This is a genomic window from Paenibacillus sp. Y412MC10 (genome assembly GCF_000024685.1).
In the GTDB taxonomy this organism is placed as follows: Bacteria; Bacillota; Bacilli; order Paenibacillales; family Paenibacillaceae; genus Paenibacillus_AQ; species Paenibacillus_AQ lautus_A.
This window is the reverse complement of record NC_013406.1, coordinates 3,051,102-3,512,474: the sequence shown is the minus strand read 5'-3', so window position 1 is coordinate 3,512,474 and position 461,373 is coordinate 3,051,102. Positions and strand designations below refer to the sequence as shown.

362 protein-coding genes, 3 pseudogenes and 1 other annotated feature (2 of these 366 running past the window's edge) are annotated in these 461,373 nt (G+C 50.9%); of the genes and pseudogenes, 132 read left to right on the top strand and 233 right to left on the bottom strand.

The features are described from left to right. The 10 genes from GYMC10_RS15160 to GYMC10_RS15115 form a co-directional block, all read left to right on the top strand. Positions 1-2,794: the 3' portion of a glycosyl hydrolase 2 galactose-binding domain-containing protein gene (locus GYMC10_RS15160; RefSeq protein ID WP_015735295.1), read on the top strand. Its footprint begins 320 nt before the window's first position; 2,794 of the gene's 3,114 nt are visible here — the last part of the coding sequence; its start codon lies beyond the left edge, outside the window; the stop codon is at positions 2,792-2,794. Beyond that, positions 2,791-5,040 (top strand): glycosyl hydrolase family 95 catalytic domain-containing protein, encoded by a 2,250-nt coding sequence (locus GYMC10_RS15155; RefSeq protein ID WP_015735294.1) that lies wholly within the window; start codon positions 2,791-2,793, stop codon positions 5,038-5,040. Before GYMC10_RS15160 ends, GYMC10_RS15155 begins: the two co-directional genes overlap by 4 nt. Before the next feature lie 37 nt (positions 5,041-5,077). Beyond that, positions 5,078-8,158 carry a family 78 glycoside hydrolase catalytic domain gene (locus tag GYMC10_RS15150; protein WP_015735293.1) on the top strand — a complete coding sequence of 1,027 codons (3,081 nt, stop codon included), beginning with the start codon at positions 5,078-5,080 and terminating at the stop codon, positions 8,156-8,158. Positions 8,159-8,169: 11 nt separating this feature from the next. Continuing rightward, the gene (locus tag GYMC10_RS15145; RefSeq protein ID WP_015735292.1) at positions 8,170-9,294 is read left to right on the top strand and encodes a glycoside hydrolase family 105 protein; all 1,125 of its coding nucleotides are present in this window, start codon (positions 8,170-8,172) and stop codon (positions 9,292-9,294) included. A gap of 274 nt (positions 9,295-9,568) precedes the next feature. Next, positions 9,569-11,395 (top strand): sialidase family protein, encoded by a 1,827-nt coding sequence (locus GYMC10_RS15140; protein ID WP_015735291.1) that lies wholly within the window; start codon positions 9,569-9,571, stop codon positions 11,393-11,395. Then, the gene (locus GYMC10_RS15135; protein ID WP_041622183.1) at positions 11,392-12,813 is read left to right on the top strand and encodes a glycoside hydrolase family 28 protein; all 1,422 of its coding nucleotides are present in this window, start codon (positions 11,392-11,394) and stop codon (positions 12,811-12,813) included. Before GYMC10_RS15140 ends, GYMC10_RS15135 begins: the two co-directional genes overlap by 4 nt. Before the next feature lie 27 nt (positions 12,814-12,840). After that, complete coding sequence (locus GYMC10_RS15130; RefSeq protein ID WP_015735289.1) at positions 12,841-15,576, top strand: hypothetical protein; 2,736 nt, start codon at positions 12,841-12,843, stop codon at positions 15,574-15,576. Then, positions 15,573-17,081 (top strand): pectate lyase, encoded by a 1,509-nt coding sequence (locus GYMC10_RS15125; protein WP_015735288.1) that lies wholly within the window; start codon positions 15,573-15,575, stop codon positions 17,079-17,081. The genes GYMC10_RS15130 and GYMC10_RS15125 overlap by 4 nt, the downstream gene beginning before the upstream one ends. Positions 17,082-17,173: 92 nt before the next feature. Beyond that, positions 17,174-17,497, top strand: a complete 324-nt coding sequence (locus tag GYMC10_RS15120; RefSeq protein ID WP_015735287.1) for a hypothetical protein — start codon at positions 17,174-17,176, stop codon at positions 17,495-17,497. 12 nt (positions 17,498-17,509) lie between these two features. Then, positions 17,510-17,773 (top strand): hypothetical protein, encoded by a 264-nt coding sequence (locus GYMC10_RS15115; RefSeq protein ID WP_015735286.1) that lies wholly within the window; start codon positions 17,510-17,512, stop codon positions 17,771-17,773. 119 nt (positions 17,774-17,892) lie between these two features. Here the strand turns inward: GYMC10_RS15115 and GYMC10_RS32260 are convergent, their stop codons facing one another. Continuing rightward, on the bottom strand, positions 17,893-17,997 hold the full coding sequence (locus tag GYMC10_RS32260) for a hypothetical protein (protein WP_327196876.1): 105 nt from the start codon (positions 17,995-17,997) through the stop codon (positions 17,893-17,895). 86 nt (positions 17,998-18,083) lie between these two features. Here GYMC10_RS32260 and GYMC10_RS33285 point away from each other — a divergent pair, with 86 nt between their 5' ends. From GYMC10_RS33285 to GYMC10_RS15015, 20 genes are all read left to right on the top strand, one after another. Further along, on the top strand, positions 18,084-18,749 hold the full coding sequence (locus GYMC10_RS33285; RefSeq protein WP_410002334.1) for a hypothetical protein: 666 nt from the start codon (positions 18,084-18,086) through the stop codon (positions 18,747-18,749). A gap of 333 nt (positions 18,750-19,082) precedes the next feature. Then, entirely contained in the window at positions 19,083-20,441 is a 1,359-nt protein-coding gene (locus GYMC10_RS15105; RefSeq protein ID WP_015735284.1) for an extracellular solute-binding protein, read from the top strand. A 249-nt stretch (positions 20,442-20,690) separates the two neighbouring features. Continuing rightward, complete coding sequence (locus tag GYMC10_RS15100; RefSeq protein WP_036662977.1) at positions 20,691-22,007, top strand: extracellular solute-binding protein; 1,317 nt, start codon at positions 20,691-20,693, stop codon at positions 22,005-22,007. 343 nt (positions 22,008-22,350) lie between these two features. Beyond that, complete coding sequence (locus tag GYMC10_RS15095; RefSeq protein ID WP_015735282.1) at positions 22,351-24,483, top strand: MGH1-like glycoside hydrolase domain-containing protein; 2,133 nt, start codon at positions 22,351-22,353, stop codon at positions 24,481-24,483. 17 nt (positions 24,484-24,500) lie between these two features. Next, complete coding sequence (locus GYMC10_RS15090) at positions 24,501-25,589, top strand: sialidase family protein (protein ID WP_015735281.1); 1,089 nt, start codon at positions 24,501-24,503, stop codon at positions 25,587-25,589. Between the two features lie 136 nt (positions 25,590-25,725). After that, positions 25,726-26,607, top strand: a complete 882-nt coding sequence (locus GYMC10_RS15085; protein WP_015735280.1) for an AraC family transcriptional regulator — start codon at positions 25,726-25,728, stop codon at positions 26,605-26,607. A gap of 189 nt (positions 26,608-26,796) precedes the next feature. Continuing rightward, positions 26,797-28,341 (top strand): DUF5605 domain-containing protein, encoded by a 1,545-nt coding sequence (locus GYMC10_RS15080; RefSeq protein ID WP_261979726.1) that lies wholly within the window; start codon positions 26,797-26,799, stop codon positions 28,339-28,341. Between the two features lie 65 nt (positions 28,342-28,406). Beyond that, positions 28,407-29,531, top strand: a complete 1,125-nt coding sequence (locus GYMC10_RS15075; RefSeq protein WP_015735278.1) for an ABC transporter ATP-binding protein — start codon at positions 28,407-28,409, stop codon at positions 29,529-29,531. Between the two features lie 23 nt (positions 29,532-29,554). Further along, positions 29,555-32,560, top strand: a complete 3,006-nt coding sequence (locus GYMC10_RS15070) for an extracellular solute-binding protein (RefSeq protein WP_015735277.1) — start codon at positions 29,555-29,557, stop codon at positions 32,558-32,560. Next, complete coding sequence (locus GYMC10_RS15065) at positions 32,547-33,530, top strand: carbohydrate ABC transporter permease (RefSeq protein WP_015735276.1); 984 nt, start codon at positions 32,547-32,549, stop codon at positions 33,528-33,530. The genes GYMC10_RS15070 and GYMC10_RS15065 overlap by 14 nt, the downstream gene beginning before the upstream one ends. A gap of 1 nt (position 33,531) precedes the next feature. Then, positions 33,532-34,428, top strand: a complete 897-nt coding sequence (locus GYMC10_RS15060; protein WP_015735275.1) for a carbohydrate ABC transporter permease — start codon at positions 33,532-33,534, stop codon at positions 34,426-34,428. A gap of 19 nt (positions 34,429-34,447) precedes the next feature. Further along, positions 34,448-36,595, top strand: a complete 2,148-nt coding sequence (locus GYMC10_RS15055; RefSeq protein ID WP_015735274.1) for a YIP1 family protein — start codon at positions 34,448-34,450, stop codon at positions 36,593-36,595. Continuing rightward, on the top strand, positions 36,592-38,865 hold the full coding sequence (locus tag GYMC10_RS15050; protein ID WP_015735273.1) for a DUF5696 domain-containing protein: 2,274 nt from the start codon (positions 36,592-36,594) through the stop codon (positions 38,863-38,865). Before GYMC10_RS15055 ends, GYMC10_RS15050 begins: the two co-directional genes overlap by 4 nt. Further along, positions 38,862-39,728 carry a carbohydrate ABC transporter permease gene (locus tag GYMC10_RS15045; RefSeq protein WP_015735272.1) on the top strand — a complete coding sequence of 289 codons (867 nt, stop codon included), beginning with the start codon at positions 38,862-38,864 and terminating at the stop codon, positions 39,726-39,728. Before GYMC10_RS15050 ends, GYMC10_RS15045 begins: the two co-directional genes overlap by 4 nt. A gap of 12 nt (positions 39,729-39,740) precedes the next feature. Then, the gene (locus tag GYMC10_RS15040; RefSeq protein ID WP_015735271.1) at positions 39,741-40,694 is read left to right on the top strand and encodes a carbohydrate ABC transporter permease; all 954 of its coding nucleotides are present in this window, start codon (positions 39,741-39,743) and stop codon (positions 40,692-40,694) included. A 30-nt stretch (positions 40,695-40,724) separates the two neighbouring features. Continuing rightward, entirely contained in the window at positions 40,725-42,146 is a 1,422-nt protein-coding gene (locus tag GYMC10_RS15035) for a DUF5060 domain-containing protein (protein ID WP_041621994.1), read from the top strand. A gap of 14 nt (positions 42,147-42,160) precedes the next feature. Next, a complete protein-coding gene (locus GYMC10_RS15030) occupies positions 42,161-43,642 on the top strand; it encodes a DUF5605 domain-containing protein (protein ID WP_015735269.1) in 1,482 nt (493 codons plus the stop codon). Between the two features lie 62 nt (positions 43,643-43,704). Beyond that, positions 43,705-45,834, top strand: a complete 2,130-nt coding sequence (locus GYMC10_RS15025) for a hypothetical protein (RefSeq protein WP_015735268.1) — start codon at positions 43,705-43,707, stop codon at positions 45,832-45,834. Next, a complete protein-coding gene (gene dapA / locus GYMC10_RS15020; RefSeq protein WP_015735267.1) occupies positions 45,831-46,745 on the top strand; it encodes a 4-hydroxy-tetrahydrodipicolinate synthase in 915 nt (304 codons plus the stop codon). Before GYMC10_RS15025 ends, dapA begins: the two co-directional genes overlap by 4 nt. After that, positions 46,726-47,655, top strand: coding sequence for a pectinesterase family protein (locus GYMC10_RS15015; protein ID WP_015735266.1), 930 nt, complete (start codon positions 46,726-46,728; stop codon positions 47,653-47,655). Before dapA ends, GYMC10_RS15015 begins: the two co-directional genes overlap by 20 nt. 27 nt (positions 47,656-47,682) lie before the next feature. Here the strand turns inward: GYMC10_RS15015 and GYMC10_RS15010 are convergent, their stop codons facing one another. Next, the gene (locus GYMC10_RS15010; RefSeq protein WP_015735265.1) at positions 47,683-48,666 is read right to left on the bottom strand and encodes a sialidase family protein; all 984 of its coding nucleotides are present in this window, start codon (positions 48,664-48,666) and stop codon (positions 47,683-47,685) included. A 159-nt stretch (positions 48,667-48,825) separates the two neighbouring features. On the opposite strand from GYMC10_RS15010, the gene GYMC10_RS15005 reads away from it, so the two are divergent. The 4 genes from GYMC10_RS15005 to GYMC10_RS14990 all read left to right on the top strand — a co-directional run bounded on the left by GYMC10_RS15005 (position 48,826) and on the right by GYMC10_RS14990 (position 56,127). Beyond that, a complete protein-coding gene (locus GYMC10_RS15005) occupies positions 48,826-49,908 on the top strand; it encodes a dienelactone hydrolase family protein (protein ID WP_015735264.1) in 1,083 nt (360 codons plus the stop codon). Then, positions 49,901-52,639 (top strand): hypothetical protein, encoded by a 2,739-nt coding sequence (locus tag GYMC10_RS15000; RefSeq protein WP_015735263.1) that lies wholly within the window; start codon positions 49,901-49,903, stop codon positions 52,637-52,639. Before GYMC10_RS15005 ends, GYMC10_RS15000 begins: the two co-directional genes overlap by 8 nt. Before the next feature lie 180 nt (positions 52,640-52,819). Further along, positions 52,820-52,999, top strand: coding sequence for a hypothetical protein (locus GYMC10_RS14995; RefSeq protein WP_015735262.1), 180 nt, complete (start codon positions 52,820-52,822; stop codon positions 52,997-52,999). Beyond that, positions 52,996-56,127, top strand: coding sequence for a glycosyl hydrolase (locus GYMC10_RS14990; RefSeq protein WP_015735261.1), 3,132 nt, complete (start codon positions 52,996-52,998; stop codon positions 56,125-56,127). Before GYMC10_RS14995 ends, GYMC10_RS14990 begins: the two co-directional genes overlap by 4 nt. A 281-nt stretch (positions 56,128-56,408) precedes the next feature. Here GYMC10_RS14990 and GYMC10_RS14985 read toward each other — a convergent pair whose 3' ends face one another. Next, entirely contained in the window at positions 56,409-57,464 is a 1,056-nt protein-coding gene (locus tag GYMC10_RS14985) for a LacI family DNA-binding transcriptional regulator (protein ID WP_015735260.1), read from the bottom strand. A 284-nt stretch (positions 57,465-57,748) separates the two neighbouring features. Between GYMC10_RS14985 and GYMC10_RS14980 the strand changes: the two genes are divergently transcribed. From GYMC10_RS14980 to GYMC10_RS32960, 12 genes and pseudogenes are all read left to right on the top strand, one after another. Next, the gene (locus GYMC10_RS14980) at positions 57,749-59,182 is read left to right on the top strand and encodes an L-fucose/L-arabinose isomerase family protein (protein WP_015735259.1); all 1,434 of its coding nucleotides are present in this window, start codon (positions 57,749-57,751) and stop codon (positions 59,180-59,182) included. Between the two features lie 24 nt (positions 59,183-59,206). Further along, positions 59,207-60,049 (top strand): transketolase, encoded by an 843-nt coding sequence (locus GYMC10_RS14975; protein WP_015735258.1) that lies wholly within the window; start codon positions 59,207-59,209, stop codon positions 60,047-60,049. Between the two features lie 3 nt (positions 60,050-60,052). After that, positions 60,053-60,991, top strand: coding sequence for a transketolase family protein (locus tag GYMC10_RS14970; protein WP_015735257.1), 939 nt, complete (start codon positions 60,053-60,055; stop codon positions 60,989-60,991). 11 nt (positions 60,992-61,002) lie between these two features. Beyond that, a complete protein-coding gene (gene glpK, locus GYMC10_RS14965) occupies positions 61,003-62,526 on the top strand; it encodes a glycerol kinase GlpK (protein WP_015735256.1) in 1,524 nt (507 codons plus the stop codon). Positions 62,527-62,778: 252 nt separating this feature from the next. Further along, positions 62,779-64,416 (top strand): hypothetical protein, encoded by a 1,638-nt coding sequence (locus GYMC10_RS14960; protein ID WP_015735255.1) that lies wholly within the window; start codon positions 62,779-62,781, stop codon positions 64,414-64,416. A gap of 15 nt (positions 64,417-64,431) precedes the next feature. Then, entirely contained in the window at positions 64,432-65,562 is a 1,131-nt protein-coding gene (locus GYMC10_RS14955; RefSeq protein ID WP_015735254.1) for a Gfo/Idh/MocA family protein, read from the top strand. After that, a pseudogene (locus tag GYMC10_RS32965) lies at positions 65,559-66,654 on the top strand (four-carbon acid sugar kinase family protein); the annotation flags it as partial. The gene GYMC10_RS14955 and the pseudogene GYMC10_RS32965, both read left to right, overlap by 4 nt. A gap of 58 nt (positions 66,655-66,712) precedes the next feature. Beyond that, positions 66,713-66,880: pseudogene (locus GYMC10_RS31870) on the top strand (4-hydroxythreonine-4-phosphate dehydrogenase PdxA); the annotation flags it as partial. Between the two features lie 1,780 nt (positions 66,881-68,660). Then, positions 68,661-69,326, top strand: coding sequence for an aspartate/glutamate racemase family protein (locus GYMC10_RS14940; RefSeq protein ID WP_015735253.1), 666 nt, complete (start codon positions 68,661-68,663; stop codon positions 69,324-69,326). A gap of 28 nt (positions 69,327-69,354) precedes the next feature. After that, positions 69,355-70,626, top strand: coding sequence for a ribulose-bisphosphate carboxylase large subunit family protein (locus GYMC10_RS14935; RefSeq protein WP_015735252.1), 1,272 nt, complete (start codon positions 69,355-69,357; stop codon positions 70,624-70,626). Then, entirely contained in the window at positions 70,623-72,029 is a 1,407-nt protein-coding gene (locus tag GYMC10_RS14930) for a four-carbon acid sugar kinase family protein (protein WP_015735251.1), read from the top strand. Before GYMC10_RS14935 ends, GYMC10_RS14930 begins: the two co-directional genes overlap by 4 nt. A gap of 284 nt (positions 72,030-72,313) precedes the next feature. Then, positions 72,314-72,601 carry a hypothetical protein gene (locus GYMC10_RS32960; protein WP_235201791.1) on the top strand — a complete coding sequence of 96 codons (288 nt, stop codon included), beginning with the start codon at positions 72,314-72,316 and terminating at the stop codon, positions 72,599-72,601. A gap of 298 nt (positions 72,602-72,899) precedes the next feature. On the opposite strand, the gene GYMC10_RS32955 is transcribed toward GYMC10_RS32960, so the two are convergent. Beyond that, positions 72,900-73,178 (bottom strand): hypothetical protein, encoded by a 279-nt coding sequence (locus GYMC10_RS32955; RefSeq protein WP_251495686.1) that lies wholly within the window; start codon positions 73,176-73,178, stop codon positions 72,900-72,902. A gap of 27 nt (positions 73,179-73,205) precedes the next feature. On the opposite strand from GYMC10_RS32955, the gene GYMC10_RS14925 reads away from it, so the two are divergent. The 4 genes from GYMC10_RS14925 (at position 73,206) to GYMC10_RS14910 (ending at position 81,231) form a co-directional block, all read left to right on the top strand. Continuing rightward, entirely contained in the window at positions 73,206-76,208 is a 3,003-nt protein-coding gene (locus GYMC10_RS14925; RefSeq protein WP_261979725.1) for a hypothetical protein, read from the top strand. Beyond that, positions 76,205-77,224, top strand: coding sequence for a hypothetical protein (locus GYMC10_RS14920; protein ID WP_015735249.1), 1,020 nt, complete (start codon positions 76,205-76,207; stop codon positions 77,222-77,224). Before GYMC10_RS14925 ends, GYMC10_RS14920 begins: the two co-directional genes overlap by 4 nt. Then, positions 77,211-79,910 carry a family 78 glycoside hydrolase catalytic domain gene (locus GYMC10_RS14915; protein ID WP_015735248.1) on the top strand — a complete coding sequence of 900 codons (2,700 nt, stop codon included), beginning with the start codon at positions 77,211-77,213 and terminating at the stop codon, positions 79,908-79,910. Before GYMC10_RS14920 ends, GYMC10_RS14915 begins: the two co-directional genes overlap by 14 nt. A 109-nt stretch (positions 79,911-80,019) precedes the next feature. Beyond that, positions 80,020-81,231: an iron-containing alcohol dehydrogenase gene (locus tag GYMC10_RS14910; RefSeq protein ID WP_015735247.1), complete on the top strand. Its 1,212-nt coding sequence runs from the start codon at positions 80,020-80,022 to the stop codon at positions 81,229-81,231. Between the two features lie 180 nt (positions 81,232-81,411). Here the strand turns inward: GYMC10_RS14910 and GYMC10_RS31580 are convergent, their stop codons facing one another. Continuing rightward, positions 81,412-82,860 carry an ABC transporter substrate-binding protein gene (locus GYMC10_RS31580; protein WP_015735246.1) on the bottom strand — a complete coding sequence of 483 codons (1,449 nt, stop codon included), beginning with the start codon at positions 82,858-82,860 and terminating at the stop codon, positions 81,412-81,414. A 684-nt stretch (positions 82,861-83,544) separates the two neighbouring features. On the opposite strand from GYMC10_RS31580, the gene GYMC10_RS32950 reads away from it, so the two are divergent. The 6 genes from GYMC10_RS32950 to GYMC10_RS14880 all read left to right on the top strand — a co-directional run bounded on the left by GYMC10_RS32950 (position 83,545) and on the right by GYMC10_RS14880 (position 92,048). Continuing rightward, positions 83,545-83,799, top strand: a complete 255-nt coding sequence (locus GYMC10_RS32950) for an IS110 family transposase (RefSeq protein WP_261979746.1) — start codon at positions 83,545-83,547, stop codon at positions 83,797-83,799. A 1,269-nt stretch (positions 83,800-85,068) separates the two neighbouring features. Further along, positions 85,069-86,007: a GNAT family N-acetyltransferase gene (locus GYMC10_RS14900; protein ID WP_015735244.1), complete on the top strand. Its 939-nt coding sequence runs from the start codon at positions 85,069-85,071 to the stop codon at positions 86,005-86,007. Between the two features lie 944 nt (positions 86,008-86,951). Then, complete coding sequence (locus tag GYMC10_RS31860; protein ID WP_015735242.1) at positions 86,952-87,341, top strand: redoxin domain-containing protein; 390 nt, start codon at positions 86,952-86,954, stop codon at positions 87,339-87,341. A gap of 830 nt (positions 87,342-88,171) precedes the next feature. Beyond that, the gene (locus tag GYMC10_RS14885; RefSeq protein WP_015735240.1) at positions 88,172-89,644 is read left to right on the top strand and encodes an MFS transporter; all 1,473 of its coding nucleotides are present in this window, start codon (positions 88,172-88,174) and stop codon (positions 89,642-89,644) included. 264 nt (positions 89,645-89,908) lie between these two features. Next, positions 89,909-90,112 (top strand): methyltransferase domain-containing protein, encoded by a 204-nt coding sequence (locus GYMC10_RS33280; protein ID WP_144374240.1) that lies wholly within the window; start codon positions 89,909-89,911, stop codon positions 90,110-90,112. A 436-nt stretch (positions 90,113-90,548) separates the two neighbouring features. Beyond that, positions 90,549-92,048: an amidase family protein gene (locus GYMC10_RS14880; RefSeq protein ID WP_015735239.1), complete on the top strand. Its 1,500-nt coding sequence runs from the start codon at positions 90,549-90,551 to the stop codon at positions 92,046-92,048. 1,090 nt (positions 92,049-93,138) lie between these two features. On the opposite strand, the gene GYMC10_RS14875 is transcribed toward GYMC10_RS14880, so the two are convergent. Together GYMC10_RS14875 and GYMC10_RS14870 are read right to left on the bottom strand one after the other, a co-directional pair. Next, complete coding sequence (locus GYMC10_RS14875; RefSeq protein ID WP_015735238.1) at positions 93,139-93,816, bottom strand: response regulator transcription factor; 678 nt, start codon at positions 93,814-93,816, stop codon at positions 93,139-93,141. Continuing rightward, complete coding sequence (locus tag GYMC10_RS14870; protein ID WP_015735237.1) at positions 93,776-94,990, bottom strand: sensor histidine kinase; 1,215 nt, start codon at positions 94,988-94,990, stop codon at positions 93,776-93,778. Before GYMC10_RS14870 ends, GYMC10_RS14875 begins: the two co-directional genes overlap by 41 nt. Before the next feature lie 165 nt (positions 94,991-95,155). On the opposite strand from GYMC10_RS14870, the gene GYMC10_RS14865 reads away from it, so the two are divergent. The 3 genes from GYMC10_RS14865 (at position 95,156) to GYMC10_RS14855 (ending at position 97,257) form a co-directional block, all read left to right on the top strand. Next, positions 95,156-95,605 (top strand): hypothetical protein, encoded by a 450-nt coding sequence (locus GYMC10_RS14865; protein WP_015735236.1) that lies wholly within the window; start codon positions 95,156-95,158, stop codon positions 95,603-95,605. Positions 95,606-96,006: 401 nt separating this feature from the next. Then, complete coding sequence (locus tag GYMC10_RS14860; RefSeq protein ID WP_015735235.1) at positions 96,007-96,294, top strand: hypothetical protein; 288 nt, start codon at positions 96,007-96,009, stop codon at positions 96,292-96,294. 432 nt (positions 96,295-96,726) lie between these two features. After that, positions 96,727-97,257, top strand: a complete 531-nt coding sequence (locus GYMC10_RS14855; protein ID WP_015735234.1) for a dihydrofolate reductase family protein — start codon at positions 96,727-96,729, stop codon at positions 97,255-97,257. A 916-nt stretch (positions 97,258-98,173) separates the two neighbouring features. Here the strand turns inward: GYMC10_RS14855 and GYMC10_RS14850 are convergent. Beyond that, on the bottom strand, positions 98,174-98,521 hold the full coding sequence (locus GYMC10_RS14850; RefSeq protein ID WP_015735233.1) for a winged helix-turn-helix transcriptional regulator: 348 nt from the start codon (positions 98,519-98,521) through the stop codon (positions 98,174-98,176). Between the two features lie 244 nt (positions 98,522-98,765). Between GYMC10_RS14850 and GYMC10_RS14845 the strand changes: the two genes are divergently transcribed. The 7 genes from GYMC10_RS14845 to GYMC10_RS14820 all read left to right on the top strand — a co-directional run bounded on the left by GYMC10_RS14845 (position 98,766) and on the right by GYMC10_RS14820 (position 104,346). Continuing rightward, entirely contained in the window at positions 98,766-99,800 is a 1,035-nt protein-coding gene (locus GYMC10_RS14845) for an LLM class flavin-dependent oxidoreductase (RefSeq protein ID WP_015735232.1), read from the top strand. Between the two features lie 26 nt (positions 99,801-99,826). Continuing rightward, positions 99,827-100,552 carry an LLM class flavin-dependent oxidoreductase gene (locus tag GYMC10_RS33220; protein ID WP_315971977.1) on the top strand — a complete coding sequence of 242 codons (726 nt, stop codon included), beginning with the start codon at positions 99,827-99,829 and terminating at the stop codon, positions 100,550-100,552. Between the two features lie 27 nt (positions 100,553-100,579). Then, the gene (locus GYMC10_RS33215; protein WP_315971976.1) at positions 100,580-100,954 is read left to right on the top strand and encodes a hypothetical protein; all 375 of its coding nucleotides are present in this window, start codon (positions 100,580-100,582) and stop codon (positions 100,952-100,954) included. Between the two features lie 45 nt (positions 100,955-100,999). Beyond that, positions 101,000-101,965, top strand: a complete 966-nt coding sequence (locus tag GYMC10_RS14835; protein WP_015735231.1) for an NAD(P)H-dependent flavin oxidoreductase — start codon at positions 101,000-101,002, stop codon at positions 101,963-101,965. A gap of 140 nt (positions 101,966-102,105) precedes the next feature. Further along, a complete protein-coding gene (locus GYMC10_RS14830; RefSeq protein ID WP_015735230.1) occupies positions 102,106-103,209 on the top strand; it encodes a Gfo/Idh/MocA family protein in 1,104 nt (367 codons plus the stop codon). Between the two features lie 352 nt (positions 103,210-103,561). Continuing rightward, a complete protein-coding gene (locus GYMC10_RS14825; RefSeq protein WP_015735229.1) occupies positions 103,562-103,987 on the top strand; it encodes a MarR family winged helix-turn-helix transcriptional regulator in 426 nt (141 codons plus the stop codon). A gap of 107 nt (positions 103,988-104,094) precedes the next feature. Beyond that, the gene (locus GYMC10_RS14820; protein WP_015735228.1) at positions 104,095-104,346 is read left to right on the top strand and encodes a DUF896 domain-containing protein; all 252 of its coding nucleotides are present in this window, start codon (positions 104,095-104,097) and stop codon (positions 104,344-104,346) included. A gap of 865 nt (positions 104,347-105,211) precedes the next feature. On the opposite strand, the gene GYMC10_RS14815 is transcribed toward GYMC10_RS14820, so the two are convergent. The 13 genes from GYMC10_RS14815 to GYMC10_RS14755 all read right to left on the bottom strand — a co-directional run bounded on the left by GYMC10_RS14815 (position 105,212) and on the right by GYMC10_RS14755 (position 128,396). Next, positions 105,212-106,591: an extracellular solute-binding protein gene (locus tag GYMC10_RS14815; RefSeq protein ID WP_009592677.1), complete on the bottom strand. Its 1,380-nt coding sequence runs from the start codon at positions 106,589-106,591 to the stop codon at positions 105,212-105,214. Positions 106,592-106,633: 42 nt separating this feature from the next. After that, the gene (locus tag GYMC10_RS14810; protein ID WP_015735226.1) at positions 106,634-107,503 is read right to left on the bottom strand and encodes a carbohydrate ABC transporter permease; all 870 of its coding nucleotides are present in this window, start codon (positions 107,501-107,503) and stop codon (positions 106,634-106,636) included. Between the two features lie 60 nt (positions 107,504-107,563). Continuing rightward, positions 107,564-108,514: a carbohydrate ABC transporter permease gene (locus tag GYMC10_RS14805; protein ID WP_015735225.1), complete on the bottom strand. Its 951-nt coding sequence runs from the start codon at positions 108,512-108,514 to the stop codon at positions 107,564-107,566. Positions 108,515-108,789: 275 nt separating this feature from the next. Further along, on the bottom strand, positions 108,790-110,463 hold the full coding sequence (locus tag GYMC10_RS14800) for a ribonuclease J (protein WP_015735224.1): 1,674 nt from the start codon (positions 110,461-110,463) through the stop codon (positions 108,790-108,792). Positions 110,464-110,759: 296 nt separating this feature from the next. After that, positions 110,760-112,361 carry an S-layer protein gene (locus GYMC10_RS14795; RefSeq protein WP_015735223.1) on the bottom strand — a complete coding sequence of 534 codons (1,602 nt, stop codon included), beginning with the start codon at positions 112,359-112,361 and terminating at the stop codon, positions 110,760-110,762. A gap of 270 nt (positions 112,362-112,631) precedes the next feature. Further along, on the bottom strand, positions 112,632-115,946 hold the full coding sequence (locus GYMC10_RS14790) for a glycosyl hydrolase (RefSeq protein ID WP_015735222.1): 3,315 nt from the start codon (positions 115,944-115,946) through the stop codon (positions 112,632-112,634). Then, complete coding sequence (locus GYMC10_RS14785) at positions 115,946-117,976, bottom strand: glutaminase family protein (protein WP_015735221.1); 2,031 nt, start codon at positions 117,974-117,976, stop codon at positions 115,946-115,948. Before GYMC10_RS14785 ends, GYMC10_RS14790 begins: the two co-directional genes overlap by 1 nt. A 161-nt stretch (positions 117,977-118,137) precedes the next feature. Continuing rightward, entirely contained in the window at positions 118,138-119,796 is a 1,659-nt protein-coding gene (locus GYMC10_RS14780) for an extracellular solute-binding protein (protein WP_015735220.1), read from the bottom strand. Between the two features lie 72 nt (positions 119,797-119,868). Beyond that, positions 119,869-120,765, bottom strand: a complete 897-nt coding sequence (locus GYMC10_RS14775; protein ID WP_015735219.1) for a carbohydrate ABC transporter permease — start codon at positions 120,763-120,765, stop codon at positions 119,869-119,871. Between the two features lie 12 nt (positions 120,766-120,777). Further along, positions 120,778-121,704 (bottom strand): ABC transporter permease, encoded by a 927-nt coding sequence (locus GYMC10_RS14770; RefSeq protein ID WP_015735218.1) that lies wholly within the window; start codon positions 121,702-121,704, stop codon positions 120,778-120,780. A gap of 48 nt (positions 121,705-121,752) precedes the next feature. Next, on the bottom strand, positions 121,753-124,827 hold the full coding sequence (locus tag GYMC10_RS14765) for an alpha-mannosidase (RefSeq protein WP_015735217.1): 3,075 nt from the start codon (positions 124,825-124,827) through the stop codon (positions 121,753-121,755). A 24-nt stretch (positions 124,828-124,851) separates the two neighbouring features. After that, positions 124,852-127,083 (bottom strand): hypothetical protein, encoded by a 2,232-nt coding sequence (locus GYMC10_RS14760; RefSeq protein ID WP_015735216.1) that lies wholly within the window; start codon positions 127,081-127,083, stop codon positions 124,852-124,854. 164 nt (positions 127,084-127,247) lie between these two features. After that, on the bottom strand, positions 127,248-128,396 hold the full coding sequence (locus GYMC10_RS14755; protein WP_015735215.1) for a GntR family transcriptional regulator: 1,149 nt from the start codon (positions 128,394-128,396) through the stop codon (positions 127,248-127,250). A gap of 315 nt (positions 128,397-128,711) precedes the next feature. On the opposite strand from GYMC10_RS14755, the gene GYMC10_RS14750 reads away from it, so the two are divergent. The 4 genes from GYMC10_RS14750 to GYMC10_RS14735 all read left to right on the top strand — a co-directional run bounded on the left by GYMC10_RS14750 (position 128,712) and on the right by GYMC10_RS14735 (position 135,176). Beyond that, entirely contained in the window at positions 128,712-130,769 is a 2,058-nt protein-coding gene (locus GYMC10_RS14750) for a GxGYxYP domain-containing protein (protein WP_015735214.1), read from the top strand. Between the two features lie 569 nt (positions 130,770-131,338). Further along, positions 131,339-132,424 carry an endospore germination permease gene (locus tag GYMC10_RS14745; protein WP_015735213.1) on the top strand — a complete coding sequence of 362 codons (1,086 nt, stop codon included), beginning with the start codon at positions 131,339-131,341 and terminating at the stop codon, positions 132,422-132,424. Positions 132,425-132,427: 3 nt separating this feature from the next. Further along, positions 132,428-133,957 carry a spore germination protein gene (locus tag GYMC10_RS14740; RefSeq protein WP_015735212.1) on the top strand — a complete coding sequence of 510 codons (1,530 nt, stop codon included), beginning with the start codon at positions 132,428-132,430 and terminating at the stop codon, positions 133,955-133,957. Position 133,958: 1 nt separating this feature from the next. Continuing rightward, positions 133,959-135,176, top strand: coding sequence for a Ger(x)C family spore germination protein (locus GYMC10_RS14735; RefSeq protein WP_015735211.1), 1,218 nt, complete (start codon positions 133,959-133,961; stop codon positions 135,174-135,176). A 131-nt stretch (positions 135,177-135,307) separates the two neighbouring features. Here GYMC10_RS14735 and GYMC10_RS32550 read toward each other — a convergent pair whose 3' ends face one another. The 13 genes from GYMC10_RS32550 to GYMC10_RS14675 all read right to left on the bottom strand — a co-directional run bounded on the left by GYMC10_RS32550 (position 135,308) and on the right by GYMC10_RS14675 (position 150,882). Next, positions 135,308-135,478, bottom strand: coding sequence for a hypothetical protein (locus tag GYMC10_RS32550; RefSeq protein WP_015735210.1), 171 nt, complete (start codon positions 135,476-135,478; stop codon positions 135,308-135,310). Positions 135,479-135,688: 210 nt separating this feature from the next. Next, positions 135,689-136,543, bottom strand: a complete 855-nt coding sequence (locus GYMC10_RS14730) for a protein phosphatase 2C domain-containing protein (protein ID WP_015735209.1) — start codon at positions 136,541-136,543, stop codon at positions 135,689-135,691. Between the two features lie 46 nt (positions 136,544-136,589). Continuing rightward, positions 136,590-137,327, bottom strand: coding sequence for a DUF4184 family protein (locus GYMC10_RS14725; protein ID WP_015735208.1), 738 nt, complete (start codon positions 137,325-137,327; stop codon positions 136,590-136,592). Between the two features lie 132 nt (positions 137,328-137,459). Then, positions 137,460-138,452, bottom strand: coding sequence for an LLM class flavin-dependent oxidoreductase (locus tag GYMC10_RS14720; RefSeq protein WP_015735207.1), 993 nt, complete (start codon positions 138,450-138,452; stop codon positions 137,460-137,462). Between the two features lie 26 nt (positions 138,453-138,478). Then, on the bottom strand, positions 138,479-138,961 hold the full coding sequence (locus GYMC10_RS14715; protein WP_015735206.1) for an RrF2 family transcriptional regulator: 483 nt from the start codon (positions 138,959-138,961) through the stop codon (positions 138,479-138,481). 333 nt (positions 138,962-139,294) lie between these two features. Continuing rightward, positions 139,295-139,945: a response regulator transcription factor gene (locus GYMC10_RS14710; protein WP_015735205.1), complete on the bottom strand. Its 651-nt coding sequence runs from the start codon at positions 139,943-139,945 to the stop codon at positions 139,295-139,297. A 6-nt stretch (positions 139,946-139,951) separates the two neighbouring features. Further along, positions 139,952-143,005 carry an ATP-binding protein gene (locus GYMC10_RS14705; RefSeq protein ID WP_015735204.1) on the bottom strand — a complete coding sequence of 1,018 codons (3,054 nt, stop codon included), beginning with the start codon at positions 143,003-143,005 and terminating at the stop codon, positions 139,952-139,954. A gap of 88 nt (positions 143,006-143,093) precedes the next feature. Further along, positions 143,094-143,723 (bottom strand): hypothetical protein, encoded by a 630-nt coding sequence (locus tag GYMC10_RS14700; RefSeq protein ID WP_015735203.1) that lies wholly within the window; start codon positions 143,721-143,723, stop codon positions 143,094-143,096. A 269-nt stretch (positions 143,724-143,992) separates the two neighbouring features. Next, complete coding sequence (locus GYMC10_RS14695; RefSeq protein WP_015735202.1) at positions 143,993-144,865, bottom strand: sugar phosphate isomerase/epimerase family protein; 873 nt, start codon at positions 144,863-144,865, stop codon at positions 143,993-143,995. A gap of 15 nt (positions 144,866-144,880) precedes the next feature. Then, positions 144,881-146,551, bottom strand: coding sequence for an ABC transporter substrate-binding protein (locus GYMC10_RS14690; RefSeq protein WP_015735201.1), 1,671 nt, complete (start codon positions 146,549-146,551; stop codon positions 144,881-144,883). A gap of 31 nt (positions 146,552-146,582) precedes the next feature. Then, entirely contained in the window at positions 146,583-147,479 is an 897-nt protein-coding gene (locus tag GYMC10_RS14685) for a carbohydrate ABC transporter permease (protein ID WP_015735200.1), read from the bottom strand. 16 nt (positions 147,480-147,495) lie between these two features. After that, positions 147,496-148,368 carry an ABC transporter permease gene (locus GYMC10_RS14680; protein WP_015735199.1) on the bottom strand — a complete coding sequence of 291 codons (873 nt, stop codon included), beginning with the start codon at positions 148,366-148,368 and terminating at the stop codon, positions 147,496-147,498. Positions 148,369-148,566: 198 nt separating this feature from the next. Then, complete coding sequence (locus GYMC10_RS14675) at positions 148,567-150,882, bottom strand: helix-turn-helix domain-containing protein (RefSeq protein WP_041621992.1); 2,316 nt, start codon at positions 150,880-150,882, stop codon at positions 148,567-148,569. A gap of 387 nt (positions 150,883-151,269) precedes the next feature. Here GYMC10_RS14675 and GYMC10_RS14670 point away from each other — a divergent pair, with 387 nt between their 5' ends. The 3 genes from GYMC10_RS14670 (at position 151,270) to GYMC10_RS14660 (ending at position 154,066) form a co-directional block, all read left to right on the top strand. Further along, positions 151,270-152,463, top strand: a complete 1,194-nt coding sequence (locus GYMC10_RS14670) for a cytochrome P450 family protein (RefSeq protein WP_015735197.1) — start codon at positions 151,270-151,272, stop codon at positions 152,461-152,463. A gap of 285 nt (positions 152,464-152,748) precedes the next feature. Beyond that, positions 152,749-153,243: a DUF2243 domain-containing protein gene (locus GYMC10_RS14665; RefSeq protein ID WP_015735196.1), complete on the top strand. Its 495-nt coding sequence runs from the start codon at positions 152,749-152,751 to the stop codon at positions 153,241-153,243. Between the two features lies 1 nt (position 153,244). Then, positions 153,245-154,066, top strand: a complete 822-nt coding sequence (locus GYMC10_RS14660) for a cytochrome c oxidase assembly protein (protein ID WP_015735195.1) — start codon at positions 153,245-153,247, stop codon at positions 154,064-154,066. Here GYMC10_RS14660 and GYMC10_RS14655 read toward each other — a convergent pair. The 4 genes from GYMC10_RS14655 to GYMC10_RS14640 form a co-directional block, all read right to left on the bottom strand. Next, positions 154,063-154,995: a VanW family protein gene (locus GYMC10_RS14655; RefSeq protein ID WP_015735194.1), complete on the bottom strand. Its 933-nt coding sequence runs from the start codon at positions 154,993-154,995 to the stop codon at positions 154,063-154,065. The two genes, GYMC10_RS14660 and GYMC10_RS14655, sit on opposite strands and share 4 nt — an antisense overlap. Positions 154,996-155,175: 180 nt before the next feature. Next, the gene (locus GYMC10_RS14650; protein ID WP_015735193.1) at positions 155,176-156,426 is read right to left on the bottom strand and encodes a multidrug effflux MFS transporter; all 1,251 of its coding nucleotides are present in this window, start codon (positions 156,424-156,426) and stop codon (positions 155,176-155,178) included. A gap of 128 nt (positions 156,427-156,554) precedes the next feature. Further along, positions 156,555-158,117: an ATP-binding protein gene (locus GYMC10_RS14645; RefSeq protein WP_015735192.1), complete on the bottom strand. Its 1,563-nt coding sequence runs from the start codon at positions 158,115-158,117 to the stop codon at positions 156,555-156,557. A gap of 182 nt (positions 158,118-158,299) precedes the next feature. Beyond that, positions 158,300-159,082, bottom strand: a complete 783-nt coding sequence (locus GYMC10_RS14640) for a YqzG/YhdC family protein (RefSeq protein ID WP_015735191.1) — start codon at positions 159,080-159,082, stop codon at positions 158,300-158,302. A 156-nt stretch (positions 159,083-159,238) separates the two neighbouring features. On the opposite strand from GYMC10_RS14640, the gene GYMC10_RS14635 reads away from it, so the two are divergent. From GYMC10_RS14635 to ureC, 5 genes are all read left to right on the top strand, one after another. Continuing rightward, entirely contained in the window at positions 159,239-160,738 is a 1,500-nt protein-coding gene (locus GYMC10_RS14635) for a spore germination protein (protein WP_261979724.1), read from the top strand. Between the two features lie 6 nt (positions 160,739-160,744). Then, positions 160,745-161,833: a GerAB/ArcD/ProY family transporter gene (locus tag GYMC10_RS14630; protein WP_015735189.1), complete on the top strand. Its 1,089-nt coding sequence runs from the start codon at positions 160,745-160,747 to the stop codon at positions 161,831-161,833. Continuing rightward, entirely contained in the window at positions 161,827-162,936 is a 1,110-nt protein-coding gene (locus GYMC10_RS14625; protein WP_015735188.1) for a Ger(x)C family spore germination protein, read from the top strand. The genes GYMC10_RS14630 and GYMC10_RS14625 overlap by 7 nt, the downstream gene beginning before the upstream one ends. Positions 162,937-163,171: 235 nt before the next feature. Further along, positions 163,172-163,816 carry an urease subunit gamma gene (gene ureA / locus GYMC10_RS14620; protein WP_015735187.1) on the top strand — a complete coding sequence of 215 codons (645 nt, stop codon included), beginning with the start codon at positions 163,172-163,174 and terminating at the stop codon, positions 163,814-163,816. Continuing rightward, entirely contained in the window at positions 163,813-165,525 is a 1,713-nt protein-coding gene (ureC, locus tag GYMC10_RS14615) for an urease subunit alpha (protein WP_015735186.1), read from the top strand. The genes ureA and ureC overlap by 4 nt, the downstream gene beginning before the upstream one ends. A 101-nt stretch (positions 165,526-165,626) precedes the next feature. On the opposite strand, the gene GYMC10_RS14610 is transcribed toward ureC, so the two are convergent. Together GYMC10_RS14610 and GYMC10_RS14605 are read right to left on the bottom strand one after the other, a co-directional pair. Continuing rightward, a complete protein-coding gene (locus GYMC10_RS14610) occupies positions 165,627-166,703 on the bottom strand; it encodes an acyl-CoA dehydrogenase (protein WP_261979723.1) in 1,077 nt (358 codons plus the stop codon). 82 nt (positions 166,704-166,785) lie between these two features. Beyond that, positions 166,786-168,597: a DUF3658 domain-containing protein gene (locus GYMC10_RS14605; protein WP_015735184.1), complete on the bottom strand. Its 1,812-nt coding sequence runs from the start codon at positions 168,595-168,597 to the stop codon at positions 166,786-166,788. 194 nt (positions 168,598-168,791) lie between these two features. On the opposite strand from GYMC10_RS14605, the gene GYMC10_RS14600 reads away from it, so the two are divergent. Continuing rightward, a complete protein-coding gene (locus GYMC10_RS14600) occupies positions 168,792-170,096 on the top strand; it encodes a glycosyltransferase family 2 protein (RefSeq protein ID WP_261979722.1) in 1,305 nt (434 codons plus the stop codon). A gap of 36 nt (positions 170,097-170,132) precedes the next feature. On the opposite strand, the gene GYMC10_RS14595 is transcribed toward GYMC10_RS14600, so the two are convergent. Next, positions 170,133-170,333 (bottom strand): hypothetical protein, encoded by a 201-nt coding sequence (locus GYMC10_RS14595; RefSeq protein ID WP_015735182.1) that lies wholly within the window; start codon positions 170,331-170,333, stop codon positions 170,133-170,135. 676 nt (positions 170,334-171,009) lie between these two features. Between GYMC10_RS14595 and GYMC10_RS14585 the strand changes: the two genes are divergently transcribed. Further along, positions 171,010-173,610, top strand: a complete 2,601-nt coding sequence (locus GYMC10_RS14585) for a glycosyltransferase (RefSeq protein WP_015735180.1) — start codon at positions 171,010-171,012, stop codon at positions 173,608-173,610. 83 nt (positions 173,611-173,693) lie between these two features. Here the strand turns inward: GYMC10_RS14585 and GYMC10_RS14580 are convergent, their stop codons facing one another. The 13 genes from GYMC10_RS14580 to GYMC10_RS14520 form a co-directional block, all read right to left on the bottom strand. After that, positions 173,694-174,458, bottom strand: a complete 765-nt coding sequence (locus GYMC10_RS14580) for a glycosyltransferase (protein ID WP_015735179.1) — start codon at positions 174,456-174,458, stop codon at positions 173,694-173,696. 35 nt (positions 174,459-174,493) lie between these two features. Continuing rightward, positions 174,494-175,177, bottom strand: coding sequence for a galactosyltransferase-related protein (locus tag GYMC10_RS14575; RefSeq protein ID WP_015735178.1), 684 nt, complete (start codon positions 175,175-175,177; stop codon positions 174,494-174,496). 31 nt (positions 175,178-175,208) lie between these two features. Next, positions 175,209-176,153, bottom strand: a complete 945-nt coding sequence (locus GYMC10_RS14570) for a glycosyltransferase (RefSeq protein ID WP_015735177.1) — start codon at positions 176,151-176,153, stop codon at positions 175,209-175,211. A 313-nt stretch (positions 176,154-176,466) separates the two neighbouring features. Further along, positions 176,467-176,976 (bottom strand): NUDIX hydrolase, encoded by a 510-nt coding sequence (locus tag GYMC10_RS14565; protein WP_015735176.1) that lies wholly within the window; start codon positions 176,974-176,976, stop codon positions 176,467-176,469. A 31-nt stretch (positions 176,977-177,007) separates the two neighbouring features. Beyond that, positions 177,008-177,541: a GNAT family N-acetyltransferase gene (locus tag GYMC10_RS14560; protein WP_015735175.1), complete on the bottom strand. Its 534-nt coding sequence runs from the start codon at positions 177,539-177,541 to the stop codon at positions 177,008-177,010. 131 nt (positions 177,542-177,672) lie between these two features. After that, the gene (locus tag GYMC10_RS14555; protein ID WP_015735174.1) at positions 177,673-178,575 is read right to left on the bottom strand and encodes a metal ABC transporter permease; all 903 of its coding nucleotides are present in this window, start codon (positions 178,573-178,575) and stop codon (positions 177,673-177,675) included. Next, a complete protein-coding gene (locus tag GYMC10_RS14550; protein WP_015735173.1) occupies positions 178,572-179,510 on the bottom strand; it encodes a metal ABC transporter permease in 939 nt (312 codons plus the stop codon). The genes GYMC10_RS14555 and GYMC10_RS14550 overlap by 4 nt, the downstream gene beginning before the upstream one ends. A gap of 3 nt (positions 179,511-179,513) precedes the next feature. Next, positions 179,514-180,242, bottom strand: coding sequence for a metal ABC transporter ATP-binding protein (locus tag GYMC10_RS14545; protein ID WP_015735172.1), 729 nt, complete (start codon positions 180,240-180,242; stop codon positions 179,514-179,516). A gap of 1 nt (position 180,243) precedes the next feature. After that, positions 180,244-181,215: a metal ABC transporter solute-binding protein, Zn/Mn family gene (locus GYMC10_RS14540; protein ID WP_015735171.1), complete on the bottom strand. Its 972-nt coding sequence runs from the start codon at positions 181,213-181,215 to the stop codon at positions 180,244-180,246. A gap of 380 nt (positions 181,216-181,595) precedes the next feature. Further along, on the bottom strand, positions 181,596-182,192 hold the full coding sequence (locus tag GYMC10_RS14535; RefSeq protein WP_015735170.1) for an AAA family ATPase: 597 nt from the start codon (positions 182,190-182,192) through the stop codon (positions 181,596-181,598). A 63-nt stretch (positions 182,193-182,255) separates the two neighbouring features. After that, positions 182,256-182,681 (bottom strand): GNAT family N-acetyltransferase, encoded by a 426-nt coding sequence (locus GYMC10_RS14530; protein WP_036663621.1) that lies wholly within the window; start codon positions 182,679-182,681, stop codon positions 182,256-182,258. Positions 182,682-182,691: 10 nt separating this feature from the next. Then, the gene (locus GYMC10_RS14525; RefSeq protein ID WP_015735168.1) at positions 182,692-183,084 is read right to left on the bottom strand and encodes a VOC family protein; all 393 of its coding nucleotides are present in this window, start codon (positions 183,082-183,084) and stop codon (positions 182,692-182,694) included. An 80-nt stretch (positions 183,085-183,164) separates the two neighbouring features. Beyond that, positions 183,165-183,647: a GNAT family N-acetyltransferase gene (locus GYMC10_RS14520; RefSeq protein ID WP_015735167.1), complete on the bottom strand. Its 483-nt coding sequence runs from the start codon at positions 183,645-183,647 to the stop codon at positions 183,165-183,167. A 209-nt stretch (positions 183,648-183,856) separates the two neighbouring features. Between GYMC10_RS14520 and GYMC10_RS14515 the strand changes: the two genes are divergently transcribed. Further along, positions 183,857-184,981, top strand: coding sequence for a DUF4261 domain-containing protein (locus GYMC10_RS14515; protein ID WP_015735166.1), 1,125 nt, complete (start codon positions 183,857-183,859; stop codon positions 184,979-184,981). Between the two features lie 242 nt (positions 184,982-185,223). Next, complete coding sequence (locus GYMC10_RS14510; RefSeq protein ID WP_015735165.1) at positions 185,224-186,159, top strand: tyrosine-type recombinase/integrase; 936 nt, start codon at positions 185,224-185,226, stop codon at positions 186,157-186,159. A gap of 175 nt (positions 186,160-186,334) precedes the next feature. On the opposite strand, the gene yedF is transcribed toward GYMC10_RS14510, so the two are convergent. The 4 genes and pseudogenes from yedF to GYMC10_RS14490 all read right to left on the bottom strand — a co-directional run bounded on the left by yedF (position 186,335) and on the right by GYMC10_RS14490 (position 190,192). Further along, entirely contained in the window at positions 186,335-186,562 is a 228-nt protein-coding gene (gene yedF / locus GYMC10_RS14505; protein ID WP_015735163.1) for a sulfurtransferase-like selenium metabolism protein YedF, read from the bottom strand. Continuing rightward, positions 186,552-187,707: pseudogene (yedE, locus tag GYMC10_RS14500) on the bottom strand (selenium metabolism membrane protein YedE/FdhT). Before yedE ends, yedF begins: the two are co-directional and overlap by 11 nt. 227 nt (positions 187,708-187,934) lie before the next feature. Next, a complete protein-coding gene (locus GYMC10_RS14495; RefSeq protein WP_015735162.1) occupies positions 187,935-188,435 on the bottom strand; it encodes a DinB family protein in 501 nt (166 codons plus the stop codon). A gap of 134 nt (positions 188,436-188,569) precedes the next feature. Continuing rightward, complete coding sequence (locus GYMC10_RS14490) at positions 188,570-190,192, bottom strand: bifunctional metallophosphatase/5'-nucleotidase (RefSeq protein ID WP_015735161.1); 1,623 nt, start codon at positions 190,190-190,192, stop codon at positions 188,570-188,572. 189 nt (positions 190,193-190,381) lie between these two features. Between GYMC10_RS14490 and GYMC10_RS14485 the strand changes: the two genes are divergently transcribed. From GYMC10_RS14485 to GYMC10_RS14455, 7 genes are all read left to right on the top strand, one after another. Beyond that, positions 190,382-191,359 (top strand): phosphate/phosphite/phosphonate ABC transporter substrate-binding protein, encoded by a 978-nt coding sequence (locus GYMC10_RS14485; RefSeq protein ID WP_041622164.1) that lies wholly within the window; start codon positions 190,382-190,384, stop codon positions 191,357-191,359. 20 nt (positions 191,360-191,379) lie between these two features. After that, complete coding sequence (gene phnC, locus GYMC10_RS14480; protein WP_015735159.1) at positions 191,380-192,153, top strand: phosphonate ABC transporter ATP-binding protein; 774 nt, start codon at positions 191,380-191,382, stop codon at positions 192,151-192,153. Further along, positions 192,150-192,974 (top strand): phosphonate ABC transporter, permease protein PhnE, encoded by an 825-nt coding sequence (phnE, locus tag GYMC10_RS14475; RefSeq protein ID WP_015735158.1) that lies wholly within the window; start codon positions 192,150-192,152, stop codon positions 192,972-192,974. Before phnC ends, phnE (GYMC10_RS14475) begins: the two co-directional genes overlap by 4 nt. Beyond that, on the top strand, positions 192,971-193,774 hold the full coding sequence (gene phnE / locus GYMC10_RS14470) for a phosphonate ABC transporter, permease protein PhnE (protein WP_015735157.1): 804 nt from the start codon (positions 192,971-192,973) through the stop codon (positions 193,772-193,774). The genes phnE (GYMC10_RS14475) and phnE (GYMC10_RS14470) overlap by 4 nt, the downstream gene beginning before the upstream one ends. Positions 193,775-193,849: 75 nt before the next feature. Further along, a complete protein-coding gene (locus GYMC10_RS14465; protein WP_015735156.1) occupies positions 193,850-194,032 on the top strand; it encodes a hypothetical protein in 183 nt (60 codons plus the stop codon). 400 nt (positions 194,033-194,432) lie between these two features. Further along, positions 194,433-195,008 carry a sigma-70 family RNA polymerase sigma factor gene (locus GYMC10_RS14460; protein ID WP_015735155.1) on the top strand — a complete coding sequence of 192 codons (576 nt, stop codon included), beginning with the start codon at positions 194,433-194,435 and terminating at the stop codon, positions 195,006-195,008. Beyond that, positions 194,998-196,053, top strand: a complete 1,056-nt coding sequence (locus GYMC10_RS14455; protein WP_186326416.1) for a hypothetical protein — start codon at positions 194,998-195,000, stop codon at positions 196,051-196,053. Before GYMC10_RS14460 ends, GYMC10_RS14455 begins: the two co-directional genes overlap by 11 nt. A gap of 85 nt (positions 196,054-196,138) precedes the next feature. Here GYMC10_RS14455 and GYMC10_RS14450 read toward each other — a convergent pair whose 3' ends face one another. From GYMC10_RS14450 to GYMC10_RS14410, 9 genes are all read right to left on the bottom strand, one after another. Beyond that, on the bottom strand, positions 196,139-197,134 hold the full coding sequence (locus GYMC10_RS14450; RefSeq protein WP_015735153.1) for an alpha/beta hydrolase: 996 nt from the start codon (positions 197,132-197,134) through the stop codon (positions 196,139-196,141). 251 nt (positions 197,135-197,385) lie between these two features. After that, positions 197,386-200,415, bottom strand: coding sequence for a discoidin domain-containing protein (locus GYMC10_RS14445; RefSeq protein WP_261979721.1), 3,030 nt, complete (start codon positions 200,413-200,415; stop codon positions 197,386-197,388). A 233-nt stretch (positions 200,416-200,648) separates the two neighbouring features. Next, entirely contained in the window at positions 200,649-201,731 is a 1,083-nt protein-coding gene (locus GYMC10_RS14440) for a peptidyl-prolyl cis-trans isomerase (RefSeq protein ID WP_261979745.1), read from the bottom strand. Positions 201,732-201,850: 119 nt separating this feature from the next. Further along, a complete protein-coding gene (locus GYMC10_RS14435) occupies positions 201,851-202,033 on the bottom strand; it encodes a hypothetical protein (protein WP_015735150.1) in 183 nt (60 codons plus the stop codon). Between the two features lie 7 nt (positions 202,034-202,040). Continuing rightward, a complete protein-coding gene (locus tag GYMC10_RS14430; protein ID WP_015735149.1) occupies positions 202,041-203,393 on the bottom strand; it encodes an amino acid permease in 1,353 nt (450 codons plus the stop codon). A 107-nt stretch (positions 203,394-203,500) separates the two neighbouring features. Beyond that, the gene (locus GYMC10_RS14425) at positions 203,501-204,214 is read right to left on the bottom strand and encodes an alpha/beta hydrolase (protein ID WP_015735148.1); all 714 of its coding nucleotides are present in this window, start codon (positions 204,212-204,214) and stop codon (positions 203,501-203,503) included. A 124-nt stretch (positions 204,215-204,338) separates the two neighbouring features. Next, positions 204,339-204,719, bottom strand: a complete 381-nt coding sequence (locus GYMC10_RS14420) for a c-type cytochrome (RefSeq protein ID WP_015735147.1) — start codon at positions 204,717-204,719, stop codon at positions 204,339-204,341. A gap of 32 nt (positions 204,720-204,751) precedes the next feature. After that, complete coding sequence (locus tag GYMC10_RS14415; protein ID WP_015735146.1) at positions 204,752-206,464, bottom strand: GMC family oxidoreductase; 1,713 nt, start codon at positions 206,462-206,464, stop codon at positions 204,752-204,754. 30 nt (positions 206,465-206,494) lie between these two features. After that, positions 206,495-207,256, bottom strand: coding sequence for a gluconate 2-dehydrogenase subunit 3 family protein (locus GYMC10_RS14410; protein WP_009590268.1), 762 nt, complete (start codon positions 207,254-207,256; stop codon positions 206,495-206,497). Between the two features lie 123 nt (positions 207,257-207,379). On the opposite strand from GYMC10_RS14410, the gene GYMC10_RS14405 reads away from it, so the two are divergent. From GYMC10_RS14405 to tatC, 3 genes are read left to right on the top strand one after another with little or no spacing between them, the layout of a single operon-like run. Then, positions 207,380-208,060, top strand: a complete 681-nt coding sequence (locus tag GYMC10_RS14405) for a hypothetical protein (RefSeq protein ID WP_015735145.1) — start codon at positions 207,380-207,382, stop codon at positions 208,058-208,060. A 17-nt stretch (positions 208,061-208,077) separates the two neighbouring features. Next, entirely contained in the window at positions 208,078-208,263 is a 186-nt protein-coding gene (tatA, locus tag GYMC10_RS14400; RefSeq protein ID WP_015735144.1) for a twin-arginine translocase TatA/TatE family subunit, read from the top strand. Then, entirely contained in the window at positions 208,260-208,997 is a 738-nt protein-coding gene (tatC, locus tag GYMC10_RS14395; RefSeq protein ID WP_015735143.1) for a twin-arginine translocase subunit TatC, read from the top strand. The genes tatA and tatC overlap by 4 nt, the downstream gene beginning before the upstream one ends. Positions 208,998-209,097: 100 nt before the next feature. On the opposite strand, the gene GYMC10_RS14390 is transcribed toward tatC, so the two are convergent. From GYMC10_RS14390 to GYMC10_RS14375, 4 genes are all read right to left on the bottom strand, one after another. Continuing rightward, positions 209,098-209,892, bottom strand: coding sequence for an SDR family NAD(P)-dependent oxidoreductase (locus tag GYMC10_RS14390; protein WP_015735142.1), 795 nt, complete (start codon positions 209,890-209,892; stop codon positions 209,098-209,100). Positions 209,893-209,958: 66 nt separating this feature from the next. After that, complete coding sequence (locus GYMC10_RS14385; protein ID WP_015735141.1) at positions 209,959-210,990, bottom strand: AraC family transcriptional regulator; 1,032 nt, start codon at positions 210,988-210,990, stop codon at positions 209,959-209,961. A 20-nt stretch (positions 210,991-211,010) separates the two neighbouring features. After that, complete coding sequence (locus tag GYMC10_RS14380) at positions 211,011-211,667, bottom strand: SGNH/GDSL hydrolase family protein (RefSeq protein WP_015735140.1); 657 nt, start codon at positions 211,665-211,667, stop codon at positions 211,011-211,013. Positions 211,668-211,946: 279 nt separating this feature from the next. Continuing rightward, on the bottom strand, positions 211,947-212,498 hold the full coding sequence (locus GYMC10_RS14375) for a GNAT family N-acetyltransferase (protein WP_015735139.1): 552 nt from the start codon (positions 212,496-212,498) through the stop codon (positions 211,947-211,949). 272 nt (positions 212,499-212,770) lie between these two features. Between GYMC10_RS14375 and GYMC10_RS14370 the strand changes: the two genes are divergently transcribed. From GYMC10_RS14370 to GYMC10_RS14360, 3 genes are read left to right on the top strand one after another with little or no spacing between them, the layout of a single operon-like run. Next, positions 212,771-214,369: a spore germination protein gene (locus GYMC10_RS14370; RefSeq protein WP_015735138.1), complete on the top strand. Its 1,599-nt coding sequence runs from the start codon at positions 212,771-212,773 to the stop codon at positions 214,367-214,369. A 34-nt stretch (positions 214,370-214,403) separates the two neighbouring features. Continuing rightward, positions 214,404-215,621 carry a Ger(x)C family spore germination protein gene (locus GYMC10_RS14365; RefSeq protein WP_015735137.1) on the top strand — a complete coding sequence of 406 codons (1,218 nt, stop codon included), beginning with the start codon at positions 214,404-214,406 and terminating at the stop codon, positions 215,619-215,621. 34 nt (positions 215,622-215,655) lie between these two features. Further along, complete coding sequence (locus GYMC10_RS14360) at positions 215,656-216,747, top strand: GerAB/ArcD/ProY family transporter (protein ID WP_015735136.1); 1,092 nt, start codon at positions 215,656-215,658, stop codon at positions 216,745-216,747. 69 nt (positions 216,748-216,816) lie between these two features. On the opposite strand, the gene GYMC10_RS14355 is transcribed toward GYMC10_RS14360, so the two are convergent. Both GYMC10_RS14355 and GYMC10_RS14350 read right to left on the bottom strand, forming a co-directional pair. Then, complete coding sequence (locus GYMC10_RS14355; RefSeq protein ID WP_015735135.1) at positions 216,817-218,187, bottom strand: sensor histidine kinase; 1,371 nt, start codon at positions 218,185-218,187, stop codon at positions 216,817-216,819. Between the two features lies 1 nt (position 218,188). Next, entirely contained in the window at positions 218,189-218,875 is a 687-nt protein-coding gene (locus tag GYMC10_RS14350) for a response regulator transcription factor (RefSeq protein ID WP_015735134.1), read from the bottom strand. A gap of 203 nt (positions 218,876-219,078) precedes the next feature. Between GYMC10_RS14350 and GYMC10_RS14345 the strand changes: the two genes are divergently transcribed. From GYMC10_RS14345 to GYMC10_RS14335, 3 genes are read left to right on the top strand one after another with little or no spacing between them, the layout of a single operon-like run. Beyond that, positions 219,079-219,300, top strand: coding sequence for a hypothetical protein (locus GYMC10_RS14345; protein ID WP_015735133.1), 222 nt, complete (start codon positions 219,079-219,081; stop codon positions 219,298-219,300). 17 nt (positions 219,301-219,317) lie between these two features. Next, positions 219,318-220,355: a DJ-1/PfpI family protein gene (locus tag GYMC10_RS14340; RefSeq protein ID WP_015735132.1), complete on the top strand. Its 1,038-nt coding sequence runs from the start codon at positions 219,318-219,320 to the stop codon at positions 220,353-220,355. A 22-nt stretch (positions 220,356-220,377) separates the two neighbouring features. Then, positions 220,378-221,022 (top strand): DUF2306 domain-containing protein, encoded by a 645-nt coding sequence (locus tag GYMC10_RS14335; protein WP_015735131.1) that lies wholly within the window; start codon positions 220,378-220,380, stop codon positions 221,020-221,022. Positions 221,023-221,090: 68 nt separating this feature from the next. Here the strand turns inward: GYMC10_RS14335 and GYMC10_RS14330 are convergent, their stop codons facing one another. The 15 genes from GYMC10_RS14330 to GYMC10_RS14260 form a co-directional block, all read right to left on the bottom strand. Next, positions 221,091-222,410 (bottom strand): DUF4179 domain-containing protein, encoded by a 1,320-nt coding sequence (locus tag GYMC10_RS14330; RefSeq protein WP_015735130.1) that lies wholly within the window; start codon positions 222,408-222,410, stop codon positions 221,091-221,093. Further along, a complete protein-coding gene (locus GYMC10_RS14325; protein ID WP_015735129.1) occupies positions 222,337-222,939 on the bottom strand; it encodes a sigma-70 family RNA polymerase sigma factor in 603 nt (200 codons plus the stop codon). Before GYMC10_RS14325 ends, GYMC10_RS14330 begins: the two co-directional genes overlap by 74 nt. A 155-nt stretch (positions 222,940-223,094) precedes the next feature. Further along, positions 223,095-223,331 carry a DUF896 domain-containing protein gene (locus tag GYMC10_RS14320; protein WP_015735128.1) on the bottom strand — a complete coding sequence of 79 codons (237 nt, stop codon included), beginning with the start codon at positions 223,329-223,331 and terminating at the stop codon, positions 223,095-223,097. 145 nt (positions 223,332-223,476) lie between these two features. Next, a complete protein-coding gene (locus GYMC10_RS14315) occupies positions 223,477-224,442 on the bottom strand; it encodes a DUF1835 domain-containing protein (RefSeq protein ID WP_144374236.1) in 966 nt (321 codons plus the stop codon). A 100-nt stretch (positions 224,443-224,542) separates the two neighbouring features. Beyond that, a complete protein-coding gene (locus GYMC10_RS14310) occupies positions 224,543-225,028 on the bottom strand; it encodes an RrF2 family transcriptional regulator (protein ID WP_015735125.1) in 486 nt (161 codons plus the stop codon). 255 nt (positions 225,029-225,283) lie between these two features. After that, positions 225,284-226,423 carry an AI-2E family transporter gene (locus GYMC10_RS14305; protein ID WP_015735124.1) on the bottom strand — a complete coding sequence of 380 codons (1,140 nt, stop codon included), beginning with the start codon at positions 226,421-226,423 and terminating at the stop codon, positions 225,284-225,286. 257 nt (positions 226,424-226,680) lie between these two features. Beyond that, positions 226,681-228,900 carry an AAA family ATPase gene (locus GYMC10_RS14300; RefSeq protein WP_015735123.1) on the bottom strand — a complete coding sequence of 740 codons (2,220 nt, stop codon included), beginning with the start codon at positions 228,898-228,900 and terminating at the stop codon, positions 226,681-226,683. A 78-nt stretch (positions 228,901-228,978) separates the two neighbouring features. Further along, positions 228,979-229,461, bottom strand: a complete 483-nt coding sequence (locus GYMC10_RS14295; protein ID WP_015735122.1) for a DUF6530 family protein — start codon at positions 229,459-229,461, stop codon at positions 228,979-228,981. A gap of 319 nt (positions 229,462-229,780) precedes the next feature. Continuing rightward, on the bottom strand, positions 229,781-231,238 hold the full coding sequence (locus GYMC10_RS14290; RefSeq protein ID WP_015735121.1) for an ABC transporter substrate-binding protein: 1,458 nt from the start codon (positions 231,236-231,238) through the stop codon (positions 229,781-229,783). Between the two features lie 69 nt (positions 231,239-231,307). Then, the gene (locus tag GYMC10_RS14285; protein ID WP_015735120.1) at positions 231,308-232,204 is read right to left on the bottom strand and encodes a carbohydrate ABC transporter permease; all 897 of its coding nucleotides are present in this window, start codon (positions 232,202-232,204) and stop codon (positions 231,308-231,310) included. Then, positions 232,204-233,130: an ABC transporter permease gene (locus tag GYMC10_RS14280; protein WP_009590570.1), complete on the bottom strand. Its 927-nt coding sequence runs from the start codon at positions 233,128-233,130 to the stop codon at positions 232,204-232,206. The genes GYMC10_RS14285 and GYMC10_RS14280 overlap by 1 nt, the downstream gene beginning before the upstream one ends. Positions 233,131-233,160: 30 nt before the next feature. Continuing rightward, positions 233,161-234,426 carry a Gfo/Idh/MocA family protein gene (locus GYMC10_RS14275; protein WP_228468935.1) on the bottom strand — a complete coding sequence of 422 codons (1,266 nt, stop codon included), beginning with the start codon at positions 234,424-234,426 and terminating at the stop codon, positions 233,161-233,163. Between the two features lie 33 nt (positions 234,427-234,459). Then, the gene (locus tag GYMC10_RS14270) at positions 234,460-235,551 is read right to left on the bottom strand and encodes a DUF4832 domain-containing protein (RefSeq protein WP_015735118.1); all 1,092 of its coding nucleotides are present in this window, start codon (positions 235,549-235,551) and stop codon (positions 234,460-234,462) included. Further along, the gene (locus GYMC10_RS14265) at positions 235,532-236,857 is read right to left on the bottom strand and encodes an acyltransferase domain-containing protein (RefSeq protein WP_015735117.1); all 1,326 of its coding nucleotides are present in this window, start codon (positions 236,855-236,857) and stop codon (positions 235,532-235,534) included. The genes GYMC10_RS14270 and GYMC10_RS14265 overlap by 20 nt, the downstream gene beginning before the upstream one ends. Further along, positions 236,835-238,199 (bottom strand): DUF4832 domain-containing protein, encoded by a 1,365-nt coding sequence (locus GYMC10_RS14260; protein ID WP_015735116.1) that lies wholly within the window; start codon positions 238,197-238,199, stop codon positions 236,835-236,837. The genes GYMC10_RS14265 and GYMC10_RS14260 overlap by 23 nt, the downstream gene beginning before the upstream one ends. A 351-nt stretch (positions 238,200-238,550) precedes the next feature. On the opposite strand from GYMC10_RS14260, the gene GYMC10_RS14255 reads away from it, so the two are divergent. Both GYMC10_RS14255 and GYMC10_RS14250 read left to right on the top strand, forming a co-directional pair. Continuing rightward, entirely contained in the window at positions 238,551-239,573 is a 1,023-nt protein-coding gene (locus tag GYMC10_RS14255) for a LacI family DNA-binding transcriptional regulator (RefSeq protein ID WP_009590609.1), read from the top strand. Between the two features lie 96 nt (positions 239,574-239,669). Beyond that, entirely contained in the window at positions 239,670-241,658 is a 1,989-nt protein-coding gene (locus GYMC10_RS14250) for a DUF4832 domain-containing protein (protein WP_015735115.1), read from the top strand. Between the two features lie 122 nt (positions 241,659-241,780). Here the strand turns inward: GYMC10_RS14250 and GYMC10_RS14245 are convergent, their stop codons facing one another. The 3 genes from GYMC10_RS14245 to GYMC10_RS14235 all read right to left on the bottom strand — a co-directional run bounded on the left by GYMC10_RS14245 (position 241,781) and on the right by GYMC10_RS14235 (position 247,230). Then, complete coding sequence (locus GYMC10_RS14245) at positions 241,781-243,073, bottom strand: class II aldolase/adducin family protein (protein WP_015735114.1); 1,293 nt, start codon at positions 243,071-243,073, stop codon at positions 241,781-241,783. A 214-nt stretch (positions 243,074-243,287) separates the two neighbouring features. Further along, positions 243,288-246,482 carry an FtsX-like permease family protein gene (locus GYMC10_RS14240; protein ID WP_410002333.1) on the bottom strand — a complete coding sequence of 1,065 codons (3,195 nt, stop codon included), beginning with the start codon at positions 246,480-246,482 and terminating at the stop codon, positions 243,288-243,290. After that, entirely contained in the window at positions 246,463-247,230 is a 768-nt protein-coding gene (locus GYMC10_RS14235; protein ID WP_015735112.1) for an ABC transporter ATP-binding protein, read from the bottom strand. The genes GYMC10_RS14240 and GYMC10_RS14235 overlap by 20 nt, the downstream gene beginning before the upstream one ends. Before the next feature lie 240 nt (positions 247,231-247,470). On the opposite strand from GYMC10_RS14235, the gene GYMC10_RS14230 reads away from it, so the two are divergent. Together GYMC10_RS14230 and GYMC10_RS14225 are read left to right on the top strand one after the other, a co-directional pair. Further along, positions 247,471-248,142, top strand: a complete 672-nt coding sequence (locus GYMC10_RS14230) for a response regulator transcription factor (RefSeq protein ID WP_015735111.1) — start codon at positions 247,471-247,473, stop codon at positions 248,140-248,142. Further along, positions 248,139-249,164 carry a sensor histidine kinase gene (locus tag GYMC10_RS14225; protein WP_015735110.1) on the top strand — a complete coding sequence of 342 codons (1,026 nt, stop codon included), beginning with the start codon at positions 248,139-248,141 and terminating at the stop codon, positions 249,162-249,164. The genes GYMC10_RS14230 and GYMC10_RS14225 overlap by 4 nt, the downstream gene beginning before the upstream one ends. 130 nt (positions 249,165-249,294) lie before the next feature. Here the strand turns inward: GYMC10_RS14225 and bahA are convergent, their stop codons facing one another. The 4 genes from bahA to GYMC10_RS14205 form a co-directional block, all read right to left on the bottom strand. Next, positions 249,295-251,553 carry a bacitracin amidohydrolase BahA gene (gene bahA / locus GYMC10_RS14220; protein WP_015735109.1) on the bottom strand — a complete coding sequence of 753 codons (2,259 nt, stop codon included), beginning with the start codon at positions 251,551-251,553 and terminating at the stop codon, positions 249,295-249,297. 97 nt (positions 251,554-251,650) lie between these two features. After that, positions 251,651-252,811, bottom strand: a complete 1,161-nt coding sequence (locus GYMC10_RS14215) for a sensor histidine kinase (RefSeq protein WP_015735108.1) — start codon at positions 252,809-252,811, stop codon at positions 251,651-251,653. Next, positions 252,808-253,521 (bottom strand): response regulator transcription factor, encoded by a 714-nt coding sequence (locus GYMC10_RS14210; protein WP_015735107.1) that lies wholly within the window; start codon positions 253,519-253,521, stop codon positions 252,808-252,810. The genes GYMC10_RS14215 and GYMC10_RS14210 overlap by 4 nt, the downstream gene beginning before the upstream one ends. A 135-nt stretch (positions 253,522-253,656) precedes the next feature. Then, on the bottom strand, positions 253,657-254,226 hold the full coding sequence (locus GYMC10_RS14205) for a TetR/AcrR family transcriptional regulator (RefSeq protein ID WP_015735106.1): 570 nt from the start codon (positions 254,224-254,226) through the stop codon (positions 253,657-253,659). A 241-nt stretch (positions 254,227-254,467) separates the two neighbouring features. On the opposite strand from GYMC10_RS14205, the gene GYMC10_RS14200 reads away from it, so the two are divergent. Beyond that, positions 254,468-255,415 (top strand): ketopantoate reductase family protein, encoded by a 948-nt coding sequence (locus GYMC10_RS14200; protein WP_015735105.1) that lies wholly within the window; start codon positions 254,468-254,470, stop codon positions 255,413-255,415. 113 nt (positions 255,416-255,528) lie between these two features. Here GYMC10_RS14200 and cntE read toward each other — a convergent pair whose 3' ends face one another. The 15 genes from cntE to GYMC10_RS14125 form a co-directional block, all read right to left on the bottom strand. Further along, positions 255,529-256,743: a staphylopine family metallophore export MFS transporter CntE gene (gene cntE, locus GYMC10_RS14195; RefSeq protein ID WP_015735104.1), complete on the bottom strand. Its 1,215-nt coding sequence runs from the start codon at positions 256,741-256,743 to the stop codon at positions 255,529-255,531. Between the two features lie 30 nt (positions 256,744-256,773). Further along, positions 256,774-257,520, bottom strand: a complete 747-nt coding sequence (locus GYMC10_RS14190) for an ABC transporter ATP-binding protein (protein WP_015735103.1) — start codon at positions 257,518-257,520, stop codon at positions 256,774-256,776. Position 257,521: 1 nt separating this feature from the next. Then, a complete protein-coding gene (gene cntD / locus GYMC10_RS14185; RefSeq protein WP_015735102.1) occupies positions 257,522-258,331 on the bottom strand; it encodes a staphylopine uptake ABC transporter ATP-binding protein CntD in 810 nt (269 codons plus the stop codon). Then, positions 258,309-259,196, bottom strand: coding sequence for a staphylopine uptake ABC transporter permease subunit CntC (gene cntC / locus GYMC10_RS14180; RefSeq protein WP_015735101.1), 888 nt, complete (start codon positions 259,194-259,196; stop codon positions 258,309-258,311). Before cntC ends, cntD begins: the two co-directional genes overlap by 23 nt. Further along, complete coding sequence (gene opp1B, locus GYMC10_RS14175; protein ID WP_015735100.1) at positions 259,196-260,128, bottom strand: nickel/cobalt ABC transporter permease; 933 nt, start codon at positions 260,126-260,128, stop codon at positions 259,196-259,198. The genes cntC and opp1B overlap by 1 nt, the downstream gene beginning before the upstream one ends. Before the next feature lie 32 nt (positions 260,129-260,160). Next, the gene (gene cntA / locus GYMC10_RS14170) at positions 260,161-261,765 is read right to left on the bottom strand and encodes a staphylopine-dependent metal ABC transporter substrate-binding lipoprotein (protein WP_015735099.1); all 1,605 of its coding nucleotides are present in this window, start codon (positions 261,763-261,765) and stop codon (positions 260,161-260,163) included. A 37-nt stretch (positions 261,766-261,802) separates the two neighbouring features. Continuing rightward, the gene (locus GYMC10_RS14165; protein ID WP_015735098.1) at positions 261,803-263,098 is read right to left on the bottom strand and encodes an opine metallophore biosynthesis dehydrogenase; all 1,296 of its coding nucleotides are present in this window, start codon (positions 263,096-263,098) and stop codon (positions 261,803-261,805) included. Between the two features lie 29 nt (positions 263,099-263,127). Then, positions 263,128-263,922, bottom strand: coding sequence for a class I SAM-dependent methyltransferase (locus GYMC10_RS14160; protein ID WP_015735097.1), 795 nt, complete (start codon positions 263,920-263,922; stop codon positions 263,128-263,130). Further along, complete coding sequence (locus GYMC10_RS14155) at positions 263,903-264,784, bottom strand: diaminopimelate epimerase (protein ID WP_015735096.1); 882 nt, start codon at positions 264,782-264,784, stop codon at positions 263,903-263,905. The genes GYMC10_RS14160 and GYMC10_RS14155 overlap by 20 nt, the downstream gene beginning before the upstream one ends. Positions 264,785-264,938: 154 nt before the next feature. Further along, positions 264,939-265,661, bottom strand: a complete 723-nt coding sequence (locus GYMC10_RS14150) for a DUF421 domain-containing protein (protein WP_015735095.1) — start codon at positions 265,659-265,661, stop codon at positions 264,939-264,941. Between the two features lie 181 nt (positions 265,662-265,842). Continuing rightward, positions 265,843-266,712: a methyl-accepting chemotaxis protein gene (locus tag GYMC10_RS14145; protein WP_015735094.1), complete on the bottom strand. Its 870-nt coding sequence runs from the start codon at positions 266,710-266,712 to the stop codon at positions 265,843-265,845. A gap of 202 nt (positions 266,713-266,914) precedes the next feature. Continuing rightward, positions 266,915-267,613, bottom strand: a complete 699-nt coding sequence (ric, locus tag GYMC10_RS14140; RefSeq protein WP_015735093.1) for an iron-sulfur cluster repair di-iron protein — start codon at positions 267,611-267,613, stop codon at positions 266,915-266,917. Positions 267,614-267,839: 226 nt separating this feature from the next. Beyond that, positions 267,840-270,053 (bottom strand): Ig-like domain-containing protein, encoded by a 2,214-nt coding sequence (locus tag GYMC10_RS14135; protein ID WP_015735092.1) that lies wholly within the window; start codon positions 270,051-270,053, stop codon positions 267,840-267,842. A gap of 83 nt (positions 270,054-270,136) precedes the next feature. Next, positions 270,137-271,708 carry a glycoside hydrolase family 28 protein gene (locus GYMC10_RS14130; RefSeq protein WP_015735091.1) on the bottom strand — a complete coding sequence of 524 codons (1,572 nt, stop codon included), beginning with the start codon at positions 271,706-271,708 and terminating at the stop codon, positions 270,137-270,139. Between the two features lie 11 nt (positions 271,709-271,719). Continuing rightward, complete coding sequence (locus GYMC10_RS14125) at positions 271,720-274,047, bottom strand: glycosyl hydrolase family 95 catalytic domain-containing protein (RefSeq protein ID WP_015735090.1); 2,328 nt, start codon at positions 274,045-274,047, stop codon at positions 271,720-271,722. A gap of 161 nt (positions 274,048-274,208) precedes the next feature. Between GYMC10_RS14125 and GYMC10_RS14120 the strand changes: the two genes are divergently transcribed. Then, positions 274,209-275,051 carry a helix-turn-helix domain-containing protein gene (locus tag GYMC10_RS14120; protein ID WP_015735089.1) on the top strand — a complete coding sequence of 281 codons (843 nt, stop codon included), beginning with the start codon at positions 274,209-274,211 and terminating at the stop codon, positions 275,049-275,051. Positions 275,052-275,102: 51 nt separating this feature from the next. Here GYMC10_RS14120 and GYMC10_RS14115 read toward each other — a convergent pair whose 3' ends face one another. Continuing rightward, entirely contained in the window at positions 275,103-276,689 is a 1,587-nt protein-coding gene (locus GYMC10_RS14115) for a glycoside hydrolase 43 family protein (RefSeq protein WP_015735088.1), read from the bottom strand. Continuing rightward, on the bottom strand, positions 276,686-277,816 hold the full coding sequence (locus tag GYMC10_RS14110) for a glycoside hydrolase family 105 protein (RefSeq protein WP_015735087.1): 1,131 nt from the start codon (positions 277,814-277,816) through the stop codon (positions 276,686-276,688). The genes GYMC10_RS14115 and GYMC10_RS14110 overlap by 4 nt, the downstream gene beginning before the upstream one ends. Before the next feature lie 287 nt (positions 277,817-278,103). Here GYMC10_RS14110 and GYMC10_RS14105 point away from each other — a divergent pair, with 287 nt between their 5' ends. Next, entirely contained in the window at positions 278,104-279,030 is a 927-nt protein-coding gene (locus tag GYMC10_RS14105; protein WP_144374235.1) for a pectinesterase family protein, read from the top strand. Beyond that, positions 279,030-280,463: a serine hydrolase domain-containing protein gene (locus tag GYMC10_RS14100; RefSeq protein ID WP_015735085.1), complete on the top strand. Its 1,434-nt coding sequence runs from the start codon at positions 279,030-279,032 to the stop codon at positions 280,461-280,463. The genes GYMC10_RS14105 and GYMC10_RS14100 overlap by 1 nt, the downstream gene beginning before the upstream one ends. A gap of 83 nt (positions 280,464-280,546) precedes the next feature. Here GYMC10_RS14100 and GYMC10_RS14095 read toward each other — a convergent pair whose 3' ends face one another. From GYMC10_RS14095 to GYMC10_RS14070, 6 genes are all read right to left on the bottom strand, one after another. After that, a complete protein-coding gene (locus tag GYMC10_RS14095; protein ID WP_015735084.1) occupies positions 280,547-282,040 on the bottom strand; it encodes an extracellular solute-binding protein in 1,494 nt (497 codons plus the stop codon). 66 nt (positions 282,041-282,106) lie between these two features. Then, positions 282,107-282,979: a carbohydrate ABC transporter permease gene (locus GYMC10_RS14090; protein ID WP_015735083.1), complete on the bottom strand. Its 873-nt coding sequence runs from the start codon at positions 282,977-282,979 to the stop codon at positions 282,107-282,109. A gap of 48 nt (positions 282,980-283,027) precedes the next feature. Next, entirely contained in the window at positions 283,028-283,966 is a 939-nt protein-coding gene (locus tag GYMC10_RS14085; protein WP_260871347.1) for an ABC transporter permease, read from the bottom strand. Between the two features lie 543 nt (positions 283,967-284,509). Further along, a complete protein-coding gene (locus GYMC10_RS14080; RefSeq protein WP_015735081.1) occupies positions 284,510-286,837 on the bottom strand; it encodes an AraC family transcriptional regulator in 2,328 nt (775 codons plus the stop codon). 279 nt (positions 286,838-287,116) lie between these two features. After that, positions 287,117-288,808, bottom strand: a complete 1,692-nt coding sequence (ilvD, locus tag GYMC10_RS14075) for a dihydroxy-acid dehydratase (RefSeq protein WP_015735080.1) — start codon at positions 288,806-288,808, stop codon at positions 287,117-287,119. 20 nt (positions 288,809-288,828) lie between these two features. After that, positions 288,829-289,494 carry a GntR family transcriptional regulator gene (locus tag GYMC10_RS14070; RefSeq protein ID WP_015735079.1) on the bottom strand — a complete coding sequence of 222 codons (666 nt, stop codon included), beginning with the start codon at positions 289,492-289,494 and terminating at the stop codon, positions 288,829-288,831. 170 nt (positions 289,495-289,664) lie between these two features. Between GYMC10_RS14070 and GYMC10_RS14065 the strand changes: the two genes are divergently transcribed. From GYMC10_RS14065 to GYMC10_RS14050, 4 genes are read left to right on the top strand one after another with little or no spacing between them, the layout of a single operon-like run. Further along, positions 289,665-291,293: a spore germination protein gene (locus tag GYMC10_RS14065; protein ID WP_015735078.1), complete on the top strand. Its 1,629-nt coding sequence runs from the start codon at positions 289,665-289,667 to the stop codon at positions 291,291-291,293. Positions 291,294-291,295: 2 nt separating this feature from the next. After that, a complete protein-coding gene (locus GYMC10_RS14060) occupies positions 291,296-292,390 on the top strand; it encodes an endospore germination permease (protein WP_015735077.1) in 1,095 nt (364 codons plus the stop codon). Beyond that, positions 292,387-292,596 (top strand): CLC_0170 family protein, encoded by a 210-nt coding sequence (locus GYMC10_RS14055; protein WP_009592028.1) that lies wholly within the window; start codon positions 292,387-292,389, stop codon positions 292,594-292,596. The genes GYMC10_RS14060 and GYMC10_RS14055 overlap by 4 nt, the downstream gene beginning before the upstream one ends. Positions 292,597-292,626: 30 nt before the next feature. After that, the gene (locus GYMC10_RS14050) at positions 292,627-293,862 is read left to right on the top strand and encodes a Ger(x)C family spore germination protein (protein ID WP_015735076.1); all 1,236 of its coding nucleotides are present in this window, start codon (positions 292,627-292,629) and stop codon (positions 293,860-293,862) included. A 66-nt stretch (positions 293,863-293,928) separates the two neighbouring features. Here the strand turns inward: GYMC10_RS14050 and GYMC10_RS14045 are convergent, their stop codons facing one another. The 21 genes from GYMC10_RS14045 to GYMC10_RS13945 all read right to left on the bottom strand — a co-directional run bounded on the left by GYMC10_RS14045 (position 293,929) and on the right by GYMC10_RS13945 (position 319,679). Then, complete coding sequence (locus GYMC10_RS14045; protein WP_015735075.1) at positions 293,929-294,747, bottom strand: endonuclease/exonuclease/phosphatase family protein; 819 nt, start codon at positions 294,745-294,747, stop codon at positions 293,929-293,931. A gap of 213 nt (positions 294,748-294,960) precedes the next feature. Further along, complete coding sequence (locus GYMC10_RS14040; protein WP_015735074.1) at positions 294,961-295,953, bottom strand: helveticin J family class III bacteriocin; 993 nt, start codon at positions 295,951-295,953, stop codon at positions 294,961-294,963. A 202-nt stretch (positions 295,954-296,155) separates the two neighbouring features. Continuing rightward, positions 296,156-296,560: a DUF5360 family protein gene (locus GYMC10_RS14035; RefSeq protein WP_015735073.1), complete on the bottom strand. Its 405-nt coding sequence runs from the start codon at positions 296,558-296,560 to the stop codon at positions 296,156-296,158. Between the two features lie 38 nt (positions 296,561-296,598). Then, a complete protein-coding gene (locus tag GYMC10_RS14030; RefSeq protein WP_015735072.1) occupies positions 296,599-297,159 on the bottom strand; it encodes a TetR/AcrR family transcriptional regulator in 561 nt (186 codons plus the stop codon). 189 nt (positions 297,160-297,348) lie between these two features. Further along, positions 297,349-299,673, bottom strand: coding sequence for a glycoside hydrolase family 3 N-terminal domain-containing protein (locus GYMC10_RS14025; protein WP_015735071.1), 2,325 nt, complete (start codon positions 299,671-299,673; stop codon positions 297,349-297,351). A 39-nt stretch (positions 299,674-299,712) separates the two neighbouring features. Then, complete coding sequence (locus GYMC10_RS14020) at positions 299,713-301,284, bottom strand: response regulator (RefSeq protein WP_015735070.1); 1,572 nt, start codon at positions 301,282-301,284, stop codon at positions 299,713-299,715. Then, positions 301,247-303,070, bottom strand: a complete 1,824-nt coding sequence (locus tag GYMC10_RS14015; protein WP_015735069.1) for a sensor histidine kinase — start codon at positions 303,068-303,070, stop codon at positions 301,247-301,249. Before GYMC10_RS14015 ends, GYMC10_RS14020 begins: the two co-directional genes overlap by 38 nt. Positions 303,071-303,117: 47 nt before the next feature. Then, positions 303,118-303,948, bottom strand: a complete 831-nt coding sequence (locus GYMC10_RS14010) for a carbohydrate ABC transporter permease (RefSeq protein ID WP_009592052.1) — start codon at positions 303,946-303,948, stop codon at positions 303,118-303,120. Positions 303,949-303,964: 16 nt separating this feature from the next. Then, a complete protein-coding gene (locus GYMC10_RS14005) occupies positions 303,965-304,837 on the bottom strand; it encodes a carbohydrate ABC transporter permease (RefSeq protein ID WP_015735068.1) in 873 nt (290 codons plus the stop codon). Positions 304,838-304,936: 99 nt separating this feature from the next. Further along, positions 304,937-306,232, bottom strand: coding sequence for an extracellular solute-binding protein (locus GYMC10_RS14000; protein WP_015735067.1), 1,296 nt, complete (start codon positions 306,230-306,232; stop codon positions 304,937-304,939). Positions 306,233-306,528: 296 nt separating this feature from the next. Further along, on the bottom strand, positions 306,529-307,545 hold the full coding sequence (locus GYMC10_RS13995; protein WP_015735066.1) for a glycosidase: 1,017 nt from the start codon (positions 307,543-307,545) through the stop codon (positions 306,529-306,531). Positions 307,546-307,755: 210 nt separating this feature from the next. Beyond that, the gene (locus GYMC10_RS13990) at positions 307,756-308,550 is read right to left on the bottom strand and encodes a (2Fe-2S)-binding protein (RefSeq protein ID WP_186326415.1); all 795 of its coding nucleotides are present in this window, start codon (positions 308,548-308,550) and stop codon (positions 307,756-307,758) included. A 119-nt stretch (positions 308,551-308,669) separates the two neighbouring features. Further along, complete coding sequence (locus GYMC10_RS13985) at positions 308,670-309,470, bottom strand: ABC transporter ATP-binding protein (protein ID WP_015735064.1); 801 nt, start codon at positions 309,468-309,470, stop codon at positions 308,670-308,672. An 18-nt stretch (positions 309,471-309,488) separates the two neighbouring features. After that, positions 309,489-310,532, bottom strand: coding sequence for a FecCD family ABC transporter permease (locus GYMC10_RS13980; RefSeq protein WP_015735063.1), 1,044 nt, complete (start codon positions 310,530-310,532; stop codon positions 309,489-309,491). After that, the gene (locus GYMC10_RS13975; RefSeq protein WP_015735062.1) at positions 310,529-311,524 is read right to left on the bottom strand and encodes a FecCD family ABC transporter permease; all 996 of its coding nucleotides are present in this window, start codon (positions 311,522-311,524) and stop codon (positions 310,529-310,531) included. Before GYMC10_RS13975 ends, GYMC10_RS13980 begins: the two co-directional genes overlap by 4 nt. Continuing rightward, positions 311,521-312,534, bottom strand: a complete 1,014-nt coding sequence (locus tag GYMC10_RS13970) for an ABC transporter substrate-binding protein (RefSeq protein WP_015735061.1) — start codon at positions 312,532-312,534, stop codon at positions 311,521-311,523. Before GYMC10_RS13970 ends, GYMC10_RS13975 begins: the two co-directional genes overlap by 4 nt. A gap of 104 nt (positions 312,535-312,638) precedes the next feature. Beyond that, on the bottom strand, positions 312,639-314,240 hold the full coding sequence (locus tag GYMC10_RS13965) for a helix-turn-helix domain-containing protein (RefSeq protein ID WP_015735060.1): 1,602 nt from the start codon (positions 314,238-314,240) through the stop codon (positions 312,639-312,641). A gap of 176 nt (positions 314,241-314,416) precedes the next feature. Beyond that, positions 314,417-315,916, bottom strand: a complete 1,500-nt coding sequence (locus tag GYMC10_RS13960; RefSeq protein ID WP_015735059.1) for a malate:quinone oxidoreductase — start codon at positions 315,914-315,916, stop codon at positions 314,417-314,419. 312 nt (positions 315,917-316,228) lie between these two features. After that, complete coding sequence (locus tag GYMC10_RS13955) at positions 316,229-317,188, bottom strand: ABC transporter substrate-binding protein (protein WP_015735058.1); 960 nt, start codon at positions 317,186-317,188, stop codon at positions 316,229-316,231. Between the two features lie 63 nt (positions 317,189-317,251). Beyond that, positions 317,252-318,874 (bottom strand): helix-turn-helix domain-containing protein, encoded by a 1,623-nt coding sequence (locus GYMC10_RS13950; protein ID WP_015735057.1) that lies wholly within the window; start codon positions 318,872-318,874, stop codon positions 317,252-317,254. 166 nt (positions 318,875-319,040) lie between these two features. Further along, positions 319,041-319,679: a spore coat protein gene (locus tag GYMC10_RS13945; protein ID WP_015735056.1), complete on the bottom strand. Its 639-nt coding sequence runs from the start codon at positions 319,677-319,679 to the stop codon at positions 319,041-319,043. Positions 319,680-320,023: 344 nt separating this feature from the next. Between GYMC10_RS13945 and GYMC10_RS32545 the strand changes: the two genes are divergently transcribed. Continuing rightward, on the top strand, positions 320,024-320,179 hold the full coding sequence (locus GYMC10_RS32545; RefSeq protein ID WP_187293016.1) for a hypothetical protein: 156 nt from the start codon (positions 320,024-320,026) through the stop codon (positions 320,177-320,179). Between the two features lie 192 nt (positions 320,180-320,371). Here the strand turns inward: GYMC10_RS32545 and GYMC10_RS13935 are convergent, their stop codons facing one another. The 5 genes from GYMC10_RS13935 to GYMC10_RS32540 all read right to left on the bottom strand — a co-directional run bounded on the left by GYMC10_RS13935 (position 320,372) and on the right by GYMC10_RS32540 (position 325,057). Beyond that, entirely contained in the window at positions 320,372-321,742 is a 1,371-nt protein-coding gene (locus GYMC10_RS13935) for a BNR repeat-containing protein (RefSeq protein WP_015735054.1), read from the bottom strand. A gap of 53 nt (positions 321,743-321,795) precedes the next feature. After that, positions 321,796-322,062, bottom strand: a complete 267-nt coding sequence (locus GYMC10_RS31575; RefSeq protein ID WP_015735053.1) for a DUF3502 domain-containing protein — start codon at positions 322,060-322,062, stop codon at positions 321,796-321,798. A 30-nt stretch (positions 322,063-322,092) separates the two neighbouring features. Beyond that, positions 322,093-322,215, bottom strand: coding sequence for a hypothetical protein (locus tag GYMC10_RS32945; protein WP_261979718.1), 123 nt, complete (start codon positions 322,213-322,215; stop codon positions 322,093-322,095). A 55-nt stretch (positions 322,216-322,270) separates the two neighbouring features. Then, the gene (locus GYMC10_RS31570) at positions 322,271-322,666 is read right to left on the bottom strand and encodes a hypothetical protein (RefSeq protein WP_015735052.1); all 396 of its coding nucleotides are present in this window, start codon (positions 322,664-322,666) and stop codon (positions 322,271-322,273) included. A gap of 735 nt (positions 322,667-323,401) precedes the next feature. Next, entirely contained in the window at positions 323,402-325,057 is a 1,656-nt protein-coding gene (locus tag GYMC10_RS32540) for a DUF6138 family protein (protein ID WP_015735051.1), read from the bottom strand. Between the two features lie 315 nt (positions 325,058-325,372). Here GYMC10_RS32540 and GYMC10_RS13915 point away from each other — a divergent pair, with 315 nt between their 5' ends. Then, entirely contained in the window at positions 325,373-325,960 is a 588-nt protein-coding gene (locus GYMC10_RS13915; RefSeq protein ID WP_251495263.1) for a pentapeptide repeat-containing protein, read from the top strand. 156 nt (positions 325,961-326,116) lie between these two features. Here the strand turns inward: GYMC10_RS13915 and GYMC10_RS13910 are convergent, their stop codons facing one another. Then, the gene (locus GYMC10_RS13910) at positions 326,117-326,626 is read right to left on the bottom strand and encodes a PadR family transcriptional regulator (RefSeq protein ID WP_015735049.1); all 510 of its coding nucleotides are present in this window, start codon (positions 326,624-326,626) and stop codon (positions 326,117-326,119) included. 201 nt (positions 326,627-326,827) lie between these two features. Between GYMC10_RS13910 and GYMC10_RS13905 the strand changes: the two genes are divergently transcribed. Beyond that, entirely contained in the window at positions 326,828-328,057 is a 1,230-nt protein-coding gene (locus GYMC10_RS13905) for a cytochrome P450 (RefSeq protein WP_015735048.1), read from the top strand. A gap of 133 nt (positions 328,058-328,190) precedes the next feature. On the opposite strand, the gene GYMC10_RS13900 is transcribed toward GYMC10_RS13905, so the two are convergent. The 9 genes from GYMC10_RS13900 to GYMC10_RS13860 form a co-directional block, all read right to left on the bottom strand. Next, a complete protein-coding gene (locus tag GYMC10_RS13900) occupies positions 328,191-329,351 on the bottom strand; it encodes a glycoside hydrolase family 88 protein (RefSeq protein WP_015735047.1) in 1,161 nt (386 codons plus the stop codon). 46 nt (positions 329,352-329,397) lie between these two features. Beyond that, positions 329,398-333,615, bottom strand: a complete 4,218-nt coding sequence (locus tag GYMC10_RS13895) for a glycoside hydrolase family 2 protein (RefSeq protein ID WP_015735046.1) — start codon at positions 333,613-333,615, stop codon at positions 329,398-329,400. Beyond that, positions 333,608-334,294, bottom strand: coding sequence for a hypothetical protein (locus GYMC10_RS13890; RefSeq protein WP_015735045.1), 687 nt, complete (start codon positions 334,292-334,294; stop codon positions 333,608-333,610). The genes GYMC10_RS13895 and GYMC10_RS13890 overlap by 8 nt, the downstream gene beginning before the upstream one ends. Before the next feature lie 120 nt (positions 334,295-334,414). Beyond that, on the bottom strand, positions 334,415-338,188 hold the full coding sequence (locus tag GYMC10_RS13885; RefSeq protein ID WP_015735044.1) for an Ig-like domain-containing protein: 3,774 nt from the start codon (positions 338,186-338,188) through the stop codon (positions 334,415-334,417). 130 nt (positions 338,189-338,318) lie between these two features. After that, entirely contained in the window at positions 338,319-339,845 is a 1,527-nt protein-coding gene (locus GYMC10_RS13880) for an ABC transporter substrate-binding protein (protein ID WP_015735043.1), read from the bottom strand. Positions 339,846-339,881: 36 nt separating this feature from the next. Next, positions 339,882-340,766 carry a carbohydrate ABC transporter permease gene (locus GYMC10_RS13875; protein WP_015735042.1) on the bottom strand — a complete coding sequence of 295 codons (885 nt, stop codon included), beginning with the start codon at positions 340,764-340,766 and terminating at the stop codon, positions 339,882-339,884. Positions 340,767-340,781: 15 nt separating this feature from the next. Continuing rightward, a complete protein-coding gene (locus tag GYMC10_RS13870; RefSeq protein WP_085982512.1) occupies positions 340,782-341,807 on the bottom strand; it encodes an ABC transporter permease in 1,026 nt (341 codons plus the stop codon). A gap of 432 nt (positions 341,808-342,239) precedes the next feature. After that, complete coding sequence (locus GYMC10_RS13865) at positions 342,240-344,549, bottom strand: helix-turn-helix domain-containing protein (protein ID WP_015735040.1); 2,310 nt, start codon at positions 344,547-344,549, stop codon at positions 342,240-342,242. A 140-nt stretch (positions 344,550-344,689) separates the two neighbouring features. Beyond that, complete coding sequence (locus GYMC10_RS13860; RefSeq protein WP_015735039.1) at positions 344,690-345,586, bottom strand: helix-turn-helix transcriptional regulator; 897 nt, start codon at positions 345,584-345,586, stop codon at positions 344,690-344,692. Between the two features lie 135 nt (positions 345,587-345,721). Here GYMC10_RS13860 and GYMC10_RS13855 point away from each other — a divergent pair, with 135 nt between their 5' ends. Next, positions 345,722-347,707, top strand: coding sequence for an alpha-amylase family protein (locus GYMC10_RS13855; RefSeq protein WP_015735038.1), 1,986 nt, complete (start codon positions 345,722-345,724; stop codon positions 347,705-347,707). Between the two features lie 121 nt (positions 347,708-347,828). Here the strand turns inward: GYMC10_RS13855 and GYMC10_RS13850 are convergent, their stop codons facing one another. The 5 genes from GYMC10_RS13850 to GYMC10_RS13830 all read right to left on the bottom strand — a co-directional run bounded on the left by GYMC10_RS13850 (position 347,829) and on the right by GYMC10_RS13830 (position 351,891). Then, the gene (locus GYMC10_RS13850) at positions 347,829-348,296 is read right to left on the bottom strand and encodes an SMI1/KNR4 family protein (RefSeq protein WP_015735037.1); all 468 of its coding nucleotides are present in this window, start codon (positions 348,294-348,296) and stop codon (positions 347,829-347,831) included. Positions 348,297-348,381: 85 nt separating this feature from the next. Then, the gene (locus GYMC10_RS13845; RefSeq protein ID WP_041622158.1) at positions 348,382-348,825 is read right to left on the bottom strand and encodes an SMI1/KNR4 family protein; all 444 of its coding nucleotides are present in this window, start codon (positions 348,823-348,825) and stop codon (positions 348,382-348,384) included. 298 nt (positions 348,826-349,123) lie between these two features. Then, positions 349,124-350,146: a serine hydrolase domain-containing protein gene (locus tag GYMC10_RS13840; protein WP_015735035.1), complete on the bottom strand. Its 1,023-nt coding sequence runs from the start codon at positions 350,144-350,146 to the stop codon at positions 349,124-349,126. Further along, the gene (locus tag GYMC10_RS13835; protein WP_015735034.1) at positions 350,146-350,994 is read right to left on the bottom strand and encodes a MerR family transcriptional regulator; all 849 of its coding nucleotides are present in this window, start codon (positions 350,992-350,994) and stop codon (positions 350,146-350,148) included. Before GYMC10_RS13835 ends, GYMC10_RS13840 begins: the two co-directional genes overlap by 1 nt. 117 nt (positions 350,995-351,111) lie before the next feature. Further along, positions 351,112-351,891: an alpha/beta fold hydrolase gene (locus tag GYMC10_RS13830; protein ID WP_015735033.1), complete on the bottom strand. Its 780-nt coding sequence runs from the start codon at positions 351,889-351,891 to the stop codon at positions 351,112-351,114. A gap of 279 nt (positions 351,892-352,170) precedes the next feature. Here GYMC10_RS13830 and GYMC10_RS13825 point away from each other — a divergent pair, with 279 nt between their 5' ends. Next, a complete protein-coding gene (locus GYMC10_RS13825) occupies positions 352,171-354,216 on the top strand; it encodes a serine hydrolase (protein ID WP_015735032.1) in 2,046 nt (681 codons plus the stop codon). Positions 354,217-354,353: 137 nt separating this feature from the next. Here GYMC10_RS13825 and GYMC10_RS13820 read toward each other — a convergent pair whose 3' ends face one another. From GYMC10_RS13820 to GYMC10_RS13810, 3 genes are all read right to left on the bottom strand, one after another. Further along, positions 354,354-355,145 (bottom strand): aminoglycoside phosphotransferase APH(3'), encoded by a 792-nt coding sequence (locus tag GYMC10_RS13820; protein WP_015735031.1) that lies wholly within the window; start codon positions 355,143-355,145, stop codon positions 354,354-354,356. 170 nt (positions 355,146-355,315) lie between these two features. Beyond that, positions 355,316-356,281, bottom strand: coding sequence for a DUF4097 family beta strand repeat-containing protein (locus GYMC10_RS13815; protein WP_015735030.1), 966 nt, complete (start codon positions 356,279-356,281; stop codon positions 355,316-355,318). Positions 356,282-356,585: 304 nt separating this feature from the next. After that, on the bottom strand, positions 356,586-357,401 hold the full coding sequence (locus GYMC10_RS13810) for a ZIP family metal transporter (protein WP_015735029.1): 816 nt from the start codon (positions 357,399-357,401) through the stop codon (positions 356,586-356,588). Positions 357,402-357,729: 328 nt separating this feature from the next. On the opposite strand from GYMC10_RS13810, the gene GYMC10_RS13805 reads away from it, so the two are divergent. Then, complete coding sequence (locus tag GYMC10_RS13805) at positions 357,730-358,293, top strand: NAD(P)H-dependent oxidoreductase (RefSeq protein WP_015735028.1); 564 nt, start codon at positions 357,730-357,732, stop codon at positions 358,291-358,293. 75 nt (positions 358,294-358,368) lie between these two features. Here GYMC10_RS13805 and GYMC10_RS13800 read toward each other — a convergent pair whose 3' ends face one another. The 4 genes from GYMC10_RS13800 to GYMC10_RS13785 form a co-directional block, all read right to left on the bottom strand. After that, positions 358,369-358,740 (bottom strand): winged helix-turn-helix transcriptional regulator, encoded by a 372-nt coding sequence (locus GYMC10_RS13800; protein WP_015735027.1) that lies wholly within the window; start codon positions 358,738-358,740, stop codon positions 358,369-358,371. Between the two features lie 103 nt (positions 358,741-358,843). After that, positions 358,844-362,029 (bottom strand): bifunctional cytochrome P450/NADPH--P450 reductase, encoded by a 3,186-nt coding sequence (locus GYMC10_RS13795; protein ID WP_015735026.1) that lies wholly within the window; start codon positions 362,027-362,029, stop codon positions 358,844-358,846. Between the two features lie 388 nt (positions 362,030-362,417). Next, on the bottom strand, positions 362,418-363,011 hold the full coding sequence (locus GYMC10_RS13790) for a GNAT family N-acetyltransferase (RefSeq protein ID WP_015735025.1): 594 nt from the start codon (positions 363,009-363,011) through the stop codon (positions 362,418-362,420). A gap of 2 nt (positions 363,012-363,013) precedes the next feature. Beyond that, positions 363,014-363,622, bottom strand: coding sequence for a TetR/AcrR family transcriptional regulator (locus tag GYMC10_RS13785; protein ID WP_015735024.1), 609 nt, complete (start codon positions 363,620-363,622; stop codon positions 363,014-363,016). A 287-nt stretch (positions 363,623-363,909) separates the two neighbouring features. On the opposite strand from GYMC10_RS13785, the gene GYMC10_RS13780 reads away from it, so the two are divergent. Beyond that, positions 363,910-364,401 carry a hypothetical protein gene (locus tag GYMC10_RS13780; protein ID WP_015735023.1) on the top strand — a complete coding sequence of 164 codons (492 nt, stop codon included), beginning with the start codon at positions 363,910-363,912 and terminating at the stop codon, positions 364,399-364,401. A gap of 127 nt (positions 364,402-364,528) precedes the next feature. Here the strand turns inward: GYMC10_RS13780 and GYMC10_RS13775 are convergent, their stop codons facing one another. Continuing rightward, on the bottom strand, positions 364,529-365,662 hold the full coding sequence (locus GYMC10_RS13775) for an NAD(P)/FAD-dependent oxidoreductase (protein WP_041621989.1): 1,134 nt from the start codon (positions 365,660-365,662) through the stop codon (positions 364,529-364,531). A 197-nt stretch (positions 365,663-365,859) separates the two neighbouring features. After that, positions 365,860-366,234 (bottom strand): VOC family protein, encoded by a 375-nt coding sequence (locus GYMC10_RS13770; protein ID WP_015735021.1) that lies wholly within the window; start codon positions 366,232-366,234, stop codon positions 365,860-365,862. A 276-nt stretch (positions 366,235-366,510) separates the two neighbouring features. Here GYMC10_RS13770 and GYMC10_RS13765 point away from each other — a divergent pair, with 276 nt between their 5' ends. From GYMC10_RS13765 to GYMC10_RS13755, 3 genes are all read left to right on the top strand, one after another. Continuing rightward, a complete protein-coding gene (locus GYMC10_RS13765; protein WP_015735020.1) occupies positions 366,511-367,971 on the top strand; it encodes an MDR family MFS transporter in 1,461 nt (486 codons plus the stop codon). A 52-nt stretch (positions 367,972-368,023) separates the two neighbouring features. Then, positions 368,024-369,475, top strand: a complete 1,452-nt coding sequence (locus tag GYMC10_RS13760; protein WP_015735019.1) for an alpha/beta hydrolase family protein — start codon at positions 368,024-368,026, stop codon at positions 369,473-369,475. A gap of 92 nt (positions 369,476-369,567) precedes the next feature. Further along, positions 369,568-370,455, top strand: coding sequence for a TetR/AcrR family transcriptional regulator (locus tag GYMC10_RS13755; protein WP_015735018.1), 888 nt, complete (start codon positions 369,568-369,570; stop codon positions 370,453-370,455). Positions 370,456-370,628: 173 nt separating this feature from the next. Here GYMC10_RS13755 and GYMC10_RS13750 read toward each other — a convergent pair whose 3' ends face one another. After that, positions 370,629-372,125: an Lsa family ABC-F type ribosomal protection protein gene (locus tag GYMC10_RS13750; protein WP_015735017.1), complete on the bottom strand. Its 1,497-nt coding sequence runs from the start codon at positions 372,123-372,125 to the stop codon at positions 370,629-370,631. A gap of 491 nt (positions 372,126-372,616) precedes the next feature. Here GYMC10_RS13750 and mscL point away from each other — a divergent pair, with 491 nt between their 5' ends. Continuing rightward, entirely contained in the window at positions 372,617-373,015 is a 399-nt protein-coding gene (mscL, locus tag GYMC10_RS13745) for a large conductance mechanosensitive channel protein MscL (protein WP_015735016.1), read from the top strand. A 213-nt stretch (positions 373,016-373,228) separates the two neighbouring features. Next, complete coding sequence (locus GYMC10_RS13740) at positions 373,229-373,675, top strand: OsmC family protein (protein WP_015735015.1); 447 nt, start codon at positions 373,229-373,231, stop codon at positions 373,673-373,675. A gap of 105 nt (positions 373,676-373,780) precedes the next feature. Here GYMC10_RS13740 and GYMC10_RS13735 read toward each other — a convergent pair whose 3' ends face one another. The 12 genes from GYMC10_RS13735 to GYMC10_RS13675 form a co-directional block, all read right to left on the bottom strand. Further along, complete coding sequence (locus tag GYMC10_RS13735; protein ID WP_015735014.1) at positions 373,781-374,578, bottom strand: polysaccharide deacetylase family protein; 798 nt, start codon at positions 374,576-374,578, stop codon at positions 373,781-373,783. A gap of 85 nt (positions 374,579-374,663) precedes the next feature. Next, positions 374,664-375,209, bottom strand: coding sequence for a DinB family protein (locus GYMC10_RS13730; protein WP_015735013.1), 546 nt, complete (start codon positions 375,207-375,209; stop codon positions 374,664-374,666). Between the two features lie 145 nt (positions 375,210-375,354). Next, a complete protein-coding gene (locus GYMC10_RS13725; RefSeq protein WP_015735011.1) occupies positions 375,355-376,506 on the bottom strand; it encodes an NAD(P)/FAD-dependent oxidoreductase in 1,152 nt (383 codons plus the stop codon). A 68-nt stretch (positions 376,507-376,574) separates the two neighbouring features. Continuing rightward, a complete protein-coding gene (locus tag GYMC10_RS32940; protein WP_015735010.1) occupies positions 376,575-378,020 on the bottom strand; it encodes a methyltransferase domain-containing protein in 1,446 nt (481 codons plus the stop codon). 262 nt (positions 378,021-378,282) lie between these two features. Further along, positions 378,283-378,816 (bottom strand): hypothetical protein, encoded by a 534-nt coding sequence (locus GYMC10_RS13710; protein WP_015735009.1) that lies wholly within the window; start codon positions 378,814-378,816, stop codon positions 378,283-378,285. A gap of 402 nt (positions 378,817-379,218) precedes the next feature. Beyond that, positions 379,219-380,505, bottom strand: coding sequence for a Gfo/Idh/MocA family protein (locus GYMC10_RS13705; RefSeq protein ID WP_015735008.1), 1,287 nt, complete (start codon positions 380,503-380,505; stop codon positions 379,219-379,221). Positions 380,506-380,529: 24 nt separating this feature from the next. Then, on the bottom strand, positions 380,530-381,417 hold the full coding sequence (locus GYMC10_RS13700) for a carbohydrate ABC transporter permease (protein WP_015735007.1): 888 nt from the start codon (positions 381,415-381,417) through the stop codon (positions 380,530-380,532). A 20-nt stretch (positions 381,418-381,437) separates the two neighbouring features. Then, positions 381,438-382,328, bottom strand: a complete 891-nt coding sequence (locus tag GYMC10_RS13695) for an ABC transporter permease (RefSeq protein ID WP_015735006.1) — start codon at positions 382,326-382,328, stop codon at positions 381,438-381,440. A gap of 84 nt (positions 382,329-382,412) precedes the next feature. Then, the gene (locus GYMC10_RS13690; RefSeq protein ID WP_015735005.1) at positions 382,413-384,134 is read right to left on the bottom strand and encodes an extracellular solute-binding protein; all 1,722 of its coding nucleotides are present in this window, start codon (positions 384,132-384,134) and stop codon (positions 382,413-382,415) included. 457 nt (positions 384,135-384,591) lie between these two features. Beyond that, positions 384,592-385,935, bottom strand: a complete 1,344-nt coding sequence (locus GYMC10_RS13685) for a response regulator (RefSeq protein WP_015735004.1) — start codon at positions 385,933-385,935, stop codon at positions 384,592-384,594. Next, on the bottom strand, positions 385,935-387,683 hold the full coding sequence (locus GYMC10_RS13680) for a histidine kinase (protein ID WP_015735003.1): 1,749 nt from the start codon (positions 387,681-387,683) through the stop codon (positions 385,935-385,937). Before GYMC10_RS13680 ends, GYMC10_RS13685 begins: the two co-directional genes overlap by 1 nt. Before the next feature lie 192 nt (positions 387,684-387,875). After that, on the bottom strand, positions 387,876-388,658 hold the full coding sequence (locus GYMC10_RS13675) for a phytanoyl-CoA dioxygenase family protein (protein ID WP_015735002.1): 783 nt from the start codon (positions 388,656-388,658) through the stop codon (positions 387,876-387,878). Between the two features lie 125 nt (positions 388,659-388,783). On the opposite strand from GYMC10_RS13675, the gene GYMC10_RS13670 reads away from it, so the two are divergent. Next, entirely contained in the window at positions 388,784-389,665 is an 882-nt protein-coding gene (locus GYMC10_RS13670) for an AraC family transcriptional regulator (RefSeq protein WP_015735001.1), read from the top strand. Positions 389,666-389,679: 14 nt separating this feature from the next. Here GYMC10_RS13670 and GYMC10_RS13665 read toward each other — a convergent pair whose 3' ends face one another. Beyond that, complete coding sequence (locus GYMC10_RS13665; protein ID WP_015735000.1) at positions 389,680-390,435, bottom strand: hypothetical protein; 756 nt, start codon at positions 390,433-390,435, stop codon at positions 389,680-389,682. A gap of 7 nt (positions 390,436-390,442) precedes the next feature. After that, the gene (locus GYMC10_RS13660) at positions 390,443-390,934 is read right to left on the bottom strand and encodes a hypothetical protein (protein WP_015734999.1); all 492 of its coding nucleotides are present in this window, start codon (positions 390,932-390,934) and stop codon (positions 390,443-390,445) included. A 194-nt stretch (positions 390,935-391,128) separates the two neighbouring features. On the opposite strand from GYMC10_RS13660, the gene GYMC10_RS13655 reads away from it, so the two are divergent. Then, on the top strand, positions 391,129-391,779 hold the full coding sequence (locus GYMC10_RS13655; RefSeq protein WP_015734998.1) for a hypothetical protein: 651 nt from the start codon (positions 391,129-391,131) through the stop codon (positions 391,777-391,779). Positions 391,780-391,876: 97 nt separating this feature from the next. On the opposite strand, the gene GYMC10_RS13650 is transcribed toward GYMC10_RS13655, so the two are convergent. From GYMC10_RS13650 to GYMC10_RS13615, 8 genes are all read right to left on the bottom strand, one after another. Further along, positions 391,877-393,994, bottom strand: a complete 2,118-nt coding sequence (locus tag GYMC10_RS13650; protein ID WP_015734997.1) for a discoidin domain-containing protein — start codon at positions 393,992-393,994, stop codon at positions 391,877-391,879. 143 nt (positions 393,995-394,137) lie between these two features. Then, entirely contained in the window at positions 394,138-397,212 is a 3,075-nt protein-coding gene (locus GYMC10_RS13645) for a glycosyl hydrolase (protein WP_015734996.1), read from the bottom strand. Positions 397,213-397,231: 19 nt separating this feature from the next. Continuing rightward, the gene (locus tag GYMC10_RS13640; RefSeq protein WP_015734995.1) at positions 397,232-398,233 is read right to left on the bottom strand and encodes a glycoside hydrolase family 130 protein; all 1,002 of its coding nucleotides are present in this window, start codon (positions 398,231-398,233) and stop codon (positions 397,232-397,234) included. A gap of 32 nt (positions 398,234-398,265) precedes the next feature. Continuing rightward, complete coding sequence (locus GYMC10_RS13635) at positions 398,266-399,093, bottom strand: carbohydrate ABC transporter permease (RefSeq protein WP_015734994.1); 828 nt, start codon at positions 399,091-399,093, stop codon at positions 398,266-398,268. A 13-nt stretch (positions 399,094-399,106) separates the two neighbouring features. Next, positions 399,107-400,009, bottom strand: coding sequence for a carbohydrate ABC transporter permease (locus GYMC10_RS13630; RefSeq protein ID WP_015734993.1), 903 nt, complete (start codon positions 400,007-400,009; stop codon positions 399,107-399,109). Between the two features lie 73 nt (positions 400,010-400,082). Next, positions 400,083-401,453 (bottom strand): ABC transporter substrate-binding protein, encoded by a 1,371-nt coding sequence (locus GYMC10_RS13625; RefSeq protein ID WP_015734992.1) that lies wholly within the window; start codon positions 401,451-401,453, stop codon positions 400,083-400,085. Positions 401,454-401,638: 185 nt separating this feature from the next. Next, positions 401,639-403,285: a response regulator gene (locus tag GYMC10_RS13620; RefSeq protein ID WP_015734991.1), complete on the bottom strand. Its 1,647-nt coding sequence runs from the start codon at positions 403,283-403,285 to the stop codon at positions 401,639-401,641. Continuing rightward, positions 403,282-404,961 (bottom strand): sensor histidine kinase, encoded by a 1,680-nt coding sequence (locus tag GYMC10_RS13615; protein ID WP_251495179.1) that lies wholly within the window; start codon positions 404,959-404,961, stop codon positions 403,282-403,284. Before GYMC10_RS13615 ends, GYMC10_RS13620 begins: the two co-directional genes overlap by 4 nt. A 394-nt stretch (positions 404,962-405,355) precedes the next feature. Here GYMC10_RS13615 and GYMC10_RS13610 point away from each other — a divergent pair, with 394 nt between their 5' ends. Continuing rightward, positions 405,356-405,841, top strand: a complete 486-nt coding sequence (locus GYMC10_RS13610; RefSeq protein ID WP_015734989.1) for a hypothetical protein — start codon at positions 405,356-405,358, stop codon at positions 405,839-405,841. Positions 405,842-405,950: 109 nt separating this feature from the next. On the opposite strand, the gene GYMC10_RS13605 is transcribed toward GYMC10_RS13610, so the two are convergent. The 10 genes from GYMC10_RS13605 to GYMC10_RS13555 form a co-directional block, all read right to left on the bottom strand. After that, a complete protein-coding gene (locus GYMC10_RS13605; protein WP_015734988.1) occupies positions 405,951-406,400 on the bottom strand; it encodes a DUF1569 domain-containing protein in 450 nt (149 codons plus the stop codon). A gap of 96 nt (positions 406,401-406,496) precedes the next feature. Continuing rightward, complete coding sequence (locus GYMC10_RS13600; RefSeq protein WP_015734987.1) at positions 406,497-406,847, bottom strand: DUF4181 domain-containing protein; 351 nt, start codon at positions 406,845-406,847, stop codon at positions 406,497-406,499. Positions 406,848-407,573: 726 nt separating this feature from the next. Next, positions 407,574-408,224 carry an RNA ligase family protein gene (locus GYMC10_RS13590; RefSeq protein WP_015734985.1) on the bottom strand — a complete coding sequence of 217 codons (651 nt, stop codon included), beginning with the start codon at positions 408,222-408,224 and terminating at the stop codon, positions 407,574-407,576. Positions 408,225-408,239: 15 nt separating this feature from the next. After that, positions 408,240-409,205 (bottom strand): AAA family ATPase, encoded by a 966-nt coding sequence (locus tag GYMC10_RS13585; protein WP_015734984.1) that lies wholly within the window; start codon positions 409,203-409,205, stop codon positions 408,240-408,242. Between the two features lie 262 nt (positions 409,206-409,467). Continuing rightward, positions 409,468-410,595, bottom strand: a complete 1,128-nt coding sequence (locus GYMC10_RS13580; RefSeq protein WP_009590558.1) for a GntR family transcriptional regulator — start codon at positions 410,593-410,595, stop codon at positions 409,468-409,470. A 119-nt stretch (positions 410,596-410,714) separates the two neighbouring features. Next, positions 410,715-412,307 carry an ABC transporter substrate-binding protein gene (locus tag GYMC10_RS13575; protein WP_015734983.1) on the bottom strand — a complete coding sequence of 531 codons (1,593 nt, stop codon included), beginning with the start codon at positions 412,305-412,307 and terminating at the stop codon, positions 410,715-410,717. Between the two features lie 65 nt (positions 412,308-412,372). Then, positions 412,373-413,269, bottom strand: a complete 897-nt coding sequence (locus GYMC10_RS13570) for a carbohydrate ABC transporter permease (RefSeq protein WP_015734982.1) — start codon at positions 413,267-413,269, stop codon at positions 412,373-412,375. A gap of 37 nt (positions 413,270-413,306) precedes the next feature. Next, on the bottom strand, positions 413,307-414,266 hold the full coding sequence (locus GYMC10_RS13565; protein WP_015734981.1) for an ABC transporter permease: 960 nt from the start codon (positions 414,264-414,266) through the stop codon (positions 413,307-413,309). A gap of 428 nt (positions 414,267-414,694) precedes the next feature. Next, positions 414,695-417,934 carry a PQQ-binding-like beta-propeller repeat protein gene (locus GYMC10_RS13560; protein ID WP_015734980.1) on the bottom strand — a complete coding sequence of 1,080 codons (3,240 nt, stop codon included), beginning with the start codon at positions 417,932-417,934 and terminating at the stop codon, positions 414,695-414,697. Positions 417,935-418,541: 607 nt separating this feature from the next. Further along, positions 418,542-419,348 (bottom strand): helix-turn-helix domain-containing protein, encoded by an 807-nt coding sequence (locus tag GYMC10_RS13555; RefSeq protein ID WP_015734979.1) that lies wholly within the window; start codon positions 419,346-419,348, stop codon positions 418,542-418,544. A 133-nt stretch (positions 419,349-419,481) separates the two neighbouring features. Between GYMC10_RS13555 and GYMC10_RS13550 the strand changes: the two genes are divergently transcribed. Further along, positions 419,482-420,288, top strand: coding sequence for a phytanoyl-CoA dioxygenase family protein (locus tag GYMC10_RS13550; protein WP_015734978.1), 807 nt, complete (start codon positions 419,482-419,484; stop codon positions 420,286-420,288). 82 nt (positions 420,289-420,370) lie between these two features. Here the strand turns inward: GYMC10_RS13550 and GYMC10_RS13545 are convergent, their stop codons facing one another. Next, the gene (locus tag GYMC10_RS13545; RefSeq protein ID WP_144374317.1) at positions 420,371-420,931 is read right to left on the bottom strand and encodes a dihydrofolate reductase family protein; all 561 of its coding nucleotides are present in this window, start codon (positions 420,929-420,931) and stop codon (positions 420,371-420,373) included. A 332-nt stretch (positions 420,932-421,263) separates the two neighbouring features. Between GYMC10_RS13545 and GYMC10_RS13540 the strand changes: the two genes are divergently transcribed. Continuing rightward, positions 421,264-421,659, top strand: coding sequence for a CopG family transcriptional regulator (locus tag GYMC10_RS13540; protein ID WP_015734976.1), 396 nt, complete (start codon positions 421,264-421,266; stop codon positions 421,657-421,659). 201 nt (positions 421,660-421,860) lie between these two features. Here GYMC10_RS13540 and GYMC10_RS13535 read toward each other — a convergent pair whose 3' ends face one another. The 23 genes from GYMC10_RS13535 to GYMC10_RS33210 form a co-directional block, all read right to left on the bottom strand. Next, positions 421,861-422,985 carry an endospore germination permease gene (locus GYMC10_RS13535; protein WP_015734975.1) on the bottom strand — a complete coding sequence of 375 codons (1,125 nt, stop codon included), beginning with the start codon at positions 422,983-422,985 and terminating at the stop codon, positions 421,861-421,863. Positions 422,986-423,002: 17 nt separating this feature from the next. After that, the gene (locus GYMC10_RS13530) at positions 423,003-423,242 is read right to left on the bottom strand and encodes a hypothetical protein (protein ID WP_015734974.1); all 240 of its coding nucleotides are present in this window, start codon (positions 423,240-423,242) and stop codon (positions 423,003-423,005) included. 9 nt (positions 423,243-423,251) lie between these two features. Then, positions 423,252-424,457: a Ger(x)C family spore germination protein gene (locus GYMC10_RS13525; protein WP_015734973.1), complete on the bottom strand. Its 1,206-nt coding sequence runs from the start codon at positions 424,455-424,457 to the stop codon at positions 423,252-423,254. A gap of 36 nt (positions 424,458-424,493) precedes the next feature. Then, the gene (locus tag GYMC10_RS13520) at positions 424,494-426,089 is read right to left on the bottom strand and encodes a spore germination protein (protein ID WP_015734972.1); all 1,596 of its coding nucleotides are present in this window, start codon (positions 426,087-426,089) and stop codon (positions 424,494-424,496) included. Between the two features lie 156 nt (positions 426,090-426,245). Next, positions 426,246-426,461, bottom strand: coding sequence for a hypothetical protein (locus GYMC10_RS13515; protein ID WP_015734971.1), 216 nt, complete (start codon positions 426,459-426,461; stop codon positions 426,246-426,248). Between the two features lie 204 nt (positions 426,462-426,665). After that, entirely contained in the window at positions 426,666-427,181 is a 516-nt protein-coding gene (locus GYMC10_RS13510) for a DUF3189 family protein (RefSeq protein WP_015734970.1), read from the bottom strand. A 159-nt stretch (positions 427,182-427,340) separates the two neighbouring features. Beyond that, on the bottom strand, positions 427,341-428,423 hold the full coding sequence (locus GYMC10_RS13505; protein ID WP_015734969.1) for a Gfo/Idh/MocA family protein: 1,083 nt from the start codon (positions 428,421-428,423) through the stop codon (positions 427,341-427,343). A 536-nt stretch (positions 428,424-428,959) separates the two neighbouring features. Continuing rightward, entirely contained in the window at positions 428,960-429,742 is a 783-nt protein-coding gene (locus GYMC10_RS13500; protein ID WP_015734968.1) for an SDR family NAD(P)-dependent oxidoreductase, read from the bottom strand. Positions 429,743-429,923: 181 nt separating this feature from the next. After that, a complete protein-coding gene (gene treR / locus GYMC10_RS13495) occupies positions 429,924-430,661 on the bottom strand; it encodes a trehalose operon repressor (RefSeq protein ID WP_015734967.1) in 738 nt (245 codons plus the stop codon). A 63-nt stretch (positions 430,662-430,724) separates the two neighbouring features. Next, entirely contained in the window at positions 430,725-432,761 is a 2,037-nt protein-coding gene (gene treP, locus GYMC10_RS13490) for a PTS system trehalose-specific EIIBC component (RefSeq protein ID WP_015734966.1), read from the bottom strand. 27 nt (positions 432,762-432,788) lie between these two features. Further along, on the bottom strand, positions 432,789-434,504 hold the full coding sequence (gene treC / locus GYMC10_RS13485) for an alpha,alpha-phosphotrehalase (protein WP_015734965.1): 1,716 nt from the start codon (positions 434,502-434,504) through the stop codon (positions 432,789-432,791). Positions 434,505-434,745: 241 nt separating this feature from the next. Then, positions 434,746-437,166: a glycosyl hydrolase family 95 catalytic domain-containing protein gene (locus tag GYMC10_RS13480; protein WP_015734964.1), complete on the bottom strand. Its 2,421-nt coding sequence runs from the start codon at positions 437,164-437,166 to the stop codon at positions 434,746-434,748. A gap of 31 nt (positions 437,167-437,197) precedes the next feature. Beyond that, the gene (locus GYMC10_RS13475) at positions 437,198-438,169 is read right to left on the bottom strand and encodes a hypothetical protein (RefSeq protein ID WP_015734963.1); all 972 of its coding nucleotides are present in this window, start codon (positions 438,167-438,169) and stop codon (positions 437,198-437,200) included. A 411-nt stretch (positions 438,170-438,580) separates the two neighbouring features. After that, a complete protein-coding gene (locus GYMC10_RS31565; RefSeq protein ID WP_261979713.1) occupies positions 438,581-439,132 on the bottom strand; it encodes a DUF4253 domain-containing protein in 552 nt (183 codons plus the stop codon). Positions 439,133-439,186: 54 nt separating this feature from the next. Beyond that, the gene (locus tag GYMC10_RS32935; RefSeq protein ID WP_015734961.1) at positions 439,187-439,342 is read right to left on the bottom strand and encodes a hypothetical protein; all 156 of its coding nucleotides are present in this window, start codon (positions 439,340-439,342) and stop codon (positions 439,187-439,189) included. 163 nt (positions 439,343-439,505) lie between these two features. Next, positions 439,506-440,987, bottom strand: a complete 1,482-nt coding sequence (locus tag GYMC10_RS13465) for an S-layer homology domain-containing protein (protein ID WP_015734960.1) — start codon at positions 440,985-440,987, stop codon at positions 439,506-439,508. 133 nt (positions 440,988-441,120) lie between these two features. Next, complete coding sequence (locus GYMC10_RS13460) at positions 441,121-441,816, bottom strand: response regulator transcription factor (protein ID WP_009592947.1); 696 nt, start codon at positions 441,814-441,816, stop codon at positions 441,121-441,123. A gap of 3 nt (positions 441,817-441,819) precedes the next feature. Next, a complete protein-coding gene (locus GYMC10_RS13455) occupies positions 441,820-443,292 on the bottom strand; it encodes a sensor histidine kinase (RefSeq protein ID WP_015734959.1) in 1,473 nt (490 codons plus the stop codon). Between the two features lie 7 nt (positions 443,293-443,299). Continuing rightward, entirely contained in the window at positions 443,300-444,520 is a 1,221-nt protein-coding gene (locus GYMC10_RS13450; RefSeq protein ID WP_015734958.1) for an amidohydrolase, read from the bottom strand. 166 nt (positions 444,521-444,686) lie between these two features. Beyond that, positions 444,687-445,448 (bottom strand): class I SAM-dependent methyltransferase, encoded by a 762-nt coding sequence (locus tag GYMC10_RS13445; RefSeq protein WP_015734957.1) that lies wholly within the window; start codon positions 445,446-445,448, stop codon positions 444,687-444,689. A gap of 32 nt (positions 445,449-445,480) precedes the next feature. Then, positions 445,481-446,077: a hypothetical protein gene (locus GYMC10_RS13440; RefSeq protein ID WP_015734956.1), complete on the bottom strand. Its 597-nt coding sequence runs from the start codon at positions 446,075-446,077 to the stop codon at positions 445,481-445,483. 121 nt (positions 446,078-446,198) lie between these two features. Then, positions 446,199-447,173 carry a phosphotransferase enzyme family protein gene (locus GYMC10_RS13435; protein WP_015734955.1) on the bottom strand — a complete coding sequence of 325 codons (975 nt, stop codon included), beginning with the start codon at positions 447,171-447,173 and terminating at the stop codon, positions 446,199-446,201. A gap of 237 nt (positions 447,174-447,410) precedes the next feature. Further along, a complete protein-coding gene (locus GYMC10_RS33210; protein WP_015734954.1) occupies positions 447,411-447,773 on the bottom strand; it encodes a hypothetical protein in 363 nt (120 codons plus the stop codon). A 178-nt stretch (positions 447,774-447,951) separates the two neighbouring features. Here GYMC10_RS33210 and GYMC10_RS13425 point away from each other — a divergent pair, with 178 nt between their 5' ends. Then, positions 447,952-448,737, top strand: coding sequence for a D-alanyl-D-alanine carboxypeptidase family protein (locus GYMC10_RS13425; protein WP_015734953.1), 786 nt, complete (start codon positions 447,952-447,954; stop codon positions 448,735-448,737). Positions 448,738-448,934: 197 nt separating this feature from the next. Beyond that, on the top strand, positions 448,935-450,398 hold the full coding sequence (locus GYMC10_RS13420; protein ID WP_041621988.1) for a 4-hydroxyphenylacetate 3-hydroxylase family protein: 1,464 nt from the start codon (positions 448,935-448,937) through the stop codon (positions 450,396-450,398). A gap of 84 nt (positions 450,399-450,482) precedes the next feature. Here the strand turns inward: GYMC10_RS13420 and GYMC10_RS13415 are convergent, their stop codons facing one another. From GYMC10_RS13415 to GYMC10_RS32925, 4 genes are all read right to left on the bottom strand, one after another. After that, positions 450,483-452,564 carry a DUF5054 domain-containing protein gene (locus GYMC10_RS13415; protein WP_015734951.1) on the bottom strand — a complete coding sequence of 694 codons (2,082 nt, stop codon included), beginning with the start codon at positions 452,562-452,564 and terminating at the stop codon, positions 450,483-450,485. Between the two features lie 206 nt (positions 452,565-452,770). Then, positions 452,771-452,980: a hypothetical protein gene (locus tag GYMC10_RS32930; RefSeq protein ID WP_261979712.1), complete on the bottom strand. Its 210-nt coding sequence runs from the start codon at positions 452,978-452,980 to the stop codon at positions 452,771-452,773. A gap of 23 nt (positions 452,981-453,003) precedes the next feature. Continuing rightward, positions 453,004-454,056, bottom strand: a complete 1,053-nt coding sequence (locus GYMC10_RS13410) for a HEAT repeat domain-containing protein (RefSeq protein WP_261979711.1) — start codon at positions 454,054-454,056, stop codon at positions 453,004-453,006. Beyond that, a complete protein-coding gene (locus GYMC10_RS32925) occupies positions 453,954-454,322 on the bottom strand; it encodes a hypothetical protein (RefSeq protein ID WP_015734948.1) in 369 nt (122 codons plus the stop codon). Before GYMC10_RS32925 ends, GYMC10_RS13410 begins: the two co-directional genes overlap by 103 nt. A 145-nt stretch (positions 454,323-454,467) precedes the next feature. Here GYMC10_RS32925 and GYMC10_RS13405 point away from each other — a divergent pair, with 145 nt between their 5' ends. The 3 genes from GYMC10_RS13405 to GYMC10_RS13395 all read left to right on the top strand — a co-directional run bounded on the left by GYMC10_RS13405 (position 454,468) and on the right by GYMC10_RS13395 (position 456,627). Continuing rightward, on the top strand, positions 454,468-455,340 hold the full coding sequence (locus GYMC10_RS13405) for an AraC family transcriptional regulator (protein WP_015734947.1): 873 nt from the start codon (positions 454,468-454,470) through the stop codon (positions 455,338-455,340). 125 nt (positions 455,341-455,465) lie between these two features. Next, positions 455,466-456,317, top strand: coding sequence for a serine/threonine protein kinase (locus GYMC10_RS13400; protein WP_015734946.1), 852 nt, complete (start codon positions 455,466-455,468; stop codon positions 456,315-456,317). 100 nt (positions 456,318-456,417) lie between these two features. Next, on the top strand, positions 456,418-456,627 hold the full coding sequence (locus tag GYMC10_RS13395; RefSeq protein ID WP_009592958.1) for a hypothetical protein: 210 nt from the start codon (positions 456,418-456,420) through the stop codon (positions 456,625-456,627). Between the two features lie 69 nt (positions 456,628-456,696). Here GYMC10_RS13395 and aac(2')-IIb read toward each other — a convergent pair whose 3' ends face one another. The 4 genes from aac(2')-IIb to GYMC10_RS13375 all read right to left on the bottom strand — a co-directional run. Beyond that, entirely contained in the window at positions 456,697-457,425 is a 729-nt protein-coding gene (aac(2')-IIb, locus tag GYMC10_RS13390; RefSeq protein ID WP_041621987.1) for a kasugamycin N-acetyltransferase AAC(2')-IIb, read from the bottom strand. A 173-nt stretch (positions 457,426-457,598) separates the two neighbouring features. Then, the gene (nhaC, locus tag GYMC10_RS13385) at positions 457,599-458,975 is read right to left on the bottom strand and encodes a Na+/H+ antiporter NhaC (protein ID WP_015734944.1); all 1,377 of its coding nucleotides are present in this window, start codon (positions 458,973-458,975) and stop codon (positions 457,599-457,601) included. Positions 458,976-459,209: 234 nt separating this feature from the next. Next, positions 459,210-460,295: an aspartate-semialdehyde dehydrogenase gene (gene asd / locus GYMC10_RS13380; protein ID WP_015734943.1), complete on the bottom strand. Its 1,086-nt coding sequence runs from the start codon at positions 460,293-460,295 to the stop codon at positions 459,210-459,212. Positions 460,296-460,587: 292 nt separating this feature from the next. Then, positions 460,588-460,851: a binding site (T-box leader), on the bottom strand. 99 nt (positions 460,852-460,950) lie between these two features. Continuing rightward, positions 460,951-461,373 carry the final stretch of an amidohydrolase gene (locus GYMC10_RS13375; protein WP_015734942.1) on the bottom strand. 1,176 nt of this gene lie beyond the right edge of the window, so only the last 423 of its 1,599 coding nucleotides appear in the window; its start codon lies beyond the right edge, outside the window — the gene reads right to left on this strand; its stop codon occupies positions 460,951-460,953.

Genomic DNA, 461,373 nt, shown 5'->3' with positions numbered 1-461,373 from the left:
AAGCGGGGAATTCGCTCGCGTGCTGCGGGGCGAAGGCGAGTGGGAACAGGTCTCGATCCCCGACTTCCGCGGGCCGACGAAGGAGAAGGGACGCTGGACCGGCTATTATCGGACGACATTCGGCTATCCGAAGCCGCAAGCAGGAAGGAGAACGTTTCTTGTCTTCAAGGCTGTCGATTATGAAGCGGCCGTTTACGTGAACGGCAAATGCGTTGGTCGGCATGAAGGATTGTTTGCTCCCTTCGAGTTCGACATCACTTCTTTGCTTGAGGAGACCAACGTGCTCGTTGTCGAAGTGAAAAACGATTATCCGATGATGGGCGTCGGCGGCACGCGGCTCGATGGAGACAAGATGTACGCCGCCACGGGTCCGGGCTGGGACGAGCCGGTGTACGGCTGGCATCATTGCCCGCCCGGCGCGGGCATTTATAACCATGTGATTCTGGAGGAACGGGCGGAGCTGTTCGTAGACGACATCTTTATTAGACCCAATCCCGAGGACGGATCGTTTGAGGCGTGGATCGACGTCATGAACATGACGGCGGGTCTCATCGAAGGAGCCGAGCTGACGGTCGACGTTTTTGCGGACAATTTCGAGGGAGAAGGGCTCTCCGGCATTCGCTTCCCGATTGCTTATGCGGGTCCGGGCATGAACAATTACCGTTATAAAATCGCCTTCCCGGCATTCCGCAGCTGGGAACCGGACGCGCCGCGGGTATACCGGCTTAGGGCGAGTCTGGACCGCGAAGGGGAGCTGCAGGATGCCAAAGACCGTTGCTTCGGCATGAGATCCTTCAGGATGGACGAAGCGGCGACGCCGAAAGGGACGCTGTATTTGAACGGACGGCCGATTCTGCTGCGGGGCGCGAACGAGATGGGGCATCTCCAGCAATGCGTCATGCAAGGCGACGAAGGGCAGCTCATTGACGATATTTTGATTGCGAAGCTGGCCAATCTGAACTTTTATCGGATCACGCAACGACCGGTGCAAGAAGAAATTTACGATTACATGGACCGTCTCGGCATGATGAACCAATGCGATTTGCCGGCGTTCGGTTTTATCCGTCGAAACAAGTTCTGCGAGGCAGTGAGGCAATCTGCAGAGATGGAGCGGCTCGTACGCAGCCATCCGAGCGTCATTATGGTATCGCTGATCAACGAGCCATCCCGTCCCGCCAAGCGGGGCAAAGGACATCGGCATCTGTACCGGGACGAAATGGAAGCGTTCTTCGCATCGGCAAGGCATGCCATTTATATCGAGAATCCGGACCGCGTCGTAAAAAACGCGGAAGGCGATTATGATCCGCCGACGGAAACGGGGCTCTCCGATTATCACTGCTATACGATGTGGTATACGAATCATATGATCTCGTTCGGAGAGCTCTACAAGGGCGGGCTTCCGCCGCTCAAGAAGGATTGGAAGACCGGATGCGGGGAATACGGCTCGGAGGCGCTTGATCATCTTGCCCTCATGCACAAGCGCTATCCGCTTGAATGGCTGCCGGAGAACCCGGACGACCCTTGGATGCCGGACGCGATCGTCGACAGCCAGACGTATTCGCATCATGGCGATTGGTATCCGGAAGCCGACCGCATCGGAGACTGGATCGAGCGGAGCCAGCGATACCAGGCATTCGTCACAAGGCTGATGACCGACGCGATCCGCCGGCGCGCCGATCTGATCGTGCAGTCAGCCATCCATCTGCTCATCGACGCTTGGCCGTCGGGGTGGATGAAATCGCTTGTCGGAGCCGACCGGGTGCCGAAGCCGGCCTATTTTGCTTACAAAGACGCTCTGGAGCCGCTGCGGGTACATTGGCGGAGCGACCGATGGCGCGCATATGCAGGCGAACTTCTCGAGCTGGAAGCCTGGCTGCTTAATGATACGCCCGATGATTATCAAGGCATGAAGCTAGTCGCGATGCTTCGGAGCGAGACCGAGGATTACGCTTCCTTCGAGCTGGAAGCCGACATCGGCGGCGCCGATTCCGCTTATGTCGGCTCCGTGCCGTTTGTCATGCCGGCGGTCGATAGACGCCGCACGCTTCAAGCGGACATATCCGCCTATAATCGTGCCGGAGAACTGCTCAACAGCGAGCGGTTCGACATCGAGGTATTCCCGAACGACGTTACGTTCGTCGATGGCGAACCTACAGCCGCGGTAAATGCGGCAGCGATCGGAACCGCAGCGGAAGCGCTGCTCGCCGCGATGGGCTTGCCTTGCCGGACTTATGAAGCCAGCCTCCCTTTCGACGTGATCTTCTTATCTTCCGCGGAGGCATTCCGTCTCCACGAAACCGAGATCGCGGGAAGGATCGAAGCGGGGGCAAAGGCGATCATCGTCCCGGACGAGGGAGGCGAAGCCGAATGGCGAATCGGAGATATCGCCGTGCGGCAGGAGAAAACGGGCAGCCTGTATACGCTGGCCTTCGACGAAGCCGATAAGCGGCTCGAGCGATTCGAGGCTTCCGATTTCCAATTCTTCTATAACCAAACCTTGGACCGAATAGACGCTCTGACCGGATGCGGTTGGTACGCGGAGTCTATGTCGCCGCTGCTTTATGCGTACGCGAAGCCGAAGGGCGGGACCCCATCGGGCGGAGCGCGCAAACGCAGAGTGCCTGTCGTCGGCTCGGTCCGGCACGGGCGCGGCGAGTTGATCTTTGTGGGACTTCGCCTCGAAGGACGGCTGGGCTGCAACCCGCCGCTTGACCAGCTCTTGCAAGAGTTGGTTGTCGGCTGCAGGCAAGGAAGAGGAGAGTTAACGATTCGAGAAGGAGGCGGAGGATTATGAAAGCCATTGAGATAAGTCCGTCCTATGATGTGCCGTGGACGCTGGACACCGGTTATTGTCATGACGGGATTCCGTTGTCGAACGGCGTGTTCGGCGCGTTGATCTGGTTCCAGGACCAGACCGTTATGCTAACGATCAATCGGGCCGATTATTGGGATCATCGCGGCGGAACGATCTGGCGGGACGATTGTACGTACGGCCAACTGAAATCGCTGCTGGAGAGCGGCGATTTCCAAGGCGCGCGGGAGCTCTTCCCGATTACGCTGATGAACGGCAAGGAGAAACGGCCGACGCGGCTGGCGATGGGACGGATCGAAGCGAGGCTGAAGCCGGATGTGCGATTGGTTTCGGCTAACCTGCATATGAACGAAGGCGAGGTCCGGGTGGTGTGCCGTCTTGGCGAACGCGAGCATGTTATCGATCTTGCCGTTCTGATCGATAAGCCGATGCTGCTGCTCTCGGGCGGCGAAGAGCTGTTCGAGAGCATAACGCCCGTACCGTCATATTCCTTCGAGAAAACGAAGGCGTACTTCGACGACTTCGGGATTCCGGCCCCTGAAGCAATAGAAGACGGCTGGGTGCAGGAGCTGCCGGAGGATCCGGCATGCGCCGTAAGGATGAGGCAGCGCGGGGGAACGCTCGCGATCGCCGCGGAATACGGCGCTGATCCGGAGCAGGCAATACAATCGGCAAACGCGCTGCTGAATTCGGTTTCTCCCTCTAACGGAGGGTATGCCGCCGCAACAAGTGAAACAAGAGAGCGTTGGCTGGCATTATGGCGGCAGGCGGCGGATATCTCCTTGCCCGACGCCGAGATTGAACGCATGTATTACTTGGGCATCTACCGGATGTTAGGCAATTCCATGCCGGGCAGGATCGCGCCGACGCTGCAAGGCCCTTGGGCGGAGGAATACCGGAATCCGCCATGGAGCTGCGATTATCACTTCAATATTAATGTTCAACAATGCTTATGGCCGGCATACGGTTCCAATTTGCTGGACAGCCTGAAGCCGCTGTTCTCCATGATCGATGGTTGGAAGCCGACGCTGGCGCTGAACGCCAAACGTTTTGTCGGCATCGATGACGGATATATGCTTGGCCATTCGGTAGACGACCGCGGCCGTCCGGTCGGCGGCATGTGGACAGGGACGATCGATCAGGCGAACACCTCGTGGGTCGCCCAGATGATGTGGCAGTATGCCCGGTATGCCGGAGACGAGGCATACTTGCTGGATGAAGTGATTCCATTCATGAGCAAGGCTCTTCGCGTATTCAGGGAAATGATGGAGACCGAAGGGGATCGCTATTCGCTTCCGGTAACCGTTTCGCCGGAATTCGGCGGCTCGTCGCAAGCCGGACTCGGCCGGAATTCGACCTTCTTTCTTGTCAATGTCCATTTCTTATGCGAAAAGCTGTTGGAGCTCGACGAAAAGTACGGAATCGATCCGGATGCCGCGGCCATGGCAGCCGACATCCGCGAGAAGCTGCCTCCCTACACGGCCGGACCGCGGCAATTCCAAGAGTTCGGCACGAAGCCCGGGCTCGAGCTGTATCTGTGGGAAGGACAGCCGCTCTCCGAATCGCATCGCCATCATTCTCATTTGGCCGGCATCTTTCCCTTCGACACCATCCAAATGGACGATCCTGCGCAGAAAGAGGCTGTCTCGAACGCTTATAAGTCATGGATCGACAAAGGCATGGGGCGATGGGCCGGCTGGTCGATGCCTTGGGCTTCGATCTTGCACAACCGGATGGGCCGTGCGGATATGGCGCTGCTTTCTCTACACCTGCTGAGGGAGGTGTTCATGATGCCGAGCTACGCGACCAGGCATAACGCCAACTATGAAGGCTTCTGCCAGTTTACCGGGGGCGATACCATGCAGGCAGAAGCATCGATCGCCGCGGCGGCGGCGGTATTGGAAATGTACGTGCAATGCGTCAGAGGAACCGTCCGGGTGTTCACGGGGCTGTCCCGGCGATTCAAAGACGCCTCGTTCGCGGGCATCCGGGTGGAGGGAGCGTTTCTGCTGTCGGGAAGCAAAGAAGGCGGAAAGGTAAAGCATGTTACCGTGTACAGCGAACGCAATGAAACGATCCGTCTCGTCAATCCATTCGGAGGTAGGTCGTTGATCAGGAAGGACGGGGCTGTTGTCGAGACGGAAGAGGCGATCATTAGCCTTAAGCTCCGCTCGGGCGAATGCGTCACGCTCGAGTCGGGAGTCCATTTGGTCACTCAATCTTCATAACGAAGCGCGCAAGATAACCTAGCGGGAGGAACTGGATTTGAGCAACCATGTATTGATTACAAATCTAAGAGTGGAACATAGGAGCAATCCAATCGGCATTGATGTAGAGGCGCCGCGTTTTAGTTGGATGATGAATTCCGCCGAACGGGGACAGAAGCAGACTGCTTATCAGATTCTAGCAGCAACCATGCCGGAGAAATTGGCGGAAGACACTGCCGATTTGTGGAATAGCGGTAAAGTCGAGTCCAATGAATCGGTAGCGATCGCCTATATGGGCAAAACCTTGCAGCCAACGACTCGCTATTACTGGACGATCATCGTTTGGGATAAGAATGGTCACATGGTTAAAGCAAAAGAGGAGGCGTATTTTGAAACCGGATTACGGTCAACAGACGGAATAACGGGATGGGATGGGGCCAAGTGGATCGCGATGGATGGCAAGAAGCCTAAAAGCTCCGGGGCGCCGATGTTTAGAAAAGAAACGAAGTTGAACGGGGCGATCAAGCAAGCCAGACTGTATATTTCGGCATTGGGCGTATACGATGCCTATATCAATGGGCATAAGCTAGGGATTGTCAAAGAGGATGGCAGTTGCGTCTACGAGCTCATGCCTCCGGGCTGGACGAACTTCGATCAGACCATTAACTACATGACGTATGATGTTACCCCTTTTATAAGAGATGATGTGGCAACGCTAGCATTCACGCTAGGAAATGGGTGGTGGAATGGCCGAATTTCCAAGGCGCCGTCCCCTGAGAAACAAACGGTGTATTATAACGATGAACGGAATGATCTGGGGTTATTATGCAAGCTATTCATCACTTATGAAGATCAAACGACTCAAGCGATTGTGACGGATATCGATTCCGGCTGGAAGGCGACCGATACGGGTCCAGTGAGAGCCGACGATATTTATGACGGCGAATCGTATGATGCCACGATGGAACAGGAAGGCTGGACGGAAGCCGGTTTTGACGATTCACAGTGGCGCGAGGTCAAGCAGCATGATTATCGAAGCACCTTCCCGAATGTAAACGTGACATCGTATCATGGTCATACCGTGCAGATTATCGATGGTTTAGACCGTGTCCCTCAAGGAATTACCGTATATACCGACGTTGTCAATAAAGCTAGCGCAACCAGCCGAGGAGAAATCAAAGTCGACCATGCAAGAAGCGTTACGGACTTAGAGGTTGCCTGGCGAAGTGCCGTAACGATTGCTTCAGGCGATGTTGCGATCTATGATTTGGGACAAAACATGGTCGGCATTCCGAGGATTACGGTCCAGGGTCGGAAAGGGACTCAAATCAGCATTCGTTATGCGGAAATACTGAATGATTACAGCAATGGCGCAGACGGTCCGGCTGGCTCGATATATACCGCGAATTTGCGGAATGCGAAAGCATCGGATTACTACACGTTAAAAGGATCCGCGATGGAAGAAACCTACCAACCAACCTTAACCTATCATGGGTTCAGATATGTTGAAGTCGCTATTGTCGAGGGCGAATCCGTGCTGATTAAAAGTTTGACGGGGAAGGTAGCGATGTCGGCCCTTCCGGAAACGGGGAGTATTAAAACATCGCATCCGGATATCAATCAACTTTATAGCAACATTATGTGGGGGCAACGCGGTAATTATTTGTGGATTCCAAGCGATTGTCCGCAAAGAAACGAACGCGTAGGCTGGTCGGGCGATACGCAGTTATTTGCCAATACCGCTCTATATAATATGGATGCCGCCCTCTTTCTCGAGAATTGGATGGATATGCTCGTGGAAAATCAAGATACGTATGGAAACGGCGCGTTTACATCGACGGCTCCGAGCGGAAGGTATGCGAATTTCAGAGGTTTTGCCGGCAACGGCGGTTGGGCTGACGCGGGCATTGTCGTGCCGTGGACAGTATGGCAGATGACCGGGGATATAACCATCATTAGCAAAAATTATGAGGCAATGAACCGTCATATGGATTGGATCTATGAACAGACAGGCGAAACGTATAGAGGGACGGGAAGCATCGGGGACTGGTTGAACTTCCAAGGAACAGACCGGCAGCTCATGAGCGATGCTTATTACGCATATGATGCCAAGCTGATGGCGAGCATGGCTGAAGGAATCGGGAACAAGGATGACGTGGAGAAATACGAAACACTGTTCGAACATATTAAAACAGTCTTTATTCAAAACTATCTTCGTATCGATAAAGATGGAGCGTTAATGGTCCTGTCTTCAGGCGGTTATGCGTCATTGGAGTATGATGTCGACCCGGATCAAGTAGGCGTCGAGAACATTATTTTGGAAGACAATAGCCAAGCTGCGCTGCTATGGTGTTTGAAGTTAGGCTTCTATGAAAACGAAGTCCAAAAGCAGCAAATGATCGACTTGCTGGCCGACAACATCCAAAATAATGAGGCATACAAAGCAGCGCATCCAAACAGCTCGCGGGTCCATTATGCCGAGAACACCTTGTCTGTCGGATTCCTTGGCGTAAACGTGATCGCACCTGTTTTATCCGATGTGGGACTGACGGAGCTTGCCTATAAATTGTTGCTGCAAGATGCCATGCCATCATGGTTATATTCGGTAAAAAATGGGGCCACTACGGTTTGGGAACGTTGGAATTCCTATTCGGCTGAAGACGGTTTTGGCGATATACGCATGAATTCATATAATCATTACTCTTATGGCGCGATTGCGGAATGGATGTATAAATATATGGTCGGCATTGCCGCGGATTCAACGCAACCCGGCTTCAAGAACATTATCCTGCAGCCTCATATCGACATAGACAAACAGATCACTTGGGTCAAAGGGTCATATGACTCTGTTCGCGGGGTGATTCGAAGCGAGTGGGAGCTAAACGGGGAACAATTCACATACTCCGTAACGATTCCAGCCAATACGACGGCCAAGCTTTATCTGCCGGCGGATCGCGAACAGCCTGTCTTGGAGGGCGGACGGACGATTCAAATGGCAGAAGGAGTTAGGTTTGTCGACTATACGAATGGCAGAGCGATCTATGAGCTTGAGTCCGGGAGCTATACGTTTACATCCGTTCTATCTCAGGATGCTGGGCGCGTTTCCTCTCGATTGATTAGGTCACCTAACTTGAACTGAAGGAGGACAAAATGAACCGACCCCATGCTTGGTCTGTAAGAACGGCTGACTACATTTTGCAAAACGCTTCTCCGGAAGGATATCACCCTCGCCTTGAGAAAAAGTGGGCTTATGTCACCGGCATGACATTGAAAGCATTCGAACGAGTATGGGAGCTGACCGTTGATTCGAAATACTTCGACTTTATTAAGCTGAATATGAGCCGGCACATTCATGCGGACGGCACGATTGAACAATACGTTCTGGAGGATTATAACCTCGATAATATTAACCAAGGCAAGCTGCTGTATCTGATGCTTCGGCAAACCGGCGATCCGTGCTTCGAGAAAGCGATCAACCTGCTGGCCGATCAATTAAAGGGGCAACCTCGGACGAGCGACGGGGGTTTCTGGCATAAGAAAAGATATCCGTTCCAGATGTGGCTGGACGGTCTGTATATGGCATCGCCGTTTATGGCGGAATATGCGCTTGTCTTCGATCGGCCGGAGTGGTTCGATGTGACGGCACATCAGCTGCTTACAGTAGAGAGGCATACCCGCGACCGGAATTCCGGCCTGTTATATCACGGCTGGGACGAAACCTGCGAGCAAGCGTGGGCTAACCCGTCGACCGGCAAGTCTCCTCACTTCTGGAGCAGGGCAATGGGCTGGTACGCAATGGCGCTTGCCGATACGCTGGAATATTTCCCTCGCGATCATGCGATGCGCGGACAGCTCTGCGGCATTTTCGAACGAATGGCTGGCGCGCTCGTGAAGGTGCAGGATAAGGAAAGCGGTCTGTGGTATCAAGTACTTGACCAAGGCGGACGGAAAGGCAATTATCTTGAAGCATCCAGTTCGGGGATGTTTATATATGCGCTCGCCAAAGGAGTGCGACTTCATTACTTGACAAAAGGCTTTGCCTCGGCAGCTAAACGGGGATATGAGGGAATGTTGGACCGCCTGATCGAGCTCGATGACGAAGGCGGCGTTCACTTGACGAAAATTTGCGCAGGCGCAGGACTTGGAGGCGATCCGTACAGAGATGGTTCCTATGAATATTACCTCAGCGAACCGGTTGTACAGGATTCGATGATGGGCGTTGCTCCGTTTATTCTCGCCAGCACGGAAATCGAACGGATGGACAATCAATCATAACAGCATGAACAGGTAAGCCGGGACTTATCATTACGGGCCCGGCTTTTTCAGACTTCCCATCGTATTGTGCCATTCCACCTTGTCTATCGTGCCGGAAATGACGATCTTCTTAACATACTGCAGCCACTTGGCATGCTAATTACACGATCTTCTTCCGACACCTGCACCGCCGTTTTTCTAAATTCTTTTTCCCCTATAAACACGGTGCGATTAGCCTATAAATATAGTTCCAAAACCGTGTAAAGTGTAGTTAACCTAACTAATGGAGGGCCTAATGGATCAACCGGAGAACCAAATTCGATATATCGGCGGCGTGACCGCCAACCTGGACTATCATCATGGACAGCTGCGTCCCGCGATTGGCGTCCGGAGCAGGCAGGTGTTGCGGGCAAACCGTTCGCATCCGGAGTTGTCGGAGGGCAGCGGTTGGACCTACAACCATGCTCCGATGCTGGCCTACTGGAAAGGCTGCTTTTATTTGGAGTATCTTAGCTGCCCCGTTCACGAGCATGTGCCGCCAGGCCAGACGCTGCTGACGACATCGAAGGACGGCTGGCATTGGTCGACGCCCGTCGTCTTGTTTCCTCCATACCAGCTGGATCAAGAGCATCATTATCCGGACGGCGAGATTCTTCCGGAGGGGACGTATAGCGTCATGCATCAACGGATGGGCTTTTTCGCCGCTTCGAACGGCAGATTGTTGGCGTCGGCGTTTTACGGATTTTGCCCGCTGCCAAGCGTCAGTCCGAACAACGGAAAAGGCATTGGCCGCGTCGTGCGAGAGATCGGAGAGGACGGCAGCTCCGGGCCGATCCATTTCGTCCGGCTGAACCGTCATTCCGGCTGGTCCGAGGAGAACATAAAGTATCCCTTGTATACGGAGTCCGGAGACGAAGGCTTTCGCGAAGCCTGCGAGGAGCTGCTGGCGGACCGCGTGACCACGCTTCAATGGTGGGAAGAGGATCGCAGCCGGGACGGCTTCTACGCGGTGGAAGGGGGAACGGCCTTCAACTCTTACCGGCTGCCTGACGGACGGATCGCTGGGCTATGGAAGCATTCGGTTCATGCGGTAACGGAGGACGAAGGGCGTACATGGTCCAAGCAGACGCGCTCTCCATCCCTTATTATGGCAGGCGGAAAAGTGTGGGGAGAACGCACCTCGGATTCCAAATATGCGCTTCTATACAATCCTTCGCCGATCGGCAACCACAGATGGCCGCTTGCGGTCGTGACGGGCGATGACGGGTTAACGTTTGACGATTTGCTCGTCGTAAACGGGGAAGTTCCGCCGAGGCGCTATTTCGGGTTTCATAAAAATTACGGCAACAGCTATGTCCGCGGCATCGAAGCGGCAGACGGTTCTCCGCCGGGCGGCAGCATGTGGGTGACCTACAGCGCGAACAAGGAGGATATCTGGGTCAGCGAAATTCCGGTGCCGATTGAGTACCGGGTCAGCGGGCCGGTCAACGATACGTTCGACAACCTGTCGCCAGAAGATCGGGTGCAGGACTGGAACGTGTACAGCCCGCAATGGGCGAGCGTCTCCGTCGCGGCGTTTCCATCCGAGCGCGACAGGAGCCTGGAGCTGAACGACGCGGATCCCTACGATTACGCGAAGGCGGAGCGCGTGTTCGAGGAATGCGCCGCAGGCGAGCTTCGAATCCGGATATTGGCGAAGCAGGCGAATGACGGCCAGCTGTATATCGAGCTATGCGATGCCAAGAGCGCGGCGCCTATACGGATTCGTTTTCATTCGGACGGAACGCTGCAAGTACTGCAAGCCGGCACCTGGAAGGAGCTGCAGCGCTACGAGCCGGATCGGTGGTACGAGCTGACCGTCCGCTTCGATACGGATAGACAGCGGTTTGAATTCGAAGTAGACGGCGAGCCGGCTCCAAAGGCTTTCCAGTTCTCCATGCCGGCTTACACGCTCGAAAAGCTCGTGCTTCGCACTGGACCGATGCGCCGGGAGCCGCATGCGGAAACGCCGCTTGTGACCGCGGATTTGCCGGAAGCGGACGAACCGGCGAAGGCCGTTTCTTACTATATAAACAACGTTAACATCCATACGATTGAAGGAGGCACGAACAAGTGGCGATGACCAAACAAGCAGGCAACGAAGCATTGCCGTTCGACATGCCTGAAGTGGAATTGCCGGTATTTCCGGACGGGACGTTTAACATTGCCGATTTCGGCGCGATCGGAGACGGACTAAGCGACAATACGGAGGCGTTCGCTGCAGCGATAGAAGCATGCGCCTCGCAGGGCGGAGGCACGGTCCTTATTCCTGCAGGTCTATGGCTGACCGGCCCGATTCGGCTGCAAAGCGGCATTCGGCTGCATGCCGACGCGGGGGCCCTCGTCCATTTCAGCGCGAACCGCGACGATTATCCGTTGATCCGTACGAGCTACGAAGGATTGCGCACCGTTAGATGCATGCCGGCCATTTATGGAGAGGATTTGGAAAATGTCGCCATAACGGGAACGGGTATTTTCGACGGCTCGGGAGAGGCTTGGCGGCCGGTGAAACGAATGAAGCTGACGGAGGGGCAGTGGAAGCAATTGATCCAGTCCGGCGGTTATGAGGAAGGCGGAGTCTGGTGGCCAACGGAGCAGTCGCTTAAGAGCGCGGCGCTCGTGAAGAGCTTAATTGCGCAGAATGTGCAGGATCCGTCCGCGTTCGAGCCGGCCCGCGACCATTTAAGGCCGACGCTGGTGCAATTGGACCGGTGCCGCAAAGTGCTGTTTGATGGCCCTACCTTCCGCAATTCGCCGGCTTGGAATGTGCATCCTTGGCTGTGCGAGCATGTGACCATCCGCAATGTCTCGATCCGGAATCAGTGGCATTCGCAGAACGGCGACGGTCTAGATCTCGACTCCTGCCGGTATGCGAACATATACGATTCCGTATTCGACGTGGGCGATGACGCCATCTGCATCAAGTCCGGCAAAGATGCCGACGGCAGGGCGCTGGCAGTCCCAACCGAATATGTCACGATACGGAACTGCCAAGTATTCCACGGCCATGGCGGCTTCGTCATCGGCAGCGAAATGTCCGGCGATGTCCGGAATATTGCCATAACGGATTGCGTGTTTATCGGAACGGACGCAGGTCTGCGTTTCAAGAGCACGAGAGGCCGCGGCGGAACGGTCGAACGCATCTATATCCGAGGCGTCCTCATGAAGGAAATCGCCAAGGAAGCCATCATATTCAGCTCTTATTACTCAGGCAAAAACAATACGGACGATCCGGTGGCCGTTACGGAGGAAACGCCGGTATTCCGCGATTTCCATATCAGCGACACAACGTGCATCGGAGCGCATACGGCGCTGCACATCAAAGGGCTTCCGGAAATGCCGATTGAAAATATCGTCTTCGACCGGGTGCAGCTAACCGCCCGCAACGGCGCGACCTGTACGAATGCCCGGAACATTACGTTCCGGCAGACGAAAGTGCTTCCGGAGAACGGCGAGCCTTATACGTTGGTCAATACCGAGGCGGTTACCATAACCGATTAACAGACCTGATGAAGGAGAGGAAGCCGCATGCTGGAAATGATTGCGATTGGCTACGATTTGGACGCTTCTCCCCGTATGCTGCATGGCGTGCGGCTGCTGAGAGAAGCGCTCGAGGCTTGCGATTACATGGTGGAGGAAAAGGCGGGTGGTTGGGCATGGAACCGTTATCGCGATACGGGCAACCGCAAAATTTACGTAGGGCGCCGCACGGGCTCCGAGCTGCTCGCGGAGCTCGAGGCGCGCGATGTGCTGCTCTATCATACGGATGAGCCTACCGGCGAAGGCTTCTATCTGGCATCATGTCCGGGCCGGCTAGTCGTGGTCTCCGGCGGGAACGATAGCGGCGCGCTGTACGGATGCCAGGAGCTGGCGGTCCGAATCCGCGAGGAAGGAGGACTGCCGCGCGAGCTGTCGTTCGGGGACACGCCATGCCTGGACTGGCGCGGACCCGCCATCGGCATGCAGAAGCAGCACGTGGAACCCGGGCGGCAGCCCTTCGAATATCCTCTGACGCCAGACCGCTTTCCTTGGTTTTACGACAGAGTCATGTGGCTCGACTACCTGGACATGCTGCTCGAGCACCGGGGCAACTCCCTTTACCTATGGAACGCGAATCCGTTCGCCTCGCTGATCGATCTGCCGGGCGAGCCGGAGGCGCGGGAGGTGACGAAGGATCAACTGGAGGAGAATGCAAGCTTGCTGCATTGGCTGACGGAAGAGGCGGACAGGCGCGGGATACAGTGCTTTTTGGCCTTCTACAGCATTCATATTCCGCAAGGTTTTGCCGACAAGCACGGTTTGTCTTATAAGCAGTTAAAGCCTTTGCCAGAGACTAGCGATTATTTCCGCCGCTTGCTGACCGCGTTTGTACGCGCTTTCCCTTCGGTCGGCCTGATGGTCTGTCTGGGCGAAAAGCTGAAGGGGCAAATGTACGGGGCGGAATGGCTGTGCGAAACGATTCTGCCCGGCATCATGGAAGGCTTCGGCCAGTCGGCTGCCGCGGAGCCGCCGCCCGTCGTCGTGCGCTCGCACGCCATCGACATCGAGAAGGTGATGAAAGAGGCTGACGGGCTTTATCCCAATCTTCACAGCGAAATGAAATTCAACGGGGAATCCCTCACCACCTGGACGCCAAGGGGGGGAGCGCAAGGGCTGCATCGGCGGCTGGCAGAGCGCGATGGCAAACACCTCGTCACCGTGCATATGAATGCCAATTTGGAACCGTTCCGCTGGGGAGCTCCATCCTTTATTCAACGCTGCGTTCAGGCGGCGAGGTACCGCTTAAAAGCCTCGGCGCTGCAAATTTTCCCGCTGTCCTACTGGAGCTGGCCTTATTCGCCGGACAGGTCGGAGCACCCGATCAAGCAGGTGGACCGCGACTGGATCTGGTTTGAAGCGTGGCTCCGTTACGCATGGAATTCGGACCGGGACGGGAAGGCGGAGAAAAGCCACTGGATAGCCCGACTGGAGGAAAAGTACGGAAGCAGGCAGTCGGCCGAGCATTTGTTGCACGCCTATGAAACGATCGGGACTTGCGCGCCCAAGCTGCTGCGTCGTTTTGGCATAACGCAAGGCAACCGCCAGACGATGAGCCTCGGCATGACGATGAGTCAGCTGACGAATCCGGAACGGCACGTCCCATGGTCCGAGCTGTGGGAATCGCATGCTCCGCAAGGAGAGAGGCTGGAGGAGTTCGTGTTGAAGCAACTGGCGGGCATGCCTCATCTGGGCGAGACGCCGCTCGATATCGTGGAGGAAGTAGAGCGTGCTTCTGAAGAAGCTTCGAAAGCGGCAAAGCAGGCTAGGATGACCGTGAAAAAAAATAAAGCCGAGTTCGAACGTCTTGCTGCCGATATTGACGCGATCAAAGCGATGACGAATACGTATACGTACAAGGTAAGAGCCGCGCTGCTCGTGTTCATGTATAAGCATACCGCCTTCGGAAAATACGCCGAAAGGGTGTCGCTGCTGGAGGAGGCGGCGGAATGGTTGGACAAAAGCGTAGCCGCATACCGCAAGCTGGCGGAAACGACGGAGAAGCATTACGGATTCGCAAACGGCATGCAGACGGCGCATCGCAAAATCCCGTTCCGCGAGGGGGAATTCATCAACCATTGGAGGGACTGTCTCCCCCTGTTCGAACGGGAGCTTGCCGTTTTCCGACAGCGTATCGGAGAGCTGCGGGCTGGCAAAATGCCGGCGTCCCTGAATCAGGCGCCGTCCGTTTCCTATCGGCGATATCGTCAGGCAAGCTTTACGCTGTTGAGCGAGGATGCCGAGCTGTACCGGATCGAGAAAGGCGCCCGCGTCTTCACCGACGGCGACATTCCGATTATAAGCTGCGCGGAGGAATTGTACGGCTTGACGGGAATAAGGTACAGCCAGCTGCGGGCGGCGCACGAAGAAATTCGGCTCGACGTGGAGCTGAAGGAGCCTTCCCTGATTCTGGTAGGATGCTTCAATTCCAGAGACGACCAATGGATGAAGCCTGGGGGAGTCGCTGCCGTCGACCAGTATACATTCGGATTGGATCCGGTGATCCGCAGAGGCATACGGCTGTTCGTCTATCCTTCGGTCCATGTCCATGCTTTGCCTTACGAGGCCGGCCGGCATACGCTTCGTTTCGGCAAAGGGGCGTTTCTGATTCTTGGCGTCATTGAGCTGCATCAGAACCTGTCCGACCGGGAATTCGATCCGCAAAACGAAGAGCGTACGCTACTCGATTGGCTGTACGAAATGAAGGAGGTGGAGATGGTCCAGTGAAAACCGACTCGGAAGCGGCGGCCGGGCTGATCGGGCTAGTAGCAAAGCACGCCGGCCTGCTGCTGAAGCACGCATCGGACAAAGCCGGAGAAACCCCCTTGTTTGTCAACGCGTTAGATTCGCGCACGCTATCGCCGGTCGCATACGATCCGGATCATGTGAACCGCGAAGCGCTGCTCGCGAGTCCCGCAAGCCAGCAGCGCTGGCAAAAGCTGCTATGCGGCCTTACCCGGCTGACGGGCGATCCGGCGTACGAAGAACGCGCGCTCGCGGTCAACCGCTTTCTACTGGATAGCCAGACAGATGACGGCGGCCTGCTCTTGTGGGGAGGCCATACCGCATACAACGTAGAGAACAGATCGATCGAATACGCCAAAGACAAATCGAAGGTGCACGAGCTGAAATTTCATTACCCGGATTACGAGCTGATGTGGCGGGCGGATCCGGAAGGAACAAGACGGTATATCGAAGCGATGTGGAATGCGCATATCCTGGACTGGTCGCGCCTGGATTTCAACCGACACGGACCTTACGGAACGCCGCCTGGACGGTTATGGGAGCATGAATACAAGGGCGGTGACGTATTTTTCTGGGGACGCGGATTGACGTTCGTAAACGCCGGCAGCGATCTGTATTACGCTGCCGCGATGCTGGCGAAGCTGTCGGGCGAGAAAGCGCCGCTGGCGTGGTCGAAACGGCTGGCGCGCCGTTACGTGGAAACGAGACAGCCCGGCATCGGGATCAGCGGCTACCAATTCAGCCAATCCGCAAACTCCTGGTGCAACGGCCCAGCGGTAAAGGGCGACCGGGCGCAGTATCAGCTGGCGCCGCTTATTCCGGAAGGCCATGACGTCTATGAAGGGACGCTCTTCAAGCCGCGGCCCGTCGTCCAGCGCTGTATGCTGGCGATCGGCGAACAAGCGGGGGAAGTGGCGGAATGCTTCATCCGATGGGCCTGCGAGGAAATAGCGGCTTGGGGGAGAATCGCATACCGCCGATCCGACAACAGCTTTGTCCCGATGCTGACCGACGGATACCCGATCGAAGGGCTGTCGCTGGATCGCGACGGCTACTTCGGGCCGAAAGGGAGGGTGTTTGGCGCAATCCCCGCTGGTCCGGATTTTTTCTGGATGTACGCGGCAGGCTACCGGCATTCGCGCGATCCGTTTCTATGGGAGATGGCGAAATCCATCGCCGATGGGATGGGCGCGGGAGATATCGGCCAACCAAGCGGGGGCGGCGTCCGCACTTGGGAGCAGAGGGAGGACAACGCCGATTACCGTCTGCTGTACGGCTTGTTGGAGCTGTATAAGGCGACGGACGACCGCAGATTTTTATCCTATGCCCGGCAGATGGGAGAGCAATTGCTTACGAAAGTTGCCGATAACGGCGCGTTTGTTTCGGAGGAACGGATTTTGACCGACGATCCGCTGCCGCTGGCGCTGCTTCATCTAGCGGAAGCGCTGCAGGACAGACCGGGAAACGTTCCCTTGACGTGGAAGTAGCGGAGGGTCAACCCATACGAGCTGACGCTGCCTTAGGCGGCGTCGGCCGTTTGCGTTTGCGGGCGATTATGGCTTCAAAGGAGCGATGACCGATGGAACGAAAACAGGTGTTCGAATTTAACGGCAATCGAAAGCTGTTCGGCAAATTTTTATTGTCCTACGTGCTCATCCTGTTGATTCCGCTGCTGGTAGGCGCCTATGCCTATTACCAGACGGTTCAGGTCGTGGGCGAGGACGCGGCGGAGCTGAACCTGGCGATGCTGGAGCAGAGCGAGGAGGCGCTAAACCGGCTGTTGACGGAAATCCGCGATATCGTGTCCCAGCTGTCGCTCGATTCGGAGCTGCTGAATGCGATGATTACCGCCGACGCTTCATGGCAGCCCCAGGCGGTGTACAAGTTCTCCCAGCTGCAGTAGAACGAATTGAACATGCTGTCGACGAACCAGCTCTTCTCCGATCTGTTTGTCTACCTGGAGAAAAGCGAAGCCGTCATTTCCGCGAACCGGCTCGACAAGCTGGACGCTCAGCCGCTGTGGATCGGCGACGTCCCGTTCGGCCGGAAACGGAAAGTGGCGCTGCTCGCGATTGCGGGGTGGTCGCGGCGACGGGCTGCAGCCAGGCAAATAACGGGAACGGCAGCAGCAACGGCAAGCTCTATATGCTGCCGACCGTGGCGAGCAGCGACCCGATGACGTGGATTTCTGGAACGATCCGGACGAAGGCGGCAAGGTGGTATGGAACCTGGCGTTGACAAAGCATCCGCGCGTGTTGCTGTTTTGCGTATTGCGGAACGCCTGGCGGAAGCCGATCATCAAGTTTTTGACGCCGCCGTTTCCTTGCAGCCGCGAACGCCGATCGGCACGGAATCGGGATAGACTTCTTTCAGCTTCTTCGCCGACTCGTACAGCTCATCCATCGTGGCCGGGAACGAAGCGATGCCGGCCTTATCGAACGCATCCTTGCGGTAAAAATCAGTGGAAAGCGAAGCGCCTCACGGGCAAGGTGCTGCTGGACTTCCAATACGCAAGCCATACGGTCGACCCGGACTACGCCTTAACGGATATTCCGGAAGGCCTGTGGGAATTCGCGCGCATGCTGCCAAGCGCTTCGGAGCAACCTGCACTGGAATTCAAGCCGCTTAACTTCTCGTTGTTCGGTCCGGTCTTCAGCAGCAAGCTTGCCGACGAGCCGGAGAAGCTGGACCGCCTAATCGAATATGTCGAATGGGGCGCCACGCCGGAAGGACAGCTGTTCCATCAGGCGGGCCTGGACAACGTCACCTACGTGAACGAAGGCGGGACGATGAAATACAAGGAAGGGCTCGATCGTCAGAAGGTGGCGGAGCAGCACGGCTTCGATTGGTGGCTAAGCCAAAGCGCGGAATTCATGAAATCCGATGCCGGGTATTTGAAAAAGCAGGAAGCGATGAAGGAGTTTGCCCCGAACTATAACGTGACGCCGAAGAACGCTCCGCTTACCGAGGAGGAACAAGAGACGGTGGGCTCGACGGTCAGCGCCCTCGAGGATGTGGCTTACCAGTTCGCTACGAAAGCGATTATGGGGATGATCGATATCGGCAACGACGAAGCATGGAACGGCTACTTGAGCGATCTGGAGAAGGTAGGGCTCGACGAAACGCGGACGATTTACGAGAAATATTTAAAATAACGTCACGTGCCCAGCCGACACAATGCAGTACAATTTCAGGCTACATTCGAGGCTGCACGATGCAGAAAGTACGGATCTAGGGCTCGCCAGACATGCGACGGCATGGCGGCGAGCCCTTGTTCAAATGCATCGTATTCCCCTATAGAAAAGCAGTTTCCCCCTAAGATTGGCAGCGGATTTGTCTATATAATAATTGTTGTCAACAGCAGGAATTACATAACGCCGTTCATTTGAAAGGAGGATAACGGGGGGGTTATTATAGCAATTTAGACAGCGCTTACAATGTAAGATATTCAAAACAATGGTTGAATATAAAGGGAGGTATTGATAATTATGGTGCGGAAAATGGTTTCGATGATGGTATCCTTGGTTATGCTTCTAACTGTCCTGTCGGCTTGCGCGAGCAATTCCGGAAACAATGCGGAGCCCTCGCAGAGCGCGAGCAACACGCCTTCCGAGTCGGCAGCGCCTGAAGGCACCGACGCCGGCACCGGCAATCCGGCGGATCTGAAAGCCGATCTGACTTGGTTCGGCTTGATGGGTCCCGAACAATTCGAAGAGCGTTACAACCAATATATCAAGCAAAAATTTCCGAATATCAACATTACCTATATCAACCAGACGGACGAGCAGAAATTGGAGCAGGTTATCGCATCCGGCACGGAAATCGACATGTTTCTGTCGTCGGCCGGCGAGTTAAGGGAAGACTACGTGCCGGCCAACATGGCGCTTAATCTCACCCCGTTGCTCGAGAAGCATGCCGTCGATATCAGCACGATCGAGCCGGCCTATCTGGAGCCGGTCAAAATCGACGGAAATGTAAATTTGCTGCCGATCACCGACAACAAATTCGTCATGTATTACAACAAAGGCATCTTCGACCGGTTCGGCGTGAAGTATCCTTGGGATGGCATGACTTGGGATGAAGCACTGGAGCTGTCCAAACAAATTACCCGCAATGAAGGCGGCAAGCAGTATATCGGTTTGTGGATGTCGCCGAAGCACTATCTCCGCGTCGCTCAAAATTCGGCCGGCTTTATCGATCCGGAGACAAATAAGGCGACCGTCAACAACGACCAATGGAAATTCATTTTCGAAAATATTTTCTACAACTTCACTCGGGATCCTGGCTTGCAAAAACGAGCGAGCGAAGAGTGGCTCGCGCACAAGGATTTCAACAAGGAATTCTTAGTCGGCATGTATATCTACACATCGGGCTGGATGTCGTCTGCCGATACTTCGCTCGCCATGGACTGGGACATTGCAGCCGTTCCGACCTTCAAGGATATGCCTGAGGTGAACACGCAGCCATATGCTACTTACGTAGGTATCTCGGCTCTTTCGAAAAACCAGGATGTTGCCATGCAAGTGCTCAAATATTTGATCTCGGAAGAATATCAGACGATTATATCCAAGAAAGGCATGATTACTCCGCTTACGACGCAATCGGTTCGCGATGCGGCTTTCGCCGACTATCCGTTCGCAAGCGAAAAGAACATCAAAGCGCTATTCTACGGAAAGCCGGCTCCTTCCCGCGTGCTTACGCAATTCGACGAGCTTGTTATCGAGGATGCTTTGGACCAGGATGCCGTCCGGCAAATCGCGATGGGCAAACTCGATGTCAATACGGCGCTCCGCAATGCCGAAGAGCTAGCGAATAAGCTGATTCAGGAACAATTGGCGCAAAATTAACAAGCAGACACGGATGACGAAGCCTTCCAGGGGCAGCCGTACGAAGAGGGAGAGGGGCGACCATCTCCCTTTTTTTATTTTTTAGGGTTGGATTGCCCTATGTATTCGTCTTTAACCCCGGTGAAAAACGATAGCCTGGCCGATATAATGATGAAGCAAGGTGAACCGGGGCCCCCGTTCATGGCGCCGCATCGCGTTTCGTATAGAGAAAGGGAGGAAATGATGATTATGGCAAGGAAAATGGTTTCAATGATGTTGACTTTGGTCATGCTTCTCACCGTCCTGGCGGCATGCTCCGGCAATTCCGAGGGCAATGCGGAGTCCCCGCAGAACGAGACACCGCCTGAAGGCGCCGATGCCGGCGCCGGAAATCCGGCGGATCTTAAAGCCGATCTGACCTGGTTCGGCTTGGCAAGCCCCGAACAATTCGAAGAGCGCTACGGCCAACATATCAAGCAAAAATTCCCGAATATCAACATTACCTATATCAACCAGACGGACGAGCAGAAATTGGAGCAGGTTATCGCATCCGGCACGCAAATCGATATGTATCTGTCGTCGGCAGGCGAGTTAAGGGAAGATTACGTACCTGCCAATCTGGCTCTTGACCTCACCGCATTAATTGAGAAGCATGCCGTTGACATCAGCGCCATCGAGCCGGCCTATCTGGAGCCGGTCAAAATCGACGGAAAGGTGAATCTGCTGCCGCTCAGCGACAACAAATTCGTTATGTATTACAACAAGGGCATCTTCGACCGGTTCGGAGTGGAATATCCTAAGGACGGAATGACCTGGGACGAAGCGCTGGAGTTGTCCAAAAAGATTACCCGCAATGAAGGGGGCAAACAGTACATCGGTCTGTGGATGTCGCCGAAGCACTATCTCCGCGTCGCCCAAAATTCGGCAGGCTTTGTCGATCCGGAGACGAATAAGGCGACCGTCAATAACGATCAATGGAAATTCATCTTCGAAAACGTGTTCTACGACTTCACCCGGGATCCGGGCGTGCAAAAACGCGCGACCGAGGATTGGCTCGCGCACGTCGACTTCAACAGAGATTTCATAATTGGCATGTATATCTATACGTCGGGTTGGATGCAGGATGCCGAGAGCTCGCTCGCCATGGACTGGGATATTGCGGCCGTTCCGACCTTCAAGGATATGCCCGGGGTGAATACGCAGCCAAATGCTACTTATGCAGGCATTTCGGCTCTTTCGAAAAACCAGGATGCCGCCATGGAAGTGCTCAAATATTTGATCTCGGAAGAGTATCAGACGATCATGTCCAAGAAAGGCATGATAACGCCGCTTACGACGCAATCGGTTCGCGATGTGGCGTTCTCCGACTATCCGTTCGCAAGCGAAAAGAACATTGACGCGCTCTACTATGGCAAGCCGGCGCCATCCCGCGTCCTTACGCAATTCGATGAAATTGTCATCGAGGATGCCTTCGACAAGGATGCCGTCCGGCAAATAGCGATGGGCAACCTCGATGTCAATACGGCGCTTCGCAGAGCGGAAGAGAATGCGAACAAGTTAATCCAGGAGCAATTGTCGCAAAAGTAACAATCGTGAAAGGTTGACGCCGCCCTCAGGGGCAGCTGCGCCAAGAGGGGGGATGGGCGACCATCCCCTTTTGCGCGCTATGTGGTTTAGCAGGTAATTCTCATATCGGTGGAAACGTTGTGGGTTAAACATAGCTTTGCGCGTGTTGGTTTCTAAAACATAGGTGATTTCGATTTGGAAAAAGGAAGGGGATTTGGCAAGCGGGTTGGATTGCCCTATAAATTTGCCGATAACCCCACAGAACAAAAAAAGTCTAGCAGATATACTGGTAAATAAGGTGAAACGGCTTACATCGTCTTAGGCGGCTTGGCGGTTTCAATCTGTACGACAGGGGGGCAATAGCATGATCGACGAGGAGTTAAGGGCCGGGAGAAAGGCGCTGCGCACCGTCCCGGGAGGGCTGCTGCTCGGTCCTACGGGAGCGCGATTATGGGCCGATTACGTGGAAGCCGCACCGGGCTTTATCGGCCGATTCGACTTCATTCACAAAGTAAATATTCCGCTCCTGTTCACCATAACGGTTAACGGCCATGCCTGCAAAATGGAAACGGCTTCAGCCGATTGGTATCCCAGCCAGCTCCGTCTCGCCTATTCGGACGACCGGATCGGCTATGCGGAGACGAAATTTATTACTTGGGAGGACTGCGCCGTTTCCTGCCAGACCTGGACGAACCGGTCCGATGGCGAGCTGTTGCTGCAAGCGACTGCCCCGCCGGATTTTCGAGCCTGCGGCGATGCAGGTTTGGAGGGCGGTTTCGATATCCCTTTTTTCAGCTTTGACATCGACGCTTGCCTCGTTGCAAGCGAGCCGAAACTGCTTAGCGACGGAGTAAGCCTGCAGCCCGGCGAGACAAAAACGTTTATTGTAGCCGCGGCGCTCGGCATCCGGTCGCTCGACGGCATCGAAGCTTTAATGAGCCACGCAAATCGTTTCATCCAAAAGCCCGCAAGCCTTGAGGAGACAGCATCCGTGCAGCAGAAGGAGTACCAGCGCTGGTTCGACGCCGCGCCGCGCTTCAAGAGCAGCGACCCGGTACTGGACAAGACGTGGACGTACAGGTGGTTCCTGCTCCGGCACAACATGGCCGATCCGCGTTACGGATTGCTGCAGCATCCGCTGTTCTATGAAGGACGTTCCCATAAGAAGGGCAAGCGGCCGTTCTCCAAGGGAGGATGGGAGTTCAGCAAGCTGATCAATTTATCGGTGCCGCTTCATTTGATGGACGCCAGGTGGCATCACGATCCCGCGCCCAGCTTGGGAGCGCTGCGGAACATGCAGGAAACGCCGGCGGAAAACGGCATGTACTGCTGCTTGATGGCGGACGAGAGGATGCACTCTTTCGCCAACTATATTGGTTGGGCGGCTTACCGCTTGTTTCTCGTCCATCGCGATGAGAACGCTATATTGAAGGCGCTTCCTGGACTTAAAGACCAAATCTCGAGCTGGCAGGAAGTGTACGGCAACGAACGGGACGGATTAATGACGGAATACCGGCATACCCGGACAGGGAAGGAATATCAGCCAAGCTATTGGTATTTCCACGATTATCCCCGCAATCCGAAGGATCCGGAAACGTACACGCATGTGAAGCGGGTGGATCGAACCGTCTATCATTATCTGAACACGCTCGGCGTAGCCCGGTTGTGCGAAGCGGCGGGCGATCCGGAATCAGTTAAATACCTGCAGCTTGCGGAGCGAATCAAACATGACGTGCTGGAGAAGATGTGGGACGAAGCGTCGGCGTTTTTCTACGATCTGCATGACCAGACGGACGAGAAGGCGCTTGTCAAAAATATAGTCGGCTTCTATCCGGCGTGGGCGGAGATGCTCGACGAGAGGCATGACGGCCTGGTTGCCCATTTGCTCGATCCGAAACAATTCGCGACCGCTTGCCCTTATCCGACGGTGTCGGCCGACAGCGTCGCCTACTCGAAGGAAGGCGGATGGTTCGGCTTTTTTCTTAAAGGCCGTAACGGCTGCATGTGGAACGGGCCGACTTGGCCGTACACGAACGCGATTACGCTGGACGCACTCGCCCGCGAGAGCAAGCGCCGCGGCAACGCTTATAATGAAGCGTTCGCGCGCGGCCTGAAGGAATATTCGTTCCTCCATTTCCAGAACCGCGATCTGAACAGGCCGGGACTGGTTGAGCATTACAACAGCGACACCGGAGAACCGTTAAGCGATGAACAAGAATACAACCACTCGTATTATATCGATCTGATCGTCAGCCACGTGGCGGGTCTCTCCGTCGAAGATGGCGGCCTCCGTCTCGAACCGCTCGATATCGGTCTCGATTATTTCGAGCTTGACCATGTGAAGGCGGCGGGACAAGACATTCGGATCACTTACGGAAAGCCGGGCCTCGGCAGGTATCCGGACGGAATCGAAGCAGGCTACAAGCTGTATTTGAACGGACAACCGGTCTTTGCCTCGGATAGCTTGGCGGCGGCGACGTTGCCGAAGAATAAATGACGAAAGAGGGATAACTCATGCAATTAACGGAACGGTACAACGGGATATTAAGTCAATCGGAGCAGGATCCGCAGCTGACGGAGGCCTTGCTGCCTATCCGTTACGAGCCCGATAGCCATTCGGCGAATTTGCTGGCGCTGGACAACGGAGATTTGCTTTGCGTCTGGTTCTCCGGAAGCGGCGAGGGCAATCCGGATACGAACGTGCTGCTGTCGAGGCTTCCCGCAGGCGGCGAACGGTGGGAGGAGCCGATCGAGGTAGCGGCCGATCCGGAGCGCTCGGAGCAAAATCCGCTCGTCTTCCAGGCGCCGGACAACAAGGTGTGGCTTCTGCATACATCGAATGAGCCGCACAACCAGCAGACCTCCAAAATCGTCGGCCGCATCTCGGATGATCGAGGATATACATGGGGGGAGCCGTTTGTCCTGCATGAGGGCCCCGGCATGTTCCTCCGTCAGCCGATTCTCGCGATGAGCAACGGAGAATGGCTGCTGCCTTGTTATTACTGCAAGCCCGGCGGACATTACAGCGTGGTGCTTATATCGGCCGACCAAGGAGAGACATGGTCGGAATACGAGGTGCAAGGCAGCCTTCATCGTGTTCAAATGAGCGTTGTGGAGCTCGACGGCGGCACGTTGTTCGCCGTCTTCCGCAGCCGCCATGCCGACCGCATCTACGGCAGCGTCTCCAAGGATTTCGGCAAAACGTGGAGCGAGCCGGCAAAAACATCTTTGCCGAACAACAATTCCTCCATTCAATTGGCGAAGCTTGCGAACGGGCATTTGGCGATTATCTATAACGATTCTACGATGGAGAGAGATCAATACCGCTGGATCGAGAGGAATGGCGAATGGCTCAAGAAGACGCTGCGGACGCCGCTGACCGTCGCGATCTCGGAGGATGGCGGCAAGACTTGGCCCCATGTCAAAAACGTCCAGATGTCGGATCTCGAGCATAAGGAGAAGCAAACCGGATATTCTTATCCGAGCATTATGGGAACAAAGGACGGCAGCATCCACGCCGCTTATTCGTACCTGAGGAAAGCGATCAAATATGTGCGCTTTACCGAGGAATGGGTGAAGGAGAACGGGAGGACGCCCGTTTAACGAACGTTCATGAAAATTTAGAGCGGAATAGACTTTTTTTGCAATCGCTTTAATTGAGAAATTTTGCTACTATTAAAACGGTAATGAAGTGTTTACGAAGTGTAGAATCACAAACACACTCGACCGGGGTGATCGTATGAATTGGCGCATCATCGAATTGAGCGGGGATATTTTTTTTAATCCTGATTTTGACATATTCATTAATCGCGAAGTCGAAGGGTTTTGTCTATCGCAGCATACCCATGATTTTATAGAAATCAGCTATGTGGAGGAAGGCAGCGGATATCATTATGTCGAGGATCAGTTGATCCCGATCAAACGCGGCGATCTGTTCGTCATACCGATCGGCACGTCGCATGTGTTCCGGCCTTCTTCCCAGGACAATCAACTTGTCATCTACAACTGCATCTTCCGGACTTGCCTGCTGGAGCAATTGAAGTCCGTCATCTGCGAATCGACCAAGCTGCACAGTCTGTTGTATGGCTCGTCACCGTCGGCCAAGTGGCTTCAATACCAGGACAAGTTCGACAAGTTTTTGTCCATCATGCACGGGATGTTCAGAGAATATTTGAAGAAGGGACCTCGTTATGAATTTCTGATGATGGGGCAGCTCATCCAGGTCCTGGCCATGCTGCAGCGCTATGAGTGCGACGGGAGCATGGTATCCACGCCGACGAACAACATGGATGACGCCATCCAATACATTAACGATCACTTTGCCACGAACCTCACGGTTCAGCAGGTAGCGGAGAGGTCGTTCATGAGCCCAAGCCACTTTCAACGGTTGTTCAAGAAAACGACAGGCGTCACGTTCATGCAATTTTTGCAAAATATCCGGGTTCAGCGCTGCTGCGAGCTACTGAAATCGACCGAAATATCGATTCAGGAGGCCGCCAATCAGGTTGGCTATCAGGATATGAAGTTTTTCCACTCGCTGTTTCGCAAGAAGACGGGCGTTACGCCCAGAGAGTACCGGAGAAGCACGCCGGATCCGGAATTTAGAATGGCCTCAATGTAAAAATGAAAGCGCATTCCCTAGCGGGATTGCGCTTTTTTTTGCCATGCTGCAGCTCCGCGCAGCATGATTCGAGCGCTTCTGCATGGCTAATGGGTCAATCCAATTTCCGGAATGCCGGAGAACCGCTTGCCCGGATTGCATCCCCCTATAGAAACGGCCTGAATCGCCTATAAAAGGGGGAGATTAGCATTGTATAATGAGGAAAATTCGCATCCGGCGGGCCTGTTTGGGGGCTTGGCCATGCGGAAGGAGAGACAACGCGTGATTTATAACAAAACAGTTGGAAGATGGGCTGTATTTGAAACCGCTATCAATGTCGATGAAACGCTTGAAAATCCGTTCAGCGGCGTCCAGCTGAAGGCTGCATTCCGGAGCGGCGAGCGGACGGTGAAGGCAAATGGGTTCTACGACGGGGACGGCGTCTACAAAATCAGATTTATGCCGGATGCTGTCGGACCTTGGACATTCTTGACAAGCAGCAACGTTCCGGCGCTGGATGCCTTAACCGGCGAGTTCGAATGCACGGACGCCGGAGCCGGCAATCACGGACCCGTTCGCGTCGCATCGCGGGATTCATTCGAATATGCGGACGGATCGCCCTACATTCCGTTCGGAACGACTTGCTACGCTTGGGTACACCAGAACGAGCCGCTGCAGGCGGAGACGCTCGAAGCGCTGCGGAATTCTCCCTTCAATAAAATACGCATGTGCGTCTTTCCCAAAAGGTATACCTTCAACGTCACCGAACCGGCGCTCTTTGCTTTTCCGGGCTCGAAGGAAGACGGTTTCGACCTTGAACGGTTCGAACCGCGGTTCTTCCAGGGGCTGGAACGGCGAATTGAGCAATTGGCGGAGCTGGGGATTGAAGCGGATGTCATCTTGTTTCACCCTTACGACAAGGGACATTGGGGATTCGACAGGATGAGCCCGGATCGAGATGAATTTTATTTGCGATATGTCATCGCGCGCCTGGCCGCTTATCGCAACGTATGGTGGTCGCTGGCCAATGAGTACGATTTCATGAGGGAAAAGCGGAAAGAAGACTGGGACCGGTTATTCCAAATCGTGCAAGAAAACGATCCTTACGGGCATCTCCGTTCCATCCACAACGGAACGAAAATGTACGATCCCACGTCGCTTGATCTCTACGACCACTCGAAACCATGGGTCGATCACGTCAGCCTGCAGCACTGGGATCTTACCGCTGTAGACTCGATCCGACGCGCATACGGGAAGCCGGTCGTCGTGGACGAGTGCTGCTACGAAGGCGATATCCCTCGCCGATGGGGCAACATCACAGGTGAAGAGATGACGCACCGGTTCTGGGAAGGAACCGTTCGCGGCGCTTACGTCGGTCACGGAGAGACGTACATGCATCCCGAGAACATCATCTGGTGGTCGCACGGAGGAGAACTGCACGGCACGAGTCCCGATCGAATCGGATTTCTTAGGAAGGTGCTGGAGGATGCGCCGCGGCATTTAACAGTCATCGACACGATTAAGGATGTGCCGGCTCTCGGCAAACAGGAAGACTATTACTTGTTGTACTTCGGCATTCACCGGCCGATCGTCCGTCCGGTCCAGCTTTCGGAGGACGCCGCGTATACCGCGGAAGTTATCGATACCTGGAACATGACGATCGAGCCGATCGAGGGGACCTTCTCCGGCGATTGCGCGATCAGCCTGCCGGGCAGGCCGTATTTGGCGCTGCGAATTCGGCGGAGCATGCAATAAAGGTTGAACATTGCCAGGACAAAGACAGCGGACTATTCCATACCCAATTGTTCGGAGGTGCCGCCATGGGGCGCATTGTACTAAAGCATGTAGAGAAACGATATGGCAAGGACAAACAATATGCCGTAAAGGATTTTAACCTAGAGATCGAGGACGGCGAGTTTCTTGTCATGGTCGGCGGGTCTGGCTGCGGCAAATCGACGACGCTCCGCATGATCGCCGGGCTGGAGGATATTACTTCCGGCGAGCTGTACATCGGGGATAAGCTGGTGAATCATCTGCCGCCTAAGGATCGCGATATTGCGATGGTCTTCCAGAACTACGCGTTGTACCCGAATATGAATATTTACGAAAATATCGCGTTCGGCCTGCGTCTGCGCAAGGAGCCGAAGCACGAGATCGATCTGTCGGTCAAATCGACGTCGCGCACGCTGGAGATCGAGCAGTTTCTGGATCGCAAGCCGAGACAGTTGTCGGGCGGTCAGCGCCAGCGCGTCGCGCTCGGCCGGGCGATCGTCCGAAAGCCTAGCGTGTTCTTGATGGACGAGCCGCTGTCGAACCTTGATGCCAAGCTAAGAGTTCAGATGCGTACGGAGATTATCCGGCTTCATAAACAACTCGGCGTGACGACTGTTTATGTAACGCATGATCAGGTGGAAGCGATGACGATGGGCAACCGGATCGTCGTCATGAAGGACGGCGTGATTCAGCAGGTCGACAGTCCGCGCCTGATCTACGGCAATCCGAGAAATATGTTCGTCGCGAGCTTTATCGGGACGCCGCCGATCAACTTCATCGAAGGGAAGGTCGTGGAAACGGACGGAGGCAAGCTGGATCTGCAGACGCAGCGGAGCTACCTGGCCATTTCGGACGAGCACGCGCAGCTGCTGCGGAAGCACGGCAAAGTGAACCGGAGAGTTGTGCTCGGCATTCGATGCGAGTATGCGCATGCAGAGCCGGAAATGGCCGATCGTCATCCGCGCAGCCAGATAACGGGCACGCTCAAGGTGGCGGAGCTAATGGGAGCGGATATGTATCTGTATGTGGATATCGGAACGGACACGCCCTTTGCCGTCCGTACGACTTCTGGCTTTGATTACAAGGAGGACCAAAAAATCACCGTTACGCTGAACATGTCGAAAGCGCTTTACTTCGATAAGGATACATCGGAAAGCTTGATGTACGAATGATGGGTGCAAAGGGGGAGAGATGAATGTTAAGGGCGCTTACGAGATGGCGTGCAATCATCGTGCCGGCATTGGCATTCGCTATGCTGCTGCCTTGGACAGTCGGAGCAGCGGGGAACGCCGGGGGAACGCAGTCGGCGAATTCGGCGGAGGAAGCATCAGCCGTGTCGGCGGAGGAGCCGCAGAAGGAATCGCCGGAGGAATCGCAGACGGCAGCAGCGAACGAAACGGGCGAGCCCTACTTTCTGGATAAGCTGGCGGAATGGAAGCAAGCGGGAGCGCCTTCCGAACATGACGGAAAGGTCAGCTTGTCCGGCGCCGGCTTTGCGCGTACATCGGAAGGCGCCAGCGTTCAAGTCGGCACCGTGGACGGCCGGGCGGAGGCGCTCGATTGGGGCCTTACGAACGAGGAATGGGTTGAATACGATGTATCCATCGAGCAAGCCGGGCTGTACCAGATCGATTTGACGTACCGTCCCGTTACGGACGGCAACCGCAGAAGGCCGATCCTGCTTAACGTCTCGTTCGACGGAAACAATGCGTTTCTTGAAGCGAGATCCATCACGCTGGACCGCCGCTGGAAGGATCCTTTCCCGGCTGCCGTCGACTCGAACGGCGATCAGATCCGTCCGATGGCCGAGGATATCAGCGGCTGGATTACGACATCGCTGCGAGATTCGGGAGGGGCTTACGTCGAACCGCTGCAGTGGTACTTGACGCCCGGGAAGCATACGCTCCGCTTTACCAGCAACGAGCCGTTCGCGCTCGGCTCCATCGAGCTGTCGGATCCGGAGCAGGTTCCGGACTACGAGACGGCAAAGCAGGTGAATGCCGGCAAAAGCGGAGCCGGAACGAGCGGGGAGCCGATCGTTATCGAAGCCGAGCAGGGCGATTGGAAAAGCGTCTCCTCAATCTCGCTTCGCTATGACAACGAGATCAACAGCACGCCGTATAAACGCGGGAAAATCACGTTCAACACGATCGACGGCTCGCGCTGGTCAACCGGAAACGGCGAAATCAGCTGGACCTTCGACGTTCCCGAAAGCGGATATTACAAAATCGGAATGCGAACCAAACAAAATTACTCCTCCAACCGTTCGTCCTTCCGGACGATTATGGTCAACGGCGAAATTCCGTTCGCCGAAATGAAGGCGTACCGGTTCCCGTACGAGTCCGGCTGGCAGGGCGTCCGGCTCGAGGACGAGCAGGAGGAGCCATACCTGTTCTATATGGAAAAAGGAAGCAATACGATCTCGATGCGCGCGACCGGTGCTCCCGTCAAACCGATGATCTCCGAGCTGGAGAAAACCGTAACCGAGCTGATGGAGCTTGCGACCGATCTGAAAGCGCTGACCGGAGGTTCCAACGACACGAACAGAACTTGGAAAATCAATACCGAGCTGCCCGGTTTTACGGATAAGCTCGGTACAATCGGAGACTCGCTGGACGCTGTTCAGAAAAAGCTGATCGAGGTCAACGGCAAGAAGGATGCCGTCACGCAAGGATTGTTCACGACGATCAAGGATATCCGTTCCATGCTTGCGGATCCGAATCAGATTCCGTACAAAACCGACCGTTTCGTCACAATGCAGGGTAAGGTCGCCGAGATGCTGCAGCAGCTGAAGACCCAGCCGCTTGGGCTTGACCGCATTTATATCGTGCCGGAGAAGGAGAAGTTTCCAAAGATGGAAGCGGGTTTCTTCAAAAAGCTGGAAGGGACATTCGTTAATTTCTTTTCTTCGTTCCAGTCGAAGGAGCAGCTGAGCAGCATGGATGACGATGTGCTGAACGTATGGGTGCTCCGCGGACGCGATTACGTCAATCTTCTGCAACAGCTGGCCGAAGAGCAGTTTACGCCGAAGACGGGTATCAAGGTAAAGGTCAACTTGCTTCCGGATACGAATTTGCTCGTCCTGATGAACGCGGCCGATATCGCGCCGGACGTCGCGCTCGGTTTGCCGGAGACGCTGCCGTTCGATTACGCGATCCGCAACGGGCTGTACGATCTGACGCGGTTCCAGGATTTCGATGCGGTATACAAGCGTTTCGCGCCGGGCTCCTGGACGCCTTTCTACTACGACAAAGGCTATTACGCGGTACCGGAGACGCAGAGCTTCTCCATGCTCTATTACCGCAAAGATATATTGAAGGAGCTTGGACTCGAGGTGCCCGACACCTGGGAAGAGGTCTATGATATGCTCCCTACCTTGCAGCAGAACAATCTCAATATGGCGCCGACTCAGCATATGCCGTTTTTCTTCAAGAACGGGGCCGATTATTTCAACAAGAACGGCCTGCAGACGGCTCTGGGAACGGAAGCGGGATACAAAGCCTTCAAGGAATGGACCGACCTGTATAACGTATACGCCGTAGACCAACAGCTGGCCAGCTTTTACCAGTCGTTCAGAAGCGGCACCGTCCCGATCGGCATCTCGGACTTCAGCATGTACATCCAGCTGATGGTAGCTGCTCCCGAGCTGAACGGGTATTGGGGAATCGCGCCGATTCCGGGCGTCAAGCAGAGCGGCGGAGAAGTGGCCAGGTGGATGGGCGGCAACCTGCAATCGTCCGTCATCTTCAAGAAGACCAAAAAAGCCGAGCAAAGCTGGGAGTTTCTCAAGTGGTGGACCTCCGCCGAGGTACAGGAGAGGTACGGCTCCGATCTGGAGACGATTAACGGCCTATCCTTCCGTTGGAACACCTCGAATATCGAAGCGTTCGTCCACCTTCCGTGGAAGCAGGAAGATTTGAACGGCATTCTCGAGCAATGGCGCTGGTTCAAGGAAATTCCGAACGTGCCGGGCAGCTACTTCCTGGAAAGGGAGCTGCAGAACGCCTGGAACCGGAGCGTCGTCGACGGCATCAATTACCGGAGTTCGCTCGAGACGTCGACTTTGGAGATCGAACGGGAAATGCAAAGAAAACTGCAGGAATTCGGCATTATCGACAGCGTGGGCGAGGTGCTTCGGCCGCTTGATTTGCCCGAGGTCAACCAGCCATGGGAAGGGGTGAATCCATATGTCAGAGATTAACGCGCAGGCTTTGAAAAAACCTTCCGCATCCGGCGGAACATCGCTCCGCGCGAAAGGAAAGGCGTCCGAGCTGCTGAGGGAAATTTGGCGCTTCCGGTTGTCGTACCTGTTCATTGCGCCGTTTATGATCTGTTTTGTCCTATTTATATTAATTCCGGTCGTAAGCGCGTTTCTGCTCAGCTTTATGACCTATAACTCACTCGAGCCGCCTCGCTTTGTCGGCTGGGCGAATTTCCGTTATATGATTTCGGAGGATCTGTTGTTTCTGAAATACGCGTTGCCGAATACGTTCAAATTCGCGATCATCGCAGGACCGTGCGGCTACATTGCCGCCTTCCTGCTGGCCTGGTTAATCACGATTCTTCCCGTACGCTTGCGCAAATGGTTTGCCCTCGCGATGTATTCCCCGTCGCTGATGGGGGGAATCGCAATGACCATCGTCTGGCTGCCGATGCTGAGCGGCGACCGGATCGGTTACTTGAACAGCTTTCTGCTCGAATGGGGATTCATAAGCGACCCCGTGTTATGGGTGACGAGCAAGGAGCATCTGATGTCGTCCATGATCGTCGTTACGCTGTGGTCCAGCATGGGGATCGGATTTCTGGCGATGATGGCGGGCATCTTGAACGTCAATCCCGACCTGTACGAAGCGGGGAGACTCGACGGCATCAAATCCAGGCTGGAGGAAATCTGGTACATTACGATTCCGTCCATGAAGCCTCAGATGCTGTTCGGAGCGGTTATGGCCATCGTCGGAACCTTCAAGGCGGGCAGCATCGGCACGGAGCTGTCGGGGATGAACCCTACGCCGCAATATTCCGGCCATCTCATTATGAACCAGATCGACGATTACGGATTTATTCGTTTCGAACTGGGCTATGCATCCGCTTTGTCCGTATTCTTGCTGCTGCTTATGTATTTATCCAATAAGTTTTGCTGGGGTCTGTTCGGTTCGAAGGGAGATGAATAAGATGGCAATGCCGCTGCTGCGCAAGCGATTCCGTTTCAAGAGACAATCCAGGCTGCATCGGATGAGCCGCTTCGAGAAGGCTGTCGTATTTCTGCTCGTCCTATTCAGCGCGTTTATGCTCCTGCCGCTGGTTTATATTTTCAATCACGCGTTAAAGCCGTACGAAGAACTGTTCATTTATCCACCGACGATTTGGGCTCGCACCCCATCCTTGCAAAATTTCGTCGAGCTGTTCCATATTACGTCGGATTCCGTTATTCCGGTCACGCGCTACATTTTCAACAGCTTGACCGTAGCGGTGCTGAGCGTCATCACGGTGACGGGGGTAAGCGCGTTATGCGCCTACCCGCTTTCGAAGCATAAGTTTCCCGGTTATAAGCTTGTGTTCGCAACGATTATGCTGACGCTGCTGTTCGCGCCGGAGACGGTTACGATCCCTCGTTATCTCGTCGTCAGCAACTTGGGGATCATGAACACGTACTGGGGCCACATCTTGCCCATGGTAGCCGTACCTGTCGGCGTCTTCTTAATGAAGCAGTTCATCGATCAAATTCCGAACGAGCTGCTGGAATCGGCTCGCCTGGACGGCGCCAGAGAATTTACGGTGTTCCTGCGGATCGTAGTTCCCGTCATCCTTCCAGCGGTCGCAACCATTGGCATCATCTCGTTCCAGACCGCGTGGGGCAACGTCGAGACATCGAATTTGTTCATGCAGGACGAGCAGATGAAGACGTTCCCGTTCTTTATCTCATCGCTGACTTCGAACATGGCGAACAACGTGGCAAGGCAGGGTGCGGCCGCAGCCGCGGCGCTGTTTATGTTCATTCCGAACCTTATTATTTTTCTTGCATTCCAGAGCAAGGTCATTGCGACAATGGCCCATTCCGGCATTAAATGAAACCGCGGGAGGAGAAATTATGAAGCCGGCACAATCCAAAATGATCCGTCTCCTGCGGGGCTTGCTGGCCGTGTGCCTCGTATGGGTCGTCTTTCCGGCGGCAGTATCCGCCGATTATCCTTATTCAACGAATTACAGATCGGCCGCCACCGGATCGCTTGTCTGGACGCAAGCCGCTTTTGCGCCGGAGCAGGTGCTTGGCAGGGACATATTCGTCCCCGATCCCAATGATCCCGCCAAACAAGCGCAGTCGCCGCTTATGCAGCCTCGAGATCTGTTCATCGACGCCCAGGACCGGATCTATGTAGCCGATTCGGGGAACAATCGGGTCGTCGTGTTTCATCCGAACGGCGAATTCGACCGCGTGCTGCCAGCGCTTGAAGGTACGCCGTTGTCCAATCCGCAGGGGCTGCACGTCGATGAGAAGGGCCAAATATATGTCGCGGATACGGGAAACGCCAGGATCGTGATGCTCGACCAGCAGGGGAAGCTGCTGAAGGAATATAAGCTTCCGGAATCAAGGTTTATTCCGGCGGATTACCGTTTCGAGCCGATCAAGGTCGCGGTCGATAAACGCGGATTCCTGTATATCGTATCGCTCGGCAGCTATAACGGTCTGCTTCAGCTCGATCCCGAGGGCGGCTTTGTCCGCTTCTTCGCGGCCAATAAGGTGCCTTTCACCGTCCTGGACTCGATCAAACGAATGATCTATTCGAAAGAGATGTACGAGAAGCAGCTCAGCAAGCTGCCTCCGGCCATCAACAACGTAAACATCGACGAGCGAGGGTTTACGTACACCGTTTCATTCGGAGAAAGTTTGACCGAAGACCAAGTGAAGAAGCTGAACAATGCCGGCAAGTATTTTCTCGGTTCCAGCAGCACCTTGGGGGACGGCAATAAAAAGTTCGGCGAATACCGGTTTCGCCAGATCGGACAGATGGTGAATCTGAAGGACATCGCCATCGACGCTAGCGGCAACTTCTCCGTTGTCGACGGAGATTCGAAGATGATCAGCCAATACGACGCGTTCGGCAACCTGCTGTTCTTCTGGTCCGGGGACGCAAGTCCGAACACGACGCAGCTCGGCATCGTCAAGAGCCCGTCGGCCATCGACATCAACTCGAAGAACGAACTGTTCATCCTGGACGACAATGCGAATTTGATCCAGACGTACCGCCAAACCGAGTTCGGAGCGCTCGTCTACAAGGCGAACAACCTAACCGTCGACGGCAGGTACAAGGAAGCCGAGCCGCTTTGGCGCGAGGTGCTCCATCTTAACGCGTACTATACGCCCGCGATGATCGGGCTGGCTCAGTCCGCCTACGCCCGCGGGGATTACGCGGAATCGCAAAAGCTGTTCCGCGACGCCGGCGTTCAAGAGGGTTACTCGAACGCGTTCTGGCAAATCCGCTTGCAGTGGTTCCAGGACAAATTCGGTTTGTTCATGAACTTGATCATGGTTACGGTCGCCTTGTACGTCGTTTATAGAATGGCGGCGAAACGTTATCCCGTTCTGCTGAATTCGCCGATCCGGTTCCGGCCGCGATCGCGCTTCCTGGGGCAGATGAAACATTCGCTTTACGTGCTGAGGCATCCGATCGACGGCTTCTCCGCGCTCCGCTACGAGCATAAGGGAAGCTATGCGAGCGCGTTCGTTATCCTGGCGCTGGCGTATATCTCCTATGCGGTGTCTCGAACGCATACAAGCTTCACCTTTAATATGGAAGCGATCATGCCGCTCAGCGGACTTACTGTATTCCTCCAATTTTTCCTGGTATGGATCGGCTGGGTCGTATCCAATTATTTGGTCAGCAGCATCATGCGGGGCGAGGGACGCTTCAAGGACGTGTTCGTCGGCAGCGCCTATGCGCTTACGCCGTTTATCGTAGTCGGCTTGCCGCTTACGCTGATCTCGAACGGCATGTCGCTTAGCGAAGAATCGATTTACAATTTTCTTCACACAGGCATGATGGTATGGATTTTCCTTCTGCTCGTGTGGAAGGTGCAATCGCTTCAAAATTACACGGTAGGCGAGACCGTGGTCAATTTACTGTATACGGCCGTAACGATGATTATTATCGGCGTGCTGTGCTTTATTCTGTTCGGTCTAAGCACCGAGCTGCGCAGCTTTATCTATTCGATCATACAGGAGGTGTCGGCGCGTTGACGGAAGCAAGCAAATCCTACATCAAGCTGCGCAAGCTGCTTCCTGCGGCGGCGTTGGCGGCGGCGGTAGCGTCGGTCGGCATATACTTGTGGACCCATTCCGCAAGCTCGGACGTGGTACGGACGGAGCAGGTTCAGGAGGCGGTCATTCCCGAAGGCATCAAGTCAGCCGTCAGCACGAATGGGGAGCTGCCGAACGAAGCCGATTTCGTGCAAGTAGCCGAAAGCGAGACGCTTGTGTTATTGGCGGATAAGAACACCGGTCATTTCAAAGTTCGCGACAAACGGGACGGGCACGAGCTGCGCTCTTATCCGAATCCGGAGGACTGGCCGCGGGAGACGATTTCCGGTACTTGGCGAAGCCATCTCTTGTCGCCGATCATGCTGGAGACGGCCACGAGCGTGCGCAAGACGGAAGTGAAGGTGAGCAGTCTTCTTTCGCTAAACGGCGGCATCATGAGCTGGAAGCAGCTAGAGGACGGCTTCGCCGTCACCTATGCGATGCCGTCCATTCAGATGGCGATTCCGGTCGAGGTCCGTATTAAGAACGATTATGTGGAAACAAAGGTCATCGACTCGGAGATCGTCGAAGGCAAAGACGCGTTGATCAATTTGAAGGTATATCCGTTTCTGGGCGCCAAGCAGCCCGGCGGGCAAGAAGAGGAGTATATGCTCCTGCCGGACGGCTCGGGCGCCGTCTACCGGATCAAGGAAAATATTTCGAACGACCGCAGCGTATACCGCGAACCGATCTACGGCACGGACTACGCGTTCAACTCGGTCTACACGAACCGGAGGCCGATTACGATGCCGATCTATGGCATTAAATCGGGAAGCGGCGGCTTTCTGGCCGTTGCGGACGAAGGCGAGGAATACGGATATATGTTCGCGGCGCCCGCAGGGGTGTACAGCCAGTATGCCTGGGCTACCGTAGAACATAATTACCGGCTTCAATACTTCCAGCCGACGACGTACGACAAGACAGCAGGCTTCTTTACGTTCAGCAAAGTCAAATTCGGCGGAGACCGCAAAATCCGTTACTACGTCCTTCCCGAATCGAAAAGCGACTATTCCGGCATGGCCGCGAAATACCGAGAGCATTTGATGAAGGAAAACGGTCTGAAGCAGTTGGAAGCAAGCGAGTCCGAGCTGCCGCTTTACCTTGATCTTATCGGCGGAGATTCGGAGAAGGGGTTTCTTAGCAACCGGTTCATTCCCGGCACGACGACGGACGAAGCGAAGTCGATCGTCGATCGGCTGCATGCGCAGGGCGTTCCCCGGCTGATCGTCACCTATCAAGGCTGGCAGACCGGAGGCGCGAGCCGACTCGGCTTCGGCGTGAAGGTCGACAAGCGGCTTGGCGGCAACGACGGCATGCGAAGCTTCGCCGAATACGCGAAGTCAAAGGGCGATACGGTCATTCTGGAGACGGATTTCACGCTGAACACCGACGGCGACGACTTTGATCCGAAGAGGCAAGCGACGCAGGACCAAGCGGGTTCCATCATGAAGTTCCCTCGCCTGCAATCGAACGACGAGGTTGCGATCGTGAGTCCGAAGGTAACGTTAGACAAGATGGAAGACGCCTTGAAGAGATTCGCGTCGCTGGGCATAGACGGACTTCATCTCACGGGAACCGGCTACATGCTGTACAGCGATTACAATCGCAGATCCCTCACCAGCCGGGAAGAGGCTGCATCGCTGCAAAGCGAACTGCTGAACGCCGTGCAGTCGAAGCTTCCTTCGGTAACGGTCGCGGGCGGCAATGCTTACTCGCTGCAGAGCACGGATGCCGTTAGGCAACTGGCTGGCGATTATTCGTACGACCTGTTCTTCGACGAAGCGGTTCCTTTCGCCCAAATGTCGCTGCACGGCCTAGTGCCGTATACGATGAACTGGGGCAATGCGAGGGACGAATACCGCAAGGATTTCCTGCGGAGCATCGAATACGGAGCGGCGCCGACATTCGGCGTCATGAAAGCAGAGACGGAGAAGATGAAGAGGGCGTACACGATCTGGCATTACAGCTTGAATTACGACGATTGGGAAGCCGCGATCATCGAGGAGTACAAGCGCTTTAACGAAGCGCTCGGAGATGTTCAGGGCCAATTCATGACGTACAACCGCACGCTCGCTCCTAAGGTGAAGGAGTCCGTTTACTCCGGCGGGAAGAAAATTATCGTGAACTACAACGATACCGAGGTAACCGTCTTGGGAATAAAGATTCCAGCGCAAGATTTTGTCGTGGTGAAAGGGGGAGAGGCGAAGTGAACGGATTGTTACGATTAAAAAACCGATTGTCGCAACGATACGAAGGCATCTTCCTTATTTTGCCCTGGATTATCGGGTTTCTCTTGTTCGTATCGTTCCCTCTCTTCTATTCGCTCTATATGAGCTTTCATAACGTTCGCATTACCGGGACGGGCATCCTGCATGAATATGTGGGCATCAAATATTACTATAATCTTTTGTTCGAGGACGGCGGCGTCTTCTACGACCAGCTGCTGCCGTTTCTGAGGCAGATTCTGTTCATGATTCCGATCATCGTCATCTTCTCCTTTATGATTTCGATCATGCTGAACCAAAAGTTTCTGGGAAGGGGCTTGTTCAGGGCGGTGTTCTTCCTGCCGGTTATTTTCTCCTCCGGCAATATCATTGAACGCTTCTTGAGTCAAGGGAGGGGGCAGCTCGGATTCCTGGAGCAGTTCTCCATTTCGACGACGCTCACGCAATATTTGCCGGGCTCCTGGGCGACGCCGATCGTAAGCGTCTTGAACTCGTTCGTCCTTATCTTGTGGTATTCCGGCGTGCAGATTCTACTGTTCCTTGCGGGCCGCCAGACGATTTCGGCGTCCGTTTACGAGGCGGCGCGCATCGACGGCGCGAATCCGTGGGAGATGTTCTGGAAAATCACCCTGCCGGGCATGATGCCGTTCGTCCTGCTGAATACGATTTATACCGTTGTGGATTTGTTTACTTTCCCCGGCAATCCCGTCATTGCGAGCGTCAATCCGACGCAATACGGTCCGACCAGCGCATTGATCTGGGTCTATTTCATCATCATCCTGCTGTTCTTGGGACTGGTGGTGCTGCTGCTCGGAAGAGCGGTCCGCAACACGACGCAAACGAGGTAGGAGGAGAGAAGGATGGAGAAAGTTTGGAATGTCCTAAGGCAGCGGCAGCAGCGGTTCAGCCAGGTTGGATTGCTCGAGCGTCTTCGATTGCTGCTGCTCGGGCGGGAAGCCGATAAGGGATTGCTGTTTCGCGTATTTATTTACATCGTGCTGATTGAAACGGCTTATCTGTATCTCAATCCTATTTTATATATGGTATCCACCATGGTGAAAGGCCTCGGCGATTTGTTGGATCCGACCGTGAACTGGATACCGAAGGAGATTTTTTGGGGGCATCTGAAAGAGGCGTGGAGGCTGCTGAACTACCCGACTTCGTTTGGCATCAGCTTTGGACTGTCGATCGGGGCGACGCTCTTTCAGCTCGTCGCCTGCGCGATGGCCGGATACGCGTTCGCCAGGGTAAAGTTTCCGTTCAAGCGCTTCTGGTTCGTGTGCTTGATCTTCGCCTTCGTCATCCCGCCGCAGGTCACGGTGCTGCCGCTGATTATTATGTACCGGGAAGTCGGCTGGATCGATACGTACTTCCCGATGCTGATCCCGGCCTTGTTCGGGCACGGCCTGAAGGGCGCGCTATACGTCATCATTTACCGCCAATTTTTCTCCATTCTGCCGAAGGAGCTGGAGGAAGCGGCGAAGATCGACGGCGCAAGCCTGTACAGAGTCTTCTTCAAGGTTATGCTTCCGATCGCAACGCCGGCGATTGTCGTCGTATTCCTGTTCTCTTTCGTCTGGAGCTGGAACGACAGTTATTTTCCAATGATGTTCCTGTTCAAGATGCAGGACGTTCCGCTCTCCATCGCGCTGGTGAAGGCGACGGGAGACATCTCGACGGAGGAAGGGCAGTTGTTCGCCCAGTCGCTCGACATGGCGAAGTCGTTTCTCGCGGTCATGCCGCCGCTATTGCTGTACCTCTTTACGCAGCGCTGGTTCACCGAAGGCGTCGAGCGGACCGGCCTTGTGGAATAACAACGAATGGAAGGGAGTGCCAGTGCGCTAATGGGAATGCAGGAAGTGGAACGCTGGGGAATATTCGAGGTTGCTTTATCCGGTCCTTCGGCAGGCAATCCGTTCGAGGAGGTCGCCGTGTCGGCGACCTTCGAATACCGCAACGATCGGGTCGAGGTGGAAGGATTCTATGACGGGGACGGGATCTATCGGGTCCGGTTCATGCCGGATCGGGAAGGAACGTGGCGATACGTCACGAAGAGCGGCACGTCTGAGCTGGACGGCGCGACGGGAAGCTTCCTCTGCACATCGCCGTCGAAAGGAAATCACGGGCCGGTAAGAGTCAAGGACGGTTATTTGTTTGCATTCGAGGACGGCACGCCATATATGCCGTTCGGCACGACCTGTTATCACTGGACGCATACGGGGAGCAAAGAGCATGAGCTGCAAACGCTGGAAGAGCTCGGGCAGTCCCCGTTTAATAAAGTCAGGATGTGCCTGCTCCCTACGCGGGATATGCGTCCGGAGATGGTCGCCTTCGCGGGAACATGCCCGGAGGATGCGGATACGACCCGGTTCAATCCGGCGTTCTTCGCCCATCTGGAGGAACGGATCGGCGACTTGATGAAGCTCGGAGTGGAAGCCGACCTGATTCTGTTCCATCCCTACGACAAGCAAGGCGGCTGGGGCTTCAACAGCATGTCGCGCGAACAGGATTTCTACTATCTGCGATACGTCATCGCCCGTCTTGGCGCGTACCGCAATGTCTGGTGGTCGCTGTCGAACGAATACGATTTCAACAAGATGAAGACGATCGAGGATTGGGACCGGCTGCTGCAATACGTGCAGCGGAAGGATCCGTACCAGCGGCTGCGGTCGATTCATAACGGCACCAAAATGTACGAACAATCGTCCCTGTACGATTTCTCCAAGTCGTGGCTCACGCACCAGAGCATCCAGCATTGGGATACTAGTCCGACCACCGAATGGCGGGAAGCCGTTCGCAAGCCGATCGTCGTCGACGAAATTTCCTACGAGGGCAACGTCGCCAAGCGATGGGGGAACATTACGGGGCTCGAGTTGATCCACCGCTATTGGGAGGGGCTGACCAAAGGCGGCTTCGTCGCCCATGGCGAATGCTTCGAGAACAAGCCGACAAGAGCCTGGATATCGAGCGGCGGCAAAATGTACGGTGAAAGTCCGGAGCGGATCCGATTCCTGCGCCAAGTGATGGAGGAAGGTCCGGAGGATTGGATGCAGGCTCGCGAGGAAGGCGGCTATGCGCTTCTGTACTTGGGCAAATACCGGCTTTCGTCCTATAAGCTCCCGCTGTCCCAAGATCGGGAATACCGGATCGAGCTCATCGATATTTGGAAGATGACGATAACGCCGCTTGACGGCACTTTCACGGGGCAGAGCGACTTGGCATTGCCGGCTAGACCTTATATCGCCTTGCGCGCGCAAGCAGTTTGAGAGGAGGGAACGGCGTGATTCAATATAAAAAAGAAGTAGAGCGATTTGGCATATTCGAGCTGCAACTGAAGGGGCGCGAGGACGACGGGCTGTTCGCGGACTCCGGTCTGTGGGCTGAATTCAGCAAAGAGGATCGTCATTTCGTGGCAGAAGGTTTCTACGACGGCGAAGGCAGACTATTGATCCGGTTCATGCCGGACGAGGAGGGGGAATGGTCGTTTCGCATCGAAGGCGCGTCCGCCCCAGCCGGAGGATACGCCGGACAATTCCATTGCCTGCCGGCGGGGGCCGATAATCACGGACCGGTGAGCGTATCGAACGCGACGCTGTTCGCTTATGCGGACGGCAAGCCGTATACGCCGTTCGGAACGCTGCTTGAGGCCTGGCATGTGCAGGACGAATCGAGCCGCGACCGGACGATCCGGACGCTGACGGCATCGCCCTTCAACAAAGCTCGGATGAGCGTTGTCCCGCAGGCGGGTCATGCGGGGAACGGCGAGACGGTTATATCTCCGTTTGCCATTCGCCAGGACGGCCAGCCGGACGGTGATTGCTTCGAGCCGGCTTATTTCGCGAAGCTGGAGGCCTGCGTGGAGAGTTTGTCCCGCATTGGCGTGGAAGCGGAGCTGATCCTATTCCCGGCCTCCATGGACCTTGAAGGCTCCATTCGGTTGACCCCGGAGCAGGAAGAGCGTTATATCCGTTATGCGGTTTCCCGGTTGGCCGCTTATCGCAACGTATGGTGGACGATGGCAGACCTGGGCGACGGAACGCGGAGGCGGGAAGTCGATTGGCGCGCTTATTTACAGACGCTTCGCGAATGCGATTACGGACATCATCTGTGCTCGATCCATGGCACGCCTTCCGCTTTCGATTGGGGCGTTCCCTGGCTGACGCATGTCAGCCTCCGTCAGGAGGACGTGATGCTTGCCTCCGACTTCACGCTGCAATACGAGAAGCCGATCGTCATTGACGATTGCGGACGCGAGGGTATTGGAGCGGAGCCTTGGGACGCGTTGACGCCGGAAGACATGGCGTACAGAATTTGGGAAGGCTTGTCCCGTGGCGGCTTCGCGGCCCATGGGGAATCGCTTCGCAGGCCGGACGGAACAAGCTGGTCGGTTCACGGCGGCGAGCTGCTCGGCGAGAGCGTGGAGCGGATCGCCTTCCTGCGCGGTCTGCTAGAGGATGCGCCAGGCTATCTGACATACAGCAGGCAGCGACACGATGCCTCGACCCTCGAGAAGCGGGGCGAATATTATTTGCAATATTTCGGACCGCACCGGTTCTCGTCGCGCGACTTCGGGATGCAGACAGGCGAATTCGCGGTGGATATTATCGATACATGGAATATGACGATCGAACGGCTGGACCAAACGTATCAGCAACGGTTCCAGATCAAGCTGCCCGGAGAGCTCTACTACGCGCTCCGTTTGCGCAAAATCGGCGAAGGCGCGGAGCAGGACGAACCGGAGAAGGAGCAAGCGTCGGCGTAGAAGGCGAAGACTTCACCGTCCAACCGGGCGGCAGAACGGAAATCGGAAGGAGAGCGCTGGAAATGAACGCTTATCGTATAACGAGTCCGGCCGAGCGCCGAAGCGTGGATGTATGGCAGTCGGACAACGATGTTTATATCCAATTGTCCCGCGAAGGTGACTCCGAGCCTTATTTCAGCAATAAGCTAGGACTTATGGCGGTTTACTCGGAGGGACGTCCATGGCGTGAAGAGCGGATTCGGCTACATGCCGCGCGAATCGAGCAGCATGGCGGCACGCTGCGGATCGAGGCGGACGGCGGCGAAATGTTCCTCGCATTGGAACTGAAGTTCGATGCGGAAGGGCTGCTACGGGTTTGCCCCAAATGGGAGAATCGTTCTGATCGAACCCTGTGCGACGCTGCGGTCGGGCTCGAATGGGAGCTCGCCTCCCGCGGCAAGGAAAACGTGACGATCCCCCATATGATCTACAACAACAACCCGTCGGCGGATCCCGCCAGGCTTGTGCCGCATCTCGGCATCGGCGAGGGCAAGGGCTTTATTTGCGAGGAGCATCGGCTCCCGATCCCATGCGTGAACGTCGAGTGGAACGAAGAGAACTCCGGCGGGCGATACTTTTCGATGTTTTCGCTTCCTTCCTATATCGAGGATCCGGAAGGCGTCGTCCATTACGGCTCGCTTGGCGCGTATCAGCGCGATGGAAACATATCTATCGCGGCGATGAGCGGCGTTCTGATGTTTGGTGGCGAGAAGGATATCGTGTACGTGAGCAAGAGCCAAATCGAGCCATACTCCGGCGGCTATACCGATTTTGCTCCGGGCTTTGCGCTCGAGAAAAGCTATGCTTTGGAATGGGGTCCGCAGGAGAAGCCCGGCCAGGCTTTCTCGAAGGTCGTGCACCGCGCCGTTCGGCTGTACGATCCGCAGGGCGCCAATCCGCTATCGCTGGATGAACTGATTCGACTCAAGACGGCGGCCATGGATGACCGATGGCGGGAGACGGACCGGTCGGCCGGTTACGTGAAGTTCAACGACCGGAATTCGTTCGGGCTCGTGTCGAAGAAGCATGGGCTTCATTACATGTACGGCTGGACCGGACAATGCTTGAAGCTGGCTTGGTGCGATGCGTCTTTGGGCTTAGACGGTCAATCGCGCGAGCGTATCGAGCGATGCAGGAAAGCCGTCGACTTTTATCTCGGCGAGAGCGGCACTTCGGTGCCCGGTCTCAGGAACGGCGCGTATCATTTGTCGGATGACCGGTGGGAAAATTTCCGCTGGCAGCAGGAGCCCGTCATCTCGAGCCGCGCCTTCGGCGAAACCGTCAGCGACCTCGCCGATATCATTTTGCTGTTCCGCAGCCGGGGGGAGCAGGTTCCTTCCGCTTGGACGGCCGCGTTCGAGCAATCCGCGGATTTTATACTTGGGGCCATATTGCCTTCAGGCATATTCCCTTCCGCCTTTAAGCCGGACGGCAGCGCCGCGGACACGGAGATTACGGCCGCCGGCATTCCATGCCTGATCGCGTTAATCAAAGCCTGGCAGGTGACGGGCGCGCGGACGTATCTTGACGCCGCCAGCGCCAGCATGGAGCGCTATTACGCGCTGCATGCCAAAACCTTTGAACGGCCGTTCGCCAGATCTACGCTTGACGCAAGATGCGAGGACAAGGAAGCGGGCATGTTTTTCTTCATCGCGGCCTTCGAGCTCTTCCGTCTGACCGGGGAACCTCATTTCCGCAATTGGGCGGAGATCGCCGCGGATTGGCAGCTTACCTACGTGTATATGTGGAACCCGGCTTACGATCGCGGCACGGCGTTCAGGGAAAGCGGCTTCCAGGCTGTCGGCTGGCCCGGGGTGAGCGTGCAGAACCATCATCTCGACGTCTTTTTCCCTACCTTCGAGCTGTGGCAGTTCGGCCTCATGACCGACAACGAGACGTACGTGCGCTTGGCGCGCACGATCTTTGGCGCACTCGGCCAAGGCATTTGCACCAAGCCGGGCGAGTGGGGCTTCACCGTCGTCGGGGAACAAGCGGAAGGGTTCTTCCAGTCCAACTTCCAAGGAAGAGGCAGATCCAATACCTGGAATCCCTCTTGGGTTATTTCGGAAGTGCTGCATCATGCGCTTCGCTTCCGCGAGGCGGCCACTCATGGCGAAAACCAAAATCAGGGCAAAGGAGTTCATCGTATATGATTAAACCGCACGGAATTATACCCGCAATGGTGACGCCATTCGACCAGGAGGGGCGGCTTAACGAACCCGTCGTCCGCCAGATGATTCGGCGTCTGCTTCAAGCGGGAGCGCACGGCATATTCGTGCTCGGGACGAACGGCGAATTTTTTGCGCTAACGGAAGACGAGAAGATTGAGCTTGTCCGAATCGCGGCCGACGAGATCGGCGGAGCCGTCCCGCTCTACGCGGGATCCGGCGCGATTACGACAGCAGAGACGATCCGTTTGTCGTGCAAATTGGAGGAAGCGGGCGCCGATATTTTATCCGTCATTACGCCTCACTTCGTTCCACTCAACCAATCGGAGCTTCACAGTCACTTCGAAGCGGCGGCAGGCTCGACGAATTTGCCGATCGTTCTCTATAACATACCTGCGCGCACGGGCATTATGCTGGAAGCGGCAACCGTGGCATCGTTGTCCGGCATTGCCAATATCGTCGGCGTAAAGGATTCAAGCGGCAATTACGAGCATGTGCTTCAGCTGATTCAACAATCGGGTCCCGACTTTGCGGTTTTGGCCGGCACGGATTCGTTCATTTTGTCGACCTTGCTTGCAGGGGGCGCCGGAGCGATTGCGGCATCCGCCAACGTCGCTCCCGATACGGTTGTCTCGATTTATAAACACTGGCAGGAAGGGCAGTTGGAGGAAGCCGCGAAATCGCAAGCCGACATCGCGGTTGTCCGCAAGCTGATGCAGTTCGGAACGGTCCCGTCAGGGCTCAAGGAGATTCTGAGCCAGCTGGGAATCGAAGTCGGCTCGCCGCGTCTGCCGGTGCAGCCCGTCGGCGCAGATGCGCGAAATACCATTGCGGCCACGCTGCGCGCGGCTGGCCTGCTGAAGGAGGGGAACTCGCATGCGAACATTGGTCGTTGATCAATCCGGAAACGGCGATTTCCGAACGGTTGCGGAAGCGATCGCGGCAGCGCCGGATCATGCCGTCGAACGCACGCTGATCGTCGTGAAAAACGGGCATTACAAGGAGAAGGTAACGGTTCCCGCAAGTAAAACCAATTTGTGCATGATGGGTGAAAGCCGGGACGGAGCCGTCATCTTCTATGACGATTCAGTGTCGACCCTGAAGCCGAACGGCGAGAAAATGACGACGTACGACACGCCATCCTTCACGATATTGGCAAAAGATTTTTATGCTGAAAATATGACCTTTGCTAATTCGGCCAGCAGGCTGGAGAAGCGGGGACAAGCGCTTGCGCTACATGTGGAGGGAGATCGCGCAATCTTCCGGAACGTAGCGATACTCGGCCATCAGGATACGCTGTATACGCCGGGCAACGGCAGACAATTGTACGATCGCTGCTATATCGAGGGACACGTCGACTTCATATTCGGATCTGCGACAGCCGTGTTCAAGGATTGCGAGCTTCATAGTCTCGATCGTCATAACGGCTTTGTGACGGCGGCTTCCACGGAAGAATCGCAGCCTTACGGCTACGTCTTTATGAACTGCAGACTAACCGGAGCCGCGCCTCCCGCGACCGTCAGTCTCGGCCGGCCTTGGAGGCCGCACGGAAGCGTGATTTTCGTTCATACGTGGATGGGAAGCCATATCCGTCCGGAAGGCTGGGACAACTGGCGCGATCCAGCGAAGGAAAAAACGGCGAGGTATGCGGAATACGGAAGCGTGGGACCGGGAGCGGAGTCTGCGGCCCGGGTAGAGTGGGCCAGATATTTGACGGAAGAAGAGGCGTCGGCATTGACGGTACGAAGCGTACTGGAAGGCCGCGACGGCTGGAATCCCGAAGAGGTGCGCGCGGCCGTTATATAAAGGGTTGATTTCGGGAGCAATCGCTGACTATTGTTTCAAGACGATATGGTAGAAAGCGATTCGCTCCCTTCTCCATGTGTAGCTAATATAGATGTTGTTGCCATGGGCGACGACCGCGGGGTACGAATATTGACTGATGCCCGAATCGAGCGGAAGCTCTTCGCCCCAAGTCGCGCCATCGTCGCGGGATAACCGAAGCACGAGCGGAGTGCGGGGACCTTTTCCCTTCGGATCGTCCTCGCGCGGCACAGTCGGGTTGTAGGCCATGGCAAGCGTTCCGTCCGATAACCGCGCAAGATCGAAGCCGCTGTTGTTGTTCGGCATATCGGTCGGATAAGCTTCGCACCAAGTGAAGCCGCCGTCCTGTGAATCGCTGCGGTACATAGCGCCTTCGGTGCTCCGTGCCAGCAGGTGGACGGAGCCGTCCTCCGACTCCCACAGCGTCGGTTGGATGATGCCTTTGAGCTTCAGCTTTCCGTGATCGAGCGGAACGATCGCCATTTGCGTCCACGTATCGCCATGATCGGAGGAAATATCGATAAAAGCGTCCCATGCGGGCTCAAGCGAATTCGGCGCGAGCAGCGTGCCGTTCCGGAGCATGATCGGCTTGTTCTTGACAGGTCCCCGTCCGCCGATGTCGCCGGGCACGAGCTCCTTGGGCTCGGACCAGGAAAAGCCGTTATCGTCGGAATGGATAATGCGGGTGTGCCATTCGGCAACGCGGGGGCCAACCTTGTAGAAGAGCAGCAGCTTGCCGTCAGGTCTGAGATATAGAACGGGATTCCAATGCGGAAGGCCTTCCTCGTCCGCGACTTTGACCGGAGCGGACCACCCGCCGTCCGTTCTGCGCGCCGTCCAGATCGCCACGTCGGGAGCGCCCTCGCGTGAGCCCCCGAACCATGCGGCCAGCACGTCGCCGTCCGGCAGGACGACCAGCGTGGACGCATGACAGCTCGCGAAGGGGCGATCTTCTTCAAAAATAAACTCTTTTGCTTCTACAGAATACGTCATAAAAAAAGACACCTCCAGATCTATTTAACAGCTGCTTTGAACTTACCCCATGGGTGAAGCTGTTACGTTACAAGCGTATGACGGTGCTTGACTCGATTCAATAGGGCATTACGTTCGTACGTCCTGCGATAGCGCCTATTTGGGAAAGGAGTTTACGACATGTGGAATCCTGACAAATTTATGGAAACTTTATATGAACGGTCCGCAGCGGCAAGAAAGAAGCAATCCGAACTTGGCCGCGAAGAGCGGAAAGCGCTTCAGAAGGAACATCTGCGAGCAGCGCTTGTTCCGTTCGAGGAAATGCGCGCGCCGCTCGATCCGATTCTCCTGGAACGAACGGAGTATGACGATTATGTCCGGGAGCGCGTCGAGATCGGAACGGTGACCGGTCTTCGCATGCCTGTCTACGTTCTCATTCCTAAAGAAAGCAGTCGGACTTGGGAGCTGCCCGGGAATTCTTCCGGCAAGCTTCCCGGCATGCTGGCGCTGCATGGACACGGATACGGAAGCCGGGAGGTTGCGGGGTTTGCGCCTGACGGGACGATGAGCGTGAAGAAAGGCGGACATAACCGATTCGCCTTGGAGCTTGCACGGCAGGGCCATATCGTCGCTGCGCCGGAAATGATCGGCTTTGGCGACCGCAGGCTGCTCCGCGATACCGTTCCCGGCAAAGAACGCAGCTCTTGCAATTCCTTAACGGGACAATTGCTCATGCACGGCATGTCCCTTGCTGGCTTGCGCGTCTATGAAGCAATCAGGACGCTCGATTACCTTGCGATGCGGGCGGAGGCCGATCCTCGGGCAATCGGCTGCATGGGTTTCTCAGGTGGAGGCTTTCTCGCGGCTTACGCGGCCGCAATCGACGAGCGGATCAACGCCGCTGTCCTTTGTGGATTCACCAGCACTTATAAAGGAAGCATTTTGTCGATTAATCACTGCATCGACAATTACATTTCTGGCGTGCTTGATTATGCCGAGCTGCCAGATTGGATCGGGCTCATTGCGCCGCGTCCGCTGTTCGTCGAATCAGGCGAGAACGACCCGATCTTCCCTGCCGGCTCCGTTCGCGAAGCCGTCGAGATTCTGCGGAACATCTACCGAGAAGAAGGGGCGGAGCATAGGCTACAATCCGATATTTTCCCCGGCGTCCACGAGGTTAGCGGACGGAATATCTATCATTGGCTACAATCGACTTGGCAATCGTTAGAGAATAAATGGAAAGCGGAGGATCGACATGAATAAAATCAGATTAGGGATCCAGGAACAAGCATCGCCTCGGATGGTTTACGGCTTGACGCTGCTTAAGGGTGCTTTGGAAGCATGCGGCTTCGAGACGGAGACTGCGGACGGGGAGTGGAGCTCCTTGACCTACCGGAAATCGCCGGAGCTCAAAATTTACGTCGGCAACCGGGAAGAATCGGAATTTATCCGAACGCTTGAGAATCAGGAGGTCCTTCTTTATCATTCGGAGGAGCCGGGCAAGGAAGGCTTCTACATCGCCACGCTGCCGGGGAATCTGATCGTGGTTTCGGGCGGCAACGATACCGGCGCCTTGTACGGAGCTCAGGAGCTGGCCGGACGGATTCGTCGCGAGGGACGGGTTCCTGATTTGCTTGCGCATGGCGAAACGCCGAAGTTTGTGATCCGCGGCCCGGTGCTCGGCCTGCAAAAGACGGAAATCGAGCCTCCGCGCCGCACATACGAGTACCCGATTACGCCGGATCGCTTCCCTTGGTTCTACGACAAGGCGTTGTGGACGGAATACCTGGACATGCTCTGCGCGCAGCGGAGCAATATCGTATACATCTGGTCGGCCCATCCGTTCTCCTCCTTGTTGAAGCTTAAGGATTATCCGGAGGCGCTGGAAGTGACGGAAGAGGAGTACAACCTCAACGTCGAGACGTTCGGCTGGCTGACGGTAGAAGCGGACAAACGAGGCATCTGGGTCGTGCTGAATTTCTACAACATTCATATCCCGCTGCCGTTCGCGGAAAAACACGGCTTGGAGCTTCATCAGCCGAAACCGCTTCCGATCACCGCCGATTACACCCGCAAATCGATCGCGGAATTCGTTAGGTCCTACCCGAGCGTCGGGCTCATGCTGTGCCTGGGCGAGGCGATGCAGGGAGACGTGTACGGCGCCGAATGGTTCACGGACACGATTCTGGCAGGCGTTAACGAAGGCCTCCGGGATCTGAAGGTGAAGGAACGTCCGCCGATCATCCTCCGCGCGCACGCGGTTAAGGCGGAGCCGATTATCGAGAAGGCGATTTCGCATTACCCGAATTTATTCACCGAAGCCAAGTATAACGGCGAGTCGCTCACGACCTGGACGCCGCGAGGCGGCTGGAAGCATACCCATAACAATCTGAGCGGGATGCAGTCGGTTCATATCGTCAACGTCCACGTGCTCGCGAATCTGGAGCCATTCCGCTACGGCTCGCCCGCCTTCATTCAGAAAAGCATGCAAGCGGCAAAGGATCGGCAGAAGGCGAACGGGCTGCACCTTTACCCACTTTTCTTCTGGGATTGGCCATACAGCGGCGACAAGACGACGCCAAGGCTGAAGCAGGCGGAGCGGGATTGGATGTGGTATGCCGCATGGGCGCGTTATGCATGGAACCCTGACCGCGATCCGGAGACGGAACGCCACTATTGGATAGAGGAGTTGGCTTCGCTGTTCGGGTCAAGGGAAGCGGGCGCTGCGCTGTTGGAAGCCTATGACGCTTTTGGCGAGTGTGCGCCGCGGCTTCTTCGCCGCTTCGGCATTACGGAGGGCAACCGGCAGACGCTGTCGCTTGGGATGACGATGAGCCAATTGACCAATCCGGACCGTTATTCCCCATATCGAGCGCTGTGGGAGGATCACGCGCCGCAAGGCGAGCGGCTCGAATTGTATGTCCAGCGAGAGCTGGCGGATGAACCGCACATCGGGGAGACGCCGATCGACGTTATCGAATCGGCCGAGCTGTTTGCGGAGCAAGCCTGGACGGCGATACAGCGCGCAAGCTCTCATGTTACAGACAATAGGGAAGAATTTGACCGAATCGCGAGCGACGTGGAAGCGATTCTGTACATGGTGCGCTTCTACGGCGCCAAGGTGCGGGCCGCCGTCCAAGTGCTGACGTACAAACACACGGTGAACGGCAACTACCTGGAACATACAAATCTGTTGGAGGAAGCCGTTCCTTATTTGCAGGAGAGCGTGGATTGGTACCGCAAGCTGACGGAGCTGACTAAGAACACGTACCTGTACGCGAACAGCATGCTGACGGCGCACCGTAAAATTCCGGTGCCCGACGGCCGGAAATTTAAGCATTGGACGGACTGCCTCCCGATTTACGAGGAAGAGCTCGCAGGCTTTAGAGCCAGCGTGAATGACTTGAAGGCCGGAAAGCTGCCATCGCGGGTAAGCGGAGAAGTGAAGATCGAGCCGTACCGGGAAGCCGCCTTCAGGCTGAAATCCACCGGCATGGAGACGTATACGCTGTCGAAGGACAGCTTGCTCTTCACCGACGGCGAGGTATACGTGCAGAACTGCGCCGAGGAGCTCGAAGGCTTGACCGGCGTCCGGTTCAGCCGCGCGGAAGCGGCGAAGGGCGGAATGGCCGTCGAGTTCGAGACGGACGCGCCGGTTCGCGTGCTAGTCGGCTATTTCAATTCCTCCGACCCGCAATGGCTTCAGGTTCCGACCCTGGACGAGAATACGCATGCGGATGAACGGGGAGGCTTATCTCCCGTATTGCGCAAAGGAATCAAGACCTCCTTCTACCCGAGCGTTAACGTTCACGCTTTTCTGTACGAGGCCGGAAGCCATATGCTGAACCTGGGCATAGGAGCCTACGCGGTGCTCGGCGTCATCGCCGCCGATCAGGAGCTGAAGGAGCGGGACGTATCGCCGTTCAGCGAAAGCTCCCGAACGCTGGATTGGCTATATGACGGCGCCAACAAGAAGGGAGCGCTGTCGCGCTGATGGAGGCGGTTCAGGAACAAGCGCTATTGAAGCCTAATTAATTCAGGGTCCTACTCACCTTGCAACAAACACAGCAGCTAGGCCGCAAGGCTGGCTGCTGATTTTTGTTCACGCGCACAAATCAACAAGACTGCTCGAAGTGTTGAACCTATTAAGCTGATTAAGGAGGCGGATGAATCGATGAGGAAGCTTGTACAACCGGACACACTGAAAACAGATAGGGAAGTCCCGTTCAGCGGCGGCGCGGGCAACGACGTATGGCGCATGCTTACAGCCTGTGTCGGGGGGAATGCGGAGGCCGTTCCCGAGCTGCTTCGAAGTAATCCTACGTTGCTTGATGGGGAGGAGTTGGCAAGATGAGCGACTTGGCTATGCTGCGCAAGCAGTTTGCGGAACCGCCTGTAGAAGCGAGGTCCGCGCCCTTCTGGGCATGGAACGACAAGCTGGATGTTGATGAATTGATGCGGCAAATCGAAGGGATGAAGGAGCAAGGAATCGGCGGCTTCTTTATGCATGCGAGGGACGGACTGGAAACCGAGTATCTGGGAGAGGAATGGATGGAGGCGGTCGAAGCTTCGGTGATGAAGGCAGAGCAGCTCGGCATGGAGGCATGGCTGTACGACGAGGATCGTTGGCCTTCCGGCACGGCGGGCGGCAAAGTGCCGGCGATCGGCGACGAGTATCGCTCCAAGGGACTGACGGTAGAGGTGCTTCAAGACGGCAGATGCGGAACGGCCTCTGCTCCATACCTAGCCGATGATCGGACAGTGGCGCTCTTCAAGGCGCGTATCGACCAGATGAAGTTGTACCGCTGTGAGCGCCTGCCGCTTGCGGAGCCGGTTAAAACGCTTGAAGCGGCCGAGGGGCTTCTCGTGTTTCGGGTCGAGGTGTCAGCACCTTCCGAATGGTTTAATGACCAGGCGCCGCCGGACAGCATGAATCCAGAGGCCGTTCGCCGGTTCATCGACGAGACGTACGAGGTATACAAGGCTAAGGTCGGCGACCGGTTCGGCCAAACGATCAAAGGCGTGTTCACCGACGAACCAAGCGTCAATGACCGGCATTGCAGGTTTACGGAAGGACGCGGCTGGGTGCCGTGGACGTATTCATTCCCCGATTACTTCAAGAGCCGGCGCGGTTACGATCTGCTCGAGGAAGTCCCTCATCTGTTCTTTGACAGCGACCGCTCTTCCTGGGCTCGCCATGATTATTGGCGCACCGTATCGGAGAAATTCACCGACGCGTTCTCGAAGCAGATTTACGATTGGTGCGACAATAACGGCCTGTCGTTTACAGGGCATTATTTGCAGGAGGATAAGCTCGGTCTGGGCACCCGGGTCGGCGGCGCCATCATGCCGCATTATCGGTATCAACATATACCCGGCATCGACATGTTGACGGAATCGACCGATGAGCATATGACGGTGAAGCAGTGCACGAGCGTAGCAAATCAATACGGCCGTAAGCGCGTGATGACGGAAACGTATGGCTGCGCTGGATGGGAGTTTACGTTCGAGGGTCAGAAGTGGATCGGCGACTGGCAATATGTGCTCGGGGTCAACTTCCGTTCGCAACATTTGGCGCTATATTCCATTAAAGGCTGCCGTAAGCGGGATTATCCGCCGGTGTTTAATTACAATACAAGCTGGTGGAAATACAATCACGTTGTCGAGGATTATTTTGCACGGCTCGGCGCGGTGTTGACCGAAGGGCGCGCGGTTAGGGACATCCTCGTGCTGCATCCGGCTTCGACGGCTTGGTCGCTGCTTGGCTCCAATCCATACGGCATGCCGAACCGGGGCAGGGATCGCGATATCCCCGGCATTAATCGGTACGGAGACGAGTTCAATCGTTTGCTCAGGGCGCTGCTCGGCGCGCATCACGATTGCGACCTTGGAGACGAGACGATTATGAGCGAGATCGGCGAAGTGAAGCCCGGCAAGCTGATCATCGGACAGGCGGCCTACAAGGCGGTGGTCATGCCAAGCATCTCCACCATGCTGCGCACCACCTATGAGCTGCTGCTGCTTTTTCTGGAGGCGGGCGGCCGCGTCGTTGCCATGCAGCCATTGCCAATGATGTTGGAAGGCCGAACGTCGGAAGATCTAGCGAAGCTGACGAATCATCCGCACTTCACGGCGGTTGCGGATACGGCTGGGGTTATGGATTGGCTCGATCAATGCTCGGGCCTATCGCGCCAAGTATCCATTCGCGGGCAGCAAGGGACCGAAGAAGACGGCTTGTTGTATATGCTTAGGAAGTCTGAAGGCTGCAGCTCGCTGTTCATCGTTAACAATGACCGCAATCGCGGCCATGACGCGCGGATCGAAACGGCCGTTATCGGTACCGTAGAGGAATGGGATGCGCTGACTGGCGAGGTTCATCAAGTTGAGTCGTGGCTCTGCGAAGGCAAGCTGCGGTTTCGGGCTTCATTCGAACCGGCCGGCTCGAAGCTGTACATGATTAATGAAACAGCGGCTCCTGCCGCACAAGCACCGGCCCCGGTGCCGGTAGCGTTTAACGACAACGACTTGTATGCGGCGTTCGGGCCGAGGTTCCGGTTCACCCGGTCGATGCCCAACGTGCTGACTCTCGATCAATGCCGTTACCGGATGCAGGGCGGAAGCTGGTCCGAGCGGATGGAGGTGTGGCAAGCGCAGCGCCATATTCGCGATACGCTCGGGATGAGGCAAGTATTTTACAATGGCATCACGCAGCGGTACAAATGGATCGGGGAAAAGCATCCGAACGATGGGACGGAGGTTCTATTCCGGTTCGAGTTACATATCGATGAGGTGCCAGAGAGCGAAGTTTCCCTCGCGCTCGAGGGGGCGGAACGATTCCGCATTCGCTGCAACGGCGAAGAGCTTGCTTCAACGGCGGAAGGCTGGTATATGGATCGTTCGATCTCATGCGTGAAACTAAGCGGCTTACGCAAGGGAATCAATGAGCTGATTCTCGACTGCGAATACACGAACGATATGGAAATGGAAGACATCTATGTGATCGGCAATTTCGGGATTAGCCCGCAACGCAGCATCATTGCTGAGCCGACCCTGCTGCACGCGGGCGATTGGTGCCTGCAAGGTTATTATCATTATTGCGGCAGCATAATCTATCATTTGGATTATAAGCATTGTCATGAACCCGATTATCGTGCGATTCTGAAGCTCGGCGAGGTATCGGCGGTCGTTGCGGAAGTGAGGGTGAACGGCGTAACGGCCGGCTACATCCCGTGGAGGGCGGCGGACGGTCTCGATATAACCGGCTTTTTGGCGGAAGGCGACAATCGGCTGGAGATCGAAGTGATGGGCAGTCCGCGCAATGTGTTCGGACCCTTTCACGTGGCGAGAGGCAAATCGCGAGTGACGAGCTGGGGCTCGTTTCGGACCGAAGGCAAGGAGCATACGCCGGATTATATCACGTTTCCCTATGGCATTATGGGTCAAATCAAGTTGATGCGCTCAAAGCCCGGGAGGAGTCTATGACCATTCAAGCTACACATAAGGCGCTTCAGAAGATCAGGTGATGTTCTGAAACGATTTCAAGACTTGGATGCTTGGATCCGAAGGCGACTCCGTTCGATACAATTGCGGAGCTGGCGAAAAGTGAGAAAGCTCCACCGGGAAATGCGAAGAAATGCCACAGATGCGTATGACAGCATGCATGGAGGAGCCGGATGCGTTGACCCGCACGTCCGGATCTGTGAGAGGCCTATGCGCATGCGCATAGGCCTACTCGATTTCCGCGGCTATGTGAGTTGCTGGCTTCAGCTCTCGCCGTTTGCAATTAGGGAAGATGCCGATGACTTCCTTTGTACGAGCGTCGTATCGATCATGACTTTGGAAGCGGCGGTCTCGCCTGATGTCGCCGACTGTATGACCAGATCAACAGCCAGATGGGCCATTCGTTCCTTGGCTACTTGAACCGTGGTCAGTTCGGGAGTGACGATTCTAGCTTCCGAAATATCGTCAAAGCCGACGACAGATATATCCTCCGGCACGCGAAGACCAAGCTCTTGCAGCGTTCTGACAGCGCTGATCGCGATATAATCGCACTCGCAGAAAAAAGCCGTAGGCATCGGCTTCTTGTCAGCCAAATAATCCGTAAGCTGCCGCGACAGGTTTTCCTGAGAGGAAAGGATCGTCGGCGCGACCGAGAAGACGCACACATCGCCTGGATCGAGCCCTCGCTCCCGAAGCGCTGACTCGAAGCCTATCCGGCGATCGTCGAAGTTTTTAATTCTTACATTAGATGCCAGATATCCGATGGATGAATGCCCGCTGTCGCAAATGTGTATCCCTGCCTGATAGGCTCCCAGCACATTATTGATGGATACAAAATGAACGGGGAGCGTTTCAAAGCAGTTGTCCAATACGACAAGAGGCATCGTAATCGCTCCCGCGATGTCGGAAATTTGCTCGCGGCCAAGGTTGGTACCTAACAAAATGACGCCATCGCTTCTCTTTTCCTCCGAAATCAGCTTAAGCTGCTCCGCAAACTGATCTGGCGATACCGAAGTGAACATAAGCGAATAGCCGTAGAAACGGCATCTCTCCTCGATATGATGGATCAGTTCGCGAAAGAACGGCTGCTGGTAGTATTGCTCCAGAACAATGCCGGAATTGGCGATCGCGAGAAACGTCAGCGATTTGATAGACGGCTCGTCCGATGACGATCTCGATTTGTGGGTATAGCCGTTTTTCTCCGCAATTTGAATAATTTTTTCGCGCGTTTCAACGCTGATTCCTTGCTTTCCGTTTAATGCAAGCGAGACGGCGGCTTTGGACACGCCCGCCAGCTTCGCGATATCCTCCATTTTCAATCCACTTCAGCCTCATTTCATTCCTTCCAAATATCGAAGTTTAGTACGTTTAGTTTACTATCCCCATGAATAATAAGCAACATCACGCTGTGAGTTTATATTAACGTTTATGTCTATTAACTAAACTATTTGCTTTTGTTTATATAAACTGATTGACTAAACAAAAATACGGTGTTAATTTAAAGGTGTCATAAGTTTAATTGACTTGGTTTTTGTGAACTGTTTATTTGAAAATACGATTGTTTAGTTAAGTTTGTTTAGTTAAAACAAGGAGGAGCGCATGCTTGAAAAAATTTAAATTGGGATATGCACCAACAAGACGGTTTGTTTTCAGCGCGGAGGACGCATTCAAGTACAAGGTGCTGATCAAGGAGAAAATCGAAAGCTTCGGTATGGATATCGACATCGTCGATTTGGAAGGCATTAACGAAGAAGGGCTGCTCTATGACGACAATATCAATGCGGATTCATTAGTGGATCGATTCAAGAAGGAGGGAGTGGATGCCGTCTTCTTCCCTCATTGCAATTTCGGGACGGAGGATACGGTGGCGCGTGTGGGCAAGGCGCTTGGCAAGCCGGTGCTGCTATGGGGGCCTCGCGACGAATCTCCGCTGGAGGACGGCATGCGGCTGCGCGATACGCAATGCGGCCTGTTCGCGACAGGCAAGGTGCTGAGACGTTTTAATGTTCCTTTCACTTATGTGACCAATAGCCGTATTGACGATCCGGTGTTTGAGCGGGGTTTTACCAATTTCGTCGCGGCAGCCAATGTGGTCAGAAGCTTCCGCAGCTTACGCATTTTGCAAATCGGGCCGCGTCCTTCGTCGTTCTGGACGATGATGTGCAACGAAGGCGAATTGCTGGAGAGGTTCGGCATTGAGATCCATCCCATTACGCTTGTCGATATTCAAAGGGAAACAAAGCGCATCGAGAAAAACGGAAGCCCGGAGCTAGCCGAAGCCGTCGATTATATTAAACGCAAGCTGGACTGGTCGGAGGTGGCCGAAGCGGACGTCATCCGCATCGCGGCTCTGAAGGCGGCCATGAAATCGTTCGCCGTCCGGACGGGAAGCTCCGCGATCGCGATTCAATGCTGGTCTTCACTGCAGGATGCGATGGGCATCATGCCTTGTCTGGCGAACGCGATATTGACCGATGAGCAAATTCCGGTTACCTGCGAAACGGATATTCACGGTGCAATTACATCCATCATGGTTCAGGCGGCAACGATGAACCAGCATCCGACCTTCTTCGCCGATCTGACGGTCCGACATCCCGAGAACGCGAACGGCGAGCTGCTATTCCATTGCGGCAACTTCCCGGTATCCATGTCGGTGGAGGATAAGCCGAGGCTCCGTAAGCACTTTCTGTTCGACGATCATTCGCCGGGCACGCATGAAGGCGAAGTGAAAGGCGGCGATATGACTTTGGCGCGCTTCGACGGCGATCATGGCGATTACCAGCTGTTCCTTGGCAAAGCGCGCGGTATCAAAGGCCCATATACCCGCGGTTCTTATGTGTGGGTGGAGGTCAACGACTGGCCGCTATGGGAAGAGAAGCTCGTTAAGGGGCCTTATGTGCATCATTCCGTCGGCATTCATGCCAATGTTATCCCGGCGTTATATGAGGCTTGCAGCTATATTCCGGGATTGACGCCGGACCCGGTCGATCCGACAGAACGCGAAATTCAAGCATGGCTTCGCGGCAGCGGCTTATAGAAGCAGACGGAGGAGGACGGGCAAATGGAAGTACGGGAATTGAAAGCGAAAGCAGCGCAAATTCGAATCGATCTGCTGAGCATGATTCACGCTGCCAAGACCGGACATACAGGTGGATCATTAAGTAATACGGACATCCTTACCGCACTTTATTATCGTGTCATGAGAGTAGATCCCAAACAGCCGAAATGGGAGCAACGGGACCGCTTTATTGCCAGCAAAGGCCATTCAGTGGAATCATTATGGTGCATTCTCGCCGATCTTGGCTTCTTCCCGAAGGAGGAGCTGAAGACGTTCAGCGCTTTCGGAACAAGGCTGATCGGCCATCCAAACAACAAGGTGGCCGGCATCGAGATGAATACGGGGGCGCTCGGCCACGGTCTTGCCATCTCGGTCGGCATGGCGCTTGCCGCGAAGCGGGACGGCGGCGATTATCGCGTGTTCTGCCTGATGGGCGACGGCGAGCAGGCGGAAGGCTCCGTCTGGGAAGCGGCGATGGCTGGCCCGCATTACAAGCTCGACAATCTCATTGGCATTATCGATCGCAACCGGCTGCAAATTAGCGGATCGACGGAGGAAGTCATGGGGCTGGAGCCGCTGGAGGATAAGTGGCGGGCATTCGGTTGGCATGTCGTAACCGTTGACGGCAACGACATGGACTCCCTTGTGGAAGCATTCGAGGCAGCCCCGGCACAACCTGGCAAACCTACCCTGGTGATGGCCAATACAGTGAAGGGAAAAGGAGTGTCTTTTGCGGAAAACATTCCTCATTGGCATCATCACGTTCCGAGCGACGACGAACTAAAGCGGGCGATCGCGGAGCTGGAAGCTGTATTGGATACGTATCAACGGGAAGGGGCCGTGTAAGGAATGGCGAACAAAATAGCCAACAGACAAGTGATTTGCGACACGCTGCTGGAGCTGGCTCAAGAGGATGGCAGCATTATGGTCCTTGCGAGCGATTCGCGCGGTTCGGCGGCGATGGCGCCTTTCGCGAGCGCGTATCCAGAACAGTTCGTGGAAGTAGGCATCGCGGAGCAAAACATTGTCGGCATATCCGCCGGTCTCGCGCACAGCGGAAAAAAACCGTTCGTCACATCGCCGGCTTGCTTCCTGAGCATGCGCAGCATCGAGCAGATTAAAGTCGACGTGGCCTATTCCGCAACAAATGTGAAGCTGGTCGGCATAAGCGGCGGCGTCAGCTACGGAGCGCTTGGCATGTCCCATCATTCCGTACAGGATTTGGCGGTCATGCGCGCGATCCCGGGCATTGCCGTACTTCTGCCGGCCGACCGGCATGAGACGAAAAAGATGACGGAAGCTTTGGTTGCATATGAAGGCGGAGCCTATATTCGAATCGGGCGGAATCCAGTTGAGGACGTCTACGAATCGGATGATTACGAATTCCAGATTGGCAAGGCCGTCACGCTAAGAGACGGTAAAGATATTACGCTCATTGCGGCAGGAGAGACCGTGAAGGTTGCGGTTGACGCGGCAGCCGCCCTTGCGGAAGCCGGCATTTCCGCGCGCGTCATCAATATGCATACGATCAAACCGCTGGACGAGGAAGCCATTCTGAAGGCGGCGCTCGAAACCGGACGAATCATTACGATTGAAGAGCACAGCATACACGGCGGTTTGGGCGCGGCCGTTGCCGAGGTCGTGGTGCAGCATCATCCCGTGCCTATGCGGATTGTTGGCATTCCGGATGAACCTGCTATCGCGGGCAAGACGGCGGAAGTGTTCCGGCATTATGGCATCAGCGTCGAACATATCAGTAGTCTCGCGCAGGAACTGTTAGGGCAATAGGGAGGTCTGTTATGTCGGCAAGTGATAAATTTATATTGGCTATTGATCAAAGCACCTCAGGTACGAAAGCGCTTATCGTGAACGCCAGCGGGACGGTGAGGAGCCGAAGCAGCCGCGATCATCGCCAGTATTACCCAAACTCCGGCTGGGTGGAGCACGACGCGCAAGAAATTTATGACAATGTCAAGCTTGCGGCGCTCAATGCCATGCGTGAGGCGCATGTATCTCCCGCGCAGCTTGTGGCGGTTACGATTACGAATCAGCGGGAAACGGCCGTCCTATGGGACCGGATGACGGGTGAGCCGGTTGGCCGCGCAGTCGTGTGGCAATGCCAGCGTACGGCGGAAGCATGCGCGGGATTGAAGGAGCAGGGACATGAGGGGACGGTCACCGCGAAGACTGGCTTGACGCTAGACCCGTACTTCTCGGCAACGAAGTGGCGCTGGATTCTGGACAATGTGGAGGGCGCGCGCGAGAAGCTCGATGAGGGAAGACTGCTTGCGGGAACGATCGACAGTTGGCTGGTCTGGAAGCTGACGGGCGGCAAGACGCATGCAACCGACTACACGAATGCGAGCCGCACCTCTCTGTTTAATATCTATACGCTTGCTTGGGATGAGGAGCTGTGCGAATTGTTCGGTATTCCGCGCGGCATTCTGCCGGAAGTAAGGAATTCCGACGAAGTATTCGGCTATACGGAGAGCGAAGGCTGGCTCGGGGCTTCCGTCCCGGTGACCGGCATAATCGGCGATTCGCAGGCGGCGCTGTTCGGAAACCTGTGCCTGAAGGAAGGAATGGCAAAGGCGACCTACGGCACAGGAACTTCGGTGCTGATGAACGTCGGAGCCGCTGCTCCCCATGCCGGCGGAGGACTCGTTTCGACCGTCGCCTGGGGCTGCGGCGGAAGGGTAACGTATGCGCTTGAAGCTGTCATTCGCTCTAGCGGAGACAGCCTGAATTGGCTACGCGACAACTTGGGACTGTTCGCGACCTATCAGGAAATGGAGCAATTGCTTGAGCGTGCACCGGATCATGGAGGCGTCTACCTCGTACCTGCTTTTGTCGGTCTAGGCGCGCCCTACTGGCAGCCGGACGCAAGAGCGGCTATTACGGGAATGAACCGCGCGACAGACAAATCGCATATTGTCCGTGCCGCGATCGAAAGTATCGCCTATCAGGTGCATGACGCAGTGGAGCTTCTGCAAAGCGAATCCTGCGTCATTCTGGAGGAGCTGCGCGCCGACGGAGGGGCCACGGTTAATGCGATCTTGATGCAATTCCAGGCGGACCTGCTGCGGAAGCCGGTCACTCGCACAGGCATAGCCGAACGATCAGCGATGGGCTCCGTCTATATGGGTGGTCTTGCCATTGGCCTTTGGAACTCGCCGGAAAGCTTGCCAAATTGCACGCATGAAGGATCACGATATGAACCGTTGATGGAGTCGTCTGAACGGAACAGACGCTTGTCAGGCTGGCAAACAGCTGTTGCTTCTTTGCTTGCCGGGACGTCCAAGAGGCAGCGTGAGTGGGAATGAGGCCCAGAATCATCATGAAAGGAATCATCGCTGACCCTTGCCATTTGGTCCCCCCGAAGAGCAAGATCCTTTAACTTTCGAGCAACATCAGATAGAGAACTCTGGTTATTCTGCACCTATAATTATAGTCAATCGACGAAGGCAGTGAAAGCGGTACCGACAAATTAGCGGAATACCGACGGAACGAGGGAATAAGAGAATAAAAGAATAACAGAATGAGAGAACGAGAGATTCGGAAAGGGGAACGAAAAAATGGCCAGACCAAAGCTGGGCATGCAGGGGCCCGTTATCGCCTGGCAGGATTCATGGGCGGGGGCAGCGTCCGACGAAATCATGCGAACGGGCACGGGCAGCGTCTATCCTTCCCAGGAGGCGCTCCCGGCTCCCGATTTGTTCCTTCAGGTGCTGAAGGAGCTTGGCTGCGATTTCTACGTGCACCACATGTTCCCGAACGGGGCCGGGCAATCGGCCATGGTGCGCGATATGGCCAAGCACGGCATGGACCTGTGCTTGGGCAACGAATACGGAAATATTAACGGACCTTACGCGGAAGGGACGAACCGGTACGACGTGCCCGACGAGGCGCTGCTGGAAGCCGCGGGAAGCGGCAAGCTGATCGGCCTGCTGTACGACGAGCCCGAGCATCTCCAAATCAACGCCTCGCAATATCGCAAGGATGCCTTCCTTCCGCATTGGGGGACCACGGAAGAAAACACGCTGCGGCAATCGCAAGATTCGGTTGTTCGCGCGGTGGCGGAGAGGACGGCGCACGTGCGCGGGATCCTGGCGAATGCCGGAGTCGATCCGGAGGGCGTGCCCTTGGTAGGCGAGTTTGTGTTCCCCACCCTCTTCCACACGAAAGCCAGGGGCGGAATGATCGTTTGTCCCAAAATCATGAAAGAGTCGTTCCAGTCGCTTCAGCTTTCCACGGCGCTCGGCGCGGCGAAGCAATACGGCCGAGGGCTGTGGATTTGCGCGGATTTGTGGGGACCGGACGTCGGGCCCTGGTTCATCCGGACGCCGGGATTCCCCGGGCACTCGCCGGAGGAGTACGCTTCGGCGCTCAAGATGGGCTACTTTATGGGACCGACCCATCTGTTCACGGAAAATATCGACGCTTTGCTGCAGCACGGGAACGGCAGCTTCCGCCGTACGGAGTTCGGAGAGGTGTGGGAGGAGTTCGTGCGGGACTTTATTCCGGCGCATCCCTTGACCTGGTCGCACGCGGAAGCCGACCCCGACATCGCGTTCATCCATTCGGACGACAGCAATTACGGGCAGAACGCAAGGTTGTTCGGCAACCGGGGGCTTGCCGTCCCCGACGCTGCGCAAAGTGTGTTCCGCGCGTGGCATCTGCTCAGCCACGGCACCATTCCCGCGCATGGCAGCTGCATGCATATTCCCGGCTTCGCCTTTCCGCGCCATCGCTTGAAAGCGGAGGTTCCTAGGGACGAATTTCCATTGCTGCGGGGCAGGCCTCATGCCATAGAGGAGCGGGTTCATCCGCTCTATTATCCGACGAACAACGTTCTCGTCTTCGACGAAACGGTGCGCGAGGAGCAGCTCGGAAATCCGAAATTGATTCTGGTTGCCGGCACTCGCCTTTCCGCGGAGACGCTGAAGGCGGTCCGTCGAAGAGCGGAAGCGGGAGCGACGGTCATGATCGCGGACTGGCTCGTCCCCGAGCCGTGGAAGGCCAGCGGCCGAACGGGCGAAGGCAAATGGCTGGTAACCGGCGATTTCCTGTCGGATGATCGGGTGAAGGAAGAAGCCGGGCCGCATCTCGGAGGTTCCGACTGTTGGATGCAGCGGTTCGCGGACGCGGAGGTAAGGATGTACAAGGCGGACGAGCGCGGGTTCATGCTGGATTTCGAAATTAGGAAAAGGTGAGGAGGAAGCCGATACATGAACACCTACAAGCTTGGCGTCGTTGGACTGGGGGAAGGCCGGAGCATTATGTCCGCGGCGTTAAGCAGCACGAGATGGGAGCTTGTCCAAGTATGCGATATTAATCCGGCGGTATGCAAGCTTCGGGCCGAGGAGTTCGGCTTCGATCAGTGGACGACGGATTACGGGGAGCTGTTAAGCAATCCGGCCATCGACGTCGTCGCCATTTATTCGCCCGACCCGCTGCACCTCCCCCACATGATTCAGGCGCTGCAGGCAGGCAAGCACGTCATCTGCACGAAACCGATGTTGACCTCGCTTGAGGGGGCGAACGAGCTGCTAGAGCTGGCGGGGAGATCCGGCAAGCATGTATTCGTCGGGCAAAGCTCCCGTTTCTTCGAACCGATGATCCGCCAGCGCGCAGATTACGAGCGGGGTCGCCACGGAAGCATCCAGACGGTTGAAGCTCATTATATCGCGGACAGCCGCTGGTTCTTGAACAAGCCGTGGAGCCGGCAGAAGGGCTTCAGCTGGATGTACAATTTCATGATACACGCCGTCGATCTGGTCCGCTGGTATTTGCCGGGCGCCTTGGAGGTGACCGGATACGGCAACGTCAGCGGGAACAGCCGCCAATACGGCCTCGAGACGTGGGATTCCATGCGGCTCCTCGTTCGGGACGAAGAAGGCAGGATCGGCCAAATATCGGGCAGCTATACCTTGCCGGCGTTAGGCTCGGAGGTCGAGCCGGGAATCGGCTGCGTCATTCGGGGGACGAAGGGCTCCTCGCGGGCGGAGTACTCCAATCTGCTGTATCATACGCGATTCGAGGGCGAAGGCCGCAAGACGTATTCCTTCGAGAATAAGCGCGATTATTACTTCCGATTCGAGGGCAACAGCCATCACGCGGGGGAATATCAGAACTACATCGACTATTTCGCGGAATGTCTGGACAATGGCGCGAAGCCGCTGCCGGACGCGGAGGAAGCGGTGGTGACGCTCGCCTTGATGGCGGCGATGGAGCGAACCATGCGGGAAGGCGGCAGGCCGGTCCGCGTGGATGAGCTGCTCCGCGAGAACGGGCTGGCGCATCTGCGGAAGCTCTTGCGGGACGAGACCATGAGCCGCGAGGAGATGCGTCTGCCATGAACGAGCTTGCGATTATCGCGGACGACTTGATGGGAGCCACCGACTCGGGCGTGCAGTTCGCGCGGAGAGGCTTCGATACGCAGGTCGTCTTGCATGCGGAAGAGGTTTCGGCGATCGAAAGGAATTCCGAAATTATCTGCTGGATACGGACAGCAGGGCGGTTGCCGCAGGCGAGGCCTACGAGCGGACCAGGCTCGCCGCGCTCCAAGTCGCGCGGATGGGCTTCAAGCACGTGTACAAAAAGCTGGATTCCACGCTGAGGGGCAATCTCGCGCGGAAATCGACGCCGTCGCGGATGCCATTCCCGTGGATTGCATCATCGTTGCACCCGCCTATCCGAAGATCGGAAGGACGACCCGAAACGGCATTCATTATGTGAACGATGTAAGGATCGATCGGACGGAAACCGCTAAGGATCCCAAATCTCCCGTCGCCGAAGCCGATCTCGTCAAGCTGCTGGCCTCCCAATCGCAACGGCAAGCGGGACTGCTGCCGCTTGAAGCACTGCGAGCGGGCGCGGAAGCCGCTAGCTTGCGAATCGGGAAGCTGCTTCGGAGCGGCATCGAAATCATCGTATGCGACGCCGTCTCGGACGAGGATTTGCGGCGAATCGCCGACGTCGCGGCGGCAGGCGTGGGACGAATGCTATGGGCAGGCTCGGCCGGTCTCGCGGAATGCCTGCCGGATTCGCTCGCGTTGGCGAGAGGCCACAGAGCGCATGAGCACCTGTCGCGAGTCGTCCCCGAAAGGGGGAAACCCGTTCTATTGGTTGCGGACAGCATCTCCAAGATTACCCGGAGCCAGGTTGCCGCGTTCAATCAATGCCCGCGAACAAAGGCCGTGGAGCTCGACGCCATCGCGGCCATGACTTCCGACGAAGGCTGCGACCGGGAGCTCGAGCGGTGCAGCTCGGCCGTCCGGACGGCGCTTGCGGCAGGCTTTGACGTTTCCTTGTACGCCGGCTGCTCGCCCGGACAAGTCCGGTCGGCCCAAGTGGCGGGCGCCGCGAGAGGATTGCAGGCGGCGGAAGTGTCGAACCGGATCGCGTCGCTGCTCGGTTTGGCGGCTTCCGAATGCATGGATACGACGGAGCTGCAAGGCGTCATTCTGACCGGGGGAGACACGGCGAAGGCCGTATGCAGGCATCTGACTGGAAGCCGGAGTCAACATTACCGTCGGTCTGCCGATTATCCGGACGAGCGTCGACCACGGAACGGCGTTCGATATCGCCGGCAAAGGCATTGCCGACGAGCAAAGCATGAAGGAAGCGATCCGCCAAGCGATCGAGCTGACGCCCGGCGGACGGCGATCCGAATAACGAGAGGGGGAATTCGCATGGCAACGCGTCAAATTCCGGACACGTTGATGCTGGAAGAACGGGCGGCCCATGCATTGAACGCCATGGTGGGCATGGCGGACGAGGATTTTGGCCATATCCCGTTTTTCGCGGCTAATTTAATGGCAAAGCCCGCGTTCGTGACGCATGGGGATTGGGATTACGGCTCCTCACACGGACGCATGATCGACGGCATGATCCTTGCCCGCCATATGTCCGGCGCCACGTTCGGACGCGAGGTGGAGGAGCGCTACCGGGCCAACTTGCTCTCCTTCTTCAAGGAAGACGGCATGAGCTATCGCCAATTGAATCCGGTATACCGCTGGGAGACGAACGCCAATCTGATCGATCAGCGCGCGGTCATCTTGTCGCTGGCGACATGGTACATGGAAACGGGGGACGAGAAGGCGAAGGAAGCGGCAGATCGTCACGTGGCCGCGTTGAAGCGGATCGCGGTCAAGGAGCGCGACATTTGGTATTACCCGGCATCCGAATACAAGGAATCCGGCTGGCCATCCGCGAACGCCGTGCAGCTCCGGCTTGCCCCGGATCCGGCTTCCTTCTGCGGCAGGCTGATCATGCCGCTCCTGAAGTACCACGAATTAACGGGAAATCCGGACGCCTTCGAGCTCTGCCAATATTTCACGGCGCTTATTACGGAACGAAGCCGTGTCTTCCTGGAGGACGGAAGCTTCAACGACGCGCCTGCCTACCGGAGCGGACATTTCCATACCCGCCTCGGCACGCTCGACGCGATCGCCCGTTTCGGCGAATTCACGGGCAACGCCGCATTGATTGCCTGGGTGAAGAAGAGCTACGATTGGGCGCTGACGAAGTGCACATCGTTCGGCTGGACCCCAGGCGATCTGCACGAGCAGGCTTACGAGCACGAAACCTGTTCGCTCGTGGACTTGATCGCGACCGGGATCACGCTCGCCAGGAACGGCTACGTGGAGTATTGGGGAACCGTGGAGCGGTTCATCCGGAACCATCTTGCGGAATCGCAATTGCTGGACTTGAATTGGGTCGAGCAGTTGGACGACAAGTCCCGCGACGTTCGCGCGGACCGCTCCTATTACAAGGTCGCGGACCGTTCGCGCGGCGCTTTCGCCGGCTATTCCGCTCCCAACGATTTCTGCTGCGACGTGAACGAGGGTCGCGGCCATACGAACGATTTGCAGCTTTGCTGCTTAGGCTCCGGAACCCGGGGGTTGTTCATGGGCTGGAGCAACGCCATTACCGAGCGGGACGGCATGATCAGCGTCAACTTCCTGCTGAACCGAGGCTCGAAATGGCTGGACGTCGACAGTTATTTGCCGCATGAAGGCAAAGTCGTGCTTCACGTTCGCCGGGATTTGCGGCGGCTGGCCGTTCGCATTCCGGAATGGGCGGGCTTTACCAAAATAAACGTGCTCCGCGAGCTCGGCGGCGAGACGGCGGAAAGCAACGGAAAAGCTCCGAGCAGTTGGATCAATAAATGCTTCCTGCTGCTCGGGGCGGCCCGCGAGGGCGAGACGATCACGATCACGTTTCCGTTAAGCTTCCGAACCACGCAGGAGAATGCGGTCGGCCAATCGTTCGCGGCGCAGTGGCGAGGCGATGACGTCGTCGAGATCAGTCCGAAGGGACGGCAAAAGCCGCTGTACAGCGGACGCGCCGTCTACGACCGCGCGCCTATGCGGGAGGGCGATTATCGCAGACCGGATCGCGATTTCGTCTGGTAGCGCCATGAAGCGCAATGATGAAAGACGGAGGGGAATCCATGAAATGGACGGTTGCCGCGGTATATACGGGCCAAGGGCTCGCGGATCCGCTGAAGAAAATATTCGATGAGCTGCTGCCGGACTGCCGGCTCGTCAATCTGATCGACGACGGTTTGATCCATGACGTCGTTCGCGCGGGAGAGATTACGCCGCTAGTGTCGAAGCGGCTGCTGACTTACTATCGGAACGCAGAGGAGCTTGGAGCCGACGTCATTCTGAATACCTGCTCCTCGGTCAGCGAAGCGGTCGACCGGGCGAGACCGTTCGTATCCGTGCCCATCGTGAAGATCGATCAGGAAATGGCTCTGGAAGCGGTAAGCCGCTATGCCCGCATCGGCGTCATCGCGACTTTGCCGACGACGCTGCAGCCGACCAAGGCCTTGCTGCTCTCCCAAGCGGAGGCGATCGGCCAAAAAGTCGCATTGGCGGACGGACTGGCGGCGGGAGCATATGATGCCCTGGTTGCCGGCAAGCCGGAAGAGCATGACGCGCTGATCGCGAACGCGGCGGCCGGCCTTGCCGGCTCGGTGGACGCGATCGTGCTCGCGCAAGGCTCGATGGCAAGGATGGAAGCCGCGCTCCGGGAGAAAACCGGCAAGCCGGTATTGTCGAGTCCGCGTTCGGGCGTCATGGCCGTGAAGCGGGCATTGGAATCTTTGAGTTAATCGATATGCTACGGCGAGGTGTTGGGAATTGGAAACGAATCGGGTAACGGCTACTTATTTGGTGGAAACCCCGTTGACGCTGGAGCAGGCGGCCGCGTCCATCGCGGGGGAGCAATCGACGGGCACGTTCACGGCGGTGCCCGGCGAGACGGAGCCGCTCAAGGAGCGGCACGGCGCCAGAATCGAACGAATCACGCCATTGGAGCAGGTTGCGCAGCCGTCGCTTCCCGGAGCGCTCGCTCCGCCGGCCGCTCAAGGATGCTATTCGCGCGGAGAGATTGTCGTGTCGTTCCCGCTTCATAATTTCGGGCCGTCGATTCCGAATCTGATGGCCTGCGTGGCCGGCAATCTGTACGAGCTCCGCGAGCTGTCGGGGTTGCGTCTCGTCGATCTGGAGCTGCCGGAGGACTTCAAGACCCGTTATCCGGGTCCGCGCTTCGGCATCGAAGGGACCCGGCGAATAACCGGAGTCCGCGGCCGGCCGATCATCGGTACGATCATTAAGCCGAGCGTGGGTCTCGGGCGTGCGGAATTGGAGGCGCTCGTATACGACCTGGCCGTATCGGGGGTTGATTTCATCAAGGACGACGAGCTGAACGCGAATCCGCCTTATTTGCCCCTGCGGGAAAAAGCGGAGACGGTGATGCGGGCCATCGGGAGAGCGGCGGACAAGACGGGGCGCAAGGCGATGTACGCCTGCAATATTACGGGCGACATCGAAGAGCTGCAACGAAACCACGAGCATGTGGTCAAGGCGGGCGGCAATTGCGTAATGGTCAGCATCAACAGCATCGGTTTCGCGGGACTCGCCTATTTGAACGGCTTCAGCGAGGTTCCCGTCCACGGTCACCGGAATCAGTGGGGGATGCTGACGCGGCACGGACAGCTCGGGATGGATTTCCGGGTCTATCAGAAGCTGTGCAGGCTTGCGGGGGCCGACCATCTGCACGTGAACGGTCTGGGCAGCAAGTTCTACGAAAGCGACGAATCCGTCGCGAGGTCCGTGGAAGCCTGTCTGCAGCCCATGTGGGACGGCTATTCGGCGATGCCGGTACTCTCGTCGGGGCAATGGGCGGGGACGGCGGAGACGACGTTCGAACGGACGCGATCGGTAGATGTCATGCATCTCGCCGGCGGAGGCATTCTTGCCCATCCGGACGGGCCGGCTGCCGGCGTTGAAAGCATGAAGCAAGGCTGGGAGGCCGCGATGCGCGGCATTCCCGCCGAAGAATACGCGAAGGAGCGGGTCGAGCTGCGGCGCGCGTTCGACAAGTTTAAGCACAAGGAACGAGCGCTATGAGCGTACCGGGAGCTATGCCGAAACATAACGATCGGCTGCTATGCTTCTACGGCGACGACTTTACCGGCTCCACCGACGCGATGGAGGCTCTCGCCAAGAGCGGCGCGGACACAGTGCTGTTTCTTGATCCCCCGCCGCCGGAGCTGCTCGCCGAACGGTTCCCGAACGTGCGGTGCTTCGGCGTCGCGGGCGTAAGCCGGTCGATGACGCCGGACGAGATGGAGCGCGAGCTTCGGCCGGCGCTCGAACGGCTCCATGCTTACGGAACGGCCGTCGTGCATTATAAAGTATGCTCCACCTTCGATTCTTCGCCCCGCGCGGGAAGCATCGGCAAGGTGCTGGAGCTGGGCAGGTCCGTCTATCCGCGTCAAAGGTACGTGCCGATCCTGGTCGGCGTGCCGGCCCTGAAGCGCTACACGCTGTTCGGCCACCACTTCGCCGCGGCGGGCGCCGACGGCGGTACGTACCGGCTGGACCGCCATCCCACGATGTCCCGCCATCCCATTACGCCCATGCGGGAATCCGATCTTCGCTTGCATCTTCGGGAGCAAACGGATTTGCCCGTTTCGTTAATGGAGTGGACGGCCTTGGACGGCGTGCCCGAGGAGGTGTCGGCCAGGCTCGAGCATCGGCTGGAGGTCGGGGAGCCGGCCGCTCTCCTGTTCGACGTCATCGACGACCCGCGGCTGGAGGCGGCGGGCAGATTAATGTGGCGGGAGGCCGAGGAACGGGGGACGGGACTATTCGTCATTGGCTCGTCGGGCGTGGAATACGCGCTGGCCGCCCATTGGGCGAAAGAGGGGCTCGTCGACCCGGGAGGGGCGCGGCTGCAAGCGGCGGAACAAGCGGATCAATTGTTGGTTGTCTCGGGAAGCTGTTCGCCGGTCACGCAATCGCAGATCGCGTGGGCGCTTAAGCGAGGTTACGCCGGCATACGGGTGCGGGCGCGGGATTGGCTCGAACCGGGGCGGGCGGACGAGGCGAGACGGTCGCTGCTGAAGCAGGCGCTGCCGTTCGTCGAGCAAGGCAGGAATATCATCGTCTATTCCGCGGACGGACCCGAGGATCCAGCCATCGCAGCGCTTCGGGAGGCCTTGAACGCCAGAGGCATGGAGCCGGCGGATTCCGGACGTTTGATCGGCACGCAGCTTGGCAGGCTGACCTCGGACCTCTTACGGGCGACGGGCTTGCGCCGCATTCTTATTGCCGGAGGCGATACCTCCGGGTACGTGACGCGCGAGCTGGGCATTTACGCCCTGTCATGCTTGAGCGCCATCGTCCCGGGGGGGCCGTTATGCCGTTGCTACTCCGAGGATCCGCGGCTGGACGGGCTTCAGCTGGCGCTGAAAGGCGGTCAGGTCGGGGGGGCCGATTATTTCGAACGCGTAAGACTCGGAGGATGAGAGCGATAGCGTGGCAGCCTGCGGCGTAAATGAACAATCGAAGCAAGCAATCGCTTCCCGGCACGGGAGTGACGGCTTGCTTTTTTCGTCCTCGAAATCAAGAAACGCAACGAATCGCACATCACTCAGAAATGACCTATAAAGTCGATGGAAGCAACCTATAAACAAAGCCTTTAAACCGTGTAGAGTGGTGTTCAAACGAACAGAACCCGGCTAGGCGGGGGAATCGCACGCTCGCGCGAAGGCCTGTATCGGAGAGGAGAGGGAATGGGCATGGTTTCGGAATGGACTCGAATGCACGATCGGTTCAAGGAGCCGGATCCGCGATACGGACCGGTGCCGTTCTGGTGGTGGAGCGGCGAAGAGGTGACGGAAGAGCGAATCCGGTGGCAGCTGCGGAAATTCCGGGAGGGAGGGCTGCGCAATATCGGCATTATCCATCTGGCGCCGACCGGACCGCAATACGGCTCCTGCGGCGATCGCCCGGCTTACATGAGCGAGGAATGGTGGACGCTGTTCGAGGCCGCGCTGCGGGAAGCGGAGCGGCTGGGGATGAGACTGTGGTTCTATGATCAAATCGGGTTCTCCGGCGCGAACGAACTCGCGCGCCTCGTCGCGGAGGTGCCGGCATACGCGGGCTATCAGCTGCGCAGGTATCCGAAGGATGAGGAAGCGCCTACTGGCTCCCAGCTCTTGCTGGAGACGGACGATTACCGGTACACCGCCGAGCGTCAGGGCTTCAACTGGCTGGATCCGAAAGCGTCGGCCGCTTTGCTCGACCGGGTGCACGGCGAATTCGAGAGACGCTTTCCGGACGATCTCGGCCGAACGATCGCGGGCAGCTTTCAAGACGAGCTGCCGCCGCTGCCGCTATGGTCGCCGGAAGTACCGATCCTCTATCGCGAGCGTCACCGGCACGATTTGTTGGAGGCGCTTCCAGCGTTGTTCGACGAAGGGCCGGGTGCGGCAGACGTTCGCCGACGCGTCTACGCGATCGCGGCGGAGCTCGCGGAACGGGCGTTCTTCGAGCCGCTCGGCGAGTGGCACCGCAAATACGGCATGCTGATCGGCTGCGACCAGGCCGGCCCGGCGCGCAGAGCCGACGTTAACGGCGCGCAGCGGCTGTACCTCGATTACTTCCGGACGCACCGGTGGTACAATTCGCCCGGAGCGGACATGGACGGGGACTTGAAGGCCCACTCCTCCCTCGTCCATTTGAACGGCGGATCCCGCGTCTGGTTGGAGGGCTTTCACTCCAGCGGCTGGGGCGGCACGCTCGAGGAAACGATGCATTGGTTGGTGCCTTGGCTGCAGACGGGCGTGACGCTGTTCAGTCCCCACGCCGTCTATTACTCCACCCGCGGCGGATGGTGGGAATGGGCGCCGCCGGATACGGGGTGGCGCCAGCCCTATTTCGAGCACTACGGGGTGTTCGCGGACACCGTCAGCCGGGTATGCCGCTTGCTGAGCGAGGGAAACCATGTCGCCGATGTTGCCGTTCATTATCCGTCTTATGCGGCGGTAGGGTATCTGTCCCTGGACGACGTGAAGCCGAAAGAGCATCCGATGGGCGCTTCCAACCGGGACCCCCGTGAGAGGATTACGCAGCTGAGACGGGCGTACTGGAGCGTGGCGGGCACAACCCACCGCAAGGATACCGAGACGTATGCGGGTTCGCTTCGCAACCTTGGACTCGACTTCGACGTCGTGGACGATTCCGCGCTGGAGAGAAGCCTCGTCAGGGACGGTAAGCTGGACATCGCCGGCGAGCGATTCGGCGTGCTCGTGTTATGCGGGACGACCGCCATGGACGCGCCGGCGCTTGCGGTGGCGCAGGCCATGGCGCGGCAGGGCGGGCTGGTCGTCGGGGTTGACGTCCCGGAGGAGGAGCGTGGAGCGATTCCGGGCGCCGTCTTCGTCGACACGGCGGAGGAGGCGGCCGCGCTCGCCGAGCGGAAGGCGGAGAAGCGAGCGGAAGGACCGGGACTGTCGCTGCATCGGCGAACGGACGACGCGGATATCTTTCTCCTGCTGCCGAAGAACGGTGAACTGCTGAAGATGCACGAACCGGCGGTCGAGTCCGCGCGGCCGCTTCCGCCAGCCGTCTACCGGCTGCGAACGGCCGGCGTTCCGGAGCTATGGGACCCGGTAACCGGCCGAACCGGTCCCGTCGCGTATGTGCGCGAGGGCGATTGGATCCGCGTAGAGGCCTCCTTCGACCATTGGCCTGCCGCTTTGATCGTGTGTGGCGCGACGTCCGTCCGGGATGCGGGAAGCCGAGCGGCAGACGAGTCGGCGGCGGCACGGACTTCGGCCTTGGTCTCGCATCGGGAACGCTTTCCCGCGGAGATCGGATCAGGTCCGGCAGGCGGCGGAGAGGAACGAACGCTGGAGGAGTGGCGCGTCCGGATCGAGCCGACGCTGGACAATCGGTACGGGGACTTCGACCTGCATGCTGAACGACGGGGACTGATGCCTCCCGAGCGGCGCATGATGCGGGTCCGCACGGAGGAACGCGGCGAGGACGGAACGGCGGCAGGCTGGCAGATGCAGGAGTATTCCGACGCGGGTTGGGACGAACGGCTATGGAGCGAAGCCGCTTACTGGCACGTTCATAAAGGCGAGTCCTACGATCCGAAAGAAGCGGAGCCGCTTGTCTACAGCACGGTATTCGGCGATCTGAAATTCCGGTCCTGGGCCGGACGGATGGGCCGCGTGCCGCGAAGATATTTGCATCTTGGCGAAGCGTCGAAGGGCGAAACCGTCTGGGCCGCCACGAACGCCATGGCTCGCGAGGAAGGATGCTTCTGGATCCGAACGGAAAGCAATGCCGATCTGCAGGGATGGGTGAACGGCGAGGCCATCGAATGGAGCGGCGGACCGGAGGAGAGGACGGCTTGGGTTCGGCTGAAGGAAGGGCCGAACGCGGTCTTGCTGCGAGCGGAAGCAAGATCGAAGGGCATGCAGCGCGCGGCGGTCGAAATCAACGAATCGGCCGCGATGCCCTTGCCCAAATGGATATACGCGGGACGGCCGGCTGCCAGCTCCCGCCTTCGGATCGGGCTGGCGGCGCCGCCGAACCGGCCGGCAAGCCGCGTGCGCCTTGTGTTCGCCGCGCGGGGAAGGGCGGTCCTTGCAGTGAACGGGATTGCCGTAACCGAGCATGGGGACTTCAATCCGTACATTCGGCAGGGCCAGGAGGAAGTCGATATTACTGCTTATTGGCGGGAAGGCGCGAACGACATCGCGCTGCTGCTGCCCGAAGGCAAAGGCGACGTGTTCGTCGACGGGAGAATCGAGCTGGCGGACGGCGGCGCGATTCCCTTCTGCACCGGTCCAGATTGGCTGGACGAACGGGGAGAACCTGCGCTAGTCCATCATGGCGGCGTGCTGCAGTTCGCCGAGACGGAGTCGCTCTGGATCAACGATCGTCCCCATCCGCTGCCCGGCGTGGGCTGGCTGATGCCGGGCTCGGCGCCTTCGACGGCGCCCGTCCCGTTCGTGGCGGACGCGAGCCGGATCGGCCGTCCGATTTGGCTCCGATTCCCTCTGCCCGTCGGTACGCATCGCATGCACCTGGAGGTCGAGGGCAAGGTGCGTCTTTGGATCGGCGGGCAAGAGACGGCGTTCGCAAGCGGTTGCTGTTCCTTCGCCCCGCAGGCGGCGGGAACGATGGCCGCCGTCCGAATCGAACCGGAAGGCGCGTTGACGGAAGCCGCCGTGATGAACGCGCCGATCCGGTTCGAAACCTTACCTCGCCTAGGGGAGCTTGGCGACTGGCGGACCGCGCTGCATCTTCCGCATCACAGCGGTGCCGTCGAATACGAGACGCGGCTGGAGCTCGCGGCGGAAGGCACGGTATTGCTCGATTTGGGCCACGTGAGGGGGACCGCCGAGGTGTGGGCGGACGGTGCTCCCGCCGGCGTCCGTGTATGGCGCCCGTATCGGTTCGCGTTAGGCAAGCTGGCCGCGGGCTCGCATAAGCTGCGCGTACGCGTCACGAATACGCTAGGCACATTCTATGAGCACGGCCGCCCGACCAGTCTCGTCGGCGCGAACCCGGCCGTCACCTACTGGGACAAGACGCCGAGGCCGGAATGGCAGGCTTCGTTCCCTGCCGGAGGGCTGTACGGTCCCGTTCGAGCATGGTTCACGCAATCGGAGGAGGATGAAAGATGACGATCGATGCTTGGCTGACGCCTTACAAACGGAGCGAACCGGTTCTGGTCGGCTCCGGGGAGGAAGGCGCTTTCGATTACCACGCGGTGGACTGCCCGTTCGTGTTCCGCCACAACGGCCGGTTCTACATGATGTACGTCGGCTACGACGGCATCGGCTATCAGACGGCGCTTGCGGTCGGCGACGATCTGCTGCGGTTCGAACCTTTATCGACGATATTGCGCCGCGACGAAGGCTCGGCCTGGGATTCGAGAAACGTGGCGGGAACCTGGATGCTGCGCGACAACGATTTGCACGGGCCGGGCACTCTCAAAAAGTGGAACGGCAAATATTGGCTTGCCTATCACTCCTATCCGGGCGAGGGCTACGAGGCAGGCTCGGCCCGAATCGGCTTGGCCTGGACGGAGGACGAGGAGCTGCTCGAGTGGCATCGGCTTCCGGAGCCGATCTTGACGCCGGAGGAAGGAGAGCCGTGGGAGAGCGGCGGGCTCTACAAGGAGTGCTTGCTCGAGCATGAAGGAACCTTTTATTTGTTCTACAACGCCAAAAACCAAACGCACGGCCGATGGATCGAGCAGACGGGTCTCGCGACCTCGACGGATCTCGTCCGGTGGACCCGGCATCCGGACAATCCCGTCCTTCGCGTTACGCCGGGGGCATGGGACGGCGGATTCGTCAGCGATCCTTGCGTGCTAAGGGACGGAGACCGCTGGGCCATGTTCTTCTTCGGCTTCGACTACAAGAAGGCGCAGGAAGGCGTCGCCTACTCCGCCGACCTTCTGAATTGGACCAAACATCCCGATCCGATCATCGAGACCGGCCAGCCGGGAGAGCTGGACGCATCCTACGCCCACAAGCCTTCCGTCATAGCGCACGAAGGCGTGTTGTACCACTTCTATACGGCATGCCGCAAGCCTCAGAAAGGCGACAGGACCTGCAACTTCTTCCCCGAATACCGAACGATCGCCGTGGCGACTTCGCGCGAGTTAAAGGAGGAGCAGCGTGGCGGCGATTAAAGCGACGGACTTGCGGACGGAGGGCATCCTTAACCCGTTCGGGCTGGACGCGGAGCGTCCCCGGTTAAGCTGGTCGTTCGGGCAGCCGGCCGGAGCCGGAAGCGGCCAAAGCGCTTACCGAATCGCCGTCGCGTCCAGCGAGGAGCGTCTAAAGCTCGGCGAACCGGATGTATGGGACAGCGGCATCGTGAGAAGCTGCGAGCATGTTTCCATCCCGTACGAAGGGGCGTCGCTGATGCCGAGGCGGAGGTATTACTGGCACGTAACGGCGTGGGACGGCCAAGGTCAACCGGCCGTCAGCAAGGCGGCATGGTGGGAGACGGGCCTATTGGCCGAAGCGAAATGGTCGGAGCGCTGGATCGGCGATGCCGCCGAAGCGGCGGACCGCGGACCGATGATCCAGCTCCGGAAGTCTTTCGAGGTGAAGAAGCCGGTTGCCCGCGCGCGCGCTTACGTAACCGGACTCGGACATTACGAGCTGCGCCTGAACGGGGCGAAGGTCGGCGACCGGCAGCTTGAGCCGGGGTGGACGAATTACGACAAGACGGTGCTGTACTCGGTTTACGACGTGACGCCCGGGCTCAGGCAGGGGGAGAACGCGGTGGGCGTTCTCCTCGGCAACGGCTTCTATCGCGTGGCCGGCGGACGCTACGCCAAGTTCAAGGGCAGCTTCGGCAACCCGAAATGTTTGGCGGAGCTGGTCATCGAATATGCCGACGGGACCGCGGAGACGATCGTCACCGACGGAACTTGGTCGCTAAGCGACAGCCCTCTTACCTTCTCATGTATTTACGGCGGCGAGGATTACGATGCCGGATTGGAGCGGACGGGCTGGGACGGTCCGGGCTTCGTGGAAGACGGGGATTGGAGACGCGCTTGCGAGCTGGAGCCCCCGCCCGGCAAACTGACGGCGCAATCGTCTCCCCCGCTCGCGATTACCAAGCGCTTGCCCGCACGCAGCGTCTCGGAGCCGCGGAGGGGCGTGTACGTCTACGACTTGGGGCAAAATTTCTCGGGCTGGCCGTGCATTCGCGTCAGCGGCCCGAACGGAACGCGGGTCAAGCTGAAGCCCGCGGAGCTCTTGACGGAAGAGGGATTGGCCAATCAGAAATATTCGGGATCGCCATACGAGCTGAATTACGTCTTGAAGGGGGAAGGCATCGAAGAATGGCATCCCCGGTTCACGTATTACGGCTTCCGGTACGTGCAAGTGGAGGGCGCGGCGCCCGCCGGCGAAGGCGTCGAGGAATCGGACCTTCCCGTGCTGCACGGTCTCGAAGGCCACATGATCGGTCCGGACGTCGAGGACGCCGGGGGCTTTCGGTGCTCGGATCCGCTGCTCAACCGGATTCACGAGATCATCAACTGGGCGATCCTCAGCAACATGAAGAGCGTCTTCACGGACTGTCCGCATCGCGAGAAGCTGGGCTGGTTGGAGCAGCTACATCTCATGGGGCCTTCCGTCATGTTCAACTACGAATGCGAAGCGCTGCTCGAGAAGATCATGCGCGACATGTCGGATGCCCAGCTTCCGAACGGCATGGTGCCGACGACGGCGCCGGAGTACGTCGTATTCGAGGAGCCTTGGCACATGTTTCGCGACGCGGCCGCTTGGGGGGGCTCCTATATTCTGCTCGCGTGGGAGATGCTTCGGCGTTACGGCAGCGTCGGAACGCTCGAGCGGCACTACGAGGGGATGGGCCGTTATGTCCATTATTTGACCGAGGCATCGGACGGCTTCATTCTGCGCGGCGGGCTCGGCGACTGGTACGACATCGGACCGAAAGGCCCCGGCTTCGCTCAGAATACGTCCGTCGCGCTGGTCGAGACGGCCATCTTCTTCGGGCTGGCGAGAGCGCTCGGCGAAATCGCGCTGGTGCTCGGCAAAGCCGAGGACGCTTCCGCCCATTCGCGGCTATCCGAATCCATTCGAACGGCGTTTCATTCGGCGTTCTACGATACGGCTAACGCCATGTACGCCGAAGGGAGCGACACGGCCATCGCCATGCCGCTCGCGATCGGCCTTGCCCCCGAGGAACTGCGCGGCGTCCTCTTGGACCGCCTCGTCCGCAATATCGGGGAGCGGGGCTGGCAGACGACCGCCGGTGACGTCGGGCACCGCTACGTGCTGTCGGCGCTTGCAAGCGGAGGCCGGTCGGATGTCGTCGGCAAGATGGCGAGAAACCCGCATGCGCCCGGCTACGCTTATCAGGTCGCTCACGGCGCGACGTCGCTGACCGAAGCCTGGGACGGACCGACCGTCGGAAAATCGCAAAACCATTTCATGCTGGGCCACTTGGAGGAGTGGCTGTACGCCAGCCTTGCCGGCTTGGATTATCGTTATCGCCCGGAAGTCGGACGCTACCTCGTCAAGGCGAAGCCGACGGTCGTCCAAGGCGTCGAATGGGCGGAAGCGTGGCAGCAGCTTCGCTCCGGCAGGGCGAGCGTCCGCTGGGAGCTCGGCCCGTCTAACCAAATGACCGTCCGGGTCGATATTCCGGCGAACAGCGAAGGTCTGATCCGGATTCCCTCCTCTCCGGACACGCCGGTGCTCGCGAGCGGGCCGGACGTCGCATACGAGGGACACGAAGACGGTCACGCGGTCTATCGTTCGGGCCCGGGCTCTTATTGCTTTACCTTTGCCGCGAATCATCGAACGACCGAGATGGAAAGAGAACGAATGTGATGAAATCGCGATTCGATCAAGGATTACCGGATTACGAGAATCGCGATACACAAGCAAGGCGGCGACAGCCCGCACGAATAACGAGGGGCAAATCCGGGAGGGAATTCGAATGAATGAGCCTGCAAGAATCTATCAATTTCAAACCTCCGGCAAAATCATCGCCGGACTTCACGCGATGCAAAATCTAGGGCCGGAACTTCGCGGCTTGGGCCGGATCAATAAGGCGCTGATCGTCGCATCGGACGCGATGCGAAGGCAAGGCGCAACGGACGAGCTGGCCGCGCGGCTGGCCGGAAGCGGCATCGCCTCCGAAACGATCGGCGGCGTCATGCGGGAGCCGACCGCGGACCACATCGAAGCGCTGGCCGACCGAATCGGGCAAGAGCCCTTCGACGTCTACATCGGAATCGGCGGCGGCAGCGTCCTGGACGCGACGAAGCTCCTGTCCGTCTTGCGTACGAACCGGCTGCGCGTGAGAGAGATGATCGGCACGGAGCGGATTCCCCATGCGGGAGTACCGACGGCGCTTATCCCGACGACGTCCGGCACGGGATCGGAAGTCACGCCGAACGCCATCGTGACGCTGGAGGAGGAAGCGTTGAAGCTGGGCATCGTCAGCAGCCGCTTATACGCGAGCTTGGTCGTGCTGGATCCCGCCTTGACACTGTCGCTTCCGCGGTCGATCACGGCGGAAACCGGCATGGACGCTTTCACGCACGCGTTGGAATCCTTTCTGTCCAACAAAGCGAACCCGATCAGCGACATGCTGGCCTTGGAGTCGATTCGTCTGCTCTCGGGAAGCATCGTGTCCGCGTTCCATGACGGACACGCCGTCGAAGACCGAAGCGCGATGCTTCTTGGTTCGATGTTCGGCGGAATGGCGCTCGCGGGCTCCGGCACGGCGGCCGTTCACGCGATGGCGTATCCGCTCGGCGGCAGGTTCCATATCCCTCACGGGGCGGCGAACGCGATGCTCCTTCCGCATGTCATGGCGTTCAATATGGACAGCGTTCAGGATAAGCTGAGGCGCGTCGCTTCCGCCATGGGCATCGTGACCGAAGCGGGCGCTTCCGCCGATGCGGCGGAGCTTGTCGTCGAACGGATCGCGGAGTGGACGAAAGAGCTGCAAATTCCGCAGAATCTAGCCGTCTACGGCGTGCAGTCCTCGGATGTTCCCGTACTCGCCGAAGCCGCTTTCCAAGTCAAGCGATTGATGGACAACAACCCGAAGCCGATGTCGATCCTTGACATCGAGGACGTTTACCGCAAACTGCTCCCTCGGATTGAATATGCTTGCAAGGAAGGTGATGCAAGCCTGTAACGGAGCCATTCGATTGGTTAACAACATGGAGGAAGTGTGAATCATGATACGCTTTATCGCTTTAAAGAGCTTAAACATTCATATGTTGTAAAAAAATCGGCTTACGCCTGTTTGCACAGGTACGATAAGCCGATCTTCTTTATTTTGAGCTCAGAGTCTGTTCAAGGGTACGACATTTGCTTACCAGTCTTTACCCGATTCCGACTGGGATTTGATGTAGTTGGGAATGTCCACGGTCTCGGTGACGGTAAACGCCGCCTCAACCGACATCGCGTCCTTCAACACGTGCTGCCGGAACACGGAATACAGCGGAATATCCCAGTACTCGGTGTTCTGGTAGTTCTGTACGACAGCATTGGAACCCCAATACACACCCGAGGTGTCGACGTTGGCCAGCCCTGGAATGTCGTCACCAAAGCTGTCCACGACTGCCGGCGTCTCCAGGACTCCCTTGATGGCATTGCGAGATAGCGCTACCTGTCCCTCCTCCGACACCAGCCATTTTACGATCTCGATGGCCTTCTCCTGATGGCGCGCCTGCGGCGGAATGAACGCCGCCATCGTGTTGGGCTGGTAAGTCGTTTCTGAACGATTCTTGAGCACTGGCACCGACGTGACACCGACATCGATACTCCTCAACCATTCATGGTAGATCTCTTCATCCTCATCCTTGATGAAGAGGTCGTCGCCAACGTATGCCGGCAGCTTCTGCAATGTGTCCACCGCCATCGCGACATGCCCGGGACGGCTCATGTCGCCCTTGAGGAAATCGTTAACCGTGGTGAACCCGTTACGAGGAAGCCAGAGGAACCGATCGATGTTCTCTCCCAATTGGTTCCACTCCGGTGACGTGATGTCCACCTTCACGTCCGCAGATGCTGGCTCCTCGCTGTCAGTCGGCTGGAAGGGATACAGCCCGAGCTGGTTATACTGCAAGTAGTTGTCGGGATGCTGCATGAAACCCTTGTAGGCGTCAAGCCCGTCCTGGGTGGTCAGCTTCTTGGCCAGCTTGAAGATCTCGTCGTACGTCATGCCTGGCGTAGGATACTTTACGCCAAACTTATCGAAGATCTTCTTATTGTAGTAGAGTACATAGTCGTCGATAAAGAGCGGAACGCCGTAGATCCCGCCATCTGACCGCGACTTTACCATCTCCACTGCGGCCTGGTTGAGCGAGCCCAGGTCGATCCCGCTCTGCTCGATCATAGGAGTCATATCCTGGACCCAGCTGCGATGCTCGAAATCACGATCAATCCGGTTGTACGGGTTATCGATGATAATATCGGGTACGATCCCGGCCGCATCCAGATCCTCATAGCGGACCGGATAGTCCCAGGTGCCAACCTTGATTTTAAGTCCCGGGAACGCTTCCCGAAGCTTGTCGCCGATGATCTCGTTGAATACCACGTCGCCGCCGGTGTGGTCGTCCTCGTTCGTGCTATATTCGAACGGTTTGTAGTTGGCCGCGAAGATGTAGATCTCATTGTCATCGACGGAGTAGGGTGTGTTGTATCGGTTAGGAATGCTTATGCTGCCCGTGCCGTCCTCGGCCGCGGAGCTAAGGGGCGCAAAACTAACAGTCATAGCTAACATCAGCATTAGACTTAAACCTTTTTTGGACTTGGACATCTCAAATTCCCTCCCATTATAAAGTAATGTTTTCTCCTGCTTTCTCGCTCATTCTTAGCTTTTTAACTTCGACATATAGAAGCGTTTGGAGGATAATTGAAAAATATGATTTTTTTCTTTAATAGCCGGTGGCGGGAATAGAGCCTGTACTTAACCAGGGTCTATGCTCTACCTCTCAAGAAAGGCCGCTTCTTGCTCCTTTGCGAGGGGATTATAATCTTTTGGCTTCTCCGGTGCTTTCGTTGTCGTAGTTATGTCCAGGTGAATAAGCGAGACTACAGTTTGTCGAGCCCTTTTCACCTCCTTTCATACAAAGTTTACAATTCGATGTTTTTATTCTATATTATTGCAATATTTACATTACTACGATCTAACACCATTATGTATAGGGCAAAAGCGCTTTCATAGAGGTGAATGCGTTCATTCATTGCGCTAAACGGGTTTTCGGATAAAGTCGCGCATGTCATAGATAGAATTCAAGACAGACAGGAGAAAGGTATTGTCCCTGCTTCTGAATTTCTGAAGGAAATGCTTACGAGTTACAGCAATTTGCGGAATACGAACCGGAAGAAACGATTTTGTACAGTTTATATGTAGAGAAATTAACCGAGTTAAAACTTGATCCCTTCGAAGAGGAGAAGCTGAAAAAAGCGTTAGCGCAAACCCTAACGAAAAGCTGTAGACATTGAGCATGGAACGAGTGGATTCGAACAATTCGCGGAAATGCTGAGTAGGCTTCAAGCTGAAACGGGTTTGGCTCCAGTGGTGGTTCTGGAAGCAACAGGGCATTACCACCGTGCATTGGTTTCATATTTGGATCGAAGTGACTACACCTATTACATGGTGAATCCGTTGCAATCCAAACGAGCGAAAAGGACACAGTTACGCAAAGTCAAAACAGATAGTCATTCAGGGAAGTGCAGGGAGGTCCCATTCTAAACGATGGGCGAACATAAAAAAAATACTGATTTCTCAAATGAATCTTTCTAATGTTGAAAGTAGTCCGGTATTTCATCAAATTCTGAATCGTTACACTTCAGAATTAATATTAAATTATTTCCACCAATGGTTAGCCATTGCTGAAGAAGGGGCAAGACTTACTGTCGCACCAAAATGGAAACAGATCAATGAAATGATTGGAATGAGCTTACCGTCGATAATCGGCTTCATGAATTTGAATCCCCGTGGTCCGTATTCGAAAAGTTAGGTCTAGTAAACATCGCTGATCGCAACGAAATACTTCGAGTATTTGGAAATATGGAAACACAGTCCATAAAGCATAACATTGGAGATAAAAGAAGGGGCCTTCTGGAGTTAAATGGTTTCGATCATGAGTTAATTCAGCAAACACTGGGTGTAAACTTAAAAGAATACAACGAGAATATTATACTGTCTCTGATTAAACCATTTTTAGGATTGTATAGTTCCTGGGAACATTGGTTTCACGATGAACTCCATTGGTGTAGGGAATGTATAAAGAGGGGATACCATTCATGGTTTCATCAGTTTAAGCTTCTTGATGAATGTGTATTTCATGGAGGTGAGTTGATTAATTCATGTCCTGATTGCAGAGGAAAGATACCTTTTTTATTAACCAATAAACAGTTGGATCAAGCTTTTATGTGTAAGTGTGGACATTTACTCGCTAATTTGCATTCTTCTAGTTGGAAAGAATGGAGAGGAGAGGACCGGATAGTATAAATCAAAAAATAAGATGTATTTAATTGGGTTCAATATAACTTGAACGAAACAAAATCACTATCTAAATGGATCATTCATGCGCAGCATTGTAACTTGAAATTGATAATTAATGCAGCTCCAGAAGATACATGTGATTTTGTTGAAATTGATCCTATTCATGAACATCAGTACCATTCTAGTCGTTTCCAAAATGATTTGTTGCGTATCTGTTGTCGAGGGACAAGAACATGGTCCCATAGAAAGTCGCTAAAATAGCGGCTTTTTTGTTTTATCGGGACAAGAACTTGTACCGATTACCGTAAAGGACAAAAACATGTTCCGATTACCGATTAGATAAATATCTAACTGTTTTTCCAATTTCATTAAGCTAACGAGCAGATTAGTTTAAATATAATTAATTTGTACAAGAAACCACATTTAACGTTCTGTTATTATTTTAATTGTGAGAACTCTACTTAATTTACAATCACTGCAAATCACGAACTCATTTATTTAGGGGGATAACATGTGCAATTAGTTAATTGGTCTGAAGACATAAATTTTTTTGATTTATCAAATGAATATTCAATTCGTAGGGCCGATCATGAAGAGTGGGGACTGTATTGTTCGGTTTATTATAATATGCGTTATAACGGTTTTTTCAGGGAAGAAGGTTTCAATACTCCACGAAGAAATTCTTTTTGGATCTATAAAGGAGAGTCTAGAATAGGTGGAGTAAGGATGGCACCAAATACTATTTATCATTTATTTTATATCCCCCCGTTTAATAATTCATATGAGGTACTGAAGCTTCTTAAAAAAATGTTAATACACTGGTCTGATAGAACTAAACACATAAGAACCTTTGAGATTCTTCCAGATCAAGTTAATTTATTTACAAGAGCAGGATTTTGGCCAGATGAATTTAGATGTCGTTGGATGCAACGGCCTACAGATCATTTTCAGGTTATTTGGGATAGTAATCTTACAGTTAAATGCCCTCAGATTAAGGAAGATGAGACGGGTGCAAAGAGATTCATTAACGAAGATGAAATCGCTTGGTGTGATTATAATAGCTTCACAGGAGGTTTTGAAGCAATACGGAGAAAAAAATCTTCTCTTGAAGATTTTATACCTAAGGAAGATCCTAATTTTACAAACGAGACTTTAATTCAAGCTTCTACACTTATATATGATAAGGATACGAGTCAGCTTATTGCAAATTGTCGTCTTTGTTTACAAGACAATCAAGCAGCAGTATACAGTATTGGCGTTATGCCCACTTACAGGGGAAGAGGGTTGGCTACAGGTATGTTGAAAAGAGCCCTGAGTGTCCTTAAAGATAAATATCCAGTTCTAAGGCTATACGTAATGGAAGGAAATGATGCAGAGTCAGTCTATCTTAACCTCGGGTTTATTCCTGGAGTACTGGAGATACAGAGTATGTATATTCCTTTGAATCGGTAGTAAAGTTGTCAAAATAGGTGTTTATATGTATTATTACCATAATCAGGGTGAATCCGTGTTATTAACAATTAGATCAGATTAATACGGTTGGTTTTGTCGAAGGACAAGAAAATGTTCCCATAGAAAGTCGCTAAAATAGCGGCTTTTTTGTTTTATCGGTACAAGTTCTTGTCCCGAGTCAAAGACAAGAACTTGTACCGATTGCCGTAATGGACAAGAACATGAGCCGATTACCGATTAGATAAGTGTCTAACTAAGTTTCCATGCAATTTAATCAAATCTAACGGGCAGTTTAGCTGAGCGAAATTATATCCCACAAGTGGTTTATCTGAATGTCGGCTATCCGACGAACCCAAGATTCGATGTACCAAGAAGCAGCTTGCCAGCAGCAACCTGATCTAATAATGAACTTTCGGTAGTACCAACCCAACCTGGTCATCGAATATAGGAAAGGGGACTGGGTTAATAGGTCGATAATGTCCCTTTCTTCCAATTTTGACAACGGATGAAGAAGTTCCCGCACGAGTTCGTCATTGCCAATTAACGTGCTAAGATACGCGACTTGTAAATGATCTTCGCAAAATGAGCGTTTTTGAAAATCCATACAATCATTGAAAACTTCCGATAACATACTCATCATATAGAGATTTCTCCATTTTTACTTTTTGATTTTGTTAGTATAAGTAACCATCCATTTATTTATCCATTTCTTGTCCCACAGAATGGTTTCTCTAATGTCGAAGGACAAGAACATAGTCCCATTAGAAATCGCATTTAAGATATTATTCTCTTTTTGTAGACAGTGTGTTAAGAGCGCATTAAAGCCAACTTGGGGGGGGGGGGGGGCAATCGGCGAAATAGAAAAGACATATGACATCGAATTCAAGAGTCAAGTCTGTTGCGATGTTTCTGGAGGATGGTCTTGGCTATTAGACGTAAGCACCTTGAGTACCGACGATAGAATGGATCGAAGAAGGGTAGCTTATTTCTGGGCATCTTGGTGCAATCCATGCGTAAATGAGTTGCCGCTGCTGAACGAGGCGTATAAGCTGTCAGATGTGGAAATGCTTGCGATTAATGTCGGAGAGAACAAAGAGACGGCTCAAAAATTCGTGGACCGGTATGAGCTCGAGTTTCCGATAGTACTGGACAGCGACCTGAATATCAAACAAAATTACCAAGTCGTCGGGATGCCCCTCACGGTCTTAATTGATGAGGATGGTACCATGGTAGAGAGACACGAGGGGGAGCTGACCGAGATGGAAGATATTTTAAACTTCATGGCTCGAATCAAGCGGGACGAAAAGAAACTGCTTAGATTCCAAATAAAATAAACAAATTTATGCTTACAGCCGTTTTTTAGATGGAAAGAATGCTTGTGACCGTTAATGCATTTCTTGATCGTGACGTGGCAAGAGCGAGGAAATGATTCTGGAGAATTAGGCTTGGGATTATGTATTCGGGAAAGTTCGAAGACTGAACGGAAAGTGCAGTATGAACTCTTCATTGAGCATTTCTCACTAGGCTATACTGAAAATGGTCGACAGACTGCTGCCAGATGGTTGGAAGGATCAGTTGTCACTCTTCCTTAAGCTTCGCGCGTCCTTCGTTCGCGGATTTTTTTTCAATCATTGGTTTGAAAGCTGTAGGAACCTAAGGGGTCACTAAATGATTTATTTATTAATTATTTAAGTGTAGGGTACGGTGAAGTACCTCAGAGAAATATACTAACTGATATGCAAGTTAGTGAGTTCGTTATGGAGAACATCATTTGCTATCATAATAACCGGCTTCCTGTACGAGGAGCCGGTTATTTCATGTTGTAAGTGAAGTTGTTCATTTCCTGCACGAATCCAGTACACAATTTTTTATCGACTTATTCCGAGCGATACTTCAGAATTTTTAATCCGTCCGCCGCCAAAAAGGATGCAAGCATTCAGAAACTACGAAGACAAATGAATGCTCGATTTTCGGCTGCATTATTTTTCTGGATTGCTACAATAATTCAGTATTCCATACAAGAATAAGTGTCAAAACAAGCAGTATCAAGGAGGCGTAGCATGATATCGGAACAATTGAAACAACAGGCCCTAATCGATAAAAAATCCGAATATGGATTAGCACTGGATCATAAGAGGGGCACCTCCATCAAGGCGGTGCCCTTATGATCAAACGTAAGCAATCTGGCAAATGGTCCGTACTGTTCGTTGTCACGCTTGTGTCCTTTATTACGAATCTGGATGCGACGATTGTGGTCAACGGTATCCCTCCGCTCATGGAGGATTTGCATCTTTCGCTTGAAATGGGGATGTGGACGCTTACTTCGTTCTACATCACTAGTACCGTATTTCTGCTTCCTTCCGGCCGTTGGTCCGATATGTTCGGAACGAAACGGATTTTTCTATGGGGATTCGCTATATTCACCATAGCTACCGCTTTTTGCGGAATGGCAAGTTCCGGTACGGCATTAATCCTCGCTCGTCTGCTACAGGGAGCCGGCGCCGCTATGGCGATGGCAGCATCCACCCCGATTCTGATGAAGACATTCCCTCCACATGAGCTTGGTAGGGCTCTTGGCATCAACAACATCGCATGGGTGACTGGTTCTCTCCTTGGCCCTGTTGTCGGTGGAGCACTCATCGGCGGGTTCGGGTGGCGTTCCATGTTCTATGCAGTGGTTCCGCTAGGAATCTTGGGTTTGATCGCTGGAGTTCTCATTTTAAAGGAATCCGCGGAACTCGAGAAAGCCAAGACAGACTGGCCTGGTTTATTGACCTATGGGACGGGTTTAACCGCTTTTCTCATTGTCCTGTCCGAAGCGCAAGCCTGGGGATGGGCGTCGAGTAGAACGCTTGGGTTGCTTGCAATAGGAATTCTCCTTTGGATCGCTTTTGTTATCATTGAAAAAAAAGCTCGACACCCATTGTTTGATCTGGGTCTCCTCGGTTATCGGGATTATACGATAGGGCTTGGTATCACCGCTAGTTATTGCATCGGTTATTTTGCAGTCTCTATTCTTTTGACACTGTATTTACAAGGAGCTCAAAACCTAAGTCCATTGGAGGCAGGGCTTATGTTGATCCCTTTATCCGTACCCCAGCTGTTCACGGCCCCAATTGGAGGCAAGCTTGCAGATCGTTTCGGCACAACAAAAATGATATTGCTCGGTTCGTTTCTGATCGGTCTTGCAATCCTATTACTCGGGCAGCTTGGGACCGAGCTGTCGAATGCAGCTGTCATCATTCCCCTTTTGATCATATCTGCAGCGACCGGGCTTTCCTGGCCATCGCTTGCTAAGGCAGTGCTGTCAGCTGCCCCAAAAAATCAAGCAGGGCCTGCATCCGGGGTGTTTTGGACGGTATACAATATGTGCCGGGCTATCAGCCAAGCACTTGTTTTGGTCATTATTCAATGGGTAGCGAAGTCCGATGTAGCTTCTCAGTTGTTGTCAGGAGCTAAAAGTGATGAGTTAATACAATCAAGGGATGCCCTTATTCATGCGTCTAATGTTGGTTTTTATTTGTTCGCTGCTTTTCTTGCATTCGCCATTGTGCTTGGACTATTTTTACTTCGCCAGCACGGAAAACGACAAAAGCCTCATAAGTTCAAAAATAAGGAAAGGGTGGGGTTTAAATGAATCGTAACCACAAAAATATTATAGCAAGTTTATAACAAGAATAAGCTGGATCCCTACTCCTTTTATGGGGATCTTGAGTAATTTCAGGTGTAGGTTGAGCTTTTCTTGACTCTGATCAAAGGATAGGGGTGACTTAATGATGTGGGATAATGAAGATGCGATAAAACGTTAGGATCAGTATGCGTAAAGAAATGGGTAAATCGTACACTGCCCATGGCGATCTTAATCGCCGTTTCTTATTGAATCCAGTGATTTTCAAATTGATTGGTAAGGTATCAGGCAAGGATATCTGGCAAGTTCATACTAGATGCAGGATGCGATGAAGGATATTTATCTCGTCTTTTATCACTCCAAGGAGCTCAAAAGGTAGTTGGCGTTGATTATTCAAAAAGATGGTTGAGGTTGCTAAACGTAAGACACCAAAAGGGTCAATTATTGAATAAAAACAAGGAAGTTGTGAAGAACTGAACTTTCTAAGTGATTTCACGAGCATACCGACAATTATATACGATGATCGCCGGTTTTTATATTCTTTCATAACAGTGTCCTGAGAGAATAAAGTGTAGGATTGAAATAATAAAGTATTTTCTTAGTGCTTAGGTTAAGTTAAATCCCTTGTTTAAGCACTACATGCTACCCGCGTACGTTCTTTAATTATAATTGGAAATGGAATAAAATGAGGAGGATGTAGCCCAAGCGAAGGCGCGGGAGCGTCCTTCTTATTGAACTAACGGGCAGATTACTTTAGTTACAACATTAACCTTCAGGAAAATACAAGCTCTACTGCGATGCCCAACCGATACATTCTTATCTAATCAAAACTTTACCTATACCCTTGGCAAGGCAGCATGTTACCATATTACTGTTGTCCGAAAATTTACCAGTACCGGGGGTATTTTAATATATGAGCATTAACTTACAAGATTGGATTCAGGAAGCCGATTTGGTGAGCATGCAAAAGGCAATGTCTTCGGGTGAATGTACATCCGAAGCCCTCGTCCTTGCATATATCGAACGCATTCATAGGTATAATCCTCTGATCAATGCCGTATTAGAGATCAATCCAGATGCTCTTGAAATAGCAAGGAATCTTGACCTTGAGCGAAATACAACAGGTAGTAGGGGGCCGCTGCACGGAATTCCAATCCTGCTAAAGGATAACATCGATACGTACGACCGGATGCATACGAGCGCTGGTTCAATCGCATTGGCTGAGTCGTTTGCTCCTGAAGATGCGTTCGTAGCCGCAAAGCTCCGGGCTGCTGGCGCTGTTCTTCTAGGTAAGGCCAATATGACCGAGTGGTCGAACTTTATGTCCAATCGTATGCCAGCTGGATACAGTTCCAGAGGAGGGTATGTGTTGAATCCATATGGACCTGGCAAGCTCTTCGTCAGCGGATCAAGTTCAGGATCGGCTGCAGCCGTAGCGGCGAACCTGACAGCAGCAGCGATCGGAACAGAAACCGCAGGTTCGATTATTGGACCGGCCAGCCAACATCTTCTTGTCGGAATAAAACCTACTGTAGGGCTTACGAGCCGCAGCGGCATAATCCCAATCTCCATAAGTCAGGATACACCAGGGCCAATTTCCAAGACAGTCACTGATGCAGCGATTCTACTCGGGGCAATCGTCGGTTTTGACGAAAACGATAAGGCAACTTGGACTAGCACACATCGTACTTTTCATGACTACACAACTTATCTCGATCGAGACTTTCTGTGTAAAACTCGAATTGGGATTCCTAGACATTACTATCGGTCGTTGGATGAAGAAAGACTTTCCATCATGGAATCCGCCATTAATGTTCTGCGTGAGCAAGGTGCTACAGTTATCGATCCTGTGGACCTCCATTTGGAACAGCATCCATGGAACAATGATGTTATCTGCTACGAATTCAAAACAGGCCTGAATCGGTATTTTTCAAAGTTGAACTCGGATCTGCCCGTACATTCTCTTCAAGATCTGATAGCTTATAATCAGAAACACGCTGCATCCGCATTGAAGTTTGGCCAAGATAATCTGATTCGTTCGGAACAAAATGCGCTAAACGAGACAACATATCAACTTAAACGACAAGAATATAACCATCCGGCTGTAACGCAAGGGATTGACTATGTACTCGATCAACACGGCTTAGATGCTTTAATGTTACCCGGTGACGTTGATGGCATGTACATTGCTGCCCGGTTAGGGTATCCCCTTATTACGGTGCCCGCCGGTTATTCAGCAAAAGGAACAATTGATGCTGATGGCGATTCGACGCAGGGGCCATTTGGTGTTGTCTTTTCCGGGAGGGCTTTAAGTGAGCCCACGCTAATCAGCATCGCCTATAGTTTTGAGCAGGCAACACTTTTTCGTCGTCCGCCAGATCTGGGCGAATTGGATGTAGTCACTGTTTCGTAATGATAGCATTAGACTTAACAACTACGTATTGACCATTTCTTTGCAGGGACCTAACCATCGTGATTACGCTAACGGGACACGATAGCCGAAGGCAGCCACCCAACAGTGAACTGCACCTGGGTATCGCTCTCGGGATCAAATCCCATGGGCAGAAACGTTCGATCTCCGGCCATCTCAATCTTATGACCACACAAAAAGGAGGTCGACCAGTAAGTTCTGGTGACCTCATTATACGAACAGGTAGGATAGTGTAACAATGCATTATATTTATGATAAGAGTCACCGCGATATCAACGGCAAGTTTTAAGGCCATCCTTCCCCGGATGGCCGTTTCTTTTTATAACGAATAACTTAACTACAATCATATTCTTGCATCGCTACACAGTAACACAAACTATGTACGCCTGGAGTAATACGGAGGTGGGTGGGGAATGTTATCAAGTTCTTGTCATCCTGTCGAAGGACAAGAAAATGTTCCCATAGAAAGTCGCTAAAATAGCGGCTTTTTTGTTTTATCGGTACAAGTTCTTGTCCCGAGTCAAAGACAAGAACTTGTACCGATTGCCGTAATGGACAAGAACATGAGCCGATTACCGATTAGATAAGTATCTAACTATATTTCCATGCCGTTTCATCAAGCTACCCTGAAAATAACTCATAACGTAAGTCCAAAGAAGACAACACGAAACTAGGCGCAGCTTAAACGGTTTTAAAAAAGCTGCGCCTTCTTCGTCTAGGCGGGGATGGATTAGGACGCTTCTCGAGTGGCTAGCGTTACGGTAAAGCCAAGATTCTCTAGCTTTCGTACGGTCTGTCTGACGATGGTATCTTGGTGTCGCATTTCAATGTAATCCGCCCCTAAATCTTTGTAATCTTCCTGCCGGGTCAGCAAATGGTAAGCAATCGTCATGATGGAATGTGCAACGGCAACGGCTGCTCAGTGCTTTCCTTTGCCGGCTGCGATTCGTCTGTATTGAGCACCGAGATAATTATTAGATCCCCGCATATGTGGCGATCTGGTCTTTAATGAATCCAAGCCATTTGCAATCACTGTAAACAGTTGTTTCTTCTTCCCAGATGGTGAATCTTTTTATTTCACAAGCTTCATTCGAATGGCAGTGACCACTGCCTGTGTGCGGTCCAGCGCCCCAAGTTTTTGCATGATATGGTGGATGTGCGTTTTTGTTGTGCCTTCAGAAATACATAAAATTGCAGATATTTCGTGATTCCTCTTACCGTAAGCAAGCAGCTGCAATACTTCCGTTTCACGCTCCGTCAAGGCACCAAGCAGCCGGTCTTTCCCGGGTGAATCCGAATCCGGCTCCTGCATGCCTGAAGTTAATATTTGGTCTAGAGCGCGTTTGGCCGTGCTGCTATTGAACAGGGTTGCCCCCCGGTGCATGGCCCGTATACCGCTCAGCAATTCATCGGTTTCTGTATCCTTCAATAAATAGCCGGAAGCCCCGGCACGAATCCCGTCAAACACATACTGTTCAACATCAAATGTCGTTAAGAGGACCACTTTTGTGTTAGGCAAAGCTTCAGCGATAGACTTTGTTGCCATGATACCTGTTCCGCCCGGCATGCGGATATCCATCAAGACGATATCCGGAACGTTTCGCAATGTAATGTCAACAGCTTCTTCTCCGGTCATAGCCTCTCCGATAACCTGCATATCTTTTTGAATGTCCAAAATATATCGCAATCCTTTGCGGATGAAAGGCTGGTCATCCGCCAGTACGATTCGAATCATTTTCTCGGTTTGCATGAATCGTCTCCTTATTAGCCGTACTCGATGTAATATTAAGCGGAATAACTGCTTGTATCTTTAAACCATTGGGTGAATTTGTGGAGAAAACGATGCTCCCTCCGGCAGATTTGCATCTTTCGATCATACCACTTAGGCCAAATCCGAAATTCAAAGGTTTCTGGCCGCTGAAATGACCATCATCCGTAATGAGAAGCTTTACATGTTCATTCTCTTCTTCAATTACAATGTTAACCGTTTTCGCATCGGCATGCTTGAGTATATTGGTTAACGCTTCTTGCAAGATTCTGTATAAAATCACGCTGCATTCAACCGGCCACTCACCGATAGGTCCGATTTCTTTATATTGTATCTGTACCATAGAATTTGCTTCGATTTGAGATACGAGGCCCTTCAGCGCGATCGGTCCAAGGCCCTTCTCATCGTCGGACCATTCCTTTACTGCAAGCCTTACCTCATTCATCCCTTTCCTAGCAACCTTCAGAGTCTCGTCTACGCTGTTTGCCGCCCCAGCCGGATCCTGCGGAATCATCAGCTTCAATGCTTGTAGCTGAACAATAAGCGAGGTCATCTGATGTCCAAACCCATCATGAATGTCGCGTGCCAATCTCGTACGCTCCGTCATCGCAGCATAACCCATCGCCTGAACAGATGTTTGCTGCAATTCGGAATATGCCGTGTTCAGTTGTTCCAGTTGCTTTCGGTTCGTGCGATGCGCTTCGCGAAGCAGGCTTTGATTTCTGACCGCGATAAACATGAGGACGGCTGCAATTAGAGCGCCATATGAGACCTTGTCGACCAGCATCATTGCAAGAATGAGGCAAACAGTGAAGACGGCGAGAGTAACGATTGAACGATTCCATTTCGGATCGGCCACACCCAGCATATACAGCAGCGGCCAGAAAATGCGGTGATCAGGGTAATCGGAATGAACGATGCGAATGATGAGGGTTATGCCAGCAAGAATGCAAACCGCAAGAACATACCTCTTAGCATTCCACCATCCTTTAGGTGCTGCCGCCATCCATATGTAACAAGCCGCGAAGGCAGCGTAAACGATAAGTACGTGGATATGCAGAAACGGATACTCTGGCATGATCAATATGAAAAAGGCAACGATAAAGATAGTATGTGCGGCGCGGGCGTTAAAGTGCTGAAATATGTTTTTATTCATTTTTCATTCCTTCATTCGGGTGGTTTACTTCATCATAACAGATGAATCCGTCTTGCTCATCAATCGATCGATATAGACGCTAAATAAAAATCAACTGCAGATAGACGTAAAAGGAATTGCATTGTGTTATTTTTGGTGTGCAAAAGAAAACGAGGAGTGATTGCCATGGAATTGGCCAGAAAAGACGAAGATGTTAAAGAGAGAGGAAGATTGAAGTTTACAGGCATACAATTGCTGAAACGATGGCCCTCATTGGTGGCGTTAGCTATGGCCGCAACAGGGCTCCCTGCTTCGACGGATCCCATGTCATTTATCCTGATTCTCATCGCGCTTGTCTACCCGATTGCAGGCGCAATTCGCGGTCATCTCCGCGGGGTTCGTACCATCTTGATACAGGCGGCCGCATTACTGTTTTTCAGCATTATCGCCTTAGTATCTCTGTATGTCGACAGAGATACGGGACTGATTCTGCTTGCGGCAGGTTATATCGGCCATGCGGTCTGGGACTTTGCTCATTTTCGGAGCAACAAGATCGTCTGGCGGTGGTATGCGGAATGGTGCACTGTTTTGGATTTTTTTATTGCAGCCTTTCTGCTCGCACCGATATTCATGTAACATGTGGAGAGGATGCCTTTGCAATTGCATAAAATCTGATGGGAAGCGGCACTGAATTGTTGACCATTACCATTGACCGCAGCATGATAAACCTGATGCATTGCGAATCCCCTGGGCTGGGCGATCCTGCGCGGTGACGAGACCATACTCAGCACAGTGACTCGCTCTTCTACCAGGAACTAATGAACTTGAAACAGAAAGGGAATGATTCTAGCTGGAATTGAAACGCTTGATGTACATGCTGCCGTGCCTACTCTTGCTCCTTGCCATGACCGCATGTGGTCAAGATCAACAACAAACAGCTCATCATTCTTCTACACCAGTCGAAGCCACATTCACGCTCGAACCGAGTCAACCTGCTGCCAGAGACAACGTTACTTTTGCGGTAACCGTTACCCAGGATGGTACTTACTGGGGAGAGTGATAGTTGGAGTGGCGAATACACAGCAAACATTAATGGAGATAAGGAGAGTGGAAAGTTCATTTTTGGTTATAAAAATGCAACCGGTAAAGAACTTAAAAATTCGGAAATTACCATTAATCAAGGAAAACGCGTACGTAAAGAGGGGAACTACAAAGGAGCAATTATTGAAATGCCTTCTAGTTGTTCAGGCTGTGCAGTAACGAAGATAGAAATTAAATGGAATGACAAAGAAGAAACTTTTCACTTAAAAACAAAAGACCAATAGAGAATTCGAAGGAGCCTTTATAGTCGTTTTTATCCTTGAGATGAATCGAAGAGAAAGAAGCCTTGATGATGGTTGCGATGAAAATATTTGACAACCCAACACAAGAAAATAAATTACTTCGTGAATACGTTGATAACTATGTAGACAAATTTTCATTTTAAAGTAAACAAACCATCATTCAAGAATCAAAATTTTCATTACGCTGTGGTGCCTCGAGAGGGGCATGGATGGCTAACGGGCAGAATTGTTAAATTTACCATCTTTCGTTAAATTAAATTTGTTTACGGTCAGGCCAGGTCTATGCACATTAGCAATCCAAGAGAAACAGGGCATGCTGTTGCATGATAAAGTGTTGACATAAAGGAGGTTGAATATGGAACATGTAATCTTGATGATGAATGTGCGAGAAAACAAGGGAGGAGAGTCAGTCGCATGGCAAAGATCGTTTACGCATTGAACCAGTCTCTGGACGGATTCGTCGACCACGACCACCCGGAATTTCAGACCGGCCCCGAACTATTCCGTCATTTCATCGACGACGTGCGCAGCCTGTCGGGCATCCTGTACGGGCGCCGCATGTACGAGAACATGCGGGTTTGGGACGGAACCGAATGGGGTGCACCGGAACGGGAATTCGCAGCGGCATGGCAAAGCAAACCGAAGTGGGTGGTGTCGAGGACGTTAAAGTCCGTCGGTCCGAACGCTTCTCTGATCGAGGGCGACCTCGCAGCGGCCATACGTGAGCTGAAGGCTCAGCATGAAGGGGTAATAGAAGTTGCCGGGCCCGAGTTGGCCCACAGTCTAACGGAGCTCGGTCTCGTTGATGAGTATCGACTCTATCTCCATCCAGTCGTGCTGGGTCACGGCAAACCGTTCTTCGCCGGTCCGCGGCCGCCTCTGCGCCTCGTGGCAAGCGATCGAATTGGCGAGAATGTGATCAGGTTGACCTACGTTCCAGCTTAGTTGTGCGGTTGACCCAGTGGCCTTTAGGGCAAGTTACTTTAATAGGGATTCTCCGGTTGTCCGTATCAGTATGAACTAAGCAAGGAAGTAATCCAATCTATGTTATCATTTACACCTCAGAAAATTGCAATGTTGGTCATGAGCAAACCAGATGATGAGAATATACAACTCCAAAAATCGGTTGATCTATATGTTAAAAAATTGAATTTTTAAACCCGTTGATGATTAATTCCAACGGGTTTTTATTAAACGATAATGGAAGAAATCTAAGAGAGGGAAAAGGGCAAGTTACGGCAATGGGTACAAGTTCTTGTCCTTTAACGGTACATGTTTGTCGGAGGACAGAAACATTGTCCCATTGAAAGTCGCTATTTTAGCGGCTTTTTTGTTTTATCGGTACAAGTTCTTGTCCCGAGCCAAGGACAAGAACTTGTACCGATTGCCGTAAAGGACAAGAACATGGTCCGATTACCGATTAGATAAGCATCTAATTATGTTTCCATTTCACTAAGCTAACGGGCAGGTTAGTTTAATATTTTTTAAGGAAGTTAGGGAAGAACTATATTTACTTGGTGAGATAAATTCATCAACCAATGAGGGTAGCGGACAAAAACTGCTGGTTTTTCCTGTAAGGTTCGGGAAATGTGTGCCTAATACTGTAATGTGCCAAGAACCCTGTATTATTTCTGATTAAATGGTGATTTAAACAAAGAACCACTTTTATCAATAAAATGTCTCAATAATTTTAGATCAGTATATAAGATACATAGTATAAAAATAAAGCGTAGTTCTAATAAGAACATATCTTTATTACATAATTAAACAAACATATCCAGTATCAATAGCCTTAATAAAAATTCTTCTTTAGTGTAAAAATTCGGTAATTGATCGTTTGTGGAAATATCTCAAATTATAGTTATTCGCCAAATTCTTTACCGAAATCCTCCATCTTCTCTAGTATAGGTAGTAGTTTGGATCCTTTATCTGTTAACGAATATTCAACTCTTGGGGGGACTTCTGGATAAACGTCACGTCTAATGATTCCACTCTTCTCCAATTCCTTAAGTTGCTTCGTTAAAGTGCCTTGTGATAAATCTCCAAGAAATTGTTTGATATCCGTGTAACGACGTGATTCAGATTTTAGATACCACAAAATAAAATACTTCCAACGCCCTGATAAGATATTCTGGGTAAAGGCTATCGCGTACATATCCCTGTTTTCATTTATAAACTCTTGATCGAATCCTTCATTGCAAACCCTCATTGAACTCACTCCTTATCTAAAAGGTACAAAAAGATGTACTATGTTCATCTATATTGCCCTCTTCGCAATCGAAACAAACAAGCTTATGATTGTGTTAACAACCAAACAAAACAATTTTAGTTTGTCTAAAATTTGAAAGAATAATAATTTCGTTTTGGTGTTATAGTTAGCTTGCTAAATAAAAATTATACCTTACGAAATAATAGTTAGCAAGCTAAATATCAAAGAAAGGAGTTACTGATAAGTGAATACAGAAAATAGTCTAAAGCTATCGATTTTGGATTTCGTTCATATTTATAAGGGTTCTGAGGCTAGGAAAAGTCTCCAGAACGTGACGGAAATGGTTCAATTAGCAGAGCAGTGGGGATTCAACAGGTACTGGTTTACGGAACACCATAACACAACAACCTTGATGAGTACTTCACCAGACTTACTGAGCCTACATGCTGCAGCTCACACTAAAAGTATCCGAGTGGGTTCAGGGGGGATTATGTTGCCTAATCATAGCCCCTTGAAAGTGATGGAGAACTTTACGCTTCTCGAAGGATTATATCCAGGTCGTGTTGACCTCGGGATTGGCCGAGCTTCAGGTACGGATGGTAGAACCATGTGGGCATTGTTAAGATCTCAAAAATTAATGGAGGTTAATGATTTTCCAGAGCAATTAGATAACTTGCTTGCCTTCTTTGCCCGTAACTTCAAAGAAACCCACCCGTTTAGTCACATCAATCCTCCGGGAGATAAATCAATGGTTCCGGATATGTTCATGTTGGGATCTAGCGAGGGGGGATTACATTTTGCTTTGGAAAAAGGGTTAGGGTTTGTATTTGCTGCACATTTGGCACCGCAATTGGCTATTCCTGTGTTGAGAGCTTACCGTTCGAATTTTCAGCCTTCGTCCTATTTAACTGAGCCACAGAGTATGTTAGCGACGATCGTTATTACAGCCGAGACGGAAGAAGAGGCTAAACACATAGCAGGTCCGGCGGAGTTAATGTGGGCACAAATGAACACAGGGGCGCGAAACCTTGCTTTTCCTACTCCGGAAGAAGCCGAAAATCACATATACACGCCTCATGAAGAGTTGGCTAGGGAACGAAATAAAGAACGCTTTGTGATTGGAAGTGTTGAACAGGTTGCTAAGAAACTTCAACAACTTGCGAAAGCAAGTTTGGTAGATGAAATCATGATTGCAGACTTTTATCCTAATCAAGAAAGCCGGAAGATAGGTCATGAATTGTTGGCAAAAGAATTAAGTTTGACACAAAGAAATAAGTGAACTCGAGAAAAGGAGATCATTCAACCATGGAAGAAAGAACGCTAAAATTAGGAGGAATTATTGATGGCGTGGGTTGGAATTACACGGGCTGGAGACATCCCGATATTCCAGCAGATGCCAGTGAAAATATTGAGTATTACGTACAGAAAGCCATTCAACTTGAACAGGGAAAGTTTGATCTCATCTTTTTGGCAGACGTAAGTCATATTGGACCTGGTATGATTCCACATTATCTAAGTATGTTTGAAGGTGTATCCATTTTGTCTGCACTGAGTATGGTAACTCACTCCATTGGCTTGGCCGCAACTATAGCGACTTCATATGCTGACCCGTTTACGGTTGCTAGGCAGATCGCTTCACTCGACAAGATCAGCAAAGGCAGAGCAGGGTGGAATGCGATCACCTCCAATCCAGGAGGATTAGCCAATTACAGTCGCTCTCATTTAAGGAAAGCAGATCTTTATTCTATGAAAAAAGAGTTTCTAGAGATTGTTGAAGGTCTCTGGGATTCGTATGAAGACGATGCCTTTATACGTGATAAGGAACGTGGGGTATTTTATGACCCTAGTAAGATGCATCCGCTACTTTATACAGGGAAATACTTTTCAGTAGAGGGACCCTTAAATATTAGTCGATCACGACAAGGTAGACCAGTCGTCTTTCAAGCTGGTACTTCCCCGGAATTCATGGATATTGCCGCGCACCATGCCGAAGTCATCATGGCGCCTGGGCATGATTTTGAGTATCTCTAGGGATTCACTGCTGAACTTAAACACAGAGTGCAAAATCAAGGCCGTTCACCACATGACCTACTGATGATGCCTTCTCACAATCCCATTGTTGGTGAAACGGAAAAAGAAGCCTTGGAAAGGCTAAGGGAAATCGAATCATGGATGCCTAAAGGTTATCGAATGCCGAAACCTCAATTTATGGGATCTGCAGAGCACGTTGCCGAACAAATAGAACATTGGTATCGAGAAGGCGTCATGGATATACTGCTTATCAGACAAGATCATCCAGCAGGATTTGAGGACTTCATCCGATGGGTGGTTCCCATCTTGCAAGATAAAGGCATATTCCGCAAGGAATATGAGGACGACACACTTCGGGGAAATTTAGGTTTACCTTACCCTGAAAATAAATATACGAAGTAATAATAAATAAACAAACAATCAGTTTAAAAAGAGGAGAAACCAATCATGAAAAACCGAATTACAGAACTACTGGGAATAGAATATCCTGTTATTTCAGCTGCAATGACATGGGTCACTTCCGCAGAATTTGTTGCAGCAGTATCCAATGCAGGGGGAATGGGTGTGCTCGGCCCTAATGCTGGCCAAACGGAAAAAGCAACGAGTGCAGAAGATATGGCAGATCGACTGACCAAAGAAATTCGTAAGGTGAAAGCATTAACGAATAAACCCTTTGCAGTAAACTACATTTTCCCAATGGGAGGGGCCACAGAAGACCCATTTACGAATGCTGTTTTTGATGTATTGGTTCAAGAGAATGTAAAGTACGTGATCGCCATTGGACAACATGTGGTTGAACGTGAACTGCAACGACTTAAAGAACATGATATTAAGGTCGTATACAGAGACTTGAGCCCAACTGTAGAAAAGCTTGTAGAAGCTGAGAAAACAGGAGTGGATGCTCTTATCGTGACAGGTTATGAGGCTGGTGGCCATATGAGTGATTATAAAATCAGCACACTTTCGCTTGTTCCACAAATCACTTCAATTGTGAAAATACCTGTAATTGCTGCCGGTGGGATAATAGATAGTCAGGGAGCGAAAGCAGCATTTTCAATGGGTGCAGAGGGTGTTTATATGGGGACAAGGTTCATTGTCACGAAGGAAAACCCGGCTAGCACGGAAACGAAGAAAGCCATCATTAAGGTGAAAAGTGAAGAATTTATAGAATTTAAGTCAGGTTCAGGACATTTGAGAACCATTCCTACAGAAGCGGGCAAAAAGGCATTAGAACTCATTAATCAAGGGAATCATGCCGAAGCCTACAAATATTATGGAGAAGGGTTCAAAATAGGAATGTTAGATGGCGATTTGATCAACGGTACTATTAGTGTTTCTGAAGCAGCCGGTGGTATTCAGCAAATCCTGACATGTCAAGAAGTGATTGAAGAAATTGTTAAATCCATAGGATAAAGATCTCAAAAATATTGATACAGAGGAATATTAAATGGGAAGACTTTCGAATATAGTAGCCATTATTACTGGAGCTGGTGCTGGTCAAGGGAAAACTGAAGCGTATTTGTTTGTTAAATTATAATAAGGAGATGTTTCCAGTGAGTAAAAAAATTCGTACAGGAATCATAGGTGCATCCATTAATAACGGATGGGCGAGTGGGACACATATTCCAGCCATCAAGCACTTGGATGATTTTGAGCTTACTGCAGTTGGGACAAGTAATATGGCGAGTGCGATGAAAAGTGCAGAAGCCTTCGACGCAGATCACGGCTTTGATAACATGGAGGCTTTGGCTCATCATGCCGATGTTGACATGGTCGTTGTCAGCATTAACGTAAAGGAACATTATAATGCGGTTAAAGCCATTGTACCGGCTGGAAAACCGATCTATTGTGAATGGCCACTGGGATCCAATACAGGTGAAGCGCTCGAAATGCAGGAATGGGTAGCATCTGCACAACTGCCAAATGCGATTGGACTACAGGCTAGACAAGCCCCTGCCATTCAGTATGTGAAAGACTTGTTGGCAGAAGGTTATGTTGGTAAGGTGGTGTCTGCCAATCTAAAAATTTTTATAGAAGACATGGGTGGCGTAGGGGACAAATCAAGTGCGTATCTTTTTGATCGTAAGATTGGAGGGAACTTGCTGACCATTGTAGGTGGACATAATTTGGATGCATTTACCTACATGCTTGGGGATTTTACCGAACTTTCGGCCGTCACAGCACAGCAGTATCCTGAAGTCGAATTGGTGGATATTAAGAAGGTCATTAAGAAGACGACAGATGATCAAATACTAATAACAGGAAAATTAACAAATGGTGCTACAGCGAGTGTTCATATTCAAGGTGGAGTCAAACATCAGACCGGACTAACGCTCGAAGTTTTCGGAGATAAGGGCACAATCGTGCTGAGTGCACCTGCTTCGATTCAATTCGGCTCACACCAGCTACGTGGCGCTGGTCCTACGGACAAAGAGCTTCGTGAACTAACCATTCCCGATGCTTATTACTCTGCACCACTTTCTCTAAAAAGTGACTCAGGGTTTGTTCTGAATATAGCGCAGGCTTATCGTAAGTTCGCTCAAGATATTCAAGAAGGAACAGCCTTAACACCTACTTTTGCGGATGCGGTGAAACTTCATCAGTTACTGGATGCCGTCGAAAAATCTGCACAGACCGGTGAACGCCAATATTTTTAATACGAGTGAGCTCGAATCTGTAGCTATCTATGAGCTGCTGATTAAGAGAAATTAGCTATCTATGATGAAACCATGCTTGACTATTATAAAAATCGTCAGTCTAGCCCACTGACCGTGAAATAGTGAAAGGATGGAGTGACCATATCCAGGATCATCTCCAGAGAAGTAACAACCCAAATGATGGAGTATCTGAAAAGCAGGATTTGCGAAAAAAAATAAGTTCAGATATAGCCAAACTTTCGAACTTTGAGCTGCCCCGGTAGGTGGTAGCTCGAAGGTGAATTGACACCTAAATATCGACGTGATACATTTAGTCTGCTAAATATCATCCAGCTTATAGGAGGAATAATTCATGACAGATGCAGTAGATTGTGATATTCGTCAGTCTTTTGATCGGATTTCCTCTCAAATGCGTCGGAATTATAGTGAATCTCTGAGGGAACTTAATCTCTATGTAGGGCAAGATAATTTGCTGTATCGTCTGTGGTTGGGCGATGGGGTGACACAGATGCAACTGTGTGAACACTTAAAATGCGAGCCACCAACGGTAACGAACATGGTCAAATCACTGGAGCAGAACGGATTTATATATCGTAAACGTGATGTACATGATGCAAGGGTCATGCGTATTTATTTAACGGATAAAGGAAAAGAATTAGAAAGACCAGTTGATTCTAAATGGAGGGAGCAGCAGGAGAAATTGCTTCAATCTATTTCTGCAGAAGATCGGTTGATATTAAGAAAGCTATTGCAACAAATGGAGAGGAATATAGTATAACTCTCTTTTTAGTCGATATATACTTAGCATACTAAATAAGATAACGATTTAACTTACCAAGTAATTAAACCTGTTTCAATAAAATAAAAACAGAGGAGAGTATGAACATGTTAATCCCGTATCTGGACAGAATTAATGAATTAAGCAGAAAACAAAAGAATTATGGTTTAACCTACCAGGAGAAATCAGAACAGATGGAACTTCGTCAAAATTACTTGGAAATGATCCGAGGGCAACTTCTAACATCGATGCTTTCGGTATCAGTGGTTGATCCTGAAGGTAATGATGTCACCCCATCCAGATTGGTCCATGAAAAGAAAATCCTCAAGGACATGGAAGAACTTGTGCCGATTAGATAATTCATTAAGCTAACGGGAATTGTCGAGGGACAAGAACATGATCCGGGAGTAATTGTACCCATTCAATAGAGGAACTAAAAAAGTAAGTCCCGTCTCGTCAAGTAGGCCGTAAAGGACAAGGACAAGAACATGAGCCGATCTTAGACATATGTACAAAATACGAGTTTTGTGAAACAGATGTTGAGAAAAGAATCGCCACAGCTGATTTTCATTTAGATCTATCATGTTAAGCCGTTATAATCCTTTTTTCTTGCGCATCTTCTATTTATCGAACAACTTTAACTTTCCAATTGGATTCTTTGATTCTAGATTCATTCGTTTGAATTACAATTTATCTAATCTAAGGCATTAATTAAAATGTCGTTTAATATCGTCATTAATCGATCACTTGTTCAAGTTTGTTCATGTGCCATTATAAATCATCATAATCATCGAATTTTGGTTGTTTCATTATTATTACGATTTCGCTTCACATTTTAGCGGAATTTCGCTACTGAGATATTTTTAATCTTTCGTTGGTTCTTAATCGATTTAATTTTTATTAATGCTCAATCTTATGAACTATTTAGTGCTTGCTTGTTATCATCCATTATCCTAATTTTTTATTAACCCTCCCCTCTCTACAACTTAATAATTTACCATTATATGTTATTTTATCCGCCTTGAAATATAAAAAAACCGGCCATATTCGGTCGGTTTTTCTCCCGCATGATCGGGACAATGCACGATTCACATAATATTGGAATATATTGTGCTGTTCGGCTCATATACTCATCATGATTAGCCCGTCTCTTCAAAGTCAGGGACAACGTGTAAGTCAACCACGCTTATCAAACCCATGCACCTGTGCAGTCCCCTCCTGTTTTTACTTCAGATTCGCAGACCACTTCTCGGCACGAGCCTGCAGATCATCCAGAAACTTCTGAATATCCGGCGCATTACCGGACGCTGCCTGGCTGATAAATCCATTAATGGCTGGAGCGATATCGCTCATGTAGAACGGATTGGCTTCATCCATGAGCTCCGAGTGGCCAACATCAGCGATTTCGAGTGCTTTTTTCACAAACTTATCCTCCGGAGTTACGAAATCAGCGTTTTTAAGTGTCGGGGTACTGGAGAAGTTCTCATACATGTATTTTTGCGTCATGTAACTGGTCAAGAACTTTAACACTTCCCATGATGCATCCACATCTTTGGCGTTCTTTGCCATGATGAACGGGTCAACCGCCACCCAGCCTTCGCCTTTAGGACCCATGTTCAGCACAGGTTCAAAACGGTCCAGCAGCTCCTTGTTCTGCTTCGACCGGTATTCACTCATCGTGGAGCCGCCGGTGGAATCCAGCGCGATGGCGATATTGTTTTTCTCCAACCCAAAATTCTCGGCACCCTGGGCATTCACGAATCCAGCCGGCGGCAGCTGTGCGGCTTCCTTCAGCCATTCCAGCACTTTGACCATTTCCGGAGAATTCAGGTGCCACTTGATGTTCTTGATATCCTTCAGTGATCCTTCTGCTCCTTTGGCGCCATATGCAAGGGTTAATGCAACAAAGGTAGATCCGTTTAATGAGTTGCCGCTCCAATACAAACCGAAATTGTCTTCACCGGTTTTCGGGTTTTTGCCGGTCATTTGCTTGGCTTTCTCCAGAATTTCATCCGGTCCCGGCTGTGCCGAGAGTGTTTCAACGCCCCAGTCTTCAAACAGCTTCTTATCATAAATCGTCATCCGGCGGCCAAGAACGGCAGGTATCCCAAACTGTTTGCTTCCATCCGGCGACTTGGTGCTGTAGGAATTATTCATAATGCCTTCCAGATAGATGCTTGGGTCAAACGAAGTATCTTTTGCAATCAAATCGTCCAGGTCACGCAGCAGCCCTTCCTGGTACCATTGCGATGCAAAGGCTCCCCCGGTATACAAGACATCCGCATCGCCGGAGAGCAGCATGGCCGTTTGTTTGGCTTTTACGTTCTCCCAAGGGATTTGATAAACCTCCAGTTTGATGTTCGGATACATTTTTTTGAACGTTTTATCCAAATATTCGTTGAGTCCGATGGTCGGGTTGCCTGTCAGCGCATCGATCCCGTTATCCAGCTGCCAGCCTGCCAGCGCAACGCGAACCGTTCCTTCCATATCCGATACTTTTTCAATTGTAACGCCGCCTGTCACATCTTTACCTGAACTGCCTGAACAAGCGGCCAATGTAAACACCAGCACGAATGACAGGATCAGCAGCACAGCTTTTTTCATCATGTCAACACCCCCGCATAATTTTTAGCTTTACTATCTGAATTACTGCTTGATACCGGACAGCGCAATGCTTTCGATAATATAGCGCTGCAGGAACATATAGACGACGATAACCGGAATGAGGCTCGTGGTTGTGGCCGCCATAATAATGGATGGCTGTTGGTTAATACCGTTGTTGTACGTAAACATGGCTAAACCGATCTGGATCGTGTACTTGGCAGCCGATTTCAAGATCAGCAGCGGCCACAGCATATCATTCCATACGCCTAAGAACAGCAGAATGACCATGGTGGCGATAATGGGCGTACACAGCGGCAGATAAACCCGGCTGAATACCGTAATTTCCTTAGCTCCATCCAGTACGGCCGCTTCCCTTAAACTGCTGGGCAATTGATCAAAGAACGCTTTGGCCAAAAAAGTACCGAACGCATAGTTCATGGCCGGCAAATAAAATGCCAGATAATTGTCGACCAACCCGAGTTTACTGAACAAAAGATACTGCGGAATCATGGTCATTTCGAACGGAATCATCATCGTGCTTAGCGCCAGCAGCAGTACGAAATTAGCTCCTTTGAAGCGAAGCTTGGATAAGGCATAACCGGATAATAGCGCGGACAACGAGCTGATGATAATGACCCCTGCGCTGACAAGCGTGGAATTGCCGATATATCGGAACATATTGATGTTGGTGAAAGCGGCTTCATAGGTTCGGATCGAAGGCTCCTCCGGCCATATTTTCGGCGGGAATGAAATATTTAATCGTGCGGCCCAATCGAAGCTCGTTACCAGCATCCATAAGAAAGGCACAATCATAATGAATGAACCTACCAATAGAACCAGCGTTAGCATCAGCTGTGGTAGTTTGACTCGTTTACGGTGCACCGGCTCCTTGGGCAAGGCTGAACTGCTCATAGTTACCCTCCTGTCTTCTGGAATAAGGTTCCCCCACGGATCCGAAAATGGATATTGGGATTAATCCAAGCTGTCTTTACGTCGGTTGAGCAGCATGAGGAACACGGTTAAGATGAGTATGATGACGAATAACAGATAGGATACGGCCGTAGCCAGCCCCATCTGCGAAGAGAGGAATGCATTTCGGTAAATATACAGCACCACGGTCATCAAGCTTCCCCCAGGATTACCTGCGGTTCCGCCGATTAACCATACATCCGTAAACCGCTTCATTCCGCCGATGGTTCCCATGATGAGCATGAACACAAAGATCGGACGCAAGTATGGAATCGTTATATACCACCATTTCCGGTACGTGCCTGCACCGTCGACCTCGGCAGCCTCATAGAGATCCCGCGGGACGCTTTGCAAACCGGCCAGAAAAATAATGGTGTTATACCCTAGTGCACCCCACAAGCTCATCAGCACGATACTGTAACGCGCGACTTCCGGGTTCGTGAACCAGCCGACCGGATCGATGCCGAACAATCCAATCACGAAGTTGATCAGCCCTTCCTTGGAGGGAAAAAACAAGAAGGAGAACAACAAGCTTGTAGCAACGCCAGACACGACGTTGGGCAGAAAATAGACCGCTTTGAAAAAGTTACGTCCCAGATGCCATTTCAGATTATTAATCAGGCTCGCCAGAACAAACGAAAGCGCGATCCCTAGCAATACGGACCATATCCCCATGACGAACGTATTTGTAAGCGCTTGCCAAAATAAGGAATCCTCTAACGCGTAACGATAGTTGCTCAGGCCCACCCAGTTTCCGGATAAATTGAGCCCGGATGTCTGATGAAAACTCATAAACAGTGCGGCAAACATGGGATAAATGGCAAATACGATGACGCCGATAATCAGAGGGGCGCTGAATAGATAGCCCATCCAGTCATTGCGCGTAAATCTGAACTTTCGTTTTGCCCAATTTCCATGTTCCGCAGTCCATTTCCCTTCTGGGGTGGATGACAAACCGATCCTCCTCCTTTCGTTAGTAACCGGATCCATTCCGGCAATCGGACAAGACGTTCATGTCCATTCTGTACATGGTTATGTGGATGAATCCGGATTATGTGTTATTCTTTTTTTCACAGACGTGAATGAAAGAATAACACCTTAAAGCGATTCTTTATCGGCAGTGTATGCAGCTGCCCGCTTCCGGGTGTATGCCTAGGTTGAACCCCATATCGATACGCATAAAAAAAAGCACAGCCCATTGGAGGCTGTGCTTTATATATTCAAAGGGCTTAAACTTCGATAATGATGGGCAGAATCATCGGCCTTCTCTTGGTCTCACTGTATATGAATTTGCCGACATGATCCTTCAAGGTTTGCTTGATCAGATTCCATTGGGTGGATCCGGTTTCAGTCAAATCCTTCATTGAAGACGAGACGATATCGTGGATCTGACCCATGAATTCCTCCGAATCTTTTACGAAGATAAACCCCCTGGATATAAGCTCGGGCTTGGCCACCATCTGCTTTTCCGTTTTGCTGAGCGTGGTGACGATAATGAGCATCCCGTCGGAGGACAGCTGCCTCCGGTCCCGCAAGACGATATTGCCTACGTTGCCGATCATCAATCCGTCCACCAGGCTGTTGCCTGAAGGGATTTTGGGACCTAACGATGCCATGCCCTGCTGGATTTGTATCGTATCGCCATTCTGAACGATAAACACGTTCTCATTTGGGATTCCCACGGACTCGGCCAGCTGACGATGCTGATAGAGCATTCGGAATTCACCGTGAACGGGGAGCAAATAGTCCGGTTTCATTAAGGTGAGCATCAACTTCAATTCTTCTTGGCTGCCATGTCCGGATACATGCATCCCAGAAGTCGCACCCGATCCATAGATGACTTGGGCTCCCAGCACATATAAATTATCGATGACATGAGCCAGATTCCGCTCATTACCCGGTATCGCCCCTGCAGCAATAATGACGGTATCGCCCGGCAGAATCTCGATATGGGGATGCTTGGAGTTGGCTAGCCGTGATAAGGCTGCCATAGGCTCTCCTTGGCTTCCCGTGCATAACACGGCGATTTGGTCCGGCGGATAACGCTCGCTGTCTCCAGCATCGATCAGCAAATCATCGGGCATGTTGAGATACCCGTGCTCCTTGGCCACCGCAACGACATTAACCATGCTCCGGCCGAGCAGAATCAATTTCCGTTCCGTCTCTACCGCGGCATCGATGATCTGCTGAACACGGTTGACGTTCGAAGCAAATGTGGAGATGAATACCTGCTGTTTGGCCTGGGCGAAAGCCTCCAGGATATGACCGCCAACCAGGCGTTCCGAAGGGGTAAACCCGGGTCTTTCGGCGTTTGTGCTTTCCGATAGCAGCACCTTCACGCCCTGCTTGCCGATTTCTGCCATTCGGTGCAGATCGGGATAAGGTCCCTTCACGGGAGACATGTCGAATTTAAAATCTCCCGTGTGGACGACATTGCCTTCCGGAGTTTGAAAAACGATGCCCACGCAATCCGGGATGCTGTGACTGGTCGAAAAAAAAGAGGCATGGATGGCACCCGCTTGAATGGTGGAATTCGCGTCGATCGTGTGAAGCTCGGAATTACGCAGAATACGATGCTCTTTCAGCTTGATTTTAATCAGCTCAATCGTAAGCTTCGTCCCATACACAGGGATCGGCAGCTGCCTCAGTAAATAGGGAATACCACCAATATGGTCTTCATGTCCATGAGTGACGACAAGGGCTCTGACTTTATCCGCGTTGTCCAGCAAATAGGTGAAGTCGGGGACAATCAAGTCGATGCCGGGCAGGTTTTCGTCAGGAAATTTCGAGCCGCAATCAATCACCACAATATCTTGATCGTACTGTATGAAGTACATGTTTTTGCCAATTTCATTCACCCCGCCAAGCGCGGCGACCAGCAATTTTTGTTCAGCTATATTCATGGCTAGGTTGCCTCCTTGTCTCTACTCGCCTAGGTCCATATCTTTCAATGCATGATGTTCCTCCTATATTATTGAAGTTCTCGCAAAACTTATGCACCACGGGAAACAATGGATGCGCCAGTCGTAATGCAGAGTAACGACAGAAAACCCGCCAATCTCAAACGGTATGCCATTTGTCTTTAGCGATTTCAGTTGCAGCCAGATAGGAATTCAGACCTCAGGCTTCTTTAAAAGTTGAAAAATGAAAAAGACTGCCGGATAATCGGCAGTCTTCTGAATATAGCGCAAGTCGCGTCTTACGAATGTTTCCCCTGTTGTTTAGGAGCTTTAACCGGCTTATCGTTAACGCTGACAAAGATCGGATTAGAATAAAACCACAGGTCGCTGTAATTCCGTTTATTAATTTCCGCAAAGCGCTGCTCATTGTCTTCGATGTCCGTTTTCGGATCCATGAGCGGATCGCCATGGCGGGTTTCTCCGTCAACATTCACGCCAAGGTTCGTCCCTCTTAACCGGAAATATTGGTCCTTCGTTGCTTTCGTCCGATAAGTGATCACGTTGTATCCATCCCGATCGGTTGTCCAATCCTTGCTCGTAAACCGTTTCACCACTTTGGTCGAATCGTTGGTGCTCTTGCTGTATGCCGCCGTACCTGGTTGTGCTTTACCGGTGACATCACCCGAGATCAAATCGACATGATCCACGGCTACGGAGTCGCCGTTGTTATTTTGTTTCGGACTTTTGAATCGGATCATAATTTCGATAGGATTCCCTTGTTTCACTTGAAGTTTACTCCCCATCTCGGCCTGCTTATTCCCATGGCGAACGCGAAAATCCAACGCGTTGATTAAATCGCCGTGCACGGAGAACGATTGGCCTGAACGCATGCCGTTCAGCACGCTTTGCATATCCTTTCCGTTCACCCATGTGTAATTCTTGGCGTATTGTCCCGGCCAATAACCGCTGGAGTATAAACGATTGTCACTAATCTCAAAATGAGAATCCGAGTTCGCAAAGTTCCAGAATTCGCGTCCTTCGCCGAGCAGCGCATCCCATACGCCGCCAACTTTGGCAATCATGTAATCAGCGCCGCCATAGGTTCTGTTTTCCGGCGTAGTTAAATTTAGCCCGCCACGATCCGGTTCCATCTGATTCCCGGGCATTCCTTCCAACCCGAATACAACATTCGGCGCGATGTTGTTGAAATCCCGTATGTCAGCAATCGTATATACGGTTTTTCTGGAAGGATGATTGAGCAATGCATAACTGCTGTTGGCGTAGTTTTTTTGGAGCCAGGCCAGTGCCGTTCGGGCATCTTCGGACGTCGTATAGGCCCGGTTGTCTGTTTTTTTCCAATCGGCGACTTCTTTGGGATCAAAGATCGCTTCATCTCGATCCGTGAATAGATACTCGAACTGACGGGCTGCCCTAAGGCTCGCCTCTGAACCGAATGAGCCTGCTATAATGCCGACTCCCACATGTTCGTATGTAGGCATGTCCCATTCAAAACCCGAAAAGATAATGTTGTTCTTGTATTTCCCTGCTGTCTGAAGCTGCTGGATCTTGGGAATCTGGTACAGTGCCATTCCTTGGGAGAACGGAACAGGTCCGGCGGCAAGAGGATTTCCCTCATCATCCCGTTTAGAAACTCTAAGATGGTCCGAAACGGCGATCCAATCCAAACCGTACTTTTCGAACCCGTTGTCCAACAATTCCTGTAAGGATTGACTGGCATCATCGGACTGATACGTATGCGCGTGATACTCCCCAGTCATCCATTTGCCGTTGCTTTCCGGCTTAAACTTAGACCCATCCGACTTCGCATGAACAACCATGCCTTGCGAAAGGATGGACAAGCTGAGCGCCAAAACCATGATGGTTTTCTTCTTTAGCTGCATTTCATGGCACCTCCGAGTTGATATCAATCGTAAAAACTACTTAAGTGTAAGCCTTCTTGATTAAGAGAATGTTATGAGAAATCGATACATTTGTAAGAATAGTCCTCGTTATTCTATGTCCAATAGAATAAATAAGCTGACGTCTTTGTAACTCGAAATAAGCAGCTCTTCATCCATTAGGTTACATATATTATATTATGTAAACTATCAATAAACAGAATGACTACAACCTGCATTCGTTGTAGTCATTTCGATGAGCTTCTTCTAAGATTACATTTCTTTGGATAAAGTTCGACGTACCAACTTTACCTGTCCATTCACCCCCGAAGGCAAAGCATTCTTGCCATACAAGTTCTCCAGCGTATTGGCTGCACGGATGGTAAGTTGATGGATCCCCTGTTCCACATACGGCGTTATGTTCCAATGATACGGCGGCCACAGCCGGATGCCAGCATTAGTATCATTCACATATAGGCAAGCCGTCTCCCTAATATCTTCGGCTTCCAACCACAACTCCTCGTTCGGAGCTAAGCTGACCTCCGTCAGGTCTAGCTGCTGAGAGTAATCACCCGCTCCCGCATAATAAGGATAGCCGGCAGAAACCCAAGAACCAAACATATGTTCCGAACACGCATTTAACCTTACCCCATCTTCTATTTCAAACGGCCCAATCAAATAGGCTGGGAATGAAATCGCCGGCATTGGCTCCAGCAAGGAAACCGTCAAAATCTCGAGCTCGTTCTCGCCGGCCACCAAATAGTCCGTGATATCCAGCGAGGCATAGTTTGAATCCTGCCAATCGGATGGCTTCAGCGCATTCTGCCTAACGCCATTCACGAAGATTTCAACATTGCGCCTGCGCTGCAGGAAGCCGATATGGGCCGGTATTATCTGCTTCACATCGTCCAGAATCAACTCAAGCCTCGGCAATGGATGAACATCTGGTGGATGCGAATGATCTCGGCCATTCGGTGAATGCAATTGTTCGATTAATGCCTGCGTAATGGTAAACGTTGTACGGTACGTGTTCACTTGCCCAGGCATCGTGGCGTTCATCCTGGAGTTTCGGTCATTCAGCGTGACCTGCCACTGGTCCAGTAATAAAACGTTGGGTTCAAGAGACTGAAAACGCCACTTATCTTCGAGAACGATAATATCCTCGGTTTTTTGCACCTTGCCGAACGTTTGTTCTATTTCATTAATTGAGCACTCCTCAGGTCCAACCGATAGAACTCGCAGTTCTCCAGGTGCATAGGTAAGAACGGAATCGCCTACTAACCGGCGAATGTTCCCGCTTTCCAAGTCCCACTCTTCCATAAGGTTCCCGGTTTCTCCTGCATCAAGCTTCATGGAAACGTCATGCTCCGTCCAGTTCATAAACCATACAAATACACGGTTACCGAACACACGTTCTACATAGATCAAATCCTCATATTGTCCTTCAATCAGCTTCCATCGTAAGGCAGCAGATTTCTTTAATAACCCGCTTACCGTTTCACACAAGGGCTCGAACAGATCTGGAGCCTGCTCCTTTATACGGCCTCCGGACATCTCTGGATCGGCAAGTATCCGCTTTTCTCCGGAATCGAGATGATCCTCGATCAATGTATCTTCGTGGTCCTTGTCCTCCAACGAATAAAATAAAGCATACCCTTTGCCAACGGGGCGTAAAGCCCCATGCTGAGGATTCGGGCTAAAAAGCTCATGCATTTGCTTTGCCAGCTCCGGGTCCTGGTGCACGGTCTCGCTATGCCGCGGAATTGCCCCTACGGCAACCAGCGTTCCGCCTTGCTTTACATAGGCAACCAGAAGAACGGCGATGTCTCTCGACATGACTTCCACCTCGGGCATAACCAAAACCGAATATACGTTCCCGTCACCACTGAATCGTACCCCTTCTCCATCAACAAGGGCAGCATTACGAAGCTGACATTCATCAACATAGTCATAATCAATGGAATGGCGCAGCATGCGATCCGACAAAAGCGAGAACAAGGTATCGGATGAAGGAAACCGGTTAGATTGTCCCGATGCGAACATATTTTCGTACACCGATTGAATAGGCGATAATAGAAGAACCTCCGGGGTTCGTTTTCCGCTTGCGCCGAGCAGACTCAATCGACCGAGATAGTCGGCAAAAGCACGATAATGCGGCCAATGCGGCGCATGTTTGAATTCCGTGGGAGGAAAATCGGTTTTCCGATACCCTGCAAACGAATAATAGAACGCATGCGGGATAAACAGATTAACGCCGAGGAAAGCCATGAAATTGGCATCGAGCCGCCTTTGACGCATGGAATAGCCGTGACCGCTGGCACCAAAGGCCTCGCAGATCACACGTTCTTTATTATCCAGCCCGGCTACGGAAGCCGCCGTCTTCACGGACACGATCCGGTGCGGATTCTCCTTCGTGCCGATGCCGGGCGTCAAATAATCCACGCCTGCATAGTGGAACTGCTGCAGGACGCGCGTCTGGTTGCCTTGCGACCTGGCTTGCCCCCAGACCGGCTCCTCCAGCGTATGACCGATGTACAGCAGTTCATGCCCTTCGCACCATGAGGAAACCGCTTGATGATACCCCTCCACATACCAGCGCGTAATCGTATCATAATATTGCTGTTTCGTTGCACGGCTGCCGTCTGCCATGTTATATAGCAAAGCTCCTAATCGCGGGATGAGATCATACCCGTTCTCTTGCCGGTACCGCTCACCCATTCCTTCAGACCAAGCAAAGACCATACCAGGCAGGGTAGCGCCTACATCGTGAACAGCCGTCCGGATCGCTTCCACCCCGAAGAAACCGTCGTGGATCATGAGCCCCGGCTCGTCGGTAAAAACGCCTTGTATCGTCGTTCCGAAATATTTCTGCAAGGACAGAAACGGTTCATAGGACATCCGGATGAACGCCTGGACCGCCTCCGGATTCAACGTATCCAAGTAGTACCCATTGGCAAACGTGATGCCTTCCGCAATTTCGCAGGACCAGCAGGCCAGCACGACATAAGAGTCTTCCGCATTCGGAGGCGTCCAATCCCGTCCCCATTCATGCGTGAGGTCCTCGGATTCTTCATGGAGCAGCCATTCCCCGTCAGACTCGACGGCACGATAGGCCAGAATGGCAATCAGCTCATTATTCTCATAGCGTGCAAAATCCAGCTTCAAGCTCTCTTGCCCGGAACCGCCGTAACATCTCTTTTCCTCCACTCTTAAGTAACGCATGCGAAATTCCGGATGCTGTCGCGTCAGCTTTCCGCCCACCGTCCCGCTTGGCCAATTATCCTCATCGTACAGCCAGACGACCATGTTGCGTTTTTGGCATTCCACGGTGCAGAATTCCAAAGCTTCCATAAAAGCCTGCGAGAGGTATGAGGCTTGCATTCCATGACGCGCATGCAGAACAACCCCTCCGACGCCCGCTTCAAACATCGATTGAATCTGGCTTTCCAGCTCCGCTTCCTTGAGCTCGTGATTCAGAAACCAGAAAGGCTGCGGGCGGTACGTTGCGTCCGGATTCTGGAATTGCTGCTTCAACCGCATGAGATCCATTTCGATTTCTTCCTTAACATGAAGGCTGTTCACACACATCACCTGTCTTTGTTCGAATTTGATCTGGATCCTGACATGAGTAATCGAATGAAGTATCCCCCGACGACGGAGCGATTCTGGAAGTTCATTTGCTTGCCGCTGATGGTGTCATACCAATCGGTCACCGGGACTCGAGCGGAGGTTTCATTCATGAAATCCCATAGGGGCGCGATCATGGACTCAAACCCGGCCTGCGTGGTACTCATGGCTGCACACCATACCAGCCAATCGGATTTCGTATACGTATCGCGGCTGTCCAGGGGAAGGCCGTAACGGTTCTGTAGATGCTGGTAATACTCCAGTTCCCGCTCCGCCACTGCTGTTGGAAACAGGTTGAACTCCAGCAGCCGATCCCACACCAGATTGTATTTCATGCTCCAGGAATCGCCGGCGCTGTCGAACGTAAGCTTGTAATGGTCACCGGCATCGGCCATGGACATCCATTCATTCGCCATGTTCCGTGCAGCTTCGTGATAAGCTTCCCCTTCCGGGAGGCCGAGCCGATCGCACATGTAGGAGTATGCGGCAATGCCCAAGATCGCCTTGATGGACAGATTAGCATTATGCGCCAAATGTCCGGCGAAGTCATCCGTGCACAGCTGATTGTCCGGATCGAGTCCATTCTTCAGCAAATACCCAGCCCATGCGGTAAGGGGCTCCCAGTGCTCCCTGGCAAACTCCGCATTTCCTTCATACTTGCATACCGCAGCCGCCATCAGGAGCATATTACCGCATTCCTCAATCGGCATCTGGTATTCCAGCTTGTTCTCGCCATACACTTGACCGTTGGCTTTCGGGTACGTGCCCACGTCATGGGGCGCAAAATCGAACGTCCATTCATCGCTCATCGCATACTTAAAAATCGGACGCATCATGCCCTTGATCAGTTCAGGGTTATATCTCAGGAACAATGGAATCGACGGGTAGCTGACATCGACCGTGGCAATGCACCCGTTGCTGAAATTCTCCTTGGAGAAAAACAACACGCGGCCCGCTTCGTCAGCAACCAGTTTATGCGCGGCAATCGCCTGCCGATAGGTCAGCGCCAAAATATCCCGGTACCGATTGCCCCCTGCGGCTTGGCTCTCGGTCATGAGCTCGCGGTTAAATATCTCGCATCGCTCCATGATCGTTTCATACTGATCGGCTGCCGCTAACAGCATGTCATGAAAGGTCCATCCATTTACCTTCCAATAAGCATCCAGCGGCTTGAGGAAATATTCGATCGCATGAATATCGTCATACGCAAGCATCAGATATTCGGATACCCATTCATCCCGAACAGCACCCAAATCGATTTCGGCAGCCATGACGGGAACGTGATCGGAGACGGGGCGCGGCTTCTTCGAATCATCTTGGACAGGTAATTGACCAGTCCTCACATACGACTCCCGAGTTGTGACCGAATGAATTACCGTCTGTATCCGCGATGAACGCGGCACCGCCAGCACCATATACCCCCAGTCGATTCGGGTGTCATCACCGGCAAGCTGCAGGATCGGCTGTTCGACAGTACCCATCGACATCGCATTCAATCGTCCGTCGATCACGCGGTGCTCCCAGGTCACCTTCTGATCCGGCGTATTGACGCACCATTCGCCCGTTACATCGAAGTAAATCTTAACGTCATGCGGTTGCTCATCCAACGAACGAACGTGAAAGGTTAGATAGGTGACGGGCCGGGATAACAGATCGAGATCGTCCAGCAAGAGCGGGGTGGTAAACTGAACTTGAAGTTCAATGCCTTCCCCTTGAAACGTATACCGGGTCGTTACGGGCTCAACCGTCAGATCGGTTTGCTCAAGCGCTTCAGGCTCAAGTCGTTCTGACGGCTCCTCCGTGTGGGTGATAACTTTTCCCATGAATCGTCGTGGCGCGCCATCAATGACGGCTACTCCCGTCATGCCCTGAATCTTGTTCGTCCAATGCCGGGTATGGTCGTCATATAGACGGTCCGCTGCGGACCATACGCTGAAATAAGGATCTACAGTTACCAGCGGCACGGATGGGGGTCTGAAATTCGTTGTCATCTATCGTCAACTCCTTCATGTCTTCTTTATTCTTCAGGCTGCCTGGATCTCCTTGCGATTTGGAAATATTGATTCAATAAACAGCGAAGGCTTCGCCCCCTTGGATGACAAGGTCATGCGAAGCCTTCCTAATTAACGGGCTCCCCTGATCATGGATATGATTAGTTCGGCATTTGAACGGTCACAACGTCTTTACCCTTCAGATTTTCGTTCGTGAACTGCATCGCCTTATCGTATCCGGTCTTTCGGAGCTGATCCCGCAGTTCGTTGATAATGTTCATGGCGGCTTCATCCGATTTGGCAAAAACCGCTTCCTTCCAGGCATCGCCCATCCGATCCATCGAAGGCTTCAGCATTTCCCATTCCGGCGCTTTGGTGATGACATCGCCGGGGTTGTACGCCGTAATGACCTGAATACCGTTCGGACGGAGGATTTTGCGAGCATTCTCCATCGCGTCCAGCCTTTCTTGTTCCGCCCAGATGTCTCCTCCCGCAGCGGAATTGATGCGGTCAAGTCCTGTCAGCGATTCCAGACCGATGCTGATGCCTTCGTTCTTGCGCAGCTTCATGTTGGTGTCCGTGCTGAATTTGTCAAACCATTCCTGATTCGCGACAGGCTTGCCGTCCTTCATGTCCCAGTGAACGCCCTGCACCCCGTACCTAGCCAGCATAAAGCCTTCATCGGAAGCCATGAAGTCGAGGAACTTGAGCGCAGCATCCACGCAAGCGCCTTTACAGTTCTTGGTGATCGCCGTCACATTGTTGCCTTGAATTCCGAGATCGACAGGCCTGTCCGGTTCGACGTCAGCGCGCTCCAGCGGGCCGAGCGGAATGTAGTCGCTGCCCGGATGCGAAGAGACATATTCCTTGGAAGCATCCAGTATAGCCGGGTAGTGGGCGGCCAGGATGGCGATGCGGCCTTGATTGATTTTTTCCTTGGCGATCGGGTCCGTCTGGGTAAAGGCTTCAGGATCCATCAGCCCTTCTTCAACCAGCTTTCGGTAGAACAGCGTGTATTCTTCGTAGCCCTTCGTGAAGAAGTTATGCTCAAGCGTGCCGTCGCCTTTGTCGACGTAACTCGCCCCGGAATAAAACATGGTGTTGCCGATGCCTACGGCCCAGCCGTTACTGAAACCGCCCAGCGGAAAGACCGGCTGGCCGTTCTCCTGCAGATTGGCATCCTTGATTTTTTTGAGGAAGTTATAGAAGTCGTCCTTCGTCACGACGGATTGCGGGTCTACGCCAACCTTCTCGGCGATGTCTTTGCGCACATAGAAGCCATAGAGCCAGTCCATCCCATCTTCGTTGGTCGCCGGCTGATTTTGCAGCAGCAGATACTTTTTGCCGTCGTAAGCGTTAATCGCTTTTTCATACAATGCCGGCGGGACATTTTCTTCCGCAATGGATTTGGATAAGTTCGGATAATCCTTCAATTTCTCGGAGATATCGACCAATTGTCCTTCTTTGGCCGCCTTGATGATTCCGTCCAGCTCCCCGCCCCAGGCAGGTCCGGTATAGATATCGGGCAGATCCTGGGTCGCGAAGATCTGATTGACCTTCTCCGTCTCGCTGCCCTTGGTATATTCCCACTCCAGGGTAACGCCCGTCTTCTCCTTGATGACTTCTTCGACCGGCGTCATCGCATCGGAACCGTTTGAGCCATTCCAATTGTGTAATATTTTGAGTTTGTATGAATTCTCTCCTTCTGCGCCTTCTCCGTTATCTCCGTTCCCTGATGAATTCGTGCAGCTGATCAGCAAACCTCCAACCATGATGGACACGAGCAATGCGGATACGCCTTTCGACCAAATCCTCTTCAAACCAATCGCCTCCTGGAATATGGATATCAATGATCTTGGTAAAGCTTTGGACAAATTCCGGGTCAGGATGACCTAACCTTTAACCGAACCGATCATAACCCCCTTTACGAAATATCGCTGCAGGAACGGATAAATGCACAGGATCGGGAAGACCGTGATGACAAGCAAGGCCATGCGAAGCGATTCGGGCGTCGCGCCTGCCCCGCTGGTTCCGCCCACCGTCTGACCACCCTGCTGCGCCGCGCGCTGCATCGAATTGGATAATGCTTCTGCTTCGGTCAGCATTTCTTGCAATAAGGTCTGCACCGGGATCAAATCTTTGTTGGATACGTAGTATGCGCCCGAGAACCAATCATTCCAATGGGCCACCCCGATGAAGAGGGAGATGGTTGCCAGCACCGGTCCCGAGAGCGGCAGTATGATCCGCACGAAGATTTGAAAATCGCCATAACCGTCAATGCGGGCGGATTCCTCCAGCTCCTCGGGTATGCCTTGCAGGAAGGTGCGGATGATCACGATGTGCATGAAATTGAACAGCATCGGCAGCACGTACACCCAAAAGGTATTGATCAGATGCAGCTTCTGCAGCGTAATGAAGAACGGGATGAACCCGGCGCTGAAAATCGTCGGCAAAAAGATGTAGAAAGTGAAAAAGGAACGGCCGGGCAGCGTTTTCTTGGAAAGCGCATAGGCCATGAGCGTACACAGCACCACATGCAGGAAGGTTCCGAGCACGGTGCGCATAAGCGTAATTTGGTATGCCTTCCATATGCGGGCGTTATCGAACACCTGAGCATAATTCTCCAGCGTGAATTTACGTGGAAGGAAATAGATGGCCCCCATCATCGAATCTTTGCCGTCATTCAAGGAATAAGCCAAAATGTATATGAACGGGTAGATCATGGAGAAGCCGATCAATGCGAGAAACGTGTAGTTAAACACCGAGAAGAAAGACCATTTGCGTTTCATTACGTCACCTCCTTAGAACAGGGATACATCGCTGACTTTGCGGGCGATCCGATTGACCGTCAGAACCAGGATAAGCCCAATGATGCTTTGGAATAGCCCGACGGCCGCGGCGTAGCTGAGGCGTCCTTCCCGAATACCGGAATTGATGGCGTGCACGTCCAGAACGCTGCCCATGCTGGCAGTCGCCGGTCCGTTCAGGAGAAGGAGCTGTTCATACCCCGCGCTCATCAGATTGCCCACCGCGAGAATAAACAAGATGATGGCCACATTGCGGATACCTGGAAGCGTCACGTGCCACATCTGCTTGAAGCGCCCCGCGCCATCCATCTTGGCAGCTTCATATAGCTGCTGGTCGATACCCGCAATGGCGGCCATAAAGATAATGGAATTCCAGCCGATGTTCTTCCAGATATCGGAACCTACAATCATCTGATAGAACCAGGTTGGATTGTTCAGGAACTGGATCGACTCGGCCCCGAACGAGCCCAAGAGGTCATTGACCGGACCGCCGTATGGGGTCAGCAGCCGCTGCATCAAGGTAACGACCACGATCCAGGATACGAAATAAGGCAAGTAAGACAGGGTCTGAATCGTCTTCTTGAATTTCATCTTCCGGACTTCATTCAGCAGGAGCGCAAGAATGATCGGCATCGGAAATCCGATCAGCAGCTTCATGAGGCTGATGATGACCGTGTTGCGGATGATGTCCCCGGACTGATAATAATTGAAGAATTGTTCAAAGTACTTGAATCCGGCCCAAGGGCTGCCTGTAAATCCGCCTATGAAGGTGTAGTCCCTGAAGGCAACTTGAATTCCGTATAAGGGCACATAGGAAAATAGAAAAAACCAGACGATGCCGGGCAGCATGAACAAGTAAAAGAGCTTGTGCTGCCAAATTCGTTTGAATACTCGGTTGCTTGTCCAACGTGACTTGTTCACATTCCCACCTCTCCTTTCTAACATGGGGCGGCGATGCCGCCCCGTCCTCTATAGTTCTGGTACATTCAACCGCAGCGTGATGATTTCAAACGGCGTGAACGATAGCGTGACCTCGGACGGATCGTTCATCGGCAGCTGCGTAAGGCAGTTTTCCATCAGATCAGCGATCCAGGCCTCGGCGGTTTCAAACCCAAGCCGAAGCGACGTGTTCGCGTGCGTTCCTGAAGCTTCATACAGACGAACGATGACATCGTCGCCATCCTCGGCTTTTTTGACGGACTCTACCATGATGTGCGGATGATCAGGCCAGATAAACGATTGTGAAGAAGGCAGCTTTGTTGTTACCTGATCCGATACCTCAGGCAAGGACATCGTGCGAAGCGGGACGTTCAGTTCATGGCCTCTTCGGTAGATTTCGGCTTGCACATGATTCCCTTGGTGCGGATACAACGAATACGTGAATCGATGCTCTGCGCGGTCCGCCTCCGGATCTGGATAAGAGCTGCTGCGGAGCAGATGAAGATCCAGCACGTTATCGATGGCGCGATGGCCATACTTGCAATCATTGAGCAGCGCGACGCCGTAATCCGGCTCCGATAAGTCCACCCATTGATGTGCGCAGATCTCATCCTTCGCAAAATCCCACAGCGTATTGCGGTGGGTCGGTCTGCTCAGGCTGCCGAACTGGATTTCGCAGTGGACCTGATCCGTGCGTATATTAACGGGGAACGACGTTCTTAACATCTTGCCGTTCTCCCTCCAATCGACGTCCGTCTCGAAATCGATGCGCCGGCTGCCCGCCGTCAACACGACGGTCTGGGTCAGCGAGGACTCCCCGTAACCGTACTCGAAGACAAGCCCGATCCTCGGCCCCTCCCGAAGCTCCCGCATGCTCAGCAGGTGTATCGGTGTACCCGGATTCGCCGCATAGTCATGGCGGAAATCCCATGCGTCCCCGTCGTCATGATATACGCGAAGATCGTTGCCTAATCGTCCCTGCTGGATGACTTCGCGGTTTTCGGCTTTATCCAGAACCGACAGGATAGCCCCGTTTTGGTCGAATGTTACGATGACCATGTCGTTCTCCAGGCTTCGTCCTCCAGCTGCAGCGTCTGCGTCCACCCCTGGCGTTTTAGTTAAGATTTCAGAGGAGGATGCGGCTTCTCCATCCGCTTCCAGACCGGCATCATTCGATAAAACAGCGTATCCCATCGATGGAACCTGCACGTGATGCCAGCGTCCATTCACGCTTAGCCACTCTCGCCGCTCCCAAGGCAGCGAATTGAAAATGACGGTTTGCCCGGAAGCCGTTTTACTGTGTGCTATATGATCAGCTAAATAGCTGTAGGTATCGGCAATCATGGTTTCCGTCTGCCCAAGCAGCTCTTCATACCGCGCCAGCGACTCATCGTACACCCGCTTGATCGAAGATCCCGGAAGAATATCGTGGAACTGATACAGCAGGACTTCCTTCCAGATCGTCTCCAGTTTCTCGGATGGATAAGCCCGCCCTAACCGGGCTGCCAGGACGGAAGCAAACTCCAGCTCGCGCAGCGCTTTCTCCATCTTCCGGTTGTAACGCTTGCTCCGGGCCTGACTGGTCAAGGTTCCTTGATGCTTCTCCAGGTAGAGCTCCCCGCGCCACGTCTGGAACGACTCGCGCTCTTCATTCAACCGTTCGAAGAACTTCCACGAAGGCTCTTGCTGGACGGGAGACAAACCGAGCAGGTTTTTCTCGCGAGCCAGCCGTTCCAAATGCTCTTCGCCCGGACCGCCGCCGCCATCTCCAATGCCGAAGAGCATCAAGGCATGGCCGGATACGTTCTTATCTAAATACTCCCGCTCCGCCTTGGCAATGGAGCGAGGGGCTGCCGGACTGTTGTACGTGTCTTCAGGAGGCATATGGGTCAGAACGGCGGAGCCGTCGATGCCTTCCCAGAGGAAGGAATGGTGAGGGTGCCGGTTGTACTCGCTCCAAGAGAGCTTCTGGGTCATCATATAATCCACGCCGGACTTCTTGAGCAGCTGCGGCAGGCTGGCGGAGTAACCGAACACGTCCGGCATCCAGAGCGATTTCATCTCCAACCCGAATTCTTGTTGAAAATATCGCTTGCCGTACAAGATCTGACGAACCAATGACTCCCCGCCCGGCACATTGGTATCCGATTCTACCCACATGGCTCCCTGCGGTTCCCATCGTCCTTCGCGCACCCGTTCCTTGATTTGTTCATACAGTGCCGGATATTGCTGTTTCATCCAGTCATATAGCTGAGGCTGGCTTGCCCCGAACACGTAGTCCGGGTAGCGTTCCATCATGCGGAGCACGGTCGAGAACGTTCTGGCGCCTTTCCGGATCGTTTCGCGAATCGGCCACAGCCAGGCCAAATCGATATGCGCGTGACCCACGGCGCTGATCGTTAAGACCGGATCGCCGCCCTTCAGGCTCAATGGTTCAGCCAGCTTCTTCTTTGCTTCCGCGATGCGCTCCGGCGAGAAATCCGTGAGCCGCAATGAAACGTCATACAGTGCCTGATAGATTCTCTCTTTGCGAGCGGTTCCCGCCGGGAGCTGCTCGGCAGCCTCCAAGAGTACTTCGACATCGTAATATACGCTCCGGATATCTTCCCGGCAGCTGGCGATGACGGCTTCTTTCAAAGTTCCTCCCCGGTATTTGCCAAAGAGATCGTTATTGCCCGCATCGGCCCACACTTCAATATCCGATCCACTCAGGAATATGTCATGGAGCCGGACGACGCGCTTGCCGGGGAGTCCTAAGGAAAAGTCGAATTCGGAATTCACGGTGGTCAAACCCTGTACTGGAAATCCGTTCGGATCCACCAAACACAACTCGCCGTTGATGTCCAGCAGGAGGACGAGGTCCTCCTTGCGGCTCTGCTCCGGAACTCGGCCCGAAAAACGGAACCAGGCGCAGTCCCACAGGTCCCCCCATCGCTGTCCATGGACAAGCGTCATTTTCGTTCCCGTCTTTCGATCCAAGTACGATACAGGCTCAGGCGTAACCCATGCCGTCACTTCCAACTCGGCAACCGGCTCATATATGGCTTCCCGAAGTTTGCTTAATATTTGTTTTAACGGTTCAGTCCTTATCGGTTCGTATGGCATGATGATCTGCTCCTCTCTATTGCATCAGTCGGCTGCAGGTTCCGTCACGGATTGGGATATCCAATCCACCAGAATCACGGCCTGGTTCGCCGCGCCGTGTTCGTACTTCAGCAGGACGGTTAACGACTCCCGATCCCATACCCAGTGGGCAGGCATCGCTTGATTCCCGATGACGTACTGGACGGACGCCGGCTCGGTCGGACAATACAGCCTCGCGCTGGCCTGCATATTGGCCGGTCCCTTGGCCGTGAATCGGAAACCGGCGTCCGATTGGTCGAGCTCCTCGATTCTGGAGGAGGCTGCGATGATGGACACTCTGCCTCCGGAAGGACGTCCGGCTTCAACATCATAGAGAAGCGCCTGTTTCCCGGGGCTTAACGAAATTTGATCATGAACGGAGAGTTTCGAATCGAACAAGTCCACGACAGGACCCGAGATTGTCAGGTCTTTATCGGAGACGGACTCTTCCAGGACCGAAGCAATGATATAAGGACCGCGTTGCAGCTTGAAATAATGTTTGGTATGCCACGGCGGTTCCGTGCCGAAAAGTGCCTCCATCGTGGCCTGGACGGCGCGGCGCAGCCGGTCTGCCCCTTCCTTCGACAAGCTCAGGTCGGCCGGATGCTGATCCAGCCAGCATACGACGCCTTTTCCTGCCTGATGGATACCTTCCGCTACTCCCTTCAGGTCAAGCTGCTCAAACAGATGCTCCCGCGGGGAGTTATATTTCGAGCTGAACGATCCGACCCCAACCTCCGTGTTCCACCATGCGCGTATGCCGTGGTACGGATCGCTGTCATCGCCGACATAGATCAGTGCGCCGCCATCCCGCACCCACTGCGCGAGGGCATTATGAAGGTCTGGATATTCCGGCTTGAAAAATTCATAGCTCAATACAAGGACGCGGTAAGGAGCCAAATAACCCGGATAACGCCTTACATTATCAAGCTGAAGCGGGCGAACCGGGATGCCATGCTTCAACAGGGGCAGCGTCAGACCGTAAAAAGGAGAGAAATCGAGAAGCTCCGTGTCCCCCGCCTCCTGAAATCCTTGGGGGTCCGTGCCGTCATATTTCCCGGCATCGGGCGCTCCAGGCTCAGGCTTCATTCGCTGAAACATCGCGGAGTCTGCAATGAGAACGCCGACTTGCAAGGCGTCTTCCTCCGATTCGATCACTTTTTGGTCCATATTGCCCAGCGTATGCATGACCTGGAGCAGCGTCGTTGCATAGTCGGACGGGATGGATTCTTTGCTTGAGCCGTCCTGGGATGGGTAAGTCCCTTTAAAGATTCGCCGCGGCCATGGCGAGACCTCATAATGGGAAACCCCTGGATGCAGCAGTGAAGCGACCACGGTTTTTAGATAGTTCTGCTGATAATCCGCCCACGTGTGGTTCGGATTGTCTTCGATCGGATCATGCAGGAACCACATGCGTCTGTCCGTTCCCCGAACCAGCTCCTGCATCACGCCGTATTCGAGGTAAGCGGTTTCAAACGTCCGTTCCTTGCGCAGCCCCTCATATACATTCGGCGTCCGGGAGGTCCCCGTCCAGATCTGTGCAATGTACCCGTCTATGGACGGGAGCTCCACGAGCCCTGATTGCGGACTGACGATCCGCCATTGGGTGTAGTTGATCAGACTATGGGTCGGAACGTAAAAGCGAAGGATTCGATCATAACGCTTTAACGCGTAATCCTTCATCTCTGCGCACAGCCGATCGAGCACCCGGGTATATAAATACGCTTTCAATTTGGAAGACCGGTATTGTGCGTCCGGCGAAGCATGTGGCGGAATCCATGGCTCCTTGTAATACAGCAGCCATTCCCGTTTGAACGCTTCCGAATAACCCCCGTTCACCCAAAATTCAGGCTCTTCCAGATGAATGGCCTCCACGCCCGCATCCACCGCGATGCGTATTCGGTCCGCGATAAAGCGGCCAAAGGAAATCGTAGGCACCATGTAAGGAATGACCGGTTGCTTGCCATGCAGGATCATCTCCCCTTGGCGATCCTTCTGGGCTTCATCCCAATGCGGTACGCCGTCTACCTCCCCATCCAGGTAGCTGTTGTATTGCCCCCATGCGACTCCGGTCATGAGATGGACGACGTACCCCTTCTCTTTCCATTTCCGAATGCGCTCAGGCATGGTTTCGTCAATCCCGTACACCATCACGAAGTCTGTCTGAAGATCATAGTCGGGGTGATACGGTGCGGACTCTTGAAACCCGGTTCGTTCTTCCCTGCGATCTCTCGGCACGTGTTTAAACCTCCCTGCTCAGGTTAAATGTACTTTCACTTCATGAACCTCCATCATTTTCTAGAATATAATATATAATATAAATATATTCAATATGTTTTTTGGACAAACCAAAAAAGCCTTCTCCGTTGGATGACGGAAAAGGCTTATTCTTCGCATGGATATTAAGTTCGTGGAACGCGGCCGGATGTTTGGCGGATCACAAGCTCAGGCTCAATCAGCATTTTGCTGTAACTCTTGCCTTCGCCTGAGCCGCGCAGCACTTCCAGAAGTTTGCCGGCGGCTTGATATCCCATATCCCGCTCAAACTGCTTGACATGGGTGAAAATGCTGAATTCCTCCACGATGGAAGTCGGATCGTCGAAGCTGACGATCGATACGTCCTCTGGGACCCTAAGCCCCGCTTGCTTTGCCATCTGATAGATCTGCACGCCCAGTCTCCCGTTAAGCGAAATATAGGCGGTTACCATGCGATTTCGAATGTATCGGTACAATGGGTGCGCTTCCGCATCCTTAAGCACGTTCAGCGGTTTGAAATCCGTAATCATATGCGCCGGATTGATGAGCGCGCCTTTGTCCTTCAATGCATCGATATACCCTTCGATCCGCTCCTGAACCGTCACGGTCTGAAGGGGGGAATCCGAGCAGATGGCGATATCCCGGTGCCCAAGCTCCCATAGATGCTCAACGGCGAGCCGGGTGCCCCGCCTGCCATCGGCGGCAATATAATGAGTCTCGACGCCAGGCAAATACCGGTCGATCAACACAAAAGGAAAACCGGACAGCTTCATGCCCAGTATCTCCTCGTTGTAGTTCTCCTCGTCGATCGGGAAAATCAGCAGGCCTTCGGCTCCGAGAGCCTTCAGATCCTTGATGGCGTCTTTTTCCTTGTCGAGTTTGCCGTCGGTCAGCATGATCATGCTTCGATAACCTTCATCATTCAGAGCCTGCTCGATTCCCTCGATGAGTCTCATGGCAAAGTAATCATGAATCGTGGGCATAATCACGCCAATCATGCCCGTTGCCAGCGTCCTCTCTTTTCCCTTGAGCGACGAAGCCAACGGCTGGTTACCGGGTGAGAAGTCCGCTTCTTCCGCAACAAAACTTCCTTTGCCCGGCACGCGGGCAATCAATTTCTCGTTCGCTAATCCCGTCAGCGCATTGGCAACCGTGATCTTGCTGACATGAAACTGGTCCATCAGCTCCTTCTCTGTCGGAATGCGATCACCGGGCTTCATATTTTCTGATGCTATGACGTGTCGGATATAGTCCTGGATTTGCTGATACAACGGAATTCGATCATTTGTACTCATTCTAATCACATCACCAATTCATTCATGATATTTGAAATATATAATATATCCTTACACATACAAGCGCAATAAACAAGCATGAGCTGACAACGACTGTTACGACAACCCCTTGATGCAATAGCGTTTAACATGCCTGATTTGCAAGAATTATAAGAAGTTTTGTCGAACCTCTTGTAAAATAATATTTGAATATATTAAATATGTGTTGGTAAGCAGTGTGCTGCACGGTATGGTACCGAAAAAAGGAGGTTGGATGTTTACGGATGAGCACGCGCTTCCAGTTGACAACAGAACATAACAAGGAGTGAATTCGCCATGGCCCGTAGATTCACGATTCTCTGTTTAGCCATCCTTTGTGCTTTTTCATTAAGCGGCGGCGCAGCTTTTGCTTCGGGAACGGATGCATGGCCAGCCAAACCCGACGGCTCCGATAACCGCGAACTGCCAAGTTTCAAGAAACCGAAGCATTTGGATGCCGCAGATATTTATGATGCTCCAGGTGACATTAAATTGCTATTAGGGACCTTGCAGGGAATCGTTAACAGGGAACAGCCCCGAATCTATTTGATTGAGTCCCAGGAAGAAGGGAAAATGACCTGGCTTGAAGATATAAACGTGCCTTATACGCTTCATGAAGATTATTGGGACGTATTCGCTGCTTATCAAGGCGAAGCCAAAGGCATGATTGTTTATGATCCGGAAGTTCCCGACACGATTAATGTCGCCACCACCCTCGCAGGACTGAAGAAGGCTGTCGTTGCCAGCCCGGAGCTGGCCGCCAAATTGTCCAAAGCCCCTTACAACTTGAAGACGCTGGACGATCTGCGCGGCAAATTCGATAACCGGCTCGAAGCTTACACCTGGCAGTACGAGAATCTGTGGAAACAGACGAATCATCAGATGTTAGTCGGACTGGACCCGGATACGGCGATTCGAATTCCTTCCGGCCTACCGGAATCGTTTGTAACGATTGCAGAGGAAAAGGAGCAGATTCGCGATGCAAGCAATCGTGATACTTACCAGCTTGATTTATCCTTCCTCTTGGGAAAATCAGAGGTATATCTTCGGTTCGACGATGCTTTCACCCAGGATGGTTGGGGCCCTGCCGTACACGAAGTAACGGTTAAGGCCGACGGCAACGTGATTGCGAGTTTCATCGCAGGTACACCGGAAGAAGAGACCTATCTATATGATCGGCAAAATTCCAAGTTCAGTGAAGGACAGGGCGGTCACCGCTTCGCCGATAACGGCAGTTATTTTGTGTACGAATTCACCCCTCCTGCCGGAACCAAGAACCTGACCGCCGAAGTGGATATGTGGAACCAGTATAAGGTTTCCGCTGGAAATGTCCGTCCGCTATCCGCTGAGCAGCAGGAACCTTATGGTTACTTAAGAGATTACGCCGTAGCCAACAAAGCGATGGTCTTCTGGCTGGATTCCAATGTGCCTGAGCAAAAAGCGCTGTTCGAAAAAATCCTGTCTGATGTGAAGCCGGGAACCCCGTATCTCGGCTGGTTCAGCAACGATGTGGAAGGCGAGTTCAGTTCCGTCGAGATCGCTTCCCGTTATGGCGTTTATGTGCTGGCGGCCGACTGGTTCAGCAATCTGACTGTCTTCTCGGGAACCAAGCCGAATTTCAAGCTGGCGAAAACACCTCCACAGCCGGCCCTGGAGAATAAGATTTACGTAACGTATACTTTTACGGAAGGCGACAACTTCCAATACAACCAGCATCGCATGCGCGTCATGTGGGATGACCCGGCTCGCGGCAAAGTCCCGATCAACTGGACCTCCAGCCCGCTGCTTTATGAAGGTGCTCCAGCGATATTGAATTATTATCTCAATTCGGCTACAGAGAACGATTTGCTGATTGCCGGGCCGTCCGGTGCCGGATATTTTTACCCAAGCCCATGGCCGGATGCAAGCTTTCAGCAGTTCTTGCGGTCTACCGAGAAATACCTGAAAAAGACGGGAATGACGATCCCTTATGTTCTGAATCGAGTCGATAGCGAGAATGTGCCGTTATCTCCGTTTAAAGCCAAAGCATATGAGGAGGAATATAACGTACCCGGTTTATTTATTAGCTATGAAGACAGATACGGGGTTGAAATCGTTGGCGACAGCCTGCCCGTATCAACGATCCGCGGGATCAGCACCGTGCAGGACGGATTGCAGGTCCTGAATGAGGCCAAAGCGAATTGGGACGGTAAGTCACCGCTCTTCGTTTCCCTCGGCATGCTTGCCTGGAGCATGACTCCGTCGGATGCGCTGGCTCTAACCGAACAGCTTGGAACAGACTTCAAAGTTGTACGCGCCGATCACTATTTCTCCTTGATCCGCGAAAGCTACGGCTTGCCGGCAAGCAAGAAATGATGATGTCTTGTTAAGCGAACTGCATATTTCTCAAGGCAGCGTCAGGCCCGATCCAATCGGGTCTGCGCTGCCTGTTTTATTAACGCGGGGTCTGTTGCTATATTTCATAGCATTAACTATATGTAGTTAATATCATTAATTATATATAATTAATGCCATGAATTAATTGATTAATATCATTAATCATCTCTTGTCCTTCATCATGCTGCAATCGGAACTGTGCCTCCAATAACATCGGACCGCCTTCATAAAGTACTCCGTCTCTCCTCGCATCTCTTTATCTCTTAAAAGGAAAATATGGTTCCTTGCCTGCTTGGATCTGTGAGAAGCGGCTGAATTATTTCTTGGGTAATCGCAAAAACCACATCGTTTCGACAGCCGATCTGATGTCCGATTCTCTTCCCTACTCTATTGCAGTCGGCAATCACATGGCGAATAAGATCCTCTCCCCCATACGACTCGCAGCCATATTACGGCTGTGCTTCCTCGCACCATACATAAAATACGGCAAATGGTGAATACTCACTGTATCGAATTAGCATGTATTCCCTCATATGGAGATTAGTATTATGGCCGCAACTAAAAAGATATCCTTAATCGACGTTTACTTCATCATGCTGCTGTCCTTGGGCATCACCAATCACGTTGTCCTGATTCCGCTTCTTCTGCAGAAAGCAGGCCGGGACGCGTGGATGGGCACGTTGCTAACCATGATCCTGCATATTGGCTGGGTGTATATCTTGTTTTTCATTATGAAGCGGACCCGACAACAATCCATCTTCGCATGGTTCAAAGACAGCTTCGGACCCGTGATAGGCTGGATCTTCGTTAGCTTAACAACGCTCTATTTTTTCTGGATGTCCATGGTGATTTTGCGAGAAACGGTGACGTGGATTCAGGTCACCTACCTGCCGCAAACACCCAAAACAGTCGTCTCGCTCACCATTATCCTCCTATGCGTGTATGTGGCGAATAACGGCATTCGCTCGATAGCCATCATATCGGGAATCTTGCTTCCCATTGTATGGGTGTTGGGCCATTTTGTCGCCGTTTCTAATTTGGAATATAAAGACTATACCTTGTTGACGCCGCTCTTCTTGGAAGGTTATACGCCCATGCTTAAGAGCATGCTCGTGGCCGGCGGTGGATTCATGGAGATGATTGTACTGATCTATCTTCAGCATCACATGAAACGAAAGATGAAATACCTCTCGATCGTCATATTGTCTATTTTGCTGGGAGGTCTCACGCTGGGACCGTTGATGGGAGCTATTGCCACATTCGGTCCTGTTCCCGCCATGGAATCCCGCTATCCCGCTTACGAACAGTGGATGCTGGTCACCATAACGAAATATATCACCCATGTCGATTTTCTGGCATTGTACCAATGGATATCGGGGACGTTAATACGTATATCCCTGTTCCTGTTTATTATTGCGGACGGCATTTCCTTTAAAAAAACCAAACGGCGCTTGTGGTACCTGTTAGGGATGGGTGTTGCCACATCCATCATCTCGTTGATCCCGGTCATCGATCGGCAAATCGAGTTATTCGTGCTGGGCAAATATTCGCCATCCTACCTGGTCTTCCTTTCTTCGCTGACGCTGTTGATTGCCATTGCTGTCACATTTCGAGCTAATACCAAAGGAGGGTAGATGATGTCAAACTACAGAAATCGAAATAGCATGTTCCGCCGAAAAAAGAAACCATCCTCGGTCGCAGTGGACCGGCAACCTGCTTCCGACGCATTGGATGAGGAAGCCCTGCGATCCATGTTTGCCAACTCCGCGGATGTCATCATCAAATCTTTCCCAGGAAATCATGAAGATGCTATCCCCGTATTGCTGCTGTATAGCGAAGGTATGGTTGATACCATGCTGATGACACAATATGTGCTGCCGGATCTGGAAGAAAAACTGGAACACTTCAAGGATTGGGAACCTTTAGCCAGAGAACTGGATAAATCGATGGAATGGAGCAAAGTGAAGCAGCCTGCCGATGTCGTTAAACTTCTGTTTGCCGGACGAATGATCCTATTTTTTTCAAAAGAGAAGTGCTTTTATTCCATTGATATTGCCTCGCTTCCCAATAGACAACCTGATGAGTCCAATACAGAGGTGGCCATCAAAGGGGCACGCGACTCTTTTACGGAAGATCTTAACATGAACGTGGCACTCGTTCGAAAAAGATTGCGTACAGCCACACTCCACAATGAGCAAATGATGATTGGCGATCGCAGCCAGACCAGAGTAGCTCTTCTGTATATTTCCGATATTATACGCCCGGAATTTATCAACGAGGCAAAGGAGCGCTTAAAAGGCATCCATGTCGATGCGCTAGTAACAAGTGGCCAGCTGGAGGAAGCCCTTTCCGATTCGACCCTATCCCTGTTCCCACTCATGGATTACATTGGAAGACCGGATTTCGTCGTGGAGTGCTTGTTAAGAGGGCGTTTTGTCATTCTTGTGGACGGGTCGCCGATGGCATTGATTGCGCCTTGCAATTTGCTGGAGTTGTTAAAGTCGCCTGAAGATTCCTATTTTCCTTACCACTTTGTCATATTTGAACGGCTTCTAAGGTTGATAGGTTTATCTCTTGCCATAATGCTTCCGGGGTTTTGGGTTGCCTTGACATGCTACAACATGGATCAGCTTCCTTTTCTGCTTCTTGCGACCGTCACCGTCTCCCGATTCGGGCTTCCGTTGTCGTCGCCAATGGAAATTTTATTGATGCTGGGCATGTTCGAATTATTCAGGGAGGCTGGCGTCAGGCTGCCGAAAGCTGTGGGTCAAACCATCGCGGTCTTAGGCGGCCTCATTATCGGTGATGCTGCCATACGCGCGGGTTTAACGTCGCCCACTATGCTGGTCGTATCTGCAACGACGGCAGTCGCAACGTTTACATTGGTAAACCAGACATTGAGCGGAACGGTCAGCATTATTCGGCTGTATGTGCTGATATGGTCTTCGTTGCTTGGCATGCTGGGATTCTTTATCGGTTTATTCAGTATCGTTGCCTACCTCTCCGTATTGGAATCCTTCGGACTTCCGTACCTTGCTCCTCTATCGCCGCTGACCTTCAAGGATTTGATGAATGCCCTCTTGAAAAAACCGTGGGCTTTCAACAAAAACCGACCGGATATGCTGCAGAATATAGATAACACATCTGAAGAAAGGGAACCTACGTGATATGAGAAACTGTACCAATATCCTAAAATTAATATGGTTAACGGTTATGCTCAATATGTTAACGGGCTGCTGGGACATCAAGGAGATACAAGACATGAATTACATCACCGCCATCGGCATCGATCAAGAGGACGGTGATTTTGTTGTTTACACCCAGATGATGGATTTTACGTCCGTAGCCAAAAACGAATCGGGAAAAACGGATACCCCCCCTCAAGTATGGACTTCCAAAACTAGAGGCAAAACGTTCGATATGGCGGTTAACGCCATCTATGATTCAGCGCAGGTGCGCACGAGCTGGAGCCATATCTCTTGTATTCTCATCAGTGACACCGTCTTACAATCCAATGTCCTAACCAAACTGGATACGATCGGCCGTTATCAAGAAATCCGGATGACGCCATGGGTATTTGGAACAAAAGACTCCATCGAACAATTATTTAATGTTACTGCTTTCTTCAATCTATCCCCGTTGAATACGTTAGCCCATGAACCTTCTGAAGAGTATAGACAGAAATCCTATGTCGTACCGATTCGATATTTTGATTTCATGGCGTTGACCACAGAACCGGCAAGCACGGTACTTCTTCCTAATCTATCGATCGATAAAAGGACCTGGAGTCTAAATCAAAAAGAAAATCCGAAGCTGGAGATTAACGGAGTATACGCTATTTCCAAAGAGAAATTGAATGGCTTCTTCACCAATGACAAGCTTACCGGTCTGCGCTGGATGGAAACCGATACGAAACGCTCTCCTGTCATGATTACGAATAAGAACGGCGACTACGCGGGGATCGTCGTATTGTCGAACCCTAAAATTCGCAAGAAATTGAACATTGTCAACGGAAAGCCCCAATACAGCATTTACGTGAAGTTAAATGGCAACGTGGTGGAAGCTCTCGACGACATGATTAAGACTGAAATGGAAAAACAGGCGGCCACGGAAGTACAGGAGGAGATTCTGTCCACGTTTAAGAATGGGATTGCTTCAAAGACAGACCTGTACAGCTTGGAGCACGTATTGTTTAAGAAGGACACCCGGCTTTGGAAAAAAATCCATCAGTCGTCTCCCCAACCGATGGATCAAGGTTCTCTGGAAAAGGTTCATGTCGAAGTCCATCTGAATCATGCCGGCATGAAGCTGCTCCCTCATCAAAATGGACCTGCTGCACCTTCGACCCAAAACGAAACAATATCCAGACGATCTGCCATTAAATGAATCCATAATTAAGGCAGCCTTTTCTTGGAGTCAAGAACGGCTGCCTTTGCTTTGAAGCAGGTAGAATTCCTATGTCATATATGATGAAAATGAAATAAATGTTGTTTGTTAAGTTGATCGTACGCGCTTGGCTACACGACAATTTCCACACCTTCATCCTCAAACAAGTCATCATAAGCAACGTAGAGGCCTATGGCTGAGGCGATTAATACCAAAATGGCTGCGATGAACGCCAATTGTTTAACCGTAGCTTTGTTTGATTTCCCTTGCTGTCTTCGATTACGTTGCACTCCTCGGCCCATACTGCATACCTCCCGCTTTCATGCCGTTACCATAAAATATGATTCATACATGAAAATGTTGTTAGGCAAAGCACGCTTATTATATCGTATGAGTATAGTTAATCCGGATCGGACATGGCAACCATATGACTGCGGCTCTCTTTTTCACCCAAATGCCATTCTCTCATTTTCACCAGCAGTTTTGCATAGCTTATAGGTTCGATGGACCAACTATAGGTCGTTAAGATGAAGCACCAAGCCCGTCTTGTCATCGGATTTCTTGAATCTTGCATGGGTTAAACATTCCGGGTCAGCCTCTTCGATATCCTGTAATTCATGCGTATACTGCTCAAGGCCTTTTAACAGTATACGCTGCGCGATGTAGTCCCAATAGGATCGATCACTCGGCACGTCGTTCACAGGCCAGAATAAACCATCCGTTAATAGAATCAGGTGGGCTATTCGGGATCTATTGATTTTTCCGTATTCGAGAAAATCAACGGCACGGGGATCCCCGTTCAAGACGCCGTAGCCTCCATTCACGTTGCTCTTAAAGCGGTTCTCCCTAATGATATCTATTACCGTGCCGAGGAGTTCTTGTTGACGGGTCAGTCCCTGATTCACGCCTTCCTCCCATTTCGCGATGGCTGGAGTTTCCAAATGAGCGACTTGTCTCCAGGTTAACGGCCGAACCTCCCCGTCCCGGTACACGGCAAGAATCATGCAGTCACCGGTCTGCAGGAATTCCACCCGTTCCTCCTGAATTCGTACGAGAGCAAGAGCCGTTCCCCAGAGCCCGTCTTTTTTCTCCATATCGACATGGGCTTGCTGCATGAGTTCTCTTAACTTATCGTTTGCTGCCGCAGCATGCTCCGCAAGCTGTTCCACTTGATCCAGTGATTCAAAAAAGTTCTTCACCGCTTGAGCAGCAAGGTACCCTCCCGTTTCCTTCTTGTCGCTGAGGTAGGGAACCACGGAGGATACCCCGTCTAACACGCCGTACAATCCGGCCTGCTCATGATTAATAAGTGCATCTTCATTTAAAAAATGGATCCCCTTAAGGGTGTACTGCTCAATGGTTACCATAATGGCCCCTCCTACACAATGAATTCTGGTTTATTTGCTGGATTCGTTATTTTCGCCTGGCCGTATTCCAAAATAGGATACAAGTTACAAGCAGTGCGAGCAGAAAGCTGCTAATGGCCGGGACGACAAGCTGCAATACATAGGGCAGTCCCCTCCCTTCTACAACCGTCAACATGGCCGTGAACATTGCAAGGATATAGACCGTAACGAATACGGACCAAAAGGTTATAACCGGATGCGCATGCGCTCTTTTCGGGGGCGATACGTACAAATGACGGTGAATCCACCATGCGGTCAGGACCAATCCAAATAGGGTGCTGCCGTGTTGGCCTAATTTGTACACCGGAATTTGTAAGGCACCGATATGCAGCATTTCCGTAAGGAGCGGAATCTGATTGACGATCCATGCTCCCTTGTGCGTGAACTGATCCCAGAGCAGATGCGTGCCAACGCCTGCCAGTCCTAAGAGGATTACGGCCAGCCACCCTATGGGAGAGACTGGAAGTTTTCCATCCCTCTGCCAGCGGTAAGGGAACCATGAAGGTAAATAGACGTGCAGAACCGGGCGTATAACCTTCTCAAACACAACGTACAGCAGCAATATCATCGGGAGATTGAATAAGAGAATACCCGGACCCTCATGCCCCCATACGCCAGCCGCCCGAAAACGGACGAAATATTCAAAATCCGGCGCCATGCACCCGATAATGAGCGCGGACACCGGTAACGACTTCTTCTTCCACCACGGCATCGTGATGACGGGATGCGCGAATGTAAAAGGCATAATCTCTCCTAACTGCTAATTTTATGTATAAACGATTTTTTACTATTCTAGCATCAACACACTTCTAAGGGATACGATATTTTCGTCAATCGAAAAAGGACAGGCTTCCGCCTGCCCTCTCAAAACCATGATTTACAGCAGTTCACGTGCGAGCAGGCGATATACCTCCAGCCGCTTTTCCTGCGAATGCGGAATGCTGCATATCATCGCTTCCTGGAATCCGTAGTGCGCTTGCTCTTCCTGTAAGCGGGCCGCGATGTCTTTTACCGCTCCCACCAGATGAATTTTGCGCCCTTCCTGGATAGCCATCCGGTCAATCTCCGATAAAGATACATTCTGAGCCTCTTCGGGTGTCATCACCTGCGTAATTCGGCCCTTGCTCATCATCAGCCGGAAAATATCCTGCGGCAGCGCTTCATACTCCGCTTCTTCCTTTGTTTCCGCTGTTGTCACCATATAGGATACGTTAATTTCAGGCTTCTCCATGTACGGGGATGGTTGGAAGTTATCTCGGTAATGGTCCAATATGTCTATGCTCATCGCTCCGTTAAAGAACTGTGCGAAGGAGTAACCGACCCCCATCTGTGCCGCTTGCAGCGCACTGTTGCCGCTGGAGCCGAGCAGCCACACTTCAGGCAGGGCGACTCCCGTAGGCGCGGCGGCATTCGTGGCATACAGTTCATCTTCCGGCACCTGGTCGCGAAGAAGCTGCATGGTGACGGAGAGCTTGTCATACATGTTATGAAGCATCAGCTGCCGCCCCTCGGACAGAGCGTACATAGCACTCGTATCGCCGCCTGGCGCACGACCTACGCCGAAATCAATCCTTCCCGGCGTAAATGCGCTTAACGTCTTAAATACTTCCGCGAGCTTCAGTGGAGAATAATGCATCATCATGACGCCGCCGGTGCCGATGCGTATCCGCTCGGTTTTTGCCGCAAGCCGGGCGGCCGTCACTTCAGGGGCGGAGCTGGCAAACGTATGTCCTCCATGATGCTCGGCCATCCACATTCTGCTGTATCCCAATCCATCGGCCAGAACAGCCAGCTCTTCAGCTTTCATCAATGCGCCTTCCGCCGTATTGCCGCTGGTGACGGGAGCTTGATCCAGTACGCTTAATCTCATATGATATCTTCCCTTCTTCGGTTCGATTAGATGACCATTTTGCTGCTGATCCATTCCTCCAAGGCGCTAACCTTGTCCTTAAAGCGTTCTCCGCGCATTTCCTCCGACAACGAAGCGATGGTCTCTCGCTTTAATACAGCTTTCCAGGAAGTCTCGGCTTCTTCCATCAAATCGGATAGCAGGCAGCAGCTCTCTTCTTTTTGCAGGTCGAGCATGTCTACGAGAATTCCGTGGGACGAGTATAGGGACTGCTGTCCTTCCACCGCGAGGTAAACGTCGTATACACGGATATCCTCAGGTTTTTTCCTTAATCTGAATCCGCCCTTGATGCCGGGGACGGACGTGATCAGATCAGCGGTTACCAGCTTTCTCAACAATTTCTGAAAATAGGTCACGGAAGTTCCCAGCTGCTGGCTGATCGCTTCCCCGGGCAGCACCGCCCTGTCCGGCAGCATGTTGAGCAGAACCAGGGCATATACGGACTGTTCCACGCCGGTTTTCATATGCATAAACAGCACCTCGTTTTACGGTATGGATTTGATTTAAAATGCTATTCATATTTAAAGCGGATAATCAATATCCACGTTATATCATATATCAGCCCGCTTCAAATGTAAAACCTAAGAATCGCGTTCATCTCATATAATGCTGAACGGGATCGTGCTAATGGCATGATCTTGTTCAGCCATGTTAGGATATGACCGAATCATGACAAAAGCATGACAGGTGTATGGCTAATATATGACAGAAGTAACTGTTTCGATAGACTGCCAAACCCTATACTCATAGAAACACATGACAAAAAAACACCGCTTTCATTGAAAGCGGTGTTCTTGCCTTAATCAATCCGGATCCCTAAGTGCCTGCTTGAGCAGCGGAATCGCCTTGGTCCGGTCATTCATGCCGATTTTCTCATAGATGACGCTGATGTAGTTGCGAACCGTACCTTCCGTGATATATAACATATCGGCGATTTCGCGGTTGTTCTTATATTCCGTCATCAGCTTTGCAATCTGCAATTCCCTGGGTGTCAGATTATAATTCTGCACCGGAAACTGTGGAACTCCGGTCGTTCTTAACCGGGCCGCCAACTTTGCCGCCACCTTCGAAGGGAGCATCAGCTCGCCACGAATCGCCTCGCGGATCGAGGCAATGATTTTTTGGGACGTAAAGTCTTTAAGCAAATATCCGGATGCTCCTTTGGCCAGTGCCTCTATAATGAAATCCTCTTCGGTGAACGTCGTGAGGATCAGCACGATCGTATCCGGATTGGACTGCTTAATCTGGTGCGTTGCCGCAATTCCGTTCATAACCGGCATTTCGATGTCCATTAACACAAGCTGAGGACGCAGCTGCTCCACCAGCTCGCAAGCGGTCTGCCCATTGTCCGTCGTAGCAACGACCTCCATTTCGGGCTCCATATTGATAATGGTCTCTAGGCCTTCACGGACAATAGTTTGATCCTCTGCAATAAGTATGCTTATGCTTGACATTTCTGATCACTCCTTAAGCGCGGAACGGGGCATGGTGAGTAATAACACACAGCCTGCTCCATCCTTCGTGCTGACCTGGAAGGTACCGCCCCTTCGCCGGGTCGTTTGGCGCATCATGGTCAATCCGAATCCAAGCCGTTCGGACGTAAAGGGCAGTCCGTTATTTTCGAGCGTAAACTGGATAGCGTCTTCTGTCTCGATCAACTCAAACCGGAAGAACGTGCATTGGCCGTGACGAATACCGTTCGTGATTCCCTCCTGCAAGGCATGGCGGATCAACTTCTCGGCCTCCGGCTCAAGACTTCCGTCGGAGACTTCAATCTTATGCTCCACGTTGACTTCCGCATATTGCTGGGAGTCGTTAATGATTTGCAGCAAGGAGTCCCGGAACGTTGCTGAAGCAGCCGCTTCCTCGGCAAGCATATGCACGGATTTCCGCATTTCATGAAGCCCTTTGCGGAGCAGGTCGGACGCATGCTTCAATTTCTCCGTCGATTCCGGTGCGTTCTGCGAAGACATTTTCAGACCGAGCTCTAACTGAACGACGCTGGCTGTTAGAATATGTCCTACGTGATCGTGAATATCGCCGGCAATTCGGTTCCGCTCGGCGAGCACGGATATCTCCGACAATGCTCTGGCCCGTTCTTCCAAAGAATGCTCAAGCTCAATGGTCCTCGCCTCCACTTCGCGTTCCAGCGTTGCATTCCAGCGTGCCAGTTGGAGATGCAGTTCAAGGCGTGCCAACAGCTCCTGCTTGTCGACGGGTTTCGCAAGATAATCATTACCGCCGTGTTCAAAACCGGCAACCAAATCCGTCATTTGACTTTTTGCGCTGAGGAAGATGACAGGCAATTCGCCAGAATTGTAATGCCTGCGTATTTCTTCACCTAATTGGAGTCCGGATACGTACGGCATCATGACATCGAGAAGCGCGATGTCCGGTTTGTATCCATTCTGGATCCATTCCAGGGCCTCTTGTCCGCTGCATGTCGACCTGAGTGAATATTTTCCCGCCAGGAATTGCAAGAGTACCTGGACGTTAATCGGATCGTCATCCACGATGAGCACTGAAGGCAGTTGTTTATTGGAGTGGGCTGCCTCCCGCTCAGGCTCAACGATCTCCCATTGTGGAAATGACTCCGTCGGAATGTAATCTGCGACGGGCAGAGGAGGGCCCTTCGGCTCTCCTTCGCCAGCCATGGGGAGCGTAAAGCTGAACGTTGAGCCTTCTCCAACACCGGAGGTTACTCCAATCCTTCCGCCATGCAGTTCGACTAGCTTCTTAGTAATCGAGAGCCCGATCCCCGTACCGCCTTGTTGAGATCGATCCAGAGGATTAATCTGCTCGAATGATTCAAAAATACGGTCCAGATCAGCTTCTGAGATACCGATTCCGCTATCGGTTATCTGAACCGAAACTTGTCCTTGCAGCCTCTTTGCCGTGACGGTAACCGTCCCGGTTTCCGTGTAAGCGATCGCATTTCCAATTAAATTATGCAATATTTGCTGCAATCGATTCTCGTCGGCCATCACGTACATATCGTCCGGCAATTGATGGGATAGCCGGAGCCCTTTCTTCTCGGCCAATGGGTTGAGCACTTGAAGGGTCAGCTCGACGGCCAGACGCAAGTTAACCGTCACGAGGACCAAACCGATCTCCTGGTGCTTGAGCTTTGAGAAATCCAATATATCGTTTACCAAATGGGCAAGCCGCTGGCCACTGACCTTCATGAGCCGCAAAAGATCGATGACAGGCGATGGCAGTTTGCCGGAGCTTCCGTCGATCAAGGCATCGGCCAGACCGATAATGCCATGCAGCGGAGTACGCAGCTCATGCGAGGTTTTCGCCAAAAATTCATCCTTCAGTTTGTCTAATGTCAACAAACGCTCCGATAATCGCTCCACTTGGAAAAATGCCCGGGAGGATTTCATGGACAGCAATAATGCCTGCAAAAATACAAACCCGAGCACACCGAACTGCAGCAACGCTGGCGTAGTAAAGACTCCTTTACGGTTTAAGGTATCATTGACCGCTGTCAGGAAAATCAGGCTGAATCCGAGGATGAGGAGGACAGCCCCTTCTTGTCTTTGCCTTGCTAACCGAATGGATGCATAGACGGCATAGAGAACAAGCCCGATGGAATAGATCTGAAATGGGATCAGGGAATAATCATACACCCGGATATCTGTTGTAAGCACCAGTAAGGTCAAAGATATCGTGAAAAACTGCGTCAAACGCCATACCTTGCGGGATAGAAATTGGGGAAACAAGTGATATATATATGAGATCAAAAATAATTCGCCGACGTAAATCGTTAAATACGATACTTTTGCAAACCAAACCCATGAGAACGCTGGGAATATTTCCAGTATAAATCTCGAACCCACCAGCATCGTTCGAACGGCAATGCACATACAGAACAATCCGAAATACAGCGGAGTTACGTCGTTGCGTCTGAGCAAGTACAAGATAATATGATACACACCGATCACCAGCAGTGAACCGATCACAAGACTGTCTCTTACAAGCTCTACCGACTTCTCCTGCTGCAGCTGCTTGGCATCTCCAAGCTCAATAGCGTTATTAATCCCGCCTTTGGGATACGTATAATTGGCGACCTGAACCAGAAGCATCAATCGTCCGTCCGAGTCCGGCTTAACGGGTACGACTACAGACGGACCATACTTCGGAATGGATGCCTCGTGCGTAGATCCAGGTTTACCCGCCGATGCCGCCAGGGTATCGTTGACCCATAGGGCGTATGACGAATAGATGTTTCGCAGTTTGAGTGCAATCGGCTCTTCAGAATCAAGCCCGCTAATCGTCAAACGATACGTTGCATATCCGTCGGCTGGAAGCTTTCTGTCGTTCAACGAATAATTCGTCCAATACTCGGGCATATCGACGTATGCGCTTACGGCAGGAGAAGCCTCCTGTTTCAGATCGTCCGGATCCAGCAGTTGGTTCCAATAAAATGCCCACTTTCCGTTCAGCGAAATGGATCCGTCTGTGCCGAAATCCCACCCTTCAAGCCGAAGCTCACCGTTCTGCACGCTCACGGACGACTTCGCAATAGCAATCTCCGAATGGCCTGCTAAAGATAGGATCAGGTAAAAAAAAACAGGGCAGCCGCGTGTTTACGCCATCTCATGCGAGAATGGACGCAACATCGATATAAATTTCATCGCCTAACCGGGCATTCCCCAGCAGACGAAGATGTCGCTTGGATGTAAAATCTTTGGGTTCGTAACTGTTGGGTGCTTTAGCGGGGGACAACAGCTTTAGTTGGATATAGGTTTCCGCTACAAGTTTGCTGCAGAAGAAGTCGCGGAACGAAGTAGTGATGCCAAACTTGCCTTCGATGATCTCCCAATACATCTGTTTTTTATCCGGAAACACAGCATCATGCACCTGCTCGATAAAATGATCCAGCAGCTCGTACATTTCGGGTGTTCGATCTGCATGCAGATGACGGATCGCAAACATCGTATCGTAATGGTTGCTGAGATCGGTTGACAATCGATCGCGTAACTTCACGAGCTGAGGACCTGATTTTTTGATATGTAACCACGTATCCTCCAAATTGTCGAGCGACGTGGATTCCCATAACAGCACTTCATCGTTCGGAGCGCGTACGACCATCGCAACATGTGACCACGGACAATGTTCCAGTGCTTCAATTCGAAGACTTCCCTTGGCTACCCCATGAGCGAGCAGAATATCTCCGGTCTGCAGCTTAGGCTCAATCTCGTTATAAGGAACGGTAGTTTGGTTCATATTATCCCCCTTGGCTGGTGAAATTCACCATGAATTTTGTCCTTCAGTTTAATACTAAACGCAACCCATAAATTGTCAATCACTGAAATTGGGCTATGGCATCGTCTTTGTTCCTTCCCGAATCCATTTTTAGTAGATATAGGTGATTATCGGTTCGTACTGAGCTGCTTTCGGTTGCCGCTTTGCGCAAACAGGCCTGCCCGGATTTTCTCCATGGCAGGCCTGTGTATTATAATGGTTTTCGTTTAAATAATCTGGCGCTTCTCCTGTCACGCTTCCTCCCATAACCGCTTCAGATTGTCCAAACCCAATCGGGTTCCTTCCCTGCACTCCTCCATGCCCTCGAATTCCAGCGTAATATCCCCGTCATAACCGGATTCTTTAATGAGTCGAAGGATTCGCCGCACATCCAGATCCCCCTGCCCGAAGATGGAGCCTCGCAGGTAATTGCCATGGGACGTTCTGAACCACTTCCCCCCGCCCGGATCCTGATCATACGGACGATAATAGAAGTCTTTCACGTGGACGAGCGAGGCCAGCGGCAAGTTGCGTTTCACGCCGACCAGCGGCTGCTCGTCAACGCATAGAAAGTTGCCGATATCCAAGGTCGTCTTGAAGTTCGGACGGTCGACTGCCTGCAGGACGCGCTGTACCCGGTCGCTTGCCTGCACGCTCACGCCATGGTTCTCGATTGTGGTCGTGATGCCGGACCGGGCCGCGTAATCCGCGATTTGACGGCAGCCTTCCACGATCATGTCCAAATGGGTTTCCACGTAATCGATGCCCATCTTCTCCGGCGGCAGCGTGAACGCCGTTACGTCATGCCGCATATGCTTCATTCCCAGCCGGTTGACCGTATCCACGTGGCGCTTGATTCGTTCGACCTCCGCATCGAAGTCGTCTCTGCTCTCCTGGACGAAATTAGCGGGCATGGAATAATTGGATAATGCGATACCGGCTTCGGCCGCCCGTTCACGGACCGCATCGGCAAGTCCGGGATTGTCCTCCAGCGTAAATCCATAGGGCACGATCTCCATATGCTGTCCGCCGTTCTCCGCAATCCAATCCACCACATCCAGCACCGTCATCTCGCCTGCGCGGATAGCCGGCAGCAAGCTGTAGGTGCTTACACCAACCCTCATTGCATGATTCCTCCTTTATTTGCTTCTTCCATCGTAAGCTTCCTGGTAGATTTCCAGATAGCGGGCTACATTCATGGCCTCCAGCTGCTTCACGTAACTGTCCCAGTCTTTATCCAGATCGGCATCGCCAATCACGAAGCGTGCCATCATTTCATCCACGTAATCGTTGATCGTTTTGGACAGATCCGCTACCTCGGACGCCTGCTCGTTTGTCAAAAACAACGGCGGAACGGTGCTGACATCGGTTGGTTTGTAAGGTTCGTATTTATTTTTCGTCTCGTTGTACAATACGACTTCCAGATCGTCGTCTCCTTTGGCAACGGCGCTCAGGCGGAAATCATTTGTCCGCAAACTCGGGCCGGTTTGTATCCAGGCAATATTTTGCACCGTACCGTATGATTTTAGCTCAGACCAGACCGCAGGCTCCCCGTTGATGCCGACCTCTCCGTCCTTCGCTTCCCTCCATTCCTGATCCGGACGGCCATAGACGCTGCGCAGCGTATGCTCCCGCTCGTACAGGCCATCTGCCCAGCGCAGGGCAAGCTCAGGATGCTTGGCCTTTTTCGTGATGACGAACGCACCCGGGTTTAATCCGGTGGAATCGAGAGCCGCATAACGAACGCCGTTCGGTCCTTTGAGCGGCGGCACCGTCTTATATTCCAACCATCTGCCGCTTTCGCCGAGGAGTTGGGTAAATATACCCTGATGGCCGCCGGTTGAAGCACCCAGAATGACCGTATCGGGATTCTCCCCGATCTGGATCAGCTGATTGTCATCCTGCGTGAATGACTCCGGAGCGAGCAGCCCCTCGGCATACAGCTTGTTCATATACCGCAACCCTTCCCTCCACTCCGGTTTGTTGAAGGCGACGTCGAGCTTGTCGTCTTTTATGAATATATGCTTGTAACTTGAGCCGTAAACCGGATTATAAATGAAAGAGTTCAACAGGAACGCATCGATGGAGGAGCTCCAGGATTTCGGTGAAATCGACAGCGGAATTTCATCCTGGATTCCGTTTCCGTTCGGGTCCTGTTCTTTGAAGGCCTTCAGCACCTCGTACAGCTCATCGGTGGTTTCCGGCATCTTTAGGTTGAGTTTCTTCAGCCAAGGCTCATAAATCCACATTTTCTGGCTCATGGAGCAGTGGTAGCATTCATTCACTTCCGGAAGCGCATAGATATTGCCGTCCAGCGCGGTAATCGTGGATTGGATCTCCGGATTGTCCTGGAACAATTTCTTGGTGTTCGGCCCCTGCTTCTCGATCAGATCATTCAACGGGAGAAAGGCGCCCTGCGAGCCGTAAATCATCTGCTGCGCCGGCGATATGTTCAATCCCAGGATGACATCGGGGTAGTCCTCGCTGGCAAGAACGAGATTCAGCTTCTCCTGCATGCTCTGCTCCGGAACGACCTCCCACTCGATGTGCACATTCGTTTTTTCTTCGTACCATTTGGTGAAATCGTTCGTTTCGAAATTCTCGACCAGCGGATTTCCCCGCACCATCACCTTCAAGGTGGTTTTCTCTTGAACCAGCGGATAGGTTCCCGGTTCGGATAAAACGATTGGCTCGGTCCCCGTATTCTGTGCTTCATCCGCGCCTTTCGGGCCCTGTGACCCGGTACAGCCTGCAAGAAGGATACTGAATGCGGTGATAGCACCCATAATAACCCGCGTTCTTTTTCTCATAACGTCCCGCCCTCCTGAAATGATGGATGTATTATCCTTTTAACGAACCGATCATGACACCTTTGACAAAAAACTTCTGCAGGAACGGATAAACGATCAGCAGTGGAACCGAAGTCACCACGATCAACGAATATTTCAGCAGCTCCCGCAGCCCTTGCCGGGCCGCCGCGGTTTTGGCGTCGCCAAGCATTTCGATATTGACCTCGTTCTGCACCAGAATGTCGCGGAGCACCAGCTGCAGCGGGTACAAATCCGCGCTTTTTAAATAGATCATGGCGTTGAAATATTGGTTCCAGTGGCCGACGGCATAGAATAAAGCGATAACGGCCAGGATGGGACCCGAAAGCGGCAGCACGATGCGCCACAGGAACCGAAAATCCGTACAGCCGTCCAGCTGCGAAGCCTCCAGCAATTCCGTAGGGATTGTCGTCTGGAAGTAGGTCCGCATGATGATCACGTTCCACACCGACAGCGCGCCGGGAATGAGCATCGACCATACCGTGTCAATCATGCCGAGATCCTTCACCAGCAGGTAGGTCGGTATCAGTCCCCCATTAAACAGCATCGTGAACACAAACAGCAGCATGAACAGGCCGCGCCCACGAAAATCTTTGCGTGATAGCGGGTAAGCCGCCATGACGGACAGAATAAGATTAATCGAGGTGCCTGCCAGCGTATAGAACAGCGTGTTCATGAAGCCTTTGGCGACCATCGTGTTTTTGAACACCGAACGGTACCCCTCGAGCGTCGGTTCGACGGGCCACAGCCATACCTTTCCCGATAAAACCGCGCTGCTGGAACTGAACGAAGCACTGACCACATAAATCAACGGATATAACACAACGATTAAGAAAACGGATAAAATGACGTAGTTCACCACCGTAAAAACGCGGTCCGAGCCGGATTCCTTCATGGCAGGTGATTGCATACATGTCCTCCCTTACTTACCAAAGACTTTCCTGCTTCAGCTTTTTGGCCGTCTGATTCACGATCAGCAGCAGCACGAAGCCGATGATCGCTTTAAACAAGCCAATCGCCGTGGCATAAGAGAAATTCATCGCTTGGGATACCAGCCCAACCTTGTACACATACGTGTCGATGACCTCGGATGATCGCAAATTCAGCGCATTCTGCATTAACAGGATTTTCTCGAAGCCGGTCTCCAACATTTGCCCCGTATTCAGAATGAGCAGAATGATGGCGATGGGCATAATGCCCGGCAGGTCAATATGGCGCATCCGCTGCATCTTCGAAGCGCCGTCGATGACGGCTGCTTCATGGAGTGCCGGATCAATGCCTGAAAGCGTTGCCAAAAAGATGATGCAGGAAAACCCGACGTTCTGCCAAATATGGGACCACACGTAGATCGACTGAAACCAAGAGGCCTCGGCCATGAAATGATACGGACCTGCGCCGATCCAGCCGAGCATCGTATTGATGAGTCCCGTTCTCGGGTCCATAAACTGCAGCATCAAGCCCACCAGTACGACCAGAGAGATGAAATAAGGCGCGTATGTAACCATCTGGACGGTGTTCTTGAAACGCCGGTTTCTAACATAATTCAAACCGAGCGCGAGCAGAATGGGAAACGGAAAACTGGCTATCAGCGTGTACAAGCTGATCGAGAACGTATTCTTGAGCAAACGCCAAAATTCATGCGATTGGAAGAAACGTTCGAACTGGGCAAATCCGACCCATGGACTGCCACTGATTCCTTTTGTGACGTTGAACTCTTTAAACGCAATCTGCGCGCCGTACATCGGCACATACTTGAAGATGATGATGTACAATAACGGGAGCAAAAAAAGCGCGTACAATTGCCAGCTGCGGATGATACTCTTCCAGCCACTCAGCAGTTACCACTCCAATCTTCAATGGGATTCGTCCCGATCCGGTCCGTGATTGGAGTATATACAGCCGGCTTGTTCCGCGTAAATCTTCATGTTTTCGGTCAACTATTCAGAATTTTAGAATGGGCTGTTATTCATCAATCCGGCAGTACGCATTTCTTTAGATTAAGCATAATCTCCGGTCCGTTGAAGACGTCTGTACTCGGTGGCGCTTATCCCGTTTACGCGTTTAAACGCCCGGCTGAAGGTGTTTAGTGACAAATAGCCGCAAGCTGCAGCGATGTCGCTGACCGGCTTATCGCTCGTTGCCAACTCCCGCTTTGCCTCATCCATTCGGAGCTTCTCGAGATACTCCGAGAAATTCAAGCCCGTCTGCTCCTTGAAGAAGTACGATACATAAGCTTCGGAAGTGTGGGTTTCCCGGGCGAGCGCGGATAAACTCAGATCGCTCTCCCCATAGTGCTTCTCGATATAGCTCAGCAGCCGGTTCGTTAAATGAGCATTATGGCTCTTCTTCCTCTCCTCGTTCTTCTGACAGAGGCGAACGAAAGCGGCATAGAGAATATTCATGGCTTCAGCAGGGGATAACTCGGGATTTAACGCTCGGATGACGGCATCCGTTTCCTCCGTTCTGTGGCTTCCATCGTTCCCTGTCTGTTCGTTGCACTTCATCAGGGTACCGCTAAGCTCCTGGACAAGGAGCTTCTCGACGGCCATCGGCATTTGCCGATCCGACCTGTTCTTCTCCTTGATCTGCCGAAAAAGCTGCTTTGTCTCATCCAGATTGCCGGCCTTCACGAGCTGGATTAACCGCATCTCTTCGTCTGCCGGGTAATAATAGGAAAAGGCCGGCATTTCCATCTCGGCATGAAAAAAGATAGGAGACTTCTCGCTCCATCCCGCATGATGCAGAACAAACTTGGCCTCCCCGTAGGAACGATACAGCTCGGCAATATTGGACCGGAACTCGCCTACGGCCATGTACAGGCCCGTGCCGGAAATTCCAATCAAATGTTCATAAATCGACTGTAGATGTGCACGCATTTGTATCGTGAATTCCGCTTTGTCCGCTGCCGTTCCCGACAGGACCAGAACCAATTGATTTTCTCCAAAGTCATGCAGCAGCGCCCCTTCTCCGCATAATGATTGAATCCGGTCGCGGATGTTGATTTTGACAATATCGAGCTCCATCAGCATCTCTTCCATGAATGGCTCATGGTAACCTCGAATATGAAGCAGCGCCACCGCATGGTGAGATCCCCGGAGCTGGACCTGCGCGTGATCCATGGCAGCCTCCAGCTCCTGCATCGACGTGAAGCCCCCTTTCAGAAGACGGTCTACCAGAACGTTTCGCAGCATCGGAATCTGCTCTTCCAACCGCTCCTTTAGCGAATCATGGCTTTCAACCAGCTCGGAAACGGAATGGCCGATATAATCAACGGCGTTACGCGAAGCAGCGTGAGCTGCTTCCGATCGGGTTGAAGGCAGCAGCTGAAGGATTTTGAGGAACGGCCTGCTGCTTCGATATGCCAAATAACCGGCTACGCCTAACCCCAACAGCAGAGCTGTAACGAAGATGGTTAACGTCAGCTGCTTGATATAATATACCTTTTGGAGCACCACGGATTTAGGCTGAGCGGATACATAGCTCCATCCGTTGTATTCGGATGTGGATTGCGTCACAAGCATCTCCTGTTCATTCCATTGGATATGGGTATCGCCACTTTTTATAGGAAGCGCTTTCATAAAATCCTGTTCTTTCAAACCTATGGAACTGATCAGGTTTCCGTTAGCATCCGCTATATAGGCAAAGCCCTCTTGTTCCGGATCGACTTTGCGGAGCATGTCCTGGATCTGCCTATTGTTAATCAGGACCGTAACGACCCCGCTGCTGCTTTTGTTCCCGAAGGAATGCATGTAACTCACGACGGAGTACGGTTTGCCTTCATAAACAACCGAATGTCCCGGCGTATACGTTTTATAATGATACTGCCCAAACAATGCTTGCCTCCATTCGCTTAAAGATTGGCCTTCATAACGCAGCAGCAAACGAAAATACTGGTCTGCCGTATACACCTTGCGGGGAGAGATGACCATGCTGCTGTTCTTGTACGCGATGTAATAATCCACGATGAAATGATTAAACAGTTTGTAGTTAAACAAGCTCTTTTCCAAATCCCACAGACGGTATGGACCTGTGCCGGCAAACGGTTCTTTCTCGAATTGAAAGGATTGGATCTTCGATTCGCTCGACATCTGCCGTGCGATGTTCTCGATTTCAGCAAATCGCTGATCCAGCGCTTCCTGAATTTGCTGCAGTGCCGCAGAGGTGCTCTTTACCGTTTCGTTTTCAATCAGCTCCGAGGTTTTTCCATAAGCAAACCACCCAACCAATAGGGAGCCTACCAGAATGACGGCATACGGTATAAAAAATCGAAACAACAGCCCTGCCTTCTCTCCCGAAACGGATTTCACCGGCATTTTCCCCCTTTCTTCCCTTCAGATATGATCCAATATATCAAAGATTGATGCGCGTAGTCAGTAGACCAAAAGGCACTGATTTCCCCCCTAGTAAGCGTCCGTAAACGCAAAAAGACCCGCCTGTGCAGATCAGATTCGACCATTCCGTTGAACCCGGTACTTCCTAGCTTCGTCATATCCTATATCCGGCATGTGCGCAAGGGAAAGGGCATCCCTCTGCTGCAGGTATGCATGATCTGTTCATGGGCAACATGCACGGTTACACCGGAACGACGAATGGATTGAAGGAACTGGAGACTGTCGTCAATTCAACCGTAAATTGGTTATCCTTATCGCTATCCCTTATACTGGATATGAAACTATCATTTTCGAGAGGAGACCATACCGATGAATGTGAACGAATCTCTGAAAAATGCATTGTTTACCAAGGAATTTACCCATAACCCTTATCCGGTGTACGAGAAATTGAGGCAAAGCGATCCCATTATGAATCTGCAATTTCCTGATGGTCGTCATGGGTGGCTGATCAGCAGTTACGCTGAAGCCGTCGAAGCGCTCAAGGATGGCCGGTTCAGCAAGGACGTCACGAAGGCAATGGGCGGGGAACAGACCAGCGTGTTCAGCACCAATATGCTGTTCTCCGATCCGCCGGATCACAAACGGCTTCGCGGATTGGTCCAGAAGGGTTTCACGCCGCAGAGAATCGCGGATATGCGCAGCCATATTCAAGAGATCGCGGACGGCCTGTTGGATGCCGTCTCCTCCAAAGACACCATGAATCTTATTGACGAATATGCCTTTAAGCTTCCCATTATAGTAATCAGCGAGATTCTTGGCGTACCTGCCGAGGATCAGGACAAGTTCCGGGTATGGTCCAATTCCATCATCGGCGCTTCCAATCAGGAAATGAACGAGCAGGTCGTCCAGCATATGAACGAATTCATCGCTTATTTGAGGGACTGGTTCGCCAAGGTTCGCGAACAGCCCGGCGACGATATGATCAGTCAGCTGGTCATTGCCGAGAACCAAGGTGACCGCTTATCCGAACAGGAGTTATACGGCGTCGTTACCCTGATGATCATAGCCGGACATGAAACGACGGTGAACCTGATCGGCAATGGCGTGCTAGCATTATTGGAGCATCCGGAGCAGCGGAAGCTTTTGCAGGAACAGCCGGAACGGATTCATGGCGCCATTGAAGAAATGCTCCGCTACAACGGTCCCGTTGAATTCAGCACTTCACGATGGGCCGCGAAGGACTTGGAATTTCACGGTGTCCATATGAAAAAAGGCGACTTGGTTGTCATCGCCCTAAATTCCGCTAATCGCGATTCCATACAATTCGAGGATCCCGATCTGTTCGATATCACCCGGGAGAAGAGCCAGCACTTAGCCTTCGGCAAGGGAATACACCTCTGCCTCGGAGCACCGCTCGCCAGGCTGGAAGGTGAAATCGCGATTAACACGCTCCTACGCCGCTTTCCCGATTTCGAGCTTCAGGGCAATATCGACGAGCTGGAATGGAGGCCGGGTATGATCGTGCGCGGCGTGAAGGAGATTCCCATTTCACTTCGTTCTTAAAAACCAGCAGAATATATTTACACCTAGTAAAAAGGCGAACCCTAAAAGTGGTTCGCCTTTTGTTTGTGGATATGTTCAATTCAGTTAACATATATAACATTATGTAAACTATTTAACTAATGAACAACGAGCTTTAGTCCTTTACCGAAGCGAATAATAATATATTACTCGTTTTATCCACCCGGTGTTTAAGTTATTGATATGGTAATAATGGGTAAACTTAGAAAGTATCACTTTGTAAATCGATGGACTTCAGAATTTTATAACGGAAGAGGATGAGACTGAATGAAGTCTTCTAAAACCCATGAAAATCAAACACAGCGCTCAAACTACGCCGAACGCAACCTATGGGCCGGCATCTTGTTCGGGTTAGGGCTGGTCGGATTTATCGATGAGGTGGTATTTCACCAATTGCTGCATTGGCATCATTTCTACGATAAGTCTACAAGCGATATCGGCCTTGTCTCTGATGGTCTGTTTCATGCGTTCAGCTGGTTTGCTACCATCGGCTCCTCGTTTCTGATTGCCGATCTGCACCGAAGGAACGCGTTTTGGGCTAAACGATGGATTGGAGGCATTCTGTTAGGCGGTGGCGCTTTCCAGCTGTACGACGGCATCATCCAGCACAAGTGGATGCGACTGCATCAGATTCGTTATTTCGTCGATATAAGACCCTACGACTGGGTCTGGAATCTGATTGCTGCCGGCATGACCATCTCTGGCATCATACTCATTGCACGAACTCGAAACCGCGTTCCTTCCGGGAAGGCCGCATCCTAAGATGAGTAGCCATTCGTTTCATCATCATGGTGCCGGAATGTTCGAAGGCGCTGCTGTATGGCACCCTTGGGAATGGATTTTGAGTTTCTTCCTCGCTGGCCTAATTTTGCTCTATTGGACAGCTGCTGCGGTTTCCAATCGACGCCACCGCATATGGCCTGCCCATCGTTATGTTTGCTGGATTGCGGGATTGACCTGCATAGGTTTGTCGCTGGCTGGCCCGTTGGCCCGGCTTGCCCCTGCGAATTTCCCGGTGCATATGCTTGGGCATCTGCTACTCGGCATGCTCGGGCCACTGCTGATTGCGTTTTCAGCTCCAATGACGCTTCTGCTTCGGTCAGTCCCAGTGCCGGTCGCAAGAAGAATTAGCCGATTGCTTAAGATCAAGCTCGTCCATTGTATCTCACATCCATTGGTGGCCGCTTTGTTGAATATCGGCGGCTTATGGATCCTCTACACCACCGGGTTGTTCACGGCCATGCATCATAGCCTAATTCTTCATATAGCCGTTCATTTTCATGTGTTTGCAGCCGGATATCTATTTACGGTTTCTTTGATCTACGTGGATGTGGTTCCCTACCGCCGAAGCTTTCGGCTTCGTGCGTTCATCCTGATCATTGCCATGGCGGGACACGGGATACTCTCCAAATACTTATATGCCCATCCGCCCGACGGTGTTCCTTTCGAGCAGGCAAAGCTTGGTGGAATGCTGATGTATTACGGCGGCGATGCCGTGGATCTCGTTCTCGTGTTGTGGATGTGCATGCAATGGTATAGGTCGTCCCGTCCGCGACCGGCATCGTTTCATCCAATCTCGGATTAATCGCCGCTTACCGGATTATGCTTGGTGTCACTGGTCTCCTCCGGCAGGCTGTTGGATATGCTCGGTACATTGCGCGGCTTATATTCAATGAGTTCCGAAGAGTATATGGCTACGGTCATTCTTCCCCCGTTCCCGAATGCCCGAATGAGGATGGGTTGATTATAGGCGTTCTCAAAGACAAAATCTGGGCCTCCCCAGCTAACCGTAGCGTCTCGACCAGGCAGCACGTAAGGGACGTTCCGGCTGTGAGAGTAGCGCTTCACAATCTGCAAACCTGCACGGTCAATCGCATTATACAGAGTCGAAGAAACCTGACAGATTCCGCCCCCCACTCCTTCGGACAATTCGCCTCTTACGATCACGCCGGCACGTTTGTAACCCCTGTCCGCCGTTCTCATGCCGACGACCTCATTGAACGAGAACGTTTCCCCGGGGAATACGACTGCGCTGTCAATCGCTTGAGCAGCCAACGAGATGTTATGGGAACGATTTTTGTTATTGGAATTAAAATAGGTTACATAGTAGCCGATCGGCTTGACGCGAATGGAAGCCAGAAGCTCGGTGTCCACTTTCGGATATATCGGATACCTCGGCGCTTCGATGGAAGAAGCCCCGGTGCCGTACCAATACGAGTAGTATTGTTCCAATAGCTTGCGGCGGTCCAGACGATGGCCGTTCTGACCCGGAACGATCTGGCCGCTGCTGCCAATCTTGGCATTTCGGGCTTCCATATAGGTCTTGCGATCAAGTTTATCCACCCATTGATCGTATTTGTCCATATCTAGCAGCGGGAACACATCAAGCGCATGTTCGCTTCGATTCACGCTTTCCATGACTTTGCCTTCCTGGGTAATCGTTAAATTGTCGTTCTCCGGTTCAGTCCCTTGCAGGAGCATGAACAGTAGGCTAATGACCGACATCCATTTCAAGTGGGTTCACCTGCTTTATCTTTGTGTTTTCCTCGTCTTCGTGCGTTTTTCCTGCTATGCCCGTTTACACATCTCTTTGGTATTATGATTGCATTCTAGGTAATTCATTCAGAATTGTTTTCTTAACAAAAAAAGAAGCCCGCACATTCATCGTGCGAGCTTCTTTGCAAAAGTACGATCTTATAAAGAGACTTGTGTCTCTTTCCTGCGGCTAATAGGCATGACGAGAAACAGAAACGAACTGACGGCCAGCAATTCCGCGATCCCGATGACGGTGCCCATAGGAGCTGCCGTCGTTCCGTCTCCAAGCCCGACAAGAGGGCTTGCGGCGGCGCCTAAGAGCAAAGGCAGCAAGCCTAGCAATGCAGATGCACTGCCTGAAGTATGGGCTTCCTGCTTCTGCATCGCCAGGGATGTTGTCGTTGCGCTAACCATCCCTACGGCAGAGACGATCAGGAACAGCATCGGCGCAATGAGAAACAGTCCGCCGCCAAGCCATGTAATGGCAAGCAGCGATGTGCCGCCAAAGGCTGCAATAAGAAGTCCCGTCGTCAGAAGTTTGGTTTCTCCTGTGCGGGAAGCCAATCTGCCGGTAATTTGGGAGAATAGTACGATACCAACCCCGTTAACGGCAAAGAATAGGCTGTACGTTTGAGGAGACACCCCGAAGATATCCTGCAGCACGAAGGGCGATCCCGAGATATAAGCGAACATCGCGGCCGATACGAACGCTTGGGAGAGCGCATATCCGATAAACACGCGATCCCGAACCAGCGTACCGAAGGTTTGAAAGGTTTGCCTGATCCCGCCGCTGGCTCTATTCTCCTTGTTCAACGTTTCCGGAAGACCAAACCATACGGCAAGCAGCATAAGCAATCCAATCAAAAACAGGACGACGAATACGCCGCGCCAAGATACAAAATTTAGAATAAAGGCTCCGAATACAGGAGCGATAATTGGAGCCAATCCGTTGATCAGCATCAGTAAAGTGAAAAATTTGGTCAGCTCCGAGCCGGTGTATAAATCCCGCACGACCGCCCTGGATATGACGATGCCGGCTGCTCCGCTGGCTCCCTGCACGAAGCGGAGCGCAACCAGAACCCAAATCGTCGGTGCAAATGCGCACAGTAAGGAGGTGACCGAATAAATAATCAGAGATATGATCAGTGGTGCTTTTCTCCCCCGTATATCGCTGAGCGGCCCGGCTACGAGCTGTCCAAGCGCCAGGCCAAGCAAAAATGCCGTCAAGCTTAATTGGGCTAACGATGCCGGCGACCCTAAACTTTCCGAAAGTTTAGGCAGTGCAGGCAAATACATGTCAACGGAGAGCGGTCCAAATGCCGATAGGGATCCGAGAATCAAGGCAAACTGCAGCCTCTTTCCACGAGTCAGGACCATGGCTGAACCGGTTTCTTTGGTGGAAATCGACATACTGACAGATACTTCCTTTCTCTTGCAACACATTGATGCATGGGTGATATGCTGCTGGCAATCCATCTTGATTGCTAAGCAACTATCCTATCATAGGTTATTTTTTTGGATATTACCAACCATTTTTACTAGGACAGGGGCATGCGCAAAGTAAACGTTGTGCCAATGCCCAGTTCGCTATGTACTGTAATTCTCCCGCCATGATCTTCTACAATTTTCTGACAGAGGGATAACCCGAGCCCCGTCCCTTCCTCCTTGGTCGTATAGAACGGATCGAAAATTTTGGCAAGATTTTCATCAGCGATCCCTTTGCCAGTATCCTCGATCTGAACAACGGCCATCCCCTCTTCTGCTTTAAGCGAGATTCGAACGGAACCGGTGTTTTCCATCGCCTGGAAGGAATTACGAATCAGATTGATCAGCACCTGGATGATCTTGTCCCGGTCCATCACGATTTGGATCGGCTCATCGCTTAAGTCGAGCAGAAACACATGTCCGTGCGAGGCCGCTTCGGATTCACATAAGGAGTAAACGCGCGTCATGCAGTCCGATAGGGACTCAACCCTCATATTGCTGGCATGGGGCTTAGAAAAATGTAAAAATTCAGCCGTCAGCTCCCCTACCCGCGTGATTTCCCCCATGATAACCTCATACCAGGGCTGTATATTATAACTTTGATTTTTGGAAAGCTGTATAAAGCCTTTAATCGAAGTCAGCGGATTGCGTATCTCGTGGGCCATTCCGGCAGCGAGCTCCCCCACCATCTTCATTTTTTCCGTACGGATCATCTCCTCCTGGCTTCTCATCCAGGAGTTGCGGCGCATTTGAAAAATCCGGTCCTCCGCCGTGCTGATGATCTCCTGATACGTTAAAGCTTCATGCGGGTAGCAAGTAATGCTATACGTCACCTGTACGCCGATATGCTCAAAATTGAACATGGTGCTGTCGATGTTGACATGCTCCGGTAGCAGTACGGCAAAGCGGTCTCCCGCATAGCGCGAGGCGGCCAGCATGTCGTTCAGGAACAATCTCCGCAGAGCACGCGAGAATCTGATCAGTATCTCATTTGCGGTGGAAATGTCCTTTGCATTTAACGATTTAAAGTTGTTGATATCGAGCAGCACCAGCTGAAACGGCTTGTTCACCTCAATGAGCTGCTGGACTTTATGCAAATACCCGTCATAATTCAGAAGACCGGTTAATGCATCATGGTACGTTAAGTAATCATTCTGCTTATATAATTTCTTCTTCTCCGATTCCAGAAAGTTAACAAAGTGGAATGAAATCACAATCACAAAGGAAGCCAAACAATCAAACACGGAGACCAGAACATTGTATTTCGTTAACGGCACGTAAGTCAGACGGATTAAGGAATACTGAAGAATGATCAGGAAGCACAGCGGCATCGTTTCCTTAAATCGTTCTTTGTTATGAATGGTATTAATGATCAGTATGTAATACAGGAGGATACACCAGTTTAATTGGCTTACATAGTGAAACGCCCCAAGAAACAGAAAATGAACATAACGAAGCCATTCGTACTTTCGATCAAAAACAACGGATACGTACAACAAAGTTGCCGTGAGCAGCATCAAAGGAATGGACGTGTGATAACCGAGATAGACCGACGATACTATGATAAAAATCGATATCAAGGGAACAAATAGGAGCTTAAGGACTAAAAACGACAAAGCGAATCACTCCTAAATCGCTATTACTGGCGCATATTGAAGAAATCAACGAGGCAAGTTCCACCAAATATGGTACACCATATACATGCGTCTGAACAGCAGGAAAACATCACTTTCAACAAAGCCGCCCTTTATTTTTTCCTGAAAATGGCGTTATTCCTGCCGTCAATTGCTATTTTCAGCTAAATTTCCTCATAACGTATCGATAGAATCTGATCGGTTACCGGATGATACGAAACCGTGACATAGACGCCGAATTCAACGTTCCCTTTCTTAAGCCACAGTTTGAACTTCTCCTCCGCCAAAACACTGGATATCTTGGTTCTGCCCATATACAAATAATCCACGACGTCCATATTATATTTCCGCTTGGTTTCGGTGACGGCTAAGGTTCCCCACTTGGCATAGGCAGGCTCTCTTCTGTTCACGGCATGAATCAAAGACTGCGCAATATCGGTCAGTTCACGCTGTCCGATCTCTGTGGAAGCTCGATTTGCTGTAGTTATGAGATATTGCCAATCCGCCTTTTCAAATACCAACAGCTGCAGCGTATTGAGCGGACCCTTGTAGAAATTAGCGGTTGTCTGCTCCGTCAATTCTAATGCTTGAAACGATAGGTGTTCCAGCTGCTGTCTATTCTCAACGGGATATAACTCGATCCTGTAGTCGTTCTCGGGTTTAAATTCGTTTCGATAATGGATCTCCAAATGCTCGTCAAGTCCGGCATGCGTGCCATAACAACGACCATATTGATGCGTAAAAGCTACGGCAGGCACTTGCGGCGGGAGCTGGATTTCTCTGCCGAAACGCTTCTCGCAAGCCCTTATCGCCTCCTCTGCAAGCTCGGCACCGCTTTCAAAAATGGCTTGCTGAAACGAAAACTCCGAAGATTCCATAGTCGCCTGATCATTAACGGGTGTGACCACGAGCGACAAAATGCTAGCGAATAAAAGGGTGCCCAGCATGTTATTCCTCCTCCTAGAGATTGGCAGACTTGCCTGATCCTAAGATTCCCGCGGACGCTCTTCTTATTCCTGACTTGGGATTCGTTGGATAATTCCTTTGAAAAATACACACACTGTGACGGACTATGCATGAATCCGAGGTGAGTACGCGTGGGGATGAAACAGATATTAAAATCTATTTTTTTGGTCACTCATGAGCATTCTGAATCCGGCACATCTCTATATAATCAACAGGATCCCACCCCCCAGGAAGAGGTTTCGCTGACGCTGAAGCATGTTGCGGATCAGTTTGACGATTCGGCCGACTTTGTCCATAAGATCTATCTTCATGGGCGCCTTCATGTTATGTATTTCAGCCATTTGGTCAATGAGGATCGGCTGGAACGGGATCTGCTTCCTCCCATTTTGAATTCCGACAACCCGCTCGATTTGTTGACGGAGCAATCACAATATGAGCATGTAACGGATTCGAAAACCTATGTGGAAGGTATTCTAAGCGGTATGGCCGCGTTTTATTATGAAGATCAAGCTTTCATGATCGATGTTATTTTCCCGACATCCCGGACGGTGGCTGAATCCGAAACGGAATCCATCATTATCGGACCGCACGAAGCGTTTACCGAACAAGCCTATACGAATCTGTCTTTAATCCGGAAGAGAGTGCAAAGTTCTCATCTCAAGGTCATCAAACTTTCCGTCGGCGAAGTTACGAAATCGGATATCTATGTTCTGTATATCCAGGACATCGCGAATGAGAAATACGTCAAAGAAGTAATTAAGCGGGTCGAAGCTATAGAGATTGATGCCATTCACGATACAAACATGCTGATCCAGTGCATTGACGATGATCCGTACTCGATTTTTGCGCAATTTTTGACCTCAGAGCGGCCGGATACCATTGCCTCCAAGCTGGTTTCGGGACGAGTCGTTGGAATTATGGACGGAAGTCCCACTGCTTTTAGCGCGCCCGCCAACTTTTTTGAATTTTTCTCGTCTTCCGACGATTATTACCAGAGGTGGAGCATTGGTACGGCGACCTTGTTCCTAAGGTTTGCAGCCCTTTTGATAACGGTGACGTTGACAGCCCTATATGTCTCGGTTACCTCGTTTCACTATGAAATGATTCCCGAGAATCTGATCCTTACGCTGACGGAGTCCAGAAGCAAAGTGCCGTTTCCTCCCATTTTCGAAGCGCTGCTCATGGAGACGACGATCGAGCTGCTGCGGGAGGCCGGGGCCAGGCTGCCTACCAAGATTGGACAGACTATCGGTATCGTAGGCGGCATCGTCATCGGCCAGGCGGCAGTGCAAGCCGGATTAACCAGTAATATTCTGATCATCTCCGTCGCCTCTTCGGCCATCGCTTCCTTTGTCATCCCGAACTATGTTATGAGCGCATCTTTTCGCTTGTTCCGTTTCGGGCTTATCGTATTGGCCGGTTTGTGGGGGAATATGGGACTTGCGCTTGGCTTGGCCTATATGGTCATTCACTTAAGCGGCTTGACGAGTGTCGGCTCCTCCTATCTAACACCCATCGCACCATTCGAGCCGTATGACTGGAAAGACGTATTTCTAAGACTTCCCTTTTCCACATTGGCCAAGCGGCCTACCCAAGTCAAAGCCAAAAACAAGGTCAAATTAAAAATGAAAAGGTGAGGCAACTTGAAGGAAAAACTATCCCAATTTCACACTGCGATCCTCATCTACATGATTCAAACGGGGGTCTACGTATTCAGCATTACGCAGGTGGAGGCCCAATATTTTGGTACAAACGGATGGCTCATTACGATCCCGGCATCCATCCTGGTCTGTCTGAACATTTATCAGATGTACTGGGTGTACCGGCTGGGCGAAGGACAGTCGATATTCGTCATTCTGGAGAAAAGCATTCCCAAGTTCATACTGGCCCCCTTCTATCTGGCGATCAGTACGGTATGGGCTTTGATCGGCTGCCTCGTCGCCAAGCAGTACGTGCTGATCTTTCAGATGTTTGCGTTCCCGACAACCAACCCGATGGTATTCAAGATAGCAATCGATGTCCTTGCTTTCATGCTGCTGACCAAGGGTTTGTACAATATCTCCAAAGCTTCCACGGTCTTTTTTTGGTGTACCATTTGGATGAGTTTGCTTCTGCTGTATTATGCAGGGGAATTTCGTATTGAAAGATTAACCCCCTATATATTTAAAGACAGTTCCAACATGTTGGAAGGAATCTTTCAAATCTATTTGGCATACCTAGGGTATGAGTTATGCTTACTGTTGTTTCCTTATACCGATAAGAAAACCAAATTGTTCAGGGCCGTCATCTACGGAAATTTGATACGTTCAGTATCCTATACCATCCTGGGTTTTGTTTCGTTTGGCGTGGTTGGCAGCGATATGCTGAAGGTCATGCTGTTCCCGTTACTGGATTTGCTGGCGTATATCAAACTTCCGTTTATCGAGCGAATCGAGAATCTTTTTTACGGCTTCTTCCTGTTCACGACCCTCATTACGCTAGTGCTTTATTTCTGGGCAGCGGGCGAAAGCACCCAACGTGTCTTTCCAAAAATCAAGATGAATGTGCAGTATTTCTTTATCATTCTTGTAGCACTGCTGATATCCTACATACCCGCGGTATTGAACCGAATCCGGGAGTGGCTTCTGTTTCTGGGTTACATCCAAATCGGGTTTGCTTACATCATGCCATTGATACTAATTATGCTGCTGCTGTGGCAGCGCAGAAAAAGGCAGCGTGATGCGCAATGTTAAAAAAATATGCATGCTTGTTCCTACTCTTATGCATCCTTCCTCTAGCAGGCTGCGGCGATCAACGCATCCTGGAAGATCTGGGGTTCATCCAGACGACCAGTTATGACTTGCTGCAGGATGGTAATTTAGCGATATCGGTCTCCATTCCGCAAGCGGATCCGGAAACTGCCTCTAAGCGGGAAGTGCTGACGGCAACGGCCAAGAGCAGCAAAGAAGCGAAGATGATTATGTCCAGACAAACCGGCATGCTGCTGGTAAGCGGGCAATTGCGGAACGTCCTGTTCGGACTTTCGATGGCGGAACAAGGGCTGCACGGACATCTGGATACCTTGTACAGGGATCCTTCCATATCGTCTCAAGTAAAAATAAGCGTGGTTGAAGGAAATGCCGGCGAACTGTTAATAGACGATTACAAGCAGCATCCGCGAACAGGGCGGTATATCGACATGCTGCTTGAAAAGGAGGCGCTCGGTCAGACCATCCCCAAGGTAACGCTGTTCAACTTTGCCAGGGATTATTTCGATCAGGGCGTAGATCCGGTTGCTCCGATAATTAAGAAGCATGACAAGAACTACATTACGACGAACGGAATTGCTTTATTCAAAGATGATCGCTATGTTGCTAAGATCGAGCCGCAGGATGCATTGATTTTCTCCTTTCTGAAGGGCAAGTTCAGAGAAGGTCAACTTAACATTGATCTGTCGGAGGATCCTAAGGACAAGAAAGAAGTCGTCATGTTCAGTTCATTGATCAGCTCACGAAAAGTCAAGGTCGTGCGCGGAGACCAGGGCATTGACAAAGTGATGTTTTACGTCAAGGTTTCCGGGTCCGTTCTGGAATACATCGGCGATGCCAGGTTAAGCAATGACCGCGAGCGGCATGAGCTGGAGCAGCGGATCAGCCAATATATTACGAAAAAAGGAAATGCCATGATCTCGATCATGAAACAGCATCAGATAGACAGCCTCGGAATCGGCAGGTACGTCCGTAACCGGATTGGCTATGAGCAATGGAAAAAGATGGACTGGCGGCAAGAATTGCAAAAGCTGCAGGTCGAATGCGTGATTGACGTTCATATCAAAGATTACGGGAAATTTAGATAAAACTTGGAAAGACCCCAATCGGGGTCTTTTTGTTGCCTAAAGAAATCGATTCCTTATGAGGTTTCGATAAAACTCGTGAGCTTAATGTTATGTATCATGACATTAATATTGACTATTTCTTTGTATAATGCTACATTTATCCAAAATAAACACCATTACGCAGCATGTCAGTCGATACCTAGCCTCATTTATGTTATGAATATTAACACATCTGAATGCAAAAGGAGTGGCTAAGATGCATTTAACTTACCAGGAAAGAGACAAATTAATGCTTTTTGTGGCAATGGAATTAGCGCAAAAACGATTAGCCCGCGGGTTGAAATTAAACTACCCGGAAGCGGCCGCACTCATTTCGGGTTTTGTTGTCGAAGGTGCTCGTGATGGTAAGTCCGTAGCCGAATTAATGGAGGAAGCCCGCCATGTGCTGTCGGCGGATCAAGTGATGGACGGCGTCGCCCAACTCCTCAGGGAAGTTCAAGTCGAAGCTACCTTTGTGGATGGCACCAAGCTGGTCAGCGTTCATGACCCGATTCAAGGCGCTCCGTCCTCTTCCGGCATTGTTGCAGGTGAATACGACCTGCGAGACGAGCCGATTCAGCTGGTGCCGGACCGGCCCCGCATTACGCGTGAGGTTACAAATAGCGGCGACCGTCCGATTCAAGTAGGATCGCACTTCCATTTTTACGAATGCAATCCCGCCTTGTTATTCGACCGGAACGGAACGCAAGGATACAGGCTCGATATCGCCTCCGGTTTATCGGCAAGATTCGAGCCCGGGGAAATCACGAAGGTGACGCTTGTTCAAATTGGCGGGAGCCAGGAAATTCATGGTTTTGCAGGTCTGACGAACGGAAAAACCAATGGGATGGTGAGCTTATGACAACAATCGACCGCGCGACCTATGCCAGCATGTATGGACCTACGACAGGGGATCGGGTAAGGCTTGCCGACACCTCCCTCTGGCTTGAGATAGAGAAGGATTATACCGTTTATGGGGATGAATGCGTCTTCGGCGGCGGTAAAGTGATACGTGACGGCATGGGACAGCATCCGCTCGCGACCCGAGCGGAAGGGGCACTGGATCTGGTCATTACGAATGCCATCATTGTGGATACCTGGGGAATCGTGAAAGCGGACATCGGGATTAAGGACGGGTACATCAGCGGCATCGGAAAAGCAGGTAATCCGCTTATGATGGATGGTGTCACCGACGGCATGATCATCGGCGTGGGCACGGAAGTCATCTCCGGAGAGAACTTGATCGTAACGGCCGGCGGCGTGGATTCGCATGTGCATTTCATCAGTCCGCAGCAAGTCGAAATCGCGCTCCAGAGCGGGATCACTACATTCGTTGGCGGAGGCACCGGTCCCGCAACGGGCACCTTGGCAACCAATTGTACGTCGGGGGTATGGAATCTGCAGCGAATGCTGCAAGCGACCGATGCGCTGCCGATCAATATGGTATTTCTGGGACGAGGAAACAGCAGTCGTCCGGAAGCGCTGGCCGAACAAGTCCATGCCGGGGCGGCTGGACTCAAAATCCACGAAGATTGGGGCAGCACGCCCTACGTTATCGACAAGTGCCTGAGCGTTGCCGAAGAACTGGATGTGCAGGTCAACATCCATACCGACACGTTGAACGAAGCCGGTTATGTTGAAGACAGCCTGCGCTCCTTTAACGACCGGGCGATTCATACCTACCATACCGAAGGTGCGGGAGGCGGTCATGCACCGGATCTGCTGCGGGTTGCCTCCATGCCGAATGTCCTCCCCTCCTCGACCAGTCCAACCATGCCATATACAGTGAATACGGTTGACGAGCATCTGGATATGCTGATGATCTGCCATCATCTGGATCCGCGTATTCCCGAGGATGTTGCCTTCGCCGCGTCACGGATTCGTGCGGAGACGATCGGGGCGGAAGATATTTTGCATGACATCGGGGCGATCAGCATGACCAGTTCCGATTCGCAGGCAATGGGACGGGTTGGTGAGGTCGCTATCCGTACATGGCAAACGGCCGACAAAATGAAACAGCAGCGCGGTCCGCTCGGGCCGGATTCCAAATCTGACAATTTCCGCATCAAGCGCTATATCGCCAAATATACCATTAACCCGGCCATGACCCATGGGATATCCGATTATGTCGGTTCCGTCGAGGTAGGAAAAATGGCCGATCTCGTACTTTGGAAACCGGCCTTCTTCGGAGCTAAACCGGAGATCGTGCTGAAGAGCGGCATGATTGTCCATGCCGTCATGGGAGATCCCAACGCTTCCATCGCTACACCGCAGCCGTATATGTATCGGCCGATGTTCGGCAGCTATGGCGGCGCTCAGGCAGCGCTAAGCGCCACCTTCGTTTCCCAAGCCTCCCTGCAATTAGGGACGCTGGATCCATTAGGATTGCGTAAGCAGCTCCTGCCTGTAAGGAACTGCCGAACCGTAAGAAAGGCGGATCTTGTCCACAATGGGGAGACGCCGGAAATCATGGTCGATCCGGCGACCTATGCCGTAACCGTTAACGGCGAGAAGCTGACAAGCGCCCCATCGTCTCATCTGCCGTTATCCCAGCGCTATTTCCTGGTATAATGGCCAAAGATCCATGCAAGCGTAATTAAGGATCCCTCTTATAATCCACATTTAAACGAACAACCATGAGCAGCTCGGCTTGCCGCTCATGGTTGTTCGTTTTATTCATAGCTTCTCAGCAGTGCATGCGAGCATGCCGTCTGAAGATCCCTCCAGCAGCGATTGATTTCGGAATCTTCCATGGCAGCAGATAAACCGAACAGCGGAAACAGCTGCTGGCCGCAGAATAACGCAGCTTGGGCTGTTTCGATGCTTTGGGCCGTTACATGTGCCTCCGTGGCATCCGATAAGGCACCGTTAGCCATCAGCTCTGCCCACGACGCTTCTACCCACTTATAAAAATCAGCGATCGATAGATGCAATGCCGATTTATTCTCATTCAGCTTGCCGATCACATGGGAGGAACTCCCCCGCTTGACCGCAAGCGATTCCGCAGCTTCAAGGAAATGCTCCGCGATCCCGACTGCAACACCGGCAAAGGATACTTGAGCAAACGGAAGGAATGGATAGCGATAAATCGGCTCGTCCTCATACCCTTTCGTTTCCGTAAGCGAGAATGTCATCTCATCCGGAACGAATGCCTCTACAGCGGATATGGTGTGGCTCCCTGTTGCCCGAAGGCCAAAGGCATTCCAATCCTGCTGGATTTCGATCTGGTCAGGATTCATGATAAAGGACCGGATCTCGGGTTCGCCCTGATCTGCAGTCGGCTCGCCAGGGGCATCTTGTAGCGTGGAACCCTTTTCAACAACTGCGTTGGCCGTAAAGGTCGTGGCATAAGTAGACCCGCTGCAATACTTCCAGCTGCCAGTCACGATATAACCGCCGTCCACCTGTCTGGCGGTACCTGTCGGCATGCCGCTGCCCGCAATCACCGCTTCACGGCGCGCAAACACCCGGCGGCTGATATCCGAGCTCATCAGTGCGGCAAAGAATCCTCCGCCTGCTCCAATCGCAACCATCCATCCGAGGTTGCCGTCGATTCGGGCACTTTCTTGGAAGAAACGCGTTGCATCCGGCAGAGGGGTCATCCTTCCTTCCAGCTCGTCGGGAACAAACAGGTGAAACAAACGATGATCATATATGGTTTTCAGCACGTCGGGAGTTACTTGTCTATGCTTATCCATCCCAAGCGCTTGTTCTCTTATGGTTTGAATCTCTTGCTCCGTAAATAACATGTCTCCACCGCTTTCCGTGATCATTTCTCTTTCAGAATGATCGTCTGCTCTTTATGAAATCATAATCTATGAATTTATTAATCTATTCTTTAGGAGCCGTTTCATCGATCTGAATTAACGCCTTTTCCAGGGAGCGCATCAAAGACACTCGTTGTATCCTATGATCCTCATAAGTGCTCAACAGGTGATCGATTTCAGTTTGCATGCTGCCCTTTATGGCATCCGAGCCGAACAATTCAGACAATCCTAGGCTTTCTGCATCTAACTGCCGCAATTCCTCCATGAAGCCTGTCTCCGTAAGATTCATTTCCATCATCTCACTTAACAGCGACTTCAGCTTCGCAGCCTTAGCCAGGCGTTGTTCATGACTCCACCGCTCCTTTGGACTCGATGTATCCACAAGCGAGACGCTATAGTGCCGCATGGCATCCAACTCGCCGGAGTAAGCTAAAGCACCTCTCTGAATCAGATGACGTATGCGGTACTCGATGAAAAAGTCGGAAACGGTTAATTCCCCCTGTCCGATGACCTCGCCAATAACCCGAGCGGATTTCTTGAAGAATCCATGCCTGGCTTCAAGGCGGTATACGGTTTTCAGAATTTCTTCATCGTAGTAAGATTCTGGAACGGTACACAGCATATCACCTTGAAGCACCCGAAGGAACCCACCTTCGCTCAAAAGGCGCTCCCAGTCTGCGCGATAGCCAGCCTGCTCTTGCAGCGACAATGGGACCGGCTCGGCTGCGTCCAGAACATGCTGAAGCTGATTCGCGTTCATTTCAAATGTTCCTTTGAACCATTGATTTGGATTTTGCTGATGAAGCACGCTTGTCGCATTCACCAATCTCACCTCAGAATGGTCCGGCATTAAGGACAGCAGTCTTCGCAGGCCCAGCTGTTCCGCCGCGGAATCGCCAGCCCAGATCAGGCATGGGGTCTCTTTCATCTGCTGAGGCCAGGTTAGCCACGCGAACGCTGCCTGCAGCATCGTTAATTTCCTATCTTCCGCATGCGCGGTGCTATAACATTCCTCAAACCACTGCTTTCGGGCGGAGAACGAACGGGCGAAAGCATGATCGTTCGGAAGCGGTCCGGCCATGAGATTATCGCCTAATGTCACTACGATTTCACCGGGTTTCGACAGCAGCATGATCTTGAGCGATCCTGCCGTCGACTCATCAAAGGCAATATGGATTCGCGATACGTTTCCGCGATGAATCGGCGATTCCCGCAGGTAGGCTTCATTCCCCATCGCCCATTCTTTATCGAACGCCTCTAGGAAGAGCTCCAGACTTTGATGCTTACCCTCTGCAAGCAGCTTGGCCGATTCGGTATTCATCCGGTCCTTCAGCTTCAAGAGCTTTTCAGAGAAATGGTTAATGGCTGTGCTCTTTCCCTTTCGATATTCCTCCAGGGTCATATGCTCGCGGAGTGGAACAGACGGATCGTACATACTCTGTCCTTTCCATCCGGAATATGCGAAAGTACGAGCGATTCCGATAACCCCCATCGCATCAAGCCGATCCGCATCTTGGACAATTTGGCCTTCCAGCGTTTTCATAGCACTCCCTGTTCCGCCTGAGAATGACATCGTACCGATGATCCCCAGCACATGCTCCTGATCAGATGCTTCTACGCCGGCTTGTTTCAACCAATGGCGAGCCCGTTCGTAACCTGCTTCTTTTGATTCGTTCAATTTCTCGTCGGCTACGTCATGGAGGACTGCCGATAACTCACATATGTATGCGTTGGCGCCTTCAAGATGAGCCAGTATCCGGGCGATGCGGGTGACACGCTGAACGTGCCACCAGTCGTGGCCGCTTGCATCCCCTTCGTGTACGGCGCGAGCAAAGTCTTGGGCTTGCCGAATGATATGACTCTGGGTCGATTTCATTTGATTCTACATCTCCTATCCCGGGTTCCGGTCTATTAGCTCTATTATTCCCGATTTACCTAAACGCCGCAACATGGAGTAAGTTATCGGCATTTGTATCCCCCATGCGAATGGGGGCATATGATAAACAGAACTGTGTTGATGACCCATTACAACCGTATAGAGTCACCTTCGGTTAGGATACAGAAAGGAACATGACAGCCATGCTGGTGTTTATTCTACCTGGATTATATCCTCATTTAAGCGAGAATACCGTATCCTCGGTTTTGCGTGTTTTTTCAAATGCCCGTCCTATCGTGATTCAAAACGAACAGGAGTCTGCAGCAATAATGAACGAAGCGCTGTCCGATAACCTGAATACGCCATGGTTCATGACACTCTGTGCCGGAGATACTGTGCAGCCTATGGCGAAGAAAGAAATCGAACGATGGCTGCAAACTTACGCTGACGGCTCCGCTGGCTTTATACTGACTTCCGCAACCAAAACAGACCAGCCAATAGTATTTCACAAAAGACCTGTTCCAAACTTCCATACTCCCCGCGGCCCCCTGTTATGGCGTACGAGCATCGTGATGAATGGACAGACACCGGGTTTTTCGAGCAATGATCAGCTGCCGTTCCAGAAATACGTGTTGATCGATAAGCAGATCCAGCTAACCAGCCACTATGAATGGAAGGAAGTAGATTCTGAGGGGATCTTATACCATCATCGCGGTGCCCCTCCCTGGATGAAGGAAGCAGAGGAATGGAACGCAATCTCTCCGCTTCTTCATGCTCCATCCCGCGTTCAGACTATCAATGAAAAACAAATCCCTCCTATAGTTACCATTGCGCTGTGCACATTTAACGATGGTGAATACTTGCCGTGGGCTATTCGCTCCGTATTGTCACAGACGATCACAGCTTGGGAGCTGATCATAGTTGATGATCATTCAAGTGATGATACTCCAAGCATCCTGGCGGGATTACCGGCAGATAAGCGTATAAATACAGTGAGACTACATCAAAATCTGGGTAAGGCTCATGCCCTGAACATAGCGCTTCAAATGGCAAGGGGGGCCTGGTTTCTTGAGCTGGATGCCGATGATTGGCTGTCACCAGATATTCTGAACGTTTTTCTGCAAGAAGCTAAGAAGGAGCCGAATGTTGGTGTACTGTATGCGAATCATTTTGAATGGGTCGAGCGTTTGAATAAACAGCTCCTTTACCAGGGGGTCCGAACCGGACCTTCCCATTTGTCCGCGGAGCGACTCCTCGTAGAAGCTATGGCAGTAGCCCCAAGAATGTTCAATATCTCTGTAATCAAGCAGCTAGGAGGATGGAACACCTCGGTTCCATTCGAAGGACGTCTATACGAAGATATCGAGATGTTATCCAAGGTTTCAAGCTTCCATCCCGTTTACATTCCTCAACCGCTATATCATAGAAGAATAAGGAGCTCAAGCATGACGCATCGGCATCTTAATCACTATGAGAAATGGAAGAACTCGATATTTTGAAATAGTTATTGCAAAGTTCCTCATCTCAAATAATGACTACGGAAGTATGCGAACCAATGATATATTATTGTTGATGATGGTGACCTGCCTTGAGGACGGCAAATAGTTTGAGCTTACAACCTGAACTGTGATCAAGCCGCCTGCTGCCGATAATAACTGTCCTTGAAGGAACTGATTGGCCTGGATAACCTCCACTGTCCTGCCAAGGAAAGTTGCCAGTATTTCCGAAAAATCCATCCATTCTTACCTCCCTGTTCAACATTATTCAATAGATAAAACACTACTCAACGGTATTATGGCAATACTTCCGTTAGGCTCCGAGATTTGAATATAATTGTCTCCAATAGACACCAATGAACCGAAAATCGAACCAGCCGGAGTTTCGATGGTTATTCGAGTATTCAGACGCGATCTTAAATAAGCAGTGACATTATTCCAATCCGCGTAGCCATAATCCTCCACTTGCTTCTGAAGAGCGTTTACCCGTATGGTAAGTCGTCTGAGCTGTAATTTGATTTGAGATATGCTATGAATCAATCTTCGACGCAACCGATTTAGCTTACTCAGAACCGTTATCGGCTTTTTGGCACGCTTATGTTTTCTCTTGCCAACAATGAATTTGCAATCTTTTTGATGGCTTCGGTTCCAATATCTCCTCACACTAGCTGCCTCCCTCCGTATAGTCACTGGTACAATATGTATAAATCCATCCAATGGAAACCGGATTAGCTAAAGATAAGAAAAGGGCCTACAACTATAGATCCGTGTAAATTGTTGCAAGATAATTCAATGCGGGAATCATACATACCCATTTTGATAAAACCAATGCCGGATGGTGTTCTACCCATACAGATACATGGGGTGATACATACTTTGTTAAAGAGACAATCACACACGAGAGAGGAGGCTACTCTTGAATAAAATCACAAACAACCGGCGCAGATCTTCTACAAATCGCACGAGTCCCCGTCAGATTAAGCTTCGTAAATCAAACTATAAATTGTACAAAAAGAAAAGGTCAGTTCAGCCGGTACCTCCGATTTCCCTATCACATACAACTCATCAACAATCCGTCAGACCTTTTGAATCCGAAGCTGCCCATGCCCGTGCTGCGCCCCAGGTAACGGGGTTAATCGCACCCGGGATAACGCCGTTATACGACATTATTCGTTTTCCCGTCATTGATTGGCAATTCAGATGGCAGCGGCCGCAGCAATTATCCGAACAGTTCGCTCAACAGGGGCATCGTGTCTTCTATGTAACGACGGAGATCAACAGTGTGCGCAAGGAAGAGGCTTCCAAAGAAGAGGTAGGACGTTTTGTCTCCATTAAGAACATCGATCGAAACGTATGGCTCGTTACTTTGTGCGCGCATAAACCTCTAAATCTATATAAAGATGAGATGAGCAGCTGGGATATCCAGTACCTAAAATGGTCTATAGAGCACGTACGAGACAAATTCGGGATATCCCAAGTGGTATCGATTGTCGATTTACCGTTCTGGACTCCTCTTGTCACGGCCATGGAGCAACATCATATCGTGTATGATTGCATGGATCATCATGCGGGTTTCTCGACCAATGATCCTGCCATGCTCCATCAGGAGGAACGCCTGCTTCGGGTGGCCGGGCTTGTCGTAACGTCCTCACAGCATTTGTACGATTGGGCTATTGAACATAATCCATCCACGGTCCTTATCCGCAATGCCGCTGATATCTCTCATTTCTTAAAACCGCCTGAACAATCGTTGACGGAGCTGAAGTCCATAAAGCAGCCGATTATCGGTTATTACGGGGCGATATCCGACTGGTTCGATATACGTCTGATCGAAACAGTGGCCAGAAACAGACCCGAATGGACATTCGTTCTGATTGGACACACCTTTGGTTGTGATACCACTGACGTCGAGAAGCTGGACAACGTCGTGCTTTTGGGCGAGAAGCCCTATCATGAGCTGCCAATCTATTTACATCGATTCCAAGTTGCATTAATTCCTTTCATGAAGAATATGCTCACCAAGGCTACAAATCCTGTCAAACTGTACGAATATCTTGCGGCTGGAAAACCAGTCGTATCTACCGACCTTCCGGAGGTTGAAGCCGTTGCTTCCGATATGGTCTCCATTGCAGATACGCCTGATAAATTCGAACAGGCGATTCATGAAGCACTTCAGGAATCCGGTACCGAGCAGATCAAACGAAGGCAAGAATTCGCCCGTCACAATAACTGGGTTCAAAGATACCAGGTTCTAAACGACTACATTACACAGCATCTGTTTCCTAAGGTTAGCGTCATTATTGTCGTTCACAATAAATGGTCTTACACCGAGCAATGTCTCCGCAGTTTACTGCAAAAGGGACATTATCCAAACCTGGAAGTTGTTATCGTCGATAATGCCTCGACGGATCAAACTTCTTTCCACCTTAAAGCTCTTAACAACCCGCTAGTTAAAGTTATTTCGTCTCAGAAAAATCTTGGTTTTTCCGCAGGGAACACACTCGGATGCCTGGAATCAACAGGTGAGTATATGATCCTGCTTAACAACGATACGCTTGTACCTGATGGCAGCTGGATTACCCGATTGCTCCGGCCATTTCACGAAGACCCGCAAATCGGAATGACGGGCCCGATGTCCAATTATGTGGGTAATGATCAAGCGTTGGATCATTTCATCGGCGACGCGGTATACGGTGCCGATGTTCGTTGGTTGCATGATTTCTATGAGCTGTACCATGAGAAAATCAGATATACCGATTTGCTTGGATTCTTCTGTGTTGCCATGAAGCGCAGTGTATGGGATAAGGTTGGCTCCCTCGATCCGGCCTACGGAATTGGCATGTTCGAGGATGATGATTACTGTGAACGGGTACGCAATGCAGGTTACCGTCTGGCTATCGTCGAGGATGCTTTTGTATATCATTACGGCAGTGCCACCATTAAAGAGCTGAAGCCCCAAGCATACGATTCGTTGTGGGAAAAGAACAAGGCATACTACGAGCAGAAATGGAACAAAACCTGGAGATTACCGAAAGGTCCTCACAGCCTGTTTCATTTGGCGGATCATCCGCAGGAAATCGCCAATCGGATTCATGTGACAGGGAAGAAGTTCGCTTTGGTTCTGGGTGATAAAGTATGGGATGCCCATTCCAAACGCTGGCAGAAAATCGTCATGGGATTGACGGAGGATGAGAACTTGTATGTCATCGTATATGCGCATGAATACCACGGCAACCCGATAATCGGAACTCGCAAGGTGGGTCCAAGACTGTATTTCACAAACAGGATCGATTTATTCTCTCAAGTCACATTTGATCATGTAATATACTGCGGTTCAACCGATGTTTACCCCTACCTGCGTTCCGACCATTTTGTAGCGGATTCGCTTTGTTATCATGATCATCGGCTCAAAGCTCTTCAATCCAACTTGCCCAATATCAAGGTGTTTGGGGATGCTCTTGTGACTCATACCGTACGTAATGTCATGTCTCTTACAAGGGATATATCGACCGTATAGTATAAAATGGAACTCCCTAAATAACTGGAGAATAAAAGCCCATCCATGCTTCTGAAGTTCGTTCAGAAGCATGGTCAGGGCGTTTAATTTGAATGAGGCTCTTTTTCCATTTTCTTTAAGTAACGCCGAATGACTTCTGGATGACGACCTTGAAAGGGAGTTGTGGTTATCTCGTATTCCGAATGCTTAAAACTCCAATCGGGCACGCCTTCGTTTTCAAGTAAATTAACGTCTTTTCTCCGGTTGTCATTAAATTTGATCTTACGTCCCAAAGCATAATGATAATGGTATATAAACACATCGCTTCGCCCTCTTGGAATACTCCATATGCTCTGCCCTTCTGCCGCCTCAAGCGTGCAATGATGCTTCTCATCACGATAACGAATCCCTTTATTCGCCCTCCACATTCTCGTTATATCATTGGACCATCGCTCATCCCCTGGGCTATTCACTCGAATGGTCCACGGATCTCCCCAAAAATTGACGAACGGGAACTGATATATATCCACGTCCGCGTTGGCCATAAGCTCCGGCAGTGCTTGTTGAAAACGATCATCCATCAATTCATCGATATCCAGATTCATAATCCAGTCTCCTTGAGCTTGATCGATCAGGAAATTACGTACTTGGGATTCATTCCAATCATCGGTGTAAGGCATTCCATTCTGCTGCAAACGAAACAACCGGATTGGATAACGATCCTGCAGGCGCTCAATATGCTTCAAAGTGCCATCTGTGCTTCCTCCATCTACAATAATGATTTCATGAGCAAAACGGCTCACGCTTTCGATATATAAAGGGACGAACGTTTCTTCATTCAAAACCGGTACAATGACCGACAGCTTCATGGAATATCCTCTCCTTCCTGTTCTGGCCCTTACGCTTAACCTCTGCGGATCAGTTTGCGCATAGACTGAACATCCCCCCTTGCCTCCTTGTATTGTTTGTACAAGGCATAGTTGGTTTCATAATGGGGATTGCCTTCAGGACCAACAAACGGGTGCCAGAAGTGCACCATTTCTCCGTCCAATCGAACGTGGGTACCGATAAGGGTGTCCATTGCGTATGCGAAGGCCTCATCCTCCCCGCCCCAACCGATAAACCGTTCATCATATCCCCCCACCGCATCAAACGCATTTCGTTTTAATGCATTCAACCCTCCCAGATAATAAGCGCTGTTCTCATCTCTATTTCCCAGTATCGTTGGGATCGGCCAATCCGCTGTTTGAGACAGGATCATTTGCGAGATGTCCTCCGGCAGCCGTAAAATACGACTGAACGGGATAACCCATTGACGGTCATTCACGTAAGATATCGTTTCCAGCACGAGGTTGGGATCATATACAATATCACAGTCGGCAATCATGAAGACATCTCTGGTTGCTTGGCGGGCTGCGCGGTTAATGGCTTTCGACCTGCTGAATGGATTACTGGAGACTTCACCGACACATACTTCTATGCCCGGCATCGTCCGTGAGTAGAAATCCAGCGCCCACCTGAACGCGGCATCCCTCGGCCCGCCATGATCCGACTGGTAGGGAATCAGAACGGAAACTTGGTCAAACATCTTTTTCTTCCTCCTCACCTGCAGAGCTTGACTAAATTTGAAACAAAACGCGGAGCCATCGGCTCATCGCATGGTCGATTCTCCAACCTGACTCTATATGACTCCTGCACCTTAACCCGATTTCTCGAAGTTCATCCGCCCGACTTCTCCAATAGTTAATCTTGTGTATAAAATCTTCGGGAGAGTCACTATCCAATATCAGTCCATGGGCAGCCGGGTGAGCTGCATCTTTTGCATTACCGACATTCGTGGAAAGAACGGGGACCCCGCAAGCATACGCTTCCAGCACAGTAGCCCCGCTTCCTTCATTGGCTCCCGTGTTCAACAACAAGTTCAACTTATGATAAAAACCCGGCATGCTTTCGTAAGTGTGAGCACCAGAAGTTTCGATAAAAGCGATTCCTTCGTCACTCTTGAAATGCTCTTTAATCCGCATATACAAAGTATTGTAGTTTTTAGAGGTTTTCGAGGGATCACCGGCCCAGCCGATCACGAATGGAGCATTGTCTATTCGAGCTATAGGCAATGGCTGAAACAATTGGTCATCCACGAAATGACCGATATACTCCACAGATGTATTTGGTGCTATGGCCTGCAAGATGGAGGCCAGTCTCCGATTTATAGCGCCTAGCTTTCCGATTCTAGGAATGACCAGCCTGAGAAAGTCAGGATCGGGAACGAGTTCATCCTTCCATTCCCTATAGGTTTCATAGTGTTTACTGAAGTAATAATAGGAGACGGCTGCCGCTGAATCGATGCGGATATTCTTGAAAACGCAATAAGCCGCAATGCCAAGACACATGGCGGATATGTGATCATATTGGTGATTCAACTCTCCACTGCTTTTGTGTTCAAGATAGAGATCCAATTCGCTCATAGACATGAGGTCCAACGATGGATGATATTGCTGAATAACCTTGGCATTCTTACCCAGGATCCACCAGGGCACGTCATAGATCAGCAAGTGCCTTCCCATAATGTCGACCTCCTTATCCGCTCGTAATAGAGTATATTCGACTCCTCCCCGACAAGTTTGCAAGTCCATGCAAAATGATGAATACGTCCATCATTAACAATAAAAAGCTGCCCATGGCGTAGAATGAAACCTACACTAAAGGCAGCGGTAAAATTCCAATGAATTTGACTGATAACTAAACTTTTTTATCGATAATATGTTCATTGGCATGGTTCTCTTGAATTTCTTTTCTCAATGCTCTCATCTCTTGAAGCATGGCATCCATTCTAATGATGAAATCTCTACAAAATCCATTTAGTCAAGAACCTCCGTTTTATGATGGCTGAATGAATTCCTTAAGCAAGCCCTGCATCATGGCAAAAATCAGTTCGGAATCCTGCAGCTTATTCTCCTTTATCCCGCGCCAGCAGTCCGTGACGCTCATACGTACCACGTCAATGCGCTCGTATCCCTCGAGCAGCTGGCCGGATTGGCTTGTTACCTCATCGGTATAATAGACATGGGCGATCTCGTTGCACCTCCAGGACGCCGGGTACAGCTTGCCTAGGTAGTGAAGCTTACAGCAGATGAAGCCTGTTTCCTCCAGCATTTCACGTCGAGCCGCCGATTCCAGGTCCTCTTCCTCGCCTACGCCGCCGCCAGGCAGCTGAATAACGTAATCATCCACGGCCGCTCGGTATTGACGGATCAGCAGCAGCTGATCGCCATCCTTTGCCAGAACAACAACGGACACATAATTTTCCTTGGTATAATACACTTTGCCTGACGTTTCCTCGTAAATCGATATTCCGTTATGGCGGATCAATAACTCGCTATTTACCATACGGGCAGGTGCTCCTTTTCAAGACGGTTGGTCATTTCCTCCCGTCGAATTCTTCTTTCAGGATGGAGAATAAATAGGAATCATGATAACGGCCCTTAAACCATAAGTGCTGCCGTAGATGCCCCTCCTGCTTCATTCCGATGTGACGCATGACGCTGGCAGATCCGACGTTTCCCGGCCGACAAGTGGCATAGATCCGGTTGACTCCCAGTTCCTCGAAGCCGAAGCGGCACATGACCCTAGCGGCCTCGGTAGCATAACCCTGCCGCCAATAAGCAGGATTCAGACAGTATCCAAGCTCTGCATTCGTATCGGATCGATGAAGCCCCACGCCTCCGATCAATTGGCCGCTATTCTTTAATACGATCGCCAGCTCGTAGCTGTCACGGGGGCTCTGCTCTATCATTCGGCGGATTTCCCCTACATACTTCCATGTATCTTCTTCCGTATTGGGTCCCCACATCGTATACTCGGTCACTCTTGGATCTGAAGCATAGGCATGAATACTCGCAAAATCCTCATCCCGGAAATCGCGGATCGTCAGTCTAGGGGACTCTAACTGCATAGGTACCTCACTCCTTCATGAAGTCTCCGGCACAGGCGGAGGTGATTTTTTCCAATTATACCACGCTGTATGTCGCAGATAAAAAAAGAAGCCGGGCAGCCTATCACCCAAGCTTCTTTCAATATCTCACATTAGGAAATCCCTTCCAGTTTCTTCTCCCTGTCATGCGTTTTGAACTTATGAATATAACGGGAAAGCACGCCATGTCGCGGAGAGGACAGAAAGCTGATGATAAATACGATTCCGGTTGCGAATGCCATGGATCCCGAAATGGAGGTGTCCAGCCATACCGCGATATAATATCCCATAAATGCCGATATGACGCCAAAGGCCCCGCTTAGCGCCAGCATGATGGAAAGTTTATCGGTCCATAGATAAGCAGCCGCGGCAGGCGTTATTAACATAGCCACCACCATGATCGCCCCCACGGCATCAAAGGATGCCACCGTTGTGATGGAGACGAGCGACATGAACACATAATGCATAAGCACGACGGGAATGCCGATGCTGGCCGCAAGTGCCGGATCAAAGGAGGTAATCTTCCATTCTTTATAGAATGCCAGGATCACGATAAGCACGACCAAGAGAACGGCTGCCAGCATAAAGGTCGCTTTCGGTACCTCGCCTAGAAGCGGAACGTGCATCACATCCCATGGCACAAACGTGATTTCGCCCATGAGCGCATGCTTTGTATCCAGATGGGCGTTGCCAACCTGGGTCGCAATCAGGATGACGCCGATGGCAAACAAGGTTGTAAAAACAACGCCAATGGATGCGTCCTGCTGTACGCCCCGGGAATGAAACCATTGAACCAGTACCGCCGTCAGCAGGCCGGCTATGATCGCACCGACCAGCATATGCGGACCGCTGAGTTCTCGGGTGACGATAAACGCCGTAACGATGCCGAGCAGCACGGTGTGGCTGATGGCATCGGCCATCATCGCCATTCGGCGCAGAATCAGGAACACGCCGACGATGCCGCAGGACAATCCGACGAGCGAGGCTGTGAGTAAGATCCATGCGGTATAAGTCATTGATTGCTCCCCCTCTCGGAAATCCGGGGACCAAGAACGGTTTGACTGCCCGCGTCCCTATGCTCTTTTTTCTGGGAGCGGAGCTGCAGAGCCTGAATCAGAAGACCCTTCTCTGCGCCGAAGACCAGAGAGATCGTGAACAACACGGCGGAAGCTACAACGATGAAGGGCCCTGTAGGCCATCCTTTTCCCAGAGTGCTCACGAGTGTACCGACAAACCCGGCGCCGCCTCCAAATACCGCCGACAGAATGACCATCATTTTGAAGGATTGAGTCCAATATCTTGCGCTGACCGACGGAATGATCAGCATGGCCGCCATCAATATGACGCCGACGGCCTGAATGCCGATGACGATGACGAGAACGAGCACTCCCATATAGAGGGTATTCATCAGTCTGCTGTTCAGCCCTAACCCCCGGGCAAAATTGGGATCAAACAGAAATAGCTTCCATTCTTTAAAACCGATCGAGACAACGAGAATGACCAGAACAGCCAGGATTAGCATCGTAACCACATCCTTGCGAACCATGGATGCCGCCTGCCCGAAAATAAAGTTATCCAGTCCGCTTTGATTCCCGCCGCCCGTACGGTTCACGATCGTCAGCAGCATAATGCCCAAACCGAAAAACACGGATAGAATCATGCCCATCGCCGTATCCTCTTTAATGCGGCTGGAAGTCCGAATCCACTGGATCATCCAGGCCCCGATTAAAGCGCTGGCGGCTGCCCCGAGAATCATGACCAGCAGGTTCTTGCTTCCCGTCAAAGCGAATGCGATCACGACACCCGGCAGCGCCGCGTGAGACAATGCATCGCTCATCAGGCTTTGCCGCTTCCAATAGGCAAGACAGCCGATCATGCCGGCTGCCATGCCCAGGATTAACGTGCTTAACAGTACCCATTGTGTGTTCGGCGACAATAATGAATTGAGCATGCTTTACGCCTCCTTCATCCAGCGAAGCGAACCGCCGTATGCGCGGTAAACTTGATCCTTCGTGAAGACGTCTTCAGTCTTCCCGTGCGCAATGACCGTACGGTTCAACAGCAGCACATGGTCGAAATAATCTTCAACCGTCTGCAGATCATGATGGACCACCATCACGGTTTTGCCCGCCGTTTTTAGATCCTTCAGGGTTGTCATAATCGCCCGCTCGGTTGCGGCATCGACTCCAGCTAACGGCTCATCCATGAAATAGAGATCGGCATCCTGAACGAGCGCCCTTGCGAGAAATACGCGCTGCTGCTGTCCGCCGGAGAGCTGACTGATCTGCCGGTCGGCAAAGTCTGCCATGCCCATCTGATCAAGCGATGCCATCGCCTTTTCCTTGTGGCTCTTGTTTGGCCGTTTCAGCCACCCCACCCGTCCGTATAAACCCATCATGACGACATCCAACGCATCGGTCGGGAAATCCCAGTCCACGGACCCCCGCTGCGGCACATAGCCGACGCGGGTTTTCGTTTGGCTTAAGCTGGACCCGAAGAAGGAAACATTCCCCGACAGCTTCGGATGAAGCTCCAGCATGACCTTCAGCAAGGTGGATTTGCCTGCGCCGTTCGGCCCGACAATGCTGGTTAGCGAGCCCTGCTCGACGTTGAAGGACACGTTGTGAAGCACTTTATTTTTTCGATACGATGCATGGAGATCTTGAACTTTAAGTACAGACATCTTATTCACCACTTCCTGTTAGCGCATGATAGATTGTTTCGACATTATGACGGTACATTCCGATATAAGTGCCTTCCGTCGTTCCCGTCTCGCCCATTGCATCGGAGAAGAGCTCGCCTCCAAGCTTAATGTCCAGCCCTTTCTTGGCAGCTCCTTCAATGACGGCATTGATCGAAGCCGGGTTGACGCTGGATTCGACGAACACGGCAGGCACCTTGTGTTCCAGCAGTAGGTCGATCGTGCCGTTAATATCCGAGAGGCCGATTTCATCCTCAGTGCTCAGGCCTTGAAGGCCGACGACTTCCAGACCATGCATACGGCCGAAATACCCAAAAGCATCATGAGCGGTAACCATGACCCGCTGCTCTTCCGGTATTTGCCCCAGCTTATCCTTCGCCTCCGCTTTCAGCTCATCCAATTGCGCAAAATACTTCTGCTTGTTCTCTTCAAAATAGTCGGCATCGGCGGGAGACAGCGACTTTAGCTCTTCCACTGCAGAGTCCAAGGAGGTCTTCCATAGATCGATATCAAACCATACGTGGGGATCGGTCGCCTGCGTGTCATCCTGAAGCAACCGATCCTTCGGGATGGCGTCCGCTATCGCCAGCACGGGTTTGTTTTTTCCGATCTGTTCGAAGATTTCCGTCATATTGCCTTCCAAATGAAGTCCGCTATAGAAAATAACATCCCCGCTATCCAACTTCTTGATATCGCCTTGTGTGGCATTATATAAATGCGGATCGACGCCAGGTCCCATCAAGCTCTGCACCTCCACCCGATCTCCTCCGATAACGGAGATGGGTTCCGCAATCTGTCCAATGGTGGTTACCACGCGTATTTTCTTGCCTTGCTGCTCGGTTGCCGCTCCGCTCTGCTTCGCTTCTCCCGATGCGCATGCGGATAATACCAGCAACAAACCCAGAATGGCTGCCCCCATGAATATCCTGCCTCTACTAGTCCTCTTGTTCTTCATCTTCTTCTCCTCCACTCCAAATAAATAATGAGTCGACCATTCTAATGTAAATGAAAACCTCGTCCTGCCGTCATCCAATTGTTTTGCATTGACGCAACTTTAATTCCTATGTACAAAAAATAATCCATCTTTAGGTTTTTGTCAATGTTATTTTATAAATTCGTATACTCGGTGTCTCAATCCACTTCCTCAAAAGCTTGATTTAATCCATAATATCCGAGCAATCTGGATCTATTTTTCGCATAGGCAAAATATTTAGCTATATTTAAATATTTTAATAGGGTAGGATTGCATTCATGTTCAATGCACAAAAAAAGACGACTTCTCTTCAAGAGAAATCGTCTTTTTTTCCTATTGTTTGATCTATCACAACCCTTGGGTTACCCAAAAAACCGAATGTGCGCAAACTTGGTTTTTAAACGGTCGAATTTCTTCCTGCTATTGCTGCGGTTATCGGGCAATAGCTTCACATCGGCCAAAGCACCGATGGTTTCTACCACCTCGTCGATTGACAGATGATCGGTATCGATATGACGCTGGAACACTTCATTCGAGAAACCGCTCATGCACCGATCGATTTGCTGCGCTGCCCACGAATTCGGACCTTCTCCTCGGCTCCGCAATCGTCTTAGCAGGACTTCCTTGGAAGCACACAACGTGAAATGCCGGACAACAACGCCATCCCGTCTCAGGTTCCCAACGATTTCATCGAAATATGACGCGTTTGATATGGTCATCGGAGCAATGATCAATTGATCGGATTCCTGGTCCATATACTTAAACATGGAGTAGTTAAACTCCCTCCACATCGGATAATGCTGAAAATCATCGCGTGTGGCATCCTTCGGAAGATTATCGCGAATGAAATAACCTGCATTTTCCGGATCGTACACGCACGAGTTCGGTATTCTTCGCTGCAGCTCATGCGCAGCCTGGGTTTTGCCCGAGCCGAATGCGCCGTTCACCCAAATAATCATAGATGAAAGAACCCCTTCCTTATCAGGGTTTTGCTTGTATCAAATGTCGTCTCTTATGTAAAATTATGCTTTTCTCAGAAAGTCCGGCAATCGAGTCAATGTTTTTCCGTGATCGCGGACAAATCCATATTGTTCGTATAGACCATGAGCATCCCGCGTCGACAAGATGCCGAATAAATTTCGGTAGTCATCGCTGGTGGTAATCGTTTCGATTAACTTCTTTCCTATGCCATGCCCACGATAAGACTCATCCACAAATACATCGCATAACCAATACACGGTTGCGTCGTCGGTCACGACCCTGGCAAATCCGATCTGCCGGTTGTCGATATAGGCGCCAAAACATGTTGATCCCTCTAGCGATTTCTTAATTTTTTCATCGGAGCGTTCGTTAGCCCAATAGCTTTGACGCAAAAAATGTACAATGGCGTCCATATCCAGGAGGGAAGGGTCGCTGCTTATCAAAATCCGCTTCAGATCGATGTCCATCATCACACCGTCAGTTCCTTTTACCGGAGCCAAATGCAATCACGTAATTGTCCGGATCCTTGATCGCAAAATCCTTCCACACGCCCCAGTCTGCTTCCATGAGCACAGGCTCTTGTACCACTTCTGCCCCGCGAGAGGTTAGTTCTTCATACAACTCCTCTAATTCGAGGTGCGTATCCACATAGGCGTACGTATCCCAAGGCGTCTGTTGATCCTGGCCTGGCGGATTCGGGTTAACGTCCGTCATCGTTGCCGCCTGAATCAGTTTGAAACCGAGCGCAAAATCATCCCTGACCGCCCAAACATCGTTCACTTCACAACCGAGCACCTCTTCATAAAACTGCTTGGATCGGGAAAGATCGGATACCAATCGAACTTGAACTGAGAATTGAATCCTGCTCATAAGATCATCTCCGGCTACTTTTCCTTCCATAATACAATCGTCCGACTCGCTTAACAAGAACTTTTCGTAAGTGCTGAATGCTAAGAATAAAATTCGATGGCAGGGTTGCCTGCATACGTGGTTTCCGAAAATTCGCCCGCCTTATATTCCGAGATGATCGTTGTCCAGAAGTTTTGCGCCGGCAGATTTTTTTCCAGCCAAGCGATGCTCCACTTCCCCCTGAACCATTCGAATACTTGGAATGCCGCCTGTTTGCCGATACCCCGCTTGCGGTATTTCTTAAGAATAAAAAATTCTGCCATGGAGTAACCGGGAGCTGAAAGATCTGATGCTTCGATTCCCCTTACCAACACAAATCCGGCAAGCTTCCCGGATACTTTGACAAAGTAAGGGTGGCGTCCCTCCTCGGTCCAGTAATGGTCTACATACTTATAATCGTAAAGACCGTTCTCGTTAACGTCATTATCGCTGTCATCCTCATACGGACTCATATCGTATTGATATAACTCCATGAGGCTGCGCAATACGCTCTTCTGTTCATATGAAATCCTTGCAAGTTTCACATTCTCACCTCTCATGCCATCTCAGGCATTTTTTAATTTTAACGACTATTCCACATTCTATGTAACCATCCTGCCAGTTATATGTGAAGACGGCAATGGTCATACCATCTTCTGTTCATAGACTAGCAATTTCCATCTATTGCCGAGCCATTCAATAGCTAGTAAAATATAACAGTTAATATATCACACATAGTTAAGGAGAGAAACCCATGACGACAGTCCAACAGCAAGCGGCCAAGCGAGCCATGATCGAATGGCTGGCAAATGAACGAGAGCTTGGACATAAGCCCAGCAAAATCGAATTAGCCGGAGAATTCAATCTCCATGGCATGCATTACTACATATTCAAATATAAGAAATCCATGCTTGGTAAATGGCTGGTTGGCGTGTGCGGCGGTTATGGACATGCCTCGGACACCGAGCATTGCGGTCATGTATTCAGTGAGATGCAGCCTTATCATCCTGCCACCGCGGAGGAGGAAGCGATATCCATGGTCAATATGATCCGGGAGTATTGGATGCAACAGGCGGCGCAGTATGAATCGTCGGAGAATCCAGAGGATGACGCAGCAGACAACCAAACGTCATCCGGCATATTCAACGGCTTCGTTCTGTTGAACTCGCCAGAATGCGATCTGGAGCAGGTCAAAGCCAATCTTCTGCGCGATTGGAGCATCTCCTGCTCCCCGGAAGACGGCAGCGCCGAAGAGGAGAAGGAAGGTATGCTGGTCTTTGAGGCGGAGGGCTGCATGATTGCAGTCAGCTTCATCAATGCCCCGGTGCCGGATGGCGAGGCTGAGCATTACGCTCAAGGGAACTACCTGTGGCCCGAGGCCGCCGAGGTCACCCAAACCCATGTCGCCCAGCTTATTCTGGCCGTGCTTAAGCGCTCCGCGTCTCCGCTGGATAGCGGAAAAGTGTACGCCAAACTGGCGGCCAGCTGCCTGAAGCTGCCGAATGCCGTCGGGCTCTACTCGTCCGGCACCGTATTTCAGCCTGAGTTCTATATCGATATGGCCGAAACGATGAAGACCGAAGATCTGTTTCCCCTGTTAAATCTCGTATATTTTGGTTTAGTTGGCACCGAAACCGGAATCAACGGATATACCTATGGGCTCAGAGCCTTCGGCAAGGATGAGATCGAGGTGCTGGACAGCCAGGTGACCCCTGCCGAGCTCCGTGAATTCCTGATGGACATTGCTTTATACATCGTGGAGCAGGACGTCACGCTAAGGGACGGGGAAACCATCGGCTTCTCCGCGGAACAGAAACTTCCGATTACCCGCTCCGAGGGCGTGTATCTTCCTGATGACACTCTTAAAATCAAGTACTGAATTTAACGAATCAACTCTCCGACAAAGCACGCCTAGCCATCGATATGGACTTGGCGTGCTTTTTATAATTTTCCACGACTAAGCCTTTGTTGACGGCTTCCACTCCTTGAGGAATTTGAAACTGGCATACGCTGGGCGGCCGCTATCATTTTGCCAAATTGCTCGATTTTGCTATAATAAAATTGCATTAAATCTATATTTAATGCAATTTCTGTTCTAAACGATTGGACGGGTGTAAAGCAATGAACTATACCGAAGTTTTTGAGCACTATGAGCGGGAAATGAAGCTGTTTCTCTCCTATATGAAGGATCGCGAATACGCCAAGGATACACAACAGGCCTATCTTCATGATATCAAGCATTTCCTGAACAGCCTTGAGGGGAAACCCATCACGGAAGTCACGGACATTGATGTGATGTATTATCTGACACAGGTGCGGGAAAGCGGTGCCGGCGCGCGATATCGAAATCGGTGCCAGTCCGCCATCCGTCTCTTTTATAAAGTCATGATCCGTTTCAAATTGGCGAGCACCAATCCTGCGATGGATATCGAAAAAGCCAAAGTGGAGAAGAACCGTCAGCCTACCTATCTTCAAAAGCCGATTCTGGATGCTTGTCTGAATGGAATTGAAGGAAGATATAGAATCCGCGACGTGACCATCATCGCGCTTATGGCTTATGCGGGTCTTCGGGTTAGCGAGATCGTAAAGCTGAATGTAACGGACGTTGATATGGAGAACTCCAGCATCGGAGTGCTGGGTAAAGGCAGTAAATGGAGATACATCCCCCTCCCTGCCGAATTGAACAAGCTGCTGCAAATGTACCTGGAAGAGCGGATGGCTCCCAGAAGCTCAAAGGATAACGCCTTCTTCGTATCGCAGTTTCGGCGCAGAATCAGTAAACGCATGGTGCAGACGATAGCCGAGAAGACGTTTGCGGCAATGACCGAGCAGTTTCCGCAGTTATCCGGGCAATCTCTATCCGCACATAAGTTAAGACACTCCTTTGCCACCGAGCTGCTGCGTAACGGTGCTGATCTGCGTGCTGTGCAGGAGCTCCTCGGACACGAGGATATATCCACCACGCAGATTTATACCCATGTGCTGGATGAGACAAAAGAACGCGCCATGAACAAAATCCGGCCGGCGATCCCCCTTCTCTTCTCATCCAAGCCATAACGAAGGACACGGTTTGCAATGACTCTTCCTGTGACGGGGTCACCGCTCATGTTCTTTATGTATGTGAAAACAGCAGCAACGATGTTGACAACGGAGGTGACGAATCCCCAGACCCCCATTCACGCGAAAAAGCCCCCTTTCACAAGGGGACTTTTCTGCAAATATGATGATCCTGTTACGCCTGAATGAACAGGCTGAACTCCTGGCCGTTTTTGACCGGTTCCTGTGCCATGGTGTAGCCGTGCTTGACGACTTCCTCCGGCACGTTCCGAAACGCGGACGGACAGTCCGAAATGACCTGAAGCGTTTGTCCTTTTTTCATATCACGCAGCGTTTCGAGTGTATAGATGACCGGGTAAGGACAAGATTCCCCCCGGAGATCCAGTGTAAAATCAACGGACATGGGTTGCATCCCCTTTCTTGAATCCTACGCCGAAGCGGTAGTTTTTTTGCCAGTACGCGGCGACAGCGAATCCAACCCCGAGTACGAGCAGTGTAACCATTAATGCAGCCGCCGGACCCATGGCGGTGATCAGGTTGACAGGCGAGCCGCTCTTCACAAGCAGTTTGTATACCCCCATGTGATCCCAGGTGTATGCTAATGCGGTAGCTCCTACAATGTTCCCGACAAACACAGGCAAGAAGACAACCTGTCCTTCCATCAAACGGTACATCATGCCGGTTTCACAGCCGCCGGCCATGACGATGCCCAGACCGAACAGGAGTCCGCCGATCAAGGTGCTGGGAGCGGCAATTTTCGTAATCGGCTCTAATCCGTACATAAGAATAATGGCCAGCGTAGCGACGGAACTGACGGCCATGCCCAGAGTAATCGCTTTGGTCATCGTGGCCCGGCCGCTGATCCACAGATCACGAAATGCGGAAGTGAAACAGATCTGCCCTCGTTCAATCAGGATGCCGAATGCCGCTCCGAACAGGGCAGCGGTACCTAGCATGGTTCGGCCCGTTGCATAGAAGCAGACAATCAGCGCGAGGTAAGCCAGACCGAGTACAACCCCAAAGAGCGGTTGCCGGTTTTTACCCTGTTTAACGCTCGGCAGGCTGCCTCCCTTTTTCAGCACGGGCTTGCCTTTCCACCATCTTGTGTTGACCAGCTTGGCGCCAAGGAAAGTGCCTGCCCCCGTAGCCACGATGAAGATCCAGGCATGGAGCGAGAACTGAGGCACACCGGTAAAAAAGGCCGCGAGGTTGCAGCCCAGGGCCAGTCGGGCTCCGAAACCCGCGATAATGCCTCCGGCAAACCCCTGTACATACCGCCGCTTCTGTCTCGGCATGCGGATCTTGAAATTACCGCTTAGCAGAATCGTAATCAGGGCTCCGATAAACATGCCCCCATACAATCCAGCCGTCGGTCCGCGTCCAGGTCGTGCCGTTCATATGGACGAGGTCGAAGTACGCCCAGCCGGAAACATCCACCCCCACGAATTCCAGAAGATGCCCGCCCAGACGGGTGAACTCACCGGTTACGGCCCAAACCGTATGGGTGATTCCGAAATAGACTGCGCTGAGAATACCGGCCAGAGCCATTACCAGATAGGGGCTCCAGTAGTTCCCGAACCATGTTGAATATAATTTTTTCACCTTGCTCAATAACTCCTCTACCCAAAATTCACGATCCTGATCTATCATAAAACCCACAAATTTCATTTTACTACAAAATCCACGCTGCGTGAGGGAAAGATTCAACAAAAAAAGCCGCGAATTTCGCGACTTCATTTGCTTGCAAATGGCGAGTTTTACAAACTCGTTCACGTTCACAGCGGCGGGTGTTCCACTCCCATTTGTATCCACCCTTCCTTTGAAGGACCATATACCGCCGGGATATTCAATCCCGCTTGTCGCATGAGAACGGTAACCTGTCCTCGATGGTGGACAATATGCTTGATCAATCCCATGAAGATGGTAGCATTGGATTCCTGACGACCGAAAGCATTCTGAACCTGCGTTAACGTCTCATCCGTCCATTGTTCTTCAACTGCTTTCGCTGCGTCAGAACTTAGAAGCTTAAACGTCTCCGCGATTTGCTTCGCCGCGGGTACTTCTGCTGAATTTGTTATCTGCTCAATGACAAGGCCAAATTCAGACAAATATTCAGGAATATTCGTTACGAAGTGCCATGCAATCCTTCCGAGCGTCCGCCCTTCGGGATATACTTGCTGCTGCAATGATTCATCCGTCAAACTGTCTAGAATCCTCTGCGTTAAATCGGCTTCCTTCTTCCATTCCGTAATGAAATCGGCAACGGTTCTATACATGATATAACCCCATCCTCCTTGAGAAACTCGTTCTCTGATTGGTAAAATCGGCTACACGTTCCCTTCCCCCGAGAGAGGAAGCGCGATGACGTGCTCAATCCAATCATAATCGCTAATAGTGACAAGTATTGTCATCAATACAAGATTTTATTTGCGATCTTTGGAAGCGGGGCATTGGCTTCGACGACCACTTTCCAATTGTGATTGCATGAAGCCTTTATGAACCCACGTCCCGATATATACTCCTCCACTAACTCTGCGGTATCGATGAGAATCTCGCGAATCACTCTCTTACCCCGGAACATGACGTAGTCTCCTCCTCCGCTAGCCCGGTAGTTGTTCATAACCACATCCAGCTCCTTCTCGTCCGGGAGATCCACTCCGTTGTGTTTCAGCTTGATCACCCTGGATCCCGGGGGCTCTGCAATGTTTAGCGTATATTCAATGCCTTCCCACATGTCATAGTTATAATGCTGGGGTTTCGGCTCCAAATATGCCGGATTTACGGCAGGGCTCCCGTTCGGGCCGACCACGAAATAGCAGGCCGTCTGCTCCAGCGCGGCCCGGATGTCTTTACCGGTCAGGCGCAGCACGACCAAGGTATTCGGAAACATGAAGTTCGTAAGGATATCCCGCCTCGTAATGATCTCTCCGAAGCCCTTGGAAGATTCGCTTAGTAAAGCCGCGCAGGAAACGTTAACCCCCGCGAATTCAAGCTGCACGCGATGAATGAACTCGATAAAAGGATGCTCTGCAAGCCGGCAGGCTGCCGGATCGCTCAGGCTCATATTGCCGTGAACGCGTCCAATCGTTTCGTTGAGCCATGCCTGAGTCCGGTCTTCGAGGTCCCCGCTGGAAGAAAGCACGTTCTTATCGGCCGCCGTCCCGTGCTCCGGTCGCAGCAGCTCGGCTCGTTTCTCCACGATGACCCAGCGTTCTTGTTCCCGAACGAGATCAACGCTGATCTTCCCGATAGCCTGGCCGTTGCAGCCGGGCTGAACGACCGCCACCCCATGCAAAAACGTATCCAGCAGGCGATGCTGGTGCCCGGTGATCAGCACATCGATGCCCTCTACCTCAGCACACATCGCATAGGCCTGATTTTCTCCCGTCAGATTTTCCGTCGGCTCCCCCGTCACCATATCACGCTCGAATCCGCCGTGGTATGCCACAACCATCACATCGGGCCGCTCTTCCCTTCGGATGCGCGGCACCCATTCCTTGACGGTTTCCAATGCATCATGGAATTCAAGACCCTGAATATGAAACGGGTTCTCCCATTTCGGAATATAGTGCGTCGTCACGCCTAGAACCGCAACCTTGATGCCGTTCAGATCCTTGATCAGGTAAGGCTGTCCGAAAGCCGGCTTCTTGCTGCCCTGCAGCCGGATGCCTGCTGACAGCCAAGGGAACACGGAACTTCGCACGACGTTGTCCACGGTCCCCATACCATAATTGAATTCGTGGTTTCCCAGCACCGCCGCATCATAACCAAGTCCATTCATAGCCGCAATCATGGGGTGTATTTCGGCATTGTTTTTCAATGCATAGGCAGCCAGCGGGGATCCCTGAATTACATCTCCGTTGTCAATCAGCAGCAAGTCCGGATGTCTGCGCCGTTCATCATGGATCAGGGACGCCAGCTTGCCGAGTCCGATATCCCGTTCGTCCCAGGTTCGGTAATCGGTTGGATACAGATGCCCATGCAGGTCGCTAGTAGCCAGCACGGCGATCGTTCTTGTGATCGTCGATTTCATGCCATCCCTCCTGTTCTTACCTTCTCCTTGCTATTCTATCAACCGTGATGCAGCTTTATATTAAAATTCCAAAACTTTACAAAGAGTTATCAAATTATTGACAGACCATTAACACTCCGTCCTTATAGTGAAGCAGGTAAGACAAAATACGTTATCTAAAAAACGGAGGTCATTGCTTTGAAAAAATGGATGAAATTCACGATGCCCCTGCTCTTATCCGTCGCTGTCCTCAGCGGATGCGGAGGGAATGCCGACACTAGCGGCAAAGCCGCTGCCAACGCGAGCCAGGAGAAATCGCAAGGCACGAATGCGGACAGCAGCCCAGCGACGGAACCGACCGGATACGTCCCGGAAAAACTGACGGTGCAATTCGTCCCTTCCCAGAATGCGGACACGCTTGAGGCCAAAGCTAAACCGCTAGAGAAGCTGTTGTCCGATAAAGTCGGCATCCCGGTAGAGGTCAGCGTATCGACCGACTATAACACCATCGTAGAAGCAATGGCATCCAAGAAAGTGGACGTCGGCTTCCTGCCGCCCACCGCCTATGTATTAGCCAAGGAGAAAGGCGCTTCCGAAGTCATTCTTCAGGCCCAGCGTTTCGGCGTCAAGGATGAAACCGGCGAACCGACGGAAGAGCTTGTTGATTTTTATAAGGCGATGCTGATCGTGAAAAAAGACGCTGCCATCCAATCCGTGGCTGATCTGAAGGGAAAGAAAATCGCCTACCAGAACGTCTCGTCTTCTGCCGGCTATGTATGGCCGGCTGCGGTCTTGATGGATAACGGAATAGATCCGCTGAAGGATGTCCAGCCGGTTACGGTCAAAGGTCATGACCAGGCAGTCCTTGCCGTGCTGAACGGCGATGTCGATGCGGCAGCCATCTTCCAGGATGCCCGCAATGTCGTCAAGGGGGATTACCCGACCGTGTTTGAAGATACGCGCGTTCTGACCTATACCGAGAAGATTCCGAACGATACGATCAGCGTGCGTTCCGATATGAACCCGGAATGGGTGGAGAAGCTGCAAAACGCGTTTATCGAGATCGGCCAAGACGAGGAAGGCCACAAAATCATTTCCGAAATTTATACGCATGAAGGTTATGTCAAATCGGACGACACTCAATTTGAGATTGTCCGGGAATATGGCGAAAAGGTAAAGACCGAGTAAAAGATAAGGGACTGAAGGCCATGATTGAAATTCGCAATGTTTCAAAAACATACGCTAATGGAACCAAGGGATTACATCATATAAATCTGACGATCGGCCGCGGCGAGTTCGTGGCGATCGTCGGGTTGTCCGGTGCCGGTAAGTCGACCCTGCTGCGGTCGATGAATCGGCTTCATGACATTACCGAGGGAGAAATCGTGATCGGCGGCCAATCGATTACATCGGCCAGGGGCAAAGAACTGCGCCGCATCCGCCGGGATATCGGGATGATCTTTCAGAGCTTCAACCTGGTGAAGCGCTCTTCCGTGCTTCGCAATGTGCTGGCCGGACGCGTCGGCTACCATTCCACCCTGCGCACCCTATTGGGCCGTTTTCCCAAGCCCGATATGGACTTGGCCTTTCAGGCGCTGGATCGGGTAGGCATTGTCCAAAAGGCGTATGCCCGCGCGGACGAGCTGTCCGGCGGACAGCAGCAGCGGGTCGCCATCGCCCGCGTGCTGGCGCAGGAGGCCAAGATCATTCTGGCGGACGAGCCGGTGGCTTCCCTGGATCCTTTGACCACAAAGCAGGTCATGGATGATCTGAAACGGATTAACGCGGAATCCGATATTACGACCATCGTGAATCTTCATTCGATCGATTTGGCCAGGCAGTACGCTACGAGGATTATCGGAATGCGCGCCGGAGAGATTGTTTTTGACGGACCCGTGTCGGACGCGACGGACGAGCGATTTACGGAAATATACGGACGGCCATTCGGCAAGGATGGAATATGGGAGGAAACGGCGGTATGAAGATGGAACTCGACACGGCCCCATTCGAGCAACCGGGGCAGTCTCCCCTGCTCCGCCCGAAACCGCCGGGCAAACTAAAGCATTACTTAACGGCGGCTTTCCTGCTGATTCTGGTATGGAGCAGTTCGCTTCAGACGGATGCTACCTTCAAGGAGCTTGTGGAAGGTCTGCCGAACATGCTCGACCTGCTGCGGGAAATGTTCCCGCCGAGATGGAGCTATCTCGACAACATCTGGCAGGCGATGCTGGAGACGATACGCATGGCGCTGATCGGGACCACGCTTGGCGCCTTTTTGGCGGTTCCAGTGGCGCTCCTATGTGCAGGCAATCTGATCAAGAGCCGCTGGATCACTTATCCGGTCCGCTTTTTGCTGAACTTGGTCCGTACGATTCCGGACCTGCTGCTCGCCGCTTTTTTTGTCGCGATACTGGGACTCGGTCCACTGCCGGGGATCTTTGCCCTATCCGTCTTTTCGCTGGGTTTGATCGCGAAGCTCACCTATGAAGCGCTGGAAGCGATAGATCCCGGTCCTCTGGAGGCCATGACTGCAGTCGGTGCAAATCTGGCACAGTTGATCGTGTATGGCGTCGTCCCGCAAATTCGGGCGCATTTCGCTTCCTTCACCTTGTACACGTTCGAAATCAACGTTCGGGCCGCTGCCGTACTCGGTTTGGTGGGGGCCGGCGGCATCGGTCATTATTATGAAGTGACGCTCGGCTTCTTCGAATATGACAAAACATGCATGATCATCATCTTCACCCTGATCGTGGTTCTGATGATCGATTACCTTAGTACGAAATTGCGGGAGAAATGGATATGAGCAAATCATGGAACGACGTCGTTCCCCAACCGAAAAAAAGCCGCCTTCGCTGGCTGATCTACGCCCTGCTTGCCGTTGTTTATATCGGGGCCTTCGCGGGCATTCCGTTCTCCGGAGTCAAGGAGACCGCCGGGCAGGTGACGAAGGCCATATTCTCCGGTTTGTTTTCGCCGGATTGGGATTTTGTCTACCTGCCAGGCGGAGAAGATCTGCTTCGGGGCTTGCTCGATACGCTGGCCATTTCCATATTGGGGACGGTCATCTCGGCTTTTATCTGCATCCCGTTCGCTTTCTGGGCCGCAGCTAACATGAGCCGGACGGTATTCGCTTCCGGCTCCGGCAAAACGCTGCTCAGCTTAATCCGCGTTTTTCCCGAAATCGTGATGGCGCTGCTGTTTATCAAGGCGGTCGGGCCCGGATCTTTTGCCGGCGTACTCGCATTAGGCCTGCATTCCGTCGGCATGCTAGGCAAGCTGTTCTCCGAAGAGGTGGAGCAGATTGATACGGGTCCGACCGAGGCACTGATCGCCGCGGGGGCGACGCGGCTCCAAATGGTGCGATTCGCCGTACTGCCGCAGGTGCTTCCGGGTTTTCTCTCGTATATCCTTTACCGTTTCGAGATTAACCTTCGCTCCGCCACCATCCTCGGGGTCATCGGTGCAGGCGGCATCGGCACACCGCTCATTTTTGCGCTGAGCTCACGGAACTGGGACCGCGTCGGCATCATTTTGCTCGGCATCATCGTGATGATCACCGTGGTCGATTTCATTTCGGGATCGCTCCGGAAAAAGCTGGTATAACCAAACCGTGAATAACTTTGGAAGCATCCTCCATACTAGGGAAGAACAACATATTTGAACCTAGGAGGAACCCTAATGCTCGAAAACTTGGAAAGCGACTACGACTGCTCCAAAGCCGGCGACGATCTCCATCAACTTAAGCAAGAGCTTGCTGCGTTGCGAGGACAAGGCACTGGAGACTCGGAAACGCAGGAACGATTGAACCGATTGGAGAATCAAATCTCCTTCATCATGAACAAGTGCGACATTCACCATTAACGTGCAACCTCCCTCTTATATTCGAGAACTGTTATGATCTTGCCAATAACAATGTCACACCATTGATTTTGATTGGCATGGATCTTCATATCCCCTCCATGATTAAAAAACCTCGTATCCGTGAAGGATACGAGGTTTTTAAGTTATTACTTGTTGACCCACAAATCGAGTACCGTCTACTTTTCCACGTATTCCATAGTAAATTCATATCCAGCGCTTCTATAATAGAGACTGCCGAGTCATCATTTTATCAACCAATGTTAATTCCTCCACCTTACATCGCCTTTGAAACTCAAAGTAACGTAGCGTACGTTTAAGAAAAAATAATCAAGAACCCGAACCTTTTTTCGATAGAGAGACAATATAGGGTGTAAGCTGCATACCCAGGAGGGCCCTCTGAATGCAAAGTGAATATATGTTCCAATTACTCAAACAAATGAAAGACGGTGATCAACAGGCATTTCATGCGATGTATGATGCCACCTATCAGGACGTCTACCGGACCGTTTCCTTTCTGGTGGATCATGCGCAGGACCGGGAAGATGTCATGAATGAGATTTATATGCAAATGTGGACGTCGCTGGCCAATTACGATACGAACCGACCTTTCCATTTCTGGCTGCATGGCCTCGTCATCCGTCAAGTGCAAAGATTTCGAGTCAAGCGCTGGCGGAGATTCCGAATTTTCGAGCGCATTCGTGACTTCGCCCGGGAAGAGTCGCATTGGGATCAACCTTCGGTGTTAATGGACGGGACGAACCAAATGATATCGCAGGCCATCCACAAACTGACGGATAAACAGCGAACGGTCATTATCCTCCGCTTTTTTCACGACTATACGCTGGAGGAGATTGCGACCCTACTCGATATTCCGCTGGGTACCGTCAAGTCCAGATATCATGCGGGCATCCAGGCGCTTCGAAAAAACATATGGAATCTCCCCCCGGAAAGGATGGAAAAGATCAATGACTATTGAACGCAAAATCCGAGAGCATCTGCGCAAAGAAGCAGAAACGATGGATTGCCCTCAAGCCATTAGCAACCGAATCGAGCAATCCTATACACAATATTTGCAAAGACAAAGGAGCGGAAAAACCATGAAAAAACGTTTTATAGCTGGAATAATAGCAACGGCGATTTTGATTCCAACCGCAGCATTTGCTGCACCTACCCTGATTGATATGCTGACCAGAACGCCGATGACGGCTGAACAAGTCAAGACGGATGAGATTGGCAAAGCTACCCTTGAGAAGCTGTACCGCGCATTTCCCGAAACCAAAAAGTTTGAGATCATCGATGCAAGCACCGTTCAAGGTGTCCAAACCAGCATCATCCTTCAGGAAAAAGGAGGAACCGGCAAAAAGATTACCCTTCATACCAACAGTATAACGGGTGAGATCGAACACGTGATTCAAGAGAATTGGGAGCCTAAGGAGAAGCCGCTGACGGCTTTAACCGAACAGGAAATCAAGTCGAAGGTCGATCATCTGATCATTGCATTATACGGCAGCATCGAAGCGTACGAGTTTGCTATGGAGCCAATGGAGAACCCGGATCAGAAAACGTTGATGCTGAATTACATCCAAAAGGGATCAACAGCCCCCTTCTACCAGGTCCTGGTTCAGGACCATTCCATCAGTCTTTCGCTGATTGGAGGTGAAACGTCGTCCTCAGACAATAAAGTACAAGGTTTCTTCACTACGAATGGCAAGCCTGATTATTTTGCAGATGCCTTTTTGAATGACGACAAACTTTTTTCCTTACTAAACATGAGCCCGATTGAACTAAAGCAAGAATTAGCTAAAGGTAAATCCGTAGTGGAGATTGCAGCATCCAAAAATGTCTCGAAGCAGCAGGTTGTGGATGTCATTGCACAATCACAGGTTGATTTACAAATCCAAAGTGAAGCGAATGGCGAACTTCCTGCCAACAACCTTTCAAATGATCAAATGTTAAAAGCTATTGAACCGAAAGTATTGCAAGTTATCGAATACAAAACGGTAACGCCTTCAAAGAAATAACTTATTGATCAAACAAAAAGCCGGATTCCTTCATGAAGGAAAACCCGGCTTTTTCATTTGAATACATTCTATACATACATTTTCGTTAAAGGGTGGGCCCCCCCTTTACTTCTTCGATAAATTCGCTAAAGGTTTCTGCAATGTTTTTGTACTTGGTATGATGCAAATAATGCTCTCCTTCAAGGGGTATTACTTTTCCGTAGTCAGAATCCTTTACCTGCTCTTCATGCAATGGAATCCAGGTTGGAAAGTCTGGATTATCCGCTTGTACAAAGAGAAGAAGCGGAAGATCTTTAGGGAAGGTTAAATCCTGAGCCCCTTTAAAATTAGAAGGAATATGCTCCATCTCGTTAAAAATCGTGGCGGTTAACGCGTTTTTATTCGTAATCAATCTCATTTGTTCTTTGGTATGGTCATCAAATGCCAGAGCAGCATAGGGATCGGGACCGAGCTTCATCATCAATCGCATAAGACCTGATTGTTTAAGAAACGCAAACTTTTTTATTGGGAATTTAACGTCCATGCCTGGTTGTGTCGGAACACTGCTATCGATGCCGACAAATGCGGTCACCTCGTTTGGATATTTGCTCACATAATCAATTCCGTAAATACCTGCAATGGAATGGCCCATGAGCGTATAACGGGTAATATTAAGCTGCTGCAGCGCTTCATGGACTTCACTTACGATGTTCTCCGTGGTTCGTTCTTTATCGGTTCCATCACTTAAGCCATAACCAAAAGGCTCAACGGCAACAACTCTATAAAATGGAGATAATTCATCGATCAGCAGCTTAAAATCAAGAGCGGGTGCTGCTGTTCCGGCACCTGGAAGGAGTACAATCGTTTCTTCGCCTTCTCCTTGAATATATACATTCATATTTTTGCCATCGACAGATACCTGTTGGCCATAGGGCTCTATTCGCTTCGCTTCGGAATGGCTGCTGATCACATTGCTGATATAAACAATGCCCAGAAAAAGAATGATGGCAATAACGATTGCTCCAATGATTTTTAGCAATATACTTCGTGCTTTCTTTGATTTCGTCCCGTTCCTCGTATTCATTTTCTCAGTTTGTGTCACGCTCATCTTCTCCTGTCCTGATCGGTTGGTTAGGCTTCCTCCATGTGCCGCTAATGAAATCTTAACCAATGAAGATGTACTCCCCGTAACGACAATATGAACGGAGTATGAACTGGCAAAAAAACTACGGTCTCACATGCAAGGAAGTTTGCGCATGAGCCGTAGCTATAAGAATAATGGAGTTTTAGGTTATCAATCTAATGAGTCAGCCAGCATTATATTGGCATGGATGACGGCGAATAAATAATCTGCTATGGATTACGGAGCGTTGCTGCATCACGTATCAAATATTCCGCTGTCTCGGTGGAGATAAACTTCCCTTTTTGTGCATGGACTTCTGAAATGAAACTGCTCAGGTTTTGTTTTTGCAATTTTTTCAGCAGACTGTTAGCAATCCCTTTGTTGTTGATTGTTCCCTCGTCTGCGAAACGTTGAACCAGTTCCTCAAGAGAGGCATAACTTGTTTTCACTTGAAAGTCTACGGATTGTGTAGATGTATTCCCTGCTAAGTCCACAGCCTTTATCGTAAATGTATGTGTACCCAGCTCAAATTTGTATAAAGGAATATCCATTAGATCCGTTATGACCTTCCCATCCAACATGACTTCGGTTTTTGCTTGGTCGATACCTGACAGCGTGTCTGCCATTTCAAATTCGGGTTGAAACACACCCGTGTTGAATTCGGAGGATGCGACTTGGTTTATCGTAATCTCCGGAGCCGTCCAATCCACCGTAATATGGCTGGAGGCTTGAAAATCACCGTCGTCCGCCGTGGCCGTGATGACAGCCCTTCCTTCCCCTTCTGCAGTCACGATGCCATGATCGTCTACCGTTGCCACCTGGTCTTGATTCGTGCTCCATGTCACATTCTTATTGGTTGCATGATCCGGCAAAACCGTTGCTTGGAGTCCTACGCTCCGGCCGGAAGAGGAATTAAACACGAGCTCCGGTTTGTCCAACGTAATTCCGGTAACGGGGACGATATTAGAGGTATGCTCAACAATGAGTTCATTTAATGCAATGTTTCCCCATATCCGATTCCCGTCATTCACCTTTAATCGAAGTTTATTGGCGTTTACCGTTGGAAAAGAAACGCTCTGGCGCTCTTTGGTGCTGTCATTAAACTCCCATTCGATCGATGCGTCAGATAAAGCCGTTATCCATCGGCTACCGTCGAAATACTCCACGTCAAAATTAGTGATGCCTTGGCCGATTCCAAAAAACGTAACTAACGTAACCTTGTTGACCGGTACGCTATGATTGCCGTAGTCAAGGGTAATATAACCTGGGAAGGCAATATCACCGGTACTTCCCCATGCAGAGTTCAAATTGTTGTCGATGATGCTGGTAATGGTGCCTGCCCCCGTAGCAAAGGTTGTGGTGACCATATCTTTGGACAGTTCGGGATTGTTATACAATTCAAGCTCGTTCAGTGCGATTCGCCCCGGTTGGTTAGCACCGTCATGGACCTTCAATCTGATTTTAGAGAATCGAGTAAGTGGAAATTCCACGGATTTGACCTCGTTTGCCCCCGTGTTCCGATCCCAAGTCAGATTTATATTTGTGCGCAGGGGAATCCACCCCGAACCATTGCTGTATTCAAGATCAAAGTTCGTGATTCCCCATTCTTGCCCGTATCTAGTATTTAACTTCAATTGGTTGGCGATCAGCGTATGCTCGCCGAAATCGAGCGTGATATCGTTCGGAAATGTAGGCGTTATGCCGGTTTCCCATGCCGTGTCGTATTCATTATCGATGATATGTTCGATCGGACCTGAAGAGGACGATTCAAATGTCGTACTAGCAGCTGCCTGCGTAGCCAGATTGTCAACAGGTGTGCTGGCTGGCCGTTTCGGAATGATGACGATCGGATCAGGCATGTTCCCGGCTGGTGGCACACTGCCCTCGTATTCGTGGGCACCGATATCGGGAGCGCCATGATATATCGGGTTACCGAAATAATCCCGCCCTCCGTTATCGCTTACACGAATGCCTGCTCCAATGAGTGGCGAATTCGCTTGCAATTGGTACCCATGTACTGTATCCATGCCATTCCCGCCGCTACCGGGATCAACGAATCTTGGATCGTCCGTTATCTTATGGGCATCGGCCTGCACCAGTGTGTTTCCTCCGTAATATGCGTTGTAGTCAAACGTTTGGCCCGTCAAGTCCCATCCCTTATCGCCGACGCTGTAGTACACATTATTATAGTTATAAATGTTGCGCGGAGCACCCGAAGCCTTGGTGAAGTAATCGCTCATGACCGGGTTGCCGGATGATTTTCCTACGTATATCGTATTATTGTAGTTATAGACGTTATCAATGGAACCGCTGTATCGGAATATGCTTTTTCTGTCGTTTTGGCTAATGTTGTATCTAACGATGGTATTGATGGTGTAGTACGTGTCGTTTACGAACAGCATAAAGCCGCCAGCGTTATCATGACTGTAATTGTACTGAACCAACGAATTGATGTTTCCTGCATCCACGTCGAAGCCATGCCCGTCTTCCGCGCCGTTCACACTGGCAAACGATTCGTTGAATTGAACGAGATTATTGTCCGCATACGCCCACCAAATGGAAGCATTGGTTGCCAAATACGTAGCTTGTTGGACGGTGTTGCGCTCGACTACCGCTCCATCGGTGACATTCCACGCGATGCCGCCTGTTGCTGCTCTGATGACCGTATTATTGGATATTTTCACTTGGGTAGACGGCGTCCAGGGCCCGTATGGTTTAGGCACCCAAGGCCATAAATCGCCCATTCCGTAGCGCAAGATACAATTGGAGCCAATGTAAATGCCATAGGCATCCACGTCCGTCAGTATATTTCCGTCAATGAGAACATCGTTAAAAGCGCTGGGTGTCATCGACCCAACCGAATCGAAAATAATCCCCCCGGAGCGCGTGGTATACGATCCATCGACATCATGGATGTTCATGTTTTTGATATAGATGTGATTCAATAAACCAGCTTCCTCATTCAAGATATAAACACCGCGCCTTTGACCCCGCGGATTCTCCCAATCTCGATCAAAAGGCAGCGGCGAGCTGTTTGTTACCTCCAGGTTGTTGATTTCCCAGTACTCCTGGTTTTTCAAAAATACGGCTTCCAGTTCGGACGTAATTCCTGCGATTAATGGTTTGCTTCCGGAACCGTACATATCGATAATGATCGGATTTCCGCTTGAACCTGAACCTTTAGGCCACAGTCTGCCGTTCCAACTCTCCCCGGCTTTGAACAAGATTTTGTCGCCTGGGGCAAAGGTAGTCGCGTTCACTTTATCCAACGATCTCCATGCAGAGTCTTGACTTGTGCCGTTATTCCCATCATCTCCCCCTGTGCTGTCCACATAATAAGTGGTTCCCGCAGCTAAAGCGGTCGACGGTGAAACGGTAACCCAATTGCAAACGAAAGAAAAAATCGAAACCATACAGATAAGCTTTTTGAAAAACGATTGGCTCAATCCTCTTCATTCCTTTCATTGTTATATATGTAATGCCAAATCGGCGATTACATCAGGAAATTTCTGTACAACTCCTCATTCAATACAACCTTCGCATCGGTTAACCGTTCACGTACGTACTGCTCATATTGGTTATCGATATAGTCCTTTAACACTTGTTCTCTTATACCGTCAAATGCCAGATACTTGGAACCTAACTGATCTTTCTCCATGCACTGCATGAGATAGAAGCGACCGTTCTCTTCAATAATTTCGCTTACCTCCCCTGGAAGAAGGTCAGCCGAAGCTTGGGCTACCGGACTTCTGACATTGTGCCTGTAACTATCCAAGTTATAGACCTCCTCCGTAACCCGGTCATCTTGTTTAATGTCCTTTACGGCTTGCTCAAAAGAAATACCGGATGAGATTTTCTCCCTAGCCTTCTCAATCTTCCGTTTCACCTGCGTTTTGAGAAGTGTATCGACATTCCGATTGGCATCCAGAAAAGATAACGATAATTGGCGTACCTTCACCGTTGCGGGTGCATGGTACAACCTTCTCTTATTCGCCTCGTAAAACGTGATCAGCTGTTGTTCACTCGGCTTCCAGTCATGTTCCATCAGATGGTTCTTTACCGATAAGGCCGTATTCGCCATCATGTATTCATAATAGGCTTCCTCCGTATATTGAGCAGGACCGAAAATTACCTGATGATTCTTGATGGCTTGTTGCCTTCTCTGGTTTTCAAGGTTGAAATTTTGAATAAAACCGGCGTAACTGATATCGGGGAGCACTTCCTGCTCTTTGGCAAGGATCTGTCGAATTTTCTGATTGATGCTATCTTCGAGCGCCTTCTTTTTGATCAACTCAAGCGGAATCTCGTTACCTCCGTATGGCGTAGTCCAAAATGCGGCCGACGGTGCAGCATCATATTTTTCATGGAAATACTTGATGATACCGGCTCGATTGGCATCGATGGCTCTTTGAAATTCGCTTACATGAATCTCTACTCCGTCAACTGTCGCGATATAAGCGTCTTCATGATGTGTTTGTGTAAATGCAGGCTTTGCGATTAAAAGGATCGTCACCACGATCAAGATGAAGAATCCGGCTATGAACAGCCATTTCAGACTGCAAAATTTATGTACCATCAAACCCATCAGCACCCTCGTCATTAGATTTTTAATGAAGACGATTCTACCAAGGCATCTCCAAATTATGTATAATTCATTATAATTTCCATAAGTAAGCGCTATCAATTTCTCCTTTTTTACATTCCTTTCACTTTCTTTACTTGTTCCCGCGCATAAAAAAGCGGCAGAGGATTCTTTCCTCTGCCGCCTTCTCTTTCTTCATTCGGTTTTCTTGTTTGCAGCCATGCGGCTCGCAACCGGATCATGACACCATGTCCGGCTTGTTCTTGTTCAATTGCCGTGAAGTTGAAGCCCGTCATCCTTCAGTTATCCGACTCTGCTCTCTTTTTTGAATTTCATGATAGACCAGACAACCAATAGCAGCAGAACGGCCAGACATACGCTGATGCTGACCCGGTTCTGACCGTCAATAAGAAACAGGACCGCAATCACTGACAAGCAGAGGGCAGTTACCCCGGTTATGTAGGGGAACCCCCATACCTTAAAGCTGGGCTGCTTCGGATAAGCTTTGCGCAGTTTCAGCTGCGAGAAACAAATGCAGATCCATACCAGCACAACGACAAAGCCAGGTACCGCCATCAAAACCCGAAACAGCTGGTCTTGCGCGATCAGTCCAAGCAACGAACCCGCTAATAGTATGATCGCACAGAGTTTCAACGTATTAAGAGGTATGCCTTTGTTCGTGGTTTTGGCCAGGCTCTTTGGCGCCTCTCCGGCGGCTGCCATGGAATAAATCATGCGCGTCGCGCCATAGATGCCGGAATTGGCTGCGGACAGCACGGCCGTCACGAGAATAAAATTCATGATGTGGGCCGTTCCCTGAAGCCCGGTAGCCGACAGCACTTGAACAAATGGACTCGCCTCTCCGCCAAGTTGGTTCCACGGAATCAATCCGCATATAATCAGAATCGGCAGCGTGAAGAACAAAATCACCCGTAAAATAAAATTGCGCACGACTTTCGGCAGGATTTTGTCCGCATCCTCGGTTTCTGTCAATGTGAGACCGATCAGCTCAGAGCCGCCGTACGAAAAGGTAACGACCAGTAAGGCAGAAAAGATGGCAAACCATCCGTTTGGCAGGAACCCGCCGTGTGCTGTGAAATTGTGAAGGAACGGGGCATCAGAGCTCGGAATCACGCCAAACATCAGTAAGCTCCCGAGTACGATAAAAATAATGATCATGGCGATTTTGATGCCCGCAAGCCAGAATTCCACTTCGCCAAAGCTCCCCACGCTCATCATATTGATGAGAATAATGAGCGCTGCGCTTGCCAGGCTCAGCATCCACAGCGGTACGTCGGGAAACCAGTACTGCAGAAAGCTGCCTGCCGCAATCACTTCGATCACGCAAACCGACAGCCACATAAAACAATACATCCAGCCCATGACAAAGGATACCCGCTCTCCGAACGCTAGCCGAACAAAGTCCTTCATGTTTCGCCCCGGATATACCGTAGCCATCTCCGTCATGGCACCCATGACGACCAACAGCAGCAGTCCTGCAAAGATATAAGAGAAAATCACGCCAGGCCCGGCGAGACCGATTGTCTCGGCGCTTCCCTTAAATATGCCGGTGCCGATGACGCCGCCCATAGCCATAAAGCTGATATGCCTTGGCCTCAATTTCTTCTGTAGTGAATCTCCATCTTGTATTGCCATATGCATATCCTCCTGATGACGATCGTATAAACCCAATGATTAGTATAACCTTTTCGGTAAAGGAAGCAAAAAGAAAATATTAGTTTACATAATATTTATTACGGTAACTAATCATTCTCTGAATCCAATTCATGGATTTTGGAGACCAGGTCTTCCGAATTGGTACGGAACGTTTGGTTCGAATCGGTCCAGGCCGATTTCAGAAAGTAGGACGCATGAAACCGCCATCCTTGATGATCCGGATTAAAATCCAATTGCATCTCACGCCCCGGCCTTCCCCGATACACTCTCGAACCGGGTTTGCGCCAGCTGCCGATTTGGGTGATCCTGTCCGGATTCTGGCCCGTGATATATGTAAACCGATTATTGTAGGGGATGTCCTTCAAATAGAACTTGGGACACCCCACGGCAAACACCTGAACTTCCTGCAATCCAAGCTTCTCTTTCATATATAATCCTGTCCGGTAGGCAACTACACCTCCAGCACTGTGCCCGATCAGGATCAGGCGGTCGCAGCCTGCGGCATGGTCGCGGAGGATCTCCGCAGCGTTGATTACTCGAAGGGAGCGATCACGCGCCAGATCATAGCCGACTTGAGTAAGCTGCCGGGCCAGCAGACGGAATAAAGCGGCCCCCTCCCTGCCGTTGGCCATCCCGTAAGGAAAGATCATCACGATTTTGGCATTTGGGTATCTTCGGGCTATCTCGCTGGCTGCGTCTTCAAAGTTATTTCGATAGGTCAGAACACCGGCAAAAAAACAAACGACCGTACTGCAATCCAGGGAACAGGTACTATGGGGGGATACAAATGCTTCTGTCATGTTTCTAAGCCCCTCCTAGATCGTTTCAAAATTCCTTGTACAAATATAATAAACCCTCATGATTACCATGCATCCGTATCTGCATTGTATCATGAGGGTCCTGCTTTCTTTCAATCGGTTCGTCTTATTTTTTGGCAGCCAACCATTGGGACAGTACATTAATTTCGTCTTCCGTCAGCTTGCCTTGGAACGCCGGCATTCCATTGCGCCCATTCGTGATTATGCCCGCAATTTGGCTGGCATCGTATTTGGATCCTACGTTTTGCAGGCTGGGAAAGCTTCCGCCTCCGCCTAAGTCGGTAGCATGGCAAGCCATGCAGTTGGCATTGTACAGCGTCATAGCTTCATCGTTGGTTGCATTCCCGCCGGTTGCTCCTTCCGGAGCTTGTCCGCCGTTTTCTGCAGGAGCTGGAGCAGGCTCGGATGTATTATTGCCGCCGCATGCTACCGCTGCAAAAGCAAAAGTTGTCAATAGCAGTACAAACAGTAACCCTTTTTTGAACATTTCTGAAACTGCCTCCTTTTGTATAATGCAAGCTATACTAACAGCCCGCCTTTTTTGCTGTATTCCAGAATTCCCTCCGCTGTGCGATAAGCAAGAGCCCCGACCGTCCCGGTTGGATTATAGCCGCTATTATGCGGGAAAGCGGATGCGCCTACCACAAACAAATTTTCCATATCCCACATTTGCATGTAGTTGTTGACGGCCGAATTGCCAGGGTTCTCTCCCATAATCACCCCGCCGGTGTTATGAGTCGATTGGTATGTCGTAATTTCGTAAGGTCCCAGTTCCTTCAATTTCATAATGTTCTGGCCTCCCATCTCCTGCACGATCTCCGCGCAGCGATCGGAAAGATACCTGGCCAACTGGCGGTCCTGCTCTTCGAAATCAAACGTGATTCGAATCAACGGGTCTCCGAATGCGTCCTTATAGGTTGGATCCAAATCCAAATAGTGATGACGGAAAGGCATTGATGAGCCCTGAGAGCCTACGGACAGCACGCTGTTTGCATACTTCAAGGAATTCGCCTTAAACTCTTTTCCCCAACGCGGTGATTCCTCCGGAACCGGATTGTTTTGAATGGGTCTTTGTCCGGTTATGGTGTGGGCAATATTCCCCCCATGAATGAACTTCAAGTCCGAGTGATCAAAATTGTCGCCGTTAAAATCGTCCAGACCCATACCTAGGCTTCCCGCACCGGCAAACAAATTGAATTTATCCTCAAAAAATCCGGCGGCATTCCCCTTGATCACCTGATAGGCATAGTTTTTGCCAATCACGCCCGACCCGCTGGACGAGTCGTATGGTTTGCCGATTTTAGAGAGGAGCATCAAACGGGTATTGTTAAATACGTATCCCGTGGATACTACGATATCCGCTGGTTGTTCGATTTCCTCTCCGGTCGTGAGGTCCGTGTACATAACGCCCGTTGCCTTACCGCCCGTATGCAGAATTCTTCGAACATAAGAATGGGTTCGGATTTCGAACTTTCCGGTTTTTTTCGCAACAGGAATCACGGTAACGACAGGATCCGCTTTCGCTCCGTATTCGCAGCCAAACCGCTCGCAGTATCCGCAATACTGGCATGCGGCTCGTGATATGCCATCCGGATTCGTGTAGCTTTCCGACAGATTGGCAGAAGGAACCGTATACGGATTGAGTTTCAGGTTTTTCGCAGCATCCGCAAACATCTTCATGGATGGCGTGTGGAGCATAGGCGGTGTAGGGTACGGATTCGAACGTTTCCCTGCCAAGGGGTTTTCCTCGCCGGAGATGCCGGTGGTCTTCTCGAACTTATCAAAATACGGCTCGAGCTGATCGTAGGTGATGCCCCAGTCCTGGATCGTCATTTCCGGCGGTATTTTATCTTTCCCATAACGTTCTTCCGTCATGCTCCGGATTTTAAAATCGTAGGGCAGGAAACGGAACGTTTGCCCGTTCCAGTGCACGCCGGCTCCTCCCAGTCCCTCCCCTAACAGAAACGATCCGTACTGCCTCATCGGAAGTGCACGTATTTTTTCGGTGCTGCGAAATGTAATCGTTTCTTTGGAAAGGTCCTGCATTAAATCGTACCGAAGCGCGTAACGGAGCTCATCGTGAGCCATGTAGTAGTCTTCCGTTACCCTTTCTTTACCTCTTTCCAAACCGACGACGGATAAACCCTTCTTGGTCAATTCCGAGGCGATAATCCCGCCAGCCCAGCCGACGCCGATAATGACAACATCCGTTTTCGGTAATTTTTTGGCCATTTGTGTACTCCTTTCGCTATGGATGAGCTGTTATAGGTGGTCCTTTAAACTCTTCGGCGGGATGACGGTGAAATTCTTCTCAATAATATTCGTGTAAGCCATTTGGTTACCCGGATATTGGCGCATCGTCCAGCCCTGCATATTTTTATTGCCGCCGTATAGGGGATCGCTGTAAACCCCTTCCAATGTGCTGCTGCGAAGCAGGTTGAAGAACCCGCTGGCCGAGATCGTTGTCAATTTGACCTCGTCGTTCTGAAAGGCAGTTAACACGGCATCCTGTTCCTCCGGCGCCAGGCTCGGGAAGTCTTTTTGATACTTTTTCTGACTGTAGTTCTGAATCTCGCGGAGACCGATATAGAATATCTCTCGCCGTCTTAATCGGCCTTGATAGCCTTGCGTTTTCTCTCCAACATAGAAAGGGGGCTGCATATAATCTCTTGCATTGAAGCCCCAATCACCGGCCAGCTGGTGGTCGATGAAAAATGCAGCGCCCAGCTCTTTGGCTCCAGGACCATTGTCATCCGCAGGAAAAATGCGCTCTACGGCTGCCTCCGTGATCCTGTATTGTTCCTGGTTAAAGAACATTAACGCTTGGTTGTAGTTGTTTTCATTCTGCGCAGGCGCCGGTGCTGCAGGCGGAGTTTTCTGCTTCGGCAGAAGATATCCGAGTACACCGCCCAGCACGACACCTCCCACGGCATAACCGGAGTTTCTCAGGAACTTCCGCCGTGACATCGTCTGCGAGCCGTCAGGCTTCGCTGGTTTGGTTTGTTGTTGGTCTTGTTCGCTCAAACTTTCAGCACCCCTACTCTTCATCATTTTGAATAATGGGTATTGTCCCCATCAAAATTTCATTCATACATTATTCTCCATCCGGGCATGATAAAATTACTACCGATATGGAGGCGAATGCTCATGAAACCATTTTGGAGCAGGTGGAAAGGTCCCCTCTTGGGATCCGTACTGCTTCTTTCATTAACAGCCTGCTTGAATCAAACAGACAATCAACAAAATGCACAGTCCACCCAGCCAGGTAATGCCGACACCGTTCACCTGCACAGTGCCGATGTGATTCCGAGCTATCATGGGCCGAAAACCGAAACAACCAACGTCCAAGGCAAAACCACAAGCGGTATGGGCATGTCCGTGTACAGCATGATCGGTTCATCCAGCCTGCATGAAGGCGGCGTCTCTTCCCATGTACAGTCAAGACTCGCAGGTCAAGGCATTGACGGAGTGAAGGCTTTTGTCCTGAATGACACGATTGTCCTGGCACGCGCAGAATCACAGGTTTCTTCCAACCACTATGACAGCATGCAGAAGAAGGTGTTAAGTCAGACGGAAGGAATGTCGGGCAAAGGTGAGCCGAACGAAGGTGTAATGGGAGTCAAGGCCGCGGGCAACGATAATATGTCGCAAGCCAAAGAGCAAGTGAAGAAGATGTTTAATGAAGAAGTGCAAATTCTAACGGTGACCAATCCGCAAGCCCCTGCGCTGATAGACCGCATTGCCACGAAGCTTCATGATTCACCGCGCGACGAGTCGATAGCCAGGGATATTTCGGAGCTGCTTCGGATGGCTTCGGATAAAAAATAGCTAAAGGAGTTGATCATATGCCACTAGGAAACATCGGCGTGACAGGATTGATTCTCATCTTGTTGATCGCCTTGATTATTTTCGGCCCTTCGAAGCTGCCTGAACTAGGACGGGCCTTCGGCCGAACGCTCAGCGAATTCAAGAACTCCACACGGGAACTGGTTTCAGCGGAAGATATCCAAGACGGGGATAAATTGAAATGACCGAGCAGGGACAGGAGCAGGAGCTGCATCTATTAGAGCACTTAACGGAGCTCCGCAAGCGGATCCTCATCACATTGGGCACCTTCTTGGTGGCCCTTTGTGCCGCTTTTCTATATGTGGAACCGCTGTACGAAATGCTGACTCGCGACGTTGAAGGGCAGCTCCAAGTGCTGGGACCGACGGATGTGATATGGGTATACTTCATGATTGCCGGCGTGATCGCCCTTGCGGTGACGATGCCGGTAGCCGGTTTTCAAGTATGGCGATTTGTCGTTCCCGGTCTGAGCACCGTGGAACGCCGGGCTTCCTTGGCGTACATCCCCGCAATCGGGGGGCTCTTCCTCGCAGGTCTGTCCTTTGGCTACTTTATCGTATACCCTATGGTCCTGTCCTTCCTGGATTCGCTTTCGAATCATTTCATTACGGCCTATACCGCCGAAAAATACTTCCGCTTCATGATCAATATGACTGTACCGTTCGGCGTTCTGTTCGAAATGCCGGTTGTCATCATGTTCTTAACGTCGATCGGCATTCTGAATCCGCTGCGCTTATCGAAAATGCGGAAAATTGCCTATTTGCTGCTGACGATTGCAGCCGTCACCATAACGCCGCCGGATTTTGTGTCGGATATTCTCGTCATCGTGCCGCTGTTCCTCTTATATGAGATCAGCATCGGACTGTCTCGCATGGTGTACCACAAAAGGCTGAACAAGCTGGAGCTGATAAGCGAGTGAACAACCCTTCATTACTGCAAAACAACAAAAAAGCTTGGAGATCTCATATTGGGATCCCAAGCTTTTGTTGTTTGAAGCCAACATTGTTATTTCGTGAACGTTAGAAAATGGTCGGAACCATTCCCCCATCCATACGAATGGGAGAGCCTCTAAACGCGGAAGCATAAGGACTGCATAAAAATGTTGCCAATCTGCCAATCTCAATAGGCCTAATGAATCGTTGAATTTCAGATTGTGGCAGGTTTGCGGCCATGAATGCCTTCTCTTTTTCCGAAAAGGTCATATCTTCATTCGCGTATATACCCTCGATAATATGCTGCACGTTCTCGGAGAGAGTCGGTCCCGGCATGATCGTATTGATGGTAACTTCGGTTCCTCTCGTTAATTTGGACAAGCTTTTGGCCAAGGATAACAGCATGGATTTTGTCATGCAGTACTGCGGCATTTGTCCGGAAGGCATCACGGCTTCTTCACTCGCCATAAAGATAATGCGGCCAAAATCATTCTTCAGCATGCCAGGCAAATAAAATTTGGTTAATCCGTTTGCAGCAAGCACGTTGGTACGGAAGTACGTCTCCCATACTTCATCGTCAACGTCCTCGTACGACATGATTTCGTATATCCCCATATTGTTAACCAGAATATCAACATGAGGGTATTTTTCGAATAGAGCCTCCCGTTGACCGATATCCACCAAATCGGCGGTTGCCTTTTGCGGAGAGGTATTCGGAAATTTCGACTTTATTTCATGTACGGTTCGTTCAACCTCTTCATCATTTCGTCCGTTAATGAGAACATGGGCTCCCTCTCTGGCAAGTTCCATGGCAATCGCCTTGCCTATCCCTTTCGTAGAGCCTGTAACCAACGCTGTTTTATTGTTTAATTCCATATCCATAATATAAACATTTCTCCTTTGTAATCTGGATCATGATTATATTACCTTGTTTGGATAGACGGGTAACTAGCCTATGGCGCCAAAGTTCTTGCTTCTCGCGCCATTTGCAGCGCGCCAATTCGAAGGGGTATCGCCTTCCCACATGCGGAACGCGCGGTAGAATGAGTTCTGGTCTGCATAACCAATCAAAAACGCCACTTCTTTAATATCGATAGAAGGGTCTGCCAAGTACTCGATCGCCTGCTCATGTCTGGCTTGTGTCAACAGCTGCTTGTAGCTCGTGTTTTCATCTGTCAGCTTGCGCTGCAGGGTACGGTCGCTCATTCCCATTTCTTTCGCGACAACGTGAATGTCGTGGTGCCCTCCCATGAGGCAGCGTTTCAAGATCCATTTGACCATATCGGAAACGGAACGGCTGTTTCGCCGTTCATCAAGCGATCGGTCCAGGGCGGGAGTCAGAATCTCCAGCAGCTCTTCATTGTAAGAGATAAAGGGACGGTCCAGATCTTGTCGAAGCAGCGAGAGCCGATTGCGTGCTGCGCCGAACCGGATTCGGCAGCCAAAAAAAGCTTCAAGAGTCTCTACATCGCCCATAGGCTCGGAAAATTCCACGAGTCGTGCCCTCAACGGTTGACCTGTCCCCCGGCGTCCGAGCTCAAGCAGATATGCCAGCGTGATTCCGACCAGCATCGGCGGACCGGTCTGCAGGCTGTTCCCCCACTCCAGATCAATCGTGCAGAGCTCGCCCTCCTCGGTGATACGCAAACCTTCAGGCGGGCAAAGCTGTTTGTACCGGGACATTCGATATAAAGCCTCGCGATAGTCACGAGCATGGTAAGTCGCTAAGACGGTTGGCGGGTACTTCGCCGTTTCAAAGACGGTTGCAAGCTCGACGATGCCTTTGGCCAGATCACCCACGAGATCGGAATACGCCTGCCAAATCGCGAAGTATTGGGCGGTGGTGACTTCCGCTCCAGTGATGATCGTAAGCGGCAAGCGCGCTTTGCGGGCCACGTCCTCAGCGTCAATCCCCAGTTGTCTTAATCCTGTCCAAAATCCCGGAGGGAGTTTAATCCGGTCGGATACATGAGACTTCATATCTATAGAACTCCTATTCATCATCGGATAGCCAAGTCACTTTGCTGGACGGTCTTTAGCCACTCCCTGGCCAACAACTGGTGTCCCGCTGCCGTAGGATGAACACCGTCCCATAACCAGTATTCCGCCGTAACGTTTTGGGCTTCTTGGTTGAATACTTCCTGCAAAGGAACAAAAAGCGTGTGATATTCCTCTGCCAGCTGCCGAACGATTGAACCGTATTCATCGATCTTGCTGCGCCATTGATCCCATCCATTCGCGGTAGCCGCCGTTTGCAAAACAAAAGGCTCGCACAGCACCAGGCCGGTTTCCGGGAGAACTTCCCTTGTTTCGCTCAGCAGCTGGCGATAGATTCGTTCGAAACGGTCTGTTGCTCCTTCGGGCTGACCTTGAATGATACGGCCTGCATCGTTCACACCTGCCAGAATACTGATGAGATCAGGCTTCAAGCTAAAGGCATCTTCGTTCCATCTTGCATACAGCTCCGATACGCGATTGCCGCTGACCCCGCGATTTATAAATAGCGGCTGGCTTTGGGCGAATTCCAATCCGAGCTGCGCTGCTATGAGATAGACGTAGCCATGTCCCAAAATATGATTAGGGTCCTGGTTTCTTCCCCAATTGCCGTCGGTTATCGAATCACCCTGAAATAATATGGTTTTTCTCTGATTCTCCATAGTCGCTATCTCCAATCTTAAATAATGAGATTGTTTAGCTATTGTACCTAATTTCCCTCTACCTTGACCAGTGTATCGAAAGCTGGTTCCTAGATTTAACAACTGAGGTTGAATTTTTATATATTATTGTTAGTTTTTTGAATAACTCACTAAAGAGAGCCCCAAGAGGTTTCGCTACTCGACATCTGATTAAGAAGAACCTCCAATTATAAAAGCAAATAAAGAAGTCGCCGATTCTGGCGACTTCTTTCGTAATATGATATAGGGATACAGGAATGACTATGGCAGCTGCCGAAATTCTTCCTCCAGAATCGACATTACAATCATGTCATGGAATGTTCCGTCCCAATATAGGTAGTCTCGCAGGGTACCTTCCCGTACGAAACCAAGCTTCTCGTAGACATGGATGGCCCGGGGATTAAACGCATATACGCCTAACTCGATACGGTGCAGACGTAAACTTTCGAACCCATAACGCAGCATAAGCTTCAAGGCCTCCGTGCCGTATCCTTTATTGCTGTGCCGACCGGAGATCGATATGCGGATATTGCCGCTGCGATTGTTGAGGTCGATTTCGTTCAGGACCACTTCTCCGATTAATTCGTCCGATTGCTTCTCCGCAATCATCATATCCAGGCGATCCTCATGGGCGTAGCCGATGTTATGAATCCAAGCCGCAATCGAATCCTTGGTGAACGTCTGCTGTGTTCCCGTTAATCGGTTAGACTCACCATCCTGCAATAATTCGAAGTATACATCAAATTCATCTTCCCTTACAGGACGGAGCACAATGCGGTCCCCTTCTATCCGTGTTTCAAGCCTTTTTTTCATTACCCTAAGCCTCCAAGTTTTTTTCCACTTATTCGAGAGATCCAAGCTAACTATAAAGTACCATGGATTCGCCGATCTGTGCAGACGATAAAACACTTATAGTTAAACTAACCTGCCTCGCAAATTCACTAAAGCGATGAGATCGGACGGGTTAACGGTTTCCGAGAAGTGAGACGATAGCCGGTTCGATCTCGAGCGGTTCGCCCAAAGAATATTAAACCAGAATTAGGGAACTTTAGATCGTATGAATCTTGTCAAAGTGAGCTGATCCCGTGGCCTTTTTTAAACGAACAAAGCAACCCCCATCGAATACAGCCCTGCTTCATCATAACGAGCAAACGAAGCAAACCGCCGAAGCCTCTCGTCTATCCGACCGCTTGGATCATAATTTACATAGAATCCGGGAACAAACCGGCCACAGCCGGGATATCATCATTCGCACCCTAAGTCATATGTTTGGAAGCGATCATACCCTAGCCGTTATTTATATCGATGGATTGGTTGATACGCTCACCATCAATCACTCGATCATGCAATCCTTAACCTCAAAGGATTACGACGAAGAGCTGCATACCTCTGACCCTGCAGAAATCTTGTCCATTATCAAAAATCGATTCTTATCCATTGGCAGCATTAGCGATTTGGAGCATATGGAGCCATTGATCTCCGCCATCCTTGAAGGCAATACTGTCATTCTCATCGACGGATCCTCTCATGGCGTTATCGCCAGCTCTATCGGAGGAGAAGAACGCGGAGTAGAAGAGCCCCAATCTCAGACCGTCGTTCGCGGCCCGAAGGAAGGTTTCACCGAAAATATCCGCACGAATACCGCCTTGATCCGTCGGAAGATTAAAAGCCCAAACCTCTGGATCGTGGATCGTAAGATTGGCCGCGTCACCCAAACGGATGTTGCCGTTATGTATTTGAATGGCATCGCCAATGATAAGATCGTACAAGAAATATTGAATCGTTTAGACCGGATCGATACCGACAGCATTCTGGAGAGCGGGTATATCGAAGAGTTTATACAAGATACAACGTTCACCCCCTTTCCTACCATCACCAATACGGAGCGACCCGATGCTATCGCCGGTGCGATCCTGGAAGGGAAAATCGCCATTTTGGTTGATGGGACACCGTTTGCGCTGATTGCTCCCATCACCATATTCAAATTGTTTCAATCGAGCGAAGACTACTACCAAAAGTTCGATATCGCCACTTTTTTGCGCCTGTTGCGCATCATTTCCTTTGTGGTGTCGATGCTTCTTCCTTCGCTTTATATTGCCATCTCCACATTCCATCAAGAAATGCTGCCAACGACCCTGCTAATCAGCCTTGCAGCACAGCGGGAAGGCATCCCTTTTCCCGCCGTTGTCGAGGCCTTGGCCATGGAAATTACATTCGAAGTATTAAGGGAAGCCGGTGTGCGCATGCCCAGGGCGATGGGTTCTGCGATATCCATCGTAGGCGCATTAGTACTGGGTCAAGCCGCTGTACAGGCAGGTTTAGTGTCTGCTGCCATGGTGATCATCGTTGCATTTACCGCCATCGCGAGCTTTGTTGCGCCTTCCGTGAGCATAGCCAACTCCGCCAGACTGCTCCGATTCGGTTTTATGATATTGGCGGCAACTTTAGGGCTCTTTGGGATTATGGCAGGATTACTTGCCATGCTGATCCACCTAGCCGGCTTGCGATCATTCGGTTTGCCGTATCTTACGCCGTTCGCTCCATTTATCCCGTTAGACCAAAAAGACGTGCTGGTGCGAGTTCCATGGTGGGCCATGGTGACAAGACCCACCTTAATCAATCGTAAAAACGCGAAACGGCAAAAAATGAACCAGCGTCCATCACCTTCCGATGGTAACAAATAGTATACAAATGGTATAAGTCGGAGGTGAAGAACAGATGAACCGGAAGCTTAAACTTCTGATTCTCATGATGACCGCCTCGTTGCTTCTCAACGGTTGCTGGGACAGTAAAGAGTTAAACTCGCTTAGCATTGTCTCGGCGACGTCCATAGACCGCAGCGAAGACGAATGGATCATCTCCTTCCAAGTCGTCATTCCGCAGTCCATCGCCACCCAGACCGGTGGTGGATCGGGGGGAAGTCAATCTCCGATCACCATCTTCTCCACCAGGGGCAAGACCATTCGCGAAGCCATGCAGAATGCGAATTTAGAAGCGCCGCGCGCGTTGTTTTTCGCCCATAACTCCATATTGATTATTAATGAACAAGTCGTTCGGAACGCAGGCGTACAACAAATCCTTGATTTTTTCCTCCGTCCCATGGAAAGCCGGGAAACCATGTCGGTTCTGCTGACCAAGGACAAAGCCTCCAATCTGTTGGAAGTGCTTATTCCTTTGGAGAAAATATCGGGCAATGCGATTCAACGGGTCATTACGCAAGGGCAAGAAAATCTGTCCCAGGTGAAAAATATTAAATTGATCGATTTTGCATCCATGGTCGCCAATCCGTACCAAAGCGCCATGGCACCCGAGTTGAGAGTGTCCGGCAATCAAGAGGAGCAATCCACCTTGGATGCCTTAAAGTCGACCCGCAATCAAGCGGTACTCAAACTTGGGGATTTGGGCGTATTTCGCGGAGACAGGCTGGTCGGATGGATGAAGCGAAGAGAAAGCCGAGGCGTCGCTTGGCTTTCGAACAGCGTCAAAAACCTGATCATTGTTACCCCATGCAGCGATCAAGACGCAACCCGGTTATCGAGTTACCGCGTCACTCATTCCTCGACCCGGGTAGATCCCAAAATGGTCAACGGTTCGGTCAACATAATGGTCCATATTCAAACCAAGGGGGCTCTTGATGAAACCAGCTGTACGATGGATTTGACGAAACCGGAAGTCATTTCGAAACTCGAGGAAGCTTTAGCCGAGCAGATCAAGGAAGAAGTCTTGGCTACATGGAAAACGATGAAGGATTTGAATGTGGATGTTGTTGGTTTTTTGGACATGATTCACAGAAGATATCCGGCAGCCAGCAAACGCCTTTCAAAGTTGGAGCAGCCGCTTCAGGAGCTGGAACTCGACCTGAATATTGAAGTCAACGTGGAGCACACGAATATGATCAATAAACCCTTCTCGAATCTGATTGAACCCAATAAATAGACCGCAATCGATACCTACAACAAGGAGGTCCCCAATGGAGAAGATCGGTAAATACCAAATCATAGCCATGACCATCTTGTTTATGATCGGCAGCACCCCTTTGTATGAGCTGGGGATTGAAGCTAAACAAGATGCTTGGCTGGTCGTGCTGGTTGCCATGCTCGCGGGATTGCTGCTGTTGTGCGTCTACCTCTATATCCAGAACAAAAATTCGGAGCATGCACTTCCCCAAATTCTAAATCGGCATTTCGGGAAATATTTGGGCTCCCTTATTACTGCAGCCTATATCGTTTATTTTGCGTATGAATCCATGCGAAATACCCGCGAGTTCGCGGACATCATCAATATCTCCTTTCTCCCCAGCACACCGCTGTTCATCCTGATTCTCTTGATGGTCTTGCTGTCCGGTTATGCCGTTTGGAAAGGCATTGAGGTATTCTTTCGCGTCACGGAATTTCTGCTTCCTTTTACGATGATCGGATATATCTTGATCGTCCTTATGTTCATCGGTTCGAAGATCATTCACCTTGACCGCCTTATGCCCATGCTTGAAAACGGAATCCAGCCGGTGCTGCAAGCAGCTTTGCCGGAGGTGATCAGTTTTCCGTTCGGTCAAATCGTGGTCTTTCTCATGTTTTGGAGTCATCTCGATGACAAGAAAACGCTGTCCAAGACATCCTTGTCTTCCTACATATTCGTGGGCATCTTTTTAATGATATTCAACATTTTAAACCTTGCTATATTGGATCCCTCCATAACGAGCATATCTACTTTTCCGCTGCTTCGGTCTGTTCGTCTCATCGAAATCGCCGATTTTTTGGAGCGTTTGGACCCGTTGATCATCTTGCTGATCTATATCGGCATTTTCGTAAAAATGACCGCATTCTACCTCGGTGCCGTACTCGGTCTCTCCAGCCTGATCAAAATCAGCCATAAAAAAACCACCATGATCGTGGGTGCTTTCATTTTTACCATATCGTTCACTTCGCCGAACTTTATTTATCATATCTGGATCGGGTTCGCTCAAAATTTGAAATACCACTTTCCCATCTTTCAGATCGGACTGCCATTGCTTCTTGCTTTGATTATATTAATCAAAGGAGGCCGTTCATCCAAATCCGGCTGATCGGTGGATTGAGTCAATATGGATGTTCATCATAAAAAAGCCGCGATTGTTCGCGGCTGTTTAAGCGTGTCACTTAGAGGAATAAGACTCACAACCATCCATAGCCTTTTGTTCGGAGACTGTGGCAGGTAACCATCCTTCCAGCATTGCTCCTCCCTTCGGATGGTTGCTGACGGTTATTTCACCTCCGTGCCGCCTTATGATTCTTTGTGTAATCGTCAGCCCTAAACCGCTCCCTCCAGTTGATCGGCTTCGAGACGCTTCCCCACGGTACAAGGGTTCAAAAACGCGCTCCAGGTCTTCCGAGGAGAAGCCCGGTCCGGTATCTCGTATCGTAAACCTGATCCGGTTGCCGTCCTTACAGCATTGCACAGCAATTTCACCATCCAGAGGTGTATGTCTGACGGCATTGTCCATGAGATTATTCATAGCGCGCTCCAATAAATGCGTATCGCCGCTTAGTAGACAATCGCCCATGAATTGTGCGGTAAAGGCAATATGCTTGTCAGCCGCAAGCGGCCGCAGGCTGTCCATCGAATTCTGGATAACATCTCTCAAATCAACGAGGCTGCGGCTAAGTTCCGCCTCCAAATATTCCATCCTCGTAAATGTGAAAAGATCCTCCACAAGACGATCCAACTGCACCGATTTTTCCTTGCATACCGCTACGTATTTGGCGACCATTTGCGGGGATTGAGCGATTCCTTGTTCCAAGCCATCCAAATAACCCCGCAACGCAAACAACGGCGTCCGCAAATCATGCGCAACGGCAGCAATCACGAATCGGCGTTCCTGTTCCAATTCGGCTTGTTTTTGATAGGATTTCTCAAGCCCCTTCACCATCACTTCGAATCCATCGCGTACTTCGGCGATTTCGGTGACCCTGGATGAGGGCAACCGCGCCTTCCAATCGCCTGTCGCGATTTGTCTGGCTGCATTCCCCATCTTCTCAAGCGGTTTGAGCACGAACCGTCTCATTCCCATTCCGACAATCAAGATAGCAAGCAGCAGTCCTGCAAAAGCCGACATGACCTGTTTTTCATTGGTTCTTGGCAAATACAGAGTTACCCTACCCAGCAATTGACCATCCTTGATGACGGAGAATCGTTCCGTTGACAACGACGTACCGCTGCGTTCCGGATTAGACCGATACAGCTCCCGCTCTTCCGCGGATTGAATAAGAACATCCATTTTCGCTTCATGGAGCGCCGTTTTCAATTGATTTTGCCAAGCCGGTTCCGTCCATTGGCCGGAGCCTGCTTCAATGAAGTGTATCATTTCCGATAAATTACTTTGCATCGTCTCATTTTGCAGACGCCCTTTTTCGAAGCTGAGCGTCTTGGTCTCCATAAAATGGGCAGTGACAAAAAAGATCCACGGTAACAGAAGGATAAAGAAAAAGCAAAGCATGGTAAAGGTTCGAATGCGCAGCTTCTTCATGTCAACGACCCTCAAAGCGATAGCCTACTCCCCACACGTTAACGAGGAATTGCGGCTGGTTCGGATCGGCTTCGATTTTCTCGCGCAGCCGGCTGAGATGGACGCGGATCGTATGCCTGTCGCCCACCCCGTCCCAAAATTTCGCAAGCAGCTGGTCATAGGTGAAAACATGTCTAGGATGCTCGGCGAATACTCGCAGCAGTTCGAACTCCTTCGGCGTGAGCACGACGTTATTGCCATCCACGACCACTTCCCTTGTGGACAAATTCAACCGGAGGCGGCCGTAATCCAACACCCGCTCCTCCATTGGCCGCCGGGTCGCGGAGCGCCGCAGTACGGCTTTCACGCGGGCAACGATCTCCGCGGGAGAAGCCGTTTTGACGATATAATCGTCGCCGCCGAGCGTCAGCCCCCGGATTTTGTCCACGTCGTCGCTGCGGGCACTCAAAAAGAGAATCGGAACAGGACTTTCCGCCCGAATCCGGCGGCACAGCTCAAATCCATTTTGTCCCGGCATCATGATGTCCAGAACCATGCACTGAATGGGATGCTGTTGGAATATGGCCCACGCCTCCTCCGCATCACAAGCAGTCTTCACGTGAAAGCTGTCATTCTCAAGAAAGTCCCTTAATAGTTCGACGATGCTTTGGTCATCGTCTACAACGAGTATCGTATTGTCTCCGCTCATGCAAATCCCACCTTTGCCATCTAGTTTATCATTTTTTTTGCAGGAACTGACAAGAGCCCATGAATTGTGATGGTTTGTTTATACTTTTGTGACCTTTTTACGACTTCGTTTGAGATATTCGCTTGTTATGCTTCTATTTGCGAACACGGACGGGCTTCATTCGGAGGTCGTCCGGGCAATCCATGTTAAAGGGAGGTTATCTTATGGGATTGGAAAACGACGGGTTTTCGTTTTTTCCTTTCGGCGTTTTGTTTTGTCTTACGCTTTTTAGTATAGCAGCTGTTCGGATCTACGCGATTCGCCATCGCTACAAAGACGACAGTCTGCAGGACAGGGACATCGCATTGATTCTGAAGAGCCGATTGGCAAAGGGTGAGCTGGACGAGAAGGAATATCGCATGCTGAAAGAGCTTCTAACCCAATAAAGACGGGAGGATTAATATTGCTAACTGTACAAATCGTGTTATTTGATGGTTTCGACCTGCTGGATGCCATCGCGCCTTACGAGGTTTTTTGCGCGGCAGCGTTGTATGCAGAACATGAGTTAAGCGTGGAATTGGTCACGGCTGAAGGGTCAAGGGCTGTGGCTAGCGGCGTTAAAGGATTAAAAATTGAAGCGAGCAGCCGACTGAATCCGGAATGCGCGGGCATCATTCTCGTACCGGGAGCTTCGGGCGAGGTCGACGGTGATGGCCCCGATTCGATCCCAGCTATTTTGGGCCGGGCAATGAATACCGAATTGACCGGTATGATCGGGCAGGCGCTCGACCGGCAGGACATCGTAGTCGCTACCGTATGCGGCGGCTCTCTGCTGCTGGCCATGGGCGGACTATTGGAAGGGAGATCTGCGGTAACGCATCACCTCGGCATGGACTTGCTTGGTGCAACCGGGGCAGTCCCGATTAAGGCACGGGTCGTGGACGACGGCAGCCTCGTTACCGGGGGCGGTGTCACATCCGGGCTTGATGTGGCACTGTACTTGGTTGAACGGGAACTCGGACCGCGCATCGCACACGCGGTAGAGCAGTTATTCGAGTACGAGCGAAGAGGGACGGTTTGGAAGGGGATCGGCCTGGCACCAAGCACGCAGAAATCTTTGCCGGACGATAACGAACCGAACGCAGCAGCGAACCATGGGATGTTGACTAACCCAGCCTCGGGTTACCAACTCACGCAGGCTTCTATGTTCGAAGGGGATTGGGATACGATCATCGCTACGCCTGTCGGAAAAATGGAAGTCAGGCTTTCCATATCGGCAAGGAACGACATCATCGAAGGTACGGCAACGCAAGGAGATGAAACCATCCAATTCAGGAGCCCGGTGCTCCAGAACGGCAAGCTGGCCTGGTCGCTTCCCATCACGAAGCCCATGCGCCTGAACCTGAAATTCGAAGTTACCGCGGACGGAGATGTTATGACCGGATCCGCCAAGGCCGGCATGCTGCCGGCATCCAAATTAACCGGAACACGGGTTTCTTAAGATTCGGAGGTTGTGGAACTGCATGAAGAAACGGAAATCATTATACCGGCTGCTGGCCTGTGTCAGCCTTGTATTTATTCTATACGCCCTGGTCAAAAACTATTGGATCGATCCCGGTGCTGCTGGTTTTTTAAGCCGTAAAACCGGGCTGAAGCGGGAGCTGAATCTTCCGGTCTGGTTGAATGTCATGTACGTTCATGTTGGATTTGCATGTCTGGCCATGGCGTCGGGCTTGATCAACTTTTCCAATCGTATGTTTGAAAAAAGCCGCAGGTTCCATCGTTTCAACGGCTACGTCTACCTCGTGTCCGTACTGCTGGTTGTTCTGACCTCCGGATATATGGCGCCATACGCCACCGGCGGAAAAATCAGCAGCATGGGATTCAACGCGCTCAATCTGATCTGGCTGTTTGTCACCATGACGGCGCTCATCCAAATCAAGAGGAAACGAATCGACCGGCACCGGAACTGGATGATTCGGAGTTACGCCTTCTGCTTCACGAACCTGTTGATTCATCTTATCACTTCTCTTGTTCATCAGGGTTTCGGCATGGTTTACGCCACAAGCTACACCATTGGCCTTTACGGCTCTATTGCACTGCTGATCGTTATTCCTGAAATCATCATCAGAACGAACCGAACCGAAAAAAACGAACTCATTCCTTGATTGGAATGGTTCGTTTTATTTTCGAGTTCGATCGTGGCGTTCATATTTCTTTTACCATAGCTCGCTCATCATTTTTGGGTTTTTATTGGGATAGATACCGTTTGATCATAGGTTTTAATGTAACGGTATCCATCCAGCAGCAGGAATTCCGGCCTATTCGTTGTATCAAATGAATACGTCTGCTCCCATAGGATATTGCCGTTCTTCAAATCCCAAGGACGTGATCTGGATATGGACGATACAGGAACCTTCTTCCCGCCCGTTTGTACGGATAATTGATCCTTCTCCAGGATGGTAAATTGTTTTCTGGCTATCACGATGTCATAACCGGCATCGGTTTTCGTGACGCTTCGTATCCATAACTTTTCATTGCCAACCTGAATCGATTGATCAGACGGTGAAGCAAGGGAGATGGGTTCTGCTACTTTCTGATATCCATCGAAGGTTTTAAGAACGATTTCAATCGTCTCTATTTGATCCGTAGGAAGGACGTCGTATTCCAGTTCAAATCCTGGGATGCCCTTTTCGGCGTATCGATCCGACCGCATTCCCCAAAATTTCACTTCCGTGCCATTGACATAAAGCTTGGTTTTGCCAGGAAATCTGGGAAATCCCTCGTCCTCAAATTCGTAATGACCCTTCACGATGGTAGAAGTTGGTGAAGCCGTAATCGAGTCATAGTGGACAGTCCCCTGATCAACCGAAACGGATTTTGAAATATCCTCCTTAATCATACTCTTCATCGCTTTGTTCGCTTCAAACTTGAAGGAGACCGGATAACCTGCCCTCTCCCCGTTATCCAGCCACTCACTGAAGGTAACGGTTAATGTTCTGGAAAATGGGCTGACCGGCTCGAATTTATACACGCCCTCGTACCGAGTCTCGTCTTTGCTATAATTGCCGCTTCCTTCTTTCGGACGGGAATCCGTCATGAAGCCTTGTATTCCACCAACGTTGTAACGAAAAGAACCATTGTCGGAAAGCACGCTGCCGGCGGGTCGATCGATACTGTAATACATAAGAAATGCGTTATCGTCCGCGATGACTCCATTAATGGTTATGACCGTACCGTCATCCAGCGTTTTGCTTTTGCCGACCGTTTGTCCATACCCTTGCTCCGTAACTTCAGCAAAGCTAAGTGAGTTCAGCTCGATTTTATCCAGCAGCTTTACGCCATAGTAAGCAAACGCAGGATATTGATAGGTACCAACAATCAGGAGCAGTGCCGCGGCTATGGATGCGGCCCATGTAAAAGCTCGATTCCGGTCCTTTTTCTTGGCGGGAACTAGCTCAAGCGCATGCCGCAGTCGCCCTTCAAGTTCTGGCGGGGCCTGTACGGAATTCAGGGTCTGTTGATGCTCCTGCAGCTTCTCCTCGATCGTTCTCATGGCGATCACCTCCGTTCATGACTTTCAGTTTCAGTATGCCTTGCGAAATTCTTGATTTGATCGTACCGATCGGTGCACCGGTCATATCCGCTATGGTCTGATACGGCAAATCATGCACGTAGCGGAGCTCAATCGCTTCTCGCTGCCTTGGATTCAGATGAGATAGCAGCACCTGCATATCCATCTCTGACTCCGCATAGCGATAGGGATTATCGTCGGTTAAAGTATTAAAAGCAGTTTCCTGATCGTCTCCCAGCGGAAGAAATCGTTCCTTTTTTCGGAGTAGTGTTTTGCAGCGGTTCACTAGAATCGTTTTGCTCCAGCTATAAAAGGCTTCGTTCTTTTGCAACTGATCCAGCTTTTCATACAGCGTAACGATCATGTCTTCCATGGCATCCATCGCGTCATGCTCATTTCCCATGTAGCTGTAGGCTAGACGATAATAAGCGTCCTGATCGGCTAAGATCAGCTGTAATAGAGCTTCCTTATTTCCTCGTTTGGCTTGTTTCACAAGACGGCTTACTCGCATATTCTCCCCCTCTCTCTCGTATAAGAGCTAGAAGCAATGATAAAAGTTCATTCCGCACAAAAAAACTCCACACCATACACAGGGTAAACGTTTGCCTATCCCTGTGCGGGTGCGGAGACCAATGAATCCAAACAGAAACTAACCAAGGTCGAAGCTTAATGGAGCTTAGACGTATTCTGTTTTTGCGTTATTTTCAGTTTCTCCGGGGTAACGTCTTCACCATTCGGGTCCACAACTTTCAGCGTAGACATGGTCGAGAGAACCTGCCCTCGGATGGCTTGTAAATATTCCTGACGAAGCTGCTGCTGCTCAGTGTATTCTTCTTGGCTCAGACCTTCGCTCTTCTGCTTGCGGCTCAGTTCATTAATTCTATGCAATGAAGGTATGGTCATGGTTATCTTTCATCCTTCCGTATAACAAGTTGTAACAGACAGTTTACTGTAAATAACCTGCGGTTGCAACTAATCCAAGGAAACCATGCCAAGATGCGAATGGATTTTCCAGTCAAATCAAAAAAGCCGCCCATTTGGCGGCTCCTTAAGCTTTAGGCAAACCTATCGAAAATTGATGGGGAAAGCCCGGTAACCCCTTGAACATGAGGACACCCTCACTGACTAAAAACCAGATTCTGTACACGATATAAGAATAACTTACGAATTGACGTGACATTTCCAATATGCTGAATACGACGTCCCCTGCTTTAACCAGATCACCAGAATGGTGCTGCTCTTGCAGTTCAGCGACCGTTTGTAAGATAAGCGCATCCATTCGATCCTCTTCGCAACCGATGACCCTGTCCTCTTCCCAGAATCGAAGGACATGATCTTGTCCTGCCAGCTCCAGCCATTCGGATTCGTACCGTCTCCTTAGATCCGAGTCCAGCGGAATCCCATCACCGTAACTTTTGACGATTTCGATGTAGGTCCCTCGCTCGATGAGTGCCTGCGAAAACGGAGCATCATCGTGTCCCGAATCTTTGAGAATTTGCGTGACATTCACCACATGAACGGGGCGTTTCCGCTCCCTCAGCAAGTACGATGCAAAGCGAAGCCCGGTTTGATCATGGGCGTTATCCGCGCACCATATAACCACGGTCTTGCTCTCCGGTATGGTTTTTAGCGTTTCTATCATGCGCTCGATTTGGTGTTCCAGATTGCTCGTGTAAGAAAAGTAGTAATCTCTGTCATGTTCCATCAACCAGATTAGCCTGCGCTGCTGCCCTTCCGCTGTGCTTAAATCCCTGATAGGGCCAGTGGAAAAGCATTCATTAAATGCCAATACGCGGGATTTCTCCCGATTCCCCACTTGACTGAGCGCTACTTTTAATGAACCGGCATTCGAGAGGCTGAAAATGATATGAACATGCGTTTGGAGATTCTCCTCCTGCAGCCGCTCATGTTGAACGATCTCTGCATGGTGTTCGATCAGCTTGTACAATCGCTCAGCAGCCCTTTTCTCTTCATGCCCGCCGTTCGTGGCATCCTGGATCGCTATGTTCAGCAACCGACGGAGTAAAAGCCCATTCTCTCTTTCCCCAAACCCTTGCAATTTCTCGTATAGCTTATCGATAAGGATCCCTCCGAAGCGAAGTTCAACTGTTTCGTCACTCCTTGTTAGTCGAGCAGCTGCCGCGTTTGGAAGCAGCATCCAATACCGATTGGATCGTTTGCTCCTCCAAGTATTGATTCAACTGCCGTTCCGCACCGTCCATCACCTGTTTGACCAGACATACGCAAGCACCTGGCTTGTCTTCGTTCCTGTCGCTAGGTTTCTCTTCAGTCAACAATCGATGCTGCTGCGATTTGAGATTGGAGCATTCAAACAGCTGCTGCCTTCCTTCAATCACCTGGATCACTTCTAAAAATGTAATCTGCCGGGCAGGCTTTGCCAGCTCATAACCTCCGTTTACCCCCGGCACGGCACGCACGATTCCGTCCTGTCTCAGCTTGGACATGATTTTGGACAAATAGCTTTCCGAAACGCCTAGTGTCGCAGACAGCTCCTTGATTCCGATGTTGTGGTCACGCTCCGATTGAGCCAGATGAATTAAGGCGTGCAGAGCATAATCAACGCTTTTGGAAAACTGTATGGCGGTTTCCTCCTTTGCTTTATTTTATTTACCATAGACCCATGATATCCATTATATTGTTTCAGTTTCTTATTTGCAATGAATCCGCGAGGGTCAGAATAAATCATGGTGACCAGAATCGAACATGAAAAAGCCGCCAAAACGGCGGCTTCGCAAGCGCAGCTTCATACGCTTCTATAAATCTCGGTTAATGTTTATCAAGGTTACGCCTCCTATTCATCAATAGGCACGTCTTGTTATTTGGACCTGCGGCCATTATTTTCGAGGATCGTATAACCCCGATGTGTTCTTGAACCATTCGAATATATGGGTTACGCAAACCTTGAGAACAGCGTAGCCGGGAACCGCCAACAGAATGCCGACAACGCCGAACAGATTACCGGCTGTCAGTATGACAAAGATAATCGTAATGGGATGAATCTTGAGCGTTTTGCCCATAATTTGCGGAGAGATGAATTTGCCCTCGATCAGCTGCACGATCGTCCATACCGCTACCATCTTCAGCAGCATTACCGGAGAAGTGACCAGAGCCACAATCAACGCGGGCGTGATCGCAATGGCAGGCCCCAAATAGGGGACTACGCTGGTGAACGAGGCGATAATGGCAAGAATAAGCGCGTAATCCAGGCCGATGATCATGTACCCGATGTACAGCAGAATACCGATGCAGACACTGACAATAATCTGACCGCGGATGAACGAACTGATCTGGTGATTGATATCCTGAAGCACATGCAGGATCCCCGAACGACTCTGGGTCGGCAGGTACGACAAGATTTTCCGAGGAAGCTTTTTGCCGTCTTTCAGCATATAGAACAGGACAAAAGGAACCGTAATGATCGACAACACGATTTCCGTAAACGCGCCAAGAAAACCGCCTACCTTGCTCCATGTCGAGTTCAGGATTTCGGTTGCTTTCTGCGTTATCGTGCCCCACCACTCCTGGGAGTTGATGTTCACGGCCTCCTGCAGCTGACTATACAACTGGCTGCCGGTAAGCTCTTCGAACTGCTGCCTGACCTTCTCGCTGTATGTCGGGAAATTGTCAATGAGACTCATAATCTGGGTGCGGAGCACCGGAATGACCGCCAGCACCACAACCGTTAAAATTCCGGCAATCAACAGATATAATATCAGGATGGACCATCCGCGTTTGATTTTCCTTCTTTCCAACATATCCACCAAGGGATTCAGCAAATAATACAGGATTCCGGATAAAATGATCGGCAGTACGATCGTCTTGATCAAAACCGCGATCGGATGCAGCACAAACGAGATTTTGCTTAATACCATGATGTTTAAACCGACCAGCAACAGAACAAGCAAAAGCAGCACAAACTTATTGTTAAGAAAAAAGCGCTTGAACCGATCCGGCCAAATGCGAGGTTGCTCCATATATGTCCTCCCTTATTTAGGTTTATCGATTCCAGACACAAAACTTGCATCGATGCAAGCTACTCATGGCGTCGAGATCATCGAGCATAGCTTCGCTGACTCCATTCTTTTAACTATAATGTTTCTTCAGGGCACATGTCCAGTCAACCCAGGGCCAGCGTGAGGCTCGCGCATTTATGGGCGGTCATATTTATAATGGAATAAGCCTGCGTGTCATGAAGACACACAGGCTTAGGCTGTAATTACAAACCTCGATCTTATAAATATCGGGAAATGATGCGCACTAATTTTGCTGGCAGCTCATTCAGGTTGGTAATGTCCAGGAACCTCTCAGCTCCATAAATCCGGCTAATGACATCTTTGTCTTGTCCGATGGCCGCGGCCAGAAATTTGACTCCTTTTCTATCATATTCGGATAAGGTCTGCTTCATGTCTTGAATGGCAAGACTTCCGGTATAGTCTTCCATCGCCTTAGGCTGCCCGTCGCTGATGCTGATCAACAGCTTGGTCTGCTTCGGTGAAGCTGCCAGCCGTTCCGCCATGATCCTTAACGCCATACCATCCCGATTGTTGCTTCTCGCGCGGATTCCCATCAACCTGAAGCGATCGCGAACATCCGGATGATCATAGTCGGCATAAGCGAAGATCGACATCTGCTCCAAGCGGGACACATCGGCCGTATCGCCGTAGATCAGAACAGGAATATGGCAAATCTGACAAAATTCATAGACCGCAATGACCGCTCGCTTGGCTGCCTCCAATCTACCGAACGCAGCCATCGATGCGGATTCATCGACCCTCAGTCCGACCACAAGACCAGGGGATTCCGTCGGAGGACGTTTCTTGGAAAATAACCTGAAGTCCCGGTAGGCTACGCTGTCTGCCTGAAATTTTGATCCATAGTATTGATTTTTGGCATACTCCGCGGTGATTTCGTGCTCCAAGAGCGGCAGCGTTTTTCTGGCGATTTCCCGTACAACGGGCATAAGCCCCTGACTTAACCGCCCATATTCCTCCTGTAGGTTCGGATCATAATCAGGGCGATGAACGATCAGCTTTACCGACCGATGAAGGGAATCGGACACGATTTCTCTGGAAACCCGATTCAGCTTTTTGCGGAAATCCCGTTCCTTCTGCTTCTCCTCTTCCGACATGGGCTCAGGATTAGCCTGGTGATAATTCGGCGTGCCCTCCTCGCCCGAATCCGTGCTCTCCATCTCCGCTGATTCATCCGATGAAACGGATGTGCTGCCTTCGCTCTCAGCGGATTTTTTTAAGCGGATCCCTTCTTCCCCGACTTGCTGATCCGGATTGGAGTCAACATCCATATCGATTTCCCAGGTTGAGATCTCCACGGCATCCCCTCTTCGTTTGCTTGGGGGTTCAACCGGAATTTCGTCCAGCAGCCCCAACAGGCCTTGGCCTTCCAGCGCATCTTCCAGCAGTTTGATTTCTTCCGGATCGGTCGTAATCTTGTAGATCACTTTGTGATAAAGGGATTCTCTTGCAGAAGTTCCCTGAGCCACGGCATCCGCCCAATAGAAATAGGAACGCATGCCGGCAACCCCCTTAATGGCATTGGCCCGGGCTGTTTTGTCTAACAGAATGATGACCCTTGCGAGGATGTCCAGCATTTCATCGTCCTCGCAGCCGATTTTGGCCTTTGCGCGCTCCATCATCATATCCTTGGCTGGCAGATCCATTTTCTCCGAATGCTGTATCCTGTCTCGCAATGCTTCATTTAGCGGCCTGGATCCCGCATAACTGCGGTTGGCCGTGATCACCGCAATGAAATCCGGATGCCTGTGCACGATACCCATCGGCAGATTCAGCGTGCCGCCGGGCTCCAGCGCGGAATTCAGCGCCATTAATACGGCAGCATCACGTATCACGTTCGGTTCCTGTATTTCCAGCAGATAGCCGTTCTGAAAGGCTCTGACGATCTCGGAAGCGTAAAATCGATATTCTACCGCCTTATTCTCTGCGGCATTCGCGGCCAGCTTCAATACATGCTTCATTTTCGCTGAAGCATGCTCCCGCGAAATTCCCAAAGCCTCCATTAGAATCTCCGTCGAACTTCGAAAGCCGTCACTATCGTATAGGGCTTTCAAGGCAGCCCGATCGTCAGGTTCCAAGTGCTCTATTTGATCGGAAGTAATGACCGGTAAAATGGCTCCGATAATATCCGATTTATCCATATCGGCAAAACATGTGACTTTGGTGTAGGGGAGCCTGAAGTTCGCGGATAAAGCTTTGGCGAGCTGCGTCTTTCCGGATCCGGCATCCCCCTCTAACAAAACATTGGCGATTTTCATCTCGCCCCGATCCCAATTCCGCTTAATATCATTCGAGATTCGCCGTTCTTCCTCACTTACTTTATGCGTTAACGGTTTTGTCCACACAAGGCTCTTTTCTTCTTCGGTCAATGCTCTCCCGGGAGACAGCACGTAATATTCATTGTCATTCTGTTCTAGCATAACCTATCGCCTCCAAGCTTTTCCCAGCGCGGAAGGACACTCTCGCTCCATTCCCCCGCTATCTGGGATGCCTCCTCATTATTCGTACCCCAATTCTTTCAATGCTCTGGTTAATGTCCGCAGTCTTTCACCAATCATCTCGCCGTTATCGCTCAAAGCCTCGTTAAACAGCCTGATATCCTCATGGATCTGTTCATTGTCCGTGCATACGGCTACCGTCATGGCGCTTCCCTGCAGCCCGATCCGGTCGATCACGGGATTCTGCGGATCATAGAACTGCTCGTATCGATAGGCTTCGCTAAAATGCGCCAGTGCGCTGCAAACGAGAATAGACAAATCCAGAATGCGATGAATCGGAAGCTCTAACGATTGTTCGGTTGCTTGCTCGTCCGCATCTCTCCATACTCTGGCGGCAACATTTGCCTGGCCTTCCTCGTTACCTTGAGACAGTCCGAGGGATAACGCCCTGACATCGGTGGCGCCGGCAAACCGCCCATCGACCTCCCCGTAATTATCCGACACAATGACAGGCTTATGATTCATAGAAGCGTGTATGTTCATCATTTATCCTCTTTTCTCAGAAATGGATCTTCCACAAATAATTCACGTGCATCGTTTGCCATAAGAACATATTGGTCTAATCAATTTCATTATTATAATAAACAATTTTATTTATTATCTATCTATATAATAGACATATATTCAATTGTTGTAAATACCTGACTGGTAACGCCCAGCAAAGCGTGAATTTATGAATTGAACAAAAAAGAAAAGAAGCATCCCCATGTTCAGGAGATACTTCTTCGGAATTTATGATGTTCGTTTCACCCACAGCTATCAATTTCAGCTGCTTCGTTGCTGGAACAAGGAGATGACCCCTTTATTTACCTGCCAAGAATTCATCCAGCTGACGCTGTATCTCGGCGACATACTCGTCAATCCCAGCCGCCTTCAGTTTCTGGATCGCTTTGGGATACTCTGTCTCAAAATCGACAAATCCGGAACGGATCGCAGCTAGATCTTTGCCTGCGACTTCTTTCAAGGATGTCTCGATCAACTTAACCTTTTCGTTATTGAATCGGAATCCCAAGGATTCGGATCGAACAGCCTGATCATCCCAGCTCTTATATTGATCGATGGATTCCTGGGCCACGTTCGGCCCGAACAATTGGTAATTCTGGTTTCTAAACATCCATTCATAAAAGAATTCACTCGGGGTGAGCTTATTGATTCTTCCGTCCACGATCTCGTAGTCCTTGCCTTCGACGCCATAGAGAGCAAACTGGTAATTATCCTTGGATTTATAAATCCAGTTCACAAACTTCATGGCTCCTTCCGGATTCGGAGCATTGACTGGAATGCCCAGAACTTCCCCGCCTGTGGCGGTCACATAACGCGGCTTATCCTCGGCTAGCAGATAGGTCTTAACTTCAGCATCCGGGGCATTGGCTTTGATGGCATCGACGATTTCCATTTCCTTGCCCAGAGATCCTTCCACCCATAAATATAGGCCGGTCTGCATGCGGGAGTCTCTCTCGTTGTATTTGATGGTCAAATCCTCTGTGTATAAACCTGCTTCATACATTCCCCGGTTAAATTTCGCCACTTCCTGGAATGCTTCCGTTTCATAATAGCTGTATGCTTTCTTGCTGTCTTCCCCGAATACAACCAAATCTTCGACGGCGATCCAGTTATATTGTTCATCGGTAAAGTATCGAGTCAACGGTTTGAAGATAATGTCGGCGGGTCCTTTCATTTCAGGAAAATTCTCTTTCGCCTTGGTCGCGAATTCTTTTAAATCGTCGGGTGTCTTCACGTCGGTCATCCCCACGGCTTCCAGAATATCCTGGCGGACGGCGACCAGCTGGTACATGGCCGAGGACGGTGCATAGGCCGACGGAATGCCGTGAATTTTCCCATCGATGGTTGCGCCTTGAAGCTGTTCCATCGGCAAAACTTTCAACATATCCTGACCATATTCCTGGATTAAATCATCCAGAACCATGGCTTGTTTCTTGTTGACGATCGTGGAAAGATCAGGAAGACCATCCCAATACAAATCGATCGGTTCGTTTGCGGCCAGCATGATATCTTTCTGTTCCCAATACTGGGCCCACGGCACATATATGACTTCGACCTTTAGACCGAGATCGGCAGCCATTTTCTCTGCGAATTCATTGTTTAAAAATTCGTTCATGCGATCGCTTCGTTCCCCCGGATACAAAATCGTGACGGTTTCGAGCGCGGCTGCCCCCTCTTTTTTGCCGCTGCATCCTGCCATTACCGAAACGGATGCGATCAATAAAACCAACAAGATCAGCATTTTTTTTGCTTTCATGAAAGACCCTCCCTATGAAATGGTTAATCTATGTTAAAAGCCTGAATCGGCCAATAACCACGCAGGTGTCTATTCTTTTACCGCTCCGGCCATAATCCCGTGCACGAAGTATTTTTGAATGTACGGATACAGGAAAATGATCGGACCGATCGTAATGACCGTAATGGCCATCTTCACGGTTTCGGCAGGCAATGTGATGTTGCCCGATGCCCCTGACGGAATTCGTCCGGAACTTATCGCATTGACGTTCGACAGAATGTTGTAGAGGAAATACTGCAGCGGAAACAAATCGCGTTCGTTAATGAAGATCAGCGCGTGCCACCAATCATTCCAATATTGAAGCGCATACATTAGACCAACCGTCAGCAGTGCGGTTTTGCTTAACGGAAGGGCTATTTTGACATAGATCGTAAAATAATTGGCGCCGTCCATCTCGGCCGCTTCATATAAAGATGGAGAAATGCTTGCAAAGTACGTTCGCATCAGAAACATGTTCCATACGCTGAATATGGACGGCAGGATCAAAGCCAGAATGCTGTTCTTCAACCCGTAATAATTGACGCTGACCATGTACCACGGTATCAAGCCGGCCGAGAAGATGATCGTAAAGTTGCTAATGAAAGCGAGCACGTTGCGGTATTTCAGCTTTTTGATAGATAGGGAAAATGCAATCATGCTGGTAATCAACAGAGCCCCAAACGTCCCCACAGTGGTTACAAACAGGGTAACGCCGTAGGATTTAAGCAGTTTCATCCCACTATTAACAAAGATATATTTATATGTATCCAAGCTCGGGCTCAGAGGGATGATCGAATATCCGTTTCTTGCAACGGCCTGTTCCGAAGAAAAGGACACGCTTAACGTTAATACAAGAGGATACAGACAAACGAGTGCGAATAAGCCAATGAATGCATAGGCAAAGGCAATTACCAATTTATCGCCAAGCAATCTATTCTTTTCCATCATCAAAATAGACCCTCTCCGTCGTTTATTTTCTTAGCGGATTTGTTAGCAGCCGTAATCAGGATCAAGCCCATCAATGACTGGAATAGCCCGATGGCCGTCGAGTAAGAAAAGCCCAGCGTACGCATCGACTGATAAACGTAGGTATCGATGACTGTTACTTCTTCAGCCAGGACCGGGTTGTTGCCAACGATACCGTAAATCATCCCAAAGTCCCCGTAGAAGATTCGTCCGACGCTCAGCAAGCTCAAAACGATGATCGTTGGCTTCAGCATGGGCACGGTCAAGTAAAGAATTTGCTGCAATTTGTTGGCGCCATCCACCTTGGCCGCTTCGTATAGGCTCCCGTCAAAATTGGACATCGCCGCCATGTAGACAATGGAGCTGTAGCCGCTCCATTTCCAGACGCTCGACAGAATGATGATCCACTTCCAATACTTTGGCTCCGAGTACCAGGAGATCGGCTCCGCACCGAAGAACTTCAAAATATGATTCGCTACGCCCACATCCGTGGAGAAGATTCCGTACAGAATCGCACCGACAACAACCCAAGATATGAAATACGGAAAAAACATCATGCTTTGCGCGATCTTTTTGTAGGCTTTATGCCGGATTTCATTGATCAGAATGGCAATGCTGACAGGAATGATAATGCCTAAGATGAGACCGAAAAAGTTGATATACAGCGTGTTATATGTAACCTTCCATCCCATGCTGTTTTCCGAAAAAAAGTATTTGAAGTTGTCCAGACCCACAAATTTGCTGCCGAAGATGCCGTCGACCACATTGAAGTCGGTAAACGCCATCCATATCCCGGCAAACGGGATATAGGAGAACATGATCAGCACGATCAGCGCGGGCACGCACATGAGATACAGGATCCTGTGTTTTTTTATTTCATAGAGAAATCCCTTGACAGCCGAACTCATTCCATCACCCCTTTGCATGTGATTACACGACTAAGCTGTAATGCCTTGCTGCAGCTTCATCTTTAGTTCATCCAGATCGATCACGGTACCGGTAATTCTCGCCTCTTCCGCGGCATAGGCCATCATATGGCTTTCAACGGACATGTCGATGGAGGATCTGCTGCTGAAGTCGGCATTCCCCAGATTCTCCAAGAAGTCATTCATCAGACCGGTATCGCCGCCGTTATGTCCGCCGCTCACCGTTGCCGGCCGAATGACGGTTTGCTGAACGGGTTCTGCCATATTGGAGTTAAAGCGGGTGACTTCGATAATGTTCAAGTTATCGTCGCCTCGGATTTCCCCATGCTCGCACATGATTTTGAGCGTACGGTACATTTTGTTGGTGAATCCGCTTAAATTAAACGTTGCCGTTACCCCGTTTTTGAACTCGATCAGGGTGACTTGATGGTCGCATACATCATTGTCAAGCCGATATACGCAGCGTCCGTAAGGACTCGTTGCTAGCGCTTGGAGCAGTCCCTCTTCGCTCTGGTCCGCCGAAATGACGGTAGCGGGCCATTGGCCCCTTATAGGCAAATAGGCTTTTCTTGCGTCGAATCGGCAGTTCGCGGCTGCCTTACAGTCGAGGCATCGTTCCGCACTGCCTGCCGGTGCATTCTCCTCTTTGAAATACGTAAGGCTTCCATACGAAGAGATGCGTTTCGCCCCGCTGTCCACAAGCCAGGATAGAATATCCATGTCATGACAGGATTTCTGCATGATGATCGGGCTCGCCAGATCGCTTCTTCTCCAATTGCCTCTTACGAAGGAATGTGCCATATGGAAATTGCCGATGTTCTCGTTGTGCTGTATGGTCACGATTTTCCCGAGTTCATTGCTATCGATGATTTTCTTAATTTCCGCAAAGAAGTTCGTATATCTGAGCACATGGCATACAATCACCTTGCGGCCTTTTTCATTGGCTTTCTCCTGAATTCTCATGCATTCTACCGGACTTGGTGAAATGGGCTTCTCGAGCAAAATATCATAGCCAAGATCAAGCGCCATCATCGTTTGCTCGTAATGGTCCTTGTCCATGGAAGAGATGATGACGGCATCGCAAATTTTCCCCATTGCATAAAACGCATCCACGGATGCAAATTGTTTCTCCAGCGGAATCTGAAACTCATCCGCCGCTGCCTTTCTTCTGCCGGCATCCGGCTCGATCACCGCCACAATCTCCTCGCTTTGGTAAGCGTGCCTTGAATAGATCATGCCTCTTTGTCCTGCACCAATTAATGCTAGTTTCAACTCCATAACCTCCAGCGAGCTCGTATTTGTCTAGATCGATTATTCTTGTCCCGGCATCTGGGGATCTTCCAGGGGATAATATCCTTCCGGATAATAAGTGTCCCATATATTCTTGAGGGGATCCTCGCGGGAGGCTTCGACTTGTATCGTACCCATCTCATAAAAACCATCCAGTTGCCGGTTCTGTATATTCAGCGTCAGTGAAGAACGGTCTTCGAAGCAGAGCGCTATGCCAAGCGAATAGGTTCCCGCTGCGATGTCCTGCAAGTGTACGATCTCGTTATGGACAAGGTCGCCGGTTAACCAGGAATGCGTTGCCGCGTGCAGCGGAAATTCATGGGACACGTCTTCCTGCTTTAGCTGCAGCCGCAGCTGAAATTTTCGATAGATTCTTGAGCTTCCCGAGTTTACGAACCAGAATCGCAGCGGCAGGCTCCCGCTGCCGGACACCGTTTCCGGGTAGGTTAGCCGACGTAAAGCAAGGTTGTAACCAAGCCCCAGGTTTACGTTGGACATCCCGGCATGCCAGCGAAAGGCCTCCCGTCTGATGTGGGAACCGCCAGCTTCATCGGTCGCATGGAGGAACACCGGGTAGCTCTTCCATACCCGCTGCAAATGATGTTTGGCAAAGGCTTCGCAGCATTCGATCCAATTCTCCTCGCCGCACTTCACCAGCAGGCCAAAGCCGCGGCCGCGCTCCTTTAAATATTGAATCAGTGGTTCATTCTGCAAATCTGCAAGCAGTACCTGGGATCCAAAGGAATCGATATAGGCGTTCCATTCTTCCTTGCTGTTTGCCAAGGTCGAGATCAAAACGGCTGCAAGGCGTTTATCCGAATCGATCATACTCCCTACTTTTCGGATCAATGCCGCATAACATGCTTCGTGGCTATCCTTCGCCCATTCTGGCAGGTCCGGCGTCAGGAGAAGAACAGGATTCGTAATCGCTTTCAATGCCTTTTCGATCCCTCCGAGCTTATACTCTCCTCGCGCAGGTTCTAGTTCCTTCCATGAAAAAGCCGCATATTCGAATCGACCGTGGCTTGTATCGTACTCCTTGACCGATAAGGGCTTCGGCCTGATTTTGACGGTTTTATACTTCTCGTGGCTCTCAAGCGAATATTTCCCCATCCTCTTCGCTCCTTTGTAAATGGCTGTCAACGGTTCCGCGGAACAATTCTATATCTGCGTCGGTTATATAAGTCATGCTGCCAATCCGGCCGATATCTTCCTTCAGCACGATCATGCTTAACGTATTGAATCGGGCTCCGGTCCGCATATACTCAGCAGCCGCTCTTTGCAGCGAGGTCGTATATTCGCCGGTATTCAACGCCGGATCAGCATTCCGGTCTCCAAAGACTTCATAGCGCAGCATGCCGTCCCCTTCATCGGTGGGATAATTATAAAACTGCCGTTGAACGTGGACGATATTGCTTTTTTCATTGTCCAAAACGAGCGAGAGCCTGGTATCATAAAGCCAGCTTGAACTCCAGAAGCCTCTAATGGGCAATTCCGGAAAATATCGATCATAGAATTCGATGGCCATCGCCATGGAATTCCTAAGCCTGTCCGGCGTGTACCCGGGCCCGGATGGAATGTGAAGCGCCAACAGGGTATCCCCTTTTTGAAGCACGGTATCCCAGTCCTTCTTTAAGATCGGCGTTGTTTCTCTTTCGACGAATCCCATGGGATTGATCCGATTCGCGATGATGAATTCGGCATTCTCCTGCCATTCCGATGTGAAGCGGCCTTGAGAATCATAAACGTTGTTGATTCCATTCCGCTGTCCATCGCTGCGGAAATCCTCTCCGGGATGGCGAAGGGCAAGAACTTCCTGCGTATCCCTATGGCGGAACATGGTGAAGGAATCCTCGAATCGGTACGGAATAAAATAGAAGCGGTCCAACAGAAAGATGGAGCAGGTATAGAAATTCATCACCCACGGGAAATCATGAACCTTGGCATCGCCCTGCAGTGCCAATTTTTCCATTTGCAGCTTCAGCGGTTGATGCGGAATGTCCTCATAATAGATTAGGGGTACGGAACGCTTCTCCAGCATCTTCATGGAAGGCACCACGCAGGCTAGCAGCAATAAAAACGAATATAATTCGCCGTGCTTCTTCATGCATGCGGGCGTCATATTGGTATAATGGGCTTCATCACAGCGATTGCGAGCCGAGCACAGATCCTCCACCAAAAATTTGGTGAAATGAAACAATACGGCGTCTTCCTCTATCGCTAAAATCCCCTGTTCAATCCATTGCCGAGTCTCCTCGGGAGTCTGATATCGCTCAAAGATTCCATTCAAGAAGCCCCTTGGTATGAGATAGGGCTCGCCATCCGGTAGATAGCGATCATATTTTGCTTCCAATCCATCAGGCAGATAATCAAAATCACAGATCGCTGTTACTTCTCTATAATTCATCGGCCTTTCCATTAGCCTGCCTCCCCCTTTCGACGAATAGCTTACCCATCGGGTAAAAGCCGTCTTGATATCCCGTGATTGCCAGCTGGATATTCCCGATTTCCTTCACGCCGGTTTCGATGCCAATCTCCAACATATACTCACCCGCCGGCATATCGATAGGAAGCGAAAACCTTTCTATCCAAGCAATATCCTCATCCGGGAGCCATTCCCTGATGTCTTCACTGCTATGCAGCGTAAACGATCGACATTGGCCGGTTAACCTCACCGCCAGCGGATAACGATGATAAATCGGAGCGACGCCGACATTAGCCCACAACGCATCGATGTTTAGCTCTCCGCCAACGTCCGCTATCGAATCGTACGCGAATTTCCTTAATTCGAAGCGGTAGCCCATCTTGTTAATCCAAGCCTTGACCTTCTCTTTCCACGGTTCCGGCACTACCGTCCCTTTGTTGTTAAAGGATGAAATATGCCACTTGAGCGTTTCTTGTATGATATAGTCGATATCCCAGCCCTGCAGATACCAGTCATTCATATGCCAGCATGCTTCGAACAGGATCGGCGCTTTCTCCCAGGCATCGCCCATCTCAAAATTCTGAATATTTTGCGGATAGAAATCGGTCATATGCGACCACTGATCGCCATGAAAGCCGCCCATATCCCCCAAGCAATCCACGCGAAATCCGACTTTGGCTTTGCGTTCATTTATGATCCCGATCGACAGCGGATCATGCAGCAGTGCCTGGAGAGGCGTTATTTTAAAACCGTCCAAGTAAGCATCCGTTATCTGCTTAATCGCGCCAGTCGTTAGAAATTCGGTTCCGCCGCCTTCCCCCCAGGCTCCGACTATGGTCAAATCGATCGAGCTGATAAGCGGATGGCCGTCAAAGCGGGCGGCAAACGCCTTGATGAAATCAGACCAATACTCGGCATATGGGGTGGTCAGAGGGTCTACTCTCCAGAACGGAAACTCGGGTTCCTCCGGATATTCGGCCCGGAACCAAGACGGAATATCGTCTTCTTCGCTTAATGCATATGGCGAACAGCGCACCACGGCAGTACAGCCTAATGATTTGGCGTAATCCAGCTTTTCTTCCAGCACGCTCCAGTCGTAACTCCCTTTATCCGTTTCGATGTCACGCCAACGAACGCTGCAGAAATATACTTTGCTGTCCGGATGATTGTACGTCCTGCTGTCTTCCGCAAACTTGTATTTGCGCTGCGCTTCCCCCCGGTTATCAACAATCCGTTCCGGATCTCCCATCAAGCCCGGCGCCGTGGTAAAGCCAATCCCCGGATTGGTCAACATTTCATCCGATATCATTGGGTAAACCGTAACTCTCTTGTTCATATCCCAACTCCCCCATGTACTAAACAGAAGCCTTTGTTTGTTACGTTGTTTGTTGCGTTAAATCTGTTTTATTACACAATTTGTTTAGTGATTTCATGTTATATCATTCGCATGTTATCTGGCAATATCAATTTTGAAATACTACGAAATTTCTAGTGACAACGCATGGAATATACATGTCACTCTTGATTTTGATTAAGGAGGAATGTAAAATGAAGTAACGTAACGATATTACGCAACAAACAACGTAACATAGTCTGTAATAAAAGCAAATCATTGTTTACAATGTAACATTCCTATAAACTCTAAAATGGCGATTATTAGTAACTTAAAAGGAGAATGTGTTTATACATGAGTACGATTCGGGATGTTGCTAAACTTGCAAATGTATCCACAGCCACCGTGTCCAGAGTGTTAAACAATGATACGAAGTATAAAATCACGGACGAAACCCGGGAAAGGGTTTGGCAAGCCGTTACGCAGCTGAACTATAAAATCGCATCAGGGCCCAAGCGCAAGGTTTCTGCTCAGGACCCAGCCGAAAGCAAATCGCATATCAAAATCGGATGCGTCTTAAGCGTCACCAAGGATAAATACAACGATCCCTACTTCATGTCGATCTTATCCGGCGTGGAAGAACGCTTGCTTGGCGCCGGTTACAACATGTCCTTTATCCGGACGGGAATTGAATTGAACGACAGCAAGATCCTATTTAATACATTTAGCGAACCGATTACCGGCCTCATTCTCATGGAATCGCTCGATCACGAGACCTACGAATATATTCGCAAGCAGGTCCCGTACATCGTAGGGATCGATACGGAGCGCGGGGATATCGACAATGTCGGCTACGATCATTACAATGTCGCTTCGATGGCCGTCAGCCATCTCATTGAAAAAGGCCATACCCGAATCGGATATATCGGGGGCAGCGGATTATCGAGCAACCTCAAAGACAGCCGTCGTTATCGGGGCTACTACGCAACCATGCATGCTGCCGGATTGTCGGTCAATCCCGATTGGGTTATTGATTGCATGTGGGATGAGGCGGTCTGCATCGAAAAAATCAATCATCTATGTACAACCCGAAATTTCCCGACTGCCTTCTTTGCCGGCAGCGATTTAATGGCTATGGCCGCCCTCAACGGCCTGTATAACAACGGTATTTCCGTTCCTGACGAAGTAGCGGTTATTGGGCTATCCAACATTGAGGTATCCAAGTATTCCAATCCGCCGCTGTCTACGATCGATGTGCCGATGAAAGAAATCGGCATGGTAGCTGTCGATAACTTAATCGACCGAATCAACGGAAACAAGCTGCTGCCCAAAAAGGTGATTTTGCCTACCCGCTTGGTGGCACGCAGCTCAACTTAAACGGCTTAATCACGAATTGTTAATTGCCTGCTCGGAAAGGAGGTGAAGGGTTCGATTTCTTGAGAGTAAAAGAACAATTCTGTGAGGAGGTTTGACATGAAAGCACGGGGTATCCATTGGAAGCAGCCGTTTGCACTAATTATCATGACGGCCATTCTACTTGCCTTATTCCCTTTTCCCCGCTTTACTTGGTCTGCGGAAACTGCCTCTGCCTCTATTGTTGTTGACGGCGATCCGAGCGACTGGGAGGGCATTCCGGCCCTATCCACGAATACGGGAACGGCTCAAATCTTAAAGGCTTCCCATGACGACAAGAATCTTTATCTGCTTGTACAAGGCTCAGGCCTTAGCACTACGATGGGAAGCTTCTGGTTGAATACGGACGGGAATGCTTCTACCGGATATCAAGCTTTTGGCTGGGGCACGACAGGCGTTGAGTGGCTTCTCGAGAACCAATCCTTATACCGCTACTCAGGCAATGGAAGCAGCTGGAACTGGAATTTTTCATCGACTCTGACTTCTTCTCAATATGTACGTTCCTCATCTGTGATTGAAGCAGCGATCCCTCTTTCTACGCTTGGACTTGGCGAAGGCAGCAGCGTGAGCATCGGGTATCTGGATAACAATTCGGATATGCACCGCCTGCCGGCACAGAACCAGCCGCTTCCGGTCTATACCTTACAAGCACATCATCCGGGAGGCCATATGATCGAATTCTATCCAACCGAGCTGAATGATCCGTTGAATAACCCGTTTAAAGGCTGGGCTCCATCCGCAAAATCTACCAATTATCCTCAACCTCATCGGCTGGTATATGCCGGCGTGACTTGGAAGGAGTTTGAGCCGACGAAGGGCAATTATGATTTCAGTGCGATTGAAGCCTCCAATCATTTCGACTATTGGAAAAGCCGCGGCGTCAAGGTAATCCTTCGCTTTATTCTGGACAGTCCTTCCGGCGTGGCTCACCGGGATATCCCGGATTGGCTGTACAACGACATGGCAAGCCTGGGACAATCGCCGGGCAAGGCCTATCGCGACGATACTGGAGGCATGGGAGCCGGCAACAACACGGGCTTCTCTCCTAATTACAGTTCCGACTATCTGATCGCCAGGCACAAACTTGCAATCGAGGCGATTGCGGACCATTACGACTCCCCGGATAGCCCGATCGCTTTTGTGCAAATCGGTTCGCTCGGACATTGGGCCGAATTCCATACCTGGCCTTATGTCGGACCGAACGGGGAAAGCAACTATACGGGGGCATTTCCTCCGAACAGCGTATCCAACCAATATATTCAGCATTATATCGATGCCTTTGCCGATCAGGAGGATCACACGCAGCTATTGATTAGACGCAGCGTAGAGCTGGCCAAGAATAACAACAAGGGTTTGATTCTGGGAATGTACAATGACGTCTTCGGCGATCAGCCGAGCTTCGATTCCGAATGGGGCTGGTATACAGGCACCCAGAACGGATATTGGGATGACATCGGCCAGCAGCAACCCGCCCATGCAAACTTTTGGGACACTCGCGTCTCCGGCGGCGAATTCTATGGTGGTGCTTATGGCATGAATGCTGCGCTTACGTCAGGCAGCGGCTTCAATGAGACCCTTCGGCAAACCGAGCTCAGCAAGCCAAGCTGGCTGGGACCGAATTCTCCGGCTTCCCTGGCGGTGGGGAATCCATTGCAAGGCAACATCGATACGCTCAAGAAACGAATGGGTTATCACTTTGTCGTAAACAAGGCTGCATACCCGCAAGTAAATAGCGGAAGCACGCTCGAAGTATCCGTCACGGTGGAGAATAAGGGGGTTCAACACTTCCCATTCAATTGGCCTCTTGAAATCCAGCTGCGCAGCGGCGGCCAGATCGTGGCACGCCAAACCACATCGGCGGACTTAACGACCTGGAGAACTGGGCAGCACACAGTCACAGGCTCTCTTCCTACGAATACACTGCCGAGCGGTACTTATGAATTAGCCATAGCGATTCTCGATCCATCGACGAACCAGCCGGCGGTTGATTTCGCTAACACAAACCGGCTTTCAGACGGAGCTTATAAGGTCGGTTCATGGACCAAATAGCATGATAAACGGATTTCAACTATCATAATAAAAAGAGCAGCAGATGGCCGCGTATCATTCACGGCAACTCTGCTGCTCTTCCTTCATTTAAAGGCTATAGATCATGAACGCCTGGTTCTTGCTCATGATTCCAGATGAAATGCTGCTTCAAGCTCGCGGATCCGTTCATCATCGATGTGGATGACATCGCCTAGCGTTCTCGCCGACAAAATGGACTTCGCGCTGTACTCCGCAACTTCCAATCGATCAAAAGCGTTGAGTAGGCTTTGACCGGCAACGATTACGCAGTTATTGTTCACAATGGCAATCGGCGTATTGGCTTTAAACAGCGAAGCGGTACGCTCAGGCTCATTATACACCGCATGAAAGGGGAGCTTCGGCGTTCCGCGAAGCAATATATAGCTTTCCGGTATCGTCCTCGAATCGAAGGCCGTATCGGTGACCGCAAATGCCATAATGTTGGGAGGATGCGCGATAATGACCGAATGGACATGCGGCTGCGTGTTATAGATTGCTTCATGGAGGAGAACGGATTTGCTCGGCTGTTTGCCCGCTTCCGCTTTGCCGTTCTCTATGCGGACGAGGTCTTCCGGTTCCAGATCATTGCGGTCTTTGCCATATGGCGTGATGACAAAATCGTTTCCTTGCAATCGATGGGAGAAGGTGCCCTGCGTGCTGGTGAACAATCCCTGTTTATACGCGCGTTTCATCAATCCGCACATATCGCGGCGCAGCTCTTTTTCTTCCGACGTGCAGGAATCGCGGATGAACGTATCCATCTGCAGCGTGCTTTTGTTGCGCACGGTTTCGTAATCCTCATCGGTAAGCAGGACCGGTTTACCGATTCGACGTGCCTCAATCTCAAGGCGTGCACAGAAGTCGAGGGTTTCGAACCGACGAAACGCTTGAAAAAGATCCTCTCCCCCGACCACGACCCCGTGATTCTCCAGCATGACGGTGTCGATCCCTCGCTTGAAGACGGCTGCGATGTTCTCCCCGAGCTGCTCGCTTCCGGGCAGCGCATAAGGCGCGATTCCGATCTCGCCGCAAATTTGCCTTTCGTTCGGAAGCAGCCTTGTATCCGGAATGCGCCTTACTATGCTGAACGAAACCAGTGCAGGCGGATGGGCATGAATGATCGACTTCAAATCCGGGCGGGCTTGATAAATGAGCCGATGAAAGGGAAATTCGCTGGAAGGCTTGTGAATTCCCTCTACCCTGCCGTCCTCCTTCACGCATACCATATCCGACCGGTTAAGCGACCCTTTGTCCACTCCCGCTGGCGTAATCCATATATCCCCGTTATGGTCCCTGATCGACAAATTGCCCCCCGACGTGGTGGTCATCCCATGGTTGTAAATGCGATTGATAAAGAGAAGAAGCTGATCTGCCGGATGCATAAAATCCTGATTCATTCCTGCCACCGCCTTATCCGAATGTTTTTGTTTAGTTTTGTTTGTTTTTATTATACTGTTTTTTCTGTTGATATTCGAGGAGAAATGTGGCAAAAACAATAACAAAAGCCGTAAATAATAATGATGATGATCCTGAACCGGAACATAAAAAACAGGGATGATATCATCCCTGTTTTCCCCGTTTTGGCAACTTTAGAGGATCACGCCTCTGACATTATGGAATAAAATCAACCATTGGATAGTCTTCGGACGGAGACTGCAGCAGTGGCTGCAGAGCACCCTTTAAATGATAATCGAAAAAAGCAGCGACATAATCTCGATGGGCGGCGATCGTCCGTACAGGCTCAGCTGTCCCGATAAATTGCTGGACAACTCGCGGCGAAAGGCTCAGCTTCTCTTGAAGCTGTGGAAGGAGCGACTGATAATCTGTAAACGTATAATGTGCTCCCTCGGGTATGCTTAAATCGAGCTTCCAGCCGGTCGAATGCTGCCAGAACGATTGACGGTCCATCGCGGTTAGATGGGAATCAACCTCGCCCTCCTTATTGTAGCCTGAGTTCATGAGCATGAAAGGACGATCCAAACCGTGCACCGCCACCGGGAGCGGGTTATCGGGCATATGCCCCATCGTTCCATCCATATCGATGCCGGCGTCAACCCGGTCATCCTCATACATCACCTGAGCAGCGGTAGCCCCTCCGGCAGAATGTCCGAATATTCCGATCCTTGACAGATCCCATGTTTCTTGAAGTCCCGCGGGTAAAGGCTGATCGCCTGGATGAAGGCCTTCCTTTATGAGTTCGAGTTGATCCAATACATATTGGATATCATCCACTCTTATCTCTAGCATTTTCAGTACCGTTTCTGCACTGAAAGGCGGTAATGACTCCGTGGCCACACGTCCATCGGGAAACTGGACCGCAGAGGCTTCATACGTATGATCGACTGCAACCACTACATAACCTCTGCTGACCAAGTCTTCGACTACAGCCGTCCCGAAGTTTCTTGGAACAGACCCGCCAGGTGTGTAGATGAGGATCGGCCACCCATCGCCGTTGTTCACTGGAGGCGCATTCACCCAAGAGTGTGTGCCGATACCGGATAGATCGACTCTGCCGGGATCCAACCCGATCGTGGAGATCGTGTTTTCATCGTAATACTTTGCTGCTTCGGGCTGCATGTACAAAGCCTTCTGCTCGCTTTTCCCCGTGGCCGGGTACCATATGCTGACCATCAGCTCCCTGTCTCTGTCCTGTTTCCATGGGTCCACCCGGTTGTCGTCCTTGAAGTGCATTTCCATCGACCCCACAGCGTATTCTCCAGTAGGTTTTGGAAGCTGTAACTGGATTTTCTCTGCCGGGCCCCTTTCATCCTGCGTTGCAGGGGTTTCCGTGCCGAAGAATATGCCAATCAGAACCAGAAGACAGACCGTAATGGCGATAACTGCAATTCTTGCCACGGGGGCAGCCTTTCCATGGACGATCCTGCTGATGGAGTTGACCGTGAGCACATAATAAACCGTATAGATCATGATAAACACAGCGACGCAGATCAGGATGGGCAGCAAGAGACTGGCGCCTGCCATATTGCTGAATAACCTTTTCAACAATTTCAGGATGACCATGTAGTGGGCAAGCCCGATCGCGAGCGGCAAAGCAAAAATGAAGGCGTTCTGCTTGATGATAGCCATATTGATTTCTTTTCCGCTTACGCCGACTTTTTTAAGAATATCGAACCGAGGTTTGTCTGTCGCCGCTTCTGTCAATTGCTTGAAATAGATCATGCTTCCTGTTGCCATGACAAAAACGAGCCCCAAAAATCCTAATATAAACACATTGAAGGCCGCCTCTTCGATCCCAAGCCGGTATTCGGAATAAAAAGAAGACAAGTTCGATTCCGGTGTCTTCAGCGCCGCCAGCGCGTCGGCTGTGTGCTTCGTCGTCTTCTGTTCCTGCACGGCATATCCGACATAGCGGGTCGGCGAAACTTGAGCCTCGATGTTGTCGTAGGTGCCGTTACTCACAACAATCATCACATCCGGATAACTCCAATTGATGATTCGTTCTACGGTCATCCCCGCAAAAGCAAGGGTTAGCCGTTGATCAGGCAGTTCGATGTCGACCGTTTCGCCTTCGTAATCGGACCACTCATAATCCGTATACATGGGCCGGATCGCAACGGCTTCATCCTGTTCGATCGGATCAAGAACGGGAAAGCGCAACACCTTTGCCACCTGGTTGTATTGATCGATCGAAACCACTTTGAGCGGGGTTTTATCGGCTTCGATCATTCTCTCCGGAAGGATCTCTGGATCGGAAGCCTCCCCTTTTGTCTCCAGTACCGGAATCGTCATTTGCGCTATAATCGGATGCGCTTCATCCCCGCGTATGATATCGTCTACATTCTGATTAAAGGCTTTGTCCTGGGCAATATACATGTAGCTAAACGGTGCCGTGAGCTTCGATGTTTTGTCAAAAGTGAAATATGCACCTAATCCGACACTGAAAGCGCACAGAGCTGCTGCGGATAACAGGGAAATGACGCTTAACAAACGAGCGTTTCCTTTAATCCGGTACACCAAATTAGAGGTGATGACCAGATTCATGCCTTTATAATAACTTCGCTTTCTCTTCTTGGCGGTTCTCAACAAGACAATGACCAAGGAGGAGAAGAGCAGAAGCGTTCCAGCGATAATACCGACGGTCATCACGCTCAGGTTGACAAGAATTTCTTCGGTGACGGAAAAATCGCGGAAAGCGAATCCGTATCCCGCAGCAAGACAGAGAACTGCACCCACCGCCGATAGAAACGACGCTTTCGGTTCCTGCTCCCCTTTCTGCTCCGCGCGAAACAATTCAATGAGTTTAAAGCTGTAGATCAATCGATAGCCTTGGATCGACGTCGCCAAAATAATCACCAAGAACACGATGAGCGTATGAACCAGCGCGCGAAGGGAGAATGCCATGCCTACCTGTACAGGCGTCCCCAGCAGTTTGATTAATATCATGGCGAACAGCTTGGATAACAATGTGCCGATCATGATTCCTATGATTAAAACCGTTACCCCAATGATCAGGTTTTCATAAAACAGCATTTTTCCGATCTTTTTTTTGGGCAAACCAAATAGCGCGTACAAGCCTACTTCCTTTTTACGCTGTCTCGAAAAAAAACGGTTGGAGTACATGATAAAGACAGCAACAAACACAATCAATAGGATGGACGCCATCATAAAAACGGATTGCATGCTCTGCGACGATTCGATTGAACTTGCAATTTCTTGGCTGTACTGCAAAGAAAGGAAAGTATAATAGATAATGACGCTGAACAGGATGGAAATGAAATAGATGGCGTAGTTTTTGAAGTTCCCTTTCATGTTCTTTTTCACGATGTCAAACAAGGTCACTTGCATTTCCCCCCAGTACGGTCAATACATCCAGTATTTTTTTGAAAAAGTGTTTGCGGGATGCCTCGCCTTTCGTCAGTTCCGTGAAAATGCGACCGTCCTTAATAAACAGCACGCGCTTGCAGTAACTTGCCGCAAACGTGTCATGGGTGACCATCAGAATCGTTGCCTGATCATATTCATTCAAGTCCCTCAGGCTCTCCAGCAGGTCGGTCGCCGATTTCGAATCCAGAGCGCCGGTCGGCTCATCGGCCAGCAGCAGGCTGGGGCCGGAAATCATGGCGCGTGAAGCCGCAGTCCGCTGTTTTTGCCCTCCGGAAATCTGATACGGGTATTTGTCCAGAATCGGGGTGATGCCGAATTTGTCCGCGATCTCCCCCACTCTAAACTCCAGTTCTTTGACATTCATCTTGGCCAGCGCCAAGGGCAGCAGGATGTTCTCCTTCACGGTTAAAGTGTCCAGCAAATTGTAATCTTGAAAAATGAATCCCAGTTTATCCCGGCGAAAAGCGGATAACTGTTCCTCATCCATCTTCAGCACGTCCATCCCGTCAATCACAACGTCTCCGGAGGTAGGCTGATCGATCGTCGCCAGCACATGGAGCAAAGTCGATTTGCCTGCGCCCGACGGCCCCATGATCCCTACGAACTCTCCCTCCTGCACGGACAAATCGATATCATCCAAGGCGGTATAGACATTTCCTTTTACGCCATAAACCTTTCGAACCTGAGCCGCGTTCACTACCATTTTCATGTTGATCTTTCCTTCCTGGTTATCAATATAGAAACAATGTCAACACGATTTCGAAATCATGTATTTCTTATCCTGATCTTAATACAGGTCACCTTTACTTTAGCTTACAACTTCCCTTTCAACCTTACATTCCTGTCACATTAGACAAAGGAAGCAGCCCCGGAAACTTGCTTGTCTGCCGCGGGAAGATCGTATACAATGTGTTTAATTTGCCGCAAGTAACGCCCGGGAGGATCGTTTATGAAAATCATGATCGTAGAGGATGACCCGACCATTCGCGGGATGATCCAGTTAGCTTTAACCAAATGGAGCCTGAAAACGGTCAGCGTCGATAACTTTGACCAGGTCGCGTTATGCTTTATTCATGAACAGCCTCATCTTGTGATCATGGATATCAACTTGCCGTCGTATGATGGATTTTACTGGTGTCAAAAGATTAGGGAAATCTCCAATGTGCCGGTGCTCTTTCTTTCTTCCCGCGATTCGCCCATGGATGTTGTCATGTCGGTGAATATGGGCGGTGACGATTATATTCAGAAGCCGTTCCATATGGATGTTTTGACCGCTAAAGTCAATGCGCTGCTGCGCCGGACGTATTCCTATTCGGACATGCAATCCAACGTGTTCGAGCATGAGGGGGTCGTGTTCCTTCCGGACAAAGGGACGCTAACGTATGAAACCGAACAAGCGGAGCTTACCAAAACCGAAGTCAGCATATTGAAGATTCTGATGCAGCAGAAGGGAACCGTTGTGGACCGCAAGAAAATCATGCGTCATCTTTGGCAGGATGAAAGCTTCGTGGACGAAAACACGTTAACCGTCAACATCGTCCGCTTGCGCAAAAAACTGGCCGGCATCGGCAAGGAAAACTGGATTGTAACCAAGAAAGGGCAAGGTTATATGATCCCATGAGCTTCTTTCGATATATAAAGGACAAACGTTATTTTTTGTTGCTGTACGCCGGGATGATGGGCTTTATTTCGATGATTGTTGCCCTATCCGTCAACACGGGCCACGCCTTAGGCAGCATTCTTTATATTCAAATCGTTTGTTTTGCCTTCACCGCAGCCTACTTACTGATTGGCTATGTTTATCGCAGATCCTATTACCGCAAGCTGCAGGAGCTAATCGATCTTGACCGGGAAGATTGGCCTGTCGCTGCCCCTGAACCGCAAAATTCGCAGCAGCGGCTGTATCTCGAGCTTTTTGCCAAATTGCACCGGCATCATGAACGGGACCTCCGGAAACTCAATGAAGAGAAAATAGATCACCAGGAATTTATCATGTCCTGGATTCATGAGGTAAAGCTACCGATTGCAGCAAGTCGTTTGCTCATGGAAAACAGCACGGAGGAAACGGCAGATTCCCTGGCCGATAAACTTGAGGACGAACTGGATAAAATAGAAAATTACGTGGAGCAGGCACTGTACTATTCTCGAATCGATTCTTTTTCCAAGGATTATTTCATCACGGAAGAACCGTTGGAAGCGATCATTAAAACCTGCGCGAAAAAATTCGCCAAGACGTTTATCAATAAACAGATTCGGTTACATATGGAGGACATTCGGCAAACCATCCATACCGACCGCAAATGGCTTGGATTTATCCTTGATCAAATCGTTTCAAATGCGTTGAAATATACGGACGAAGGCGGGAACATTACATTTACGGTGGAAGAAGACCGTAAAGAAAAGCGGTTGAACATTATAGATACGGGGATCGGGATCCAGACGGAAGACCTCCATCGAGTCTTTGAGAAAGGATTTACCGGATCTATCGGAAGAAGCCATCCCAAATCGACCGGCATGGGACTTTATCTTGCAAAACAATTGGCGCATAAGCTGGGACATCATTTGTCTATCCGGTCGGAGGCTGGAAGGTATACAGCAGTCACGATTCATTTTCCGAAAACGGATACGTATTACCGCTTATAAAGCGGTAACGGTATGAGCCCGCTGCTCAATCTAAAGCGAAGAAGCCGCCAATATGGCGGCTTCTTTAGCGTATTTAGTTCTTGTCGACTGGCAGTCATCAAAGTCATCCTATAAGACCATATCAAGCATGTTACGATCGGATCCCCATGTCGCTCAGAAGCACGGTTCCCCGCTTGGTCAGGTTGAATTGAATACGGACCTTGCTCAGCTGCTGCGGGTTGAAGTCCGGATTCATTTGTTCAAAATCGCTTAACGGGAAATCATAGCTTTGAAATATGGGCTCCGAAATGTTCCCGGAATTCGAGAACGGCCATTTGAGAAGTTTACCTTCTATAACAGGCGGCAATTTGGATATGTGGCTGAGGGGAAGATGGGCCTGATTGCCTTTCTTGTCTTCAACGGAAACCGTTGCATTGATCAGTTCATTCGAGTCGCCGCTCGCGTCTTTTCCACGGGCGTCCGCCATCGAAAATACGACAGAGCTTTCCGTTCCCGTTTCCATGCCGCGTTCCGGCAGCGTGACCGTGAAGGATGCAGGTTCGGATTCTCCTCTCGAGTCCCAGCCTAAGCGAACCGCGCTGTAATCGGCCAAGCCATGCTTGGTCCTTACCTTCTCCTCCTTCCATACCCGGAGATGTTCGCCCATCAGGCTGCCGCCAGGCAGCGTCGTGCTCTGCAGATCGATGTCTTCTTCAAAATCGGCAATCATGGTCGTCCCCGAATCGTAAACATTGCCCACGTACAGGTTGTCGGGAATCCATTCCTTGGCGTAACCCAAATCCGTGAACATCTCCCGATATTGACGTTGGTCCTTAAGCGTTACATCGAGAAAACCGGAAACAAACACCTTGGCAATCGTTTCCTGCTCTTCCCGCGGCATGATTTGACGAAGGTTAAAGAGACGATTCGCTAGACCTGCTCCATCCCCTCTGTTCCAGCCTCCGTTGAACTGGCCATGGTTGGCCCCATAGACATAAATCATCGACTTCATGTAATCTTTGCCTTCGGTATAACGAATCCGATGATATTGTTTGGCAGCGTCCAGGCTGTTGACGTCCATATCATGAGCTCCATGCAAAGAGAGATAATTCACGTCCTGCAGCGGCAGCGGTTTGCCTTGCGGCTGATACTGCCCGTCCGTTCCCGCAATGGAAACGAGAGAGCGGATCGAGAAGTTATAGTCGAACTTGATATGGCCGTGATCCGGGTGACGTCCGAGCTTGTTATAGGCTGCGGCGATCGCGACCGCTTCGCCTCCCCTGGAATGACCGATGAGGGCGATTCGTTCCATATCGACCTTTTGATAAAACGGGTTGTCCGGATCGCTGTTCCAGCCCTTCCATGTCTTCAAATGCTCCAGCAGCAGCAGACCTCTTGCCGGATTTTCGCGTTGGAGGGCGCTAACCAGAAAAAGGTCCTCGTATGGGGCGGCATTCAAGAAATTTTCATCCACGGAGACGAAAATATACCCTTTGCTCGCGAGCAGTTTGCCGAGGTATTCGTAACCGGGATCGGAATAATCGTTCATTAAGTGGTTTCCATGCACAATCAGGACCAGCGGAAATGCCCCCACCCCTTCGGGATACCATACTTTTCCGTTTAACGGCAGGGCATCCGGTCCGAATCCAAGCGACTTCGTACGCCCTGAGGACCATTTCTCGACAAACTCGGTTGCATCCACCGTTTTGGTCGTCAGCGAACCACTTTGATTAAACTCTTTCCGGTAGTTGTCAGGACTTCCGTATAACAGGCTTTGGACGGGATATGGGCCTTGTTCTGCCGGATTATTCATCGTCGAGTCTTCATACCGGCTTGAGGTTTTCAGCTGTTGTAACGTGACGCCCGGAGCAGCTTCATCTCCCTCCCGAATCAGCCAGAAGCTGCCCGCTCCGATCACGATGGCGATCAAGGACAAGCAGGCCAAGGCGCCGATTCTCCTTGCTTTTGAGACTTGCCTGTAGCTTCCGGCTGCAATTTTATAAAGCAATGCCCCAAATAAAGAAAAAACAAAGGCAAAACATGCAATGAACAAGGCCGATACTTTCGGCGGCACGGTGAAGCAGAATACAAGCAAGGTCAGTGAGCCTGTCAACGTCCAAATATAACGGCTTGGCAGTTTCTTGACTCCGTGCAGCAGCAACGCTGTCAAGCCGCTTATCAAGGCAATCGCTAGGACAAACAAAAACGTGCCCGCGATATATTTTATGAAACCGTGCCCCGTCAATAAATAATCGGCCTGGATCAGGATTAGAATGAAGGCGATGCCTCCTAGTCCAAGCGACGCTCCCTTCCATCCAGGAGTTAAAGGCTGCAAACGTTTCCGGTTTGCAACGATTCTTTGTATAATGGCAATGCCCTTCTCATTCTCTTTCTCTTTTTGTATTTCCACTCTTCCCAGTCCTCCTGCACTCTATTTAGTAGATCGTTCTACATCTGAGGATACCGGATCACTCTTTCTGTGCACTTTCTCAATTCTTTCAGAAATCTTACATATTGCTCGGCAGAAACAGAATGAAACTCGTTTGCCCGTTTGTTGTTGTAAGCCTGATCTTTCCTCCATGTTTCTCTGCCACTTGTTTGGCAATCGCCAGACCGAGTCCCGTGCCGCCATCGCTGGTCCGTGCCCTGTCTCCGCGAACGAAAGCTTCGAACACCTTATCCTTCAGATCATCCGGGATACCGGCGCCATCATCCGAAACGTGAATCTCAACCCCGTTCTCTGCGGTTACCAATTTCAATTCCACGGTTGTGCCGGGAGGGTTGTATTTCCATGCATTGGACAGCATATTGGAAACCGCCCGGTACAACCAGATCGCGTTGAACGGGACCCTCAATTCCCGATTGGGAATATCGTAACGGAAATCAAGCTGTTTATCTTCGAAAACTTCATAATATTCGGCTGCGATTTCCCTCGTAAATTCCGTAATGTCGGAGAATTCCACGGAAAAAGGAACATCGGGACTGTCCAGCTTGGACAGGTCAAAGATATCGTCAATCAGCTCCGACATCAGACTGGCTTTGTCGGATATCAAACGCAAGACCTGGCGTCTTCTCTCTTCCGTATCCACGAGTCCCGCCTCCAGCGCTTCGATATAGCCCCGTATGGTAGTCAACGGTGTCTTCAAGTCATGGGAGATGTCGATCAGCATGCGCTGCTTGCTTTCTTCCAGCTCCTGCTTTTCCCGCTCCATCCGCTCGAGACGCTCTGCCATATCATTGAAATCGTCCTGGATCTGCGCGAGCTCATAGCTTGCTTTGAAGTTTAGCCTTTTGCGGTATTGACCTTGGGCAATGTTTCGAATGCCGTCGGCTATGGAGCTGAGCGGAGTCGTGAGCCTCGAAGCGGTCCTTCTTCCGAACGCATACACGGTGATCGCAAACAAAACGAGAAACAGAAGCAGGGTCTGAAGAGCCATTTTATAAAATACGCGCTTTTGTTGATCGCTGTAGCTCTCCTCTGGCGTAGCGGGAGAATAGCCCTTCTGTGTTGTCTCCTCCACCTTTGTCTGCCCGGATGAATCGAGAAAATAATTCATGATTTGGGCATTCAATATAAACAACGATAACGCCGCAATGATGGCAATCGAAACAAAGAAATACAAGTATTGTCCGATCAGCGAACGCTGCAAACGATTAGGTGTTTTCATGCGTTTAACTCATCTTTCTTGGCAAACCGGTAGCCGAGGCCGCGGATGGTTTTGATATAAACGGGGTTTCTCGGATTGGTCTCGATTTTGTCCCGCAGCCTGCTAATCTGCACCATAACGGCGTTATCGTCGGCCAGGTACAACTCGTCCCAGGCATGCTCAAACATTTGACGTTTCGTAAATACGCGTCCCGGTTCTCCCATAAACAGGTTTAACAATTTATATTCGATCGCGCTGAGCGAAATGGGCTTTCCATTGATATACAGCATGTATTCGCGATGATCCAGCACCAAATCACCGATGCGGGTGACGGAAACCGGGTCAGGTTCCGACGACTCATTGAATTCATAGGACCGTCTTAACTGGGCCTGAATTCTTGCCATTACTTCCATCGGGCTAAACGGTTTGGAAACATAATCGTCTGCTCCGAGCTTGAGACCCGTGATTTTATCGAGCTCCTGATTTTTGGCCGATACGAGAATGACCGGGATTTTATAATCCTGTCTAATCGTGCGGAGCAGCTGGTATCCGTCGATGACCGGCATCATGATATCGAACAGAGCGAGATCGACGCGTTGGCTTCGGAGATGCTCAAGCGCTGCAAGTCCGTCGAAGGCTGCCAAAGTCGTATATCCTTCTGCGTCTAAATAGAGTTTCAGCATGTCTACGATATCCGGATCATCATCGACCACAAGTATGGTTCTGGGCATAAATAGCATCCTCCTTCAAGTAGTATAGGGTTCTCCTTGGAAGGCTAATTTCCTTTTTTGCGTTGTCTCGTCAGCATTATTAAACAGAAATAACCTCTCACCGGATACGGCGGAGGTCATTTTATGATTGATTCATTAGCGTCCGATAAAACCAAACAAGAGAAGCTGGTTAAGCTCAGCCATCTTGTCGTTATAATTCCCGGCTCTTGCCCAGGAAGCTTGCAGCGTCCCGACGGCATTCAATAATTCCAATAGGGTCTCCAGCGAGACCGAAGAATGAATTGCCCCTTCCTTCTTCCCCAGCTCAATAAATTCCTGAATAAGCTCCAGTCTAATTTTATTGGTGCTTTCGCTGTATAAGCTCGCCAGCACCTGATCTTCGACCGCGCCTGGGGTACAAAGCAATTGATAGTCTTGGTCGGCGCAGATCGCAAGTACGCGGGATAACTTGTCTTTAAACTCGATATCTTGGTTTAACAGCTCCATGGCCATACGGATGGTATTCTGCATCAGTACGTTTGCGCATTCTTTGACCACCCCTTCTTTGCTGCCAAAATAGTTATACAGCGATACGGACGACACTCCGGATTCTTCGGCAATGTCTTTGATGCTGACGTGGACGAAGCCTTTTTCTTTGAACAGCTTTAAGGCCGCTTGAACGATCGCATCCTTCTTCTGCTGCGTTCTCACTTCGAATTTGTTCATCAAGATCCTCACTCGCTTCCGCATTCATCACTACACGTAGTTTAACATAACCTGTACAGTTTTTAAATTACACAAGAAATATTTAAAAACTTCTTGACAGTCTTAGCAAGATCCATATAGAATCAAGCTGTAATTTTTAAATATCGAGTCGATTATTTAAAAACCATGTGCAATACATGAAATATTCGCTTGAGCAAACACGTTTTGACCCAAGCGTTTAATCTACAATGGGGGACCTATTATGCGAATATTGGTTTACGGCGCAGGCGTTCTGGGCAGTTATTTAGCTCACGAGATGGTGCGCGTAGGACACAACGTCACGATGCTGGCCAGAGGACAAAGAGCGAACGAGCTGGAGAAGAATGGCAATGTCATCCGTCATTATTTTCAATTCAAAACTACGGTTCATAACGTGAGGGTCATTCGCGAGCTAGAGCCGGACGATGTATATGACCTTATTTTTGTCGTGATGAAATATCCGGATTTCGAGGCCGTATTGCCTGCACTGGCTGCGAATCACAGCCGCCATGTCGTCATCATGGGCAACAATGCAAGCCCTCAGGACATGCAAACCTACTTGCAAGCCCATAGTTCTGTGACGAAACAGGTGGCCTTCGCTTTTCAATCGATCGCTGGCTGGAGAGAGAACGGCCTTGTCATTAGCGTGCGCGGCCCAAGAACCAAAATCAATATCGGAGGTTTAGGCGAGGATCTGTCTTGGCGGCCGTTCATCGATCAGGCTTTGGCAAACACCAAATATGCATGGACCTACCAAAAAAATATGAATGAGTGGCTGAAGAGTCATTATGTTATGATCTTGGCTTTGAATTCCATTGCTTCTGCATATAACGGGAATTTGCGCAGAGCCGCCAAAGACAGGAAGCTTCTTCATCTTGTCATCCATGCTATGGATGAGGGGCATCAAGTATTAGAGAAAAACGGGTTCACGGTTACGCCTGCCGCTCAAAAGCAGTTCGCCCGCAAAAACAGAAAGCTCTTTTACATTCTATTGAAGATGATGCTGTCTATCCCGATCAGCAGAATTCTGTTAAGTGATAAGGCGGTGTCGGCCAACGAGGTGACGGCGCTGCAGCAAGCTTTTGCCGAATTAAAGAAAAGCGCGAATATGGCGACGCCGCATTGGGATGAGCTTCAACAATATTCCCTGCCTGAGCGGCAGAGATCTTAAATGATGGCTTATGGATCGATCCCGTAGACAGTATAAGAAGCTTTTGAGTAAATCAAAAAAGAATCTCTGCTCAACCAGCGAGCAGAGATTCATGAACCTTCAGGCGTACATTGCTAAACATCCCCTTCTCTCTCCCTGATATGGCTGGAGTTTGAAGCAGCCAAGCCTCCTTTTCGCTCGTACGCGAAAATAACCATCATGATGCTTAACATTGCACAGATCATGTACATAGTGGAGTAGGACAAATAATCGGCGATCGGTCCCATCGCGACCCCGCCCAAGGATACGCCTAAATCGGCCATCGCAATGAACAGACCGATTAACACGTTGCGATTGGACGAGGGCAATACAAATGACAAATAAGTCGTTAACGTAGGGTACAGCAGCGCCTGGGCCATGCCCATAAGAATGGCGCCTGCGTAGAGCAGCATGCTTCCCAACTCTGAAGACAGGCTGATGCATGCCGAAGCCAGGGTTACAAGAAGCATGGTACCCATGATAAACCATGAATGCCATCTGCCATCGGACGGAATTCGTTTTCTCAGGACAAACCGCGAAGCGACTACGACCGCAGCCTGGAGCATCAAGTAAATCCCGGCGCTGCCGCTGTTCAGCTGCTCGCCGTATAAAGGCATAAACGTGGTGACCGCTCCGAATACGATGGATGCCGACAGCATCAAGACACTGCATCGGAACAGGAACCGATTCTTAACGATTTGCCCGAAGGAATGGAACACGCCTGAACGGCTTGTCGCTTGTTCTGATGGGGCCTTCTCTGTGTCCATCTTGACGCTATACCCGAATAAACCTGTACAAATGGCGATAGCAACAAGAATAAGCGTGAATGAGTCCATGCCGCCCGTCTGCCAGAGGCCTAATGCGAGAACCGGACCGATCACGCCCGGGATATAGGTGAACAATGAATAAAATGAAATGCCTTGCGAACGCTCCTTCTCAGGCAGTGCATCAATGATGCCGATCTGCAATGCCATCGAAAAGAAAGCCGTGCAAATGCCTTGCAAAATTCGAGCCATGAGGTATCCCCCTAATCCGGTACAAGTGTACAGAATCAGGGCAGTGCCGTTTACCAACAGAACCAGGCGAAGCACCTTAACGGGCCCATGCTTTTGGATCAAATGCCCGGCCCAGGGCCGAAAGAACATCGTTGTCAACATGTAAGCCCCCATGACGAGACCGATGGTTGTGCTGCTGGCTCCCCATGCGGCTCCTTGAAGCGGAATGATGACGTTGAGTAAGGCATTGGCGCTGAAATAAAGCAGGGCCAGCATATATAAACGCAAAAACGGCCAAGACATCGCTCCACTCACTATATTTCTCCTCCTGCTTGCATGTAAACGTTAGAACGTAATCAAATGCTCCATTAATCTTTTGGCATAATCCGACTGAACATGCTTTAATTGCTTGACGTCGATCGTCTCCTCCACCTTGCCGCTTCTGAAAATAAGAACCCTGTCGCAAATATAAGCGGCAGCTTGAATGTCGTGCGTGATGAAGACGTAACTCATCTGATAGATGTCTTTAAGCTCCTTCAATAAGCGGAGGACCTGTATCTGTACGGATACGTCCAAAGAGCTGATCGCCTCGTCGAGCACGATGCACTTGGGCTCCGTGGCAATCGCTCTGGCAATGCAGACCCTCTGCGCCTGTCCGCCGGATAACTCATGCGCATATTTCGTTTTGTAGGAAGCGTCCAACCCGACCTGATGCAGCAAACGATCGACTCGGGCGTCTTGGTCGGAACGTACCGGACCCTGCGCCGTTAAGGGCTCCATGATGGCTTCCTTCACGGTATAGAACGGGTTGATCGAAGACGTATAATCCTGAAAAACGGCACTCATATTGCCGGAACGCACACGACGATTCCTCACATCGTTTCCTTCGAATAAAACGGCCCCTTGGTCCGGTTGTTCAATACCCAAAATCAATCGTCCAAGGGTAGATTTTCCGCTTCCGCTCTCGCCGATGATGCCAAGGCACTCGCCGCTTCCGCATTCGAAGCTTACATCGTGCAGAATTTGCTGCTTTTTCCTCGAAAACAGGCCGCCTACCCGGTAGGATTTATGTACGTTCTCTACCTTCAGCACGTTACTCCCCCCTCATAATCTCGTTGAAATGGTTGCTCAGCTCAAGACGGGTAGAAACCAGGTACTGCGTATAGGAATGCCGCGGTGCCGATAATACCTCTTCAACGCTCCCGCTTTCTACAATAACGCCGTTTCTCATAACCAATACTTCATCGGCAATCTTCTTCACGACCCCCAAGTCGTGGGACACAAAAATCATGGAGCCTCCCATTCGCTCGCGGAGCTGGATGAATTGTTCAACGACCTCGTACTGCGAGATGGTATCGAGTGCCGTCGTTGGCTCGTCGGCGATCACGATGTCGGGCGAAAGAACCAGCGTGAGCGCAATCATCAAGCGCTGCAGCATGCCGCCCGATAATTGGTAAGGGTATTTATTCATGATTTCGATCGGATGGTTTAGCATGACGCTCTCCATCGCTTTTTTCATCGTGGTTTCGACTTGGCTCTTGCTCCAGCCGAAATGCGCTTTTAACGTCTCTTGGAAATGAACGCCGACTACGGAAGATGGATCAAACGATCCCATGCCGTTCTGCATGATCATCCCAATGTGTTTCCCCCTTCTTCTTCTCATTTCTTTATCCGAAAGTTGATTCAAATTCTCGCCTTTGAACAGAATCTCCCCGGATTGACGAATCCAGGGCTTATGCAATCGGATGATCGATCTGCACGTAAGGGATTTTCCGCTCCCGCTTTCACCTACTATAGCCAGGCAGGTTTGGGGCTTTAACTGAAAAGAGCTGTCACGAATGATCTCTTTGCCCTCTTTCGCATCCCATACCCTCAAATGGTTAACCTCTAGCATATTCAACATTCGGTTTCTCCACCTCTGCAACTCGCGGCTGCTTGCCGGAGTTCATTCGTTTGGGATCCAGCGCGACTTGGAGCCCATCCGCCAGAAAATTAAATGCCGATACGGCAATGACGATCGCCAAGCCGGGCGCCAACATCAGCTCGGGGTGTGAAAACATAACCTCTCTCGCTTCATTCAGCATCATTCCCCATTCGGCGTGAGGGGCCTTGATGCCCAGCCCCAAGAAGGATAATCCGGAGATTTGCAATATCATGGAACACATCGAACCACTGGCAATGACGGCAATATCCGAGAATGTTACGGGAACGATATGCTTCAAAATAATTCTACGATTGCTGATACCGGCAGCTTTTGAAAACTTCACATAATCCTTTTCGGCATACTGCTGGACCGACGTTCGAATGACGCGGGCAAACCACGCCCATTTCATGGCAACAAAGGCAATCAGGATGTTCTCAAGGCCTGCACCCAGAATGCCGACAACCGCCAGTGTCATGACATACCCGGGAAAAGAAAGCATAATATCGCAAATTCTCATCAGAATCGCGTCCGTTTTGCCTCTGAAGTAGCCTGCCACGAATCCAACGGCCGCACCTACGCCTACTGATGCCAACAAGGCGGCCAGAACCCATAATATACTGGGACGTATGCCATAAATCAGCCGGGACAGGATGCATCTCCCCAAATGGTCGTTGCCGAACCAATACGCCCAGGACGAGCCGGCATAACGCAGCTTCATATCGACATGGTTCGGATCGTGCGGCGCGAATATGGGGGCGAACAGCCCCAAGATTACGATTGCGGCAATAAGGAGCAGTGACAGGCTGGCCAGCTTGTCTCTGCTCAGATTTTTCAGTGCTCTCATCAGATTTCCTTCCTTAATTTCGGATTGAACGCAGCATTGATCATGTCCGACAAGGTGTTGAATAAGACAAAGGCTACAGCCAGGATCAGGACATAGGCCTGAATGACCGGAAAGTCCCTGCTCAATATGGATTTCACGCTCAGTCGCCCAAGTCCCGGCCATGCAAATACATTTTCAATGACTACGGTACTGCCCAGTATAATAGGGATCGCCATGCAAAAGATGGATACGGCGACTTGCAGCGAATTTCTGAGAATATGTTTCGTAATCTTCCTCTCGGGCAAACCGCAAGCTCTCCCATAGACCACATAGTCTTCGTGCAAGTGACTCAGCATGGAGCTTCTTACGTTTCTGAAATAAATGCCGACATAACTCACCGATATGACCGTTACGGGAAGAATATAGCTTTGATAGGAGTCCATGCCACTGGTCGGCAGCAAGTCGAGCCGGACGGAGAAATACCAGATCATGATCGAAGCCAGCCAATAGGAAGGCATCGCAGTCAGAAAGAAAGAAACGCCTCTTACCGATCGATCCAGCATTTTGCCTTCGTTTAATGCGCAGACAACCCCCAAGATGACGGACATGACGATAATGATGATCGACGAAACCAACGTTAACTTTAACGTGTTGAGAAACGCCGGGCTGATCAAGGACCACACCGATTGTCCCGTGACGTAGGACTCCCCGAAGTCCAATTGAAGACAGGCCATCACCCAGTCGGCATATTGTTTCAGGAAGGGCTGATTCAATCCCAGCTCTTCACGCGTCTTATCGATCAGTTCCTCCGTGATTTCGGGAACTTCCTGGGCGCGGAGCACCACTTCGGCAGGATCCATGGGCGACAGGTTGATCAATAGAAAGGTCAAGAATGAAATCATGAGCAGAATCGGAACGGACAGCAATAATCGTTTAGCTATATAACTTCCCATAATGACTCCTTATCGATTGATGAGCATGCAGCCTATTCGAAATACATTCGTTCAAAAGGCAGCTCAAATTGGGTTTGCTTGAACGTAATGCCTTTCAGGTTCTTCGGTGCGAGAACCGTGACGCTCCCGCTCGAAATCGGGATAAATACGGCTTCATCGTGAACCGTCCGCATGATCTCGGCATACAACGCCTTTCTGGCTTCCTCGTCAGTCGATACCATAACCTGCTGTATCCGGTCATAGAGATGATCCGCTTCGGCGATCCCTTTGGTCGTATGCAGATAAGAAGCCTCGGAAGTGAACGCAGCGATGGTGCTTTGGGGGTCATACGCCAATCCCCAAGTCTGATTAAACAATAACTCGTAGTCGCCCGTAGACCTTCGATTCGCGATCGAACTCGATTCTTCGCCGATGATATCCAGCTTGATCCCGATCTGCATTAGCGCATGCTGAATGAATTCCGCCTGTGTTTTTTGCGAGGATGAATTGCTGTCATAATATAAGCTCATGGCCAGCTGCTGACCGGACTTGGTCCGGGCCTCATCGCCAAGCTCTTTTTTCCATCCGGCTTGTTCCAAGATTAACTCGGCCGCTCCCGGATCATAGCCGCGTTCCTTCAATTCGACATCCGCATAGTTCACGTTGGACGAGAACAACCTGTTCGCCTCGGCTTCGGTTCCTTCGAATATGTCCTTGCTGATCGTTTCGCGATCCATTGCATACCAGATTGCCTCACGCACCGCGGTTTCGCTTACCGGGCTGTCCGATTTGCTGCTGTTGGCGACTATCATTTTCGTATTCATGGCTTCGCTGCGAACAAGCTGATAGGTTCCGGCGTCAACCAGTTGATTCATCGCTTGCACGTCGATGCTGTCTGCCCCCCGATCATCGGTGAATACGAAGTTCACCTCTCCTTTCTGCATGGCCAAAAACGTCGTCTCGCCGGCAGGCAGCACCTTAGCCGTAATTTTCTTGATTTTCGGCGGACCGTTCCAGTATTCTTCATTGGCGGTAAAGATGGCGTACTCATCGATTTTATGCTCCGTGAACTTGTAAGGACCTGTACCGTTATGGCCGTTAACGCCATCCTTCGTTTCCCCTTGCATGAAGTCCTTTGGCGATAGGAATACATACGGCCGCGTCATGGACAATTCGACCAGCGTTGGGTAATAAGCTTCGCTTAAGATCAATTGGACAGTGTATTCATCCACGACCTTCACGTTTTTGATTTTGCTCGACAGCTTAATCCAGGCATGTTTTTCGGCATTACGCTGCACGGCGTCGATGTTCAATTTGACGGCTTCGGCATTAAACGGTTCTCCATTATGGAACTTCACGTCCTTTCTTAAATGAAAGGTATAGGTCCGGCCGTCTTCGGAAAGGTCCCAAGATTCCGCAAGCAGCGGCTTGATGCCCTCCTTCGTGTTCTCCACCAGCGACTCGTATACCATGCCCTGAGCCGGCATGGACCCCGTGTACAAATGCGGGTTCATATCATGAATATCTTTTGCTGTCGCATAGATTAATTCATCCCGGACAGCCGATGCGGCTTTGTTTTCCTGATTCGTCTCTCCGCAGCCTGCCAAAAGCGCGAATGTGCATAAAAACATCCATATGATTACGGTTTTTCTTTTCACGGTTTTCCTCCTGCTACCCACTTGATTATGTTAACGTTCATGTATTGGTTAGGTCCTTGCATATCATGGCCAGTTCTTCTCCGAAACTCTGAACCGCGAAGGCGCCGGACAACGACCGGTCCTTATGAGCAAGTGCCACGCTGACGATTTTGCCTTCATATGCTGAAATGAACCGATCGATGGTTGGACATTCCACCTTTAAGAAGCCGGCGATGCCTTGTATGATCTTGATCCGATAATAGTCCTCCTTCGGCATTCTCGGGATATCCAGGCAGCCTTCCAGATTGATAAACAAACTCCAGATCGGCACCGCCGAGAAATCGAAGTACTTTCCCTCAGGATCCGGCTGAGAGAAGGGATCGATCAACAATGAGGCGTAACGGATATACAATAAATACTCTTGATGAATGCTTTCCAGGTGCTCGAAGCAATCGATATCCTGTCGTGATAAACTCTCATTTCTCACCGGATAGTTATCATCCGTCATAAACTTCAGCAAATTGATGCTTCTCATCCCTAATCGACTCAAGATGTTCATCATTTCTTTCCACTGGGATAACATATTGCGGATCAGTTCCTGCGTAATAGGGCCTTCGGGGAATAGCTTATAGACATACTTGCGAGTACCCGATTCGTCAAAAATAGCGTTTAATGAGAAGTCATTCATGAACAAAGCGGGATGGACATATAACGAAATATTTCGCGCTTCTGCCTCCAGGGGCGTCCTCATGAATTCCACTTCAATGTCCGATTGCTTATACAGACCGCACAGCCTGTCGACAAGATCCGAGCGGCCACGTGTCGAGCCGATATAGACTTTTTTCTTGACCCCCGTCGTTATGACATGATTGGAAACCCGGTCATCCACCCATCTGGTGTCCCCGATATATGTAGAAAAGCTTATGATTTCCGCACCCGGATTCAACTCCCAGATAAAACCGGATACCAATCTGTTGGAACCGAATGTCGGGGAAATCAGCACCAAGCTTTTGACTTTTCGCAGGACGTCTTGGTCGATTTGTCTCATGACTTCCAAATAGGCGTCTGTGGTCACTGCCAAAATCAGGGTATCCCACTGGCCTTCGATCGTCTCAATGCCACGGAATACGCCATCCAAGCGGCACTCGCCTTCCAAGGCATGATGTTTTTCATTTTGGATGCTTACGCGAACCCTTTGACCGCTGGCCGCAAGCGATTCAAAGAAATCCGCGGAACGGACCGATTCCCGACCCGCAATGCCCAAATGACAACGGTACCCTTTCTTAAGGATCACTGCCAGCTGCAAGGCGGCTGGACCCGTTCCCAATATCAGGACTCGCTTCATATCTCTCATAAGAACACCTCACTTCGATTATCCATGTGTTATGGTGCCTTTTTGTACAACGCGATGTCGAATATATCGTTTTGGCGCAGAACCGTATCAACTAGTTTCCATTTGTCGTCATCCGTTTCTTTCATGGGGTAATTGAATAAAGACTTCAAACGGTTTCCGTGCCTCATGGCCACAACGACCTCTTCGTTCGTTAATGGATGTAACCGCTCCAATATGTCATACTTTTCAGCAACCGTTGAACTGAAAATGATGTGGGTGACCTCTTGTATGTAATCAAGATTTTCTACTGGTGTATTTATCAGCCGGATCTTCAGCTCCGGGCCCAATGCCTCGATAACCTTGACCCCGAGCCCAATGGCCTCATCGTCAATGTCGATGCCGATCACCTCGGCTCCCGTTCGCTTGGCAATCAATAGAGCCGTCATCGGAAATGCGCCGGAGCCAACCAGCAGTATGATCGACTTCGAAGTCACTTGGAAGCTTCCGAACTCTTTCTCGATGCATTCTTCGATATTCCTGAAATAATCGGTGATCCCCGTGTCTCCCCTGATCAATTTCAATGCGCGATATTTCTCCAGGGTCGCTACGCAGCGTGCCGAATACGCTCTCAATTCCTCCGCAAGCCCGTTTAAACCTCCAGTTCCTTGCCGCTCCAGCTCATCCCAAATATTGGAGTTGGACTGGTCGGTGATAAATGCTGAATAATCATCGACCAGACGTTCCAGCTCCGTTCGGTGACGGGAAATATCATCGAAGCGGTCTGCGTAGTACTTAAACCTTGTTAAATATTCAGCCAAGGATTGATCAAACATGGTTAGTTTCACGATTTCCCACCCCCGCGATATGGTCTTCATCCAGATCAATGAATGCGATGCCTTGAGCTGCAATCCCAACGGACCCTTCGATTTCCAGATGCGTCAACCGGTTTTGATCAAATAGGGCCTTTACATGAATCGTCCCGCCGGGCTGTTTGATGGAAGCCTCGACACCCCTCTTATGCTTCCAAGCTAAGTAGGCGCCTACGGAAGCGGTGCCAGATCCGCAACCTCTTTCCCACACCGCGCTATTAAGCTCCGGTACATAAATGAGCGGAGTCAGTTCCCTAATGCGGGAGTTGTATAACAGGATTCCAACCATTCTTGCATCGAGAAAGGGTCCGATGTGCTTGGCCATGGCCAACATGCTGCTGTTCATTTGCGCATCGAAGCGCTCCACTTCAATCACAAAATGAACAAAGTCTTTGTATCGAACGACAACCGCATCAACAAGGGAGCACCCGTCTTGAAGGATCGTTTGATCAATTCTCACCGGAAGCGGCATGTTGACCCTGCAGCGATAATCCTCCTTGTTTTTTGTTATATGGCATGACACTAACCGCTCCGCCCCTGAAACCTCTAGTCGAAACTCAGTTGTTAGATGTCGTTTTATCCCCTGGACCTCAGCCAGGTATGCCGCTAGGGCCATGCAAGCATTCCCGCAAAATTCACCTCCTGCCATCCGCAGAAACGCATCCGCATCATCTTTCATGGATTGTTCGATAAAACCAACCTGCTCAGCATAAACATTGTCGTAAGACATGATTTTAGCAGCGACGCGTTTATGTTCATCGGGCGGAAGCTTGGTGTTAATGAGAATCGTCATGTTCTGCGTGGGATTGCATTTCACAAAATCGATCTTCTGCTTCATCACGGGCTCCCTCTGTTCCAATGGATTGCCAGTTGGATTGATGTTCTCTAATCGTAATTATTACGATTAAGAATGATGAGAATATAGCATGGCTTTTCGAAATAGTCAACATTTTAGCAAGAAAAAAACTCTTTCGACGTCATCATCGGAAGAGTTATTTATGCGTATATTGGCTGCCTTGGATGGAATAAAAGCGCAAGTCTTCATGATCGTTAATGGTGGCTAATGCCACATCTTGAATATTCTTATGAACGGGCGTTACTTTTGATTTGAGCCAATCAAGATCCTTACCGATTTCCTGAAGGAGCAGCATATCGATTTTTCCATCCACGATAATCGGCCTCGAGATCGTAAATGGTTGGGTCACTATGTTCATATCAGACGGAGTAACCGGTTGGTATGGAGTGTCCACGAATACGGAAATGGTTCCCCCCGGTTCCCACAAAGCCAGCGATACTTTCTGTATATCCTCTACTTTCTCTTTTCTAAGCTCGGAGAATAAATAATCGACAGAGATCCTAGCTTTAGACAAGTTATGGAATTGGATGAGTCCATTTTTAACGAGCGTGATGGGTGGCGGATCTATATAACGTTTGATGAACGGCCACTTCAGGCTCAACCATGTCGCCGCAACATACAGCACAATGATCACGATGGTGGTGATCATAGATCCTTCCAAGCCCAATTCCTCGTCTGAGAGCGGGTGAGCTATTATATTGCCGAGAATGAGAGCGACAATGAAATCTAGAAATCTTAATTGAGAAATGGAACGCTGTCCCATTACTTTCGCTACTAAAAGTAAAAAAACAAAGCTAACGATGCCTCTTAAGATCCATTGGACGGACGTCAGCGTTTCTTGGCTTTCAAAAAAATCCAATACCTTCAGCCCTTTCCCACAAAATCTGACATATTCAGTAAGTTCCCCTTATGCTGCAATCTCTATACAAGATCGAGTATATAAGGGAGATCATCAATCAAATAAAAAAAGAAGAAATACATCAGCGTATTTCTTCTTCCTTGCAAAATAAAATTAAAGAATTAGGAGAGTTTCAGTTATCCTATTGCTTATTTTCTTTGGAATACAAGGTTTCTTCAGCAACCTGTGCCAGTTCCTCAGCCTTGATGCTAATCTCATGAATCGTTGCCGAGAACTCCTGAATCGTCCTTGACTGGGTATCGGTCAGCGTGTGGATATCGGCAAAAGCATGATTGAGCCGCTGTAAAAATTCCTGAATATGCTTGGTGATGCCATTAATCTGGTCCACGTTCTCTTTGGAGCTTGTCGCCAGCTTCCGAATCTCATCGGCAACGACCGAGAAACCCCTACCAACTTCCCCAGCCCTTGCCGCTTCGATAGAAGCATTAAGGCCTAACATGCTGCTCTGATCCGAAATTTCCTTCACGACGGTGGAAATCTTGCCGATCTGCTGCGCACTGGAGCTAACCTCCGACATTTGACCGGTTACGTCCGACACCCGATCGGTAAGTCGGGCGATGGATTGGCTAATATCTTCAATGGATGCGGTGGTCTGCTCGACAATTGCGGAAAAGCTCTCGGCCATCTCAAACAGCATATTCGCTTTTTCGAGGCTTGTACCCATGCCTACGCCGCCGATTACCCTGCCAAATTCGTCATGCAGCGGGATCGCCCGTGCAGCAAGCGGAAATCCAAACAGCTCTTTCGGAACGACTGCCGATAAAGCTTTATTATTGCGGATGGCATCGGTTACGATATCCCCCTCCACGAGCGGGTCCCCAGGCTTGACATTCAGCGAAAAGGTTCTTCCCGGAATGTTGATGATGAGCTTTTCCGTGTCGTAAATGCCAATCGTGATGTCATCATTCGTAAGACTTTTCAGAAGTGGAGCTACCTTGACAAAGGCCCCTATCATCTCGTGCTGTGTTTGTTCTTCAGTAACATTGCTCATGCTATCTCCCCCAACCCTTCATATGGGTGCTATTGTCCGCCATACCGTGTCATCAAGCTTATTGGCGTATCATTGGGAACTGCATCTTCCCTTCTGATCACTATATTTATCGTCCGAATGCAGCGAATCGTTGAGCAGGATGATGGGCTGGAACAATAAAAATCCCTTCCTCATTCGGTGAGGAAGGGACGTTGTCGAAAGGTTATACCGCTTGTCGCAGCCGCTCAAACAATATGTTGTTTTCCAGATGGATATGCTCGAACGTGTCCTTTTCAAGCATGGCTAACCGTTGAAAGACAAGCCGATACGTACCGCAGGCATCAGCCGGAAGCTCGAAATCGGATGTTACGTCCCGCAGCTCCTGCAGCAAGCTGCCGGCATGAGCATGTTCATGCTCCAGTTCGGACACGTGCGGCTTAAGCTCTGCTGCCGCTTGGTGGCTAGGGTCCGCCACAAATTTCAAGATGAGCGGAAATACACGTTCGTCCTCGTCCTTCGTATGCTCTAGCAGCTCCTTTTTCAATTCCGTGAAGAGCACCTGCACGCGAAGCAGCTCGGGATGGTGCTCACCATGCACACGGGCCAATTTCGTTACATAGGGCGTTAATGCCGGTAATTCATCACGGAGGAAGGCATGATGTTTTTGTTGGATGTGATCAATCAGTTCGGATTCCTTCAATGAAGCGGGACGGCTTTCCTGGTAATCGGCAAACTTGCTCTCTACGGACCGAACCTGCTCCAGAACGGCGGCTGGATCCAAAAGACGCTGCTTGGCTGCCTCTTCCAAAGGCACCTGGCCGCCACAACAAAAATCGATGCGGAGGGATCGAAATAAATCCGCGGTTTGCGGGATGGATGTCACAATATCGGATACTTGGCTCTGAAGCGTGAATGAACTCATATTCAAACCTCCCTAGACTAAATACGTGTTTGTGAACTTTTTCACTCTTACAACTCAAGTATATGAAACTCCCATCCCCGCATATGTGATTGCAGTCATACTGAAATGTAACACTATGTGAACGATAGTATCGAAAGGACAACGGGACCCAGGACAACAACAATCATGGATGAAATCATCCCTGTTTTGTTCTCAAAGCTGCCCAGTTTCTTCGTCATCGTTCACATTACTCGGCCTTCGGACCGATGCCTGTCTTCGCCGAGATATTTACATTGGAAAATGTGGAAGTATTGTATTTCCACGTCTCATTGTTAACTTTAGACGCATCCGCCACAAGCCCGACATAGACTTGCTTCGGCAAATCGACTTGGACGTTTCCAACCGTGGTCCAACTGGTTCCATCTTGAGAAACGAACGATGTGAATTGATTATCCTTGCGGACAAGCTTGATCCAATATGGCAGCTGAAATTCCTGATCCGGCTGAATCCTCGCGACCTCGCCGCCCTCCTCGGCGCGACTAAGGGTTACGCCTCTTTTCCCAGTACGAATATAAGGGACAACAAGGGAAACGAACAGGGCATCCTCTTTCAGGCTCTCGCGGAACATGATCCCGGCTTCCGCTTCCTCATTCGTAGGAGTGATGCTTTCAATCCGGGCAACGATTTCAGCATCTCCCTTTACCTTCTGATATGCAAAATGAAAGACGTCCTTCGTGCCGCCGATATCACCCGCGGATTTGACGGTCACTTCGCCCGGCTCGCCGCCGAGCTGCGTGTGTCCCGGAATTCCCGGACTGCCGACATCGGCCGATTTCCAAGGCCTGATGCTCCCTTTAGTGTTCGCATGAACGACCACGCTCGTTGAGAATGCCATCGTGCCTGTATCGTCGATCGTTTTTGCGGCCCAGTAATGGGTGCCATCCGCAACATCCGTCCACTGATAGCGGAACGGCATGCTTTCGTCCTCCCCAACCTTTTCTCCGTTTCGGTAAAACTCCACCTTGGTTACGCTGCCGTCTTCATCGGAAACGGACGCTTCAATCGTGACGTTCGAGCCGGCTTTTACCACCGTGTTGTTTGCCGGGGCGGTAATGACCGCTGAGGGATTGGCCGATCCGTTTCCTGGTATGGAATTCAGATACAGCTCCAGATTCGTAAATCCTTCGTTTTTGGTCATATTGCGGTCGCTCGGATCTTTCGGATCCAGCCCGTGGGCGATCTCCCAATCATTCGGCATTCCATCTTGATCGTCATCTTCTATTGTGGAAACAACCGGCTCCACGAGCGGATATCCGCCCACCTCATTCTGGGAGTTAATATGCATGCCGGTTCGGTGGATCACATCCTGGATGATCCGGGCATCGACGGCATCCCGCTTCGGCAGGGTGGCTCCGGCGCTTTGCATGACCGCTTCATAAGCCTCTTCGGCGGATTCGGTCGGCAATGGATTGGCAAAGGAAGCGGGAGTTTCCAGCTTCACGTAATTTGGGTATTTATGAACGCCGGACCAGTTATCCTGCGTATATTCCGGATACCCGTCCATGACGTTGCCGTCGATAAAGTAACTTCCGGTGCTCTCCGCATTCATAAACCGAACGACTTCCGTTTCCGGGCCGGGCTTGTAATAATTGTTGATGATATTGGTAACTGCGCCTTTGCCTCCGTACGAAGCAAAGAAACCCCAGTTGTATACCACGTTATTTCGGAAATCATGGGAGTTGCCGGCCGTGCTGTCAAACGCCGGGTTACGGCTGGAATTATGAGCGATCAAGTTATGATGGAAGCTGGTGTTCTTTCCGCCCCATATCCCGCCGTACCCGTGTCTGCCTTTGACGTGTCTGCTAATATGCATGGCGTCGGCGATGATCGACCACTGCACGGTGACATTTTCGTTGCCGTAAGGGCTGAGCACTTCGTCAACGGACCAGCTGAACGAGGAGTGGTCAATGATAATGTCTTTCTTGTACCGTCCGCCAAAAGAGTCTGCTTCCGTTTCATTCATATCGCCCAGCCGGAAGCGCATGTAACGGATGATCAGGTTGTTTCCATCGAAGGACGTTGGATACCCGATAACCGTAATCCCATCGCCCGGCGCCGTTTGACCGGCAATCGTCAGGTTGTCTCCGAGAATCTTCAGTGGGGATTTCAGCTGAATCACGCCGCCGACTTTAAATACGACGGTCCGGTTCCCGGCGCTGACCGCGTCACGAAGCGACCCCGCTCCCGAGTCGGCAAGCGTCGTTACCTCGTACACTTCGCCGCCCCGGCCGCCGGTCGTATATTTCCCACCGCCTTCGGCCCCCGGAAACGCAGGCGTTTGCGGGGAATTTGCCGGGGCTGGGGATTCAGGATTTTCCTCAGCGTAAGCACCTCCGCCGGATAAACCGGTAAACAGCATCGTGAAGACAAGCATTTGCTTCAACCATTTTGCTGCTTTCATTTGCGTACCTCCTTATCATTTTGAGATTCTGACAACGGTTATAATTCGATCACCTCCTTTCTAAGCCATATTTAATCCGAAAGCTACTTGATCACGACCTCCCCCGGTTCCACTTCAGGAGAGATCTCGATCCCCCTAGCCTTATCGGCCTTCAGCCCCGAGCATTCGATTTGGCTGGACCGTTCCCCGGTCACCACCAACAGGCGGTCGTCCTGCGAACCGCCTTCTCCGCTGACATTCGCCACTTGAACATTTCGGCTTTGGTGAAAAAGAAGCAGCGGATTATCCTGAGTGCGAAGGACCAAGTCCTGAATGCTCAGGTTTTGTCCATTTCGGCATACAATGCCTTCCCGACTTGTGATGGCGGACCGCTTCACCGTCAAGTTCTCCACCGGCATCTCCGGCAGGCCGTTGATGAGGAGCGCAGTATGCGCGCCGCTGCACACGATATCCTGAATGACAATGTTCCGGAACACGGGGGTTTCCTCGGTAACGGGCAGCATTACTTCCTCTTGGTATTCGCCGGAGCCGGCTTTCCCTTCGTAATATAAATTGAAGGAGATGGCATCCCCGTCGATATCCCGCATCCGAATCCGTTCAATCAAGATGTTCTCGACCACGCCGCCGCGCCCGCGGCAGCTTTTAAAGCGAATGCCGATATCGGTGCCGATAAAAGTGCAATCGGATACGTATACATCCTTGATGCCTCCGGACATTTCACTGCCGACCACGATGCCGCCGTGGCCGTGATAAACGGTGCAATTCCGGATACTAATCCGCTCGCTCGGCTTTCCCAGCAGGCGCCCGGCTTCATTTTTGCCGGACTTCAGGCAGATCGCGTCGTCTCCTACATCAAACGAGCTGTTTTCAACGGTTACGTATTTGCACGAATCAATGTCCAGACCGTCCCCGTTCTGGGCATACCACGGATTGCGGACCGTAATGTTTTGAATGGTGATCTGCTCCGATGCCCAAGGATGCAGGCACCAGGCTGCGGAGTTTTGAAAGGTGGGACCGCTGAGCAGGATCCGCTTACAGTTTCTCAAGCTGAGCAGATTGGGTCTCAAGTAGTCTCTGACGGGCTCATAATCCTGTGGTTCCTCGCTGCCTGTCTGTTCAATACGGTCCAGGGTCTCCTGACCGTCCCGAGCAGCGGGCGTTGGCCACCACAATCCCTGGTCATCCACGACGCCGCCGGATTGTATTAAGCGCTCCCACTGGCTTTCCGTCAGCTTCCCTCTCTTAACAGGCCTCCAGGCTTCGCCGCTTCCGTCAAAAATCCCGCCCCCGGTGATCGCGACATCCTCCAGCCCTTCGCCATCGAGCGGAGACTGGCAGCGAAACATCTGCCGGCCCTCATACGTGGACATCAGGATCGGATAATCTTCGAAAAACTTGCTGAACATGACGAAGGCACCGGCTGAGGCATGAAGCTCAATCCGGCTCTGCAGCTTGATCGGACCGGTGAGCCATATCCCCGGAGGGATGACCAGCGTGCCTCCTCCTGCCTTTGCGCAGGCTTCAATCGCTTGATGAAATGCTTGAGTATTGTCATAAACACCGTCTCCGACCGCGCCATAGTCTGTAATCGTTACCGTATGTTCCGGGATCACGGGCAAATCAGGGCATATCGCTTCTTCGGTTATCATGATCATGGGTACCTCCGTTATTGTAAGATTTCATTTTCGATTTGTATCGGCTGGACGAAATACCTTCCGCCGGTTTCGGTAGCCATTTCGATGACATGGCCATGACGTTCCATCGGCACCTCCCTTCCATCCGAGGTCGTGACCCGTACGGACCGCTTCGCATGGAGACGAAGCTTCCGACCGCTTACCGAAGTGATCACCGCTTCCGCAAGGCTCCCGTCTCTCCAATCGATATCCACCTGGAAGCCTCCCCTGGCGCGAAGTCCCTGTACGCGCCCTTGCGGCCAGGCTTCTGGCAGCGCCGGCAGAAGACGGATGTGATCCAGGTGACTCTGGATCAGCATTTCGGCAATTCCCGCGGCAGCCCCGAAGTTGCCGTCGATTTGGAACGGCGGGTGATTGTCGAACAGATTGGGGAGCGTCGATTGCCTCAGCAATTCCTTAAGATGAACATAGGCCTGTTCGCCGTCCAGCAGCCGCGCCCAGAAGTTGATGATCCAGGCCCGGCTCCAGCCGGTATGTCCCCCGCCGTGGGCGAGACGCCGCCGAAGCGTAACCCGGGCCGCTTCCGCCAAGTCCGGCGTCGAGTCCGGACTGACCGTCGTTCCGGGATGAAGACCGAACAGATGGGAGATGTGCCGGTGCCCGGGGTCGGCCTCCTCGTAATCCTCCAGCCATTCCTGCAGCTGCCCGTGCCTTCCTACCTTCATCTCCGGCAAACGATCCATGATGGCCGCCCATTCTTGGCGAGCATTTTCGTCGATGTCCAGCTCCAGGCTTGCCTGGATGCAGGCACTGTACAGCTCCGATATGATTTGCGTGTCCATGGACGGTCCGTAACAGAGCGTTCCGGATTCGCCGTTCCGCAGCAAATAACGGTTCTCCGGCGAAACGGATGGATTCGTCACGAGGTATCCTTCAGGACTTTCCACCAGAAAGTCGGTGAAGAAGAGTGCCGCTTCCTTCATGGTCTCATAGGCTCTTTTCAAGAAATCCGGATTCGGATTGAATTTGTAATGCTCCCAGAGATGAAGGGTCAGCCATGCGGCGCCCATCACCCATTGGGTGGCCGGAGGATAAATGTCCTGGGGCGCGGTGTCGGCCCAAATATCGGTGTTATGATGGGCGACGAATCCGCGGCAGCCGTACATTGTTCGTGCCGTTACGCGCCCGTTGTCCCTCATGCGTTCAATTAATTCAAACAGCGGTTCATGGCATTCGGACAGATTGCAGCTTTCCGCCGGCCAGTAATTCATCTGGGTGTTGATATTGATCGTAAATTTGCTGTCCCAGGGTGGAGCCATGGAATCGTTCCAGATGCCCTGGAGATTGGCCGGGAGCGATCCAGGGCGGCTGCAGGCAATAAGCAGATATCTTCCGAAGTGAAAATACAGCGTGTACAGGCCTGCGTCGTCCTCTCCCGCCCGCACACGCTCAAGCCGCTTAGGCGTCGGCAGCAAATGGCGCTCCTGATCTGCAGGAGCTCTCAGGTCCAGCTTTACCCGCTCAAACAACGGCTGATAATCCGCAATATGACGCTTCTTCAAAGCGGCATAGCCCTGGTTCGCTGCATGTTCCAGCAGCTCAGCACAGCGCAATTTCGGATCGTCTACGCGAAAGGTGCTGGCCGCGGCAAGGATAATGACGACTTCGTCGGCCTGATCCACCAGCAAATGCTCGCCGACAACGCGTACGGTTCCGCCTGCAGTTATGGCTTTTGCAGCGGCACTGTAGGTAAGCCCGTCCTTCCCACCGCAATCATTCGTCATGACCACCGTGTCCGTGCCATGCCGATGGACTGCATCCATGTGCTTCCCTTTCTGCCGCTCAAATCGCGCTGTCAAGGTCAGAACACCCGGTCGATCGGCTTCCAGCCGGATGACCATCACCTGGTCCGGATAGCTGCAAAACACTTCCCGGGTAAAGGTAACGCCTCCGTATTGGTATGACGTTACGGCGATCGCCTTTTCAAGATCCAGCTCCCTGCGATAGTGGGACAACTCGCCTTGCGGATGATCGACCTGAATGCAGAAATCGCCCGCCGTCAAATATGGCCTCTGGCTGCGCGGCGTCCCGGAAAAAGCCGTCTCCGACAGCCGGTGGGCTTCCTTCAGCCGCCCTTCGAACAACAGCTTGCGGATGAGCGGAAGATGTCGGAGCGCATCCGGATTGTTGCGGTCCCTCGGACCTCCGTACCATACCGAATCCTCGTTGAATTGGATTTTTTCCTGCTGGGCGCATCCGAATACCATGCCGCCAAGACGTCCGTTCCCAATCGGTAAAGCCTCGTTCCAGTTCTGGGCCGGCTGATCGAACCATATCAAGGTTTCTGAAGTTAATGGCATTCTGTCCTCCTAAGCTTCTTATGCTAAGAATTTGTAAGCGTTTTAAAAAAGTTGGTGATTGCGGCCAAAACCCTTGAAGATCGGCTGCAGGCATGATATATAATTTTCTACGATCACTATCGATGGTAATCCAACCATGCGTATAAAGGAGATTGAGAGGAATGATTGACCGGCTGCAGCCTAAATACCACATCGGAGATCATAATTTCTCCATCCAATACATGTCGCGAAACGGTTCCAGCAGCATGCCGCGCCCCCATGAGCATCCCTACTTCGAGTTGTACTACTTGCTCAACGGGGAGCGAGTTTACTTCATGGACGATAACGTGTTCACCGTCAAAAAAGGGGATCTGATGATCGTGAACCCGCATGATCTGCACTCGACGGCAAGCTCCGAGAAGCTGCTCTTCGAGCGGGTGCTGATCGGCTTCTCCAGAACCTTCATCGAACAGGGGGACGCCGGCGTCGCCAATTTGCTCGATCATGGGACGTCCAGGCTCATTCGTATTCCGCTTAAGCATCAGCCGGAAATCGAGCGGCTGCTGCATTCCATGCTCGCAGAATGCCAAACGGAGCAGACTCACTACAGCTCATTGGTTCGCTCGCTGATGAACGAGTTGCTTATCCGCCTCCACCGGATTGAGACTACGCTGCAATCCCAAACCCATGAATACGAGCATCCGATGCATCAAAAAATTTCGGAAATTGCCCAATATATCAAATCGAATTTCCATGAAAAGCTCACGCTGGAACAGGTTGCCAAGCAGTTTTACATCAGTCCCTCCTATCTCAGCAGGGTATTCACCAGGCTGACAGGCTTTCACTTTCGTGAATACGTGCAGGTGGTACGAATCCGCGAAGCCCAAAAAATGCTCGTGAGCAGCCGGGACTCCGTGCAAATCATCTCCGAGCTGGCCGGATTTGAACATATTGCCCACTTCAATAAAACCTTCAAAAAAATAGCGGGCACGACGCCTCTCCAGTATCGCAAGCGTCACGGATAGAATCGGGGCTGTTCCAAAGTAGTCACCCGTCTTGGGACAGCCCCGCCTTTACTACATCTCTCCTCTTCCGACCCTAAACCATTCGACATCCACATACCCTCTGTCTGGATGATCCTCCTTACAAACCGCGAACAATCCAACCTTGGCTCCGACCCAGTGACCTTTTTCCGCTACGAAATCCTTTTTCCCGCACGGCATGTAACGACCGTCAGCAGCAGCGTAATCGAAGCGGCATATCGCACCAGGATGAACCGTGACCCGAATCGTTACCTTCCCATCATTCCATCCGCCGGACCATACGATATTCTCCTCCTTGTCATTCCCTTTGGCTTGAATAATCTCCATCCCGGATCCGTCCGTTTTCATCCGAACGCCGACATAGGCGAAGGTTCGTCCGAATATGATCAGACCCGCCCGTTCACCGGGCTTGAGTGACGTTCCATCCAGTTTGGCTTCCGCATGAAATACTTCAGCCGGAAATTTCTGCAGCAGCAAGTGAGGGGCATCGTAGATCGTTTGCGATGGCCGGTGCTCCGGCACGGGAAAGGAGAATAATCGCAAATGGCTGTCCTTCTCGAATGCGTACCAATCCGGATTCGGATTGGCCTGCCATTGCCACTGAAGGCCAAGCGTTGCGCCTTCGAATTCGTCCGAATCGTCCGGGGCTTGAATCATATGCTCCCCAAGGACACTTGGCTTCGGATAACGCAGAACCGGTTCGCCGATCCCGTCTCCATTCGTGTCGATCCCGATCTGCGGCCAATCATCCACCCAGCGCATGGGCTGCAGATGTGTTATTCGTCCGTAAGCCCCCTTGTCTTGAAAATGCATAAACCACGATTCTCCCGATGCCAGCTCCACCCAGCCGCCTTGATGCGGACCGTTAACCGGGCCATCGCCTTGATGCAGCACGATTTTGTCCTCATAAGGGCCAAAGACCGAGGTAGACCGAAGCACGGTCTGCCAACCCGTTGATACTCCTCCGGCAGGAGCAAAGATATAATAATAGCCATTCCGTTTATACAGCTTCGGGCCCTCCATCGTCGGATGGCGCTCGGTCCCGTCGAAGACGATCTGACCTTCATCCAGCAGCTGTTTTCCATCCGAGGACATCCGGCACATTCGTAATAGATGCTTGATGCCGCATCTGCTTTTGGCAAACGCGTGAACCAGGTAAGCCTGGCCGTCATCGTCCCAGAACGGGCACGGGTCGATTAAGCCTTTTCCCTCTTGAACCAGATGGAGTGGCGTCCAGCTGCCTGCCGGGTCCTCTGCTGTGCTCATCAAGATGCCGACATCCGGATCTCCATAGAACACCCAGTACTTGCCGTCATGGAATCGAAGGGCCGGAGCCCAGACGCCGTTCCCATGCTGCGGGACGTCATAGCCCGGCAGATCCATCCGTGGCAGCACATGATTCATGATCTTCCAGTTAATTAAATCCTTCGAATGCAGAATCGGCAGTCCCGGCAGATGGCCAAAGCTGGAGGCTGTCATATAGAAATCTTCCCCTACCCGGATCACATCCGGATCCGAATAATCCGCATGAAGCACCGGATTCACGAACGTTCCGTCTCCCTGATCCGACAACCACGGTTTGTTCTGTAATGCTTGCATTGTTAACGATGAGTGCATCATATAGAACCTCCTACCCTTGAATCTTCTAACCGCTCCATTTCCAGACTTGCAAGGATGAAAGGCGCGACGCCGATCTGGGCGTCCGACACCACTTTCTCGCCGATGTAATATTCGTAAGAGCCGTTGCGGTCGTCGCTGAGCCCCGCTCCATGGCATATGGAATGTAGATGCACGCCGGTATCGTTAACCTCGACAAACCGCTGTACCAAACCTTCGTAAGCCCTTTCCGCAATGGATCTTGAAGACTGTTCCAGGTATTGAAGCCGCACTCCCTTGGCCAATGCATAAATAAACATCGAGGAGCCGGAGGTTTCGAGATAATTGCCTTCCCGGAAGCCTTGATCGAGCACCTGGAACCACAGCCCGCTCTCTTTTTCCTGATACCGTCCCAGCGCCCGGCTTAACCGTTCGAATATGCCCATGATCGTACCGCGCTTCGGATGATCCACCGGGAAATACTCGAGACTGTCCACCAGCGCCATTGCATACCAGCCTAAGGCCCTGCTCCAATAATGCGGGGAGCGGCCGCTTTCCGGATCGGCCCATACTTGTTCCTTCGCTTCATCCCATCCGTGATACAAGAGCCCCGTTGTGCGATCCCGGGTTCTTCGCTCCACCAGCAGAAGCTGATGGGCTACCTCGTCGAACCATTCAGGTCGGTTGTAGGTTTTCGCATATTGCGCCAGAAATGGCGAAGACATATAGAGCCCATCCAGCCACATCTGAAACGGGTAAACTTTCTTGTGCCAGAACCCGCCGTCCGTCGTCCTGGGCTGGCCGATCAGCTGGGCGGCAAGCGTATGTGAAGCCTTTTCATAACGGGAGTCATGAAATCTGGCGCTCAGAGCAAATAAATTTTTCCCCTGGTTGATCTGGTCCAGATTATACTCTTCGATGCGATATCCCCGAATGTCCCCATCCGCTTGAACAAACAGATCCATATGCCTTTTCATGAAATCAATATAAGCATCCTTGCTATAACAATCCCCTGTGCGGGCGATCGCCATGAGCATCATCCCGGGTACATACGCCCAACGACGGGCAATTTCAGAGTGAAGTCCCTCGCTGTCCGCTTGACTGAGAATGGTATCCGCCGTCAAGACGGACCATCTGCTCTCTTGTTTCAAAACCGCCTCACCTCAATATCCTTGGAAGTTCTAATCACTAACTAATTATAAAGAAACGTAAATCATAAAAAATCCGGATTTGATGCCGAATCTCCCGCATATTTTGCATTTTATGCTCTGTTTCCCAATCAGCTTTCGTTCAAGAAGACAAGCAGAATAAGCTGCCATTTTTATAAATTCGGCATAAAAGGCAAAGAATGAACCGATTTAAACATCGGAGGTGTTATTATTAGAGCCTGCAATTCGATAACATGGATGAAAAATCCATAGAAGGAGCGTGTTCATCGATGAAAATCACAGTAGATCCCAGCGGACAAGGCGACTTCGTGACGGTACAGTCCGCTGTTGACTCGATTCCCGAGCAGGCCGATTCCCTTGTGATCCTCGAAATCAAAAAGGGTGTGTATTGCGAGAAAATCACGATCCCTTCATCGAAGCCAACTATTCGCATGATCGGCGAAGGAGCCGAAGAAACGATTCTTACCTATTCGGATAACGCCCACACCCTGGGGGAAGATGGTCAGCCCCTTGGCACCTTTCGCAGTGGAAGCTTGTATGTCTACGCCGACGATTTCAGCGCCGAACAATTGACCGTCCGCAACGATTCCGGACCTGGAACGGGCCAGGCTGTCGCCGCCTTTATCGATGCCGACCGGGTGTCCTTTCAGCATGTAAGGCTCGAAGACGATCAAGATACGCTCTATGTATCCGGCGGACGTCATTACTTTGCCGAATGCTTTATCGAAGGAGATGTCGATTTTATATTTGGGCCGGCAGCGGCCGTATTCGACAGGTGCATGATCCGCTGCAAGCGGTCCGGCGGTTACCTGACCGCAGCCAATACGCCGAAGGAAGCGGAGTTCGGCTATGTCTTTCTGGACTGTACTATATCGGGAGCGCCTGGCGTTGAGAACGTATACCTCGGCCGGCCGTGGCGCGATTACGCCAATGTGGTGTTCATCCGATGCGAGATGGACGGCTCGGTTCATCCGCAAGGCTGGCATAACTGGAACCAGCCGGATCGCGAGCAGACATCCCGTTATGCCGAATTCGACAGCCGCGGCCCCGGAGCAGCCCCCTCCCTGCGGGTTTCGTGGTCTAGGGACCTTACCGAAGCCGAGGCTAAACCGTTTACGATTGAACAAGTGCTCAGTGGACAAGACGGTTGGTGTTCGCCTTACGCACCAGGTTCATCTAAGCTGAAGAAAGGTTGATGATGATGACTGCACTGGCACGAGTCCGTCCCGAGGAGGTGGGTATTCCTCCATCAGCCATCCTCCGCTTTATGGAGGATATGACGGAAAGAAATATGAACCTGCACAGCTTTATGCTGCTCCGGCATGGCAAAGTGGCTGCTGAAGGCCACTACTACCCTTTTCGAAAGAATGCAAGGCATCCGATATTCTCCGTCAGCAAAAGCCTGACTTCTGCAGCCATCGGTATCGCCATTGGAGAAGGGCTAATCTCCCTGGAGGACAAGGTCATTGCATTTTTTCCGGACAAGCAGCCGGAGGCCGTACACCCGTATACGGCCAGCATGACCATCCGGCATCTGCTGAGCATGCAAACCGTTCACCGGAAATCCACCAATAAAGAGGCCCGGGATATCGTATTCGAATATCTTCATACGCCTCCAAGCCATCCCCCGGGTACCGTCTTTGCTTACGATACGACGGGTACGCATACGCTGTGTGCCATCCTCCAACGAGTCACGGGAACCACCGTGCACGAATATCTCGAAACACGCTTGTTCCAGCCCCTCGGGATGCAGGATATCGAATGGGAGACCTGTCCGCTCGGCATTAACCAGGGCGGCAGCGGAGCTTATTGCACGCCCGAGGATATGGCAAGGTTCGGCCAGCTTTATCTGCAGGACGGAGTCTGGAACGGGATCCGGATTCTGCCGGAGGGCTGGGTAGAACAAAGCACATCCAAGGCGGTCGATAACTCCAGTGCCGGAATTCTTTTGGAAGGTCGAAGCGGGTACGGATACCAGTTCTGGCGGGCCAGGCGTCAAGCCTACTGCGCTTTCGGCGCGGGTGGACAATTCATCCTCGTCATGCCGGAACAAGATGCCGTTTTCGTCTCGACGGCCAACACCATGCTGAACCGGGATGAGCACCAAGGGATCCTGGATAGCGTTTGGACGCATCTGGTTCCTTCAATGAGTGCGTTCTGCCCCCTTGATGATGCCGATTATCAACGGATGCAGCAGCGTCTGAGCGCTTTGAAACTCCATCTGCCGAAGGGAAGCTCCTCCTCCACAGCGGCCACGGAGGTCTCTGGGCAGCAATACCGCCTCTCAGCAAATGAGCCGGGTTGGATGTATTGTCGCTTTACGTTCAGTGAGCAACAATGCGAGCTCATTTTCGTACATGAAACCGGTCATGCCAGGGTTTTATGCTCCATGAACGATTGGCATATCGGTCCTGATCCTTTTTATGGCCTTCCCTCCGCCTGTGGTGCCGTATGGGCAGACTCGTCGACTTGCTTGATCCACATTCAACTGCTGGAGGTGCAGCAGATGTTTATCCTGACCTGCCGTTTCGACCGCGATGGGCTTGTGCTGCAAATCAAGCCGGCAGGGGCGCTCAGCACGAATCATTTGGACCTCGTGCTCATCGGAACGAAAATCGATGCTCCATGAACCGAGAGACAAAGCAGCCAAGTACGTAAAAGGTACTTCCTTTTCCTTGCCGCTTTGTCTCTCGTTATCATTATTAATGACCGCTATTCTTGATTCTCGTAGGACTCTTTATATTCCGCAGCCATTTGATCGCCGCCGCTCTTTCTCCATCTCTCCACTTCGGCCTTCCAGCCGGCCTCGTCAATCTGTCCCATAATAAACTTGGTTTGCGCATCGGTGATGATCTGCTCCAGCTCGCCGCCGCGTTCATTATACGTATTGGATTTCAAGGTAAGCGCCGGATTCGGCACAATATAGTTCTCGTTCTCGTACACGATTTGTTTATTTTTGTTGAACAGCTCCGTTCCTTTCGGTTTCTTCTCCATGTTGTACAAATCTCCCCGTTGCGGAAACGTATCGCGATAAGGCTTGACCTCTTGAGCGTCCTTATCCGCATCGATCGTTACGGTATAATCGCCTTCGACTTCGTAATGAACGCCTTCGATACCTTTATTAATGACATTAACCATCTCCGGATCCAGGAGCTTGTCAACGAAGGTCAGCACTTTAGCCAGCTCCTCTTCAGACTTGACCGTCGATTTCGGGATCGCCAGAAAGCCGGTATTACCGCTTTCCCCCGGAACCCGAACGCCTTCAGGTCCTTGCAGCGCCGATACGTCGACAACCGCTTCCGGAACGACCTTCTCCAGCTTGGTTTGCAGCGATTGGCCGTTACCGCCGGAGATCCGGATATTCGCGCGGCCCGATTCATACACCTTATTGAGCTCGGAGGAATCCACCACGGCGAAATCCTGGTTGATCAGCTTCTCTTCATACAATCTTCGGAACAGGTTCATAACCTCGAAGAACTGCTCGGATTCGAACTCCGGATAGAAATTGCCCTGCTCGTCGATGCCCCATTTATTAGGTGCGCCTTGGGAAACGGCAAGCCGGGTCAATGTTGATGCGGTACCCTGGTTATAGCCTTTGTCCAGCATCATTCCGTAGGTGTCCCTTTTACCGTTGCCATCGGGGTCCTCTTCCGTGCTGTACCGGATAATTTCATACCAATCATCCAGGGTCACCGGCTCCTTCAAGCCGGCTGCATCGAGCCAGTCCTTGCGGTAGCTGACGATCGCCCGGCCCATGTCCCGGAAAAGAGGGATGCCGTATACTTTGCCGTTCACGCTGATATTATCGTAATAGGCTTGCGGCTGTGCGGCCAAATTCGGGTAATTTTTCAAATGGGTTGTGATATCCCAGAACAGATCGGCTTCGAGCGAGCTGATGGTTGTTGGCGTATAGTTCAGCTTGATCAGCTTCGGAAGCTCATTGGAAGCGACCATGACGTTAACCTTCTCGTCGTATGCGGAGTAAGGTATCCACTGAATCCGCAGATCCGTGTTCGTGTATTCGCGTATTTTTTCCTCCATCGGATTGTTCGGGTCAGGTATTTCTCCCACCTGGTTCACCACCAGAGTGAGCGGATAAGGCCCGTCGCCATTGACCCCGCTCCCGCCGCTCTTGTCTCCGCAAGCCGTTACAACCATCATCCCCGCCAGCAACGCCATCACGGTTGTCATCCATCTTTTCTTCATCATTACCCCTCCATCATATTTATTCTATAAGAAACCCCTCTTTGGGAAGAAGGCGCATCGAACCGATTAACCTTTCACAGAGCCGAGCATGACGCCCTTCGCAAAATGCTTCTGCAGAAAAGGATACACGAGCAGAATCGGCACGGTGGCAAAGACGATGACCGCCATACGGATCGTTAACGGCTGCACGTCCATTTCGTCAAAGCTGGCATCCCCCACGCGGCTCTGTGCCAAAATCACGATTTCCCTAAGCAGGACCTGAATCGGCCACTTCTCGTTATCATTGATGTACAGAATCGCATTGAAAAACGTGTTCCAGTGAGCAACCGCATAGAACAATCCAAATGTCGCCATGGCCGGAAGGGACAAGGGAAGCACGATCCGTATCAGGACTCCCAGGTCGTTACAGCCGTCGATTTTTGCGGAATCCTCCAGCCCGTCGGGAATCTGCTGGAAGAAATTCTTCAGCACGATCAGGTTAAACGCACTGATGGCATTGGGAATCATCAAAGACCATAACGTGTTGGTCAGATTCAATCCATTCACGACAAAGTACGTTGGAATCATGCCACCGCTAAAGTGCATCGTGATCAATACACCGAGAAGGATGGGATTTCTCCCCCGGAGATGAGGCTTGGACAACGGATAAGCCATCAGCGACGTAAACGCCAGGTTGATCAGCGTTCCTACTACCGTAATATAGATCGACACGAGCAAGCTTCGCGGCAGTGTATCCGACGAGAAAATATATTGATACGATACGAGCGACCATTCTTTGGGCCATAGAATCAACCCGCCTTTGGCGACTTCCGCCGGACTGGCAAAGGATACCGCCAGCACATACACGAATGGCAGAACACACACGATCGCAACGATGAATAATACCGAATGGTTAATGATATCAAACAGGCGATTGCCCCAGGTTTGATCTTGACGCACTTGTATTCCCTCCTGTCATCTTAGAAAAAATGCATCCGCAGCGTCGTCCTAGTACACGCCTTCTTCCCCGAATCGCTTGGCCATCCAGTTTGATCCGAGAACCAGAATCAATCCGACAAAGGATTTAAACAGGCCGACGGCGGCACTGTAACTGTACTGGGCCTGCGTCATCCCTTTGGTGTACACGTACGTATCGAATACTTCACTCACTTCCCGATTCGTGGGCGTGATCATGAGGAAGATTTGCTCGAAGCCCGAGTCCAGGAAGTTGCCTAAACGAAGAATAAGCAAAATGATGATCGTGCTTCGGATGGCCGGCAGCGTAATATGCCACAGCTGGCGCCAGCGTCCGGCTCCGTCGATCCGTGCGGCCTCATACTGCTGCAGATCTACGCCTGCAAGGGCGGCAAGAAAGATCACGGTGCCCCAGCCCACTTCCTTCCATATCGACTGGGAAACAATCATCGTCCGAAACCAATCCTTCTCCAGCAAGAATGCGATTTTCTCGCCCGTTATCTGGTAAATGATCTCATTGAGAAGGCCGTTCTCGGTCGTAAACAGAATATAGAAAATACCTACAACGACAACCCAGGATACAAAATGCGGAATATAGATCAACGTTTGTACAAATCGTTTGAAGCGTTCCCGCCTTAACTCATTCAGCATGAGCGCCAATATAATCGGCAGCGGAAAGAAAAAGATCAGATTATATAACGCTAAAATAATGGTGTTTCGAAAGAGCATCCAAAACTGCGGCTCACTGAAAAAGCGCTCGAAATGCTTGAACCCGACCCACGGGCTGCCAAAAAATCCGGTATGCGGCTTGTAATCTTGAAAAGCCATCGTCACCCCGTACATCGGAACATATTTAAATACGATAAAATACAGCACGCCGGGCAGCAGCATCAGATACATCCACCTGTCCCTGACCAGATCCCTCAGTAATAGCTTTCTTTTCTCCAGACTCAGTTCCCCTTTTACTTGCATGCCTGCCGCAGCCGGAGTTTGATTAGATTTCATAGCACCTCTCCTCAAAGTTTTGTGAGCGTTGCTTCCTGAATCGGTTTCGAACTAAACTCGCTTCGGAAGCATCGGCATTGCCTGTTTGAACATCGTTCTTGTTGCCCGATTGTATGCGTTTTCATGTTTTTATTATCCGTCACGAAATTCGTGTAAGGCTATACTCCGTTCATGACTTCAAGCACCAACCTTCGATAAATGCCTATCCTGCAAGGAAGGTAAGATATCACGGTTTTCCGTCGCATATGCCGTATTCTACCTATAGCGTGCCGCTGATGACATACAGTCTTAGTTGGTTCTTCGCGCCGTACGTTAGCAGCACACTGATTGATTCGTGCAGCGATTTCCGTAACCCCGCTCGAGCGTTTATTGGAGCAAAAAAGCTGCTCCATCACCGTAAAACATGCTAGGGATGGAACAGCTTTCTTGGATTGATATGGTGATTTCATCATAAGATGAGCCCGCTCCATCATGCCTGGGTGTGTCTACATCTTTGAAAGGAGGTGCTAATCATCCCTTCCCTTCTTCACTGTTGAGCTGCTCCCGATACTGGCCGGGAGTTAACCCAAACGCACGACGGAACGTACGGATAAAGGCGCTAATATTCGTGTAGCTCACTTTCCTGCCGATTTCCGAGACCTTCATCTCGGTCGTGGCCAGTAGATTTTTGGCGATATTCATTCGGTACTCGCTAATGTATTCACTGAAGGAGACGCCCATTTCTTTCTTAAATACACGGCTGATATAAGCCGGATTAAAATTCATGACCGCCGCACAATAGTCGAGCGAAATATCTTGACCGTACTGCTCCTGCACGATATCAACGATTCGGCGGGTGATGTTCACGAACTGTTTATCGGCCATATCTTCCAAAATTTCGATTACAGGCTTAAACAACCTGGAGTGGAACCAGCTCGCAATTTCGGTTCGTGTCTGCAGCCTGAACAGATGCTTCAGCTCCTCTTCGCCATTCCATACTTGCTGCATCGACAGTCCTTGCTCCTGGGCTATGCCAACGGTCCTGGACGCCAGCTGCAGCAGCAATAAATGATGCTCTTGATGAAACCCGTCCTTGCACAGCAATTTGTCCAAATAACGCTGAAACAGCTGCTCCACCTTTTCAAGCTGTCGTTCTTCCATGGCAAGCATCATCTGATCCTCGATCAGCCTTAATTTCGTGTATACCGTCTTCTCAGTATTAGCTTGATCCTCAATATCGGCATAACGCACGATGATATTCGACCCGAGAATAAATCGCAGTTTGAGTGCCGCACTGCTTTCTTTATAGGCACGCTTCGCATCGGACAACCGCTTAAACGGGTGGCTGATGCCGATGCTGCATTCGAGCCCGAGGTATTCATGAACCTTGGCTTTGATATGCTGAGCGGTCTCATAGAACATAGCTAGACCAGCTTCGGCACTCTTCTCATTACTGGTTAACAGCGTTACCTGGGAATGATTCAGCACGATCGGACTGAAACGCGCCTCTACGGGCAAGGTTTCCGACACGATATTGCTGACCGCAAACAGAAGAAGCTCCCGGTCCTGTTCCTGAAACCGCGACTGCTGAAGGTTATCCAACTCAAGCTGCAGCACGCCGAGGCTTCCCCAGCCCGTTGGAAACCCGTAGCGTTCGGAAGCGTATTGGTCATCGGCTCCGGACATATGCTCGGTAAACAGCTTCAGGACATAGAATTCCCGTAGATGCACCGTCTGGGATTTCATCTGTTTGTCCAGCTCGTTTCTTGAAACGGCTAGGGAGGTCAAGCTCTCCCGGATGGACTCAAACTCATCTTTCCGGTAGTCATCGGTCTGCTGCGGCTGAACGTTCGTCGCGAACTCGTGGAGTTTGCGGATTGGAGAATACATCCTGCGGCTGCCAAACCAGGAAGCGATCAGCACGGTCACAATAATCCCGAAACAGGCTGCGGCTGTAATCAGTGCAATGTTCCCTGTCTGATCGGTCACTTTATCCAGCGATACGACGGATACATAGGTCCAGCCGTTATAATCCGATTTGGTGTACAGCACGCTCACCTTATTGCCTTCGCTTTCTGCGTGAAATGCGCCTTGGGGTTCAACGGACTGCCCAATCCTTGATAAGACCTCTCCGTTGATCGAGCGGTAAGCCTCCCGATCCTGAACCGGCGACAGGAACGCTTCTCCCTGCTCGTTCAGGATATATTGGCTGGCCCGCAAATTGACGGGTTCCAGCATGCTCCGGATATCTTTGGCGGTGATTTGCAGAATCAGAATGCCGGACGGAGCGGCGTTTTTCGACAGAAGCGGTAATTTGTGTACCAGCCGAAGAGTTGTCGCCGTTTGTTCGGCACTGTTCCAGTAATCCGTCTCCGCAGGATTCGAGGTCTGCGGGATTTCCCCCGATCCCGCTGCCCAGAATATGCTTTCATGGGTATTCAGATACCGGTCGAATTCGGCTTTGTTCATGCCCTCCAGCGGTTTGAGTGAGTTTAAATCCACGACCCATTCATGCTTCAGATTGACGACGTACACCTGGTTTAATATGGTCTGCGTCTGCAGGTTGAACATTTCCTTCGTCAGTTCCCGGACCTTGATAAAATCCTGTCCGCTTAACTTGCTGTCCATCACGGACTTCAGCAGCGAAGAGTTCTCAAACTGCAAGGCGGTTCTTTGCATGGAATCGAGCACCTGCTCCACCCTCATCCGGGTCTGGTTCAGCAGATGCATATTGCCTTCGTTCACCTTCTCCTCCACATCTTTGGCGGCGATGAAATAAGAGAAGAATCCGATAAGAATCGTCGGAAAGGATCCCAGCAGCAAACTGTATATGAGTATTTTGGATTTGAATGTTCCCAATATCGTCTGCTCCTTCTTGGCCTTGGATGTAAAGAACAGGATCACCTGGACCGAATAAATGGATATGTACAACCGAATGATAACGCTTGCATTATAATAATTTAAAAATCATAACATACCCGAGCATTAATTTTTAGTCTTCACATGCTTTTTTGTTAGCATTATGATGTCTTTTTGTTTTGCGATAATGGGCCACCGGTCCACTCATATCGAAACAAGCTCTTGCGAACCGCAAGAGCTTGTTTTACCATAAGCCAGATTTCAGGCTGGAAATTCCACTTATTCTGCAGAGTCGGTAACCGCGCCTCTCGATGCTGAGGACACTAATTTTGCATATTTGTACAATACGCCCGTGGAAACTTTGAGTGGAGGCTGCTGCCATGCTTGTGCCCTCGCAGCCAATTCGGAATCCGATACGTCGAACGTCATTTCTTGCGTTTCGCTGTCGATCGTGATCATGTCTCCATTCCTCAGCAGCGCGATCGGCCCGCCTACCTGTGCTTCAGGCGCAACGTGACCGACAACGAACCCATGCGAGCCGCCAGAGAACCTGCCGTCCGTAATCAGCGCAACCTCTCCGCCGAGACCCTTGCCTACAATGAGTGCCGTGACCGACAGCATCTCCGGCATACCCGGGCCGCCCTTAGGACCGCAATAACGAATGACTAACACGTCGCCCTTGCATATTTCATCTCTCAAGATCGCTTCGGTTGCATCCTCCTCGCTGTCATACACCTTGGCCGGTCCGACAAAACGCAGCTTCTTCATACCCGACATTTTGGCAACCGCACCTTCTGGCGCGAGATTGCCTCTTAATACAACCAATGGCCCGTTCGGCTTCAGCGGCTTATCGATGGGGCGAATGATTTCCTGGCTGCCCTCTAACGGCGCAGCTTCCGCCAGATTCTCTGCCAATGATTTACCTGTGACCGTCAGACAATCGCCATGCAGAAGCCCCTCGGCGAGCAATAATTTCATGACGCCCGGTACGCCGCCGACTTCGTTTAAGTCCTGCATGGCATGTCGTCCGCTTGGCTTCAGGTCTGCAAGGTGGGGAACTCGCAAACGGATTCGCTCGAAATCGTCTAACGTCAAATCTACGCCAACCGAATGAGCGATGGCAAGCAAATGCAGGAACGCGTTGGTTGAACCGCCCAAAGCCATGACGACGGTTATCGCATTCTCAAACGCTTTTTTTGTCATGATGTCCCTGGGATAGATTTCTTGCTCCAACAAGGAGAGGACCTGTCTTCCAGCCGCAGCGCATTCCGCTGCTTTGTCTGGTGAAATAGCCGGCGTGGAAGAGGAGCCGGGCAGGCTCATCCCCATGGCTTCTGCCGCAGCGGCCATCGTATTGGCTGTATACATGCCCCCGCAAGAGCCCGGTCCCGGGCAGACGCTGCATTCCACCTTGTGTAACTGCTCCTCCGTCATTTTTCCGTCATGATATTGCCCGACCGCTTCGAAAGCCGTGACGATATCCACGTTCTTGCCATCGAGCTTCCCGGGCTGTATCGTACCGCCGTAAACATAAACCGCAGGAAGATTCATCCGTCCGATTGCCATCAGGCAAGCGGGCGTATTCTTGTCGCAACCGCCGATCGCCACCAGACCATCGAAACGTTCGGCCCCCGTCACGATCTCAATCGAATCTGCGATGGCTTCTCGGCTGGGCAGGGAGAACAGCATGCCGCCGTGTCCCATCGAAATGCCATCGGAAACCGTGATCGTGTTGAAAATAAGCGGAGCGCCGCCATGGTTGCGTACCCCTTGCTTGGCCTCTATGGCTAGCTTGTCGATATGCATATTACAAGGGGTCACTTCGCTCCAAGTGCTGGCTACGCCAATCATCGGTTTCTTAAAATCCGCATCCGTGAAACCAACAGCCCGCAGCATCGCCCTGTTCGGTACCCTGTTGACGCCCTCACTGATTACCTTACTGCGAATGCGTAAATCTTTTTTGTTTGTCATCCTTCCTTCTCCCCCTCTGTTTAGAGTAACCCGTGTAGTTCCTGCATGGGACGCATGAAGTTTTGTTTCATCATAGCTTGCGCCCGATCACCGTCCTTCTGCTCGAAAGCGCTGATGATCGAGGCATGCTCATCGACTGAAGCCTGTGTGGCAGCAATCGGCTGTTTTAAGAACACGTACTTAAACCGCCGGATATGCATCTGAAGCGAGGCACTATATGCAGCGACATAAGGATTATCTGACAGCTCCACGATGAAATTATGAAACTGTTCATCCAACTCCATGGCTTGATAAGCTTGCCCGCTCTTCATGGCATTTTCAAAATCCAGATTCATCGCCCGCAATTGCTGGATCTGCTCCGGAACAATGATGGTAGTGGTCACTTCAGCGGCCAATGCTTGAAGAACGGCCATGGTCGAATACATCTTAAAGATATCTTCCCTCTCAATGGCCGTAACTTTTGTTTCTTTTCCGGGGTGCGTGGACACGAGTCCTTGTACTTCAAGCAGTTGAAAAGCTTCCCGGATGGGCGTTCGGCTTACGCCAAGCGATTCCGCCAATTCGGCGTCGAGCAATTTCTCGCCGGGCTGAAGCGTGCCATCGATAATCCACCGTTGAATTTGGGAGAAGGCTCTTTCTTTTGCGGTCATTCGTACGGGAGAGACATAATTCTTAGGAACTGGCATGACTTATCATCCTTACTCTTTAAGTTTGTTATATGCAATATATCGCATTCATATATTAAATACAATACTTAGAGGGCTTCGTTTGATAAAAATAACAAACAGAGGAAATACTTAATCAAACTATCCAACAGCTAAGGACCACCGTTTAAACAAGTGAGGTGTAAACAACCATGCCATTTTCCACATGGACGGGTTCAAACCAATCCCGTAACGAAGCCTCTTCCAACTCAAATGATGCGAGTTCAGATGGCCGGAACATATCGGAGAGCTTAGAAGAGACCACATCCGAAATCAAGAAAATTCTCGGCGATAACGACGATTTTATGATACATCCCTTCCATGTGTTCGGGCAGCATCCGGCCGTATTGTTTTATTTCTCCGATATGACGGATCACGCCGTCATTAATAATACTTTATTAAGACCACTTAAATATGGCCCTCGCCATCTCGATGTTTCAGACCTCCCTCGCCATGCGTTGATGGACACTTTGATGAAGGATACGCTTTATCACAGCGAAGGATACTCGGAACGAAAAATCTCCGTGCTCACCGACAATCTTCTAAGGGGACAGTCTGTCGTAGCGATCGAAGGGCTGGACGAGGCCATCATCATTGATACGCGAAAAATATCGCAGCGTTCAATAGAACAGCCGGCGACGGAACAGGTGATCCGCGGGGCACGGGAAGGATTCATCGAGACGCTCGGTACCAACATTTCCCTGCTCCGCTACCGGCTGCAAACGCCGGATTTCCGCGTGAAATCCATGGAGATCGGAACGAAAACAAAATCCAAGGTTGCGGTCTGTTACATGGATGGCATCACCAATCCCGGCATCGTTAAAGAAGTGAATAAGCGCCTGGACGCCATTGAAATCGATGCCGTGCTGGATTCGGGGTATCTGGAACAGTTTATCGAAGACAATCATTGGTCTCCGTTTCCGCAAATCCAGTATACGGAGCGGCCCGACAAAGTCGTGGCGAATCTGCTGGAAGGCCGAGTGGCCATTCTGGTCGACGGTTCTCCGCTCGCCTTGATCGCTCCAACCGTATTCAGCCAGTTCTATCAAACGGTCGAAGATTATACCGAACGATTTCTATTGATGAGCGCGATTCGGCTGTCCCGCCTGGTGGCTTTGGTATTTTCCTTGGTTTTTCCTTCGTTGTATGTGGCGATTATCTCCTTTAATCCTGAGCTGATTCCCACGGAATTTGCGGTCGCCGTCGCAGGCGGACGTGCAGGCGTCCCTTTTCCGGCGATGGTCGAAGTGCTCGTTATTGAAATTTCGATGGAGGTTTTGCGGGAAGCCACGATCCGGTTGCCGCAGCAGGTGGGCGGCGCATTATCCATTGTCGGCGTGCTCGTCATCGGGCAAGCCGCGGTATCTGCCGGGTTCGCTAGTCCGATTACCATCGTCATCATTGCATTAACGACCATCGGATCTTTCGCAACGCCGGCCTACAACGCGGCGCTTGCGCTCCGTCTGCTGCGTTTTCCGCTGATCATATTGGCCGGGATCTTCGGATTGTACGGCGTCATGGTCGGCATCATCCTGATTGCCAATCATCTTTTGTCGCTTAAATCGTTCGGAGTTCCGTATCTAAGCCCATTCGTCCCAGGCAACTTTCAAGGCATGCGGGATCTTCTGACTCGCGGACCGCTGTGGAAGATGAAGAACAGGCCTTCCTTCCTCCACCCGCTTGACACATCAAGGCTCGGTGATCAAATGAAGGAGCAGGTGGATCATTCCTCAACCAATATCATGAATCCCGTCCAACCTAATGACGAGAAAGGTCGATAACCATGAATGAACAGCGCCAAATCACGGTTCTTCAGGCCTCTGCCATTACGATCAGCACCATCGTGGGAGTAGGCGTTCTTGCACTCCCTTTGTCTGCGGTCAAAGCTGCGGATGCCGGGGCTCCGTTCGTTACTTTTTTGGGAATGCTGCTGGCGTTTGTCGGACTTTTCTTCATGACCCGGCTCGGCATGCGGTTTCCGAACGACTCTTACGTGGAGTACAGCGAAGTCATCATCGGCAAGTGGTTCGGTCGAATCGGAAGCTTGATCTCGATTGCGTTTTTTGCGGTTTTGAGCTCACTGGTCGCCAGAGAATTCGGAGAGGTTGTCGTTACGGCTGTCCTGAAGAACACACCGCTGGAGATAACCGTACTGGTCATGCTGCTGTTGGCTGCATTTTCTTCACGCCGGAATATCATGACCTTTTCGTATATCCACTTATTTTACAGCCCCTTTATTCTGATACCTGCCCTTTTGATCGTCGCCCTTTCATTAAAAAATGCAGACTTGGTCAATGTACTCCCTCTATGGGGAAATGAACCCGGAGGCATACCGGCAGGCATTATTACGCTCTCCACCGTGTTCCAAGGATACTTTATTATGATGATGGTCATTCCGGCCATGTGCAAACCTGAAAGAGCGATGCGGTCCAGCCTATGGGCCATGGTAGTAACCGGCGCTTTGTATATTTTGATCGTGGCTGCCACCGTGGGTGTGTTCGGAGCCGAGGAAACCAAAAAGCTGTTGTGGCCGACACTGGAGCTTGCCAAAGCAACTTCATTGCCTGCCAATGTGCTGGAACGCTTGGATGCAGTCTTTCTAGCCGTATGGGTAACGGCTGTATTTACATCCTTGTTCTCCTGTTACTACTTTACGCTTTACTCGATAAGCAAGCTATTCCGGTTAGCGGACCATGGGATGTTGTCCTTCTTCATCCTCCCCTTTCTGTTTGTGTTGGCCATGCTGCCCCAAAGCTTGATTCAATTGAATGAAGTGAACGGCATGATATCCAAATATGGACTGCTGATTACTATCGCGTATCCCGGAATCCTGCTGATCATCGCCATTCTGCGCAAAAAAAGAGGTGCCGCCAAATGATCGGGGAAATTTACAGCGGTTATTTGGATGTTGCCATTCTGATCTGGCTCTTCTGCGGCTTGTTCAATCTGTTCATCGACATGAATAAGTACAGACAATCGAACATGACCAAGGAAAAAAAAGTATCCCGCGTGCTGGGTTGGATCAATATCAGTATCGTAACGGTTTGGTTTCTGGTTATCGTCCTTGTTAAAGTCTTCGTGTGAGTTTAGATGTCTGAGTTCAGGAGGATCTCAATGAGTAAGAGAGTAAACGCCGGCTTTAACCTAAAATTCATGATCCTTCTTCTCCTCTGCTCACTTCTAACAGGCTGCTGGGATCGGATGGAGATTGAGGAACGCGCCGTCGTTCTTGGCATTTCGATCGACACGGCCGGCAAGGATGGCGAGATTCGTGAAGATGAAATTTCTCATCTTCGAGGGAAATATCCCGCACCGCAACAGGAAATGATCCAGTTATCCGTTCAAATCGCTCTTCCCGGCAGGATACCGCTCGGACCCGGCGAAGGCGGTGCTTCAGGAGAAGGCGCCCAAGAAACCGTGTGGGTGCTTGATGTTGTAGGACATACCGTCGATGATGCGATGATGAATCTCCAGCAGCAAATATCAGGCAAATTGTTTTTTGGACATCTCCGCGTCATCGTTGTATCGGAAGAGTTTGCCAGAAAGGGGATGGAGAATTTAAACGACTATCTCCACCGAAACGCGGAAGTTCGCCGTATGGCCTGGCTGATGGTATCCAAAGGGAAAGCGAGAGAACTGATGGAAGCAGCCCCGAAGCTGGAGCGCGTCCCGGCATTGTATTTGTCCTCCACGCTGGACGACGCCGTTAAGCATGGCAAGTTCCCGAGCGACTATATCGGAACCTTCTGGAACAATTCGTCGAAGAAGGGGCAGGAAGGATTTCTGCCTTACATCCAAATCATGAAGGGCGATAACGTGGAAATCAGCGGCATGGCTTTTTTCAAAGGCGCCACACTGGTCGGCGTGACAAAACCGTTTGAAATTGCCGGATACTTGGTCATTAAGGGAATCAGTCCGGCAGGATATCGGGGAATCATTCATGTTGGAGACGACTCTCAGGTCGTCACCATCCATGCAACGAACCGGGAATCGGAAATCAAGGTAGACATCAAGAACGGCCTTCCTCATTTTACGATCACGGCAGTGACGGAAGTGAATGTCGAAGAGAAAAACACGGAAACCCTCCCGCTCAATAACTCACATATTCTTGAGGAAATTGCTCGGGAGAATGAACGATCCGTTAAAGAACTCATGCTCGGACTAATCCAAAAAACGCAAAAAAAAGAATCCGATATTTTCGGATTCGGTGAATTGGTACGAGCCAGAAAACCATCCTATTGGAATAGCCATGTCAAAACCGCGGATCAATGGAGTGAAATTTATAAACATACAACCTTTGATTTCCGTGTAACATCGAAAGTCCGAAGAGTCGGCATGAAGGCGGAATGATGGTGTCAGACCCACAACACAGTAATTAGCTATAAAAATAATGAACTTGAACACGGGTAAAGAGCGCTATCGCTTGAATACCACATCGGCTGCAATCGGCAGATGATCCGATGCTTCGGTTTGGATCACGCGTTGATTGGCATGCCGGACGTTAGGGGAAGTCAGAATATAATCGATGGTTGCCGACGGATTGATGACAGGGAACGTATAGGCATCGTCTATTCCCTCAAAGCTGTTTACGAATAAACCGCTGTTTAACAGTAATTGAAACTCTGAACTGTCCGGTTCCGCATTAAAATCCCCCATGAGAAGCGCAGGTCCCTGAGAGCTGGAAGCAAGGTCAATGATTTCCTGAGCCTGTGCCGTTCTGCTGGTGACATCCAGCCCGAGATGCGTGTTGTAAACATCCACATGGATTCCCCTCAGATTAACGACGGCATGAAGAACGCCGCGCTGCTCCTTCCCGAAGCTGCTTAACCATGTATTCTCGGATCGGAGTATCGGATACTTGCTCACGATGGCTGTCCCGTATTGACGGTTGTTTGTTTGTCCTTCCCCCGGTTCCAAATCAAGATTCGCGCCGTAAGCGTAATGATAGCCGAGCAAATCAGCCAATTCCTTGGCTTGGTCTTTAAAATCGCTTCGTTCCCCGTAATGCCGATCCACTTCTTGAAGCCCGACAATCTCAGCGCCGGAGTCGCGGATCACATCCGCAATTCTCTGCAGGCTCAGCTGACCATCGATTCCTACCCCATGATGGATATTGTAAGACATCACGGTGGTGCTTACTTCTTTGCCTTGACCCTTTCCCGCTGCCATGACGCCCGTTGCAAACAGGGGAATGATGAACAAGCAAGCGATTAGCGAAATGAGGCTTTTTTTCATGAACGAATCTCCTTCCATTAGTCAGATTAATATTGTAAGAATCAAATTGATTATATACGGGTTTTATTTTCGCCAGATCAAGCCACGAGCTGCTCCTTTAAAATGGTAAAAAAGAAACAGACTAGACACCCTTAATATGGTCCAGCCTGTGACCTGCGACTTACATTCGCTTGCTTGACCGCAACTATTCAATGAGTCAAAACCGCCTGCGCATCAATTAAAAATGCTGTCCGGAACGTAATATACCTTCTGCGTATTCTGCTTATTGACCGGATCCGTCACGATCGTAAAATATACGTTGCCGTTCTTGGTCTGGACTCCCTCGATTTCATGATTGCCTACATTCGTAATTTTCACGAGGGTTTTGAAAGTCCCGGTATTCGTCATCATGGCAATCTGAGGGGTTTCGCCTTCGGCTCCGCCTGACGTATAGATTTTCGTTTGGCCGAGCATATCCGCCCCCTGGAAAGATCCGTTCGGTCTGACGATGCCGCTGCCCGAATGCGTGAAGCTGTCAACCGCTGCGTTCACCGCGGCTGCGCTGTCCATCCGCACCTGTTCATTGCTGTCAAGCAGCTTATTGAGCGCGACCGTGTCATAAATGGACCAGGTCACGGTTCCTTCTTTCGTCTGAACGCGGAACACCGTATGCGTACTGTTGCCACCGCCATCAACCCGGTAGGTCTCGCCTAGCCTTGCTCCCGTTTTATTGGCGTAATTCATATAGGTAAATCGATGCAGATCCGTATAATCGACCGTCTTGCCGGCCGAATATTGCAGTCTTGCTACCTGGAGCGACCAGTAATAATCGGTTGAAGGGTCTGCTTTTGAACTGAAATAGAAATAATTGACGCCATTGTACGTATACATATCCAGCGTTTGACAGTGCCCCGTGTTGGTGACGGTCATTTTATCTACAAAAGTAGCGTCATTGCCGTTAATGAGCAATCTTGAAAGATAGCAGGTTCCCTTGGAACGCTGCGTGACATACAGATATTTATCCGCGATGTAGGCTTTTTGAACAGCCACGTTGTGTTGAAGCCCTTTTAAATTGTAGGCAAGCGTTGCCGAAGCGTTGACGGTTTTCTCTGGGGTTGCCGCGAACGCGGGCAAACCGGACATACAAAAGATAAGCATTGCAAGGATGAAGGACGTTAGTAATTTGATTTGCCTTTTCTTAAGGCTCAGCCCTTGAACGTCAAACATCAATCCACCTCCATGAAATGATAGAAATCCGTGAGTTCCTCGGCGCCCCCTTTCCTAGGTAGTGAATGTACATTTTGAGTTTACCATTTCCCCCAAGGATTTCCTGTGCTTATCATACTTAAAGTTTCAGGAAATCATGGTCCTTTAGCCCTTTTTTTTCGGTGGAACGCCCAAGAGATCATAAAGAAAAGGAGCATCCGCTTTAAGATTCGGCGAATGCTTCCTTTGTCTCTAGCAGTTTAGGGATGAAAAACAACGGATACAACAAAAGGTACAGGTTGGGCACCCACCACATGAGGTCGAAATCCGACTTGATGATCCAAAAAACGATCGCCTGCAGTCCGGAACAAAACGTCAGGGTAAGCGAGATTAAGGCGAGATTTTTCCATTTCGCATTTCTTCGTTTATGTAAGTACAGACTATACATCCCGGTAACGGATATGAATATGTCCAGCGGAAAGAACGACCAATTCCAAATAACCAACAGCTCATTGGTATAATCCTGATATAAATACTCTTTAGGAATGAAGGCCAGTGCGGTAATGACCCAATACATAATAAATCCGATATCCGTCACTAAGAACAAACCTTTTAATGTTTTGCTCAAGGCATACCCTCTCTTCTCCTTCGTGGTCTATCGTTGGCTCAAGTTTCCCTCTTGATGATACCGGCCAAAAGAATCTCTCCCATATCGCGCAGGCCCTCCTGAAGAGTCATACTGCTCCTGTTTGCCGCCGAGTCCTCCATTAACCGATAGAAGCCCCCTACATACAGATCAATGAATATTTTGGCGTTAAACGGCCGAAGCAAGCCTTGACGAATGCCTTCCTGAAATAATTCGGCAATGCTGCCCCATTGCTCATTTAGAAATTGGTCCAGACGGTTCCATTGGTTAGGATAATAACGCTGCAGCTCCGTGATGAGGTTTAGCTCGATAAACTGAAAATCAGCCGGGATCAGAATCAGACATCGTCTAAGTTTCTCCAATGTGCTGAGGCTCGCGTTATTCATGATTTCCTTCTCTTTATGCTGAAGCTCATCGATCGCCCCCGCGAGAATTTCGGCAATTAGCTCATCTTTGGACGGGAAAACGCCATACAGGGTTTTCGTGCTCATCCCCAGCTGTTTGGCCAGTTCACCCATCGTAAATCGCAATCCGCTTCTCCGGATTTCCTTGCTTGCCGCCTCGACGATTCGTTCTCTCAATGAAATTCACCCCCATCCCGGAAAATTTATAAACAGTATCATTTTCCATATTTTCCTTATATATTATCCCGATTCCTTCTTTGTGTCAAACGAATGGCTGATCACAATGAAAAGAGACAGCATGGAATGCTGTCTCTAAAATATCGATAGCTTAGACATGTAGGCAAACCCTTTGAAATAGGCTTACGCTCAGGCCTTTACCTTCAACTCAACAACGCCGCTCTCCCAATCCGAGTGGCCGCCTACTACGATGCTGACTCGGCAAGGGACGACATCGTAATCCATGTTGCGGTTCCAGATGGCCAGTTCCTCGAAGCCGAGCTTGAACGTAACGGTGGTGCTGTCCCCGGGCTCCAGCATTACCTTCTTGAATCCCTTCAATTCTCGAAGTCGGCGGGTAATCCCTGATTGATCGGCTTGTATGTAAAGCTGAACGACTTCATCCCCCTTCAGCTTTCCGCTGTTCTTCACCTCCACGCACACCTCGACACGACTTCCGGAGCGAAGCTCGTCAAGCGTCACTTCATTCTGGGAGATGGCCGGAGATCCATATTCAAACGAGCTGTAACTCAAGCCGAATCCGAACGGATATAACGGTTTTGACGGCATATCGACATAGGGACGAGGGCGCCCTGCGTTTTTCTGATTATAATAAACCGGCAATTGACCTACGGAGCGCGGAATCGAGACGGGCAGCTTTCCGCTCGGGTTCACTTGGCCAAACAGGATTTCTCCGATGGCACGGCCTCCTTCGCTGCCGGGATACCAAGCGCACAGCAAGGCATCGCTAAGCTCGGCCACCTCGCCGACGGCGAGCGGACGTCCTTGAATGAGCACGGTGATCACCGGTTTGCCGATCGCGTGAATTTCCCGAACCAACTGCTCCTGTATCCCGCCTAAGCGCAGTTCGGCTAGATCGACTCCTTCCCCGCAGTCCATTTCCGTCGGATCCCCCTCCGCTACGATCGCTGCGCCGTTATTGTCAAACATGCCCCCGAATTGACGAGCACTGCTGCCGCCGAGCACGAGCACGACCGCGTCCGCGGAACGAGCCGCTTCGATTGCTTCAGGCAAGCCCTGGGCGGACATGCCTCGAACGCTGCTTCCGGGAGCGAAGACGATGTCCGTGCCTTCGGGAGCGGCCATCCGAATGCCTTGAAGCGCCGTGACTCCACTGCCCTCGCGCTGAACGCTGGTGTAGTCCCCGAGCTGGTTGTAGAGACGGTCCGCATTAGGACCGATGACCGCCAGCCGTTTGATACTGTTGTGATTCAATGGCAGTACGCCTTTATCGTTTTTAAGAAGCACAACCGCTTCTCTTGCGACGGAAACGTTCAACTCTCTGGCGGCTGCATTGTTCACGGTCGAAGCAGCCAAGCCCTCGTCTACGTACGGCTGCTCGAACAGCCCCAATCGGAATTTCAGGCCAAGCACTCGACCAACCGCGCGGTCGATGCTCTCCATATCGGCCTTCCCTTGTTTCACCGCTTCTTCAAGCGTCGTGAACGACTTGTCCCACAGGCTTAGATCGACCCCGGATGACAGAGCAAGCGCCGCTGCCGACTCATAGTCTCCCGTAATGGACACCAAACGGTCGATGGCCGTTCCATCCGCCATGACAATCCCATCAAATCCCCATTCATCTCTCAGAATGCCGGTTAACAGCTTATCATTGGCATGACATGGAATGCCGTCGAGTTCATTATAGGCCGCCATGACGCCAGCCGCTCCTGCTTTGATCCCCGCCTCTGCGGCAGGCAGGTGAATTTCCCGCAGCTCCCGCTCGCCTGCGGGAACCGGGCCTGCGTTCCTTCCACCCTGCCCTGCTCCTTGTGCGCATAGATGCTTGAGCACGGCAGCTGCCTTATCCGGACTCTTCCATTCTTCCGGGTTTCTCCCCTGCATGCCAAACACAACCGCCTCCGTCATTCGCGCAGCCAGGTAAGGATCTTCTCCGTAACATTCCTCGGAGCGTCCCCACCGCGGATCCTGCAGGATGTCCAGTACCGAGACCAAACCTAAATGCGCGCCTCGGCTGCGGATCTCGGAGGCCACATGGGAATAGGCCTTTTCAATTAATTCGGGATTCCAGGTGGAACCGATGGCCGTATTGACGGGCAGAAGCGTTCCGTCAAGCGCTTGATGGCCGTGGGGGCATTCCTCCGAGAGCAGGACGGGAATGCCGAGCCGGCTGTGCTCGATCACGTAACGCTGGATGGCATTCGCCACCTTCGCGTTGTCCTGCGTAGGAATCCCGTTCTCATAGGTCACCCCGGACCAAGGGTCCGCCCGGAACAGACCGTACAGCGCCCCCATGCCGGCCCCCCACTCGACATGCTCCTTGAATAAGTCGGTCAGTTCAAACTCCGTTTCGGTCCCTTCGCTTCGCCGATATGCCATCCAGCCGTACAAGTGCTGGTTCAGCTGCCCAACCTTCTCCTGCAGCGTCATTCTGGACAACAAATCCTCTACGCGCTCGTCTACGGGGAGCGCAGCATTCCGATATTTCTCCATATTCCCATACTCCTTCCATCCTGGTCGTCACGCTTCTGATCATTCTTTGATATTCAAGACCCGATATTTCTTCGGCGTCATGCCTGTGTACAGTTTGAAGACGGATACAAAATACTTGTATTCTTTGTAGCCGACGCGGTCGGCAATCTCAAACACCTTGTCCTGCGTCGTCAGCAGCAGCTTTCTCGCCTCGTTGATGCGCAATTCGTTCATGTATTCGCTGAAGCTTTTTCCCGTGCTTTGTTTAAAAATATTGCTGAAGTAGCTGGGCGTAATCTTTAAATACGCTGCCACTTCCGACGCTTTCAGGTCGCTGAGATAATGATCCGCCATATACTTCTTGGCCTTCTCAATGATCCAGAACGATCTGTCGATGCCGACCCTGTCGATCAGCTGCAGCAGATCAAACACTTCCGAGGATATCGCCAGACGAATCGCGTCGGGATGATTGAACACCTCCAGATCGATCGTTCTCTCCAGGCCATGCTCCAGCTGGGTCAGACCGCTTTGACGAAGTCGCTGCCTAAGCATGATGGACAGTTCATCACACACGTTCACCATATCCGTCAACAGGTACCGCTGATCCCGGAAAAATCGGAACATGCCGTCGATTAGCTCTTCCAGCATTTCGGCATCCTGCTTGAATAAAGCCACGGACAGTTTCGAGACCATATCGGCACTGTCGAAATCGTGCTTGGCCCGGCCGTTATCCACCTCGGACTTATATTCGCGATCCAGCAAGGGGCGCTGTTCCAAGGCATAATAAGGCAATAACGCTCGCACCTCCGAGCAGATGGCTGCCGTTTGGTCCGGGGAAGCGTAAGCATCCGATACCGCGCCGTACAAACGATGCTCTTCCGGCCAGGCATCCAGCATCGCCTGCAGAATTTCTTCCCACTGCCGCTTCGGGCGAGGCTGATCCGTCATCAGCAGGGTCAACAGCAAATTTTTATGCACAAACACGGATATTTGACGAATTCCGCTGGTTTCGAGGCTTTCACGAACCGTCCGGATCCATACATGCTGCAGCATCGTTAAATCCTGTTCCGATACGGAAGCTGCAAGGTTCGAGAACTTCTCCAGCTGCGTAGCCATGAGTTTATATTCGGCACCGTTTACTAAATCGCCGGGCACCGCCTTGGTCAATGAAGTTTCATTATGCGCTGCCATGTCGGAAAGCCACAGCTCGGCATCCTTCGATGATCCGTCGACACGGGTATCTTGGCGAATGTCTTCCACGATTCCCGTCACGGCGGCCACCAATTCGTCAATATCGACGGGCTTCAGCAAGTAATCGGTTACATCAAGCTTGATGGCTTGGCGGGCATACTCGAATTCCTCATAACCGCTGATCATGATGACCCGAATCTGAGGATGACGGAGCTTCAGCTCCTTAGCAAGCTGAAGCCCGTCCATTCCCTCCATTCGGATGTCCGTCAGAACCAGATCAATCTCGTGTTCCTGCACCACCTGCAAAGCTTCATTGCCATCATAAGCCTCGGCGACGACCTCGACTCCATAATCCGCCCAGTCAATGGTATAGTGCAAGCCCTGACAGATCACCGGTTCATCGTCAACGATCAGCATTTTTACTGTCTTCACGTGTTGCATCGTACGATTCACCACCGTAGGTTTCAGAATATGGAAGCTTGAGGCGAATCAAGGTTCCTTGCGATGAAGCCTCAATCACTTCCAGTCCGTAGCGTTCTCCGAAAAATAGGTATAAACGTTCATGAATGTTGCTGAGCGCACCTCGTGTGCGGCCGGCTTGGACTCCGATTCGCAGGGATTCCCTGACTTCTTCCAAAGTAGAATCGTCCATACCCCGGCCGTTATCCTGCACGTCGATCCAAATCTCATCCTCCCGCTTATACGCGATGACCGTTATCCTGGCAACCGGTTCGCGCCGATCAAGGCCATGCTTGAGAAAATTCTCGACCAAAGGCTGAATGGTAGCCTTCAAGGTAAGCGAATTCGCCAGATCATATTCCATGTACAGCGCATATTTCAGTTTACGCCCCAGCCGTCTCTGCTGCAAATACAAATAGGAGCGTACGAATTCCATTTCTTTAGCAAGGCTGGTCTCGTAATGGCCATTGTTCAGACTGGAACGCAGGAATCGGGACAAAATTTCGATGAGCTGGCTGGACTCGACGGCCTTCTCCAGCCTGGCGGTCCAGCGGATCATATCCAGCGTATTATAGAGAAAATGCGGATCCATCTGCTCCTGCAGCAGGCGCAGCTCGGATTCGCGCTCCCTCAGTTCCAGCTTGTATTTATGCTCGATCAGTTCCTGAATCGTGGAGACCATATCGTTAAACCTGCGGTTCAGCTCGGAAATCTCATCCTTGGAACGAATGGGGACCCGAGCGTTGAAATCGCCGAGCTTAACGCGATTGGTCTCAATCTTCAGGCGCAGGATCGGCCTGATAATCGTATAGTGGAACCCGATCAAGGCCGATAAGCCCAACAGGAGAATTCCGATGAGAATGACCTGCATCAAGATGGATACGCCGCGTACATCCTGATCCAACGCAGCCTTGGGCACCATGGAAACGATCGTCCAATCGGTATTCTCCATCCGTTGATGAAAGGTCAAATACGCTTCCCCGTCGTGTCGGTATGTGGAAGAGCCCATCGTCCCGGCGGTTATGATATCCGTAATCGCTTTCCCATCGCCGATATCCAAGGATAGCAATTCTTTGGAGGGAAGTACGATTTGTCCTTCGGCATTCACAATGAATACCATGCCTTCGTCCCGCGTCAACCCCCGCTGCAGCTGTTTAAGAATACTGGCTTCATCCATGCGGATGACGAGCCTAGCCAGCGGGAGCGTGATCTCGTCATAGGAATTCAGAACCCGGAACAATGAGACGAGGTTTACTTCACCATACCAGCCGCTGGTGGAAGGATAGCCGTTGCTCCACACGATTCCGCCTTTATGCTCGTCCGCCAGCCGGTTCCAAGACTCTTCGTTGCCGTGAATCGGCTCGCCCATCTCAATGGAATTGCCGTTAAACCCGGTGATCGAAATCGATTTGATATAGTTTTTGGACATGAGCTGAAACGTCAGGAATCCTTCAAGATTCTGCTTCAACTGCTCCGCCCTCCCGCTCTCTGGCGGTGGATCAAGGCGCAGGTATTGGCGCATGTCATTGCTCAATATCAAATAATCGGCTATATCCTCGATCATGGCCGTTTGTTCTTCCAGCTGGTTCGTTACGATCTCCAGGCTGCGCTGGCTTGATTGGATAAATTGGCCGCGCAGCACTTCGTTCAGCTTGTCTTGGGCCAGGACGCCGACCCCCAGCGTAGGCAGAATGACAAAAAAGAGGAAAATGACCAGAGCCTTCTGTTTCAGACCATAATTCCCGATCCAGCCCAAACTGCTGCGCATGTCCATTCCCTCTTTCGATGTCTTCATGATGTTGAGCTGAAACCGGATTAACCTTTAACTGCGCCTGCCGTCATGCCGTTAACGAGCTGTTTTTGCAGGAGCAGGTAAAAAATAATGATCGGTATAAGCGCGATCGTCAACGCAGCCATTTGCAGCGTAAGGCTGGCCGTCTCAATGCCGACAAAGTTGGCGAGCCCAAGCGGCAATGTTTTCAGCGACGATGAACTGATCAAGACGAGTGCGAACAAGTACTCGTTCCAATTATAGATAAAGTTCAAGATCACGACGGTTGAAATCGCCGGACGCGTGATCGGTAATATGATCGACCAGAAAATCTTGAATACGCCCGCGCCGTCCATGACGCCCGACTCCTCCAAATCCTTCGGAAACCCTCTCATGAAACCCTCCAGGATAAAGATCGTCAAGGACAAATGGAACGCCGTGTATGGAAGAATCAGCGATAAGTGGGTATCCAGCAAATGCAGATTCCGCATGATCAAGAAAATCGGAATCAAGGTCGCATGAATCGGAACGACCATGCCCAGCAGAAATATCGCGTAAGTTGCACCGCGCAGCTTAAAATTGAACCTTGCCAAGAAGTACGCCGCAAGCGATCCAAGAAGGACCGTCACGACCAACGATACGACCGTTACGATGATGCTGTTAAGGAAGTAGGTATCCATATTCGCCACTTCCCATGCCTTCGCGTAATTGGAGAATTGCAGCTCGGTCGGTATGGAGAACGGGTTCGCCGCATATTCCTGCTCGGTTTTGAACGAATCTACGATCATCCAAAAGAAAGGGATTATATTAATAATAGCGAATATCCCCAAAAAAGTGTATGCCGATAAATGGAACCATTTCGTTTGTCTGTACATCTCCTCCCTCTCCCTTCTATTCTTTTTCTCTCGCCAATCGATTTACGATCGTGATGACGATAAGGCTAAACAGCAGAATCAATACGGACACTGCACTGCCGTAGCCGAATCTCATATTCATAAACGAGTTGTTGTACATATAGACGGTCATAACCTCCGTCGCATGTGCCGGTCCGCCGCCCGTCATGATCTGGATCAGATCGAACACGCGGAACGAATTGCTTATGCTGTAGACAACGGAGACGAGCAATGTTCCTCGGATCATCGGGATCGTAATCCGCATGATCCGGCTTAGTCCGGTCGCCCCGTCCAGGGCAGCCGCCTCATTGACTTCATCGGGGATATTCTGCAGCGCGGCCAATAGAATGATCATATATAAGCCGCAGTTTTGCCATATATAAGCGATGCTGATGGAGATCATGGACCAGAACGGATCCCCCAGCCAATTTTGCTGCCAGCTCTCAAGACCCAGAACGCCGAGCAGGTTATTCAGCATCCCGTATTCCGTGTTGTACACCATGCCCCAGATCAGGGATACCATCACCGATGAAATGACGACCGGCAGGAATCCGATGGTCCGGAAGAAGCTGGAGCCCTTGAGTCCTCGATTCAGCAGCAGGGCCAGCAGCAGGCCAAGCGGAATCTGACCCGCTATCCCGGTAAACATGATAATGATGTTGTTCTTAACGGACAGCCAAAAAATATCATCTTTGAAAATATCTACGAAATTGTCCAGCCCGATAAAACGCATGGGCGTGATTCCGTCCCAGTTCATTAATGAATAATAAACCGATAAGCCGATGGGAAATATGGCAATACATATATAGATAATGAGTGCTGGCGCCAAGCCCAAGAATATAGCCCATTTCGTATGCTTAAGCGTATGCATTGGCGTAACTCCTTTCTTTCTGCCTTTAATAAGAAAAACCCGCTGCCGGGTTTTTCTTTGTGCCATCATGATCTTGACTTAAGGAAGGAAATTCGCAACTTACTTCATGCTGTCGAAAGCTTCCTGAACCTCTTGGGCGAGCTCCTCCGGCGTCCCTCTGCCGATGGTCAGAGCCTGCAATCCGTTCTGCATGACGTCGGTAACTTGCGTCGGAATGACGCTGTCGAACACCGGTGCCGTTCCCTTGTTGGTCAACTCCAGCATCTCCTTGAGATACGGGCTCGCATCTTCAGGAATCTCAACGTTGGCCGGTACGACAACGCCTTTACTGATCAGATCTTTGTACAGGTCCTCATTGACAAAAAACTTAATGAATTCCTCGGCAGCCGCTTTCTTTTCATCGCTCAATCCTTTTTTAATGGAGATGCCGTACTGAACGACGCCCGCGCTTTTCACCGGATCGCCGGATCCGCCAGGGACGCTCGGGAAGAGCGCAATGCCGAATTTGTCCCCTTCCTCGTTGTTGATGCGGATTCTTCCGTCAACGGTAGAAGAAGAAATATGCATCGCTGCTTTGCCTTGAATGAAATAGTCCTGCCCTTGGACGGAATCCATGTTGTTGGCATCCGTATTGAATGCTCCCAGCTTGGACAGTTCGTCGATGACGGCAATCGCTTTCACGTATTCGGGATCGGTAAATTTGGCTTCCTTGTTCAAAATTTTCTGCAAGAAGTCACTGCCTACGTAACGGTCCCCGATAATCGACAAGAAGGACGATTGAAGCGGCCATTTCTCTTTGTTGCCCAAGGAGATCGGCGTAATGCCGGCTTCCTTCAGCTTTTTCACCGCATCGATGAATTCGTCGTAGGTAGCCGGAAATTGGTCATAACCGACCCCGGCGAACATCTCTTTATTGTAATAAATAATGTCCACGAAGGTTTGTTTGGTCGGCACGGCGAATTGACTGCCGTTCTGATTAAATCCGGCCAATGCGTCCTCCGGCAAAATATCCTTCCAGTTATCCATCAGGTCATCCAGCGGCATCAGCAGATCCCCGGCTACCAGAGGAGCCAGGTCGGCACCAGGCCATACGACGTTGATATCCGACAGGTTGTTGGCGGCAGCCAACGTGCGCAGCTTCGTTTTATACTCCGTTGCAGCTACCCCGTCCTGCTTGATGATAATGTCGGGATGCTGTTTTTCGAACTCGGCGATCCGCTCTTTGTACACCTCGTTATCCACGTTCGGCGATGTCCATGGATGCATGATGTTCAAGGTAACCTTTTCCGGTTCGGCAGCGTCTTTCTCCCCGGAGCCGCAAGCGACGGTTGACATGAGCAGCAGCGCAGCTGTTCCGGTGAGAAGCATCGTTCTAAGCTTCTTAGACGTTTTCATTTGTTATACCCCTCTCTTTATACGTTACATATCATGTTCTTATATTTAACAATATAAGATATATTAATTATACAATCGGGTTATCGATCTCAATATCCGCTAAAAAATCGATTTCATCTAATTTTTTTAAGTCATTTTGGACAAAACGGAATTCTTATTCATCATATTTCTCTCGGATGCGTTAATTTTCATCACATTAAATTCGCGTTTTTCCATTTTAATGGTATCGCTTACATCTTAGGTTCTACAGAAAGCGTGGCATTGAACTAAGTCATTTGCCACGCTCTGAAGCGTCTTTATTGCGGTTCGTTCAAAATATAATCCACTAAGTCATCCAACGGTACCGTCGCAAGGGCAATTGCCGTATCGGTTACGCCGTAATAGATATAGAGGAGATCGTCCTTGACCACATTGCCTGTCGGGAAAATGACGTTCGGGATCTGATAGCCGAATTTTTCATAATACGTCTCCGGCTCCATAATGAACCGGCGGGTTCTGGCGATGATTTTCTCGGGATTCTCCAGATCCAGCAGCAACGCCCCCACGCGATACACCGTATCTTGGTCTACGCCGTGGTAGAGCACCAGCCAGCCTTTGTCCGTCCGCACCGGAGGCGTCGAGCCGCCGATTTTTTTAAACTCCCAATCGTTGTTCTCGGCTTTTGCCAACAGCTTCGGCTCGTCCCAATGCACCAAGTCTTCGGAGTAGCTGATCCACATGGCCGCTTTTTCGGTTCCGTATTCCTCCCCTACATATTCTTCCGGTCTGCGAAGCAGCACATACTTGCCGTTGATTTTCTCCGGGAACAGAATGTTGTCGCGATCATTGATATCAAGCGGCGTTGTATCGCACAGGTACTCCCAATGAATGAGATCCTTCGAAGTCAGGATCCCGGAACGCGTCAGCCAATGGCCTTCCTCTTCGCCCCAGCCGTCCGGATATTCGGGAATCGAGCGTTCGGGGATGCCGGCTCCAGTCGGGTAATAGTTCATGGCGCACGGGCGCAAGGCATAGTTCAAATAAAAGGTGTCGTCGATCTTGACGATTCGCGGGTCCTGGATGCTGCCATAGGGGAATCCCAGCTGGTCCGGCGTTACCACCGGTTCGTCCAGCACATGGGTGAAATGCACGCCGTCCGTGCTTTCCAGCAAACCCAGGTAGTTCTTGCAGGGAGTCAGGGATCCTGCCGTCCGTTCAATCATATAGAATTTTCCGTTATCGATAATGACGGCCGGATTGAATACCGTCACCTTTCTCCAATCGTAGAGTCCAGGCACTACTATCGGATTTTCCGCATGCCGGGTGATTTTCATGGATAAGCCTCCTCGTGATTGCTATGTAAGTGTTATCAAGCTGCTTTCTTTAACTCATTATAAGAGGCTTGGTCCATTCATAATATCCTGTAAACTTTCAATATTATCCGAAATATTGTTATCTGTGATGCTTCGCAGCATAAAAAAAAGCGGTTCAACATTGAACCGCTGGACTCATGTTTTTCGCATTAAGAGCACGAATGGTCCCCATCAATGCGTATTTTCCTGTAACATCGCTATGTATTCCTTTCTTTTCACTTCACGCTGCTGTTCATTCAAACGCGGGCAGGTATAACAGTAATCGCTTCCTTCCGTGCGGTAATAAAGACAGCAGGCCGTTTTCATCGGTGGCCGGTAGTCGGGGTCAACCAACGGCGGAAGCGGACGAATTTTCACTGCGAAGGGATTTTTCTTCCGAGCAAAAGCTGCCTCGGGGTCCAGCTCTTCACGTAAAAATCGATAATCCTCATGAAGACGGTTCTTTATCGCTTCGTTGTGCTGCTCCTCCAGCCATGTCTGATGTTCCCGATAGAATCGGGTTGGCCATTGCCCCCAGAGCTGTTGGATGTGGAGTCCGCTTGCCGCCGACAAGCTTTCCAATAGAGGTCTTGCTGTAGCGAAGTAAAATCTCTCCATGACGCTCTCTAACCAATCCCGTCGATCCACTTCGTTCTCAGGAGCTAATACAGCCTGCCAATGACTCATCTCTATGAAATAGCTCATTTTATGGTTGTTGGTCGTCCAATGAAGAGTCATATTCGGTATTGAAAAATCGGGTGCGATTTGCCAAACGGAAATGGCATATTGCAGAGCCAAGGCGATTTTGCTCAGCCAACCCGCGCAAAAAACAGCTGCGACTGCTCGATCCTCCCCACGAATAACGACATTGTATTCATCGAGAAACCGCTTCGCTTCCTCGTCTTGCAGCAGTAAGCGAAGCTCAATTGAATAACTGCCCGTCACGGCATCCGTCCGAATGCCGAACTTCTTTTGTAACTCGTCCAAGCACTTTGGTTCCATATCGTTTGTCCTCACTCTGTTCGTATTCAACCTTCAACGGATACCCGTACCGATGCAGCAAGTATGAAAGACCTTCCTACAAACAACAATCCAAACAGGGACGCTTAAAACTGCCCGATAATTCTACCCTTTCCCCTAGGGATACACAGCGGCGTGCCGAACAAGGGATCTGGTATGACCTTGCAATCCAATTGGAAGACGTCTTTAACAGTTTCCGGCGTCACGATTTCCTCAGGTGCTCCGAACGCATAAATATTCCCCTCGCTTACAGCCACCATGTAGTGTGCATAACGGCAAGCTAAATTCAGGTCATGCAGCACCATGACGATGGTGCGCTGATCCCGCTCATTCAGTTCATACAGCATATCCAATATCTCTACCTGATGGGACAGGTCCAGATATGTCGTCGGTTCGTCGAGCAGCAGCATACCGGTTCCTTGAGCCAGGGTCATGGCAATCCACGCTCGCTGCCTCTGGCCACCGGAGAGGGAGTCCACGGTCTGATCGGCAAAAGCTTCCACGCGGGTAGACTTTAATGCAACGTTCACCATCTCTTCATCAACTGGTGACCACTGCTTCAACCAGCTCTGATGCGGGTATCTTCCCTGGCGAACCAATTGACGGACAGTAAGGCCTTCCGGCGCCGATGGACCCTGAGGCAATATGGACAAGCTCTTGGCCACCTCTTTGGTCGACATCTGGGCAATTTGCCTGCCATCCAGCAAAACCGCGCCGGTGTCAGGCTTCTGCAATCGGGCAAGCGTGCGCAGTAAAGTCGATTTTCCGCACCCGTTTCCACCAATGAATACGGTTATTTTTCCTTCAGGAATCATCAGGTTCATATCCTTGATTACCGTCTTGGGCCCATACCCTACGGTCAGCTCTTTTACTTGCAGCGTTGTCAAAACGGCTTCCCTCCTTAGCTATATCTGATTGCGGTTCCTGAACAGTAAATAGATGAAGAACGGAGCTCCTATACCGGCCGTGAAGATACCTGCCGGAATATCCAGCGGATAGAACAGGGTACGGGCGATCAGATCGGCCATGAAGACGAGAAGCCCGCCGATCAGACCGGACACCAGCATCATTCCCCCATACAATCGGCCAACCAATCGCCGCGCGATATGCGGCGCGATCAAACCGATAAAACCGATCGCGCCCGCGACGGATACGGCAGTCCCCGCCAGAACTACGCTAATGAGGATGAGCAGGAATCGATGCCGCTGTACCTTGACGCCCAGACTGCTTGCAATATCATCGCCAAGCTCCTGGGCATTCAGGCTTCGGCTGAATGCCAGGGCAAGCAAAGTACCAAGCACAACAACCGGAACAATCGTATATACGTTTTGCCAGGAAGCCCCATAAACGCTTCCGGTAAGCCAAAGATATGCTTTGCCGGCCGATATGGCGGGGCTCATGACAATCATTAGCGTCGTTGCCGCTTTAGCGGCAGCGGATAAGCCGATTCCGATCAGCACCATACGAATCGGCGTAACTCCCTTTTTCCATGACAGGCCATACACTAGCAAGGAGATCAGAAGCGCTCCTGCAATGGAGGCTAACGGCAGGAGCTTGATACTTGCGACACCGCCGGCAAACGTAATGAAACTCACCGCGGCTACCGAAGCCCCGCCGGTAATGCCTATAATATCCGGCGATGCCAGCGGATTGCGAATGATCCCCTGCAGAATGGCACCGGCTACGCCAAGAGCCGCTCCGACGAACAAGGCGGTCAATACCCGCGGCAGCCGAAGCGTTAGCAGGATAAAATCGTGCTCTCCCGATCCCGTGCCGAATAAGGTTGAAAGGACGGCATTCGGCGATATGTAGGTATCTCCCCACCCTGTTCCCATGGCAATGGCCACGACAAAGGCCAATAAACCCAGTAGTATCCAGATCAAACTTATTGTCTCGAATTGTAGGTCCATGCTTCCCGTTCGACTTCGAATATGGGTATATCGTTTCACTTCCACGCCCCTCCCTTACGAGCGACATGAATGAAAAACGGAATTCCGATAGCCGCCGTCATTACGCCGATCGGAATTTCATTAGGCATAATCAACAGCCGTGCCGCTATATCCGCGATGATTAACAGCAGCCCCCCCAATACGGCAGAGAAGGGCAAAGCCCAACGGTAATCCCGTCCTGTCAAAGAGCGTGCCAAATGCGGAACGAACAGGCCGATAAAACCCACCGCGCCGACGATGGCTACCGAACCGCCGGCAAGAACGACGATCAGGACGCCGAGCATCAGTTTCACCTGCACGGTGTTTTGTCCGAGTCCTTTCGCAACGTCCTCCCCGGTCATAAGCAGGTTGACCGCCCGGCCCATGAACAGGGCTGCCACGCCCGCTGCCGCCATAAACGGGAACAGTGGCAGGACCTGATCAATCGAGCGGCCGCTCACGGAACCTGCCAGCCAAAACAACACATCCTGCAGCCCGTTTTCATTCATGACAAGAATAGCCTGCGTACCGGACGAGAATAAGGCGGTTATCGCTGAACCGGCTAGAACTAGCTTAATAGGAGTGAGCCCGTCGCGTCCCAACGAGCCCAGCCCGTACACGATGAATGCGGACACCGTCGCACCTCCTACCGCGTATAAGGCCAAATGCAGCATCGGGCTGCTTGGATTGAGGAGCGTTGCCAGCACGACCAGCAGGATCGCGCCTGAGTTAATGCCGAAAACGTCCGGGGAGGCAAGCGGATTCCGGGTTAATGCTTGCATCATGGCCCCTGCCAAGGAGACCGCAGCCCCTACCGACAAAGCAATGACTGCCCGGGACAGACGCTCAGTCCGAATAATGAGATGGTCGACCTGTTCCGGATTATACTGGGTAAACGAAGATACGAGCGTAACCCAAGAATAATTCGTCCGCCCCAGCAGCAGGCTCGCAATGAACGCGCCGGCCATCAGAATGAATGCGCTGAGCAATAACAGGGCATTGCGCTTGTTCATTTGTCCAACTCAAACAAATCGTACAGACTATCGAGCATTAGGTGCGCCGACAGAATGCCTCCGGCCATATTCCAGGAGACTTCATCAACCATATAGACTTGGTTGTTCTTGACGGCATCCAGGTTTGCCCAGAGGGGATGGCTTGTCCAATCTTTGTAATACTTCTCTACCGCTGCCATATCGTCACCCGAGTTGAAATTGAAAATAACGTCAGCATTCATATCGGGTATGCTCTCCTTGGAAGTCAACTGAACGCCCCATACCTCCGCATCGTGTCCCTCAGGACGAGCGAATCCGAGTTCTTTCAGAATGCCTCCGGCATAACCCATGTAGAAGATTCTCGCATGATCCGCCCTGAAATTAGTGATGGTCGCTTCGATGGGGAGGCGATCCCCCATTTTCTGTTTAAAGTCGTCAACTCTGGAGTCCCATTCTGCCATAAGTTCTTTGGACTTATCTTCCCGATTCAGAACCTCACCCATCAAATTGACCGAGGCTTTCCAGTCGTATACTTCACCGATCATGACCGTGGGTGCAATCTGGCTGAGCTGATCATAGATGCCTTCATGTCTCGTTTTCGTTGCGAAGATAACGTCTGGCTTCAACTTGTAGATTTCTTCAAGATTTGGCTGAACCTCCGTGCCGAGCTGGGGAACGTCGTCTAACTCATCTCGCAAATATTCATACACCGGTTTTTGTAGCCAGGATTCGACAATGCCGACAGGCTTAACCCCATATGCGACCGCTGCATCGTTCGCTCCTTGATATAAGGTGATGATGCGAGTCGGGTTACCTTGAATTTTGGTCTCGCCCATCTCATGTTTTATGGTACGAACTTCCGATTCGTTGGCCGGAGTTATCGCTTCGCTCTGGCTGCCTATTGTTGGCGATCCGCTTTGTTGCGAAGCAGGTTCCTTCGATACACTTCCCTGATTTTGTCCACACCCCGATACTACGAGTACAATCACCAGCAACATGGCAAACAGCCACGGTTTTTTCCAAACTTGCATCTGTTTCTTCTCCCCCGTCATCTCTATGAATTAATAAGTCAATACCATTGATATTGATTCTCATTATTAATTATAAAAAAAGCCTAGGGCATGAACATAGGTAATTACGTCCACTCTTTGGACAAATCCGACACAAGCAAGTCATGCAGACGGTCCAGCAGCAGATCATGCGAATAGGCAGTATACATTGTATATAAATGCTGGCTCTCCAACAGTGAGTATACCTCCTGATTCCGCACCGCCCTTTTCGACTTCCATCTCGGGTCCCGATTCCATTGATTCAAGGTCTGCCGGATGGCCGCTTTGGTTTGCTGCGAGCCGTCATTTCGAAAGCTGGTCAAAAAAATGATATCTGGATCGTAATCGAAAATGTCCTCATAAGCTATCTCGCGGTACAGAGGAATGGAGCCCAAGCCCGAGGGCGGCTTAAGCCCCAAATCGTCATAAACCACCGCACCTACGTTGCGCTGACCAAACAGACAGAGTATACCGTTGCCGAGACCGATGATCAGGGCTGTTTTTCCATCGACATACGGCTTGATGCTTGCGCGAACACTCAGGGATTTTGCCTGATACTTTTCAAGCCATAGCCCCGCCTCCTTGTCCTTCCCGGTTGCCGTGGCTATTTTACAAAACTGGGTACGCCAATCGTCATAGAAAGGAATGCTTATCGTTTGCGTGATATGCTCAAACATTTTTGCCTTGGCAGAGGTTTCCTCGTCATAGATATCGCATGTGAAAATGACATCGGGGTTCGCCGAGGCCAGCTTGTCCAGATCAGGTCGGAAATGACCAATTTCAATCGTATTATGTAACGCGATCGGATAATAGGAATTGACGATGGCAGCGTAAGGCTCAATTCCAAGTGCAAGCAAATGGCCGGTCAGATGGTGGTGAAGGGATACGATTTTATCCGCCTTTTTCATTTGCTTCACATACATGGACGGCGACATGCCCGTCATCATTCGGAATTTGCGGCTAAAATAAAATTCGTCCGCATAACCGATGCGCTGGGCGATCGTCCGAAACGAGTCCTTCGTTAATAATAGCTCTTGCTTTGCGTGGTTCAGCCTGACCGCCGATAAGTAAGACATCGGCGATTTTCCAAGCTGCCGCTTGAAGATTCTCGTGAAATAATCGCTGCTAAGACCTGCACGCTCTGCCAAATGCTCTCGGCTGATATTGCGATGATAGTGACGATGAATGTATTCAACGGTTTGCTTGACCACTCGTTCATGTTCGGTATGAGGTTTTTCGGCTGCATTCTCCATGATCATTATCAGCAGCTCTAGAAACATATGCTGGGCCTTCAGCTGATCCACACGTTCCCCACTCCACTTGGTTCTGATATCCAGCACGGATTGGTACAACGACGGGAAAGGACCCACCTCAACCTCGATAACTCGGCTTAAGCTTACAGGCGCATAACGATAAGCTTGCGTTTCTTCCAGCATGACAAACTCCAATGCCAAACTGCCCATCGATTCGGACTTATCCTCAATCCAAAGACCTGCCGGCAGCAAGATGACCTTATGAGGGCCGACATGATAAGGCTTCCGCTCAATTGTTATCTTCTGCTTATCAGAGAACACAAGAAGCATAAGGTGATTGTTGTTATCAACTTTCATACCGGGCGTATCTTCCGGAGACCGTGCATGGACAAGCTTGTACAGATAGCCATGCATTTCCGTTAACTCCTCGAACATATCAACTTCCCCCTTTGTTATTGAGAAACATTCTCATTATATTTTATGGGTGAAGGTATGACTTATCAATGCCAAGTTTTTATCCTTGAAGTGAAGCATCGCTGAATTCACTGCAAGCCCACGGAACGAAAAAAAACCAACCGCTATACCGGGTTGGTTTTCCATCATAAAAGAGATTAACTATGCACCAGTGCTTTTAAGCTTAAACCTAGCGTTTCTGAAGTTGTATCTTGAATTTCTTCGAAGAGGGCCGGATTCTTCGAAAGCGACATCCCGTAAGAAGGAATCATTTCCTTGATTTTCGGTTCCCATTCCTTCATCTGCTGCGGGAAGCATTTCTGCAATACCTCAAGCATCACGTGAACGGCCGTCGAAGCCCCGGGCGAAGCACCGAGCAGGGCTGCGACCGAACCATCCGCGGCACTAACCACTTCGGTCCCGAACTGCAGCGTGCCCTTTCCGTTAGCCGTATCCTTAATGACTTGTACGCGTTGGCCCGCCACGACGATTTCCCAATCCTCGCTCTTCGCGTTCGGGATGAACTCGCGCAGCTCTTCCATGCGCTTCTCATTCGATAGCACCACCTGCTGGATCAGGTATCGGGTCAACGCCATTTCTTTAACCCCTGCCGCCAGCATCGTGAAGACGTTATTCGGTTTGACGGAACCGATCAAATCGAAATTCGAACCCGTTTTTAGGAACTTCGGCGAAAAGCCGGCAAACGGACCGAAGAGCAGTGCTTTTTGGTTATCGATGTATCTTGTGTCCAGATGGGGCACCGACATCGGAGGTGCGCCGACCTTGGCTTTTCCGTATACCTTGGCATGATGCTGCGCAACGACTTCTTGATTCTTGCAGACCATGAACAGTCCGCTTACCGGGAACCCTCCGATATGCTTTGATTCGGGAATGCCGGTTTTTTGCAATAAATGCAGGCTGCCGCCTCCGCCGCCGATAAAGACGAACTTGGCCGTATGGAACTCGGTTCTGCCGTTATCGATATCCAACACTTTTACTTTCCACGAGCCATCGGGAGTACGCTTGATATCCTTCACGCTGTGCTTGTAGTTGACCTCCACGTCTTTGTTCTTCAGATGCTCAAACAGCATGCGCGTTAAAGCGCCAAAGTTAATGTCCGTCCCAGAATCGATTTTGGTTGCCGCTAACGGTTCGTTTGATGTGCGCCCTTCCATAATAAGCGGAATCCATTCCTTCAGCTGCTCGGGATCCTCGGAATATTCCATTCCTTGAAAGAGAGGATGATTTGACAGCGCTTCAAAACGTTTTTTCAAAAAGGCCACGTCTTTTTCGCCCTGAACCAAGCTCATATGAGGTATAGGCATGATAAAATCCTGCGGATTGCGAATCAGATTGCTGCTTACCAGATAAGACCAGAACTGCCTTGAGACCTGGAACTGCTCGTTGATGTTGATCGCTTTGCTGATGTCTATAGATCCGTCAGGTTTTTCGGACGTATAGTTAAGCTCGCACAGTGCGGAATGGCCGGTCCCCGCATTATTCCATTCATTGGAGCTTTCTTCCCCCGCGCTTGCGAGTTTCTCGAACACTTTGATCTCCCATTCGGGCACTAGCTCCTTCAGTAAGGCTCCCAATGTCGCGCTCATGACGCCGGCACCAATCAAGATTACGTCTGTTTTTTTGTCCATGTTGCTCATTATACCCTTCCTTATCCCATATATTTGAAAAAAGAGTAGGCGTCCCTGCTAAAAATGTCGATAAAAAGCAAGGCGTCTTCTGAAAACACACCTTTTCTGTGTCAATAATCACCATATTATAGTCTATTATAAATATTGATAGATTAAAATATCTATTATTATCTAATCATTATAAACGATTTCAAGTAGTTAACAAAGTGAGAAGATCCTCCACAATATCCGACAACTGATAATCCGGCTAACGTCATACCAAAAAAAGCCGCGAGGATCGCGACTTTATGCGGGTTTCGACATGGTTTTCCCGTGTTGCGGTTACTTCACGTTGCCGAGCAGCAGATTCGTCTGAATCTCCAATTGCTTTTCAAGCGAGATCAGGTCGCCTGCGGAGAACTGGTTGATATCCAGCGTGAAGATACGGTTGTTTTTGTAAGCCGGAAGGGATTTCCACAGCGCGCTCTCCAATATCTCGTTGGCTCGTTCCCCGCCCCCGTCCGCATCGTAGACGGTCACGAACATGTAATCCGCGGCCATGTCCGGCAGCGATTCCAGCGAAATGTCCAAACCGGCGCCTCCGTTTACGACCTGCCCTTTCACGGCTTCAGGCGGCTGATAGCCGAGACCGGAATAGAGATTACGGGTTCCGCGGCCAAAGCTTTCTCCCACAACCCAGAAGTTTTTCGCCCAAATCTCGTAAACGCCAACGGTTTCTCCTTCCTTGACCACGCCGTTCAGCTTGGTTTTGGCCTCCGCCAGCTTCTCCTCGTAATGCCGGATTGCCTCCTCGGCTTCCTCCGATTTCCCGAGAAAATCGCCGAATTCCCGCAGCTCTGCATACAAATCCTTAGCTCCCCATGGAATGACAATCGTCGGTGCGATTTTGACGAATTGTTCATAATTCTTGTCCGAAGGCCGAATAATAAGGTCGGGATCAAGGGACACGATTTTCTCAAGCGCCGCTTGATCATCGCCGATATCCTCGATTCCGTCCGTCAGGTCCTGCAAAAAATATTGATTCAAGCTGGCCGTACCTGCCCCGACCGGCTTAACGCCCAAGGTCAACAAATGGCCCAGGTATTGCGTCGCAACGATTCGCTTCGGTTCCTTAGGAATCTCGATCTCTCCCATAACCGTATCGAATTTGCGTGTTGCTTCTGTTTGTTGACCCGCTTGGTTCACCACCTTCTCGCTTTGCTGTCCAGAATCCCCGCATGCTCCCAATACGATGACCAAACTTCCGATCAGAGCCAGTTTCCAACCTTTAAGCCACTGCATCCATTAAACCCTCCACCTATTGATAATGATTATCATTATTATATTAATAGGGAGAAGGCTCGTCTATTGCGCTCCGTTTGCGGTTCTATGGACATTTGTAAGAAGTTCGGTTTGGATGCTTAATTGCTGCTCTAACGCTATCGGATCATTATGCTTAAACAGCTCCAGATCGAGTAAGAACACTTTGCCGTTGCGAACGGCGGGCAGGCTCCTCCATTCCTTGCTGTTCATAACCCGTTTTGCATATGCTGCACCTCCACCCGCTTCCCACACGGTTACGAATATATAATCCGCCGCATGCGCGGCAAGCATATCCGGCGTTAATTCCAAGCCGATTCCTTCTCCCAGGACGTAATCAGTCAGCGGCTCCGGCGGCTGAAAGGAAAAGGTCCGGTATAAATTGCGAAGGCCTCTGCCATAGGCGATATTGACCGCCCATAACCGGTCCTGCCAAAACTCCAGTACAACTGCCGTCGCGTTATGAGTACTGATTCTGTTGGCGACCATAGAGGCTGCAGCTTCCTCTTTCGCCCGAAACGCAGTAATCCACTTCTCCGCCTCCCGCTCGCGATTCAGCGCTCTGCCCAACCGGAGCAGCTCGTCTAAGGAGTCTTCCTGCCCCCATGGAAGCGAGATCGTTGTTGCGAGCCGGGACAAAGGCTGGCTGTTGGGTCCGGACGTAACGATCAGATCAGGCTGCACGGAGGCAATCGCACGGTGCGATTTGGCATCTCCGATATCCGCTACATGCTTAAGCATTCCCCTGAAGGGGCGGGCGCGCAGCAGATTCGATGACGTTCCCACGGGCGTAAGTCCGAGCGCCAGCAGGTGGCCCAGGTATTGAAGCGCCACAATACGCTTTGGCCGCTGCATATAATCGCGTGGAGAGTGGCCGAAATGCTGCTTGAATTTCCGGCTTAAATACATGCCGTCTTGGTATCCGACCTCCCGTGCAATGCAGTCGAGATTGCGATCGTCGCCATCAAGCAATGCCTCTCTGGCTTTCTCGAGTCGCAGCCGGGTTAAATACTCCGTGAAACCGGAGCCCGTTGCTTTTTTGAACGATACGGAAAAGTGCTCCGGCGTAAATCCAGCCCTCTTTGCCATGTCGTTGCGCGTTAAGGCTATGTGATAATGCTTCTCCATATATTCAACTGCAAGTCTCATACGCTCAAGCCAATCCTCTTCCCGATTCTTATCGTTCGTTGATCGCAGCAGCGCACTCAACAACTGTTTGAATACTGCGTCGATGCAAAGACGAGCTGCAAGTCCTCCGCCTCCTGCTTGATCTTGCATTCGTTGGCTTAGTTCTTGAATCAGGACAAGAGCTTCGTGCGTTGCGGCGAAGGGAAGCTTGCCGGTGTCCATCAGTGCAGACAAATTCTTGATGTATACCCTGTTGCACGTGGTGCTCTCCTTGAGATCCCATACTTCATAACGCAATTCGTAAACCTCCAGCGGCACCGGGGAAGACGGCGTCCGTTGAATGTCGACGATCGAACCCGGCGGACAATAACAGACAGCCTTCGCCTTCAGTCGGTGCTTTCCTCCGTTCAAATATAAGTCGCCGGAGCCTTTATGGATCAGGTATAGGGTATGCGTCTCCATGAAACCCCCGACTGGCTCTTCGGCGTGACCTTGCTTTATGTACCGTACTCCCAACAGCGAATATTGCGTTTCTTCCATGCTGGCGCTCCTTCTGACGAACTCCTGTTTTAACCTATTATAATCTCATTGATAATCATTCTCAATAAAATAGTGTGTTTAGCTCTAGCTGAATTCTCTCTTATAACTGATGAAATCAGAAAAAATAAAAGCGCCATTTCCTTGTGGACTTGGCGCTTTTATGGATTTAGTGAGGGGCCATTTTGCCGGGCATTTGCGACTGGATCGGAGCCGTGGCGTAGCTGTTCTGCATATACTGCATATCTTGCTGAGGCAGCTGCGGCACTTGATAGTAGCCGTGCTTGTTTTGATACAGCGAAATTTCATACGCCATTTCGATGCAGTTGGGAAGGGAATCCGCTAGGACGCGGCGCACAACCGGATTCGTGGATTCCATCGCTGCATTCGTTTTCATGGTAGCGCCGGATTTCACGGCGTTCAGCATGCTGAGCGCGATGGTTTCATCATTGATCTCGGCAGTGGACTGCATCGGTTTTTTCGGTTGACCCGGTTTCATGCCGTAGATAAAGTCGTTCCCCTGCTTCATTTTATAGCTTTGCGTCGACTTGGATGGATCTTGTCCTGTTTTGAAGCATTCTAAGGTGATATTATATTCATCCGCCATAAATTGCTTTTGGCGCTGCAAGATATCCCGAAGCTCCGGATCCTGCACATGTCCGCTCAGCATGGTATACGTGTTCATCGTATTGATGGCTCCTGCCAGTACCTCGTGTACATCGAACATTTCATGACCGCCATGGTTCAATTGCGGTGGAATCATGCCGGTTTCCATGTTCTGATGATTTTGCTGTTGTTCGAATTGCATTCATGTACCTCCTATGGGTTTTTCGATTTTTATGCAGCTATAAATCCACGATGGTGGCGCTGCGAACGGATTGCATTTGCAGTCCAGGTTTATTGTTCATTACATGAATCAAAAGTATTCAGGCAACCGGCTTATTTCTGATCCATATCGTCAACAGCAGCATGAACGGCAGGGCAACCTGGAAAACCGGGGTTACATAAGTCAGGACAATCTTCACGCCTAGCCATATGTCGCCGGACCAAAAGCATATTCTCAGATTCGATTACAGTTCTCAGGGTGGGGACTACTTTGTCCTATCCAAATATATCGAACCGATCGATGCCTACCTCGTTACATATAGGCGAATGAGTGATTTTCTGAAGCCTCTGAACCGGAATCGGCGGGTTTTCTTCGCCAGCATCGTGATCATCCTGATCATCGGATTGGTCGTGATCAGCACCTTTTACCGTAATTTCTATAGCAGGCAACGAATAGAGCAATCCTTCAGAACGGACGGTTAGGGATCCATTTAAATGTATTATGATGGAGTGTCCTTAGGCGCTTGTCTTATTTTGCCATTATCCATGCTGCCTTCATCGGGAAGCAGTTTCTTTAACACAAAATTCCTTACCTCAAATAATAAATCGACCGTTTCTCCCTAGCGGGAAACGGTCGACTCCCCAGATGCTTTTCGGTGTTGCCGATATTATGACTTATGCCGAAGGATCGGTCTTCCCTTCGTCTTCAATCGCTACGATTTCACACAAGGTTCGCAGCCCCGTCGTATAACCCAATCGCCCTTGCGAATGATCCCAATAGTAGTAATCCCCGTGCATCCATATCAAATCATACGCTTCGCCCAGAGCTGCATGGCGGACAACGAAAGGTCGAACGTTGTTATGAGTCGAGTTTTCGGTGACTTGGTTTATTTCGGCGATCGTCCCGTCATGCGCTATGACGCATTGATGAATTTCGAAAACCTCACCGTATATACCCTTTACAGGGATTGACATGTACACGGTGGAAGGGTTGTTATGATCCAGCGTCATGCCCCCGGAATAGCATAATTCTCTTTGATCATTTTGGTGGAACCATCGTCCGCCATCCGCCAACGGTGTAATCCGCCAATGCGAGCCGGACCACTTAGCGTAACAATAATGGTGGCGATCCTTATCCCCATTGATCCTAACAAACAAGATCACCGGGTATCCCTCTTTATCGACGGCTATATCCCAGTTCCAGTTGCGTATGCCCGGCTGGCAATCGACCAAGTGGGCCGGATCGGTTTCTTTGTTATCCAGCTTCAGCGGCCCGCGGTTCAGATCTGCGAGCTGATGTCCATCAGCGCCATGCAGCGTCAGGGTATTCACGTCCAAATACGAATAGTACAATGAATTCGGAATCATATTGTCCGGATGCGTATAGGTATACGACATCATAATTTTGTCTTTGCCGTTCGTTTCGTACTTGGCATACGGCCTTTTTCCGGTTTCTTGTTCAGAACACCTGGAATCCACGATCTGTTTCGGTTCCATGTCGCAAGTGACGTCGCCATCCGGATCCGGCAGCGTGTACCTAGCGACGGTCGGGTGCCAATTCATGCCCCGCCACAGCAGATAGAAATAACCGGGCTGATCCGTCATCACGAAGGGAGAAGGATAGGTGGTGTTCCCATATCCCGTGGTAGCGATGATTTTTTCAGGCCCTAAGGTTTCTAGATCGTCAGGACGGGCTGTGACGCGATAATAAAAATATGGGGTTGTCGAGTGCTCGGCATAAAAAATCATCACCCGGCCGTCGGGCAGTACCAAAAACGTCGGATTGTTATGGTCATCCTGCTGGAAACCCGCCCGCACCCGCACTTGCTTGCGTTCTTGGGTCACATGATCATATTGAACCGCCTGGATGCTGCCCGCAACATCGATGTACCCGATGTATGTCTTGTCGCTGCCCGTTGCGGCATTGACATGTCGCAGCGCCCTCGGATCGGCAAACCAGCACCAGGCACCATCACCGGTAAGGGTTGTAGGGATGCGTTCGATGCGTTCAGGTTCAGCATTAAGGTTTATATTGGAATTCGTCATTTGAGACCTCCTCGCTTCCTTGTCGGATCACTTGATTGCTTCGTGATTATCCCCTATCGTTTCATGGCTGCGAATGCATCCAGCTGAATCTGCAGCTCCTTCATGAAACTCGGGAATCCAGCTTCGCTCATCTGCTGCCTCGCAAGCGCAAGATCAGCATCGATACCTTCGGACATGCCGACGGACAGCGGTACGATGTAATGCGATCTGACTGCCTCCATGGCTGCGAGCTCCGCCGTTATCGGTACCGTATCGAAGCGGAATCCCGCCAGCGGGCTCTCTCCGTTCTCTACGGCCCGTTTCGCGCCTTCCGAATGCAAATGCTCAACGATGGCCTGCCATTCTCCCGGTTATTTTTCCAATTGGCTCATGCTGCCGTCATACAATCCCGTCCAGCCCGGCTTATTGTTCTCCGATTTGATGCCCGCGTAGCTGATGTAATCCCCCTCCAGATTGTAGTTCTCCCCTTCCACGCCATACAATACAGCAGGAGATTGTAATATGTACGATCCGTGTGGGCCTTCTCGATCAGCTTAAGCGCAATTTCCTTATGCTTGAAGAGCGGCCGACCGAAATCATCGTAATGTTGTCCGGCGTCATATAAGGCATGTAGTTCGGCACGTGGTCGAGATAATAAGCAAACCATCCGTACTCGCACTCGGGAAACAACTCCTTAAGCACTCCGATGTAGCCGCTGCTGATTTCGCCGAAATGGTTGTTGAATTCCAGCGGCTTCTTATCCGTTTTCATCCATTCCAGCGTTTCGCCGGTGGCGTTTCCCTGGGCGGCCAGAATTCGCGGCTTGATAGAAACGATCCATTCCGCTCGCTGGCTCGCGCCCATCGTGATGCCCTTCATTTGTACGACGGGCTGCCCGTTTGGACCGCGAATGATGCCTGGGGTCCCTTCCTCGCGAGGATTCATCGTGGAATTACTTGCAATTATGGTGCAATAACGGAGCATGTGTCCGCAAGGTCACCATAATAAGCTCATTTCGGTTAAATAGCGTATCCGCTGTCCTCGTGATCTCAATATTCGTCCGATATTACCAAAATAACACCAGGGATTTGCGCCGTATGACCATTTCCCTCATTAGGACCACGGCTATCGATCCAGCTTCGTTTAACTTCATGGATTTGCGATAATAGAGGACCCTGGTTCCGCTATTTCTTTGATTTACCTATTTTCACAGCCATATGCGGACAAGAGATCCGCTATTGCAGGATTTAGCGTGGAATCATTTACGATTATGGTGCAATAACGGATCCTGGGTCCGCAAGGTCACCATAATGAGCCCATTTCGGCAAAATAGCGAATCCTCTGTCCTCATGGTCTCAATATAAGGCAACTCCAGCTCGAAGCTGAGCCTCTTCTATTCGCAATGCCCATAACGTGCCGATTCCAAGGCCCCCTTCCCTACATTCATAAGTTCCGCAGATTCTTAAAGACAACGCTTTCAATTTTTCGAATGGCTCCAAACTTTTCCTGTCTTCTTGTCCGTATTTTATATCAATGCGTCTCCATTTAGCTACTATATAAACGGCTTTCGGTTCCATCATTTTCGCATCATTTTGCCTGGAACAGTTAGATAAGGATAAAAAAAGCTGCCTTTCAGCAGCTGATTTTGGACTCATTTAAGGATGGCCTAAGTAAACACGATTACCTCCGACGAGCGGCCTCCGCCAAATCGGTGAGCCACTGCGCCCTCTCCCCCTCGGCTTTGGCGGCTATCTTCTTCAGCTTGTCCGTACCGCCCCAGATCAAATATACGATACGCTCCACCTGGTAATACGGGAGGCCGCGAACTTGATCGAGCAGCAGTCTGACGTTTAGCCCGTGTTCCATGTCCGATTGGATCTTCATTTTCATTGAATCGTTGCAGTGCAGCATGCACTTTACCAAGGTTGGAATGGTTTCCGTATGAACACCATGCCGCTCAGTAAAAGCTATCGTGAAATGGTTTTGAACGGATTGGTGTTCGTCATCAACTTTGCCCATGTATTCCTCCACCAATGGGAAAAACGTTGTATCCTTCAATCCGAGGCCAAAGACGGCGTAGCTTCCCGGCATGCAGTTTTTTTCCCCTTCCGTATCCGCATACCATTCAAACGGCTCCATCGCTGCTTTAGCATACTCCTCCATGAAGGGATACAATTCCGGGTATTCCAAGGCGTTGGCGAAGAACCGATGCGTTCCCGACTTAGCCAATCCTTTGATCGGCAGCCACTGCTTGACCGGGGATTTCAGTTTGATTTGGTAGCTTTTCGGGAATCCCAAGCTGAAGAGGCGTGTCAGAAACCGGAGCGCGCGAGCGTAACTCTCCCCCGTTTCCTCCTTAATGGCTATGGAGACCTCGGCAAACACATCGTTGGCCGTACATTCCACCATTTCGTCACGTAAACAGACGTCTTCCTTGGCGAAGGTCCCGCTTCCTTCTTTACTCAATCGTTGGGCCCGTTCGCTTCCAAGATCCTTGGCGCAATTCAACATAGCCAATCCTGTGCTTCTGCTATAAGAGGGCTCGTATTTCAGAATCAGGATGGCGGCATAGATCAGCAGATCGATTGGACCTTGCTCGGTATTTTCCAAATGAATGTCGATTTTTTTCTTGTATTCTCGCTGCCACTGCGTCCCGATATTATCAAAATAACGAGGAAGCCAACGCTGCTCCGCCCAATTCCGCAAAGCCGTAATTAGATTAGAACGATGCTCTGCGAGATGTTGGTTCCCTTTGTTCAATTGCTGAATCCGCTCAAAAACGGCAATGATCCAGGCGGGATCCGCGTCTGGAAACAGTCCCTCGTCCAGGATGTGCCTGGACAGGAAAAACGTCTCCAACGGTTTCGTCGGATAGGTTCCCGCTTCTAGCTTATTGGCAATATAGATTGAGATTCGTTCCTGTAATTGCTTCTTCTTTGTCTCATCTGCGTATGTAAGAATACAAAGGTTAAGATCGCCTTCCCGCACTCGAAACTTGCCGTTAAACGTAAACTGATAATCGATTAATGAGCTTGGCATCTCGTCCAATTTACGCTGCATGTAAGAGGATAATTTAGGAACGATGTGCTCTCGCACAAGTTCTTTGGTCAACGGCTCCCCAGGTGTGCCCCTGTCTCCAGGCATCGATAAGTCCAGCTCGTCGTCCGTCATGCTCACTCTGCCCTTGTTATATTCGAGCAGCGCATAGTCGTGAATCCCGATCTGCAGCGTAGTACGCTTTACGATTTTGTCCGCGTTTTTATCGCTGATATAAGCCATCCATTTGTCGATCTCCTGTTTCATTTCATTCAAAAGTGTTTCCAGTGTCTGATCCATGTTCCACTAATACTCCTTTATATCATTTCGTATTGTTCCTCATCTGCGCTAACAGCTTTGGCCAAATGCGGCTGTCTCTCTTTCTCCTTCATACCCTTTCACTCTCCTTGATCATGACTTAAGCCTCCATTCGCCACTCCCTCATCGATTTGATTCCAACCAAATCTTGGAATATGCTGCTTCATCTATGATACTATAAAACCGACTCATTTAAAGATCATTTCTAAGAGAATACATTCGTTTCTGGAATAAGGAGGTTGTTCATTGAGCGCAAAACAATGGATCGCAAGATGGGATACGGAGCAATCCACTGAAGTGAATCAGGCATTGGCTGCCGTTACAGGCAAACATAATATGCATAAAAAAGAACGGAGATTCCCTTCCTCTCCCTTTGGATTGACAGATGCAGGGCAAGAGGATTTCCGAGGTGTCACCTTGAGTGAGATTATCCAGTTCCTGGATGTTCAGCATGTTGATTTATCTTTTGCCAAGTTTATGGACGGAACGGGTCTGAACTCATCCAGGTTTACGCATTGCCGCTTTGATGGAATGAAACTTGGCGGTTCGTTTGTGACTCGTCATTTCAATCATTGCTCGTTTCGAAAAACAAATTTAAAAAAAGCCCGGATTGGAGAAAGGTTTGAGGATTGCGATTTTACCGGAGCCAATTTAAGTCACGCCATCGCACGCGACGCGGCCTTCGTTCGATGTAACTTCTCCAATGTTAATTTTCGCGGAGCACATCTGATGTACTGCCTCTTTGAAGAATGCAGCTTCAATGAAGCAATCTTTCATAACGGCTCCTTATCCGGAAGCCGGTTCGTAAGTGAAGCGGAAGCTCTACCGGTTTGGGATAATACAATTATGGAGCACGTCAAGATCAACGGAGAACCCTTTGCTTAATTTTCGAACCTGCGAGCCCAACACCCCATCCACTACCAAAGCCCTCAAGATCTACTGGTAAAAAGCCGCGATTTCGCGGCTCTCTTCCTCGCGCTAAAACATCGTCGCGCTGAAAGCTGCGATGATTAAAGCTCTGGTCGAAGCCGTATTTACCCATCAGGTTAAGCGGCTGACCAGCCTATCGATCCACGCCAATTCGCCTTGAACCTGGGATACCGAATACCGCAGAACCTCGTCCCGGAACAACTCGTCCCCGCCTTCATCCAGTCTTCTCTCGATATCTGACAGCAGCTCTTCCAAATCCTTCTTTCTCCTATGTAAAATCCGATTCCGGTCCTCCTTCGAAATACGATCGAACAGGGACACTCTAACCATGAATTCGATTTGATGTTTTGCATCTTTTTCGGTGAATTCGTTAATGAGGTTTGCGATTTGTTCCCTCCCTGCTTCTGTAATTTCATATACATACTGATTCGGTCTGCCTACCTGCTCATTTCGATGTTTACGAACAAATCCCTCATCCGTAAATTTTCGCAATGTCGGGTATAACATGTTGTGATTCACGTCCATCAAATAACCGAGATCTTTCTGTATTTCTTTTTTTATTTCATACCCGTGTTTCGGGGATTTATCGATTTGGATCAGAATGAGAAGTTCAAGATACATGATCGTTCAGGCCTTTCGTCGACGGATTTGACAATACCGCTGCATATTTAACAGCACATCTCTAGCGTATATGTTCAACCAAAATCCGACAAGGAAGAATATAAACAGAACTTTGGACATGGGTCATTGGAAACTATGACCAATTATAACTATATGTTAAATTAACATATGTTATATTACACTAGCATTGGAGGGAATGTAATGAATCATGAGATCATCTCCTTAGAGGAAATCACGCAATTCCGTTCACCGATCGAAGAATTCAATCCTTATGAATGGTACAAACACAAATTGCAGCATGAGCCCATCGTTTATAATCAGGCGACCCAAACCTGGAACGTCTTCCGGTACGATGACGTCAAGAGGGTTCTCAAGGATCATGAATATTTCTCTAGTGTAAGAACGCGGACGATGATCAGCGTTGGCGCCGATAATGACGAAGGCCAGAAAATGAGCAAAATCAACCTGCAATCAGACCCCCCGGAACACCAAAAAAGCCGTGCCTTGATATCCGCCGCTTTCACCCCTCGCAGCTTGAAGCTCTGGGAGCCGCGCATTCAAGAGATTGCAGACCAGCTTCTGCAGGAAATGGGAGACGCCCATGTCATCGATATCGTCCAACATTATGCCAGTGCGCTGCCAACCATCGTCATAGCGGATCTGCTCGGAGTCCCTTCCGAAGACCGGTTATTATTCAAGGAGTGGGTAAACCATCTGTTCCTTCCCCTGCCCAAAAACCATTCGGAAGATGTACAAGAACTGAAACGTCATGCTGCCAAGGAATATTACAACTATCTCTATCCTCATATCGTCCAAAAAAGAGCCAATCTCGCGGACGATATCATCTCCGACCTCATTCAAGCCGAGGTGGACGGGGATCGGTTATCGGACGATGAGATCGTCCGAACGACGATGTTTATCCTGGGTGCAGGCATTGAAACGACGACTCATCTGCTAGCTAATACGTTTTATTCCTTCTTATATGACAACAACCAAATTTACGGGGAAATCCAGGCTAACCGCGAGCTCCTTCCCAATGCCATCGAGGAAATGCTGCGTTATCGGTTTAACATTGCAAAAATGGATCGAACCGTCAAACAGGACAATCATGTACTCGGCGTAGATATGAAACGAGGGGATCTCGTCGTCGCTTGGATGAGTGCTGCCAATATGGATGAAGAGGTATTTGAGGATCCCTTCACCTTGAACATCCACCGTACCAATAACAAAAAACATTTAACCTTTGGGAATGGCGCTCACTTCTGCCTGGGTGCTCCGCTGGCACGGCTGGAAGCAAATATTGCGATAAGCAGGTTCATGGATTTCTTCCCGCGCATTGAACCCGTTCCTGAATTTAAACTGGAAGATAACCTGAGTCCTTCTGCGGCAGGACAAATGTTGACTCAGCTTCCTATCCGTGTTCATCGATAAGGCTGACCTGTCTCATTTTATTTGGTACATCAAAAAAAGCCCTGCACAGCAAGGGCTTATAATATCGGGAGACCCTGCTTGTTTCTGAAATGACAGGGTCTCTCACTTTATTAGCAAATCATTCTATTGTTTTTTACCTCTTGGGTTCATACCAGTAACCGGGCCGCCCGTTGTTTAAACGCATGAGCGCTTCCAGGAAGAAATAATCGCCCCAGATGACAAAATCGTCCGGCGCAATTCCCCCTCTGACAAAATACGAACCATGCCGCAAAAAGCCTTCTTCGTCCGGATTACCCTTCGTAAAATATCCCTGTACCATGGAATCCATGGAACGCCGAACGGCATCAAGGAGAAATTCCCTGCGGGGATCATCGCTTGACAGCTGGTCGGCGATTTCCAGCATCCCGCAAGCGGCAATCGCAGAAGCAGAGCTGTCTTTAGGCGTAAGTGCCGTTGGAGGAACGTCGAAATCCCAGTAGGCGACATGATCATCTGGAAGGCGGTCGATGAAATAACGCGCCATTCGAATCGCCGTGTCCAAATATTGCGGTTCTTCGAAATAACGGTAGGCCAGCGCGAATCCATATATGCCCCATGCCTGCCCCCGCGACCACGTCGAACCATCCTGAAATCCTTGATGGGTACCTCCGCGCACGGCATCCCCCGATTCGGGATCAAAATAAAAGGTATGATAGGATGAGGCATCGCCGCGAACCAGGAACTTCAGGCTTTTGTCAGCATGAATGCGGGCGGCTTCGGCATATGCCGATCTCCCGGTCTGTTCGGTTGCCCAGCACAACAAAGGCAAATTCATCAAGCAGTCGATGATGATCCGGCCGCCGTTTTGGGGGTCATGTTCAGGGCCCCACGCCTGGATAAGCTGAAGCGTGGGCCTCCATCGTCTCATGAGCGCATCAGCCGCCTGAAGAGCCGTGATCTTGGCCGCTTCGTCCCGTTCAACCATCCATTGCGCCAGTGCAGATAAAGAATACAAGAAACCGATATCGTGATGATCCAGATTTTTATGCTCCGCTAATCTTGCTTGAAATGAATGCGTGCATCGGACTGCAGCTTCACGGATATAGGAATCCTGACCGTACTCGCAGCTCAGCCACAGGATTCCCGGCCAAAATCCTTCCGTCCAATCCGTATGATCCACCAGTCGGTATTTGCCGTTTCCGTTTCCGACATGCGGAAACCGATCTTCAAACCGGGCGATATTCGCTTTGGTCGTATGCAAGGTTTGTTCTATGACAGCGTTCCAGTCCATCTTGCCCTCCCATAACTTATTCATTTGGTGCGGCTCCATCCAAACAGAGCCCGCTCTTCCATTCTCAACGCTATTTCGGCTCGACTTCGTCCAGGGTCATTCGGTATTCCAGATCTTTCATGTACGATCCATCCGCGTGCAGAATGACCATACCGAAGTCCATATTCCCGCCGTTTCCATGGACGATCGCGACCAGCCGGTTAAGGCCGCTCTTCAGGGCAAGCTCAAGCTCTGGCTCCGGTATAAACTCGCCGTTCAAAAAAATGGCGTACGGTACATCCGATTGGATTCTCATGTATCCCTTGCGGTACGGCTCGGTTCCATCAGGCACCTGTACGAAACAGCTCAAGAACCATGGCTCATTCGCGACATGGGAGATCCGCATCTTCCCGTCCTCGGACCTCCGCTCTTTTTTCTGCATCCAGCCGTACAGGCTTTCTCCCAAATTATTCAGCGAATATTCGGGATCGGTATAATACGTCTTCATGGCTTCGAAATCGACGTAAGGCGGGCAAGACAGCGCCATTACCGCTTCCACGGCCCATGCGCCGTCAGCCTTCTCGCTCACCAGTAAGCGGTCATCGAAGGCAGCGCCCAGATTGGCGAGCAGACGAGTGTACAATCGCAGCGCTTTGTCACTGTCAAGATCAGTCAGAAGCTGCGAACAGAGAATGGAACCTGCCCCTATCCTCTCTCCAACAAGAAAAGCACCGGGTCGGCGAGCGTTCCTGCAGTTGATTTCAACCAGCGCAAGACGGCTGTATTCGGATGTGTAACCATTCACGAAATAATCCTTCCAGGCAGTTCCCTCGATGCTTACGCACACATCCGCCGTGCCCGGCACTTCCAGCCGATCGCTGGCCAGCGGCCGGTTCACGACATCACGCGGCGAAAGGAACACTTTATCGAAGCCGAACAAATCAACCGGGCTAAAGCCGCGCACGGCGTCGTGGGAGTAATCTGCCGCTAGATGGTAGGCCTCGTGCGGCTCCACGCGTACCGGACGGCCCAACAAGCGGGCAAGCGTGTCCTGCTGACTGCTGTCCGCCGGCAGGACAAGCACATGCCCGCCGGCTTCAGCATAGCGCTTGACGGCTTCAGCAGCGCCAGGCGACCCAAGCAGGCAGGCTTCGGCCATGAGCAGGCCGAATGATGGCTCGGAGGATTCGCGCTCCGCAGCTTCACCTATCACCGCTGCGGCATCCAGCACCTTATAACGCAGCCGAAGTCGGTCGAGGAACGCTGCCGTTGTCCCGCCAGGGCTTACCAGCGCTCCTGCCGTCCGCATGGCCGGGACGGCAGCTTCCTCGGACCGCCCTGCATAAGCCAGCAGGTTGCGCAGCAGCAGACAGGCTTGCGGTACTCGGTCTAGATTGGCCATGATCTCCAGCTGATTGGCCAGAAACATGCCGCTTCCGCTCCGATATTCCAGCAGCGGCGACCAAAGATCCCCCCCGTCGCCGAAATCGCCGGCGCTGCACTCCAGCAGCAGGGTGAAATCGCCATGGACCGGCTTTTCGAACGCGGCGCGTATGATCGGCAACGGCCCTTCTTCACGCAGCTCCTCGTGCCAGAACATCAGATCCTTGTCGCTCAAGCCCTTCAGCACCGGGTGACGGTAATCCCCGGCATGGGCGCGCAGAAATGGCCTGCGCGACAGCGTAATCCGACCGAGCGACAGGCCGGTCTGCTCCAGCAGAAGCAGGCGTCCGCCCCTTGCAACGAAGGCTTTAAGCTCCGCTTCCAGCCTGCCGTCCGGATCCTCCGCATTGCTGCCAATAATCAGCAAATCATCGGACGACAGCAAGGCGATCGCGTCGCGGTTCGCCCGTTCGCAGCCGGGTACAAGCCGGCGGATCCGGATATAATCCTCCTCAGAACCCCAGTAAGCCGCCGGGCGGCCGACTTCGACAGGATCATGGAGCAAGCTTCCCGGCACAAGCCGGTATTCCTTGCGCAGCTCAAACATCAGACGCTCGCCATGAAACAGCGAGGCCTTCAGCAGCGCCGTCCCTTCCGTATCCACGGGGATGGGAATCCACGTGATTTCAAAGGCCTTGGACTCGGCCGGCTCTTGACGGAACGTGAAGATACGATCCAGCACGATCGTCTCCCCTTGCATGACCTCGCATTCAATCCGCACGTCTTGTGCGGACAGCGTGTCGTTGAAGACGTCAAAGCTGCGCGAGATGGGCGCGTCGTCGAAGAAGCAGCCGTTGTATTCGGCCGCGAACATCGTAACCGGCTTCAACGCCTCCGCCATGATGGCGAAAGCCGGATTAGGAAGATACATCGGATGATCCGGGAGCATACCGTTGTTGATCGTCAGCGAATAGGCCGGGATCTTCTTGGGGCTTACGCCGGGCAAGCCCGGTTCCAACGGCGGAGCTGCGACGTCGTTCTCCGGCATCGACCGCATGAAATAATGGGCGAAATTAAACGTGGCTATGCCCGAGACGCCTTGCCGCCGCGCATACTCCACGAATAGGCGTTCCTTGTGCGCCAGCCCGGCCGTGCTTTCGTCCGTACCGCGATAGGCCTGCAGCCCTGCGTACATGCTGGCGTTCTGCGGGCATATGTACCACCATCCGCCGTGTTCGCCGAATGTCAAAGGGATGGAACGGTCCCATTGAGCAATGGTGCCGTCGATGTTGTAATGACGGCTCTCCACTTCCGTATGCGCTTTGGACAGCAGCCGATTGTCCCCTTCTGCGATGATCGGCCGCGTTGGATCCAGTTCGCGCATTGCCTCCATGAAGCCGGGAATCTGCGACCTGTAGCCGTCCCGGCCGTCTACCCAGCGCATTTCGTTCTGCAAGCTCCACATGATGACCGAAGGATGATTCTTGTCGCGCCGAACGAGCCGCTGAACATGCAACCGACAATGGGCCAAGTATTCGGGATGGTCGGCGAGCATGGATTTGCCCGATCCGTATATGGCCGTTTCGTCGATAATCAGCATGCCCTCCTCGTCGGCAATCCGCACATAATCTTCCGGATAGGGTTCGGCATGCAGACGGATACTGTTGATTCCGACAGACCGGCACATCCGGTACCAATTACGGATATACGTCTCCATCTGCTGGAGTCCGCCTTGAAAATGCCACGAATCGCCGCGAAGATGGATCGGGATCCCGTTCAGCATAAATTGAGGACCTTCGCACCAAAATTCGCGGAAACCGAATACCTCTTCGCGCCGGTCGAGAACCTGCTCACCTGCTACAAGTTCAAGCACCGCGACATAAAGGAATGGCGTGTCAGGATTCCACAGCTTGGCGTCCTGCCAATCCAGGGTGAAGGAGGCGCGATAAACCGCTCCGACGCGTTCGTTCTCGCACAACCGAAGCATCCCAACAGCCGAGGGATCGACCTGTTCAGCGAGCTGCTCCGCCAGGAGGACCGGAACGGCCAGCTTGTCTTCGGCTTCCGATCTGCCTCCTGTCCTTCTCTCCACGAGGTGCCTCTCCGTTTCAATTCCACGCCCCTGAGCTTGCTGCGGCTTCGCATCTTGAGCCCCATATCGATGGATGCCGCTGCCTGACGAATCGGCATCCCTTGCCTCCGAAAGTTCTCCATCCTGTCGCAATACGCCAAGTTCCCGCACGCTCAGCCTCACATGGATCGGCCCAAGAGCCGCAGCCGTTTCTGTCGTCCCGGCGATGACCGCAAGCTCCAAGCGCTTCTTCCGCACAGACGTGCAAATGGTTACATCCTCCAGTGAAAGAACCGGGTAGCTTTCCAGATAGACATCCTGCCATATCCCTCTGGCGACATTGCCAAACCATGAACCTGTCAATCCCGTCACTTTCTCCATGCCGGACGGCAGCTTCACTCTGTCGAAGCTCCCGCATAGGACATGGAGATGATGCTCACGGCCCGGCGCTACGCTCGACGTGATATCGAGCCGCAGCGGCAGGTAGCCGTCCTCCCAAACCGCGACTTCCGCCCCGTCGAGAAATAGGACGGCTTTTTGCATAATGCCGTCCAGCCGCAGGACGATCCGCTGACCGGCCATGTGTTCGGGAATCCGGAAGCAGCGGTGCAGAACGCCCGCTTCCGCGGCGTCCCACGCCTTGGGATAGCTGTAGAGATCCATCGGAGCATATCCGTGCTCGTGAATTTCGCCGAACATTCTGCCGTTTGGCTGCTCGTACGACCGTCTCCAGCTGGAAGGAACTCGGACGGGCTCCGGCTCGTAGACGATCTCATCCGGAAGCTGCCGGCGCTGCGGCTGATCGTACAGCGGCATGAAGTCCCACTCTCCGTTCAGGCACCATCGGTTACGCATGCTTTGTATCCTGCCTTTCGTCGGAGATGCGCACTTCCCGTACAAGCTCCAGCTCCCGCCAGATCTCCTGTCCGCTCGACGCCTCCTCCCACTTGATAAAATGCGGATCCATCGCCGCCGCCCAATCATCCGGCCGGAGCGAAGTATTCAGCTTTCCCTTGTAGGGCGCTGGCTCAAGCGTAGCGGGAAGCTCGGAGTAGAAGAAGAGCATATTCTCATGCAGGCCGATGATCCCGTACTTGTCTCCATCGCCTGGCCGTTCTTCCTGGTACTGATAATGATAGTACACGTAGCTGGCCGTCTCCTCGGGCTTCAGCCGGGCGATCCTTCCATACGGCACGCTGTCTTTATTCCTGCGTTCCCAATGCTGCTCCGAAGCGGGGGCTTGGTAATGAAAAATATCGGTCATGGCCGCCCATCGTCGTTCTAATCCCCCTCCCGGCCAAACGGCCAGCCACGAATTGGCTTCCGGCAACAGAATTTCCGGAAGGACCTGCTCACCTCGGCATTCATAATAAAGAAACAATCGGCTTCCATCCGCAAACAAACTTAATCGGGGTACGCCCTCCCGCTTCATCGCATCTTCAACCGCTTGAATAAACCGTTCCCCGCGAAAACGGGAACGGATATTTCCCTCGATTTCCTCGGCCCTATATAAACATCGTTGCATGAATGGCATGCAGCACCTCCTGCTGTCAATTTTGATGTTACAGGATGTCTCAATTTCAAGAAGCTGAAGCTTTCTTTTGCGATAGTAAAAGGCGGCCCCCCCTGATACCGGGAGGACACGCCGCATATCTTATGGCACCACCGAGAAGCGGATATCGTCAAACAGCATATAATCGAATCCGCTGACATAGAAGCCCACTTTGCCTGAAGGCTGATGATTCGGGTCCGTGGCGGCAAGTCTTGGCGCGTTGTCCACGTAAACCGCGACATCCCCGTTCTTCACGACGACCTTGACCGCATATTCCGTGTCCGACAGTAAGTCGCGATTCGGCAAAGAGGTCTCGGCTATCTTCTGCCATGCCGAATCGTACAGGATCCAGGACGAGGTACCGTCCGCACGGGATCGATAGCCGATCCGGGTCGAACCGCTGCCCGCCTGACGGTCGAAAATATAAAAGGTTCCGTCCTCCGGCATCGACGACGGGATCTTTAGCTTGAATTCGAGTACATACGATTCAAAGACGCGGTCCAGCAGACCCGTGGCACCGTTTAAAATTTTGTATCGGCGATTGCCGTCCGGATCCGCCGCGATGCTGCGGTTCGGGTCTACCGGCCAGCCGTTGCCGCCCGATTCGAAGTCCGTTTCGTGCATGATGCCCGAAACGGTCACCGCGATATCCGCCTTGATCTGCGGATTGACGACGGACACGGCGGTAATGATGGTCTGTCCTTCATATACGGCATGGACGACGCCCGTATCGCTTACCTCCGCCACGGATGGATCGGCGGATTGCCAAGCAATGCCGGTATCCGGGGTATCCACGGGATCGAACGTTACCTGCATCTGATGCTGCTCGCCGGCGGCAAGCCGTATTTCGCGCTCGGACGGTATGATGCCGGCCAGCTCCGTGCTCAGCGCCTTGAACCGGATGTCGTCAAACAGCATGTGGCTGACGTTGTTGACATAGAATCCGACCTTGCCTGCCGCATTATGGCCCGGATCGGCTGCCTTGAGACGGAATTGGCCGTCCACGTATACGCTGATATCGCCGCCTCTGACCAGCACCTTGATCTCGTATTCCGTGTTTGGCTGCAGGTCGTGGCCGGGGAGCTTCTCTTCGCGCAGCACGGTCCAGGCTGCATTATACAGCAGCCAGGAGGAGGATCCGTCCGGACGCGTTTTGTAACCGACGCGGGTCGAGCCGCTGCCCGCCTGGCGATCGAACACGTACAGCGTTGCGTTTTCACTGATCGACTCGGGCATCTTCAGCTTGAAGCTCAGCTCATATTCGGTGAAGGTTTTCTGGCTGAGGGCGGTAGCGCCGTTCAGTATCTTATACCAGCGGTTGTCGCCTTCTTTGACGATGCTGCGGTTCGCATCCTGCGGCCAGCCGTTCGCCCCCGACTCGAAATTCGTGAAATCCATGACGCCGTCTCCGGCTTCGACTATGACGTCCACCGCCGCCGTGAGCTGCGGATTCTCCGCCGACGCCACGGTGACGACCGTTTGGCCCACCGCCTGGCCCGTGACGATGCCGTTAGTATCGACCGTGGCGACACCGGGATCGGCCGACGTGAAGACCAGCTTCGGATTATCCGCGTTCCATGGGAGGACCGCCGTGCGCAGCTTCACCGTTTTCCAACGATCTACCGTGATTTGGTTGTCATAGACCACCACGTTTTGCACCGGATAGCTGTCCGGACTGCTCGTGGTACCTGCTTTCCCGTTAATGCCGATCTCGTGAAACGGAATATCCGGGAAGCCGGGGATGGCCTGGAATACTTGCGCATCCGGACGCAGCGACAGATCGCCTCCTGCCAGATCGACGAAACCAGGATCCTCGTTAGTAACCCAGTTATCCGCATATTGGACCAGATTGAATTTGTCGTACGCACCTTCCGCGTTGGTTGTCGAGCTTCGCGGAACTGTCGGATTGTATACGACGTTGCCGTGGAACGTGTTCGTGTCCGGATAAAAGCGGTTTTCCGTGAAAAAGTTTGCCAGCTCCGGATATTTGGACAGATATGGCGTCCCGATGAAGTCGTTGTTGGCCTCGAACAGCGCCTCCCACTTCGGCATGTAATTCAGCGGAACCTGATCGTCCGGCTCGTCGCCGAGAAACAAATCCGCGTAGTCGTACGGAATCTTGCTGTCCACGAATATATTGTTGCGGGTCAAAATATGCGCGCCGCCGTTGTTTTTGATCGCCGAGTTGCCCATTTTATAAAAGATGTTCTCGTCGATCTTCAATCCCATCGTGAAGTTATCGGGATATACCCCTTCCACGCCGGGCTTGGCTTCGCCGATGTTATGGAAGTAATTGCGGCGGATGACGGTGCCCCGCTGCTGCGGCGTTTCGCCCGCGTTCATGTAAATGGCGCCGAGATCCGAGAAGGTTTTGCAAACGTCATAAATGTCGTTGTACTCTACAAGATGATCATTGCCGAAGATCAGCACACCGGGATGAGGAGCATCATGCAGCTCGTTGTGCGACATGCGGTTGCCCACTCCGGACAAGAGGACGCCCGGATTGTAAGCCTTATGATAATAGGCAAAATCATGAATGTGCGAGTTCTCCACGGCGTTGTTGCCCGGCGCGAGCGTTGTCTTGTCGCCTCCGGTGAGCGTGACGGCGGTTCCCCCGATATGGTGGATGTGGGTAAACTCGATCGTGTGGTCTGTTCCGGGAACCCCCGTAAAGTCGTTATAATGAAACCGGCTCTGGGTGTTGACCAGCACGCCGCTGTTGGTGAAGTTGCGAATTTCGCTATGGAGGACGCGCATATGGCTTCCGCCCATGAAGACGACCGCCGAATCGCGCCCGTTCTCCAGGATCAGCTCCGAGAAATCGATATGGGATGCATCCAATGCATTGATCATCGGCGTCTTCAGCATCGTCACTTCAATGGAAGGATTCGCGGTCATGAATTCGGCGTTCGGCAGAAAATAGAGCTTTCCGGCCTGGCGGTCGATGTAATACTCGCCGGGCATGTCGATCTCCTCCAGCAGGTTTTGGGCGAAATGGAAATCCGGGTACCAATTTTTGAAAATGCCGCTCATTTCCCCGTACCGGAGCGTGATGCTCTTGGCCTCGGTGTCGATGGAAGCGATTTTGTTGTAGGACCATTCCCAGCTGTAGCCGAAAATGCCATCCAGCCAGATGTCGTCCGCCTGTGTCCAGTATTGCGGTCTGTCATACGTATACGTAAAGGTCCCGCCTCTTGTATGGACCTCCCCGTTCGGATCTTTCCGCGTCGGTCCGGGATCGAGGATTTCGTCCATTTGGACGGTTCCCTCGTTCGGCCAGCGTGCCAGCGTCATCCCTTGCCCGTCAACGTACAACTCCATCGGCGGCACCTTGCTCAAATCGTTGGCCAAGTAATAACCGTGCCGGCTCATCTCGCCGTAATCGGCAATGCCGAGGGCGGCCAGATCGGCGACCAGCACTTCGTTTCTTGCTTCTTCGCTAATAATCCGGTTCAGTACGGCAGGATCGGCTACCGGAACGAATGCGGATTTCTCCAGCTGCTTGGAACCGGACAAGATGACCGTTTCGCCCGGATAGGCCGTATAGGTTACCGGCTTGCCCGCTTCCCCCGAATCCTGCAAACCCAGCTCAAAGCTGGCTGCGCGCTCGTACCGGCCTTCCCGAAGATAGACCGTGACGCCGCCCCGAGGCAGCCCTTTCTTCGCTTTCAACGCCCGAATGGCGTCACGCGCTTTTTCCAACGTTCGAAACGGTTTGTTGATCGTCCCTTTGTTCGAGTCATTTCCGTCCAAGGCTACGTAAAAAGCCGTCCCGTGCGGATTTCCATAAGCCGACGCCGTCTCGGCGGCGGGCAGAAATGGATACAGCGCAAACAACAGGCTTGCCGCCAGTGCCGCAAGCACAAGCTTCTTCATAAATCGCTCCCCTTCCTCCATCGTGGAATCCGGTCAGCTCTGTCTGCGCCGTGCGCAGTGTCGTCAAAGCCCACCCGGGCAGCAGGTTTCTCCCGTTTCGTCTCCATCCGTCTATAAGCTTACTGACCGATTATTTCAAGCCCTTATCTTTCAGGAATTGCTCGAACTGACGCGTCACCTCCTCCACGTATTTATCTTCGCCCGCCTCCTTCAGCTTGCCGTAAAGAACGGGCCAGGTCTCCTCGAAATCGAGCGTGCCGGTCACGAGTCCCCGTTTGTACTCGCCCCATACGGCATTCAGGTTCGCGATTTCCGTGCTGACCGGCTCGGAATTGAACTTGAAGGCGCCGACCGGATTGATTTCAGAGCTTTCGTTGATTTTTTTCGTTTCCTCCCATATGTTCTCCGGTTGGCCTTCCTTCAGGTAGGAATTGAAGACGCTGCCGAAGACCCAATCCATGTTCGGACGATACCTGGAATCCGGCATCGCTTTGATATACTCCCCGCTCAGCTTCTCGTAGTGCACGCCCTCTAAGCCGTTGATCATCAGGTTGTAGAGCTCTTTATCGGTGTTGATCAGATTGAGCAGCATCATGGCCCGTTCCGGATTCGGCGAAGTGCGGCTGATCGACTGGTTGGTCGTTGCCGAATAACCGTTGGAGAACCAATCGCTGAGCGGGATGATGATGACATCGTTGCCGCCGTTCTTCGGCTTGACCTCTGCCTCGACCCCAGGCTTCAATGTGACGTCAAACTCGACCGCGATCTGGCCCTTGGATTGGTAGTCGGTCATTTTTTCCGTGGCCGCGTCCTTGTGGATGTACCCGGCTTTATACCATTTGCTGGCCAGGCGGAAATTGTCCAGCTCCTCCTCCGGATAGCGATGTAACGTATAGGACGGGTCATCGGTCTTGATGTAGAAATGATCGTCAAGCCCCGGAACGACCCAATATTGATCGTCATGCGCCTGCGGGTTGACAAACGAGCCGCCGAACAGGCCGATCGGGATAATGCCCGGCTCGTTCTGCTTGATCTGCTCAAGGAACGGTTCGATATCCGCTATCGTTTTGATTGTGGAAGGATCCAAGCCGTATTTGTCGGCAAACCGCTTCTGCACGATAAAGCCGTATCTTGACCCGTTGATTTGCTGATTCGGGATGCCGTAAATTTCCCCGTCTACCGAGAGGCCATCCCACATCACCTGAGGGACGTCCGTCTTCAGCTGCGGCGCGTACTCATCCAAGAGCCCGTTCAGCGGTTGTATGGCCCCTTTCCGTACAAGCTCTTCCGGTTTCAGCATGTAACCGGTCCACAGAATATCGAATTTCTCGCCCGCCGCCAGTACGGTGTTCATCTTCTGCACGTAATCCCCGATTGCGACCGGCATCAGCTTGACGGTGGCGTTCAACTTCTCCTTCACGATTTTGTTGATCTCCTCTTCGACCTTCTTCTGGTCCGGCTGCAGCTGCAGCAGCGGATAATACCAGGTCAGCTCAGCGGGCTCAAGTCCGCTTGCGCCGCCTGCCTCCGGTGTCGATCCTTGCGTGCCGGGCGTTCCGCTGCCCGTATCGCCATTTCCGCCGCTGCTCCCGCAGCCGGCAAGCGCGGACATGGCGATCAGGATGACCGCGAGCAATCCTAATAATCTTTTTTTCATGACATGACCTCCTGAATGTTTATTGGTTGTTGTATGTTAACCCTTAAGGGAGCCAACCGTAAGCCCTTTCACGAAAAACCGTTGGAAGAACGGGAAGATGATCAGCATCGGCCCGCCGGCCAGCACCGCGATCGCCATTCTTGCCGAATTGTTCGGAAAGCTGGATAAATCGATGCCCAGCTGCTGTGAAAATTCCGAATTGGAGGTAATGAACTCGATGCTGCCAAGCGTCCGCACCAGCAGCAGCTGCAGCGGCACCTTGTCGGGATCGTCGATATACAGCATGGCGTTGAACCATTCGTTCCAGTACGTGAACGAGATCAGCAAACCCAGCGTGGCCAAGGCAGGCGTGGAGAGCGGCAATATAATCCGGAAAAAGATGCGCAGCTCCCTTGCCCCGTCGATTTTGGCGGATTCCACGATTTCAAGCGGAATTTTGGACATGAATCCCTTCATGACCATGATGTTGAAGGGAGAGAGCAGAACCGGCAGGATTAGTGCAAGCAAGCTGTCCTTTAAATGCAGGTATTGGGTGATGAGAATATAGGAAGGGACGAGCCCGCCGCTGAACAGCATCGTGAAAAATACGTAAAACGTCGTTACCCTGTTGTAGCGGTAATCCGGCCTCGAGATGACGTATGCGGTCATCGCGGTGAGCAGAAGTCCTGCCAGTGCTCCAATGACGGTCACCGTGATCGTGACCCCGTAGGCCCGCAGCAAAATGTCGGGTGCGTCGAGAAGATAGCGATAAGCCTCCAGGCTCAACGTTTCGGGAAAAAACTGATACCCTTTGGCGGTAAGCGACGCTTCGTCCGTCAGTGAGACCGCGACAACGAGCAGAAAAGGCAGGACGATGGCCAGCGATAGCAGGATGAACAGCAGATGGATTAACATTTTGGATAGTTCGAACTTCTTCGGCATCGGTTATCCTCCTTCTTACCACAGGGAATGCTCTGGATTGATTTTGCGCACGATCCCGTTCGCTACCAGCACCAGCACGAAGCCAACAATCGACTGATAGAAGCCTGTGGCGGCCGACATGCTGACATTACCGATCTCGCGGAGTGCGCGGTATACGTACGTATCGATAATATCCGTGGATCCGTACAGGAAGCCGGAGTTGTTCGGGATGAAATAATGCAGTCCGAAGTCGCCGCGGAACATGTTGCCGATGGACAAAATCAGCAGAATGATGACCAGCGGGGCCAACAGCGGGATGCTAATTTTCATGGCCATCTGCCATTTCGTCGCACCGTCGATCCGGGCTGCCTCGTAATACTCGCTGTTAATGCCGATGATGCCCGCAAAATAAATCAGCGTGTTGAAGCCGACTGCCTTCCATAAATGAACAAGAATGAGAATGGCCGGCCATGCCTCGGCCGTCTGGTACCAACTGATCGGATCCATGCCAAACATCTGCAAGGTGCGGTTTATGAAACCGTCGGAATGGTTCAGGAAGGCATAGGCCACGTATCCGACCAGCACCCAGGATAGAAAGTGGGGCAGGAACAGCGCGGTCTGATAAAATTTGCTCCATTTCGCCCTGAGCTCGTTCATCAGAACGGCCAACAGCAGCGCAGCGGCGGTGGTAGCTGCAATGTATGCGGCATTGTACAGCACGGTATTGCGTGTGATCCGCCAAGCCGTATCGGTCGAGAACAAATAACGGAAGTTTTCCAGACCTACCCATTCGCTGCCGAATATGCCGAGATCGTAGCGGTAATGCTTGAAGGCGATGATCAATCCCACCAATGGAATATAGGCAAAGATCAGCTTGTACAGAATCCCCGGCAGGGATAAAAGAAACAGCTCGCGGTTGTTTCGAAAATGGCGAAGCTCCCTGCGAAACGCCGATTTTTTTGGGCGAGTGCCGACTGGTTCTGAATCCGGGTCGGTACCGGTTCCCGGTCGGTTCGCCGGTTCCGCGCCCATTGAGCCCGATAGTGGTAACTTCTTCAACATAGCGAAAGCCCCTTCCTTTCCTTGTGCACTTCTTGCCTGCGTTCCAGGCTTTGCACGTTTAACGATAGCTCAAAAGCGGTACTTTCCGTTACTGTACAATTTCAGGATTGCTGTACAGGCGGACTGTAGGGATTTCGGAATGCTGTACAGCCGGCTGTATAGATCCAAGATTGCTGCACTTGAAGAATTTTAGGGCCTCTGCCGACACTAAGGGACTACCTTACTTCTGTCTAGATGCGATGCCCAGGGTGCAGAAGACGGCACTTTGTTAGCTCCGCATTGATCCAAATGCTCAATAGGGGCTCGCAGCATAAACACTTGTATCGAATCTTCCGGTTCACTCGTAACCGAATGGATACCATTGCCGAAGCACGGCATGGCAAAAACCCGCAAACGGCAACACGCCTGCGGGTCTGATGAAACCTGTGCGATTCAAGTGCTGCGCTCGATGGCGCACTTGAGGCGGTACTCTTTCGGGGTCGTTCCGTACCGGCGCTTGAACAGCCGATAGAAATAACTTTCATTGCCGAAGCCTACCTTCTCCATGATTTCGGCCACGGTCAATTGCTGCTGCTCCAGATACTGCTGGGCACGGGCAAGCCGAGTCGCGTTGATCTGGTCGACTACCGTCGTACCTTCCTGCGCTTTGAACACTTGCCCCAAATAAACGGAACTCATCTTCAGCATATCGGCGATCTTCTGTACGTTGAGGTCCGGATCGGCATAATGCTTGTCGATCATTTCCTTGACGGTATCCGCAAGCAGCCGGTTTTTATCCTCGCGTCCGCTCCTGCGCTGCTCGAACACCTCCCGCACGACGTCCAGGAGCACGCATTCGATCTCGTCCAGCGTCTCTTTTTCGAGAATGCGGCGGTTGATCGCCTGCAGATTGACCGATACCGGGTTCAAGTTGTTATTATTCATTTCACCGAGTGTATGGCTCAGCGTCATGGTCAAATGCAGCAGCGCCGAAAACATGCCGTCAAAGCTAAACTCGGCAAGATGCTCCCTCCAACTCCGAATGGCTTGCTCCGTCTCTTCCGAATTGCCGCCTTTTAAGCCCTCCGTCAGCCGGCGTTCCAGTTCCTTCGGAATGGTAAGCGATTCGTTCCGCTCGTTCCTGCGGATCATCTCCGGCCGGATCACGGCGCCTTTACCGAATATCATGCGATAGTTAGAATGCCGCAGCGCCAGATTGTAATGTTTCGAAAGCTGACGGTAATCCTCGAAGGCATCGCTTAGCGTTACGGTGAACGTAATCCGATAGAAGCGGAGAATGGTTTGCTGAAGTTCACGGAAGCGTTCGTCCAAGGACTCGAGGTGACCGGAATCGCCCCCGACAACAAAAACGAGATGGCCGCTCTTCATATCCGCCGCCTCGCAGGAGCCGCCATGGCGCAGCAGCTCCTGGCCGATATTCGCGATGGCGAAGGAATAGAGCTCTTCCGCTCGGGGAACCGGCTGCAGGACCTGGCTTTGCAGGTCGTCCAGTTGCACAAGTGCAAGTCGAAGCGGCGACGGATGCGCGATATCGATCCCGTACTGCTCCTTCATCCGCATAAACGCATCTTCGTCCATGCTGTCGCTTGTGCCGATCAGGCTCCGCAGATGATATAACTTGGCGATATTCCATTGCGTGGCCCGCTCCTGTTCCAATCCTCTAAGCTTGCCGATCATTTCCGTTACATTCTCCGTGATCAGGGACAGCTCATCCTTGGCTTTGGCATCTCCACGTCCATCATAAGGCACCAGCGTGAGCAGGCGGCCTACCGGTTTGTAAAGCCGGAGCGAAATCAGTACGGACAGCAGCAAAGCCAGCATGGCCACGGACAATGTCACGGCCATTTCCGTCCACCGCATCTGGCGGACGCTGCCCAGCACGTCGTCATAGTCTTGAAGGCTGATGATCTGCCAGTCGTTTAAGCCTTTGCTTAAATAGGTGACCTTATATTTCTTATCGCCTTGTTGATGGATGAAGGAGTCCGGTGCATGGTTTGCCGAGCCCATCCGTCCGAGTAAATCTCTCTTGATGTCCAGCCCGGGCGGTAGCTTGCGGTCGCCCGCCATCAGCACTTGACCATTGCCGTCCGTAACGAACAGGACGTCGTTTTCCCGTTCGGCGACCCGATTAAGCGCTTTCACATTATCCAGCATCCACCCCGGCTTCACGGTCAAGATCAGTACGTTCCGATTGACGGAACCGAGGCTCGGCCCATCATATATGAAAAATGCGAACACGTCGATGCCTTCGTTCTCCCCATCGAGGTCGAGCGGAATGAGCTGCAGCTTCGGCAGGTCGGCACGAGCGTCCATGTAATCTTCCAGTGCGCCGTAAAGGACGCGCGTATCCATATCATGGCTCAGCGACGAGAAAAAACGGCCCTGTTTGCCGTTATAAAAAACGGCGGCGTGCAAGTACGGGGAAGCGGCAACCGTGCGGTTCAAACGCTCAATCTTCAGAATGCTCTGCTTATAATCCGCCCCGGATTTCAGTGCGATGAGCTCTTCGTCGTTATACAGCGATACCGCCAAATCCTTCACGATCCCGTTCATGTTCTCGATGTTGTAGTTGATTTGGGTGAGTAGCTTGACGTCGGCCTCATGCTGGAGGCTCAACACTTTGTCACGGGCGGCGGCGTTCAGAAAGAGGGAGGCTATGGCGAGCATGGCGACGACGAGCATAAAGCTCAGGATAATCCGCTGCAAATATTTGCGAGAGCGGAGGGTTTGCAGCAAGTTCATGGGACCACTCTCCTGCAAGTTTAGGTGGCTTTACTATAAGCCGCCGGGATTTTCATTGTCAATCTGCATTTTCGAAATATTACCCTGTACGGGATACGCACTGACCGTATCTCTGGGTATCGTCGTATGATCAGGGCTGCTCAGGTGACCCGCCCATCGCCATCCCTCTTCTGCCGAAGCATCTGCCGATAAGCACCTGGCGTCATGCCAACCTTGGCGGTAAACAGGCGCGTCATGTAGTTCGAATCGCGGATTCCCACGCGTTCCGCGATCTCGGAAATGCCAAGCACCGTGCCGCCAAGCAGTTTCTTGGCCTCCTCCAGGCGCAGGTGCAGCACGTACTGCAGTGGCGTTTTGCCGATATGCCTCTTCATGCATCTTGCGATATAACTCGCTTGGAAGTGGAGCTTTTCCTCCAGCGCGGCCCGTTCAAACGGCTCCTTCCAATGTTCGTTCAAATAGGCTGCGGCGGCCTGGGCCAGCCGGACGGAAGGCTCCGGCTCGGACGTCCGGGCGCAGCCAGCCTGCAGCGCGGCAAACAGTTCGGTCAGCATAAGGTGGAGCCTGAGCGCATTTTCCCCGTTCAGTCTGTTGTGGGTATCGTTCAATCCGCGCAGCATCGGCTCCAAGGTTTGCACCTCGAAGGGCGCAAACTTCGGCAAGTACATGCGCTGCTGCGGAGAAGGCTCAACGTCTTCGACCGTGCCTTTGGACAGCAGGTTCGACCAGGGAATCTCTTCCCGACGGATGTGCGCAGCCGGATGACCATGAATGAAATGCACCCAATAAATCTCCGTGTGCTCAGAGCAGGCTCGGTGCCCGACATGCGCCAGTCCTGCTTCCAGCACCAGCAGCTTTCCCGCGCCGACCTCATACTCCGTCTGTTCTTCCGTCATATAGAGCGTTCCTTTCGTGACCAGAAGCAGGTCATAAACGTCGAAGGTGCGGGCGAAATGCCTGTCTCCCGGCTTCCATACGGCATGTCCGGCCGTAACGAATTGCGGCAGCGGCGGTATGGCGAATTCTAAGCACAGCACAGCCACCCCCTCCTTTTCGCAAGTTCATTTTGTGCTAATCAAAGTCTATATTATCACTGGTTGCCCGCATGAAAAAGAGGTACATTTGATCACGAGAAACCGCTCTCATAAAGCGACTAAGGAGGCTGTTTACGCATGCGTTTTCGTCAGGTCCATCTCGACTTCCATACATCCGAGGCCATTGCCGGCATCGGAAGCCGTTTTTCAAAACCCCAGTTTCAGAACATGCTGCGTGCCGGGCATGTCGATTCCATCACGGTGTTTTCAAAATGCCATCACGGCTGGGCATATCACCCGAGCGAAGCTAATGAAATACATCCGCATCTCACATTCGATCTGCTGGGCGAAATGATCTCGGCTGCCCATGAAATCGGCGTCAAGACGCCGGTGTACTTATCCGCAGGGCTGGACGAAAAGCTGGCGCGGCGCCATCCCGAATGGCTGATCCGCGACGCGGAAGACCGTACGCGCTGGGCGAGAGATTTCATGACGCCCGGTTACCATGAATTTTGCTTCAACACGCCTTACCTGGACATCTTGCTGGCGCAAATTCGTGAGGTAGTTTCCAGGTATGATGCGGACGGCATTTTCCTTGACATCGTCGGAATCCGTCAATGCCGGTGCCAGCATTGCGTGGCCGCGCTGCGATCAGCCGGTCATGACCCTCGCGATGAAGCTGCCGTTGCCGCGTTAGGCGAATCCACCTACCTGAACTATGCCCGCCGCGTAAGAGAAACGATCGATGAGATCAAACCCGGTCTGCCGGTCTTCCATAACAGCGGCCATCAGCGTCGCGGCCGCCGCGACCTTGCTCAAGTCAACAGCCATTTGGAACTCGAATCGCTTCCAACCGGTGGCTGGGGTTACGATCACTTTCCGCTGTCCGCACGCTATGCCCAGACGCTAGGCATGGACTATCTCGGCATGACGGGCAAATTCCATACCTCCTGGGGCGAATTCGGCGGTTACAAGCATCCGAACGCGCTGCGATTCGAAACGGCGCTCAGTCTCGCCCACGGCGCCAAGTGCTCGATCGGCGACCAGCTTCATCCTTCGGGTCTCATGGATGAAGCAACCTACGCCTTGATCGGCACAGCCTATGCTGAGGTGGAAGCGAAGGAGCCTTGGTGCAGCGCAACCTCTTCCGTGGCGGACATCGCCGTCCTGTCGCTGGAGGCTGCTTGGGAGGCTTGTCCGGAAGCACGGAAGTCGGATGACCGGAACAACCTGGCGGATGCCGGTGCGGTACGCATCCTGACCGAAGGGCACTACCTTTACGACATCGTGGATGCAACTGCTGATTTTAGCCTCTACAACGTGCTGATACTGCCGGACGAGGTGCCAATATGGCCCGAATTGGAAGAGGATATCCGTGCATTCACCGCGGGTGGAGGAAAAGTTCTTGCCTCGGGTCGTTCGGGTTTGAATGCGGCAGGCGACGCGTTTACGCTGGATCTCGGATTGAACTGGAAAGGCCAGAGCCCATACCGTCCGTCTTATTTCCGCCCGGACTTTGTTCCCGGTCCTCTCATGCCTGCATCATTCGTAATGTACGGTGAAGGACAGCTGGTTGAATTGAACGGCGGCCGAACGCTGGGCAGCCGGGAGAATCCGTACTTCAACCGCGATGTGTTCACGTTCTGCTCGCATCAGCACACGCCAAGCGCCGGAGAAGACGGCGGCCCGGGCATGATCGAGAGCACAAACGGCATCTACATCGCTTGGAATGTGTTCGGCGACTATGCGGACAACGGCCATCTCATTCTGAAGGAGATGGTATTGCATGCGATCGACCGGCTCCTGCCGCAGCCTACTCTGCGCTGCGATTTGCCGGCACGAGGCATCGCGACGCTGCAGTATCAGCAGGAAGAAAACCGCTATATTAATCACCTACTCTATGCTTCACCTGTCCTGAAGGGGCGCGTTGAAGTCATCGAGGACATCGTGCCGCTGCGGGACGTTTCCGTCCGCTTGCGCCTCCCTGCGGTGCCTTCGATCCGGCGGGTCTATCTGGCCCCCTCGATGGATGAGCTTCCATACACCATTGGGAGTGAGGGGGAGATCAACTACACGGTTCCCAATCTGGATAATCATCAAATGGTTGTGCTGGAACTGGCGTAAACAACATGCTTGCCTTCATGATGAGGGAACAACTCTTCCATATGATACAAGCAGCCGCAGTCTGGAGACTGCGGCTGTTCACATCATATCGGTTCATTTTGCAGGTTTTCATGTTATGTGTTCAATATACTGAACTGCGTTTGTCTATCAATTGTTCCAAAAATCCTGCAAATGTCGGAGCATACTCCTCGATCAAATCGTTCATGAGATCATAACGCATGACAGGGAACTCCCCCTGCTCATCCTTGGCGGACGTATCGAAAAAATACAGCTCGTCCTCGTCCGGCACGAACAGATCCAGTCTGTGCGGATATTGCTCACGCCACTCCTCATCATCCTGATTCAGGCGATGTATGTATAGAATATCCGTATCGGTATATTCCCTCACGTCCGGAGGAGCTAACATGAGAATGCCCGTCCCGCTCAACGTGGCACTGCCGTAATTCTTGAGCCACCAGCGATAGGAAGGCGGCAGGCTGAATCCCAGCTCCGCTTCTGCCTCGGCGATCCATTCCTCTTTCGCGCCGCGTCCGGGAAACCATTTCACGGCTGTCGTGCTTTCCAGTTTCTCAGCCAATCGTTCATACATTTCGAAAACTCCTTCCCATCTCATTTTGCTCAATCGAGTTCAGTGACTGATTTCATCTCCACTTGATAGATCGGTTAAGAACGACCTACCATTCATAGAAATTTTCCTCGATCAGCGCCTCAAAGGAATCTGCCAAGAGTTTGACCTCTCCCGTATCGTGATGGCAGATGAACACCTTTCCTGATTGGTCGATGATTATCGGGTCGCCGGATCCGTCGATCGAGATGACATAACCAGTTTGTAATGCATCTCCAATAGGAAGCTCCTTATACTGCTCGCGGAAATCCAGCGTCAAATCTGCGACGGTTTCATTTCCAATGCTGGAGCCATTAGAGAATGCATGTACCGCAAGGCCCGCATAGGCTCCTCCGAACTTTCTTATAAAATGTACATAGTCCTCATGAAACCTTACATTCAACTGCTGCTCCGCATGTGCGATTTCCTCTTGGGTTGCCGGACTTCCTACAAGTGAGGCTCGATCCTCCCGGAAGAGGAAATTCTGTAATCTTTCCATTAATGCTTCATTCATGGGATCCTTCCCTTCTAGCATGAATCTAAATCCTCTAACGTTGAAGATCATACCGACAATTGAATGTTATATTCCATGATGTAAGCTCCGTACCACATCCGTTGTGTGCCCATATAAGACATCATACGTTCCGTTCGCCCCTTCTTTCATCGAGGGCAAATGGATGTCAGATATTCAGGAGCTGGGTGTATTCGCTGCGTAATCGGATTATACATATTCTAGCAGAACGGAATTGCGATGAGAACCAGGTACGAAACAAGGAAAGAAGATAGCGCGAATGGCGTTTACGTTCCTCGATTTATTCTATGACAGCTGAAAGCACGCCTTCCTTTATCAAGGTCCATCGATCCCGCGGATTGACGGTAAAGGACGATGCAATCGCTACAACCATATCTTTTTCCGGAATGCAGCAGATGATATTGCCTCCATCGCCTACGGCCGAATATGTATAAATTCCGTCCTCATCCCTCAGCCACCACAAATAACCGTATTGGTTAGCGTTCATCGCCGTTGATTGGTCTATCCAATCTCCCGGTATAATCGGTTGTCCGTCCCATAGGCCGCGGTTCAGGTACAGAAAACCGAAACGCGCCATATCACGCGGGCTTAACGTAAGGCCCCATCCACCCGTAGTGTTGCCGCCGGGGTCTTTGACCCATCCCCTGACGTCTTTACCGAATAAATGATCAAATCCGAATGATCCCATGTCATGATCCGGGATTTCGGTCATGCCAATCGGTTTAAACAAGTGTTCGTTCGCAAAGGCGCGTGCGCTTTTTCCGGTGGTGCGGGTGATAATGGCTGACAGCAGGTGCACTCCTGCGGTGGAATATTTAAACGCTCCCAGGGTTCCGCCTTCCCCCAGCATATCAAGCGTATATGCTACCCAATCAGGGTGCATGCACATTTTGTCCAATGGCTCGCGCCAGTCCTCAAAGGGATACGAAGCCGTCATCGTAAGAAGATGGCGAAGCGTAATTTGTTGGATTTGCCGACCAGCGGACCTGTGATCATATTCGGGGAAGAAATCCAGCACCTTTTGATCCGCATTGTCAATATAGCCAGCACCGATGGCAATGCCTATGAGGGCGGATAAAACGCTCTTGGTGACGGATGCCACGTGGTGGGTATCCTCCGGGCCGTAACCATGATCGTATTTTTCATATGCGATATATCCGTTTCTCACCACGACCATACCGTTGATGTTGCCGTATTCGGATGGGATCAAAGCATCCAGGGCCGAAAGCTTGCCGGCATCCAAACTCAAGGCTTCAGGGGCAGCGGTTTGCCATGCCTTCGTTGGCCAATACTCTCTCTTCATTAGAGATACCTCACATTTTTTATTTGTTTTTTCGACACGGGAAAATAGACCTCGGTAACCAAATGCTCAGCTGCCGTGGCTTGATTCGGATCGGTTACATAGATTTCATACGGGGATTGGCTCAATGCGTATCCCTCTTCTTCTATCCATTCCCTGAGCCTGGCATATACCGATGTCAAATCCGAATAGGAACCCTTCCAAACAGACTTGGCACATCGTCCTCCCTCCAGGTCCCTCGTTCCAATAACCCTTTCCTTAACCGGGAGGGCAAACTCGGTGTCATTGCCTGCGGGATTGTATTCCGAGCTGTGATAAATCGTCATGGGCGTACCAACCAATGTAAGCTTCTCCTTGGCAATCCGTTCATATAATCCGCTAAAATACCTGCCATAACCCAGAGCATAATCATCCCTGCTCATCATCCGGCGCATGAAAAGAAGATGCATTGGCGCCCGATCCACAAGCTGCACTTCAATTCGATTCAGGTACGACATCACGTCGATGCCCTTTTCCAGGCTCAGGATATCCTGGTCCATTTGGTTCAGGGCATGATGATACATATCTAATTTGTGCTGGACTTCCCGACGCTTGCGGTGAAGGGCCGTGTAAAGCTTCTCATCCGAGTGACCCGGTTCCCCCGCTAAGATTTCTTTGATTTCGTCCAGTGAAAAATGGTAAGACTTCAACCGGTTAATATAGAGCATTCTCTTTAGCTGACCGATGGAATAATACCTATACCCGTTTTCCGGATTGATCTGATCCGGATGAATTAATCCGATTTCATCGTAATACCGAAGCGTCTTCGTCGATACTTCGCATAGTTTGGAGAATTCCCCGATCGGCAGCAAGGATCCACCTCTTTCCGTATATAGACTCTTGGTTCAAGATCACTTTACACCTTGCCCTTAGGGCAAAGTCCACTGCTAATTTGTAAAATGGAATCCCTGATCTTCCTCGCCTCCGTACTACACCTGAGGAAGATCTTCCGGCAGTTCCCCGGTGTTCAGCCACTTCCCCGCTACGCGGTTGAATAATGCCGGATCGGCAAGCGGTATGCCGTGCCCGATACCGGGAAACACGATCCCCTCCGCACGGTTGGATAGCTGCACGAGGTCCCTGGCTGATTTTTTAACGCTGGCTCTTTCCTTCTCCCCGACCGTAACCAATACCTTCGTCGAAGATTCTTTGATGCTTGGAGAGATTGCATAGGACATGTTTTCCTTGAGCACCGAAACCAGCAGCTCCGAAGGCATATGCAGGGATTCCGAATAATACTGTTCAAAATCATCCCGATTCACGTACAGCGTGCTTGCCTGCCATCTGGAGAACCATCGGTATTTGGTCAGCGGAAAGGTCATTCGTACAGAAGGTTCGATCAGCTTCAGCGCAGCCGGCATCGGCCTAAGCAAAGCGCTGTTTACGATTGCGTAATCGATGAGTTGAGGTCGTTGGCACATCATTTCCACGAGAATCTGCGCCCCCAAGGAAAAACCGAATACAATAATTTCCCTTCCGTCCGCCTTATTCGACATGACCTCATTGATCTGCGCTGCAGTGCGTTTTATAGAAAAGGGCCCGTTGGCGGAGCTGCCGCCGTGTCCGGGTAAATCGGGAACCAGGCAGTAATCGTCTTTAAAAAAGGGAAGCTGCTTGTTCCACATCCAGCCGCTTACCCCGCCCCCATGCAAAAATACGATCATCCTTGACGCATGAATGTTTCCGCTCTCCTTCATGAATAAGTTCATTGTATCATCCCCAATATATAACATTTACTATTAATACAATTATAGTATATTAATCCGAAGATTTAACGGGTTTTTTTAGAATTTTGTTATACTTTTAAACTATCCATGGTATAAATTATGCGTTGCACGGCTTGCCAATACAATTCCCTGGACCAAAGTCGAGTCTGGTTTCCTGCCGCGGATCCAGTTCAAACTCCTTCTTGGGACTGTTCTTCCTGCTCCCTGCATGGTCTACCATTAAGTGGAAATCCAATGCATATGAGATAAGGAGAGGAACCCATGAAGCCGAAGAAACAAAGCAAGTCAAGAACCATTCGTGTATTGGCAGCCTCCGTGCTGTCCGCCAGTCTGCTGGCTTTCCCAGTCGATATTCATGCGGCAGCGGCCAAATCCGCAGAAGTCGCAGTCGAATCCCGGCATGCGGGGGCACCGGTACTAAGCTCCAACGAAGTCAAGGCATTCGCTGACGCTTATTTTGCCGATCCCCAGGTTTCGGACATGCTGGCAGGCGCACTAGTAGTGGTCGTACAAGACGACAAGGTGCTGTTGAATACGGGCTACGGTTACGCCGATCTTGAATCCAAGAAGAAGATTGATCCGGATCGTACATTGTTCCGCATGGCATCGATATCGAAATCGGTTACCGCAACGGCGGTCATGCAGCTGATCGAGAACGGAAAAATCGACCTGAAGCAAAACATAACCGAATACATGCCGGATGTGAAGATCCCTAACCATACCGGCGCCCCCGTCACCGTTGAGCATTTGCTGACGCATACGACAGGCTTCGACTTTACGGACAGCTACTCGGTTCCGCCTCATATCATTCAGAAGGGCGAGATTCCGCTCGCCGATTTTATCCGGGTGAATGCTCCGGCTGTGGTTCGTACGCCTGGTGAAGTTTACCGGTATGACAATCTGGCATCCTCCATGCAGGGATATATTGTCCAGAGCGTATCCGGAGAGCCGTTTGAGAAATATATCAAAAAGCAAATATTCGACCCGCTGAACATGAAGCATGCCGCATTTCGAATGAACGACGATATCATCGCGAATCTTGCCACGGGGTACAATGTCGATCAACAACCGATAAAGCCTTACGAGAATGTGCCTACCATCGCACCTGAAGGCGGCATGTTCGCCAGCGGTACCGATATGGCCAATTTCATTACTGCCCATCTGAACGAGGGCCGATTCGGATCTGCCCGCATCCTGAAGGAGGAAACGACGCGATTGATGCACAAGACGCATTATGATGCCGCTGGCATTCCGTTGACGTCTTACGGCTTCGAGTCGTTCATGCACAACAGCCATAACGGCCAAACGGTGATTGGCAAAGGCGGCGATTTGGAGGGCTACCATTCCTGGCTTTGGCTGCTTCCCGACCAGAATGTCGGTGGTCTGATCGTTGTTAACAGCGACAAGAGCGCTTCGATCCGCAGCGAATTTTTCGTCGCGTTCATGGATCATTTCTATCCGAAAAAGCAGGGCTCAGAGAATTCATTCCCACTCCATCAGGAGCAGCTGCAGAAATTCGAGGGCCTATATAGAAGCCTGAGGACTCCGATTATCGCCACCCAGGTGACTGCCGGACAAGGCGAGCTGCTGGTTAAAGATGCCATGGGCGAGCATAAACTCAAACCGGTCGGACCGCTGCGGTTTGTGGATGAGAACGGTGTACCCGCCGCGTTTAAGGAAGATGATAACGGTGATGTTGCGTACATGTATTACACGGCCATCGACAGTATGTCCGAGAAGCTCCCGAATCCTGCTCCTTACAACGACGTCCCTGAAGAAAATCCATATGCCAAGGACATTTACTTCGCTCAGTCTCTCCAGGCTTTCGGGGATAAAGGACAATCCAGCTTCCGGCCGGATGAACCGATTACCCGGGCCGAGTTTGTCAGCGTCATCAGCAGGCTGGCCGGCATGAAGCCTAGCGAAAGCGTAAGCATATTCAAAGATATGCAAGGGCACCCGCTCGCTGGTTATGTGCAGAATGCTGCGAATATGGGTGCCGTGAACGGTAAGACGAATCAAAATTTCGAACCCGATCAGCCGATCACGCGTCAAGAGGCTGCAGCTATCATATGGCGGACTGCACATCATGCGCTTGGCGCGAAGGCCGTCCCGGCCAAACTCCGTACGAAACCGGCTGCGTGGGCGGATGAAGCGGTGCAGTTTATGGTCGGAACCGGCATGCATGGTCCCGAAGTGACCAAGGATGCAAACGGTGCGGCCGATTACCGGCCAACGGACAATCTTCTGCGGAAGGAAGCGGCGGCCATCTACGCGAAACTGATTCAGCAGGCTTTTGGTTTTTAATTTGGTCCGCTGCTTACTAGTGAAAGCTTGGCATTCATAGCTTAATATTTGAATAAGAACAGCTGACGGTTTCGAATCGTCAGCTGTTCTAGTACGAATCATTATCAGGTAATGGTGATTAGACCGCCCGATCCTATCTAGAAAAATGCATATAATCCTTCTTCAAAGTACTTGTACTCCGACTCGCTAATCCTTCTTCTTCCATATCCTTCAAAGAAAACGTCGATTTCCGATTCGGTTTCAATCGCGTTCGGTTTTGGGCGTATCGCCAAAGATACATCATACCTTGGATCACCAAGCGCTCCGCCGCTCCAATCTATGATGCCCGTAATGTTTCCGTCGCGAACCAAAACATTATCAATCGTGAAATCGCCGTGTATCAAGGTGTTTGTTATAGTCAGGGGTTTGTTCCTATTCAACGAATCCCATAATTCAGCCGTTCCATCAACGTTGTAATGTCTTAGGTTATATTCCGCACGGAGCAGCATGTCATCAAGCCAAGGGGATTCTCCCCTCATTTCTTCAGGGCAGGGCGTAGCGTGAATCGAGGACAAAATCGCACCGAAATTGAATATCATCTCATGTTTTTTTTCCGAATTCTTCTCGCGGACCAGTGCCTGCCTTAATGTTTCACCCTCGAAAAACTTCAACAGCGCCCACGATTGATTGTTTTCTTTATCTTCCACGAACCTGTAAACCGAAGGGACAAGCAACGATGTTCTTTGCAGAGAATGCAGAACGCGGATTTCTTGTGCCAGCCACGAGCCGTACTGCTCTCCCTTCGTTCGCTTTAGAATAAATCGCCCCTGCTCGTTTTCCAGTATTCCTACATCCGATGTATGACCCTGTCTTGGAAATTCCAGCTTGGATACCGTACCTACTTCATCTATAATCGACTCGGGTATTTCATGCAATTGAATCGGAAGCATATCATGTCACCTCACCTACAAATTGGAAGCAAATATTCTTCCTCATTATACACACTGCATTCGCCTTCAATCGATAAATTTTCACCTTGGCTTTTGCACCTTGTTGACTTCATGCACAACAAAAAAGACATCCCCGTTAGGATGTCTTCTCGTCTCTTTTATTCACAGAATTATTCCAGCTTGAAGTTTCCGGAGCCCGTGCGAACCTTCAACAGCACGTCGCCGCTGCCAAGCGTTCCCTTCAGTCTTCCTTTGTCTTCGTCCTTCACCTCGTAACGCATTCCATCCAACCGAATATTTCCCTCACCGGAACTTCCCTGGTAATCGACTTCCAACGAAGTAGGTTCCTGAGCCAGATCAATGCTCACGTTGCCGCTGCCGGTTCGCAGATCGGCATCATGGACCAATCGTTCCGCATCCACGCGGATATTGCCGGATCCCGTCTTGCCTTGCAAAGCCGCTTCTCCATCACTCAGCTCAACGTTGCCGCTGCCGTTTTGAAAGCTCAGCTGTTCGGCACGATAGCCGTCTGCCGAGATTTCGCCGGACCCCGATTGCAGCGCCACCGATTCGGCTTCAATCTCCTCAACTTCGATATTGCCGCTGCCGGTATGCATAGCCAGCTCCCCGGCATTCACCTGCTGGACATTGACATTGCCGCTGCCTGCCTTGACGGTAACCTCGTCTCCCAGTATGCTCTCTATTTCGATATTACCGCTCCCGCTTTCGATCTTGGCCGTTTCCCAGTTCTTTTCCGGTAACTCCACCGTTAACTGTAGATCCATAATGCTTATACCCAGATTAATGCCATGATCTTCTTCGACGCCAACCGTCATCGAATCGCCGTTCGGCTCAACCTTCAATTTTACTTGGTCCGCATATTTCGAACTTGCCTTTCCACTCAGCCGCACCTTGATCTGATCCGTTGCTCCTGGGACGACATGTATGTCGATGCTTCCGGTCTTCACCGTCAAATCCCGGTAGATATCCGCATCATGCGTTTGCTCTTCATTTATCTTCTTGGTGTCAAAGGAAAAGCCGAATTGAATATCCGAAAAAATGTTCCTTGGGTTCATCGTAAAGATCAACAGCAGCACACCGACTGCCACGATCAAATATCCTGTTCTCTTCTTCATAACGTGTTCCTCATTCCTTCCGTATCATCCCTTTATGAGTTCTCTGGTTTGTTTTTCCAATATCTGAAGTCCTGTTCAGTATACCATCCCTACGGGAAATGAGCATTGGCCCCGCGAATGAGATTGGAACCCCGACTTAAGTCTAGTAATGCTGAGATACCTCACAACCTATGGGAGAACAAATCGTTACAACTTCAATCCTGGCAAGGGAAGCCAGCTCGCCGGAAATAAACCTCAGACTATGCTTGAAAACAAAAAAAGCCGCCAATTCCGCGACTTTTCTTTAATAAAAATCCATCCTTACCTATCCCAATGCCACATCAAGAATCATCATCAGCACGAAACCGAACATCAAACTCATCGAAGCCAAATCCTTGTTGCCTTTTTCCTGCGAGCTTGGAATCACCTCTTCGGCTACGACAAAGATCATCGCTCCGGCCGCAAAGCTCAAGGCATAAGGCAGCATGGGTTCAATGAAGGCTACGGCGACCGCGCCTATCACCGCGGCGATAGGTTCGACCATTCCTGAAAACTGTCCATAAAAAAAGCTTCTTTTCCGCGACATCCCGTCACCGCGGAGCGGCATCGAGACCGCTACGCCCTCCGGGAAGTTCTGAATGCCGATACCTAGGGCCAGCGTCAAAGCTCCCACCAGAGATGCCTCCGTTCCCCCGTTCGCAAGAGCCCCAAATGCGATCCCCACCGCTAATCCTTCCGGAATGTTGTGCAGCGTGATGGCCAGAACCAGCAAGGTGCTTCTTTTCCTCACTCTCGGATTATATCCCTCCGCTCCTCCCATCGGAGAATTGGGGTGAAGATGGGGTAGAATCTTATCGATTCCCCATATGAATACTCCGCCTAATAAAAATCCGAACGCAGCCGGAAACCAGTTCCCGATCGGATTGCCTTCCGACAGTTCAATGGCCGGTGCCAATAATGACCAGTAGCTGGCCGCAATCATGACGCCACCGGCAAACCCCAACATACTATCCAGCAAGCGCTGGTTCAATGTTTTCGTAACAAAAACAAGAGCCGCACCTAACGCCGTCATCCCCCAGGTAAACAAGGTGGCCAGCAATGCTTGGATAATGGGATTGAAATTCATAAAAAAGTCTACCATGCAACAAAGAACCCCTTCGATGAAATTTATATGATACTGATACTATTTCCTAATGCGAGCCTTACATGCATTTGTCGGTGATAATGAAATCGATCTAGAGAATATGTACCCGCACGCGTCCATTCCGATGCATTTCAATGCAAATAATTATATATCATAAATTTCATAAAGTTGATAGATTGTTTTTCCGTGGCACCGGATCGGACCTGCCGTTTCCCCTGAACGCTCACCTTTAGGTAAGTACCTGTAAAAAAAGTGCATACTTACATCAATCCGGCAAGCCCTTTATACTCTAGAACATACATCATATCCAAGGAGGAATCATCTTTTGAAAACTCTCGTTATCGTAACGCATCCGAACATAGAAACATCGATCATCAATAAGCGCTGGGTAGAAGAACTCCGGCAATACCCGGATAAGTATACCGTTCACGAATTGCACAAAGCGTATCCGAACGGAATCATAGACGTGAAAAAAGAGCAGCAGCTCATAGAATCGCATCAAAATTTAGTTTTGCAATTCCCCGTTTATTGGTTTAGCTGCCCGCCGCTCCTAAAAAAATGGCTGGATGATGTTTTGACTTATGGTTGGGCTTATGGTTCGAATGGAGGCGATAAACTAAAGAAACGCAAGGTCGCATTAGCCGTATCCGCCGGCATTAAAGAGGAAGATTATCGGGAAGACGGAAGGTATCGCCACACCTTGGGGCAGCTGCTGGCTCCATTGGAGACAACGTTCTTATACTGCGATGCCGATTATCGTTCGTTCTATGCTTTCTACGGGCAGGAGAAGGAACCTGGCGGAAACGCGCCCGACATGGAGCCGTGGCCGCCCCAAAGCACATTGGATATAAGCACCCGGCAGTATTTGAAGTTCTTAGACAACCTATGATGAGTTGCTGCAACAAAGTAAAAAAAGAAGTATTTCCTGCTGTAGGAAATACTTCTTTAGTTACATCGGCTTTCGTCACGCTTCACGCTGTACGCCTTCTGAAGCAAGCAAACTGTTCTTCTCTCCCCATTCGCACATCATGTGTAATACAGGTATGAGAGAAAGTCCGCGTTCGGATAAAGTGTATTCCACTTTCGGGGGAACCTGGGGATATTCCGTCCGAACGATAAGATCATCCGTTTCCAGCTCCTTTAACATGATGCTAAGCGTTTTAAAGGAAATGGAGCCGATGCTTCGTTTCAGCTCGTTATGCCGCATGATCTTTTTTTCTGACAGCCAGTACAGGATGATCATTTTATACTTGCCGCCGATTAAGGACAATGTATATCCAAAGCCGGTGTCTTGGGGTTTCACGCCGGTCGGTACACAGGATTCGCTTTCCCGCACAAGCCACACTCTCCTTCCGATCTGTTTCCAAGGCTCGATATCAGGATCATTTTATCACAAATACGATCCTGGAAACTCAGGAGATTCCCTTCCGGCATGAGATTCAACCAGCCCATACGTCTTTTACATATTGTCCTGTCGATTCCAAACCCGACAGCCAGGCAGCAGCATCTTCAGCATTCACGCCATGGCGCTCCTGATAGGATTGAATCAGCGTTTGTTCCACCTCCGGAGCCATCCGGGAGCCGTCGCCGCAAATGTACATTTGCGCTCCGCCCTCAAGCAGCGAAAGCAATAACATTCCGTCTTGTTTCATCAAATGCTGAACATAGCATTTCTCCGCTCCGCTTACCCTCGAGAAAGCCGTATGCAACGTGACCAGCCCCTCCTGCTCTGCCCGCTCAAACTCCTCGCGATACAGGAAGTCCTGCTCCGGATTCCGGCAGCCGAAGTACAGATGCGCGGCGCCCAGCTCTTGACCTGCCTCCCGAAGCGCTTGTCTCGCTTGGATAAATCCCCTGAACGGTGCAACGCCCGTGCCTGGTCCGATCATGATCATAGGCGTCGCCGGATCCTCCGGCAGCGCAAAACCCGACTCGGGAGAGCGTATAAACATCAAGACCTCCGCGCCCGTTTCCAATTCGGCCAAATAGTTCGAAGCAATGCCCCGATATTCTCCCTTGCCGCTCCATGCCCGGTCCCGAACGACGCTAACCGTGACGCTTGCCGTATTCCGGCTAACTTTCGGTGAGCTGGAAATCGAATAATATCTCGGCTTCAATGGCGGCAGAAGCTCAAGAAACCGTTCAAACGGCAGTTCGCAGGCTTCATACCGCTCCAGCAGGTCGAGCATGGTGATCCGTTTGGCCCGAACTTCGGCCTGATAGCTCGCTTCCTCTATAAGTTCTTGAAGCTCTTTGGCATGCGGCGGACATACCGTGCTAGCGGCCATTTCCCGTATCTGTGCCATTGTAGCCGGTTCCTGCAGTTCCACGCTGCGGGACAGCAGATCGTCAAGGCGGACAGGTATGCCGGTCGGCAAATGCGCTCCGCTTCTTCCTTCGGCAGACAAAATAAGATGGGAACCCGCGTTCAGTTTGAATCTTCGAAGTACTCGCTGAACCAGTGTCTTTGGATTGACCGGAAGCACACCCAGATGATCGCCTTCGCGGTATTCTGTTCCCGGCGGGAGCGAGATTTCGATATGCTGCGTGATCCTTCCGCTGCCCTCATGCTGCAAATTGCGGCTAAATACGATACGCCCCGTCACGGCGCGATAGGTTTCCGTCAACGGAACGGCGGCCGTACCCTGGACGAACTGAACGGACAAGGCGCTGCGTTTCTGTCCATGGACCGCCGTAACCGGCAATCCGAGCGATTGCATCAAATCCGGCCATAAATGCTCCGTCCACTCATCGACTTCCCGCTCAAAATCGCCGCTTGCATCACTTTCGCCGCGGTGGATCAAACGCTGCCCCCCTTTGAGTGAAAGCTGCTCGTCGATGAGGCGGGGAATGCGCTGATACGTGCTTGCCCAGTTATGGTCTCCGCACCCGAATACCGCGTAACGAACGCCCTCAATTTCGGATTCGTTCGCGTTCTCGAGCCATTCCATGAAAGCCTTGGCATTGGAAGGCGGTTGTCCGTTGTACGATGCAGTAACGATGACTACAACGCCTTCCTTCGGAAGTTTTCCTGCATATTCGTCCAGTGTGCCCACCTGGCTGTCGAACCCTTGGTGCTTCGCAGCATCCGCCACCTCTCTGGCAATTCCCTCAGCCGTGCCCAGATTGGAACCGTACAATGCGAGCAGCGGCGTATGATGGGCAAATGCCGCCGAAGGATCGGACTTGGCATCATCCCGCTTCTTCGATTCGAGCGAAGCAACTTGACCGCCACCCGGTACCAGGAGAGCCGTCCCGCCTTGACGGCTTCGAACCTGAATACGGAACCCTTCCGGCTTCAGAGTGAGTGTTTCCTTCACTTGCAGCTCATAAGGCTGGTTATCGATCAGTTCGAAATATTTGAGAACCAAACCAAGCACCAGGGTTGCTTCCTGCAGCGCAAACTGCTGCCCGATGCAGGCGCGTTGGCCGTTACCAAACGGTTTGTAAGCGTCATGCGGCACCCGGCTCGGATCCTCGAAGCGTTCAGGTCTGAACGTTTCCGCGTCGTCCCCCCACACCCGCGAGTCCCGATGGAGCGCTGGGATCAGGACGGTCACGCTGTCCCCTTTCTTCATGGGATAGGTTCCCCCGATCGCCGTATCTTCCTTCGCATACAAGGAGAAAGCAGGCGCCGTTGGCCATAAGCGCAGCGACTCGTTGAGTACCATGCGGACATATTTGAGTTCCCTCACCTGGTTATAGGTCGGAACGGGATCTTTCAGTACGCGGTCCACTTCGCTGACTGCCTTAAACAAGGCTTCCGGATTTTTCATCAAATAATAAATGGCAAAGGACAACAAGCCGCTTGTCGTCTCATGTCCGGCGATCAGAAAGGTGATGATCTGGTAACGGATGTTCTCATGATCGAGAGACTCGCCTGTATCGGGATCGACGCCTTCCAGCATATGCGCGAGCAAATCCCCTTCTTCCCCGCCGTGCTTTCTGCGATCTTGGATGAGCTCATCCACGAGGGAGAACATGAACTGGATATCCTCCTGAAACTGCCGTTTCTTTTTAATCATAAACATGTCCTGGATGCCCAGACGATGAAGCTGGTTCATGCCCTCATCCAGCGCCCGCACCATACTGTCGATAAATGGATGGTTGTCTTCGCGGTAGAAGCTGTTAAACCGGTAATTAAATCCGCAAAGGCCGATCGTATCCAGCGTCAAGCGCGTCATGTCGGCAGGAACGTCCACGGTTTCGTCCGGATTGAGCCGAGCCCATTTCTGGATCAGCTGCATGGCGATATCGACCATTTTGGTGTGGTAGCCTTGCATCGCGCGCTGGCTGAAGCTGGAGAGCAGAATGTTATGGGCTTTTTTCCAGTTTGGCTCCTGCGTGGCGCTCGTAAACAATCCATCCCCCGCGAATGGGCGGACATTCTGCAGCGGTGCCCAGATTCGTTTATCAAACCGCTTCTCGTCACAAGCATCCTTGACATATTCATGTCCCGAAACGTACAGTTCCTTGCGTCCGCCTGGATATTGAAATTGAAAGATCGGTCCGAGCTCAGAGGCAACTTTCACAAGCGATTGGACCGGTGCGGCGGAATCCAGCAGCGGCAGATTGCCGAGCGGACCGTAGGTTTTAGGCTGAGGCACTTCCTTGGTTTGTGTCATGCGATCTCCCTCCATCATCCCTGTCATCTCTTTGTATTTGCCCATATTCGGGCAGAATAATTCCCGTCACAGAACCGATTGACCAATTTCGTAATACGGTCATTTTCATGTAAAAAAGGAGGATTCGACGCGGCATCGTTTGTTTTCACTTACAATGGCTGCCTGATCCTGCCTTTACCCTATCATGATATGGATATCCGCACATCTGCCGGAGGTCCGTAATATCGTATAGGTCCGCTGTTATTCGTTTATTACTTTTCAACCAGGAAGTGACCCGTTATTACAACTTTTGGACTATGAATCCAGAATATCGTTTGAACCGATATGGCCATAACCCTACATGCTAGCTGACATTCACGGATCTATGCTAATGGATCCAGCCGTGATCTCACTTTACTTGCTTTAGAGATACGATATGATTAATGCCTATTTTCCCTGCTCTCTTTGGGGGAATCGTGGTCCGTTTGTATTCCTTAAAACCCATCTTTTCGTAGAGTTTCATCGCTGGTATATTCGTATCGGCTACCTCTTCTATTAAAAACTCACGGTATGGAGCAGCTTCAAGAATATGGCCTATGATCAGCGAGCCTACCCCTTGTCCTCGATATTCCGCGGCCGTCCCCACAAACTCAATCGAACACTTCATCGGAGACGGATTCGCAAGTGGCGATTCAAATTCCTTTTTCAAAAACGTGTGCGCAAGGCTGCCCTTATATAATCCCAAATGCTCCCGCAGCTCTTTTTTGTTGAGTTTCACGGATAAAGAGGTGCCGTCCGAACATGCAGCCATTCCAGCCACTTTGTCGCCGGCAACGGCAACATAAAATTGGTCCAGGTTAAACATGTGCGCAAAGGCTCTGGCGATTTGCTCCTTATCTTTCGAGAAATATCCAAGCCATTGCGAGAACCCATCTGCAAAAATACGGGACATTTGAACTCTTGCATCCATTTGTAATTGATCGGCTTTCCTAACTGTAAACATAGTCACTCTACCTCCTTGAACAGGAATAATGTGAGTACGCTCGGTGATGGCATAACGAAGTTGTTTTTCATTATCGCTTTCATATCAGCCAGGCCCTGCAATGCCGAATAAAACAACACGGCCATTTCATGGGCATCTCCGGAACGGAAATCGCCTGACTCCTGTCCCTTCTTAATAAGTGCGGCGGTAGAACGCAACAGCCGACCATTTACCTCTAAAACCTCAGCTTGTTTCCGATTGGCTCCATCACCGGAGAAAAACAACTGATTCATGAGAATCAGCAAATTGGCAAGCTCTTCCCCTTCTTGCATATCGTGATAAATTTCGTCAACAAACTGCGTCATGAGTTTTTTCGGCGAATCAGCGTCTTCGAAGGTTTGGATGATTTGGGTCAAGCCGTTAAGCGCAAATTCAACAAGTTCATTAAACAAGCTGTCTTTTGTTTTGTAATGCCGGTATAAAAGCCCGATGCTGATACCGGCTGCATCCGCTATGTCCTGCACATTCGTGGAGCCGAACCCTTTTTGAACAAAAAGCCGCATTCCGGCGGATTGTATTTTTTGTCTGGTTGCGTTACGCATTTCTTCGTATTGTTCCTTTGTACGTGGCAAGTTGCCCCTCCTTTTTATTGAGTGAGTTTTTACTCATTATAAAATGCTGGTCTTGGATAATCAATCCATAAACGATGGAATTAGCAAATTGGCCCCCAAGAGCAGTAAATCAAACCGCATGATTTCAAGATGATAATCGTAACAAGCGGTTGCAGTTTCGCAATATAATAAGTCACAGTTTTTTTGTTGCATTAGAAACTTTTCTGTAAATGTTCACAGAATTTTCACTTACGAGGAGCTTTTCCCCATCCCTATAATTACAAAGGTAACTAGAAAGGATGATGAAAGTGCCAACTACAAAGAAAGAAAATTTCTATTTCGGTATGATGATGTGTGTAGGGATGGTCATCATGATGACAACCTACAATCTGATCACGAACGGATTGATCGGAAACATATCGCTTGCAGCCGTACTCACGCAGTTTGTTCTGGGCTTTATGATTGCCTTCCTTCTGGAGCTGTTTGTTGTCGGCCCTGCAGCCAAAAAAATCGTATTTTCCATAACGCGCAACAAATCCAGCAAAATTATCATGATCGTGGCAATGGCCTTTTTTATGGTGATTGGGATGGTGACTTTTATGTCCATGTACGGTCTGGCGTCCTCTTACTTTGCCGACGGCCTGCCTGGTGAATCGCTGCTTGGAAGCTACTTCTCCATTTTCATTAAAAATTTTGTGTTTGCGCTGCCGCTTCAACTTCTCATTATAGGCCCGATCGTGCGGTTCCTGTTTGGCAAGCTGAAAGCCAACCGCATGAACGAATCCCTCACGACCGTTTAGAATGTCGGAGTCTTCGCCATACTCATCAATAAAAGCCGCGATATGATCGCGGCTTTCTTGATATCCAATATTCTTCTGCATGGAGGATATTTCTGTGATCCATTCATGGCTCAGATCAGCCAAAGGTTCAACCTTGGGCTTCTTCCATGGCTTTACGAACATCATAATCGCGGATGTCGATATCCAGCGGCATGCGGAGCGCCAGCTTTGCCAGCTGATACCCTAGAAATGGGCCCATCGTTAGTCCGGACGCTCCCAGCCCGTTTGCCGTGATCAGCCCTTCCCACTCGGGAACTGGGCCGATGACGGGAAGAAAACCGGGCGTAAACGGACGAAAACCAACTCGAACTTCCTGAAACTTGCTGTCTGCTAAATCAGGCGCCAATGCCAATCCTTTATTCAGGATTTCCTGCATGCCGCCAGGAGTCACCCTCGTATCGTAGTCCTTGATATCATTTTCGTGAGTCGCCCCGATTACGATCCTTCGGTTATCGAAAGCGAGCAAATATTGATCCGAAGGCGGCATGATCACCGGCCAGTCTCCTGTATCCGGATGGTCGGACACCTCTACATGCATGATTTGCGCTTTCTGATAGTGAACCCCAAAATGAATGCCTAAAGGCTGCAGCAGTTGGTTTGCCCAGGCGCCGGCACAGACGATGACTTCATCAGCCGAGTAGCGCTTGGATCCGACTACGGCTCCAGTTACGCGGCTCGCCTGATACTGCAGCTCGGCATTACCGGTTATTAGCTCGGCTCCGTGCCTTTGCGCTGATCGGATCAACGCATCTCGCAGCGCCCGACCATCGACACGGGCTGCACCGCTGATATGAACGGAATGATAGCCTTCCTGGAGCAAAGGAAACCGTTCACGGGTTTCTTCCTCATTCAGCCGTGTGATCTCGCCGATTTCCGGAGCATCCGCTTTTCTCGCATAAGCCCGCTCCTCCATCTTACTGATTTTGTTCACATCTTCATGAATGCTAAGGGCGCCGACTTGGGCGTAGCCCGTGTCCGTTTCGCCCTCGCTGATAAGCTCGTTTATTAATTCAGGATAAAAGCGTGCGCCTGCTTTGGCCAATCGGTACCATGCCTGATTCCGCCTTTGCGACAACCAGGGACATATAATTCCTGCCGCGGCATCGGTAGCCTGCCCTAGATCTTTGCGGTCTATAACGAGGACTTCCGCTCCCATTTTGGCTAACTGATAAGCGGTCGATGCCCCCAGTATACCAGACCCTATGACGATGACTTTCCTCATGTATGACATTCCCTTCCTCAAAGCACTGTATCCATTATAGCGAATACAGGGAGAAAGTATAACGCCCGCCATCTAGCCGTTTAGATCAGGCGGCTAATGCATATTTCAGCAGGGATATTTCTTTCATACAAAAAAGCCGCCAAATAGGCGACTTTACATCCATATGATCTATGGTTGATCTGATGGAACGGTTCATCTTATTTTTCCATGACTGCAAAATAGTTATCTTCCTCATCCGCAAAATTGAAAACTCTGCCGGAAGGCAAATGTACCACTTCGCCGACCGTGATATTGTGGCTGGTTAAATGACGATGCAGCGCATCGAAATTTTCCGTGAACAACATTAAAGACGGTGTGCCCAAATGTAATCCTGGCGACATTTTGGCTACGAATTCCTTATCATGCAGAATGATGCTTGTTTCAGCTTCCTTCGTTGGAGCAATTTCAATCCATCTCATTTCACCGTTGTTCTCTTCAGCGATAACTTCAAATCCTAGCATCTCAGTCCAAAACTTCACGGCTTGATCCTGATTGTATACATACACCATAATTTGACCAACTTTGCTAATCATCGATTCTACACTCCCTCGTATAAGTAAATGAAATGTCAATCCAGCCTGCTTCCATGCCTTCCTTTTCTCTTCATATCCTAACATGCCAAATGTATACATATTTCTTTTCAATTGCGAATTTAGGTTAAATTTCTGTCTGACTTCTTCAAAAAACTTGACGGATACCCGTTTGACACAAGATACGTTCATCGTTACTATTAAATGTGACTTTATAGTTTTTCAAAAAACTATTAAGTTCATATTCTATATTTTTTTACAGAAAGTAGGTTCACCATCATGTCAGATCCATCAGCAATCGTCCGTAACACCCCAGTAGAAAAAGCTTTTACAATCAAAGACATTATTGCGCCATTACTTGCAGTCATCATCGGCACCTTTATGGTCCTGTTGGACAGCACGGTCGTCAATGTCGCCGTACCAACGTTAGTTCAATATTTTGATAGCCCCCTGCATACCATGCAATGGTCGATAGCCGCATACACGCTTGCATTGTCAGCAGTTATCCCTCTCGCGGGATGGCTGTCTGATAAATTTAAGCCTAAACGAGTGTTTCTCATATCGATCGGATTGTTTACGATAGGATCCGTGCTATGTGCTTTTGCCCAGACAGCCGAGCAGCTTATCGCCTTCCGGGTTCTTCAGGGAATGGGCGGCGGCATGGTATCGCCGATCGGGATGGCCATGGTGTACCGTTTGGCACCTCCCGATAAAAGAGGATCTGTTATAGGCATGTTTGGAATACCATTACTGCTTGCCCCAGCGCTCGGTCCCGTATTATCCGGTTGGTTGATTGAGTTTGTCAGCTGGCAATGGATATTTTGGATCAACCTCCCCATCGGCATGATCGGATTATTTGTGGGTATCAAACATCTTCCTTCCTTTCCAGGAAAGGAGGCACCTACTCTGGACATTGCCGGCATGATTCTTGCGCCCATGGCTTTTGCCATGATTACTTATGGGGTCAGTGAGGGAGGGGTAAGCTGGACTTCCCCCAGAACGTTATTCGGAATCACCATCGGTGGGATCGCGCTCCTCCTCTTCATTGGATCCTGCTTGCGGCAAAAACAACCGTTGCTTGAACTGCGTGCGTTTAAATCGGTTGATTTCACACGCGGTATCATCATCTCCTGGATCATGCAGGCTGCCATGTTCGGCTCCGTGCTTCTGTTCCCGCTCCTTCTACAGCAGATTAAAGGTTTCACTCCGCTGACGACCGGATTAATCCTGCTGCCGCAGGCAGTCGGTTCCATGATCTTTATGCCGATGGCAGGCAAGCTGTTTGATAAAGTGGGAGCACGCCCCCCGCTCGTGGCCGGAATGGCGCTGATGACTGTAGCCTTGTTAACGATGTCCTTTGTTCGAATCGATACCCCTTTATTTCTCATCATGATCGTATTGTTCTTCATGGGCTCCGGCATGGGGTTATCGATGATGTCCCTGAATACGCATGTATTAAATGCAACCCCTAAGCACCTTGTAAGCCGGGTTACTCCGCTCACAAGCGCGTCGCAGCAGGTGATCGCTTCATTTGCCGTAGCAGGCTTCACGGGATATTTATCTTCCCGGATGACATCAGACCTGCCGGGTAAGCCTGTTGGAACCAACCCTCTGGAATCCCATACCGCATCCTTTGCGGACACCTTTTTCCTGGCTGCCTGCATTGCATGTATGGGACTGGCTCTCAGCTTATTTCTTAGAAAACCAAAACAAATAACCGATGATTCTTCGTTTCATTGAACAGCAGACATCTAATAAACCACAATAACCGTTACACATAGGAGTGGCTTACTTGAGATTCGGGGAAATGGTTATCATACTATTCATTATCGCTCTGGCTATAGCTACGATTTGGGGACCAAAATCGAAGAAAAGCCAGCTGATTTACTCGTTAATCGTTCTATATATCGTTACGGTTGTACAGATCATCGTGGAGGACTGCCGGTGGCAAATGATTCCTTGTTATGCGGCGTCCGTTATCCTGACGATTTGCATCATTTTTAGAAAAAACGAAAAGAAACCGCGCAGTAAGAGCATGAGAAGATGGACAGCCTGGTTGTGGACAACGGTATTATTCTTTTACGCATCGGTCATGGTCGCGCTGCCTCTCCTGCTCCCTGTATTCGCATTTAATCAACCTCAGGGACCCTATAGTGTGGGAACTGCGGTATACCATTTTATCGACAATGACCGGCCCGATGAGTACTCTGCCGATCCGACGGATCACCGCGAGCTGATGGTACAATTATGGTATCCTTCCGAGCCCGAAACGGGGGAAGAAGCCGCACCCTACATGCGTGATGTAGGAGCCATTACTAAAGGTCTCGAACAGGCTTTGTCTTTCCCTGCTTGGACGTTAAGCCATCTGGGGCTCGTGGGAAGTCATGCCTACAGCAATCCCCCGCTGTCCTCCACTGAAGAGGAATATCCCATCTTAATCTTTTCACACGGCATGACGGGATTTCGCAATCAGAATACCTTCCAGATCGAAGAGCTGGCCAGCCATGGATATATCGTGGTTGGAATCGACCATGCCTATGATGCGGCTGCAACGGTATTCCCGGACGGCCGAGAGATTTTGATCAACAAGCAGCAGCTTTCTGGTTTTGAGGCACTTGACGAGCACATGACATTATGGACTCAGGATGTATCCTTTATTTTGGATCGGCTGGAACAATTGAATGGACAGGATGAACAAGACCGTTTTACCGGCCGTCTTGATTTGGAGCGAATCGGCATGTTCGGGCATTCTTACGGCGGAGCCACCGCTGCCCAAATGCTGCTGAAGGATTCTCGTATCAAAGCTGCGCTCAATATGGATGGAACCTTATATGGGGACCCCATGCCGAGTACGGGACCGAATAAGCCATATTTACAGATGAATGGCGAGAAGAGTATCGATAAATCGATATTCGATAACTCACTCGATCAAGCCATGGCCCAAAGCGGCCATACACGGGAGTATTACCAAGAATTTTGGGAAGAAACGGTACGGCGTCGCATGAATGCTCTGCAAGGAGGGGGATACACGATGACGATTCCCCATACTTCCCATATGAGTTATACGGATTTTCATCTATTCTCTCCGCTGCTGCCTAACCCGGGAGAGAATCCCAGATCGGTTCATCGCATCATAAATGAGGTAAGCGTTGCTTTCTTTGGCCAGTATCTCAAAGGAACACGGAATAACGCCATGGATGAACTGTCGAAAAAATATCCGGATATCGATCTCGTACAAGATTGAGGAGCCTTCTTGTGCCTGTGGATTAGCTCTGCAAAAAACGATATGATAATGATCGAATCCGGTTTATTTGAACATCGTTAGGGGGTCACGCTATGAGCTTGCTAAAAGAAAAAATAATGCAATCGGCTATTCGTTCCTTTGCCGAAAAAGGATATCAAGCCACTTCGATTCAAGATATCGCGGATGATTGCAGCATCGCTAAAGGCTCAATCTATAAATACTATGGTTCCAAAGAAGAGCTGTACATCCGTATTCTGGAGAAACGACAGCAAGATATGATTGATGCCGTAGAGAAGATCCGCAATAAAAGCTTATCCCGCAGGGAAACATTTATTGAGGAGATCGCTTACCAATTCGATTTTTTCATCGAGCATGGATATTATATTTCGCGTGATCATAACGAGCTCCCACCGGCGAACAGTGACAAGATCGGCTCCGTCATTCATCAGCTCCAATTGAATATGTTTCGTTATTACCAGGATATTTTGCTCCGTCATTACGGGAATTCGATAGCGGAATGGAAATGGGATGCTACCGCGATCTTTAACGGATTGATCCGAGAGTATACCTTTCATGTCTTGTTTGGATTCAAGCCGCTCATTCAAAAGGAATTGGCTGTTTTCATTGCGGAGCGAATGGATGATCTCGTACTGGGATTGGAAAAACGTGATCCCCGTCCCCTGCTCACCGACGAACTCATGAAGGAATATTCGATGATTGATCTAGAAGCACTTACCCATACGCAAGAAATTCGAAGAACGGCGTTGATGGATACGATCGAGTCGATTATCCCCGATATGTCCACTACGAATTCTAGAAAAAATGACTTGTCTGAGGTAACGGCAATGCTGCGGGAAGAGTTCTCCGCAGAACGTCCTCGACCCTTTTTGATCCAAGCGCTGCTAAAGGATCTGTCTTCGGAGAACGAGCTGACTTTTTACACGAATCAGCTGCTCCAGTTGATTCGAGAAGGCAATTAAGGTAGAGTGCAATTGAAATCAAGCGAGGCTGGGTTTCTGTGATATAACAATAAAATGTAAAAAAAAGCTGCCGCTAATGAGCGGACAGCTTTTTTTGAAATTTACTATATAAAAAACATGGGCTAGCTAATCCATACTCACGCTTCTTCCCGGGATAACCGCCTTTTTCTTTCTTATGCTTCTTGATTGCCTTCAAGTTCAACGATTTTCGTTGCAACATTTTCGCAAAATGCACGATCATGCTCCACAAACAGAATGGTCGGTGCATACTCCAGCAATAGCTCTTCAATTTGCATACGGGAAATCACGTCAATAAAATTAAGCGGTTCATCCCAAATATGCAAATGAGCCTGCTCACTAAGACTTTTGGCGATCAGGACCTTCTTCTTCTGTCCCCCGCTATAAGTCGAAATATCCTTTTCGAACTGAAGCCTCGAGAAATCGAGCTTCCGCAATATCGATTTAAACAGGCTCTCGTCAATTCCGCTGCTGGTGGCATAATCCGACAAACTGCCCCGAAGATGGGACGTGTCCTGGGATACGTAGGATATTTTCAGCTGACGATCCCTGCTGAGATGTCCCGTGTACTGCAGATCTTCTCCGCATATTAATTTCAGGATGCTGGATTTTCCTGATCCGTTTTTACCCGAAAGGGCAATTCGCTCCCTTTGTTCGATCGTGAAACTTACGTTCTCACACACCGTCTTGGAGCCATATGAGATGGATACATTCTCTAGCTCGGCCAGCTGCTTTTTGTGATACTCGAGCTGGGAAATCGCAAGACTCTCGGAGCTCTCGATATTTTTAAGGAGCTTCGATTTTTCTTCAATAGCGGATTGTTGCCGCTGCTCCAGGTTTTTGGAGCGTTTCATCATTTTGGCTGCCTTGTGGCCAATATAGCCTTTATCGACTTTGGAGCCGGAATTTCTGGTGCCGTTTTTCGTTTTTTCTACTTCATGCGACCAATTTCCCGTTCTTTTGGCAGAATCGGTTAACCGTTTAATGTCTTTCCTGAGTTTCTCGTCACTGGCAAGCTCAAATTGATCCTGTCGCTTTTTATTTTCCCACCATGCGGAGAAATTGCCCTTTTGGATCTCGATATTGGTTTTATTGATGGACAGGATGTGGTCGACACAGTCATCCAGGAATGCTCGATCGTGAGATACCAGAATGTACCCGCTTTTTTTGCTCAGATAGTCGCTGACCGATTTTCTCGCATGCATGTCAAGATGATTGGTCGGCTCGTCAATCAACAGGAAGCGGTTCTCTTTGGTGAAGAGCGCCGCCAACATCACTTTGGTTTGTTCTCCGTTCGACAATGATGCATAAGGCCGGTATAGAACATCTTCCGATACCTTCAGCAAGTTAAGCTCGCGCAGGATTTGCCAATGAACATACTCCGGATAAATCTCTTCGATTACATCCAGGGTAAGATACTCCTTGTGCTCGACATGGTAAGGAAAATAGTCAAAGCTCACGGCGGACGAAATATTCCCGCTGTATTCATACTTGCCTTGCAGCAGGTTCAAGAACGTGGTTTTCCCTCTGCCGTTTCTTCCGGTAAATCCTAATTTCCAATCGGTATCGATTTGAAAGCTCACATTCTCGAATATAGGATCATAACTGCTTTCATAAGCAAAGGTTAGGTTCGTTACATTAATTAATGACATTTTACTCATTCCTCTATGGCGAAATTTCAGAACGAAAAAAGCGCAGATAACACCAGATCCCCGGTGCTTTCCACGCTAACGTTAACCTAACTATACCATAAAGAAACCAAGCGATGGATCAAGTCATCGCTAAGCATGCCTGTATATGAATATAGAAGGATAAAGTTCCGGTATCTGATTGGTTATGATGTGAACCTTGTCTAGTGTTCCCCGTTTCGACAGGTTCACATAAACATCTACAACCTCTAATTCAGTCATCGCTTTATCCCTCCTCTGTATGATCACTCATTATAGTCCGAATATAAAAAAACTTAACATGAAAACCTCCCTTTGGTCAACCTGCTCGGGAGCCTCACCGTTTTAATATTCTGAACGAAGACCATGGATCATATCCGACTTTCCGATCTTGCGCAAATAGCGGGTTGCTGTTAGGATAATTCGAGTGGCAGCTAGCTGCCTAATCATATGGATCGAAAAGCAGGTGACCGATTATGAATTTGTTAAAAGAATTTAAAACCTTCGCACTCAAGGGAAATGTGCTGGATTTGGCCATCGGGGTGATCATAGGGGCAGCCTTCGGCAAGATCGTATCTTCGCTCGTGAGCGATATCATTATGCCGGTGATTGGCTTGCTTCTTGGCGGTGTGGATTTATCAGGGCTGAAGGCTACCATCGGGGACGCAACGCTGACATACGGAGTCTTCCTTCAAACCGTCGTGGACTTCCTGATCGTATCCTTCTCGATATTCATGTTCATCCGCACGCTCAACCGCTTCAAACGCAAAGAAGAGACCAAAGCCGAAGAACCGCCGGCTCCGTCGAAGGAAGAAGTTTTGTTAGCTGAGATTCGCGATTTGCTGAAACAGCAAAACCAGGCCTCCGAAAAATAAAACAGGATTCCATTAGAACGTGTTTTCAATCTGAAAACACGTTCTTTTTTTGATCCACTACGGATCACATGGCGATCCCTGCCGACCTTATATTATATTGACAGATCCGAATCACTAGAATTATAATTCATACTAATCCTACACAAATAGTATATTTTATAGAACGACAAATAACCGTCCAACCTTGGGCTGCCCGGAAAAGGAGAGATCCACATGCCAAATGTTCAAACGTTTAAAGCTACCGCCCAATTGCAAGAAGGAGTAAAAGTTATAACGAAAGCAAGACAATTCGAGCTGGTCATCGATGAGCCTCAAAGTCTCGGCGGTACGGATACCGGAATGAATCCCGTCGAAGCCTTGCTTGCTTCCTTGGGTGCATGCCAATCGATCGTGGCCCGTGTTTATGCGCCGAAATTCGATGTGGTGCTCGAGGATTTCAGGGTAGACGTCGAAGGCGACTTGGATCTGGACGGATTTTTTAACCGCTCCGAGGTACGCCCCGGATACTCCGACATTCGATATACGTTTTACATCAAGACACCATCGCCCGCCGATAAGGTGGAGTCGTTCGTGGCATTCCTGGAGAGTAAATGCCCTGTGGGCGATACGATTGCTGCGCCGGTGAATCTTAAGCTAAATCGCATCGTCATCGAAAACTGAACTCATGTACATAGAGGGATGCAAGACTTGCACACAGCAGTCCTGCATCCCTCTTTTATCTTATGCTTAAGAACTTGAGTCCACGCTGGGCTCTACCTTCCAAATCTACAAACGCGCCATCTGACCACCTTTGATCTCTAAAGGCTCGCCATCTACGCTAATCCATACGTTTAAGGCACTGGGGTTATGGATCATCCGGCTATCTGCCGAGAAACGAAGTTGGTCCAAGGCACTGCAGTATGCATAGATCTCGGCATTCGTGGCATACCAGATATCATTCCGGCCGCCGATCATGTCCCCGAACCGATCCACGAGATCCCAGTTGCGGTCGTTCTCGAACTCATAACTGTGGCCCCACACGTACAGGATGGCCATCCTGGAGAAAATCTGCTGCATATCCACGAACTTCTCCGCGTATTCCACCATTTCTTTATGATGACAAGTCGGATGCCAACGAAGCCAATCATCGGGCTTATGAAACGAGCCATGGCTATTTACCGTGCGAGCGTATTCCATGCCGACATATCTTAAAAGGCCGATCACTTGTTCACTGTAAGTGCCGAACGGATAACTCATTCCCTTAATGGGGTAATGAACCAAAGCTTCTAACGCTTTCCGGTCCTCTACAACCTGCTCCACCACTTGTTCGGTAGGTATTTGCTCCAGGAAGGGATGATCCACGGTATGCGCGGATACCTCATGCCCCCGGTACAAGGATGCGACTTCCGAAGGGGCGATGTATCCGCCTTTGCCAAGCGTTCCGCTGTTCAAATGAAACGTGCCCCGTATTCCGTACTCATTCAGCTTCTTGACCAATTTCCGATCATATTCGCGGCCATCATCAAAGCTAAGCGTCAATGCCTTCTTGGCGCCATTGGGAAAACGGTCATATTGTATGCGCATTCAAGTTCCTCCCATTTAAGATATTGACTCGCATCATATCCTATTAAGTTTCATTATACGATGTTTGAAACCGGGGATACATCTATTATTTCCTGTTTACGGCATATAGGAAGCGACCATAGCCGATCTCAGCCGCATTTTTCATCAGCTCGACATTAAGCCAGGCCGCCAGCTTATGAAAGGGTTGATCCGTGAAAGGCCACTTGGTTCGTTCCGTCGAAAGAAAAGCATCGTCCGTCAAAGCCGCCGCTTCACGTTCCCATCGCAGTCTCAAATCGTTAATCCGCTCTCTGGCCTCTTGAACGCTTCCAGCAGAATGGATATCGTTGCGGGTCATCGCCCAGTTTCCGAACGAATGGTTCAGCACCATCGTCCACCAATAGGTGATATGCCATGTCAGCCAGGATATGCTGGGCGGGCCGATGTCGTACTCCTCGGATTCCGGCCATTCCGCACGCCAGATTCCGGATTCGCGATAAACATGAAGCCCCTTCGAGGCAGGCCGCCAAAAAAACTCCTCGTCTTGAAGGCCCGTGAGATGCAGATCAAGCAACTGCCAAGCGATTTGGAACTGGAAATCAAGGGTGTTTCGAAGGATACAAGGCGGGTTAGCCGTATTTTCGTCCTGCATAGTACATCCCTCCGTCATCGATTAACTATAATATAGACGTTATACACATTCGTCTATTAATATAAGGATATAATAAGATGTTGTTTATCACCAGTCAATCCATGGATCTGAACATAAGCAAACAAAAAAGCCGCAAGGATGCGGCTTATCTGGTGCCCATGCCCGATTCGGATAAACGGGTGGCTTTGACGATATAGGAAGCCAGTCCGGGGATCATCCGGACGATGCCGGGATAGAAGCGATTGCTTTTGGCAAAAGCCAGATTCTGAATTCTTCTCGCCCTTCGAAGCAGCTGCGCAAAGGTGCGATTGGCTTCGTACGTGTAATGATTTTGCCATTGAGCGAAGTTGATTTCTCCGTTTAAATATTTGTCGGTCCAGCCGGAGCACAGCAGAGATGAACGCAGGGCAACCGACATTCCGTCTCCGCAAAGCGGCGGAAGCATTAACATGGCATCGCCGATGTGCGGATATTGCGACCACGGTTCCGGTCTGACGGATAAACGAAGCGGGGCAATCGATACCTGGGTGCCTTCTACCGGCTCTCCTTCAGCCAACCGTTCAGTTAACCTGTTGTTCGAGCGCGATGCGGCTTTGAGAATTTCGGGTACCGATTTGCCGCTTCCTTGTACCGATTTCAAGGTCAGCAATGCAGCCACGTTGACCTTCCCATTCTCGACAGGCGATATCCCGACATAACCGCCCTCGCAAAAATACAACTCCACCCTGGAAGGCACAGTGATGCCGGCAAAGTGCGATTTTACGCCGACATATACGGTATCATCGCGATATGTTTCGGCTGAAGCAACACCGCGCGGCTTCTTAGTACCGTAGGCTCCAATGACGGCTCTTGCCTCATACCGAATCTGCTCGTTCCCTTGCCTCGTTTCGATTTCATATCGATGATCGCCTCGCTTCCGGATCTCGGTCACGGCAGACCCCGTTACGATTTCCGCACCCGCGCTTACGGCACTCTCATGCAATAGGCGATCCAGCTCGTAACGGCTGATGCCGGTAGCCTTACCCGGTAACGGAGCGGTGATGACGCCGCCATGAGGCATCACGATAGAGGCATGATCCATCGCAGCGGGGTTCACCTCCTGGACTTGAAGATGGACACCCAGATATTCCAGCATCTCTCGGGTCTCTGGGGACATGAATTCGCCGCAGGTTTTGTGGCGCGGAAAGGATTGGCGATCCAGCAGGATCGTACGATGCCCCTGCTTGGCAAGCTGCAGGGCACAGCTCGTTCCGGCAACTCCCGCTCCGATGACCATTACATCGGCTTGCTTTGACATATGTGAACACCCGCCTTTTAGCTTGCATGAAGAATTAATCATCGGTTTTGGCAACCGATTATGGCTTCCTATCGTTTTGGGATAACAACGGAATAGCGGAACAATGGCTTCCATCGATAGGTTAAGGTGGCGTGATTAAGCTGCTTTTTCAGCTCTCTCCAATCTCTCCCCTTAAACCCCTTGGCAACCGATAACGGCCCATCGTGACGAATATAACGATTGCGGGAGATGAGACGCGTTGTGATCCAGACGGCCGCGTAAGGCACAGGATGCCGATGGATATCGTTAATGACGACGCCATGAACGGAGGTTCGCAGCATATGCGACACGATCTCCATGAGCTGCTGTCCCTGAAAATGGTGGATGAACTGGGATCCGGTCACGATATCAGCCGACGCATCGGGCAGTTCCTTAACGTCCGCGCGGCGTACTTGAACCCTCGGTTCATGACGAAACAGCCGTCTCGCCTCTTCGCACGCTTCTTCCGTCACATCGACTAAGGTAATGCTCAGCTCCACGCCCATTTGATCCGACCATTGCAGCAGCTTCTGGTTCACATCGCCGGAACCCGCGCCAACATCCATGATGCTAAGGGTGTTCGGACAGCCGACCGATTTCCAGAGCTTCACCACGCCATCCAAGGTCGGGCCCGGTGCCGCGAATATGCGATTCAACCGCCTTAAATGCCGGAGCTCATCCTCCAGATGAGCACCGAGCAGTTTGGGAATGCGCGGCGACAAGAAAAGATCAAAGCCCGTATTGCCTACCTCCCACGTCATATCCTCCGTTGAATCCGGGAGCAGGACGGAATATCCCGTGCCGAGCTCCACATAATGCCGATGCTCTGCTTCCGGCTGACCGATGACACAGGACGAGGCACCATCGCCGAAGAATGAGGCCGCAAACAATGCTTCCCTCTCCCGAACCGGCTGGAAGTGAAGCGTGCAAAGCTCCACGCACACGACCAGCACCTGCGAACCCGGCGCCCCACTCACAACATCCCGCGCCATTTGGATTGCTTTAAGACCAGCGGCACAGCCTTGGAAGATTAACGGCAAACGATTGACCCGCGGAGAAAGCCCCAGCTTCCGGATCAACAGAACATCCATCCCCGGCTGGTATTGACCCGTGCAGCTAACCGTAATGAGATGCGTAATTCGATCCGGAGACATGCCGGCATCTTTCAATGCCTTCTCGGCAGCCTCTACGCCAAGCGGGAGGGCCTCTCTCTTATATGTATCCATACGCTCTTCGGTTGTCGGAATGACGGACGCTTCATGGGAATGCAAATATCGGCACTTCTCCAAGGGATCCAAATAGTTGGATTCGCAAGTATAACGAGTTTCGACACCGCAGGATCGAAATACTCTTCGGGCAAAGCGGGCCAGATCAGGTCTGTCCTGCAGCGTGGATGCGATTAATTCTGCGATATCCGACTGAGCTACGGAATGCACCGGCAATGCCGTGCCCATCCCGAGAATCGCGACATCGGATCTACCGTTTGTTTGCTTCATGGTCAAACCTCCTGCAGTCTTGGAATTATACATGATTACCCACCCCGGGGCTTTTTGAATTCGTTTAACTTCTATTTGAGGTTAGGATAACCCGAACATAGCAAATCATATCCAATTCAAACCAAATCACTTGTAAAATCGCATCCGCAAACAAAAAAAACCACGATTCACGTGGTTTTTCAGACTCGACGATCCTTGTCATCAAAGGAAAAGCAATGGCTGTTGATCCTGAACGGATGAACGCAACGGATCTTCGGTTATATTACTTGCCGGATTCAGCTTCGTCATCCTGACTTCCCAGAACTTCCGCATGGGCAAGAAGAACCCATTGGTTGGATTGGTCGTAACCGGATACCTCGGCAACCACACGATATCGAGGGTACATCCATTCGGGAGGGGTACCGGCTTCCAGAGCGGAGGTGTCCGTCAAACCGACCGCATGCGGCTCTAGCAAATGAATCAAAGTGCCTTGCGGAAAAAAGGCCTCGATCCAGCCTTCTACTCGTGCGCCTATAGGAAACATGCGCTGGATCCGCTGCCAGTCCTCCATCCAGACCAAAAGCTGCTTCTGCCAGAGCTCTTCGAATGCAGCTTGACTGATTTCTTCATAATAGGGTTCTTTCGGATCAAGTGGATGCTCCGCCAGCAAGAAATGACGGGAGTCATGCTTTCGGTTCGACGTGATCCAGCTGCCGTCCTCATCATGAACCATCTGCCTGTAAGCCGTTCCGTCGTGATCCACTTCAAAATACCAGGTCCCCATTCCCGGTTCCTGAACATCTTTCAGATATTTCAAAAATCGTCCTCCTATCAGCTGAGCAACCGTTCAAGAAATTCGGCCAAGTTCCGGTGGCGGCTCTCGCTATGACTTAAATAAACCCACACCTCGGGCTCCGGCTCTATGGCGTCGTCCGATTCGGGCCAAACCAAATATGCGATATCCTATATGCTTGCACAAGCCAGAAAAGAGAGTCGGCCCGTAGGAATGGTTTCAGGTGCTGAATCTTCCCAATTTTCCCTATTCGCTTCATAAGCGTAGTGCCTCTTCCATTCCAGATTCAGATTTACGAACCGTATGAGTGTTTTATATATGGCACCCGGTTTATTTTACCATATCCAGGTGCTTGGGCGCGGCTCTTTTCTTTACTATATCAAACAAGCCTGATTGCGACTGCAATCAGGCTTCAAGATTTAAACATTATTTCCCCGACATCGTTCTGATAGGCGTACTGAACTGCTGCGCAAACTCATTTAGATAGATGATCCTTCCATCCACTCTCGACTGCTCAGCCGCGAATGCCATAAGGTGGCTTTGAACGGAACGGCTTGCCGATGTAAGTCCTTGATTGTTTCCTCCCGTTTGCACCAATCTCAGAAAATCCATGATCAGACCCATATCTCCGCCGCCGTGGCCGACATGGCCGCCCCGGTCCGCAAAAGAAATTCGCTCGACCTTCCCGCTGCCAAAGTGAATGATCTCTATTTCGTTCTTCTCCATGGCTCCGCGGATCTCCCCGCGGGTTCCCATCAGCTTGATCGTGCGGCTGACATCTCGCGTAAACGCGCTCATCGTGAAGGCGACCGTCACGCTGTTGGCAAACTCCATATTGACGACCTGATGATCCACCACGTCATTGTCGCAATGGTATACGCATCTGCCGTACGGCCCCTCCAGCAGCGCTTGATATCGGGCATCATAACTCATATCGTCGCTGATCGCCGAGGTCGGCCAATTCGTGTCCTCGGTCAAATAATGATCAGGTGCATAATAGAGGCACTCATCCGAGACCGGACATCCGTCCAAGCAGCGCTTGGGTGCGCCTGCCGGTGCCTGTGCAGCCGTAAAATGGCTCAAGGAGCCGAAGGAGGACACCCGGACGCAATCCGAATCGGCAAGCCAGAGCAGCATATCCAGATCATGGCAGGACTTGGCCAGTATCATTGGGCTGGAATCTTCCGTCCGCCGCCAATTCCCCCGCACAAAGCTGTGCGCCTGATGCCAATAACCCACGTTCTCGTTATGCTGAATCGACATCAATCGGCCGATAGCCTCTCGCTCCAGCAGCTCCTTGATGGTGGAAAAAAACGGCGCGTACCGAAGCACATGACAGATCGAAAATACCAAACCGGCCTGCGAAGCCATCTCACCCATCCGGATGCATTCTTCGGGATCCGGAGACATCGGTTTTTCCAAAAGCACATGGTAGCCGGCCGCAAGCGCCCGCATTGTCGGCTCGAAATGCTGCTTATCCTGGGTACATATGAACACGGCGTCCGCGACCTTGGGTGCTGTAAAAAAATCATTCCAGTTCTCGAAGCATGCCGCGTCTTTAAGCCCATGCCTTACTTGAAACTGTTCCCTCCGCTGCCGATTCGGTTCTGCGACGGCGACCACCTCCATCTCATGGGGATGCTGCAGGGCATAGTCCATATAATTGATCCCCCGCAGTCCGGCTCCGATCAGGGCGACCTTCACTTTATTCATCCGTTTCCTCTCCCTCCGTAGGTCTTATTCTTTCACGCTTCCGACCGTCATCCCTTTGACAAAATACTTCTGCAGGAACGGATACACGACCATGATCGGCAGTGCGCCCATGAAGATTTGGGCCGTTCGAAGCGTTTTTTCGCTCAAATTCTCCATCGCCTTGATCTGTTCGATCGAAATCGAGGTCATTTGGGAATTGATCGACATAATGAGGGTGGACAAATAGGTTTGCAGCGGGTATTTTTCCGGCGAATTCAAGTACAGGATACCGTCAAACCAAGCATTCCAGTGCCCCACGATGGTGAACAGACCGATCGTCGCAATGGACGGCAGCGAAACCGGCAGGTAAATTCGCCATAGTATTCTCCAGTGTCCCGCACCGTCAATCGTTGCCGCTTCTTCCAGCTCCTTCGGGATTGTCCTGAAGAAGTTCAGCATCAGAACCATGTTCCATACGTTAAGCGCTCCGGGCAGAATCAAAGCCCACACGGAGTCGATGAGTCCGGTATTCTTCACGACCATGTACGTGGGAATCAATCCCCCGCCGAAAAACATCGTTATGGCAAAAAACCACACATACGGCGTACGGAACTTAAATTGATGATTCGATTTCGATAATGGATACGCCGTTATGAATACAAGAAGCATATTCACCGCCGTCCCCAACACGACCCGGGTAAGCGAGACGCGGAACGAACGGAAAAACTCTACCTTTTCGCCCAAGTACCGGTAAGCGTCCAGGTTAAAGCCCACGGGCCAGAGTCTCACCTCTCCCGCCATTGCGGCCGTATTCGAGCTTAGCGAAATCGAGAGCAAATGAACGAACGGAATGATACCGAGCAAGGTGATGAGGGACAGCACCAGCGTATTCGTGATTACAAACAGTCTTCTGCTGATCGTTGGTTTATGCATCTTCCTACCTCCACTCCAGCCTAAAAGATCCGATAATTGTTATATTTGTAAGCCGCATAGTACGTCACGGCCACGAGCGCCAGAGAGATGACGGATTTAAAGAAACCGACGGCGGCGGCAGGACCGAACTGCTGGCTGAACATGCCCAGTCGATAAACGAAGGTATCAATGATATCCGCCCCTTCATAAACCGTCGGGTTGTACATGATCAAGATCTGCTCGAAACCTGCGTTAAGAATGCCGCCAAGGCTCAACACGCCAAGCAAAATGAGAATCGGCGCCATGCCCGGCAGCGTGATGTGAATCATCTGCTTCCATCTTCCGGCTCCGTCTACTTCTGCTGCCTCATACAGCGTCGCATGGATTCCGGTGATGGCTGCAAGCATGACGATCATGTTGTAACCCATCCCTTTCCATACATCCGATCCGATGACGATCCCGCGGAACCAGTTATTATCCAGCATGAACATGATCGGTTCCATATGGAGCGCGCCCAGAAGGCCGTTCACCGGACCATTCAAGGAGAACAATTCGATGATGACGCCGCCGAGCACGGTCCAGGACAGAAAGAACGGCAGGAAGATGGCGGATTGGATAAAGCGCGAAAACCATCTTCGCGTGACTTCGTTGAGGAGCAGTGCCAATATCAGGGGCACCAGTAAAAACAAAACCATTTTAAATACGGAAATCACGATGGTATTCCACAGAACCTGCTTGAAATCGGGCAGTTCGAAGACATAGCGGAAATTATCGAATCCGACGTAATCCGAGCGGAAGAACCCAGCCAGCGGCTCGAATTGCTGAAAGGCCATCACAAGGCCGGCCATGGGCCCGTATGCATAAATCAACGTGACAATGACTCCCGGCACCAGCATCAAATGCAGCAAATATTCTTTTTTCAGCGTTCTCACAGATGAAACCTCCCCGTCCATTTCAAACGGGAGGAGTCTGCCGGCTTCCTCAAGGGCTTCTCCTCCCGCTTTATCAATCCAAGATTATTTGGCGCCCTGCTGGCCGTACCAATCATTGACTTCCTGGGTGATCTGATCCCCGCCCAGCGATTTCCAGCTCTGAACGAATTTATCGAATTCGTCCAGCGAAGCCCCCATGACGATCTTGGTGAAGGTTTCCTGCATCAGCTTATCAAGCTGTGAGCCCTTCTCGACTTGAGTTGCCGTTGGCAGTCCGTAGAACTCGTTGTTTACGTAAGCTTGATTCTCTTTGATTTGCCGCGTCATGCCCCAGCCGCCGTCTTTCGCCGCCCGGCTGAAATACTGGCCCCAGTTTACGCCTTTCGAGGCATTCGCGGTATTGCCTGCAAGATAATCCTTTGCCGCCTTAAAGACGTCCGCCACATTTTTGTAGTTCTCGTCATCCAGCGTGATTTCCGTTTGGTTTGCATCGAGAGCCTTGTTTACTTCCGTATAGATCGTTTCGATTTGTGCCGGATTATAGATCCGTGGGTTGAACCAATTATAGACGTATCCTTTTTCCGCTTTGTTCTGGTCCATGTATTTCTTGTTGCCCATCTCGATGTAGAAGTTGATCATTTTGATGGCGGCTTCCGGATTCTTCATTTTTTTGTTCACGACCACGAGTTTGTTGCTGCGGATTTTGGGAACCATGGACTTGCCCGGCCCGTCGAGTCCGGGAATCTGAAGGGCAATCCAGTCTGCCTTGGGATCCTTGTCAACATTCAGATTCAACGGCCAGTTCGGATACCACCATTCCCCGTAAGAAATGCCCACCTTGCCTGCCGTAATATCTTCAACGGACTTGTTCTCGTCCTTCAAGGCGAATTCTTTGTCCAGAATTCCCTCCTTGTACCAGGACTGCAGCTTGCCCAGCGCGGTCTTGACTTCCGGTTGTATGAGCCCCGGGATCAGCTTGCCGCTGTCGTCCTTGATCCAGGCCGATTGATTGTCCCCGATGGAAGGGTAAGCGCCAAATCCATTGAAGAAGCCCCTCAGGTCAAAGCCCCAAAAGAACAGATTCTTTTGCATGGCGATACCGTAGGTGTCGTTTTTGCCGTTTTGATCGGGATCCTGCTGCACAAAGGCTTTAGCAACCTGCTCCAGCTCATCCATCGTTTTCGGCGCCTGCAGATTCAGGTTATCGAGCCAGTCCTTGCGGATCCAGAGCAGCTGGGTGGACAGGAACGGATCCTCGAAACCGGGAATCGCGAGCAGCTTTCCGTCTGAGGTAAACGTCTTCATCGCAAAACCGCCGTCGGATTCCATGTATTTTTTCAATGCCGGCGAAGCGAAGTCGTTATAAGCTTGGGTGAGATCGGCAAGCATGTCCTGCTTCTTCAGCTTCTCGAAGTTCTTCTGGTCCAGCTCCATAATGTCCGGCAGGTCGGCCGAAGCCATGGCTAATGAAAACTTTTGCTCGAACTGACTGGAAGGCACCGTCCATTTGTACTGGACTTCAATGTTCAGCATGTCTTTGAGATCTTTGAAGTAAGCATTCTGTTCGGGCGTAATCCCTTGCGGCGTCCGCGGGTCCTCGGGCGGATTGTAGCCAAGCACTTGCGTGACCGTTACCGTTTCAGGATATTTGCCGAGAGGATCCGGCGGCGTATTGGAGTTCGTCTCCTCGGCAGAGCTTTTGTTCGGTGTCCCCTCCGATTCGTTCCCCTGATTCGAGCATGCCGCCATTACCGAAAGCGTCATCGTGCTAATCAACATCATTTTCGCTAGTTTGGTCCATTTCATGATGGCTATATCCCCCTTGATCTGGCGTATTCTTGATATCCGTGCTGCTTAGATATCATTATAGATTCCGCACGAAAGCGCTATCAATTTTAAGTTTTTTACATCCCTTTCACTTTTTTTACTTATTGTGCGTGTTCAAAAAGATCGATTTTCAGCACCGAAGCTTATGCTTCCGATGTGCGTTTTTTCAAAACGCTTCAGTTGGATGAAGCTAGGGAGTGAGGAGCGGAGCGTACGTTTTGGGTACGTGAGCACCGGAAATCCCGGCTGAATTCAAGATTCGATGCCGAATATGCTTTCAGTGTTACTTCGTGTTAGATATAGGATTTATAAGTTATCAACGGAGTTGATGAAATTCTATATCGCAAGAAAACCTACTTCTGAATCGCGGTCGCTCATCCTTGAAGTGGCCTCGATAGAGGTTTTCTTATCAAAAGCGGACTTTTTGAACTACCTATTATTGGGTATTTCGGTATTCCTGCGGGGTTACGCCCATCTTTTTCTTAAAAAACGTCGTGAAATACGACGGGGATTCGAACCCGAGCCGCACGGCAATCTCTTGTAATTTCATGTTCGTATGCTGCATCAGATGAAGCGCCCCTTCCATCTTTTTCGCCTGAATATACTCCAGCAGATTTTGACCTGTCAGCTGCTTGTAGTAGCGCGAAAGATAGGATGGGTTAAAATGCACTTCCTCCGCTATGGCGGTCAACGAGACGTCCCCGGATATATGCTCCAGTATGTACCTGTGAATCCGATCGATCACATCGAATTTCATGTCATCCTGCCTCAACTGGCTGTTTCCATGTATCATCGCTTCGTGTTCCTTGGCCTTTTCGATATCGGCAACGACCATCTCTTGTCCCAGCGCCGCCCTGCTGTGCAGCATGGTCCGCAAAGCATGAAGCTGCTCTCCCGCCGTGTTCCATTGATGCAGAAGATTGCCCGATATCCCGAAAGAAACCTGAACGCCAAGCAGCTCTTCGCACTCATTTTGCACCTGCTCCAGGATGCCCCTCATATACGACATCATGCCCTGCCAATGAAGCAAGTCCTCCGGCTCAAACCTCCGATAACGGTCCAGAAGCTCCTCGCCCGGCTGCAGCAGCCATACCAGCAAGTCTTCATCCAGTACGGCATGCTCGCAGGCAAACGAGCTGGGCAGGTCGTTGATGAACATCATCTGAACGGCTTGCACCGCATTCTTCGTCTTGGCCTCCGGGGCCATTCCGACCCTTCCAACGAGAAGGAATGCCGGCCGATCTGCGTCGATACCGAACCCCACCTCTTCATAACGGGGCTGCGACAACAGGGAACCCAGGTCTTCCCCCTTCAATGCCTTTTGTATGAGTTCGCGCTTGAGCAGAGGCTCGGCCATTTGAAAATGCATCTTAGCCTTTTCTGCCTGGATTCTGCGTCGGTTCTCTTCATCCAGCCTGGAGGAAGCCTCTTGGACGGCTTGAAAGATCGGATCGATTCCTTCGGTTTTCAGGATGTAGTTATCCACGTTCTTGCGCAGGGCTTCGTGCACATATTCAAACTCGCTGTAACCGGTCAGAAAAATGATTCGGCAGTGCGGCCAATAATACGTAATTTCGTCAATCAGCTGAAGCCCGTTCTTATGGGGCATTCGTATATCGCTGACCAAGATGTCCAGCTTCACTCTCATGGCGATCTCCACCGCTTCCTTGGCGGAATAGGCTTTCCATACATCCAGGTCGAATTGCGTTTGCTCCTGAAAAAGCTGAACCAAGCCGTTCACGATGACGGGCTCGTCGTCCACGATCAACAGTCTGTACATCACGATGCCTCCTCTGATTCATGAATCATAATGATCAAATCCACCTTCAAACCGCCATGGACGCTGCGCGAGACGGTTAATCCGCTGCCGGGCCCATACTTGAGCTGAAGCCGGTTGTTCACGTTGACCAATCCGGTCTGCTCCACATGCTTCGAATCCATGGCAAGCTTGCCGCGCAGACGCTGCAGCATCTCATTCGTAAGCAAATTCCCGTTGTCCTCCACCGTGATACGCAGTCTGCCCTCCCGATAATCAGCGCTGATGTACAGCATGCCTTCCTCCATGCCATCCTCGAATGCATGCTCAAACGCATTCTCCACGATAGGCTGAACAATAAGTCTCGGTACGGTGATACCTTGGGGAATGTCCGCAAATTCCCTATGCTCATATGAAATCCGGTTCGAGAAGCGAATGCCCTGTATGTCGCAGTAATCCAGAGCATGCCTGTATTCCGTATAAAAAGGCACTTCGTCGGAGCCGCTTCTCGTGATGTACTGATAATAGCTGCCGAGCTTTTGCGAGAGCTCCGCCGCACTATCCGAATCTCCGACCTTGCACATCATATACACATTAAAAAAGCTGTTATATAAAAAATGCGGGTTAATCTGGGATTGCAGCTGCTTCAGCTGCGAGTGCTGCAGTGCTATTTTTTGCTCATAGTTTTCTTCGATCGACTGTTTAAGCTTCAAGGCCATCCTGTTGAAACCGTTAAACACGTAATGAAACTCATCCTTGGTTCTGGACTCGATCAGGATATTCAAATTATCGGTTTCGATCATATGAAAGGCTTTAACGAGCTTGGACAAAGGCCTGTGGATCATCAGATTGACCGAGAACGAATAGAGCACCATCACAATCACGGCAAGGATAAACAGCGTATAGAACCAGGTAATGAATTGGCTTATGGGGCGGGTAATTTCATTCTGATTCACGTACATGACCAAGGACAGATCCAGCGAGCCGACTTCATTCTGAATGATAAAATAATCTACGCCTCCCAATTCCCCCGTCTCCGGCGCATTTCGATCCGTATCCGGCTTGTCCAGGACATGATTCAAGATCTCTGTTGACTCATCGGCCGCAGGCGCCGTCGTCAAGATGGTGCTGCCTTCTCTACTCCCCAGAAGGACTTCGGATTCCGGATACAGCTTGGCGATTTCGCTTAAAGCCCCGAGCAGCTTGGGCCGGGAAATCTCGATGTATGACCATACAGCCCCGTTGTTTTCGGTTTCGATCAGAAAGATCCGGTCACCGCTCCTATAGAATGAAGGCTTGGGCATCACCGCCATCATGGACGATATCCGTTCCATTTCCTTGTTCGGGGTATTGGTCACCCCCGTCGTGGTCGAGATCGTTTTCCCGACATCCTTCACGTACACGCCGGCACTCACGACATATTCGCTGGAAACCATCAAGGTTGCCAGCCGATCCCTGACCTGGTCGATGAGCTCCACCTCTTCGTAATCCTCCAGCATGCTGCCTCGGAAACTAAGCTTCTGCAGATCCTTGTCATTTAACAGCTGCAGCTGCAAATTCCGGATAAAATACATTTCTTTATCGAGCTGCGTGGAATAGAAGGACGCACCCGCGGCCGCGGAGTTCAAGATAGACTCCTTGGTGACGGACATTCCTTTATAATTCAACCAAATATTCATCGAGATGAGAGGAAGTAACAATACGATAAATACGATGACGATTTTTTGATAAACAAACCATTTCGATGCTTTGCCCGCAGCCTGAAGTTTCATGCTTTTCCCCCAATTCGTTATCACTCCATCCATTATCATCTAGTATAGGGGGGCCGGCTGACATTACAACGAATTATTTTTACATATTAGGTGCAAACATGACAGTCATGAGTTCCAGGCATAAAAAAAAGCCCCGTAAGGGGCTTTTAAGCTGGTTTATCATTCAGCACAGGGATCGGTGCTGTTATGTGGTCATTTCGCACTGATGATTTCATACTTCGGCTTCACATTGTTAAAATCCGGGTTGGTTCCGCTGACCATTAAGCCCATGCCCCAATCGAAGTGAACATCCGCGGTCGGCACATCCGAAGCATCGCGATATTGGAACAGGATGTTTCGGCGCGTACGCTCGCTCCGGTTCACGTCCGACCCATGGATGGTCAAGTAATTGAAGAACAATACATCGCCTGCCTTGGCCGGACATGGAGTCCCCGAAGATAAAGGATGCTCTTTATGGTTCAAATAGTAAGCGCCGACATGCGGCAATACGCCCTGCTTATGAGAGCCGGGAACGACGCAGAGGCAGCCGTTCTCCATATCGGCGTCGTCGAGATGAACGCTGGCAGCAAGCATCGTGTGATCCCGATGAGGGAAATACGGATAATCCTGATGCATGGGGAATGCGGCCCCGTTAGAAGGGGGCTTAACCAGCATTTTGGAGTGATGCAGCTGCACGTTCGGTCCGATGATCCCGTTCAGCACTTCGGTCATTCGAGGATGGATCGCGGCACGCATGAAAGCGGCATCATGATATTGCACGTCGTGAAATCCTTTCAGAACCAGCTTCTTAAGCTGTTCAGGCGGCAGGAAATCGCCCTGCCATGCATGGTTTTGATCCGATTTGGCGCGTGCCGCCCTTTGGATAATCCCTTCAACGGCCGTTCGCATATCTTCGACTTCCTGTTGATTATAAACGCCTCGGACCAGCAAATACCCATTCTCTTTGTAAAATTGCACATCCTTCTCGTCAATCATCGCCATGCACCCTCTCGATATTTTATGGAATATCTAGTTTAATTATAGTGAGGGCAAGCGGGATCGTATTTGCACGGGAAAGACGACGTTTTGCAAAATTACGCCAGAAGGGAGCTGTTATTGCCTTGTACCATTGGAGCAAAAGCGAGGAACGGCTTAATCGTTTTGCAGGCCGGTTAGAAGGCGAGAGCCTCTCGTTCCTTGTCCATTACTGGGGAACCGTTCGTCATTTGACGGCCAATTCCTTGCATCGGCATTCTTTCGTTGAAATTTGTTATGTAAACGGCGGAACCGGCGTGTATCTCGAAGGCGACAGGACATACCCCTTGTATCCTGGGGTCGCTTTCTGTACACGTCCAGGTCAGCTCCATCAGATCAAGGACGTTCACGATCTGAATCTGTTGTTCGTTGCATATGATGCCAGGGAGAAACCTTCAGCCTCGGATGTAACGGCGGCATACTTGGAGGCGCTTCGGCGATGTACCGTTTGGACCGAGTTTGCCAGCGAATCGCCGGCCATCCAATTATGGAAATCCATGCTGGTTCGTTCGGAAGCCGAAGACTCGCTGCCTGCTTCGCTTCTGCCCAAACTTGCGCATGCGCTGCTCGAATCCTTCCCTGCCCTGTTCGGGGCTGCCCGCAACCTCGATGCGGCTCCGAGCTACTCAACCACGGTGCAGCTTGTCCAAAGGGCAAAACTGTACATTCGAGATAATCTGAGCGGACCGTTATCCTTGCCGGAAGTGGCGACATACCTCAACGTGTCGGAGCGGCAGTTGTCCCGCTTGCTTGCGGGCAGCATCCATGAATCCTTTTCGTCCATGGTTCGCACCGAACGGATCCGGGCAGCCGAGCTTCTGCTGCAGCAAACCCATGATCCCATCAAGCTGATTGCGGAACGAACCGGATTCTCTTCCGTTCATTACTTCACAAGGCTGTTCACCCAATTCAAAGGCATCTCTCCGGCGGTTTATCGTGCCAAATGGTTCTTAGGGACAGATCATTGAGCGAGAGCCGCAGCTCAAGTATATTCCAAACAAACGACGGCCTTGCCCAGCTTCTTCGAATAGAACAAATACAGCGCGTCTGCTCCGTACGCCTGAAAATAATATCCCGTCAACCGGCCGACATAGGTAAAAGTCTCTCCTTCCAGCGTACGCGGCACATGCGACAGATTGGTCTGCTCGAAGCGCAGCCAGTCCTCAAGAGATTCCCCCTCTTCCTGCAGATCCCGCTGTACCTCTTCTGACATAAAGCCAATGTCATCCAGCAGACCATGGATCTCCGGGAAGCTTAATCCCCAGCCCTTCTCCTGCTTTTCCTTGAATTCTTGAATCAGCGCGTCCGCAGATTCCGCAGCACGACCAAAAGACGAGTAAGGGAAAATATGCCCCTTCTCTTCATAGAACCGCTTGCGGGCCATAAAGTCCCGCTCATTGTCGGCGTACGCTTCTGCCAGCGTCTCATGCTCCGGTTCCTGCTCGAGCAAAAAGTAGTTCCAATCCGCTTCAAAGCGGTATTTTCCGTTCACTACATCAAAACCAAGCATATCCTCCTTGGTATACGGCCGGTGTTCGGACGCGGTTTCTTCGCCAACGCTGCCGTCGTATATTTCTTTGACGGACACAAAGTGCAGCCACTGATCCTCGCCCGGAAACAGGCACTTCAGATTCAGGGAAAGAATCGGAAGAAAATGCTTCCGGTACCGCTCCACGTCGCCTTCGAATACATCCTCGTAAGCCGGAAAAGGACGAATATGAGATTCCGATATATTCATAGCTTGCTCACTCCTTCAAATTAGGGGAATCCGCGTAATTGACGTATCGCTTCATTCTCTGTTCGAATACCGCATGATACCGGAAGGTCCGTGGATATCGATCTTCGCGAAGCTTCTCGGACAATACCGATTGACCTTCCTGATAACGGACCGCAAATTCACATTCATCATAGAATTTGCGGGAAAGCCGGCGAAGCTCGTGATCTTCGCCTTGGCTTCGCCAACCCATCTGGATCATATCCAGCTGGTCCAATGGATCGCGATACATGTCCAGCACGATGCAGGAAGCCGGGCCCTCCGTCTCCTGGAATACCAGAACATGACCGGTGTTCACCGGACTATCGAAATACCGCTCATAGATCTCCTTTACGGGAACCGCTATGCCAAGCCGATCCATCACGGCTTTAAAGTTAGGGTGTACCCTATACTCGTCAGACAGCTCATCCGGATACCATACAAGCTCGGAGATCGAAGCCGTTATATTGAATTCATATTTCATCCCTTGCCGCCTCCTTGCTTGCTGCAGAATCAACGTCCTATTCGTATTCGTGATACCATCTTCAGTTCGTTTAATAGATTCTCTACATACGGGATATTCTACCATATATCAAATCAGAGATAGAATTTCTCGCGCTTAACCGCGATGACTCGGCGTGTTATAATTCGGTTAACATGCTGGAAGGGATGAAATGAATGCTGAAACTGGAAGCGGCTTTAACTAGATTCATAGAACAACAGGACTTATATAATCGGGGTTTCGGGCTCTTCACCGATCATGAAATACGGCAGCGGTCCGAGGTCCGGCTGCCGCCCGTGGATGACCGTATCACGCTGTCCCCTGAGCTGACCTATCTATATAGCCATTATGAGATGATTGACGCTATGGCCGAAGGAACCCATAAAATGAAAAACGCGGCGGTTGAGATCGGCGAATCGGCTGTCATTTACTTTGTTTCTCCCGAGCATCTGGTCCGGCAGCAAATGGGCTATCGCTGGATTAGCGATAGGGGGGAAACCATAGAATCGAGCAATTGGCCAGCTCATCACGTTGTCATTGCCAATGTGAACGATGATCCGCTGATTGTAGATGTTCAAGCCAGTGGTTCACCCGTATATGCCGCTTTCGAAGGTGGCGAGCCTAAACTGATCGCGAATTCGCTTGCGGATTGCTTTCACGCGCTGTCCATCCTCATTGAAGGCGCTCTGCTTTTTCAAGGTGAAACCAGCGACGAAGAAACTTATGAGACGAAGCCTGATTTTCTCGCCCATGTGATGCCGCCACTGTCGGATCTTTTGGGAAGCGAGCAAATGGATGCCCTGCTGGAATATTTATCGCTTCGATAAACGAAGAGGGCTGCCTGCCAACATAAGCAAAGGACACACCTCATTAAGAGAATGTGTCCTTTGCTTATTAATCAACTGCCCACCGTCCCCCTAGTCTTCACTCTTCAGGCCCATATACCTCAAATTCCCAAATGGAGTATCCGTATATTGTAGCCCGGACTGTTCCGTACATCCGTACATACCGCGCGTCCGCTTCGTCAAAAGTTATCGTCTCAAGACCGCCCTTGCCTGTCGTGGTGCTGTATACATCTCTCCAATTCGCCTCATCGCTTGGATCGTCGGCTACCTGAATCCGGTAGCTCTTCCCATAAGCGGCCTCCCAATAGAGCCTGACTTCGTTTATCGTTCGCGTCTCTCCGAGATCCACATAGATCCAGCCGGGGTCCACGCCCCGCTTCGAACCGAAGCGCGTAGTTAAACTTCCGTCGTTAACGTACGGCGCGGTATCCTCCAATCCGTCATTGGACGAAGCCATGGCTGGACGGTGCAGCGCCAAATTGGTTTTTGGCAGAGGTTCCTCATTCTGAACGGGTCTGATCGTGACATCGCCGTAATGCTCTTTGCTCAAGAAGTTCATCTCGTGCAGTGTAGTTGCCGGCAAGCTTGATCCTGGCATATAAACATTCTCGAACATCAGATCCGTAATCTCGGCACCTTCCATACCCTTGATCTTGGCAAAACTTTCACCTGCGTCGCGCACCGTAATATCCTTCACTTTAACGTCTCTGACGGGTCCCACGCCGTTATTGCTTCCATTTACCGTGAACATGGTCATCCATGCGCTATTGTCCTCGTTCTTGCCGCTGATATCTTCGACGTCCATCGATTTGAATGTTACGTCACTCACCGCACCGGTGCCGTATTTATGATGAATGGCGAATCCCACAGCCGCTTTATAAACGACTCCGTTTCGGAATACGATATTGGATTGATCCTGCATGACGCCTTGACCGATCTTATAACCGTAGCATAAGGTCCAAGCAATCGTATCCTCGAATAACACATTGCGAACGGGCTCCGGATTGCCCGGCCATGGCACTTTGCCCGAGGCGATATCGGTATCCTCTTTCCAGGCTTTCGTGGAGAACGGGTCATCCAGCGAAATGCCGATCGCATTTTGTACGACGACGTCTTGGGATTCGCAAATATCGATCCCGTCATTTTCCCCCATCCCCAAACTGTTGAACAGCTTCAGATTTCTGAAGGCAAGATCGTTAGAACGTACCGTGACCACCGCCCAGCCCGATGATTCTCTAATCACGATCCCTTCCATGACAAAATGGGAGGTAGCTATCGGAACAACGAGGTTATTGATCATTCCCTTGCCATTGGTTCCTTTGTCGTCGTGTAGCGCTTGCCCGTTGCCATCGATCGTGCCCCGTCCATAGATCCGGATATTCTCGGATTGAAATGCGGTTGAGATCCACCAGGTAGCCGGTCGTCCCATGGAATCCTTAAACCAGTGCTCGGTGTAATCGCTGGTTCGTCCTGTACCGACCAAGGTGGCTCCCGGCTCCATGTAGAGGGCCGTATTACTTTTTAATACCAAATTGCCGATTTCATAGGTTCCCGCCGGCATGTAGACAATACCCTGCGCACCGTCTCCTCGAGCGGTACCGTAATGACTGGCATCGTCAATCGCCTGCTGAATGGCCCCGGTTCTTACCGAAACTTCGGCCGCTGAAGAACCTGAGGATACAACATGATAAGGAGCGGATGTAATATTGAAAATGCCCTCGCCGGTTGAGGCGGGTGCATCCGTTTCGAGCGGATCCGCCGCGATGACCATACGCGTCTTGCGGTTATTCATCATCACAATCAAATACTCGTCCGATTGGGTCGTGAAAGTGATGGTTCGTCCTTCAATCTTATCGGCTTGGATGCCCAGCTTCTTGGGACTTATGGAGTATTCGTGTACCTTGTCCGTATTCAGGATCGTTAACTCGTAAGTGACAGGACCGTCGGACATGGAAAAATGCGCATAGTCATAATCGCTGAACCCCTTCACCACCGGGACGGGTACTCCGTTCGCTTTGAGCGTATAATTGACGGAGCTTTCATACCTTTCCGATGGCTCGTAGGCTACGATTGTAGCTGGAGTAAATGCAGCCCCTCCCTCCGATGCTTCCGCTTGTAGATTCACGGATGGTGCCAGCAAGGCAGCAGCAAGCGTAAATCCAAGTGCCGCACGAAACCATGTTTTGACGAATGACATTACATATTGCCTCCTTTTCGTTCGTTTTTCAAAAACCCTTTCATACCTGTCTGCTTCCATATGGCGCCTCTTCATTATAGACTTCATGGATAGGACGATTAATGAGGGTAATTCCACAAAAAGGGCAGATCCTATATGCTAATTCATTCGGGACGTACCCTCTCCGGTTTCATATTCTGGGGAACCAAGCTTGGAACATGTGACAAACCGTAACGAACGAAAGCATAGCGGTTTTGATAGATCGGGCTGTCCTGATCAAGGTCCTTATCCGTCCATCCGGGTTTATTCTTAAAGCTGTCCGGGCCGACCTTAAGGGGTTCCCCTTTCACATGATGGTGCGGACCTAGCAAGTTTCTGCAGCTTCCGATTAACTCTAGTTCAATCAGGTTCTCTCCTGAAATGAGATATTCAGAGATATCAACTTCGTACGGCTCCCATAAGAAAGTGTGGATTTCTTGTCCGTTTATGGTTAATCGCGTGACAATTGCATTCGGCCTAGCGTCAAACCGCCACAGCCATTTAGCACGGTTATCCAGACAGATGGAAACCGTCTGCGCCAGGCGGAGGCTTCCTGCGAAGAACGGCAAGCCCTGACTGACCAAATCTTCTGCCAGCGAACATTCGTGCGGACGTTCGGAAAGAATGAACGGGCCGTCCGAAAAAAGGACACTATCCCCTCCATCAACAAACGGCGATTCCGAGGTTACCGCAAAATCTCCTATGATATACACGCTCTCGAGCTCCGAATCAAACGTAAGCTTATTTGCCTCAGATTCAAATTGATTGGCACGCTTTATAGCCGTATACGTTTCGGGCGAGTTCCAAAAATTGAGCGCAAGCCTGATGGTATTTCGTCCGTGCTGAAGGCAGCCTGTAATATCTAATTTTTTGAAAGCAACGTCTCTCCACCAGCCACAACTATGGGATGCTACTTCGTTTCCGTTCACCTGGATTTTCGTTTTCTCCGGATTCTCTAAGACAAGATACAATTCCCGTTTCATCAAGGGATCAAATGCAACGGCAACCTCGAATTCCAATTCGATTTGCACCGGTGCTCCGATCTTCAGCAGCTCTTCCTGGATAAAAATAAGGGGCCGTGGTTTTGACCACTCGCCTTGTTCCACCCGATACCTGCACGTATCCAGCGTTAAACTGTTCTTATCGATATAATCAATTCTCCACCGCTCACCCAATGGTAGAATCTGCCCTTCGGCATGCTGTTCTGTTACCGTAACAGAATCGTTTAGCTCCTCATGATCCGGGACAACCCGAATCATATAGGATTGAGCTGGATGCAGCGTCAAGTTCAACCGAATGCCGTCGGGCATTGCTTTATGGTTCAGCGGCTCGATCGCGCCGCTCTCCAAATGAATAAGAAAAGGCGAACCCTTTCGATGAATAGTCACCACCGTATCCGGATAGCGCTCTTCTCCGGAATTCACCAGGTAATAAAGATAAGAGCCGTCCAGCTCAAGTGTCTGAACGTTAACCATGTCCGAGATAATGGGATTCCCGATTCCGTCAGTTACAGAAATGGGAGGTGAAACCGTATCCGTAAGCATCTTCACCAAAGATAATCGACTCATATCAGGTTTCATTGCAGCGTCTACGACACGCATGATGTCCTCGCAACGTTCCCCATTGATCAAGTAAGGGTAAGGTTCAAAAGCGATCAATGTTCCTCCTTGAAGGATAAACTGATGCAGCAATTTCACGGTTACCTTATTTAAGGTAACACAAGGAGGGATGACAACGACCCGATAACCGACCTCTCCTACAATGAATCGTCCGCCTGCTACCTTACCATGACGTTCCATGATTCCCTCGCTGCCGTAATCATGCTCGATGAACGATTGACACATCCAACGGGACAACTGGGCAAACGCTTGATGGTAAGGCTCTATCCTGCATGAGTCCGAGCCCGCTTGCTCCACCCAAGCAGTCCGAATAGGATGCATCAGGAGTACCTCGGCCTGTCGCTCTCCCTCCATAAGCAGCATGGACAAACGGGCAAAATAATCGTTAAACCGGTGATAGTGCTCCCACCAAGGCTGCTGATAGAACAAGGATGGCGGATAGTCCCTTTTGCGCAGCCCTCTTAAGGAATAGGCCTGCAAGTGCTGACACATGAGATTCATGCCGTGAACGAATTGCCACTCCCCAATCCGCTTTAGATCCTGAAAGCTGATATTCCATCCGGTGCAGCCATAGCTCTCGGTGATGGCTTGTTTTTTACCGAGTTGACGCACAACGGAGCTGACTTGTTTGGGAACAAGCGGCTCTTCGCTAACGGATCGGCCGAGCCAGTCGCAACCGGGAATTTGAAGGTACTCATAGAAGAGCAACGGATCGCCTACTGAAGTCGCTTGGCTCATAAGCGTCTGCTCGTCCACGACATGTCCGGCGGAAGACCACCCCCGCTCCCCGCACCACGCTCCGATCTGCTTGGCGTAGGCTTCCGTGAACATCGTGGTAACACACGCCCAATAATCGTATCTTGTCCTGCGACAATTCTTCGTCTCCAGAAACAGTGACGGAAGTGCTTCCAACAAGCAATACCCAAACCGGGTTTCAAAGGCTTCTTCCAGCTCCAGCGACCACGGAAAATCCCCCCGTCCAAACTGCGGTTCATCCGTGAATATTCCTTTGAGCACAGTGCCGTATTCATTGCCGAAATGTGCCCAGTAAGCTTCATAGATGGTCGTAATGAACGCCTTCACGGCCTGTTTGCTTAGCGTGTCGATATAGTACGGATTGACCTCGTAATATACACGAAAGTCAGGACTGCAAGGATCATCCGGAGTGAGTAACAGCAGCTCTTCACCGCTCTGAACATAATAGGCTAACGTCACGTTTTCTCCGTCCGTAAACGGAGCCCATTCATAAGCCAGCCGCTTCTGCTGATAAGCAGGGCCAAGTGCAGGCACCTTACCGTCGGCGAAACCGCTGGGCCAGCCGTTTTCGTCATACAGCCATACCTCAAGCCCGAGCTCCTGGCTTTTTTCGATGCAGGCCTGGATGGCCTCCATCCATTCCTCACCCATGTACGGTACCGTAAGTCCCCCGCGGGCATGTATGAAAAAACCGCCGATGCCAGCCCCGTGCATTTCTTCGATCTGCCGTAAGAGTTCGTTCTTATTCAGATCGTCGTTCCAGGACCAAAACGGCACCGTTCGATAACGGGTTGGAGGATGCTGCAGAAGGTTCCATACCGTCATTTTCTTATCCCACCTCGCTCTAATCGTTGAGACATAATTGGATCAATTCATCAATATGTGCCGTAGCCAAACATTCCACCGCGTCCGCTGCACCGTAATAAATTTTAACCTCGCCATCCTCTTCAAGTATCATGCCGCCAGGGAAGATCACGTTGTTCCGAAAGCCTCCTTCGGTCTCGTAACTAACCTCTGGCGTCAGCAAGGGCTCCTTATACATACCGATGATTTTTTTGGGGTTATCCAAATCCAGCATCATCAAGCCGGCGGTATAACGTTTTTTCCAGGAGGGTTCCCACCCGTTCTTGCCTCTTGCAGGATCAAGATCCACCGCATGAAAAGACGTAAGCCAGCCAAACTTCGTCTTTATTGGAGGAGCCGCGGGACCAATCTTGTCATTGGCAAACGCGACGTCTTCGACAGCGAGCAGCAAACCGGAATTTCCCCAGTACTTCAGGTCCGGCGATTCCGATATCCACATATCAAACCGATCGACTCCCCCTCGGCTGTACACCGTGAATGGCCGCTCCAGCCGTACATAGTTGCCGCCAATCTTCTCGGGAAACAGCACCATGTTGCGCAAATCCGGCGTTGATAGACTCAATATTTCAAAGCTCACAAAATCGTCAGTAACCGCTACGCCTCCGCGAATGCCATGCTGCGTGTCCACAGCAAAACACATGTAACATCGACCATCGATAACGGTGAGCCGAGGGTCATACGCCCGAATGATCTCTTGGTCATGCAGCTTAAAGCACGGCTTTGGCTGCACCTCCCAATGAACTCCGTCATCGCTAAAGGCGACGCCAAGGTCGGTGGTATGATGGGGCTCGAGCGTCCGGCGTTCTACACTTCCGTAGTCGTTACGAAACACCATCACGTATTTCCCGTTGAATTTGGTCACACCGGCATTAAATACAAGCGCTGTCGGATATGGAACGCGGGACGCATCCAGAATCGGGTTATCCGGATGACGCCGAATCACGGAACTTGAGATGAGATTTCCGATATGAAGTGAGTTCATGGCAAAAAGCCTCCTGTTATGGTAAGTTGCCGCTAACCCTTTAAAGAGCCGGCGGTCATTTGCATAAAAGATTTGTTGGCAAAAATATAAGCGATAAGAATCGGGAGTATGGAAAGGCAAGCTCCGGCCATCATGAAGTGAGTCTGGGAAGCGGCAGCAACACCGTACTTCAGATTGGCAAGGCCCACGGTCAACGTCTGCAGCTCCGGTTTGCTGAGCGTAAACACAAACGGGAGCAGATACTCATTCCATGCCCCGCGAAAAGCAAACAGAGCACACACGCCAAGCCCGGGCGTCAGCAAGGGAATGATGATTCGCCAGAACGTTCTGCCCGGCGAGCAACCGTCGATGCGCGCGGCTTCATCCAACTCTCTGGGGATCCCGTTCATAAAGCTGAGCAGGATGAAGAATGCTGAAGCATGGGCGCTGATTAATATCAGGATTACGCCCCACAGCGAGTTATGAAGATGAAGGCGAATCATGAGGTCGAATTGAGGACGCAGCACCACGGCGCCGATGGCGACAAACATCGTAAATGCCTGGAGACCGACGTATAGCTTTTTACCGATAAAGTCCATCCGATTCACGACGTAAGCCGCCATGGAAGCCACCAATAACGTTCCGATGGTCGCGGCTCCGGCAACGAACAGGCTGTTCAGCGTGTACGTTGAGAAATTCGCTTGCTCCCAAGCTTCGATATAGTTGGAGAACTGCCAATCAGCCGGCAGAAATGTGGCTCCCGCCGTAAGTTCGGCATTGGTTTTGAAGGAACCGAGCAAGGTAATCACGACGGGAAACAGCGTTAAAAATGCGACGACGATCAGAAACGCCCACAGTATAGTATTCCATGCGATTCTCATGAACGTTTCCCCCTTATTCGTTATGACTCATGCGTTTCGAGCCATAGAAGTACAGTATCGTAATGACGCCGACAATCACGGCCGTAACAAAAGCTACCGCGCTGCCATAGCCGAACTCCTGGATTTGCGTGGATGCCGTGGAGCCTGCCGGAGGGAAGAACAATTTATATACGTATAGGAACATGACATTGGTTTTTCCGATCGGACCGCCATCGGTCATGACCATGATGCTCTCATAACCTTTTAGGGCATTGATAATGGCCAACATGATGATCATTTGCATCACGGGTCCAAGCATAGGGATGGTAATGTATCGGAATTGCTGAAATTTGCTTGCCCCGTCCAATGCAGAGCTCTCATAAACATCCTCGGGAATGTTTTGGAGCCCCGCCAGAAAGAGTAGCATGTAATTGCCAATCGCCCCCCATACGGCCACGAGAATGACGGTCAGCATGGCATAATCCACGCCCAGCCAATCGATGGCATTTCCGATGATTTGATATTTCAGCAGAAACTGATTGAGAATGCCATTATAGGAGTTAAAGATCGTAAAAAATACGACCGCCATTACGGCGGTGCTTATGATCGTCGGCATAAAGAAAATCGCTCTGAGCAAATTTCTGCCTTTGATCCTCCAGTTCAGAATAACGGCCAAGATCAGGGCAAGCGGTATCGAGAGCAGGAGTTTGCCTCCGGCGTATATGAACGTGTTGGCTACGGATTCCCAGAACTGATGATCCTTCACGACACGTTCGAAATTGGCCAATCCTACGAATCGTTCGGCGCCAAATCCTTTATAATCGTAAAACATATACCTCATCGCCCACATGATCGGGTAAATGCCAAGAACCATGGTCAGAATAAAGCTCGGCAACAGAAAGCTGTATGAAAAAGCAACACTCTTCGCTTTATTCATATCCTCTCAACTCCTTGCGGTCTCTTTAGAATTTAAGAAAGGATGGGGCATGCCCCATCCCCTGTGACACTTTCTATTTAGCGTATTGTCCGGCAAGATCCAGCGGATTAAAATCTGCCATCGGCTCCGCCTTCACTTCCCCGCTCGCAATGGCAGCATCCAAGGCGGCATTATAGCGGGTATTCAAATCGTCGATGATGGAATCCAGATCGCCTCCGCTGAGGATGTATTTGAAGAAGGCGTCGTCCGACTTCATTCCTTGTACCGGCACGGTCGGATAGACCGGCCAAACACCGTCGTATTGATTAGGCAGGAACCCGTCGATCCCTTTCACTTCAGGCTTCGCGGCAACAGCGCTAACCGAAGGAACCATCGATATGCCGAATCCCTTCTCTTGGTACTGTTGGAGGATCGACTCATCGTACATGTACGTTAGGAACTTCCATGCGGCTTCCTTGTGCTCCGACTCCGAGCTAATGGCCAGCCACTGACCGCCAAGGAAACCGGAAGCGCCATTGAATTGACCGTCTATGGAAGGAACGGGTGCCGCAGCCCATTCGATTTTGGCCGGGAATTGGGATTGGTAGACTCCCGCCTCAGCGGAAAAAGATAAGTACATGCCGATTTTTCCCTCAGCGAATTGAGCACGCAATGGATCAATATCAAGCGATTCGACACCCGGCAGCATGCTTCCGTCGTCCTTGATTTGCTTGAACGCCTCCATGATCGGCTTAAAGCCGCTAAAGTCATATCGGGCCGTCTTAAAATCATAGCCAAAGCCTCCGAAACCGCTTACCTCTGCGATGACGCGCGCAGAACGCCCTAACGCACTGGAAGGATTTTTGAAATTCTGGGCGAATCCATAGGCTCCGCTTGCCTTTCCTGCCTCCGTTATTTTCTTGGCGGTTTCGACCAGCTCATCCAAAGTGGTTGGCGGCTGCTCAATGCCAGCTTTGGCAAAAAGCTCTTTATTGTAAATCAGTCGCATGGTCGTGCCGTAGTTCGGCAGACTGTAGCGTTTTCCCTCAAAGCTGTTCAGATCCTCCATCAATGGAAACTTTTCCTTCATTTCATCCGTCAGAAACTCGTCGATCGGTGCAAGAAACCCTTTTTTATAGAAGGTCTGGATGGTGTTCTCTTTCACGCGGATGATATCCGGTGGCTCTGAAGTCTGGAAGGACATATCCAGTGCTTGATCGAAATCGTCACCTTTGATGACCAGTTCCACCTCGATGTTATCCTTGTTCGTCTTGTTGAATGTATCGATGGTCTCTTTGACAAACTCGGAATCATGGCGATCTCCGGTCCAATAGGTGATTTTTGTCTTGTCATTGGATCCGGCTTCCGCCCCTTGATCTGTGGACGTCGAGCTGCCGCAAGCTGCCAGACTTCCAGAAAGCATCAGGCATATCGCGGACATGAAGAATCTCTTGCTTATTTTCATCCGTGTTACCTCCCTTTTTATCTACGGAACCTCTTTCTTTCTCTCTCATTATAAAGGGCCCCTCTCACTCGCATAATGCGGGTAACCACACATCGAGGGCAGGTTTCCCCATGAATCCGTTCTTCACAAAACAAGCCTTGCATCCAGAATTACGGGAAACAAGGCTGTATTCTATAGGATGATCCTCAATCCAAATCCATAGGAGTGCTGAGCTTCCCCGTACTATACAGCTTGAACTCGGACGGGGTCATGTTAGTATGCTTCTTGAAGATTTCGCTAAAATAACGGCGATGCTCGTATCCAAGCTTCTGTGCGATCTCCTGTACCTGATAATCATCGATCAGCATTTCTTTGGCTTTTTCCATTCGCTGATGGATCACGAATTGTTGGAAGGAGATATTCAGCACTTTTTTGAACAGATTCGAGAAATACCCTGGACTGATATTAAACTGCTTCGCACATGTATCCAACGATAAGTTCGTATGTAGATGCGCACATATATAATCCTTTGCCTGATAGATTAATTTGGTTGATTCGTCCGAGCGCTCCTGCTCGACCCAAGAGCAAGCTTCAAGGCATATCCCTTTTACCGTATCCCGCATGATCTGGAATGAACCATGGCCGGAACTCTTCACCGTGTTCCATTGTCCTTCAAGCCTCTTCACCCGCTCGTGAGGGAACAGCTCCGACATGACTCTGCAGATCTTGGATGACAGCTCATAACATAAGTTTTCAACATGCTGCGGCTTGGGCAGCGGGTCACGCTGCAGCAAGTCATTAAATATCTGCTCCAGAATCAGCTGGCATTTTTCCCTGTGCCCGGATCGTAAGGCAAACAGAAACTCTTGTTCCGTCGAAGCCGTATAATTCAAGAGGGTCTTCTCTTCGGCAGAAGTGCCGGAATAACTGCTTACACCATTGCCGTCTGTATAAAAATGATAATCCAGCGCATTCAGAGCCTGCTGATAGGAATCGGGCAGCTCATCGATTGAATGAACGCACATGCCGATCCCGATGGAAATAGTCGAATGCGTAAATTGAAAAATGTTTTGCCGGCAAGCCTCCGATATTTGCTCCGCCATCCCCATATCCTCGCAATTGATCAGGCAGATCAAGCGGTTCAATGCCTCGCTGAAGACGACGCCATGGGTAACCCCTCCAATCGTTTCCTCCAAAATATTGCGCAAACTGAACCTGATTAGCTCCACTTCACGTGCTGGCTGCTCCTTATATTTGTCCATGAAACGGTCCACTTCCACGATAAAGAGATTGAATCGCCGTGGCTCAAGCTTGATGCCAAGTGCTTGCCATTGCTGATATGCCGCTTCCGGATTCGTACGGTGATGGATCAGCAATGACAAGTATTCCTGCTGCAGGACTGGCAAGCTTTTGATCATGTTCTGCTTGAGTTCCAAGACCTTGCTTTGCTCCTGCAATTCTTCCAGGTACGCAGCCTTTGCCTTCAAAACGACCTGGATGATTTCGTCAATCGAGAACGGTTTCTTCACAAAATCAAAGGCTCCCAAGCGGATGGCCTGTCTCGTGAACGAGAAATCGGTGTATGCGCTGAGAATGACAATCTTCGTGTAAGGAGAACTTTCGAGAATTTCCTGCGTCATGGCCAACCCATCCTTCTTCGGCATCCGGATGTCCGTTAGGACAATATCGGGTTTCGTCTCTTTCACGAGGCGGATGCCTTCCTCGCCATCCAGTGCCGTGCCAACGACTTCGATATGATGATCCTTCCAAGGCGGCTTCCGTGCGATCATGTCGACCACGCTTCGAATATCATCAATGATGCATAACTTAATCACGGGTAATCCATTCGTCATGATTCAACGTCCCCTTCTCTAATCGGCATCCATATTTCCGTTCTTGATCCTTTGCCGGGAAGACTGGTCAGCTTGATTCCGGCATCTTCACCATAAAAGAGACTAAGCCGGTTCACGATATTATTCAAGGCATAACCCTTCTTGGAGACCGGCGGCTCCAGCATCCCCTTCATGACGTTATCCGCATCCATGCCGATTCCGTTATCCTCAATGATCAGATATAACAGCTGGCCCTGCCTGCAAACGTGCAAGTGGATTTGACCTCCTGAGCCGATGTCCCTAAACCCGTGCTGAATACTGTTTTCCACGATCGGCTGCAATAGAATTTTGGGCATCAGGCAAGTTAACAACGAATCGTCTGTCACGGTAACTTCAAACTCAAACAGCCCCTCATAACATTTTTGCTGCAGGAGACAATACTGCTCCACATGCAGAAGCTCATCCTCCAGCGTGTTCCAGTCCTTGCCTCCGCTCAGCCCTAACTGGAACATCTGGGACAAGGACAAAATCATCTCATTGACCTCATCGTTCTCGCCAAGCACCGATTTGCAGTAGATCGTATTCAGGGTGTTGTATAAAAAATGCGGCTCCATCTGCGCGGTTAAAGCCCGCATCTCCGCCTTACGTTTCCCGGATTCACTCAGCCTTACATCATCGATGAGCCGATTGATTTCGTCCAGCATGCGGTTAAATTGATAACCCACCTGCGCAACTTCGTCGGTAGACCGGCTGGCAAAACGGACGTTCAATCGGTTGTCCTCAACCTCCCGCATGAGCCGCTGCAGTTTATATAACGGGTTAAGCAGGATTGCCGTTAATTTGGTGGACAGCAACCAGGTAAGGACCAGAAAGAACAGCATGATATAAAAGGTGGTTCGCTTGACTCCGTTCATTTGCTCCAGCAGCTTATCCTTCTGCTGAATGCCGAACAGACTCCAGTCTTTGACCACGGCGGATCGGGTGTAGTTCACCAGGTAATCGGTTTCGTCAAAATGATGAAAAAAAGAACCTTGGTTACCTTCCGATACTTTGTACAAGAATGGTTTATCTTTCATGAGATTATGGCTGGACGACCAGGCGGTCCGAATGACTTCCTCGCCTTTCGAATCAATGACAAAATAATCGCTGTCATCATTCGAAGAATGCTGGTTGACCATGCCGATCAACCCGCTCTCGTTCACGTTCACCACGATGAATACGTTGGTGTTGGAAACGTTCTCCTGCGTTCCCTTGGTAACAAAGGAAAGCGTTCGGCTGTTCCCGGTAAAAAATTTGTCGGTGTGCCCCTTAACCCAGATCCCCCCATAATTCTCCTTCACGTCGTAATACATGCTGGATTCATAAAAGGACTGGGTCTGGGAACGACGCTGCGATACTGGATAAAAATCCCCGATCGGGGTAGCAATGAGTATGCTTTCGATCAGTGGCTCGTTAAAGGTAACCTGTGAAAACACATACTGAAGCTCGGACAAATGCACGTAATAATTCGAGATGTCGTTGCTCTGCACATCCAGCATCATTTCCTTAAAGGCGTAGCTGAACATTAGGGAACGAACCGAATTGGAGATCCCGGCCAATTTGTCGTCCAGAATCTGAGTCGTTTTGTTCACGGTCTCTTGTCTGGATTCGAAAGCGTTCTTCTGAAGCTCTTTGGAGGCGATCCAATAGGTTGTCATGCCTACCGCTCCAATTGCAAGCGTTATCATAATGATGAAGGATAAGCGAACTCTTTGTTTAAACGTGATCCCGTAAACCCACTTGCTGAACTTTCCGGTAAAATGCTCGTGTCTTTGTCGTTTAATCAATACTCGATCAACCTCTCCTGAAATGACAAGAAGTCCTGCCATGTCGTAACTAATCTGTTGCGGTCATTTTACAATAAAATATCATTTTCGCAATAGGAGATTCCATATCCCGCCCCTGCACATTCTACTTTTATCGTTCCATTCGCCAGATAAGGTAAGGGAAAGTTATGCTAACTTATTGGTGCGATGATTGGTTTATGCTACCATTTAGTAAGGCAAATCTGACATTCTATAATAATCGAATACAATAGACAAGGAGAATCACATGCCGGGAACGATCACATTAATCCGTTATAACGGAACCGAAAAACACGCTTTGGCCGAATCCAAAGCCTATGCAACCCGCAGCCAAGTCAATGAACGGCCGCAAATCATGCTGTGGTTTGAAACGGAAACCGAGACCGAACCGCTTCAGGATTTCCCGGATTCGGATGAGCTGCTGAACAATCCGGACGCGGAGCTTACGATTTATCTGGATACGCTAAAACTGAATGAGTTTGCACCGCTGGAATTTACGCTTGCCCAGGGCTATAACGAGAACTCCAGAAGCCTGGATGCAAGACTCTATTATTTTGAACATCAGGAGGTAAATGATAACCGGGGACGCATTGAGTATAGAGGAAATGGCGTATTTTACGTATATTGGACTGGAACGACGATGGACGTCAATTATTATGATGGGAGTAAGCCGGATACCCGGCTGGAATTGGAAGGCGAGTTTACGATGGAGAAATACGTGGAATGGTTATAAAGAAGAATACATAATCTGCAGCAAGACCCTTCAACCTCGTAGAGCCAACCTTCGTAGTCATGGCTCTACGGGTTGCATCCGTATCCACATTACATAGGTTTCTTGAGCCTTAAACGCCAAACTGTTTCAAGTGATGGTCCAGATGCTTGTATAATCCCATCCCCCATTGCTCCGAGGTCAGTTTACCGAAGAAAGGATGAGGATGCGTGGTACATTTCTCGGGTCCGTGCTTTTGGAATGCTATCAATTTTTCTTTCAATTGTTCTCTTTCCGTTTCAAATTCTCTTGGATCCGCAATCAAAATATCCGGAATAGTCGACATGTTGCGAGGTAACGGTTTTTCATTATAAAACACGGGCTTCGCGAAATTCCCTACCAACCTACCTAGCCAGCCTCTTGGCGGGTTTGTGATGCCCATGGCGATGTCTTGGAACGCGGAGCAGTGAGACAGCATTTGGGCAGCATCCATTTTTCCCCATAACGGTTGTGATTGAGGGCTTAATGCGTCGATTCGGTTTAATATTTGGGTCATATCGAAATGATTGAACATATTATTCATGTTTGTCTCTCCCTATAGTGAAATCCATGTCTAAACACCTGATTATATGATAGCTGACCCATCTACGGGACATTTCTTTTGGATTGCTTTTTTGTTTTAATATTTTAATAAGAGAATGAATATCATCCAACCTGTGAAGAAAAGTGAAACTGCAGCCAATAGGATTGAAACTTGATGGCGCCTGGTTTCGCGTATGTATTTCCACTCCATATATCCGCGAAAGCAGAAGATTAGGGATAATAAGAATGGCCATATGGGATAAGGTCTGCTTCTATCCATCGTCCATACAAGAATGAGTATCGGAATTAATAAAGCCCATGAGCCCAGAAGATACCATTTATACACCGGTGTGTCACGCATCTCTTCTTCGCCTACATCAATAATCTTCCTTAGGACCCATTGTCCAACTATAATAACAAGGACTATAAATGAGTATAATCCCTCCATTTACCATCCTCCTTTAGGTGGAATAAAATGCAAGTGCTTTCTACAACCATCTCATAAAAAAACCTTTAGAAACCTTCACATGTCTTTCGCTGGCCCAAATCTCCAGCTGCCTGATTCCCTCCACCTGATCCTCCGTGAACGTAAAACATAGCTTCAAAGGCACGATTCTACGCCCTTTCGGCTTGATTCCGATCACCGGTTTCCTGTCCTGGTTGATCAGTAAACATGCCACGGAATCTGCGTTCATTTCTTTTCCGTTTATTATGATCCCGTCTTGATGCATTTTCATCACGCCTGGTTTCATCAGGCAGGTTCTGTAGAAGGAGATGATGAATACGGTGGAACAAAAAACTAACCACACTATACAGGCATAATAAAAGAAGTCCCTTTCTCCCTGTTCCAACATGATATTTCCAAGAAGAATAACGATTAAGAGCAGCATGGAAACCATTAATTTAATGCCAGACGGGGCTGAAACGCTAAACATCCTGTTATTGTTCATGTGATCTCCTATCATCGAATAAGGTTGATTCTGTATTCACCTTAAAGTATATGCTCATTATACCTGCACTCACAAAATGTGGTAACCTGATTTGCAATAACCCAATAAAAAAAGCCCCGATTTTAGCGGCAGCTCATATCAGTGCTATGTATCCACATCATTTTATTAAAAAGCATTTAGAAATTACATGATCAACACCTCATATTCTAAAAATAATAAAATACTTACTTACCGTTCAAATCTCCTGCAGCCAAATGATTCGCTTCCACCGGTTTGCTCAGCCAATGCTCGTCGGTTTGAACATGATTCTTGCGGACGTACTTGGCAGCACTATGCTTAAAATCGTCATATGCAAATGCGGAAGCCAGCCTAACCACATAACCTTCCTGCTCCCCGCCGCAGCCTGACTGCTTCGTATAACAAGCCTTGGCAGCCTCCTCGTCCCAGATGCCCCGGTACAACACAGGAACCGTAACCAGCCCCAGACGTTCCGCCCATTCCTCCGTCTCATCCCATGACAGGCACTCATTCAACTCATTCCACACGGAGAACAGCATGAAGTAGGACGGCAACGCCGAATACGAAAGCGAATGTTTGGCATAGACGTTTTCCCCGCAGAGACGGTATCCCTCCGGAATCAAATACTTGATGCCCCCATGCAGCGTCTTGACATAATGACGGGAAGGATGATCCTTGCTGTCCAGGGATCTGGCGTGGATTAAATCGGGGTACATGGTGGTGTTCTCCCCATCCATTTTCTCGGTAATGACGACCTCCTGCCCCTTAAAATGGTCGGTATTCCGCAAAATCTTATCGTCGTCGGTATAACCTCTGGACCAGGGCAGATGCATCGTTCTGGGGTATTTCATTTTCATCGTTGTTCACCTCTCTTACTTGCCGAACGTATCGGCCTCTGCGAAGAAATACAGCTGAGCCAGCAAATCCTCGCCTAACAAATGATAAATCTTGGATGCGCCGGCATCGCCTCCATGCAATATTTCCATATGGAAGCTGACAAGTTGGACGACATGAAGCACAAATTCATCCTCATACCCAAGGTCTTTTAAGGCATGACATGCCATGATGGCCGATACATGCTCATGTCCATAATAGGAATAGTATCCTCGAGCCTGCTTCCATACTTTGCAAAACGGCTTGCCCGCGTCATGGAACAGAGCCGCTAATTGCATAGCCAGCAGATGATCGCCTTCACCTTCATAGCAATTTTGGATGTATTCCAGCACGGCAAACGTATGCTCCGACAACGTTCTCGAATGGAACGGATTCTCTTGATCAAATCCCAGCATCGTTTGAAAATAGGGGGATTGCGATAAGTAACCGAACAACTCATCGTGATCCGGCCTGCGCGTTAGCAGCTGTTCCAAATCCTCTCTTGCCAGCTGAGTTTCACCCGCCTCATGAACGAGGTGCAGATCGACAAACCCTTCACCCATGACCGGGAATTCAAGATTCTTGGCATACTTGGTCATGATCTTCTCATCAAGCCGGCGTTTTCGTCTCTTAACTCTATCCAGTGCCACTTCATAAGGAGTCGTGCAGATATGGCACTCCACCCGTCGATCGCCATACCGTTTCAGAAATTTCAGTCTTCGTTCCCGGCTGACATTCGTTGCGTCGAATACGACGTTTCGATCCGACTTCAGCGCCTCTTCGATTTCGGCGAAAGCCTCGTCAAATACCATATACGTATTTTTCTGTTTGGATTCGCTGCCAAACAATCTTTCGCGTATCGCGTCCGTCGCAACCAGCACGGCCCGCTCGCTTTTGCACAATTGTTTGGCATAATAGCTTTTCCCGCTGCCGGGTATCCCGACCAGCATATGAATCGTACTCATGAAATTCACCTCCTTTCGCGACTAGCTTAACATGGTGTCAGTGTCATGGTTTACCTGTTCGGAGGGGCTGAGCGTTATATTCTTTCGAATCAATCTCTTTGATGGACATCGCCAATCGAATTTCATCCCTCCAAATAATGTACCACGCTTGCACTTTGCTTGAGTAAGCAAAGAATATGTATATTCAACTTTTACATACCGAACAAAAAAGCCGATTGCCTGCAGAAAGTGCATCCTCAGACAATCAGCCTTTATGTCGTATCTACTTGCCCGATCTCGCTTTCGGAGCAGGAGCGGTCGTATCCCGCTCCACCAGCTTAACAGGGATCAGCGCCCTGCCCGGTGTCGGTTTCCCTCTCTCCAGCCAGTTTACGACATGCTCGGCCGCTTGGCGGCCGATCTCGTAAAAGTTCTGCTCGACGGTAGTGAGAGGGATCATCACATGCTCCGTGACCGGATTATTATCAAAGCCAATGATCGAGATATCGTCCGGAATGCGGATCCCCCTCTCCAAACAGAGGTTTAGCAGGTTGGCAGCAATCAGATCATTTTCCGTCTGAACGGCCGTCACCCCCTCCGTCTTGTACGAGTCCAGCAGCTCGTTATAAAATTGCTCCACGCCGACCTTCTCCCGGTAACCCTTCATGTTCAGCCTGATATAACGACTGTCAAGGGGAAGCCCATGGTCCTTTAGCGCTTGGCAGTATCCGAAATACCGGTCGCGCACCGACGAAGTGGATTCAATGCTGACCGCGGTCAGAAACGCAATCTTTCGGTGTCCAAGCTCTATCAATCGGGATACGGCTTGATAAGAGCCGCTCCAATTATCCGAAACGACCGCCCCGAGCGGGAGGCTGTCAAAATATTTATCAATGGTCACGATCGGATAATCTTCAAGGCACAGCCGATGCAGGATATCGTAGTTCGTATGATCGTTCCGCGGGTACAATATAATGGCCGCAATGCCCTTTCGGGTCAGCATCTCCAGCAGATCGCGCTCCTTCTGGGAGTCATAATCGCTCTGATGAATGCTTAAATAGTAGCCGTTCGCGTTCAGCCAGTCCGAAGCGCCGCGAATATACCCCATCGTGCCGCGGTCGTCTTCGGAAGGCAGGATCAGCGATATCATTTTTTCCGTTCCAACCGATCGCTGCTCCTGCCCCCGCTGCCGGGGTTTGACAAAGCTGCCGCTTCCTTTGACGCGGTAGATGAACCCGTCCCGCTCCAGCTCCTCGAGCGCTCTTCTTGTTGTAATGCGGCTCACGCCGAAGGCCGTACTCAGCTCGGCCTCGGTAGGAAGCTGGGCCTCGGAAGGGTACAGGCCGGATGAAATTTTCGATTTTAGCTCGTCCATCATCACGCGGTACAGCGGTTTATTGTCTTTGGTCAACTTGGTTCTCATCCCATCTTTATCTATTTTCCGGTTTGATCTAGTCCAACTAAAATTATAGCGTTTGCATCATTGGCATGTAAACCGCCCCGATCGATCATGCCTGCGTCCCGTCATGGTTACTTCACGTTCGTATAGCGTTCATACTGCGCTCTTTTGATTTCCAGGTAACGCTGGGCCCCCATTTTGTCCAAGGTCTTAACGTAGTTATCCCAATCCGTGTCCAGACTCGCTTTACCCGTAACAAATTTGACCCGCATCTCCTCCATGTATTTATTGATGTCGGTCAGAATCGCGCTGGTTTGGTTGGCTTCGTCATCCGTAGGAACAAAATCCGGCCAAAGCTCTTTGGGCGCCAGCTCATCCAGCTCGGCAGGATCCGCTTTGATCTCGTCAGCGACCGTCGTCCCGCGAGCCGCCATCCGCAAATCGTCGTCAGGCTCAACATAAGGATAATAAGCGCCATACACATTATCAACATATTGGAAGGCACCCAGCTGCACGCCACCCTTGTAGTTCAATATTTCGTCCTTGTATTTCGGTTTGCCGTCCACCAGTTCGTAAGTTTCTCCTTCCAATCCAAAGGTAGCGAAGTTAATCCCTTCTTCACCGTAGAAATAATCGATCCACTTGATGGTTTCGACCGGATACTTGTTTTTGTTGGTAATCACGAAACCGAAGATCCCTTTGGCCGGCGGTCCCAGCACCCCCGCGACTCTATCGCCGTTCGGACCTTCCAGGGCATGGATGCCCACATAATTTTCGGCCGCTTCCTTTCCGATATATCCCGGCCCTTCCCATACAAACGAGCCGATCAAATTGTTGGAGCCGTCCGTAGACCATTTGGCATAATCGTAGCCGGTCGTGAAATTCTGCTGAGCCAACGAGCCGTCCTTGTACAGATCGCTCATATAACGCAAGAGCTCCCTGTATTTCGGATCGTTGAACGTCGTCTTGACTTGTCCGTCAGCGTCCTTATAGAGATACTGTCCGAAAGCCTTGGCGCCGCCTTCGCCCATGCCGAAGCTGCCGGCCAGAAAGCTCTCCAGGAAGGTCCAGTACTGCGATTCAAGCACCCAGCCGAGACGGGAACTGTCCTTCTCCCGAACCTTCATGAGCGCTTGGCGGAACTCCTCGGTCGTCTTGGGCACTTCAAGCCCCGCTTCATCCAGCCAATCCTGATTAATATACAGGCGAACGGAATTGAACGCTTTCGAAAAATCAACGTATGGAAGAGCGTATATATGTCCGTCCGACATCGTAATCGCTCCTCTGATATCCGGGTTGTCCTTGAGCAGCTTATTTAAATTCGGCGCATGCTGTTCAATCAAGTCCTCGAGCGGAACAAACAAGCCCTGCTTGCCATATTTCATCAGCTCGTCGGTGCCGAAGGCAATACGGTAGAACGCATCGGGCAGGTCGTTGGAGCCGAGCATGACATTTTTCCTCTCGGTTACGGCGGAACCGGCCAGCTCCTCAAACTCAACCTCGATTCCGGACATCTCCTCGTATTTTTGCCACATCCATAATTGATCGGCTGGTGGATGCACATCGGTATATCCGCGTTTGACGATCCTTAGCTTGATGTTCCCGGTGTCTCCGTCCGTTCCGGCTGGTTCCGGCTCCGCCTTTCCCCCTGATCCGCCGCAGGCGGAAAGCGTCAACGTGCATGTCAACATGAAAGCAAGCAGAAGATTCATTCCTTTTCTCATAAATCCATATCCCCTCTTTTCATGATTATGAGTTCCAAGCGGTAATTGACCGCTCCTATATCGGCTTACCCTTTGATAGCTCCCACCATGATGCCTTTCTCAAAGAATCGCGACAGCAGCGGATACAATAGCAAGAGCGGCAGCGCGGATAATACGACGATTGCATATTTCAGTCCTTCCTTAACCATCATCTGATCCGCGTATTCGGCGCCGACCGAAATTCCGGCCATTTCCTTGAAGTCGTTCTGCACCAGGATTTCTCTTAAAATCAGCTGCAGCGGGAATTTCTCCCGGTCCGTCAAATAAATCATAGCGTCAAAATACGAGTTCCAGTGGCCCACTCCATAGAACAGAATCATCACAGCAATGATCGGCATGGACAAAGGCAGCACGATTCGGAACAGCATATGGTAATCGTTGCAGCCGTCGACGTAGGCGCTCTCTTCCAGTTCCACCGGAATCCGAGTCTGAAAATAGGTTCTCATAATAATCATGTTGTAGGCGCTGATCGCTCCGGGCAGCACCAATGCCCACATCGTATTCAGTAATCCAAGCTCCTTGTTCACCAAGTACAGCGGGATCAGCCCGCCGCTGAAAAACATCGTAAAAGCAAACAGCAGCGTGAATAGTCCCTTGCCATAAAAGCGCTTTCTGGATAACGGGTACGCACCGAATACCGTCATCATGATATTGATCGCGGTACCCACGAGAGCGTAAAGCAGCGTATTGGCATACCCGCTCCATATTTCGCTGTTCTCGAATACTTTGGCATAGCTGTCCAGGTTGAAGCCTGCCGGAAAGAGCAGCAGCGGCTTGTCCCATATTTGGCGCGGATCGGAGAATGACGCAAACAAAACAAAAATGAGCGGGTACAAAATGACGATGGTCACGAGGATCGACAGCACTAGTATTATGATATCGGCCAGTTTTTCTCCTGGCGTTCGTTTAATGTTCAACAGCACTTCTAAGGTTCCCTCCCTTTTCCTGCATCGACGGCCTTTACCATAAGCTGGTCTCCCCCGCCTTGCGTGCAACCGCATTAACGATGATCAGGATGATAAAATTGATCACATTGTTGAACAGGCCGACTGCCGCCGAAAAGCTGTACTGAGTGTTAAGCAGTCCGCTCTTGTACATGTAAGTGGAGATTACCTCGGAGGTTTCCAGGTTCATCGCGTTTTGCATCAACAGGATTTTCTCGAAGCCGACACTCATGATGCCGCCTGCACTCAAGATAGACAGGATGACGATCGTCGGGACGATGCCGGGAATCGTAATATGCCAAATTCGGCGAAATTTGCTGGCGCCATCCATATATGCCGCCTCGTACAGGTCCGGCGAGATGCCCGAGATGGCTGCGCTGTAGATGAGTGAAGACCAGCCAACTCCCTGCCATACGCCCGACCAGACATAGAGATGCCAGAATTTAGACGGCTCTGCCAAATAATCGACCGGTTCCTTCCCCAAGGAGACTAGGATGGAGTTAAAGACGCCATTCGTAGGCGAGATGAAAAAAAACAGGATACCGACTGCAACGACGACCGAAATAAAGTGAGGAGCATAAGAAATGCTTTGAGCGAATGAGCGGAATTTGCGATTCCGAATCTCGTTGAACAATAGCGCCAGCAGGATCGGTGCGGGAATGCCGACCAGCAGTCCGTATAAACTGATCCCGATCGTATTTTTCAGAATCGTCCAAAAATAATAGGCGTCAAACAGCCGCTCGAAATGTTCGAACCCGACCCATGGGCTGTTCCAGATGCCAAGCCCGGGCATAAAATCCTTGAAAGCGATTTGTACGCCGTACATCGGCCAATAATGCCAGATCAAAAAGTAAAGCACTGCCGGGGAAATGATGATATACAGCCCGATATTTCGCTTTAGCTGCCTCTTAACATGCGTCCACCGGGTGGGTTTGGGAGCGGGCTGTGGGGATGCCGAGTTTAATCGGGCGTCCATGCTTAATCATGACCTCCTTTATCTAATCGAATGGCGTGTAGCAGAAGTCTGAGCTGTGCGAGATCATCAGCAATATCTGCTTGGTACAGTAATATGACACCTCCCTTCTATTCACTTGTACTAACATTTGTTATGTAATTCATAATTTGTTATAACACATTTTAGTGAGGTTTTATTTTCCAGTCAATATGACATCGAATAATTGCTACTTTAGTTGTATAAACGCGGAATTGTTATGACAAATTTCGACGGTTGCAGCCTTATTAACATCGTCCTGCGTGCCGTAGTTTGTCGAACGATCCCACAAGGGAGGGCCGGTATCATTCCGAAAAAAAGAAACAGCCGCATGGTTTACGCGGCTGTTTCTATTAAATAAACGAGCGTTTAGAAACGCATGGTCGATATTCATTACCTTGCTTTAAGTCTGCTTATAGATATGCTGCCAGCTTTGCAAGCACATCCGCATGTTCATCCGTCAATTTATTGCCGAATTGCGCCCTGACTTGATTGGTAAAAGCGTTCAGCTTGCCTTGCTTAGCGGAGTCGTTGCCCCGATCCTCCGCCTCTTTGGCGCCTTGCAGCTTCGTAGACAGCGATTGTGCGATTCCCTGATCGCTTCCTGCGAAACGCTCTACCAGCCCGATCAAGCTGTCATAGGTCACGGCTACCTCAAAACGAAAGACGGATTCCGTTTTATTTCCGGCCAGATCGACTGCCGTTACGGATATTTCATGGGAGCCCGGTTCAAAGGAATAGGCAGGACGTTCGAGCAGCGGAAGAGAACAAGGATTGTCAGCTAACCCTGACAGACTGTCGACGGCACTGCACGAAACGTATACGGAGTCGGTTACCGTGTACGTTCGCTCACCGCTGAATTCAACGACGGGAGCCGTCTTGTCGATTTGCACGTTCAGCGTTCCAGGTGCTTCAGATACGCCTGAGAAGTTGGTGGCAGAATAGGTAACCGTCGTGACGCCTTCCTCAGTGATTTGAAGCTGAGCCGTACTCCCTTTTACCGTGGTCTTCTCTATCGGCTGCGCCCCTTCCGCAGCATATGCAATAGAGTATGCGCGGTCGGACGAGATGGACAAGGACACATCGGCATTTACCCAGCCGTTCTCGTTGGGAGAAGGCGATAGGCTAACCGTCGAGACGGGAGGAACACTGTCTTTTACGGTTACAAAGAAATCGTCATAATAGGCTGTTGCCACATTGTATCTGGAAGTTACCGCAATCAGTTTCGCATAAGCCGCATTAGCCGGAGCCTTCCCTCTGAGCGTCACTTTCTGCCATTGGGCCAATCGCGATTCATCCAAATGGGTTTCCAGTGTGGAAATCGTGGCGTTATTGCTGTCAAAGAATCGGAACATAAAGCCCGGCTGGCCCGATTCAATATAGAGATTCATGCCTGCCGTATATTCCTCTCCCGGGATGACGGGAATCGCATCACTTTGGACGGCAACGGATGCCGTTCTCAGCGTGTCCGTAATCTTCAGGCTGTGCGTTCCCGTGAAACTGCGTTCCGTGCTGAGATCATAGCGATAACCGTTGCCTGGAGCGAATAATTGACTCCATCCCTTCATTTCCTCTTCGAAACCAGGATTGGTGACGGGAACAGCCGTATGCGGCGGTTCTTCCACGACTTCTCCGTCAACTTCCATCCGATACAGAATCGTATTGGTCTGCATGTCCGTGAAATAGAGATTCCCGTCGGCATGTAAATCGAATCTTGAGGTGTCGGCCAATGTCCGATGCTCCAGCGTTTCAGGGTCGATGACCGTCAATTTGTTGTTGAACAGCACGTAAAGCAGACCATCCTCCGACCAGCGGAGCGGGTGATGCGCCCATTGGCTGAAATTCAAGCTTGGATACACTTTTTTGCTCTTCACGACTTCATACGTATCGGGGTCGATCGCAAAAATATACTCATAGGATGCTCCCCAGATCAAGCCGTCCGGACCGGCCGAAAGATCTCCGATGAATATCGGTTTATCCAGTCCCGGAACCCGGAGCGGAAACTCGGTGATTTTTTGCTGCGTCTCTTCATCCCATACAAAAATCTTCGCTTCCGCTTCCGTCGGCTCGGAGCCCAGTCCGCCCCGAATCGTGGTGGAACCGAACACCTTGCCGTCATGAACCGTCGTACTGAGCACGCTCTGATTCTGGACGACGTTGCGATGAACGTTGATTTCTCCGGTGGCGGTATCATAAACGGTCAACGAGCCACCCAAAGTGCCGTAACCGGAAATCGTCGAAATGTAGAGCTTGCCTTTGGAACTGGAGATATCAACCAGCCTCTCCTGATCGTTGCCCAGAACGGCCAGTCTCTTCGGATTGTTCATTCCAGGCTCTGTCGATAAATCGAACTCGTACAGTCCGCCTTCCGGGTACACGCCCATATAGACTTTATTGCCTACGGCATGAACGCTATCCGCTTGGCCGATGCTGAACGGCGTTGCGGTGTTATTGGTCAGATCGACGAGCGAGGAACGGGCCTGCGAGCCGGTGGTGATCAATTGAGTGTCCGATACGCTTTTCAACCGGTTGACAACGCCGGGCAGACCCGGGATGACCGGCGGCATCAGGTGCACCTGCTTGGTTTCGATGTTCATGATCGTAACACCGCCGTCATAACGGACGGTCACCAGATTTTTGCCCGGGTATTCCGGATTATTGGGAAATTCCACCCAATCTACTCCCCGAAATCCGCTGTTGTACTCCATGCCGGTCAACTCGACCTCATGCGTGGCAAGATTAAACGTTTTCAACTTCTTGTCGGACATGTAATACAGTTTTCCGTCAAGCGAGTCCGTTGCGTGAAGCCCCGTTACGTTCTCCAGCACAACATCCAGCCAGCTTTCCGTCTGTGTATCGTAGATAAACGCCTCTCCAGGAATGCCGCTTCCGTCCGTATATCGGGCAAACAAATAACGGTTATCAATCGTGCTCAGGTCATACACGGTGTCTTCTTTAACCGGCAGGGAAGCCGCGATATTTGTTTTCTCACCGGTCGCTAAATTCACGCGTACGATCTGCTTATGCGCGGTACCGGCATATATATTGCCGCCCTGGTAAGCGATGGAGCGCACATACTCCTGGTCAAGCGACCCGATGACGCGGCCATAATCTTTGGTTTGCTTCGTAGCCGGATCGTACTGGTACACTTTGCCGCCGGGATAGGTTCCGACATACACGCGGCCCTGTTCATCCGTGGTGATGCTGTTCGGAACCGACTGGCCATCGAACTGTGCAACTTGCACAGGGACATGAGTAACCGGTGAGTAACTCCACAGCCTCGCTCCGCCGCCGTCGGCCGCAAGGAACAAGGTACCGTCCGGTGCCGTGGTATGTGCCCAGGAGCTTTCGGAGGGGCCGATCGGAATGCTGCGAAGCAGTTTATAATCCTCCAGATCGATCACGTTAAGATGCCCCGGCTTTCCTTTACTGGTCGCATAAAGAACGTTGCGGCCTTCTTCCTTCCCTGCCGTACCGTTGAACACGGCAACCGTATAGTTGTTAGGAACGAGAATTTCCTCCGGTGTTCCGTATGTTTTTTGAGCAAGCCTGCTCTCCCCGGAAGCAGCGGCGAGACCGCCGCCCGAACAAACCAATAACAGACACAATGCCAGCATAAATACCTGGTACTTGCCGCTTTTTGCAAATCTCATAAATGACCTCCTTAGATTTCGGTGTTGACTATCCCGTAAGACCGCTCTGATAGCTATGAACGAATCCGGCAGGCATTCAGCCTCTGTTTTTTAGTAATCTGAACCTCCTTTGGTCATGATTAGACGCAACCCGCTCTGGTGGAATATGGAAGACTAGCGGAACCGTCTGGCCGTATATTAGGCAAATACCGGGATGGTGTCAATCCATAACGATCATGCCATATTCCTCTTGTCCCTGTATTCGACAATGTGGATATTTCAAAAGAAGCAGAAGCATCACAGCAGAAAAGTTGTTATTTCTAGCGGTTAACCAAGCTCGATTCTGTCACAAAGTTAAGGCCAAACGACAAAAAAGCCGCATCATAAGCGGCCCCGCATAAACAGCAAGGGACCGTCATACGGATGGTATCTTGCTCAATTTTATCAAGCTCTTTATGAAAATCTACAATTGGGATCATAGCGAAATGGCTGAGAAACCGATGATATCTCAAATGCGGGAATAGAAAAATAAAAGACTGCCCTTCAGCAGTCCTCCCTGTCATTTCGTATGTTAGTCTGATATATCTGCACCGTCTTCATTCAGGCATCGAATGTAAACCCGGCACATTCATGGATGCCTGCATGCCTGGCGGTACTGCCTCGGCGAAACCCCGAACTGCTTGCGAAACTGATCGGCAAAATGATTGTAACTGTTAAACCCTACGTCGTGGGCAGCTTCATTCGCCGTACGGCCCGAATGGCTCATCAATAAAGCGGCATGGCGAACCCTCATCCGGTTCAGATGCTCCAAAATGGTGGATCCCGTTTGCTGTTTGAACAAGTGCGCCAGCCTGGATCCCGAAATTCCGATCTCTCGGGATAAGGCATCAATTTTGACGTCTTCTTTTAACGAACGGGATAACAACCCAAGCGTTTGCTCGACTCTGGGATCTAGCCTCTTGTTTGTCCGCTGTGCAAGCAGAAGCAAAATCTCACGCAGGGCGTTCTCGCTCAGAGCTTCCCACAGTTCTAACCGGTCCAGCGAATCTTGCAGCACATTACGAAAGGCCAGCTCGACACGGCCTCGGACACGTTCATCGGGCAAGGTTTCGACCAGAAACTCCTCGTTCGGCAGCATCCCGTTTTCCGGAAGCCCGGGATAATGGATCCAAAGAAAGTTCCAATGCGTCCCCTGCACGGTCCCGTATTCATGGGCGATGTTGGCGCGCAGCAGGCCGAGCTGCCCGGATCCGCAGCGTTTCTCCCCGGCAGGCGTGCGGAAATAGCCCTCACCCTCCAGCGTGTAAACAAGCAGCCAGTCCTGCATTCCGTTAGGACGACGCAGGCGATAAGAATCGTCTTGCTCGAAATGATCGCCGAATATGGTTCCGGTGCTTTCTAAGGATATGGCATGCCTATCAGCCGGCGTTCTCAAGCGGTCTCTCCTCCTCTGTACCCCGAATAGCAGAATTCCGGTAATATTAAGCAGAAATCATACTTCCTCTCAAGTTAAGCAGACCTTATTCTATTGTCAACAGGAAAACCATTAATTCGCGGGAGGAATTGCTATGAGAGAGAAGTTACACGTATTGACGGAAGAACAGCTGCACAAATTCGAAACGGAGGGATATTTGATTGTAAAAGGTCTCTTCCGCGAGGAGGAGCTGTCGGAGATCGAAGCAACGTTTGAGGAGATCAGCCACACGACCGTGCCCGGCCACTTTGAACCTGTGCTGGACGATGAAACCGTTGAACCGCTCAAACGTTATCCCCGCGTTATGCATCCGCACCGCTTTCATGCAACCGCGAAGAAATACATGCTGCATAAACCGGTCATGGAAGTATTGGCCGATTTGTACGGGGAACCAGCGCTCGCCGCCCAAAGCATGTTCTATTACAAGCCTCCAGGCTCCCGCGGCCAAGCGCTGCATCAGGACAACTTCTACCTGCAGGTGGAGCCGGGCAACTGCATCGCGGCATGGACCGCAATCGACGCGGCTAATGAAGAGAACGGCGGTTTGCTCGTCGTTCCGAAAACAAGTGATTATGACCTGGTATGCCCGGAAGAAGCCGATTCGAACGAGTCGTTTACCACTCATTTCGTGAAGCCGCCCAAGGATCGAAAGGTCCTCCCCGCGATCATGGACAAAGGGGACGTCCTGTTCTTTAACGGCAACCTGATCCACGGGTCCTACCGCAACAAATCCAACCGGTTCCGCCGCGCTTTTATCTGCCATTACGCCAACTCGTCGGCTACCAAAATCGGTGCATTTTATCGGCCTTTGTTCCGGGAAGACGGCACGGAGATCAACCTTGACGTCAATCCGAATGGCGGTCCGTGCGGCATCGAATTCGATACGGCTTATCCCCATTGAAATAAAGGCGGCCAGCGTACATCTTAGAGACGCTGGCCGCACTGGTTTCCTCGAATAGAAGACCTCTTCTCATAGCAGTGCCCTATTTACTGTAGTACAGTCCAAGTACACCGTTGCCATAGGTTTTACTGCTGTTAAGGTTCATAGTGAATCGTTTATTTGCAAGCGCAAACAACCGTTCTCCCTGTGAAACGATTACCGGATGTATAAATAACCACAGATCATCAAATAAATCATGTTGGATAAATAATTGCCACGTTCTTACTCCACTCTCTACCGAGATATTCCCTTCTCTATTTTTGAGCATCTCGATTTCATGAGCCATGGAATTTTCACCATTTACTAGAATTTGCTGAGAGTTTATCCAAGTTAGTTCCATTTTCGTGCTGGAAATCACAAATTTGGGGATGGCATTTATGCGCTTGGCTATAGCTCGTTCAAGGTCGTCGTTAGATGAATTCTCTGCATTTTGCCAATGCTGTGCTAATGATGAATACGAATTGCTGCCTATAATAATCGTGTCTATAGTATTATAGTACTCTAAATAATCTTCAAAGATTTCCTCATTTAATGTCATCCATTGATCTTCATTTGATACAATGCCGTCCATCGTAGTCTGCATAGTCAGAATGATTCTACCCATCATTAAGTCCTCCTCGATTCACATATTGAGCATACTCACTGATTTTATCGTACTCGACTATCAATGATTTCTTCTTAATTGCTGATTTCCACATCATTTAAAACAAATAAAATAAAAAATCGCGATAGTCGCGGATTCTAGTGTGTATATGTTCTTGTCTCTGGCTATCACGGTATCTGCTTCAACCGTCATTTCAAGCACTGGATGGGAGTTGCTCCCTCTATCGGTTATCACCGGAGCTTTTCCGGTGTTTTCGCGAGTCTATATTTTGTGTTGACAACGTGTTTACATTATGCGTACAATAGATTCACTACGTTAAGGAGGCTTTGCCCATGGATACCAATCTGCACATCCGTCTATCCAAAGACCTCAAGGAGAGCTTTCAAGAGATTGCGAAGGAGAATAACACAGACCCTTCAACTCTTGTTCGCGACTGGATCAGCAATTATGTAGCTGAGCATCGAGGGACAGATGAAGATACAGCTGCCGAGTTATACTTGGCAGGTTACCTATTACAGCAAGCACTTGGAGGAAGAGAACATGTCAGCAAGGAATTCGCCAAACAATTGCAGGAGCATTCCTTGACGAACCAGAAGGAGTTCACTCAATTGATCTTGACTACCTACATGGATCTGGATCTTACGATTCCTTCGTGTTTATCCAAGACTTATAAAGGTTACGCTTATTCTCAAATGTTTTTGTTGGGCTTAATCGGTGATAAGCCTTAGGATTTGCATAAAGCACAATTGCCGTTCTTTTATGAAGTCTGAGTGGCTTCATATATTAGTGCGCAAGAGAAAATCTACCCTTTCCTGCCGGTTCAACATAAAAAAACCGTCTACAAGTAGACGGATCGCACAGCCAAGCTATTTCCATTCCAATCACGATTACAGTGGATTATCGAACAACCCACTTTGTCCTCCAATCGTTCAGGCGGATTTCGAGGACTTTTTTGTTTTTTTGGACCGCAATTTACGGAGTCCGTGCATCCCGAACAACACCAATGGAAATATAAATCCGACGGTGATCGTATACGGAATCCAAGTCTTTGCGTCCCATTCCAACTTGTAAGGAACATTGGGATATATAAAGACGGAAACCGCGGCAAGTATCCAGCCTAGCGGCACGACCAGCGGCTGATAATTTTTGATATTAAATATCTGGCTGATGCCGATTGCAATGGCGTAAAAGTACAAGGAGATTCGGAAAAACAAAGTGATAAACCACATCACCGCCATGACCGCTTCAATGCGCTGAAGAAAATTACCGATATTGATTTTCTTGGCCAGCATATAACTTGGATACATATTTCGTGCCGCAATGTCCGGACCCAAGACCAAAATTGCTAATCCAATAATCGTAAGAAGCACCCCCGCTCCCAATAGGCTTCCAATATAAACGGCCTTGCTTGTCTCCGCCGGGCGGTTGACGGCTCCCGGGTAGATGATCATCAACACGATGTTTGGCAGAAACGCAGTACTAGCGAAAGAGATCGCAGCCGGGAAAATAGGGTTGGCTCCCGATTCGAAAATGGGAAGTGCATTCTCCCATTTAATTTCTGACAACAATAAAATGCTCATGGACAGAAACAGAAAAAGAAACCATGGAAATAGCATCTCCGCTGATCTGGCCAGCACTTCGAGCCCTAAACGTACCCCCAAGACAACAAGTGCTCCGTAGAGGAAAATAATCGCCTGAACCGGGGTTTCGGGCAGCATTTGGATGGTCATGAAGTCACTAATTTCGTGCAACACTGATGCTGGACCACTTAGAAATAATGTTAGTAATAACAGAAAGTTTACCGTTTTGCCGATCCATTTTCCCAATAGTTTCTCAGTCAATTGCATTAAATTCGATTCCGGGTATTTTTGGGACAATTGCAGCTGCACCGCTAAGAAGATGAAGCCCAGCCCGATCCCAACCAAGGCGGCAATCCAGGCGTCTTGCCTGGCAATGTTAGCCGTACCCGAAGGAACGATAAGAATTGCGCTTCCGATTGTATACATAGCGGTTAAAATGCTAACTTGGCGCAATGAAATTTTTACTACAGGCATCTTCCCCGCTCCCTTTCTCATTGGATCAAACCGATGGCTGTAAGCCAATCGCTGAGCGGCTTGAAGGCAATCGTAATCATGACCAAGGGAGTTGGTATATCTCTCAAGATCGTTTGAGCCACACTGATTCCTATGGCAATGATCATGAATGCCGCGAATCCCCAGACTTCCCTGTATTCTTTTTCCCGCAGCATCCTAGGCAGCTCAAGCCAGGTTATAATTGCGGCTGAAACTGCAATTAATGCGATATTCAGCATGAATTTGCCTCATTCCTTAATATCATTTAGAAATGAATTATTGGTTGTGCCGGTTCGCCGGATTTTGTAATCCACGTTGACATGGGTCTTTAGGTTCGGGAAATATCGGTCATTCCACGCATCCTGCATCTCTTTCCATTGTTTAGGATGAGAACGGTGAAACGTTTCTCCGAAACCGAATATGTCCACTTTAAGCTCCGTTTGTACTTTATCGATCACCGACTCCAAAAATCGAGTTAACCTTTCCTCCATTTCCTCTTCAAGTTCCCTCACCGTTTCAGGCTGCGATAAATCCAACCCGCTGCACTCCACGGAGCCGATATTTCCTTCGATATTTAACTTGATGCTCATCTCGGGACGGGATTGCACGATTCTTCCCTTAAGCTTCGCATCGGTCCTAAGCGTCTCCACTACGACCTTGCCGTCGTTATGGCAGGGTATGAAACCTACAGAGCTTTTAACGTCCCCCATTATAAATCGATATCCTCTGCTATCTTTCTCATTTAACCAGCCAATCAGCTTGTCATTTTTAAAAACAGCAAACCCCGAATATTTCAATTGGCTTGGCGTTTGGATATTTTCTACGTTTTTCTTTGTTTTTCCAATTTCCCGGTTCCCTGTAATCACAAGTCCGGTTAGCACGGGATGTTTTCCAATGCTGGTAATGTCGTTGATCAATTCATCCAGCGTTACGGCCATGCTCGGTGACCATACCTTCTCGGAGATTTGCAGGGAATCGTATAGTTTATTTGCAGGAATCGTTTCCATGGGGGTCATGATTTTCAAGGTTTCCTCGACCGTTGCCCCTTTGGTAATTGCCAGGTAGAAATCAGGTCTGAATTCGTGATCCCTGGATAACAGATCCAGAACTTTGGCTATCCCTTCCCTTGCCATCGCCTCATCCATCAGAAACATCCGCAAATGAGAAAAATATATTTTTCGCGGGCTAATCTGGGTCATCCTCCGCGCCGCTTCAAATATGGTGTCGCCTTCGGCTGTATACAGCGTAGCTGGCGCTTGGGGACCGCCGCTTCGTTTGGCGGTAACCTGCCCAGGGATAGCGACCTGGATCGACAGTCGGTAGCGGCCGTCCACCCAATCTACCCCTGCGGCCACCGCTATGGCCAGCTCGTTTAACTCCCTGCGATTCCAGCATCCGCTAAGAAGAAGCATGATTACGATATGCAGGAGCAGCAGCGCCAATATCCGTTTCATTCCATTTCACTCGCTTTCCCACTGATCTGCATTCAACTATTCCCGCGACTTCTGGGGAGGTGTGTCTTTCCTGCGCTTCTCGTTGTCCTGATTGATCAGTCGGGGGCGGTTTATCAGCATCCAGTGTGGCAGCCGCAAAATGGAATCTTTTTGCCCCTCCGGAATTAATGGGGCAAAAGGCGACATATACGGAATTCCGAACGAACGAAGGCTGCACAAATGGAGTATGATCGCGATGACCCCAACTAAGATGCCGAACAGTCCGAAGGACCCGGCAAGCGCCATTAACGGAAACCGGAGCATCCGAAAAGCAATAGACATGTTAAAAGATGGAACAACAAAGCTGGATATAGCGGTAATAGCCACCACAATGACCATGGCTGGAGAGATGATCCCTGCTTCAACGGCGGCTTGTCCAATGACCAGCGTTCCTACGATGGAAATAGCGGATCCGATGTTTTTAGGCAGCCGAACGCCTGCCTCCCTCAGAATTTCGAAGGTTACCTCCATGAGGACCGCCTCAACGAAGGCGGGAAATGGGATTTGCTCGCGCTGTCCAGCTAGCCCGAATAGGAGCCGTGTCGGCAGCATTTCGTGGTGAAAGGTGGTTATCGCCACATAAAGTGATGGCCCAAGCAACGAAATGAATATGCTCAGATAGCGCAGTATCCGCAGAAACGAGCTGATATCCGCGCGCTGGTAGTAATCCTCTGCAGCATGCAAGAACGAAACAAATAAGGCAGGAACGATCAGAACGAATGGAGTGCCGTCCACGATAATCGCGATTTTGCCTTCCAGCAGCTCGGCTGCGACCACGTCGGGTCGCTCGGTATTATAAATCGTGGGAAAAGGAGTCAGGGTCTTATCCTGCACAAGCTCCTCGATATAACCGCTCTCCAAGATGCTGTCAACATCGATTCGTTCCAACCGAGTGCGCACTTCGCCGACAATTTTCTCGTTGGCGATGCCATCGATGTACATCATAACGACATCCGTTTGCGTAATGCGTCCGATCTGCTTCGTTTCCATCCATAGATGAGGATCCTTGATCTTTCGGCGAATCAAAGCCGTATTCGTTCGAACTGCCTCCGTAAAGGATTCGCGCGGGCCGCGCACGACATTTTCAGCCGATGTTTCCATGACTCCGCGGTCCTTCCATCCCCGGGCGCCGGCCGCGATGCCTCGATCCAAGCCATCAACCAGCACGATCGCGTCTCCCGACAATAAAGAATGGAACAGCGTTTTATAGTCAGATATGGACTGTATCTCTTTGCTTATAAAAGAGATTTCTTCTAGTACCTTTTGAGCTTCCAATGGTTTCCCATACTCCGTATTTTCTCTAGCCCTGGATTTCGCAATGTCGGCTACAGCGGACATGATGGATTCCGAAATGATCTTTTGATCGGCCAGGCCGTCCGTGTATACAACAGCCATATAGTGTTTTTCGCCTTCGTCAAGCGGGATTTCCCTGATGACGATATCGGTGCTGTTACCGAGAGTCCTTCGGATATGGTTCAGATTGCTTTCGAGTTCCGGGCTTAAAGCATTAGAATCTTTCTTCGTTGCAGCAGCCGATGGGGTATCTTTGGTGTTGTTTTTGTTGGAATGGCCGGTTCTTCTTCGATACCGCATAAGAACATTCTTCCTCTCACAGATGCTATTCCTCCATTATTGCCGAAGAAAACAGGCTGTAAACTTTTGCGAAAATGTTGTCCGAACAAACAAAAGGATGACATCCACGGAGTCGATTGACCCCCGGCGTCACCCTTTGCTTCACCAGCCGAACGATTATTTCATCATGCGCTTCAGCTCTTTATACAGCTTACGGTTTAAGTATCGAATCAGTTTAGTCAGCCCATACACAATGGCGATAATCAAGATGGTAATGACGGTCATGAAAATAACGGCACGAATGGATAACGTTCCTCTGAACCATCCCATCATCAGGAGTAAGAGATACGTCACAATGACAACCCAAGTGCTGATTGTGAATAAACGTTTCATTACCATCACTCCCCTTCATGTTGCCGTATGGACCGCGGGACGATGGGACTGAGTTATAAATGCGAGACGGTTCCCCGATCCGATCAAGCGTCCCTAAATTATACCAGATCAAGCAGCTCATAAGATGCTCAGCGAATGATAAAAAAAGAAGATAACCCTGCAAATTCAGGATTATCCTCTCAGCTTCATGATGCCTTGCTATGGTTAAGGTGAGAAATTCTTGTTCTCCATCACGATAACGGACTCCGAGCCGGACCTCGATGCCGCCGTTTGTTTAGTATATAAGACCAGCTCGCGGATCGTGCTGCAGCACTGCTTGGCCCCTGCCACCAATAACGGACTGCCGACGAAACTCAGTTTTAGCCTCTTGGACAAAAATCCCCCGATCGACATGATGATGGGCACGGTAGGCGATGTGTTGGAGAATACGATCGGCTCGTCATTCTGGTATTTGTCTTGAAGAATCAAGCACACATTTTCCAACGCGGGAACAACGACTTTGGATGAACCCCGTCCAATGGTGTACACGGGGTTCCCGTTCTCGTCCAGACCGTGAAAGATAAGTTTACCCATATCGGACGTATTCAGTTTATCGAAATAGTCTACCGCCAGAATCTCCTCTTTCGTAAGCTGGCGATTGGTCGGCAATTTATTCAAATGATAAGCTGCAGCCAGAGATGTTGTATGGGTTCCGCCATAATCATTATAAATAAATATCATGTCCAAGACCCCATCCTTCCGATTTAATGAGCTTATTATTACCCATTATGCAAATCTCATTCGCCCGCGATTCATGGATTGCTAGACTTGATACTTTCGCAACTAAAAGAAGCCCTGATGATCAGGGCTTCTGCGGGATGAATCCGATTTAAGATGGACTTAGTCCAAATAAACGGCCTTGCCGATTTTTGCGGATTCGTATAGAGCTTCCAAGATTCGAGATACAACATAAGCTTGTTCTGGGGTTACCACAGGATCTTTATCCTGGTCGATAGCCTCGATCCATCTTCTCATCTCAACATCCGGAGCTTGCTCCTTCTTGCCGTCATAGAACGCAACCCCGCCGGAGTTCAATTCGATTTCGTTTGTATACAGGCGGCTGAATTTCTCGCCGTTGATGCGAAGACCGTTCTTCATATCGGCTCCGCCTTCCGAACCGCTCAGCGAGCATTTGGCTTCATCGACTTCAAGCGTATTGAGCGCCCAGCTGGATTCCAGCATAATGGTTGCCCCGTTCTCCATCACAATCATGCCGAAGGCGGAATCTTCCACCGTGAATTTTTCGGGATCCCAAGGTCCCCAAGCATTGGCCGCATTCTCCTTGCGGGACAGTTCATGGTATGTGGTGCCGAGTACAATCTTCGGCTTGTAATTATCCATCATCCAGAGCGTCAGATCGAGCGCGTGCGTGCCGATGTCGATAAGCGGCCCGCCGCCTTGTTTTTCCTCATCCAAAAAGACGCCCCAAGTCGGCACGGCTCTTCTCCGTACGGCATGCGCTTTGGCAAAATAAATATTTCCGAGTTCGCCGGCTTCGCATACCTGTTTCAGGTAAAGACTGTCTTCACGGAATCGGTTATTGTATCCGATCGTCAATTTCTTGCCTGTGCGCTTCGCGGTTTCCATCATAAGCTTGGCATCGGCGGCCGTTTTGGCCATCGGCTTCTCGCACATCACATGTTTTCCCGCTTCTAGCGAAGCAATGGAAATCTCGGCATGAGAATCATTAGGGGTCAAGACATGGATAATATCGATGCTTTGATCCTGCAGCAGCTCTTTATAATCGCCATACACTTTTGCTTCCTCAATACCGTACTTGCTAGCCGCTGCTTCTGCCCGATCAATTACGATATCGCAGAATGCCACGAGCTCCACGTTGTTTAATCTGCTTAAGCTCGGAAGATGCTTCCCGTTTGCGATTCCGCCGCAGCCGATAATTCCAATACGATACACTTTAGACATGGATCATCACCATCACTTTTCATTGTTTTTTTAAAATTCATAATTTCTGCTTATTCGAAACGCCTTATAAAACAAGCAGATCGTTGTATGTAATTCTGTCACAACACCTCTACGAATCTCTGAAAGGCACATCACCCTCAACAAAGAGCGGCCTCCAGTCGGCATGTGGATAACCTTCATCCATCCGAAGGGTTGGTGTACGCACCACGTTTAGGGAAGTGGTCCTATGACTGCTCTATCCCTATGGCGTCTTAGAAAAAAAGTAACAATGAGGGAAATCACTCCTTCCGGCAGCCCGTCATTTGTTTTCCGAACATCCACATATAAGGTATCACATCTTGCACATTTTTTTAGTCCAACTATGCGACAAATCATATATAAAATTACGACATCATCGCCATGTCTTCAAACAAGGGCTGCCCGTTCCGAAGCACCATGGTTTACATAATATTCGTTATGAAAATATTATAAATTTTACCAGCATGCATGAACCTCCATGCTCCAAATCATATCCCCATCATTTAAATGCTGACCCCTTACAAAGCCGGAGCTGAACCCCCGTCAATATTGATGGAAGTTCCTGTAACATAGGAAGCAGCATCGGAAGCCAAAAATACGATGACTTTTGCCGCTTCCTCCGTATCGCCGATACGCCCGAGCGGGATGTTATGGCGCGGATCCCGGGCGTACTGGTCCCAGGTGAGTTCAGGTGATTCACGTTTCCAACGCGCCTCAAGCTGTGCACTCCGTATCGTTCCGATACATACGGTGTTTACCCGGATATGGTCTTTCGCCAAATCGTGACTCATCGCTTTGGTCATGGCTTGTCCCGCTGCGCGGCTGACGCTGCTTGGCATGGATGAAGCCGGCGGCGTTTTGGCCCAGGATGTCGTCACATTAATAATCGCGCCGCCGCCGGAATTCCGCAGATGAGGGACGGCCGCACGCGAAAAACGAATCGCGCCGAACAGCTTGAGATCCAGATCGGATGCCCATGATTCGTCGTCGATCTGCTCAAACGGCTTCGCTGCGGCGGTTCCGGCATTGTTCACCAGGATATCGAGCCGTCCGTAGCTTCTGAGCGTTTCGGTTACGGCTCGCATACAATCCTCAGGTTTCGTAACATCCGCTGCGATGGTTAACGCTTCGGATTTCGATAGATGCCTGATATGATCCGCGGCAGCCCTTAACTGCTCCTCATCTCGTGCACATATGGCAACTTTAGCCCCTTCCAACGCAAACGTAACGGCGGTTTCAAGGCCAATCCCCCTGCTCCCCCCGGTAATCAACGCAACCTTTCCATGGAGTCCCAAATCCATGATCCATCAGCTCCTTTAACTGGATTGCTTGAATCTTTGCCTCTAAGTACAGCTTCAACATCAACCAGGAGTTTTCCTCTTTATTTCATCTATTACGCTGCTGATCTGCATGGCCTTTACGAATGAGCGACATGGGAAGCCAATAAAAAAAGCCGCGATAAACTCGCGGCTAACTTCACTTCTATTTGTCTCCAAAATCATGATTGGATTCCCTTCTTGCAAAATCCACAAACTGAAATTTATCCAATCGATGTCTGGATTCCGTGTACTGGAAAAGCGTGGTATCTTCCAAGTGGACGTAACCTCGGACGACGACGACATGGGTATCGCTTCCAAGATCCATATAGGACTGGTCCATCGTCGTAGCTCGTTCCACGGAGATGATTTTTTTCGAGTAACTGATCTTTAGATGGAGCTCCTGCTCCAAGTATTGATAGATGGAATCGCCCGTAATTTCTCTCGTTAAACCCGTCACGATGTCGGCAAGCAAATAATCCACATCGAGGATGATGCGCTCCCCTTCAATTTCCCTGGATCGGATCACCTTCCACACGAGCCGGTCCGGGCGGGTGTGCAGCTCCTTGGCGATGGCTTCCCCGGCCGGAACGCACTCCGTTTCATGCACAATCGTACGGCTTTTCCGGCCAATCCGCTCCGCCATTTCCTTATAACTGACAAGCCCCGTAACCGGGAAATTCATTCTTCCTGTATCCAGCACAAACGAACCTTTGCCTTTCACCTTATGAATATAGCCGTTTTGGGCGAGTAAATTCAATCCCTTGCGGACCGTTTCCCTTGTAATTTGATAGGTTGCCGCAAGCTCGTTCTCCGAGGGCAGCTTGCTGCCGGGCTGCAAAGCGCCGGTTTCGATTTGGTCGGCATAGTCTTTATACAGCGTCCAATAAATGTTGTTCGTCATCCTTTATCACCATCAGCTATTGTACCATTTTCCAGCAGCCAACACATGTTAAATAGGAACCTATCAGCTTCCATTACCGAGTGTCACCTGAAGCACTCGCGTTTCGCCAGGAAGCGCCTCGCCTTCAAACTCCGTCACGTTCTGAATGTGGTCTTGCCCATCCGGAATAATGACCGGCGTAATGACCGGCAATCCGGCTTGCTGAATGCGATCGATATCGAATTCAAGCAGCAGCTGCCCTTTCCTTATCTCCGCACCCGTTTCGACATGTGCCGTGAATCCTTCGCCTTTTAACGAAACGGTGTTGATTCCGACGTGAATCAGGATCTGGATTCCGTTCGCATCCGTCAAAATAATCGCATGTTTGCTCTTCTTGATGAGATGGGCGACTTGGCCGTCAAATGGAGCATACACTTTGCCTTCGGACGGGATGATGGCAATCCCCTGGCCCATTTGTTTATCGGCGAAGGCAGGATCCGGTACCTCTGACAGGGGAACCACTTTCCCTTTGATCGGTGCCTTGACCTCTACAGCGCCTTGTTGCTCCGCTTCCACGGTTGAAGGGTTTGCCGTTTCCGTCGACGCGAACGACCCGGATTGAAGACTGCCGTTCGATTCCGTATTCACAGCTTGCGCTCTTCCATCTATGCCGGCAGCATTCCCATCCGCTGCAGTTGCATGTCTAGACTGCTTGGACAACTGGTAGCGCCCGAACAGCAATGTCCCCGCGAACGGAACGACCAGTACAATCGCCATACCAATGAAGAAGACACCCCACTGGTTAGGGAAGATGGACAGGAATCCCGGAATTCCGCCCACGCCGATCGATGAAGCCAGAACGTTGTTCACGGCCAGCAGCACGCCGGCAATCCCGGATCCGATCATACCGAAAATAAAAGGATATTTATGGCGAACGTTGACCCCGAAGATGGCGGGCTCCGTAACCCCCAAGAAGGCCGAGATGGAAGATGTAACGGCAAGTCCTTTCGCCTTCTGCTCCTTCATGATAAACATCATGGCCAGCGCTGCGGCACCTTGAGCAATATTAGACAGCGCCAGCATCGGCCACAGGAACGTTCCGCCTTCGCTGCCGATGAGCTGAATGTCCACCGCAAGGAAGGTATGATGCATCCCCGTAATAACAAGGAGTGCATACAGTCCGCCATAGATCAGACCGCCCAGAGCGGCAAAGGAATCAAAAATGCTGACGAGGCCTGAAGTAAGAACGTTGCCGATGGCAAATGTGATCGGCCCCACCAGAACAAACGCGAGGAACCCGGTCACCAACAGGGCAACGGGTGCCACGACAAGCAGCTTGATGGAATCGTGGACGCGTTTGTTCAGAAACTTCTCGATTTTGGCCAAAATATAAGCCGAGACAAGAACCGGCAGCACCTGGCCTTGATAACCGATTTTCTCCACTTCAAAGCCGAACAGGTTCCAAACCGGAACCGTGCCTTCAAGTTTGGCATCCGCATACTGGTAGGCGCTAAGCAGATCCGGGTTTACCAGGATCAGGCCCAGCACGATTCCAAGGAGCGGATTGCCACCGAACTGACGTACCGCCGACCAGCCGATCAGGACAGGCAGGAAAGTAAAGGCGGTGCTTGCAATCAGATTGATGATCGAGGCTACGTCCGCCCACTCGGGATGGACCTGAATCAACGATTGTCCTTCATAGAATATGCCCGGCCCCGTAAGCAGATTGTTAATCCCTAACAATAAACCTGCCATGACGATCGCCGGCAGAATCGGGATGAAAATATCCGCAAGCGTTTTAATGGCACGCTGAAGCGGATTTTGCTTCTTGCTCGCAATGTTCTTCACTTCATCCTTCGATACTCTCGCACCGCCGGTGATATCCATCATTTCGTTGTAAACCTGGTCTACAAGACCCGGTCCGATTACGACCTGAAATTGACCCTGGGAAGAGAACTGCCCTTTCACCAGGTCGTTCTCATCAAGTGCCCGGGAATCCACCTTGCTGTCGTCCACCAGGGCAAATCTTAATCGGGTTACGCAATGCGTAGCGGCTTCGATATTGTCTTTTCCGCCGACTGCCTCGACAATGCGCTCCACGTTTTTGCGATCAATGGCCATAGCTCTACGCTCCTGACATTTATGAATTTAGTTATTGTGAATAAGCCACATATAGGAAGCATACGGTCGAAGTGCAACTGTTGGCATGAGCTTGGGTTCTTCCGTTGTGTTGCCAATTAACAGCTGAACTGATCGACTTTCGGTCAGATTGTCTTTCATTTTCTCGGGCAGCTCGAACGATACGTCGCGGTCGCTGAAATTGGAAATGACAACAAGCGTCTGCTCCTTGTTCGTTCTGGCATACGCATATATTTCGGGATGGCCTTCATCCAGACGAACATATTCACCGTCCGTCATTACCGGAAGGTTCTTACGCATTTCAATCAGTTTCCGGTAATGATGATAGATCGATTGCGGATTATCCACTTCGGATTGCGCATTGATCAGCGGATACCGCTCATCGAGCTTGATCCAAGGCGTCCCCGTCGTAAATCCCGCTTGATCGCCGTCATGCCAAGGCATGGGTAATCTGGAGTTGTCGCGCGAGCGCACCCTGACGATATGGGCAGCCTCCTCCGGCGTTCTTCCTTGCTCTTGGAGGATGGTATACATGTTTAGAGATTCAACATCCCTGAACTCGGATATGTCATTCCACTTCGGATCGGGCATGCCGATCTCTTCGCCCTGATACACATATGGCGTGCCCTGCAATCCGTGAAGCGTCGTAGCCAGCATTTTTGCGCTTTCCGAGCGGTATTCGCCATCATTGGTGAACCGGGTCAGCGCCCGCGGCTGATCATGGTTATTCCAGAAGAGGGCATTCCAGCCTCCGCCCTTCTGCATGCCGATCTGCCAATCGGAAAGCACCCGCTTCAATTCTTCGAAATCGTAAGGCTTGAGCTCCCACTTTTGCCCGTTGGGGTAGTCCACCTTCAAGTGGTGGAAGTTGAACGTCATGGAGAATTCGTTCTCCTTCGGGTTCGAGTAACGAATGCAATGCTCCAAGGTTGTGGAGGACATTTCTCCTACCGTGACGAGATTGTAAGGCTTGAACACTTTTTCGTTCAATTCCTTAATGTATTCATGCACGCGGGGGCCATCCGTATAAAACCTGCGCCCGTCGCCAGGCGCCACGGAACCGTCATCATCGGGATAAGCGGGATCCTTCGAAATAAGATTGATGACATCCATCCGGAATCCGCTGACGCCCTTGTCCGCCCAGAACGTGAGAATGTCCACAACCTCCGCCCGGACCTTCTCGTTCTCCCAATTCAGATCGGCCTGCGTTTTGTCAAACAATGTCAAGTAATATTGCCCTGTCCCCTCGTCATACTGCCACGCCGGGCCTCCAAACTTGGATTGCCAGTTATTCGGCGGGCCGCCGTCTTCCGCGGGATCCCGCCAGATGTAATAGTCGCGATACGGGTTATCGCGTGAGGAAATGGCTTCTTTAAACCATCGATGCTCGGTTGAAGAATGATTCACGACGATGTCGATCATCAAATGCATGTCTCTCTTTTTTAATTCGGCAACAAGTTCATCGAAATCGTCCATCGTCCCGTATGCAGGATCGATGCTGCAATAATCCGCGACGTCGTAACCGTTATCATTTTGCGGAGAAACATACACCGGCTGGAGCCACACAATGTCGATGCCAAGTCCCTTTATATAATCAAGCTTTTCCATGAGCCCGCGTATATCGCCGGTACCCCGGCCGGTTGTATCGTTGAAGCTCTTCGGGTATACCTGATAAACCGTCGAAGTTCTCCACCAATCTTGAGATTGGGTTCCTGGGTTCTGCATGTAACTGGGTCCTCCTCGTCATCTTGTATATACAGGTTGCATATAGGAAAATCATATACATGTATATACAGGTTGTCAACCGTTTAACAATTAATACCCACTTCCCGGACGTTTCGACTACAAAAATAATAATTTAATTGGAATTTTCTTCTGAGTTAACTTAAAAAAGACTCCTTGAAGGAGTCTTTTTTTAACATAGTATAATGTATGGATACCATCGAAAAGGTCTCCATTATGCCGATCAAGCTCCGGGCTCCCCTGCGTGATCCGTGACCAGTCGATAGGTTAAGCCCTGTTCTGTTTCAAATGAAACTACGCCTTTGGCGGAGACCGGTACGGGAATGCTGGTATCGCCTTGGTAAACCGCAATCCCATTTCCATTGCCTATGCTTACGCTGCATACATTCCCTAAACGTGACATGATCTCTGCCTCCGTCAGTCTTCCATTCTTCCAGCGAATACCGACTTCAAAGCCGCCTCGTGCCCGCAATCCACGTACCTCGCCTTCCTGCCATGCATCCGGCAGAGCCGGCAGCAGCATGAGTAAGGAGCGATGCGACTGCAGCAGCATTTCCGCAATTCCCGCTGTAGCTGCGAAGTTGCCGTCGATCTGAAAAGGAGGATGCGCTCCTAATAAACTCGCATACACACCTCCGTGGTCGTAACGCTCCGAGTCCCCGTCCCGCACCAATCTCAGCATATTGGTTAACAGCCGGAGCGCACGGTTGCCGTCACCGAAACGGCTCCATAGCGCCACCCGCCAGCCCAGGCTCCAGCCCGTGCTTTCCTCCCCGCGACGCTCCAAAGAGGTTTGGGCAGCTGCAAACAGATCCGGGCTTTCTTCCGCAGATAGCTGCCGTCCAGGATAAACCCCGACCAGGTGGGACGTGTGCCGATGAAATACGTCCTCATCCTCGGAGTCATGGGACCATTCCTGCAGCTGGCCGTATCGGCCGACCTTCAGAGGCAGCAAACGTTCGCGTTTGCTGCTCCATTCCTCCCGGAATTCCTCATCCACGCCGAGAATGCCGGCGGCTTCCATGCAATTGGTGAACAACTCCCATATGAGGGAAATATCCATGGTCGCCCCTTCGCTGATGGCCGCCATCCCTTCAGACGTGCGGAATTTATGCTCAGGCGAGGTCGACGGCGAGGTCACGAGATGGCCTGCGTCGTTTTCTATAAGCCAGTCCAAAGCAAATAAAGAAGCTTCCTTCATCAGGGGATAAGCGAACGATCGTAAATAAGCTTCATCGCCGCTGTATGCGTAATGCTCCCATAAGTGCTGGGTTAACCAGATTCCTCCCATTTGCCAAAGCGCCCAGGAAGGATCGCCGTCCCCGTAATTGCCGACCGGTGCGGTATGGGCCCAGATATCCGTATTGTGATGAACGGTCCAGCCCCGGGTGCCATAATGGACGGCGGCGGTTTCCGCACCGTTTACCGACAGGCTTCTGATCAGCTCCAGCAGAGGCTGATGGCATTCCGCCAAATTGCATACCTCCGCGGGCCAATAGTTCATTTGCGCATTGATGTTCAAGGTCCAATTGCTGCTCCACGGCGGCCGGGTTGAGGCATTCCATATCCCCTGAAGATTGGCGGCTTGCGTTCCGGGCCTGGAGCTTGAAATCAGGAGATAGCGGCCATAGTGGAACAGCAGCTCGACCAAGCCTGGATCCCGGGCACCGAATCGCTCGATTCTCTCCCCCGTGTCCATATCTTCTGCAGCCAGCGTCTCGCCTAATCGGAGGCTGACGCGGTCGAACAGGCTGCGATAATCGTTGATGTGCCGATCGCGCAGCTCTGTCCAGGACTGGCTGCATGCGGCTTTCATGGTCCCCGCAGTCAGAGCAGCGGCGGCAGCCGCCGGATGGTCTCCGCCATCGCGGTGACCGGGAATTTGGTCAAATCCGTTGAAGCTGGTGGCCGCGGTGAAGTAAATGACCGCTTCGCTCGCATCCAGTACATGAATGCCAGCTGAATCCACGGTAACGCGGCCATCCGTTTCGGCCACCGCCAGCCGACCATTGAAAGCCATGGCAGCGGTATGATCAGGATCGCCGTAACGGATAGGATGATCAGAGGAAACGTAGCTGGGCTCGACGCGTTCCGGCGCAAATCCCGACATGGCATACATATCTTCTTCGGTCTTTACGGTATAACGCAGCGGGCTTTCCAGATAGGCATGAAAGTTCAGGGCGCAAGCAGCGCTCGAGGTTAACCGCAAGGCAATCATCTGGTCCGGGCTGGACGCGAAGCATTCCCTTGTGTAGGTCACCTCTCCGATGCGGTATTCCGTTCGTTGAACGGCATTGGCGATATCCAGCGTTCTTCGGTAAGAATGAAACACGCCTCCATGATCAAACCGGAGGCATAAGTCTCCTAACGGCAGGTAAGATTCCGTATAGGGCCCCATCATCTTGCGCCCTAGCTGATCAGCCTCCATATAACGTCCCTGGCTTGCCAGCTCCCGGATCTCCGGCAACGCTTCCAGGGCAGACGGGTTGTTCCAATCCCTGGGATAACCGGACCAGAGCGTGTCCTCGTTCAAGCTGATCGTTTCACGCTCCACGCAGCCGTAGACCATGCCTCCAAGACGTCCGTTGCCGATCGGCAGCGCCTCGGTCCAGACCGTCGCCGGTTTCACATACTGTAATTTCATGTTTGCCTCCACTCGCCTTGCCTCCTTTATTTCAATTCGTCATACTCCAATTCATCAAAAAGTCGAATTCATTGCGCTCCGTCAGCTCATCCCTGCCGAACTGCTCTTTCATGATGCTAATCATTCGATGGATCGGCACGCTGTTCCGATGAGCCAAATACAACCCGAACAGCAGCCCGACGATCATGGCGCCCCCGGTAATGAACCAGGACGCTTGTTTAATTTGATCGGCATTCTCCATTAGGGCGCTGCGGGGGATGCCGGCCTGATAGACCCAACCGCTCTTAGCGGAGCGCGTGGTGATCACAAGGTCACTCTTGTAGAACTGGCTGGTTTTGTTCTGATCGAATGCCGGATCGTTCATGATTTGGCTTACATCGGATTCCATGTTTCCTTGAATAGCAAGCGTATTCCCGTTCCCGTCGTGGATGTGGACCCAGCCGCCGTAGTTGTCGGTTAACCCCGAGAATAATCCGGCAATCGTCCGTGCATCGATCACGACCACAACATTGGCCGGGGAGGAATCGTTAAAGCTGTCCAGCGGGAGCGATTGCATGTACGTAATGACCGAGGTTTCGTTGTCCCTTTCCGAAAAGGAAGAGAGCGGTTTGATTTCACTGCGATGGGCTTTCTCCAGGATCTGTTGTTTCCATTCCTCAAAACTGAGATCGTTATAATGAAAAAACTCATAATAATGCTCCGGCCGATAAGAGGAGCCTGACGTTACAATCAAGTTGTAGTTCGCCAAATAGATGTAGTAATGCTGAAGAAAATCGTTGGTTTGACCGAAAGTCAGCACGTTGCGCATCGTTCTCCATATGCCGTAAACATCCCTTTGGGCAAGATGATCGTTGAGCAGCACGTTAAGGTCCTGATTGATCGCCAGCTGCCGCGTCATCCCTTCCACTTCCTCCATCCTGTGTTCCAGCAGCTCCTGGCTTTTCTCGAGCTGAACGATGCTGTTCTCAATCGAAATGGATTGCGTTACGGAGATGGAGGTCAAGTAGGATATGTATCCTCCGATGGTGGGAATGAGCAGAATGGCAATATAGGAGATGAGAAAGCTGCGAAAAACATTCGATTGCTTAAGAATAGATATCCCCCCTTATGTGACAGCGTTTTCAAAAAATAACGACTCAAGTTCTCCCGCCAGCTATAAATTTGATCATAATGGATGTTTGCGGCGCAAGGGTAGGTACTTCTGCGTATGGCAGGGTACATTTTTCCATACCAGGCCTGCATGCGGCTAAATGACGGAAAGTAACTCCATATTAGGGGAATCGGCAAGCTTGGTAAATATCCGATTGTTAAGGTTCATGATGCTTTATGACAATAACGGAAAATAACCATGCCTTTGGATATTTTGACCATTGTCCACATAAAAAAAGCCGCGTTTTCACGCGGCAGCTGACGTTTAATCCCACCAAAAATACCAGATATCGCGCTTCATTAAATAGTCCGCATAATGTCCAAGCGTCGGAAACCCGTCCATGACATATTGGCAGAAAATAAAATGCTCCTTGGCGAGCCGTAATGCTTCTTCAAACGTTTGGGGTCGTTTTCCGGCCTGAAGAATCCAAGTATCTTGCGAAACGGCCACAATGTTAATCTGATACCTCTGCTGAAAATGCTTAAAAATCACCGACTGATGCTCGGGCAGCGGACATTCGTTATAACCTCCCATCGGAACCCACAGCGGTGCTTCATATCCGGCTTCGGCCGGCAGCGTCAGCAGGATCACCTGCTCGTCCTCTTCCACCTTTCCCTGTACCCATGACGTATTCCAGTCAAAGGGCTCAGTATCCGATTCGCCAAACTCTTCGTTGAGCATTTCGCTGCCTTCCCATAATAATGAATAAGAACGATATAACTCCTCAAAGCTCTTGCCTTCTATTTCTTCCGGTTCCAGCGCAATATCCGTATAGGATAATCGCGAAGCCACGATTTTTCCCAACACATCTTTCATGCTTAACCGCTGAACTTGCTCCAGCTCCTTGTTCACGTATTCAGAAAGGGTTTCTTATTCGCAGATTTCCTCCATCATTTCCACCAGATTGTAGCCGGGAGCGATGAGAATCTTGTGCTCCCCTTCCTTTGGGACAGGGAGCGTTAAGCCATCCAAATCCAAAACTTCAATATCACATTCGCTTAAATAATTTGCAAGCTCTTTGACCATATGTACACCTCGAATATAGCAGATATTGAAACCAGTATAAGTTCTTACCCTTAATTTTACAAATGATAGAACCACTTAGATAGTCACATATAAACAAGTTCAAGAGGACGAGCTTTACGCTCGTCCTCTTGTGTATGGACAGCCATGTCCATGCTGTAATGGATTAATTGACGGTCAGGGACGCATCGGTTTCTCCTGCCCACTCGCCTACCGGTTTGATGGTATACGTCGATCCCGGCTTCAATTTACTTTCCTGCGTCAGATCGAATATGCCTACGGCTCCTTTTCGGCTTGAATATTTATAGGTCGCAATGTGTTGATTGCCGTCAGCGTCGGTCAATTCCACGCTCCGGCCGGAGAACAGCTCATCCCCCGGATCCTCGGACAACGTGATGGCAATGGAACTGTCGCTGACTGCCTCGGCTCCGATGATGTCCAGCGGAGCAAACGATCCTGCAACGAATGACGGATTGGCGATCTGAGCCCAGTCCGAAGAAACGGTGTAAGTGACACCCGGCGTCAACGTCTGGCCTTCCGGCAATCGGAATTTCGGCTCTTGCTTGCCGTCGGTGGATTGGGTGAAGGGTACGTATTTGGCCACGATAGGTTGTCCGCCTGCAGGCGTAATCGTAACTTCCCTGGCTTGACCAGAAGATATGATCTGATAGACCTTGCCATCGGCGCTGTTGTTCTCATCCAATACGAAGGCATTGGCTCCGCGGCCTCCGCTATAAGCGGAAATAACATAACCGTAGTCAACGACGCCATTCTCCTTGAGCGCCTCCAATTCAAATGTATCCTGGGTGACCTGTCTAGCCTCGGTCATGTCCAGCTTCGTGCTGTTTCCTGTAAATGTACCTGCTGTTTTCCCTTTATAGGTCAGCGTATACGATGTCCCCGGTTTTTGAACGGAAGTTGGAACGATATAGGTGGAATTAGAACCCGTCTTCAGACGCGGCATATTCGTTAGGGCAAGACCGTCGTTAAATTTAAAATCTTCTTTGGCTTTGGCAAACGACTCATCGTCCGATGTCAATGGAGCATCAAAGGTGACGATCAAGGTGATGGCATTCAGTGCGCGGACGCTCGTGATTTTTGCTTTTTCCGACGGTATTGCGTCATGTGCAATGCTTATCAAATAGGCAGCTTGACCTCGAGTGGCATGGCCCTCCTCGGAATAAAAACGTTGCGCCCAGTAATCCACGGACTTCGCATCTCGTTTCAGAGCCTTAGTCACCATCTGTACCAATTCGTCGTGGGTAACGCTTCCCCTTGGATCAAAACGTCCGTCCGGTGCCTGCATAATATCTAGTGCTACCAGCTCAGTTGCGTACCGCTCATACCACGCGTTTGATTTCACATCCGTGAAGCTTGGCTCTGTCTCCGCTTTGCCTTCAAGTCCAAACGCAAGCACCAGCATTTTCGCCAGCTCCGCCCGTGTGATCGGACTTGTTATCCCCATCGTGCCGTCTTGGTAACCCTGCATCACGCGCAGCTGGGACAGCCCTTGAACGGCTTGCTCTATATCTTGGGCAGCGAGCGGCGCTTGTGCAGCATCGGCCTGCAGGACATGAAACGGAAGCGTCGCCGTTCCCAGTGCGGCGGCCAGCATCATGGCCGCCAGTTTATTCGAATACTTCTTCATAAGTAAGTCCTCCCTATCTTCGATGAATATGAACGATAATCGTCATATCTCCATGATAGATGAGAGTCCTAAACTCCCAAGAAATCCGGGATTAAACGTTTCGAAAATATTTATTAACAATTTCTAAACTCATTCAGACCGAAAAACGATAGCCCGCTCCCCATACCGTTTCAATGTACTGCGGATTGGATGGATCCAGCTCCATCTTTTCGCGCAGCTTTCGGACGTGAACGGTGACGGTAGCGATATCCCCGCTGGAATCCATGCCCCAAATCCGTTCAAACAATTCATGTTTGTTGAACACCCGGTTCGGATGGCTCGCCAGAAATTCAAGCAAATTAAATTCCCGTGTCGTAAACGCGACTTCCTGATTGCGTACGAACACCCTTCGCGCCGTTTTGTCGATGACCAGGCCCCGGATGTGAATTTCCGAGCTTGGACTCGGACTTTGCTTGCCCAGAAGCCTGACATATCTCATCAAATGGGCTTTGGCTCTTGCGACTAATTCGCTCGGGCTAAAAGGCTTGGTAATGTAATCGTCGGCACCGAGATTAAACGCACGGATTTTATCGATCTCCTCATTCTTGGCGGATACGATCAGAATCGGGACCTCCTTGTTCTTCCTGATATGGCTGCACAACTCGTAGCCATTCATGCCGGGAAGCTGAAGGTCCACAATGATGAGGCTGTAGTCCTCGTTAAGTGCAAGCTTCAAGCCCTCGTCACCCGTATGGCATAAATCGACGGCAAAACCGTTCAGCTCAAAATAATCCCGCTCCAACTGGGCGATGGTCGTTTCGTCTTCAATGATGAGAATGCGTGTGGCCATGGGTTACCGCGCCTCCTTCCTGTTCGCTCGTTTCAGGGTAAAATACAGGCTTGTTCCGACGCCAAGCTCGCTTTCAGCCCAGATTTGGCCCCCGTGTCCTTCAATGATCTGGCTCGCAATCGCAAGACCCAGACCACTGCCGCCTGTTGAAGAGTTGCGGGATGACTCGGCCCGATAAAACCTTTCGAATATATAAGGGATCGCTTCCGGTGCGATGCCTGTGCCGTTATCCCGGATTTCAACCGTTACCCATTCCGGAGACAGCCGGATCGAGATGCCGATGTTTTTTTGCCCCTTGTCCATGAAATTCTGGGCATTTCCAATGATGTTGAGCACGGTTCGCTTTAATTTCTCAAGGTCGGCAATGACTTCGACAGGATCACCGGGGCGTTCCTTCCACTCCAGCCGAATGTCCTTCTCCTCCAGAACATAGCGCTGCTCCTCGATGCAGTCGTCAATGAAACCGATGATATCGACATGCTCGAACATAAACGGCACCTGCTTCAAATCCAGCTTGGAATACAGAAACAGCTCATCCACGAGTTTATCCAGATCGATGGTTTTGGTGTAGATGATATTCACGTATTTATCCATCTTCTCGGGCGTATCCGCGACGCCGTCTCGAATGCCCTCGACATAACCCTTTATATTCGTTATGGGTGTGCGCAGATCGTGTGAGATATTGGAGATCAGCTCTTTTCGGTTCTCTTCGTCCCGGAGCCGGAGCTGAATCGATTCGTGCAGCCGCTTTCGCATATTCTCAAACGTTTCGTTTAGCTGGCCGATTTCGTCCTTCGAATGCATATCCAGGGAAAACTGAAGATTCCCCTCCTTGATGTGTTCGGCCGAATTTCGGAGCAAGTCAAGCGGTTTGACCACGCTGCGCGTAATCCAGCGATATAACATCACGTTCGCAACCACAATGATGCCAACGAGACTCAATACAAGGATGGGCAACAGCTTGCGTGTTACCTCGCCGAAAGGACTTCGCTCTCGGATCACGTATACGCTTCCCTTCGTCTCGTCCGAGAACCGGAAGTCGAATTTGGCATAAGCATAAAAGCGTTCCCCGATGCTCAGCGTATTGCGGATTTGATTGTTGTTCAGGTCGAATGGAGGGAGATTCGCTTCCAGCTCAGGCTGGTTTAACGTATTGGACTCGTAAACCTGAAGGCTTTCCTTACGGACGTACAGGCCTGCCCGAACGGTTCTCAGCTTAAAATCATATTCCTTCAGCAGCTCTTGATCCAGCAGACCGTCCGGTTCGTTCTTGGCAAGATATTTTAATTCAAGGAATATAGACTCCTCTTGCTCGGTCAGCGGGTTAACCTGATAGTGAACTTTATAAAAATCCCGAACCCCGCGAATGTCCCCGGTAGCCGCGACGGTAAACAAACTGGCAGTCAAGACGAAAACCAACAAGCTGATGACCAGCATGCCGGTAAAGGACAGCAGCAGCTTGATCCTGATCGACATGCGTCGCCTAAAGCGAACCGGAAACGATGCTGCCCTTAAACATCGTCGCCACGCGCTTCGATCTTCTGGCAATGGCTTCGGCGGAACAAGAAGCTTCGACAAACACGATGCTGGCGGCGTCCCCGACCTGCGGCCATATCTGCTCGCCATCCGGACCAAGCGGCGTCATGCCGCCGGTGATATATTGAAGCGTCCTTGCCAAAGAGCGTTCATCCACCCATCGGGACACCTCAGCCAGCCGGCCCGCGCGTTCCAGCACGTCCCCGTTTCCAAAAGGCGACCACACGTCAAAAATGTTATCGCAACCGACGGCTACCTCTACGCCGCACTCGTGCAGCAAACCGACCGGCGGCATGTTGCGACCGATCGGCACGCTCGAAATAATGGCAACCCCTGCATCAGCCAGCATTTCCCCCATTTCGATGGCTTGCGACGTCGGGATATCGCCGAGTCCGAATGCATGGCTGATCGCCACCTTGCCCTGCAGGCCCGCCTCGATGGTCAGCTGTGCCAACCGCTTCATAGTGAAGGTTCCCAGATGATGGGCATCGTGCAAATGCAGGTCAATTCCCGCATTCGCCTCCACGGCAAGCTCCACCATTTCCTGCAGGGAGGCTTCGATATTACCATCCACCGTCGCCGGGTCCACCCCGCCTACCAAGCCTGCTCCGCCGCGAAGTGCTTGTCTCACCCATTCCTTTGACTTCGAGCGCAGCAAACCATGCTGAGGAAAAGCTACGATCTCGTAGGATAACTTTCCTTCAAATGCGTGCAATGCTTGTTGAACCGCTTCGAAGTTAGCCAAACCCGCTTCCGGATAAATATCGACATGCGTTCGCACATGCGTCACCCCGGACTCCAGGTACATCTGAAGCAGGCGTTCCGCACGGTCCTGCGTCCGGGTATCCAGGGCCGGAAGCGTTGCTTTCTCGATATCCAAACGCTCGAAAATGCTGGAGACCGGCGTTACGGATCGCCACCGGTCACCAAGCAGCGTTTTATCCAGATGGCAGTGCTTTTCGGTAAAGGACGGCAAAAGCAGCAATCCCTTCACGTCGTGTCGCGGCCATGAATCCGTGATGGTCTTGTCGGATGACACGATCTTCGCGATGTTCCCGTCCTCTATGAATACGTGGCAAATCTCCGTTTTTGTTCCCGTAATAACGCCTTCTGAAACTTCATAGCCGCTCTCTAAACGAGCATTCGTTAACCAAAATGCGGTACTCATATCCATCGTTCCTTCCCTTTCCAGATATACGATTATGCTATCATAGGAACATCTATATGGATAATATTAAAAATATAGGATTCACTTAAGTTTTACATATACATTAAAAAGAAAAGCCACCCGTTAGGATGACTCTTCTGGTGAAGACATGGAAGTAGGCATGAGGTTAAAGCTTTATGGCTCTTGTCGCAATAAAACTGTTTGCATATCGGTCCAACAATTTCTCGCCTCCGAAGGAATCCTCGTATAACCCGGCAATCATAAATCCGGATTGAATCTGACCTCCCATTTGCTGTTCCAGCGTATGTCCGAATTCCAATGCTACCCCGCTTCTCACGATTTCTTCTTCCGTCGCATAATCCAGTTCCGAATAGGGAAGGGTGTGCTTCACCCGAAGCGTGCCCTGTTCTTCCAGTTCCCAGTCGAATAAATAAAAGACCGGGTTCATAAAGCCGCTAATCATTATGCCGCCAGGCTTCAACACGCGATATGCCTCCTGCCAGACCGGCTGGATATCAGGCACGTAAAGGTTAGATACCGGATGAACCAACAAATCAAAGCTCTCCGATTCAAACATGCTTAAATCCGTCATCGAACCGAGAACCGTCCGAATGGACAATCCGTCCCGTTCAGCAACAAAGCGATCCTGCTCCAGTTGAGATTCGGAGAAATCCAACACGGTTACATTTGCTCCCGCAGCTGCCAATACGGGTCCCTGCTGCCCTCCTCCAGAAGCTAGGCAGAGCACATTCTTTCCGTTTAGTTCCGGAAACCATTCTTTGGGCACAGGCTTGGTTGAAGTGACGATAATAGACCAATCGCCCATTCTGGCTTTCTGGATTTCTTCGCTGCTTACAGGAACAGTCCACTGATTTTTCTGTTTGACTTTAAGCTCCCATTGGTCTTGGTTATGCTTGATAATCTCCATATGCAGATCTCCTATTATTGAATCATGGGCTTTCAGCTTTTATTCACGGACCTTTGATCCAGCCAGGCTTCAAACTGTTCCGGCGTGCTTACGTTGTCTTCGAGAACCGCTGTATAAATATCGAAGCTTCGTACACTTTTTCCATATTCAGCAAGGCTTGCCCAACGATTTTTGATTCTCAAAATAGCTTCCCGGCGTTCCTGAGTCAGCCGTCCAGGCATCGTTATGATATGTTTCAAGTCAGGTTGTCTCTCCGGTTCATCCACGAACCAAATGTCCAAGGCCCATTCGTTACCGCGCTGTGATTTATATTTTAGTCCGATGTACAATCCATCGGGATACGCGGGATCCGTATTATAATCACCGGTATCGTTGATGAACTTCAGCTCCCGTACACCGGCTTGCAGCATGAGCTCCGATGCGATGTGTGCAGTTAATGGTTGATTCAGCCGAGAACATTTTACCGTCATGTCCAGGTCTCTCCATACCATCAATCCGAGGGCTGAGCTGCCGACACGCACCGGTTCGCCTGCTTGACTTAACAACTCGTAAAGTCGAAGTTCATCTGCTACCTCAGAAGCTTCCTCCTGGAGAGCCTCTTGTTGTAGTTGAAGTTCGCTTTCCGCCATAAGGTGTTCACCTCAAATCATATCGTTGATATCTCATATGGTATCACCCGATCAGCGTGCTTTCCAAGGGATTGAATGCTTATAATTATCTTTCACGGATACCGTGTGATTCGACATCGAACTATACGGAATAAAATATGCGTGCACCCGACAAATAAGACGTGCAGAAATCGGCGCACAGCTTCGGCATTCGTTCACGCATCCATGCATGCACGGATTCATTCTCCATCTGAAAGACATAGTAGCCGATAATGGCCAGCAGCATGAAACCTTCTAACAAAACAAGCTTCTCTTGTCCCGTATGTTCATTGCCATAATATCCTTTCAGGAATATATCCCGAAGGGCTGAAGGAACCATCATGGCACCCATGGCAACATCCGTGTAATGGTACCCTGGTCCAAAAAAACCAAAATCGATAAAACTCAGTTCTCCATCTGAGGTCATGATGATATTCCCCAAGCTTAAATCACCGTGGATAAGCCCCCAGGCCTCAACGTTACCACTGTCCACAAGGCGCGCGTTAACCAACGATATCGTTTCTTCAATAATGGAAACATCGGAGGTAGTAAACAAATCTTTCGCCAATCCTTGCTTTATAACTTCAATCATATATAGATTGTAGGCTATCCCCTGACTCGGACGCTTGTCCAAGCCCTCCTGCTCGTATGAGCCATAAAATTTGTGTAACTCTGCAATGCGAGTCCCCAGCTTCTCGACCAGTACCGGGTCGCTTACGTCATCCTTCTGCAAGTCTCTTCCTTCCAGCCAGGTAAGCACGGAGCTGTTCCAACGCTTCCCCTCGTGTTCGAAAATCGTGATCAATTCACCTTTCCGATTACGCATAGGCCTCTGGACAAGCAGATGATCCCAGCCTGACAAGTGCTCCAGCATTTGCAGTTCGCCCAGCAGACCGTCGTAGGTATGCTGCTGACCAGCCATGCCTTCTTTTAGCGGTTGATGAATGCGCATCAGATATGTACTTCCGTCATGGCCTATTACCTTATACGTTCGATTTTCATTATGCCGAATAAAGGCAATTTCCGGTTCCCGGATATCGTATTCATTCAAAATTTCCTGCAGCTGTTCATTTCGCATTTGAAACTTCTCCTTATACTTCTGAAATGGAACCCGTCAGCCCTCCACGAACGTATCGTCAAAATACGCCTTAAAATCCGGGTACAAAAATACTAGCGACTCTTTAAGTTCGGTCCGATCCGTGTGTTCTTCATCCAGATCAAACAATATTTCATGTTCGATCTCATAGATGGCTTCGATCCCCTCACCGGCGTCTCCACATACATCGATACACCAGATCTTGCCGTATTCGGAATCCTAAGTGAAAGGGAGATATCCCAGCCGGCACAACAAGGGATTGTACATGTTCCTGACGTTCTCCAGCGGCTCGTCTACCGCCTGTTCAGGTATGACGTCAAAGTAATGATGGTACGTGGAGATGAATGCTTTATACCACTCGGGAAAATTCAATCCATACTCTGCTTCCATCGCCCCAATCTGCTCTTCGCTCACAATGGAAGGGAGCAATTTCCATATGGACCATTCCTCATCGGTATCAACGGTCTTCATCTCCGCGGGAACGTCCGGCCGCATCCACCTGCAGAACCCATCCTCCGAAATTTCGCTGTATTTAGCGTAATAGGCCTCAAACCCTTGTTTGATATAATCGCGTATTTCCATGTATAAAGTCTCCTTATGTAGAAAATCGTCCCTTTTTCATATATTAATATAATCTATTTTCGGGTTATGATTAGATTCAATCTATTCTATTTTGTTTACAATTCAGAAACAATCCGGAGATTCTATCGATATAACTCTCTTATATACTCTATAGACAGCTAACGAGGAGGGACTACACATGCGCAATACTTTTATCAAAACAATCCTTCCATCCGTCATCATCGGTTCAGTCGTAACAAGTTTGGCTTTATCCGGGTTCCCGAACGGTTCCGGCTTGGATAAGGCGGAAGCGGCCGCAGCATCTTCTGCCAGCCTATCATTTTCGAAGTTTTTGGATAACAACGCCCCTAAACGGACGCTGAGGTCGGTTAACGGGATAAATACGGTCACCAATCTGTTCAGCACGGTTGTGCTCGTCAACAAACAAAGAAATCTACCATCGAATTATGTACCGCAAGATTTGGTCGTACCCCAAATTCCGTTCAGCTTCTCGGGACCAAGCCCCAAAAAGCAGATGAAAAAAATAGCGGCGACTGCGCTCGAAAAGCTGTTCGCTGCTGCCAAACGGGACGGGATCGACCTCAAAGCCGTATCGGGTTATCGTTCCTATGCAACCCAAAAAGCCATATTCGCGCGTAACGCCAGTATCAAGGGCGAGGCTGTCGCTAACAAAACAAGCGCACGCCCGGGGCAAAGCGAGCATCAGACCGGACTTAGCATGGATATTTCCAGTGCTTCCGTAGGCTATGCCCTGGAGCAGAGCTTCGGAAATACGAAGGAAGGCAAATGGCTGAAGGCCAATGCACCGAAGTACGGATTTATCATTCGTTATGGAAAAGGTCAGGAGAAATTAACCGGATACGCTTACGAGCCTTGGCATGTACGCTATGTGGGCGTCTATATTGCCGGAGAAATTACGAGACAACAACTGACGCTGGAGCAGTATCTGGGTCAAGCCCGGTAATCGCAAATCTTATAAAAGCGGGCCCAAACGGGTCCGTTTTTTTCGTATGAAGCCTTCCGGTCGCGCCTTCTGAGGTACATCCGCATATTTTGCAGCGTTTCCTGCGGACAATGTACTCCGCTTGGACGAAGCACGTACATTAACAGCAGTAGACAGGTTAGTTAGAGCTTACGATTTTCGCAAACGGGGTGAACAATGTGCCTATCAAATCAGGGAAGCAGTACATCGAACGGATCGATCGGCAAAACATCAACCTTTGGTATAAAGGGGAGCTTATCCAGGGACCTTTATCCAAGCACCCTGCATTCCAGGGTATCATTCAGACCCAAGCGGAGCTTTACGATATGCAAGGCGAAGCGTGTTATATCGAGCAGATGACGTACCCCTCGCCCGATACCGGAGAACGGGTGGGCCTGTCTTTTCTCCCGCCGAGGAATGCCAAGGATTTGCAGAAACGCAGATTGATGATGGAACTTTGGGCCAAGAGGCACAACGGCTTTTTAGGCCGCTCTCCCGATTATATGAACACGGCGATCATGTCGCTGTACACGGCTGCCGATATATTGGAGGAACACAATCCGAAGTATGCGGACAACCTCAGGGCCTATTACCGGTACTGTCGAGATCATGATATTACGTTATCCCATGCCTTCATTCAGCCCTATGCTTGTAAAATGTCCGGACAGCAAGATGCTGCAGAGGACACGATTGCCGCCAAGGTGGTTGAGATCAACGATCAAGGCATGATCATAACCGGAGCTTTCATGATGGCAACGCAGGGAGCCACGTGCGAGGAAATGCTGGTATTCCCGTCGCCTTCGCCCACGTTGTTCCATGATGTCAATCCAACCGCATTCGCCTTTGCGGTACCGAACGATTTGCCCGGAATGACGTTTATATGCCGTGAGAGTTATGGTGCCGCTTCTTCCTATGATTATCCCTTGAGCGCAAGATACGAAGAGATGGACGTTCTCGTCATCTTTGACCACGTATTGGTCCCGCATGACCGGATCTTTTACTATGGGGACGAGGCCTATGCCGGACGTTTATTCGGCGAGAGTCGCTTTCACACCCATATTGCCCATCAAATGGCCACCCGTTATATCGCCAAAACCGAATTTATGCTAGGTTTGCTGGAGAGCTTGGCAGACGAGCAGAACGTTGGGCTCGAACCCCAAATGATCGCGAACGTTTCAAAAATCATTGCATATCTGGAGACCTTCAAAGCCCTGAGATTGGCTTCCGAACTGGGCGCCAGCCGGGATAAATTCGGTTATTTCGTTCCATCGGCGGGCCCGCTTACCGCATCCAGCATGTTATTCCCCCATTTTTATCCCGAGATGGTGGAGATGATACAGCTGCTGGGTTCCAGCGGCCTGATTATGATCCCTTCCGAAATGGACTTCCAGTCGGATTCAGGTCCTTACCTGAACCAATATTTAAGAGGCTCGACCACGGAGGCGCGTGATCGAATCGCCTTGTTCCGCCTTGCCTGGGAGCTTGGCGCAGGCTCTTTCGGGGGCCGTCAAACCCAGTTTGAACGCTTCTTCTTCGGAAATGCGCAGACGGTAGCCTATCGCATGTATAACCAGTTTGAACAGCATGATCAGCTGCGGAACAGGATTCAGGATTTTATCGCCAAGAACGATACTTCATCATAATTTGACGGTTTGGATGATTAGGCATGAAAAAAAGATGCGAGCCCATAACTCACATCTTTCCGTTTCATTACAAACACAATGAGCTTACGAATGGGAATGCAGGCTTAAGCGGAACCGATACCTCATGTCGTCTTCGAACCACATCATAAAGTTTGTCCCCCATACGTTATTGTGCAGATTGAAATGAAATCCGCCGGTCAACGGAGCATAGGAGTTGTCGAATTGCAGCAGCCTCGGTTCCCCCGGGCACACAAGCGGCGCGTCCAAGGATTCAATGACCGCTGTTCCGTCCGCCCCCTCATAATATAAGCCCGAATTGATGCCATGCATGTTCCGGTTGCCGTCCTTGACGACGGATAACGGAGATATCCGCATTCCCAGCTTATCCATCGACCATGCGTTAGGATTATCCACAAGCGGCACAAATGATAACCAGCTTGCTTCCGGAAGACGGCATGCCGGTTTGCCCATCCAGCTTAGGCATACCTCAATGACGGGCTCATTCGCATGGAACGAATAGAATACGTTGATTTGGCGTGGAGCCCCGTATTGATTGCTGAGAACCTCCGGCAGCTTCATTTCTGCGGTCACGATATCATAATCGGCATGCCTCTCCAGGTGCAATGTTCGCAAGGACGCGGTATACCGCTGATGCTCCGGCCTCGGTTTGACATACTCGATTCCCGGCTTGCCGAAATCGTTATCCGCCCAGCCATGATGTATATCCAGATTCGTCATGTATTCTTTGAAGAAACGGTCGTAGTTTTCTTGGCCGAAGGTTTCATACATATAAGTGCCAAGTCTCTGATGCTCTCCCGCCCATGCCTTTCCGGATCGATCCATCAATCGGTTAATCGAGCCGTCGGCAGCGAAGCTCACCTGAAACTGGCCTAATTCATAAAGCTCGTTCGTTTCGATCGGCTGAGGCTGCACCGGCTCCGAGTTAAGGACGGTATGCTGCGGACTCATCCGATCCAGCTCGGTTCTCGCTTCAGCCGCTAGCGCCGCGGGCAGCGATTGAAGGGCTTCTTCAAGATAATCCCGCTGCTCCTGCCAGGAACTCTCGTAATGGCTGTACGATCTGGTGCCGTTTGCCTGCTGGCATAGGTAATCGAATTTCTTCCGTGTATTGTCTTCAACAATATCCCGTGCTCTTGCTGCGGCTAGGTCAGCCGAGGAATAATTCACGAAATCGACGAGATACACAGAATTGTTCAGCCCCCAAGTATGCTCGGGAATCAACATCAGACGGTTGCAAAATCGAGCGTACGCCTCACTGTCCCTATCCAATCGACCATCCTCGATCCAGCGATCCCGAAGCCTTAACAATTCGCGGTAGCGGGCGATTTTCCAAGGATCCGAGGCAATCCCGTGTATCCACGAGTCCCCGATCTCTTCGCTGACGACAGGCAATCGGTCTTTCACCGCTTGAAGCCGCGCGGCAAAAGCATCCAATGTCGAGGCCATGATGTCCGCCCCTGGATATTCCCGTCGCAGCTGTTCGAATAATGCCCGGATCTCCTCCATCGTGGATGGACCATGATTATCGTGGGTATGGGCAAAATACAAGGCATCCTCCAGCCCTTCCATCCGATAGGGCTTACCATAACTATCCGCATAATGTACGATAATCTCCGAGCCGTCGGAAGCACGCCATACAAACATCTCCGGCACCTTGGGATTTTTGGAGACCATGTTAACGCCTAAATGTAAATATTGTATGCCGTGTTTTGCCAGCAGAGGCACCATGGCTAGGGTATGGCCCGGAACGTCCGTCATTTTTGCGGCAATCGTGGTTTTTCCGTACTTTCGGTCCAAATCGCCCGAAATGGACAGCCCGAATTCGAATAAACTGGCATCCATGATCTCGGTATGCGTTGTAAACGGCAGCCCGTGCCAGACCATGCGTCCATCCCCAATGGCTTTTTCCATGCGCGCCCGCATGTCGGGAGAAGCCGTTTGCAGAAATTCATGGATTAGCCATGAGCCGGTGGTCCATACGAATTTTACATCCCCCTCTTCATTCGCAAGCTGTTCGGACAGCTCCAAGGCCTGGGGTATGAAATGTTCCATATATCGGTCGATTACGTTCTTTCCCAAATCGGTAAACCCGATGTCCAGATGGGTCTTGAATACGACATGAACTCTTTTGATTGATGCTGCCATGCATGACCGCCTCCTTCAACAATGATCGGCTAATGCCGAACTTTGAGCCCATTTTACTAGAGCGCATCGAGCAAGTCTTTGCATGATAGGGTCATGCTTTTGCAAAATAAGGACACCTAGCGTGAATAGAGCCAGAGCACGGGCATGCCGAAAAGCCCTCTCATTTCGGCTTGGAATGAGAAGGGCTTGAAAGGAAAATACGGATATCAGAACGTGCTCGCCTTCGTTGTGTCCGGACACCATCTGGCCGGTCGGTAATATCGGATCAGGACCTCCATCGCTTCGGGTGTCCGCAGATGGGTAAGCGTTTCGAAGGCATACGCCCTGACGTAACGATCCTTGCTGAGAAGCGCTTGCTCAAGCGAATGGATGACGATGGGAACATCCTGTGGCGAGGCCGTTCGCAGCAATGACAAGGCTGCCGTATATCCGAGCTTGTTCAGGATATAACTTTGCTGCGTGTTGTCGTTGTTTCCGCTGTTCCGTCCCCCTCTTGCAGTATCGACTCTTCCAATATGTTGGCCAAGGCCTGGCACACTTCGCCTGCCTCACTCCCCATCATGCCCAGCGCTTCGATTGCGTTTCGACGAACCCAATCGCTCGGGTCCTGTAAGCATGCAATCAATGCAGACGAAACCTCACGCGTCGAAGGCACAATCGCCCCTAACGCGAAAGCAGCAAGCGCTCTGCGCTTCTCGTCCGTATGTTCGAGCAGTGTCAGCAGTCCTGGAACGGCTCCAGCGCCGGCACTCTGCAGTCCGTAAGCCGCTCTTTCCGCGATTTGCCTTGTACCTTCGGACATAAGGCGCAGCAATTCATCGGTTCCTGCGGATCCCAGCCGGCCAAGCGCATAACCGGCATTCAAAGCCACCGGCTCCTTGTCATTCAACATTCGGCCCAGTTCTGGAACTAAGGAAGCGGCCTTCTCTCCTAACATTCCAACTTGATCCGCCGCCCTGGCGCGAATGACCTCGTCCTCGGATTTTAATTCTTCGGCCAATGGCTCGATCGGGACTTCGTCTTCCGTTGCCGAGAGGTTCTCCTGACCCGGTTCGCCGCGCATCCAGTTCCATACATCCCTCCAAAGATTCAAGTGCGCGTAAGGGGTTCCCCCCGTTAGGTTCATTTCGGTCCCTAGATGATTCCAGCTCGGCGATTCCGGCGCACGCAATCGAACGAATTGAAACTTTAGCATGTATCGATCCATGCCAGACACATTAAGCGAAGCTTTGTGCCACAAATCAAAATGCACCAAAACCATCGTCCCCGCTTTGCCGGTCGGGAGTATCGTCTCACCTTGATCGCCTACGAACTTATCGTAGTATGCGGTACCGGGCATGATGGCGGTAGGTCCCATTTCCTCGGTGATATCCTGCATGTAATAAAATATCATCGCCCACCAAGGTCGGTGGCTGCGCATGCTGGACCAGTAACCGTCTTTATGCCACTGCCCGCCCCCCGGCAGCGGATCGCCGGCTGATTGTAATGGCAATGCCGATGCGGATGCATGTAGTAGTCCGGTCCGAGCACGCTCGTCAAAGCCCCTTGAACGACCGGTGTTTCGAAGAACTGCTGAATCTCGGGTACACGGGGCAGGATGTTATTGCCGGGATTTCCTTCCTCGTGCAGTACGGCGTTGATTTTGTCCCTGACTTCAGCATGCAGCTGATCCGGCAATTCGTTATGAAGCACCACATACCCCTTCATGATAAACTGGCAGATTTGTTCATCCGTCAACAGCCATTGACTGTCCAACATCTCAATTCCCTCCTCAAGCATGAAATGAATTAGTGTTAGTATAGCAATGGCTGCGATCCTTGTATTTACATAAACGTCAGGCTTTTGTACAATCGTCATGCGAATATGAATAGAATCTTTTCTTGAAGGATGTGGAAATGAATACGTGGATTTTGCCGTCTTCCATCCCTATGTGCTGTATGCCACCAGATACCCCTTTTCCAAAGGTCAAAGCAATAACAATCGCCACTGTTATTCGTCATCCCTTTATCTCATTACCGAGGGACGGGGCATCGTTCGCACCTGTGGGCGAAGGCACATCACCGACCCAGGTTCCCTTGTGTACATACCGGCAGGTCAGCCGCATGATTGGATAGCGGACAACCGGGATCCCATGGTCCATGTGTGCTGTTATTTCGACTGGGCCCATGTGGACCGCAGGCATTTGGCCGATCACCTCAGCGTTATCTGTTATGACATGGCCCAACTGAATCCTTCCTATGTAGGCCCTGCTTTTCCTTACGCCATACCCGAGTTCATGAGAGTAGAGAAAGTCAGCCTATGGAGCGATTGGTTTGAAAAATTCTACACCGGGAACCAGTATGAGAATGAGCATACCTATATGCGCAGCGTAAAGACGCAGAGCCAATTCCTGCAATTCATCGAATACTTCCTTGCCTTCGCCTTGCAGGACGAGGCGATACCCGATCACAGAATGAACAAGCTGCTGCAGCGATTGGATCAGGATATCCTTCACGGCAAGCTGCGGCCATTGAAAGCATATTATGAGGAGCTCCGGATCAGCAGAGGTTATTTCTTCGAATTGTTCAAGCGTTCGACGGGGCTGCCGCCGACGCAGTATATTAACCAGTTTCGCATCCATCGGGCCAAGGAGGATCTGCGCAATACGGACATCAGCATTACCGAGATCGCCGAGAAGTTCGGCTTCTCATCCATCCATTATTTTTCGAAGCTGTTCCGTCAACTTAACGGACTGTCGCCCCTGGAGTATCGGAAACATCAGATGGAAGCCGACTGACTAACGAACTTCGCCCCAATCCGATGTATACCTCGATGCGTAACATCGCTTATAATGTACGATAATCAGAAATGGCACACGCTCAGAATTAGGCGAAGGACCCAAAAAGGAGAGGTTGGAATATAATGCGCTTTTTATCGAACCTTGGCTCCTTTATCAACGCATGGCGGGATTACCCGGCTGAAGAGAATACGGTGCTGGGGAGTCGCTACACCGTCCAAGAAATGATTGGCGAAGGAAGTTACGGTATCATCTATCAATGTCGGGATCAACAGAGCGGTCATATAGTAGCCGTCAAACAGTCACGGCCAAGCAAAGGCGATTACGCCAAAGAATTGCTGAATCGGGAAGCCGCGATATTAAGCTCCCTTCAGCATCCGCAAATTCCGGCATATCGGGATTTTTTCACGGACAGCCGCCATTCGTATCTGGTCATGTCTTATATGGACGGGGATACGCTGGAGGATTTAATATTCGAACATGGCATGAAATACGGGGAAGCCGAATGTCTCCATATCGCGCTGCAGCTTCTGGAGCTGGTCCGTTACCTGCACGAACAAGGCTATGTTCATCTCGACCTGCGGATTCCCAATGTGCTGTTTAAGGATGGCCGTATCCATCTCATCGATTTTGGGCTGGCACGAAGGATCGGTGAACCCCCTCCTCTCCGGCAGCCTGCCCGAAAGAAGTTCCGGCGCGGCGGCACAAGCTCCTCTGTTCAATATAAAGAGTCGAAAGAAATCGAGGATCTCCGCGACATCGGTCACTTTATGTTGTTCATGCTCTATTCTGCCTATGATCCGGACGACGATCCGAGCGCAATCGGGGAACGAAGCTGGCAGGAAGAACTGCAGCTTTCGGAAGAACTGCGGGAGATGATCAAACGCTTGTTGCAACTGAGCAGTCCTTACTCCGGTTCTTTGCAGTTCATGAACGAGCTCCAGACGCTCGCGAATGCAAAAAAACCGCCCCTCTGATAAGATGGGCAGCGTTTTATTTGATTCCGGGGTTTCATTTATGTTACGATCCGATTAAATGATATGGAATGATTCCGAACAAGAAAGGAGGAAATTCCACATGTTAAGAAAAATCATGAACAAATTTCTCCACTCGACTTCCCACAGTCATGGCCGCAAGCGGTACAGCAGTTCCGCGAAGAATTACGGAAGAAAATACAGCAGCAGTCACGGGTATTCTCGCCGCAAAGGATCGTCATCCGATTACAAACGCAGGCACGGCAACCAAGGTCATGGCTATTATAAAAACAGAAGAGGCAGCTCAAGCTAATCATTCAACATCATATAGCACACTACCTCCTTCAACGTGGTTGCCTGTTGAGGGATTTTTTTTATCCTTTCACCGAATCGTGAAGTTGACGCCGTAATAGGACAATGCCAATTTACCGGCCACTCTCTGGGAAGAAGCATTATCCCATGAGGTACTGTACAGGGGCAATGCTCCCATTTTCCGCACCTCGATTGCCCAACCGGCAGTAACGGCGGCCGCATAACCTCTCCCTCGAAATTCGGCTAACGTCTCCAGTCCGGCTTCGTGCGCTTCCGTAGAAACGCGAACACTCCGGCAGACCGACACCACCCTCTGATCTTGAATGATCGCGACACAAGGCTGGGCGTAGTCGATTTCCGCGTTCAGCCATTCCAAACCGGCGAGCGAATACTCGGTTATATTGTCTCCGGTGATCGATACCGCCTGCATGTTCGGCGATGACATTGTGATGTCAGGAATCCGATAACAAGGTCCGCTCGTATATTGATCAGCAGCCAGCAGATTCATGTAGTCATCGAAGTGCTTGGGTCTCGTTTGAAAATCTTCGTTAAGAGACGGTTCATTTTCAACCAGCGCCGTCAGTTGCTTGGCAAGTTTGTCCGGAATATCATAACGAAGCCGGCAAACGGCTGAACCGTCGATCGTTCGACCCAAGAAAAATCGGGGAGCCGGCTCCTCTCCCGGCCAAGGCTCGTTAATGGTTCGTATCCGACTATCCAGGTCATGCGTAAACATAACCCGTGCGTGCATCTCCATCAAATCCTTAGCGGTTGGCTCATTTCCAATCCGCTGGTTCATGCTTTCACCCCCATAAGAATATTTCAACCATAGTTTCGCATCACATATCTCCATCGTAGCAGATTTTTCGAACCACAGGTTGGGCACAAATGAATATAAACGATAAATAAAAAGACCCTGTCTCCCTTTGAAACAGGGAAACAAGGCCAACATGGGATCGTGCCTATCTAGGGTCATATCTTCCTGCCAAGCGAGTTCCGCTGCAATCGCGGTATCAAAGCGTACGCAAACGTGAAGAGCGGGCTCAGCCACAGGAAAGTTGCATAAGGTGCGTACTCGATGACCGGTACTCCAAGGGTCGTGGCAAAAAAAGCACCGCTGACGCCCCATGGAATTAAAGGGTTAACCAGCGTTCCACAATCCTCCAATGTGCGTGACAGCGTCTTGGCCGGTATGTTTCGGCGAGTATATTCCTCCTTGAACATTTGACCGGGCAAAAGGATCGATAAATACTGCTCGCCCGTCATGCCGTTAACCGCGATGGAAGATGCACCCGTCATCACGACCACGCTGCTGCTGCGCTTCAGCGGCTGCAGGACTTGACGGAAGAAGGCTTCGATGACGCCGCAATGCTGAAGCAGCCCTCCCAAGGATAATGCAATCAAGATTAGCGATACGGACCACATCATGGATTGCAATCCGCCGCGGTTGACAATGGAAGCAACGGTTTCGTTGGCAACCGTGCTCTTGTAGCCGCTCTGCATCACGCTGAACCAGACATCGACGGCTGCCTGCTGCTGAACGAAGGCCGTCACGATCAGTCCGGTTACAATGCCTGCGATGAGTGTCGGCAGGATCGGCATGCGCTTGACGGAACAGGCGATAACGGCAAGCGGCGACATCAACGTCAGCCAATGAATATGGAATCCGTCATGAAGCGCCGCCTTGATTAGATTTATCGAGGACAAATCCAGCGCGTTACTTGTGGGCGCAAGCAGGAAAAAGACCGTTGTCACCACAAGGGCCGGCACTGTCGTGTAGATCATATTGCCGATATGGGTGAATAAGGATATGCCGGCGACCGCGGGAGCAAAGTTCGTGGTGTCGGAGAGCGGCGACATTTTGTCACCGAAGCAAGCGCCGCAGACCACCGCTCCGGCTGCCAGCGTCGGAGAAATTCCTGTCGTTACCGCGATTCCCATAAAGGCAACGCCAACCGTACTGACTGTCGTGAAGGAGCTTCCGGTGAACATCGAGACCACGATGGTCACATATAATGCGCTCACGGCAAAATAATGCGGTTCGATATAATCCATGCCATAGTATAAAATGGTCGGTACCGTGCCGCTCATCATCCATACTGCAATCAAAATGCCGATGAGCGAAAGAATGAGAATCGGCATAATCGCCGTTTGAATTCCTTGAATGATGGCGGATTCGAGCTGCTTCCAGGAAAACCCGAACAAACGCAGCAAGGCCGCCGTACCGACGGTGGTTGCCAAGAGCGGAAGATGCGGCTCTGCTTTCAGCAAAAAGATGGAGACAAACAGCAGCGCCAGAATAAACGCGATAAGAATGATGCTTTTTGAGAAACTGAGATGACGTTCCATGATGCTAAGACTCCTTATCCATTGTCGTGGCGGGAGAAACCTCCCGTCCATTGATGATGAATGTTTGACTTTTTCGCTTTTATGCTTTTCGGCTTTTTGGCTGCTTTGCATTGAAGCGCAGAGTAACACTATAAACGATAAGGGCGGACGCCGTCAATGTAGGAATCATGAACAATCACCAAAAAAAGACGACTGCTTGCTGCAGTCGTCTTTTATCATATATAGGATGTATCGTTATTTCGCTTGAATGTAACCTTCCGCTTTCAACAGTTCCGCAATCAGAACGGCTCCGCCGGCTGCACCGCGCAGCGTATTATGCGAGAGGCCCACGAATTTATAATCGTAGAGGGAATCCTCGCGCAATCTGCCAACCGAAACGCCCATTCCGCGCTCAATGTCGCGATCCAGCTTCGTCTGCGGCCGGTTCTCTTCTTCGAAATACGTAATGAATTGCTTAGGCGCACTAGGGAGTTCCAGCTCTTGCGGCCTGCCTATAAACTGCTGCCAGCGATCCAGGATTTCCTCCTTCGAGGGCTTGTTCTCGAACGATGCAAATACGGTAGCTAAATGGCCATCGGTTACGGGAACGCGTATGCATTGCGTCGTAATCAATGGGGATTCAGCTTTCACGATCTCCCCGTTCACAACGCTGCCCCAGATGCGAAGCGGCTCCTGCTCGCTCTTCTCTTCCTCGCCGCCGATATACGGAATCACGTTGTCCAGCATATCCGGCCAATCGGTGAAGTTCTTGCCGGCCCCGGATATTGCCTGGTAAGTGGAAGCAACGACATTCGTAGGTTTGAAATCAAGCAAAGCGTGCAGCGCCGGCACATAACTTTGAATGGAACAATTCGGCTTCACCGCAATGAACCCGGTTGTTGTTCCCAGACGTTTGCGCTGTGCGGCAATCACGTCGATATGACCCGGATTGATTTCCGGAATGACCATCGGAACGTCAGGCGTCCAGCGATGGGCGGAGTTGTTGGAGATGACGGGCGTGCCCGTTTTGGCATAGGCCTCTTCCAATGCCTGAATCTCGTTCTTCTTCATGTCGACCGCGCAGAATACGAAGTCAACCTCTGCGGCAACCTGTTCCACCTGCGATGCATCCTGAACGACAATGCCTTTCACCTGCTCGGGGATCGGTGTAGCCAGCTTCCAGCGGCCCTGTACCGATTCTTCATACGTTTTGCCGGCCGAATTGCGGCTGGCTGCAATGGTGGTCACTTCGAACCATGGATGCCCATCCAGCAATTGCATAAAACGTTGTCCCACCATTCCTGTTCCACCGACTATACCCACTCTAAGTTTTTGTGACATTCGCTACTCATATCCTTTCAATAATGGCGTCATGTTCCCCATACATCGATGTACCGTACGGACAAAAGCATGCAATAAATAAGCTACTACAAGATAATTATTCAATCCGGCAAGATCCGTGTAGGTTTCCCGCCTTGTACCTTCGTATTTCTTTAGATATAAGAAAAGTTTACTTTCTCAGAAGACGGACCGCTTATATCAGACCGTTACTTACGATATACGAACGGCAAGCCACTGATGCCTAACCTTTTGGATCACTTAACAAAAAAATCCCACCCCCAAGACCGTAAGTCTCAGGGACGAGATTGTTATACTCGCGGTACCACCCCAAATTTGCCAATATGTCACCATATTCGCCTCATCGAGTACGGCATTACACTGGAATGCAGATACTCTAGCTCTGTAACAGGAGCTCCTGGCACACCATCCCCCTCCGTTGAGAGTTCCTTGTGCTGCTCAGAGTCTTTTTTCAATAAAGAACGCTTTGCCCCTTTTCAGCTGCCGGAGCTCTCTGTACAAGAATTCGTTTATTTACTCGTCTCGTCATCGCATTTGTTATGATTATTATATATAAAACCATTTCGTCGGTAAACCATATTTATAAAATTTTCACGAGAATGATCAAGATGGTTAAGACCTGTTCCTGTCGTGACACCTACTCGGCATAACCGATTTCCCCGTTAATCACCGTCATTCTGACCTTCGCCTCCAGCAGCTCGTCCGGCTCCATCCCATCATGCAAGCAGCGATCCACTACCGTGAAATCGGCATATTTGCCCAATTCCAGTGTTCCTCGTTGATCCGCTTCTCCCGCTGCCCCCGCGCTGCCGAGCGTAAACAGCCCGAGCGCTTCCGTCAGGCTGAGCTTCTCCTCCGGCAAATAGCCTGCGTGATTCTCCTCCGGCTTGCGTCTGGTAATGGCAGCATGAATCCCGAGCAGCGGATTCAGCGGCTCTATGGGAGCGTCGCTGCCGCCGGAACAAGGCAGCCCCGAACGCAGCCACTTCTTCCATGCATACAAACAGCTTGTCCGATCAGGACCTACGCGCTCCAGCACCCATGGAAAATCGCTGGGCAC

Coding starts and splice junctions, on each gene's coding strand:
- GYMC10_RS15155 (WP_015735294.1), top strand. CDS start 2,791: ATGAAAGCCATTGAGATAAGTCCGTCCTATGATGTGCCGTGGACGCTG.
- GYMC10_RS15145 (WP_015735292.1), top strand. CDS start 8,170: ATGAACCGACCCCATGCTTGGTCTGTAAGAACGGCTGACTACATTTTG.
- GYMC10_RS15140 (WP_015735291.1), top strand. CDS start 9,569: ATGGATCAACCGGAGAACCAAATTCGATATATCGGCGGCGTGACCGCC.
- GYMC10_RS15135 (WP_041622183.1), top strand. CDS start 11,392: ATGACCAAACAAGCAGGCAACGAAGCATTGCCGTTCGACATGCCTGAA.
- GYMC10_RS15130 (WP_015735289.1), top strand. CDS start 12,841: ATGCTGGAAATGATTGCGATTGGCTACGATTTGGACGCTTCTCCCCGT.
- GYMC10_RS15120 (WP_015735287.1), top strand. CDS start 17,174: ATGGAACGAAAACAGGTGTTCGAATTTAACGGCAATCGAAAGCTGTTC.
- GYMC10_RS15115 (WP_015735286.1), top strand. CDS start 17,510: ATGCTGTCGACGAACCAGCTCTTCTCCGATCTGTTTGTCTACCTGGAG.
- GYMC10_RS32260 (WP_327196876.1), bottom strand. CDS start 17,997: ATGGATGAGCTGTACGAGTCGGCGAAGAAGCTGAAAGAAGTCTATCCC.
- GYMC10_RS15105 (WP_015735284.1), top strand. CDS start 19,083: ATGGTGCGGAAAATGGTTTCGATGATGGTATCCTTGGTTATGCTTCTA.
- GYMC10_RS15100 (WP_036662977.1), top strand. CDS start 20,691: ATGATGTTGACTTTGGTCATGCTTCTCACCGTCCTGGCGGCATGCTCC.
- GYMC10_RS15095 (WP_015735282.1), top strand. CDS start 22,351: ATGATCGACGAGGAGTTAAGGGCCGGGAGAAAGGCGCTGCGCACCGTC.
- GYMC10_RS15090 (WP_015735281.1), top strand. CDS start 24,501: ATGCAATTAACGGAACGGTACAACGGGATATTAAGTCAATCGGAGCAG.
- GYMC10_RS15085 (WP_015735280.1), top strand. CDS start 25,726: ATGAATTGGCGCATCATCGAATTGAGCGGGGATATTTTTTTTAATCCT.
- GYMC10_RS15075 (WP_015735278.1), top strand. CDS start 28,407: ATGGGGCGCATTGTACTAAAGCATGTAGAGAAACGATATGGCAAGGAC.
- GYMC10_RS15070 (WP_015735277.1), top strand. CDS start 29,555: ATGTTAAGGGCGCTTACGAGATGGCGTGCAATCATCGTGCCGGCATTG.
- GYMC10_RS15065 (WP_015735276.1), top strand. CDS start 32,547: ATGTCAGAGATTAACGCGCAGGCTTTGAAAAAACCTTCCGCATCCGGC.
- GYMC10_RS15060 (WP_015735275.1), top strand. CDS start 33,532: ATGGCAATGCCGCTGCTGCGCAAGCGATTCCGTTTCAAGAGACAATCC.
- GYMC10_RS15055 (WP_015735274.1), top strand. CDS start 34,448: ATGAAGCCGGCACAATCCAAAATGATCCGTCTCCTGCGGGGCTTGCTG.
- GYMC10_RS15040 (WP_015735271.1), top strand. CDS start 39,741: ATGGAGAAAGTTTGGAATGTCCTAAGGCAGCGGCAGCAGCGGTTCAGC.
- GYMC10_RS15035 (WP_041621994.1), top strand. CDS start 40,725: ATGGGAATGCAGGAAGTGGAACGCTGGGGAATATTCGAGGTTGCTTTA.
- GYMC10_RS15025 (WP_015735268.1), top strand. CDS start 43,705: ATGAACGCTTATCGTATAACGAGTCCGGCCGAGCGCCGAAGCGTGGAT.
- dapA (WP_015735267.1), top strand. CDS start 45,831: ATGATTAAACCGCACGGAATTATACCCGCAATGGTGACGCCATTCGAC.
- GYMC10_RS15015 (WP_015735266.1), top strand. CDS start 46,726: ATGCGAACATTGGTCGTTGATCAATCCGGAAACGGCGATTTCCGAACG.
- GYMC10_RS15010 (WP_015735265.1), bottom strand. CDS start 48,666: ATGACGTATTCTGTAGAAGCAAAAGAGTTTATTTTTGAAGAAGATCGC.
- GYMC10_RS15005 (WP_015735264.1), top strand. CDS start 48,826: ATGTGGAATCCTGACAAATTTATGGAAACTTTATATGAACGGTCCGCA.
- GYMC10_RS15000 (WP_015735263.1), top strand. CDS start 49,901: ATGAATAAAATCAGATTAGGGATCCAGGAACAAGCATCGCCTCGGATG.
- GYMC10_RS14995 (WP_015735262.1), top strand. CDS start 52,820: ATGAGGAAGCTTGTACAACCGGACACACTGAAAACAGATAGGGAAGTC.
- GYMC10_RS14990 (WP_015735261.1), top strand. CDS start 52,996: ATGAGCGACTTGGCTATGCTGCGCAAGCAGTTTGCGGAACCGCCTGTA.
- GYMC10_RS14975 (WP_015735258.1), top strand. CDS start 59,207: ATGGAAGTACGGGAATTGAAAGCGAAAGCAGCGCAAATTCGAATCGAT.
- GYMC10_RS14970 (WP_015735257.1), top strand. CDS start 60,053: ATGGCGAACAAAATAGCCAACAGACAAGTGATTTGCGACACGCTGCTG.
- glpK (WP_015735256.1), top strand. CDS start 61,003: ATGTCGGCAAGTGATAAATTTATATTGGCTATTGATCAAAGCACCTCA.
- GYMC10_RS14960 (WP_015735255.1), top strand. CDS start 62,779: ATGGCCAGACCAAAGCTGGGCATGCAGGGGCCCGTTATCGCCTGGCAG.
- GYMC10_RS14955 (WP_015735254.1), top strand. CDS start 64,432: ATGAACACCTACAAGCTTGGCGTCGTTGGACTGGGGGAAGGCCGGAGC.
- GYMC10_RS14940 (WP_015735253.1), top strand. CDS start 68,661: ATGAAATGGACGGTTGCCGCGGTATATACGGGCCAAGGGCTCGCGGAT.
- GYMC10_RS14930 (WP_015735251.1), top strand. CDS start 70,623: ATGAGCGTACCGGGAGCTATGCCGAAACATAACGATCGGCTGCTATGC.
- GYMC10_RS32960 (WP_235201791.1), top strand. CDS start 72,314: ATGGACTCGAATGCACGATCGGTTCAAGGAGCCGGATCCGCGATACGG.
- GYMC10_RS14925 (WP_261979725.1), top strand. CDS start 73,206: ATGGACGGGGACTTGAAGGCCCACTCCTCCCTCGTCCATTTGAACGGC.
- GYMC10_RS14920 (WP_015735249.1), top strand. CDS start 76,205: ATGACGATCGATGCTTGGCTGACGCCTTACAAACGGAGCGAACCGGTT.
- GYMC10_RS14910 (WP_015735247.1), top strand. CDS start 80,020: ATGAATGAGCCTGCAAGAATCTATCAATTTCAAACCTCCGGCAAAATC.
- GYMC10_RS31580 (WP_015735246.1), bottom strand. CDS start 82,860: ATGTCCAAGTCCAAAAAAGGTTTAAGTCTAATGCTGATGTTAGCTATG.
- GYMC10_RS14885 (WP_015735240.1), top strand. CDS start 88,172: ATGATCAAACGTAAGCAATCTGGCAAATGGTCCGTACTGTTCGTTGTC.
- GYMC10_RS14880 (WP_015735239.1), top strand. CDS start 90,549: ATGAGCATTAACTTACAAGATTGGATTCAGGAAGCCGATTTGGTGAGC.
- GYMC10_RS14875 (WP_015735238.1), bottom strand. CDS start 93,816: ATGCAAACCGAGAAAATGATTCGAATCGTACTGGCGGATGACCAGCCT.
- GYMC10_RS14870 (WP_015735237.1), bottom strand. CDS start 94,990: ATGAATAAAAACATATTTCAGCACTTTAACGCCCGCGCCGCACATACT.
- GYMC10_RS14865 (WP_015735236.1), top strand. CDS start 95,156: ATGGAATTGGCCAGAAAAGACGAAGATGTTAAAGAGAGAGGAAGATTG.
- GYMC10_RS14860 (WP_015735235.1), top strand. CDS start 96,007: ATGGTACTTACTGGGGAGAGTGATAGTTGGAGTGGCGAATACACAGCA.
- GYMC10_RS14855 (WP_015735234.1), top strand. CDS start 96,727: ATGGCAAAGATCGTTTACGCATTGAACCAGTCTCTGGACGGATTCGTC.
- GYMC10_RS14850 (WP_015735233.1), bottom strand. CDS start 98,521: ATGAGGGTTTGCAATGAAGGATTCGATCAAGAGTTTATAAATGAAAAC.
- GYMC10_RS33220 (WP_315971977.1), top strand. CDS start 99,827: ATGGAAGAAAGAACGCTAAAATTAGGAGGAATTATTGATGGCGTGGGT.
- GYMC10_RS14835 (WP_015735231.1), top strand. CDS start 101,000: ATGAAAAACCGAATTACAGAACTACTGGGAATAGAATATCCTGTTATT.
- GYMC10_RS14825 (WP_015735229.1), top strand. CDS start 103,562: ATGACAGATGCAGTAGATTGTGATATTCGTCAGTCTTTTGATCGGATT.
- GYMC10_RS14820 (WP_015735228.1), top strand. CDS start 104,095: ATGTTAATCCCGTATCTGGACAGAATTAATGAATTAAGCAGAAAACAA.
- GYMC10_RS14815 (WP_009592677.1), bottom strand. CDS start 106,591: ATGAAAAAAGCTGTGCTGCTGATCCTGTCATTCGTGCTGGTGTTTACA.
- GYMC10_RS14810 (WP_015735226.1), bottom strand. CDS start 107,503: ATGAGCAGTTCAGCCTTGCCCAAGGAGCCGGTGCACCGTAAACGAGTC.
- GYMC10_RS14800 (WP_015735224.1), bottom strand. CDS start 110,463: ATGAATATAGCTGAACAAAAATTGCTGGTCGCCGCGCTTGGCGGGGTG.
- GYMC10_RS14795 (WP_015735223.1), bottom strand. CDS start 112,361: ATGCAGCTAAAGAAGAAAACCATCATGGTTTTGGCGCTCAGCTTGTCC.
- GYMC10_RS14790 (WP_015735222.1), bottom strand. CDS start 115,946: ATGTGTGTGAACAGCCTTCATGTTAAGGAAGAAATCGAAATGGATCTC.
- GYMC10_RS14785 (WP_015735221.1), bottom strand. CDS start 117,976: ATGACAACGAATTTCAGACCCCCATCCGTGCCGCTGGTAACTGTAGAT.
- GYMC10_RS14775 (WP_015735219.1), bottom strand. CDS start 120,765: ATGAAACGCAAATGGTCTTTCTTCTCGGTGTTTAACTACACGTTTCTC.
- GYMC10_RS14765 (WP_015735217.1), bottom strand. CDS start 124,827: ATGCCATACGAACCGATAAGGACTGAACCGTTAAAACAAATATTAAGC.
- GYMC10_RS14755 (WP_015735215.1), bottom strand. CDS start 128,396: ATGAGTACAAATGATCGAATTCCGTTGTATCAGCAAATCCAGGACTAT.
- GYMC10_RS14750 (WP_015735214.1), top strand. CDS start 128,712: ATGGCCCGTAGATTCACGATTCTCTGTTTAGCCATCCTTTGTGCTTTT.
- GYMC10_RS14745 (WP_015735213.1), top strand. CDS start 131,339: ATGGCCGCAACTAAAAAGATATCCTTAATCGACGTTTACTTCATCATG.
- GYMC10_RS14740 (WP_015735212.1), top strand. CDS start 132,428: ATGTCAAACTACAGAAATCGAAATAGCATGTTCCGCCGAAAAAAGAAA.
- GYMC10_RS14735 (WP_015735211.1), top strand. CDS start 133,959: ATGAGAAACTGTACCAATATCCTAAAATTAATATGGTTAACGGTTATG.
- GYMC10_RS32550 (WP_015735210.1), bottom strand. CDS start 135,478: ATGGGCCGAGGAGTGCAACGTAATCGAAGACAGCAAGGGAAATCAAAC.
- GYMC10_RS14730 (WP_015735209.1), bottom strand. CDS start 136,543: ATGGTAACCATTGAGCAGTACACCCTTAAGGGGATCCATTTTTTAAAT.
- GYMC10_RS14725 (WP_015735208.1), bottom strand. CDS start 137,327: ATGCCTTTTACATTCGCGCATCCCGTCATCACGATGCCGTGGTGGAAG.
- GYMC10_RS14720 (WP_015735207.1), bottom strand. CDS start 138,452: ATGAGATTAAGCGTACTGGATCAAGCTCCCGTCACCAGCGGCAATACG.
- GYMC10_RS14715 (WP_015735206.1), bottom strand. CDS start 138,961: ATGCATATGAAAACCGGCGTGGAACAGTCCGTATATGCCCTGGTTCTG.
- GYMC10_RS14710 (WP_015735205.1), bottom strand. CDS start 139,945: ATGTCAAGCATAAGCATACTTATTGCAGAGGATCAAACTATTGTCCGT.
- GYMC10_RS14700 (WP_015735203.1), bottom strand. CDS start 143,723: ATGAACCAAACTACCGTTCCTTATAACGAGATTGAGCCTAAGCTGCAG.
- GYMC10_RS14695 (WP_015735202.1), bottom strand. CDS start 144,865: ATGAGGGTTGGTGTAAGCACCTACAGCTTGCTGCCGGCTATCCGCGCA.
- GYMC10_RS14690 (WP_015735201.1), bottom strand. CDS start 146,551: ATGAGAAAAAGAACGCGGGTTATTATGGGTGCTATCACCGCATTCAGT.
- GYMC10_RS14685 (WP_015735200.1), bottom strand. CDS start 147,479: ATGCAATCACCTGCCATGAAGGAATCCGGCTCGGACCGCGTTTTTACG.
- GYMC10_RS14675 (WP_041621992.1), bottom strand. CDS start 150,882: ATGCCGGTGAAATCCGTTTCGGGAGAGAAGGCAGGGCTGTTGTTTCGA.
- GYMC10_RS14670 (WP_015735197.1), top strand. CDS start 151,270: ATGAATGTGAACGAATCTCTGAAAAATGCATTGTTTACCAAGGAATTT.
- GYMC10_RS14665 (WP_015735196.1), top strand. CDS start 152,749: ATGAAGTCTTCTAAAACCCATGAAAATCAAACACAGCGCTCAAACTAC.
- GYMC10_RS14660 (WP_015735195.1), top strand. CDS start 153,245: ATGAGTAGCCATTCGTTTCATCATCATGGTGCCGGAATGTTCGAAGGC.
- GYMC10_RS14650 (WP_015735193.1), bottom strand. CDS start 156,426: ATGTCGATTTCCACCAAAGAAACCGGTTCAGCCATGGTCCTGACTCGT.
- GYMC10_RS14640 (WP_015735191.1), bottom strand. CDS start 159,082: ATGCTGGGCACCCTTTTATTCGCTAGCATTTTGTCGCTCGTGGTCACA.
- GYMC10_RS14635 (WP_261979724.1), top strand. CDS start 159,239: ATGAAACAGATATTAAAATCTATTTTTTTGGTCACTCATGAGCATTCT.
- GYMC10_RS14625 (WP_015735188.1), top strand. CDS start 161,827: ATGTTAAAAAAATATGCATGCTTGTTCCTACTCTTATGCATCCTTCCT.
- ureA (WP_015735187.1), top strand. CDS start 163,172: ATGCATTTAACTTACCAGGAAAGAGACAAATTAATGCTTTTTGTGGCA.
- ureC (WP_015735186.1), top strand. CDS start 163,813: ATGACAACAATCGACCGCGCGACCTATGCCAGCATGTATGGACCTACG.
- GYMC10_RS14610 (WP_261979723.1), bottom strand. CDS start 166,703: ATGTTATTTACGGAGCAAGAGATTCAAACCATAAGAGAACAAGCGCTT.
- GYMC10_RS14605 (WP_015735184.1), bottom strand. CDS start 168,597: ATGAAATCGACCCAGAGTCATATCATTCGGCAAGCCCAAGACTTTGCT.
- GYMC10_RS14600 (WP_261979722.1), top strand. CDS start 168,792: ATGACAGCCATGCTGGTGTTTATTCTACCTGGATTATATCCTCATTTA.
- GYMC10_RS14595 (WP_015735182.1), bottom strand. CDS start 170,333: ATGGATTTTTCGGAAATACTGGCAACTTTCCTTGGCAGGACAGTGGAG.
- GYMC10_RS14580 (WP_015735179.1), bottom strand. CDS start 174,458: ATGAAGCTGTCGGTCATTGTACCGGTTTTGAATGAAGAAACGTTCGTC.
- GYMC10_RS14575 (WP_015735178.1), bottom strand. CDS start 175,177: ATGTTTGACCAAGTTTCCGTTCTGATTCCCTACCAGTCGGATCATGGC.
- GYMC10_RS14570 (WP_015735177.1), bottom strand. CDS start 176,153: ATGGGAAGGCACTTGCTGATCTATGACGTGCCCTGGTGGATCCTGGGT.
- GYMC10_RS14565 (WP_015735176.1), bottom strand. CDS start 176,976: ATGGTAAATAGCGAGTTATTGATCCGCCATAACGGAATATCGATTTAC.
- GYMC10_RS14560 (WP_015735175.1), bottom strand. CDS start 177,541: ATGCAGTTAGAGTCCCCTAGACTGACGATCCGCGATTTCCGGGATGAG.
- GYMC10_RS14555 (WP_015735174.1), bottom strand. CDS start 178,575: ATGACTTATACCGCATGGATCTTACTCACAGCCTCGCTCGTCGGATTG.
- GYMC10_RS14550 (WP_015735173.1), bottom strand. CDS start 179,510: ATGCTCAATTCATTATTGTCGCCGAACACACAATGGGTACTGTTAAGC.
- GYMC10_RS14545 (WP_015735172.1), bottom strand. CDS start 180,242: ATGTCTGTACTTAAAGTTCAAGATCTCCATGCATCGTATCGAAAAAAT.
- GYMC10_RS14540 (WP_015735171.1), bottom strand. CDS start 181,215: ATGAAGAACAAGAGGACTAGTAGAGGCAGGATATTCATGGGGGCAGCC.
- GYMC10_RS14535 (WP_015735170.1), bottom strand. CDS start 182,192: ATGATTATTTGGGTGAACGGCGCATTCGGCTCGGGCAAAACCCAGGCT.
- GYMC10_RS14530 (WP_036663621.1), bottom strand. CDS start 182,681: ATGGACATCGATCTGAAGCGGATTTTGATAAGCAGCGACCCTTCCCTC.
- GYMC10_RS14525 (WP_015735168.1), bottom strand. CDS start 183,084: ATGAGCAGGATTCAATTCTCAGTTCAAGTTCGATTGGTATCCGATCTT.
- GYMC10_RS14515 (WP_015735166.1), top strand. CDS start 183,857: ATGACGACAGTCCAACAGCAAGCGGCCAAGCGAGCCATGATCGAATGG.
- GYMC10_RS14510 (WP_015735165.1), top strand. CDS start 185,224: ATGAACTATACCGAAGTTTTTGAGCACTATGAGCGGGAAATGAAGCTG.
- yedF (WP_015735163.1), bottom strand. CDS start 186,562: ATGTCCGTTGATTTTACACTGGATCTCCGGGGGGAATCTTGTCCTTAC.
- GYMC10_RS14495 (WP_015735162.1), bottom strand. CDS start 188,435: ATGTATAGAACCGTTGCCGATTTCATTACGGAATGGAAGAAGGAAGCC.
- GYMC10_RS14490 (WP_015735161.1), bottom strand. CDS start 190,192: ATGAAATCGACGATCACAAGAACGATCGCCGTGCTGGCTACTAGCGAC.
- GYMC10_RS14485 (WP_041622164.1), top strand. CDS start 190,382: ATGAAATTCACGATGCCCCTGCTCTTATCCGTCGCTGTCCTCAGCGGA.
- phnC (WP_015735159.1), top strand. CDS start 191,380: ATGATTGAAATTCGCAATGTTTCAAAAACATACGCTAATGGAACCAAG.
- phnE (WP_015735158.1), top strand. CDS start 192,150: ATGAAGATGGAACTCGACACGGCCCCATTCGAGCAACCGGGGCAGTCT.
- phnE (WP_015735157.1), top strand. CDS start 192,971: ATGAGCAAATCATGGAACGACGTCGTTCCCCAACCGAAAAAAAGCCGC.
- GYMC10_RS14465 (WP_015735156.1), top strand. CDS start 193,850: ATGCTCGAAAACTTGGAAAGCGACTACGACTGCTCCAAAGCCGGCGAC.
- GYMC10_RS14460 (WP_015735155.1), top strand. CDS start 194,433: ATGCAAAGTGAATATATGTTCCAATTACTCAAACAAATGAAAGACGGT.
- GYMC10_RS14455 (WP_186326416.1), top strand. CDS start 194,998: ATGACTATTGAACGCAAAATCCGAGAGCATCTGCGCAAAGAAGCAGAA.
- GYMC10_RS14440 (WP_261979745.1), bottom strand. CDS start 201,731: ATGGTACATAAATTTTGCAGTCTGAAATGGCTGTTCATAGCCGGATTC.
- GYMC10_RS14435 (WP_015735150.1), bottom strand. CDS start 202,033: ATGACGGGCTTCAACTTCACGGCAATTGAACAAGAACAAGCCGGACAT.
- GYMC10_RS14430 (WP_015735149.1), bottom strand. CDS start 203,393: ATGGCAATACAAGATGGAGATTCACTACAGAAGAAATTGAGGCCAAGG.
- GYMC10_RS14425 (WP_015735148.1), bottom strand. CDS start 204,214: ATGACAGAAGCATTTGTATCCCCCCATAGTACCTGTTCCCTGGATTGC.
- GYMC10_RS14420 (WP_015735147.1), bottom strand. CDS start 204,719: ATGTTCAAAAAAGGGTTACTGTTTGTACTGCTATTGACAACTTTTGCT.
- GYMC10_RS14415 (WP_015735146.1), bottom strand. CDS start 206,464: ATGGCCAAAAAATTACCGAAAACGGATGTTGTCATTATCGGCGTCGGC.
- GYMC10_RS14405 (WP_015735145.1), top strand. CDS start 207,380: ATGAAACCATTTTGGAGCAGGTGGAAAGGTCCCCTCTTGGGATCCGTA.
- tatA (WP_015735144.1), top strand. CDS start 208,078: ATGCCACTAGGAAACATCGGCGTGACAGGATTGATTCTCATCTTGTTG.
- tatC (WP_015735143.1), top strand. CDS start 208,260: ATGACCGAGCAGGGACAGGAGCAGGAGCTGCATCTATTAGAGCACTTA.
- GYMC10_RS14390 (WP_015735142.1), bottom strand. CDS start 209,892: ATGGATATGGAATTAAACAATAAAACAGCGTTGGTTACAGGCTCTACG.
- GYMC10_RS14385 (WP_015735141.1), bottom strand. CDS start 210,990: ATGAAGTCTCATGTATCCGACCGGATTAAACTCCCTCCGGGATTTTGG.
- GYMC10_RS14380 (WP_015735140.1), bottom strand. CDS start 211,667: ATGGAGAATCAGAGAAAAACCATATTATTTCAGGGTGATTCGATAACC.
- GYMC10_RS14375 (WP_015735139.1), bottom strand. CDS start 212,498: ATGAAAAAAAGGCTTGAAACACGGATAGAAGGGGACCGCATTGTGCTC.
- GYMC10_RS14365 (WP_015735137.1), top strand. CDS start 214,404: ATGAACCGGAAGCTTAAACTTCTGATTCTCATGATGACCGCCTCGTTG.
- GYMC10_RS14360 (WP_015735136.1), top strand. CDS start 215,656: ATGGAGAAGATCGGTAAATACCAAATCATAGCCATGACCATCTTGTTT.
- GYMC10_RS14355 (WP_015735135.1), bottom strand. CDS start 218,187: ATGAAGAAGCTGCGCATTCGAACCTTTACCATGCTTTGCTTTTTCTTT.
- GYMC10_RS14350 (WP_015735134.1), bottom strand. CDS start 218,875: ATGAGCGGAGACAATACGATACTCGTTGTAGACGATGACCAAAGCATC.
- GYMC10_RS14345 (WP_015735133.1), top strand. CDS start 219,079: ATGGGATTGGAAAACGACGGGTTTTCGTTTTTTCCTTTCGGCGTTTTG.
- GYMC10_RS14335 (WP_015735131.1), top strand. CDS start 220,378: ATGAAGAAACGGAAATCATTATACCGGCTGCTGGCCTGTGTCAGCCTT.
- GYMC10_RS14330 (WP_015735130.1), bottom strand. CDS start 222,410: ATGAGAACGATCGAGGAGAAGCTGCAGGAGCATCAACAGACCCTGAAT.
- GYMC10_RS14325 (WP_015735129.1), bottom strand. CDS start 222,939: ATGCGAGTAAGCCGTCTTGTGAAACAAGCCAAACGAGGAAATAAGGAA.
- GYMC10_RS14320 (WP_015735128.1), bottom strand. CDS start 223,331: ATGACCATACCTTCATTGCATAGAATTAATGAACTGAGCCGCAAGCAG.
- GYMC10_RS14305 (WP_015735124.1), bottom strand. CDS start 226,423: ATGGAGCAACCTCGCATTTGGCCGGATCGGTTCAAGCGCTTTTTTCTT.
- GYMC10_RS14300 (WP_015735123.1), bottom strand. CDS start 228,900: ATGCTAGAACAGAATGACAATGAATATTACGTGCTGTCTCCCGGGAGA.
- GYMC10_RS14295 (WP_015735122.1), bottom strand. CDS start 229,461: ATGAACATACACGCTTCTATGAATCATAAGCCTGTCATTGTGTCGGAT.
- GYMC10_RS14290 (WP_015735121.1), bottom strand. CDS start 231,238: ATGAAAGCAAAAAAAATGCTGATCTTGTTGGTTTTATTGATCGCATCC.
- GYMC10_RS14285 (WP_015735120.1), bottom strand. CDS start 232,204: ATGATGGAAAAGAATAGATTGCTTGGCGATAAATTGGTAATTGCCTTT.
- GYMC10_RS14280 (WP_009590570.1), bottom strand. CDS start 233,130: ATGAGTTCGGCTGTCAAGGGATTTCTCTATGAAATAAAAAAACACAGG.
- GYMC10_RS14275 (WP_228468935.1), bottom strand. CDS start 234,426: ATGGAGTTGAAACTAGCATTAATTGGTGCAGGACAAAGAGGCATGATC.
- GYMC10_RS14270 (WP_015735118.1), bottom strand. CDS start 235,551: ATGGGGAAATATTCGCTTGAGAGCCACGAGAAGTATAAAACCGTCAAA.
- GYMC10_RS14265 (WP_015735117.1), bottom strand. CDS start 236,857: ATGGAAAGGCCGATGAATTATAGAGAAGTAACAGCGATCTGTGATTTT.
- GYMC10_RS14260 (WP_015735116.1), bottom strand. CDS start 238,199: ATGAACAAGAGAGTTACGGTTTACCCAATGATATCGGATGAAATGTTG.
- GYMC10_RS14255 (WP_009590609.1), top strand. CDS start 238,551: ATGAGTACGATTCGGGATGTTGCTAAACTTGCAAATGTATCCACAGCC.
- GYMC10_RS14250 (WP_015735115.1), top strand. CDS start 239,670: ATGAAAGCACGGGGTATCCATTGGAAGCAGCCGTTTGCACTAATTATC.
- GYMC10_RS14245 (WP_015735114.1), bottom strand. CDS start 243,073: ATGAATCAGGATTTTATGCATCCGGCAGATCAGCTTCTTCTCTTTATC.
- GYMC10_RS14240 (WP_410002333.1), bottom strand. CDS start 246,482: ATGCAAGTGACCTTGTTTGACATCGTGAAAAAGAACATGAAAGGGAAC.
- GYMC10_RS14235 (WP_015735112.1), bottom strand. CDS start 247,230: ATGAAAATGGTAGTGAACGCGGCTCAGGTTCGAAAGGTTTATGGCGTA.
- GYMC10_RS14230 (WP_015735111.1), top strand. CDS start 247,471: ATGAAAATCATGATCGTAGAGGATGACCCGACCATTCGCGGGATGATC.
- GYMC10_RS14225 (WP_015735110.1), top strand. CDS start 248,139: ATGAGCTTCTTTCGATATATAAAGGACAAACGTTATTTTTTGTTGCTG.
- GYMC10_RS14215 (WP_015735108.1), bottom strand. CDS start 252,811: ATGAAAACACCTAATCGTTTGCAGCGTTCGCTGATCGGACAATACTTG.
- GYMC10_RS14210 (WP_015735107.1), bottom strand. CDS start 253,521: ATGCCCAGAACCATACTTGTGGTCGATGATGATCCGGATATCGTAGAC.
- GYMC10_RS14205 (WP_015735106.1), bottom strand. CDS start 254,226: ATGAACAAATTCGAAGTGAGAACGCAGCAGAAGAAGGATGCGATCGTT.
- GYMC10_RS14200 (WP_015735105.1), top strand. CDS start 254,468: ATGCGAATATTGGTTTACGGCGCAGGCGTTCTGGGCAGTTATTTAGCT.
- cntD (WP_015735102.1), bottom strand. CDS start 258,331: ATGTTGAATATGCTAGAGGTTAACCATTTGAGGGTATGGGATGCGAAA.
- cntC (WP_015735101.1), bottom strand. CDS start 259,196: ATGAGAGCACTGAAAAATCTGAGCAGAGACAAGCTGGCCAGCCTGTCA.
- opp1B (WP_015735100.1), bottom strand. CDS start 260,128: ATGGGAAGTTATATAGCTAAACGATTATTGCTGTCCGTTCCGATTCTG.
- GYMC10_RS14165 (WP_015735098.1), bottom strand. CDS start 263,098: ATGAGAGATATGAAGCGAGTCCTGATATTGGGAACGGGTCCAGCCGCC.
- GYMC10_RS14155 (WP_015735096.1), bottom strand. CDS start 264,784: ATGAAGCAGAAGATCGATTTTGTGAAATGCAATCCCACGCAGAACATG.
- GYMC10_RS14145 (WP_015735094.1), bottom strand. CDS start 266,712: ATGAGCAATGTTACTGAAGAACAAACACAGCACGAGATGATAGGGGCC.
- ric (WP_015735093.1), bottom strand. CDS start 267,613: ATGAGTTCATTCACGCTTCAGAGCCAAGTATCCGATATTGTGACATCC.
- GYMC10_RS14135 (WP_015735092.1), bottom strand. CDS start 270,053: ATGAAAGCAGCAAAATGGTTGAAGCAAATGCTTGTCTTCACGATGCTG.
- GYMC10_RS14130 (WP_015735091.1), bottom strand. CDS start 271,708: ATGATCATGATAACCGAAGAAGCGATATGCCCTGATTTGCCCGTGATC.
- GYMC10_RS14125 (WP_015735090.1), bottom strand. CDS start 274,047: ATGCCATTAACTTCAGAAACCTTGATATGGTTCGATCAGCCGGCCCAG.
- GYMC10_RS14120 (WP_015735089.1), top strand. CDS start 274,209: ATGATTGACCGGCTGCAGCCTAAATACCACATCGGAGATCATAATTTC.
- GYMC10_RS14115 (WP_015735088.1), bottom strand. CDS start 276,689: ATGATGCACTCATCGTTAACAATGCAAGCATTACAGAACAAACCGTGG.
- GYMC10_RS14105 (WP_144374235.1), top strand. CDS start 278,104: ATGAAAATCACAGTAGATCCCAGCGGACAAGGCGACTTCGTGACGGTA.
- GYMC10_RS14100 (WP_015735085.1), top strand. CDS start 279,030: ATGATGATGACTGCACTGGCACGAGTCCGTCCCGAGGAGGTGGGTATT.
- GYMC10_RS14095 (WP_015735084.1), bottom strand. CDS start 282,040: ATGAAGAAAAGATGGATGACAACCGTGATGGCGTTGCTGGCGGGGATG.
- GYMC10_RS14085 (WP_260871347.1), bottom strand. CDS start 283,966: ATGCAAGTAAAAGGGGAACTGAGTCTGGAGAAAAGAAAGCTATTACTG.
- ilvD (WP_015735080.1), bottom strand. CDS start 288,808: ATGACAAACAAAAAAGATTTACGCATTCGCAGTAAGGTAATCAGTGAG.
- GYMC10_RS14070 (WP_015735079.1), bottom strand. CDS start 289,494: ATGCCAGTTCCTAAGAATTATGTCTCTCCCGTACGAATGACCGCAAAA.
- GYMC10_RS14065 (WP_015735078.1), top strand. CDS start 289,665: ATGCCATTTTCCACATGGACGGGTTCAAACCAATCCCGTAACGAAGCC.
- GYMC10_RS14060 (WP_015735077.1), top strand. CDS start 291,296: ATGAATGAACAGCGCCAAATCACGGTTCTTCAGGCCTCTGCCATTACG.
- GYMC10_RS14055 (WP_009592028.1), top strand. CDS start 292,387: ATGATCGGGGAAATTTACAGCGGTTATTTGGATGTTGCCATTCTGATC.
- GYMC10_RS14050 (WP_015735076.1), top strand. CDS start 292,627: ATGAGTAAGAGAGTAAACGCCGGCTTTAACCTAAAATTCATGATCCTT.
- GYMC10_RS14045 (WP_015735075.1), bottom strand. CDS start 294,747: ATGAAAAAAAGCCTCATTTCGCTAATCGCTTGCTTGTTCATCATTCCC.
- GYMC10_RS14040 (WP_015735074.1), bottom strand. CDS start 295,953: ATGTTTGACGTTCAAGGGCTGAGCCTTAAGAAAAGGCAAATCAAATTA.
- GYMC10_RS14025 (WP_015735071.1), bottom strand. CDS start 299,673: ATGGAGAAATATCGGAATGCTGCGCTCCCCGTAGACGAGCGCGTAGAG.
- GYMC10_RS14020 (WP_015735070.1), bottom strand. CDS start 301,284: ATGCAACACGTGAAGACAGTAAAAATGCTGATCGTTGACGATGAACCG.
- GYMC10_RS14015 (WP_015735069.1), bottom strand. CDS start 303,070: ATGCGCAGCAGTTTGGGCTGGATCGGGAATTATGGTCTGAAACAGAAG.
- GYMC10_RS14010 (WP_009592052.1), bottom strand. CDS start 303,948: ATGTACAGACAAACGAAATGGTTCCATTTATCGGCATACACTTTTTTG.
- GYMC10_RS14005 (WP_015735068.1), bottom strand. CDS start 304,837: ATGCATACGCTTAAGCATACGAAATGGGCTATATTCTTGGGCTTGGCG.
- GYMC10_RS14000 (WP_015735067.1), bottom strand. CDS start 306,232: ATGAAAACGTCTAAGAAGCTTAGAACGATGCTTCTCACCGGAACAGCT.
- GYMC10_RS13995 (WP_015735066.1), bottom strand. CDS start 307,545: ATGAAAATCACCCGGCATGCGGAAAATCCGATAGTAGTGCCTGGACTC.
- GYMC10_RS13975 (WP_015735062.1), bottom strand. CDS start 311,524: ATGAACAAGCGCAATGCCCTGTTATTGCTCAGCGCATTCATTCTGATG.
- GYMC10_RS13970 (WP_015735061.1), bottom strand. CDS start 312,534: ATGCAAGTTTGGAAAAAACCGTGGCTGTTTGCCATGTTGCTGGTGATT.
- GYMC10_RS13965 (WP_015735060.1), bottom strand. CDS start 314,240: ATGTTCGAGGAGTTAACGGAAATGCATGGCTATCTGTACAAGCTTGTC.
- GYMC10_RS13960 (WP_015735059.1), bottom strand. CDS start 315,916: ATGAGCAACATGGACAAAAAAACAGACGTAATCTTGATTGGTGCCGGC.
- GYMC10_RS13955 (WP_015735058.1), bottom strand. CDS start 317,188: ATGCAGTGGCTTAAAGGTTGGAAACTGGCTCTGATCGGAAGTTTGGTC.
- GYMC10_RS13950 (WP_015735057.1), bottom strand. CDS start 318,874: ATGGAAGAAACGCAATATTCGCTGTTGGGAGTACGGTACATAAAGCAA.
- GYMC10_RS13945 (WP_015735056.1), bottom strand. CDS start 319,679: ATGCAATTCGAACAACAGCAAAATCATCAGAACATGGAAACCGGCATG.
- GYMC10_RS32545 (WP_187293016.1), top strand. CDS start 320,024: ATGAGTGATTTTCTGAAGCCTCTGAACCGGAATCGGCGGGTTTTCTTC.
- GYMC10_RS13935 (WP_015735054.1), bottom strand. CDS start 321,742: ATGACGAATTCCAATATAAACCTTAATGCTGAACCTGAACGCATCGAA.
- GYMC10_RS31570 (WP_015735052.1), bottom strand. CDS start 322,666: ATGAATCCTCGCGAGGAAGGGACCCCAGGCATCATTCGCGGTCCAAAC.
- GYMC10_RS32540 (WP_015735051.1), bottom strand. CDS start 325,057: ATGGATCAGACACTGGAAACACTTTTGAATGAAATGAAACAGGAGATC.
- GYMC10_RS13910 (WP_015735049.1), bottom strand. CDS start 326,626: ATGTATCTTGAACTTCTCATTCTGATCCAAATCGATAAATCCCCGAAA.
- GYMC10_RS13905 (WP_015735048.1), top strand. CDS start 326,828: ATGAATCATGAGATCATCTCCTTAGAGGAAATCACGCAATTCCGTTCA.
- GYMC10_RS13900 (WP_015735047.1), bottom strand. CDS start 329,351: ATGAATAAGTTATGGGAGGGCAAGATGGACTGGAACGCTGTCATAGAA.
- GYMC10_RS13895 (WP_015735046.1), bottom strand. CDS start 333,615: ATGCGTAACCGATGGTGCCTGAACGGAGAGTGGGACTTCATGCCGCTG.
- GYMC10_RS13890 (WP_015735045.1), bottom strand. CDS start 334,294: ATGCCATTCATGCAACGATGTTTATATAGGGCCGAGGAAATCGAGGGA.
- GYMC10_RS13885 (WP_015735044.1), bottom strand. CDS start 338,188: ATGAAGAAGCTTGTGCTTGCGGCACTGGCGGCAAGCCTGTTGTTTGCG.
- GYMC10_RS13880 (WP_015735043.1), bottom strand. CDS start 339,845: ATGAAAAAAAGATTATTAGGATTGCTCGCGGTCATCCTGATCGCCATG.
- GYMC10_RS13875 (WP_015735042.1), bottom strand. CDS start 340,766: ATGCCGAAGAAGTTCGAACTATCCAAAATGTTAATCCATCTGCTGTTC.
- GYMC10_RS13870 (WP_085982512.1), bottom strand. CDS start 341,807: ATGTTGAAGAAGTTACCACTATCGGGCTCAATGGGCGCGGAACCGGCG.
- GYMC10_RS13865 (WP_015735040.1), bottom strand. CDS start 344,549: ATGAACTTGCTGCAAACCCTCCGCTCTCGCAAATATTTGCAGCGGATT.
- GYMC10_RS13855 (WP_015735038.1), top strand. CDS start 345,722: ATGCGTTTTCGTCAGGTCCATCTCGACTTCCATACATCCGAGGCCATT.
- GYMC10_RS13850 (WP_015735037.1), bottom strand. CDS start 348,296: ATGTATGAACGATTGGCTGAGAAACTGGAAAGCACGACAGCCGTGAAA.
- GYMC10_RS13845 (WP_041622158.1), bottom strand. CDS start 348,825: ATGAATGAAGCATTAATGGAAAGATTACAGAATTTCCTCTTCCGGGAG.
- GYMC10_RS13840 (WP_015735035.1), bottom strand. CDS start 350,146: ATGAAGAGAGAGTATTGGCCAACGAAGGCATGGCAAACCGCTGCCCCT.
- GYMC10_RS13830 (WP_015735033.1), bottom strand. CDS start 351,891: ATGAACTTATTCATGAAGGAGAGCGGAAACATTCATGCGTCAAGGATG.
- GYMC10_RS13825 (WP_015735032.1), top strand. CDS start 352,171: ATGAAGCCGAAGAAACAAAGCAAGTCAAGAACCATTCGTGTATTGGCA.
- GYMC10_RS13820 (WP_015735031.1), bottom strand. CDS start 355,145: ATGCTTCCGATTCAATTGCATGAAATACCCGAGTCGATTATAGATGAA.
- GYMC10_RS13815 (WP_015735030.1), bottom strand. CDS start 356,281: ATGAAGAAGAGAACAGGATATTTGATCGTGGCAGTCGGTGTGCTGCTG.
- GYMC10_RS13810 (WP_015735029.1), bottom strand. CDS start 357,401: ATGGTAGACTTTTTTATGAATTTCAATCCCATTATCCAAGCATTGCTG.
- GYMC10_RS13795 (WP_015735026.1), bottom strand. CDS start 362,029: ATGACACAAACCAAGGAAGTGCCTCAGCCTAAAACCTACGGTCCGCTC.
- GYMC10_RS13790 (WP_015735025.1), bottom strand. CDS start 363,011: ATGTTTACAGTTAGGAAAGCCGATCAATTACAAATGGATGCAAGAGTT.
- GYMC10_RS13775 (WP_041621989.1), bottom strand. CDS start 365,662: ATGAGGAAAGTCATCGTCATAGGGTCTGGTATACTGGGGGCATCGACC.
- GYMC10_RS13770 (WP_015735021.1), bottom strand. CDS start 366,234: ATGATTAGCAAAGTTGGTCAAATTATGGTGTATGTATACAATCAGGAT.
- GYMC10_RS13765 (WP_015735020.1), top strand. CDS start 366,511: ATGTCAGATCCATCAGCAATCGTCCGTAACACCCCAGTAGAAAAAGCT.
- GYMC10_RS13755 (WP_015735018.1), top strand. CDS start 369,568: ATGAGCTTGCTAAAAGAAAAAATAATGCAATCGGCTATTCGTTCCTTT.
- GYMC10_RS13750 (WP_015735017.1), bottom strand. CDS start 372,125: ATGTCATTAATTAATGTAACGAACCTAACCTTTGCTTATGAAAGCAGT.
- mscL (WP_015735016.1), top strand. CDS start 372,617: ATGAATTTGTTAAAAGAATTTAAAACCTTCGCACTCAAGGGAAATGTG.
- GYMC10_RS13740 (WP_015735015.1), top strand. CDS start 373,229: ATGCCAAATGTTCAAACGTTTAAAGCTACCGCCCAATTGCAAGAAGGA.
- GYMC10_RS13735 (WP_015735014.1), bottom strand. CDS start 374,578: ATGCGCATACAATATGACCGTTTTCCCAATGGCGCCAAGAAGGCATTG.
- GYMC10_RS13730 (WP_015735013.1), bottom strand. CDS start 375,209: ATGCAGGACGAAAATACGGCTAACCCGCCTTGTATCCTTCGAAACACC.
- GYMC10_RS13725 (WP_015735011.1), bottom strand. CDS start 376,506: ATGTCAAAGCAAGCCGATGTAATGGTCATCGGAGCGGGAGTTGCCGGA.
- GYMC10_RS32940 (WP_015735010.1), bottom strand. CDS start 378,020: ATGAAGCAAACAAACGGTAGATCCGATGTCGCGATTCTCGGGATGGGC.
- GYMC10_RS13705 (WP_015735008.1), bottom strand. CDS start 380,505: ATGAATAAAGTGAAGGTCGCCCTGATCGGAGCCGGACTGCGGGGGATC.
- GYMC10_RS13700 (WP_015735007.1), bottom strand. CDS start 381,417: ATGCATAAACCAACGATCAGCAGAAGACTGTTTGTAATCACGAATACG.
- GYMC10_RS13690 (WP_015735005.1), bottom strand. CDS start 384,134: ATGAAATGGACCAAACTAGCGAAAATGATGTTGATTAGCACGATGACG.
- GYMC10_RS13685 (WP_015735004.1), bottom strand. CDS start 385,935: ATGTACAGACTGTTGATCGTGGACGACGAGCCCGTCATCGTGAACGGC.
- GYMC10_RS13680 (WP_015735003.1), bottom strand. CDS start 387,683: ATGAAACTTCAGGCTGCGGGCAAAGCATCGAAATGGTTTGTTTATCAA.
- GYMC10_RS13675 (WP_015735002.1), bottom strand. CDS start 388,658: ATGATTGACGAGAAGGATGTGCAATTTTACAAAGAGAATGGGTATTTG.
- GYMC10_RS13665 (WP_015735000.1), bottom strand. CDS start 390,435: ATGAATATATCGGAATCTCATATTCGTCCTTTTCCGGCTTACGAGGAT.
- GYMC10_RS13660 (WP_015734999.1), bottom strand. CDS start 390,934: ATGAAATATGAATTCAATATAACGGCTTCGATCTCCGAGCTTGTATGG.
- GYMC10_RS13655 (WP_015734998.1), top strand. CDS start 391,129: ATGCTGAAACTGGAAGCGGCTTTAACTAGATTCATAGAACAACAGGAC.
- GYMC10_RS13650 (WP_015734997.1), bottom strand. CDS start 393,994: ATGTCATTCGTCAAAACATGGTTTCGTGCGGCACTTGGATTTACGCTT.
- GYMC10_RS13645 (WP_015734996.1), bottom strand. CDS start 397,212: ATGACGGTATGGAACCTTCTGCAGCATCCTCCAACCCGTTATCGAACG.
- GYMC10_RS13640 (WP_015734995.1), bottom strand. CDS start 398,233: ATGAACTCACTTCATATCGGAAATCTCATCTCAAGTTCCGTGATTCGG.
- GYMC10_RS13635 (WP_015734994.1), bottom strand. CDS start 399,093: ATGAGAATCGCATGGAATACTATACTGTGGGCGTTTCTGATCGTCGTC.
- GYMC10_RS13630 (WP_015734993.1), bottom strand. CDS start 400,009: ATGAATAAAGCGAAGAGTGTTGCTTTTTCATACAGCTTTCTGTTGCCG.
- GYMC10_RS13625 (WP_015734992.1), bottom strand. CDS start 401,453: ATGAAAATAAGCAAGAGATTCTTCATGTCCGCGATATGCCTGATGCTT.
- GYMC10_RS13620 (WP_015734991.1), bottom strand. CDS start 403,285: ATGACGAATGGATTACCCGTGATTAAGTTATGCATCATTGATGATATT.
- GYMC10_RS13615 (WP_251495179.1), bottom strand. CDS start 404,961: ATGACAACCTATTGGATCGCCTCCAAAGAGCTTCAGAAGAACGCTTTC.
- GYMC10_RS13610 (WP_015734989.1), top strand. CDS start 405,356: ATGCCGGGAACGATCACATTAATCCGTTATAACGGAACCGAAAAACAC.
- GYMC10_RS13605 (WP_015734988.1), bottom strand. CDS start 406,400: ATGAATAATATGTTCAATCATTTCGATATGACCCAAATATTAAACCGA.
- GYMC10_RS13600 (WP_015734987.1), bottom strand. CDS start 406,847: ATGGAGGGATTATACTCATTTATAGTCCTTGTTATTATAGTTGGACAA.
- GYMC10_RS13590 (WP_015734985.1), bottom strand. CDS start 408,224: ATGAAAATGAAATACCCCAGAACGATGCATCTGCCCTGGTCCAGAGGT.
- GYMC10_RS13585 (WP_015734984.1), bottom strand. CDS start 409,205: ATGAGTACGATTCATATGCTGGTCGGGATACCCGGCAGCGGGAAAAGC.
- GYMC10_RS13575 (WP_015734983.1), bottom strand. CDS start 412,307: ATGAGAAAAGGAATGAATCTTCTGCTTGCTTTCATGTTGACATGCACG.
- GYMC10_RS13565 (WP_015734981.1), bottom strand. CDS start 414,266: ATGGACGCCCGATTAAACTCGGCATCCCCACAGCCCGCTCCCAAACCC.
- GYMC10_RS13560 (WP_015734980.1), bottom strand. CDS start 417,934: ATGAGATTTGCAAAAAGCGGCAAGTACCAGGTATTTATGCTGGCATTG.
- GYMC10_RS13550 (WP_015734978.1), top strand. CDS start 419,482: ATGAGAGAGAAGTTACACGTATTGACGGAAGAACAGCTGCACAAATTC.
- GYMC10_RS13545 (WP_144374317.1), bottom strand. CDS start 420,931: ATGGGTAGAATCATTCTGACTATGCAGACTACGATGGACGGCATTGTA.
- GYMC10_RS13540 (WP_015734976.1), top strand. CDS start 421,264: ATGGATACCAATCTGCACATCCGTCTATCCAAAGACCTCAAGGAGAGC.
- GYMC10_RS13535 (WP_015734975.1), bottom strand. CDS start 422,985: ATGCCTGTAGTAAAAATTTCATTGCGCCAAGTTAGCATTTTAACCGCT.
- GYMC10_RS13530 (WP_015734974.1), bottom strand. CDS start 423,242: ATGCTGAATATCGCATTAATTGCAGTTTCAGCCGCAATTATAACCTGG.
- GYMC10_RS13525 (WP_015734973.1), bottom strand. CDS start 424,457: ATGAAACGGATATTGGCGCTGCTGCTCCTGCATATCGTAATCATGCTT.
- GYMC10_RS13520 (WP_015734972.1), bottom strand. CDS start 426,089: ATGCGGTATCGAAGAAGAACCGGCCATTCCAACAAAAACAACACCAAA.
- GYMC10_RS13515 (WP_015734971.1), bottom strand. CDS start 426,461: ATGAAACGTTTATTCACAATCAGCACTTGGGTTGTCATTGTGACGTAT.
- GYMC10_RS13510 (WP_015734970.1), bottom strand. CDS start 427,181: ATGATATTTATTTATAATGATTATGGCGGAACCCATACAACATCTCTG.
- GYMC10_RS13505 (WP_015734969.1), bottom strand. CDS start 428,423: ATGTCTAAAGTGTATCGTATTGGAATTATCGGCTGCGGCGGAATCGCA.
- GYMC10_RS13500 (WP_015734968.1), bottom strand. CDS start 429,742: ATGGATTTGGGACTCCATGGAAAGGTTGCGTTGATTACCGGGGGGAGC.
- treR (WP_015734967.1), bottom strand. CDS start 430,661: ATGACGAACAACATTTATTGGACGCTGTATAAAGACTATGCCGACCAA.
- treP (WP_015734966.1), bottom strand. CDS start 432,761: ATGGCCATTGATCGCAAAAACGTGGAGCGCATTGTCGAGGCAGTCGGC.
- treC (WP_015734965.1), bottom strand. CDS start 434,504: ATGCAGAACCCAGGAACCCAATCTCAAGATTGGTGGAGAACTTCGACG.
- GYMC10_RS13480 (WP_015734964.1), bottom strand. CDS start 437,166: ATGAAATTACAGTATGTGAAACCGGCGACGGTCTGGACCGAGGCGCTG.
- GYMC10_RS31565 (WP_261979713.1), bottom strand. CDS start 439,132: ATGAAAGATGTGTTGGGAAAAATCGTGGCTTCGCGATTATCCTATACG.
- GYMC10_RS32935 (WP_015734961.1), bottom strand. CDS start 439,342: ATGGTCAAAGAGCTTGCAAATTATTTAAGCGAATGTGATATTGAAGTT.
- GYMC10_RS13465 (WP_015734960.1), bottom strand. CDS start 440,987: ATGAAGAAGTATTCGAATAAACTGGCGGCCATGATGCTGGCCGCCGCA.
- GYMC10_RS13460 (WP_009592947.1), bottom strand. CDS start 441,816: ATGGCCACACGCATTCTCATCATTGAAGACGAAACGACCATCGCCCAG.
- GYMC10_RS13455 (WP_015734959.1), bottom strand. CDS start 443,292: ATGTCGATCAGGATCAAGCTGCTGCTGTCCTTTACCGGCATGCTGGTC.
- GYMC10_RS13450 (WP_015734958.1), bottom strand. CDS start 444,520: ATGAGTACCGCATTTTGGTTAACGAATGCTCGTTTAGAGAGCGGCTAT.
- GYMC10_RS13445 (WP_015734957.1), bottom strand. CDS start 445,448: ATGGAGATTATCAAGCATAACCAAGACCAATGGGAGCTTAAAGTCAAA.
- GYMC10_RS13440 (WP_015734956.1), bottom strand. CDS start 446,077: ATGGCGGAAAGCGAACTTCAACTACAACAAGAGGCTCTCCAGGAGGAA.
- GYMC10_RS13435 (WP_015734955.1), bottom strand. CDS start 447,173: ATGCGAAATGAACAGCTGCAGGAAATTTTGAATGAATACGATATCCGG.
- GYMC10_RS33210 (WP_015734954.1), bottom strand. CDS start 447,773: ATGGAAATACGCGATTATATCAAACAAGGGTTTGAGGCCTATTACGCT.
- GYMC10_RS13425 (WP_015734953.1), top strand. CDS start 447,952: ATGCGCAATACTTTTATCAAAACAATCCTTCCATCCGTCATCATCGGT.
- GYMC10_RS13415 (WP_015734951.1), bottom strand. CDS start 452,564: ATGGCAGCATCAATCAAAAGAGTTCATGTCGTATTCAAGACCCATCTG.
- GYMC10_RS32925 (WP_015734948.1), bottom strand. CDS start 454,322: ATGTTGGACAGTCAATGGCTGTTGACGGATGAACAAATCTGCCAGTTT.
- GYMC10_RS13400 (WP_015734946.1), top strand. CDS start 455,466: ATGCGCTTTTTATCGAACCTTGGCTCCTTTATCAACGCATGGCGGGAT.
- GYMC10_RS13395 (WP_009592958.1), top strand. CDS start 456,418: ATGTTAAGAAAAATCATGAACAAATTTCTCCACTCGACTTCCCACAGT.
- nhaC (WP_015734944.1), bottom strand. CDS start 458,975: ATGGAACGTCATCTCAGTTTCTCAAAAAGCATCATTCTTATCGCGTTT.
- asd (WP_015734943.1), bottom strand. CDS start 460,295: ATGTCACAAAAACTTAGAGTGGGTATAGTCGGTGGAACAGGAATGGTG.